This window comes from Treponema sp. OMZ 790, assembly GCF_024181285.1.
Lineage (GTDB): Bacteria > Spirochaetota > Spirochaetia > Treponematales > Treponemataceae > Treponema_B.
In genome coordinates, this window is sequence record NZ_CP051201.1 from 1613431 (window position 1) to 2074803 (window position 461373).

414 protein-coding genes, 9 tRNA genes, 3 rRNA genes, 14 pseudogenes and 1 riboswitch (2 of these 441 cut by a window edge) are annotated in these 461373 nt (G+C 38.6%); of the genes and pseudogenes, 180 read left to right on the forward strand and 260 right to left on the reverse strand.

The genetic code is table 11. From position 1 onward, the window contains the following. The 4 genes in view from murF to mraZ are tightly spaced (at most 5 nt apart) and all read right to left on the reverse strand, a layout consistent with a single transcriptional unit that may run on beyond the window. A protein-coding gene (murF, locus tag E4O01_RS07810; RefSeq protein WP_253691472.1) for a UDP-N-acetylmuramoyl-tripeptide--D-alanyl-D-alanine ligase crosses the window boundary here: on the reverse strand, positions 1–300 show its 5' end (the start). It extends 1131 nt beyond the left edge of the window; 300 of the gene's 1431 nt are visible here — the first part of the coding sequence; its start codon is at positions 298–300; its stop codon lies off the left edge, out of view. Then, a complete protein-coding gene (locus tag E4O01_RS07815) occupies positions 293–577 on the reverse strand; it encodes an FtsB/FtsL family cell division protein (RefSeq protein ID WP_253691474.1) in 285 nt (94 codons plus the stop codon). Before E4O01_RS07815 ends, murF begins: the two co-directional genes overlap by 8 nt. Continuing rightward, positions 574–1527, reverse strand: coding sequence for a 16S rRNA (cytosine(1402)-N(4))-methyltransferase RsmH (gene rsmH / locus E4O01_RS07820; RefSeq protein WP_253691475.1), 954 nt, complete (start codon positions 1525–1527; stop codon positions 574–576). The genes E4O01_RS07815 and rsmH overlap by 4 nt, the downstream gene beginning before the upstream one ends. Before the next feature lie 5 nt (positions 1528–1532). Continuing rightward, positions 1533–1967, reverse strand: coding sequence for a division/cell wall cluster transcriptional repressor MraZ (mraZ, locus tag E4O01_RS07825; protein WP_253695194.1), 435 nt, complete (start codon positions 1965–1967; stop codon positions 1533–1535). Between the two features lie 179 nt (positions 1968–2146). On the opposite strand from mraZ, the gene E4O01_RS07830 reads away from it, so the two are divergent. Further along, positions 2147–4195 (forward strand): prolyl oligopeptidase family serine peptidase, encoded by a 2049-nt coding sequence (locus E4O01_RS07830; protein WP_253691477.1) that lies wholly within the window; start codon positions 2147–2149, stop codon positions 4193–4195. A 44-nt stretch (positions 4196–4239) separates the two neighbouring features. Here E4O01_RS07830 and E4O01_RS07835 read toward each other — a convergent pair whose 3' ends face one another. From E4O01_RS07835 to E4O01_RS07860, 6 genes are all read right to left on the reverse strand, one after another. After that, the gene (locus E4O01_RS07835) at positions 4240–6810 is read right to left on the reverse strand and encodes a DUF2339 domain-containing protein (protein ID WP_253691478.1); all 2571 of its coding nucleotides are present in this window, start codon (positions 6808–6810) and stop codon (positions 4240–4242) included. A gap of 87 nt (positions 6811–6897) precedes the next feature. Then, positions 6898–7009 (reverse strand): 5S ribosomal RNA (gene rrf, locus E4O01_RS07840). A 106-nt stretch (positions 7010–7115) separates the two neighbouring features. Next, positions 7116–10070, reverse strand: a 23S ribosomal RNA gene (locus tag E4O01_RS07845). Positions 10071–10256: 186 nt separating this feature from the next. Next, positions 10257–10330: transfer RNA gene (locus E4O01_RS07850), tRNA-Ala, on the reverse strand. A gap of 138 nt (positions 10331–10468) precedes the next feature. Continuing rightward, positions 10469–12013: ribosomal RNA gene (locus tag E4O01_RS07855) — 16S ribosomal RNA — on the reverse strand. Together the 16S, 23S and 5S rRNA genes with 1 tRNA gene alongside form the textbook arrangement of a ribosomal RNA operon. A gap of 523 nt (positions 12014–12536) precedes the next feature. Next, positions 12537–12950 (reverse strand): hypothetical protein, encoded by a 414-nt coding sequence (locus tag E4O01_RS07860; protein WP_253691479.1) that lies wholly within the window; start codon positions 12948–12950, stop codon positions 12537–12539. Positions 12951–13136: 186 nt separating this feature from the next. Here E4O01_RS07860 and E4O01_RS07865 point away from each other — a divergent pair, with 186 nt between their 5' ends. The 3 genes from E4O01_RS07865 to E4O01_RS07875 are packed head-to-tail and all read left to right on the forward strand — an operon-like array spanning position 13137 to position 16626. Beyond that, entirely contained in the window at positions 13137–14294 is a 1158-nt protein-coding gene (locus E4O01_RS07865) for an NAD(P) transhydrogenase subunit alpha (protein WP_253691480.1), read from the forward strand. Continuing rightward, positions 14291–14593, forward strand: coding sequence for an NAD(P) transhydrogenase subunit alpha part 2 (locus tag E4O01_RS07870; RefSeq protein WP_253691481.1), 303 nt, complete (start codon positions 14291–14293; stop codon positions 14591–14593). Before E4O01_RS07865 ends, E4O01_RS07870 begins: the two co-directional genes overlap by 4 nt. Beyond that, a complete protein-coding gene (locus E4O01_RS07875; protein ID WP_253691482.1) occupies positions 14590–16626 on the forward strand; it encodes an NAD(P)(+) transhydrogenase (Re/Si-specific) subunit beta in 2037 nt (678 codons plus the stop codon). The genes E4O01_RS07870 and E4O01_RS07875 overlap by 4 nt, the downstream gene beginning before the upstream one ends. Positions 16627–16638: 12 nt before the next feature. Here E4O01_RS07875 and E4O01_RS07880 read toward each other — a convergent pair whose 3' ends face one another. After that, positions 16639–17556, reverse strand: a complete 918-nt coding sequence (locus E4O01_RS07880; RefSeq protein WP_253691483.1) for a hypothetical protein — start codon at positions 17554–17556, stop codon at positions 16639–16641. 2 nt (positions 17557–17558) lie between these two features. After that, complete coding sequence (locus E4O01_RS07885; RefSeq protein ID WP_253691484.1) at positions 17559–18011, reverse strand: hypothetical protein; 453 nt, start codon at positions 18009–18011, stop codon at positions 17559–17561. A gap of 150 nt (positions 18012–18161) precedes the next feature. Here E4O01_RS07885 and E4O01_RS07890 point away from each other — a divergent pair, with 150 nt between their 5' ends. Together E4O01_RS07890 and E4O01_RS07895 are read left to right on the forward strand one after the other, a co-directional pair. Beyond that, positions 18162–18671, forward strand: coding sequence for a hypothetical protein (locus E4O01_RS07890; protein WP_253691485.1), 510 nt, complete (start codon positions 18162–18164; stop codon positions 18669–18671). Then, positions 18672–20060, forward strand: a complete 1389-nt coding sequence (locus E4O01_RS07895; RefSeq protein WP_253691487.1) for an SPOR domain-containing protein — start codon at positions 18672–18674, stop codon at positions 20058–20060. A 93-nt stretch (positions 20061–20153) separates the two neighbouring features. Here the strand turns inward: E4O01_RS07895 and E4O01_RS07900 are convergent, their stop codons facing one another. Continuing rightward, a complete protein-coding gene (locus tag E4O01_RS07900) occupies positions 20154–20990 on the reverse strand; it encodes a class I SAM-dependent methyltransferase (protein ID WP_253691489.1) in 837 nt (278 codons plus the stop codon). A 346-nt stretch (positions 20991–21336) separates the two neighbouring features. Here E4O01_RS07900 and E4O01_RS07905 point away from each other — a divergent pair, with 346 nt between their 5' ends. From E4O01_RS07905 to E4O01_RS07925, 5 genes are all read left to right on the forward strand, one after another. After that, positions 21337–22146, forward strand: coding sequence for an ABC transporter substrate-binding protein (locus E4O01_RS07905; protein WP_253691491.1), 810 nt, complete (start codon positions 21337–21339; stop codon positions 22144–22146). Between the two features lie 43 nt (positions 22147–22189). Then, entirely contained in the window at positions 22190–23473 is a 1284-nt protein-coding gene (locus E4O01_RS07910) for a coproporphyrinogen-III oxidase family protein (protein WP_253691493.1), read from the forward strand. Between the two features lie 112 nt (positions 23474–23585). Continuing rightward, positions 23586–25220 carry a chaperonin GroEL gene (gene groL / locus E4O01_RS07915; protein ID WP_253691495.1) on the forward strand — a complete coding sequence of 545 codons (1635 nt, stop codon included), beginning with the start codon at positions 23586–23588 and terminating at the stop codon, positions 25218–25220. A gap of 202 nt (positions 25221–25422) precedes the next feature. Next, entirely contained in the window at positions 25423–26172 is a 750-nt protein-coding gene (locus E4O01_RS07920; protein ID WP_253719222.1) for a hypothetical protein, read from the forward strand. A gap of 67 nt (positions 26173–26239) precedes the next feature. After that, positions 26240–26312: transfer RNA gene (locus tag E4O01_RS07925), tRNA-Met, on the forward strand. Between the two features lie 78 nt (positions 26313–26390). Here the strand turns inward: E4O01_RS07925 and aroC are convergent. The 6 genes from aroC to E4O01_RS07955 all read right to left on the reverse strand — a co-directional run bounded on the left by aroC (position 26391) and on the right by E4O01_RS07955 (position 33135). Beyond that, entirely contained in the window at positions 26391–27500 is a 1110-nt protein-coding gene (gene aroC / locus E4O01_RS07930; protein WP_253691498.1) for a chorismate synthase, read from the reverse strand. Positions 27501–27515: 15 nt separating this feature from the next. Next, positions 27516–28157, reverse strand: coding sequence for a tRNA (guanosine(46)-N7)-methyltransferase TrmB (gene trmB / locus E4O01_RS07935; protein ID WP_253695195.1), 642 nt, complete (start codon positions 28155–28157; stop codon positions 27516–27518). A 96-nt stretch (positions 28158–28253) separates the two neighbouring features. Then, positions 28254–28964 (reverse strand): hypothetical protein, encoded by a 711-nt coding sequence (locus tag E4O01_RS07940; protein ID WP_253691500.1) that lies wholly within the window; start codon positions 28962–28964, stop codon positions 28254–28256. Between the two features lie 33 nt (positions 28965–28997). Beyond that, positions 28998–30167, reverse strand: a complete 1170-nt coding sequence (locus E4O01_RS07945; protein WP_253691502.1) for a DUF8084 family protein — start codon at positions 30165–30167, stop codon at positions 28998–29000. An 87-nt stretch (positions 30168–30254) separates the two neighbouring features. Continuing rightward, positions 30255–32402: a tetratricopeptide repeat protein gene (locus tag E4O01_RS07950; protein WP_253691504.1), complete on the reverse strand. Its 2148-nt coding sequence runs from the start codon at positions 32400–32402 to the stop codon at positions 30255–30257. Beyond that, entirely contained in the window at positions 32395–33135 is a 741-nt protein-coding gene (locus E4O01_RS07955; RefSeq protein WP_253691506.1) for a tetratricopeptide repeat protein, read from the reverse strand. The genes E4O01_RS07950 and E4O01_RS07955 overlap by 8 nt, the downstream gene beginning before the upstream one ends. 37 nt (positions 33136–33172) lie before the next feature. On the opposite strand from E4O01_RS07955, the gene E4O01_RS07960 reads away from it, so the two are divergent. The 5 genes from E4O01_RS07960 to E4O01_RS07980 all read left to right on the forward strand — a co-directional run bounded on the left by E4O01_RS07960 (position 33173) and on the right by E4O01_RS07980 (position 37914). Next, positions 33173–34546 (forward strand): tetratricopeptide repeat protein, encoded by a 1374-nt coding sequence (locus tag E4O01_RS07960; protein ID WP_253691507.1) that lies wholly within the window; start codon positions 33173–33175, stop codon positions 34544–34546. A 9-nt stretch (positions 34547–34555) separates the two neighbouring features. Then, positions 34556–35233 (forward strand): metallophosphoesterase, encoded by a 678-nt coding sequence (locus E4O01_RS07965; RefSeq protein WP_253691509.1) that lies wholly within the window; start codon positions 34556–34558, stop codon positions 35231–35233. Positions 35234–35306: 73 nt separating this feature from the next. After that, positions 35307–36992 carry a GAF domain-containing SpoIIE family protein phosphatase gene (locus E4O01_RS07970; protein WP_253691511.1) on the forward strand — a complete coding sequence of 562 codons (1686 nt, stop codon included), beginning with the start codon at positions 35307–35309 and terminating at the stop codon, positions 36990–36992. Positions 36993–37016: 24 nt separating this feature from the next. Further along, entirely contained in the window at positions 37017–37355 is a 339-nt protein-coding gene (locus tag E4O01_RS07975; protein ID WP_010696721.1) for an anti-sigma factor antagonist, read from the forward strand. A gap of 16 nt (positions 37356–37371) precedes the next feature. Next, the gene (locus E4O01_RS07980) at positions 37372–37914 is read left to right on the forward strand and encodes an ATP-binding protein (RefSeq protein ID WP_253691513.1); all 543 of its coding nucleotides are present in this window, start codon (positions 37372–37374) and stop codon (positions 37912–37914) included. Between the two features lie 12 nt (positions 37915–37926). Here the strand turns inward: E4O01_RS07980 and E4O01_RS07985 are convergent, their stop codons facing one another. Beyond that, positions 37927–38754 (reverse strand): hypothetical protein, encoded by an 828-nt coding sequence (locus tag E4O01_RS07985; RefSeq protein ID WP_253691515.1) that lies wholly within the window; start codon positions 38752–38754, stop codon positions 37927–37929. Further along, complete coding sequence (locus E4O01_RS07990) at positions 38735–39358, reverse strand: hypothetical protein (RefSeq protein WP_253691516.1); 624 nt, start codon at positions 39356–39358, stop codon at positions 38735–38737. Before E4O01_RS07990 ends, E4O01_RS07985 begins: the two co-directional genes overlap by 20 nt. A 119-nt stretch (positions 39359–39477) precedes the next feature. Between E4O01_RS07990 and E4O01_RS07995 the strand changes: the two genes are divergently transcribed. Continuing rightward, positions 39478–40857, forward strand: coding sequence for a tyrosine phenol-lyase (locus tag E4O01_RS07995; protein ID WP_253691518.1), 1380 nt, complete (start codon positions 39478–39480; stop codon positions 40855–40857). A 148-nt stretch (positions 40858–41005) separates the two neighbouring features. On the opposite strand, the gene E4O01_RS08000 is transcribed toward E4O01_RS07995, so the two are convergent. Genes E4O01_RS08000 through E4O01_RS08015 form a run of 4 tightly spaced genes read right to left on the reverse strand, consistent with a single transcriptional unit; the run spans position 41006 to position 45453 of the window. Next, positions 41006–41635 (reverse strand): adenylate kinase, encoded by a 630-nt coding sequence (locus E4O01_RS08000; protein ID WP_253691524.1) that lies wholly within the window; start codon positions 41633–41635, stop codon positions 41006–41008. Between the two features lie 43 nt (positions 41636–41678). After that, positions 41679–42908, reverse strand: a complete 1230-nt coding sequence (locus tag E4O01_RS08005; protein ID WP_253691526.1) for a dicarboxylate/amino acid:cation symporter — start codon at positions 42906–42908, stop codon at positions 41679–41681. Positions 42909–42960: 52 nt separating this feature from the next. Beyond that, positions 42961–44262 carry a leucine-rich repeat domain-containing protein gene (locus E4O01_RS08010; RefSeq protein ID WP_253691528.1) on the reverse strand — a complete coding sequence of 434 codons (1302 nt, stop codon included), beginning with the start codon at positions 44260–44262 and terminating at the stop codon, positions 42961–42963. A gap of 21 nt (positions 44263–44283) precedes the next feature. After that, positions 44284–45453, reverse strand: a complete 1170-nt coding sequence (locus E4O01_RS08015) for a type III PLP-dependent enzyme (RefSeq protein ID WP_253719224.1) — start codon at positions 45451–45453, stop codon at positions 44284–44286. A gap of 265 nt (positions 45454–45718) precedes the next feature. Between E4O01_RS08015 and rimP the strand changes: the two genes are divergently transcribed. The 5 genes from rimP to truB are packed head-to-tail and all read left to right on the forward strand — an operon-like array spanning position 45719 to position 51767. Beyond that, a complete protein-coding gene (rimP, locus tag E4O01_RS08020; RefSeq protein ID WP_253691535.1) occupies positions 45719–46165 on the forward strand; it encodes a ribosome maturation factor RimP in 447 nt (148 codons plus the stop codon). Positions 46166–46202: 37 nt separating this feature from the next. Continuing rightward, a complete protein-coding gene (gene nusA, locus E4O01_RS08025; RefSeq protein WP_253691536.1) occupies positions 46203–47690 on the forward strand; it encodes a transcription termination factor NusA in 1488 nt (495 codons plus the stop codon). A gap of 7 nt (positions 47691–47697) precedes the next feature. Further along, complete coding sequence (gene infB, locus E4O01_RS08030; protein WP_253691538.1) at positions 47698–50358, forward strand: translation initiation factor IF-2; 2661 nt, start codon at positions 47698–47700, stop codon at positions 50356–50358. Continuing rightward, positions 50351–50707 (forward strand): 30S ribosome-binding factor RbfA, encoded by a 357-nt coding sequence (gene rbfA, locus E4O01_RS08035; protein ID WP_253691540.1) that lies wholly within the window; start codon positions 50351–50353, stop codon positions 50705–50707. Before infB ends, rbfA begins: the two co-directional genes overlap by 8 nt. Beyond that, on the forward strand, positions 50688–51767 hold the full coding sequence (gene truB / locus E4O01_RS08040) for a tRNA pseudouridine(55) synthase TruB (protein ID WP_253691542.1): 1080 nt from the start codon (positions 50688–50690) through the stop codon (positions 51765–51767). Before rbfA ends, truB begins: the two co-directional genes overlap by 20 nt. 64 nt (positions 51768–51831) lie before the next feature. Here truB and E4O01_RS08045 read toward each other — a convergent pair whose 3' ends face one another. From E4O01_RS08045 to E4O01_RS08075, 7 genes are all read right to left on the reverse strand, one after another. Further along, a complete protein-coding gene (locus E4O01_RS08045; protein WP_253691543.1) occupies positions 51832–52062 on the reverse strand; it encodes a hypothetical protein in 231 nt (76 codons plus the stop codon). Between the two features lie 182 nt (positions 52063–52244). After that, the gene (locus E4O01_RS08050; RefSeq protein WP_253691545.1) at positions 52245–52892 is read right to left on the reverse strand and encodes an ABC transporter ATP-binding protein; all 648 of its coding nucleotides are present in this window, start codon (positions 52890–52892) and stop codon (positions 52245–52247) included. Next, the gene (locus tag E4O01_RS08055) at positions 52886–53770 is read right to left on the reverse strand and encodes an ATP-binding cassette domain-containing protein (protein ID WP_253691547.1); all 885 of its coding nucleotides are present in this window, start codon (positions 53768–53770) and stop codon (positions 52886–52888) included. Before E4O01_RS08055 ends, E4O01_RS08050 begins: the two co-directional genes overlap by 7 nt. Before the next feature lie 9 nt (positions 53771–53779). Next, positions 53780–54601 carry an ABC transporter permease gene (locus tag E4O01_RS08060; RefSeq protein ID WP_253691549.1) on the reverse strand — a complete coding sequence of 274 codons (822 nt, stop codon included), beginning with the start codon at positions 54599–54601 and terminating at the stop codon, positions 53780–53782. Continuing rightward, positions 54582–55532, reverse strand: a complete 951-nt coding sequence (locus tag E4O01_RS08065) for an ABC transporter permease (RefSeq protein WP_253691550.1) — start codon at positions 55530–55532, stop codon at positions 54582–54584. Before E4O01_RS08065 ends, E4O01_RS08060 begins: the two co-directional genes overlap by 20 nt. A 3-nt stretch (positions 55533–55535) precedes the next feature. Further along, a complete protein-coding gene (locus E4O01_RS08070) occupies positions 55536–57083 on the reverse strand; it encodes an ABC transporter substrate-binding protein (RefSeq protein ID WP_253691552.1) in 1548 nt (515 codons plus the stop codon). A gap of 90 nt (positions 57084–57173) precedes the next feature. Then, the gene (locus E4O01_RS08075; RefSeq protein WP_253691553.1) at positions 57174–58082 is read right to left on the reverse strand and encodes a helix-turn-helix transcriptional regulator; all 909 of its coding nucleotides are present in this window, start codon (positions 58080–58082) and stop codon (positions 57174–57176) included. Positions 58083–58245: 163 nt separating this feature from the next. Here E4O01_RS08075 and E4O01_RS08080 point away from each other — a divergent pair, with 163 nt between their 5' ends. Genes E4O01_RS08080 through E4O01_RS08095 form a run of 4 tightly spaced genes read left to right on the forward strand, consistent with a single transcriptional unit; the run spans position 58246 to position 62662 of the window. Further along, the gene (locus E4O01_RS08080) at positions 58246–59157 is read left to right on the forward strand and encodes a tetratricopeptide repeat protein (protein WP_253691555.1); all 912 of its coding nucleotides are present in this window, start codon (positions 58246–58248) and stop codon (positions 59155–59157) included. A 25-nt stretch (positions 59158–59182) separates the two neighbouring features. After that, on the forward strand, positions 59183–60094 hold the full coding sequence (locus E4O01_RS08085) for a hypothetical protein (RefSeq protein ID WP_253691557.1): 912 nt from the start codon (positions 59183–59185) through the stop codon (positions 60092–60094). A gap of 2 nt (positions 60095–60096) precedes the next feature. Next, positions 60097–60951 carry a GNAT family N-acetyltransferase gene (locus E4O01_RS08090; protein ID WP_253691558.1) on the forward strand — a complete coding sequence of 285 codons (855 nt, stop codon included), beginning with the start codon at positions 60097–60099 and terminating at the stop codon, positions 60949–60951. A gap of 19 nt (positions 60952–60970) precedes the next feature. Beyond that, positions 60971–62662, forward strand: coding sequence for a hypothetical protein (locus E4O01_RS08095; protein ID WP_253691560.1), 1692 nt, complete (start codon positions 60971–60973; stop codon positions 62660–62662). Here E4O01_RS08095 and ispH read toward each other — a convergent pair. From ispH to E4O01_RS08115, 4 genes are all read right to left on the reverse strand, one after another. Further along, positions 62642–63514 (reverse strand): 4-hydroxy-3-methylbut-2-enyl diphosphate reductase, encoded by an 873-nt coding sequence (gene ispH, locus E4O01_RS08100; RefSeq protein ID WP_253691562.1) that lies wholly within the window; start codon positions 63512–63514, stop codon positions 62642–62644. The two genes, E4O01_RS08095 and ispH, sit on opposite strands and share 21 nt — an antisense overlap. A gap of 51 nt (positions 63515–63565) precedes the next feature. Continuing rightward, on the reverse strand, positions 63566–64705 hold the full coding sequence (gene alr / locus E4O01_RS08105) for an alanine racemase (protein ID WP_253691564.1): 1140 nt from the start codon (positions 64703–64705) through the stop codon (positions 63566–63568). 93 nt (positions 64706–64798) lie between these two features. Then, positions 64799–66376, reverse strand: a complete 1578-nt coding sequence (locus E4O01_RS08110; RefSeq protein WP_253691566.1) for a glycoside hydrolase family 57 protein — start codon at positions 66374–66376, stop codon at positions 64799–64801. Between the two features lies 1 nt (position 66377). After that, entirely contained in the window at positions 66378–67067 is a 690-nt protein-coding gene (locus E4O01_RS08115; RefSeq protein ID WP_253691568.1) for a DUF4912 domain-containing protein, read from the reverse strand. Between the two features lie 165 nt (positions 67068–67232). Between E4O01_RS08115 and flcA the strand changes: the two genes are divergently transcribed. Both flcA and E4O01_RS08125 read left to right on the forward strand, forming a co-directional pair. Continuing rightward, positions 67233–70472, forward strand: coding sequence for a periplasmic flagellar collar protein FlcA (gene flcA, locus E4O01_RS08120; RefSeq protein ID WP_253691570.1), 3240 nt, complete (start codon positions 67233–67235; stop codon positions 70470–70472). A gap of 36 nt (positions 70473–70508) precedes the next feature. Next, positions 70509–71249: a hypothetical protein gene (locus E4O01_RS08125; RefSeq protein WP_253691571.1), complete on the forward strand. Its 741-nt coding sequence runs from the start codon at positions 70509–70511 to the stop codon at positions 71247–71249. On the opposite strand, the gene thrS is transcribed toward E4O01_RS08125, so the two are convergent. Further along, positions 71250–73007 (reverse strand): threonine--tRNA ligase, encoded by a 1758-nt coding sequence (gene thrS, locus E4O01_RS08130; RefSeq protein ID WP_253691572.1) that lies wholly within the window; start codon positions 73005–73007, stop codon positions 71250–71252. It lies immediately after the preceding gene. Between the two features lie 210 nt (positions 73008–73217). Here thrS and E4O01_RS08135 point away from each other — a divergent pair, with 210 nt between their 5' ends. Together E4O01_RS08135 and E4O01_RS08140 are read left to right on the forward strand one after the other, a co-directional pair. Further along, positions 73218–74192: a hypothetical protein gene (locus E4O01_RS08135; protein WP_253695196.1), complete on the forward strand. Its 975-nt coding sequence runs from the start codon at positions 73218–73220 to the stop codon at positions 74190–74192. A 12-nt stretch (positions 74193–74204) separates the two neighbouring features. Continuing rightward, a complete protein-coding gene (locus E4O01_RS08140; RefSeq protein ID WP_253691573.1) occupies positions 74205–74882 on the forward strand; it encodes a response regulator in 678 nt (225 codons plus the stop codon). Here the strand turns inward: E4O01_RS08140 and cmk are convergent. The 3 genes from cmk to murC are packed head-to-tail and all read right to left on the reverse strand — an operon-like array spanning position 74874 to position 77775. Further along, complete coding sequence (cmk, locus tag E4O01_RS08145; protein WP_253691574.1) at positions 74874–75437, reverse strand: (d)CMP kinase; 564 nt, start codon at positions 75435–75437, stop codon at positions 74874–74876. The genes E4O01_RS08140 and cmk overlap by 9 nt on opposite strands. Positions 75438–75460: 23 nt before the next feature. Further along, entirely contained in the window at positions 75461–76327 is an 867-nt protein-coding gene (locus E4O01_RS08150) for a YicC/YloC family endoribonuclease (protein WP_253691575.1), read from the reverse strand. Between the two features lie 2 nt (positions 76328–76329). After that, complete coding sequence (gene murC, locus E4O01_RS08155) at positions 76330–77775, reverse strand: UDP-N-acetylmuramate--L-alanine ligase (RefSeq protein ID WP_253691576.1); 1446 nt, start codon at positions 77773–77775, stop codon at positions 76330–76332. Between the two features lie 71 nt (positions 77776–77846). Here murC and E4O01_RS08160 point away from each other — a divergent pair, with 71 nt between their 5' ends. Continuing rightward, on the forward strand, positions 77847–79199 hold the full coding sequence (locus E4O01_RS08160; protein WP_253691577.1) for a bifunctional folylpolyglutamate synthase/dihydrofolate synthase: 1353 nt from the start codon (positions 77847–77849) through the stop codon (positions 79197–79199). Here the strand turns inward: E4O01_RS08160 and E4O01_RS08165 are convergent. The 11 genes from E4O01_RS08165 to E4O01_RS08215 all read right to left on the reverse strand — a co-directional run bounded on the left by E4O01_RS08165 (position 79132) and on the right by E4O01_RS08215 (position 91533). Then, positions 79132–79926, reverse strand: coding sequence for a pseudouridine synthase (locus tag E4O01_RS08165; protein ID WP_253691578.1), 795 nt, complete (start codon positions 79924–79926; stop codon positions 79132–79134). The genes E4O01_RS08160 and E4O01_RS08165 overlap by 68 nt on opposite strands. Further along, entirely contained in the window at positions 79920–80927 is a 1008-nt protein-coding gene (locus E4O01_RS08170) for an RluA family pseudouridine synthase (RefSeq protein ID WP_253691580.1), read from the reverse strand. Before E4O01_RS08170 ends, E4O01_RS08165 begins: the two co-directional genes overlap by 7 nt. Continuing rightward, on the reverse strand, positions 80914–81417 hold the full coding sequence (locus E4O01_RS08175) for a hypothetical protein (RefSeq protein WP_253691582.1): 504 nt from the start codon (positions 81415–81417) through the stop codon (positions 80914–80916). The genes E4O01_RS08170 and E4O01_RS08175 overlap by 14 nt, the downstream gene beginning before the upstream one ends. Then, entirely contained in the window at positions 81414–82304 is an 891-nt protein-coding gene (gene rsmA, locus E4O01_RS08180) for a 16S rRNA (adenine(1518)-N(6)/adenine(1519)-N(6))-dimethyltransferase RsmA (protein WP_253691583.1), read from the reverse strand. Before rsmA ends, E4O01_RS08175 begins: the two co-directional genes overlap by 4 nt. A gap of 12 nt (positions 82305–82316) precedes the next feature. Further along, positions 82317–82964, reverse strand: a complete 648-nt coding sequence (locus E4O01_RS08185) for a PTS sugar transporter subunit IIA (RefSeq protein WP_253691584.1) — start codon at positions 82962–82964, stop codon at positions 82317–82319. Positions 82965–83013: 49 nt separating this feature from the next. Beyond that, the gene (locus E4O01_RS08190; protein WP_253691585.1) at positions 83014–84243 is read right to left on the reverse strand and encodes an FprA family A-type flavoprotein; all 1230 of its coding nucleotides are present in this window, start codon (positions 84241–84243) and stop codon (positions 83014–83016) included. A gap of 114 nt (positions 84244–84357) precedes the next feature. Continuing rightward, positions 84358–85398 (reverse strand): ABC transporter ATP-binding protein, encoded by a 1041-nt coding sequence (locus tag E4O01_RS08195; protein ID WP_253691587.1) that lies wholly within the window; start codon positions 85396–85398, stop codon positions 84358–84360. Further along, on the reverse strand, positions 85395–86372 hold the full coding sequence (locus E4O01_RS08200; RefSeq protein ID WP_253691589.1) for an ABC transporter ATP-binding protein: 978 nt from the start codon (positions 86370–86372) through the stop codon (positions 85395–85397). The genes E4O01_RS08195 and E4O01_RS08200 overlap by 4 nt, the downstream gene beginning before the upstream one ends. Before the next feature lie 11 nt (positions 86373–86383). Beyond that, positions 86384–87778, reverse strand: a complete 1395-nt coding sequence (locus tag E4O01_RS08205; protein WP_371819645.1) for an ABC transporter permease — start codon at positions 87776–87778, stop codon at positions 86384–86386. Next, positions 87778–88818 (reverse strand): ABC transporter permease, encoded by a 1041-nt coding sequence (locus E4O01_RS08210; RefSeq protein ID WP_253691593.1) that lies wholly within the window; start codon positions 88816–88818, stop codon positions 87778–87780. Before E4O01_RS08210 ends, E4O01_RS08205 begins: the two co-directional genes overlap by 1 nt. A gap of 99 nt (positions 88819–88917) precedes the next feature. After that, positions 88918–91533: an ABC transporter substrate-binding protein gene (locus tag E4O01_RS08215; protein WP_253691594.1), complete on the reverse strand. Its 2616-nt coding sequence runs from the start codon at positions 91531–91533 to the stop codon at positions 88918–88920. A 197-nt stretch (positions 91534–91730) separates the two neighbouring features. Between E4O01_RS08215 and E4O01_RS08220 the strand changes: the two genes are divergently transcribed. The 8 genes from E4O01_RS08220 to E4O01_RS08255 all read left to right on the forward strand — a co-directional run bounded on the left by E4O01_RS08220 (position 91731) and on the right by E4O01_RS08255 (position 98601). Continuing rightward, positions 91731–93506: an ABC transporter substrate-binding protein gene (locus E4O01_RS08220; RefSeq protein WP_253691596.1), complete on the forward strand. Its 1776-nt coding sequence runs from the start codon at positions 91731–91733 to the stop codon at positions 93504–93506. Between the two features lie 92 nt (positions 93507–93598). Further along, positions 93599–94624, forward strand: coding sequence for an ABC transporter permease (locus E4O01_RS08225; protein WP_253691598.1), 1026 nt, complete (start codon positions 93599–93601; stop codon positions 94622–94624). Positions 94625–94626: 2 nt separating this feature from the next. Next, positions 94627–95643, forward strand: a complete 1017-nt coding sequence (locus E4O01_RS08230; RefSeq protein WP_253691600.1) for an ABC transporter permease — start codon at positions 94627–94629, stop codon at positions 95641–95643. Continuing rightward, on the forward strand, positions 95640–96632 hold the full coding sequence (locus tag E4O01_RS08235; RefSeq protein ID WP_253691602.1) for an ABC transporter ATP-binding protein: 993 nt from the start codon (positions 95640–95642) through the stop codon (positions 96630–96632). The genes E4O01_RS08230 and E4O01_RS08235 overlap by 4 nt, the downstream gene beginning before the upstream one ends. Next, complete coding sequence (locus E4O01_RS08240) at positions 96625–97782, forward strand: ABC transporter ATP-binding protein (protein ID WP_253691604.1); 1158 nt, start codon at positions 96625–96627, stop codon at positions 97780–97782. The genes E4O01_RS08235 and E4O01_RS08240 overlap by 8 nt, the downstream gene beginning before the upstream one ends. Next, positions 97782–97991, forward strand: coding sequence for a hypothetical protein (locus tag E4O01_RS08245; protein WP_253691606.1), 210 nt, complete (start codon positions 97782–97784; stop codon positions 97989–97991). Before E4O01_RS08240 ends, E4O01_RS08245 begins: the two co-directional genes overlap by 1 nt. A 122-nt stretch (positions 97992–98113) precedes the next feature. Then, positions 98114–98389, forward strand: coding sequence for a type II toxin-antitoxin system RelE family toxin (locus tag E4O01_RS08250; RefSeq protein WP_253691608.1), 276 nt, complete (start codon positions 98114–98116; stop codon positions 98387–98389). After that, the gene (locus E4O01_RS08255; RefSeq protein ID WP_253691610.1) at positions 98380–98601 is read left to right on the forward strand and encodes a DUF6290 family protein; all 222 of its coding nucleotides are present in this window, start codon (positions 98380–98382) and stop codon (positions 98599–98601) included. The genes E4O01_RS08250 and E4O01_RS08255 overlap by 10 nt, the downstream gene beginning before the upstream one ends. Before the next feature lie 101 nt (positions 98602–98702). On the opposite strand, the gene metG is transcribed toward E4O01_RS08255, so the two are convergent. The 4 genes from metG to E4O01_RS08275 form a co-directional block, all read right to left on the reverse strand. Further along, complete coding sequence (gene metG, locus E4O01_RS08260; protein ID WP_253691612.1) at positions 98703–101072, reverse strand: methionine--tRNA ligase; 2370 nt, start codon at positions 101070–101072, stop codon at positions 98703–98705. An 84-nt stretch (positions 101073–101156) separates the two neighbouring features. Further along, positions 101157–101245: transfer RNA gene (locus E4O01_RS08265), tRNA-Sec, on the reverse strand. Between the two features lie 31 nt (positions 101246–101276). Further along, positions 101277–103151, reverse strand: a complete 1875-nt coding sequence (locus tag E4O01_RS08270; RefSeq protein ID WP_253691613.1) for an ABC transporter ATP-binding protein — start codon at positions 103149–103151, stop codon at positions 101277–101279. Continuing rightward, complete coding sequence (locus E4O01_RS08275; RefSeq protein ID WP_253691615.1) at positions 103151–105007, reverse strand: ABC transporter ATP-binding protein; 1857 nt, start codon at positions 105005–105007, stop codon at positions 103151–103153. The genes E4O01_RS08270 and E4O01_RS08275 overlap by 1 nt, the downstream gene beginning before the upstream one ends. A 227-nt stretch (positions 105008–105234) precedes the next feature. On the opposite strand from E4O01_RS08275, the gene E4O01_RS08280 reads away from it, so the two are divergent. Continuing rightward, the gene (locus E4O01_RS08280; RefSeq protein ID WP_253691616.1) at positions 105235–105987 is read left to right on the forward strand and encodes an Rpn family recombination-promoting nuclease/putative transposase; all 753 of its coding nucleotides are present in this window, start codon (positions 105235–105237) and stop codon (positions 105985–105987) included. A 381-nt stretch (positions 105988–106368) separates the two neighbouring features. On the opposite strand, the pseudogene E4O01_RS08285 reads toward E4O01_RS08280, so the two are convergent. After that, a pseudogene (locus tag E4O01_RS08285) lies at positions 106369–107497 on the reverse strand (formylglycine-generating enzyme family protein). A 487-nt stretch (positions 107498–107984) separates the two neighbouring features. Here E4O01_RS08285 and E4O01_RS08290 point away from each other — a divergent pair. Beyond that, entirely contained in the window at positions 107985–109358 is a 1374-nt protein-coding gene (locus tag E4O01_RS08290) for an MATE family efflux transporter (RefSeq protein WP_253691617.1), read from the forward strand. Here the strand turns inward: E4O01_RS08290 and E4O01_RS08295 are convergent. From E4O01_RS08295 to E4O01_RS08320, 6 genes are all read right to left on the reverse strand, one after another. Further along, positions 109348–111429 (reverse strand): methyl-accepting chemotaxis protein, encoded by a 2082-nt coding sequence (locus E4O01_RS08295; protein ID WP_253691618.1) that lies wholly within the window; start codon positions 111427–111429, stop codon positions 109348–109350. The two genes, E4O01_RS08290 and E4O01_RS08295, sit on opposite strands and share 11 nt — an antisense overlap. Before the next feature lie 159 nt (positions 111430–111588). Then, positions 111589–112239, reverse strand: coding sequence for a hypothetical protein (locus E4O01_RS08300; protein ID WP_253691619.1), 651 nt, complete (start codon positions 112237–112239; stop codon positions 111589–111591). Between the two features lie 430 nt (positions 112240–112669). After that, a complete protein-coding gene (locus tag E4O01_RS08305) occupies positions 112670–112927 on the reverse strand; it encodes a hypothetical protein (RefSeq protein WP_253691620.1) in 258 nt (85 codons plus the stop codon). Positions 112928–112997: 70 nt separating this feature from the next. After that, positions 112998–113882 carry an IS3 family transposase gene (locus E4O01_RS08310; protein WP_371819646.1) on the reverse strand — a complete coding sequence of 295 codons (885 nt, stop codon included), beginning with the start codon at positions 113880–113882 and terminating at the stop codon, positions 112998–113000. Next, positions 113846–114154 (reverse strand): transposase, encoded by a 309-nt coding sequence (locus E4O01_RS08315; protein WP_253691621.1) that lies wholly within the window; start codon positions 114152–114154, stop codon positions 113846–113848. Before E4O01_RS08315 ends, E4O01_RS08310 begins: the two co-directional genes overlap by 37 nt. Before the next feature lie 260 nt (positions 114155–114414). Further along, the gene (locus E4O01_RS08320; RefSeq protein ID WP_253691622.1) at positions 114415–114645 is read right to left on the reverse strand and encodes a hypothetical protein; all 231 of its coding nucleotides are present in this window, start codon (positions 114643–114645) and stop codon (positions 114415–114417) included. A gap of 378 nt (positions 114646–115023) precedes the next feature. Between E4O01_RS08320 and E4O01_RS08325 the strand changes: the two genes are divergently transcribed. From E4O01_RS08325 to E4O01_RS08335, 3 genes are all read left to right on the forward strand, one after another. Then, positions 115024–116799, forward strand: a complete 1776-nt coding sequence (locus E4O01_RS08325) for a tetratricopeptide repeat protein (RefSeq protein WP_253691623.1) — start codon at positions 115024–115026, stop codon at positions 116797–116799. 62 nt (positions 116800–116861) lie between these two features. Then, positions 116862–117020, forward strand: coding sequence for a rubredoxin (rd, locus tag E4O01_RS08330; RefSeq protein WP_002670545.1), 159 nt, complete (start codon positions 116862–116864; stop codon positions 117018–117020). 82 nt (positions 117021–117102) lie between these two features. Then, positions 117103–117387, forward strand: a complete 285-nt coding sequence (locus E4O01_RS08335) for a hypothetical protein (protein ID WP_253691625.1) — start codon at positions 117103–117105, stop codon at positions 117385–117387. Between the two features lie 79 nt (positions 117388–117466). Here the strand turns inward: E4O01_RS08335 and E4O01_RS08340 are convergent, their stop codons facing one another. The 4 genes from E4O01_RS08340 to rpsL form a co-directional block, all read right to left on the reverse strand. Then, positions 117467–118150, reverse strand: coding sequence for a hypothetical protein (locus E4O01_RS08340; protein ID WP_253691626.1), 684 nt, complete (start codon positions 118148–118150; stop codon positions 117467–117469). A gap of 12 nt (positions 118151–118162) precedes the next feature. Beyond that, positions 118163–120250 (reverse strand): elongation factor G, encoded by a 2088-nt coding sequence (gene fusA, locus E4O01_RS08345; protein WP_253691628.1) that lies wholly within the window; start codon positions 120248–120250, stop codon positions 118163–118165. Between the two features lie 199 nt (positions 120251–120449). Continuing rightward, entirely contained in the window at positions 120450–120920 is a 471-nt protein-coding gene (rpsG, locus tag E4O01_RS08350; RefSeq protein ID WP_253691630.1) for a 30S ribosomal protein S7, read from the reverse strand. 10 nt (positions 120921–120930) lie between these two features. After that, positions 120931–121305, reverse strand: coding sequence for a 30S ribosomal protein S12 (gene rpsL / locus E4O01_RS08355; RefSeq protein WP_253691631.1), 375 nt, complete (start codon positions 121303–121305; stop codon positions 120931–120933). A gap of 274 nt (positions 121306–121579) precedes the next feature. Between rpsL and E4O01_RS08360 the strand changes: the two genes are divergently transcribed. The 46 genes from E4O01_RS08360 to E4O01_RS08585 all read left to right on the forward strand — a co-directional run bounded on the left by E4O01_RS08360 (position 121580) and on the right by E4O01_RS08585 (position 152314). Further along, complete coding sequence (locus E4O01_RS08360; RefSeq protein WP_253691633.1) at positions 121580–122005, forward strand: hypothetical protein; 426 nt, start codon at positions 121580–121582, stop codon at positions 122003–122005. Continuing rightward, entirely contained in the window at positions 122002–122355 is a 354-nt protein-coding gene (locus E4O01_RS08365; protein ID WP_253691634.1) for a VRR-NUC domain-containing protein, read from the forward strand. The genes E4O01_RS08360 and E4O01_RS08365 overlap by 4 nt, the downstream gene beginning before the upstream one ends. 12 nt (positions 122356–122367) lie before the next feature. Beyond that, positions 122368–122904, forward strand: coding sequence for a hypothetical protein (locus E4O01_RS08370; RefSeq protein WP_253691636.1), 537 nt, complete (start codon positions 122368–122370; stop codon positions 122902–122904). 126 nt (positions 122905–123030) lie between these two features. Beyond that, on the forward strand, positions 123031–123201 hold the full coding sequence (locus tag E4O01_RS08375; RefSeq protein WP_253691638.1) for a hypothetical protein: 171 nt from the start codon (positions 123031–123033) through the stop codon (positions 123199–123201). Next, entirely contained in the window at positions 123185–124048 is an 864-nt protein-coding gene (locus E4O01_RS08380; protein WP_253691640.1) for a PD-(D/E)XK nuclease family protein, read from the forward strand. Before E4O01_RS08375 ends, E4O01_RS08380 begins: the two co-directional genes overlap by 17 nt. Further along, the gene (locus E4O01_RS08385) at positions 124045–124449 is read left to right on the forward strand and encodes a single-stranded DNA-binding protein (RefSeq protein ID WP_253691641.1); all 405 of its coding nucleotides are present in this window, start codon (positions 124045–124047) and stop codon (positions 124447–124449) included. The genes E4O01_RS08380 and E4O01_RS08385 overlap by 4 nt, the downstream gene beginning before the upstream one ends. 12 nt (positions 124450–124461) lie before the next feature. Beyond that, complete coding sequence (locus tag E4O01_RS08390; protein ID WP_253691643.1) at positions 124462–125256, forward strand: hypothetical protein; 795 nt, start codon at positions 124462–124464, stop codon at positions 125254–125256. Positions 125257–125270: 14 nt separating this feature from the next. Further along, complete coding sequence (locus E4O01_RS08395) at positions 125271–125693, forward strand: hypothetical protein (RefSeq protein ID WP_253691644.1); 423 nt, start codon at positions 125271–125273, stop codon at positions 125691–125693. 3 nt (positions 125694–125696) lie between these two features. After that, complete coding sequence (locus E4O01_RS08400; protein WP_253691646.1) at positions 125697–126380, forward strand: DNA methyltransferase; 684 nt, start codon at positions 125697–125699, stop codon at positions 126378–126380. An 82-nt stretch (positions 126381–126462) separates the two neighbouring features. Then, positions 126463–126708, forward strand: coding sequence for a hypothetical protein (locus E4O01_RS08405; RefSeq protein WP_253691648.1), 246 nt, complete (start codon positions 126463–126465; stop codon positions 126706–126708). Between the two features lie 3 nt (positions 126709–126711). Further along, a complete protein-coding gene (locus E4O01_RS08410) occupies positions 126712–127005 on the forward strand; it encodes a DUF4406 domain-containing protein (RefSeq protein ID WP_253691649.1) in 294 nt (97 codons plus the stop codon). A gap of 15 nt (positions 127006–127020) precedes the next feature. Then, a complete protein-coding gene (locus E4O01_RS08415; RefSeq protein ID WP_253691651.1) occupies positions 127021–127308 on the forward strand; it encodes a hypothetical protein in 288 nt (95 codons plus the stop codon). Between the two features lie 66 nt (positions 127309–127374). Further along, entirely contained in the window at positions 127375–127653 is a 279-nt protein-coding gene (locus tag E4O01_RS08420; RefSeq protein ID WP_253691653.1) for a hypothetical protein, read from the forward strand. A 5-nt stretch (positions 127654–127658) separates the two neighbouring features. Further along, the gene (locus E4O01_RS08425; RefSeq protein WP_253719229.1) at positions 127659–127955 is read left to right on the forward strand and encodes a hypothetical protein; all 297 of its coding nucleotides are present in this window, start codon (positions 127659–127661) and stop codon (positions 127953–127955) included. Next, the gene (locus E4O01_RS08430) at positions 127952–128551 is read left to right on the forward strand and encodes a DUF6291 domain-containing protein (protein ID WP_253691655.1); all 600 of its coding nucleotides are present in this window, start codon (positions 127952–127954) and stop codon (positions 128549–128551) included. The genes E4O01_RS08425 and E4O01_RS08430 overlap by 4 nt, the downstream gene beginning before the upstream one ends. 20 nt (positions 128552–128571) lie before the next feature. Beyond that, positions 128572–129240, forward strand: coding sequence for an ATP-binding protein (locus E4O01_RS08435; RefSeq protein ID WP_253691656.1), 669 nt, complete (start codon positions 128572–128574; stop codon positions 129238–129240). A gap of 8 nt (positions 129241–129248) precedes the next feature. Next, positions 129249–129674, forward strand: coding sequence for a hypothetical protein (locus tag E4O01_RS08440; RefSeq protein ID WP_253691658.1), 426 nt, complete (start codon positions 129249–129251; stop codon positions 129672–129674). A 235-nt stretch (positions 129675–129909) separates the two neighbouring features. Further along, positions 129910–130452, forward strand: coding sequence for a phage scaffolding protein (locus E4O01_RS08445; RefSeq protein WP_253691660.1), 543 nt, complete (start codon positions 129910–129912; stop codon positions 130450–130452). A 13-nt stretch (positions 130453–130465) separates the two neighbouring features. Further along, positions 130466–131332 (forward strand): hypothetical protein, encoded by an 867-nt coding sequence (locus E4O01_RS08450; protein WP_253691662.1) that lies wholly within the window; start codon positions 130466–130468, stop codon positions 131330–131332. Positions 131333–131343: 11 nt separating this feature from the next. Continuing rightward, a complete protein-coding gene (locus E4O01_RS08455) occupies positions 131344–131538 on the forward strand; it encodes a hypothetical protein (protein WP_253691664.1) in 195 nt (64 codons plus the stop codon). Beyond that, the gene (locus E4O01_RS08460) at positions 131510–131932 is read left to right on the forward strand and encodes a head-tail connector protein (RefSeq protein WP_253691665.1); all 423 of its coding nucleotides are present in this window, start codon (positions 131510–131512) and stop codon (positions 131930–131932) included. Before E4O01_RS08455 ends, E4O01_RS08460 begins: the two co-directional genes overlap by 29 nt. After that, the gene (locus E4O01_RS08465; protein ID WP_253691667.1) at positions 131932–132291 is read left to right on the forward strand and encodes a putative minor capsid protein; all 360 of its coding nucleotides are present in this window, start codon (positions 131932–131934) and stop codon (positions 132289–132291) included. Before E4O01_RS08460 ends, E4O01_RS08465 begins: the two co-directional genes overlap by 1 nt. Beyond that, positions 132284–132652, forward strand: coding sequence for a minor capsid protein (locus tag E4O01_RS08470; protein ID WP_253691668.1), 369 nt, complete (start codon positions 132284–132286; stop codon positions 132650–132652). Before E4O01_RS08465 ends, E4O01_RS08470 begins: the two co-directional genes overlap by 8 nt. Continuing rightward, positions 132630–133034 carry a minor capsid protein gene (locus E4O01_RS08475; RefSeq protein ID WP_253691670.1) on the forward strand — a complete coding sequence of 135 codons (405 nt, stop codon included), beginning with the start codon at positions 132630–132632 and terminating at the stop codon, positions 133032–133034. Before E4O01_RS08470 ends, E4O01_RS08475 begins: the two co-directional genes overlap by 23 nt. A 13-nt stretch (positions 133035–133047) precedes the next feature. Beyond that, positions 133048–133581, forward strand: coding sequence for a hypothetical protein (locus tag E4O01_RS08480; RefSeq protein ID WP_253691672.1), 534 nt, complete (start codon positions 133048–133050; stop codon positions 133579–133581). After that, positions 133581–134138, forward strand: coding sequence for a Gp15 family bacteriophage protein (locus E4O01_RS08485; RefSeq protein ID WP_253691674.1), 558 nt, complete (start codon positions 133581–133583; stop codon positions 134136–134138). Before E4O01_RS08480 ends, E4O01_RS08485 begins: the two co-directional genes overlap by 1 nt. After that, entirely contained in the window at positions 134135–134773 is a 639-nt protein-coding gene (locus tag E4O01_RS08490; RefSeq protein WP_253691676.1) for a ParB N-terminal domain-containing protein, read from the forward strand. The genes E4O01_RS08485 and E4O01_RS08490 overlap by 4 nt, the downstream gene beginning before the upstream one ends. Beyond that, positions 134752–135522, forward strand: a complete 771-nt coding sequence (locus tag E4O01_RS08495) for a Mom family adenine methylcarbamoylation protein (RefSeq protein ID WP_253691678.1) — start codon at positions 134752–134754, stop codon at positions 135520–135522. Before E4O01_RS08490 ends, E4O01_RS08495 begins: the two co-directional genes overlap by 22 nt. Continuing rightward, positions 135515–135859: a hypothetical protein gene (locus E4O01_RS08500; RefSeq protein ID WP_253691680.1), complete on the forward strand. Its 345-nt coding sequence runs from the start codon at positions 135515–135517 to the stop codon at positions 135857–135859. Before E4O01_RS08495 ends, E4O01_RS08500 begins: the two co-directional genes overlap by 8 nt. Before the next feature lie 127 nt (positions 135860–135986). Further along, the gene (locus E4O01_RS08505) at positions 135987–137120 is read left to right on the forward strand and encodes a PBSX family phage terminase large subunit (RefSeq protein ID WP_253691681.1); all 1134 of its coding nucleotides are present in this window, start codon (positions 135987–135989) and stop codon (positions 137118–137120) included. A 57-nt stretch (positions 137121–137177) separates the two neighbouring features. Continuing rightward, entirely contained in the window at positions 137178–138539 is a 1362-nt protein-coding gene (locus tag E4O01_RS08510) for a phage portal protein (protein ID WP_253691683.1), read from the forward strand. A gap of 1 nt (position 138540) precedes the next feature. After that, positions 138541–138681: a hypothetical protein gene (locus E4O01_RS08515; protein ID WP_253691685.1), complete on the forward strand. Its 141-nt coding sequence runs from the start codon at positions 138541–138543 to the stop codon at positions 138679–138681. A 1-nt stretch (position 138682) separates the two neighbouring features. Continuing rightward, complete coding sequence (locus tag E4O01_RS08520; protein ID WP_253691687.1) at positions 138683–140629, forward strand: phage minor capsid protein; 1947 nt, start codon at positions 138683–138685, stop codon at positions 140627–140629. Then, positions 140629–140808, forward strand: a complete 180-nt coding sequence (locus tag E4O01_RS08525; protein WP_253691689.1) for a hypothetical protein — start codon at positions 140629–140631, stop codon at positions 140806–140808. The genes E4O01_RS08520 and E4O01_RS08525 overlap by 1 nt, the downstream gene beginning before the upstream one ends. A 168-nt stretch (positions 140809–140976) precedes the next feature. Next, on the forward strand, positions 140977–141570 hold the full coding sequence (locus E4O01_RS08530; RefSeq protein WP_253691691.1) for a peptidoglycan recognition protein family protein: 594 nt from the start codon (positions 140977–140979) through the stop codon (positions 141568–141570). Continuing rightward, on the forward strand, positions 141570–142064 hold the full coding sequence (locus tag E4O01_RS08535) for a hypothetical protein (protein WP_253691692.1): 495 nt from the start codon (positions 141570–141572) through the stop codon (positions 142062–142064). Before E4O01_RS08530 ends, E4O01_RS08535 begins: the two co-directional genes overlap by 1 nt. After that, complete coding sequence (locus E4O01_RS08540) at positions 142065–142382, forward strand: hypothetical protein (protein WP_253691693.1); 318 nt, start codon at positions 142065–142067, stop codon at positions 142380–142382. It begins immediately after the preceding gene. 134 nt (positions 142383–142516) lie between these two features. Next, a complete protein-coding gene (locus tag E4O01_RS08545) occupies positions 142517–142690 on the forward strand; it encodes a hypothetical protein (protein WP_253691694.1) in 174 nt (57 codons plus the stop codon). Further along, positions 142687–143040, forward strand: a complete 354-nt coding sequence (locus E4O01_RS08550; RefSeq protein WP_253691695.1) for a hypothetical protein — start codon at positions 142687–142689, stop codon at positions 143038–143040. The genes E4O01_RS08545 and E4O01_RS08550 overlap by 4 nt, the downstream gene beginning before the upstream one ends. A 3-nt stretch (positions 143041–143043) precedes the next feature. Further along, complete coding sequence (locus tag E4O01_RS08555; RefSeq protein ID WP_253691696.1) at positions 143044–144033, forward strand: apolipoprotein A1/A4/E family protein; 990 nt, start codon at positions 143044–143046, stop codon at positions 144031–144033. Positions 144034–144045: 12 nt separating this feature from the next. After that, the gene (locus E4O01_RS08560; RefSeq protein ID WP_253691697.1) at positions 144046–144582 is read left to right on the forward strand and encodes a hypothetical protein; all 537 of its coding nucleotides are present in this window, start codon (positions 144046–144048) and stop codon (positions 144580–144582) included. Positions 144583–144638: 56 nt separating this feature from the next. Continuing rightward, entirely contained in the window at positions 144639–147326 is a 2688-nt protein-coding gene (locus E4O01_RS08565) for a coiled-coil domain-containing protein (RefSeq protein ID WP_253691698.1), read from the forward strand. A 12-nt stretch (positions 147327–147338) separates the two neighbouring features. After that, a complete protein-coding gene (locus E4O01_RS08570; RefSeq protein ID WP_253691699.1) occupies positions 147339–147704 on the forward strand; it encodes a hypothetical protein in 366 nt (121 codons plus the stop codon). A gap of 2 nt (positions 147705–147706) precedes the next feature. After that, positions 147707–148141, forward strand: a complete 435-nt coding sequence (locus tag E4O01_RS08575) for a hypothetical protein (protein WP_253691700.1) — start codon at positions 147707–147709, stop codon at positions 148139–148141. Beyond that, entirely contained in the window at positions 148138–148518 is a 381-nt protein-coding gene (locus tag E4O01_RS08580; protein ID WP_253691702.1) for an NlpC/P60 family protein, read from the forward strand. The genes E4O01_RS08575 and E4O01_RS08580 overlap by 4 nt, the downstream gene beginning before the upstream one ends. Then, positions 148499–152314 (forward strand): phage tail protein, encoded by a 3816-nt coding sequence (locus E4O01_RS08585; RefSeq protein WP_253691704.1) that lies wholly within the window; start codon positions 148499–148501, stop codon positions 152312–152314. Before E4O01_RS08580 ends, E4O01_RS08585 begins: the two co-directional genes overlap by 20 nt. Before the next feature lie 5 nt (positions 152315–152319). Here the strand turns inward: E4O01_RS08585 and E4O01_RS08590 are convergent, their stop codons facing one another. From E4O01_RS08590 to E4O01_RS08600, 3 genes are all read right to left on the reverse strand, one after another. Beyond that, positions 152320–152826 (reverse strand): hypothetical protein, encoded by a 507-nt coding sequence (locus tag E4O01_RS08590; protein ID WP_253691706.1) that lies wholly within the window; start codon positions 152824–152826, stop codon positions 152320–152322. A gap of 75 nt (positions 152827–152901) precedes the next feature. Next, positions 152902–153462 (reverse strand): hypothetical protein, encoded by a 561-nt coding sequence (locus E4O01_RS08595; protein ID WP_253691707.1) that lies wholly within the window; start codon positions 153460–153462, stop codon positions 152902–152904. Positions 153463–153513: 51 nt separating this feature from the next. Next, the gene (locus tag E4O01_RS08600) at positions 153514–154350 is read right to left on the reverse strand and encodes a BRO family protein (protein WP_253691708.1); all 837 of its coding nucleotides are present in this window, start codon (positions 154348–154350) and stop codon (positions 153514–153516) included. Positions 154351–154474: 124 nt separating this feature from the next. On the opposite strand from E4O01_RS08600, the gene E4O01_RS08605 reads away from it, so the two are divergent. Both E4O01_RS08605 and E4O01_RS08610 read left to right on the forward strand, forming a co-directional pair. Next, positions 154475–154846, forward strand: coding sequence for a YjcQ family protein (locus E4O01_RS08605; protein ID WP_253691709.1), 372 nt, complete (start codon positions 154475–154477; stop codon positions 154844–154846). A gap of 59 nt (positions 154847–154905) precedes the next feature. Beyond that, on the forward strand, positions 154906–155277 hold the full coding sequence (locus E4O01_RS08610) for a YjcQ family protein (RefSeq protein WP_253691710.1): 372 nt from the start codon (positions 154906–154908) through the stop codon (positions 155275–155277). 31 nt (positions 155278–155308) lie between these two features. Here E4O01_RS08610 and E4O01_RS08615 read toward each other — a convergent pair whose 3' ends face one another. From E4O01_RS08615 to E4O01_RS08630, 4 genes are all read right to left on the reverse strand, one after another. Continuing rightward, the gene (locus tag E4O01_RS08615) at positions 155309–156553 is read right to left on the reverse strand and encodes an ISNCY family transposase (RefSeq protein ID WP_253691711.1); all 1245 of its coding nucleotides are present in this window, start codon (positions 156551–156553) and stop codon (positions 155309–155311) included. 677 nt (positions 156554–157230) lie between these two features. Further along, positions 157231–157599 (reverse strand): nitrous oxide-stimulated promoter family protein, encoded by a 369-nt coding sequence (locus E4O01_RS08620; RefSeq protein ID WP_253691712.1) that lies wholly within the window; start codon positions 157597–157599, stop codon positions 157231–157233. Further along, on the reverse strand, positions 157574–157993 hold the full coding sequence (locus E4O01_RS08625; protein ID WP_253691714.1) for a YbaN family protein: 420 nt from the start codon (positions 157991–157993) through the stop codon (positions 157574–157576). Before E4O01_RS08625 ends, E4O01_RS08620 begins: the two co-directional genes overlap by 26 nt. Positions 157994–158074: 81 nt before the next feature. Beyond that, positions 158075–158815: a copper homeostasis protein CutC gene (locus E4O01_RS08630; protein ID WP_253691716.1), complete on the reverse strand. Its 741-nt coding sequence runs from the start codon at positions 158813–158815 to the stop codon at positions 158075–158077. Between the two features lie 139 nt (positions 158816–158954). Between E4O01_RS08630 and E4O01_RS08635 the strand changes: the two genes are divergently transcribed. The 4 genes from E4O01_RS08635 to E4O01_RS08650 all read left to right on the forward strand — a co-directional run bounded on the left by E4O01_RS08635 (position 158955) and on the right by E4O01_RS08650 (position 162614). Next, positions 158955–160175, forward strand: coding sequence for a hypothetical protein (locus E4O01_RS08635; protein ID WP_253691717.1), 1221 nt, complete (start codon positions 158955–158957; stop codon positions 160173–160175). After that, the gene (locus E4O01_RS08640; RefSeq protein ID WP_253691718.1) at positions 160175–161992 is read left to right on the forward strand and encodes a DNA topoisomerase IV subunit B; all 1818 of its coding nucleotides are present in this window, start codon (positions 160175–160177) and stop codon (positions 161990–161992) included. Before E4O01_RS08635 ends, E4O01_RS08640 begins: the two co-directional genes overlap by 1 nt. A gap of 62 nt (positions 161993–162054) precedes the next feature. Further along, positions 162055–162297 (forward strand): AbrB/MazE/SpoVT family DNA-binding domain-containing protein, encoded by a 243-nt coding sequence (locus tag E4O01_RS08645; RefSeq protein ID WP_253691719.1) that lies wholly within the window; start codon positions 162055–162057, stop codon positions 162295–162297. Further along, the gene (locus E4O01_RS08650; protein ID WP_253691721.1) at positions 162285–162614 is read left to right on the forward strand and encodes a type II toxin-antitoxin system PemK/MazF family toxin; all 330 of its coding nucleotides are present in this window, start codon (positions 162285–162287) and stop codon (positions 162612–162614) included. Before E4O01_RS08645 ends, E4O01_RS08650 begins: the two co-directional genes overlap by 13 nt. Positions 162615–162656: 42 nt before the next feature. Here E4O01_RS08650 and E4O01_RS08655 read toward each other — a convergent pair whose 3' ends face one another. Together E4O01_RS08655 and E4O01_RS08660 are read right to left on the reverse strand one after the other, a co-directional pair. Further along, positions 162657–163352 (reverse strand): tRNA threonylcarbamoyladenosine dehydratase, encoded by a 696-nt coding sequence (locus E4O01_RS08655; protein WP_253691723.1) that lies wholly within the window; start codon positions 163350–163352, stop codon positions 162657–162659. Between the two features lie 33 nt (positions 163353–163385). Next, on the reverse strand, positions 163386–164444 hold the full coding sequence (locus E4O01_RS08660) for a phospho-N-acetylmuramoyl-pentapeptide-transferase (RefSeq protein ID WP_253691725.1): 1059 nt from the start codon (positions 164442–164444) through the stop codon (positions 163386–163388). A 61-nt stretch (positions 164445–164505) separates the two neighbouring features. Here E4O01_RS08660 and E4O01_RS08665 point away from each other — a divergent pair, with 61 nt between their 5' ends. The 4 genes from E4O01_RS08665 (at position 164506) to E4O01_RS08680 (ending at position 167968) form a co-directional block, all read left to right on the forward strand. Beyond that, the gene (locus E4O01_RS08665) at positions 164506–165267 is read left to right on the forward strand and encodes a DUF368 domain-containing protein (RefSeq protein WP_253691727.1); all 762 of its coding nucleotides are present in this window, start codon (positions 164506–164508) and stop codon (positions 165265–165267) included. Between the two features lie 97 nt (positions 165268–165364). After that, a complete protein-coding gene (gene uraA / locus E4O01_RS08670) occupies positions 165365–166627 on the forward strand; it encodes a uracil permease (RefSeq protein WP_253691729.1) in 1263 nt (420 codons plus the stop codon). Positions 166628–166631: 4 nt separating this feature from the next. Beyond that, on the forward strand, positions 166632–167282 hold the full coding sequence (locus E4O01_RS08675; protein WP_253691731.1) for a C39 family peptidase: 651 nt from the start codon (positions 166632–166634) through the stop codon (positions 167280–167282). A 104-nt stretch (positions 167283–167386) separates the two neighbouring features. Further along, positions 167387–167968 (forward strand): hypothetical protein, encoded by a 582-nt coding sequence (locus tag E4O01_RS08680; protein ID WP_253691733.1) that lies wholly within the window; start codon positions 167387–167389, stop codon positions 167966–167968. Between the two features lie 59 nt (positions 167969–168027). On the opposite strand, the gene E4O01_RS08685 is transcribed toward E4O01_RS08680, so the two are convergent. From E4O01_RS08685 to E4O01_RS08725, 10 genes are all read right to left on the reverse strand, one after another. After that, the gene (locus E4O01_RS08685; RefSeq protein WP_253691735.1) at positions 168028–169224 is read right to left on the reverse strand and encodes a YibE/F family protein; all 1197 of its coding nucleotides are present in this window, start codon (positions 169222–169224) and stop codon (positions 168028–168030) included. A gap of 75 nt (positions 169225–169299) precedes the next feature. Then, positions 169300–170901, reverse strand: coding sequence for a 5'-nucleotidase C-terminal domain-containing protein (locus E4O01_RS08690; protein ID WP_253691737.1), 1602 nt, complete (start codon positions 170899–170901; stop codon positions 169300–169302). 97 nt (positions 170902–170998) lie between these two features. After that, positions 170999–171661, reverse strand: a complete 663-nt coding sequence (locus E4O01_RS08695) for a leucine-rich repeat domain-containing protein (RefSeq protein ID WP_253691739.1) — start codon at positions 171659–171661, stop codon at positions 170999–171001. Positions 171662–171694: 33 nt separating this feature from the next. Then, positions 171695–171829, reverse strand: a complete 135-nt coding sequence (locus E4O01_RS14660; protein WP_256484025.1) for a hypothetical protein — start codon at positions 171827–171829, stop codon at positions 171695–171697. 431 nt (positions 171830–172260) lie between these two features. Next, a complete protein-coding gene (locus E4O01_RS08700) occupies positions 172261–173115 on the reverse strand; it encodes an Rpn family recombination-promoting nuclease/putative transposase (RefSeq protein WP_253691741.1) in 855 nt (284 codons plus the stop codon). A 66-nt stretch (positions 173116–173181) separates the two neighbouring features. Continuing rightward, complete coding sequence (locus E4O01_RS08705) at positions 173182–174444, reverse strand: peptidase U32 family protein (RefSeq protein WP_253691743.1); 1263 nt, start codon at positions 174442–174444, stop codon at positions 173182–173184. Positions 174445–174446: 2 nt separating this feature from the next. Next, on the reverse strand, positions 174447–175355 hold the full coding sequence (locus E4O01_RS08710) for an alpha/beta hydrolase fold domain-containing protein (RefSeq protein WP_253691746.1): 909 nt from the start codon (positions 175353–175355) through the stop codon (positions 174447–174449). Between the two features lie 30 nt (positions 175356–175385). After that, entirely contained in the window at positions 175386–177176 is a 1791-nt protein-coding gene (locus E4O01_RS08715; protein WP_253691748.1) for an ABC transporter ATP-binding protein, read from the reverse strand. 46 nt (positions 177177–177222) lie between these two features. Next, on the reverse strand, positions 177223–177807 hold the full coding sequence (gene rdgB / locus E4O01_RS08720; RefSeq protein ID WP_253691750.1) for an RdgB/HAM1 family non-canonical purine NTP pyrophosphatase: 585 nt from the start codon (positions 177805–177807) through the stop codon (positions 177223–177225). After that, positions 177737–178750, reverse strand: coding sequence for a nucleoside-triphosphatase (locus E4O01_RS08725; protein WP_253691752.1), 1014 nt, complete (start codon positions 178748–178750; stop codon positions 177737–177739). Before E4O01_RS08725 ends, rdgB begins: the two co-directional genes overlap by 71 nt. A 252-nt stretch (positions 178751–179002) precedes the next feature. Between E4O01_RS08725 and E4O01_RS08730 the strand changes: the two genes are divergently transcribed. Together E4O01_RS08730 and truA are read left to right on the forward strand one after the other, a co-directional pair. Then, on the forward strand, positions 179003–179878 hold the full coding sequence (locus tag E4O01_RS08730) for a DUF2225 domain-containing protein (protein WP_253691754.1): 876 nt from the start codon (positions 179003–179005) through the stop codon (positions 179876–179878). Next, complete coding sequence (gene truA, locus E4O01_RS08735; RefSeq protein WP_253691756.1) at positions 179878–180678, forward strand: tRNA pseudouridine(38-40) synthase TruA; 801 nt, start codon at positions 179878–179880, stop codon at positions 180676–180678. The genes E4O01_RS08730 and truA overlap by 1 nt, the downstream gene beginning before the upstream one ends. Positions 180679–180722: 44 nt before the next feature. Here truA and E4O01_RS08740 read toward each other — a convergent pair whose 3' ends face one another. Beyond that, a complete protein-coding gene (locus E4O01_RS08740; RefSeq protein ID WP_253691758.1) occupies positions 180723–181454 on the reverse strand; it encodes a PrsW family glutamic-type intramembrane protease in 732 nt (243 codons plus the stop codon). Positions 181455–181506: 52 nt separating this feature from the next. Between E4O01_RS08740 and E4O01_RS08745 the strand changes: the two genes are divergently transcribed. Together E4O01_RS08745 and E4O01_RS08750 are read left to right on the forward strand one after the other, a co-directional pair. Continuing rightward, complete coding sequence (locus tag E4O01_RS08745; protein ID WP_253691760.1) at positions 181507–182262, forward strand: NAD-dependent protein deacylase; 756 nt, start codon at positions 181507–181509, stop codon at positions 182260–182262. A 302-nt stretch (positions 182263–182564) separates the two neighbouring features. Then, entirely contained in the window at positions 182565–184046 is a 1482-nt protein-coding gene (locus E4O01_RS08750) for an HDOD domain-containing protein (RefSeq protein WP_253691762.1), read from the forward strand. A 13-nt stretch (positions 184047–184059) separates the two neighbouring features. Here E4O01_RS08750 and E4O01_RS08755 read toward each other — a convergent pair whose 3' ends face one another. The 7 genes from E4O01_RS08755 to E4O01_RS08785 all read right to left on the reverse strand — a co-directional run bounded on the left by E4O01_RS08755 (position 184060) and on the right by E4O01_RS08785 (position 192820). Next, positions 184060–186135: a flagellar assembly lytic transglycosylase gene (locus E4O01_RS08755; protein WP_371819561.1), complete on the reverse strand. Its 2076-nt coding sequence runs from the start codon at positions 186133–186135 to the stop codon at positions 184060–184062. 57 nt (positions 186136–186192) lie between these two features. Then, the gene (locus tag E4O01_RS08760; protein ID WP_253691765.1) at positions 186193–187260 is read right to left on the reverse strand and encodes a LysM peptidoglycan-binding domain-containing protein; all 1068 of its coding nucleotides are present in this window, start codon (positions 187258–187260) and stop codon (positions 186193–186195) included. Between the two features lie 135 nt (positions 187261–187395). Beyond that, positions 187396–188433 (reverse strand): EF-P lysine aminoacylase GenX, encoded by a 1038-nt coding sequence (locus E4O01_RS08765; RefSeq protein WP_253691771.1) that lies wholly within the window; start codon positions 188431–188433, stop codon positions 187396–187398. A 32-nt stretch (positions 188434–188465) separates the two neighbouring features. Beyond that, positions 188466–189701, reverse strand: a complete 1236-nt coding sequence (locus tag E4O01_RS08770) for an ABC transporter permease (protein ID WP_253691772.1) — start codon at positions 189699–189701, stop codon at positions 188466–188468. Beyond that, the gene (locus E4O01_RS08775) at positions 189694–190413 is read right to left on the reverse strand and encodes an ABC transporter ATP-binding protein (protein WP_253691774.1); all 720 of its coding nucleotides are present in this window, start codon (positions 190411–190413) and stop codon (positions 189694–189696) included. The genes E4O01_RS08770 and E4O01_RS08775 overlap by 8 nt, the downstream gene beginning before the upstream one ends. A 13-nt stretch (positions 190414–190426) precedes the next feature. After that, positions 190427–191395 (reverse strand): efflux RND transporter periplasmic adaptor subunit, encoded by a 969-nt coding sequence (locus E4O01_RS08780; protein ID WP_253691776.1) that lies wholly within the window; start codon positions 191393–191395, stop codon positions 190427–190429. Next, positions 191396–192820, reverse strand: a complete 1425-nt coding sequence (locus E4O01_RS08785) for a hypothetical protein (protein WP_253691777.1) — start codon at positions 192818–192820, stop codon at positions 191396–191398. A gap of 106 nt (positions 192821–192926) precedes the next feature. On the opposite strand from E4O01_RS08785, the gene mazG reads away from it, so the two are divergent. Continuing rightward, positions 192927–193772, forward strand: a complete 846-nt coding sequence (gene mazG / locus E4O01_RS08790; RefSeq protein ID WP_253695199.1) for a nucleoside triphosphate pyrophosphohydrolase — start codon at positions 192927–192929, stop codon at positions 193770–193772. 85 nt (positions 193773–193857) lie between these two features. On the opposite strand, the gene E4O01_RS08795 is transcribed toward mazG, so the two are convergent. Further along, positions 193858–194622: an FKBP-type peptidyl-prolyl cis-trans isomerase gene (locus tag E4O01_RS08795; protein WP_253691778.1), complete on the reverse strand. Its 765-nt coding sequence runs from the start codon at positions 194620–194622 to the stop codon at positions 193858–193860. Positions 194623–194748: 126 nt separating this feature from the next. On the opposite strand from E4O01_RS08795, the gene E4O01_RS08800 reads away from it, so the two are divergent. Genes E4O01_RS08800 through ispF form a run of 4 tightly spaced genes read left to right on the forward strand, consistent with a single transcriptional unit; the run spans position 194749 to position 198264 of the window. Beyond that, complete coding sequence (locus E4O01_RS08800) at positions 194749–196401, forward strand: nucleoside kinase (protein ID WP_253691779.1); 1653 nt, start codon at positions 194749–194751, stop codon at positions 196399–196401. 51 nt (positions 196402–196452) lie between these two features. Next, a complete protein-coding gene (locus E4O01_RS08805; protein WP_253691780.1) occupies positions 196453–197079 on the forward strand; it encodes a CarD family transcriptional regulator in 627 nt (208 codons plus the stop codon). After that, positions 197066–197797, forward strand: a complete 732-nt coding sequence (locus E4O01_RS08810; protein ID WP_253691783.1) for an IspD/TarI family cytidylyltransferase — start codon at positions 197066–197068, stop codon at positions 197795–197797. Before E4O01_RS08805 ends, E4O01_RS08810 begins: the two co-directional genes overlap by 14 nt. Continuing rightward, positions 197794–198264: a 2-C-methyl-D-erythritol 2,4-cyclodiphosphate synthase gene (ispF, locus tag E4O01_RS08815; RefSeq protein ID WP_253691784.1), complete on the forward strand. Its 471-nt coding sequence runs from the start codon at positions 197794–197796 to the stop codon at positions 198262–198264. Before E4O01_RS08810 ends, ispF begins: the two co-directional genes overlap by 4 nt. Here ispF and E4O01_RS08820 read toward each other — a convergent pair. Both E4O01_RS08820 and E4O01_RS08825 read right to left on the reverse strand, forming a co-directional pair. Then, positions 198251–201496, reverse strand: a complete 3246-nt coding sequence (locus tag E4O01_RS08820) for a SpiroCoCo family coiled-coil protein (RefSeq protein WP_253691785.1) — start codon at positions 201494–201496, stop codon at positions 198251–198253. The two genes, ispF and E4O01_RS08820, sit on opposite strands and share 14 nt — an antisense overlap. A 74-nt stretch (positions 201497–201570) precedes the next feature. Further along, on the reverse strand, positions 201571–202272 hold the full coding sequence (locus E4O01_RS08825) for an HAD family hydrolase (RefSeq protein ID WP_253691790.1): 702 nt from the start codon (positions 202270–202272) through the stop codon (positions 201571–201573). A 73-nt stretch (positions 202273–202345) separates the two neighbouring features. On the opposite strand from E4O01_RS08825, the gene E4O01_RS08830 reads away from it, so the two are divergent. Then, complete coding sequence (locus E4O01_RS08830; RefSeq protein WP_253691792.1) at positions 202346–203179, forward strand: mechanosensitive ion channel family protein; 834 nt, start codon at positions 202346–202348, stop codon at positions 203177–203179. On the opposite strand, the gene E4O01_RS08835 is transcribed toward E4O01_RS08830, so the two are convergent. From E4O01_RS08835 to E4O01_RS08845, 3 genes are all read right to left on the reverse strand, one after another. Next, positions 203158–205212, reverse strand: a complete 2055-nt coding sequence (locus E4O01_RS08835; protein ID WP_253691794.1) for a hypothetical protein — start codon at positions 205210–205212, stop codon at positions 203158–203160. The two genes, E4O01_RS08830 and E4O01_RS08835, sit on opposite strands and share 22 nt — an antisense overlap. A 2-nt stretch (positions 205213–205214) precedes the next feature. Continuing rightward, positions 205215–205895 (reverse strand): tetratricopeptide repeat protein, encoded by a 681-nt coding sequence (locus tag E4O01_RS08840; protein ID WP_253691796.1) that lies wholly within the window; start codon positions 205893–205895, stop codon positions 205215–205217. A 93-nt stretch (positions 205896–205988) separates the two neighbouring features. Continuing rightward, a complete protein-coding gene (locus E4O01_RS08845) occupies positions 205989–207143 on the reverse strand; it encodes a galactokinase (protein ID WP_253691798.1) in 1155 nt (384 codons plus the stop codon). A 62-nt stretch (positions 207144–207205) separates the two neighbouring features. Here E4O01_RS08845 and lnt point away from each other — a divergent pair, with 62 nt between their 5' ends. Next, complete coding sequence (gene lnt, locus E4O01_RS08850) at positions 207206–208771, forward strand: apolipoprotein N-acyltransferase (protein WP_253691799.1); 1566 nt, start codon at positions 207206–207208, stop codon at positions 208769–208771. Between the two features lie 78 nt (positions 208772–208849). Here lnt and E4O01_RS08855 read toward each other — a convergent pair whose 3' ends face one another. Further along, positions 208850–210331 carry a Do family serine endopeptidase gene (locus E4O01_RS08855; RefSeq protein WP_253691801.1) on the reverse strand — a complete coding sequence of 494 codons (1482 nt, stop codon included), beginning with the start codon at positions 210329–210331 and terminating at the stop codon, positions 208850–208852. A 125-nt stretch (positions 210332–210456) separates the two neighbouring features. Here E4O01_RS08855 and E4O01_RS08860 point away from each other — a divergent pair, with 125 nt between their 5' ends. Genes E4O01_RS08860 through E4O01_RS08880 form a run of 5 tightly spaced genes read left to right on the forward strand, consistent with a single transcriptional unit; the run spans position 210457 to position 213050 of the window. Further along, positions 210457–210720: an EscU/YscU/HrcU family type III secretion system export apparatus switch protein gene (locus E4O01_RS08860; protein WP_253691803.1), complete on the forward strand. Its 264-nt coding sequence runs from the start codon at positions 210457–210459 to the stop codon at positions 210718–210720. An 18-nt stretch (positions 210721–210738) separates the two neighbouring features. Beyond that, positions 210739–212001, forward strand: a complete 1263-nt coding sequence (locus E4O01_RS08865; protein WP_253691805.1) for a cyclic di-GMP phosphodiesterase — start codon at positions 210739–210741, stop codon at positions 211999–212001. Beyond that, a complete protein-coding gene (locus E4O01_RS08870) occupies positions 212001–212393 on the forward strand; it encodes a YraN family protein (RefSeq protein WP_253691806.1) in 393 nt (130 codons plus the stop codon). The genes E4O01_RS08865 and E4O01_RS08870 overlap by 1 nt, the downstream gene beginning before the upstream one ends. Continuing rightward, positions 212386–212601 (forward strand): hypothetical protein, encoded by a 216-nt coding sequence (locus E4O01_RS08875; RefSeq protein ID WP_253691808.1) that lies wholly within the window; start codon positions 212386–212388, stop codon positions 212599–212601. The genes E4O01_RS08870 and E4O01_RS08875 overlap by 8 nt, the downstream gene beginning before the upstream one ends. Beyond that, positions 212598–213050 (forward strand): hypothetical protein, encoded by a 453-nt coding sequence (locus E4O01_RS08880; protein ID WP_253691810.1) that lies wholly within the window; start codon positions 212598–212600, stop codon positions 213048–213050. Before E4O01_RS08875 ends, E4O01_RS08880 begins: the two co-directional genes overlap by 4 nt. Positions 213051–213083: 33 nt before the next feature. On the opposite strand, the gene serS is transcribed toward E4O01_RS08880, so the two are convergent. Then, positions 213084–214352 (reverse strand): serine--tRNA ligase, encoded by a 1269-nt coding sequence (gene serS, locus E4O01_RS08885; RefSeq protein ID WP_253691812.1) that lies wholly within the window; start codon positions 214350–214352, stop codon positions 213084–213086. 144 nt (positions 214353–214496) lie between these two features. Here serS and E4O01_RS08890 point away from each other — a divergent pair, with 144 nt between their 5' ends. From E4O01_RS08890 to E4O01_RS08900, 3 genes are all read left to right on the forward strand, one after another. After that, positions 214497–215126 (forward strand): hypothetical protein, encoded by a 630-nt coding sequence (locus E4O01_RS08890; RefSeq protein ID WP_253691814.1) that lies wholly within the window; start codon positions 214497–214499, stop codon positions 215124–215126. Between the two features lie 61 nt (positions 215127–215187). After that, positions 215188–215260 (forward strand) — tRNA-Pro (locus tag E4O01_RS08895). Between the two features lie 14 nt (positions 215261–215274). After that, positions 215275–215348, forward strand: a tRNA-Arg gene (locus E4O01_RS08900). A 54-nt stretch (positions 215349–215402) separates the two neighbouring features. On the opposite strand, the gene E4O01_RS08905 is transcribed toward E4O01_RS08900, so the two are convergent. Continuing rightward, positions 215403–216938 (reverse strand): sigma-54-dependent Fis family transcriptional regulator, encoded by a 1536-nt coding sequence (locus E4O01_RS08905; RefSeq protein WP_253691816.1) that lies wholly within the window; start codon positions 216936–216938, stop codon positions 215403–215405. 112 nt (positions 216939–217050) lie between these two features. Here E4O01_RS08905 and E4O01_RS08910 point away from each other — a divergent pair, with 112 nt between their 5' ends. The 4 genes and pseudogenes from E4O01_RS08910 (at position 217051) to E4O01_RS08925 (ending at position 220419) form a co-directional block, all read left to right on the forward strand. Beyond that, a complete protein-coding gene (locus E4O01_RS08910) occupies positions 217051–217791 on the forward strand; it encodes a YggS family pyridoxal phosphate-dependent enzyme (protein WP_253691818.1) in 741 nt (246 codons plus the stop codon). Continuing rightward, positions 217772–218596: a DUF4097 family beta strand repeat-containing protein gene (locus tag E4O01_RS08915; RefSeq protein ID WP_253691820.1), complete on the forward strand. Its 825-nt coding sequence runs from the start codon at positions 217772–217774 to the stop codon at positions 218594–218596. The genes E4O01_RS08910 and E4O01_RS08915 overlap by 20 nt, the downstream gene beginning before the upstream one ends. Positions 218597–218657: 61 nt before the next feature. Next, positions 218658–218731 (forward strand) — tRNA-Ile (locus E4O01_RS08920). A gap of 78 nt (positions 218732–218809) precedes the next feature. Then, a pseudogene (locus E4O01_RS08925) lies at positions 218810–220419 on the forward strand (AAA family ATPase). 24 nt (positions 220420–220443) lie between these two features. Here the strand turns inward: E4O01_RS08925 and E4O01_RS08930 are convergent. Beyond that, complete coding sequence (locus tag E4O01_RS08930; protein ID WP_253691822.1) at positions 220444–221103, reverse strand: PAQR family membrane homeostasis protein TrhA; 660 nt, start codon at positions 221101–221103, stop codon at positions 220444–220446. A 162-nt stretch (positions 221104–221265) separates the two neighbouring features. Here E4O01_RS08930 and E4O01_RS08935 point away from each other — a divergent pair, with 162 nt between their 5' ends. Further along, complete coding sequence (locus E4O01_RS08935) at positions 221266–222192, forward strand: M23 family metallopeptidase (RefSeq protein WP_253691823.1); 927 nt, start codon at positions 221266–221268, stop codon at positions 222190–222192. Between the two features lie 3 nt (positions 222193–222195). Here the strand turns inward: E4O01_RS08935 and E4O01_RS08940 are convergent, their stop codons facing one another. From E4O01_RS08940 to E4O01_RS08960, 5 genes are read right to left on the reverse strand one after another with little or no spacing between them, the layout of a single operon-like run. After that, positions 222196–222678 (reverse strand): hypothetical protein, encoded by a 483-nt coding sequence (locus E4O01_RS08940; protein WP_253691825.1) that lies wholly within the window; start codon positions 222676–222678, stop codon positions 222196–222198. Beyond that, positions 222668–223309, reverse strand: coding sequence for an RNA polymerase sigma factor (locus E4O01_RS08945; protein ID WP_253691827.1), 642 nt, complete (start codon positions 223307–223309; stop codon positions 222668–222670). Before E4O01_RS08945 ends, E4O01_RS08940 begins: the two co-directional genes overlap by 11 nt. Next, the gene (locus E4O01_RS08950) at positions 223302–223658 is read right to left on the reverse strand and encodes a hypothetical protein (protein WP_253691828.1); all 357 of its coding nucleotides are present in this window, start codon (positions 223656–223658) and stop codon (positions 223302–223304) included. The genes E4O01_RS08945 and E4O01_RS08950 overlap by 8 nt, the downstream gene beginning before the upstream one ends. An 18-nt stretch (positions 223659–223676) precedes the next feature. After that, positions 223677–224147, reverse strand: a complete 471-nt coding sequence (locus E4O01_RS08955; protein ID WP_253691831.1) for a flagellar basal body-associated FliL family protein — start codon at positions 224145–224147, stop codon at positions 223677–223679. A 23-nt stretch (positions 224148–224170) separates the two neighbouring features. Beyond that, a complete protein-coding gene (locus E4O01_RS08960; protein ID WP_253691832.1) occupies positions 224171–225391 on the reverse strand; it encodes a mechanosensitive ion channel family protein in 1221 nt (406 codons plus the stop codon). 113 nt (positions 225392–225504) lie between these two features. Between E4O01_RS08960 and E4O01_RS08965 the strand changes: the two genes are divergently transcribed. The 4 genes from E4O01_RS08965 to E4O01_RS08980 all read left to right on the forward strand — a co-directional run bounded on the left by E4O01_RS08965 (position 225505) and on the right by E4O01_RS08980 (position 230478). Beyond that, positions 225505–226158 carry a response regulator transcription factor gene (locus E4O01_RS08965; protein WP_253691834.1) on the forward strand — a complete coding sequence of 218 codons (654 nt, stop codon included), beginning with the start codon at positions 225505–225507 and terminating at the stop codon, positions 226156–226158. Positions 226159–226290: 132 nt separating this feature from the next. Next, entirely contained in the window at positions 226291–227436 is a 1146-nt protein-coding gene (locus tag E4O01_RS08970; RefSeq protein WP_253691836.1) for a CD0519/CD1768 family membrane protein, read from the forward strand. A 17-nt stretch (positions 227437–227453) separates the two neighbouring features. Then, positions 227454–228305, forward strand: a complete 852-nt coding sequence (locus tag E4O01_RS08975) for a cobyric acid synthase (protein WP_371819562.1) — start codon at positions 227454–227456, stop codon at positions 228303–228305. A gap of 58 nt (positions 228306–228363) precedes the next feature. Further along, positions 228364–230478 carry a methyl-accepting chemotaxis protein gene (locus tag E4O01_RS08980; RefSeq protein ID WP_253691842.1) on the forward strand — a complete coding sequence of 705 codons (2115 nt, stop codon included), beginning with the start codon at positions 228364–228366 and terminating at the stop codon, positions 230476–230478. 164 nt (positions 230479–230642) lie between these two features. On the opposite strand, the gene clpB is transcribed toward E4O01_RS08980, so the two are convergent. Beyond that, on the reverse strand, positions 230643–233222 hold the full coding sequence (clpB, locus tag E4O01_RS08985; protein ID WP_253695201.1) for an ATP-dependent chaperone ClpB: 2580 nt from the start codon (positions 233220–233222) through the stop codon (positions 230643–230645). 164 nt (positions 233223–233386) lie between these two features. Between clpB and E4O01_RS08990 the strand changes: the two genes are divergently transcribed. Continuing rightward, a complete protein-coding gene (locus E4O01_RS08990; protein ID WP_253691843.1) occupies positions 233387–234937 on the forward strand; it encodes an AbgT family transporter in 1551 nt (516 codons plus the stop codon). A 19-nt stretch (positions 234938–234956) separates the two neighbouring features. Here E4O01_RS08990 and E4O01_RS08995 read toward each other — a convergent pair whose 3' ends face one another. The 8 genes from E4O01_RS08995 to E4O01_RS09030 all read right to left on the reverse strand — a co-directional run bounded on the left by E4O01_RS08995 (position 234957) and on the right by E4O01_RS09030 (position 242851). Beyond that, positions 234957–235307, reverse strand: a complete 351-nt coding sequence (locus tag E4O01_RS08995) for a C25 family cysteine peptidase (protein WP_253691845.1) — start codon at positions 235305–235307, stop codon at positions 234957–234959. 149 nt (positions 235308–235456) lie between these two features. Next, positions 235457–236494: a YeiH family protein gene (locus E4O01_RS09000; protein ID WP_253691846.1), complete on the reverse strand. Its 1038-nt coding sequence runs from the start codon at positions 236492–236494 to the stop codon at positions 235457–235459. A gap of 125 nt (positions 236495–236619) precedes the next feature. After that, complete coding sequence (locus E4O01_RS09005; RefSeq protein ID WP_253691847.1) at positions 236620–237144, reverse strand: cyclic nucleotide-binding domain-containing protein; 525 nt, start codon at positions 237142–237144, stop codon at positions 236620–236622. Further along, a complete protein-coding gene (locus E4O01_RS09010) occupies positions 237134–238429 on the reverse strand; it encodes a potassium channel family protein (RefSeq protein WP_253691848.1) in 1296 nt (431 codons plus the stop codon). Before E4O01_RS09010 ends, E4O01_RS09005 begins: the two co-directional genes overlap by 11 nt. Before the next feature lie 9 nt (positions 238430–238438). Then, complete coding sequence (locus E4O01_RS09015) at positions 238439–239530, reverse strand: M42 family metallopeptidase (RefSeq protein WP_253691849.1); 1092 nt, start codon at positions 239528–239530, stop codon at positions 238439–238441. 308 nt (positions 239531–239838) lie between these two features. Beyond that, complete coding sequence (locus E4O01_RS09020; RefSeq protein ID WP_253691850.1) at positions 239839–240360, reverse strand: DUF308 domain-containing protein; 522 nt, start codon at positions 240358–240360, stop codon at positions 239839–239841. A gap of 86 nt (positions 240361–240446) precedes the next feature. Further along, the gene (locus tag E4O01_RS09025) at positions 240447–241655 is read right to left on the reverse strand and encodes a DUF401 family protein (protein WP_253691851.1); all 1209 of its coding nucleotides are present in this window, start codon (positions 241653–241655) and stop codon (positions 240447–240449) included. Positions 241656–241663: 8 nt separating this feature from the next. Next, a complete protein-coding gene (locus E4O01_RS09030) occupies positions 241664–242851 on the reverse strand; it encodes a MalY/PatB family protein (RefSeq protein ID WP_253691852.1) in 1188 nt (395 codons plus the stop codon). Positions 242852–243106: 255 nt separating this feature from the next. Between E4O01_RS09030 and E4O01_RS09035 the strand changes: the two genes are divergently transcribed. From E4O01_RS09035 to E4O01_RS09045, 3 genes are read left to right on the forward strand one after another with little or no spacing between them, the layout of a single operon-like run. Then, complete coding sequence (locus E4O01_RS09035; RefSeq protein ID WP_253691853.1) at positions 243107–243820, forward strand: DUF5058 family protein; 714 nt, start codon at positions 243107–243109, stop codon at positions 243818–243820. A gap of 10 nt (positions 243821–243830) precedes the next feature. Next, positions 243831–244529, forward strand: a complete 699-nt coding sequence (locus E4O01_RS09040) for a hypothetical protein (protein WP_253691855.1) — start codon at positions 243831–243833, stop codon at positions 244527–244529. Then, positions 244530–245507 carry a dipeptidase gene (locus tag E4O01_RS09045; protein ID WP_253691857.1) on the forward strand — a complete coding sequence of 326 codons (978 nt, stop codon included), beginning with the start codon at positions 244530–244532 and terminating at the stop codon, positions 245505–245507. Between the two features lie 84 nt (positions 245508–245591). Here E4O01_RS09045 and E4O01_RS09050 read toward each other — a convergent pair whose 3' ends face one another. From E4O01_RS09050 to E4O01_RS09135, 18 genes are all read right to left on the reverse strand, one after another. Continuing rightward, positions 245592–248039: a glycogen/starch/alpha-glucan phosphorylase gene (locus tag E4O01_RS09050; RefSeq protein ID WP_253691858.1), complete on the reverse strand. Its 2448-nt coding sequence runs from the start codon at positions 248037–248039 to the stop codon at positions 245592–245594. Between the two features lie 14 nt (positions 248040–248053). Next, entirely contained in the window at positions 248054–248719 is a 666-nt protein-coding gene (locus E4O01_RS09055; protein ID WP_253691860.1) for a DUF4272 domain-containing protein, read from the reverse strand. Positions 248720–248789: 70 nt separating this feature from the next. After that, complete coding sequence (locus E4O01_RS09060; RefSeq protein WP_253691862.1) at positions 248790–249257, reverse strand: GNAT family N-acetyltransferase; 468 nt, start codon at positions 249255–249257, stop codon at positions 248790–248792. Continuing rightward, positions 249254–249499, reverse strand: coding sequence for a DUF2281 domain-containing protein (locus E4O01_RS09065; protein WP_253691864.1), 246 nt, complete (start codon positions 249497–249499; stop codon positions 249254–249256). Before E4O01_RS09065 ends, E4O01_RS09060 begins: the two co-directional genes overlap by 4 nt. A gap of 489 nt (positions 249500–249988) precedes the next feature. Next, positions 249989–254263, reverse strand: coding sequence for a DNA-directed RNA polymerase subunit beta' (rpoC, locus tag E4O01_RS09070; protein WP_253691865.1), 4275 nt, complete (start codon positions 254261–254263; stop codon positions 249989–249991). 25 nt (positions 254264–254288) lie between these two features. Further along, positions 254289–257792, reverse strand: a complete 3504-nt coding sequence (rpoB, locus tag E4O01_RS09075) for a DNA-directed RNA polymerase subunit beta (RefSeq protein ID WP_253691866.1) — start codon at positions 257790–257792, stop codon at positions 254289–254291. Positions 257793–257939: 147 nt separating this feature from the next. Next, entirely contained in the window at positions 257940–258329 is a 390-nt protein-coding gene (rplL, locus tag E4O01_RS09080; RefSeq protein ID WP_253691867.1) for a 50S ribosomal protein L7/L12, read from the reverse strand. Between the two features lie 120 nt (positions 258330–258449). Then, the gene (gene rplJ / locus E4O01_RS09085) at positions 258450–259067 is read right to left on the reverse strand and encodes a 50S ribosomal protein L10 (protein WP_253691868.1); all 618 of its coding nucleotides are present in this window, start codon (positions 259065–259067) and stop codon (positions 258450–258452) included. 2 nt (positions 259068–259069) lie between these two features. Further along, positions 259070–259750, reverse strand: a complete 681-nt coding sequence (rplA, locus tag E4O01_RS09090) for a 50S ribosomal protein L1 (protein WP_253691869.1) — start codon at positions 259748–259750, stop codon at positions 259070–259072. A gap of 1 nt (position 259751) precedes the next feature. Continuing rightward, entirely contained in the window at positions 259752–260183 is a 432-nt protein-coding gene (rplK, locus tag E4O01_RS09095) for a 50S ribosomal protein L11 (protein ID WP_002667599.1), read from the reverse strand. A 91-nt stretch (positions 260184–260274) separates the two neighbouring features. Next, on the reverse strand, positions 260275–260832 hold the full coding sequence (gene nusG / locus E4O01_RS09100) for a transcription termination/antitermination protein NusG (RefSeq protein WP_253691870.1): 558 nt from the start codon (positions 260830–260832) through the stop codon (positions 260275–260277). Positions 260833–260835: 3 nt separating this feature from the next. Continuing rightward, a complete protein-coding gene (gene secE / locus E4O01_RS09105; protein WP_253691872.1) occupies positions 260836–261015 on the reverse strand; it encodes a preprotein translocase subunit SecE in 180 nt (59 codons plus the stop codon). Positions 261016–261038: 23 nt separating this feature from the next. Further along, positions 261039–261111 (reverse strand) — tRNA-Trp (locus E4O01_RS09110). A gap of 45 nt (positions 261112–261156) precedes the next feature. Then, positions 261157–261327 carry a 50S ribosomal protein L33 gene (rpmG, locus tag E4O01_RS09115; protein ID WP_044977405.1) on the reverse strand — a complete coding sequence of 57 codons (171 nt, stop codon included), beginning with the start codon at positions 261325–261327 and terminating at the stop codon, positions 261157–261159. A 40-nt stretch (positions 261328–261367) separates the two neighbouring features. Further along, positions 261368–261440: transfer RNA gene (locus tag E4O01_RS09120), tRNA-Thr, on the reverse strand. 156 nt (positions 261441–261596) lie between these two features. Continuing rightward, complete coding sequence (locus tag E4O01_RS09125) at positions 261597–263006, reverse strand: hypothetical protein (protein ID WP_253691874.1); 1410 nt, start codon at positions 263004–263006, stop codon at positions 261597–261599. After that, entirely contained in the window at positions 263003–264142 is a 1140-nt protein-coding gene (locus tag E4O01_RS09130) for an HlyD family secretion protein (RefSeq protein ID WP_253691876.1), read from the reverse strand. The genes E4O01_RS09125 and E4O01_RS09130 overlap by 4 nt, the downstream gene beginning before the upstream one ends. Beyond that, positions 264139–266298, reverse strand: coding sequence for a peptidase domain-containing ABC transporter (locus tag E4O01_RS09135; protein ID WP_253691877.1), 2160 nt, complete (start codon positions 266296–266298; stop codon positions 264139–264141). The genes E4O01_RS09130 and E4O01_RS09135 overlap by 4 nt, the downstream gene beginning before the upstream one ends. A gap of 135 nt (positions 266299–266433) precedes the next feature. Between E4O01_RS09135 and E4O01_RS09140 the strand changes: the two genes are divergently transcribed. Both E4O01_RS09140 and E4O01_RS09145 read left to right on the forward strand, forming a co-directional pair. Further along, positions 266434–267510: a hypothetical protein gene (locus E4O01_RS09140; RefSeq protein WP_253691878.1), complete on the forward strand. Its 1077-nt coding sequence runs from the start codon at positions 266434–266436 to the stop codon at positions 267508–267510. Continuing rightward, positions 267510–268211 carry a LysM peptidoglycan-binding domain-containing protein gene (locus E4O01_RS09145; protein ID WP_253691879.1) on the forward strand — a complete coding sequence of 234 codons (702 nt, stop codon included), beginning with the start codon at positions 267510–267512 and terminating at the stop codon, positions 268209–268211. The genes E4O01_RS09140 and E4O01_RS09145 overlap by 1 nt, the downstream gene beginning before the upstream one ends. A gap of 56 nt (positions 268212–268267) precedes the next feature. Here E4O01_RS09145 and E4O01_RS09150 read toward each other — a convergent pair whose 3' ends face one another. The 8 genes from E4O01_RS09150 to E4O01_RS09185 all read right to left on the reverse strand — a co-directional run bounded on the left by E4O01_RS09150 (position 268268) and on the right by E4O01_RS09185 (position 275216). Then, complete coding sequence (locus tag E4O01_RS09150) at positions 268268–270598, reverse strand: polysaccharide deacetylase family protein (protein ID WP_253691882.1); 2331 nt, start codon at positions 270596–270598, stop codon at positions 268268–268270. An 11-nt stretch (positions 270599–270609) separates the two neighbouring features. Beyond that, positions 270610–270792 (reverse strand): hypothetical protein, encoded by a 183-nt coding sequence (locus E4O01_RS09155; protein ID WP_253691883.1) that lies wholly within the window; start codon positions 270790–270792, stop codon positions 270610–270612. 14 nt (positions 270793–270806) lie between these two features. Continuing rightward, positions 270807–271415 (reverse strand): hypothetical protein, encoded by a 609-nt coding sequence (locus tag E4O01_RS09160; RefSeq protein ID WP_253691885.1) that lies wholly within the window; start codon positions 271413–271415, stop codon positions 270807–270809. Between the two features lie 77 nt (positions 271416–271492). Beyond that, the gene (locus E4O01_RS09165; RefSeq protein ID WP_253691887.1) at positions 271493–273169 is read right to left on the reverse strand and encodes an ATP-binding cassette domain-containing protein; all 1677 of its coding nucleotides are present in this window, start codon (positions 273167–273169) and stop codon (positions 271493–271495) included. A 321-nt stretch (positions 273170–273490) separates the two neighbouring features. After that, complete coding sequence (locus E4O01_RS09170) at positions 273491–273949, reverse strand: leucine-rich repeat domain-containing protein (protein ID WP_371819647.1); 459 nt, start codon at positions 273947–273949, stop codon at positions 273491–273493. Positions 273950–273958: 9 nt separating this feature from the next. After that, positions 273959–274186, reverse strand: a complete 228-nt coding sequence (locus E4O01_RS09175) for a hypothetical protein (RefSeq protein WP_253691889.1) — start codon at positions 274184–274186, stop codon at positions 273959–273961. Positions 274187–274252: 66 nt separating this feature from the next. Continuing rightward, on the reverse strand, positions 274253–274477 hold the full coding sequence (locus E4O01_RS09180; protein WP_253691890.1) for a hypothetical protein: 225 nt from the start codon (positions 274475–274477) through the stop codon (positions 274253–274255). Between the two features lie 265 nt (positions 274478–274742). Further along, the gene (locus E4O01_RS09185; protein ID WP_253691892.1) at positions 274743–275216 is read right to left on the reverse strand and encodes a hypothetical protein; all 474 of its coding nucleotides are present in this window, start codon (positions 275214–275216) and stop codon (positions 274743–274745) included. A 149-nt stretch (positions 275217–275365) separates the two neighbouring features. Here E4O01_RS09185 and E4O01_RS09190 point away from each other — a divergent pair, with 149 nt between their 5' ends. Then, positions 275366–275641, forward strand: coding sequence for a helix-turn-helix domain-containing protein (locus E4O01_RS09190; RefSeq protein ID WP_253691893.1), 276 nt, complete (start codon positions 275366–275368; stop codon positions 275639–275641). Between the two features lie 135 nt (positions 275642–275776). Further along, a complete protein-coding gene (locus tag E4O01_RS09195; RefSeq protein ID WP_253691894.1) occupies positions 275777–276955 on the forward strand; it encodes an ATP-binding protein in 1179 nt (392 codons plus the stop codon). A 134-nt stretch (positions 276956–277089) separates the two neighbouring features. Here the strand turns inward: E4O01_RS09195 and E4O01_RS09200 are convergent, their stop codons facing one another. Genes E4O01_RS09200 through E4O01_RS09210 form a run of 3 tightly spaced genes read right to left on the reverse strand, consistent with a single transcriptional unit; the run spans position 277090 to position 279688 of the window. After that, positions 277090–278586, reverse strand: a complete 1497-nt coding sequence (locus E4O01_RS09200) for an NAD(P)-dependent malic enzyme (RefSeq protein WP_253691895.1) — start codon at positions 278584–278586, stop codon at positions 277090–277092. A 49-nt stretch (positions 278587–278635) separates the two neighbouring features. Further along, positions 278636–279232: a shikimate kinase gene (locus E4O01_RS09205; RefSeq protein WP_253691896.1), complete on the reverse strand. Its 597-nt coding sequence runs from the start codon at positions 279230–279232 to the stop codon at positions 278636–278638. A gap of 33 nt (positions 279233–279265) precedes the next feature. Further along, a complete protein-coding gene (locus tag E4O01_RS09210) occupies positions 279266–279688 on the reverse strand; it encodes a hypothetical protein (protein WP_253719235.1) in 423 nt (140 codons plus the stop codon). Between the two features lie 169 nt (positions 279689–279857). Between E4O01_RS09210 and E4O01_RS09215 the strand changes: the two genes are divergently transcribed. Then, entirely contained in the window at positions 279858–281471 is a 1614-nt protein-coding gene (locus tag E4O01_RS09215) for an ATP-binding protein (RefSeq protein WP_253695204.1), read from the forward strand. Positions 281472–281480: 9 nt separating this feature from the next. On the opposite strand, the gene amrA is transcribed toward E4O01_RS09215, so the two are convergent. Further along, complete coding sequence (gene amrA, locus E4O01_RS09220; protein WP_253691898.1) at positions 281481–282887, reverse strand: AmmeMemoRadiSam system protein A; 1407 nt, start codon at positions 282885–282887, stop codon at positions 281481–281483. 92 nt (positions 282888–282979) lie between these two features. On the opposite strand from amrA, the gene E4O01_RS09225 reads away from it, so the two are divergent. Both E4O01_RS09225 and queA read left to right on the forward strand, forming a co-directional pair. Further along, positions 282980–283882 carry an ankyrin repeat domain-containing protein gene (locus E4O01_RS09225; RefSeq protein WP_253691899.1) on the forward strand — a complete coding sequence of 301 codons (903 nt, stop codon included), beginning with the start codon at positions 282980–282982 and terminating at the stop codon, positions 283880–283882. Positions 283883–283916: 34 nt separating this feature from the next. After that, on the forward strand, positions 283917–284960 hold the full coding sequence (gene queA / locus E4O01_RS09230) for a tRNA preQ1(34) S-adenosylmethionine ribosyltransferase-isomerase QueA (protein WP_253691900.1): 1044 nt from the start codon (positions 283917–283919) through the stop codon (positions 284958–284960). Between the two features lie 11 nt (positions 284961–284971). On the opposite strand, the gene E4O01_RS09235 is transcribed toward queA, so the two are convergent. Further along, positions 284972–285547 (reverse strand): TetR/AcrR family transcriptional regulator, encoded by a 576-nt coding sequence (locus tag E4O01_RS09235; protein ID WP_253691901.1) that lies wholly within the window; start codon positions 285545–285547, stop codon positions 284972–284974. Between the two features lie 234 nt (positions 285548–285781). Here E4O01_RS09235 and E4O01_RS09240 point away from each other — a divergent pair, with 234 nt between their 5' ends. From E4O01_RS09240 to E4O01_RS09260, 5 genes are read left to right on the forward strand one after another with little or no spacing between them, the layout of a single operon-like run. Continuing rightward, on the forward strand, positions 285782–287908 hold the full coding sequence (locus E4O01_RS09240; RefSeq protein ID WP_253691902.1) for an ATP-binding cassette domain-containing protein: 2127 nt from the start codon (positions 285782–285784) through the stop codon (positions 287906–287908). After that, a complete protein-coding gene (locus tag E4O01_RS09245; protein ID WP_253691904.1) occupies positions 287893–288450 on the forward strand; it encodes an MptD family putative ECF transporter S component in 558 nt (185 codons plus the stop codon). The genes E4O01_RS09240 and E4O01_RS09245 overlap by 16 nt, the downstream gene beginning before the upstream one ends. Positions 288451–288469: 19 nt before the next feature. Next, entirely contained in the window at positions 288470–289186 is a 717-nt protein-coding gene (locus E4O01_RS09250; protein WP_253691906.1) for an ABC transporter ATP-binding protein, read from the forward strand. Beyond that, positions 289179–289946 (forward strand): ABC transporter permease, encoded by a 768-nt coding sequence (locus E4O01_RS09255; protein ID WP_253691908.1) that lies wholly within the window; start codon positions 289179–289181, stop codon positions 289944–289946. The genes E4O01_RS09250 and E4O01_RS09255 overlap by 8 nt, the downstream gene beginning before the upstream one ends. Next, on the forward strand, positions 289930–290853 hold the full coding sequence (locus tag E4O01_RS09260) for an ABC transporter permease (RefSeq protein WP_253691910.1): 924 nt from the start codon (positions 289930–289932) through the stop codon (positions 290851–290853). Before E4O01_RS09255 ends, E4O01_RS09260 begins: the two co-directional genes overlap by 17 nt. A gap of 123 nt (positions 290854–290976) precedes the next feature. On the opposite strand, the gene E4O01_RS09265 is transcribed toward E4O01_RS09260, so the two are convergent. The 8 genes from E4O01_RS09265 to E4O01_RS09300 form a co-directional block, all read right to left on the reverse strand. Then, positions 290977–291537 (reverse strand): flavodoxin, encoded by a 561-nt coding sequence (locus E4O01_RS09265; protein ID WP_253691912.1) that lies wholly within the window; start codon positions 291535–291537, stop codon positions 290977–290979. Further along, positions 291527–292048 carry a DUF2185 domain-containing protein gene (locus E4O01_RS09270; RefSeq protein ID WP_253691914.1) on the reverse strand — a complete coding sequence of 174 codons (522 nt, stop codon included), beginning with the start codon at positions 292046–292048 and terminating at the stop codon, positions 291527–291529. The genes E4O01_RS09265 and E4O01_RS09270 overlap by 11 nt, the downstream gene beginning before the upstream one ends. A gap of 290 nt (positions 292049–292338) precedes the next feature. Continuing rightward, positions 292339–293022: a hypothetical protein gene (locus E4O01_RS09275; protein WP_253691916.1), complete on the reverse strand. Its 684-nt coding sequence runs from the start codon at positions 293020–293022 to the stop codon at positions 292339–292341. 160 nt (positions 293023–293182) lie between these two features. Continuing rightward, positions 293183–293506, reverse strand: a complete 324-nt coding sequence (locus E4O01_RS09280; RefSeq protein ID WP_371819648.1) for a DUF1697 domain-containing protein — start codon at positions 293504–293506, stop codon at positions 293183–293185. A gap of 7 nt (positions 293507–293513) precedes the next feature. Then, a complete protein-coding gene (locus tag E4O01_RS09285; protein ID WP_253691918.1) occupies positions 293514–293732 on the reverse strand; it encodes a DUF1697 domain-containing protein in 219 nt (72 codons plus the stop codon). Between the two features lie 51 nt (positions 293733–293783). After that, positions 293784–294386, reverse strand: coding sequence for an alpha/beta hydrolase (locus E4O01_RS09290; protein ID WP_253691926.1), 603 nt, complete (start codon positions 294384–294386; stop codon positions 293784–293786). A 59-nt stretch (positions 294387–294445) separates the two neighbouring features. After that, complete coding sequence (locus E4O01_RS09295; protein ID WP_253691928.1) at positions 294446–294898, reverse strand: GNAT family N-acetyltransferase; 453 nt, start codon at positions 294896–294898, stop codon at positions 294446–294448. A 334-nt stretch (positions 294899–295232) separates the two neighbouring features. Beyond that, a complete protein-coding gene (locus E4O01_RS09300) occupies positions 295233–295913 on the reverse strand; it encodes a C39 family peptidase (protein ID WP_253691929.1) in 681 nt (226 codons plus the stop codon). A gap of 194 nt (positions 295914–296107) precedes the next feature. Between E4O01_RS09300 and E4O01_RS09305 the strand changes: the two genes are divergently transcribed. Next, positions 296108–297274 (forward strand): aminotransferase class V-fold PLP-dependent enzyme, encoded by a 1167-nt coding sequence (locus tag E4O01_RS09305; protein WP_253691930.1) that lies wholly within the window; start codon positions 296108–296110, stop codon positions 297272–297274. On the opposite strand, the gene selD is transcribed toward E4O01_RS09305, so the two are convergent. Beyond that, positions 297271–298335, reverse strand: coding sequence for a selenide, water dikinase SelD (selD, locus tag E4O01_RS09310; protein ID WP_253691931.1), 1065 nt, complete (start codon positions 298333–298335; stop codon positions 297271–297273). The genes E4O01_RS09305 and selD overlap by 4 nt on opposite strands. A gap of 122 nt (positions 298336–298457) precedes the next feature. Between selD and E4O01_RS09315 the strand changes: the two genes are divergently transcribed. Then, positions 298458–299090 carry an FMN-binding protein gene (locus tag E4O01_RS09315; protein ID WP_253691932.1) on the forward strand — a complete coding sequence of 211 codons (633 nt, stop codon included), beginning with the start codon at positions 298458–298460 and terminating at the stop codon, positions 299088–299090. A 95-nt stretch (positions 299091–299185) separates the two neighbouring features. Here the strand turns inward: E4O01_RS09315 and E4O01_RS09320 are convergent, their stop codons facing one another. The 7 genes and pseudogenes from E4O01_RS09320 to E4O01_RS09350 all read right to left on the reverse strand — a co-directional run bounded on the left by E4O01_RS09320 (position 299186) and on the right by E4O01_RS09350 (position 305257). Further along, the gene (locus tag E4O01_RS09320; protein WP_253691933.1) at positions 299186–299446 is read right to left on the reverse strand and encodes a putative Se/S carrier protein; all 261 of its coding nucleotides are present in this window, start codon (positions 299444–299446) and stop codon (positions 299186–299188) included. Next, positions 299446–299655 carry a sulfurtransferase TusA family protein gene (locus E4O01_RS09325; protein ID WP_253691934.1) on the reverse strand — a complete coding sequence of 70 codons (210 nt, stop codon included), beginning with the start codon at positions 299653–299655 and terminating at the stop codon, positions 299446–299448. Before E4O01_RS09325 ends, E4O01_RS09320 begins: the two co-directional genes overlap by 1 nt. A 23-nt stretch (positions 299656–299678) precedes the next feature. Continuing rightward, a complete protein-coding gene (gene yedE, locus E4O01_RS09330) occupies positions 299679–300728 on the reverse strand; it encodes a YedE family putative selenium transporter (RefSeq protein WP_253691935.1) in 1050 nt (349 codons plus the stop codon). A 124-nt stretch (positions 300729–300852) separates the two neighbouring features. Then, positions 300853–302166 carry a hexokinase family protein gene (locus E4O01_RS09335; protein WP_253691936.1) on the reverse strand — a complete coding sequence of 438 codons (1314 nt, stop codon included), beginning with the start codon at positions 302164–302166 and terminating at the stop codon, positions 300853–300855. Next, positions 302163–303332 carry a methionine adenosyltransferase gene (gene metK, locus E4O01_RS09340; RefSeq protein ID WP_253691937.1) on the reverse strand — a complete coding sequence of 390 codons (1170 nt, stop codon included), beginning with the start codon at positions 303330–303332 and terminating at the stop codon, positions 302163–302165. Before metK ends, E4O01_RS09335 begins: the two co-directional genes overlap by 4 nt. Before the next feature lie 88 nt (positions 303333–303420). After that, positions 303421–304472, reverse strand: a pseudogene (locus E4O01_RS09345) (DMT family transporter). Positions 304473–304870: 398 nt separating this feature from the next. Continuing rightward, positions 304871–305257 (reverse strand): VOC family protein, encoded by a 387-nt coding sequence (locus tag E4O01_RS09350; protein ID WP_253691939.1) that lies wholly within the window; start codon positions 305255–305257, stop codon positions 304871–304873. A 243-nt stretch (positions 305258–305500) separates the two neighbouring features. On the opposite strand from E4O01_RS09350, the gene htpG reads away from it, so the two are divergent. Then, positions 305501–307423 (forward strand): molecular chaperone HtpG, encoded by a 1923-nt coding sequence (htpG, locus tag E4O01_RS09355; protein WP_253691940.1) that lies wholly within the window; start codon positions 305501–305503, stop codon positions 307421–307423. A gap of 247 nt (positions 307424–307670) precedes the next feature. After that, positions 307671–308060: an Hpt domain-containing protein gene (locus E4O01_RS09360; protein ID WP_253691941.1), complete on the forward strand. Its 390-nt coding sequence runs from the start codon at positions 307671–307673 to the stop codon at positions 308058–308060. 211 nt (positions 308061–308271) lie between these two features. Here the strand turns inward: E4O01_RS09360 and E4O01_RS09365 are convergent, their stop codons facing one another. From E4O01_RS09365 to E4O01_RS14665, 6 genes and pseudogenes are all read right to left on the reverse strand, one after another. Further along, positions 308272–308553 (reverse strand): DUF6881 domain-containing protein, encoded by a 282-nt coding sequence (locus E4O01_RS09365; protein WP_253691942.1) that lies wholly within the window; start codon positions 308551–308553, stop codon positions 308272–308274. Between the two features lie 18 nt (positions 308554–308571). Continuing rightward, positions 308572–308784, reverse strand: a complete 213-nt coding sequence (locus E4O01_RS14840) for an RHS repeat-associated core domain-containing protein (protein WP_371819650.1) — start codon at positions 308782–308784, stop codon at positions 308572–308574. 15 nt (positions 308785–308799) lie between these two features. Further along, complete coding sequence (locus E4O01_RS09370; protein WP_253691943.1) at positions 308800–309246, reverse strand: Imm26 family immunity protein; 447 nt, start codon at positions 309244–309246, stop codon at positions 308800–308802. Next, positions 309243–309371, reverse strand: a pseudogene (locus tag E4O01_RS14845) (RHS repeat-associated core domain-containing protein); the annotation flags it as partial. The pseudogene E4O01_RS14845 and the gene E4O01_RS09370, both read right to left, overlap by 4 nt. Positions 309372–309558: 187 nt before the next feature. Continuing rightward, positions 309559–310644: a hypothetical protein gene (locus E4O01_RS09375; RefSeq protein ID WP_253691944.1), complete on the reverse strand. Its 1086-nt coding sequence runs from the start codon at positions 310642–310644 to the stop codon at positions 309559–309561. A gap of 355 nt (positions 310645–310999) precedes the next feature. Further along, a complete protein-coding gene (locus E4O01_RS14665; protein ID WP_256484031.1) occupies positions 311000–311122 on the reverse strand; it encodes a hypothetical protein in 123 nt (40 codons plus the stop codon). 230 nt (positions 311123–311352) lie between these two features. Here E4O01_RS14665 and rpsU point away from each other — a divergent pair, with 230 nt between their 5' ends. Then, complete coding sequence (gene rpsU / locus E4O01_RS09380; protein ID WP_002673965.1) at positions 311353–311562, forward strand: 30S ribosomal protein S21; 210 nt, start codon at positions 311353–311355, stop codon at positions 311560–311562. Between the two features lie 58 nt (positions 311563–311620). On the opposite strand, the gene E4O01_RS09385 is transcribed toward rpsU, so the two are convergent. Continuing rightward, on the reverse strand, positions 311621–313009 hold the full coding sequence (locus E4O01_RS09385) for an MATE family efflux transporter (protein WP_253691945.1): 1389 nt from the start codon (positions 313007–313009) through the stop codon (positions 311621–311623). Continuing rightward, entirely contained in the window at positions 313009–313938 is a 930-nt protein-coding gene (arcC, locus tag E4O01_RS09390; protein ID WP_253691946.1) for a carbamate kinase, read from the reverse strand. Before arcC ends, E4O01_RS09385 begins: the two co-directional genes overlap by 1 nt. A gap of 152 nt (positions 313939–314090) precedes the next feature. Between arcC and selA the strand changes: the two genes are divergently transcribed. From selA to uvrC, 3 genes are read left to right on the forward strand one after another with little or no spacing between them, the layout of a single operon-like run. After that, positions 314091–315437 (forward strand): L-seryl-tRNA(Sec) selenium transferase, encoded by a 1347-nt coding sequence (gene selA / locus E4O01_RS09395; RefSeq protein WP_253691947.1) that lies wholly within the window; start codon positions 314091–314093, stop codon positions 315435–315437. Positions 315438–315452: 15 nt separating this feature from the next. Further along, positions 315453–317081, forward strand: a complete 1629-nt coding sequence (locus tag E4O01_RS09400; RefSeq protein ID WP_253691948.1) for an ATP-binding protein — start codon at positions 315453–315455, stop codon at positions 317079–317081. A 2-nt stretch (positions 317082–317083) separates the two neighbouring features. Beyond that, the gene (gene uvrC / locus E4O01_RS09405; protein ID WP_371819563.1) at positions 317084–319027 is read left to right on the forward strand and encodes an excinuclease ABC subunit UvrC; all 1944 of its coding nucleotides are present in this window, start codon (positions 317084–317086) and stop codon (positions 319025–319027) included. 191 nt (positions 319028–319218) lie between these two features. Here uvrC and E4O01_RS09410 read toward each other — a convergent pair whose 3' ends face one another. From E4O01_RS09410 to E4O01_RS09440, 7 genes are all read right to left on the reverse strand, one after another. After that, positions 319219–319698 (reverse strand): hypothetical protein, encoded by a 480-nt coding sequence (locus E4O01_RS09410; RefSeq protein ID WP_253691949.1) that lies wholly within the window; start codon positions 319696–319698, stop codon positions 319219–319221. A gap of 88 nt (positions 319699–319786) precedes the next feature. After that, positions 319787–320788, reverse strand: coding sequence for a hypothetical protein (locus tag E4O01_RS09415; protein WP_253691950.1), 1002 nt, complete (start codon positions 320786–320788; stop codon positions 319787–319789). A 42-nt stretch (positions 320789–320830) separates the two neighbouring features. Then, positions 320831–322867, reverse strand: coding sequence for a TonB-dependent receptor plug domain-containing protein (locus tag E4O01_RS09420; protein WP_253691951.1), 2037 nt, complete (start codon positions 322865–322867; stop codon positions 320831–320833). Positions 322868–323027: 160 nt separating this feature from the next. Beyond that, positions 323028–323678, reverse strand: coding sequence for an energy transducer TonB (locus E4O01_RS09425; RefSeq protein WP_253691952.1), 651 nt, complete (start codon positions 323676–323678; stop codon positions 323028–323030). Beyond that, positions 323662–324066, reverse strand: a complete 405-nt coding sequence (locus E4O01_RS09430) for an ExbD/TolR family protein (RefSeq protein WP_253691953.1) — start codon at positions 324064–324066, stop codon at positions 323662–323664. Before E4O01_RS09430 ends, E4O01_RS09425 begins: the two co-directional genes overlap by 17 nt. Beyond that, entirely contained in the window at positions 324059–324613 is a 555-nt protein-coding gene (locus E4O01_RS09435) for a MotA/TolQ/ExbB proton channel family protein (protein ID WP_253691954.1), read from the reverse strand. Before E4O01_RS09435 ends, E4O01_RS09430 begins: the two co-directional genes overlap by 8 nt. Positions 324614–324677: 64 nt before the next feature. Then, positions 324678–325157 carry a hypothetical protein gene (locus E4O01_RS09440; protein ID WP_253691955.1) on the reverse strand — a complete coding sequence of 160 codons (480 nt, stop codon included), beginning with the start codon at positions 325155–325157 and terminating at the stop codon, positions 324678–324680. Positions 325158–325306: 149 nt separating this feature from the next. Here E4O01_RS09440 and E4O01_RS09445 point away from each other — a divergent pair, with 149 nt between their 5' ends. The 14 genes and pseudogenes from E4O01_RS09445 to E4O01_RS09510 all read left to right on the forward strand — a co-directional run bounded on the left by E4O01_RS09445 (position 325307) and on the right by E4O01_RS09510 (position 332785). After that, entirely contained in the window at positions 325307–325885 is a 579-nt protein-coding gene (locus E4O01_RS09445) for a hypothetical protein (protein ID WP_253691956.1), read from the forward strand. Positions 325886–325981: 96 nt separating this feature from the next. Then, a pseudogene (locus E4O01_RS14850) lies at positions 325982–326197 on the forward strand (RHS repeat-associated core domain-containing protein); the annotation flags it as partial. Continuing rightward, positions 326198–326521, forward strand: a complete 324-nt coding sequence (locus E4O01_RS09455) for a colicin E5-related ribonuclease (RefSeq protein WP_253691957.1) — start codon at positions 326198–326200, stop codon at positions 326519–326521. Between the two features lie 2 nt (positions 326522–326523). Continuing rightward, complete coding sequence (locus E4O01_RS09460) at positions 326524–326862, forward strand: hypothetical protein (protein ID WP_253691958.1); 339 nt, start codon at positions 326524–326526, stop codon at positions 326860–326862. 43 nt (positions 326863–326905) lie between these two features. Continuing rightward, positions 326906–327373: pseudogene (locus E4O01_RS09465) on the forward strand (RHS repeat-associated core domain-containing protein); the annotation flags it as partial. 10 nt (positions 327374–327383) lie between these two features. Beyond that, on the forward strand, positions 327384–327902 hold the full coding sequence (locus E4O01_RS09470) for a hypothetical protein (protein WP_036825747.1): 519 nt from the start codon (positions 327384–327386) through the stop codon (positions 327900–327902). A 348-nt stretch (positions 327903–328250) separates the two neighbouring features. Then, positions 328251–328724 (forward strand): annotated as a pseudogene (locus E4O01_RS09475) (RHS repeat-associated core domain-containing protein); the annotation flags it as partial. A gap of 7 nt (positions 328725–328731) precedes the next feature. Continuing rightward, positions 328732–329478, forward strand: coding sequence for a hypothetical protein (locus tag E4O01_RS09480; RefSeq protein ID WP_253719237.1), 747 nt, complete (start codon positions 328732–328734; stop codon positions 329476–329478). 60 nt (positions 329479–329538) lie between these two features. Further along, positions 329539–329784: a hypothetical protein gene (locus tag E4O01_RS09485; RefSeq protein ID WP_253691962.1), complete on the forward strand. Its 246-nt coding sequence runs from the start codon at positions 329539–329541 to the stop codon at positions 329782–329784. An 84-nt stretch (positions 329785–329868) separates the two neighbouring features. Next, the gene (locus tag E4O01_RS09490) at positions 329869–330099 is read left to right on the forward strand and encodes an RHS repeat domain-containing protein (protein WP_253691963.1); all 231 of its coding nucleotides are present in this window, start codon (positions 329869–329871) and stop codon (positions 330097–330099) included. A 10-nt stretch (positions 330100–330109) separates the two neighbouring features. Continuing rightward, complete coding sequence (locus E4O01_RS09495) at positions 330110–330724, forward strand: hypothetical protein (protein WP_253691964.1); 615 nt, start codon at positions 330110–330112, stop codon at positions 330722–330724. Positions 330725–330893: 169 nt separating this feature from the next. Beyond that, positions 330894–331349, forward strand: coding sequence for a hypothetical protein (locus E4O01_RS09500; RefSeq protein WP_253691965.1), 456 nt, complete (start codon positions 330894–330896; stop codon positions 331347–331349). Positions 331350–331391: 42 nt separating this feature from the next. Next, complete coding sequence (locus E4O01_RS09505) at positions 331392–331997, forward strand: YjaG family protein (protein ID WP_253691966.1); 606 nt, start codon at positions 331392–331394, stop codon at positions 331995–331997. A 104-nt stretch (positions 331998–332101) separates the two neighbouring features. Further along, positions 332102–332785, forward strand: coding sequence for a hypothetical protein (locus E4O01_RS09510; RefSeq protein WP_253691971.1), 684 nt, complete (start codon positions 332102–332104; stop codon positions 332783–332785). Between the two features lie 249 nt (positions 332786–333034). On the opposite strand, the gene E4O01_RS09515 is transcribed toward E4O01_RS09510, so the two are convergent. After that, positions 333035–333505, reverse strand: a complete 471-nt coding sequence (locus tag E4O01_RS09515; RefSeq protein WP_253678311.1) for a hypothetical protein — start codon at positions 333503–333505, stop codon at positions 333035–333037. 9 nt (positions 333506–333514) lie between these two features. Then, positions 333515–333985, reverse strand: coding sequence for a hypothetical protein (locus E4O01_RS09520; protein ID WP_253691972.1), 471 nt, complete (start codon positions 333983–333985; stop codon positions 333515–333517). Positions 333986–334150: 165 nt separating this feature from the next. Between E4O01_RS09520 and E4O01_RS09525 the strand changes: the two genes are divergently transcribed. Beyond that, the gene (locus E4O01_RS09525) at positions 334151–336406 is read left to right on the forward strand and encodes an ATP-dependent helicase (protein ID WP_253691973.1); all 2256 of its coding nucleotides are present in this window, start codon (positions 334151–334153) and stop codon (positions 336404–336406) included. A gap of 3 nt (positions 336407–336409) precedes the next feature. Here the strand turns inward: E4O01_RS09525 and E4O01_RS09530 are convergent, their stop codons facing one another. The 3 genes from E4O01_RS09530 to E4O01_RS09540 all read right to left on the reverse strand — a co-directional run bounded on the left by E4O01_RS09530 (position 336410) and on the right by E4O01_RS09540 (position 341366). Further along, positions 336410–338149 (reverse strand): ABC transporter ATP-binding protein, encoded by a 1740-nt coding sequence (locus tag E4O01_RS09530; RefSeq protein ID WP_253691974.1) that lies wholly within the window; start codon positions 338147–338149, stop codon positions 336410–336412. Beyond that, entirely contained in the window at positions 338139–339941 is a 1803-nt protein-coding gene (locus E4O01_RS09535; protein ID WP_253691975.1) for an ABC transporter ATP-binding protein, read from the reverse strand. The genes E4O01_RS09530 and E4O01_RS09535 overlap by 11 nt, the downstream gene beginning before the upstream one ends. 147 nt (positions 339942–340088) lie before the next feature. Continuing rightward, complete coding sequence (locus E4O01_RS09540) at positions 340089–341366, reverse strand: dicarboxylate/amino acid:cation symporter (RefSeq protein ID WP_253687027.1); 1278 nt, start codon at positions 341364–341366, stop codon at positions 340089–340091. Between the two features lie 183 nt (positions 341367–341549). Between E4O01_RS09540 and E4O01_RS09545 the strand changes: the two genes are divergently transcribed. Next, positions 341550–342779 carry an aminopeptidase gene (locus tag E4O01_RS09545; RefSeq protein WP_253691976.1) on the forward strand — a complete coding sequence of 410 codons (1230 nt, stop codon included), beginning with the start codon at positions 341550–341552 and terminating at the stop codon, positions 342777–342779. A 118-nt stretch (positions 342780–342897) separates the two neighbouring features. Here E4O01_RS09545 and E4O01_RS09550 read toward each other — a convergent pair whose 3' ends face one another. Genes E4O01_RS09550 through flgF form a run of 3 tightly spaced genes read right to left on the reverse strand, consistent with a single transcriptional unit; the run spans position 342898 to position 345156 of the window. After that, positions 342898–343488, reverse strand: a complete 591-nt coding sequence (locus tag E4O01_RS09550) for a rod-binding protein (RefSeq protein WP_253691977.1) — start codon at positions 343486–343488, stop codon at positions 342898–342900. A gap of 46 nt (positions 343489–343534) precedes the next feature. Further along, complete coding sequence (flgG, locus tag E4O01_RS09555; protein ID WP_253691979.1) at positions 343535–344329, reverse strand: flagellar basal-body rod protein FlgG; 795 nt, start codon at positions 344327–344329, stop codon at positions 343535–343537. 14 nt (positions 344330–344343) lie between these two features. After that, positions 344344–345156 carry a flagellar basal-body rod protein FlgF gene (gene flgF / locus E4O01_RS09560; protein ID WP_253691981.1) on the reverse strand — a complete coding sequence of 271 codons (813 nt, stop codon included), beginning with the start codon at positions 345154–345156 and terminating at the stop codon, positions 344344–344346. Between the two features lie 464 nt (positions 345157–345620). On the opposite strand from flgF, the gene E4O01_RS09565 reads away from it, so the two are divergent. Continuing rightward, the gene (locus E4O01_RS09565) at positions 345621–346481 is read left to right on the forward strand and encodes a flagellin N-terminal helical domain-containing protein (RefSeq protein WP_253695208.1); all 861 of its coding nucleotides are present in this window, start codon (positions 345621–345623) and stop codon (positions 346479–346481) included. Between the two features lie 65 nt (positions 346482–346546). Here E4O01_RS09565 and E4O01_RS09570 read toward each other — a convergent pair whose 3' ends face one another. Genes E4O01_RS09570 through E4O01_RS09580 form a run of 3 tightly spaced genes read right to left on the reverse strand, consistent with a single transcriptional unit; the run spans position 346547 to position 349034 of the window. Next, positions 346547–347251, reverse strand: coding sequence for an orotate phosphoribosyltransferase (locus tag E4O01_RS09570; protein WP_253691983.1), 705 nt, complete (start codon positions 347249–347251; stop codon positions 346547–346549). Between the two features lie 11 nt (positions 347252–347262). Further along, entirely contained in the window at positions 347263–348141 is an 879-nt protein-coding gene (locus E4O01_RS09575) for an NAD(P)-dependent oxidoreductase (protein ID WP_253691985.1), read from the reverse strand. Positions 348142–348197: 56 nt separating this feature from the next. Beyond that, positions 348198–349034, reverse strand: coding sequence for a formate/nitrite transporter family protein (locus tag E4O01_RS09580; RefSeq protein WP_253691987.1), 837 nt, complete (start codon positions 349032–349034; stop codon positions 348198–348200). A 108-nt stretch (positions 349035–349142) separates the two neighbouring features. Next, a riboswitch (cobalamin riboswitch) is annotated at positions 349143–349333 on the forward strand. Between the two features lie 408 nt (positions 349334–349741). On the opposite strand from E4O01_RS09580, the gene E4O01_RS09585 reads away from it, so the two are divergent. Then, the gene (locus E4O01_RS09585; protein ID WP_253691989.1) at positions 349742–350983 is read left to right on the forward strand and encodes a Glu/Leu/Phe/Val family dehydrogenase; all 1242 of its coding nucleotides are present in this window, start codon (positions 349742–349744) and stop codon (positions 350981–350983) included. Here the strand turns inward: E4O01_RS09585 and E4O01_RS09590 are convergent. Together E4O01_RS09590 and E4O01_RS09595 are read right to left on the reverse strand one after the other, a co-directional pair. Continuing rightward, on the reverse strand, positions 350980–352413 hold the full coding sequence (locus tag E4O01_RS09590; RefSeq protein WP_253691990.1) for an MGH1-like glycoside hydrolase domain-containing protein: 1434 nt from the start codon (positions 352411–352413) through the stop codon (positions 350980–350982). The genes E4O01_RS09585 and E4O01_RS09590 overlap by 4 nt on opposite strands. A gap of 117 nt (positions 352414–352530) precedes the next feature. Further along, the gene (locus E4O01_RS09595) at positions 352531–354486 is read right to left on the reverse strand and encodes a hypothetical protein (RefSeq protein ID WP_253691992.1); all 1956 of its coding nucleotides are present in this window, start codon (positions 354484–354486) and stop codon (positions 352531–352533) included. Between the two features lie 55 nt (positions 354487–354541). On the opposite strand from E4O01_RS09595, the gene E4O01_RS09600 reads away from it, so the two are divergent. The 4 genes from E4O01_RS09600 to rpmB all read left to right on the forward strand — a co-directional run bounded on the left by E4O01_RS09600 (position 354542) and on the right by rpmB (position 357035). After that, the gene (locus tag E4O01_RS09600; RefSeq protein ID WP_253691994.1) at positions 354542–355975 is read left to right on the forward strand and encodes a tetratricopeptide repeat protein; all 1434 of its coding nucleotides are present in this window, start codon (positions 354542–354544) and stop codon (positions 355973–355975) included. A 10-nt stretch (positions 355976–355985) separates the two neighbouring features. Continuing rightward, positions 355986–356642 carry a 5-formyltetrahydrofolate cyclo-ligase gene (locus tag E4O01_RS09605; RefSeq protein WP_253691996.1) on the forward strand — a complete coding sequence of 219 codons (657 nt, stop codon included), beginning with the start codon at positions 355986–355988 and terminating at the stop codon, positions 356640–356642. Between the two features lie 71 nt (positions 356643–356713). Further along, a tRNA-Asn gene (locus E4O01_RS09610) sits at positions 356714–356786 on the forward strand. Between the two features lie 57 nt (positions 356787–356843). Continuing rightward, the gene (gene rpmB, locus E4O01_RS09615; protein ID WP_002677448.1) at positions 356844–357035 is read left to right on the forward strand and encodes a 50S ribosomal protein L28; all 192 of its coding nucleotides are present in this window, start codon (positions 356844–356846) and stop codon (positions 357033–357035) included. Between the two features lie 75 nt (positions 357036–357110). Here the strand turns inward: rpmB and E4O01_RS09620 are convergent, their stop codons facing one another. From E4O01_RS09620 to E4O01_RS09655, 8 genes are all read right to left on the reverse strand, one after another. Continuing rightward, positions 357111–358982, reverse strand: coding sequence for an ABC transporter substrate-binding protein (locus tag E4O01_RS09620; protein ID WP_253691998.1), 1872 nt, complete (start codon positions 358980–358982; stop codon positions 357111–357113). A gap of 96 nt (positions 358983–359078) precedes the next feature. Next, positions 359079–360038 carry an ABC transporter ATP-binding protein gene (locus E4O01_RS09625; RefSeq protein ID WP_253692000.1) on the reverse strand — a complete coding sequence of 320 codons (960 nt, stop codon included), beginning with the start codon at positions 360036–360038 and terminating at the stop codon, positions 359079–359081. Continuing rightward, on the reverse strand, positions 360038–361027 hold the full coding sequence (locus tag E4O01_RS09630; protein ID WP_253692002.1) for an ABC transporter ATP-binding protein: 990 nt from the start codon (positions 361025–361027) through the stop codon (positions 360038–360040). The genes E4O01_RS09625 and E4O01_RS09630 overlap by 1 nt, the downstream gene beginning before the upstream one ends. A gap of 154 nt (positions 361028–361181) precedes the next feature. Then, on the reverse strand, positions 361182–363137 hold the full coding sequence (locus tag E4O01_RS09635) for an ABC transporter substrate-binding protein (RefSeq protein ID WP_253692004.1): 1956 nt from the start codon (positions 363135–363137) through the stop codon (positions 361182–361184). 59 nt (positions 363138–363196) lie between these two features. Next, complete coding sequence (locus E4O01_RS09640) at positions 363197–364693, reverse strand: ABC transporter permease subunit (RefSeq protein WP_253692005.1); 1497 nt, start codon at positions 364691–364693, stop codon at positions 363197–363199. A gap of 1 nt (position 364694) precedes the next feature. After that, entirely contained in the window at positions 364695–365717 is a 1023-nt protein-coding gene (locus E4O01_RS09645; RefSeq protein ID WP_253719238.1) for an ABC transporter permease subunit, read from the reverse strand. A gap of 182 nt (positions 365718–365899) precedes the next feature. Next, positions 365900–367672: a tRNA-dihydrouridine synthase gene (locus tag E4O01_RS09650; protein ID WP_253692009.1), complete on the reverse strand. Its 1773-nt coding sequence runs from the start codon at positions 367670–367672 to the stop codon at positions 365900–365902. A 20-nt stretch (positions 367673–367692) separates the two neighbouring features. Further along, positions 367693–368649, reverse strand: a complete 957-nt coding sequence (locus tag E4O01_RS09655; RefSeq protein WP_253692010.1) for a hypothetical protein — start codon at positions 368647–368649, stop codon at positions 367693–367695. 119 nt (positions 368650–368768) lie between these two features. Between E4O01_RS09655 and asnS the strand changes: the two genes are divergently transcribed. Genes asnS through radC form a run of 3 tightly spaced genes read left to right on the forward strand, consistent with a single transcriptional unit; the run spans position 368769 to position 372384 of the window. Next, complete coding sequence (gene asnS, locus E4O01_RS09660) at positions 368769–370190, forward strand: asparagine--tRNA ligase (protein WP_253692011.1); 1422 nt, start codon at positions 368769–368771, stop codon at positions 370188–370190. Positions 370191–370225: 35 nt separating this feature from the next. Beyond that, positions 370226–371656 (forward strand): D-alanyl-D-alanine carboxypeptidase family protein, encoded by a 1431-nt coding sequence (locus tag E4O01_RS09665; RefSeq protein WP_253692012.1) that lies wholly within the window; start codon positions 370226–370228, stop codon positions 371654–371656. Positions 371657–371706: 50 nt separating this feature from the next. Next, entirely contained in the window at positions 371707–372384 is a 678-nt protein-coding gene (gene radC / locus E4O01_RS09670) for a RadC family protein (RefSeq protein ID WP_253692013.1), read from the forward strand. A 3-nt stretch (positions 372385–372387) separates the two neighbouring features. Here the strand turns inward: radC and E4O01_RS09675 are convergent, their stop codons facing one another. Both E4O01_RS09675 and argS read right to left on the reverse strand, forming a co-directional pair. Further along, positions 372388–373254, reverse strand: coding sequence for a ComFC family protein (locus tag E4O01_RS09675; RefSeq protein WP_253692014.1), 867 nt, complete (start codon positions 373252–373254; stop codon positions 372388–372390). 231 nt (positions 373255–373485) lie between these two features. After that, positions 373486–375258 (reverse strand): arginine--tRNA ligase, encoded by a 1773-nt coding sequence (gene argS / locus E4O01_RS09680; RefSeq protein WP_253692015.1) that lies wholly within the window; start codon positions 375256–375258, stop codon positions 373486–373488. Positions 375259–375363: 105 nt separating this feature from the next. On the opposite strand from argS, the gene efp reads away from it, so the two are divergent. After that, positions 375364–375927, forward strand: a complete 564-nt coding sequence (gene efp / locus E4O01_RS09685; RefSeq protein ID WP_253692016.1) for an elongation factor P — start codon at positions 375364–375366, stop codon at positions 375925–375927. Between the two features lie 62 nt (positions 375928–375989). Here efp and E4O01_RS09690 read toward each other — a convergent pair whose 3' ends face one another. Continuing rightward, entirely contained in the window at positions 375990–376202 is a 213-nt protein-coding gene (locus E4O01_RS09690; RefSeq protein WP_253692017.1) for a hypothetical protein, read from the reverse strand. Positions 376203–376266: 64 nt separating this feature from the next. Here E4O01_RS09690 and E4O01_RS09695 point away from each other — a divergent pair, with 64 nt between their 5' ends. Beyond that, positions 376267–377106: a TatD family hydrolase gene (locus E4O01_RS09695; protein ID WP_253692018.1), complete on the forward strand. Its 840-nt coding sequence runs from the start codon at positions 376267–376269 to the stop codon at positions 377104–377106. 32 nt (positions 377107–377138) lie between these two features. Next, on the forward strand, positions 377139–377936 hold the full coding sequence (locus E4O01_RS09700; protein WP_253692019.1) for a TIGR00282 family metallophosphoesterase: 798 nt from the start codon (positions 377139–377141) through the stop codon (positions 377934–377936). A 34-nt stretch (positions 377937–377970) separates the two neighbouring features. Here the strand turns inward: E4O01_RS09700 and E4O01_RS09705 are convergent, their stop codons facing one another. The 57 genes and pseudogenes from E4O01_RS09705 to E4O01_RS09985 all read right to left on the reverse strand — a co-directional run. Further along, positions 377971–381396 (reverse strand): hypothetical protein, encoded by a 3426-nt coding sequence (locus tag E4O01_RS09705; RefSeq protein ID WP_253692020.1) that lies wholly within the window; start codon positions 381394–381396, stop codon positions 377971–377973. After that, on the reverse strand, positions 381393–382580 hold the full coding sequence (gene dinB, locus E4O01_RS09710) for a DNA polymerase IV (RefSeq protein ID WP_253692021.1): 1188 nt from the start codon (positions 382578–382580) through the stop codon (positions 381393–381395). Before dinB ends, E4O01_RS09705 begins: the two co-directional genes overlap by 4 nt. Position 382581: 1 nt before the next feature. Beyond that, positions 382582–384531: a hypothetical protein gene (locus tag E4O01_RS09715; protein WP_253692022.1), complete on the reverse strand. Its 1950-nt coding sequence runs from the start codon at positions 384529–384531 to the stop codon at positions 382582–382584. A gap of 11 nt (positions 384532–384542) precedes the next feature. Then, a complete protein-coding gene (locus E4O01_RS09720; protein ID WP_253692023.1) occupies positions 384543–384956 on the reverse strand; it encodes a J domain-containing protein in 414 nt (137 codons plus the stop codon). A 3-nt stretch (positions 384957–384959) separates the two neighbouring features. Further along, positions 384960–386099: an N-acetylneuraminate synthase family protein gene (locus tag E4O01_RS09725; protein ID WP_253692024.1), complete on the reverse strand. Its 1140-nt coding sequence runs from the start codon at positions 386097–386099 to the stop codon at positions 384960–384962. 138 nt (positions 386100–386237) lie between these two features. Beyond that, entirely contained in the window at positions 386238–386588 is a 351-nt protein-coding gene (locus E4O01_RS09730; protein WP_253692025.1) for a NusG domain II-containing protein, read from the reverse strand. After that, positions 386572–387483: a patatin-like phospholipase family protein gene (locus E4O01_RS09735; protein WP_253692026.1), complete on the reverse strand. Its 912-nt coding sequence runs from the start codon at positions 387481–387483 to the stop codon at positions 386572–386574. The genes E4O01_RS09730 and E4O01_RS09735 overlap by 17 nt, the downstream gene beginning before the upstream one ends. Before the next feature lie 36 nt (positions 387484–387519). Next, positions 387520–388269: a glycerophosphodiester phosphodiesterase gene (locus tag E4O01_RS09740; protein ID WP_253692027.1), complete on the reverse strand. Its 750-nt coding sequence runs from the start codon at positions 388267–388269 to the stop codon at positions 387520–387522. A 19-nt stretch (positions 388270–388288) separates the two neighbouring features. After that, positions 388289–388897: a LemA family protein gene (locus tag E4O01_RS09745; protein WP_253692028.1), complete on the reverse strand. Its 609-nt coding sequence runs from the start codon at positions 388895–388897 to the stop codon at positions 388289–388291. 69 nt (positions 388898–388966) lie between these two features. Continuing rightward, a complete protein-coding gene (locus E4O01_RS09750; protein WP_253692029.1) occupies positions 388967–389803 on the reverse strand; it encodes an ABC transporter permease in 837 nt (278 codons plus the stop codon). Then, complete coding sequence (locus E4O01_RS09755; protein ID WP_253692030.1) at positions 389800–390864, reverse strand: ABC transporter permease; 1065 nt, start codon at positions 390862–390864, stop codon at positions 389800–389802. The genes E4O01_RS09750 and E4O01_RS09755 overlap by 4 nt, the downstream gene beginning before the upstream one ends. Beyond that, positions 390861–392399, reverse strand: coding sequence for an ATP-binding cassette domain-containing protein (locus tag E4O01_RS09760; protein ID WP_253692031.1), 1539 nt, complete (start codon positions 392397–392399; stop codon positions 390861–390863). The genes E4O01_RS09755 and E4O01_RS09760 overlap by 4 nt, the downstream gene beginning before the upstream one ends. Before the next feature lie 24 nt (positions 392400–392423). Further along, on the reverse strand, positions 392424–393461 hold the full coding sequence (locus E4O01_RS09765; RefSeq protein WP_253695209.1) for a BMP family ABC transporter substrate-binding protein: 1038 nt from the start codon (positions 393459–393461) through the stop codon (positions 392424–392426). Positions 393462–393584: 123 nt separating this feature from the next. Next, entirely contained in the window at positions 393585–393995 is a 411-nt protein-coding gene (locus tag E4O01_RS09770; RefSeq protein ID WP_253692032.1) for a hypothetical protein, read from the reverse strand. A 130-nt stretch (positions 393996–394125) separates the two neighbouring features. Further along, a complete protein-coding gene (locus E4O01_RS09775; protein ID WP_253692033.1) occupies positions 394126–394434 on the reverse strand; it encodes a hypothetical protein in 309 nt (102 codons plus the stop codon). Between the two features lie 512 nt (positions 394435–394946). After that, entirely contained in the window at positions 394947–395351 is a 405-nt protein-coding gene (locus E4O01_RS09780) for a transposase (RefSeq protein ID WP_371819652.1), read from the reverse strand. Positions 395352–395393: 42 nt separating this feature from the next. Further along, the gene (locus tag E4O01_RS09785; RefSeq protein WP_253692034.1) at positions 395394–395786 is read right to left on the reverse strand and encodes a transposase; all 393 of its coding nucleotides are present in this window, start codon (positions 395784–395786) and stop codon (positions 395394–395396) included. A 1070-nt stretch (positions 395787–396856) separates the two neighbouring features. Continuing rightward, positions 396857–397210 (reverse strand): annotated as a pseudogene (locus tag E4O01_RS14855) (RHS repeat-associated core domain-containing protein); the annotation flags it as partial. A 145-nt stretch (positions 397211–397355) separates the two neighbouring features. Further along, the gene (locus E4O01_RS09795; protein WP_253692036.1) at positions 397356–397544 is read right to left on the reverse strand and encodes a hypothetical protein; all 189 of its coding nucleotides are present in this window, start codon (positions 397542–397544) and stop codon (positions 397356–397358) included. A 28-nt stretch (positions 397545–397572) separates the two neighbouring features. Further along, positions 397573–398130, reverse strand: coding sequence for a hypothetical protein (locus tag E4O01_RS09800; RefSeq protein WP_253685068.1), 558 nt, complete (start codon positions 398128–398130; stop codon positions 397573–397575). Position 398131: 1 nt separating this feature from the next. Continuing rightward, positions 398132–402376, reverse strand: a complete 4245-nt coding sequence (locus E4O01_RS09805; protein WP_253692037.1) for an RHS repeat domain-containing protein — start codon at positions 402374–402376, stop codon at positions 398132–398134. A 10-nt stretch (positions 402377–402386) separates the two neighbouring features. Beyond that, positions 402387–403136, reverse strand: coding sequence for a hypothetical protein (locus tag E4O01_RS09810; RefSeq protein ID WP_253692038.1), 750 nt, complete (start codon positions 403134–403136; stop codon positions 402387–402389). Positions 403137–403713: 577 nt separating this feature from the next. Then, positions 403714–406465: pseudogene (locus E4O01_RS09815) on the reverse strand (RHS repeat domain-containing protein); the annotation flags it as partial. A 58-nt stretch (positions 406466–406523) separates the two neighbouring features. Continuing rightward, a complete protein-coding gene (locus tag E4O01_RS09820) occupies positions 406524–407753 on the reverse strand; it encodes a tetratricopeptide repeat protein (protein WP_253692039.1) in 1230 nt (409 codons plus the stop codon). A 22-nt stretch (positions 407754–407775) separates the two neighbouring features. After that, positions 407776–408909: an RHS repeat domain-containing protein gene (locus tag E4O01_RS09825; protein WP_253692040.1), complete on the reverse strand. Its 1134-nt coding sequence runs from the start codon at positions 408907–408909 to the stop codon at positions 407776–407778. A gap of 69 nt (positions 408910–408978) precedes the next feature. Further along, the gene (locus tag E4O01_RS09830) at positions 408979–409452 is read right to left on the reverse strand and encodes a hypothetical protein (RefSeq protein WP_253692041.1); all 474 of its coding nucleotides are present in this window, start codon (positions 409450–409452) and stop codon (positions 408979–408981) included. A 1-nt stretch (position 409453) separates the two neighbouring features. Then, entirely contained in the window at positions 409454–411202 is a 1749-nt protein-coding gene (locus E4O01_RS09835; RefSeq protein WP_253692042.1) for an RHS repeat domain-containing protein, read from the reverse strand. Between the two features lie 875 nt (positions 411203–412077). Next, positions 412078–412983: pseudogene (locus E4O01_RS14695) on the reverse strand (RHS repeat domain-containing protein); the annotation flags it as partial. 34 nt (positions 412984–413017) lie between these two features. Then, positions 413018–413677 carry a hypothetical protein gene (locus tag E4O01_RS09845; protein ID WP_253730145.1) on the reverse strand — a complete coding sequence of 220 codons (660 nt, stop codon included), beginning with the start codon at positions 413675–413677 and terminating at the stop codon, positions 413018–413020. Between the two features lie 496 nt (positions 413678–414173). Next, a pseudogene (locus tag E4O01_RS14860) lies at positions 414174–415082 on the reverse strand (RHS repeat domain-containing protein); the annotation flags it as partial. Beyond that, a complete protein-coding gene (locus E4O01_RS09855) occupies positions 415079–415726 on the reverse strand; it encodes a hypothetical protein (RefSeq protein ID WP_024468155.1) in 648 nt (215 codons plus the stop codon). The pseudogene E4O01_RS14860 and the gene E4O01_RS09855, both read right to left, overlap by 4 nt. Next, complete coding sequence (locus E4O01_RS14705) at positions 415723–417678, reverse strand: RHS repeat domain-containing protein (RefSeq protein ID WP_305879935.1); 1956 nt, start codon at positions 417676–417678, stop codon at positions 415723–415725. Before E4O01_RS14705 ends, E4O01_RS09855 begins: the two co-directional genes overlap by 4 nt. Positions 417679–417697: 19 nt before the next feature. Then, complete coding sequence (locus E4O01_RS09865) at positions 417698–418330, reverse strand: hypothetical protein (RefSeq protein ID WP_253692044.1); 633 nt, start codon at positions 418328–418330, stop codon at positions 417698–417700. A gap of 65 nt (positions 418331–418395) precedes the next feature. Beyond that, on the reverse strand, positions 418396–419922 hold the full coding sequence (locus E4O01_RS09870; protein WP_253730146.1) for an RHS repeat-associated core domain-containing protein: 1527 nt from the start codon (positions 419920–419922) through the stop codon (positions 418396–418398). A 428-nt stretch (positions 419923–420350) separates the two neighbouring features. Next, a complete protein-coding gene (locus tag E4O01_RS09875; protein ID WP_253692046.1) occupies positions 420351–420677 on the reverse strand; it encodes a hypothetical protein in 327 nt (108 codons plus the stop codon). After that, on the reverse strand, positions 420661–424098 hold the full coding sequence (locus E4O01_RS09880) for an RHS repeat domain-containing protein (protein ID WP_253692047.1): 3438 nt from the start codon (positions 424096–424098) through the stop codon (positions 420661–420663). The genes E4O01_RS09875 and E4O01_RS09880 overlap by 17 nt, the downstream gene beginning before the upstream one ends. Positions 424099–424189: 91 nt before the next feature. After that, positions 424190–424546 (reverse strand): hypothetical protein, encoded by a 357-nt coding sequence (locus tag E4O01_RS09885; RefSeq protein WP_253692048.1) that lies wholly within the window; start codon positions 424544–424546, stop codon positions 424190–424192. A gap of 218 nt (positions 424547–424764) precedes the next feature. Beyond that, the gene (locus tag E4O01_RS09890) at positions 424765–425808 is read right to left on the reverse strand and encodes a hypothetical protein (RefSeq protein ID WP_253692049.1); all 1044 of its coding nucleotides are present in this window, start codon (positions 425806–425808) and stop codon (positions 424765–424767) included. A 606-nt stretch (positions 425809–426414) separates the two neighbouring features. Then, positions 426415–426549: pseudogene (locus E4O01_RS14865) on the reverse strand (RHS repeat-associated core domain-containing protein); the annotation flags it as partial. Between the two features lie 463 nt (positions 426550–427012). Then, a complete protein-coding gene (locus E4O01_RS09900; protein ID WP_253692051.1) occupies positions 427013–427879 on the reverse strand; it encodes an NADase-type glycan-binding domain-containing protein in 867 nt (288 codons plus the stop codon). A 574-nt stretch (positions 427880–428453) separates the two neighbouring features. Next, positions 428454–429014, reverse strand: a pseudogene (locus tag E4O01_RS14870) (RHS repeat domain-containing protein); the annotation flags it as partial. A gap of 142 nt (positions 429015–429156) precedes the next feature. Beyond that, positions 429157–429462, reverse strand: a complete 306-nt coding sequence (locus E4O01_RS09910; RefSeq protein ID WP_253692052.1) for a hypothetical protein — start codon at positions 429460–429462, stop codon at positions 429157–429159. A 10-nt stretch (positions 429463–429472) separates the two neighbouring features. Next, positions 429473–431848: an RHS repeat domain-containing protein gene (locus tag E4O01_RS09915; protein ID WP_253692053.1), complete on the reverse strand. Its 2376-nt coding sequence runs from the start codon at positions 431846–431848 to the stop codon at positions 429473–429475. A gap of 45 nt (positions 431849–431893) precedes the next feature. Further along, positions 431894–432871: an ankyrin repeat domain-containing protein gene (locus E4O01_RS09920; RefSeq protein WP_253692054.1), complete on the reverse strand. Its 978-nt coding sequence runs from the start codon at positions 432869–432871 to the stop codon at positions 431894–431896. A gap of 13 nt (positions 432872–432884) precedes the next feature. Beyond that, entirely contained in the window at positions 432885–434378 is a 1494-nt protein-coding gene (locus E4O01_RS14715) for an RHS repeat domain-containing protein (protein WP_305879937.1), read from the reverse strand. A 212-nt stretch (positions 434379–434590) separates the two neighbouring features. Then, entirely contained in the window at positions 434591–435145 is a 555-nt protein-coding gene (locus E4O01_RS09930) for a hypothetical protein (protein ID WP_253692055.1), read from the reverse strand. A gap of 136 nt (positions 435146–435281) precedes the next feature. Then, positions 435282–435830 (reverse strand): hypothetical protein, encoded by a 549-nt coding sequence (locus E4O01_RS09935; RefSeq protein ID WP_024466007.1) that lies wholly within the window; start codon positions 435828–435830, stop codon positions 435282–435284. Positions 435831–436426: 596 nt separating this feature from the next. Further along, positions 436427–445763 (reverse strand): annotated as a pseudogene (locus tag E4O01_RS09940) (toxin TcdB middle/N-terminal domain-containing protein); the annotation flags it as partial. Positions 445764–445808: 45 nt separating this feature from the next. Beyond that, positions 445809–446513: a hypothetical protein gene (locus E4O01_RS09945; RefSeq protein ID WP_253719244.1), complete on the reverse strand. Its 705-nt coding sequence runs from the start codon at positions 446511–446513 to the stop codon at positions 445809–445811. Positions 446514–446607: 94 nt separating this feature from the next. Then, positions 446608–447099, reverse strand: coding sequence for a hypothetical protein (locus tag E4O01_RS09950; RefSeq protein WP_253719246.1), 492 nt, complete (start codon positions 447097–447099; stop codon positions 446608–446610). A 74-nt stretch (positions 447100–447173) separates the two neighbouring features. Next, entirely contained in the window at positions 447174–447665 is a 492-nt protein-coding gene (locus E4O01_RS09955; RefSeq protein WP_029410921.1) for a hypothetical protein, read from the reverse strand. Beyond that, positions 447631–457254, reverse strand: coding sequence for a toxin TcdB middle/N-terminal domain-containing protein (locus E4O01_RS09960; protein ID WP_253719247.1), 9624 nt, complete (start codon positions 457252–457254; stop codon positions 447631–447633). The genes E4O01_RS09955 and E4O01_RS09960 overlap by 35 nt, the downstream gene beginning before the upstream one ends. A gap of 66 nt (positions 457255–457320) precedes the next feature. Beyond that, the gene (locus E4O01_RS09965) at positions 457321–458022 is read right to left on the reverse strand and encodes a hypothetical protein (RefSeq protein ID WP_253719249.1); all 702 of its coding nucleotides are present in this window, start codon (positions 458020–458022) and stop codon (positions 457321–457323) included. 260 nt (positions 458023–458282) lie between these two features. Continuing rightward, entirely contained in the window at positions 458283–458579 is a 297-nt protein-coding gene (locus E4O01_RS09970) for a hypothetical protein (RefSeq protein ID WP_253719251.1), read from the reverse strand. Positions 458580–458613: 34 nt separating this feature from the next. Beyond that, complete coding sequence (locus E4O01_RS09975; protein WP_253719253.1) at positions 458614–458931, reverse strand: hypothetical protein; 318 nt, start codon at positions 458929–458931, stop codon at positions 458614–458616. Then, positions 458928–459761 carry a hypothetical protein gene (locus E4O01_RS09980; protein WP_253719255.1) on the reverse strand — a complete coding sequence of 278 codons (834 nt, stop codon included), beginning with the start codon at positions 459759–459761 and terminating at the stop codon, positions 458928–458930. Before E4O01_RS09980 ends, E4O01_RS09975 begins: the two co-directional genes overlap by 4 nt. After that, positions 459758–461373, reverse strand: partial view of a toxin TcdB middle/N-terminal domain-containing protein gene (locus E4O01_RS09985; protein ID WP_253719256.1) — the 3' portion only. Its footprint extends 2812 nt past the window's final position; only the last 1616 of its 4428 coding nucleotides appear in the window; its start codon lies off the right edge, out of view — the gene reads right to left on this strand; the stop codon is at positions 459758–459760. The genes E4O01_RS09980 and E4O01_RS09985 overlap by 4 nt, the downstream gene beginning before the upstream one ends.

Consider the following 461373-nt stretch of genomic DNA (forward strand, 5'->3'; position numbering starts at 1 on the left):
ATATTTTTTACAAAGAGAAACAATCTGATTTTCATTTTCTTCAAGATAATCAAAATCAACAACAAAAACTTCTGCACCGTTTTTTAAGGCAGATTCTATATAAATATGACCGTCTTGTTTTTCGCCGCGTAAGGGAATAAAAAGAGAATTATTTTTTGCATTACGGCTGTCTATAACCACAGACGAAAAAGCTTTTGAAGAATCGGCTTTATAAACAAGCCTTGCATTCGAACTGGCTATTAATTCATCAAGAGTCATGAGAGAATAGTCTAAATCTTTGTTTTCCTTTCCGCTAACCATCCTTATTCTCCTTTGAAATAGAAACTCTTAAAATTTCACCCGATAAAGCTTTTCTCATTTTTAATTCTTCGACGGCAATTTTTTCGATTCGTTCAGGTTTTGACAAAATAGAAATACCCGAAATTTTCTTTTTGTTTTCTTCTATAATTTTTGCCTGCTCCTTATTATAGTCGGCCAAATCTCTTTCGACACTCACATATCTTGAAGACTGTAAAACTACCATAAATAAGAAAATAGGTATCAACAAGGTTAAAAGTACAGCAAGCATTTTTTTCATTTTTCATTCTCCCGATAATCAATTTTGCGCACAACCCTAAGACGGGCACTCCTCGACGGAGGATTCAGCCTTATCTCTTCATCAGAAGCCTTAACAGCCTTTTTTGTCAAAACTTCAGCTTTGGGCCTGCCCCCGCACTTACATATCGGCATATTTTCAGGACAGGTACAGTTTTTCCCCAGTTCTTTAAAATACATCTTTACAATTCTATCTTCGAGAGAATGAAAAGTAATAACCCCAAGTTTACCGTTCGGCGCAAGAACGGCAAAAGCCGCATCCAAAAGACGCGGAAGTCTATCAAGCTCGCCGTTAACGGCAATCCTAAGAGCCTGAAAAGTTTTTGTTGCAGGATGAATCTTTCCATGCCTGTAGTTTTGAGGAACAACCTTGTAAATACAATCAGCCAGTTCTTTTGCGTTGGTAAAAGCCGAAACCAACCTTTGCTCCGCTATACGGGAGGCTATTTTTCGAGAATAACGCTCTTCACCATAATTAAAAATCAAGTCAGCCAATTCTTTTTCTTTATAAGAATTTACAATATCGGCAGCACTCAGCTTAAGATCAGGGTTCAGTCTCATATCTAAAGGTTCTGTTAAAGCAAAGGAAAAACCCCTTCCTGATTTTACATAATGAAACATGGATATTCCCAAATCCAAAAGTATCAAGTCAGGAGAATTTAACTCTTTAGGGTAATTTTTAAAAAACGCATCAGACCAGCCCAAGTGAAAGCGCACCCTGCCGCCGAAAGATTTTAATCTTTCTTTTGCAAAGTCTTGAATTGAAGCGTCCGCATCAACACCGACAGCATTTAATTGAGGATATTTTTTTAAAAAAGCTTCAGTATGTCCGCCTTCTCCCAATGTTCCGTCTACAAAAAGATTATGGGAAGCATCAGGTTTTAAGAATTGGAGACACTCTTCAAGCAATACCGATGTATGAACTGGCGGCATAAGACCTAAAAACCTATTTCCCCTAAAGCTTCGGCAGCCTCAGAAAAATCCGGCTCACTCTCCTTTAAATATTTTTCATATTGTTTTAGATCCCATAATTCAAAACATTTACCGAGACCTAAAATAATGCAGTCTTTTTCGAGTCCTGCGCACTCGCGCAAGCTCTGGGGAATAGATATACGGCCGTTTTTATCAATCTCAATTTCTTGCGCCGGAGCAATCAAACGCCTCATTACAAGCAAAGATTGAGCTTTAAACAAAGAAGCCTTCTTCATGATTTCATCCGAAAACTTCTTCCACTTATCCGCAGTAAAAATCCAAAGACAGTCACCTACACCGCGTGTAATAACCAAATTTGAATCGGGTAATTCTGCACGTATCTTGGCCGGAAACATAATCCTTCCTTTTTCGTCAAGAGTATTCTTATATTCTCCGGTCATTGCAAAATTACCCACTTTTTACTACTTTCTCCCACTTATACCCATTGTATCACAAAAATTTAGAATGTCAAGCGGTTTATGTGAAAAAAAAGCAATTTTTTTAGATTTTTTTAAACTACTTGAATAAAAATGCGGTTTCTTCTATTATTCAGTCCTAAAACAACTTTAAGGAGAAGATTATGCAATACAAAAAATCGGATGTTTCCGATAACTACTTTGGAACCGAAGTCGCAGATCCATATAGATGGCTCGAAGACGACAATGCACCGGAAGTTATGGCCTGGGTTAAGGAAGAAAACAAAAAAACCGAAGCCTTTTTATCAAAAATTCCTTTTCGGGCAGAATTAAAAAAACGCCTTGAAGAAATTTGGGACTACGAAAAACGCTCCGGCCTTTTTAAAGCAGGGGATTTTTATTACTTTTTTAGAACGGAAGGTCTGCAAAACCAAAGCATAATGTACCGCCAAAAAGGACAGGAAAAAGCAGAAAGCTCTCCCGAAGTTTTTTTTGATCCGAATACTTTAAGCTCAGACGGAACGGTAGCCTTAAAAAATATAGCATTTTCCAAAGACGGAAAATACATGGCCTACTCCGTATCGGGAAGCGGCTCAGACTGGGAAGAAATCTTTGTTTTCGATGCCGAAAAGAAAATCGGCACGAAAGAACACATACACTGGGTAAAATTTTCAAATATCGCATGGTACAAGGACGGCTTTTTTTACAGTTCATATGATGCTCCTGATAAGGGGAAAGCCTTAACCAAGAAAAACGAATTTCAAAAGTTAAAATACCATAAACTTGGAACAAAAGAAAGCGAAGACATTCTCATATTTGAAGATAATGACCATCCTTTGCGCTCATTTTCTGCAAACACAACTGAGGACGAGAAAACCCTTCTTATTACGGCTTTTGAAGCCGGAAATGAAGGAAATATGCTATTTGTTGCAGATTTAAGCGAAGGGCTACCCAAAAACTTCAAACAATACAATACACATTTTAAAGACAGTGTTTGGCCGCTTGAAACTGAAAACGGCTTTTTATACCTTCTCACAAATTCAAATGCGCCTTTTTACAAAATCGTAAAAACAAGTTTAAAAAATGCAAATGAAACCGATATAATTGAAGTTATTCCTCAAAAAGACTGCCTTTTATCGAGTGCAGCCCTTTGCGGAGGAAAACTTCTTACAGTGTACTTAAAGGATGTTCAAGACGAGGCCTTTATCTGTGACCTTGACGGAAAAAACTGTACAAAAATAGATTTACCGCCAAACGGAAGCATAGGCTTTTCCGGGGCAAGAAAAAATGAAGATTCTTTATTTTTCAGCTTTACCTCGTACACAACCCCAAACAAGATAATAAAGTACGGCATAAAAGCAAATCTTTTGGCCGACTTTTTTGTTCCGGCCATTCCAATCAACACCGAAGATTTTAAATGCGAACAAGTCTTTTTTAAGAGCAAGGACGGAACGAAGATTCCTATGCACATTGTCTCAAAAAAAGACATTAAGCTCGACGGAAACAATCCTACCCTTATGTACGGATACGGGGGCTTCGCTATATCCCTCCCGCCGGCCTTTTCGGCAGCCCGAATGGCCTTTTTGGAAAAAGGAGGCATTTTTGCCTGCGTAAATTTACGGGGAGGTCTTGAATACGGAGAAAAATGGCATTCAGCCGGAAAAAAGATGAAAAAACAAAACGTTTTCGACGATTTTATTTCGGCAGGAGAATACCTGATAGAACACAAATATACCTCAAATAAAAAGCTCGCAATTCAAGGCGGTTCAAACGGAGGCCTTTTAATAGGAGCCGTAACAAACCAGCGCCCGGATCTTTTTGCGGTTGCAATTCCTCAGGTTGGAGTTTTAGACATGCTCCGCTACCAGCATTTTACCATAGGCTGGGCTTGGGTCGATGAATACGGAAGCAGCGAGGACAGTAAGGAGATGTTCGAGTACCTTTATGCCTACTCTCCCCTCCATAACGTAAAAGAAGGAATCGATTACCCTTCAATTATGGTATGTACGGGAGACCACGACGACAGGGTTGTCCCTGCACACTCTTTTAAGTATGCTCAAGCCTTGCACGACACCTATAAGGGAGAAAACCCGATACTAATCCGTATAACCGAAAAAGCAGGTCACGGAGCAGGTAAGCCTACCGCAAAGATAATAGAAGAAACAGCGGATATTTACGCCTTTATATTCAATCAAACCGGGCATAAAATTTAAACCTCGAATGAGAGCCTTAAAGAATTCTTTTTTTTTAAGGCTCTCTAATTTTCTTCGGCTTTTCCAAACTTTTTTAACATGGGCTGAATTGCATAGCTCAATAAAAGAAGGGTTACTCCAAAAACCAAGGAAGTGATAACCTTCGATAGAATGTTTAAGGTGCTTAGGTCCACAACAATCAATTTTGCAGCAACAAAGATTATCAGTCCAAGAGAAATATAAACCATCTTGGCCCTTCCCTTCCGCAAATAATAAATAAAAGAAGCTATCGAATAAAAGGCCCAAAGCAAGGTTAAGACTCCGCCGTTGTTTATGGGAAGGTAAATATCCACAAAACTCAAAAAAACAAAGATAAAACTGATAGCTGCAAAATAAAGGATTTGAGGCAGCTTTAACATCTTAAAGAACGCAATTAAAATAAGTGCATTTAAAATATTTATCACAACCGAAAGAATATCTACATTCCAAATTTTGATGAGGACTGTATCTTGGTGAGGCATACGGCTGTAAACAAATCCGTAATAAAAAAACGCAATGACAATCAAAAATATCCGGCCTATGTTTAAAGTTATCTTATCCTTACTTATTTTATTTTTATAAAATTTATCCAGCGCCAAAATAAAAAGCCCCGAAAGTAAAATTCCGTATCTAAATTCTTCAGCCGTAATCGAAAAATCGGCCAGCAGAATTTTAAGCATAAAAATAAAAAAGCAAAGTCTGTAAAAAAATCGGGCATTTTCGGTTTTTTCTTTTATTAAAGAAAGAGCATAGAGGGCAAAACTCATAGCTGCTTCAATTCCAAAAAAAAGAAATAAATAAGAGCGGTTTAATCCAAAAAAGTAATTTAAAGTGTAAGCAAGGGAAAAAATAAACAAAATAAAAACTTCCGCATCTATTGCCCTCTCATAGTACCATCTTTTTTTAAGCTTATGATGCATAAGGTTATAAACAACTATGAGCATAAGAATAATACTTTGAGCAAGCAATTCCGTATTTTTTATGTCAATTTTATTCAAAACAAAAATTAAAAATATAAATACGTAGCCTTGAAAAACCAAGCTTTGATAAATCCGTTTAAATTTTTCTTTTTGAACAAAGACCGATAGCGCCATCGGAACAAGATAAAAACTTCCTTCAAGTAAAAATCTTAAAGAGCTTAGGCGGCCACCATCTTTTAAAAGAGAGGCTATAGCCATCATATAAGCCGTTCCAAAAAGAATATGCAGCAAGATAAACACCTTATTTTCTTCTCGCTTGCGGAAAAGCCAAAACCCTAAAAAGGCCATGCTTAGTATAAGAACGGGCTGAACATCATAGGTAAACCTGTCTACCACCGTTACATAAAGAGAAATCAAGACTCCTGCAAGGTAGATAAGCCCCAAGTTATCCATTCTCTTTTTTCTGAAGGCAAGATAAGCTAGAACTATATAAAAAAAAGAAAAAATAAGATAAGCACTGCTTTGAGGCGCAAATTTATAAACCGAAAGTTTATAAGTTAAAAATAAAGAAAAGCCCAAATTTAAAACTGCAAGAGCGGGCGACAGAATTTTATCTTTTTTCGTTTCATCATCCTTTAAATAAAAATAAAGATCCGGAATTGTGTGCACGGCCATCAATAAAAGTATAAGGCCGAAAAATAAAACGGCATCCTCTACATTTAAAGGCGTGATAAGTAAAAGCCGGGTTAAAATTCCTAAAAATGAAATTAAAGAGGTGAACTGCAATAGCCTCCAGCGTTTAAAAAAGTAAACGGCCGACGAAAGCGTAGAAACGGCAAGTACATAGAGCCCGAAGCCTGTCAAACCCAAAAAGCCTAAATCTACGGCAAAGGGTATTATTAGAGCACCGAGTAAGCCGATTATGGATATTGATGAAGAAGCCGTCATAATTGAAAGGGTGTAAGAAAGGGCTGTAATCAAGCTTAAAAATATAAAGGCAGAAAAATCTCCCAAAATGCCGTATCTTAAATAAGCGGCATAGTCCGTGATATAAAAAACCGCTATACCGCCCCCGAATAGAACCTGACTTAAAAGAAGGCGGGATTTTGCTGAGCTTCTAAAGCCGAAAAAGCAAAGAGCCGCACCAATCAAACCGCCTATAATCAAGGCAATCTCTTGCGTTATATACCCCTTGTCATAGCTTAACTTAAAGATAAAGCCCACCCCGATCAAAAGAAGAATAATTCCCAGCTTACTGATAATGGATTCTATAGAAAATAACTTTTTGATATATGGAGAAATGGTAGAATGTTTTTCTTTAATTTCTTCTTTTGCCGAACCTGCGCAGGATTCTTTTATAAAAGAATAAGTTACATCTTCTTCCTCTTGTGAGGCCTCAGCGGCCTTAGTCCATGCTTCAGTTTCCGGCGCAGTATTTACAGCCTTAAATTCTTCATTTACAAGATTCGGCACCTCAGTCTCTTCATTTACAAGATTAGCGGCCTCCGCCTCAGGAGAAACATTATCGAAGGAGCGAAATTGAAATTCCAAATCCGAAATCTTACCTTTTAAACGAATAATCTCTTCTTTTTGCTCTCTTATTTGAAAAGCATTTTTGATAGGAAATATAATAATATATAATAAAAGAGCAATCACAATAAGAACAACTAATACCATAACCTAACTCCCATCTTAAAGAGCTAGATACTATCATTTTTTTAAAAATAATGCAAGGATGGATTAAAGAGGGATAGATAAAAAAAAGCCAGGCAGCATCCTACTTTCCCACTTGATCAGCAGTATCATCGGCGTAAGAGAGCTTGACTTCCGTGTTCGGGATGGGAACGGGTATTACCTCTCCACTATGGCCACCTGGCAATAATAAACAAAATAAGGACTTAAAACTTTAATTGTTTTAAGCGTACTAAAGATGAGAACGAAGAAGAAAATCATATCTCATTTGTGAAAAAAGAAACAATAATATGGTCAAGCCTCACGACTTATTAGTATTGGTCGGCTTAACACATTACTGTGCTTAGACCTCCAACCTATCAACCTTGTAGTGTGCAAGGAGTCTTTAGGAGGGTTAAACCCTCAGGGATACGTAGTCTTGAGGCGGGCTTCCCACTTAGATGCCTTCAGCGGTTATCCCTTCCGAACTTAGCTACCCGGCAATTACCCTTGGCAGGATAACCGGTACACCAGAGGTTCGTCCATTTCGGTCCTCTCGTACTAAAAACAGCTCCTCTCACGTATCCAACGCCCATAGCAGATAGGGACCGAACTGTCTCGCGACGTTCTGAACCCAGCTCACGTACCGCTTTAATTGGCGAACAGCCAAACCCTTGGGACCTGCTTCAGCCCCAGGATGCGATGAGCCGACATCGAGGTGCCAAACATTCCCGTCGATGTGAACTCTTGGGGAATATCAGCCTGTTATCCCCGGAGTACCTTTTATCCGTTAAGTGACGGCGCTTCCACTCGCTACCGCCAGATCATTAAGACCTACTTTCGTATCTGCTTGAGCTGTCACTCTCGCAGTTAAGCCTCCTTGTGCCTTTACACTCGCTGCGCCGATTTCCAACCGGCGTGAGGAGACCTTCGCGCACCTCCGTTACTCTTTAGGAGGCGACCGCCCCAGTCAAACCGCCTGCCTATCACTGTCCCCATCCCGGTTTCACGGGACAGGTTAGAAACCTGATTTATCAAGGGTGGTATTTCACATTTCGGCTCCACCCAACCTAACGGTCAAGCTTCACAGCCTCCCACCTATTCTACACATGATAAACCAAGTCCCAATAATAAGTTGCGGTGAAGGTTCACGGGGTCTTTCCGTCTAACTATGGGTAACCGGCTTCTTTACCGGTATATAAATTTCACCGAGTCTCGCGTTGAGACAGTGCCCAGAATCGTTACACCATTCGTGCGGGTCGGAACTTACCCGACAAGGAATTTCGCTACCTTAGGACCGTTATAGTTACGGCCGCCGTTTACCGGGGCTTCAATTCAAAGCTTCACATTGCTGTTAACCTCTCCTCTTAACCTTCCGGCACCGGGCAGGTGTCACCACCTATACGTCCCATTGCTGGTTCGCAGATGGCTGTGTTTTTGATAAACAGTCGCCTGGGCCTGCTTTCTGCCACCTCCACATTTTAAAAAAAGGAGGTCACACTTTTTCCGAAGTTACGTGTGCATTTTGCCGAATTCCTTAACGCGAGTTCTCTCGAGCGCCTTAGATTTCTCATCCCATCTACCTGTGTCGGTTTACGGTACGGTCTTTTATAACCTAGCCTTAGACAGTATTTCCCGGCACCTTGATTACGCCCGCTTCGTTCCACCGTAGTGTCCCTCGCTGTCGCAGCTTACCTTGGACGACGGATTTGCCTATCATCCTTTTTAACGGCTCGCTTACTTTGACCGGCATCCGTTAGCCGGCCGGGTTTCACCTCATGCGTCCTGCCATCGAAATTATAAAAGGTATCGGAATATGAACCGATTTCCCATCGACTACGACCTTCGTCCTCGCCTTAGGGGCCGACTTACCCTGGGCAGATTACCTTTACCCAGGAAACCTTAGATTTTCGGCGGGGAGGGATCTCACCTCCCTTTTCGTTACTTATACCTGCATTCTCTCTTCCATCTCCTCCAGAACCCCTCGCGGGTATTCCTTCTTCAGTTAATGGAATGCTCCCCTACCGCCTTACGCATTAATCGCGTAAGACCCGTAGCTTCGGTATACTGCTTAGCCCCGTTACATTATCTGCGCATGGACACTCGACCAGTGAGCTGTTACGCACTCTTTAAAGGAATTGCTGCTTCTAAGCCAACCTCCTGGCTGTCTTTGTATCCACACTTCATTTCACACTCAAGCAGTATTTGGGGACCTTAGCTGACGGTCTGGGCTGTTTCCCTTTTGACTACGAACCTTAGCGCACGCAGTCTCACTCCCATACGTTGATTATCGGCATTCAGAGTTTAACTGGGTTTGGTAGGCTTTGACGCCCCCTAGTCCAACTAGTGCTTTACCTCCGATAATTTTATATGAGGCTGTCCCTAAAGGCATTTCGGGGAGAACCAGCTATTTCCGGGTTTGATTAGCCTTTCACTCCTAGTCACAAGTCATCCATACCTTTTTTAACAGATTATAGTTCGGTCCTCCACAAGGTTTTACCCTTGCTTCAACCTGCTCATGACTAGATCACTCCGGCTTCGGGTCTACGACATGCAACTATTCGCCCTATTAAGACTCGGTTTCCCTCCGGCTCCAGAACTTCTATTCCTTAACCTCGCTGCATATCGTAACTCGCAGGCTCATTCTACAAAAGGCACGCTACCACCCTTAAAGGGCTGTAACATCTTGTTGGTTTACGGTTTCAGGTTCTATTTCACTCCCCTTACAGGGGTTCTTTTCACCTTTCCCTCACGGTACTTGTTCACTATCGGTAGCTAAGTAGTATTTAGCCTTGGATCGTGGTCGACCCGGCTTCCGACAGGGTTTCTCGTGCCCCGCCGTACTTAAGAAACTGCATCAACAAGTCCGATTTATTTCGCTTACGGGGGTTTCACCCTCTTCGCCAGGCTTTCCCAAAACCTTTCTGCTATAAATCGGATTTCTTACTTGTCGGTCCTACGCCGATGCATTCTTACAACACCCTTAAAGGGTTTAGGCTCCTCCAATTTCGCTCGCCGCTACTTTCGGAATCTCACTTGATTTCTTTTCCTTGAGTTACTTAGATGGTTCAGTTCACTCAGTATCGCTTTACCTCTCTATTTTATTCAAGAGCGTAATGTCAGTATCACTACTGACGGGTTACCCCATTCGGCTATTTCCGTATCACAGGATGTGTGCTCCTACACGGAACTTTTCGCAGCTTACCACGGCCTTCTTCGCCTCTTAGCTCCATAGGCATTCGCCATAAACCTATTTTCGCTTGACCATATTATTGTCCCTTCTTTCTTACTCTTTTCAAAAAGAAGTTTTGTATTTTTTATTTTTCTTTTACGCCTAAAAGTCTTAAAACTTTTAAACGCCTTCGTTCCCTTCCCTAGTTATGTCAAATATCTGTCCGCCTTTTCTTGATGATTGGGCGAATAAAAACCTTGTCGCTAAACAAGGTATTTTATGGAGATAAGGGGATTCGAACCCCTGACCTACGGCTTGCAAAGCCGCCGCTCTAGCCAGCTGAGCTATATCCCCTCAGTTGCTTTATAAAAAAAGAGTTTCAGGAAAGAACGAAAAGGAAGTATCAAATTGTCTTGTGTACTTCAAGACTTGTTATACAAGTATTGTATAAGTAGAAGGTTAAAAACAACCTTCAAATACCCTTTCTCATAGAAAGGAGGTGATCCAGCCGCACCTTCCGGTACGGCTACCTTGTTACGACTTCACCCTCCTTACCAAACGTACCTTCGGCACCGTCCTCCCTTACGGGTTAGACTAGCGACTTCGGGTACCCTCGACTCGGATGGTGTGACGGGCGGTGTGTACAAGGCCCAGGAACGTATTCACCGCACCGTGCTGATGTGCGATTACTAGCGATTCCAACTTCATGAAGTCGAGTTTCAGACTTCAATCCGGACTACGATTGCTTTTTTGCGTTTTGCTTGACCTCGCGGTGTCGCTTCGATTTGTAGCAACCATTGTAGCACGTGTGTAGCCCTGGACGTAAGGGCCATGATGACTTGACGTCATCCCCACCTTCCTCCGATTTGTCATCGGCAGTTCCGCCAGAGTCCTCAGCTTTACCTGTTAGTAACTGGCAGTAGGGGTTGCGCTCGTTGCGGGACTTAACCCAACACCTCACGGCACGAGCTGACGACAGCCATGCAGCACCTGTCAAGAGCCGTATTGCTACGCTGCCATATCTCTATGTCATTGCTCTTGATGTCAAACCCAGGTAAGGTTTCTCGCGTATCATCGAATTAAACCACATGCTCCACCGCTTGTGTGGGCCCCCGTCAATTCCTTTGAGTTTCACCCTTGCGGGCATACTTCCCAGGCGGCACACTTAATGCGTTTGCGTCGGCACCGAAGCTCTTGCCCCGACACCTAGTGTACATCGTTTACTGTGCGGACTACCAGGGTATCTAATCCTGTTTGCTCCCCGCACCTTCGTATATCAGCGTCAATCATCGGCCAGAAACCCGCCTTCGCCACCGGTGTTCTTCCAAATATCTACAGATTCCACCCCTACACTTGGAATTCCGGTTTCCCCTCCGTGATTCAAGTCAAGCAGTACCCAATGCAGTTTACGAGTTGAGCTCGTAGATTTCACACCAGGCTTACCTAACCGCCTACATACCCTTTACGCCCAATAATTCCGAACAACGCTCGCCCCTTACGTGTTACCGCGGCTGCTGGCACGTAATTAGCCGGGGCTTATTCGCATGACTACCGTCATCTCACAGGCATTCCCTCCTGTGTTTATTCTTCATCTGCAAAAGAATTTTACAACCTTTCGGCCTTCTTCATTCACACGGCGTCGCTCCGTCAGACTTTCGTCCATTGCGGAAGATTCTTAGCTGCTGCCTCCCGTAGGAGTTTGGGCCGTATCTCAGTCCCAATGTGTCCGTTCACCCTCTCAGGCCGGATACCCATCGTTGCCTTGGTGGGCCTTTACCTCACCAACCAGCTAATGGAACGCGGGCCCATCCTGAAGCGGAGCCGTAGCTCCTTTCCTCATTTACCTTTATGTAAATGAGCACATTCGGTATTATCTAATATTTCTACTAGCTATCCCCATCTTCAGGGCAGGTCACCCACGCGTTACTCACCAGTCCGCCACTCTAGGGGAGAGCAAGCTCTCCCTTACCGTTCGACTTGCATGCTTAAGACGCGCCGCCAGCGTTCGTTCTGAGCCAGGATCAAACTCTCCATCATTATTATTTCAAGCCACCCTTAAAGAGCGGTTGATTTCTTAACGTAAGTTTGTCCTTAACATGTTAAGGAATTTGGTAAAAGCTAATCAGCCAGCCTTTACCGGTTTTTTTGATACTTTCCTTACCAAAAGCTTTACGCTTTGGCTATTTTTGTTCTTTCCCTTCCCTCTTAGTTTCAAATATCATTCGCTAAACACCTTGCAAAAGGCGTATAGCGAGCAAAAGTGAGTATACATCATTTTCTCATCTTTTGTCAAGAGCTTTTTTCAAAAAAGTTTTAATTTTCTTTGGTCTTTTTTGCAAGTTTTCATCTTGCAAAACTTAAGGAGCTTTCCCTTCATTTAAAAGGTAAAACTTTCAAAACTTTTCTAGCATTTGCTGCCATTTTCAACGCTTCCGTCTCGCCGACGGTGAGAGGGAATATATCCCATTCCGTAACTTTTGTCAAGTACTTTGTGTATCTTTTTTTTAAAAATTTTTAAATATTTTTATAAAACATCACAAAGGCTGCAAATATGTAATTTTTAATACTCTTCCGGTTTAAGAATTACAGTGAACAAGCTCTCCATATTCTTATCTCGATAAACGAAGCTCATGTTAAGCTTATCCTTCCTAAACTGCTCGACATTTGTTTGTGACTTAAATTCGGTACTAAGAGCTTCCTTTGTTGCAGCCTCAATCAAATTCCAAGCTTCAGCAGTATTATCTTCTTTAGCCATCGTAGTAAACGAGTAAACATATTGAAGAGTATGAGTACTTTCAATATATTCTACTGCATCAAGCTGAATATCATCCCCTATCTTTGTAGGGCATTGCTTATTTAAAGCGTCTGCTATAGCTTTGTAGTGTTTGAATTCTCCCTTTGCATTTTCTTTAGCACAGGAGGAAAAAAATACAAAACACATCATCAATACAAAAAAACTTATCTTTTTAATCATTATGGTTTCTCCTTGACATATGAGTCAAGAATGATTATACCAAAATACCCCTAAAAAGATAAGACCTCAAAGATTATTTCTGCCCGCAAATTTTAGTTGACGGCAAAGTTTTACTATGATATAATAAGCGCTATTATGAGTGCAATTAATGGTAATATAAATTTTTGTACTCTCTAGGAGGATTTTATGATTATTGGTATTCCTAAGGAAATCATGCATGGAGAAGACCGTGTTGCCGCAACTCCGGAAACATGCGAGCTTTTAGTCAAAGACGGACACAAGGTTTTAGTGGAAAAAGGAGCAGGTGAAGGTGCTTACTTCCATGACCCGGAATACGAAAAAGCCGGTGCCGAAGTAGTTTCTGATGTAAAAAAACTTTTTGCCGATTCGGAAATCATTTTAAAGGTAAAAGAACCTCTTTATAATGAGGCAATGGGCTGCCACGAAATCGATATGATGCATCAAGGACAGTATCTTATCACCTTTATTCACCCCGCAGCTCCGGTTAACCATGAAATGGTTAAAAACATGGCAAAAAAAGGCGTTATTTCTTTAACCCTAGACGGTGTTCCGCGAATTTCGAGAGCACAAAATATGGATGCTCTTACTTCAATGAGTACATGTGCAGGTTACAAAGGAATTTTAATTGCAGCAAACCTCTTGCCGCGCTTTATCCCTCAAATTTTCTGTGCTGTAGGTATGATTAAGCCTATGAACGTTTTAATCGTAGGGACAGGTGTAGGAGGCCTACAAGCCCTTGCAACAGCCAAAAGGCTCGGAGCCGTAACATATGCAGCCGATATTCGGCCTGCAGCCCGTGAACAGGCTCAGTCTTTGGGAGCTAAGATAATCGATTTAGGCGTTCCCGAAAATGAAGCTATCGGTGAAGGCGGCTACGCCCTTCATCTTAAAAAAGAGACCCTCGAAAACGAAAGAAAGATGCTGGCTCCCCACATTAAGGACATGGACATAATCTTCCTTTCAGCCCTTGTTCCGGGAAAACTCGCTCCGGTTATCATCACCGAAGAAATGGTCAAAACCATGAAACCTGGCTCGGTAATCGTCGATATTTCAATCGACCAAGGAGGAAACTGCGAATTGACACCTCCGGGTGAAGTTCTTAAAAAGCACAATGTACACCTTGTAGGTATTAAAAATATACCGGGTCTTCTTCCTTCGAGTTCTACATGGATGTTTGCCCAAAACATCTGCAACCTAACCCGCTATCTTATCAAGGACGGAAAAATCGAGCTTGACCGAAACGATGACATTGTAAAAGGTATTCTTACCACTATTGACGGTGAAATCGTTCATAAGGGAGCCAGGGAGGCAATGGGTATATGAGTCTGGAATTGATACTGGTTCTTGTCTTTGTTGTAACAACCCTTATAGGCTACAAACTGATCAAGAACGTACCAAGCCTTTTACATACCCCGCTCATGTCGGGTATGAATGCCTTGTCCGGCATTACCATTTTAGCAACTATGACCGCTACGGCATATGCAGTTACAACAGGAAGCAAGGTTTTCGGCTGTGTAGGGATCATTTGCGCTACAATAAACGTAGTTGCAGGCTTCGGTCTTACGGACAGAATGCTTAAAATGTTTAAAACGGGCAATGAATCTAAAGAGGATACAAAATGACGGATACGGTTTATTATATTATTTGCGGAGTACTCAGCATCGGGGTTCTTTTAGGAATTAACATGATGAGTAAGGTAAAATCGGCAGTTAAGGGAAACTGCTTAAGCGCCCTTTGTATGCTGGCAGCCGTATGCGTAACTCTGTATAAATATCAGATCTTTTCTGCAGGAATGATGTGGGCAGGACTCGCAATAGGAGCGGCAATAGGTATTTATCTCACAATAAAAGTAGAAATGATTACCATGCCCCAAACAGTTGCCCTGCTCAACGGCTTGGGAGGAGCAGCTTCGGCTGTTGCAGCCCTCCTCACTCTGGCTGCTGCTAACGGCAAAACCGGCATCTTTGCTATTGTTACAGGCGGAATAGCCTTAGCAGTAGGAGCCCTGACCTTTTCGGGCAGCTTAATTGCAGCAGGAAAGCTTCATAAGCTTCTTCCTCAAAAGCCTACGGTTTTACCGGCACACCAGGCTTTGACCACAATCAGCTTTTTAGGAATGATCGTCTTTATTGTTCTTCTTCCTATTAAGCCGGAACTTATGATGAGTATTTCGATTGCAGGGCTTGTTATAAGTATTCTTTTCGGTATTTTCTTTGCAATACGCGTAGGCGGAGCGGATATGCCGATTACGATTTCTCTTTTGAATTCCACATCGGGTGTTGCCGCCTCAATTGCAGGTATGGCAATAGGAGACATTCTTTTGGTTTCTGTTGGAGGCATAGTCGGAGCTTCAGGCCTCTTGCTTACCCAGATTATGTGCAGGGCAATGAATAGAAGCCTCGCTTCAATTCTTTTCAGCAAAGCAGCTTCCCCCGCCAAATCGGCAAAGCCTGCTCAGCCTTCAGAACTTTCAGCTAAAGAAGCAGCAGAGAAGCAAAATACGCAATCGGCAGAAACAAAACCGGCTCAAAACGAGCTTACGGCAACAGGCCATGCCGATAAGTCTCAGCTTCCCTCATGGTTTAGCGATGCTAAGGAAATAATCTTTATTCCCGGCTACGGTATGGCTCTTTCTCAAGCCCAAGGCTTGGTAAAACAGCTGGCAGATAAGCTCGAATCAATGAGGAAAAACGTGCGGTTCGCCATTCATCCCGTTGCAGGAAGAATGCCCGGTCACATGAACGTACTCCTTTGCGAGGTTGACATCCCCTACGACAAGCTCTACGAAATGGAAACCATAAATCCCGATTTTGACAAGACGGATTTGGCTATCATAATCGGAGCAAGCGACGTAGTAAACCCTGCCGCAAATACGGCGGAAGGAACTCCTATTTACGGAATGCCTGTCTTGGCTGCAGAAAAGGCTAAAAAGCTCATAATCTGCAACTTCGACCTCCAGCCCGGCTATGCGGGAGTTCCCAACCCCTTGTATGAGCCTAATCCAAACACCATGATGCTTTTAGGCGATGCAAAGGAAAGCATAAACACCATGCTCGACTCTCTTAGAACTAAGAGTGCAAGCGGCGGAGCATCAGTCAGTACAGGAGGCGGTAACACGGGTGAGGCTGCAAGCGGTAACCAACCGGCTGAAGCTCAAATCGGCCCTTGGTTCAACGAAGCAAGGGAAATCATAGTTATCCCCGGCTACGGCATGGCTCTTTCACAGGCCCAAGGCTTGGTAAAACAGCTGGCAGATAAGCTCGAATCAATGGGAAAAAATGTGCGCTTTGCCATTCATCCCGTTGCAGGAAGAATGCCCGGCCACATGAACGTGCTCCTTTGCGAAGTAGACATCCCCTACGACAAGCTTTACGAAATGGAAACTATAAATCCCGACTTCGATAAGACGGATTTGGCTATCATAATCGGTGCAAGCGACGTAGTAAACCCTGCTGCAAACACGGCGGAAGGTACTCCTATTTACGGAATGCCTGTCTTGGCTGCAGAAAAGGCTAAAAAGCTTATAATCTGCAACTTCGACCTACAGCCCGGCTATGCGGGAGTTCCCAATCCCTTGTATGAGCCTAATCCCAACACCATGATGCTTTTAGGCGATGCAAAGGATAGTTTAAACAAGATATTGGAAAACCTATAAATTAAAGGGGCTTTAAAAAGCCCCTTTTTTTGTTGCCTGGCGGTTTATCTCCTCCCATAAAGCATTACCTTCATGCGGTACACAATCTTGCACCCAATACCACCAAAAAAAGCCGCCTATAAAATTCTTCGTGTATCCGGGCATACCGTAATAACGGCGTATCATACTAAGTTTTGCTTTTTCATCGGCATTTTTATCGGTACTTCCGCATTCTCCTATGCCCAGTTTTGAGTTGGGGAAAACTTCTTCCAAATCGGCAAAAACTTTTTCCCAGTCAGGCTGAAAGCCTTCATTATCATCCTCGTAATAACTCACCAAAAGATAATCTACATTCTCTTTTATGCGGGAAGGAAGATAGGTTTTAAGCCAATCAAGCATCGAAATTTTTTGCATTCCGGGCGCAAAAGCATAAGCGGTTAACACGGTGATGCCTCCTTTTGATTTGATAAAATCGTAAGCTGCCGTTACCTTATCTGCAATCAATTTAGGATTTTTACCGAGCCAATCTTCTCCGTTAATTTCATTTCCGATCTCCCACATGTGGATGTATTTTCCGAGAGTCTCATAGGCTGTTATAAAACGTTTTTTATAGGAAGATATCGTTTTGTATGATTTCATATCATAAGAATCCACGGGACAAGCCAATATACGGGCAACTTTGCTAATTTCCCTAAAAATAGGAATATATGTTGAAAGAGGCTCGTCCTTAGACATAACAATACGTACTGTAGGTTTTGTCTTCATATCCTTGAGGGCTTTTACCACAGCTTCAAGTTTAACGGTTTCATACCATGAGTCATCTATCGTAAGCCCCAATATAAAGTCTTGGTTCAAAGAAAGTACCTTTGAACCTTGCTCTTGAGCAAACAGCACAGAGGCAAAAACACAACTTAAAAAAAACAGATAAAATCCTTTGTATTTTAACTTCATATTCAGAAAAAAACACGCTTAAAATTTATTTTTTTTGATTGGTAAAATTTTTTATACTTTACATCATCAAAGTCAAAATATCTGTAACCTACCCCTTTTTTAGACACAAGATTTTTCCATAAATTAAAGGCTTCATCCAAATTTCCTATTTCAAATGCATATTTTGCTTTCATATGTTCAATTTCAAAATCAAATAAATGCAATTCATCATTATTTTCTATCATTCTGTTTAACCAAGACTCAGCAATACCCATGTTATTTTTTTGTATAGCGTGAATGAAAAAGCTTTTAGCATAATTATATCCCTGATTCCATCTCGCTCCCGAACCGGGAAAAGCCTTCCATCCTTTCTCGGCGGCAGCAAAGCCTTCTTCTACTTTATTTTCTTGCAGTTTGGTTACGGCATCCTTGCCATAAGAAACAACAACAGCATATCGTTCATCATCCAGCAGCATATAAATTCCTCCATAACACTTAATTTACATTTCATTTAATTTATATTATATCATCTATTCCGAATTATTTCATCTGTGTTAGTTTTCCTATTTTTTAAATTCTCTTAATCTTTTTTTTGGAATACCGATAATCTATCACGAGGGACTATTATGCTAAAAAAATACATAAGCTTTATACTATTTTGCATTTTTTTCACAGCTGCTTTTGCCGACACCTCGGCTTTTGCATGTTTTCAAAATAAGGATGCACATGAAAAATGCAAAAATATTACGGAGCTGTTTGAAGATACTGTTTTTGACAAGTTTTTTGATGAAGGCTTTATTGCTACAAGCATCCCGGTAACCGAAATAAAATCGGAAAATGATATTTCGCTTGCAGAAATAAAATCTTTTTTTGAAGAAAGCCCTAACTACCTTATAATCTTTTATATGAAATACGGCCCCGAACTTCTATTCAATAAAAAAACCGAGAAAAAAGAAGCGGATTGGCGGGAAATCGGCATACGGGCATTCGATTTTAGAACCGGAAAAGAAATATATAAAAAGAACATGGATATGACCAAGTTTAAAGAAAACGGCCCCGAAAAAAAGGCCGAAAAACTGGCCGGCCAAATATCAACAGAAATCTTTGAAGCAATCAGCAGGAATAAGGAGAGATAAATGAACAAAAAAGTTTTATTTTCATTGATATTCATTATATCGTTTTCATGTATATGGGCGGTTTGGGAAGGAAACGGAGGCATAGGCTCCCCTACAGATTTTCCTCCTGAAGGCTTGTTTGTCAGAAGCGATATGTTTCCGAAACACACCCTTTTGGAAATAACCAACCTTGAAAAAAACATTAAGGCTAGAGCCGTAGTTATAGGTCCATCAGGAATTCCGGGTCTTTTGGTCAGTCTCTCTCCCGAATTAGGAGAAAAACTAAATGTTCCTCGCGGAAAGGTTATAAGAATCAGGGTTTTCACGCCGAGTCCTGTAAATGAAGACGGAGATGACGGAAAAGATATTTCTACAACAATCACAGAATCCCAAGACTTGGATTCAAACCCTGCTCTTTTTGTCGCCTCACATTCCGAAGCTGCAACGGTAAATTTAAAACCCGAAAAAGAAAAAACCGAGCCGGTTTCTAAAAACAATGTATCGGATACCATCCTTTACGATGATCTTCCGGCAGCTGAACCTGTTGTCGAAGAAACTCCTTTACATGAAGAAGAAACGGCCCCACTTCCCGCAGAAGAAAAAACGACAGATGTTCCGGCCGTCGAAGTTGTAACTCCTCCGGAAGAAAAGCCAGAACCTGTTCCCGAAGCACCGGTTATAACAAAAACGGAAATTCCTGCAGCTCCAATAGAAGTTCCGGCAATAACCGAAACCTATATGGAGCCGGCAAAAGAAAATCCGCCGATAACCGTAGAGCCGATAAAAGAACCCAAACCGGAAAAAGAGGCTCAGCCCGCTCCCGTAAGCGAGGTATCGACTCCTCAGGCACCCGTAAAACCAGAAGAAAAACAAGCTCCTGTTGAAGTCGTAGACTCCATCGTAGAACCTGTTAAAGAAACTCCGCCTGAAAACAAGAAGGTAGATATCGTTGACGAAATAACTCCAAAAAGCGAACCCGTTAAAGAAGAACCTATTGCAGATAAGAGTGAAGAAGAACCGGTAGAGATTGAAGACATACAGGAAAAACCGGAAGAAACAACTTCTAATGACGATACGGATTCGGAAAACATATATACTGTGGAGAATGAGGAAAAAGAAGAAGAAACACCCGTAATACCCGTAATAACCGAAACGCCGGTTCTTTCGAGTAAACTTGAAAAGGGTAAAAACTATGTTCAAATAATAATTTATAACGACAAAGAAAATTGTGATGAAGTAGTAGAAAAATACGGTAAAAAATACCCCATGGTAGTTGAAGAAGACCTTGTAAAAAACAAAAAAAGGTATACCGTATTTGTAGGCCCCTTAAAAGTTGATGAAATCGGAGCGGCTCTTGAACGATTTAAAAAATTCGGTTTTAAAGATGCCTTTTTAAAGAAGGGTAGATAGAATCGATCAATTGGTAATGAGCAATGTGTAATTGGCAATTATACCAATTACACATTTTTTTTGCACAGGGCCTGCCATATTTTACCGGCCGGGTTATTCCAAAAAATCCATGCGTATAATTCTCATCTTCATAAACCCATCTCCAATTCTTGCAAGAAATCGATGAATTCCGCGGATACCGGGATTTTTCATATCATAATATCCAAGCATATAGCCCTTGTAGGACACCCGTATCTTATCAGACCAGTTTAACTGTTGTGCAGGATTATTTATACTGAAAAATGCACTCACATCGCTGATTCCCATGTTTTTTAAAGTTTGAGAAAGCATCATCTTTAAGCCGAATTTTCCTACAGTGTCAAAAACTAAAACGCCCCTAGGATACCGCTTTGCAAGTTCCAAGATCAAAGTTTTCACATCTTCTCTTTTAAAATAATGAAAAACTCCGGCAGCAAATAGAATAACTCCCTCAGAACCGTCTATTTTATCCATCCATGAATAATTCTTTAAATCGCAGGAAATATTTGTTTCCCTCTCCCTTGCCGGTACAAGCTCAGACCTTATGCTCATTACCTTCGGAAGATCTACGTTGAAAATGCGGCATTTTCCGTTATCGCAAGCCCGTCCCGTTTGATCAAGCCCGCAGCCTAAGTTTACAACCGAGGCTTTAGGATAATTTTTTAAGTAATCTTTAATTTCATACATAAGGTCCAGCTGCCGCATTGCAGCTTCAAGAGCGCCGAATTCATATAAAAGAGAATCTTTTTTTGCTTCTTGTTCAGAAAAATCGTAGTCCAGTTTTTCACAAAGGAGTTTTGCCGATTTATCGGTATATAAATCGGGAAATTTTTCGGCACACATTTTCCTGCCGTAAAGCGGTACTATCAAGGTTTCTTGAACCGAATTTTTTTCGATATGTATTTTCTGCATGTAATCCTCCCATAAAAAGTCAATGAGAAAATATCAATTTTCGATTTGACTTTTTACGCCGTTTCGCAATACTTGAGAGAAACGGAACATAATATCGATAAACAGTGAGGCAGAATTCCTGCCGAACTGTTTATCATGCATCCCATAAAAACTTTTAAATTTGAATAATTTATTATATCACTTGATAATAAATTATTCCATACTGTACAGCTTAAATAAATCATTTTTTCTCGATTCCTATTGACAGAAAAATAAATAATGTTATCTTTAGGATAACTTAGCTATATCTAACATATTACTAACGATAAAGGAAATATGCTAAAAACTTTTGTTTTGGAGTTATTTTATGAAAAACAAAGTGATTATTCTTTTGAGTTTCCTGTACATGGGAAGCATGCTGTATGCAGGAGGAAACAAGGAAGGCAGTAAGAAACAGGAAAGCGGCCGTAAAATGTACGGTTATATGGTTCCTGCATCCGTTCCTCAAAGAACTGCTGTAGGCCAGGTTGTTATATTACAGATGCTTGACATGCTTGATGTCGATATAGTTGCAAGACCTTCGACAAAACGGGAAATAAGTGCAAGGTATAAGGATAAAACGGAAATCGGCATGCCGATGAGGGTTGATCTTGAAAAGCTTAAGGAAGTAAACCCCGACTTCTATTTGGCAACAGGTGACAGAGGAACACCTATTGCAGAACAATTAAAGGCTTTAAATATTCCTGCAGAGTTTTTGCAGACTACAACCTATACAGATATTTTAAATTCAATGAGATATCTGGGTGAAGTGTACAATAAGCGGGAAAAAGCAGCTGCTTATGTAAAACAAGTTGAAGATGTAGTAGCAAAAGTTAAAGCCTCCAATAAAAATAAAAAACCTCTTAAAGTTTTAATTATTGCGGGCTTTCCCAACAGTATGAGTATACATACGGAAGGCTCATTTGTCGGAACCTTAATAAAAGTTTTAGGAGCCGAAAATATCTGGACCGATAATACCGTAAAAAATACTACCGTTCCTATGAATTTGGAACTGGTAAAAGCAACTAATCCCGATGTTATTTTGCTTACCAGCCATGGCGATGCAAAAGATACGGCAAAGATGTATGAAAAAGATTTTGAAAATGCAAAAAAAGTATTTGAAAATTTCGGAAGATAATTAAAACCGGCAGGTTAAAATTAACATAAGGAGTACTCTACAAATGACTGCAGAAGATATTTTAAATTGTTCATTTAAGGATCGCAAAAAATCTCATCACGATACAGGAATGGGTTCCATGAAATATGCAAAGGGCATGAGGTCTTTGGAAAAGGCTCTTTCCGAACCAAATACACAAAACGGAAAAAAATCCGTTTACATTCACGTACCCTATTGCAAAAAAATTTGCAGTTTTTGCAGCATGAGGCGGACAATAAATCCGGTACCGGATGACTACGCCGATCTTGTCATAAGGCAGATTGAAAATTACGGTAAGACGGAATATGTAAAAAGCTCAAACATAAATTCGGTTTACTTCGGAGGCGGAACTCCTACAGCTCTGCCTGCAAAACAGCTTGCCGAAATACTTCAAGCTCTTCAAAAAAATTTTAACATAGCAAAAGATGCCGAGATTTCGATGGAAACTACCGTTTCGGAATTGGATGACGAAAAGCTTAAAATTCTTTTTGAAAACGGTTTAAACAGAATAAGTGCCGGTATTCAAACCTTTAATGATAAAGGGCGAAAAACATTGGGCAGAATCGGAAACGGCGAAAATGCGGAAAATTTTTTGAGACGAGCTTTTAAAACCGGCTTTAAAAATGTCAACATCGACATTATTTATAATTATCCCGATGAAACAAAGGAAATCTTAAAAGAAGACTTACGTAAGGCCTTTGCCTTGGATGTTGCAGGTTTTTCTTTTTACTCTCTCATAGTAATGGATACTTCTAAGATAGGACGCAGTGTAGATAAAAAAGAATATGCCGAAAAAACGCTTCAGCAGGATGCGGAGTTCTTTTTAACCATTTTAGAAGATAGCCGAAAAGCAGGTTACGATTTTTTAGAGATAACAAAACTTGTAAAGCCCGACAGAGACAACTACGAATATATCAGAAGCGGGCACCTAGGCGGCGATATTTTTCCTGTAGGGGCCGGGGCCGGAGGCTTTGTAAATAATACGGCTGTAATGAATCCCCTCGACAAAGAAAAATTTGCGGATCAAATTACCGGCTTTGATAAAACTTCGGGTATGTGGATAAGCGAAGATTACCGAAGAATAAAAAGATTTTCAGGGCAGCTTCAAGAAGGCTTATTGGATTTAAGTTTTTTAACAAAAGAAGAGTCGGATAAAATCTATGATATGCTTACCGGATTGGAAAACGAAACTTTGATCAAAAAAGATAGCGGCTCCAAAAATTACAAATTTACCGACAAAGGCTTTTTTTGGGGCAACAGTCTTGCCGCCGAACTTGGAAAAAGCATTTTTTACTATGTACAAAAATAATCGACAGTTACATCCGGGCAATTACCCCACCCCCTTGCCGTTTTGCCGTTTTTTTTGTATCTTATACTCACGATAATTAATAAATTAACATATATTCTTAAGGAGACCTAAAATGGCTAAACAATTATTGTTTAATGAAGAGGCTAGAAAGAGCCTTCTCGCCGGTGTTGAACAAATTTCAAATGCAGTAAAGGTTACACTCGGCCCCAAGGGACGAAACGTTCTTATCGATAAGAGTTTCGGAGCCCCTACAGTTACAAAGGACGGCGTATCTGTAGCACGAGAAGTAGAACTTGAAAACAAATTTGAAAATATGGGTGCCCAGCTTTTAAAAGAAGTTGCAACAAAGACAAATGATGTTGCAGGTGACGGAACCACAACAGCTACCGTTCTTGCATACTCAATGGTAAAAGAAGGCTTAAAGGCCGTAGCTGCCGGAATGACCCCGCTTGAATTAAAACGAGGTATCGACAAGGCCGTTGCTATCGCCGTTGAAGATATCCAAAAAAATTCAAAAGAAATTAAGGGCTCTGAAGAAGTTGCCCACGTAGCTTCCGTTTCTGCAAATAACGATGCAGAAATAGGTAAGATCATCGCCGATGCTATCGCCAAGGTAGGAAAGGACGGTGTTATCGATGTAGGCGAAGCCCAGACAATGGAAACCGTAACCGACTATGTAGAAGGTATGCAGTTCGACAGAGGTTATATTTCTTCTTACTTTGTAACAGACAGGGACAGAATGGAAACCGTTTTTGAAAATCCCTACATCCTCATCTACGATAAATCAATTTCAACAATGAAAGACCTTCTCCCTCTTTTGGAGCAGGTAGCCCAGTCAGGCCGCCCTCTTTTGATTATTGCAGAAGATGTTGAAGGCGAAGCCCTTGCAACCTTGGTTGTAAACAGCCTCCGAGGTGCATTAAAAACCTGTGCAGTTAAGGCCCCCGGTTTCGGTGACAGAAGAAAGGAAATGCTTGAAGACATTGCCGTTTTAACCGGCGGACAGGTTGTTTCGGAAGAATTAGGCTTTAAGCTTGAAGCAGCTCAAATTTCAATGTTGGGACAGGCCAAGAGCATAAAAATCGATAAAGACAACACTATGATTATCGACGGAGCCGGAAAATCCAAGGACATCAAGGACAGAGTTTCCCAGATTAAGGCCCAGCTTGATGCAACCGATTCCGAATACGACAGCGAAAAGCTAAGAGAAAGATTGGCTAAGCTCTCAGGCGGTGTTGCCGTTATCAAAATAGGGGCTGTAACCGAAGTTGAAATGAAAGAGAAAAAGCACAGAGTTGAAGATGCTCTTTCGGCAACAAGGGCCGCTATTGAAGAAGGTATTGTTGCAGGAGGCGGTCTTGCAATGATTCAGGCTATCTCAGCTTTAGAAAAGGCCGACATGAGCTCTCTTACAGAGGATGAAAAAGTAGGCTTTAAGATTGTAAAGCGAGCCCTCGAAGAGCCTATCCGCCAGATTGCCGAAAATGCAGGCTTGGACGGAGCCGTTATTGCAGAAAAAGCTAAGGAAAAGAAAGGAGTAGGTTTCGATGCTGCCAAAATGGAATGGACAGACATGGTAAAGGCCGGAATCATAGACCCTGCCAAGGTTACCCGCTCTGCCTTACAGAACGCAGCTTCAATAGCAAGTCTTCTTTTGACAACAGAATGTGCAATCACTGATATCCCCGAAAAAGCTGCAGGTCCTGCAATGCCTTCACCCGACATGGGCGGCATGGGAATGTACTAAAATTTAAGCATACTGTATGCGGGAATGTACTAGAATTTTAGCTTACCCTATGCGGGCATGTACTAAAATCTAATAAGATGAGTCCTGTGTTTTATGACGCAGGGCTCATTTTTATTTTCAGCACTTTTAAAAATGGCATTTTAAAATTAAAATCACAATAAATTATATTGCTATTTTTTTAAATATATATTACAATGTAGTTATGAATGATGATATAATGTCTGAACTAGGACTCGCCAAATCGGAAAACGGAACAGTGGAGCTGGATTCGCTTACCTTGGAAGCCCTAAAAAAAGGTCCAATTGATATTTTTGATGATGTATATCTGGGTGAAACAAGACCAAACTCTTTAATTCTTTGTATTGATGTGCGCGGTTTTAGTGATTTTATGTGCAACAATGAAGAAACTGTTGTTTTCGGTTTAATCAAATCATTTACGGCTAACTTTCTTTCATGTCTCAATCAGTTCGGGTATAATTGTTCATATTATAAACTGCTTGGAGACGGAGCATTAGTTATATGGGATAAGCTGGATGGAGTTGCAATCAAAGAAGCAGTCACCGTTTTTACTACATATATAGAATTCGCAAATGAAGAATTGTTTAAACCTTACGGAAATCTGTCCATAGGCGGAGCCTTGGTATTGGATAAGGTATATAAATATGAAATTTCGGCAGAAGCATCCCAGCTAAAATATCGAGACTATGTAGGTTACGGCATAAACCTTGCCTGCCGTCTTCAAAACCTTGCAGCAGGCGGAGAACTCATAGTAAGTAAAAAATTAGTTGATATCGGTGCAATATACGCAACAAAAAATACAAACCCCGAAGTAATGAAAAAACTCAGAGCCCTCAAAGGAGTCAAACCGGAGGACAGAGAAGCGATCTATCTGTATAAGGATATAAATCCGAAAATTATTTCGATATTTAAAGTTTTAAGCTTAGATTTCTAAATTATTAACAATTTATAAATTAGGGCTTGACACAAATGTATATTTTTTATATACTCAAAGCTCTTACGGCGGTATAGCTCAGTTGGCAGAGCAAACGGCTCATATCCGTTAGGTCATAGGTTCAAGCCCTATTGCCGCTAGCTTGTTTTAAAGGCACTCAAATGAGTGCCTTTTTTTATTGTTTACTATTGTGAATTTCTAAAGATTATTTTACACTTCTAAAACCTTTCAACCTTTGATGCCAAAAAAGCATCCGCAAGCACAAGATAGGTCATAGCTTCAACTACAGGAACAATTCGCGGGAAAAGACAGATGTCGTGATTCCCGCCGATAGAAAGCATACATTTCTCTCCTTCTTTATTCAAAGAGGTTTGGCTCATTCTTATTGAGGGAACAGGTTTTACGGCAAGCTTAAAATTTATGCTGCCCGTAAAACATCCGCGTTTTGTGTCCTCACCGGAATAATTTAAAAGGTTTTCCATATTGCAGGAAATGCCGCCCATAATGCCTCCGGAATAGTTTTTGGAAAGCTCATTATTTTCGCTGCCGGGAATAGAAGCCGAATAAAAGCCTCCGCCTATTTCTATGCCTTTTACGGCACCTATCGACATTATAGCTTGAGACAAAACAGCATCAAGTTTACCGAAAACGGGAGAACCAAGACCTTCAGGAACATTTAAAACTGAACAAGACAAAATACAGCCTGCCGAGTTTCCCTCAGAAGCCAAATCGCTTAATTTTTTTAAAACAGCCTCAGGAAGATCATCATCTTCTCTGAGAGGAGTTTCCATTCTAAGACCTGCAATTTCTTCGGCTCTTACCTTTACCTCAATGGGATTTTGACCTTCTTTTACAGCAAAGGCTTCAAGCATTTTTTTTGCAACAGCTCCGCCTATAACGCGTCCTATCGTTTCCCTGCCTGAAGAGCGGCCTCCGCCCCGGTAGTCTCTATGCCCGTATTTTACATCATAAGCATAATCGGCATGCCCCGGACGGAAAACATCTTTTAAGTTGTCATAATCTTTGGATGAGGTTTCTTTATTTCTGACAAGAACGGCAATAGGGCTTCCGAGGGTTTTACTCTCAAAAACACCGGAAAGAATCTCGCAAATATCATCCTCATTTCGGCTGGTAGAAAAAACTTTTTTTAGGTTATCACCATCATCAAAAGAGTTTTTAGGTTTTCTGCGGTTAAGCTCTTTTTGAATATCCTCTACAAAAAGAGGAATCCCGGCAGGACATCCGTCTATTACTGCCCCTACCCCTGCACTTCTGCTTTCTCCAAAACTTGTCAACGTAAAAAAACGCCCAAAAGAATTTGCTCCCATAACTTCCTCTATAAACTATAAAAACTTTTTGCAGTAAAATTTTTCGAATATGAGCTCATTTATCACATGGTCTTTTTTTAAGCCCTTTTTTTCAAACTTTGTTGTAGGACGCCAACTTTGAGCAGGAGCGAATTTTTCGTACTTGGATTTTAGACTTGGAGTTTCGCTCAACTGTTCAAAGGCATCCTCTGCATAATTTTCCCAATCAGTTACCATGTAAATATAGCCGCCGCTCTTTAACTTTTTTGAAAGTAAATCGGTTCGAGGCCGCCTTACAAGCCGCCTTTTGTGATTTCGCTTTTTTTGCCATGGATCAGGAAAAAAAATATGAAAGCCGTCAACACATTCATCATCTATCATATTTTCTAAAACTTCAATTGCATCGTGCTCAATAATCCGTAAATTATTCAATTTTTTTTCTTCTATTTCGCCTAAAAGTTTACCTACTCCGGCCTTAAAAACTTCAATACCAAGATAATTTTTATCGGGATTGTCCTCAGCAATTTGGGAAGTTGCAGTTCCCATTCCGAATCCGATCTCTATGATTACAGGATTATCGTTTTGAAAAAGGTTTTTAAAATCAATTAAACATTCATTGTAAGGAATACACCACTTGCCGTAAAAAGATTCATAGTTTCGTTTTTGCCCTTCGGTCATTCGCCCGGCCCGCAATACAAAGGTTTTTATCGGTCTAAAATGAGGCTTTAACCCGATATTTCGGCTGTTTTCGATATCATTATTCATTCTTTGATACTAGTATAAACTATGGTACTTTGTCAAATAGGCAATATCGGCTCCATCCTTTTGGGCCATACATTGAACATAGCGGGTGTCGGGATATTTTTCAAGCAAAGGTTCAAGGCTGTCGTCGTATTCGGAACGATAGGGCAAAATTTTGGCAAAAAGCGGCTGTTTATCGGCTCCCAATAAAATAAGAGAAAAATTTTTAAACCTTACCCCGGATGAAGCCTCTATCTTCCATCTTTTATTTTGAATTTTAAATGTAAATGGAAGAGAAGAAATAACTTCACTATCCCGGATGGTGATTTTTTTGATTGCTCTATTTCCGGACAGGTCTTCCGCAATAACCGAATACTCGCCCAGCGGAATCCGGCCGAAAGGATCTGCTATTTTGTTGGAACCGGCCCAAAGAATTTTTTCGGCATCTGAAGCTCTAAGCAGTGCCGAAGAAAAAAAAGCGGAATTTTCTCTGTTCAAAACCCATGTAAACCCTGATTCTAAATGCACAACCTGTATCGAAGAATAATCACTGCGGCCGTTTTCATCCTTATACAGTAAAAAAACGGAAAGCCTTTCTTCAATTGAATTTTTATCCGTTTCTATTTTTAAAATTTTAACCGAAAGTTCAGGTATTTCAGGTCCGTTAAAAGAACATGAAGATAAAAAAACGGCAATAAAAAAAATCGGAATCTTCTTTAAATGTTTTTTTACGGCTGCGCTCATTTAATATCCCGTTATTAAAAATAATCCCAAACCCTAGAACATAAAGGACATATTCATTACCGTTAAATCCGTATCTTCAAAGCGGTTTGCACTTGATTCGAAACGGACATTTACTTTTTCGCATGCATCGTTTAGATAAGAAATATAATACATTCCCAAATTCAAGTCTTCTGCTCCTTCAGGAAGGGCACGGTAAAAATCGATCAAAGAATTCTTATCGACATCTGCCATCTTTAAGTCATTTAAGTTTGCTCTTACAGCATCAGACTGTTCATTTTTACTGTAAAGAGTAATTTGAAGTTTTCCCTGCGTTCCTATCGAAGCAATTCCGCCGCTTCCAATCTTCCATGAAACAAAAACAAGTTCTTTTTTCTTCTCAAGCTCTGCAACGAGCCTGCGGCGTATTTCCGGATCAAACAGAGCTTCTTGCGGGTCATCCAGTTCAGGAAACAAGGTCAAGGCTTCTTTACGCAGGTTCATGTTTTCTGCGCTCAAAATAAGTTCCATCAACATCAGGGCGATGTACTCGGCTATCTTCGTTTTATCCATGTACTCGGTCAAAGAGGTTCTTATCGTTTTTAAAATGAGGTCAAAATCCTTGTGCATTCTGAATTTGGTTATAATAAACCAAGTGAAAGGTCTCATTATATTTAAAAACTTTTCAGCCAAAAAAAGCTGTATGTTTTTTTCTTCAGGAGACAAAGCATTATTTTTAGTTATAAAAGAAAAAAGAGGTTTTACGATTTCCTGCTTTGCCTCATAAATCATGTTCTCATTTTGCTGTAATACGTTTGCCAAAAATTTTTCGTTGATGCGTGTTTTTTCGTCTATTATACTTGCAGGATTTTGACGGTTCCATTTTTTTATAACGGGAGAGTTTAAGATTTGTTTAAATATGTAGTCGTCATATTGTTTATACAGTACGGAATATACTATCAGCTTTGAAAGATCCATTACCTCCTGCCGTGAAGAAACGAATTCAGGTTTAGATATTTCTATCTTCGATATGTAATCTACTAAAAGCAAACGTTGAATTGTTTCAGGCATAAATTTTTCAAGGGAAATACCGTATTCTTCAATATTTCCGGCAAGCTTAAATTTAAGAAGTTTTTTATTTCTTTTTATAAAAAATGTAGAACCTTCCTGAGTCAAAATAAGCTTTAATGGAAGCTCCAAAATCCGTTTCTTTTCACTTGTAGCCATGAGAGCTCCTTCCTACTGCAATAAATATGAACAAAAACACTCCTAAGTTTAACATAATTTTATGACAAATACTATAGGCCAAATACATTAAAGCGAAGAAAGCATAGAGCGAATTTCTGCGGCTTTGGAATAATTCGGATTTTTATTTAATACGCTTTCCAAAATAAGTTTTGCGTCAGCCTTTTTATCCAAACTTATGTAAAGCTTACCCAGCTCATAATAAGCATCCCAATTTTTTGTATCAACCTTTATGATTTGTTCATATACGCTTACGGCATTTTCTTTAAGCCCGGCAGAAATATAAGCCGAAGCCAAATTCTGTTTTGCTGTAATGTTAAGAGGCTGAGTCTTTACCGCACCGGAATAATGGTTAACCGATTTATTATACTCGCCTTTTAAGCCGTAAAGCTTGCCTAAATTGGTATTCACCTCAAAATTATTGGGCTCAAGTTTAAAAGCTGCCAAGAGATTTTCTTCAGCTTCACCGAATTTTCCATCATCCAGATACATACGTCCCAAATTTATCTTAGGCTTTGCATAGTTTTTATTTGCAGAAACAGCCTGACCGTAATAATCATAGGCCTCGGCTTTTCTTCCGTTTCTTTCGAGAGTCAAACCGTATGTATATAAAACTCTTGCGTCCGCAGGCTTCAAATTATAAGCCTTTCCGGCATTGGTCAAAGCCTCGCCGTATTTTCCAAGATCGACCTGTACGGTTGCCAAATTATAATAGGTTATGGCATCGTCTTCTCCCAGCGTGATAGCTTCCTTAAAGTGGCGCTCGGCTAAACTATTTTGGCCGAGATCCGCATAAACTTGAGCCATTTCACGAAGAGCCGGAAGATTGGCGGGTTCATGGGAAAGAGCTTTTTTATAATTTTCTACAGCTTGATCAAATTTCCTCTGAGCTTTACGTATACGGGCCATTTCCAAAAAAGCCTTTACATAGTCGGGTTTTATTTTTACTGCCGAAGAAAAAGCCGAAAAAGCTTCATTTTCTGAGCCCAGTTTTCTGCAGGCCATTCCCAAATTGAAAAAAGCACTATCGAATTTCGGATTGGACTTTACACTTCGTTCAAAAGATGTTTTTGCTTTTTGATAATGCCCTCTGGCGTAATATTTTTTTCCCAGCTCGTAATTATATAAATAATTATCGGGATCTAAACTTTGAGCTTTTTCCAGCTCAACAAAGGCGACCTGAGGCTGTTTTTGTGCATCGGCGATCTGCGAATAAACGTAATGAGCCTTTGCATTTTGGCCATCGGCATTGACGGATTTTTTTATGTATGAGTCGGCATCCGAAAGAGCTCTTTCGGCATCTCCCGCACCTTCCCTTTTTGCAGCATAGTCATTTAAGGCCGAAGCCATATCCAAATATTTTTTTGCACTGAATAAAACTTCGGAATCGGGCATTTTAGCCGAGGCTTTCGAAAATGCGCTGAGGGCGGAGTTAAGGTTTCCGTTATTTAAAAAGTTAATACCTTCAGAAACAAGCCGGCCTACTTCTTCCATTTGAGCTCTGGTTTTTGCATCGGCATTTTGCTTTGCGAGTCTTTCGGCTTCTGCAGCTTTTTGGGCATCTAAGGCAGCCTTTTTCTTTCTTTCTTCTTCAAGCCTCTTTTTTTCGGCATCGGCAGCTTTTCTTGCAGATTCATCTTTTGCCTTTTTTTCTGCAGCCAGTCTTGCTTTACGGTCGGCATCCTCTTTAGCCTTGCGTTCCCGCTCGGCCTTTGCTTTGCGCTCTGCTTCGGCTTTTTCGGCAGCAATTCTATTTTTTTCATCTATTTCGGCTTTTTTCTTTGCTTCGGCCTCTTTTAAGGCTTTTTGCTGTCTAATCAGCTCTTCTTGGCGTTTTTTAGCTTCTTCAGCCCGCCTTAAAGCCTCTTCAGCCTTTCTTTTCTTTTCGGCTTCGGCTGCTTCTTTTTCTTTTTTAGAAGAATTGGAATTAACCGAAAGGTCTTTGTTAAGCGCTTCGGCCTGCTTAATATTTTCAGCTTCTAAAAGAGCAAGTTCTTTTTCTCTTTCTTTTTCGGCTTCTTCAATCTCGGCTTCTATCTTAGCTCTTTTTTCTTGAAGACGGGCGAGCTCTTCTTTTTCAGCCTCAATTTTTGCGATTGTTTCCGTATCGGCGGTATCGGTTTTACGGTTAGTGAAAAATAAAATTCCGCCTACAACTAAGACAGCCAACAAGATGCCGGCTAAAGTACCTATTAAAAATTTTTGAAAATCAGTCAAGTTCGTTTTCCTCCGAATAATCTATTGTATCGTCAGCTCCTGCCGATATGGCATCTGCATTATCAACCGATGAAAGATTGGAATTTACATCATCCATGAGCTTTTTATATCTCTCTTCAGCTGCCAAGCGTTCCGCTTCTTCTGCAGCTTTTTTCGCTTCTGCCAAAGCCCTTGCTCTCGCAGCTTCTTCGGCAATATTTTCCAAAAGAGATATCATTTTTTCTATTGAAGATCTTTGAAGCGTTCCGGGGTTTAAGTTTAAATAAATTTTATAATCTTGTAAAGCACCCTCAAGTCTTTCCAGCTTTATACGTGCATTAGCCCTGTTTAAAAAGGCCGGAGCATAAAGACCGTTTGAAGAAATCGCCTCACTGTAAGCCGACTCGGAAGCATCAAACTGATTTTGCAAAAAATACACATTTCCTATATTGTAATGATATAAATGTCCGTTAAGAATATCCTTATCCTTACCTTGAGAAAGATAAGTTAAAGAATCGTTGTATTTTCCTATCCTCAGATAGGCTACTCCGAGATAAAGATAAACCGATTTGGGCGTTCCGGGTTCCTGAATTGCCTTAAACAGAGCTGAAACAGCTTCTTGGGGCTTATCTTCGAACAAAAGTTTCTTGCCTTCTTCAAAATAGTCAACGGCAAAAAGCAGCGAAAAAAAAGATAAAAAAACGGCAAAAAAAATGCTTTTTTTGAATTTTAATCGGCAAAAATGCGTTTTCATATTTGACATTCCCTCCCAAAAACTATACCATATAGGTATGTCTTCATTAATGATTATTTTGATTGCAGCTATAAGTGCCTGCCTTATTTTTCTTATTATTTTTTTACTAAAATCGATTCTTTTTCCCAAAAAAAGATCAAGAATCGAAAAAAATTTAAAAGCAGGAAAATACGGAGCAGCCATAAAAGATGCAAAATCAATTCTTTCAAAAAATCCCAGAGATTCTGAAGCCAGATACCTCTTGGGAAAGGCCTATCTTGCAGACAAAAAGACCGACCTTGCATTTATCGAGTTTAAAACCTTAAACAAGACAGCCGTATTTAACAATCCTGCAACCGAAATCGAGTTCAGAACTATTATAGCAGATTTATATTTAAAATTCCAGCAGCCGGATGAAGCTTTAAAGGAATTTATGCTTTTAAATAAAAGAGATCCTAAAAATCCTAAACATTATTTTCAGGCAGGGCAAATTTACGAAAATAAAAATATGACCGATCAGGCTATAGCTTATTTTCAAAAAACCATCGAAGTCGATTCCCGATTTGCTGAAGCCTATGCATCCTTGGGTCTCTTGCTTTTTAAGGTCAATCAGATTCCTGAAGCCGAAAAAGCCATTGCAACTGCCTTAAAATTGGCTCCGGATAACAGCGAAACTCTCTATTATCATGGAAGAATTTTAAAAAGCAAAAAAAACTATGCTCAAGCCCTTGCAGCCCTCGAAAAAGCGGCAAGAAAACAGGAAATTAGAACAAAATGCTTTTTTGAAAGAGGCTGCTGCTATTTGGAAACAAACAGCCTTGAAAAAGCCGAATTCGAATTCACTCGTGCGATAAAATCTTCAAAACAGCCCTCAGCTCCGGAAGTCCTGTATTCAAGATACCTTTTGGCTGAATGCTGCGAAAAACAAAGAAATATAGATAAGGCAATAGAACAATGGGAAGCCATAAGTGCGGTAAACCCCAAATTTAGAGATACAGCCCAAAAACTTGCCGAATATTCGGATTTACGCACCAATGATCACATGAAAGAGTACTTAACCCTCATCAAAGAAGAATTTTTTAAAATGTGCAGAGATATTACCGAACAATATTTTGACTATCCGGTTCAAGCCTTAAAAGAAACCAAAATAGGCTGCACCATACTGGGAGTCGAAAAGGGCTCTGAACAATGGCTTAATACGAGAACAAAACCTCAGCTTTTGATTTTTTCGAGGGACGGGCACACAATAACCGAGACCTTTTTAAGATCTGTACATGAAGAAATGAAAAAACAAGCCATAGTTACATCTCATATTATTACTTCGGGGAATTTTTCACCTGATGCAATAAAATTTGCAGAGAATAGACCTTTTAACCTTATTGACAGGCAAAAACTTGAAAAGATAGTTGAAAAAGTAAAATTTACATTTTAGGAAAAAATAATGAAAAAAATTCTATGTATTTCGGATCAAATTGACCCCGTTATTTACAGCAAAAACATAAAAGAAAAATATGGAGATGTGGAATTTGTAATATCGGCAGGAGACTTACCTATAGAGTACCTCGACTTTGTACAAAGTTCCTTAGACAAACCCCTGTATTTTGTTTTCGGCAGTCACCATTTAAAAGCCCTAACCCATTATCATCCCGAAATGGCAGAAAAATCTAAAGAAGGAGAAATAAATATATTTCCCAAAGGAAACAACAGAAAAAGCAACAAGGGCACCTATATAGGTTTTAAAAGCTGTAAACATCAAAATATGATAATCGCCGGCATTTCGGGAGCAAAAAAACGCAATGACGGAAAAAATCAATTTACCGAAAAACAAATGAAAAGAAAACTTTCAAAAATGATTCCTAAACTGCTGCTAAACAAAATAAAGTACGGAAGATATTTAGACATTTTGGTTACTCATAGTCCGCCCTTCATCGATGAACAAAAAGAAGAAAATAAGCAGGAATGTTTTGAGTGTTTTACCAAGTTTATACATTTTTTTAAGCCGAAATACCTCATCCACGGTCATGTACACATATACGATCCTCAACAAAGCCGAAGTTCCAAACATGGAGACACCGAAATTATCAATGCTTACAGCAGACATATTTTAGAGGTCCCCTAAAATTTACAAATTGTTACCATTATTTTCAAAATAAATCTTGACGATATTTCCTATAGATGATAGAATTACTACAATGAAAGAAATTGATTCTCTTGATTTTTACGCATTAATTACTCTTTCGGTTTTGACTATTTTATTGTTCCTACTTCTCATAAGGATGACGGCTATAAACAAAAAAAAGGCCGGCAGGATGTCCGGGCCTTTTGTGTTATTGACTTACTCTACCGTTATATCGGCATTTATAATAAGCATAAGTGCCGCAGCTTCAGCGGTGTTTGAAAGTTATCTTGTTTTAAACATAGGCTTGTCTTTGGTTGTTGTTGTTTTTACGGTTTATATGATTTTATCCGAAAGAACTTATTTAAAAGAACAAGTCGATAAGCAAAAAAAAGAAAAAGCAAATGCAGAATATATTCAAGAACTCAAAAACCTGCCTTCGGAAGAGTCTTTAAGGGCACGTAAACTTATAAGCACGGCACGCTTTTTACTTCAAAAAACAAACAGTCTCATAGCCGGGAAAAAAGATATTTCATCCGATATGTTTTCATATATTGCGGAATCTTTTTTGACGGAATTAACGGCAGATGGAGCGGCAGTACTTGCAGTACAAAACTTTGAAGAAGTTTTAGCCGTAAAAGCCCTTACAGGTTCCTTTCCGCCGCCATATAAGCTGCCTGACGACCTTGCACGCAAAGAAGAATATGTTTTTTCCAATTTTAAACACGCCCGCTTTGAAATGGGGGAATCGATATTTACCGAAGTTGCCTCAAGCGGAAAAACTTTGGTTATCGGCAGCGGAAAAGACAGCTCTTTACTTCCCGATAACGGAAACGAAAAATTCTTGCAGCACGGAAGCCTCATATTTTTTCCTTTGATAGTAAATACTGTAGTTGTAGGCCTTGCAGCCGTATCCCGAAGACCGAACAGAACTCCTTTTTCCGAAAACGAAGTAAGAATAGGAGAAGATTTATCGGGTTTTGCTGCAGAAATCATAAACTTAAACCTCAGTATGACCGAAGCCGCGGAACATGCCGAAATCGAAAACATAACCGATACGGTTGCCAAAATACAAAAGATTCTTTTACCGAAAAACCTAAAAAAAATTCCCGGATTGGAAATCGGAGAATATTTTTTGCAGGAGAGGGGAATATGCAGCGACTACTATGACGTAATCGTTCAACAAAAAAGAATATTTATAGTTCTTGCAGACGTTGCAGGAAAAAGCATTCAATCGGCCATTATCATGATTATGATAAGAGCAATACTTTACCTTATAACAAACACCGACCAAAACACCGAATCCATTTTGGACTGGCTCAACAAGGGTATTACAGGAAAAATCGATATAGACCACTTTGCAAGTATTTCTCTTTTATCCTATGAACCCAAAAGCAAAACAATGGAATTTATAGGCGCCGGGAATCAGGCGATGATGGTATGGAAAAAACAACAAAACAAGATAGAATTATTTCAGCAAAAAACGGATCCTATAGGTATAGACGTCCGTTCAATATATAAAAGTATAAAGATTCCTTTGCAGGAAGGAGATGCAGCCGCATTATATACGGATGGAGTTATCGAAAGTCTTAATGCCTCCGGAGAACAATACGGAACGACAAGACTGGCTCAGTTAATAGCCGATAATCATTCAAAACCTTCAAAGGAAATAGTAACTAAGATAAAAAATGATATGATTTCGTTTATAGGAAAAGCCCCGACTCATGATGATCGCACATTGTTGATTATTAAGGCTAGATAAATCGAGGTTGTTAAGGAGATTGTTATGGAACTGAAAATCCGAAAAAACAAAGAAGTTTACATTATTGACGTAAGCGGTGAAATGGACCTATACAATTCATACAGACTAAAAGAGCTTGTTATGAAGATGATTGAACGTCAAATCAAATGTATGATTATAAATCTTGAAGATGTAGATTACATAGATTCTTCAGGCATCGGAGCGTTGATCTATATCTGCTCTACCGTCAAAAAAATGAATTTAAGGCTCTTTATAACCAATATTCACGGCTCCGTGAAAAAGGTTATAGAACTTACCAAATTGATGGGATATTTTCCCATAACGAATAGTTTGGAAGAAGCATTACAAAAAATGGAAAGCTAAAACGGAGGATGAAAATATGACTTCTATAAAAGAACTTAAAGTAGATGAAAAAAACCCCTTATTCGATAAGACAGGAATGTTATATAAAGAATTCCCTTCTGATTTCAGACAGATCAGATATTTTACTCTTTTGATAGTACAATCGGCCCCCTTAGAAATAAAAGGGATAAACTTATTGGAACAGCAAATAAGCGAAATTATTAAAAATGCCGTAAAGCACGGAAACAGATGTAACCCGGCAAAAAAAGTAAAAGTATGGTACGAATTCAGCTCTACTCATGCTCATTTAATAGTCGAAGATGAAGGCGAAGGTTTTAAAGAAATAGACAAATGGAATGAATTTAACAGAAAACGCTTGGAATGTCTCCACAAGCAAGATTTTGCAAATCTCGGCTCGTATGTTTCTTTTAGAACAGCCAGAAGCGATGACTATGACGGAGGAAATGCTCTTTTTGCGGCGTTAGAATATTGGGACGGCGGTTTTATCTTTAACAAGAAAAAAAACGGCGTTGCAATGTTAAAAAAATACCCTCAAAAAAAGTACGGTATTTCGATATAATTAAATTTACCGCTAAAGCTCATTTTTAGGATATCCGTATTTACTTGAATGAGCTTTTTCATGCAAAAAGCGTTTATCTTCTTCCTGGATGTTTTTGATTGAAAGGCAGAGGATGCCGCATCTTTCTCCTGCCTGATTGGAATGCATTACAGGCAAGAAAAAAGAAAATACCGATAAAAAATCGACATTTCTGCAGCTGAAGCCAATCTCGGTTTGAGCCGACACTTGAACCGAAATAGGCTTGCTTTTTTCTTCCGTACAAAAAATAAGGATAAACTCTGCATCAATATATAAAAGGCAGGGCGAAAATTCGGGAGCATTGTTTTTTATGGATATGTCATAAAGACGATAAAAAAAGGCATCAGGTATTTTTTCTGCATCCATCTTCATTAAAGCAGAAACCTTGGAGCGAAGTTCGGCAAATTTTTCACTTTCTTCATCATCAACTATGGGGGGATAAGGAAAACTAAGCGGAAAATCCTTTGAAATATCCGCTTTTAGTTTAAACCCGTTCGAATTCCGCAATAAAATTTTACAGTTTTTAAGTTCATCATCATATTTATAAAATTTATCGGAAAGCTTAAAAACCAAAATATCGTCTTTTTTTTCGACCTTGCTGAAAAAGTAAAGAGGTCTTTTGCGATGATTAAAAAAAACCTTTATATCATCATTGAGCTCCATTCCTTCAGCCTTAAAAAAAATATATTCCCCTATAATTTTATAAAAAAAAGGATCCAACTTTACAAAATTATTTTTGCATAAAAGGTTTAGAGGAGGTTTTTCTCTTATAAGGGTATCCGAAATATATTCATACTCGATCCTATTGAGCGCCTTGTTCATTCTCATCTCCGATAACATCAAAAGAATCTATATACCATTTTTCGTCAATCAAAATAATAGTTACTTCAAAAATAATATAAAATATTTTTTCGCCGCCCCTTATATTACACTTAAATAGAGTCTTTACCTTTTGATCTGCCTTATTTTCGGGGCGTCCGTAAAAAACCGAAACTACCGGTTTAAAAGATTCAAGCCGGTAATTTATAAGATAAGGTAAAAAAGGTTTCTCTTTTGAACAGATATCGAAGGACACCTTATTTTCCTTAAATTGCAAAACCAATTTATCTAAAAAATTCAATACGGATTTTTCGATACCTGTATAATCCAATACCCCAAGCCCCTCCAAAGAAGGGAATAAACTTTCCTGTAAATCGGTGTCACCGTAAGAGCTGAGATTATCTGTTTGTGCCTCTTCCAATATAAAAGGTTCGGGCATGGGAGAAGGCTGAATACTCCCCGGTACCGTCCAATTTATATCCGAAAAGTAGTTTTTTGCTTCCTCCAGTACCGTACTTGAAGAGGTCTCTTCTTCTGCCTCAATTTCATTATAAACGGTAAAAAGGAAAATAAGAATTAAAGCAGCCCGGCAGTTTTTTAACTTCATAAGATATTTATACCACATCTATAATAACTAGACAATACCTTATCTTTATGTTAATATTATGCACGGGAAGATTTTCCCATATATCATTTTCTGTGGAATTTTCACAGTTGGAGGAATTTATGGATATTAAAAACTATCCTGCGGAACCTTTTAGAATTAAGGTTGTAGAAACTGTTAAGATGATTGATAAGGAGCAGAGGGCAAAGGTTGCCAAAGAAGCCGGCTACAACACCTTTCTGATTAACTCGGAAGATGTTTACATTGACCTTCTTACCGACTCGGGAACAAACGCCATGAGCGATAAGCAGTGGGGCGGAATGATGATAGGAGATGAAGCTTACGCCGGAAGCCGCAACTTTCATCACTTGGAAGAAACCGTTCAGGACATTTTCGGTTTTAAGCATCTTGTACCGACCCATCAAGGGCGTGGTGCCGAAAACCTTCTTTCAAGAATAGCAATTAAACCCGGTCAATATGTACCCGGCAACATGTACTTTACCACCACCCGCTACCATCAGGAAGCAAACGGCGGAATCTTCGTAGACATAATCAAAGACGATGCCCATGATGCAGGCAAAAATGTTCCTTTTAAGGGAGACATCGACCTCAATAAACTTGAAAAACTTATAAACGAAAAAGGAGCCGAAAATATAGCCTATGTATGTTTGGCTGTTACCGTAAACCTTGCAGGCGGTCAGCCCGTTTCCATGAAAAACATGAAAGAAGTGCGCGAGCTTACCAAAAAGCACGGTATAAAAGTTTTCTATGACGCAACCCGCTGTGTAGAAAACGCATACTTCATAAAAGAACAGGAAGCAGGCTACGAAAATAAAACCATAAAAGAAATAGTAAAAGAAATGTTCAGCTATGCCGACGGCTGCACCATGAGCGGTAAAAAAGACTGTATCGTAAACATCGGAGGCTTCCTCTGCATGAACGATGAAGAGCTTTTCCAGGCTGCAAAAGAATTCGTTGTAGTATTTGAGGGTATGCCCTCCTACGGCGGAATGGCAGGACGCGATATGGAAGCTATGGCAATCGGTTTAAAAGAAGCCTTGCAGTTCGAATACATCGAACACCGAATTAAGCAGGTACGCTACTTGGGAGAAAAACTTCTTGAAGCGGGAGTACCCATTATCGAGCCCGTAGGCGGACACGCCGTCTTCCTCGACGCAAGACGCTTTTGCCCCCACCTCAAGCAAACCGACTTCCCCGCACAGGCATTGGCGGCAGAACTTTACATCGAATCAGGTGTACGCAGTATGGAGCGCGGAATTGTTTCTGCAGGACGCGACCCCAAAACAAGGGAAAACCACGTACCCAAACTTGAAACCGTCCGCTTGACAATCCCCCGCCGTGTTTACACCTATAAACACATGGACATTGTAGCAGACGCGGTTATCAAACTTTATAATCACAAAGAAGTTATCAAGGGCTTAAAGTTCGTTTACGAACCCAAGCAGCTCCGCTTCTTTACTGCAAGGTTTGAGCACATCTAAACTCTTAAGTGTAAACTAATCATAAGTTTTCCGTTAGGAATGACAAAGTGCGAATGAAGGAAAGTGTGAATGTCGAAGTTCAAAAAACGAAGTTCGACATTCTGCAGCCGCCGTTCGCACTTTGCACTTCGTCACTCGCACTTTGTACTTAATGCGGAAACTTCTCTTCAAAAGATGCCAATACTTTGTCCGTTGCCGGGCGGGCATCTATATCTACTATTAATTTTTTTTTTGCATAATAATCTATAAGCGGGGCTGTTTGGTCTCGGTAAGTTTCAAGCCGCTTTTGGATGGCTTCAACTTTATCATCAGGACGGGTAATCAGATCGCCTGCACATGAGTCACAAACGCCTTCTTTTTTGGGTTTTACGAATTCTATGTGAAAACTTTGACCGCATGAGGAGCAAACGCGCCTTCCTGAAAGCCGTTTGATAACTTCATCATCGCTTATGTCGAAGTTTACAACAGAATCTATCTTTGCAATATGCTCTAAAGCATCTGCTTGAGCTATGGTGCGCGGAAAACCGTCAAGGATGAAACCGTTTTTGGTATCATCTTTTTCTAATCTTTCCTTTACAAGAGCGATTGTAAGATCATCACTTACCAAAGCCCCGGAATCTATTACGGCCTTAACCTTTTTTCCCAAGTCGGTTTGATCCTTTATTGCAGCTCTAAAAAGATCTCCTGTCGAAATATGCGGGATCTTATACGACTTTGAAACCTCAAAAGCTAAGGTTCCCTTTCCTGCGCCCGGAGGGCCCAAAAAAATACAGTTCATTTCTCTCTTCCTTTTAAGCAGTATTAAACTATTTAAAAATTCTTTATATAAAGAATCTTAAGTTTCGTGTATTCGTCATCTTGGACAAATGGCCTATTATATAGGTTCCGACCATGGCGGTTAAGGCATCAATTGCAGCAGCAACAGCGCCTATAAAAAAAGCGGCAGGACGCAAAATTAAAAAGCCCGATTCAAAACCGCGTCCGTATATCGCACAAACGGCAACAAGGGAAACATAGGTTCCCGTTATGGGAAAGCGGCCTAAGAAAAATGAAAAAAGGGTTGAAACACCTACAAGCCAAAATCTATCTTCTAAACTTATACCCAAACTGGAATAGGATTTTAAAATCACAATAAAACTTATTGTAACAACCATTGCACTCCCTGCTCTTCCGAAAACCGAAAAAACAGGCAGCGAAACTGAAGATATTCTCCGCCTTACCCCCAGACTCTCATTAGAGTGGCGCAGCAAAATTGGCAAGGTTAAATTGGTATCTCCGGAAAAAAAGGCTGCACAAACAGGTGCTATCGAAGCATAAAGTATCTTGTAAGGATTTATATCTCTGCATATTATTTTTAAGATAGCCGGATAAATCACAAGAGCAATTATAAAAAAATCCACTAAAAGAAGAACAACAAAACCGGTAAAAAATTTGGTCGAAAGCATATTTTGAAATTTGATAAACCAATTCACAGATACGGCTATAAGCCCTATCGAGAACATATCTACAAAAAAAGCCATAACAGCATAAGAAACTCTCGACAAGGAATCAAAAAGGGTAAGTACAGGTTTTGATATGTTTTTATCCACTGCACAGGCGGCTCCCGCGAAGCCTGCAAAAATACAAAGCGGAAGTATATAAAGTCCATCCATAAAAGCTTCAAATGCGCTTGAAGGGAGAAGCCGTAAAAAAGACTCCATCACACCCAAATTTTCAACAGCGCTTGTTTCTTCCACAAAAATAGGAATCCTAGGCGGTGAACTTATCGAAATGGAAAGCAAACCTAAAAGAGCAGCCAATAAGGACGACAGAACAATAAATGCGGCAATATATATCGAAAGTTTTAATAAGGAGCGGCTTTCGCGTAATTTAGATATACTTACGGTGAACCCAAAAAATAACACGGGATATAAGGAATAGCGGCCGAATTGAACAGCAATATTAGAAGCAAACTCAACAGCCGAATTAAAAAAACCACTATCCGAAGAAGTCAGAACTGCAATTATAATACCTAAAGCAGAACCTATAAGATATTTTATCCAAATTTTCATGTCTTAATTCTACATAAAGAAGATGATTCAGTCAATAGAGTAAAACATTACACTATTTTTTATTTTTCTGAACAAGGGAGTCAATTATACTTCCCGAATCTTCTATTCCGTAAAGAGTAAAATATACGTTCCAAAATTTGGAATAAGAGGCCTCAAGCATTTTTTCGGTGGGGATAAAATTTTTATCAAAGAACTTGTCAGACTTATATATCAAGCCGGGATTTTTTTCTGCATAAACCACAAGAGTTTTAAAATTATAGCCGTCACCTTCTATTAAAGAATCAAAAAGATCTTTCATAGATTTTTCATCGATCATATTTTCAAAGCAAAAGAGAGTTTTTAAATTCTCATTTGAAGTCAAAATAATTTTCTCTATTTTGTTCCGGTAGCAATAAACATCTTCAATTTCTTTTAAAGGAGAAATATCCAATTCTTTTAGAAGATTTGAATCGCAGTGAAGCTTTTGAAGCTTAGTGTTAACGTTTATAAAAAGTTTATCCAGCTCATTTTTACCGCAATCTAAACTTTTAAGTTCTTTATTTTGAAAAAGAATCAAGTCTGTAAGTTTGTTGGCTCTGCAATTAAGATGAGTCAATTTTTTATTTTTCGTCAAATCCAAAGTCTTCAAATCGGAATTTTCGCAATAAAGCTCTTTAAGCTCAACATTCTTTTTAACATCAAAATACTTTAAGCGTGTAGAACTTATATCCAAATATTCAAGATGAGGAAAGGCGGAAAAATCAACTTTGTTGATTTTTGCCGAAGCCAAATTAAGCTTTTTTAGGCCTTTTAAAGACGACAAATCAACATTATCCAGTTCTTTATTGCTCTCAAGGCTCAAATTTTCAAGAGAGGGGCAATTTAAGAACTCTATATTTTTAATACCCGAAAAAGATATATCCAAAAGCTTCAAGTCTGCGGCTTTTACTATTTTAATATTTTTTAAAATCTCTGCGTCATGGATTTTAAGTTCTTTTATCCTGCCTGTGAGAGCCAAAACAGGCTTGGCTACGAAAATTTCTGTAACTGAACCGTCGATAGGAATTTCTGAAGGAACCGCACCTTCAATTTTAATACTTTCATCGGCCCGTAAGCTCAAACCTATCTTTTTGTTTACGGATTCAAATTCAAAAAGAATTGAAGCCTCTTTTAATGCTTTTTGATATAATTCTTCAGCTTTATCTTGAGCATCACTTTCGGCCTTATTTTCAAGGATTTGTCCAGCCTTAGAATCGGTCTTGGTTTTTACTTCTTGAGTTTCGGAATTCTCTTCCTGCCCCTTATTCTCGGGACAAGAAAATACCAAAATACCAAAAACAATCAAAAATGTAAATTTACAAAAGTTCTTCATCATAAGCCGGACCCTTTATTAAGTTTACTTCATTACGTAGGTTTTAATTGGCGGAAAGCCGTTAAACTCTACTGAAGCATAGCTGGATGTATAAGCTCCTGTTGTAAGGAAATATACTCTGTCTCCGGGTTTTAAGTTTATCGGCAGACTGTATTTATAATCTTCATACATAATATCCATACTGTCGCATGTAGGACCGGCCAAAACGACCTCTCCCCATTTTTTCGATGAATCATCCTTATCGGTAACAATCGGGTATTTTAAGGATTCGTTCAACGTTTCGATAAGTCCGTTAAAGAGACCTGTATCAAGATATACCCATCTGAAAAGGGCTGTATTATTCTTGCGCGAAATCATAACGACCTCGGTTACCAAGATACCGCTGTCGCCTACAAGAGAGCGGCCGGGTTCCAAAATAATTCGGGGGCGTTCATCGCCGAAGTCATCATCCAAATACCTATTGATTTCGGAAGCATACTCGCTTAAATCGTTTGCAGGTGTAACATAAGAAGCAGGGAAACCGCCGCCCATATTTACCATTTCAAGCTTGATATCTTCTTCTTCTTCCAAAGAACCCATAAGGTACTTTGTTTTTGCAATGGCATCGTTCCACTGACCGATATCCCTCTGCTGACTTCCTACATGGAAAGAAATACCGTAAGGAATAAGGCCTGAATCTCTGGCTTGAATACAAAGATCGTAGGCCATATCGGGATGGCAGCCGAATTTTCTTGACAGCGGCCAGTCGGCACTGGTGGTGTTTTCAACGAGAATTCTCACATAAACTCTTGAACCGGGAGCAAACTGAGCTATATTTTTAAGATCGTCCTTACTATCGGTGGCAAACATTCTGACACCCTTTTCATAAAAATAAGCAATATCTTTTGCTTTTTTTATTGTGTTTCCATAGCTTATCCTTTCAGGGCTTACGCCTAATTTTAAAACCTTGTCAAGCTCATAACGTGAAGCTATGTCAAAACATGAGCCCATCTCATTCAGCATCGTAATAATCTCTTCATGCGGGTTTGCCTTAATCGCATAAAAAATATCCGCATATGGGAAATTTTCTCTTAACTTTTGATAATTTTTTTTGATTGTTTTTAGGTTGATAACAACACAGGGCGTTTCCAGATTTTCTGAAAAACTCATAAAGTGTTTCCACTCAGAATCGCTAATGTAGTCTTTTCTATCCATTAGGCCGACCTCCCAAAATATAGTAATAATAAATTACCTTATAAAGCTATTTTCCATTACTGTCAATAGTATTAAGGCGTAAAACAAGTATTTTTTTTAATATTTTCAATATAAAAACAAAAAAAACTTAATATTTTTCTATATGTATGTATTGAATATATTTCGATTTTATGGTAGTATCAGCCTTAGAACATATATTATCCTTATGTATTCGGAGTCGTTCAAACGGCTCCTTTTTTGTATGCAGAAGGTAGAGGGGGTTGAAGTGGAATTCATACAAAAAAAAGATATTCCGTACTTTGCCGAATGCGAACCTCTTGTCGAAGGACTGGGCTTTAAACTTGTAGATCTTAATGTCCTTCACAAAAAAGATGTATGGCAGGTAAAGGCGGTTATAAAATCCGAAAATGGTGTAGGTATAAAGGACTGCACCTCGGTACACAGAAGTCTTCAGCCGCGCCTTGAAGCCTTACTGGAATCACAGGATGTTACCATGGAAGTAAGCTCTCCCGGAATAAACCGCCTTATAAAGCGTACGGTTGAGTTTTATGCCTTCGTCGGTGAACAAGCCGAAATTTGGGACAATAGTATTACTGATTGGCGGCACGGAATTATAAAAGAAGTAAATTCTGAAGGTCTTATTTTAAATTCTGATAATCAAGACATCAAAATTCCGTATCAGGATATAAAAAAAGCCAGATGTAATCTTTAAAAGAATAAATATAGCTTTGTTAAGGAGATTTAATGAAATGTCTGAAGGAATAATCGAAGCAATTCGGGAATTTGCACAAGAAAAAGGGATTGATGACGATTTTGTTTTGCACATTGTGGAACAGGCCCTGAAAGCATCCTATAAAAAACAATTCGGAACGGATGCTAATGCCGAGTTCAACGAAGAGACAGGTAAAATATACTCAAAAAAAATAATAACGGAACAAGCAAAAAATCCGGTTTTCGATATTGCTTTGGAAGAAGCAAAAAAACTTGCTCCTGCTTGTGAGATAGGCGATGAACTTTTAGTTGAAGTCGATCCTAAAACTTTAGGTATCAACTCGGTCAGAGTCGGAATGCAAAGAGCCATACAGTGCATAAGAGAAATGCAAAAAGACTCTCTTTATGCCGAATACAGCACAAAGGTAGGCGAAATCATCATCGGTTACTATCACAGAGAGCGTAACGGAAACATCTATGTAGACTTGGGAAAGGTCGAAGGCCTTTTACCTAAAAAATACCAATCGCCGCGCGATCACTTCGGCCGAAATGCTGCAGCAGGAGAAGAATCCCGCATAAAGGCACTCGTCAGAGAGGTAAAAAAACACCGCCAATCCAACGTAGTGCAGCTCATCCTTTCAAGAACCGATACCGAATTTGTAAAACAGATTTTGGAATTGGAAGTTCCCGAAATCGAAAGCGGAATCGTAAAAATTCACAATATTGTACGTGAACCCGGTTACAGAACAAAGATATCGGTTTCAACAGACAGAGATGACATAGATCCCGTAGGAGCATGTGTCGGAGCAAAGGGAGCCAGAATCCAAGCCGTTATTGCAGAACTGGATGATGAAAAGATAGATATTCTACCCTACTCCGAAGATCCTAAAGCCTACATAAAAAGCGCTCTTTCACCGGCCGAAGTCATGGATGTTATGATTTTGGATGCGGAAAAAAGACTTGCCCTTGCCATAGTATCCGATTCGCAATTATCATTGGCAATCGGAAAACAAGGTTTAAATGTCCGTTTGGCAAACCGTCTTGTAGACTGGAACATTGACGTAAAAACCGAAGAGCAGTTTAAACAGATGGATATTTACACGGATGCCAGAAAGGCTGTCGAAAACTTATTTACGGATGAAGCAAATGAAGAAGAGGAAGAATATGAGGAAATTTCAAATGTTTCCGAACTTCCGGGCATTACCGAAGATATTCTGACTGTATTGTACAACAACAAAATAGAAGACATCCAAGACTTAATCAACATGGAAGATGACGAAATAAGAGCCTTGGAAGGTCTGACCCAAGAGATGGCTGATACTCTTCTTGACATTATAGCTAATGCCGTTGAAGTTGTAGAAGACGATGAAGATGAAAACAATGAAGAAAGCGAACCTGTTTCGGATGATGAGGGCGAAGCTGAAGAATTTGAATGCCCCGAATGCGGTCATAAAATCACAATCGACATGACAAAATGCCCTAATTGCGGAGTAGATCTTGCTTTTGAATACGAGGACGAAGAGTAGGAGTAATATGGATATAGAAAACACAAATAAACCTGATGTAATTCTCAACAAAAAAAGCGGCAAACCGGCCGATTCCAAAAAGAAATTTGTTGTAAAGGTTTCAAAAAACTCAACCGGCAAAGCCAAAAAAACGGAATCTCCTTCCGAAGAATCGTCCGGCGCCGGAAAAGTATCCGGAAAGCAGGTTATTTCGGTTAAAAAGGTTTCGCCTCAAAGTATAAAACCTTCAGATTCCCTTCAAAAAGAAAAAAAGACTGATGAAAAAATTGAAGAAACCAAGAAGCCGGTTTACCGTTCGGAAGACAAAAAAGGCATAACGCCTGCGGCTCAGAGCGAAAAACGAATATCCGACTCTGCAAAAAAAGACGAAAAGCAGCCTGAAAGAAAAAAGCCGGCATCATCTTCCATAGAATCGATAGATTTTACAAGTAAGCGGCCCAATGTAAAAGCCGGAAACCTTGCCGATTCGGGACGAAGAAATAACCGAGGTCAGGGAAACCGCCAGCAAAGATCTGGAGGTCAAGGCCAGAGCGGGCAAGGCAGACGCCGTGAAAGCAATTTTTCGGGAGCCCAAGCCCGTGCCTACTCGGACGGAAAAAAGCAGGGCTTTAGAACAGGTCAGGGCGGACAGCAGGGCAGACCGGGTGACAGATCTCAAAACAGGCCCGGCTTCGGCGGCCCAAGACCCGGAGGAGCTCCGGCCCCGATACCTGTCGAAAAAAACAAGGCTCAAACAAATAAAAAAGCCCACAAGGCCAAAAAAGAAATATATAACAAGAAAAACAAGGAAGACGAATTTTTTGAAGAGCGCCTCTTAAATCAAAAGAAAAAGCAAAAAGAAAAAATTCATAATATTCCCAAGCAGATAGAGATAATGGAATCGATTTCCGTTTCCGAATTGGCCAAAAAGATGAACCTAAAGGCTTCCGAGCTTATCGGGAAACTAATGGGCATGGGAATGATGGTTACCATGAATCAGTCCATCGATGCCGATACTGCCACTATTCTTGCATCGGAATATGAATGCGACGTAAAGATTGTAAGCCTTTATGATGAGACGGTTATCGAAAGGAAGGAAGACGATTTATCGGATCTTAACCCGAGGCCGCCCGTTGTAACCATAATGGGACACGTTGACCACGGTAAGACAAAAACCCTTGACGCAATCCGAAGCTCCAATGTTATAGCAGGAGAGTTCGGAGGCATTACCCAACACATAGGTGCTTATACGGTAAACACCCACGGCGGAAAAATTACCTTCCTCGATACTCCCGGCCACGAAGCCTTCACCATGATGCGCGCACGAGGAGCCGAAATTACCGATATAGTTGTTTTGGTTGTCGCTGCCGATGACGGCGTTATGCCCCAAACAATCGAAGCTATCAACCACGCACGCGATGCAAAGGTTCCCATAATAGTTGCAGTAAATAAAGTCGATAAGCCCGAGGCAAATATAGACAAGGTAAAGACCCGACTTTCCGAATTGGGTCTCATGCCCGAAGAATGGGGCGGAGATACCATGTTTGTCGAAATCTCGGCTCTAAAAAAATTGGGATTGGACAACCTTTTGGATGCGATTCTCCTTCAGGCTGAGGTGCTTGAGCTTAAGGCCAACTATACATGCAATGCGGAAGGAAAGGTTATAGAATCCCGCATCGACCACGGAAGAGGCGTTGTCGCGACAATCATCGTTCAGCGCGGAACCTTAAGGACGGGAGACCCTTACGTTGCAGGTATTTATTCGGGCCGTGTAAGAGCCATCTTCAATGACAGGGGAGAAAAAATCGACGAAGCGACCCCCAGTATGCCTGTTGAAATTCTCGGTCTTGAAGGTATGCCCAATGCAGGAGATCCATTCCAAGTTACCGATTCGGAACGCATTGCCCGCCAGATTTCGGATAAGAGACAGGAGCTCAAACGCTTTGAAGATTCAAGAAACGTTAAGAAGGTTACCCTCGATAACCTCTATGAAACCATCCATGACGGTGAAATACTGGAACTCAAGGTCATCATAAAGGGAGATGTTCAAGGTTCCGTAGAAGCCTTAAAGCAATCCTTGGAAAAACTTTCTACACCCGAAATAAGACTCAACGTAATACACGCTTCTGCAGGTGCAATCAACGACTCCGATGTTATGCTTGCCGCCGCAGACTCGAACGCTCTTATCATAGGCTTTAATGTACGTCCCACTCCTCAGGCCAAACTTTTGGCCGATCAGGAAAAGGTTGACATACGAAAATACACGGTTATCTACAAGGCCGTTGAAGAAATTCAGATGGCCATGGAAGGAATGCTTTCACCCGATATTAAGGAACAGGTTATCGGTATGGTTGAAGTTAGAACCACCTTTAAGGTTCCCAAAATCGGAAAGATTGCAGGCTGTTATGTTCTTGAAGGCCTCGTAAAGAGAAACTGTGCAGTCCACGTTATCCGAGACGGCATAGTCGTTCACTCGGGAAAACTTTCTTCATTGAAGAGGTTCAAAGACGATGCAAAAGAAGTTGCAGCAGGCTTTGAATGCGGTATAGGTATCGAAGACTTTAACGATATACAGGTCGATGACCAGTTAGAAATTATCGAGATGATTCAGGTTGCCCGAAAACTGAGCGACAGCGAGCACTACAAGGCTCCCGAAATCAAAGAAGAAGGAACAGAAACGAATGAGTGAGTTTAGGCTTGCAAGATTGGGTGAGCAGATAAGGGAAGAAATCTCAAGCCTTATCTGCTCGGGTAAAATAAAAGACCCGAGAGTTTCTTCTCTTCTTTCGGTAAACCGGGTAATTGTTTCAGGCGATCTTGCCTATGCCAAGGTCTATGTTTCAAGCTTTTTGGATGAACATAAGACAAAGCAGGGGGTAAGAGGCTTGGAAAATGCATCGGGCTTTATAAGAACAAGCCTTGCAAAAAAGCTTCATATAAGGCAGTGCCCGGAACTCAGCTTTATATTCGATAAGAGTATAAAGGAAGGAATCGACATGGTAAACAAGCTTGAAAGCCTTGAGTACTTTACCGAATAAAAACCTAATAGTCCCGTTTGCAAAGCAGGCGGGATTAACCAGTTTTGCCTCAATGTCGGCTGTCAAAAAAGCCCTTTCGACAAAGAAGGTAGGCCACACAGGAACCTTGGATCTTTTTGCCGACGGCCTTTTGGTTCTTCTTACAGGAAAATTAACCCGGCTTGCAGATATAATTTCGGCCGAAAAAAAGGCTTACGAAGCATGGATGGAATTCGGAATAGAAACCGACACCCTCGATCCTGAGGGAGAGACTATTGCCGAAGCTCCCCTTCCCTCTTATAAAAACTTAACGGAAGTAATCCCCTCTTTTTTAGACAAAAGCCTTCAAAGGCCGCCCGAATTTTCTGCAATAAAGATAAACGGAAAGCGGGCTTCCGACAGGATACGCAATGGAGAAAAGATAGAAATTGCAGAGCGGGAAATAGAAATTTATAAACTAAATTTAAAAAAAATAATTACCGAAAGCGGTCTGGAATTTACAGAAAGCGATTTTTTAAACATAAATGCAGATACAAAGATAAAATACGCTCATATAAGCATAGAGTGTTCAAAAGGAACCTATATACGTTCCCTTGTGCGGGATATAGCAAAAAAAGCTCACACCTGTGCTTATGTCTCGGCTTTGCGGAGAACTGCCGTTGGAAGCTTTAAGCTTGAAGATGCCGCAGGTTTTTCTCTATTGGATGATTTTTCTATAAAAATACATGATATCAATGCATCCGAAATAAAGACCTTTAATGCACAAAAAGAAACTAATTACAAACTCAAAGAGATTTTACCTTCCGAAATAATAGAAAAAGCACTTGAATTCACTCCGCAGACAGCCGAAAACTTAAAACTTTCTACAATTTTTTTAGATGAAAAATATTTAAAAGATTTTTACAACGGTAAAAAAATAAAAGAGACTTGGTTTTTTGACGGAGATAAATTCTTAAAAAAATCGCATGAAAATACCTCATACGATACACAAAAAATATGCGTTTTTTGTAATAATCTATGGTCCGGTATTATAAGAATAGATAAAGACTATTTTAAATACGAAACGGTTATACAAAATTAAAGGCTTACCGATTTTTAGTAAGCCTTTAATTTATACGAGCTCTTTAAAAAGCATTGCCTAAGCATTACTGCAATGCATGTCTTCCTGCCGGAGAAGCAGAGCAGCGTATACCGTAACTTGTTACAATCCTATCACCTAATTTTTTTGTTTCCCTACCGCAGTGCACACAATGAACTCCATCTGCAACAATAACATGCTTTTTCGATACACTTGCCGGGCAATTATATCCGTTATCGTCACTTTCTAAATTAGGTCCTACAGGCCTTACATCTTTTCCACAATATTTACACTTCATAAAATAACTCCTAAATTTGTTCTATATCTATAATTATCGGCATTATAAATACTTTATATTAAAGAATTACTTCGATATTTAGTTACAAAATAAGGGTCTCTAAATGGACCTCTTTTACTTAAATTAAAATACAGGTTAGAATTTAACTAATTTTACAGATATAGTCAATAGGGATATCATATTTACAAATAGACAAATTTATCTGCAATTAATGAAAGCATTTCCAAGTCGTGGCTTATAAAAATATAGGCAAGATTATTTTTTTCTTTTATGTCCAATAAAAGACGGATTATTTTTGCCTGAACGCTTGTGTCAAGCATTGAAGTCGATTCGTCAAAAATAATTATTGCAGGCTCCAACAAAAGAGCTCTCAATATTGAAAAACGCTGAAGCTGCCCGCCCGATACTTCTTCAGGATAGCGGTTAAGGAGGGATGAGTCCAACTGAAGATCGTTCATGTTTTCAATAATCTTTTTTTCAAATAATTTTTTTTCAGGTCTTACCGGCATAAAATGCCTTATCTCATTTAAACTATAGGATAAAGTTTTATTCGGGTTAAAAGAATTTTCCGGATTTTGCATTACCAGTTGAATACAGGTGTGAAGCTTTTTTTCGCGCTTTAAAATTTGAACGGGAACGTCCTTAAATAAAACACGTCCCTTTTCGGGTTTTAATAAGCCTAAAATACAATGCACAGCGGTACTTTTCCCGGCACCGCTTCCGCCCGTAATACCTATAATTTCATTTTCGTGTAATTCAAAACTCATATTTTCGATTACAGGTTTTAATTTTTTATTATAACGGTAAGAAATATTTTCAACTTTTAACATTCGCAAACCCTCACAAAATGCTCATCTTTTATTTTTATCATTTTAGATTGAACCGCTTTGCTTTTTTTAATTTCGTTTAAGTTTTGATCCAATAAACAAAAATCGTCAAATGCATTCATGCCGCGGGATGGAAGAGAGGCAAGTAAATTTTTAAAATACGGATGGGTAGGATTTTTAAAAAGCTCTCTTGTTTTTCCCATTTCGTAAATTAAGCCTCCGTGCATTACCATAAGAGAATCGGAAATTTCTTCCGCCATTTCCAAATCGTGGGTTACTAAAACCATTGTAAGTTTTTTTGTTTTATGAATATTTTTTATAAGAGCAATCGTATCCTTGCGTAATGCATTATCAAGCCCCTTGGTAGGTTCATCAAAAAAAATAATTTCAGGCGAGCCTATAATCCCCATAGCAATTAAAAATCTTTGTTTCATTCCGCCCGATAATTGAAAAGGATAAAGTTTGAGAATTTTTTCAGGAGGTTCCAGCCTTACCTCTTTTAAAAGAGAGCATAAGGCTTCATCGGTTACATGTTTTGTTTTCCATGCAAGGCGAAGCTGCCGCTTACAGGTAAGAAGCGGATTAAGGGCAGAAGCGGAATTTTGTAAAACAAAGCCCATTTCATTTTTACGGATAAGTTGTTTTTCCGTTTCTTTAAGGGCATAAAAATTTTTACCTTTCCACATCACCGTACCCGAAACCTGAACGTCAGCCGGTAATAAGCCGCTTATTGTGCGCTCGGTAAGAGATTTTCCCGAACCCGTTTCGCCGGTAATGCAAAATATTTCGCCCTTTTTTATATTAAAATTTAAATCCTTTAATATGGGTTCAGTTTGTCCTTGGAATTTTAAGAAGATATTTTTAACGCTTATATGTTCCATTTTTGCTATTTACAAAACAAGATGTTTTGATCTCCTTTTTTCTCCGGCAGACTTTAGTGCTTCGGACAATTGCGTAAAACAAAGAATTACACTAAATTGCAGCAGTCCCGGACAAAGCACCATCCATGGTGCAATATTTATATAACGTATGGATTCCTGCATTATAAGCCCTATATCCGCATGAGGAGGCTTTACCCCAAAACCTAAAAATGAATAGGCCGATATGGATAAGATGATAGAACCTAAAATCATTCCGGCTTGAGGCAGCATCAGTTTAAAACTTTGAGGTATCAAATGATAAAATATAATACGGCTGTTACTTGCGCCGAGTATTTTTAAATTCAAAATAAACTCGCTATTTTTAAACACAATAATTTCCGCCCTTATTAAACGGGTCAATGAAAAAGAATTTAAAACAATCAATGTTACAACCATTGTTTCGGTTTTTGCTCCGAAGACGGCAGCTAAAATAACAATGGCGATCATAACAGGAAAGCAGAGTAAAAAATTACTGACATGAAAAAATAATTCGTCTGCAATACCTCCGTAATATGCTACAGCTGTACCGGTATATAAACCGATAATAAATGAAAGAATAAAAATAGCTGCAGCCAAAAAGAAAACGGAAATAAAACCTTGCACGCTTCTTAAAAAAACATCCCGTCCGAATTGATCAGTTCCGAAAACATGGCGGAACGAGGGGCTTTGAAATTGCATTTCGGGATTATATGCATTAGGATCAAACCATAATGTAAGAATGCCCATAACAACTAAAATTAAAATGGATATAGACAACCAACACCGCAGTTTTTTATTTTGCATACAGCTCATGAGCTGCCCTCCTGTCCATTTTTAAATAATAAATGTCCGCAAAGAAATTTATCGTAAGCACAATTGTACCGGTAAATAAAATTCCTCCGGAAAGCAAAATGTAATCTTTATTTTCTGAGGCGTTAAACATCAAAAGCCCGAAACCCGGTATCGAAAATATTTTTTCGATTAACACAGAGCCTCCTAAAAGAGCTATAATATTTATTGCCAAAATAGCAACACAAGGAGCTGAAATATTTTTTAACACATGACCGAATAAAATTTTACGGACAGATAAACCTTGAGCCTTTGCCAATTCGATATAAGATTCTTGCAATATCAATGAAGTTTTGCTTTTTATTATCTGCATAAAATATCCTGAACCCATTATACCGAGTAAAAGGCCGGGAATTACTAAGCTTTTTATTCCCTGATACCCTACTACAAAAAGCAGCTTTAATTTTGCAGTACAAATCCACACGACAAGTAAGCCAAGCCAAAAAAAAGGAATGCTCATCGAACATATTCCCCAAATTTCCGTGAGCTTATTTAAAAAAGATTTATTTTTCCACGCAGTATACATAGCAAGCGGAAAGCTGATGCAAATTTCCGTAAACAGTGCTATAATGCTGAGTAAAAGCGTTTTTGAAAAACTTGCTGCAATTTCACTTACGACAGTATCTCCCGTAATCAGACTATTACCTAAGTCGCCTTTGAGAATTCCTTTTAACCAATTAAAATACGCTTCCTTAAAGGGAATATTTAAATTTTGTTCGGCAGCATATTGTTCCGCCTGTGCTTCACTTATAAATGCACCCGAAAGTTTATGCTTTAATATAATCTTAGCCGTACTTTCTCCGGGTGCAAAATACACCACGGAGAAAGAAAGAGCCGTAATTGCCAACAAGTACGGGATAGTAATAAGTAACTTTTTTAATAAAAGCAGCTTCACTGCTTATTTACCCCATTTAACATTTGATAAATCTATTTTATACGTACTTTTTGAAAAGTTAAATCCGCTCAAATCCTTTTTATAAAAAGCTCGACGCGTTTGCGTATAAAGAGGAATAAAGGGATACTCTTCCCATTGAACATCCCAATATTCGGCAACAGCTTTTTTAAATGTTTGTAAGTCCTTTGCTTCCAAAATTTTTTCGGCAGCCTTAACCGTTTCAGAATTAATACCGAAGCCTATACCGAATTCGTTGTAATCTGAATTAAGACCTCCGAATTCCAACGAAGTTGTTAAAGGTTCAAACAAGGAAAGAGAAAAACTCATATCCCATTCTCCCTTTTTAATTTTTTCTATAGCAACGGGCGAATTTACAGCTTCGATATTTACTTCAATGCCTATTTCTTTTAAAGCATTTTGTGCAAAAACGGCAATATCCTTTTGCTGCGGAGTTGTCGTTGAAACATAGGTAAGAGTAATTTTTTTACCGTCCTTCGTTAAAGCACCGTTATTCCAAGTATAGCCTGCTTTTGTTAATATTTCCTTTGCCTTTTTTAGATCATAAACAAAGGGCTTTTTATTTTTAGGCCCGTCATCGAAAGAGGGATTAAACAGATAACCGCAAGCATTAGCTTGTCCAAAAAAAAGCTCCTTCGTAAAGGCTTCCCTGTTTATAACATACTGCAAGGCATGACGCAGTGCCTTATCTTTTAAAGAATCTTTTTTATAATTTAAGCCCATACTGAAAACAATAGTATATGATTTAGGATCCTGCAATAATTTTGTAAATTCTTTTGAGCCGCTAAGTTCATGACTTACAGCTAAAGGAATAGTTCCCGCATAATGTTCAGTAATACCGATAACATCCACCTGTCCTGCTTGAAGAGCCAATTTACGCGCATTGGCATCAGGTATAACAAGCCAAACAAGATTTTCTATTGTGTACGGTTTTTTCTCCCAATAATTGGGATTTTTAACCAGCACAGCCCGCACATTTTTTTCGTAATCCTTTAAGATGTATGGACCTGATCCGATATATTCGGTAATGGTACCGTTCTCCTGTAAAAATTTTGCAGGAATGAGCTGTACCTTTTCAAGTTCATCAAATAGAAAAAGAAAAGGAGTTTTCATTACTACTTTTACGGAAGTTTTATCCATAATATCAATCCGCTTTAACTTAGGACTATAACTTCTAAACTGCGCTTTACCTAAAACCTCAATCGATTTTTTTAAATCTTCGGCAGTTACCGCCGTACCATCCGAATAGGTAAGCCCCTTACGCAAATAAAGCACAAATTCTGTGCTCTCTTTATTTACAGTCCATCTTTCAAGAGCAGCAGGCTGTGCCTTTCTTTCCGAATCTAAGGTTGCAAGAGTGTCAAAAACAAGGGTACCGGCTTCTATGTTTCCTTTAAAATCACGGGCAGCCCCCAAAACAAGAGTCTTTTCCCTTTCACCAAGTAAGTTCAAATCGCCCTCTCCACTTCCCATCGCAAATCCGGAAAATACAAAAAGGCTGAACACAATAAAAAATACAATTAGTTTTTTCATTACATCCTCCAAAATATAAGTTAGATATCGCTAACCTATACCAAAAAAGAATGTAAATGTCTAATCCGAATTTTGCGGAATAATCCGTTTTTATCGATACTTAACAGTAGTTTCCAAGCGTCTAAATTCTCCCGGAGAAAACCCCATAATTTTTTTAAAAGTTGCAGCAAATTTACCGGGATTTTCATAACCTTGTTCAAGGGATATATCCAAGATAGTCTTGTCGGTATTCTTCAAAAGAGAGGCGGCTCTATTCATTTTATATTCTTGTCTGTAAAGATTCGGCGAGGTGCCGTAAACCGATTTAAATATTTTTTGGAAAAGATTATAGCTGATAGCTTCCTGCGAAACGAGGTCGGCTATCGGACACGTAGTATTTACCATCATTGAGCATATTTTCTTTACAATTTTACTATGAGTTTGAGGAGCCGGCATTTTATTCTTTCCGTTTAAAACAGTATCAACGGAAATATGATGCATAAGCTCCATCACTTTTAATTGTATAAGAGGTACCGTGCGTGTATCAAAGAGATCGTATAAATCCAAAAATATTTTCTCCATTCCGCTGTTTGCGGCAATATAATGCCAGCGTTTTGAAAGATTAAATTTCGAAACAAGAGAGGGAAAATCTATACCCCATGTAGAAAATAAGGCGGTCAGCCATGGCGGAAAATGTTTGTATGAAAAAACAACCGAGATTCCCTCATATAGTTCGGCAGGAATCATTGACTCTACTTCTACCAAATTACAAAGAGAAGAAGAAAGAGTCATCTTCCCCATACCGAGGGAATGAAAAGCTCCGTCGGCAAGGAGGGTTTCAAACCGCCCGTACTTACAATGATGAATCAATATATCCTCATCAATTTTATATGCGGAAGGAGAACATCTCCAAATCTTTCCTCCTTCACAAAAATAATGCTGTATTATTATGCCGGGAAAAACTTCTATACTGTACTCCGAGTAATTTCCGTTTTGATGTTTTTTTATTTCAGCTGTCATAGTCAGTTAACATTATACAAAAAGCCGGGATTTTCGGCAAGGGTCAGCTTAACGGCTTAGCTGCCAATATTTACTAAACCGCTTTTTAAATAAATTAGTATTGACTTATAATACAGCCAATGTTAAAATAAAGCTATAGTTTATTACAAAAGGAGAAAATTTTATGAAAAAAACTATCGTATTATTTTTCATTGTGTTGGTATCGTTTCAGCTTTTTGCAGATTATAAAACGGAATATGACAATCTGCTTGCGGCAAGGGATCTGCAGAAGATTGCGGCTCTCCTACCCAAATGGGAAAAGGCAGAGCCTAAAAACCCTGAACTCTACATTGCCTATTTTAACTACTACCTGCTTAAAGGTCAAAGGTCAAAGCATTCATTGGACACCTATAGAAAGGATAATAGTAATTCGTTGGCCTTAGTGGATCAAAAAACAAATAAAATCGCAGGTTATCTAAACAATAACATCTGGTACGAAAAAGAAGATGTCGATAAGGCTCTGTCATATTTGGAGAAGGGTTTAAAATTCGGTAAAAACCGCTTGGACATGTATTTTGGAAGAATCCATATACTAGGAGAAATCGGAGAATACGAAAAGCAGTCGCAAAGGATTATTGAAGTTTTAAAACTTTCCAAAACAATCAAGAATAAGTGGCTTTGGAGCATGAATGAGGCAATTCCATCATCAGAAAGCGAACGCTTTTTCCTAATTTCGGTAACCGAATATTACAAGTCATTGCTTCAAAAAAGCACCCCAGAAACTTTATCTGCCGCAGAAAAAGCATGTGAAGCTCAATTAAAGTTATACCCCAACAATATCGAGGTACATAACTATTTGTCTTTAACCTACATAGGCCAAGGGAAATTCAAAGAAGCTCTGAATGTATTATTGAAAGCCGATAAACTTACAAATGAAGATTATGTAATTATTTTTAATATGGCCAGATGCTATGGAGGGTTAAAGCAATACGGCAAGGCAAAAGAATGTTATCTCCGTATGAAGAAAAATCCGGATAAACGGGTTCAAGATATGGCAGAACAACGGCTTTCGGAACTAAAAAAATTAACCAAATAGTTTTTATAAAGCCGTGTAATCGGTAATGAGTAAAAAAAATCTTACGCCTGATACAATTAAAACCATCCTCAATTCACAGCTTAAACACGGCAAATTTCAAAGCCTTGAATCTGTACAAGTTGCGGGGTATACTTATCAGGACTTATTTAAGGGAACGACCGGCGACAATGATTTTTTTGCGGTAAAAATACGGCAAAAATCGGAGAGCATTAGAAATTCACTTAAATATTTAAATGCTTTAAATGACGGTGAAAACTTTATTTTAAAATATAAAAATACTATTGAAACGGAAAATTACTATATTTTTATAAGCGAATGGCTTAAAGGGCTTCAACCTATCAAAATCGAAAGAAGTCTGATAAAAGAGTTTTTTAAAAAACTTGCATACTTGAATTTAAAAAATAAATCTTCAAGCTCTTTTTCCTCTATGTACTTGGATGGTAAAACTTATCCTTCAATCGAAGACATGATAAATGCTGAAACCCTACCCTATCTCGAAATATACAAGGGTAAACATGATAAAAAAATTATTAAAAAAAACATTGAAAATCTAAATCTAGGTTTAGGCTGCATTATCCTTGAAGACATGAATACCGGAAATATGTTTAAAACCGAAAAAGGCGATTTAAAAATAATAGACACCGAACATATTACTTCCGGTTTAAACTTATACCAGTTTGAGCATATAAATATTTTAGGCTTAAATAAAAAAGAATGGTATAATATTACCGATGAAGCAAAAGAAGTTTTAAACGCATATTTTTCCGAAATAGGCGAAAGTAAAAATAAGGCATTTTTACAAATAAAAGCCTTTGCAATTTTAAGCTTTTTACGGGAGCTTTATTTTCAAATTTGGCAAAAAAAAGAAATAGATTATTCCGAAAAAGATAAAACGCTCGATAGAATATTAAATTGCACAATTGAAGAGGTTCTTTAATAATGAGCATAGATTCAATCATCCTCACCGATATAATTATTTCACAAAAAGAAGTTAAAGACTTTCTTAAAAAAGCAAATCTTAACCTAAAGGGAAAACTAATAGGCTTATTCGATAAAGAAAAAATAATCGGCGCAGGCAGTCTTTATACAAATTATTTCCACCCATACAGGGATTATATAAATGTCTATATCGATGAAGATTACAGGAATATGGGATTAGGAAGAATTCTTTTAAAAACTCTAAAAGAAAAATCCGATAAAAAAAGATTTCAGGTTATGTGTTCTTCCGAAAAAAAAGGGCTTATTCAATTTTTAATTAAAGAAGGCTTTACTTTAATCAGAAGGTCATACAGTTTCGATTTAAGAAAAGAATCTCAAAATATGTTTTTGTCAAAAGAATCTTCCAATGAATTTAAAAATATGCAGATAAAATCTCTTATAAAATTAAATGCAGCCGAAAAAGAAAATTTTAAAAATATTTTTTATTTTAATTATGCCGATACACATAAAAACGTAAATCCCTTAAATGCAGACATAAGCATAAAAGAATTTTCAAAAGAGCTTTTAGCCGATTGTGATAAAGAAAAATCCTCATGTCTTACTTTAAATAATGAAATCTTGGCCTACATGATAGTCTATATGGAAGATTTTCCCGAAATCGGTTACCTTGGAGGGAAAACTATTGAAGACATCTGTATCTATCTAAACTATTTTCAAGTTATAATCAGTAATTTATTAACTTATTATGAACAAATTTGTTTTGAAATAGATGATACCGATTATTATGCTTTTCCTTTAATAAACGCTCTAGAGATTGACTGTAAAGAATCGTATAATACCTATGTACTCGATTAGATAATTTTATGGAGAAAATATGAAAAAAACAAATTTTATTTTTTTAAGTATCATTATACTTATATCGGCATGTGCCTGCCGTCAACAAAACTTGGAAACAAGAGTTTCACATAATGACGCGGAAGAGGGCCCAAGATTAGTATTAGCCGGCGATTTATTTTTTATAGAAGAAGCAGGTGCTTTATATTTAAATCCCGAGGAAGCAATATATGGTTCCTATGTTCTTAAAGGCTCCTACCACGGCACAAAAACATACAATGAAGTCCTATCAACAAATATACCGTTAAAGCCAAATGAAGAATACGAAGTTTCTTTTACCTATAAAATTCTAGAAAAAGCGGATAAGGGATTTGAAGTCACCTTTTATTCGGAAAAAGCAGCAAGCGAAGATAACTGGATAGATAATTTAGAATTCAATGGTGAAAACGGAGAAAAAAAGAAAGTCAGCTTTAAAGGAAAATTAAACAACTATGACGATTATAAGATATCGTGGAATATAATACAGAGTGGTTCTCTTGCTATTGATAATATAAGCATAAAAGAAATCTCAAGCGGAAAAATAATTGCATATCTGAATGTAGACCCCTCAATTTTTAAAATAGACGTTTCCCATAAAAGCATAAAAACAAAGATTGAAAACAAGCCTACGATTCCTGTATTTAACGCGTGGGGAACTAAAGAAACTATTGATGACTGCGATACCGAGCAAAGTCCATACAGTTTAATATGGACAAGCATAGGGATTCCGAAAGAAATTGAATCGATCAAAACGGAGTTATCTTCCAATGAAAGTTACAGAATGCAAAAAGACAAAAACACCATCTACCTTATTTCTCCTCAATGGAATTGCTGGTATCCCGATTACGATGTTCTTCCTAAAACCTCGCCATTTTACCTTAATGAAATTTTTAAACCCCACGAAAATTCCGAATATCCCAAAACCTTTGTTCTCAACTTTGAAAAAGAAGAGTGGCATAACTTATTGGGAAAAAAAGCTTTAAGTTATAAAAATGCAGGTTTTGACGGTCTTATCTTCGACTGGTGGAGCGATGAAGCCGGAAACGGAAGAAACAAAGAACAAGTTCAAAAGGCGCGTTTAAATATATTAAAATCAATCAGGGAAAAGGTTGGGAACGATTTTATTTTAATGGGAAATGTAAATTGGACTATAAACGATCCTACATCAAAATATCTTTCCGGTGCTTTTATGGAACTTTGGAAACCCGAATTAAATAAGGGCTATGCTCTTTACAATAAAGATAATCCCGAAATGTCTATCGAAAAGATGGAAGAAGCCTTGCTATATTGGAATCAGGCCCTGCAATGGCCTAAACTCATAGCCTTTGAAACATGGAAGATTACTGAAGGTAATTATATAGAAGACAGAGTAAGCAAAAAAAACATTAAATACGCAAAACTTTTTGCAGCCATGGCTTGCGTAATTCCCAATAACGGATACTTTTTATATGCGGACAATAATGGAGACACAGCAACAAGCGATCATGAACATGAGTACTATGATTTTTATAAAACCGATTTAGGCAAAGCTGTTTCTGGAATGGTAAAAATAAAAGAAGGAATTGCTTATAAGATTTATCAAAAAGGAATTATAGCTTATAACAGAACCGAAACGGAAGAAAGCTTTAAGCTTGCTGACGGTACAAAAATAAATTTAAAACCTCTTGAAGGCTTATTTTTGAAAATCAAGTAGTTTTTTTTCTACCTCATCGATTATAAAATCGGGGGTAGAAGCTCCGGCAGTTAGACCGACTACGGAATAAGAAAAAATTTCTTTCGGTATTTCTGAAGCATCTTCGATTAACCATGAAGGCTTTTTTGTATTGACAGCAGTTTGATAAAGCCTTTTTGTGTTTGCCGAATTTTTTCCGCCTATAACCAAAACGGCATCAACCTCATGTGCCAATTTTTTTAAGGCAGCCTGTCTGTCGGATGTTGCAGGACAAATTGTGTTAAAGACTTTTAAATTAGGTATCCTCTTTTTTAAAGCCGAAGCTATTGCTTCATATTCGGACTCTTTAATTGTAGTTTGAGCAATTAAAACAGCCCTGCCCTTTTCTTTTAAACAAGAAGGAAATTCTATACTTGCTGCTTCTTCTGCATTTTGAACGATTAAACATTTTCCTTCGGCATAGCCTGCAATACTGATAAGCTCTCCGTGGTTTTTATCTCCGGCTAAAATTATAAAGGCATCTTCTGAATGTTTATGCGCAAGGCTTTGACTCGCCTTTACACGGGAGCAGGTTGCATCAATAATTTGGCCGCAAGTTTTTTCAAGTTCAATTTTTTTTAAAGGAGAAATACCGTGAGCTCTAATTACTATAATCGAATTCCAATAATTTTCCTTACCGGTAAAATTTTCAGAGTCAATTATTTTTACACCTAATTTTTTTAGTTTTTCCATTGTAGGCGGGTTATGTATTAAAGGCCCGTAGGTGTAAAGTTCAAAATTATTTGCATTTTCGTTTGCAGCTTTAAGAACCGTATCAACAGCTCGGCGGACTCCCATACAATAACCCAAAACTTCCGCACGTTTTACGATCATAGACACCTGCCTTGTAAACATTTATTGGAAGCTTCTAAAAATATCGGAAGCTCATTGTATGGTTTCATCAATATAAACACGCGGAACTCTTTTATTTATATCGCATGTCAATTCATACGGTATGGTACCTGCAATTTTTGCAAGGTCTTGAGCCGTGTTGTTTTTTAGATGCTCTTTCAGCGAAGGCCCGAAAATACAAACCTCATCCCATCTCTGAACCCAGGGAGAAGATCCGATATCTATCATGCATTGATCCATGCAAATTCGTCCGATAATCGGAAAAAAGTCCTTACCGATTCTGACACTGAGTCCGGTAAGTGAACGCATGAGACCGTCCGCATAGCCTATGGGAAGGGTCGCAACAAAGGTTTCTTTTTCTGCCTTCCAACATCTGTCATAGGAAACGGTTGTATCCTTTTCAATTTTTTTGATAAGCACAACCTGAGTCACAAGCTCCATAACAGGTTTTAAATTTATCAAAGAACTTAGATCCGGTGACGGCGTATAACCGTACACCAAAATTCCCGGACGCACCATATCGAATTGAGCTTCAGGATATTGAAGCACGGCTCCGGAATTTGAAGCATGAACAAGCCCCGGATTTATTCCTGCTTTTTTAATTTCTTTTATCGAATCTTTAAAAATCGAAATCTGCTTTTTTGTAAATTTTATATCGTCTTCTTCAGTAGAATCTGAAACTGCAAAATGAGTACAAACTCCTTTTAATTCAAGATTTTCGGCCCTTTCAATTTGAACGGCAAGTTTAACTGCCTCCTGAGGCGAACAGCCGATACGCCTCATTCCCGTATCTATCTTGAGGTGAACACCGGCCCTTTTATTTAGTTTTTTTGCAAAACGGTTTAGATCGTTTATAAACTCTTCATCTATAACCAGAGGTTCAATATCATATTTAAGGAGATCGGGTATCTCTTCCAGCACGGGAAGACTTAAAGAAATAATCGGAGCTATAATTCCGGCTTCACGCAATTCGACAGCTTCTTGAATAGAAGCAACCGCCAAATAAGAAACGCCTGCTCTGATTGCAGCAACCGCAACTCTCACAGCTCCGTGTCCGTATGCATCAGCTTTAACGGGAAGGCATATCTTAACATCCTCAGTAAGCCGCTTTTTTATTTCTTTAATATTATATTGTAGATTATCCAAATGGATAATAGCTTTTGTTGCTCTCATAAGAATATTTTATACATTTATATAGTTTTGTTCAAGACCGATGAAAATCGGACATCCGTGTCCGATTTTCATCTTAGAGTTTTGCTGCCGTGTTTATTTTTTTCGGCTGAAAATATGATAGTTAATATCTTTAAAAACCGGATATTTATTTTCTCTTTCCGAAAGCCATTTCGCATCAGGCGAGTCCGCACCAAGAGCTTCATAAGCCGATGTAAAAGAGTTGACATGCTCAACAAAACGCCTTTCGGCAAAATCTTTGAGTTGAGGATCGTTTGCATAAATAGGCCAATACAAAGATTGTAAAAGAAGAATCTCTCTTGCGGCTGCATTTAAAACTCGTTCTTTCAAACTTCCATCCGCGGGAAACATTTCAACAAGTCCTATCATCCTTTCGGTCATCTTGATTATATATCTGTACATCCAGTCGTTTTCTTTTGTTAAGAGTTCGGAAGCATAGCCCGAATGTAAAAAGGAAGAAAAAAACGGTTTAACCGTATAAAGCTGCTTAGACAAATTAGCGGCAGTTGAAGGCAAAATAGCTTTTACATCTTCGCTGTCGTTTATTAACCTAAAAACTTTCTCAAGCCAAATGATTCCCTCGCACCATTTTTTTCCAAAAAAATCTGACGAAATAATCAGAAGAGAAAAAGGCGAATCACAAGTATCGGTTTCTTTAACTACTTTTAAAGCCTCCGTGCGGGAATTAACATAGGATTCGGCATCGGCCCAAATTTGAGCATGAGCCTTTTGTATATCATATAGGGTTTCCTCTTCTTCTTTTGACCAATAGTAAAAACCGATTGCACGCCGTCCCTTTGAAGTATCAAATACGGAAGCCAAATAATCATCGGATAATTTAAAACCGACATCACTATCGACATCAATGTAAACCTTATTTTGAGGAAAAGAATCGGTTTCGTCATAGAGAGAACGGCAGGCGCAAAGATCTGAAGCCAAAAACTTTAATCCGTTTTTTGAAGCAGCAGCCGAAAAAACTCCGGCAGGCGGAACCTTGTCTGAAAGTAAAAAAGATTCCGAGGAAACAATGGTATAGTCATATCCATAGCTTCTGATAATATCATCCAAACCTTCAAAATAAGCCATTGAAGGAATCCAAAAACCGGAAGGGACAGCACTAAAATGTTTTCGGTAATTTATCTGCCCCATTTCTATCTGTGCCGCAATAGCTTCCGGCATATTCGAAAAAAACGGTAAAAAAGAATTTGTTGCAGTTGCGGCCAAAAGTTCTACATAACCTTGTCTTGCAAGATAATCAAATTGTTTTAAAACATCTCCGCCGCAATCTTCAAAAATTCTTTTATTGTCATTAAAGCGCTTTAAATTATATTGAATTAAACGTCTTGTATCTGCACATTCCGAAAAACGGTCAAGTTCCTTTTTTGCAAATTCGATTTTACGCTGAATATTATTTCGATATCTATCCTGTAAAACCTTATCGGCAAGCATATCGCATAAAGCAGGCTCAAAAACCATACCGATTTTAAAAGGAATCTCTTCTTTTATCAAATTAGAACAAATTTTTAAAATCGGCAGATAAAGATAAGACAGGGCATCAAAAAGCCAATCTTCCTCTACCAGCCCTTGTTCAATTTCATTGCGCACATAAGGTAAATGTGCATCCAAAATAAAAAGTAAATTACAATCTTTCAATTTATGCTTCCTCTTTTCCTCTAAATGCTTGACGATAATTTTTAAAGTGATCTTTTTTTAATACGGAAATCCCTGAAAGGCAAACCGGAGAACTTACATCGTTGTCGAGTACACACAAATTATTTGAAATATTTTCCCGTTTAAGACTTATAAGATTAGATCTTGCCAAAATGCCTATATCTCCTTCAAGTTTACGTACGCATAATTCGACCATTGTGGCAGAGTCATCAAAGGAAAGATAAAAGTATCGGCTTCGATCGGATTTTTCAATATCGATATCAAAATAGTCATATGATTCGGATAAATCATTTTCTGAAAACAAAAGCACCCTCAAAAAGAAAGAGTCAAAGTCAAAATCATCTACAACGGTTAAAAATTCGGGTTTATAAAAATCCCAAAAAACAAATGCCCACATGGGATCTCTTAACAATACATGAATTTCGGTATTATTGTAGGAAAGGGGCAGCCCAAGACTATTTTTATCCTCTTGTTCATCCTCCTGAAAAACATCATCATTTTGAGCATTGGAAATTTTTTTGCACAACACATCAGAATCTTCATTTATTTCGAGGAGTTCTTCGATTACCAAATTCCTGCATAAACCTTTGGGCACAAATACGCCGTTGGCATCGGCTATTTGTAAAAGCTCATCCGTAGAAATGGATTGTAAATAACTTTTAGATAAATTCACACATTTCCCCCACTATTAACTTGGTTAGATTATCGGCTTTACAGGCGTATTTCTGAACAAAATCCGGCTAAAAAACTCATTGAAAAAAAACTCCTTTTATGGTATAAAATAATATATCAAGTTGAATAAAAATAAGCCGAAAATAAGGGGGGAGGCCCGCTCAAAATGCCTAGTATAAAAGAGCTTGAAAAATTCAAAAGTCAACTTCTCAAAATAGCAAACGAACCCGAAGTTACGGCCAAATGGGGAGAAAGGCGTGAGGAAATTCCTTTACCCAAAGAAGTACCCGTTCCGGATGTAAACGTGGATGATTTATTAAATTTTAAGACTCAAGACCAAATTTCGCCTGATCAAGAAGCAGATAAAGAGGCGGAATTTGATACGGCAAGCATCATTACATCCGAAATGACCTTACCCTCAGAAGATGAGCCGGGCGAAACCTCCCAAGACTTTGACACAATGCTTTCAGATCTTAATCTGGAAGACACCGATATACCGGAGGCCGTTGACAGCTTAGATGACGACGGCCTTGATGTTCCCGAGGCCCTGTTATCGGGCATAGGGGATATGGTCGAAGAAGCCAGAAACAGCGATGATAAGGCCGACGACATTTTCCCGGACTTTGATTCTAATTTTGCGATGCAGGATCTGCCTCTGGAACCATTGGATGAGGCAGACAAGCCCGATATAGAAAATATAGCCGATTTAGATGCTTTTAACGAGGCCGAAGACACTGGTCTTGAAGAAATTGAAGACGAACCTGCCCCGGCATATAAAGAAATAGACCTTTCAACCGAAGACTTTTCGGACATCGGAGAAATAGAGCCGATCGAAGAAAAAGACGGCTCATCCTTAGAAGCTATTGATCTAAGCATAGATTTCCCCGAAGAGGATTTTTCGGATTCGCATGAAAAAACAAATACAGTACAGGCAGATAAATCCATAGAAAGCATAGACCTTTCGCCGGAAGAAGACGGTTTTGAGGGTATGGACCTTTCCACGGAAAGCGGTACTCCTCAAGATATCGATCTATCGTCCGAACCTGATGATCTGGAAAGCTTTGATCTTTCTTCCGAAGCTGCCGGACTTGAAAACATGGATATATCCCCCTTATCCGACGGCCCCGAAAGTATTGACCTATCTTCCGAAGTTGAAGACAGCTTTGAAACTTCACAAAGCCCCGATTTTTCTCAAGAAGATAATACGGCTCAAGGAGCAGGCTTTGCCGACATAGATATACCCGAAATAGATGAGCATACAGCCTTTGCAATTGACGACAATGTTTTAAATACTGAAATGGGCGGAGGAATGGACGATTTTTCCGTTCCCGAAAGTTTTATTCAATTTTCTCCCGATAAAAATTTCAAATTTTTTGATTCAAAAAAGCCCATAGATGAAGAAGAATATGAAGGCAAAATTCCTCTTTCGATTTCTGAAGAAGATTATGATCATTTAATCGAAAGAATTTCTTCATTCCCGTTAAATTTCAGAATAGAACTTGAAGATTACTTGGTTAATGTAGACGATTCGGAATTGAACAAAATGGAAATCGTTCACTTAATCGTAAATGATGTTTCTTTAAAACGCATAGTTAACAAACTTGAAGGCATCTTGGATAAATCGATTCCGATTCCTAGAGGATTCGATAAAAAATCCTATGAAGAATACGAAAAGGAAAAACGCAGTTTTAAATACCGTTTTGTACATAAAATATTACCGGCTGCAATTTTAACTACCGTCGTTTTGGGCTTTGTTTTTTCGATCTTTGTTTTGGTATGGCAGTTTATATACAAACCCGTTGTTGCTGAAGGCTTCTACAAAGAAGGAATGACCTATATAAACTCAAGCCAATATGAAAGGGCGATAAAAAGCTTTGATGAAGCAGGCAGCTACAAAAAGAAAAGAAAATGGTATTTCAGATTTGCAAATGCCTTCCGTGAAAAAAAGCAGTTTTTATCGGCAGAAGCAATTTATGAAAGACTTTTATTCGATTTTAACCATGACCGTCAGGGCGGCATCGAATACGCCGATATGCTGAGCACGGATTTACGAAATTACGAAAAAGCCGAAAAAGTCCTGCGCAGGGGAGTACTGGACTATCATGTTAACGATCAAAATGCCCTTTTAGCTCTGGGCGATGTATACTTGGATTGGGCCGATGAAGATTCCGAAAAATATGAAGAAGCCCGAAAAACCTATGTAAGCCTAATTAACCTTTACGGCGCCAAGGATGTATTTTCCGGAAGAATGATGCGTTACTTTATAAGGACAGATAATTTGGCAGAAGTTTTGCCCTTAAAAGATCATTTTTTAAACAAAAAACTGCCCAATGAAGACCTAATTGAGCTCAGCGGTTACCTGCTTGAAAAAAGATATGAACCAAAGCCTACAGATTCGGAAAATTTGATAGGAAAAATAGAAGATTTGCGCGAGTTATTGGAAAAATCCATAAAAAACAGCCCCGAAAGTCCTGAAGCAAACTATAATATGGGCCGCTTCTTTTTACATAATCAAAAAAATACGGCAGCCAAGGATTATCTGGTTAATGCAATCAATCTATATGAAGACAGCATAAAAATGACCCCCAAAAGAACTATCAGACAGATAGACTCTATGCGCCTTTATGGGGAACTTATAGCCGAAGAAAAACTTTATAACGAAGCCCAAGAAATCTATGCAAAAGCTTTGGCAAAATATGAAGTCTATACAGCTCAAAAAGGAATATATCCTTCACCGGTAGTCGGAAAACTCTATGCGGATTATGGCGACATTTCCTACTTTATTGCAGGAGATTATGATGAAGCCTTAGATGCTTATGAACATGCCGTAAGGGAATTAAACGACAGCCCCTCAATCCGGTATAGAATGGGTTATATTCACTATCAAAAAGAAAATTATCCTGATGCAATGAAGGCCATGACCCTAGCCTACACCGAAAAACCCGATGACAGAAATCTTTTATACGGATTCGGAAATGTTTTGTTTAAATACACCAATTATTTTGCAGCTCAAGCCTACTACGAAAGACTGATGGAATTATTGGAAGCGGAAAAAATACGCAAGGGAATTATCTTTCCCCAAACCCGTGTTGACCATGCAGAATTTGTAGAAGACTATATGCACACCTCAAACAACCTTGCGGTCGTATTGAACAGAATTGCAGTCCAAAACGGAGACTCCAATAAAAACGGAAGAGCCCTCTCCCTATTCGGGGAATCAACCAGAGCTTGGGATGCTCTCAACAGGAATCCTGAAACCATGATTAGGGCAAAAACAATAAATCTTGCATATGCAAATATTCAAAACATGGTAAAGCCGCGATCGGCATTTACACCCGAAATTTACAGCGATATACCTAAAACTCTTGAAAACGAAAAAATTTTACAGCAGACTGAAGATAGATAGGCAGGGCTGAACCGAAAAAGAAAACGGAGAAAAACTATGACAAAAAAAACAAACTTATTTTTTTTCATGTTATTTGTAATCTTATTCAATATCAATATTCATTCTCAAGAGGCTGAACAAAAAGAAGAAAAAACAAATCAAGATGAAAATTTTTCGAAGGTTCCTTCGGATTTCGGCTTTTATATGGGTACCGAGATTATATTTTCAAGCCTAAAAAAACAGGCAGCACCGCCCATGGGTACAGCCTTAAACTTGGGAGCCGAATATGAGTACAAGGGAATAAATAAGCTGAGCATAGTGCCTTCATTGGATTTTTCTCTTTTTCACTACGCTTTTTACAATAAAAAGGCCTACATTTGCGAGATCGAAAATAGAACAGCCCTTACAATGAGCTTTTTATTTGATGTTCCGTTTTTACTCCGCTTCGACGTAAAATCGTGGACAATCAGCATGGGCGGCGGACTAGCCTTCTTTATGCGCTTCGGATTGCTTGAACCCGGTATAAAACCGGAAGACGTAGGAGACAGCGGTTTAAATGCAAAATCCGAGGTCAAAGCAATAAATAAATACTTTTGGCAAAACGGACGCTTTATTTATCCTTCTTTACGCTTTAAAACCGAGTATACACTTGCATCGGGATGGAAAGCGGGAGTACAGCTAAAAGCCTTTCTACCGCTTTCAAACCTTTGGGATAAACTTACCGACAAGAATTCGGATGGTTTTATGTTACAAGCCGGAATAGTTTTACACCCGGCAGTTAAAAAATATAAAAAATAATTATTCCGCATCTATAGCAAAAGAAGCAACTTTCTCCTGCAAAAATGAAGTAAACTCGTCGAGAGTCATTACTTTTTGACCGCCCTTTCTCATTCTGACAGCAACGGAATTATTATCCATTTCACTTTGACCTACGATGAGCTGATAAATTACCTTTTCTTCTTGGTGCTTTCGGATTTTTGCATTCATCCTGTCTGTTCCGATATCGGCTATAACCCTAAAGCCTTTTTCATCCAAGGCTTTTTGAACCTTTTGGGCATACTCATTAAAGGCAGGAGCTACAGGAACAATTACAGCCTGCACAGGGGCCAGCCAAGGAGGCATAATACCTGCACAGTTTTCTATCAAAATTCCTATAAATCTTTCCAAAGAGCCTAAAACAGCCCTATGAAGCATTACAGGATGATGTTTATTGTTGTCATCCCCTATGTACTCGGCATTTAGTCTTTCTGCTGAAGGCAGCTGATAGTCAACCTGTATGGTACCGCACTGCCATTCACGGCCTAGGGCATCAATCAAAGTAAATTCCAGCTTAGGCCCGTAAAAAGCCCCTTCGCCTTCGGCTATCTCATATTCAAGACCGGCAGCTATACAGGCATCAGCCAAAGCTTTTTCGGCCCGATCCCACGTTGCATCATCACCTACTCTCTGCTCGGGACGAGTAGAAAATTTAACAAGAATTCTATCCTCATCGAAGCCGAAATCCTTATACATGCTTTTTAGCAGGGTACAGAATTTTGAAACCTCGGAAGAAATCTGCTCTTCGGTACAAAAGATATGGGCATCGTCTTGAACAAAGCCCCGGACACGCATAATACCGTGTAAGGAGCCTGAAGGTTCGTTTCGGGTACAAGAACCGAATTCGGCTAAGCGGAGGGGTAAGTCGCGGTAGCTTTTAATTCCCTGTTTAAATATTTCGACATGGCCGGGACAGTTCATGGGTTTTAAGGCAAAAAGCCGTTTTTCGCTTTCGGTTATAAACATATTTTCTTTGTACTTAGCCCAGTGACCTGATCTTTCCCACAAGGAGCGGGGCATAACAAAGGGAGTATGCACTTCAAAATAATCGTCTTCTTTTAGACATTTTCTGACATAATTTTGTATAGTTAAATACAGAGTCCAGCCTTTAGGATGCCAAAATATTTGCCCGGGATTTTCTTCATCAACATGGAATAAATCCATAGCTTTCCCGATTTTTCGGTGATCCCTTTTTTCGGCTTCTTCAAGCATCTGCAAATATTCTTTTAAATCGTTGGGCTTTTCCCAAACTGTACCGTAAATTCGGGTAAGCATCGGACGGGTTTCATCACCGCGCCAATAAGCTCCGGCAGTCTTCATAAGTTTAAAACTTTGAGCATTTATGTCGGCCATGGAGCAGACGTGGGGACCTCGGCAAAGGTCGGTAAATTCTCCCGATTTATAAATGCTTATTTCTTCGCCGTCAGCAAGCCCGTTTATAAGTTCAACTTTAAACGGCTGATCTTTAAACATTTCAAGAGCTCTTTCCCGGCTGATAACTTCTTTTTCAAAATTAGAGCGGGTATTTAAAATTTTCCGCATTTCTTTTTCGATGGCAGGTAAATCGTCTTGATTTATCGGATGGGGAAGTTCAAAATCATAGTAAAATCCGTAATCTATTGCGGGGCCTATGGCAACCTTAGTTCCCGGAAACAGCTTAACTACGGCTTCAGCCATAACATGGGCAGTACTATGCCTGAGAGTGCTTAATTTTTTTGACTTTTCTTGTAAAGTTGACATATTTTCCTCTATTTATGCTTGATATGTATTGTTAATTTTAAAAAAAAATTATATACTATTATAACCTAAAATAAACATTAGCATACTATGGTTAGTATACTCTATTGATTAGTCTTGAGTCAATAGATTATATTGAACAAACTAATGAAAAACAATAAAATTGCCGATAATGTGTTGAGAGTTTCTCAGCCTAAAACGGAGGATGTTGACGTGAAAAAAATTTGTATAGTTACTTTTTGCATTATCCAGTCTTTATTTTTATTTGCCCAAAATATGGTTGACCATAATTTAAAGGCAGATGTTTCAATAAGATTTTACGACAGGAGGGTCTACTATCCCGGTTCGGGAGCCTCCGAACCTATTTTTGTACAAATTTCGATTACAAACAATAATTCCGAAACCCTTAGATTTAAACTTGCAGACGACCGATCTTTTAGTATAGACTTCGGAATCATAAACAGTAAAAACAGGCAATTACGTCATACAACGGAATGGATGAGAAAGCGAAACACAAACCGTCAAATTTACTTCCGTGAAGTTACCTTAGAACCCGGAGAAACTTATTCCTTTATCGAAAACCTAAAAGACTATATTGAATTAAATGAACCGGGAATATTCCTTGTCAACACCCTATTTTTTCCGGAACTTAAAAGATACTCTGACAATTCGGAAACACATGTTGTATCAAATAAGCTGAGCCTTGAAATAAAGCCTGCACCTTCGGCAGCAGCGCTTGGATCTCTTCCCGTGTCGCCGATCTCAGGAGAGATTTTACAGGCAAAGCCCATTCCTCCCGATCAGGTCATAGGGTATCTTTTAACGGCGAGACAAAAATCGCTTTGGGAACAATTTTTCCTCTATATGGATTTGGAAAAAATGATATCCAGAGACCCTTCAAGAAGCCGAAGATTTAAAGCAGAATCTGAAGCGGGCAGAATGGAAATGATTGAAGTTTACAAACACGAATTAAGCCAAGAAAGAGTAGACAAAGACATTGCCGTCATTCCTGTAGAGTTTAAGATAGAGCATACGGGGTACACAGATACAAAGGCAGAGGTCAAAGTAATAGAATGGTTTGAATATTCTAATTTTAGAGAGAAGAAAAGATTCACATATTTTTTAGCTTCAAAAGACGGTATATGGACAGTATACGATTATATAGTCGAGAATTTAGGAACAGAATAAGGATGAGTTTTAATGAAAGCATTATTGATTTCGGATTTACCGCGTTCAACTGATGATTTACGCCCTCTTTTTTCGGAGTATGAATTTGAGCTTATACATTATCGCTCTCCGCTAAAAGCCTTAGACAATGTGGAAGAAATTGGACCGAATGTAGTTATAATAAACGCCAGAGATTTTCCGCGCCATTGGAAACCTATTACACAGCATATTCGCTGGGATACTTCAAAAGAAGAGATATTGGTAGTGCTTTTAACTCCTCCCGATTTTTCTGCCGATGAAGCAGACAAGGCTATGTTTTTGGGAGTGCAGGGTGTTATTACAATAAAAGAAAGCGGGAATTATGAAAAAATCATCGAAGAACTGCGCATGATTTTTGACCGATATAATTATGCCCATGCTAAAAACATTTCAAAAACCGTTCAGTTTTTATTTACAAATCCCGTAAACGAAACCATAATAACGGGAACGGTAAAAAACTTAACCGAAAAAGGTCTCGTATTTTTGCCGGACATGCCTGCAAATACGGGTAATTTAACTGCCGGCACGGTTCTTGATCAATGCTCTTTAAAAATCGAAAACGGTTTTATTGTTCCAAATTGCAGTGTTGCTTCAAACGAGACCGTCTTAAATTTGAATTTTATAGACTTGTCGGATGAGGATAAAAAAACTATTACTGATTTTTTAAACTAAAAGACCGCGGCAAATAAGCTCATCCAATATTTTTTCGGTAATTTTATCGGGATCAAGGTTTTCCGTATCTATAATTAAATCGGCTTTTTCATATTTTGTGTTATCAATACCGTATAATTCTTTATATCGGCGGGTATCTTCCAAATCTCTTAAATTGGTATCAGCCTTTATTTTTTCGATATCACCGCCTTCTCTATTTTGAATTCGTTTTGCACGGACATCTATCGAAGCTTGCAGGTAAACACGCAAATCGGCCGATTTTAAAAGCCAAATTGCCAACCGTGACCCTAAAACACAAGAACTTGCAGAAGCCAGCTCAATTTGTTTTTGATCCACCATTTTATCAAAAGAAAAATCTTTTTGAGCTCTTTTTAAAACTTCATCAAATGGAATTCCCATCTCCCGGGCTATATTCTTAAAAGTATAATTTATACAGGGCAAATTTAAAATCTTTGCTATCAAGTTTGAAACCGTGGTATTTCCGCAGCCGGACGGCCCCGAAATTGCAATCCTCAATTCTCGCCCTTCAGGAATTTTAAAAGTAGTCGTTTTCATATTTTCTCCAATAGATACCCGGTCTACTCCACATTCCGGCTTTGCTCTCTTATGTTTTCAAGAGCATCTTTTACTTCGATTATTGATTGAGACATTTCTATCATTTGATTTTTAGAACCTATTGTATTTATTTCTCTGTTGATTTCTTGGCAAATAAAGTCCAGTTTTTTGCCTATGGGTTCGTTTCTTTTTAGTTCATGCGATAAAGAATTACAATGAGCTTCAAGGCGTACGATTTCTTCATTTATGGTATACTTAACAAGCATTACTGCAACTTCCTGCATAATACGCTGTTCATTTATTTCACAGCCCAAAAGCTCGGTAAATCTTTCCCTGATATTTTGGCAAAAGATTTCTTCCATTTGGGGGGCATATTTTTTTATGGTCTTTAATGCAGCATGAATCCTGTCAAGGTTGCTTAAAATATCTTTTTTTAAAGCAGCTCCCTCATCAAGTCTTGTTTTATCGTATTTTACGAAAGTTTCTTCAAATATAGGCAGCAATGTGTTTTCCCATGCGGGAATGTCGATATTTCTTTCAATTATGATAACCCCTTCTTTTTCTGAAAATCGGTTTATGTCTATCTCGGAGTTTATTCCGGCAGCATCCGCTATCTCCCTCATAGCCTTTGCATAGGCCTTTGCCGCCTTGGTATTTGTAAGAATATCGACGTCTATATCGGCATCCTTTACATGAAGGGAAACTTCAACTTTACCTCTGGCTATTCTTTCGGAAAAATATGCCCTGAAAACGGGCTCCAAGGCTGAAAGCCAAAAGGGGAAATTTAAATTTAAATCCAAGTATCTTGAGTTATAACTTTTAATCTCTAAACTTATAAAGGAATTTGGTTCGTTTTTTTCGGTAAGGGCGTAGCCCGTCATACTTTTCATATTTAAAAATTCGGCTCCTTTAAAATTTCTGTACCCAAAATGTAATTATCTCCGGCACCTATGGTAATAAAAATATCGCCCTGTCTTAGCTTTTCTAATACAAATTTTTTTGCATCCAATACTTCATTAAAGAAAAAGACGTTTTTATGATGTTTTTTTGTGCGGTTAAAAAGGAGTTCGGCATCAACCTGTCCCTTATATTGCTCGCGTGCAGAACTGAAAATTTTATGCAAAATCACCATGTCTGCATCTTCAAAACAAGAAGCAAAATCTTCTAAAAGGGCTTCCGTTCTTGAATAGGTATGAGACATAAAATCTGCAATTATCCGCCTTTTTGGATAAAATTGACGCAAACCTTTCAAGAGAGATTTAATTGCGGTAGGGTGATGTGCATAATCATCATAAACCAAAATATCTTTAGATTCTATCTTACCGATCAGCTCCGTACGTCTTTTGGCTCCGGCGTAGGAAGATATAGCCTTTTTGATAGCAGAAATATTGGCAACAGAGATTTCGCCGTATTCTTCTTTTAAAAGGCTCACAGAAAGAGCTATTGCAGCTGCGGCATTTAAAGCATTGTGTTTTCCCGGAATCTGTAAATAAAATTCTCCCGAAAAGCCTGCAAGAGAAAAGGAGAGTTTTTCATTGCAGACGCCCAAAACGGTAAGTTTATAATCTCCTACGGCTTTCTCTCCATAAGGAATAAAAATAAGGTCCGGCCGGCTCGAAAAACTTAAGCGGGCAGCTTCGCAGGCGCCTTCATCATCTGCACAATAAAAAAGCTCGCTAAACTGCGGAAGTCTGTCAATATACTGCAAAAAAGCCGTTAAAATAGATTCGTAGGTCGGATAATAATCCTGATGATCCGGTTCAATACCGGTTAAAATTATCTTTTTTGGATGAAAGTTTAAAAAATGTCTTTTATATTCGCAAGTTTCGGCAACAAAATATTTTGAACCTGAAAGCATGGTACAAGAATCACCGAAACTTTTAATCACGCTGCCGGCCAAAACCGAAACGGGAAGTTTTAGTTCTTTTAAGATAGAGCCGGTAATACCCGTTGTACTGGTCTTTCCTTGAACACCCGCAATGCCGCACGAATATGAATGCCGGGATATTGCCCCTATTGCCTCAGGGTAGGACATCATGGGAAGATCTTTTTGTTCCGCAGCATACATTTCTTCATTATTCTCGGGCGAGTAAGCTGCCGAATAGATAACAAGACTGACATCTTCAGGGATATTATCAGGAGAAAATGGAGAAAAAATATCTATATTAAGTTTTTTTAAATCATCATCAGTATAAAAACTTTCGGGAACATCGCTTCCCGAAACAGAAGCACCTCTTGAAACCAAAATTTCAGCCAAAGCCGTCATCCCGGTTCCTTTAATACCGATCATATAAACCGTAAAACCTTTTAAATTATCGGGTAGAATAACTTGACACATACGTATATAATATTCTATATTCTGTTTTTTAGCAATAGGGTTTAATTAAACTCAAGAACAAGAGGTGCCCGATGAACACGGATGAATTCGGTAAATGGCTGGAAACTTTTATAAATTACGAAAGAAATGCGCACAAAGATGAAGAAAACCTCAAAAAAATGAACAAATTTGCTCATTTTTTCGGTAATCCTCAAGACGATTTTTTATCGATCCATATTGCAGGTTCAAAGGGAAAGGGCTCGGTTTCTACAATGCTTGCTTCCATTTTAAAAGAAGCCGGCATAAAAACAGGACTTTACACCTCACCCCACGTATCCGATTTTAGGGAAAGGATGACGGAAGCAGGAGTTTTTTTTGATGACAAAGCCTACTCTTCTTGTTATAAAAAAATAGTTGACGGTTTTGCCGCCATACTCAAAAAAGAACCGGAAATAGATCCCGGCTGGTTTGAAATAGTTACGGTGACGGCCTTTTTGCTTTTCAGCATGCAAAAAACCGATTGGGCGGTTATCGAAACGGGAATGGGCGGAAGACTCGATATGACAAATATTTTAAAACCTAAGGCTTGCGTGTTAACACCTATCGAACTTGAGCACACCCAATATCTTGGAGATACAATAGAAAAAATAGCTTTTGAAAAGGCCGGTATAATTAAACAAAATACTCCCGTTTTTTGCTGTAAACAGCCGGATGAAGCATTGAAGGTCTTTAAAAAAAGAGCAAAGGAGATGGATGCCGAGTTTTTTTATATACCCGATATCGTAAAAGAAACTGTACCGTACAGTCTATCAAAAACAGGTTTAAAAATAGATTTGGAATTTCAAGATTCGCATTACATAGGTAAACTCTTTAAAAAACCTATAAAAGCAAATTTAAAACTTCTTGATTGTATTCAGGCCGAAAATGCAGCCCTTGCAGCATGTACAGTAAAATATCTGTTCCCCGAAATTGATGAAGCCGTCATAGAAAGAGGGCTTACAAAAGCATGGCTTCCGGCCAGATTTGAGCTTCTTTCGGATAATCCCGAAATTATCATCGACGGAGCCCATACAAAAAACAGTATAGCCTTATGCATGAGTACCTATTCCGAATTAGTAAAAGAAAAAGGAATTTTAATCTTTGCCTGTGCCGAGGATAAAAATGCAAAAGAAATGGCTCCTTTTTTTAAAAATGATTTTAAAAAAATAATCGTTACAATACCGGGCTCGTCAAAAAAGAGCAATCCCGATTCGGCATACAAGGCTTTTAAAGAGGAGCTAAAAGACTTTTCCTGCATCTTAGAGAAAAATGCCGATTACTCATCCGTAATAAAAAACGCAATACTCGAATGCAGAGAAAAAAATCAGCCTCTTTTAATTACAGGATCATTTTATCTGGCGGCTGAAGCGAAAAGCATACATACTCTTTTGCATCATCAAGTTTAAATTTTTTTTCAGGCTTGGGGAAGGAAAGACCTACGGCATATAATTGCAGCGGATAACTATGATTGTCAACCTGCTCTTTGGGCAGATCCCTGTATTTTCCGTTATACAGGCTGTCATAGCAAATGGGCAAACCTATTGAAGCAAGATGAGCCCTTACCTGATGCCTAAACCCTTGAGTCAAGGTACATGTAACACGTCGTATCGAATTGCCGCTAGACGAAATTTTTTTTACATCGATAATATTTGTAGTATAAATTTTACCGTCAGCACAAAAATCCCTCATACCGTAAAAAACAGGAAGTACCTTTTTACCCTTGGGCCCGTAACTCCTAAACTGACTCGAAATTCTATAAGGAATATTGGACTCCAAAAAATCGGGTTCAAAGTTTTCCTCTTCATTTACATCGGCAAAGGCCGTATAAGTTTTTTTTATCAAATTGTTTGTCTGCATTAAATTTAAGGCATCATAGCATTCTTGAGTTTTTGCAGCCAAGACCAAACCGCTTGTCGCCGTATCAAGTCTATGAATAAGACCGGCCTCAATATCTTTTTTTCCTTTTACCGAAGCCGCTTGAGGACATCGTTTTAAAAACCAAGAAAGCAAGGTTCCTTCTTCATCTTTTCCCAAAGGGGCGGTGGGTATTCCTCCGGGTTTATATAAAACGGCATAAGCATCATTTTCAAAAATAAGTTCAACTTGAGAAGAAAATTTACACTCTTTCAGCATAGAGTCTCCCGCATCAATAGATTTTTAAAATCGCAAGGCAGAGCTGCCTTAAATTCTTTCTTTGAATTAAAAATTTCAGGCATTATCAGTTTATAAGAATGAAGCATCATGGGTATATCATCTTTCTTTTTGCCGTAAACCTTGTCTCCTGCAACAGGGCAGCCCATGAATTTTGCATGTAAGCGTATTTGGTGTGTCCTTCCGGTATAAATCCTAAAAAGCACCAAGGACATTTTTCCGTTCGATTTAAGCACCTTGTAGGCAGAAAGAGCAAACTTCCCCCTTGATAAGTCGGAAGAGGCTCCAAATTTTTTTCTGTCGGAAGAAGATCGAAAAATGGAAGTTTTTATTTTTCCCTTGGTTTTAAGCGGAACACCGTCAAGAACCGCAAGATAGTATTTTTTTACCATCCTCTTTTTAAAAAAAGATTTTAAAAGTTTTTCGGTCTTTAAATTCCGGGCGGTGATAATGAGCCCCGAGGTTTCCTTATCCAAACGGTGAACAATTCCCATGCGGTAAGGATCGGCTTTCAGCCTATCGGTATTTTTTAAAGCATCTTCTTGTGTCAGAAGGTTTTTAAGAATTTCGGCAAATTCATCTTTAATTCCGGAATCATAAAGCCTGTAATAATTTAAGGCATTTACAAGAGTTCCTTCCCAGTTCCCTCCTGCAGGATGAGTTACCCTCCCCCTCTCCTTGTTTATAACCATTATGTTTTCATCTTCATAAACTATATTTAAAGGGATATTTTGCGGATGAGCATACTCAGGCACAGGATTATCCCAGCTAAGCTCGACAAGGTCGCCGTTTTGCACATTGCGGGAAAGCTTGGCTTTCTTTGAATTTACATAAAGAGATTTTAGCCCCATTTTTAATTGCGAGCGGCTTAAATTTTTTAACATCTCGGTGCAATAAACATCAATCCTGCAAGGAGACAAAAGGCCTTCAACTTTAAATTTTTTTGAAATCGAATTAAAAGAAATACTCTTATCGAGCATCATTTGCTTCCTCAGGTTTAGGACCTTCACCTTCTTCATAAGGAATCAGCATAATCGCAGGAGCTTCATCTTGATTATCTTTTTTTAGTTTTTTTTCTTCGTTCGCCCTTTTGATGGAGCGGTAAGTTAAATCTATTATTGCAATCCCAAGCGAAATCCCTATGGCAGTCAAAAAAATATTTCTCTGTTCTTTTTCGGTGAGCTTTACTGCAATTTTTGCATCTTTAATGGGCCATGGGTTATAAGCAGGATCCCCCTTATGAGCTATCGAGCGGCCTATGTCATAAGCCCAAAACGACAAAAGCGAAACAAAGGGAAGAGCGCCTAAGGTAATAATTTCAAAACGGCGCAAATCTTTTTGCCATTGCTTAAATTCTTCCGCTCCATAGGGATCGGGAGTTTTTGAAACACCGGCATCTTCCGCATAAACGGGAAATATAGAAAAAAGAGAAACAAAGAAAATCAAAAAAGCAATTTTTTTTGTATGTTTCATTTATTTTTATCCAAAGAAGATATTATATCAGATAAGAGCAAAAAGTCATATAGGGCAAGAGACTCGGCTCTTAGATTTCCATTTAGTCCCGCCTTTTGTAAAACAAAGCTCGCCTCTTCTCCGTATCCGTTTGCCCTCATCCATGAGCTCAAGTTGTTTTTTATGTTTTTTCTGCGCGAAGAAAAAAGAGCTTTGACTATTTTGATAAAAAGTTTATGATTTTTGTATTCCGCAAAATCTTTTTTAGCCTTAAACAAGACAGTTGCAGATTCGACATTGGGCCGAGGCCAAAAGGCTGAAGCCGGGATTGTCTTTACAATTTTGCACTCATAAAATAAAGAGCAAAGAACCGAAAAAGCAGTGTAGTTTTTTTGATCGGGACTTGCGGTAATTCTTTCGGCCGCTTCTTTTTGTACGGTAAAAAGCATCGAATCGAAAAGAACTCCGGCCTCTACCGTAGAAGCAATCAATTCGGAGGCAATATTATACGGCAAATTGCCGAAAAAGATATCGGGCTTCCCTTGTTCTTTTAAATAAGGAAGCCAGTTTTTTTGAACGTCGCCTTCGATAAGAGTAAAATTTAAATTTTTTCCAAAAAAGAATTTTTTTAAAAGAGAAATAAAGCCCTTGTCTATTTCAAAGGCTGTAAAATTAACACCCTTTTCTAAAAGAAGAGCTGTCATGGAACCTAGCCCCGGGCCTACTTCCCAAACCCTTGTTCCTTCTTCAATATCCAAAAAAGAAACCAAGCTCTCACGGATTTTTCTATCGATTAAAAAATTCTGACCGAATTTTTTTTGCATGGCAAAGCCCAAAGTATCCAAAATGGTTTTAAGCTCTGCCGGAGAATCATAATTTGGAAGACCTAAAAAAGCCCCGGAACTCATCGATACGGCACCCTATTCGCACAAAAGGGCGTAAATCTCCATGGGGTCGGACGAATTTAAGAGGAGGCTTTTAAGTTCCTCATTGCGAAGTTTAGCACTAAAATGAGAAATTGTCTGCAAATAATAATCGTGCTGGTTGTTTGCCGCTGCAATCATAAAAACCAATCGGACGGGATTTCCGTCAACGGCGTCAAAATCTAAAATGTCCCTTTTTGAAACGCCCACAGCCATAACCAAATCGGTAACGGAAGAAAGCCTTACATGAGGAATGGCTATTCCTCGTCCTACGGCCGTTGACATAAGAGCTTCTCTTTTTAAAATGGCGTCCAAAAGCTCTCCGGAGTTTTTTACCTGAGGAGCCTTGGCCAGCACTTCAGACATCATAACCAATACATCATGCTTGGCCGCATAATCCAAAAAAACGACCCTATCGGGCGACAAAAAATTCTCCGTCGAAATCTTATGCTGTTTAGGAGCTGAAGTTTTTGAAGAGGCTAATCTCTCATCAACCCAGCTTTCAATATCATCTTTTTTAAAACGCCAAACCGTTCCGATCTTCCCGGCAGGTATCTCACCTTTTTGAGCCCACTCATAGACGGTTCTTTCGGAAACACGCAAATATCGGGCAACTTCTTCGATAGTTAAAATTTCACTTGCCAACAATTCACCTCACTAAATAAAGGCATTTTGCACTAAATGTAGGAATATGTCAAGATATGTCGCCGTTTTTCACGGCCTTTGCCAATTCGCGGCCTCTTTCTTTTAATATCCGCTTATCCTCATCGCTGAGCTTACCCTGCCATTCATGGGATTCGATATTGGTCCACTTAAATTTTTCGATACGGGTCTCGTATTCTTTTTTGGCGCCCCCTACCCAGCCCCAGCTTCCGATGCGGAAAACTTTTTTATCGACAAAGTGTTTTCTTTCAAACAAATCAAGAATATGAGCCATGGGCGGGAACATTTTATATTCGTATGTCGGCATAGCCAATAAGAGCCCTCCGGAGCGATAAGCCTCGCCCAAGATAAAGGTAGCATCCGTGTCGGGAATTCTGTATATGGAATAAGCTACACCTTCTTCATTTATACCCTCAATAACTGCATCGAGCCCGTCCTTGGTGTAGCCGTACATGGAGCCCCAGATAATACAGATAGTTTTTTCCAATTCTCCGCCCGTATTATAGCCTGCAAATTTTTTGTAAAGCTCTACAATCCGTGAAGGCTTACCCCTCCAAACAAGGCCGTGACTCGGACAGATAAATTTAAGCTCAAGTGAAGAAAGTTTTTCGATTCCCTTGTTTACGAAGGTACTGAAGCTTGCAACAATGTTTGCATAGTACCTAAGGGCTTCGTCTTCAAAAAATTTAAGCTCTTCTTCGGTGTGCTGATCATCAAAGATTTTTTCGCCTATACAGCCGTAAGAACCGAAGGCATCGCATGAAAATAAAATTTTATCGTCAGGGTCATAGGTCATCATGGTCTCAGGCCAGTGGATGTTGGGAGTTTCATAAAAAACTAGCTTTTTTCCTCCGCCTAGATCCAAAACCTCTCCGTCCTTTACGGCCCTTACTCCTTCTTTTATCTTAAAAAAGTTTTCGACAAGGGCAGCACCCTTTGAAGAAGCTAATATCTCGGCCTTAGGATTTTCATCCCTCACAAGATTGATAAGATCAGCATGATCAGGCTCAAGATGGTTTAAAATTACGTAATCAAATGAAGAAAATGAAAGACCTATTGATTCAAGCTGTTTGCGGTAAGAATTTACCGAGCCGTCCCAGTCTTTTACTATATCTATAAGGGCGGTTTTTTCTCCCTTTACAACATAAGAATTTATAGAAACACCGTGAGGCAATAGCCATATACCTTCAAAGCGGGCTGTTCTATCATGTATATCGGCATGAATACAATGAACGGTTTCTGTCAGTTTTTTTGCTTCCATAAAATTGATACCTCCACAAAATAAAAGCAGCGGATTAAAACTAATCCGCTGCTTAAATAATATCACAAGAAATACATTTACTCAATAGAAACGAGCCTGTTTTTACATCTTGTTTTAGCCTTTCTTAATTTCCTCAGCCTTTCGGCAGGCATGGAAGTGTCCATTTCCTATATCCGTCAAAGAAGGTTCTTCCATAGAAGAACAGGATTCGTCTGCATAGGGGCAGCGCGTATGGAAGCGGCAGCCTTGCGGAATGTTCGCAGGAGAAGGTATCTCACCCGAAATGGGGAGTTTTTTAATTACCTCAAGCATTCCCGGTTTAGGTTCGGGAACGGCTTCGATCAAGGCCTGAGTATAAGGATGCATGGGGTTATCTATAACATCATCGGCATCACCCATCTCTACGATACGGCCGAGATACATAACCGCGATTCTGTCGGTAAAATACCTTGCCGTTGAAAGGTCGTGGGTAATATAGAGATAAGTAAGCCCCAGCTTTCTTTGAACATCCCTCATCATATGAAGAATTTCGGCGCGGGTTGAAAGGTCGATCATCGAAACAGGCTCATCGGCAACTATGACTTCGGGGTTTAGGATAAGAGTTCTCGCCGTGGCTATACGCTGTCTTTGACCTCCCGAAAGCATGTGAGGATACCTTGTCATAAATTCCTCAGGCGGATTGAGTTTTACCTCAGAAATGGCTTTTATAATTTTCTCGTCATTTTCGGCACGCGTTCCTTTAATCTTGTGGATGATTAGGGGTTCTTCCATTACATCCCTGATTTTAAAGCGGGGATTCATCGAAGCATAAGGGTCTTGGAAAATCATCTGTACACGGCGGCGGTAAACGGCCGTCTTTTCCTTATCGCTGTTTGTAACATCTTCTCCATTATATAGGATTGTACCTTCGGTAGGAGTGTGAAGCTTCATTGCTATCTTTCCTATCGTAGTTTTACCGGAGCCGGATTCCCCTATAAGCCCGAAGATTTCGCCCCTCCTTAGACGCAGGGTAACATCATCAACAGCTTTTATCTTTTTAGCCTTTCCCTTAGAAAGACTTTGAACAAAACCTTGATGGGGCTCAAAATATTTTTTTATATTAACCAGTTCAAGAACATAGTCATTAGGATCTATCTTTTTTTCGTTATCGCTCATTTTACACACCTCCAGCATGCTACTTGATGTCCCGGTTCAACCTCAATAAGCGGAGGTTCAACTTCAAAGCATTTATCCATTGTACAATGGCACCTCGGATTAAAGCGGCAGCCCTTGGGCGGAGAAATAAGGTCGGGCGGAGTTCCCGGAATATAGGAAAGTTCGCTCACCCTCTTTCTCAAAAGAGGCGTTGCCTGTAAAAGCTTTTGTGTGTAAGGATGCATGGGTTCCTTACCGTATATCTGATCGTTAGTTCCAAGCTCGGCAATTTTTCCTGCGTACATAACACAAATCCTATCCGAAATCTCGGCTTCAAGCGATAAGTCGTGAGTAATAAATATAAACGAAAGCTTAAATTTTTGTTTTAGCTCTTTTAAAAGATTTATGATCTGGGCCTGAACGATAACGTCGAGGGCTGTGGTAGGTTCATCCAAGATAACGAGTTTCGGTTTTAAAAATAAACCGCTTGCTATAACAACCCTCTGCTTCATTCCTCCCGAAAGCTCGTGCGGATAACGGTTTAATACCTCAGGCGGAAGACCGACATATCCCAGATACTCTTCCATAAGATCTTGAGCTTCTTTATCGCTCATTTCCTTGTGTTCCCGCAAGGTTTCAAGCATTTGCTTCCCGATTGTGTAAACCGGAGTTAAGCTGTTCATGGCTCCTTGGAAGACCATCGAAATTTCCTGCCAGCGCACATTCTTTCTTATCTCCGAATCGGAAAGAGGAACAATATCCCTTCCATTGATTATAATTTGAGAATTCTCTTCTACCCTGCCGGGAGGAGAGGGCATTTTAAGCAGAGCCATGCCCGTTGTGGTTTTACCGCAGCCCGACTCGCCTACAAGTCCGAGCGTTTCACCGGCATGAAGCTGAAAACTCACATCATCCAAGGCTTTTACAATACCTGCGGAGGTGTGATAGTACAATCGTAAATTTTTTACGTCAAGAACTACTTCTTTATTTTCCATTTAAAACCTCCTTACCTTGTCCTCAGTTTGGGATGTAAAATCTTATCCATTGCAAAACCTAGGAATGCAAATATCATGCCCAAAAGAGCTATAAAAAGACCGGGAGGAATAATCCACCACCATAGACCGTTTAAGGTTGCGCCCGAAGTCTGGGCATCGTGAAGAATTTGTCCCCATGTTACGATAGAAGGATCTCCCAAACCTAAAAGAGAAAGAGAGGATTCAAAGATGATGGCACCCGGAACCGAACTTGCCATAATTGCAAAGGAGTAAGGTAAAAGAAGAGGAGCAATGTGTTTAAGGATTATCCTCCATTTTCCGGCCCCTAGGGCCTTTGCAGCCTCAATATAGGTTTCTTCCTTTATCTGTAAGGCCATTGAGCGGACTGTCTTTACCGAACCTGTCCAGCCGAAGATAATGAGAGCGAGGATTATCATCCATATACTCGGTTTAAAAACGGCAGCCGATACAATCAATATAGGAATGATCGGAACAGATACTACTATTTCAAAGATGAACATCATAACCGTATCGACCCTTCCGCCGAAGTAGGCACTTATAATGCCGTACATAACACCGACCAAAACCGAAATAATACTTGCAACAAGACCTATTAAAAGAGCCCATTTTAAACCGGCCATAACACCCGAAAAAACATCTCTCTTATTTAAATCGGTACCTAAAAGCCCCGAAACGGAACCGGGAATTACTACTCGCGGATTTTCAATCTTGTTTGCCTGATTATTTGCAACATCTTTCGGAACAACGAATTTAAAAATGTATTCCCCTTTTAAGGGCTTTTTCTCCCTGTACATGGTCTTTGAAGCTTCAGAGAATAAAAGCTGAACAGGGTTTGCATTTCCGGAGGTAGGAGTTGCACCATAAGAAGCCGTAAATTGCTGCATTGTAGATCTTGCATCCGTTAAAACCGTAAAACGGCTGTGATGTTCCTGTAAATTTCCTTTTTGAAAAATCCCGAGTTCGATGCGGTTTCCGTCGGGACGCACAACATCCATACTCATTATAATATCGCCTGTAAGCTCTGCTCTAAAAACAATGTTATTGGGGTTTTTATCGTATTTATAGTTATACTTAAAGCTATAAACTACAGCAGGACCGAAATGCTCAGATGTTTCTTCGCTAATTTCAGGCTCGGTAAGCTGAACCGTCCTTGCCGATTTTTTTGAACTAAAAAGCTCTGACCATATTGGAGGAGCGGAAGCAGGGTTATCTTCCCAATACGAAATATTATGCCAATTATAGTTTGTTCCTTTAAAAGGCAATACAATCGGCTCAAGAATAATCAAAAGCACAAGTATACTTAAAAGAACTATTGCAACTATTCCTATTTTTTCTTTTTTAAAATCGTTCCAAAATTCTTTAAACCTATCAATGAAATTATTCATCATGCCTTGCCTCCAACTTTTATACGCGGATCTAAAAAGCCGTAAATCAAATCGAGAACTATAAGCCCCATCTGATAAAGGCCTGTCGTGATAGCCAAATCTCCCATTAAAACGGGTATATCGTTTTGCTGAACGGCGATCCAATAAAGCTGCCCCAGACCCGGCCAAGAGAAAATACCTTCAAATATGATATTTCCCGCCATTGAAGCCAAAAATGACAACAAAATCATGGTTACCAAAGGAGGAGCACAGGTTCTCAAGGTATGTCCGTGAAGAACTTTTTTTTCGGGGATACCTCTCGCCCTTGCACTCATTATAAAATCTTCCTGTAAGGTACCTAATACAAGGTTTCGGATAACGTAAGCCGTACTCCAAAAACCTAAACAAACCAGTGTAAGAATAGGAAGAGCAAGATGTTTAATTCTGTCAAAAACAAACCAAATTCCTTCGGGAACGGGAACCGAGTTTACTCCTCCTGACGGAAAAAGCGGGGCTGTATAAACAAACAAAAATATTAAAAGCATGGCCAGCCACCAGGTAGGCATACCGTAAATGATAAGAGTTATCAAACTTGTAACCTTATCGGTTCGGCCTCCCGGTTTTTGAGCTTTTTTTAACCCCAATGCCAGACCGATCAGGGTACTAATTACAAAGGCAGTCGTAAAAAGCAAGAGGGTTCTTGGAATTGCTTCTCCGAGTATTTTAATAACTTCTTGAGAGCCGGTTAAGGATTTAATCGTCGTCGATTTACCGAAGTCAAAGGTCAGAATCCTTTTTGCGTTATTTAAAACTCTCTCAACCAAGGGTCTATCCAATTTATATTGTTTAATAAGGGTCAATTCTTGGTCTTTACGCCACATCATTATCTGTTCGGCTGTCATATTTTTTAGACCCTTTGCTTCAGCACGTACCATTTCCAATATCTGGCTACGCTGAACTTTTTCATTTATCTGATTAAACAAAAATGAAAATATAAAAATAAGAATGGAATATATTATTACACCGCGTAAAATACGCTTAAGCGCATACCACTTATACATAAAAGTCTCCTACAAAATTTAGACTTACTCAGGCACAAAGCAGCCTCAAATCCCTTTTACAGGATTCAAGGCTTTTAATTTAAGTCAACACCTTAAATTTTATTTAAGGATTGTCATACTTGCCGAGTTAGCTGAAGGCGGTTCATCTGCAATGGATGTTAATACAACCATTATGTACTCTACACCTTTTTCAAATTTAGCTAAATCTGAAGCGGGCACGGTAATTGTAAACTTACCTCCGCCGGCAGATACGGCAGGATAAACTTTTTCACCGCCTGAAGGAAGCTGAAGTTTACCTTCAACCTTACCCTTATCGAGAGGAACTCTTTCGATTTCGGGATAAGCATATTTAGATACCGTAACTTCAAATACGGCATCCTTGTCGGCTGAAGGAGCTACAGGAGCTTTTATATGCTGAATTTCGGTAAGATCTGTTCTAAACATATTCGGGAAGTAGTCGCTCTTATAGGGATACTTATCGAAGTTTGTCAATACAACGGAGCTTGTTATAGGATCGATTTTTTCGAACATTAAGGGGCCTGTTGTGATATAGGCATTTCCGTATTTTTCGATAAAGGCTATAGAGGCCTTGTATCTTTTAACGGCGTAGTCTTCATCTACAAAACCCTTCAAGGATTCAGGTATGTGTTTTGAAGCAATAAATTCTTCCAACTTGGCCTTGATATCTGCAAGACAATCGGGGTTTTTAACGTTTGCTTCAACACCGCGCTCTCCGCCGTCTTTAGCAAAGTTATAAACGGTTCCGCTCTTTGAGCCGTGTACTACGATTTCGGCCAAGGCTTCATAAATTTCCCAAGGTACGTTTGTTCTTCGTCCTGGGTTAGCAGCCTTTACGCTTAAACCGCCTACATCAATAGCTGTATCTCTCGGGATAGGAGCATGGAAGTAGTTACTGTAAGTAGTAATTGAACCGTCCTTATTAAAGACTATACCCTTTGTGTTTTTAAGACTGGGGAGAGTTACACCGCTTAAAGGTGCATCATAGTAACGGTCGCTCTCTCCGTCTTGGATGGCCCATTCAAGGGCAAAAGCATAGGCATATCGAACATCATTAATATCGACAGGTTCGCCGTGATGCCAATGATAACCGTCTACGAGCTTACCTGTTGCAGAGGTTGCAACAGTCTGTCCCGGTTCAACGGAAACCCATTTTTTTGAAGCTGTGTCGTATGTAACTGCTTCGGCAGGAACGGGAATATCGCCGCCCATTACAAGTTCATCATCACCTTCATCGGTTTTCTTGCCGGTAGGAACAAATTTGGGAGCAAATTTAGCATTTGCAACATCAACCGTTGACATAGCAAATTCCAAGCGTCCTACAGCAGGATTATCAAAGCTTGCACGATCGGTAACGGTATTATAGAAGGGAGAGCTATATGCATCGCTGAAACCTTGACCGCCTACAGGATCCCATTCTGCCATAAATAAAGAACCTTGAGCCGAATACTGCAATACGCGCAATACCCTCTTTCCCTTATATGGTCCGTCGGTATCCGGTTTTACATCGGCACATCTGATTGTCCAGCCGTTAAAACCGTCAGAGGTTCCGTAGAAGAGACGTGAGTTAAATCTTGCCTTGTTAGCAACATAAAGGTCATTTTGTGAAACAACATAGACACGTACAGCCTCACTCATACCAAGAGCACACATTTCATTGGTTTCTTTAAAGAACTCTTCGGCAGTCAGATACTGTCCGTAAGCAGCCTTTTTACCTAAAACATCAAGTTTTTCGTTTGTATAATTCCAGAATTCGGCTTCTCCGCCTCCGGGCATATAGCCATAGAAGGGAGTATACATCTGGCAAAGAGGAGTTTCCCAAGTTACATAGAAACCGCCTGAGCCCCAGCCTTCAAGATACATCGTCCAATCATAGTTAGCAGGATTTCCTCCGTAAACAAGGGCACCGGCTGTTTTTCGATCACGCTCAAATGGTTCAACTGTAAGACCGGCTTTTTCGATTTGAGCATGGATATAGCGGGCTGCAGGAAGACGTCCCGTAGGATCGTCAACACGCATTATGGACTTAATAGAAACAGGTTTACCTTTGTACATCCATTTGCCGTTTTCTTTTACAAGTTTTCCCTTGTTTGCAGGCAAATTTGAAGCTTTTTGCATGGCAGCTTCAATCATGTTTATGGCTTTTTGCTCATCGCCTGTTTCGGTAATACCGAATTTGGAAGCCAAAATATTGTAGCGGTATGCTCCGGGGAGACCTACAGTACAAGGTGTGTACATAGGAGAACCTTCACCCAGAAGAAGCTCATCTACCAATTTTTTTCTGTTGATTAACCAGTTAAAAGCATAGCGGACTTCCTTGATGGCAACAGGGTTAAACATTTCCTCTCCTGATTCGGTCTTCCAAACATATGGGGCCTTGTTAGGAATAGGATTAAATAGAAGAGACCAATAACCTGTCGGAACAGGGTAAATATCTATCTTATCCCTGTCTTCATCGCTTAAACCCGACAAAAGTACGGGCGGAACCGATGTAAACATGAGATCGGCTTTTCCTTCAATAACATCCTTCAACGCAACTGTTTGATCTGTACTTACGGAATAGACAACCTTATCTACATAGGTACCGTTTTTTACCGGGCTTTTACCTCCGGCGGCAGTTCCTGCACCGCCTCCGCATGCAGTAAATACCAAAGCCACTGCAAGCATACACGCCAAAAATTTAACAAAACTTTTCATTAAATTCCTCCTGTTGTTTTTTGTGTTTATTAAACACTACATATTATTAAAGCACAGTTCTCCCGATTTGTCAAATATTTGTTCATATTTTTTTGATTTTATCATTTTTTTTTATCTCAATCTTTACAGATTTATTTTTTTGTGGTAGAATGTTGAACGGTAATTCATATTACCGAAAAAAAATATTGGAGGACACTATGAAAAAATTTATGGTGTTAATTGTAACACTGGTGCTGGCTTTTTCCTTAATCGCATGCGGCGGAAACGGTACAGCAACAACAACGACCAACGAAAGACCTTTCGTTGTAGCTTCAGCCGAGTTTAACGGCGACTTTTACATCGGCTGGACAAATTCGTCTTATGACAACGATATCCGAAAACTTGTTTGGGCATTCGGTCTTATCGAAGACACCCCGGAAGGTCAGACTATTGATTCACCCCTCGTTGCAGAAAAGAAGGTAAGCGATGATCTTAAAACATGGACTTACAAAATTGTAAAGGGAGCAAAATTCCACAACGGCGAAGCTTTAACTGCAAGCGATGTAAAGTTTACTTATGATTTTTACATGGATACTAAAGCCTTAGCCGACACCGGCGGAACCTCAACCATCAATGATCACCTTGAAAGTGTTGAGCTTGATGAAGCTGCAAATACCGTAACCTTCCATCTTAAAAAGGCCAGTTACACAGTAGACCTGGATGTTTTCGCTTTCTATATTTTCCCCGAAGAAACCTTTACAAAAGGAGCAAAGGAAGAAGGACTTACAGTTCAGCAGTATGTTAAAAAGAACATCTCAAAACCCATCGGTTACGGCCCCTACAAGATGGTCGAATATAAAGAAGGTGAATATGTTAAGTTGGAAGCCTATAAAGACTATTTAGGAAAAGCACCCGCTATTAAAGAAGTAATCGTTAAGGTTGTACCCACCGAAACAGAACTTGACCAGCTAATTCAAGGTGAAGTAGATATGTTGACACAGCAGGGTCAGCCGGAAAAAATCGATGCAGTAAAGGACAAGCCCGGCTTTGCATATACAAACTACTACAGGCACGGAGGCGGAACAGTTGTCTTGCATTGTGACTTCGGTCCCACTTCTCTTACAGAAGTTAGACAGGCCTTTGCCTATGTTCTTAACAGACCGAAAATTATCGAACTTTTCTTAGGCCAATACGGTATTTCTTCTAACGGTCCCTATTCCAAAAACGACTGGACCTTGTGGGACGATGATGAAAAAAACCTTATCGGAACAGCTGCCGTAGGTAAATTTGAAAGCACATTAACCAACTATGACATCTTGGATAAAGACGGAAAATTCGATGAAGAAGCAAACATTGCAAAAGCTCATGAGCTCCTTGACAAAGCAGCCAAGAGAACTGACGGAGATTACGCAAAACTTACAGGTAACGCAAAGTCAGGCTACCTTTGGGAAGGTAAACCCCTTGAAATCAAGATCACTTACACACCTTTCTGGTCAGACACATACAACCTCGTATGGAACGATGCCTATGTTTCAAAGCTCGGCTTTAAAGTATCATTAACAGGTCTTGATTGGCCCGTAATGTACAGCCACTGGACAGGAGACACCGAAGAAGAAAGGACCTATCATGCTTTCGTAGGCGGTGTAAGCTATACACTTAAAGCCAATCCAAAGAACGACTATGCGACAAAACTTATTATGCCTTGGGGACAGCCCTCAACCAACAATTATATGTTCTCTGGTGGTTCTTCTTACACTCCTGCAGAATGGGATCAGCTGCTTGACGACATCGAAAATGCTCATCCTGTAACAGGAAGAGAAGAATACAGGAAAAACTGGAGAAAATTTATAGTAGCTGTAAACAGAGAAGTTCCCGTTATCCCTGTTTATTCAAACAATTACTTTGATCTTTTCACCGATAAGCTCGAAAACTTCCACTCCCATGCTTTGTGGAACTGGGCAAGAGCATTACCTAATGCTAACTGGAAAAAATAATCGGTGCAATATTGATTATTTAACTTGATTTTTAAGACCTCTTGTTTATTTTTAACCGGGAGGTCTTAATTTTTTTACCTAAAGGAGATTTTATGGCAAATAATAGTGTCAGCGGCTCAAAGTCGCTGTTTGAAATCCTTTTTCCCTATCTTCGATATATCTTCAAGCGTTTAATATCCATTATCCCCGTATTAATAATTATGTCGATTGCTATTTTTATACTTATCAATTTGATGCCGGGCGATCCGATATTGGCTATGCTTGACCCCGAAAAAACAAAGGCTATGACACCCGAAGAAAAAACTTTATATATTGAAACCATGAGGAAGTTTTTGGGATACGATAAAGGCCCTGTAGAAAGGTATTTTTTATGGATGGGAGATACTTTTAGAGGAGAGTTCGGTTATTCGGTAAAATACAATAAACCGGTAAACGAATTTATCGGAACTTACATAGGAAGATCTTTTAAAATAAATATAAGGGGCTTTCTTTTAGCCTTTTTAATTTCAATTCCTTTGGGAATTACGGCAGCCGTAAAAAAGAATAGTTTTTTTGATAAAACCGTAACGGTATTTACAATAATAGGAATATCTCTGCCTTCGTTTTTTTTGGCATTGCTTTTAATAATGGTATTCGTTATCTTTATGAAGATTTTACCCTTTTCAGGGATGTCGGATCCGCGAGGTATTTTGCCTGACTGGCATTATATAATACTGCCGGTTACGGTAGTTGTACTTACCTCACTTGTCGGCCTTACACGATACATAAGATCCGCTATGATAGACATCTTAAAATCCGATTATATAAGAACGGCAAGGGCAAAAGGTCTTGCAGAAAAGGTCGTTATATACAGACATGCTTTTCAAAATGCCCTAATACCGGTTGTAACCCTCATCGGTTTATACATCCCCGCTCTTTTCGGAGGTTCTATAGTTGTCGAAAAAATATTTGCCTATCCCGGAATGGGCTTATTGATGAATTACGCATACGGCTTTAAGGACAGAGCAGTATTACAGACTGTTCTCTTGTTCTTTGGACTTCTTACATTGTTGGGAAATATTTTTATCGATGTAGGATATATGATTGTAGATCCGAGAATTCGGGAAGGAAAGGTTTAAAAATGGCTAAAGAAGAAGACAAAAATTTCAGCGAAAAAGATGAGGTTATTCTATCCCCGACACAACAAATAAGGATCAAATTCAGCAATAACAGACTGGCTATGATAGGCTTTTATATGTTTATCACAATAGTCCTTTTGGTTATTGTAACCCACTTTTACACCAAATTCACAGGCTATGACTTTGCAAAAACCGATCCTACATTGAGGAATAATCCCCCGTCTTGGGCTCATCCCTTCGGAACAGATAAATACGGACGCGACACATTTATGAGAGTTCTTGAAGGCGGATGGATTTCGTTACAAGTAGGTTTTTTATCCACATTTATGGCAATAACCATTGGTTTGACCATGGGTGCAATTGCAGGTTTTTTCAGCGGACGGGTTGATAATATTATTATGAGGCTTATAGAAATACTTTCCTCTTTCCCCTTTTTGGCGATTGCCTATACAATTTCCGCCATATTCAGAGAAAGACCTCCTGAGTTTAGGCTCTATGTAATAGTTGTAATTCTAGGTTTTTTAAGCTGGACAGGTTTAGCGAGGTTGATACGCGGCCAAATCTTAGCTTTACGGGAACAGGAATTTATTGTAGCTACAAGAGCGTTAGGTATCAAAAGAAGAAACCAAATTTTACGCCATCTTGTTCCTAACGTATTACCTACCGTAGTAGTATCGGCAACCCTTACCTTTGCTTCTTCAATATTGAGTGAAGCTTTCTTGTCGTTTTTGAACTTATCGGTAACCGAGCCTATCCCGACTTGGGGAGCTCTTTTATCGAAGGCGTCCGAAAACAGCACAAGCCTTCGAACCTTTTGGTGGATTTGGGTATTCCCCGGGACAATGCTCTTTTTGTTTATAATGAGTATAAATCTCGTAGGCGAAGGACTTAGAGATTCTATCGACCCGAAAGCCGAATATACCACAAAAAAACAGCGAAAAGAAGCCAGGGCCAGACGCAAAGAAGAAAAGGCTCTTGCAAAACAAGCTAAACAAGCGGTAAAGGAGGCGGCTGTATGAAAAATCCCCTGCTTGAAGTTAAAAATTTGCATACATACTTTTTTACAAACAAGGGTACGGTAAAAGCCGTTCAAGGTGTAGATTTTACTATTGAAGCCGGTAAAACCTTAGGAATAGTAGGAGAATCAGGTTCCGGCAAGTCTATTACTGCATTCAGTATTCTCAATTTATTGGAATATCCCGGACGCATTGTTCAAGGCGAAATAAATTTTGAAGGAAAAAACCTTGTAAATTTCGGCAAAAAAGAAATAAGAAAGATAAGGGGTAACGACATATCCATGATATTTCAAGAACCCATGACCTCTCTTAACCCGGTTCACAGGGTAGGAAGGCAGCTCAGCGAGCCTTTAATCCTTCATCAGCATATGTCAAAAAAAGAAGCATGGAATGCGGCCATAGATCTTTTGCGGGAAGTAAAAATCCCCAATCCTGAAAACGTAGTTTACAACTACCCCTTCCAGCTTTCGGGAGGAATGAGGCAGCGCGTAATGATTGCCATGGCCTTGGCTTGCGAACCCCGCCTTTTGATAGCCGATGAGCCGACAACGGCCCTTGACGTTACGATACAAGCACAAATCTTTAAGTTGATGAACGATTTAAAGAAAAAGCACAACACCGCCATCATGTTTATAACCCATGACTTGGGAGCTATTGCAGAATTAGCCGATGATGTTGCCGTAATGTACACGGGCGAAATCGTTGAAAGAGCTCCCGTAGACGTTATCTTTGACCGAAAAACCCAATTCTCTCATCCCTACAAGGAAGGCTTACTTGAGTCAATCCCCCTCTTGGATGAAGAAGTAGAATATCTCGCTCAAATTCAAGGAAGTGTACCTCATCCTCTTAAACTTCCCAAGGGATGCAGATTTTCGACAAGGTGCGAGTATGCAACCGACAAATGCCGAAACGAAAAACCCGAATTGGTTGAAGTAGAAGAAGGGCACCTAATCAGATGTTTTTATCCGAAATCAGGAGGTAGACATGAGTAAGATATTATTGGAAACTCGAGGCCTTAAACAGTATTTTCCCACAGGCAAAACACGCAACGAGAGGAAGAATCTCAAAAGAATCGCCGATGAAGCTCTTAAGGTGTGTGCCGGCATGTTTAATACTAAGGTTGACATGAATCAGCTGATGGATATGCATAAAAGCGGTAAGGACTTAGGAAAAGAACTGACAGACCTCGTTTTGGACTATGAAACATACTCCGGCTTGCACGGTCAGCACCTATGCGTAATAGCTAATGACGGTATAGACCTCGTTATCCACGAAGGAGAAACCGTAGGCCTTGTAGGAGAATCCGGCTGCGGAAAATCAACCTTAGGCCGCACAATCCTAAAGCTATATAAGCCTACTGCCGGCGAAATCTTTTTTGAAGGTGAAAACATCACAAATTACACTGTGTCTCAGATGATGCCTTTAAGAAAAAAGATGCAGATTATCTTCCAAGACCCCTACTCCTCTCTTAACCCTAAGATGACAGTAGGACAGATCATAGGGGAAGCCCTGCTTGAACATGGAATGTTCAAAAAGAAAGATCCCGAATATGAAAAATATGTAAAGAAGATAATGAATACCTGCGGTTTGGCAGATTATATGATTTACAGATATCCTCACGAATTTTCAGGCGGTCAAAGGCAGCGTATCGGTATAGCCCGGGCCTTGGCCTTAAAACCTAAATTCATAGTATGCGATGAGGCTGTTTCGGCCTTGGACGTATCAATCCAATCCCAGATCATCAACCTTCTCAATGACTTACAAAAAGAATTTGAGCTATCCTATTTGTTTATTTCGCATGACCTTTCGGTTGTAAAGCACATAAGCGATAGGATCGGTGTTATGTATTTGGGACATATGGTCGAATTTACAGATAAGAAAGAAATGTACAACAATCCTCTTCATCCTTATACAAAGGTTCTTCTTTCAGCCATTCCCGAAACTGACTTACAAAAGATGAGGACAAAGAGACGAATTCTATTGGAAGGAGATATTCCGTCCAACATTATTACGCCCACAGGCTGTAAATTCCATACACGATGCCCCATTGCAAAGGATATATGCAAACGTGAGATTCCTCAATTTAAGGAAGAAAAGCCGGGGCATTTTGTAGCCTGTCACTTTAGCGGAGCTGAGCTGTAATGTTGTTTAGAAACGATGAACATAGCTTAAAATCCGGAAAACGGCGAGCTATAGAAGAAATGGAAGAGCTAAATGAGCTTAGAGAAAATCAGCCCCTTGAAAAAGGAGATTTTCTTGCAATAATAATTGCAGCTTTTACTACCTTAGTGCCTATCGCTGTAATCTGCCTTTTAGCCTACTATCTTATATCGATGTTTTTATTCGGTTAAGACTTAAAACAAAAGGGATGCATCCGAAAGGAGCATCCCTTTTTTATTTAATTAAATAACGAGTATCAGAATATCATATATATAGCCTTGAAAAAAAACATAAAAAATATTACAATGTAGACATGGTAAGTTATTCGGATGAAATATTAAAGAGAATAAAAAAAGGTTTAATACCAAAAGAAGTTTTTATTCATTTTAATAATGCTTTTATGTCATTGGATTTAACAAAAGACTTAAATCTATTTGATATAAAACAATTGAAGATATCTGAAGAAAAACAAAGAAGTTACTATAGATTACGTAAAGGAAAATATCGTGCAATTTTTTATTTAGAAGAAAAAAACATTTATGTAATTACATTGGATAAACGAGAGGAGGTATATAAAAAATGGCGGTAATGTCTGTAAGAATGAATCAAAATGAAGAAAAAATTATGAACTATTTATCCGAACATTTTGAAGAAGAAAAATCATCAATAATAAAACGTGCACTAAGTGAAATGTATGAAAATATAATAGATAAAAAAATAATAGACGCATTTGAAAAGGAAGAGCATACATTTATAAGTGCAGAGGATATCTTAAAAGAAATTGCTTCCCCCGTCTCTTAAACCTATATGATTTGAACACTTCATGACAGTCCTTGCCGTTAAGCAACGGCAAGGATTCTAATTTTATGTCAAACCGTAAACCCTATAACCAACCTGTACGCCTATCCTGCTTCTCCGGTTTTTACCTTTTCAAGTTTCATTTCTTTTCCGCAAATCAAGAGTTTTTTGCCCTCAATTTTAGGAATATAATCTTCTATTAATATGGGAGCGGCAAAGAAGGTGTCGGCATCTATTGCGGCAGGCTTTTGTGCATAAAAGGCTTTTACAGCCTCAGGATCGGAAGTGTCGGCATCGCCTTCAAGGATTACGGGAGTGCCGGGAGCCGCCCAAGGAGCTTGGAGAAGTTCGACATGTTCTTTTTCTTCTTCATCATACCAGCTTGCAGCCAAAAGCATACCCTTCGATTCGATGCCGCGCATTTTTCGAGGCTTTAGGTTGTCGGCAATTATGACGGTTTTTCCCAATATTTCGTCTTCTTTTAAAAAGGGAACGAGACCTGAAAGGATTGTTCTTTCTTCTCCTGAGCCGTCATCGAGCTTTTCTATGTAGAGCTTATCTGCATCGGGATGCCTTTCAACAGAAACTACCTTAGCCGTTTTTAAGGCAATCTTCTTTGAAAAAAGCTCCGCAGGGGAGAGTTTTTCTTTTTCTTCGGATGAGTAAACTGCATCAGATTTTGCGGGGCCTGCCTTTTCGGTCTTATTTTCCATTTCTTTTCTATCCTTTTGATTTCCCGAATAACGTTCCCTATAGGCATCTATGACCTTATTTTCAAGGGTCTTAAAAATTATTACGGGGTTTTCTATTGTTTTAAGCCCTTCCCTTTCGCCCAAATTTTTCCATGTAAGGAAGGCTCCGTCAGGCTTATTAAATTGAGGAGCCCTGCCGTCAAATATGTTGCCGGACCAAATCTTTTGACCGAAAAAGCATGCAGCCTGATCGGCGTATTGGGGCATGTAGGGATGAATTAAGATTAAAATATCCTTTATAAGGTAGCATAGTTCAGCCATAAGAACCTCGGCATATTCGGGATCGGTTTCGCGCCTCTTCCAAGGCTCTCCATCCTGAAAGGCTTTGTTTGCAACGGAAGAAAGAGCAAAGACCTCATGGAAGGAGTCCCTAAGCTCCGCCCAGTCGGAAAGGCAGGTTATCTTTTTAAAGCTTGCAGAGGCTGCCTCTCTTAAAGCTTTTACCATGTTTCTTATGTCTTCCCGAGCCGATTTTGCTCCGTCTGCTTGAGGGATTTTACCCTCATAGTAACGGTGAACGAAGGTAGCTGTCCTGTTTACAAGATTGCAGAGGTTTCCGATAAGCTCGCTGTTTACGCTTTCTTGAAAATCCTTCCATGTAAACCGGGTATCGTTCTTTTCGGGACGGTTATAAAAGATGTAGAACCTCCACATATCGGCAGGGATGCCGGATTCTTTGGCATCGTTTCCGAAAACGCCAACGCCCTTCGATTTTGAGAACTTTCCGCTCTCGTAATTGAGGTATTCGGTTCCCGACATGTGAAAGAGTTTTGTCCAGTTTTTACCGGAACCCAGGAGAGAACAGGGGAAGATTACCGTGTGGAAGGGGATATTGTCCTTTCCGATAAACTGAAAAAGTTCAACGTCTTTTTGATCAAGCCACCACGCCTTCCAATCTTTGCCTGCAAGGTCGGCCCAGCACTTTGTAATGGAAATATAGCCTATGGGTGCGTCAAACCATACATAAAAGACCTTGTCTTCAAAGCCTTTTTTGGGTACGGGGATTCCCCATTTAAGATCTCGTGTAATAGCTCTTTCCTGAAGGCCGTCTCTAAGCCAGCTTTTTGACATTTGAAGGGCATTGTTTGACCAGCGGCCTTCCTCTGCCGTTTTAGGCATCCATTTTTCGTATTCGGGCACGATTTTAGGAAGATTTATATAAAGATGGGTTGTAGAGCGCACCTCAGGCGAAGCCCCGCAGGAGGAACAACGCGGTTCTCTTAAATCGGTAGGATCTAAGAGCTTTCCGCAATGCTCGCACTGATCGCCCCTTGCTCCGTCATAGGAACAAGAAGGACAGGTACCCAGAACATAGCGGTCGGCTAAAAAGCGCTTACATGAGGGGCAGTAAAGCTGTTCTATTGTGTGCTCGGTAATATATCCGTTTTTATCTAGGTCATTAAAAATGCCCTGAGTTATTTCCGTCTGTTGAGGAGTTGAAGTTCGTCCAAAGTAGTCGAAAGCAATATTGAACCAATTATAAATATCGGCATGGATAGCGTGATAAAATGCACAGAGTTCTTCGGGAGTCTTATTTTCTTCTGCAGCCTTTGTTTCGGTTGCAGTTCCGTATTCGTCGGTGCCGCAAATATAAAGGGTTTCATATTCTTTTAGGCGGCAAAAGCGTGCAAATACATCAGCGGATAATACTTGAATTAAATTTCCCAGATGGGGAAAATTGTTTACATAAGGCAAAGCCGAGGTTACTAATTTTCGTTTCATATAGAGGATTATGAATTATTATGGAAAAAAAATCAACTACCTTGGGGATAAAGGCTTTTCACTATTTTTAGGAAGGAAGAAATACGGAAGAGGCAGGAATCGAACCTGCCATTGCGAATTATGCAACCTACGGTTTTGAAGACCGCGGGAGCCACCAGACCCCATCTGCTTCCGCAATGAATATACACAAAATCAAAGTCTTTGTCAAGATTTGTCTTGATAATATTGGGCTTGGGCGTTCCACAATTTATTGTAAAGACCTTGTTCGGCTAAAAGCTCTTCGTGGCTGCCTTCTTGGACTATTCGGCCCTCATCAAAGACTGCGATATGGGAGCAAAACTTACACGAGGAAAGGCGGTGCGAAATATAAAGGGAGGTTTTGTTTTTTACAAGGCTGTCGAATTTGGAGTATATTTCGGCTTCGGCAATGGGGTCAAGGGCAGCCGTAGATTCGTCCAAGATTATAAAGGGAGCATCCTTATAAAGGGCGCGGGCTATTGCAATTTTTTGTCCCTCACCGCCCGAAATATTTACGCCCTCATCATCAAAGTTTTTATAAAGATAGGTTTCTTCCGCTTTTTTAAACTTAGAAAGATCAAGGTCGACCTTCTTTAAAACATCTAAAACCTTATTTTTATCGTAAGCTTCTCCGCCCGAAAGATTTTGAGCAAGAGGGAGAGCAAGGAGTTTAAAATCCTGAAAGACGACTGAAAAAAGGTTTAGGTATTCTTTATACTCATATTCTTTTATGTTCTTTCCGTTAAAAAGAATTTCACCTTCCGTAGGATCATAGAGGCGGCATAGAAGTTTTACAAAGGTAGTCTTGCCGCTTCCGTTTTTACCGACTACGGCAAGCCGCTCGCCCTGCTTCAGGCTAAGGTTTAAGTTTTTTAAAACTCTTCTTTCGGAATCGGGATATGAAAAAGAAACGTTTTTAAACTCGATTGTGTTTTCGGCGTTGCCGGAATAATCGAGAGGAGTATTGTTCATGCACATTTCGTTTTTAATATCCAAGAAGTCGAATAAATCCTTTAAAAAAGCCCTATTGTTTTTTGCATCCCCTGCGACCGTGAAGATTTCGGTGAGGGCGGCAGAAAGAGCCGTTATACTTGCAGCATATTGCATGAGGTTACCTGCGGGGAAGGCTCCTCCTAAAGCCTTTAGGCCCACAAAGCCGTAAATAACTATTAAAAGAGAAGTCGAAATAAAAGCCGATAAAAAGGCAAAAAAGCCCATCTCTTTTTTGGCATACCGCGACATCCGCCCTCCTGGCAGAAAAATATTGCTGGAATATCTTATTATGTTACCCTCGCTTTGCTGGCCGTACATACGCACATCCATTGCACGATTTTTTTCGTTAAAGAGTCTAAAGAAAAAACTAAATACCCTGTTACCCTCTGTTGCCTCCTCCGAAACAATTGCCCAGTAGGAGTCTGACATTGTTTGAAGTTTTGCAGGAATAATAATTAAAAGCACAATGCTAAAAAGAATTACAAAGATAAAAAGGGGATTGTTTAAAAAAAGCAATTCCGCAGTCTGAACCTTAAAGCTAAAAAGGCTTATACTCAAGACTGCCGAAGTAATTACGGAAGTAAGATGGGTGGAACACTTTGTATAAATCCAAAGAATTTTGTACAATCCCCAGCCTCCGTAGTTTGCATTTTGCCATATCCTTGTATAAATCTCATTTGTTTTTGCGGATTCCGCATCTTGAAAATCCATACTTAAAAATTTTTGAACATAGATGTCTTCTACCTTGTAGTCTATACTCCGGCCTTCATAGTTTGCCCATCTTTTAAATAAGGAAGATACAAGCATACAAAGAGCCGTTAAAATAAGGGAGAGCAGTACCAAGCTTTTGATTTTCGATAAAGCTCCTTGCCCCGAATAAATTAAAACAAGCTCGTTTACAATCCTTGCCGAAAAGAAAATACCTATAAAGGGCAAGAGGCTCGTAAAAACTTTTTCTCCAAGCACGGAAATAAAAAACAGAGGAGCCTTTTTAAATAGGAGAAAAAAAGCCCGCCGATTCAAGCCCTTGTTATGTCTTTTTTGATTATCTCTTTTTTCGGTTTTCATCAGTTTCCTCCGTCTTCTTTTAAATCATCCTGCAATTCTTTATCTTGTTCTTTATAATACTTGCTTTGTACTTCAAAAAGATGAGCATAGTCCCCGCCCTTTTTTAAAAGAGCATCATGGGTGCCTTCTTCGATTATTGTTCCGTCCTTTATAAAAATAATCCTGTCGCAAAAGCGGGTGGAAGCAAGCCTGTGCGAAATAAAGATAGAGGTTTTATCCTTCGATAAATCGTTGTACTTGGTGTAAAGCTCATGCTCCGCGATAGGATCCAAGGCCGCCGTAGGTTCATCCAAGATTAAAAAGGGGCTGTCCAGATAAAGAGCCCTTGCAAGTAAAAGCTTTTGAGTTTCGCCGCCTGAAAGTTCTACGGCATCAAAGAAGACATCCTTGCAAAGACGGGTTTCTTCTTTTTGCGGAAGACTTTGAACCTTATCGTAAAGCCCCGAAAGTTTTAAGACCTCTTCAATCCTCTCCTTGTTAATGCCTTCTCTGGTTTGAGCAATGTTTACCGCAATACTTGTAGGCAATATCGAAAACTCCTGAAAGACTGCACTAAAACACTTATAGTATTCGTCTCGGTTAAACTCTTTTATGTTTCTTCCGTTAAACAAGACCTCTCCCTCGGTGGGGTCATAAAGGCCGGTAATCAGTTTTACGAGGCTTGTTTTTCCTGCTCCGTTTAAGCCGACAATGGCAAGTTTTTCTTTAGGCTTCAATGTTAAATTAAACTTATCCAAAACGGGAGTTCCGCCTTCCGAGTATAAGAGGCTCACGTTTTTTAGCTCGATGACGTTTTCATTTTTTAGAGGAATTGCTTCGCCCTTTTCAAAGCGATAATCTTCTTTAAATTCAAAAAATTCTCTGAGGCGGGAAATATCAAGACTTTGCTTATGCAGAACCGAAACCTTATTTAAGATACCGCTCACCCATTGGGTAAAGGTTCCGGCTGCGGCAAAATAAAGTATAAATTGGGGAACGCTTATATTTTTTTGCAGGACAAGATTTATCAGCCAAAAATAAATGAGCCCGTTCCTTAAAAAGGTTAAAAGAAGATCTGCAAGGTCGGCAAAAAAATAACGCTTTTCTCCCCCAAGGTGAAAATTGCTGTAAAGCCTTAAATGCTTTTCGTATAATTCTTTAAGCCAAGATTCCATTCCGAAAAGGCGGATATCCTTTGCAAGGTTTTTATTTTTTCCGGTTTGGGATATATAGCGCAAATGATTTACGTGCTTATTTTCCTCATCACGCTTTTTATACATCCAAGAGCTTACACTGTTGGTAATAAAAAAACTCACGCAGGTCGTCAAAAGGGTAATTAAAATTATATTAAGGTTTAAGGAAGCAAGGATGATAAGATAGATGATAAAGCAAAGAAGGTATTGAAGGAGTTCCTGCAAGGTAGTCCAAACCGCTTCGGTTGCTTCCGAATTACCGCCTGTAACATCCATCGCCTTATTTTTCTTTGCTTCAAAATCCTTATTATCAAGATTATTATAGGAGGTGGTCATCGCCTTACTGCCTATCATAAAAACAAGCTCACTTCTCACTCCGATTCGCCCAAAGAGATGGTTTGTCTGCAAATAAGAAAGGAGACCGCGGAGGAGCATCAAAGAAAATGCAAAGCCGAAAATAACCGTTAAAAGATTTTTAATAGGCACATTATTTTGAATGAGGGTTAAAACGGCAGGCGCAAAAAATATCGAAATTAAATTATCGCCCGCATATAAAAGGGCTTCCAGCAAAATCAAAACAGGCACAGACTTATAAGTTCTAAAAGATGTTTTAAGCATAAACAAAACATTGCTTAAAATACCGTATTTTATAGGTTCTTCTTTTTTATTTTCCTCTTTTTCCATAAGGGAAGATGATAACATAAATAAAGGGAAGTGTCAAAGGCGGATAATTTAACAAGTCAGATAATTTAACCGCAGGGGGCGCAAAGCGTTGAGCACACGCTCAACTTCGCTAAGATTTTTTTTAAACTCTATCTATTACAAAAATTTTTTTTAATTTACTATTTTTTTCAAATAATAACTATAAATATAATAGGGAGGGGAAATATAAAAAATCAAGGAGAAGGCAAATGATAAAAAGATTTGAAGATTTAACATTTACAGATGACTTTATGTTTTGTAAGGTCATGCAAAATGAAGGCTTATGCAAAGCACTTATTGAAATGATACTATCCGATACAATAGGTAAAATTACATATATTTCGATACAGCATAATATTAAAAACTATGAACAGGCAAAGTCAGTGAGATTTGATGTTTTAGTACAGACAGAGAACGGTAAATTTTATGATATTGAAATGCAGGTAAGTAATGAGAAGAATACCCCCAAAAGAATGAGGTTTTACCAAGCAGCCATCGATATTTCGTTCTTGGATAAGGGCAATTCCTATAATAATTTAAATGACAGCTTTATAATTTTTATCTGTACTTTTGATGCTATCGGTAAAAACAAACCTGTTTATACTTTTGAAAACATCTGTCTTGAAGATAAAAACATATCTTTACACGATGGAACAAAAAAGGTTATAATAAATGCAGAGGCCTTTAAAAACACTAAAGACAAAGAATTAAAAGAATTTTTAGAATACCTTAAAACAGGTAAGGCGAAGAGCGAATTTACAAGGAGGATAGAAGAAATGATACAAACAGTAAAACAAAATGAACAGGCAAGGCAAGAATATAAATTAATGTCAACTTTTGAGATGGATATTAAGGATAGGGTTAAGCGGGAAACAGCAAAACTTATGAAAAACAGAGGTTATCCCATTTCCGAGATTTTGTTAATGACCGGACTTCCCGAATCAGAGATTGAGGAACTGTAAATTAGGGGAAGTACAGCCGGCGAAGCTTCAAGGCTAAGACACTTTTTCGGAGAAAGGTGTTTCACCTAGAAACTTCGTTGGTTGTTACCCTCCCCTAGAGCCCGTAGCGGCACCTTATAAGGTCCATACCGTTTTTTAGCTAAAAAATTTTCGAGCCGCTAAAGCGGCTGACACAGTGCAGGTCAATCTTATTTTAAAAAATTTACTGCACCCAACAACACATTTTGCCTGTTCGGTTTCACCGCTTTACCGCCATGGACGGCGGTGTTTCCAAACAGCAGTAAGTTTTTCGATAGAAAAACTTACTGTTGAGCAGTGTACACGGACGTACACTGCTCAACAGCCCTGAGCTGCTCAACCTTACCGGCAAAATATGTGAACTCAAGGCCGGCAAGCCAGGCGGAAGCCAACATCTTCGTACCTGTTGTCGGGGCCGTTGCCGAGCCGTATACCGACGACACAGTACTCCGCGCCATAGCGCCAGCCGTCGCCGCGCAAAACACGGTAAGAGCCTGACGCAGCACCTTGAGGATCGGTAACAATACCGCCTTGCTTATAAGCAGCATCGTTTGATGCAGGGTTATTATCATGCCAATCAAAACACCATTCCCAGACATTCCCGCTCATATCGTGTAAACCGAGTGCATTCGCCCGCTTTTTTCCTACAGGATGAGTTTTGCTTTCCGAATTACCAGAATACCACGCAACCACTCCCGTTTCAGCCGTATCCCACTTATTTTTCGCTCCGCTTGCACAGTCCAGTTTGGTAAGCCATACATCGCCGTATTGTTCCGCATTTTCGCTTTTGATTCCCTGCCAGCGGGCCGCGTACTCCCACTCCGCTTCGGTCGGAAGTCTAAAGCCTTTTTTACTCATATCGGCATAGGCTGCATCACAATCAGCTGTTGCCATTGCGTCTTTTAATACGGTAGGGTCGGTTTTGCTTTTGCGGTATACGCATTCTTTCGGAGCCTTTTGTCTTTTCCGTATACGCATTACACCACACTATGCAGTCCCGCCAGCTTACCATTGTTACAGGATGATTTTTGTTTGCTGTAGGAGGCTTGCCTATGTTTGCATAATTGGCATGATAACCTCCGCCGCCTGTGCCGTCCCAACCTTCAAGCCCTTTGTTTGCAAAGGTGTAGCCATTACTTTCTGCCCACTTACGCACTTGATACCATAACTCGTACGTTACCTCTGTTTTGCCCAGCTTATAGGGGCTCAGTTTTACCTTCCGGTCTTTAATAAATACACCTTTCCAACGTTCGCCATTTCCTGGTAAGGTGTAGTCAGGGTCAACGCCTATTATTCCGTTTGCAGGCGGGGTTATTGTTACAAAGCCGTCGCCTGAGTTACCACCTCCGCCGGAACTGCCGGAGTTACCTGAGTTTCCTACTCCGGAGCTCCCGCCTCCTCCGCCGCCCGCGTTGTTGGGGCAGGCGGTCATGCCAAATAGAGCAATAAGCGCTAAACCGGCAAATAAAATTGTTTTTACTTTGTGTTTCATAGAAACCTCCTTAAAATAGTTTGTTTTAAGGGGAAGGTTCCCCTTAGACCCCTCGGTTTTCTTAGGGAGAAAGAGGACACCTCGTTCAGAGCAAGGTTTTCTTCCCTCCCCTAATTTGGATTGAATTGTCCCAATCCGTAAGACATTCCTATTATTTCTTTGCGAAGTTGAGCGAAGCTCAACGCTTTGCGGGCGTTGCGGTTTTATTAAACGGTGTAATGTAAAAAAGCGCACGAAGGACGGGATTCGCTCTTGTGCACGTGGTGTACTGTGAGAATGATTGCAACTCGTATCGGTGTGTTTGTCTATCATTACGGTACAGTGTAACATGTTTCCACACAAATATCAACCTTATCGTAATATCAATTTTATCAAATTTATAATATCCTAAAATTAAAAAAAACGGTGTTCTTTCGTTGACAAGCTCTAATTTTATCTCTATTATATAATCCAAGATTTAGTAGGGAACCTCAAAACGGAAAAATTTATGTACAAAAAGAACTTGGATCTTACCGAAGGCGTAATTTGGAAAACTTTGATAATTTTTACTCTCCCTATTTTGGCAGGGAACTTTTTTCAGCACTTATACACGGCGGCCGATGCCGTTATTGTCGGAAAGTTTACAGGTAAGGAGGGCCTTGCTGCTATCGACTCCGTTTTCAGTTTATTAAAATTACCCATAAACCTTTTCGGAGGACTATCGGCAGGTGCGGCAATTATTATCTCCCAATTATTCGGTGCAAAAAAAACTAATGAACTTTTTGATGCAATTCACACTTCGATAGGCTTAACTCTTATCCTCGGCATAAGTCTTTCAATAATAGGAGTTCTTATTTCGCCCCTGCTTCTTTTTATGATGGGAGTTCCTCAAGATATTTTCGATATGACATTAAGCTATGTCAGAATTTATTTTGCCGGAATGGGAGTTTCTCTTTTTTATAATATCGGTTCGGGAATTTTGCGTGCAATGGGAAATTCCAAAACTCCGTTTTATGCTTTGATAATTTCTTCGGCATTAAACGTAATTTTAGACTTGATTTTTATAGGAATTTTTAATTGGGGAATAGGAGGAGCTGCACTTGCAACTGTAGTTTCGCAGCTTATAAGTGCCGTAATAATTCTTTTTGCTCTCACCAAAAAAAACGGTCACTGTCCTCTAATCCTTAAAAAGATAAAAATTGACAGATTTTCTTCCATCAATATTGCAAGACTGGGACTTCCTATCGGCATACAGTCCGCCTTTTTCCCCATCGCCAATATGATAATTCAGGCTACGGTAAATGGAACGGGAACATCCAATATTGCGGCTTGGGCTCTTTGCGGCAAACTGGATTTTTTAGTTTGGATTTTACTTGAAGCTATGACATCATCGGTTGCAACCTTTGTTGCGCAAAATTACGGTGCAAAAAAATACGAGCGCATCAAAGAAGTTGTGCGGTTAGGCCTTATTATGTCAGGCATCATAATAGGGAGTGTTTGTGCAGTTCTTTATTTTTGGAATGTGCCATTGGGAAAACTCTTTATCAACTCAAAGGACTATGAAGTTCTTATAATAACCGAAAGGCTCATGCACATCCTTGCTCCTTTTTATACGGTCTTTGTATTTGCAGAAATTCTTTCCGTTGCTATTCACGGAACAGGAGAAACGTTTAAGCCCATGCTCATAACCCTTCTGGGTGTTTGTGCTTCCCGTATTGCTTGGATATTTTTATTTGTTCCGATAAACCCCGTAATCGAAATGATTGTACTAGCCTTTCCTATATCGTGGACTTTAACAAGCCTTATATTTATAATTTATTATCTAATGTACAGGAAAAAATTATCTCGCGTACAATCACAGGAATATTTATCTACACCTTAAACTTTGCAATCTCCGAAGCAACCCCTATAGCCGTTTCTTTATTTAGGCTTGCAATATCGGTTACATCTTGAACAGTTTTGTTTACCTGACCTACGCCGGCAGACATTTCCGTCATGTTCTGAGTTATATTTTCAGAAAGAGATGAAAGATTTTTAAGTTCTTGTAGAATTTTTTCTATTTTGACAAGCATTTCATCAGAACCCTTTTTTACGGCTTGGCTTAGTTTTCCCATTCCGTGTATCTCATTTAGAACAGACTGCGCATCTTCAAGCTGTTCATTCATCGTGCGAATCATTCCGTCTTCTTGCCTGTAAATAAAATCCATCATCGAGCTTATTTTTTCAAACTGCTCGGAAACACGAGGCCCCACACCATTCAAATTTTCTATTTTAGTTTTTAATTCTTCCAAAACCTTTGTAATATTTTTTCCTTGTTCACCTGATTCTTCGGCAAGTTTTCTGATTTCATCCGAAACAACGGCAAAGCCCTTTCCGGATTCTCCCGCATGAGCCGCCTCAATCGCTGCATTCATTGCAAGCAGATTTGTCTGACTCGCCGTATTTTGAATAACCGAAATTGCATCCAAAAGACCTTCAGATTGCTCGGTTACAATGCGTGTAATATCTACAACCAGTTTTACGGTTTCTTTTCCTTGATGAGTAGTCTGCTCAAGTTCTTTAATGGCTTTTAAATTATACTGAGCCTTTCCTCGCACACCTTCAATATTTGAAACTATCTCCCCGACAGCCTTTGTAGAAGATGTAAAACTTTCAGCCTGATTATCTATATGAACATCAAGATCGGAAAGACCTTTTGAAATTTCATCTACACTGCCGACGGCTTTTTCTACACTGGAATTTTGTGTAAGAACCTGACCTCTGACACCTTCAATATTTGTTGTAATTTCATTCAAGGCGGCAGCCGATTCAATCATATTTGAAGATAAATTTTCGCATATTCCCTGCATCTTATCCGTATGATTCCCTATGCTTGAAAGAGCTGCACGAATTTTTTCGATTGCATGATTTAAAACTGCAGTTATATTTCCGATTTCATCTTTGGAAGTTTCAGCCCTTATTGTAAAATCCCCCTCGGCTATCTTATTAAATACCGAATTCATTTTAGCAAAGCGGGCAAACAAAAGTTTTAATGAAAATCGGCTCAACAAAATCATAATTACCAAAATACCTGCTGACCATATTATGGGAAGTTTTAAAATCGACAGCATCGGCGGAATAAAATCTTTTACTGGACTTGCAAGAATAATGGAATAAGGGAGATTCTTCAGTTGTTTTTTTGTGACAATTACCTTTCCTAAATTTTTATCCATGTAGGATATAACATTATCTAAACCATCAACAGGCACCCTTGAGCCGGTTGTGTCGCCGAGTTTTTTACCGATAAGATTTGTATTTGAACAAATAAGGAGTTTCTCATCATTACCCATAAAGCCCAGCCACGAATCTTCACTGGGAACCGATTTTTTCATTTCGTCAATTGCAGTATCCAAATTAACTGCAAGACCTGCAAAACCCAAAGACTGGCCCCGGCTTCCGACAATTCGACAATCAAACCAAAAATTCATATTTCCAAGGGTTTTATTATAATCGACATTATAAAACATATCCCCTTTTTCTTTTAAAAGTGAATAAAACCAAGCATCATCCGAGCCCGATTCCGACATTTGATCACGGACTATTTTTTTATCTTTATCAAAAACATAATAAGAACCTGTTAATTTGGAAGCGGCAAAACAGGTAGAAAACTCCTCTTGATTTGCAAGCTGTAAAATCATTTTCTTTACATCATCTCCATCTTTTTCATCTTCTTCATAAGATTCAAACCATCGGATAAGATTGCTTTGATTTGCAAAATTTTTTGACAGCATTAAACCGCTCTCAAGATCCCTTTGTAATTTGGAACATGATGAATCTAAAATGTAATACATATTACGATAAAAAGTCTTTTCGACATAGGATCTTGTATAATGAAGAGTTGAAGTTAAAGCTCCGCATACGGTAATAATCAAAGTAAGAGATAAAAACAAATTAACTGATGTCCTAATTTTCATAAATTCCTCAAACTAAATAGCAATATCTCATTTTACTACATTTTAGCAAAATTATCTAGTGTAAGCAAATCATCCGACAACGATGTTTTAAAATAATTTATGTATAGTTTTTTAAAAGCATCCAACTGCTCTTTCGACATTTTTTTTAATACCCCTGAGTTAATTATTCGAATCATTATTTTTTTTTTGTTCTTCTTCTTCTAAAGGCGAACTTTCAGTAAACGGAATGACCGGTTTATTTCTTTTAAATTTCTTCCAATTTTCTATTATGTGCTCCACATCACTAATATGCATAACCATACTTGACATTTTTAATAATGCAAAATTGTTTTCAAAAAACAATCGTTTTTGTTGTCGACTGACATCCAAAACATCATTATAATAACAGAATCCCACACTAACAAGTTCATCCCAATGCTTTTCAAGACCATTTAATAACCGTATTTGAAATTTATTATGAAAATGTCGATATAAAAGGCTTACAGAACTATCTGCTACCAAGGCTGTAAGCATCAGCCATGAATTTTCCACAGCTTTTTTCATATACCATGACACAACATCAGATGTATAAACTTCATCATATAAAATATAATCACTTAAAACTGACGGAAAAAACGCATTCGGTACTGCACGTGTAGGATATCCATCAACCATTACGATTGGCGTATCTTCCGTAACTTCCATCATTTTATCCGGAGCTTGTATTTTTTTTATAAAATTCTTCATAAAAACTATATTATGATTTTTTAACGGCCTTAATCTTTTTATAACTTCGTTATATGATCCGAATAATATGCTAGGTATTTTCATTTAAATATTCCTATATTTTTTATAATCTAGTGAATTTAATTCCACATACCGGATATAAGAGCTTATCTAAATCAGCATACTTCACATTGGACGAAAAGTAAATATCAGAATCAATCATATAAAAGACTCTTCCTTTCCCAGCCCTTAAGAATCCCGAACCGTTCTTATAACTTTTATTATTGCACAAAACATAAAAGTAAGCAAGAGACTACAGTGTATTTGTTTAGAACTTGTACCTATGTTTCAATCGCTGTCCGAATGAGATAGTTGGGCTGTGAAAAAATGCTAAGCTTTGTTTTCATAATATTTTTCTCTTGTGCTAACCAATTTATCAATTAATATTTTATCTCCACATTTTCTAATTTTTTATTCTTTATGCAAGGCATGATTTTAGTTATTTATACAACTATTTATGACAAGGCCTTAGAACTCACTGCAAAGCACCTCCAATACCAAGAAACAGAAGAAAACCAATACAACATAATATGTAAATCACCAAAATTCTTATATCTTCAGGATACGCTTTCATATACTCCCATTCAATTGACGTCCACCATTTTCCCATTGTTCCATCCTCAATAAGCCTGTCATAAATATAAACTCGAATTACAACAGCTGCTATGAAACATATACCGCATAAGATGAATGAAATAGTTGATAATACTTGACGGATTAATTGTGCATTCATTTTAACCTCTTTAATAATTCTTCATTAGTGATATAATAAATATGAAACTTGTACAGTATAAGTGAACAAGTTAAATTGCTAATTTATAGTAAACATCATTCGGGCATTGATAGCCGATGCTCGAATGAAGCCTTGCACTGTTATAATAAAGCTCAATATATTTGACGATGGTCTGCTTTGCCTCATCAAATCTCATATGCCGTATTGAAAGCATTTCCCGCTTTATCGTCTTCCAAAAGCTCTCTATTGGCTGATTGTCCTGCGGTACCCCGGGTCGTGAAACACTTTTGATAAAGCCTGCTTTTTCAACTAACTCTGTCGTCTCTTTCGAGGTAAACTGTGCCCCTCCATCAGAATGATAATAAGGTTGTTCGGCAAGATGAGGGTTCCTTCCATGCGCCATTTTAAAAGCATCATGGACGATGCTCTCCCTCATGTGTAAAGATATAGCCCACCCTACAATACGCCTTGTTCCTACATCAATTATTGCGCAAACATAAAGCTTTCTGTTTGCTATCCTAAACTCGCTTATATCAGAACTCCACAGTTTATTAGGTATAGTTATGGAAAACTTATCTTTAATCAAATTCTGCCTCATAATTTTTTCTTTCCTCTGCATTTTCTTCTGCTGTACCGCTTTTTTACTCTTCTTTCTGCCTCCTTTGGCTATTAACCCATATTTTTTCAAGATACGGCTGATTTTCCATTCGCTCACCCTTATTCCATTACTGGCGAGCTCTTTTTTTATCCGTATCCTTCCTGAATTGCCGTCATTTCTTTTAAATGTGGAAATGATTGCTTTTTCAAGTGCAATTTCTTCTTCTTTCACCGTTTTTTCTTTACGGTAATAGCTACTGCGCGAAGCTGTGAGTATTCGGCATACTATGCTCACCTTTTCTTTTGGAAAAACTTGTTTGGTTATTTTAACCCGTTCGCTTCTTGTTCCGCATAGTATGCCCGAAGTTTTTTTAGGATTTCATTCTCCAGTTTCAAATACTCGTTTTCTTTTTGTAGTTTCTTCAACTTCGCATCTTCACTACGCAGCTTACCGGAACCGACAAAAGCTTCATCTCCATAGGTTTCATACAGACTTATCCACCGATACAGAAGCTGCAAACCTACATTAAACCTCTCGGCTACCATTTTCACAGGCATCTTTGTTTCAAGCACCATCCGGCACGCTTGCTCTTTCATTTCTTTTGTATAATTTTTGTAAACTCTTCCCATAATATTCCACATTATATTTGTTTACTTTTATTATACAAGTTTCATCCATTATAAGCATATCTCCATTCTTTATTTCCATTTGTTTACAACATAGGGTAACCCGAATTTCTTAACTAAAATTGAATATTTATTTTTAGCAATAAAATCATCAATCATCTACATTCTCAAGAATTTTCATTTCTTTCCAGTCTCCGGGTTTTGGAATATGTTTGCCGCCGATAAAGAAACCTTCCAAATAATAATCACTCAAATACTCTCCTTTAAAGATCATTTTCTTCTTCAATATAGGCATAATCAACATCTCCATAGCTTACATGAAGCACAGCCAAATCTTCGGCTCCCATTGTCTTCACATCTTTGATGCCTACAGCTAAAATCCGTGCTAAAATCTTATGTTTCCCATCATTTCGAGCAATTACAAACTGCAAAAACTCACCATGCGGGTTACTTATAAAATATAACAACTCTGTATCATGTAACGGTAATTCCATATCCACCATCCAAAATAATAATATAAAAACGCCTTTAAAATCTCGTTAGATTTTTAGAAGGCACCTCATCATATATCATTCCATACATTACGCCTGCATCGTCTTTGTATTTTTTACTCCGCACACTTGAAAAGCCGCTTGCAAGTACCAAAATTATAAGTAATAAACAAAATATGAGCCTATCATACCCATATTGGGTTGTCAAGGCTTAAATTCTTAAAAAATCATTTTTTCACCTTTTTGAGATATTAGGTAAATATTATAAACTTAAACACACAGCCGTAGCCGGGCGAATTTTTTCAATTAAGATTGCTAAAAGATATTGGCAACATTGTCAAAATATATTATAATATTTATGTGAGTCTTTGCAGAAAAAAATTGCCGGTAATACGTTTTTTGGTCCTCTTTTTTGTACTTTTGTTTTGTTGTACAGCCTTTTTTTCGTGTGTCAGCACAAAAAAATCGACGGTTGAAGACGCCAAAATAGATGCTATTGAGCAAAACGGATCAACTTTACGCCCCATAGGTGAAGGCACTATTCTTTCTCTCCCCGGAAAGGATGAACTTGCCGAAAAAAGACTTGACTCAAACCTTGCTGCCCTTATCGAAAAAGGATCCCCTGCAAGTCTAAAAGAAGCAGTTCTTTTTATTCAAAATGACAGTAAAGGGCTTACAAGCGAAAATAAACTCTATCTTAAAATAATCGCCGATATAATGTATTTGGCATATCCTCTTGAAACAAACGGTATAAAGCCTCCCATATCCAATGAAGATGAACCATATCTGAGGGCTTTAAGAGAGGTAAAAAGCGGACTCTACCCTGCCTCTACAAAAAAAGACGGATTTTTAAACCTGATAATCCCTGCATTGGTTTTAACTTATGACGATTTTTCTGAAACTCTTCTTACCCCCTATGCCGATGACATTGAGTCGAGGCTTATATCGGCTCAAAAATCCAATCCAAAATCCGTTTTGGTTTATTACCTTTTAGGTCTTTTCAAAGAAAAAACCAATAAACTAACGGAAGCCGTTAAGTTATACCAAAAAGCATGGCAAATCGACTCCTCTTGTTACCCGGCAGGCTTTAAATACGGACACTTTGCGGCAGAAGCCGGAGACGGAAACGAAGCCTTAAAAATAGCGGATACGCTCAATTCCGCATATACCGAAAATACCGAAGTAAAACTCTTATATGCTCAAGCCCATATAGCAAAAAAAGATTTAAACAATGCCTCGGATAACATCGTATCTGTTTTAAAAAAAGAACCCGAAAATATTTCGGCTCTCCTTTTGAGGATAAGAATCTTAATAGAACAAAAGGAATACCTAAAAGCGAACGCACTTTTGGATGCATATTCAACAAAAAATAAAACTGCAAAAAATTATCTTCTATACCGTGCACGTGTTACAAGAGAATGGAATAAGAACCTTATACGGGCATCGGAATTTTTAACGGAAGCATACAAATACTATCCTGAAGATTTTAACGTTCTTCTATCCTGTGCCGAAATTTGTTTTGAAGCTTCGACCAAAATCGATAATAAACCGGCAGATTTTTTTATCCGGAAAGTTTTGGGTGCTTATCCCGACAATGCAGCAGCCCTGGCCCTTTTGGTAAAAAACGATATCAATAACGGAAACTGGAAGCAGGCAGTCGAATCGGCAGAAGATTTAACAGCCAAATACCCAAGCAATGCAAATAAAGAAATCCTATTAACGGCATACCTCGGAGGAGGCCAATCAGCCAAGGCTTTAAATCTTGCAAAGCAGCTTTATTCGAATACAAAAAATCATTCAAACGCCTTTATAAACCTTTATATTGAAACTTTGTATGCTGCAAAAGATTATCAAAGCATAAAACAAATCATAAATCAAAAAATGAAAGGTGCCGATTCAGAACTTAAATCTATTTTGTACTACTATAATGCAAAATTGGAACAGGGGAATCCAAGCGAGTATCTTAATTTCCTGCAATCAAGCCTTTTATCAAATCCGCGAAACAAGAACTCTCTTTTTGCAATGTATGAATGGTATCTAAAAAACAAAGACTATAAAAAGGCAAAATATTATCTTGGGCAAGTATTGGCTTTAGATCCTTCAAACAAGAATGTTATCAATTTATCTGAAAACTTAAACAAATTACTTGCCGATTGATAGAAAAAAGTGTATTATATGAAATATAGAGTGTTTTATCACTCGATTAAGGAGTATAACATATGGATAAATATGTATGTGATTTGTGCGGATATGTATATGACCCGGCCTTAGGTGATCCCGACGGCGGTATCGCACCCGGAACAGCATTTGAAGATATACCTGATGATTGGGTATGTCCCCTTTGCGGAGTAGGAAAAGAAAGCTTTACAAAGGTATAAGGCATAAACCGAGCCGGCTTTAAAACCAAGGCCGGCTTTATTTTATAAAAATAGTTTTATAAAGCCGCTATAGGAGGTTAAAATGGAAATAAGGGATTTTATAAATACAATAGGTTATGACGGTAATTCGGCCATAGTGGATAAGGCAAGACTTTCAAAAAATTCGAATAAAAATATTGACGAGCTTCTCCAAACCGGAGCTTTTAGAGCTGCCGCAGCCTATGCCGTTTATACGGAATCCGAAGATGACCTTCAAAAAGTTGCTGACGAGTATAACAAACTATCCAATTCAAATTATAAAAAAGAACAAATAAAACGCCTTTTCGGCGTATCCAAGGTTGAAGTAAAAAAGAAATTGGCTTGGTAATTTTTTTATTGTTCTAAATAAAAAACCATGCAAGCTTAAAAATAAGCCCTGCATGGTTTTATTTTTTATCCTATTTAAATTATTTTTCGCTTAAAAGCATTGTTTTAGCATCAAAAGAAGAACCTGTATCCGAGGCTCCGTTTCCATGCTCTTTTAAGGTCTTAATCTTTACAAAGTCTCCGTCATTTTCAAGATAGAGGAGTATATCAATGTCATCAACATACTTTTTTAAACTCTTATCGATTTCAAATGAAGAAACATCGGCAGCTGCCGTGTACCACACTGCAATACCCATCTCTTTTGCAAAAGCTCTCATTTCCTGCATTGCTTCAGGCAAGGCTTTTTCAAAGTTAAAATCGTCAATCATAACGACAGACGGTTTAGATCCGCCTTCGGACAAGGCTCTGATTGTTTTTAAAATCTGAGTAGTCCTTACCGTATCTTGATTGAAGTTTAAAACAATCCTTCTTGAAAAAGCTTGAGCCTTTACTTCTTGAGCATTGCCGAGATTCTTTTTCTTTGAAAGTTCATTAAACATATCGTTATACCATGTTATGGCATAATCCACATGCTGACTGAACGATATATGAACAACAGGCTTGTCCTGTAAGAGTTTATCCAAACCAAATTGAACTAAGATAGATGTTTTCCCTACACCTTTTTTTGATGTAACAACTCCTACTTCACCCGCAGCCAAGCCGCCTCCGAGAGTTTTCTCAAGTTTTCTCATGGGGCTTTTTTCAATCAAATCTTCTTTAAGCATTACAGCGCCTCCTTATTTCTTTTCTGCAAGCCTTTTAGCTTCGTATTCTTTTATCAATTCTTCCGAAATACTTGCAGGAGCCTTACCGTACTTGGCAAATTCCATAGAGTATTCGGCCTTTCCTTGTGTGGATGAGCGCAATATTGTAGAAAATCCGAACATTTCACTTAAAGGAACTTCGGCATCTACACGGGTAAAGCTGTCATCTTCCGTTGATGAAACAATAATACCTCGTCTTTGGTTTATAAGACCGAAGATATTGCCTTGGAATTCCTGAGGGCCTTCAATAGAAACCTTCATGATAGGCTCAAGGATGGCAGGTTTTGCAGCCTTGTAGGCCTCTCGGAAGGCGCCGATTGCAGCAGCTTGGAAGGCCATATCCGAAGAGTCTACAGGGTGGGACTGTCCGTCGTTGATTGTAATCTTAGTTCCTACAATCGGGAATCCGATGAGGGTTCCTCTCTTTATAGCTTCTTTAAAGCCCTTATCGCAAGAAGGAATAAATTCCGAAGGAATTGCACCTCCCTTTATCTGATTGTCAAACTCATAATCTTGTTCGGTAATGGGTTCAATAAAGCCTGCAACGCGGCCGAACTGACCTGAACCGCCTGTCTGCTTTTTGTGCGTATAGTTGAAGTCGGCTCTTTGAGTGATAGCTTCGCGGTAAGCAACCTGAGGCATACCTGTTTCAACATCGCACTTATATTCCCTCTTCATTCGTTCAATGTAAACTTCCAAGTGAAGCTCTCCCATACCTTGAATGATGGTCTGGTTTGATTCCTTATCTACATAGCTTCTGAATGTGGGGTCTTCCTTTGTAAAGCGGTTAAGAGCCTTGGACATCTGATCTGCAGCCTGTTTATCTTTCGGTGTAAGCGAAAGAGAGATAACCGGATCCGGAACATACATGGAGCTCATGGCGTAGTTCAAATTGCCTCCGCAGAAGGTATCTCCTGAAGCACAGTCAATACCGAAAAGAGCTACAATGTCGCCGGGGCCGCCTTCGTTGATATCTTCCATAGTTGCGGAGTTCATTCGAACCAAGCGTCCGACCTTAAACTTCTTTCGGGCACGGGTATTAAAGAGTTCTTCACCTTTCTTTAAAGTTCCCTGATAAACACGGACATAGGTAAGCTGTCCGTACTTTCCGTCTTCAAGCTTAAAGCCTAAAGCAACTACGGGAGCGTTTTCATCCGTACCGAGCACGACGGGCTTTTCATCTTCATCGATATTTAAAGCCGTATTTTCAATTTCGGTCGGATCGGGGAGATAATAACCTACAGCATCCAAAAGAGGCTGGATTCCCTTATTTTTATAAGCCGAACCGAGGAAAACGGGAACAAACTGTTCTGCAAGAGTTCCCTTTCTGACGGCGGCTCTGATCATTTCTTCTGTTTCGGCACCTTCCAAAAAGGCTTCCGCCAATTCATCCGAGAACATGGTAGCGGCATCAATCATTTCTTCCCTGTATTTTTGGGCATCTGCCAAAAGATGCTGAGGGATTTCTGCCATACGGATTTGGGTACCGTTTTCGCCTTCAAAATACATGGCCTTCATTGTAACAAGGTCTACAACGCCTTCAAGTTTATCTTCCAAACCGATAGGAATCTGCATCATGTAAGCATTAAGGCCTAGTTTTTCCCTAAGCTGCATTCTGACCTTAAAGGGGTTTGCTCCTGTTCTGTCACACTTATTTACAAATGCAATTCGGGGAACATGGTAACGTTTTAACTGCCTGTCAACAGTGATAGACTGGGACTGAACACCTCCTACAGAGCAAAGAACCAAGATAGCTCCGTCCAAAACGCGCAATGAACGTTCAACTTCAATTGTGAAGTCTACGTGCCCGGGAGTGTCAATTACGTTAACCGTATAATCCTTCCATTTAACCTGAGTTGAAGCCGACTGAATCGTTATACCTCGTTCCTTTTCGAGCTCCATATTATCCATCGTAGCACCCACACCGTCTTTTCCGCGGACTTCATGCAAAGCATGAATTCTATCACAATAAAAAAGAATTCGTTCCGAAAGAGTGGTTTTACCGGAGTCAATGTGTGCACTAATACCGATATTTCTCATCTTAGAAATATCATTACCCATAATCAATACCTCATCTTTATAGATTTTTAGGAGCAAACAGCCGGGTTTCTCCTAAATGTTTTCATAAAAAACGAAAAGCAGTTATACTTTTCAAAATATAAGACGTTACAGTATAATAAAAAATAAAATAATATACAAGAGGGCCTATAAAAATCTGCTTATAAAAAAAGGGAGCTCGCAGTCTGAACTCCCTTTTGTACTACCACCTGAAGTGAGCAAAAGCTTTGTTTGCTTCGGCCATTCTGTGGACTTCTTCTTTCTTTTTGAAGGCGGTGCCCGTATTGTTATAGGCATCGATGAGCTCTGAGGCTAATCTTTCCGACATTTCGTGACCGCTTCTTTTTCTGGCAGCACCGATGATCCAGCGCATAGCCAAGGCTTCCCGTCTTCCTTCCGGAATATCCATAGGAACCTGATAAGTAGCGCCTCCTACTCGGCGGGATTTTACTTCAACAACCGGTTTTACGTTGTCCAAGGCCTTTGAAAAAACAGCCAAGGGTTCTTCACCGGTTTTTTCTTTGATTTTATCGAAAGAATCATACATTATTTTTGTAGTAATACTCTTTTTACCTGAAAGCATCATTCTTCCGATAAAGCGGGTAACTACCACGCTGTTATATTTTGAATCAGGAGCCGCAGGGCGTCTTGTAGCAATTTTTCCTCTACCCATTTTCTACCCCTTAAGCCTTAGGCTTTTTAGCTCCATACTTGGAGCGGCCTCGTTTTCTGTCTTCTACACCGAGAGCATCTTTGGTACCGCGTACAATGTGATAGCGTACACCCGGGAGGTCCTTAACACGTCCGCCTCTTACGAGAACAACAGAGTGTTCCTGCAAATTGTGTCCGATACCCGGAATATAGGCCGTTACTTCAATTCCGTTACTTAAACGGATACGGGCAACCTTTCTTAAGGCCGAGTTCGGTTTTTTAGGCGTAATTGTTTTAACGCTGGTGCAGACACCGCGCTTTTGAGGGCAAGACTGCAAGGCAGGACTCTTTGTCTTAACTGCTGCCGATTTTCGCCCCTTCTTTATCAATTGATTAATTGTAGGCATAAGCCTTATCTCCTTAATTTATCCGCCAGCACTACGGAATATTAGAAATAGTAGTATAGCATAAATTTAAAATAAATGTCAATGCCGTAAAAGAGTGTTATTAACAACAGGCGAAAAAGTAGTCAAACGGGGTAGGAAGGGCGCCTAGTTTTGGCTGCATTAACTAGTCGCCTGTTTCGGTACGAGCGACTAACATGCGGTAACTCGTAAATTAAGCCGGCAAGGATAATGCAGCAATCCGAGCCGGCTTTCTTTTTAGCTAGGGGGCTGCAAAATGACAAATTACCCGCAAGACATCATCACCGCTTATGCCGAGCGAAAAATCGGCAGGTCTCAATTCAAAAACCTCTTTGCCAAGTGGCAAAAAGAGAATGGCAGAGATTACACCTGCAAGGGAACGGCTGACAAATCAGGCATTTACCTGACCTATCGAGGCGTTACCGCAATGATTAAAAACGGCATATTGAACTTCAAAACAAATCAAGATGACACAGCAAACACACCCTTTGAGTTCCGCCGAAAGGTGGATTTTTACCGAGAGGAAAGAGGCAAGGGGATATTAAGGGCTATAGCAACGATGAACCGCTATATCGATATGGCAGGTGAAGCTCTTAGAAACAATGACGAAAACAGCTACCAAATCAACACAGAAAAATCAAAACAATGGGCAGACATAGCCATAGAGAGAGGGCGGATATGAGTCTTAGCAAAGCTTTAGATATGCCCGAAAAGCTCGTAATTCAGCAGGTAAAACAAATAATCGACGCTACGGGCATTAAACTACAACGAATAAACACGGGCTGTTTTAAAATCGGCGAGGGGCGGAGCCGCCGCTATATCAAGACAGCCGAAGCGGGGACTTGCGACTTTGAGGGCTACGACAAACACGGGCGGTTCGTGGCTATCGAGTGCAAGAGACCGAAGGGCGGCAGGTTATCGCCCGCTCAAAAAGAGCGGATAGACGACATCAACAGGAAGGGTGGTATAGCTTTCGTTGCCCGAAGCGGCAATGAGGCTTTAGCCTTGCTACAAGCAAACAATTGCATTTAGGAGGTGCGGAATATGCAAGAAGAATTGAGACAGGTGGAAACACCGGAGATTTTGCTGACACTAATTCAGCAATTAAACTACACAGCGTGGGAGAAAGAAAAGATACTCCAGACCGAGGAGAACGGCAACAAGATAGCGAATTTACAAGGCTTTCTAGCCGGTGTGCGCTCATATAAAAACACAATGCGAAACATCGGTTATATCCTCGATGAAGAATTTGACGGTACGGAAAATCGGATACCGCCGTTCTTTGATAGTGATGGAGATTGTTCAATCAAACTTTCCAGATTGCGGGAAGTTGTATCCACGCTAAACGAAGTAACGGCTAGCGATGATTATGAAAAATTCACGAAGCTGTGGGCTGGCGTAGTGGACAACGAGAAGAACAGCCTTTTCTACTACAAAGAGAAAGGCCGAGATTTACACTTTGCAAAAGGCTGGTATGAAGCAATGGACTGGGTCAACAGAACCATCAAGAAACTAGATATAGAGCTAGCCGTGGCAGAAAAGAAAAAAGCGGAAAGTTTTCCGTTCGATGACGGCGAGTAAATGGGAGCGGGCACACAGGGTGTAAGCGGCTAGACCGCTGGCGGGTTCAACTCCCGCACGCTTCAATAAGCCTTTAGCGGTGCGCAACGTCGGAGGCTTTAAAAAAATATTTAAGAGGTGCGAAAAATGAAAAATGCAATTTACAAAATCTGTGAAAAGTTAAAAGGTTATTCAGCGGAAGATGAATATTTTGAAGTGCTTCAAGTTCAGCAAAACGAAGACAATGAGTATGTCGTAGTCGTTCGAGCAATAGAAGCAGGAACAACAGAGGGGGCGGGCGATGAAAGTAACGAATAAATTACACCTTCCCGAAGCCTTTGTTAAAGCCGTAAGTGTAGAGCGGCACAATAAAGCGGGCTGTTATTCGGCGACCACACTCAACAAGGGCACGAAAGAAATCATCCTACAGGAACGGCACTGGGACGAATTCGAAACCGACGCAGCGGATAACGTCTGGGCGGTCTGGGGTTCGGCAGTGCATGAGCTTTTTGAAAAAATTCAAGACGATAATTTTCACGAAGAAAAATTTGATGTTGCGGTTTCTCAAAGTCATGTAACCGGCATAGTAGACAGCTACGACATGAAGACCGGCACTATAAACGACTGGAAGACGGCTAGCGTTTATAAAATTATGAAATCCGATTTTTCAGACTGGTACAAACAAGGAATGACCTATGCTTGGCTTTTGAAGCGAAGCGGACTAGATGTAAGGCGTTGCCGATTTATAGCCCTATTAAAAGACCACTCAAAGAGCAAGGCCAAAATCGACAAAAGCTATCCGCAATCGCCCGTATTCGTTTACGAGTTTGAAGTAACGCCTGAAGAATTGGAGCAAGCGGGAGAACGGGTCCTTGCAAAGGTTCTCGAAATCGAAGCGGCCGAAAAAATGGCTGATAACGAGATACCCCCTTGCACTGCCGAGGAACGATGGGCGGATAATGACAAATGGGCGGTTATGAAGCAAGGCCGAAAAACGGCGGTACGGGTATTTGACAAAGAAATCGACGCCGAAATATGTGCACAAGAATTAGGCACCAGCCACTACATAGAGCACCGCCCCGCAGTCAGCAGAAAATGCGGCGATTATTGCTTATGCAAAGATTTTTGTAATTTTTATAAAAATCAGCAGGAGGCGGAAAAATGACAGACCTCAATACTTTAACAATTATCGGGCGATTAACCCGTGATGGAGAGCTAGCTTATACAACAGGCGGCACGGCCCGCCTTAATTTAAGTATCGCAGTCAACCGCAGCCAAAAGAGCGGCGGCGAGTGGAGCGATAAGGTTTCATTTTTCGATGTTACCGTCTGGGGTAAGACAGCCGAGAATATCAGCCCTTATTTAGGCAAAGGTAAACAGATAGCGGTACAAGGTTACTTAGAACAGCAACGCTGGGAGAAAGACGGACAGAAGTATAGTAAGGTTTGCATTATCGCAAATCAGGTACAACTGCTCGGCGGTAAGAATGCAGAAACCCCGCAGCAATCTCAAGGCTACACGGACGCAAGAAGTGATGACGACTTCCAAGAAGAAATACCGTTTTAAGGAGGGCTAAAAATGGAAAATGCAATCGACATATACAAATCACTAGCCCGCCCTCCAAAAGACGCACTGCGTGAAATACAAGCGGGAAAGTTAAAAGGCAAGACCGACATTAACCCACAATGGCGGTATAAGGCAATGACAGAAAAATTCGGGCTTGTAGGTATCGGCTGGAGATATGAAGTCCAAAAGCTATGGACGGAGCAAGGCGCAGGCGATGAGGTTTTAGCATTTGCTAAAGTTTCGGTTTTTGTTAAAGACGGCGAAAACTGGAGCGATCCGATAGAGGGTATCGGAGGCAGTAAGCTAGTTGCTATCGAAAAGGGAAACCCCGTGAGCAATGATGAAGGTTATAAAATGGCAGTAACGGACGCATTCAGCACCGCCCTAAAAATGCTAGGCGTTGCAGCTGATATTTACGCAGGGCTCTGGGACGGTTCCAAGTACAGAGAAACACCCACCGAATTACCGCCGAAGGTCCAGACCATAAAAGACACATTCGACGGCGAGGTGGTGGAGCCTAAGCAACCGACAAAACCGCAAGAGGCCGCAAAGCTAGCTTTTGAGCCGAAAGGCGGCGAAACAACCCCCGCCGAGAAAGAAGCGATTGCAAAACTGTTAAGCTCTAAAGATTTAACAGGCAAGCCGCTTTTTTCAAAGGACGAAATGAAAGCCTATAGCGATATGCGGAAGGACAAGACCGCCGCAGAGCTTATAGACATCATCATAGAAGAGCGTCAAAATCGTCTTCGTATTGTTCAGCCGGAAGAAGTCGGCATCCCTCAACAGCAAGGATTAGACATCTTCTAAAGGAGCGAGCGGCTATGGTGCAATATGTATTAAAGCGTTCAACGATTGCGGGGCGGATAGCTTTTGAGCCGCCCACAGACGCAGGGGCAAGCGAGCGTATAAAAAGCGAACTCCGCAAGTGTCGAGATAAACATAATGACTTTGTACTCGTTACACTACAGCCGCCTAAGCGACCGAGAACGACGGGAGATGACTCGCAAAACCACCACTTGAACGGGCATATAATGCAGATATGCAACGAAACAGGCAACGATTACGAAAGTGTAAAATCCGCCGTCAAGATGATAGCCGTCGAGAATATGGGGTTTCCCTACAACACAATCGGCGGACAGATAATCCCTCAAAGGGAACGGGATTGCAGCACCGATGAATGTGCAAAGCTGATAGAAGCGGCGCATTTATTGGCGGCTGACTTAGGTATAATTTTACAGGAATAGAATATGGAACGCATACAATTATTTAATGACCATTTTCAAAATTACAAAGTATACGGAATTCCGAAAGCACAGTTAATCATCGCCGATATTCCGTACAACATCGGGAAGAACGCATACGGCAGTAATCCGAGCTGGTATATCGATGGAGACAATGCAAACGGCGAATCGGAGCTTGCGGGCAAACAGTTTTTTGATACGGACAAAAATTTTAGACCGCCCGAGTTTATGCACTTTTGCAGCAAGATGTTAATTAAAGAGCCGAAAGAAAAAGGCAAAGCACCATGTATGATTGTATTCTGTGCTTTTGAACAGCAATTTGAGCTTATACAGCTTGCAAGAAAATACGGGCTTAATAATTACATCAATCTCGTATTTCGTAAAAACTTTTCTGCTCAAGTCTTAAAAGCAAATATGCGGATTGTCGGGAACTGTGAATATGCGGTTTTATTCTACCGTGAAAAATTACCCAAATTCAATAATGACGGGCGAATGATTTTTAATTGCTTCGATTGGGTTCGTGATAATGAGCTTCCGAAAGTTCACCCGACGCAAAAACCCGTAAAGGTAATTGAAAACTTAATCCGCATTTTCACGGACGAGAACGATGTAGTAATTGACCCCGTCGCAGGAAGCGGCCACAACGCTTTTAGCGGCAAAGAATTTAAACCGCAGAGCTTACGGTTTTGAAATTAAGAAGAATTTTTGTGAAGCGGCTAAAACAAAAATATTAACGGAATGTACGCCGTATTTGATTTAGGGCGAGGGAAAAATGTGTAATTGTATTGAAGATGTTACAAAAAAATTAAAAGAAAACTTAGGAGATGATGAGCTGGAATTACAAGGCGTTGTATGGAGTTTAGAAACAATGGAACAAAAACTTGTAAGCTATTTTAAGTATCGCCAAAAGAATAAGGCGGGCGGATTTTACAAAAATAAAACCGAAAGCTATATAGTCTATAGCTACTGCCCTTTTTGCGGGAAAAAGTACGAAACAGATGATAAAACGGAGGCTTAAAAAATGAAACAGCTTTATTTATGCGGAGCGATAAGCAACAACCCGCATTACAAACAAGACTTTGAAGAAGCAGGAACAAGACTTATCGAAGCGGGTTATAGCGTAGTCTCGCCCGTTATGTTTTGCAATGAAAAATGGAGCTGGAAGAAGTGTATAAGGAAGTGTATTGAAGTTATGGTGCGGAATAAAAATCTGGCAATCGCATTGATTGAAAATGACTACAAATCCGAAGGGAGAACTTTAGAGCTAATAATAGCTAGAATTCTAGACCTTGAAATAAAGACAGTTAGTGAGTAGGTGGAGGTATAAATTATGAAGTTTGACATTAACAAAGTATATACGGCGGTAAATGCCGATGAAGTCAAAATTGGGAGTAAATGCTTTTATGAATGGAGCTTAAAATACTTAAAAGAAGCTGTGAAAAATAACAATGAACAGGACATAGGGATAGTTACAGAAATTTATGATGAAAGCCAAATTTATAGATTTCAAATAGACTACTGTATCGATAGGGAGGAAATAAGCGATGGAGCTTTTGCTCTTATATATCTTATCGAGCCGCCGAAAGAAAAAAATACTAGAGCTTATTGCGGAACTTGAAACTTTCACAAAAGTTGTACAAAAGAAAAACCTGAAAAGATTATTGAAATAGGAGGGAGAAGCAAAATGTTAATTTTTCCAATGAAAAAAGAATGGTACGAAAAAATAAAAAACGGGGAGAAAACAATAGAATATCGTGAAGTAAAACCCTATTGGGAAACTCGTTTTAAAAATGAGTTTATGAATAGAGCAGGAGCCTTGAACTGTCCTTGTATTTTACGGCTGGGGTATACAAAAAAATATATGACCGCTCAAATTGTCGGAATTGAAATCGTAAGCGGCAAAGATACTGATTTAAACATCGACAAACCGGTGTATGCCATTCACTTTAAGCTAGGAGCATAAAGCCAATGTCTACATCAAAAGACCAACGCCGCTATGCACTTGCAACAAGCGGCGGAGTTTGCGAAGTATGCGGGCGGCCTTTGAACGAAGGACAGCCGCAAGGGGCGCACCGAATAGGCAACACTAAAGCGAATCGGGCTAAATATGGCGACTTCGTAATCGACCACCGCCTAAATATGGGGATGACCTGCTCGCTAAAATGCAACGGAGAATTAGACATCAGCAGAAACACGGGCGAAGTTATTAAACTTTGCAAAAGGATATATGAACTAGAACTACAAAAATACGAGGTGCAGAAATGAGAGAATCGTTCGTCTTTCACAGTGAATACATCGCAGACTTACCCGAAAGGTATAAATCGGTGTTTGCGATATACACAATCAATTATGCTTTAAGCGGCGAGACGCCGCCTATCGAGGAAGGGACACTTGAATACTCGCTATGGGTTAAGATAGCCCGACGGGTTGACCAAGAAAGCGAGAAGTACGAAACAATTAAAGAAAAGCGGGCGGCGGCAGGAAAGAAGCACACAGGCAATCAGTATACGAAAGAAACACCCAAAGAGGAAGAATCGCCGAAAGCTAACCCGCAGGAAGAAAAGACGGGAGCGGAGGAAGCGTCGAGCGAAAAACCGAAAAAGAAGAATTTTAAAAAGCCGACAGTTGAAGAAATTAGAGAATACTGCACGGAGAGAAAAAACGGCGTAGACGCTCAAGCGTTCTATGACTTCTACGAAAGTAAGGGCTGGAAAGTTGGAACGGCAGGAATGAAAGACTGGCGGGCAAGCGTCCGCACTTGGGAGGGACGGCGGAAAGCCGAGGGAGCAAGACAGAAACAGACAGGGGCGTTATGGGGGAATGAAAGCGACATCCCCGAAGAAATTATAAATATGATTTAAAAGAAAAGAGGTGTGGGAGAATGAACGAATTAAAAGGCATATCGGCAGTACTAAGCAAGCTATCAAGCATTACGCCGAAAAGCGAGGCGGAAGTTTTAGAGCAAGAGCGAAGATTAAGAGATGAAAGATTATTTATTCATTACAGGCAAGAAGCCCCCGAAAGGTTTGTAAAAGAGTCGCTAGGCACCTACAAGGTAGACGACACGGAAAAACAAAACGCCCTAGCTAACGCTCGATTGTTTGTGCAGGCAGTGAAATGCGGAAAGTTTCAAACGCTCGTTTTTTTAGGCAATGTTGGAACGGGTAAGACACACCTATCTTGCGGAATTATCCGAGAGTGCGGAGGGCTATATAGATTGGCTTCGTCGATAGTCGAGGAACTAAGACGGGCGAAATCTTTTAGCTCCGATAAAACGGAAGCTAAGATTTTAGACGCTTACGGAAAAACAAACCTTTTAATCATTGACGAAATCGGGCGAGGGGCGACGGCAGCAGAGGAGCAATATATGTTATACCAAATAATAAACGAACGCTACAACCGCCGAATGCCTACGGTTTTGGTAAGCAACCAAATAAAAAAAGAATTCTTACAGTATATCGGGATCGCCGCCGCTGACCGCTTATCCGAGAGTGCTCATGTGGTAGAATTAACAGGCAAAAGCTATAGGGCGGCCTTGCGTCAAAGCTAAAGCAATCAATGCCTAAACAATTGGAGTTTGATTTTAGCGAGTTACCGGAAACAAAAACAGACCTGCCACATTACAAGAACCCTAAGTGTGATAATGAACGCTTATTAAACTATCAATGGGATTTTAAGCACGGCGATAAGGCCGCTTTAAACAAAATGTATAAACTAGGGCTTTCTATAGCCCTGCGTTACATATCGACACACGCAAAGAAGAACCCGCATATAGCAAGGCTCGACAAGAGCTATCGGGAAGAAAAGGCACACAATGCCATCACCTACATTATAGCCCGATATTTACAGGTTTCGGATTTTGTTATAAGTAAAAGTTTCACATCATACCTTTATTTAAGAATTCAGCACGAATTATTTTACAGGCGGAAAGTAGACAGCATTATAGACTTCGTGGATTTAGACAGTTTATATCCTCAAAAATAATTAAAAAAAATATAAAAATCTTCGAAAAAGTGAAAATAAAAATGACTATATACATAGACATAAATACCTAATAGTTTCATAGGCGGTTGTGCTTTCGCGCCTGCATAGCCGCCTTCCTTTTGATACGAGCAGTCATTTACAAAAATGACTATATGTATATACGCCAAGAAAAGGGGCGTTATCCTTTTCTATCCAAGCGGCGGGCACGTCGTAATAAATGCGTAAGGAGAAAAAAATGAAACGTGATTTTTTAGAAGGTTTGAATTTGGACGCTGACACAATCGACAAGATTATGGCAGAAAATGGTAAAGATGTTAATCGTGAAAAGGCAAAATACGCCGACTACGACGACATCAAAACACAGCTTGAAGCTGCAAACAAGACCATTGAAAAGTTCAAGGACTACGACGAAACCAAGACCGAAGTTGAAAAATACAAGGCTGAAAATGAAAAATTACAAAAAGAGGGAGCGGCAAAAATAGCCGCTATGGAACGTTCGGCAAAAGTGAAAGATTATCTTTCAAACAAGAAGTTTGTAAACGATATAACCCGTGACGCTATCGCCGCTAAAATGGGCGAGGCTCTGGAAGCAGACGCAAGCAAGGGTAAAAATCTTGATGACATTTTCGCCGAAATCACAAAAGACAAAGCGGACATTTTAAAGGACGAAACACAGCCTACCCCGCCCGTCGTTCCTCCGATGGGTGGTAAAAGCAGCAAGTCCGATGATGACGCACAGGCAAGGGCGGTAATGGGATTACCCCCTAGAAAAGAATAGGAGAAATTAACTTATGGCAAATCAAATCGCAAAGTTCAAAAAGTATGTTGACCTTTTGGACGAAGTATACAAGGCCGAGTCAAAAACGGCCGTTCTTGAAAGCGACGCAACCCTCGCAAGGCAGGGGGCAAACGCAAACGAAATCATCATCCCTAAATTGGAGATGGACGGATTGGGCGACTACGATCGCAACAGCGGATATGTGGGCGGCAGCGTTACAATGACTAACGAGACCGTTACATTCAACTATGACCGAGGCCGCAAGTTCAGCATTGACGCAATGGACAACGAGGAAACCGCAGGGCTCGCATTCGGCAAGCTCGCTTCCGAGTTCATTAGGACTAAAGTCGCCCCCGAACAGGACGCTTTTAGGTTTGCGACATATTCTAACCTTGCGGGTACTAAAATAAGCGGCACGCTTGCAGCAGGTACGGATGTATTAACAGCCCTCCAGACAGCGGTAGGAGCTATGAATGACGCAGAGGTTACAGCCTCAAGTCGTCATTTATTTATTACTTCGCCCCTTTTGATTGCGGCTAAAAACGTAGACACAAACAAGAGCCGTGATATTTTGGGGGCTTTTGCAAGTATTACCGAAGTGCCTAGCTCAAGATTTTACACAGCTATTGATTTTCTTGACGGAAAAACCAGCAGCGAGGAAAAAGGCGGGTTTAAAAAAGCGTCCGCAGGAAAGGATATAAACTTCCTTATCGTTGAAAAGTCGGCAATCTTGCAGTTTACAAAGCACAATGTAAACAAGGCTATTCCGCCCGAAGACAACCCCGACGCTGACGCTTGGATTTTTAACTTCCGAGAGTACGGGCTCGCCGATGTCTACGAAAACAAGACCGCAGGTATCTACCTGCACCACAAAGCATAAGGAGGGAAAGAATGAAAACGGTAGGATATATCCCCGAAGAAAAAGAAGACCAGACTTTAACGGGAAAACCGACTAAACCGACTAAACCGAAGGGAGTGAAGGCTTCAAAGAAAGATACGACAGAGGAAGGCTCAAAAAAAGCGGAGCAAACGCCAACCGACGTAGCAGAGCCTAAAAATGACGGAGAAAACTCCGACGGGCAATAAGGAGAGGGGCGGAATGTTCGAGAATGTAAATTATAACTTTTATAAAAACAACCTAGGGCGTTCCGCCGTTCCTGATGAAGCGGCTTTTAATGAATACGCCGCCGAGAATAAACTGTTTGTGAAACGGCTTATAAACGACGGCGTGATTTTTGAGCTTGAAAAAGACGGGATAGACAGTGCGGTGTGTATGATGATTGAAACGGACTACACCACAGCACAGGAAGCAAACGCAAGCGAGGGCGGAGCGGTAGCGAGCGAAAGCATAAACGGTTATTCCTACTCTTACGACCGCACAGCCGCACAGGAAGAAGCAAAGCTAAACGCCAAAAGCACCGAGGCTAAAAAACTCAAATGGCTAAGGCTTTATTGCGATATTGTGCAGGGGGTAAGGTAATGACAAAACCAATCCCCACACGCCTTTTAGTCCACGATTGCGTTTTAAAAAAACCGAAAGGACTAGACCGCAACAGAAACCCTATCTATGAAAGTACAATCTTAAAACGAGTAAGAATCGGGGCGACCTTTCAATCGGTTCGAGGGGCTTACGGAGAAACTAAAACCGACACCTTAACGCTTTTCATAGACGCTAAAAATACACGCTGTGAAACGATAGACGGAGAAGCAACGGAGAGAAAGCTCCCCGCCGAAAAAGACGCTATCGAATGGCAAGGGCAGACCTTCACGGTTCGGAGTATAACCCCTTGCTACACCCAAGGAAGCAATCCACATCATTGGGAGGTAACACTTGAATAAGTCAGGCGGAATAGAATTCACGGTTAAAGGGAACTTCAGAGAGGCGGAAGCTAAGGCAAGGCTTAACAAGGCGATTAAGCGGGTGCAAATGAAGCTAGACACACAGGTTATAACCGATAGCAATTATTTTGTCCCAAAAAATACAACCACGCTGGAAAAATCCGCAGTTATTAACACGGTAATAGGTAGCGGTATTATTAAGTGGAGAACGCCATACGCCCGTCGTCAATATTATGGTATAGATTTTGACCATTCAAAGCAAAAAAATCCCAACGCCTGTGCAAAATGGTTTGAAGCGGCAAAAGCCAGATGGCTGGAAAAATGGAGAAAACTAGTAAATGACGAAATCCAACATAGCTGAAGTAGTAAGTGAATGGGTGGAGCAAGCCCTAGCCTTACCCTTTACGATTTATTGCGACCTTATACCTACGGCAGACGCTGACGGAGCGTGTGTAAGGCACGACCCAAGCCCTGCCGCCGAGAAAAGATTTTCGGACGGCTCTCGCTATGTTTCTCGTAACCTTACATTTTATGTAAGAATGAAAAACGCAGAACAAGCGAGAGAATTGGCGAAACAAATAACAGACAAACTGGACGGGGCTACAGTAACAAGCCCCGACGGATTGTCGATAGATTGCGAGGCAGTTACACTCCCGCAGTACATCGACACCGACAGTAAGAACTATACAACCTATGCGGCGGCGATTAAGTGTGATTATTACGAACCCGCCGAAATTGATTAAAGGAGAAAAAACTATGGCTGATTTAATTAAAAAAACAAAGATAGTGCCGTTTATAAACACCGGTACGGAGACGCTGCCGAAATGGACGCAGATTAAAAAATCTACGACATTTACGCTTACCATGAATCCGCAGACTAAGACATTCGATTTTATATCGAGCGAAACCCCGCAGAACGAAATCGACAGTTACCAACCGAGCCTATCGCAGAGCCTTACCATGTTTAAGGACGAACCTGACTACAAAGCAATCTTTGATATGCTTTACAATCGATCTACAGGCAAGGACGCACACCGAGACGCTCTAATCGTCTTCTACAAAGAGAAAGGGAACTATACCCCGCCGGGCGAATCCGACAGCGTCCCCTGCTACAAAGCATGGAAGATAGACGCTTTAGTAACCATAAACCAAATGGACACGGTAAACGAGAATATTGACTTTGATCTTGCGTTGAACGAAATCACAAACGGAGCAATAACGGTTAGCAGCGCAGGCGAGCCGACATTTATCAAAGGCACTTTTGAAGGCGAGACCTTTACGGCTGATTAATGATTGATTTAAAAAAAGCATGGCTGCCCGAATCTATAGAGGTGGAAGGCAGCCTTTACCCTATACACACTTCCTTTAAGTACTGGCTAAGGTTTTTAGAATTGCTGGAAGATAAGACCGTGCAGCCGAGCGATTTTGATTTTATGTACAAAAGCCAAAAACCAAGCAACAGAGAGGACGGGGTTATGGCACTGGTGCAATTCTGCAACCCGCCTCAAATCCTACCAAGAGTTCAAAAGGGAGAGGCGGGCGGAAAAGTCCTTGACTACACGATAGACGCTGACTACATCTATGCGGCATTTTGGGAGCAGTACGGCATAGACCTAGTTACAAGTAATCTGCATTGGTACAAGTTTCAAGCCTTGTTCCGGGGCTTACATAATACCAAGCTAAACGAGATTATCGGCTATAGGCTGTATGAGCATACAGGCGGCAAGAAAGACAACCACGACCGACAAATGGAAGACCTCCGCAGGGCGTGGGAATTACCGCTAGAGGCGGACGAGGAAGACGAAGATTTAAAAGATTTTGAAAATAAATTGAGAGGGATTGAATGAGAATAACCTGCGACACGAAAGACACCCTACCCTTATCGGAATTAACCGAATTTCAAGGTGGATTAAAAAAACGGACAGACGACGATCTAGCAAAGATTGAGCGGAGCATTAAGGATTACGGTTTTGCTACGCCTTTTTTTGTTTGGAAACATAACGGCAAAAATAAAGTTTTAGACGGACACGGGAGACTTCAAACACTAAAAGCAATGCAGGCTAAAGGTGAAGTAATAGCCGATCTGCCAGTCGTATATATCGACCTGCCGAATGAAGAAGCGGCTAAGAACCTACTACTGCGAATATGCAGCACATATGGAGAGATGACGGCGGAAAGCGTTTTATCTTTTATTGGAGATTACGAAGTAAAGATAGATGACATTCGGCTTCCTAGCGGGTGCCTAGATTTATCAAATTTAAAAATTAATGTCGAGGATTTTGGCACTGATTTTAGTCTTGCAGACGGCGACATTCCAGAGATGTGCACGATGACGTTTACGCTACATCGCGAACAGAAAGAATTAATTGAGTATTGCATGGAACAGGTGCGTGATAATATTGTAGAAACATTTGGGAACTCAAATAAGAATGGGAATGCTTTATATGAGGTGGTTAGAGAATGGGCAGAGCTAAAGCGATAGAATTAAAAGTTATTCCATCAAACATTGCAAACCCTTTTATTAAGCAACACCATTATTCGGGCAAGGTTGTTAATAATTCCTGTCTTCATTTTGGGGCTTTTTTAGATGGGCATTTGCATGGAGTGTTATCGTTCGGGCCGTCTTTGGATAAGCAAAAAATAATAACACTTGTAAAAGGCACCGGCTGGTATGAATTTTTAGAATTAAACAGAATGGCGTTTGATGACTACCTGCCTAGATTTTCAGAAAGCCGATGTATATCTCAATCTATAAAACTCATTAAAAAAAATGCACCTCAAATAAAATGGATTATCAGTTTTGCCGACGGGTGTTCTTGCGGAGACGGCACAATTTATAGAGCTAGCAATTTTGTTTTAACGGCTATAAAACCGAATGATAGTTTAATCTTACTGCCTAGTGGAGAAAAGATACACGAACTAACACTTAAAAGTATGCCAACAAAGCCCCGTAAGGAATTAGGCGGGTTGTCTTTTTATGAAATAACTGGCGGAAAATACACCATGTCAAAATATATAGAAGCAACAAAAGGTAAAATTTTAAAAGGATTTCAACTACGTTATATTTATTTTATAGACAAAAAATATAAAGACAGATTAACTGTCCCTATTATTCCTTTTTCCAAAATTGACGAAATAGGAGCCGGAATGTATAAAGGCTCTTGTATATCACTAGCGGAAAGGCATAAGGCGGGCGTAGCATGGAAAAAAGAGAAAAACGAGAATGAGTAAAGGTTACACTAAAGAGCAGGTATTAAAAGCTATTCATGAAAGTGGGAGTGTCATTTCAATTATTCGTAAAAATCTAGGCTGTAAATCTTGGGAAACAGCCAGGCGATATATTGATAAATGGCAGGAAACTCGTGACGCTTTTGCAACCGAAGAAAAAGCGGTGAATGATTTAGCTCGCTCGGTAGTGATTAAAGATATAAAGGCGGGGAATGTGCAGACAGCCAAATGGTGGCTGGCAATCAAAGAGCGTCAAGAATTCGGTGAGCAGCAAGAACAGATGATTGATGATACAGAATTAACAATCAACATCATAGACGGGGTGCAGAATGAAGATTGACAGCACCGCCATATTTGCAACGTTCTATAATGACGCTTTCCGTGCAATAATGAAGCACAGCAAAGAACGCTATACATTCACAGGCGGACGGGCAAGTTGCAAGAGTAGTTTTATATCCCTAGTAATTGTGCTTCTTATCGTGATGTTCCCGGACTACAACGCTTTAATACTACGCAAGACAGCTAAAACGCTTAGACGCTCGGTATTTGAGCAGATAGTATGGGCGATTAACAAGCTAGGGCTTACCGCCCGATTTAAAATCCCGAAATCACAGACGGCGGCATTGCCGATAAGCTATATAAGAAAGAACGGGCAAACACAGTATATTATATTTGCCGGAAGTGATAACCCCGAAAAGTTAAAATCAATTAAGGTGTCAAGCGGCTATTTTGCTATTCTTTGGGTGGAAGAAAAAACAGAGTTTGGTCCCGCCGAATTACAGAATATTAAAATCTCCGTATTGCGAGGCGGAAAAGCCTTTTATACTTTTGAAAGCTACAACCCACCGAGTGCAACCCGCCATTGGTGCAACAGAGAGGCCGCAACATACGACCCTAACAGAATGATTATTCACACCACCTATCAGGATATACCCAGTGAATGGCTAGGCGACGCAATACTTCACGACATCGAGCAAACGAAGAGAAGCAACCCTAGAGCGTATGAGAATATTTATCTAGGCATAGCGACAGGCGCGGGGCGGAATGTCTTTGAGAATGTGGAACTCCGAGAAATCACGGACGCAGAAATAGCGGCGTTCGATTATTTTTACAGCGGCATTGACTGGGGTTACTACCCCGACCCTTTTGCATTCAGTACATCAGCGTTTAACGCAAGCAAACAGACGCTTTATATCTTTAATGAATTGTACTTGAATAAACAAGGCAACTATGAAGCATTTCAAACATTGAGCGAGTATATGGAGACTTGCGGCATGAACATTGCAAGAGACCGAATAACCGCAGACAGTGCAGAGCCTAAGAGTATCGCAGACTTTAGGACTTGGGGCGGTAATGTACGGGGAGCGGTTAAAGGAATAGGCAGCAGAGACGCCGGCTTTAAATGGCTTCAAGGCTTAAAGAAAATCGTAATAGACCCCGTAAGGTGTCCGCATATAGCCGACGAGTTCACGCTATACGAATACGAGATTGATAAACGCACGGGCGAGATTATGAGCGGTTATCCTCAAGGACAGCCCGACCACGGCATAGACACGGTGCGATATTCGCTAGAGACTATATGGCGGCACGGCGGCGAATAAATGACTATATAAGGTGAGAGGCTAAATAAAATGTTTGAAAAAATAAGGGGCTTTATTATGAATATCTTACAACTATTCCACAATAACACCATAAAGGATGTTACAGGGATAAACACTAACATAAGCAAGAAGATGTACAACACTATCGAGCTATGGGGGCAGATGATGAGCGGGGCAGCTCCTTGGAATGAGAAAGCACCACCCTGCGGAGTTTTAGAACAGATAAGCGGGCGATTGTCTATGCTCGTATCCCGTGAAATCGGGCTAGAGGTTGAGAATGAAGCAATAGCCGAAGCTATGAATCATATAAACAAGAATGTTGATAAAATTGTAGACTATATAGCACTTCTAGGCGGCTGCCTTATCCGCCCTATTTTCAGCAACGGAAAATTGCAATATGAAACAATCCCGCTAGGTAATTATCTGCCTATATCCTACGATTACGACGGAACACTTACGGGGGCGTTGATTTTAAAAGAAATTATTATCGGTTCCAAAAAATGGCTATTAACGGAAAAACACACCTACGAAAAAAACACCCATTCGGTAGAATGCGGGCTATATAGGAATGAAGGCGGAGCGTTGAGAAAAGCGGACTTGACCGACTGCCCGCAGACGGCAGAGCTAACACCCGAATACGCATGGGCGGGTGTAAGACAGCCGATGATTATCGAGTTCAGAAATCACGCAATAAACAAGATAGACGGCTCAAGCGTTCCCGTGGCAATCATAGCAGGGGCGGAAGAACTTATCAAAAGTGCAGATGAGCAATTCGAGCGTATGAATTGGGAGCAAAAAGGCGGAGAAATGCGGATATGGGCTGACCGTGATATGTTCCAAAAAAGACAGAAAAGAAACGGCGAAGCAGTGGGTGTAAAGATGACACCCGAACTTAACCGCCTTGTCGTTCAGATCGAGGGCGACGGCAGCACGGACGGAAAGCGGATTGTAGAACACGCCCCGAATTTAAGGACGACCCAACAAAACGAAATGCTGCAGCAGATATTTAGGCGTATAGAATTAACCTGTAACATCGGCAAGGGTACAATCTCGGACATGGAAAGCGTCCAGCAAACGGCAACGCAGTATTCGGGCGGACGGCAAGAACTATATGCTATCGTAGACAAGATAGAAGACGAAATCGAAGTAAAGTATCAGCACTGCGCTGATGTCTTCGCACACATGGCAGCCGCTTATAGATTGGGGGCTAACAATTCAAAAATAACGGTAACTTGGAATAATGACCTCACAAGAAAGGACATAACAGCGGCTAAGACTATGGCGATAAACGAAATAAATGCAGGGGTGCGCAGTCCGTGGGAATACCGCCGAGACTTCTTCGGAGAAGACGAAGCGCAGGCAAAGGCTAACACACCGGAACCCGAAGCAGCACCCGACCTTTTCAATTTTGGAGCGTAAAATGGCAAGATTAAACAAGCAAAGAAAAGAAATAACTAGGAACGATAGAGCAGTATTAAACGGACTACGCTATGCAATAAACACCTACCCTTTTAGAAAGCGTATTGTAATAGTATGGCGTATTTTGTGGGCTAAGTTTTAATATGCTATCCCCCCGATACCTTGAAGGATTATCCGACGATATTATCGAAATTTACTCGCAGCTTGAAAGTGAAATCCTACAGGATATGGCTCGGCGTATCGCAAGGCTAGGCAAAATAACCGAAACTACACGCTGGCAAGCTCAAATGCTAGCCGAAGCGGGAGGACTTAAAAAAAACATAGCCCGAATACTGGCAAAGTACGATAAGGCGATAATCAAACAAGTTACCGATACATTCACGGAAGCACTAGAAACGAACGCTCGAAACGATAACCGCATTTTTAAGGCAATGACAGGGCGGACGGTAAGTGCGCCTAACGCTCAAGCTATGCTATCGACAATCCAAAAATGCCATAGCGACCTATCAAGACTAACCTTAACAACAGCGGCAACAACACAACAGCAGTTTGTACGAGAGGCAAACAGGGTGTATATAAACGTTCAAAGCGGAGCCTTTGACTACAACAACGCTATGAAGGACGCAGCGGACGAATTAAGTAAGCGAGGAATTACCACCGTACAATACGATAACGGCAAACCTATCACACGCACAATAGAATCAGCCGTCCGCATGAACATATTAACCAGCATTAACCAAACGGCAGCCAATCAAACATTAAACAACGCCGAGGAGCTTGGAGTAGAAAAGTTTGAAGTTACAGCACACATTGGAGCAAGACCAGACCACGCAGCGTGGCAGGGTAAGATTTACACACGCAAGCAGCTATACAGCATTTGCGAGCTGGGAACGGCAACGGGGTTATGCGGGATTAACTGCCGTCATTCGTTCTATCCTTATTTTGACGGAATGGAAAAGCACTATACCGACAAAGACCTAGACGAATTAGCAAGCGAGAAAGTAAGCTACAACGGCGAGGAATTAACCCGCTACGACGGCGAGCAGAAACTACGGGGGATTGAGCGGAAGATAAGGGCGTATAAACGGCAAGCATTAACGCAAGAAGCAGCAGGGGTAGACAGCACGAAGGCAAGGCGGAAGCTAGGAGAATGGCAGGCGGCAGCTAGAGACTTCACGAAGCAGACAGGCATAGCAAGAGACCGAGCAAGAGAGTATGTCGGAACAGCAACGGGCAAGCAGCCAAGAGGAATAACACCGCAGGTTACACATTCATTCAAACAGTCTACACCAATAAACCCCGTCGTTTCTCAAAAAGTTGCAGATATGAACGACAAGGCCGCTACCTTCTACACGGCAACACATAGCCTTAATGCTTTTGTAACTAAGGCAAAATTCACGCAAACGATGACACCGATACAAACGGCTAAGGTAGTGGAAGGCAGAAACCTAGCAGGGAAACTATACGTAAAGCGAGAATTAAAAGACATCAACACGGTATTAAAGGCACAAGGCTTTGACGGTAAGCCTACAGTATTATCAAAAGCGGACTTTTTAAAAGCGGTAGATGATGACACCTTTATAGGCCAAAGGACATACACGGCTCCCAATAAAGAAAAACTTGATGAATACATCCAAATGTTACGAAACGGCGATTTTTATGTCGATTGCCGAACTGGAGGCCGAGCACACGGTAAAGGAATGTATGCAGCAGCAGATTATACGAAAGGCAAAGACTTACGCCGTGTAATCGATGAAATGGCACACTATCAGAAATTAGGCGGAATATTACGAGGCGAGGAGTATACGATGACGGAAACGCTGACAATATCGCCGACCGCTAGAATTATAGACGAAGGAAACATAGAAGAAGAATTTATTTATAGGTTTACGCAAAATCTAAAACAGCAAGGCTATACAACACGGCAGATAAATGATAAAATATCAGCTGGAAGGTGGAGGCAACGAGATCCGGGCGTACTAGCCGCTTTAATGGGTTATGATGTAATACGATCCGTACCAAGTCCTCGACGAGCTGATTATATGGTAATATTGAATAGAACTAAACTTATCTTACTAGGGGGAGAATAATGGCAATAAGATACGGCAAAGACGGCGATATAGAAATATATGACGAAAAAACAGGGAAGACCACAGGGCACATTTCAACAATGGGAAATATGATTGAAGAAACCGAAGAACTTCTAAAAGCTCGAAAAGAACGCTGGGATAAAGCATTAAAAGCACACGGCGTTGAATATAGAGAATAACCCATATCTAAAACGCCCCGCCAGAGGCACGAGGATTGCCTATAAGAGGCTTTTAGGCAAAAATCGAATAAATAACACGTCCTCCCTAAAAACGTATTAAAAACAAAATAATTTATTTTTTCACCTCTACTAAAAAGAAAAATGACTATATAGGCAGAGGTAGAAAGAATGACAATCAAACAACACTTACTAACACCTAACACATGGAGCCGCTCCCAACATCGCATTAAAGAGGTACTAGGTATCGTAATGCACTGGACGGCTAATCCAAGAGCAAACGCAGAGCAAAATCGGAATTATTTTGAATCGAGAAAAAACGGCAAAGACGGCTACGGCTCGGCACATTACATCATCGGGCAAGACGGCACTATCATACAGTGTATACCGATAGAGGAAGTCGCCTATCATTGCGGAAGCAGGAAGGTAGACCCTGCAAGCGGAAAAATCTATACGGACTACGCAAGGGCAAAGTTTAAGCACTACGCCGAAAACTATAAAACGAACAGCCCGAACTATTGCACTATCGGGATTGAGCTATGTCCTACAGACAACGAGGGGCATTTTACGGACGCAACGATTAACGCCGCTATCGATCTTTGTGCAGATTTATGTAAACGCTTTAATCTTAAAACCGAAGACATCACAACACACCACGCAATCGTCGGATGGAAGGGCTGTCCCCGTTTATGGGTAAGACAGCCCGAATTACTTGAAGCGTTCCGAGCGAGCGTAACGGATTATATGACAAGGAGCAATTCATAATGTGGCAAGCAATCAGTGAAGTATTAACGAGCGGCAACGCTTTACAGGTTTTAATTTTTTTAGCGGTGATTATAGCCCTTTTTATTTTGCTTGTAAAAAGCGGAATAGTTGCAATTAAAACAAAGCATCTGCGAATCGGGCAGGCAGAAAAAGAGCGTGAAATAATAAGACGGCAAGTAGAAGCCGCTCATGATTTCGTTATGAGTATAGAGGGTAAAATAGACGCCGACATGACAAAGTGCAACAGATTCTTTATAAAATATATATTGGAGCGAGTATATGATAAAGTTATTGAATGGGTGATGTTTAATAACATCAGTAATTCGCCTATGTATGTACAAGACAAACAAGAGACTATTTGTAACCTGATATACACATTCCCAATAGAGAAAGCGTTCAAAACACCCGAATTCAAAAAACGTATTCAGAATTGGACGGCGGAACTAATCGCACGGTTGGTACAAACAAGAGAAATCTATAATAAGGAGCGGTAAATGAATGAAAAGATATTTTTTATTTTTGCTTTTCTGTTGCTTTTTACAGGCTGCTGCACAAGAAGCGGAATACACAATCACGGAAACGGAGCTTACGAGGTTAGAGAAAATATCGGAAAGCTGGGAGAAGAACAAACGCAGTCAGCAGTTACAAGTACAGAGCTTAAAGGCGGAATTGAAAAAAGCCTTGAACAAGTCGGAGAGCTTGAGCAAGCAATTACAGACGGAGCGGGAGACCTTGAGGAGTTTAAGGCAATCCTACAACGAATACGAAAAACAGGTAAGCGAAAAGATACAGGAAAGACAAATTCTAATTGACGATTTAAAAAAGCAAGGTTACAGGCTAAAACTAGCCCTTGTAATTTTGTCTTGCGTTTTAGTGCTTTTAATTTTAGGTAGCGTAGGATTTTTGATTTTGAAAATGAAACTAAAATTTTTAGGAGGGTAAAAAAATGGCACGGATTATAACAGACCAAACCTATGCAAGGCTGGTCAAGCACTTATCGAAAGATGAAGCGGTGGCGTTGTTTCAAGAGCTGCTATTAAGTCCGAAAACGCAGGAAGCAGAAACAGCCGCCGAAATTGAAGAAGAAAACAAATCGGAGAAAGCAGGGGGTAACGAATGAATTACGGGAGAGTAACACCTAGAGCAAGAACAGGAACTACAGGGATAAGCACGGAGCAAGACATCAACGCAGGCGAAGGGGTATGGATTAGTCCGCCCGACAGAGTCTCGGCGGTTACGGTTGCCGTCCACATTCCGCCTAGTGAAAGTGCGACTTTCATTATTGAAACATCATGCAACAGAGTAGACACAATCGGAGAGAGCGGTACGGGTGGTTATTGGGATAATCCGTTCGGAGACGGTACGGAGTTGAGCGAAAATACCGTGTTAATGATTGCAAACGCCGTAACAGGCATTCGTGTTAAGTGCCTTACGGCTAGCAAGCCTATCAATGTTTGTTTCGTGGGGTAAGCTATGAAGTACTACGGGTTAATAATGCCGTCCGTCTTTCCGACGGGCGTGTTTATTCAAGACATCAAGCAGACGGCAAGTTCGGACGAAAGCGAAGGGATTAACACTATGACGGTAACCCTTACAAATCAGCAGAAAGCACATTTTAATGTTAAGAACGGAAAGCAGGGGTCAAGTGCAGAGGCGACCGCTCAAATGGAACAGCACGCAAAAGACTACATAGCCGCAGAACTCGCAGACCAAAAAGCAGCACTAGAACAGGCGATAGAGACAGGCAAGACCGACATTAACAACTCGGCAGAACAAGCCAACACCGATTTACAACAAAAGGTTACACAAGCAGAGGCGGAACTTTCGGCCTTAATTCAAAACAAAGAACAAGACTTCCAGGGCAAGGTCGATGAGGGCAAGAATTATATAGACGGGCAATTATCGGCAGCCTCGCAAGGTCTACAAGAGTCAATCAACGCTAAAGTTACTGAAGCTATGGCAACGGCAGAAAGCAAGCTGCTTTCAAAAGTAAATACAAAATTTATAGAACATTACCAAAAGGGCTATCTTCAACTCCCGGGAATGCCAAGCCCGCTTGAAGATGTATCGATGCATTATGAAGGCTATAGTTGGCACGAGGTCAACTATGACGGTAATTTTTTCCGGTCAAAAGGCCGGAATGCTAAGGTGTTTAGTTCTAAAAAATTGACAAAAGAACAAATCAAGAATGGGGATTATATCTTTCAAGAGGATGAGCAGGGCGATGCGATTAGGAATATCACAGGTACATTTGGCACACAAGGAAATGATATATCAAACAACGCTGACGGAGCCTTTTATCCTAAAAGGAGAGGTCATGTGGATAGTGGCTATTCAGAAGCAACCTATTGGTTGAATGAAGTAGGATTAGACTTTTCAAAGATAGAGGGTTTGCCAACAGCCGAAGAAAACCGCTCCCGCAACTTAACTTTCGCTTTTTGGGTTTTAATTAAAAATGAATAGGAGAAATTAAATATGGAATATTTTGAAAGAATTGAAATTGAGAATAACATTATTACAAACCATGTTATTGGCGAAAAGCCTAAACAAGAGAAAGAGGGAGTAGCTTACATATACGCTTCAAACATTAAAGCTAACATCGGCGATGATGTTAGAATGTATGAAGATTTAATTTTAGGCAAAAAGAAAAGGCTTAAAAAACTTGTAGAAGAAAACTTAATCCAAATTCCCGAAGGGAAGAAACTCAATAAAGATGGTACAGATTTTGAAGATATGAGTGAAGCTGAAAAGGTTGAGGCAGGATTAAAAACGCTTAAAGACGATGAAAAAATCGAAGGTGATTATGTCGTTAAAAAAACAAAAAAAGAGCTATACGATGAGGGTAAGCTCTCAAAAAAAGAATACAATCTTTACATCGACGAACTCCGCCAATCTGCTTACGCAAGAGAGGCCGACCCGCTCGGTATGCAAGTGATGAGAGGGGATATTGAAAAAAACATTTGGCTTGAGAAAATAGAAGAAATAAAAACCCGCTATCCAAAGGTTGATTAGTATATAGGGGTTTACGCCCCTATTTTTTTTCATTAAACAAAAATGACTATAATAGTATGGCAAACGATGGCGAAGTCCGAATTAGGACAGAAATAGATAATTCAAAACTCGATAAAGGCCTGCGGGATGTTAAGCATAAAGTAAACAGCGCCGCAAAGGACATGGGCAAGGGCACAAAGGCAACTAATGCCCTTAAAACCGCATTTAATGAAACAGGCGGGGCTGCCAGCAGCTTCACATCCAAAATGGGAAGTTTAGCAAGTTCAGCGGGCCCAGTTGCTGCGGGGCTTACGGTTGCGGTAATGGCAGTCAAGAAATTCATCGAAGGACTAAAGGCCGCAAACGAAGCATTCAAGGTTCAAGAGAAAGCGGAGAAAGCTCTACAAAAGGCCGCCGAGAACAACCCTTATTTACAAAAAGAAAGCGTCCAAAGGTTAAAGGAATTCGCAAGCGGCTTACAAGAAATAAGCAACTATGGCGATGAAGGCACTATAGACATCATGGCACAGCTCGCAAGCACAGGACGCACCGAAGCAGAGATTATGAAAATAATGGGAGCGGCGGCGGACTATGCAGCGGCTAAACACATCGACCTTAAAACGGCGGCAGAAACGCTAAACTCGACCTATAGCGGAATGGCAGGGACGATGGGGCGGCAGATTGCAGAGATTAAAGACCTGACAGATGAGCAATTAAAGAACGGCGAAGCTATAGACCTGCTGGCCTCGAAGTATAAGGGCTTCGCAAAGGAAGCGGCAGATAATAGCACACAGGCTAAGAACGCATTCGGAGACTTCATGGAGTCTGTCGGGAAGATTGCCAATCCAATGTTTGAAGCGTTGGCCGAAAAAGCTAAATCATTTTGGCAAGACATGACCGACTATATGAACAAGTTTGACAAGGTGCTAGAAAGTGCCAGCGAGAATTGGGTTATTGGCGGTATATATCAAGCTAACAAGGAGTATATAGAAGGTTTTAACAAAGAAATAATCAAGGTGGCGGCTAATAAAAAACAGCTATATATGGAGAGCGAAGCGGAAAAGCTAAACGATAAATCGCTAGAGACACTTACAAGGTATCTTGAAAAACAGTGGCGGATAAATGCTAATGAAAAAGAATTTTTACAGATTTTAAAAGAAGAACAACAACATCGAGAAAACAGAGCGAAGGCTGCCGCCGAGTATGCGGAGTATGCAGAGAAATGGAAAGGTTCAAAAAAAGAAGAGTTGCAGGCGTGGCTGGAAAACAAAGAAGCAATAACATATTCACTTCAAGAATTAAAGGCTGTGAATGACGCCTTGCAAGCTATCGAGGAGCAAGAAAAAAAAGCCGCAGAAGAAGCAGCAAAAGCCGCCGATAAGTTCGCCGAAGAAAGTAATAAAAAGTTAAAAGAAGCACTACACGCCCTAGAGGTAGAAGCGAGAGCAAAGGGACAGGCGGTAAGTGCTCAAGACCGCTACAATGTTTATCTTAATTCATACATCGACTTACTAACCAAAACAAACGGACTGATTAAAGAAGGATACCCGATTGAGCAAAAACGGCTGGAGCAATTAAAAGAAGCGGAGAAAGCGGCAAAGGCTGCGGCAGACACGGAAAAGAAACTAGCCGCCGCTATCCAATTAACGCAGGCCGCAACCGAAGCAATTAACAGTATTAAGCGAGAGATGACACCTGCCGAGCACTTACAGAAAGAGCTTAAGGCTCTTGACGAAATGAAGCGTAAAATCAAAGAAGCAACCGACGAAGAAATTAAACAGGCACAGCAGGGTGAGGAGAATATCCTAAGCCGTGAAGAATTATTGAAAGGCCTAGCCGAGGCGGAAAAACATATTATCGACGAAAAAATAAAAGCTGTCGCAGGGGCCGAGCAATCATGGTGGGATAAATACGCAAACAAACAAAAAGCCTTACTCGATATGAAAAAGGCGATTAACGAAAGCGAAGTTTTAAGCGACGAAGAAAAATATAACCGCATGAAACAGCTTGACGAAGAATACCTACAAAGCAAGGCGGCGCAAATAGATGAGCTTATGACATTGATACAAGGTTATGTAGACAAAAGTATCAGCATAATGAACCAAGCGGCGAACCTTGCCCTTGAGACTTCCAAAAACCAAGCGACAGCCGAGCAAGCACAGCTAGAACTAAAATACCGCAAGGGAGAATTAAGCGAAGAAGAATACAATACCAAAATTACCGAGAGCAAGAAGAAAGCCGCTAGAGAACAATATAAAATCCAGATGTGGCAGTGGAGCGCCTCAATCCTGCAAGCGACGGCAAACATCGCACAAGGTGTTACACAAGCAATCGCACAAGGCGGTGTCGCAGGGTTAATTACGGGACTACTCGTAGCAGCGGCGGGCGGCGTTCAAATTGCTTCCGTTGTAGCAAGTAAGCCTATTCCGCCTAACTTTAGCACGGGCGGTATTGTGGGCGGTTCGTCTTACAATGGCGACAACATAGCCGCAAACCTCAACAGCCGTGAAATGGTAATGAATATGAGCCAGCAAAAAGGCTTATGGGATTTTATAAACGGCGGAAGCAACGGACGGGGGGCAGCACCGCAGATAGTAATCAATAACAGTGCTTCAAACATTGCAACGGCACAGCCTAGATTAACCAAAGACAAGATAGAAATAATGATAGACGCAAGAGTAAACGACAGCTTAAAAAGCGGCCGTTATAACAACGCCTTGAACCTTGCACAGCAGGGAATGACGGGCGACTATTACGGAATATAAGGGAGCGAAGGAATGGCAATAAATTGGAGCGAGCACGTAAACACTAACTTCTACGGGGCCGACAGCAGCTATAAAGACAACACCGAAAAGGTTGAGTTTAAAAGCGGGCGGGAGATTGAATATTTAAAAAACAGCCGCCCGAAAAAAAAGCACTCCGTGAACCTATGGCTTAAAGACAAGGGGACAGTGAAGACAGACGGCAAGACGGAGTTTGAACATTTTCTATACTGGTACGAAATGGAAGCAAAAAGTGGAACGGTTCCGTGTAATCTAACGGACATCATCACAGGAACGGGAACGAAGCAATACAGGGTTAAAGTTACAGGCTGGACGGGGCAAAGGCACAAAGAAGTAAGCCTAGAATTAACGGAGGCGTAGCAATGAATGTATACAAGCAACTAGCGGAAGGCGGCGGGTACAACTTGCCGTTTTTAGTCCGATTATCTAACCCCGAAAATACATTTAATATATTCTTGATTAACGACAATCAAGATATGACATACGACGGGCAGGTCTACAGTGCAAGCAGTTTTTCATATCGACCTAACACATCGGGCGATAGCTCGTTTAGCGTTGAACTTGTGGAGCATAACGCAATCATCGATATGCTCGAAGATAATTATTATTTTAAGGTTCAAGTTATCGGCATATTTAACGGTGAAGAAGTAGAGCCGATAGGATTATTCAAACATAAATTCGGAGAAGCGACATGGGACGGTATGAAGCTGGATATGAAGCTAAGCAAGGACGACAGAGGCGGCATGACATTCCCCGCCTTAATTTTTAATTCATATAATAACAGGGGCAACAATTGAAATACGACGATTTATTAAACATTCCTTTTAAGAAATTCGGAAGAGACAAAAAAGGCTTTGACTGCTACGGAGTAGTTATGGAATGCTGCAAGCGGGCAGGTACACCCTTAAAGGATTTATACGGCGGTATTGTAGACCTCCCCGCCGATAGAGTAAACGACTATATAAGCGGAGGCTTGAATGTCAGAGAGATAAGCGGGCCGAAAGTCGGAGCGCTTGTCTATTCGATTTATCACGGAAACACACACGTAGGTTACATAGTCGAGCGAGGCAAAGTCTTACACGCAACAATAGACAAGGGCGTTAAAATCTCCCCCTTAGCAGCTATGCGGCCGATTGCTTATTATGAGGTAGTGAATGAAAGCGACAATTTATAAAGAACTATCGAACAAACAAACTCCTATAGAATTACAGGCAGGGCTAACCGTACAGGAAGCCCTACCCGATTTGGATTTAGAAAACGCAATTATCGTAATTAATGGCAGGATTGAAAATTGTAATTATGTGTTAAAGGCAAAGGATAAGGTTACAATAAGGCTAACGCCTAGCGGAATGACCGCCCTTATTGTTGTTGCAATAGTCGCCGCCGTTGTTGCAGTCGGGGCAGGTGTGGTCGGCGGAATTTATGCGTATAATGCAAGAGAAGCAGCAGAGAAAGCAAAGGCGGAGCTTGAAAAAATGAAAAAGCTATCGAACCGCCCCGAAGTCGACAACCGCCCTTTCTTGCGTGGGGCCAGCAACACAATAGCCACGGGAGCTAATCAGCCTTATATCATCGGATGGCACTTCTTCACGCCCTACTTATTAAGTCAGCCGTTCTATGAGATAACGGGGGCAGACGGAATAGACCAATACATATACACCGTCTTAGAGTGCGGATTTAATAAACAGGTTCTTAAAAAAATCGCTATAGACGATGTAACAATTAAAACATTCACGGACACGGCCCCGCAAGAAGGCGGCTATGATTTAGACACGGGCATTTTTGCCGAGGGCGGAAAAATAGAAATCGCACAAGATGGCGAGCTTTTAACCGACATACCCGCATTGAATTATAAGGTTGACTCAAAAACCTGTAATGACGAGATACCTCGTGATAGTGAAGTTTCGGAAGGCAAGAAAGAATATTTAACCTACACCTTAAACCCCTATGCCATGAGCGTGGATATTGCCATAACCTTTCCTTACGGACTATACGCTTTCGATGACAAGGGAGATAAGATAGAGACGCAGCTCACAATCACACCGCAGTATTCACTAGACGGCGGGGCTTCTTGGCAGAATTTCACTTTTAACAACAACGGAGTACAAACAAATCTTTTTAAAAGGAACATATCCACGCAAGAGCTGCGATATGTTGCGCATAAGGACTTTACCGCCGAACATTATCAAGCATTAAAAGCTAACAATCAAACGGCTATATACATCAGAGTTAGAAGCAACGGAAACAAAGATAGTGCGATTAAAAACGACTGCTATTGTCTTTTTCATCAGTCAAAATGCTTCGACCCCGACAAGAGCACAGATACGGAATTAATACCCTGCAAAATCATAGAGGATAGGGAGCGTGCATTCTGTACGATTTTAGGCTTAAAACTAAAAGCCTCAAAAATCAACGAGGACAAGCTAAAAAAAATAAACGTCATCACGCAAGGCATAGCCCGCACTTGGAACGGCACGAAATGGAGCGAGGGGAAAAGTGAAACCCGAAACCCCGCAGCGTGGGCACTAGAAATCGAAACAAGCGACAGCCACCCCGCAAGTAAGTATAAGGATAGTGAATTAGACCTAGAGAGTTTCGGCGAGTTTTACGAATACTGCGAAGAAAAGGGTTATAAATTCGACTGGGTAATTACGCAGAATGTAAAGAAAGACGATACCCTTAATCACATCATGGAAGCGACGGGGGCGTGTATATACACCGACATCTACGGCCGTCGAGCAATAGCCATCGACAAACCGCAAGAGAACGCCCTAGCAGTTTATAATCCGCAGAATATTATTTCAATTCAAAATAAAAAAACATTCGGAAGACGCACCGACGGCCTTAGAATAAAGTATGTAAACAGCAAGGACGATTTATACCAAGAAGATACCTATCTTCTTATGCGTGAAGTAAACGGTACACCGCTTGAAATTACCCCCGACAGCATTATCAAGGATATAAACATTACGGGGATAACGACTTTTGAACACATCGTAAAACATGCACGCCGCCTTATGGCTATAGAAGCACTACGACCTAAGACTACGATTATAGAAGTCGGAAACGAGGGCGTATTTTATACGCCTTACAGTAAGATTTTAATTCAGGATGACAGCTTAAAAATCGGAATTGGTAAAGGTTACGCAATAACCGGCACTAAATGGAAGAGCGGGCTATTAAAGAAAATCTACACCAACGAACCTTTAACATTCGACCCGTTAAAAACATACGGAATTATCGTAAACTGCTTCACGGAAACGGGGGGACAGCCCGTCGCTTTAAAAGTAGAGGGAGAGGGAACGACCGCCGAGCTTACGGTCTTAACGAAGCTAAGAGCGAGTGCAGACGCTAAGCCCGATACGGGGAATTTATTTTCATTCGGAGAATTGGACACGGACGGCGAATTCAGCAAAATATCAACGCCCTATATTATCAGTCAAATAAAACGAAGCGATAAGGGCTTTAATTTGGAGTTGGTAAACTACAACGAGGCGATTTATGACAGCGGTGTAATCCCCGATTATAAAAGCAATATCACGCTTAAAGCCTCGACGATTGCAAAGCCTATCCCGCCTAACACAATAACAAGTGAAGACCTAGCCGAGGCAATATCTCAAATCGACCCCGCAGGTTCAGACGCAGCACAGGAAGCGGCGAATGTAGTAACTCACGGCGTACACTTCTCGAACATTCACAAAATCCGTGATATGGAAATGAGCCTGGACGAAATAATAGCCCGAATGGACGACGACCAAAACCGCACTAGTGCAAGTATTCAAATCAGCGAAAGCGAAATCTTGCTTAAGGTTGAAGATATGGAGCATGAACTGGTCAGCTTGCTAGACATACAGGCGGGCTCGATACAGGCTATCGTGGAAGGCGGCGGTGCTTCGGGCCGTATGTCTTTATCGCTGGAATTACCCGCTATGATAGACGCTTCCACCCGTGCCAAGTTTGTAAAGGCAAGCAGCGAGGAAGATACGGCCAGAGTATACGCTAAGTTGGACGGCACGGACTACTACGCAATAAGGGGCGATGTAAGCAACGCAGCGGCTAAACTCCTATGGGATAAGGCGGTCAAGGCCAGCCTATTGGCAAGTCAAATCGATTTAAGTGCAACCCAAATAAACATGGCGGCGGAGCATGTCGTTATTACGGGCGAGAAAAACAAGGGGCAGACGATTATAGAGGGCGGATATTTAAAAGCGGAATTAATCGATGTCGATAGACTTATCACTAAGAAGCTGCATATCGATACAGATAAAAGCACCCATCAAGATTTTGAAGCATGGTTTGACGAAGTAAAAGGACTTTTAATTAAAAACAGAAATGAAGAAATATTTAAGGTTGATACAGATGGTAATATTTATGCAAAAAAAGCTTTTTTGCAAGACTGCTCTTTTTCAGGGGATATTTATTCAGGGCCGCTAGAGTTATCTGGTCGAGAACCAGAAACTACAATAGTAGAAATCAGCCCAAATGAAACAATAGCACAATTGTTTACACAATATCAAGCGAAATCTTTCTATTGCTCATCAGAGGGTATCGAAGACATTTTAAAAGTAGAAATAACTCAAACGCCTGATTCCATCCCTAAAGAAGGAAACTATTGGGGAGTAGGATTTATCACCGACCCCGATACGGGCCTTCCTAAATGGGGAGAAGGGATAATTTACGGGGTTGTTGGATATATACTTGTGGCAGAAAGTAAATTGACTTTTTATTTTCAAAATGGGAAGAAAGAGTATAAACATCGAATCGTAACAGGAAAAATTGTTATTCATGACGGAGGAGGTCAATATCCAAAAGTTGGAACCCTTTTGCAGGACGAAAGGATTGAAAGACATACGACTCTTCGAGGCCGTAAAGGGGCAAAAACATTAAAACTTAAAGACTTACCAACATTACCCCCACAAGAAGCGGGGATAATTTGGGTAGACGATAACAAGATATTGCATATATCTTGAATGTTTTAATATTTTATAATTATTTTATTACCTTGTATTTGAGCTTGCAGAACAATCCCGTCAGGCACAGACACCGCTATAGGCTGTGCTTTTTGAGGGTTAAAAATATCTATGCTAACATTTTCCTGATTAGGATTAACCACCGTAGAATCAAACAGATTATTTACATCAGAAAGATTAACCTGTTTAGACGTTGTATTATAAACAATAAAAGGCACAGATGAAGAATTTAAAATTTGATATTGAGAGCTAGAAAGCTTTTTTAAGTGATTCCGGCCTACGCTTTTTAGATCAACGGATATATTATAATATAATAAAGATAAGGATGTTTTTTTTCCTGCAAGAATTTCATAATCTTTATTCCATTCTTCTTTATTTGAATCTGTAAAGGTTTTGACATTTACTATAGCTTTTGCATTAGATTTATTATCGATAGTAATGTTTTTAGGTATAAACTGGTCGCAACTTGTAAATAAAAGCACCACTAACCCAACTAAAACAATCTTTTTCATTTTTATATCTCCTTATAAAAACTATAACCTATTTTTAATCTAAGTTCAAGGGGGCTTTTTTTAATATCAAAATCTTTAAGTATTTATTTTTTTTCGAGCTTCCTCTATACGCTTATCCCAATCGCCGCCCCAACCTTGAGCTTTTGCCTGTTCGCAAATTTCGATGACCCGAGGCCAATTTTTATTTTTTTTCTCGATAATAGCCAGCTGTTCAAAACCTCGATGAGAAGGCATGTAGGGAGACTCTTTTTTAAATTCAATAGCTGCTTGCGGGCCAATTTCAATTTGTCTATTACAAATATCGACACAAAGAGAAAAAGCCCCTTCAAAATCACGATTGCGATACAACGAAGCGATTAAGTGGTTATATATCAAGTGCAAATCAAGAACTTTAAACGATTTTTCTTTATTTATTAAAGCTATCGTATGACTAACGACTTTCATAGAGATTATAACATTTGCTTTTTTATTAAACCACGGCAAAGTATCAGCAAGGAATTGAGCGTCCGATGTATAATTTTTCTCGCTTTCATCTAAGAACAACGGGCAAGACTCAAACAGTGTTTTTCTTTCGTTTTCATCGAAAGTTTCATAAAACCATTTTTCAAGCCCATGCCTTTCTAATCCATTTTTCATTTATTCGCACCTCTACTAACTATACCCTATTTTCGGCCTAAGTGCAAGGGCTTATTTCTTAGGCGGTAATTCTTTAATTTTATCGTTTTTATTAAAAGCCTTATGAGTCTTTTTTAAACCGCTTTTTATTTGTTTTATATCTTCGGATGGCGGCAAATCTTCGGGTAAGGTTGAGCCGTTTTGTATCAAGACATCTCGTACCATTCGCCCGACATTAAAAGCCGCTTTTTCTAGGTTTTTTTGCCCTTTGATTTTTTCCCTTTTGATTTTTGCGTCTGTTTGAGTAACCCTAAAAATATTAGCACCCAATTCCTCCGCTCCCATAAAATCAAAAGGCGTGCGGTTTTCGGGGATACCCTTTATCGCTTTAATTTTTGAAAGCGGCATATTGTATAAGCCTAAGTATCCCTTATTTTGAAAAATAGCGTAATTTGTAACACCTGCTTGTTTTGCCGTAGAGCTTAATATTTTTTCGTTTTCCGATATTTGCCCCCGTAAGTCTATACGCTCTATATCCTGTTGCTCTACAAAATATTGATGAATAGCCGTAGTAAATGCAGCAAAATAGGCTTGTGCTTTTGATACATTCGGCTTTTTTATGTCGGCGTTCATTACAACAAGATAGCAGGCAAAACGAGTTAATTTTATATCTCGAAACTTTTTACCCTCTATTTCATTTTCAAAATGAATAAAATGTTCCATAGGGTCTATCCCTGTGTTAATACACACTTGACAGGCTTTTAATATAGGCTGGATGTTGGGCTTGAATTCAGTGTAACCTAACGCTTTCATAAGCACTGAAGCATACCAATAGAGATTTCCATTTTGATGAGATAAATTTTCAAAATCCGGATTTTCGCCTTCAAAAAGGGATAATTCATTTTGCATATTGCCCTCCAAGTATTACTATAACAGATTATAGCTAAATTTTAAGTATTTTTCAAGAGTTGATAAATTTAAAAATCTTACAACTTATCAAGAGGGCTTAAAACAAAAAAATGACTATAAGGGTATGAACATTGAAACCAACAATCTTTATATGAAAAGCGTATTTAGTATTATGAACCGTATCTTAAAAGTGCTTGAGCACAGTATGGACGATAGCGAGTTTAACCTCGACGATTTTACGGCTAAAAAATTCGGCATAAGCGAAAATAAATTCGCACGGATATTAAAGCTGCTTATTGACGACGGCTATATCGAAGGTGTCAAGGTTATTGACAGGGGCGAGCCGACGGTCTTTGACGGAGCCGATTATGATAGGTTCAAGGTTTCCATCGGGGATATCGGTATCACATTAAAAGGCTTAAAGTATTTAGCCGAAAATACCGTTTTGGCGAGTGTATACCGAACGGTAAAATCAGTAAAAGACATAATGCCTTAGCCGGATAGCATAAAGAATACCAAAGTACTCGACTGACTATATAAGCAGGGAGTACCAATATGAAGAACTTTACAAACAATGAAAATTTATGTCATAATGAGTATATGACAAAGGCATTTAAAACAATTTACACACTTTTGAACCGGCTTGAAAAAGCCTTAGACTATGAGGATAAGGACTTTAACGCCGAGGAGCAAATCGGGCATGAGGTGCTAGGCATTACACAAACACGCTGGAGAAGCTATATAGAAATGCTGGAACAGGCGGGTTATATTTCGGGCGTTAAGGTAAAGAGCTTTACAGACGGAAGCAACTATCTTGATATTTCCTCCGCCCGCATAACCCTGCAAGGCTTACAGTACCTAGCAGAAAATACAATGATGATAAGAGCCTATCACGCCCTAAAAGACATTAAGGGCTTTATCTCATAAACGCCGTATAGACTGAAAAACGGGGGCGGTCTTAGCCTGAAAGCAATATACCCCCGCTGTGCGTGTCGGCTAACAGATAGCGGTATATCAAGTTCTTTTCTACAAGGGGCATAGAGTCCCCTACCACATCACAAAGCGGCTCGCACAATTCTACATCGTAATACTTGCCATTCATATACCCACGCAGCCCGTAGCTTTCGGAAAGACAGAGAGTAAAGCGGACACAGGCGGCGCGGTTTGCAAGCAAGCGGAATTTATATCCGTGATAAATAAAAGAGCCGTCGGCCTTAGTTTTCTTTTCTGCCTTAACCGAAAAGAGAAAATGAAAGTCTAGGCTAGGCTGCGGGGCTTTCCAGTGCAATGCGGGGTCTTGAGCCGGTACGGAAAATCGGGCATTGAAACCGTCAATAAAATCGGCTAGGAATTCATTAGCCGCTTCGATTGTGTTTATTCCTTGAAATCGGAAAATATACGGAAGCCTCCCTTGTAGTGTTTGCCATAGCCGCTCAATTCTGCCCTTAGCCTGTGGGCTATAAGCGGCTATCAATTCTATATTTAATTCCTTACACATCTTTTGCCATTGGGTGCTGGTTTTTTCGGCCCCCGCTAATTGCTCCTCCAGAGTCGCACCCCGTGAAACGAAAAAAATAGCCGCCCTATCGGTGTAGATTGCCCTAGGAAGTCCGCCCTTCCTGGCTAGTATTTGCTTTATAAGTTCATTATAACCTAGAAGACATTCATTTTCACAGAAATATAAAGCGACTATTTCATGCGTTGCGTCGTCAATAGCCCCGTGAAGCGTTACCTTATGACCGTTTAAAAACCAATCATGCCGTGAAGCGTCCACCTGCACTAGATCGCCTTCGTTCGGGCGTTCGGGGCGGGGCAAGTGTTTTTTCTTTTCACGCACAGGAATGCGAGCACGGGGAGAGACTATCCCCGCCGAAGAAAGAACGGTGTAAAAAGTCGTATAGCATGGCAAGATGGTATAATTAAGATAATCGGCGCAGTCATCCCTAAAAGCCATGAACGGCGTACCTTCAAACTTTTTATAATCGGCTGCAATTTTTTCATAATCATATATTTTATTTTTCGGCTTACGCCCCGTATTGCCGTGAATAAATGCAGCGTCGCCGAATGCTAAGTATCGTTTTTTTAGCCGCCAAACCGATACGGGCTGTATCCTGCAGAGCCTTGCACACTCCCGTTCGGTAATTTCACCACGGGCAAACATCGGGATGTAAAGCATTTTCAATTTTTGTAACTCGTAATTCATATTAACCTGTTCGGAACAAACGATATAAACTTTAGCATAATTTTTCAAATTGGAACAAACGGAAAACACAGCGGAACAGTCAAAACAAATTGGAACAAATAAAATTCGATTGGAACAAACGAAATCAAATTGGAACAAAAAAATCATTTGTTCCATTTGTTCCAAAGCGAAAAATAAGTAAAAACGGCATTTTTAGGCTCTTTAAGGGCAAGCGGGGTATTTTTTAAAGTTAAAAATCCCGTCGCCGTAACTCTATATCTGTTATAGACTTTGGAACACTTGTTCCATTTGTTCCAATTTGTCCCAGTGTATATGTATTTGTATATGTATATGTATTTGTATAAATAAAGAGAGGGGCAAAAATGCCCCTTGCTTTTTTTAAGTGTAAGTTTTAGCAACGCTAAGGATTAACCGCAGGGATAGCTAAGCTCGCAAGAGAGCAAAGAGGGCGGAGGCGGCAGTCCGTTTTTAAAATGCAAGAACGCAGTAACGGCAAGGATAAGCGGCGCTCTATCTTTTTTTGGAAAACGGCCTATCGGCAGGCGTGAAAAAAACTTTAATATTTTTTAATTTTTTTTGAAAAAACGCTTGACAAAAAAATTCCGTTGCGGTATAGTGTAAGTATACCCAATGGCTACTTAATCACTCCAATAACAACATGCCGTAAAAGAGTGTTTTTATCTTAAAATACACCTCTTAGGAGATTGAGGAGGATGTTTTTTTGAATAAATTGTCTTAAAAAGGTGTTTTAAACTTAAAAAAGGATGCTTAAATAAGAGCCTTGGACCTGAATACCTCATTACCTTTTTTATCCTTTCACGCATATCCCTTTTATAACAATGCACAGGACAAACATTACAAAAAGGCTTTTTTTCTCCGTTTTTTCGATAAAGACAAGATTCAATCCTTTTAGTCGAATATAAAAGAAGCTCATCGAGCTCATCATCATCCATCTCTCTTTCCTTAAAAGACCGGTACATGGCTATCATAACAGCGATGAGCTTTTTTTCTTGTTCTTGCTTATCCTTTTTCAACACAGCCTGCATCTGCTTTTATTGCCGATCTTTCATCAGCCGGAATAGTTTTAATTTTAAAGATAAAAACATAGTATTTTGCAGCAATTACGCAGGCTATTAAAATGCGGGCATGGAGTTTTGCCGAAAAATAAAAGGCAACGGCAAGCATTATTGAAGCAAATGAGAGAATAATAATCTTATTTTTTAGAGGCATACCTTTTTTTTCGTAAAAGCTTTGAATATATTTTTTATGAAAAGATGTGCCCATAAACCATATTTTCAGCTTTTCAGATCCCTTTGCAAAGCAAAAAACTGTCAACAAAAAGAAGGGAGTCGTAGGTAAAAGAGGCATGATAATCCCCAAAATTCCCAGTCCCAGACAAATAAAGCCTATAGTAATCCAAAAGATATTCATTATCTTCATAATCTTCACCTCTAGTAAGACATACTTTACATTATTTTTTAATTTTTATCAAGTGAGAAGTAAAAAATTGCTCTATACCAATTACAAACTATTTTTTACCCTTATCATCTCGTCGAGGCCGGCAACTTCTATGCTGTCTTCAGGCGGATATAGAGCTCCTCCATAGTAGATTGAAGGGTTTGCTTTTGTTGACGGTTCGGCTCTGCGTGTGAGGGCGGCAAAATGGATCTGATCAACTCCTGTGAGCTTGATAATTTTTGAAGCATTTTTTTCGGTAATACCGCCTCCGGGTAAAATTTCGATTCTGCCTCTGGCTCTTTTTACCATTTTGGCAATTAAGTCCGCTCCCTCATAGGCTGTCGGCGCCTGTCCGCTTGTCAAAACTCTGGTAAAGCCCAAAGAAATAAGCTCATCGAGAGCCTTCAAAGGATCGGGCACAACATCGATAGCTCTATGAAAAACCCTGTCGTTTCCTCCTGCAATTTTTATAAGAGCTTCACACCTCTTTGAATCGATGGTTCCATCCTTTTTTAAAAAACCGAACACAAGGCCGTCCGCTCCGTTATCTATAAAAAGCTTTGCATCTTCGATCATGGTTTTGTATTCATATGAAGAATAAAAGAAGCCGGCAGCTCTCGGTCTTACCATAGTTATAACCTTCAAATTTGTTTCCTTTTTAACCAACTTTAAAGTTCCGAGTGAAGGAGTCAAACCTCCCAAAAAAAGAGAAGAATTAAGTTCAATCCTTGAAGCTCCGGCTTTTTCAGCCAAAACTGCATCTTCAAAAGAACCTGCGCAGATTTCTATCGTAATTTTTTTCATTTAAGTACCTCTATAAAACTGAACTGTTTATCGAAACCCCATATTAACAGCCCTTCCCATTCTAAAAAATGAAGGCAAAAAAGTCAACATCAAAGATCAGCTATTGTAAAGAAATAAATAAAAGGTTAAAATAGGAACTATGGATAAGAGTAATAAAACAATACCTGTTCTTTTAAAAGAATTAAAAGACCTTGAGTTAAAACTGACAGACGTTTACAAACAACTTGGAAACAAACTCCTAAAAGATACGGCCGATCCCGTTTCAACAAATAGCGCCGGTTCCCAGGAGAATTTAATCCAATGGCAAAGACTGCATGATGAAAGAAAATTTTGCACAGAAAGCATATTGGACATAAAAAACAACAATACCCGCCTTTCGGAATTGGACAGTTTTAAAAAGCAAATTAAGGACAGACTTTCAGATACAAAAAAAGAAGCGGAAAAACTAAAAGGAGACTTATTGCTCGGGCTTTATAAAGACTTTCTCCCTTATTGCGGAGCTCTTTTTGACCCTCTATCTGCAGAAATACATACCGAAGAAGCAAAAATACAGGAAACCCAAGAAAAAATAAGTACCCTGAATACAGAAAAACAAGAAGCTAACTTTTTTGTACGGCTGGGCCTTTCAGGTAAAATTTCTTCCTACGAATTAAAAGTAAAAAATTCCGAAAAGAAGATTAAAAATATCTTAATCAAATCTGCCGTCGAGGTTGAAAATTCCCAAGAAGTAAAAAAACTTTATGACGAAGATAAACTTTTACCCGATCTTAAAAAACACTATGAAGAAATTTTAAATTTGAGAAACGACGTAACAGACTCCGAAAGCCGCCTCAAAATGATAGATGAGGAAACGGACTTTGTTACCCAAAAATTAGCCGATGTCGGAGCAGGTAAAAACTCCAAAAAACGTATCGACAGCTTTACAAGCAGAATAAAAGAAATCGATGAAAAGATAGACCGTATTTTAGAATCTACCGGTTTAAAATACACGGAAAATTTCTACTCGGCTGAAGGCGATTCTCTTTTGGGTGAAAATCCTTCTGATGAAAAAATCGGAAAATATGCCGACTATCTGAAAAAAGCCGGAAACTATCGAAAAGAAATAAGCAAAACAAAATATAATATAGAATTCTGCGAGGTTTTACAAAAGATAAGAGCCGAAGAAAATAAAATTCAAAATTTAAACCGTACAATAAAAAATTCCGAAAATGCCATTAAGGAAGCCGAAAAGAAAATATCGGATTCCGAATCTGCAATTAAAACATCTGAAGTCAAAATTGCCGATTTGGAAGAATATGCATCCGCTCTTAAGGTTAAATTCTCCGGCAAAGAGGATAGCACATTTACGGAGGAAGAATAATGGCTGCAAAAAAAGCTGTATACGATGAGTCCAAAATAAAAACCCTGAGTTCTCTTGAACACATCCGTTTGAGAACGGGTATGTACATAGGCCGATTGGGCGACGGTTCCAATCCCGATGACGGTATTTATATTCTCGTAAAAGAAGTTATAGACAACTCGATAGACGAGTTTATAATGGGGAACGGTTCACGCATAGATATTCAACAAGACGGAAACAAGATAATAGTCCGCGACTTCGGACGCGGTATTCCTTTAGGAAAATTGGTAGAATGTGTTTCGGTTATAAACACGGGTGCAAAGTACAACGATGAGGTCTTTCAGTTTTCTGTAGGTCTAAACGGAGTCGGAACAAAGGCCGTAAATGCCCTGTCGGAGCATTTTAGGGTTGTCGCCGTAAGAGACGGTAAATATGCAGAAGCAATTTTTGAACGAGGAAAACTAGTAAGCGAAAAAAAAGGAAACACCAAGCCCGGCATCAAAAACGGAACTCTTGTCGAATTCATTCCCGACACAAAAATTTTCGGCGAGTATAAATTTAACTTGGACTTTATCGAAAAGCGGATTTGGAACTATGCCTATCTAAACTCAGGCCTTACATTGAGTTTTAACGGAAAAATTTTTAAATCCGAAAACGGACTTTTGGACTTACTCGAATCCAATGTCGGTACAAACACCATTTATGAGGTGTGCCGATTTAAAGAAAATCAGCTTGAGTTTGCCTTTTCGCACACAAACAATTACGGCGAAACCTATTACTCATTTGTAAACGGCCAATACACTTCCGACGGAGGAACTCACCTTTCAGCCTTTAAAGAAGGGCTTCTCAAGGGCATCAACGAGTATTTTAGAAAAAGCTATAAAAGCGAGGACGTAAGAGAGGGAACCTGCGCCGCCGTTTCGGTAAAGATTCAAGCTCCGGTATTCGAAAGTCAGACAAAGAACAAACTCGGAAACACTGAGGTGCGCTCTTGGATAGTAAACGATACAAAGTCGGCAGTTGTAGAATGGCTTCAAAAAAATGCGGATTCGGCTGCAAAGCTTGAAAGCAAGATAATCGCAAACGAAAAACTCCGCACCGAGCTCAACACTGTAAAAAAAGAAGCAAAGGCGGCAGCAAAAAAAATTGCCATAAAAATTCCGAAACTGAAGGACTGCAAATTCCATTTGGGAGACGGAAAATTCGGTGAAGATACCATGATCTTTATCACCGAGGGAGATTCTGCAACGGGAGCCATGGTTTCAAGCAGAGATGTTTTAACTCAGGCAATTTTTTCTCTTCGAGGAAAACCCGAAAACATGTACGGCAAAAAGCGAGCACAGATATACAAAAACGCCGAGCTTTACAATATGATGATGGCTCTCGGCATCGAAAACGACATCGAGGGCTTACGCTACTCTAAAATCGTAATCGCAACGGATGCCGACAACGACGGCTTTCACATCCGCAATCTGCTTTTAACCTTCTTTTTAAGCTATTTTGAAGAGTTGGTTACATCGGGCCGCGTACACATTTTGGAGACACCCCTATTCAGAGTGCGCACCAAAAAAGAGACATCTTATTGCTATTCCGAAAAGGAAAGGGACGAGGCTGTAAGCCGCTTAGGTTCATCTTCCGAAATTACCCGCTTTAAGGGTTTGGGAGAAATAAGCCCCAAGGAGTTCGGACAATTTATAGGAGCCGATATAAAACTCCTCCCAGTAACCGTTCAAACCCTAAAAAAAGTTCCTTCAATCTTGGAATTCTACATGGGCAAGAACACCCCGGAGCGCCGCAAATTCATCATGAAAAATCTCTTGGCTGAAATAGATGCTTAAAAAAGCTTGACTCTTTACTGTGATTACAATATAATTACATAAAGGAGGCAAGGAGAACTTTTATGATTGTATCGCTTGTACCTGTAGGAAATTCACGCGGAATAAGATTACCGAAACACGTGCTTGATAAGGTTTCAAGTGCAGATAAGTTTGAAGTAGAGGTTTCGGAAAAAGGAATTTTATTAAAACCTGTAAAAGACGAGCCCCGAAAAGGATGGGAAGAAGCCTTTCGTAAGATGCATCAAGATAATGAAGACTTAATGGAGGAGCTCCCTGAACCGAGGGATTTTCAATGGGAATGGTAATTAAGCAATACGAGGTCTATCTTATAAATTTAGATCCCACAATAGGTCATGAAATACAAAAAACAAGGCCTTGCCTGGTAATCTCTCCCGATGTTATGAACAACAATATTTCAACCGTCATTATCGCCCCTATGACTACAAAGTCTCACGCTTACCCGACAAGGGTCAGTATTAAATTTGAAGGCAAAAAGGGCTGGATAGTATTGGATCAAATCAGAACTGTGGACAGGGCAAGATTGGTAAAGCACCTGGGAAATATAAAACCTACAGAAATCATTGCTGTAAAAAAAATCATCAAAGAAATGCTTGTCGATTAATCTAAGGGCCGAGATTCATAAGGCCGCTTTAAAAGAAACCGCCTAATAAAGGCTTTTAACCACCTCGCCGGCGATAAAAAGACCGGCAATTGAGGGCACCCATGCAGCCGAAGCCGGAGGGGTTTGTTTTATGGTACATTCGGTTTTGGAATAAAGGACCTTCAAGTGCTTAACATTCCTTTTTTTTAGCTCGGTGCGCATTACCTTACAAAGCGGACAAACGCTTGTCTTGTAAATATCTGCAAATTCAAAATCGGCATTTAGGCGGTTGCCGCAGCCCATTGCCGAAATAATAGGCACCTCATGTTTTTCGGCTTCAACGGCAAGAAAAATTTTAAGAGCAACCGTATCGACGGCATCAACTATAAAGTCTAAACCATCAAAAAAATTTTCGCCTAAGACAGTATAAAAAGTATCGGGTAAAATAAACGAATTGATTGCTGTTACCTTACATGAAGGATTTATATCGGCAATGCGTTCTCTTGCAACTTCGGTTTTAGATTTTCCGATGGTAGAATAGAGGGCATAAAGCTGGCGGTTTATATTGCTTTCTTCTATCTTGTCGCCGTCAATTAGGATGAGCTCCCCTGCCCCGTTCCGGGCAACCCCGCTTCGGGCAAGGGCCTCGGCAGTATAGCTTCCGACACCGCCCAAACCTAAAATTGCAATCCGGGCATTTTCAATCTTCTTTAAATTTGCTGAACCGACAAGAGGCTCAAACCTCGATAAAAAACTCATGGCAAAAATTCAATTTCTAAAAATCTTAAAAGCCTATCGAATCTTAAATAGAATTCCTAAAATCACAATCGTAATTAAGATTTGAATAATAACAAAACGGATTAAAACTTGAGTCGGCGACCATTGCAAATTCTTTTTCATGTGATCATGGAGCGGAAATCTGATATTCTTAAATATTTTGATTTTAAAAAAGCGGAGCATAACTACCTTTAAAATGCCTGTCCCGCCGTTGATTAAAATCACACCGCTAGTCATCAAAAGAATAAATGGGTTGCGTGAAATAATTACAAGAACTCCGATAAAAAAGCCGAGAGCGCGCGAACCTGCATCTCCCATGAGAACCTTACTCGGATAAGCATTGTGCCAGAGATAGCCTGTAAGGACTCCGCAGAGGGTAAAAATCATAACCGCCCATTTTGCACCCGTGTTGATATTGGGAATCAAAAGATAGGCAGCAACTTTAACATGACCTAAGACAAAATAAAAAACTACACCAAGGGAAACCAAGGCCAATAAAATGAGAGTTCCGGAAAGGCCGTCAACTCCGTCGGTACAGTTTGTCGTATTAATCGAAATCCATAAAATAATTATGGAAACGGCAAAGAAAATAACGGGGTGCACATCAACAAGGCTGGATGTGAAGGGCAGCCAAAAGGAAACTTTACCTTCAAAATAAATATAAAAAACGACAAGAGCCGTAACTGCAGATAAAATAAAATCCAATCCGCCTTTTAAATATTCTCCCCAAGATTTTTCGGACTTGTCATCTAAAAAACCTGTCATCATTACTGCAAAGGTTACCGCCAAAATAAGGCATTGTGTCAAAGTCGGTGTTATCAATAAAAAAACACAAATTATAAAAATAGAAATAAAAACTACGCCCCCGCCCGTAGGTTTACCTACGGCAGCTTCCGGGTTTACGGTAAATTCTCTTCCTCTGTCCTTGGGTAATTTAGAATAAAATTTAGGCAATAATAAAACGGTAATTAAAAAGCCTAAAAATAAGCCTAAAGAAATTAAAACGGCATAAGATTGTAAAAGTCTCATCGGTCCGAAATACGGGCCAAGTAATTCTGCAATGTGATATAACATTTTTATATTATACCAAATTTTTATGCACTATGTCTATTGTATTGTCTATATTGTAAGATTTATGTATAATACTCAAATGTTAAACTACATAAAAAAAATAATTGCAGGTATCGCTATAGGAATAGCAAATGTTATACCCGGAGTTTCAGGCGGAACGATAGCCGTAGTTTTCGGGGTTTACCCCGATCTTATCGGAGCGGCAAGCCTTGACATCAAAACCATCAAAATAAATTTAAAAAGCTATCTTTGCCTCTTCGGAGGAGTTGCTTTAGGTGTTCTTCTTTTTGCACGTCTTTTCAAACTTGTTTATGAAAGATTTCCCGTACAAACCAATTTCTTTTTTATAGGCCTCATTCTCGGAAGCATTTTTATAATTTTTGAATTTGTCCGCGAAAAAGAACAAAAATCTTCTTTAAAAACAATGGCCAAAATTATTTGGTTTTTTATAGGTTTAGGACTCATGCTTGCCCTTTACTTTTTTAAGGGAGCTGCAGTCTCGTCAAATTCTGCTATAGAAACATTGAACCTTGGAAATTTTTTCCTATTGTTCTTTGCAGGTTTTGCAGGAGCTGCCGCAATGGTGATTCCCGGCGTATCAGGCTCCTTTCTTCTTTTGATAATGGGAGTTTATTATAGCGTAATTAAAGCCATTACCGACTTTAATATTCCCATTTTGATTCCCGTAGGCCTCGGAATCCTTGCCGGTATTTTCTTTTCGGCCCGCTTAATCGGCTTTTTAATGGAAAGGTTCCCTAAGATAACCTATGCTTTTATTTTAGGACTGGTCTTAGGTTCGGTCAGACATATGCTTCCCGACAGCTGACTACAACCTTCAATGAGGCTGGCTGCAGTCCTCTGTATGCTTGCAGGCTACGGTCTGATAACGGTGTTTGAAAAGATGAAAAAGATGGAGATTTAATATGCCGCACAAAAGAATTTATCAGGTTGATGAAAAAGTTCCGGCGGGACTTTTCTTACCTTTAAGTATTCAACATACATTTGCAATGTTCGGTGCCTCGGTTTTAGTTCCGATTATATTCGGAATTGATGCAGGCATAGTTCTATTTATGAACGGAGTCGGAACCCTCTTGTTTATAGCCGTAACAAAGGGAAAGGCACCTGCCTACCTCGGCTCAAGCTTTGCCTTCTTAGGGCCGGCTTCTATCATTATATCTTCGCTGGGTTTTCAATATGCCCAAGGAGCCTTTATAGTAACAGGGCTTTTAGGCTGCTTGATTGCTCTTATAATTTATAAGTTTGGAACTTCATGGATAAATGTTATCCTTCCGCCGGCAGCTATGGGTGCTGTAGTTGCCTTAATCGGTTTTGAGCTTACGGAGCTTACAATAAGAGGCGGAAGTATAGGAGCAAACATCATGACAGGTTCAGTCTCTCATGCAGATGTAATTGTCTTTTTAATTACGATAGGAGCAGCCGTCCTCGGCTCGGTTTTGTTCAAGGGATTTTTTTCTACAATCCCTATTTTAATAGCAAGCATTGCAGGTTACATTGCCGCAGCTTTTTTCGGTATGGTGAACTTTTCGATAATAAAAGAGGCGGGGCTTTTTACGGTTCCTCATTTCCAGCTTCCCAAATTCGATGTAGGAGCAGCCTTTACAATGCTGCCCGTACTCTTGGTCATCACAAGCGAACACATAAGTCATCAGGTTGTAACCTCCAACATCGTCGGACGCAATTTGTTAAAAGACCCGGGGCTTCACAGGAGCATCTTTGCAGATAATTTTTCGACAGCCCTTTCAGGCCTAGTCGGAGGAGTACCCACCACAACCTACGGCGAAAACATAGGCGTTATGGCAGTTACGGGCATTTACAGCGTATACGTAATTGCAGGCGCGGCAATAATTTCTATTTGTATGGCATTTATAAGCCCGCTTGCAGCCCTGATCCGAACCGTGCCCGGGAATGTTATCGGCGGCATAACCTTCTTGCTCTATGGAATGATAGGAGCCTCAGGCATCCGCCTTTTGGTAGATTCAAAAGTAGATTATTCAAAATCGAAAAATCTCATCCTGACCTCGGTTGTCTTTACCACGGGTTTAAGCGGCCTCAGCATAAAATTCGGCGAAATCGAATTTAAGGGAATGGTACTCGCCTCCCTCGTCGCCGTCATTTTAAGCTTTATCTTCTTTGTCTTTGAAAAAATGGGAGTGCTGGAGGAGTAGAAGATTGGCAATAAATCAAAAAAAGCTTTTGTTTTTCCCTTTAAGCCTCATTCCGATTGCTATTATAATATCGAGCTGTAGAGTTTTTCCGTCTATCGGATTAAACACAAAAGAAAATTATGGGAAAAAGAATATCTTAATCATGAGCGATATTTATTACCGTCAGACTTTTAATAACTGCGCACCCTATTCTGCAATGGCGGCGATAAATGTAATAACAAAAAAAGAAATCGATCCGGAGCTTTTAGCACGAGAAACAGGTTGGCGGATAAAAAACAATTTAACCATGCCACAGGGACTTATTCAAGTTTTACACAAGCATGGAATAAAAACAAAAGAAGCTGTTTTATCCGGATACACAGATGCCGAAAAAATTAATTGGATAAAAAATACAATTGATGAAGGTAAACCGATTATTTTTTTAATAAAAGCAAAAAGGGTCTTACATTATGTAACGGTAATAGGCTACGATGAAACAGGTTTTATTATTTATGACTCTCTTCAAGAGAAAACAAAATCAAATCCTCGAAAAACAATAAAAGATAAACCGCAATATGACGGAAACCGTTATTACAAATACGAGGTCTTTCTAAAATTTTGGAATAGAGGCGGTTATAAAATATTCTTTAAAAATTGGGCATTGGTCTGCGGATAAAATTCAGACTGCCCAATTACAAAAAAATAAAAAAACAGTTTGTTTTTTTGGTTAAAAGCTGCTATACTGATATCGTATTTATAATCTTAACTTAGGAGAGAAAAATGAAAAGAAAAATTGTTTTTTCGCTAATGGTGCTCGTACTGGCATTTTCGGTACAAGGCTGCTTTTTGTTGGACTCATCAACCATGGACACACCGAAACCGGCTCCTATGACATTGGAGGTCGGAAGCCGAATAAACGGTAAAACGATTGTATGGGTTAACACAAGGGGTGATTCTTGGCGCTTTTTAGCTATAGGAGCACCCTCGAAACCTATACAATGGGCCAATGATGCAAGCAGATTTTTAAACGATAAAAATATGGCTCCGGAAATGGGAAAAGGAAAAGCTAATACCCTATATCTGACAGGTGAATTTAGTTCTCACGCGCACACAGTATCCAATAATGCGGCTATTTACTGCAGATCGGTAGGCGGCTGGCTCCCATCGCGTGATGAGGCCGAAAAAATTATTCCTTTTGCAAATAAAAACTTTTGGACTTCAACCGCCGAAAAAACATCAAAAGCCTTTTATTATGATGTAACAACAAGAAGCTTTAAAGCAGAATTTAGAAATGAAAGAGACAAGATTGTAACCATCCCTGTTTACTACCTTGATTCAAACGGAAATGAGGTTAATCCTTAAAGATTAGACCGCTTAGAATTTCGATTATAAGGCTGTTCAAAAAATTGAACAGCCTTTTTTTAATTCTTCCTAAAAATATTTACGAGGTTGACGGTTATAGGAATCGTGCAAATTAAACCTATACTCCCCGAAACGGCCCGCAATATCTCGGCAGATAAAAGCTCCAAGTTTATAATTTCCGTAAAGCCGTTGGAAAAAATTATAAAGAGTAAGAGCACGGGGATTGATGTACTCACATAGGCCAAAATAAGAGTGTTTGACATAGAACCTATTATATCCCGGCCTATATTCATTCCGGATTTTACAAGCTGCTTATTCGAAATCTTAGGACTTACAGAAATTATTTCCCACATTGCAGAAGAAACGGACATGGCGACATCCATGACAGCCCCAAGGGAACCTATCATAATACCTGCAAATAAAAGGCCCTGATAATCTATCTTACGGTATTGGGGAACGAAGGCCAGCATTTGGGCATCCTCATTTCCTAAACCCGAGAGGCTTAGAATTTTACCTGCAACAAAGGCAAAAAGGCCTGCAATAATAACCCCGCCTATGGTTCCTAAAATAGCCGTATAGGTCTTTTTGTTCTTCCCCGAAATTATAAAAAGAGTAATTACTGAAGCAGAGCTGCAAATTATAACAGCCCAAAGCATAGGATTATAGCCTCGAATTATAAAAGGAAGGAAGAGGCCGAATATAAGGCCCACGGTAAGCCCAAGAGAGATAAGGGCCTTTACTCCGTTTTTTTTGCCGACAAAGATTAAAACCGAAGCAAAGATCATAATAAGAGCATAGACCTTATAATCCCTTGCTCTTTCATAAATGCGTAAATTGTTTACCTTTCCGGTTTCGTCTTCATCCAGCTGCAAGATGAGTTTTTCGTTTACCTTAAAAATAAGTTTATAAGGAATTGCAAGCTCTATAGTATTCCTGATTGTGTAAACCTCTCCTTTGTGCTTACCCGTTAAAATCTTAACCTTTAAATGCTGGTAGCGGAAGTCCGATTCTATAGGAATATCGGGGCGGCTCTCCTTTGTGTCGTCATAGACGATTTCGATAACCTTGGCCTTAACAGCCTTGCTTTTCGGAGCATTTATATGAGCATCATAGTATTGGCTTAAACCCTTGTATTTATTTTCCATGTCTTTAGACAGGTCGTTAGACCGGTCGTTAGAAGAAGGTTGCCCTGTATCTTCCGCAGATAGATTAAAGCATAGAAGAAGGCTTACAATAAAAGCGAAAATATGTTTCATGTTTGATTCCGGACGATTTGATTTTAAGAAAAAAGCGGTGCAAGAATTTTCTACACCGCTTTAATTAAGTTCCTGTTATTTGCTTATATCTTTAATATAATCTACAGGAATGGGTTTAATTTTTTTAGCCTTTTTGATTGCGTCGATAAGGGCATCCCTTATGGATACGCTTTCGGCAGAGTTTTCAGCCTTAGAAAAATCGTAAGAGTCTCCTCCCGTAAACATAAAGCTGTTTACTACAACCTTATATTTTTTATTCATGTCGAGGGGAGTTCCATCCATAAGAGTAATCTTTGTAATTCTGTTTTCAAAGGGCTTTTTGCCGTCATATTCTACCCTAAGTCCTGCAAATTGACCGTCTGTAACATTAGGATTCATAATACCGTGATCAATAGCTTTTTTAATCTCGGAACCGGGAAGATCGAAAACGACGAGGTAGTTATCAAAGGGCATAATCTCATAGAGGTCTCCTACAGTGATATTGCCTGCTGCAAGGGTTCGGCGTAAGCCTCCTCCGTTTTGAATGGCAATATCGACCTTTCCCAGCTGTCGCTGAACCTCGGCAGCCCATGCACCCAAGGCAGTGTTGCTTCCCTTTTCGCTTCGCTCATGAGCAAACTCGGCCTCGGCAATACCGATAACTTCACCCATAATAGGTTTCAGCTCGGTATCAAATTTTGTATAGAGGGCCTTGCCTTTTGCATCTTCGATAAGAGAATCCTTGTGCTTGTAGATTTCGTCTACCATTGGTTCAATCTTTACAATCTTGTTTTTTTCTCCGAAGGTGATGCTGAGTTTACCTACAGCCCGGCCGTGACAATAAGCTTGAAGTATGGGCATACCGTTTGCTTCTCCTGCAACGGTTTGATGGCTGTGAGCCGAAAGAACTGCATCCATGCCCTTAATTTCGGTAAGCTTAACGGCATTTCCGCTTATCTTTCCGTCTTTTTGGAATGAATCGATGTGGGTTAGGGCAATAATTGCATCAGGCTTACCTTCCTTGGCCTTTCCTGCCAAAAGATAGTCCACCCATTCTTGACCTGTTTTTACGGGGTCGGTAAACTCCAAACCGCTTACATGCTCGGCACTGGTCAAGACAGCCGTATCGGGATGAGCAAGACCGATAAAGGCAATCTTGTAGTTTCCTTTGTTTATAATTGAGTAGGGTTTTGCCCAAGACACAGGCTTTCCGCTCTTTTTTTCGACAATGTTAGCAGCCAAGAAGGTAAAGTTTCCGTCCTTTTGCCACTTTGTCATTCGGTTTGAACCCCAGTCAAATTCATGGTTACCTACGGCACAAACCTTAACATTCATCGCCCTCATCATGGCAGAAACGGGAGCTCCATAGGTTAGATTGGATATGGCAGTTCCCTGATAGTTGTCGCCTCCTGCAACCACAATGGTGTTCGGGTTTTCCATTCCGGCAGTGCGGACATAGCCTATCATCTTGGCCATACCTGCATTTTTTCCCTTTCCGGGACGGGTATCTTCTGCAACATTTCCGTGAAAGTCGTTAAAAAGAAGAATATCGACTTGATTTGCAGGGGCCTTTGCCTCAATACCTGCATCCTGACCGCTTACATCGTGGGATTCGGTTTCACATCCTGTAAAGGCAATACCAAGAATGAGAATCATCATCACACAACAAAAAGCTTTAAAGAATTTACTGTGTTTCATAAGCATACTCCTAATAGTTCATTTATAGTTGAATTATACACCAGTATAGAAAAAATTACAAGTTTTCCTAATTCCTAATTATGAATTACCCATTCAATTAAGGTGCTTCATCTATTCTGCCTGCGGGTACGCCTGAGGCGGTGAGGAGGGCTTTTACGCCTGTACCCGTTTTAACCTTAAAGCGGCCTGTTGTATGGTAAAAGGCGTTGGTGCCGATTGCCGTAAGGGGCGGGTTGTTGCACAACCGAAGGTCAAAGTATTCTACCTTATTGCAGCTCTGAAACGCCCCCTTGCCCAAAGAGGCAAGGCTTGCAGGAAACTGCACCGTTCCCGTCATTTTGCAGCCTTCAAAGGCATAGTTGCCGATTGTAAGCGGCTTTGTACACTTGGAAAAATCGAGGGAGCTTACTTTAAAGCAAAAGCTAAAAGCACTTTCACCGATTTTGGTAAGGTTTTCGGGAAGATGCACCTCCGTTATGCCGGTACATTCATAAAAAGCATAGTCGGCAATTTCGGTAATGTCTTCAGGTACGCGCAATATGCCTGCAGGTTTTGCGCCCGTATAGCCTTTAAGCACGGTGCCTTGAATGTTTAATTGTGAAAGAGGTATGGTGATTTCTCCGCCGGAACTTGTACCCCCACCCATGTTACCTCCTCCTGCCGCATTGGGGCAGGCGGTAACCATGAGGGCGAACAATGATGCGGCAAGCACGATGACTGCCGCCCTAATAAATGCGTTTTGTTTAAAAAATGCTTTCATAGAATCCCTCCATAATTTTTAGGTATGATAAGCTCATAGCCTTTGATACTGATCTTTCGCATAGCCGTAGCTGTGTGCATGAACATCCGCAATACAGTCGCGGTCGTTGTCTTTGGTCAGCGTGTTCGGTCTTAAATACACTTCCCAAACGCTTTTCTTTTTTGCCATTTGTTCCTCCTAATGAGTTTTTTATAATTAACCGCTAAGGGCGCCAAGGACGCCAAGAAATTTGAGGCAGATGTTGTGAGATATTCTTTAATTACCCTTTGCGAAGTTGAGCGAAGCTCAACGCTTTGCGATCTTTGCGGTTTATTTAAAAGAGTGCCGAGTAATTATGGGGGCGGTTTCGGTTTTGTCAAGTACCTTGACGGTTTTTTGAGAATATTTATTTATTATACTGTTTAATAGGTTTGTGTTCCCCTTCATACTTACATTATATAACACTTTTTGTCGAATAACAACTTTTTGGGGAAAGTTTTTTGTAATTTATTTTGATAAAGGACGAATGGCGGAAATGCCGAATGACGAACGGCGAGTGAAGGGAAGTTCGAACTTCTTACTTCGACATTCGAACTTTGTATTTCGTACTTCGCACTTCGTTACAGTTTCTCTACTTCTTCGATGCTTAAACCGGTAGCTTTTGCAATATTTTCGATAGGTAAATTCATTGCAATCAGATTTTTTGCCGTTTCGAGCTTGTTCTGGTACGAGCCTTGCTGTATACCAATCATTAGGCTTTCTTGCCTTTGTACTGCGATATCCGTATCATAGTCGTATTCAGCTATTAACATATTTATTACCTCCCGTGATTTTCTCATTAAGTATTCTTTTAAGATTCCCTTTTCTATACATATCTTTACTGCATTGGTAAAGCCGTTTTCAGGATCGAGTTGTGTTTGAATTCTCACTTCCTCAACAAAGAGACTGTATTCGTCTAAGGTCTTACAGCGGTTTAGCACCTCAGCTCCCTTATTCTTGTTTATGTTAAATACTTTTACTTCAAGTTCCAGCGGTATCCGTTCAGGCTTTGTAATAAAGGCATCCGACAACTTTAGCGTTGTAGTTTCAGGATAATCTTCAACACCATTGTAAAAAACATAAAACTCCGGTGTTGGAATTTTGGATAGTTTTCTTAAATACCTGTCTTCCGGTGCTTGTATTTTTTCGTAGAGCCTTGCTATATATTGTAAGAAGCGCAAAGGCATATTTTCGTTTATGGTAGACTGATGTTCAGCCAACACAATTATTTTACCGTCGACAAGACAAGAAACATCGTTGATAATGTTCATGTACATGACATTATCAAGCCTTATATTTTCTACAGGGCACGACAGTTGCAGATTAGTACCGTGCAAGGCGTTATAAAGAGATAAAAAGTTTTCCTTTGCCTTTTCGTCTTCACTGAAAAGATCAACGAATACCGAATCTTTGTATTTTCTGTTTGAAGTACTCATAACGGCCACCTCTACTCACATTTATTATAGCATAGGTTAGGCATTTTTTCAATTAAGCGAGGCGGGTTAATTTGTAACTAAGTTTTCCCTGCACCTTACCAAAAACTTTTCGGCGATGGGCTTATCGGTTTTGATGATACAGGGGTGGCCGTGGCAGACCCAGTCCATTTTTTCTTTTGTATCGGGTTTAAAAAGGGTATAGCCCGTATCTACAATAGAACAAATATCGGGGCCGACATATTCGAGAGGGATGCCTGAATCTATCTTGTTCATCGAAATAAACTCGTATTCGTTTTCTGACAATTTTTTGCCGATTTTGCCTGCCAGCATGTAGGGGGACTTCGACTCGCCCGCGGTGGTTTTGTTTGCTTCCGCACTCGAAAAATAAAAGCCCGTGGTAAATTCCCTATGGGCAGTATTGTACAATTCTTCAACAAAGGGAGAAGCTTCATCGGCGCTTATCTTTCCGTTTAAAAAATCTATTTTTTTTCGGTAGGCCCTCGTGGTCAAGGCGGTATAGTAAATGCTTTTCATACGGCCTTCTATTTTTAGCGAATCCGCTCCGGCTTCTTTCATCTTGTCGAGGTAGTCTATCATGCAAAGATCCTTTGAAGAAAAAAGAGCCGTATAGTTTTCGCCTTCTTCTACGGGGAAAAGCTCTCCCTTCCGCTCCGACTCTTCAACAAAGAATTCTTCCTTAGGCTTTTCGGAATACATCTTGTAGTTCCAGCGGCAAGAATGGGTGCAGGATCCGGCATTTGCACTTCGGTCGGTAAGGTAGGCACTTATAAGGCAGCGCCCCGAATAAGAAATACACATTGCCCCGTGCACAAAACATTCAAGTTCCATTTCGGGAACCCGCTGCTTTATCTCGCGTACATCCTCAAGGCTTGCTTCCCTTCCCAAAACCACACGGGAAAAGCCCAAGTCCCTGTAAGCCTTCACGGCCTCATAGTTTATGCAGTTTGCCTGAGTGCTTAAATGAAGCGGAATGTCGGGAAAGTTTTCTTTTAAAATTCGGGCGGCTCCCAAGTCTTGGACGATAAAGGCATCGAAGGGATATTGTTTAAAATATTGGACCTCGGACAACAAGTTTTTTAAGTCCTCATTATGAAAGCTTATATTTATTGCGCAATAAAGTTTTTTTGTTAAGCCACGCTTTTTATATTCTTCTTTTAAAAGAGAAATATTTTTATATTCTTCTCCCGAAAAATTATCGGCCTTAGCCCTAAGAGAAAAGTTTTTTAACCCTATATAAGCTGCATCGGCTCCGTACTCCCATGCATAATCCAATTTTTCAAAATTGCCCGCGGGCGCAAGAAGTTCCATTTTTATTCCCCTATATCGAAAAATGCCCCGATCTTTTTTCCTATGGCCTCTACTGCAAGATGAGCATTTGAAAAATAGTCGGGAACGGCTTGAAACAAATGAGGCATACCGTCAATTTTTTCAAATTCAACAAAACTTCCGGCCTTTTCGATTTTTTCGCAAAGACGGATTGAATCATCCAAAAGAATCTCATTACTTCCGCATTGAATAAAAACAGGAGGGAAGTTTTCAAAGCTTCCAAAAATGGGAGAAACAAGTTCATTGGTAAGATTTTTTTCTTCGGTGTATAATTGGGCAGCGCCCGCAAGAATCCCTTGAGAAAAAACAAAGTCTTTCTTTCGGTTGGCATTCAGTCCTTCACTTGAACAGGTTAAATCGGCCCATGGAGAAAATAAGACAATTAATGCAGGAAGAGGAAGATGTTTATTTTTTAAATAATGAATGAGCGAAATAACCAAACCGCCCCCTGCTCCGTCTCCTGCCAAAACAAGATTGCCGGGATCTGCAGTATGAGTTTCTACAAGTTTTGCATAAACCTTGTAAACATCTTCAAGCGCTGCAGGGAATGGGTTTTCGGGAGACAATTTATATTCGGGCAGATATAGAGCCGAAGAAGCTTCATGAGCAAGCCCCGCACAAAAAGAGCGGTAAGCTTTTTTTGTGCCGCTTATAAAAGAACCTCCATGAGCATATAGGATTACCCTGCCTGACACCGCCATCTCAGGCTTTAATACATCGGTATCGACACCGCGCAATTCGATTTCGGATAAGTCTACATTGTTCGGTACATGAGGAGAATAAAGAATATCGTCATAGGCAAGACGCAACTCGTCTATTGTGTGTTTTCGGGAAAGTGTTGCTTTTTTAAATTTCTTTTTTAAATCTCTTAAATCCTTTAATGCATTTTGCACCTGACTGTCTCCATATTAAATTAAGATCGATCAAAACTCATCAAGTTTTCGTAAATTTGCATATATTCCGTTTAAACTTAAAAGCTCCTCGTGAGTGCCTCTTTCCATTATTCCTTCATCGGTAACTACCAAAATCGTATCGGCATTTCTTATTGTAGAAAGACGGTGAGCTATAACTATTGTCGTTCTCTCCTCCGAAAGTTCTTCAATAGCTTTTTGAATTAAAATTTCGTTTTCGGTATCGAGGGCCGAAGTTGCCTCGTCCAATATCAAAATCGGAGGATTTTTTAAAAAGACTCTGGCAATCGAGATTCTCTGTTTTTGCCCGCCTGAAAGTCTTACGCCCCTCTCCCCCACATAGGAATTATAACCGTCCTCCAAACTCATAATAAAATCGTGAATATGGGCATTTTTAGCGGCCTCAATAATTTCTTCATCGGAAGCATCGGGCTTACCGTAAGCTATGTTCTCTTTTATGGTTCCGCCGAAAAGATAAACATCCTGCTGAACAATTCCGATATTTTCACGCAAGGACTTTAGTTTTAAATCTCTGATGTCTTTTCCGTCTATGCTTATCTTTCCGTTTATCACATCATAAAAGCGCGGAAGAAGGGAGCATATCGTCGTCTTTCCTCCGCCCGATGGGCCTACAAGAGCGAGAGTCTTGCCTGCAGGGACATCGATGGAAATATTTTTTAAGATTGTTGTAGTTTCATTGTAGCTGAAATCGACGTTTTCGTATTTTATATTTCCTTTTACATCTTTAAGCTCGACTGCATTTTCTTTTTCGGTAATTTCCGGTGCTGTTTCTACAATCTGCAAAAAGCGCTTAAAACCGGCAGCTCCCTTTTGGAACATTTCGGTAAAATTAATAAGTAAATTTATCGGAGCTATATAGATATTTATGTACAAAACATAGATGGTCAAATCGGGGATTGTAAGCTCATTCCTTGCAACAAAAAAACTTCCGGCCAAAACTGTTACGATAAAAAACAAGCCCTGCAAAAGACCGTTTACGGCAAAAAATTCTCCCATCTGCCTGTAGTTTATATATTTGGAATGAACAAAGGCTTCGTTCGCCGTATCGAATTTTTTGCTCTCCAACTCTTCGTTTGCAAAGGACTGCACTACCCTTATCCCCGAAAGAGTGTCCTGAACCTGAGAATTTATTCCGGCTATTGTTTTGCGGTTGAGCATAAAAATTTTACGCATCTTTTTGTTTTGAAAAAAAGTAAAGATGAACATGAGCGAAGTAACCGAAGCCAAAATCAAGGTCAGCCTTACATTTATAAAACAAAGGAGAGCAAAAGAACCTATTATTTTAAGAAAAGAAATAAAAAGGTTTTCAGGTCCGTGGTGTGCCAGTTCCGAAATATCGAAAAGGTCTGAAACAATCCGCGAAATCATATCTCCCGTTTTGTTTTGGTCGTAATATGAAAAGGAAAGACGCTGCATGTGGTTAAAAAGGTCATTCCGCATATCCCTTTCCATGCGGGCGCCCATTATATGTCCCCATGAAGTTATAAAATATTGGGCAAAATATCTTATTATATAAAGCCCCAAAAGAATGACGGCAATCACCATACCAAGGTAGATGACGGCAGAAGCCCTTACATCAAAATTAAAGATAGTTTTATCCGAAAAAAGCAATACTTCTCCGCTTCTTATTTTTGGAATTATCCTTGTCAGGTATCTTATTACCTGCGGGAATACCAAGTCTACTACCGAGACCAGAAGAGCACAAAATAGATCAAAGAAAAATAAAAATTTATAAGGCTTGTAATAGGCCGCAAATTTTAAAAAGGTGCTTTTTTTCTGCATATTTTTTATCATATACGATAAGAAAAAAAAAGTAAATAGGCGATTTTTAAAGACTGCTTATAAATTTTGAGATTGACGCAAGAGCCCTTCCCCTATGCGAAACGGAGTTCTTTTCTTCCGGCTTAAGTTCTGCAAAGGTTTTTCCAAACTTTTCTACAAAAAATATAGGGTCGTACCCGAAACCTCCGGAACCCGCAGGTTTTTCGGTTATGCAGCCTTCGCAAGTTTCCTGCACCGAGTAAAAGCGGTTTTTATCTAAAAGAAGAATCATACAGCAAACAAACCGGGCGCTGCGTTCTTTTACCCCTTTTAATTCTGCAAGAACCTTGATGATACCGGCCTCAGCCGATACATGTTCCCCGTCAAGAGAACCGTATCTTGCCGAATGTACTCCCGGTGCTCCGTTTAAAAAGTCGATACAAAGCCCCGAATCATCTGCAAGGACAGGGGCTTTTACTATATTGTAAAGGGCCTCAGCCTTTATCATTGAATTTTCAAAAAAAGAACTTCCCGTTTCTTCAGGATCAAATTCTATATTTTCTTCTTTGGGTAAAACAATTTTATGCTCCGGAAGCAGCTCTTGCACTTCCTTTTTTTTGTTTATATTTCCCGATGCCAAGTATATTTTCATGTTTTTGAGTATACCACATTTTTAAACTCTTAGCAATATTTTTATCGATTGTACCCTTGCACACATTTATGCACTTTCCTATGTCGGTGCTGCTTGGACATTTTATCTGCCGCCTATTAAGATCTTGCGCTTTTAACCATAAATACCGATTATATTTTAAAGAAAAACAAAGTTGATCAAATTGACGCTTTGTATTGTAAGTATTAAATAAAAGATATTTAAAAAGCTGAATCTTTATATAATAATTATTTCTATTGCAAATATGATAATTGATTTTTTCCAAACGCTTAAAACAAGAAACCTTTAAATCTTGAAGAATGCAGCACAAAAATTCCGGATCCATTTTAATCTCAGCCGATATTTTTTCTATCAAATCATCATCCAAAAAAAAGCAAGCCTTACAAGCCAATAAAAAAATTCTTCTGTGTTTACACGGCATACTAAAATAAAGAGCTCTCCTGTGTTCCAATTCCATTTTTGAAATTACGCTTCCTTGAAAAGGCCCGTAATCGCCCTCATCTTTACAATAAGAAGGTTCGTGTTCGGCAGCATAAAAGTTGAAATTTTCATTTAAATCATATTCATTCACCAGATACCCCAATCTTGAACCTTCCTGCTTGGCTATAACGGCATTATGTATCTCATTCCGCACATTTTTACATTTAAACGTTAAATAATAAAACCGGATATGACTTGTCATATAGGTATAAAAACTCGATAATTCGGGCTTATAATTTTCCAAAAGTCTTGGAATTCTATAATAGAATTTACATACAAAATCGCTGCGCAAATCTTCATCCCGAAAGTAAACTCCAAAACTTTCCAGATTCACATAAATAATTTCAAATAGTTCCATCAAAAGTTTTTGTTTTATTGAAGGGTTAGTTTTATTATTTTTGTAGGCCTTGACAATTTCTTCTCCTTTTTCTAAACTAAAATTCACTTTTATCTCCTTTTAACTTTAATAATAATGTATTTATACAAGCAAAAAGGATGCAAAGCGTAAGTTCAAAAAAAAGACATTATTGGATATTTTTAGGCGGTTAAAAACAAAAAAAACAAATTTTTCATTTTTTGTATGATGAACACAAAAAAGCATCAATAAAAAAATGAGATCTTAACATAAAAATATTGGAGCTTTTGAGTATTCAAAATACAAAAAAATACCGATAATCAAAAACGGGAGAATAAAATTATGATAAGAAAACATGTAGAAAAGGAATCGCGTACAGGCAGTATAACTTTTTATTCAAAAGAACAAGTACAGTGCCCCATTTGCAGCACAAAATTCAAAAGAGAAGAATTACATTCGGGAGGAGGACGCCTGATAGCCGGCGATCTTACAGACGAATTACGCAGGCTTTATGAACCGTCGGCAAAATACGGCGAAATCTTTCCAACCGTGTACAACTTAACCGTCTGCCACAAATGCCTTTATACTGCATTTCCGCAAGATTTTTCGGTTCCGCCCCGGCCGATTATCGAAAAACTTTTTGAAAATACTGAAGCAAGATATGATGCAATAAAAGGCCTTTTTCACAATATCGACTTTACAAAATCCAGAGGATTAAATGAAGGGGCAGCATCATATTATCTTGCAATTATGTGCTATGAAGTCTTTGAAGAAAAATTCTCACCTACAATAAAACAAGCCATATGCGCAATCAGAGCTGCATGGCTTTTCGATGAACTTGGAAAAAAATACCCTGAAGAAAATTATAAATATGTTTCGGATCTGTTTTACCAAAAAGCAACCTTCCTCTACCGAAGAGCTCTTGAATTGGAATCGACCGGAGAAGAAATAATTGCGGGCTTAAAATCTTTCGGCCCGGATGTGGATAAAAACTACGGCTACGACGGAATAATCTATCTTTCGGCCCTGCTTGAATATAAATACGGACAAAAAATCGACATGGAAATGCGCCTAAAGCGCTTGGATTATCACAAATTTGCCCTTGCAAAGATGTTCGGCCTCGGTAAATCAAGCAAAAATAAGCCCGGCCCGATCTTGGAAGCTGCGAGAAGTCTCTATGACATACTCAAGGTAGAGTTAAAGGATGTGGAAGAGTAATGGAGGCTGCTCAAGACCAAAAAAACATTCTCTTAACAGTGTCCTATGACGGCACAAATTTTTGCGGCTGGCAAAAACAAACCAAGGAAGGAAACGAAACTTTTCGTACCGTTCAAGGAGAATTAGAAAAAGCCTTAGCAAAAATTCATAAACATCCGATCGAAACCAACGGCTCAGGCCGAACCGATTCGGGTGTTCATGCAGCACGTCAGGCTGTAAATTTTTTCAGCGATATAAAAAGCATGAGGGCTGCAAATTTTTTACCTGCCCTTAACTCGATCCTGCCTAAAGACATAAGGATAATGGAAGCGGCCGAGGTATCTTCTCTTTTACATGCCCGGTTTAATGCTCTTTCAAGAACTTACAGATACCGAATCAAATGCGGAAAAACGGTCTTTGCCCATGAGCAGCCCTATGTTTGGCACATAAGACGCTATCCCGATATAGCCATCTTAAATGAAATGGCCTCGTGCCTTTCAGGCGAATTGGATTGCACGGCTTTTTCGGCCGCAGGCGACCAAAGCATAAGTAAATCGCGTTATATCAAAAAAGCGGTCTTCTTTATGGAAAATGACTACCTGATTTTTGAAATATCCGCAAATGCTTTTTTGTGGAAGATGGTGCGATCCATAGTCGGCACTCTTTTACATTTAGAAGAAACAGGAGCCGGAAAAAAAGAATTTAAAGCTGTCTTGGAATCAAAAAAACGAGAAAAGGCAGGCCCGACCGCCCCTCCGCAAGGGCTTTTTCTATGGTCAATAGAATATCCTGCAGATTTGCTCAAAGCCGGCATTGATTAACTCTGTAAAGCCGGCATTGGTTAACTCGGTAAGGCCGGCATGGGTTAATTGCTCTTAAAGCGGTCATATCTGCTTACTGCATTTGAAACGACAAAAAGCACAATAGCCGCCCCAAAAATTATAAAATATGAACCTATCGAAAAAAACATATTATAAAGACCGTGTATACTCCATGTAACCAGAAGAGGTTTTATAAGCTGTTTTTTCTTTTGCACCATACTTATTTCGAGATAATACACTCCCAATCCTGCATGCAAAATATTCGAAGTTATACTTCTAATCCAAATCGATTCGGGATACCTTATCGTATAGGCAATATTTTCAAAAGAAGCAAAAATCAAACCGTAAAAAACCGATAAAAGCATGAGAGTTCTTATATTTGCGCGGTTTTGAGCCGGAGTAACCTCGTCAATATTCATCATCTTATCAGCCCAAAGCAGTTTTACGAAAATAGAAAAAAGCAGAGCTTTAACGGTTTCTTCAGGCAAAGAAGAATGAATAAAGCTGTCAAAAAGAATTCCGCGCGTATATCCTGCCCTTTGCAAAAAATCTTGAGACAAAAAATATATAATGGTTTGCATTAAAATCGAGATAAGAACCGCAAAAAATGAAAACAAAAAAATATATAACAGCGGTTTAACCGATAAATTTTCTTTCCGCCTGACAATAAAAGCACAAATAATTGAAGAAGCAAAAGAAAGAAACACGATTAAGGCAATCTGCATATCATAAGAATACATTGAAAAAGAATTAAATTCAAGGGGTTTACCGTACAAGGTCTTTATTTTGAACAGAAAATAACTTATAATATTAAATGGAGATAAGACTATGGATAAAGAAAAAAATGATTATGACAAACTTTTTTCTGCAATCATCGAAGCAAAACACCTTACAGCCTTTACCGGAGCAGGAATAAGTACTCTGGCCGGCATCAAAGACTTTAGAGGAAAAGACGGCCTTTATAAGCAGCCTGATACCGAAAAAATGTTCGATATAGACGTATTCTACCGCGATCCTTCCGTCTACTATGGTCTGGCAAAAGAATTTATATACGGATTAGACGATAAAAAGCCGGCAATCGTACATACCGTCCTTGCCGAACTCGAAAAAAGAGGTATCCTAAAAGCCGTCATCACCCAAAACATCGATTTACTCCACCAAAAAGCAGGAAGCAAAAATGTAATTGAGGTACACGGTTCCCCATCGGTTCACTACTGCATAAACTGTTCCTACACCCAAACCTTTGAAGAAACTGCAAAAACGGCCAAAACAGGAGCCGTTCCCAAATGCCCTAAATGCGGCGGCACCATAAAACCTGCAATAACATTTTTCGGTGAAGCTTTACCTCAAAAAGCCGTCATGCAGGCAGAAATAGAAGCATCAAAAACGGATTTTATGCTCGTTTTAGGCACGAGCCTTTTAGTCTATCCTGCAGCAGCCCTTCCTGCCTACACACTCAGAAACGGGGGCAAAATAGCCATCGTAAACGACCAGCCGACACAATTTGACTCTTATGCAGAGATTTTATGCGATGATTTGGGAGAAACTTTCGAAAAAATCGATAAAAAGTTAAAAAATTTATAGTTTTTTTTAAAATTCTATTGACAAAAAAGTAAGAATATGGTAACTTAGATTTAGGCACAGATTGCAGGTAGTTATCCAAAATTACCTGCGTAAAGCGTTCATAAAAGTATTTATATGTGAATGGTTTATACTCTATTTTAATCGCCCCGGTCCGCATACTCCCGGGGCGATTTTTTTTATATATACCATGTAAACATTCAAGATTTAGGACTTAAAAGCCGATAAACAAATCGAGATATATTTACCATAAATAATTTAAAAGGGTATTTATTTTTTTTTATTTATGTGTTAGGATGTAATACATGGAAAAAGATAAAAGAATAATTGTTGATTCAGAAAAGATTGAAACGGCCATACGTTTGGGTGTACCTATAGCTATAACTTCTTATACCTTGCCTAAAGAAACCGAAGTTTATATTACGGATGTTATTTCGGAATTTTTAAAGCAGCTTCATTGTACCGATATTACGGACTATATCGTATATTATACAAATGAGCTTACAACAAACGCAAAAAAAGCCAATACAAAGAGAGTTTATTTTAAAGAAAAAGGACTTGATATTTCGGACTCCGAAGATTACGACCGCGGAATGCAGGATTTTAAAGATGATACAATTTCGAACATGGAACACTACCTTGCTCTTCAAAAAAAAGCCGGTCTTTACATTAAAATGTCTCTCCAGTTAAAACAGGAAAATATAGTGCTTGAAGTAAGTAATAATTCGGCACTGACCAGACAAGAATTTAAACGAATTTTCGATAAAATAGTCAGAGCACGGCAATTTTCATCATTGGATGAAGCCTTTACCCAAGTTTTGGACAACACCGAAGGCGCAGGACTCGGTCTTGTTATCATGGTCTTAATGCTTAAAAAAATGGGACTCAACGAAAAGGCCTACCAAATAGATGTTTTAGACGGCGTTACCGTCAACAGAGTTACGATACCTCTTAAACTAGAGCTTAAGAAAGAAGCTGAACCTCTTACAAAGGCCATTGTAGAGTACATTAACGAAATACCCCAGTTTCCTGAAAATATTATGCAGATACAAAGGGCTATTAACGATCCTGATTCAAAAATGCAAAAAATTGCCCAGCTTATAAGCAGCGATATCGGATTGGCTACAGACCTTTTGAAACATGTAAACTCGGTAGCTTTCGGCCTTTCAAAACCCTGTATGAACATAGTAGAAGCCGTTAAGTTTGTCGGATTGAGAGGTATACAAAACCTCCTCTATTCGGTAGGTACGATTAAAATATTGGAAACAACCGAAAACGAACAAAAACAAATATGGGAAAATGCCTACAGACTAGCCTTTTTCTCTTTAAATGTTGCAAAGCTCACAGGAAAACGTACTATAGTTGATGATGCATATATTTGCGGTCTTCTCCATGACCTCGGTAAAATTATCCTCGGATCTATGTATCCCGAATTAGTTGTAAAACTTGCAGAAATTCAGGCAGAAAGGAATATTCCGCCTCAGGTTATGGACATGATTATGAGCGGAATGGCTCAGGCCGAAATAGGAGCAACCCTTGCAGAAAAATGGAATTTCCCCGAGCCTATAGTGGTAACAATAAGATATCAGGATAACTTTGAAGCCGCGCCCGAAGAACACCGGGAATTGGTCGAAAGCGTTTGTTTTGCCGACTTCATGCTTAATTTCTCTCAAGGAAAAATAGAATATTATCAAATTCCTGAAGTATTGCTGAAAAGATTTAAAATAAAATCGGAAGAACAGCTGCACAAACTTTGTGAGCGCTTCGAGTTCGCTTTTACAAAGTAATTTAACAAAAGTTTTATTTTTTTATATCCGGAAAAAGTTCTTTTATAATCTCGCCGTAATTCTTGTTATAGTATAGGTGTCCGTAAATGATGGCTGCTGCAAGAACGTTTCGTCCGTAGCCCCTTGTTTCGGCATATGCAAGGCTTTCCAAAAATAAGTCTACCGGTAAAGAACCGGCTTCCCTCACCCACCGTTTTACGGCATTGGGGCCTGCATTATAAGAAAAAAGAGCGTGCATAATTTTTCCGTTATTGCGGCGGATCATATCGGAAAGATAAAAGGCTCCAAAGCGGATATTTGTATCGGGATCATTTAGGTCATATGTTTTAAGTTTTAAGCGGCGTGCAATATCGGCGGCAGTGGGTTTCATAAGCTGGGCAAGACCGACAGCGCCGGCATGCGAAACCACTTCCGGTTTAAAATAGCTTTCACTTCTCAACAAGGCATACAGAAGATATTCGGGTAAATTATACTCTGCCGAATATCTTTTAACGGATTCCTGCCATGGCCGGGGATACATCAGTTTTAAGTGATCTTCATTAAATTGTGAACCTTCCGAGTTTACGGCAAAAGACATAATCTTCATAGAATCGGCATAATATCCGTTTTGAGCCGCAGCCCTCGAAAATACAGCAGCTTCTTCCGTACTTATCTGAGGATACAAAAGCACTATATTACCGTAAAGATGGGAATAAAGTTTATACTTTACGAGCCCCTCAAGAATTTTGCTTGAATCTTCATCGGAAAATTCGCTGTTCGATTTTCTTTTATAATTTTTTCCGTAAGATGCTGAAGCAAGAGGAGCTTCAAGCTGATAGGCAGCCATAACCCTGTAATAAAAAAAACTATGATCTTTTTCGTAGGCTTCACGATAAAGTTTTTGGGCATCAGCTTGAGGTAAACTTTGCGAACGCGCAAGAATATATGAATGGCGGGCTTGAGCCGAAACCAATTTGGTTTTTTGGACAGCTTTTTGAAGTTTTTGGAGCCCCTTCCAATCCTGTGAAGACACCAGTTTCATGCAGGCATGGGCAGTAAGCTCTTCATATACCGAAGGATTTTTCCACTCAGGGGCAGATGAACAAAGCTCATCAAAAAACACCTTAAATGATCTTTTTCTTTCTATGTCGAGAATATACCAAAGGGCAACATCATAGTCATAGGGAAGAGGCGGATAGGATTTAGCTTTTTTAAAAAGCAAAAGAGCCTTTTCCACATTATCCCGGCCGCCCATTTTTAAACGCATTCGGGCAGCATAAAAAGCATATATGTATTTTTGAACAATGTAATCGGAATTGGTTTTTGAGTTTTTTTCAAAAAAATCCAGCCTATTTTCAAAAAACAAGACATCTGAAGAATAGTCGGCTGAACCTGATAAAGCCGCCTTTCCGGCATCCGATAATACAAGTCTATTTTCAAAATAGGGAGAATCTTCTTTTTCCATTAAACTTTTAAAGATGGGCCATGCATCCTTAAATTGAGATTCAAAGGTTAATTTTCTTGCTCTCAGAATATCAAAAAAATCGTCTCCGTATGATTTTAAGGCAGCCTTATTTTTTTCTACATTTTTTAAAGCTTCGATAATTTCGGCATCGAATTTTTGTGTGTTAAGATAGTCGGGCAAAGGCTTTTCCATTTTTTTAAAATTTCCCGACAGAAAAAGAAGTCTTTGAATTTCGGGTCTTATCTTTTCATCAGTTTTTGCATCTAATTTGAGGGCTTCGGGTAAAGCAAGTTTTTCTTCAAGTTTTTTAAGCTTTTCTTCATTGGAAAGAAGACTGTAAAGCTCATTGCCGGCAAGTTTTTTATAGGGTTCAGGTGAGTTTTTGAGAGCATACTCAAAATAGGTCACGGCCGACTTATCGTAAATTCTTTTATCTGAAGGCCTAACAGCAGCTTTTTTGAGAGCAAGACCTATATAATAAGGAGATGAAGGATCGGTATTATAAAGTTTTTTAAGCTCACGAGCATCCGGTTTTAAAAAACGGTAAAAATTACCTGAGTAGAGGTCGTCAATCAGGCGAGCTTCTTCATTTTTATCGTAGGAGCCCGCGCATGACAAACCGGAAAGACAAAAGCAAAAACACAATAATACCGAAACAAAGCGAATAAAAAACTTGGGTTTTATAAAACTATCCTCGTAAACTTATTTAGGCGGAATATCTATGTAAGTACCGGCTATAATAAGACTGGGATTTTTGATTTTATTGTAATCCGCTATCTTTTTGTAAAGCCAAGGTGTTTTATAAAAAGTTTCCGATAAATCCCAAAGAGTATCGCCCCATTTAATCTTGTACCGCACTACACCTTGTGAATTTACAGTTGTTTTCTTTTGAGATTCAGCCTTTTTCTTTGCCTCAGCTTTTTGTTTGGCTTCTTCATCGGTCTTCTTTTTAGCCTCAGCCTTTTGCCTTGCTTCATCTTCGGCTTTTTTCTTGGCCTCAGCCTTTTGTCTTTCTTCTTCTTCAGCTTTTCGCTTAGCTTCGGCAGCGGCTTTTTCTGCAGCATCTTCTTTTGGAACCGTAGAAGTCGTAGCATTTACATCCTTTTTGGATTCCTGCATTTTTTCAACCTTTTCGGGTGCAGAGGCTATCATATCCTTATCTGCAAAAGGCATTTTTTTTGTCAAAAGAAGGATGGCAAAAACCAAAGCAGTTATACATAAAATTATTATAAGAACGATGAGCCAAAGAGGCATCTTCTTCTTTTTCTCATTTTTTTCTTCATTGTTGCCGTAAAGTTGAGAATCGGCTTGAGATTGAGTTTCAAAAACATCATCAATGGAAGATTCGTCATTATCCTTTGCAAAAAAATCGTCACCTGTGTCCTCATCAAAAGATTCATCAAATGACGCAAAATCGAAATCTATGCCGTCAAGGCTTGCTTCATCAAGATTTTTTAATGAAACTTTTAACGATTGGTGAGAGCCGGAACCTTCATCTAAAGCCTCAGCCGAAAGATTTTTTTCTTCATCAAGCTTTATTTTTAAATTTATGGTAGGATCCCCTGCAGAGCCCGCAGAAACTTCCTCTACAATGAGAGAACCTATATATTCGGGGTCTTCTTCTTCAAATTTTTTAAATAAATTTATCTGAACACTTTCCTGATTATCCCTTACCGTGGTCAATTCCAAAGACTGTTCGGACAGAGCATCTTCATCCAAAATCGGAAAAAATGTCCCATCTGCAAGTTTGATTCCTATTTTTGAAGCCATATTGTCCTCCTGCAAAATTCCAAATTTTATACTTCTTTATAGCATCTATAACTATTCTAAACACAAAATCGGTTCTTGTCAATAAATCTAAAACAAAAACTCCAATAAACTTATCGGCCGCATTCTCCTTTAAATTTAAAAACAATTTCGATGTATTATCGGAAACAAGGTCTTTTTTCCCGCCAAAAGCATTATAAGGCGGTCAAAACCCATTGCAACTCCCGAACACGGCGGCATATTGGAACAAACCGATCCAAAATCCTTTACGGGAGGATGAGGAATAAGAGAATGTTTTTGTTTTAATCCGTTTTCCTTTTCGAAATAAGAATCTATCTTTTTTTTATCCCTTTCTTCGGTGTAGCAGTTTGCAAGTTCGACTCCGTTCAAATAAACTTCCCAGCGCTCGACTGTTTTCCATTCAAGCTCTTCATTTTTTTTGTTTAAAATTTTTTGGGAATTTTCTGCGGCAAGACAAGGAACAAAGGCAGGATAATCCAAAAGAGCTATGAGTTTATTTTTAGGAAGGTTCGGCTCAACCGCATGTACCAAAATAAGCTCGTATAAGTCGTCTTCTTTCCAATCCGAATAGTTTTTAGCTTCGCCGAGACCCAATTTTTCGGCATAGGCGGCAAGTTCCTCCGGTGAATGCTCGGTGCTTAAAGGCAGTCCTGCATATTTTCTAAAAGCCTCATCCATGGTAAGGCACTCAAAACCGTTTGATAAGGTTTTTAAGACTTCCCCATCAACAAGAGGATTTTCTTTTACCCTCTCGGAAACATAGTTTAAAAAAGCCTCCGTTATCTTTATGGAATCCTTATAGTTTGCATCCATAGTGTAATATTCGAGCATGGTAAATTCGGGGCTGTGAATATTGCCTATGGATTCGGCATTTCGGTAGCATTTTGAAATTTGAAAAACCGAACGGGAAGTTTGAGCTATTATCGGTTTAATATAAACTTCAGGAGAAGGCACCAAAAAAAGCGGCTTTTTTTGGTGCAAGCCCTCCGATGCACCGGGGCTGAGGTATTCCGTTTTAAGAACCTCCAAGCAGGTTTCGGGAATCAGCTCTGCCGAAAGAGCAGGCGTATCCAATTCCAGATAATTTTCTTTAATAAAAAATTCCCTTGCAGCCTGAATACTCAAGGCGCGCAATTCCAAGGCTTCAATATCCATAAATTAACCTCAATTATTTTTAAAAAAGGCCCCTACTCCGCAAGGGCTTGCACAGGATCAAGTTTTGCAGCCTTAATTGCAGGATGAAGGCCGAAAAAAATCCCTGTACATACGCTTACCGAAAAGGCTATAAGGGAGCCCGAAAAATTAGGCAAAAATATTATTTCGGGAGGGAAAAAAACGTTTACAATCAGCTTACTGATTACAAGCCCTAAAACAATTCCTATAAGCCCGCCTGTAAGAGTAAGAGATGCTGACTCTATTAAAAACTGCATCCTTATTGCCTTGCCTGTGGCCCCGAGAGCTTTACGTATGCCTATTTCTTTTCGGCGTTCGGTAACCGTAACAAGCATTATGTTCATAATGCCGATGCCGCCGACAAGAAGGGATATGCCTGCAATGGCGGAAAGCACAAGGCTTACCATCCCCGTAATCTTACTCATCTGCTCAAATTGCTGGCGGGCAGAATAAACCCAGATTGCAAAACGGTTGCCTCCCGAAAGCTCTTCTGAAAAATCATGAATCTTTGCCTCAACCTTTGAAGTGTCCTTAGGCTCAAAGATAACAACTTCTGCAGTCCAAACAGCATCAGCTGTTTTTCCCGGCAGCTTACCTAAAGCAAATTTTCTTGGAACAAAGACGGAGTCCGAAGTACGCAGCACCCATGTGTTCTTAGGCTTTACAACACCTATAACTTGAAGGCGCACAATATGGGGAGGAGCATTTTCTCCGCTTGAAGGAATCTGTAAGGTAATAAATTTTCCGACAGCCCGGCCTTCAGGAAAAAGCTGAAAAGCTATCCTGTCGCCGATAATTGCCTTTTCCGCTCCTGTAGAATAATCCGAAGAAGAAAAGAAACTACCGTAATCCATGACCACTCGGTGCGACTCCAGCCTTTCGGCTTCTATACCCTCTATATCGCTCATTTCAATCCGCAAATCGTTTCTTACAACCGAAGCCTGAAAACGGGTAGAATAAAAAATGTTTTTTATCTCCGTTATTCTTTGCTTAAGCTTTTTACGGAAATCCTCATCAAATTTTATGCTTTCACCTTCTCCGAATTCGGGGTTTCCCCTCTGAGTGCCTATGTTGATTATATCCATGCTGAACTCTTCAAACTCTTTTACCATGCTGTTCGAAAGGGAGCTTGCAAGACTCGTAACAATTATAACCGAGGTAACGCCAATAACTATACCCAAAAGAGAAAGAAGAGTGCGCATCTTGTTCGTTTTAAAATTATGAAGGGCGTTTATAAAATCCTCAAACATTTTCTTCCCCTTTTTGTTTAAGACCGGCGGTATTAAGGGAATCGGAAACAACAAGCCCGTCTTTTAGTTGAATTGAGCGGGGCGCAAGGGAAGCGATTTCCTGATCGTGAGTTACCATTATAACGGCTGTCCCCGTTTTGTTTATCGTTAAAAAGAGATCCAAGACAGAATGCCCAGTTTCAGAATCCAAGGCGCCCGTGGGTTCATCGGCCAAAATAATTTTAGGATTTGTAACAAGGGCCCTTGCGATAGCAACCCTCTGCTTTTGCCCTCCTGAAAGCTCTCCCGGCCTGTGCTTCAACCTGTCGGAAAGGCCGACCTTTTCAAGCTCTTCGGCAGCCCGTTTTTTTCTTTTATCTAAGGAAAGCCCCTGATATCTCAAGGGGAGCATTACGTTTTCCAACACATTTAGATTGGGAAGAAGGTAATACTGCTGAAAAACAAAGCCCACGGTTTTATTCCGTAAGGAGGCAAGCTCGTTTTCGGTCATGTCGGCAGTGCTTACCCCGTCCACATAAATTTTGCCGGAGGTAGGGCGGTCTAGGCAGCCTATCATATTCATGCAGGTGGACTTACCCGAGCCCGACGGCCCCATTATCGAAACAAAGGAGGACTCTTCTATTTTAAAGGAAATACCGGCAAGGGCTTTGACGGTTGTTTCGCCCATCTCAAAGGTTTTTACTACATTTTCAAGACGTATAATATCAGCCATAGTCTAACGCCTTCTACCATTTAGGAGGTCTTACCTTCAAAGTGTCGCCTTCTTTTAGACCGGATAAAACTTTTACGGTGCCTTGGGCATAGGATTCTACCTCGACATTTACCCTTTCAACCTTGCCGTTTTCAAGAAGTTTTTCAACATAGGGCTCGCCCTTATCGTATAAAAGAGCCGTTTGATCCAAAAGGAGGACTTCTTCATCTTCGCCTGCAACAATTTTTCCGCTAAAAGAATAGCCGGGCAAAACATTTTCGGGGAGTTTATCGACAACAATTTTTGTTTCTATAACGGTAGCCCCCCTTTGAACACTTGATTTTGCGATTGAAGAATGATAGGTCACCCTGCCCTCCACTTCTTCTTCTCCCAGAGCTTGAAAATTCAGCAATACTTTTTGCCCTATCTTTAACCTTGGAACATCCCTTTCGGAAACATCTACAGTGGATTTAAAAAAGGAGCGGTCTATAATTACCCCGAAATTATCCTTGGGCATAACATAGGAACCTTCGGTCAAGTCAAAGGAAACGACTATACCGTCAAACTTTGCATAAACGCTTCTATCCCTCAAAGCCCGTTTTAAAGATTCAAGTTCAAGCTTCATCAATTCAAGGTTTTTAGAATAGCCGAGCAATTTTTCTTTTTCGATAGCAAATTCCTGTTTTGCTACCTGAAATGCTTGATATGTATTGTCAAGAGCAAATATCAGATCGCCTTTTTTTACGATGTCGCCCTCCTTTACGGCAACCTTTTTTATGAGACCCTCTCCCGGTGATTGAAGATTTTGCTGCTGTGCCGGCTGAATATAACCCGAAATTTGAATTACATCTTTTATTATCTCCTTGGTTACGGTGACTGTTTGAGAAAAATCATCCGTTCCTTTTTTAGGCAAAAAAAGAATCCAAATTACGGACAATGTAATAATGACTGCGGTTATTATTAAAATAATTTTTTTACTCTTTTTTTGTTTTGTATCCTGCATTTATTTTTCCTCTATCTCAAAAGCTTCTTTTATTTCGGCATTAAAAATATTTACAGCAATATGGGAATCAGCCAGTCCCAAAAGAGCCGTAATATACTGCAAACCGGCTTGCCTGTTTTCAAGAGAGTTTATAAGCCCTCGTTGAAACCATTTTGCATGTTCTTCAGCATTTTCTTTATAAATGTCCAACTCTTCGGCATACCGAATTTGCTGCCATTCAAGCCGTTCCCATTTAAGTTTAAAAGTATTAAAGTCTTTGGCAAAGTTGCGCTTTATAGTGCCGAGCTTTATCTTTTCGCCGGATTCCGTTATTGCGGCATTCTTTTTGCTAAGAGAATAATCGTAAATGGCAAGAGGATTTATCGAGAAAGATACTTCCATCAAAGGTATTGACCCCGGAGCCAAGGAGAGGTTCAAGCCCGTATTAATTTTTACTCCCGGAAAATTAAGTGATATGCCCGAACCTATATTATTGGTTTTACTCATATTCGAATCCGTATAAGAATATCCTAAATTGGCAGAAGCGGAAAAAGGGCTTAAATCCATTTTATTTTTTTCGCGCATTTTTTCGTAAGCGTTTTCGGCTTTGATGATGGGTTTATAGTTTTCGGCCCTTAGATTCTCGATAGAAATTAACTTTTGTTCAGGAAGACTTTTTGCAAGTTTTATGAAAAACTCATCTTCATCTTTTTTTTCGATTTTAAGTCCGCAAGATTCAAAAAAAAGGCCTGCCGAAACCTTAAAAGAAAATTCGGTTTCTTTTTCTTCTCTCTCGGCACTGATCAGGGTTAGTTTGGCAGTTCTTAACTTAGAAGATGTTTCGGAGTATCCTTCTGCAAGAATTTGTCGGTAATTGATATCGGCTTGAATTCCGGCAAGCCTTTTTGAAAGAAGTCCCGAATATTCGGTTAATATTTTTTGAATATCTGTTAAAAGCTTGCTTTCGGCAATCTCCTTCCGCATCTTTACCCGCCGTTCAGCCTCTTTAAGAATGTCTAAAGAAGCCGCAATTTCCAGCTTTTTCCTTTTGCGGGTTTGACTATATATATCGCCTGAAAGACCAAGCGAAAAACCTGTTGAACTGCCTTTTCCTCCGCCCGAATAAGAATAAGGAGCGGAAAATTTAAACCCCAGATTATTATAAAGAGGAAATCCTGCCGAAACTGAAGGCTGTACCGAAAATTGAGATTTATCCTTATCGGAGCTAAGGTTAAAGTTTATGGTGGAACCAAAATCAATGGCGAAGACGGAATTAAGCCTTACGGATTTATAATTATTTAAGGCTATCTTTGCTTCATTTTCTATCAAAATAATATCCGTGTCATTTTTATAGCGGTATTCCAAGATATCCTTATAAGGATTTTCTTCCGCAAAAAGAAAAGTAAAAGAAAGAACCAAAAAAAAGATATATTTATTTTTTAACATTTTTCAAACTCATATGCTATTATACCTAACTAGAATACATAAAATCAAAAAAAAGTCAATAGGAAACCTCTTGAATCCGCTTATATCTTTTTGCTATAATTCCGGCATGGAAAATTCACAGCTGATTGAGAGCTTTGAAGCTCTTTTTAATGTAATTAAAAGATTAAGAGGCCCGGGAGGCTGCCCTTGGGATATAGCTCAAAACCCCATGAGTATGCGCCGCCCGCTTTTAGAAGAAGCCTATGAAGCCGCCGATGCAATAGAAGAACACAAGACTTCCGGTAAGGATGCCGAGCATGTAAAAGAAGAACTTGGAGACGTTCTTTTAAACGCACTTATGATCTCATATATGTACGAACAAGAAGGCCTTTTTTCGGCTGCCGATGTTATGAAAAACCTTACAGAAAAACTTATAAGAAGACACCCTCATGTCTTCGGAAAAACGGAAGGCTATGAAGGCCCCGAAAGCGATAAAAAGGCTTCGACCCCGGAATCGGTTTTAAACCAATGGGAAAACATAAAAGAAAAAATAGAAAAGCCTAAGGCTGAATCGATTTTAGATTCCATTCCTAAAAATTTTCCGCCGATGCTTCGGGCCTTAAAAATTTCCAAAAAAGCTGCCAAAGCAGGCTTTGAGTGGAACAAAATCGGAGGCATCATCGAAAAGATGAAAGAAGAAACGGCCGAATTTGCCGAAGCCGTTAAATCGGGGTCACAGGCCGCTATGGAAGACGAGATAGGAGATATCTTTTTTGTTTCGGTAAATGCGGCCCGTTTTTTAAAAATAGATCCCGAAATGGCCCTCATGCATGCAAACAAAAAATTCGAAAGGCGTTTTAGATTTGTCGAATCCGAAATGAAAAAAAACGGCTTTGACCTTTTACCTGAAAATTCTGAAAAAATGGAAGAATTTTGGAATAAAGCTAAGCTTGAAGAAAGAGCTAAAAACTGATGGTTCATAAAAAAAAGAGTTTTGCCGGCAAGTGCAAAACTCTTTTTTTTAATCGGTTAAAAGATTAAAATAATTTTTATATAAATTATTTTTTGGGAGACTCTTTTCTGATTGCGATACTTACAAGCTCAATATCAAAAATCAAAACGGCATTGCCGGGAATTATAACGGAACTGCCTTGAACTACACCCTGCTCTCCATAGGCCAATGCAGGCGGAACATAGAACCTGTACTTTGCACCAGGACTCATCAACTGCAATCCCTCTTTCCAACCGGGAATAACTCGCGATAAATGAATCTTTACGCTTTTGCCGGTTTTATAAGAATCGTCAAAAATATGCCCATCTACAAGTTTTCCGATATAATTTACATTAACCTCATCGTCTTCTTTAGGATGCACATCATTTTTTCCCTTCGACAGAACTTCATATTGTAAACCCGATTCGGTAACTATAATACCTTCTTTAGCCTTATTTTTTTCTAAAAAGGCGTTAGCTTCTTCAAGATTCTTTGCGGCTTTTTCCATTTGGGCTATTTGAAAAGCCTGACTTAAAATCATCTGAGCATCTTGAAGTCCTTTTTCTTCAAAATCCTTAGACATAGCATCTTTAAACCCCTTCACAATATGATCGGGGTTGATCTTTATTCCATCCTGCTTCACACTTTGAGCTATGATAACACCGAAGGCATAACCTACTTCTTCTTCGCTTACGGATTTATTTTCTTCCGAATCGGCTTCAGTGTTTTCCGAAGAAACTTCAGATTCCGTTTTTTTACCGTTACAAGCAGCAAAAGCAAAAAGCAGACAGACGCAGCATAAAATAAAAGTCAAATTTTTAATAAATTTCATAGAATAATCCTTGATAAATAGTATAAGAAGCAAGAATATCAATCTTTTAAAAAACAGTCAATAGCTGGACTTTTATAAAAAATGTGTTATAATGAAGAGCACAACATAATATATTAGGAGTGTCTTATGGCTTCATTTAAAATAACCTTTCCCGACGGAATGCAAAAAGAATTCGTACATCCTGTGTCGGCACGAGAGCTGGTACAATATTTTCCGGCAACCCCTGCCCCGATAGTAGGCATAAAAGTAAACAATTTGGTAGTCCCCTTAAACAAAACCATCGATGTACAATCTACAATCGAACCTGTAACATTAACGGACAGGGAAGGCTCAAACTTTTACCGCAGGACGCTCTGTCTGATTTTAGCCGCCGCAGCTAAAGAGCTATATCCCGATTTAAGACTTTTGATGGGACACAGCTTGGATTACGGTTATTATTACACTCTTGAAGGGAAAAAAGCGGATAAGGCAGACTTAAAAGCCATAAAATCAAAAATGGATGAGATGGTGGCCCAAGATATGCCTATAGACACTCATTGGCTTTCTTATGAAGAAGCGCTGGAAAAATTCGAGCACTCGAACCAGCCCGACACCCACAGACTTTTAAACTACACGAGCAAGCCCCGCATTTTAATAAACCGATTGGGTAACTACGAAGACCTTTATTTTCAGCCTCTGATGGACCGCATAGGCGAAGTTAAAGTCTTCGATGTGATGCCCTATGAAGACGGCTTTTTGCTCCGCTTTCCGCGAACTGCAAGTCCTGAAAAACTTTCGGAATTTAAAGACATCCCCCATCTTTTTGAAATTTACAAAGAATATAAACAGTGGGGAAAATTAGTCGGGGTCTCCTCAGTCGGTCAATTAAACGATTTAATTACATCAAGAAAAATCAAAGATTATGTAGAAATCACTGAGATACTTCAAAATAACAAACTTGCAGAAATAGCAAAAAAAGTAACGGCAAAAAAAACTGCAAGGGTAATCCTCATAGCAGGACCTTCCAGCTCAGGAAAAACTACCTCAGCCAAAAAACTTTCGATGCAGCTTAAAGTATTAGGTTATATTCCTAAAGTTATAAGTCTTGACGATTTTTACCTAGGCATAGCTAAAACACCGAAAAAAGAAGACGGTAGACCTGACTTTGAATGCGTTGAAGCCTTGGACATTGAGCTTTTAAACGACGTACTTTTACGCCTCTTTAAGGGCGAAACGGTTGAAATGCCTTCCTACGATTTCAAAATAAGCGGCCGCCGGCCTGAAGGCAAGATGTTTACTCCCGAAAAAAACACAATCTTCATACTCGAAGGAATACACGCCCTAAACGATAAACTCACTGCAAAAATAGATGAGTCATTAAAATTTAAGGTCTACCTTTCAGCCCTAACCCAGCTTAATTTGGACGACCACAACCGTATTCCGACATCTGATAACAGGCTTATACGGCGCATCGTCCGAGATGCCCAATTTAGAGGAAGCCCTGCAGCAAGAACAATAGGAATGTGGGGCGATGTAAGAAGCGGAGAATCAAAATACATTTTCCCCTTCCAAGGAAATGCCGATGCGGTTTTTAACACTGCCCTTGATTACGAGCTTGCAGTATTAAAGGTTTATGCAGAACCTCTTTTAAAGGCTGTAAAACCGAACCAAAAAGAATACAATGAAGCATCGAGATTATTAACCTTTTTGGGGAATTTTTTACCTCTTCCTGCAAGTTTTGTGCATGGACAATCCATATTGCGTGAATTTATCGGTGACAGCGATTTTTCATACAGCTAAATTTCAGCCTCATAGACTAAAAAACATATTTATGCTATAATACTCGAACATATGAGTAAGAAATTTGTTTTTTCTGCAAAAGAAATTGTCGTTTACCCGGGTCAGGGCGTTGGTACTATCACCGATATCACCAAAAAAGAGATAGCCGGCGAAGTTATAGACTATTATGTTATTTATCTGGCCGATTCCGATATGACGGTTTTAGTTCCCACAACGGGAATCGACAACCTCGGCATTAGGCGCATAGTAACAAAGGCCGAAGCCGAAGCTGCTCTTAAATTCCTATCGGAAGATTTTGAGCCCATCCCAATTGATTGGAAGGCCCGCTACCAAATGAACATGGACTTATTTAAAAGCGGAAAAATTTTGGACACAGCCTCTGTTGTGCGCTCTCTCTATCAGCGCAGCAAAACAAAAGAACTTCCGATTCAGGAAAGAAAACTCTATGATTCGGCTTACAGAATTTTTCAAGACGAAATAGCTGCTTCCATGAAAATGACAAAGACAGAAGCAGAAGCTTCAATCCATCTGCATCTTGAACCGCTCGGCGGGCCTATCGAAAAATTCAAAGATGAATATGATGACGATGACGATTTAATCGTAAATGATGAAGAACTCGATGATAACGATATGGATGAGGATGATATAGAAGACTCGGACATGTATGATGATGAGTAAAAATTCGGGATTTGCTGCGGTCATCACGGCCGCCGGAAAATCCGGAAGAATGAAACTTGGAATTAAAAAAGAATATCTAAGCATACCCGATTACGGAGAAGGCGTAACGGTAATTTCGGAGTGCCTTTTAAAATTTTTACAAACCAAATTATTCGAAGTTTTGGTAATTACCGTACCTGAAAAAGATATCTCGACCGTAAACAATTTAATTTTTACCGACAAAAGAATCGAAAAAGAACTTGCAGGCCGGGAAACAAAAATAATACTTACCCCGGGAGCCGATACAAGACAAACCTCCGTTTTCAATGCGCTTATAAAACTGGAAGAAATCAACGAAAAATATAACGAGGGTTTTAAATATGTTCTGATCCATGACGGGGCCCGTCCGTGGGTCAGCTGCGATCTTATAAAGAATGTCTGCTCTGCACTAAAAAAACACGAAGCCGTAATTCCCGGCTATCCGGCAATCGACACGCAAAAAACAGCCGATGAATCGGGTAAAATAACCCTGCACTTAAAAAGAAGCTCCATATATTCCGTTCAAACTCCTCAAGGCTTTGACTTTGAAAAGATACTGGCCGCCCACAAAAAAGCTGCCGGTAACGGAAAAGAATATACCGACGACAGCGAGATTTATGGAGAGTTCGCCGGAGACGTTTTTATATGCGCCGGAGAAGTCTCCAACAAAAAAATAACATTTAAGGAAGACATAAAATGAGAACAGGGCTGGGTTACGACTTACACCGCCTGATTCGCGGAAAAAAACTTATGATAGGCGGTGTTCACATTCCATTTAAAAAAGGAGAAAAAGCCCATTCGGATGGAGACGTGCTTCTTCACGCCATAACCGATGCCCTCCTCGGAGCCTGCGGAATGGGAGACATAGGAGAATTTTTTCCGCCCGGCGACAAAAAATGGAAAGATGCAAATTCGGCAGAACTTTTATCCGCCGTTTGGGAAAAAATAAGTGCACAAGGCTGGAAAATCCAAAACATTGACTGCGTAATAATCATCGAAGAGCCTAAAATTCTCCCTTTCAGAGACGAAATAAGAACTTCAATCGCAAGTATTCTAAAAATAGAAAAAGAACAGATTTTTATAAAAGCAAAAACCGGAGAAGGAATAGGGATAATAGGAAAAGGCAAGGCCGCTGCCGCCCTTGCCTCATGCCTTATCTTTTGTTAGCATACTCCAGAATGAGATCTACTTCTCCAAGCGATAAATTTAAAGCCTTTGCAATTTCTCCGTTTTTCCAGCCTTGGCGGGAAAGTTTTAATACGTTTTCTTGAACGCTTATCGACGGACTTCCGCTTTCATTTCGCTCAGGTTTTTCACCCTTAAAGAGATCTGCCATAAGTTTTAACTGAGCTTCAGATTCTTCCGAAATTTCTTTAAGTCTGGTTTCGGTAGCGGCAAGCCAGCTCCTGGCCTGTTTCAAGTTATCCATTTTCGAGTTTAACTCTTCCAATACGGTGTCCACATTCTCAATTTTTTCGCAAACGGTCTCGGCTCGGTCTTGATTTGACAAAAGGGTTTCAAGAGTAAGTTTTATCTTTTCCATTTCAGGAGGAATTACACTTACCTCGCCTTTAAATTTTTTGATATCCGACTCAAGTTCTTTTAAATTCTCAAAAGCGGAATCGATGCTTTCAAGGGTCTGATTTAAAACAGCTTCTTTTTTCTCAAGTCTTTCATAACGGGTGTTCACATCGCCTATGCTTTCTTCAATTCTTCTGATCTGAACCTGATATTGCTGCAAATCATCATTTACCGCAGTAAGCTCAATTATTTTCTTATCCATGGAATCCGAAAGAGTACTAAGTTTTATAAACTCTCCCTCAAGAAGTTCAATGTTTTTTCTTTCATTCATAAAGCGGTTAACTTTTTGTTTGGCTTCTTCTTCCAAATGAGTAACTTTTTCATATTGGAGCGAAAGATCTTCCATTGTATTTTTGTAAACTTCAAACTTTGTGACTTCATTTTTAAGAGAGGCAATATCTTTTTCTAAACCTTCTTTTAATTCGTCTGCACGGTCAAAAACCTTGGTCTGAGTAATAAAAGCGGCTTGTTTTTTATCTATCTCTTCTATCAGTGAATTTAAGCGGTCGGCATCTGCCTGTATTTTTTCACGTATTTTTTCTTGAGTTTCGTCAAGACGTGTTCTAACTTCAAGAATCATCTCATTGATGCCCTGTACGGAATGTTCAGCTTCAGATGCAGCCTCGGTAATTTTTTTGTTGATAACTTCATTCAGCTTTTCGGCTTCATCATTAAAGCGGTTTGTTATTTCTGCAGCATGTTCTTCGATAGTTTTATTTGCAGAGGCAACTTTTGTGTCAACAGCATTTAATTTGGCTTGGATTCCGTTGAAGGCTTCGCCGCTCTTTGTCATAAAGTCTTTATATTGAGCATTGTATTTGGTATCAAGATTTTTAATGGCGTTTTCGGTTAAACCTGCAAAGTTTGTAATCTTGTCATCAAAGAAAGAACGGGCATCGGTAAATTGCTGATCCGTACGGGCCTTCCATGCTTCAAAATCTTTCTTTATGGTTTCAAACTGCGATTCGGACTCTTCCCTTATTGCTATAAGCTTTTCCTGTAAGCCTTTTGCAGTATTATCAAGTTCGGCATTTTGACCGTCAACAGCTTCCTGCATTTGTATCTTATATGATGCAAGTTCGCTTTCGAGCTGTTGAGAAGCCTTTGTTTTTATCTGATTTACATCAGCACGGAATGCTTCTATATACTGTTCTACCGTACCGTCAACAGCCGAAACTCTCGAATTTAAGCCGCTTTCAATATCTTTGACCTTCTCATCCAGTTTTGCAAATAAGGCCTTATATTCTTCTGCTGTCTGACCGAGTCTTGTACGGAGTTCAGCCTTATACTTTTCTTCCAAGTCCTTCCTTGCCGATTCATTTTCTGAAGCAAGAAGAGCCATATTGGCGGAAACATCTTCTTTCCACTGATCAAAGCTTAAGTTTATAGCTTCACTTCTTTTTGCAAGGTCTGCAAAAAACTCGTCTTCAAACATTTTAAGTTTTTCAGAAACGTTGGCGTAAGCCTTGGCTTTTAGATCATCAATGCCGGCATCTATTGTCTTCATGCGCTCGCGTATTTTTTCGGAATTATTAGAAAACTCGTTAAAAAAGTTTTGCTGATTTTGTTTTGCGGCATTTACATAGGAAGAGAATTCTGCCATCAGTTCATTTTTAATACAGGCTTGAGATTGTTCGATTTCTTCTTTCAGGCTGTCAACGTTTTCGATAGCTTTTTCGAATTTTGTAAATCTTTCTTCAGTCTGAATCTTAAACTCGTTCAGTTTTTTGTCCGTAAATTTGGAAAGAGAATTTACATTATCTTGGAAATTGGCGGCAAGCGAATTAAACTGAGAACGCATGGTGGATTCGGTTTGGTTTAAATCGGCAGAAAGAGCATCGGATCTAACCGAAACGGCATCTTCAGCTTCTTTTAATCTCTCGGATATGGAATCTATCCGTGAAGAAATATTCTCTTGTGCTTGAGAAAAATCTGACTGCATTTGAGCAAGATAATCTTTTGCCTGAGCATCCCATTCGGCTTTAAATTCGGAGGCAATCTCCCTCGTCTGACTTAAGTTGTCATCCATCTGAGCTTCAATCTCTGCGGCAGTTTCTTCAAATTCTTTTCGGTAACTTTGAACTCTTTCTGCCGTTTCTTCCTTCAATTTGGCAAAAGCGGCTTCCTGCAGGGCACCGGCCTTATCTGCTGCAGAATTATAAGCCTCTTTATAAAGATCCTGCAGCTTAATTGCAGTAACTTCCAAAAGTTCGCCGGTATCTCTTTGAGCAGAAGCAAGGCGGTTTTCAACATCGTTAATTACAAGCCCCATTTCATCCAAAATTTTGCTCTTATATTCGCTTAATTTTGCATCTGCCTCAGCGGCAAAATTTTCTTTTAATTCCGGAATACTTTCGGTAAGATGATGCAGTTCGGCTTTTGCCCCGTTTATGGATTTTGCAAGTGAATCGACAAAGTCGGCCTCCCTCGTAATCTCCATCAAATTTTTCTCGGCCAAGGCTGTCATATCCATAAGTTTTTGGATAGTCTGCTCGGATTCCGAAATGTATCTATCTATTTCGCGAATGGCGGAAGCTCGGGATTCTACGGTTTCAGTTTGTTTTAAAAACATATCACGCAGATCATCAAGCTTTTTTACGGTTGCAATAGCCTTGCTCTGCTGTACGCCGAGCTCAGTGGAAAGATCGCTTAAAGAAGAATTCTTTTCGTTTACAAAGGCTTCAAGATCTTCTTTTATTTTATCGCCGTATCTTTTCGCTTTTTCGATGGATCGGTTATTTTTATCGCTCTGTCTAAAAGCAACAACAATACCGACACAAATTACTAAGGTTATAAGATCGAATAGAATATAATGCATTAAAATTCCCACCCTTTTTCTACACTTAAGGCTTCTCCTTTAAAAAGGAAAAACCTATTATACATAATATCAGATTATATCATAAATTTCAATAATTGACGATAGTTTGAAAAATAAATATCGGGTTTTTCGGCCTCTTTTTGAAAAAAAAGTTTTTTTAATAAAATAAAAAAGCGCCCCTTTATGCAGGCCGTGTACATTCCGGCAGATTTAGCCCCGGCAACATCGTATTTTAAGTTGTTTCCCACATATAGGATTTTGCTGCAAGGCTCTTCCAGAGCTTCCGCCAGTTTTTGAAACGGCAGCGGAGAAGGCTTTAAAGCTCCTATGGATTCCGTTCCAAAACTTGCATCGCAAAGAGGTAAGATACCCCATACATCGTTTTTTTGTTCAGGCAGAAAATCCGAAAGAAGACCAATTTTAAGGCCCTGCCTTTTAAATTCCTCTATGGCTTCTTTTACAAAAAAGTAAGGCTTTATTCGGGCAAAACGCTTTTTCCAACCCGTATAAATTTCGGTTTCCAAAAAATTTTTAACATCTTCCTTGGTTTTTCCGCTGTGCTCCGCCAATATTTCTGCCTGAAAATCAAAAAAATTACTCAAAAGTTTATCAGGATTTTTTTCCTGCCACAGCCGAATATCTTTGCGGGTCTTGTTAAAAGCAGACATGAGGTTAAAATTCTTTAAAAGAAAAGGAATTATCCTTAAATTAAAGCGCCATGAAGGATAGAGCGTACCGTCAATGTCAAAGGCTATAGCAGAAATACCGTACTTCATATTATTTTATACTATAAATTTTCCGATTTGTCTACCTATTGGCTTTTTATAGAAAATTTGCTAAATTCGCAGAATGGGTATAAATTTAGAACAAATACAAAATTTTTTTAGGGAAAACTTGACCATCCCTTTTTTTATGTCGATTTTTTCTTTGATAGGAATAATTTTAATTATATACGTTTTTTTTAAAATTGTAATTAAATCGCTTAAAAAATTTACGGAACACAGGGTAAGTCCCGCAATTCAAAATCTTATAACGAAGATTTTGCAATACACCTGCTTAGCGGTAATCTTGCTCACAATATTTAAAAAAATGGGAATAAACATAAGCGCCTTTGTCGGAGCTGCAGGTATAGCCGGTGTTGCAATAGGTTTTGCCGCTCAAACTTCGGTATCAAACATAATTTCGGGCTTTTTTGTCCTTGCCGAAAAGGCTTTTAAAGTAGGCGACCGTATTCAGCTTGCAGATATAACCGGTAATGTAGAATCAATCGACTTTATGGCTATCAGGGTAAAAACCCTTGACGGAAACATAGTCCGAATTCCGAATGAAGTAGTCATCAAGGGAAATCTTATAAATTATTCCAGTCTCCCCATCAGAAGAGTTGAAACAAAGGTAAGTGTTGCATACGGAACCGATATGGAAAAGGCAGAATCAATATTGATGGACATTCCCAATCGAATTCCTCAAATATTGAAAGATCCGGAACCCTTCATGGTATGGACCGCATATGCAAATTCGGGCATCGAAATAACTTTCTATGCATGGGGATTAAATGAAGATTTTCTTATAATAAAAAACTCGGTTTTTAAGCTCATCGCAGAACTTTTTGAACAAGCCGATATAACAATTCCCTTCCCGCAGATGGATGTTTATATAAATCCTTACTCCAAAGGAGCAAAATAACCTATCTCGTCCCGGCCTGATCTTTTTAAAAGCTGTACTTCTACTTCTACGGGTAAAAAGGCCCTGCCGAAGTCGGTCGGCATTGTGGAAGTATATTTCAGCTGATACATTCCTATGGGTTTATCGATAATATCGTCAATAATGGGCTTTAAACCTTTTTCTGCATAGATATATGAAGTTTTGCCGTCCGTTTTTTTTGCAAGATAACTCATTTCTGAGGCAGGGGCACCTTGTTTTAAGTTGATCGAATAAAAATGTACATTATTGTTCTTCATATATGCAGCAAGATCATTTAAATTATACTGCTTAAAATTGTCGGAATTAGGATCGCTTAAATTCAAAAAAAGAACAGCCCGTTTTTGCTCCGCATTTATCAGCTCTCCCACAGCTAAACGCAATGCAAGATCGAATTTCCAATCAGGCGAAGCATGAGCTTTTATGCGGTTAGGCAGTGTTATCAAATCGGCAGGAGAAAACTTTCCTTCCAAAACAGGAATGGAGGAAGCCGAGATAAGGCCTATTTTTCCCCTTCCCTGCATTGCTTCTGCAATTTCCTTTAAAGCCGTTTCAATCAGAGTCTTTTCTTTTAGAGAATTAGGAGACCTTTCCACTATTACGACTATATCGCAGGTTTCATTCAGATACGAAGAGCCTGTAAGAGAATAATCTGCAACAGGCCGATGCCCTTCGGTAAGAATAAAATTATCCTGAGTCAAACCTACAATAGGTTTACCGTCACGGTTTTGAACGCTTATTTCAACCAAAACTTCGGGAAACTTATCGGAGTAAACCTTTTTTATCAATACAAACAGCCCTCCGGCTAATTCATTGATTCTTGAAGTTATCTCTACCGTTTGATTTTTATGATCTATCAAAAGAAGACTTCCGTTTACATCAGGAACAGCTGCCGTAATCTTTGTAGGCGCATTTCCCAAGCTCATCAACTCGCTCACGGTAGAAAAAGCAATATCGATAAGATAAACCTTATTTCCGGCAGAAGCTACCAAATTTCCGTTCCACTCACGCAGGGACTCTATTTGTTTTAAGGTGCCTTCTGGCAAAAGAGATTGAACAAAGTTACCGGCAGTGTCAAACGTATAAACGGCGCCTTTAACTGCATCGGCAACATAAACAAGCCCGTCAACTATCGCAAGCCCCGAAGGAGCTGTAAAGCCTCCAAAAAGTCCGTTCTTTTTTCCGAAAGTAAAAAGCGGTTCTCCTGCAGAAGAAAAAACCGCGATCCTTGCATTTCCAAAATCGCAAACATAAATATTGCCGTAATCATCTTCAGCCAAAAACTGGGGACCTATGAACTCCCCGTTCCCTAGCCCTCTTTTTCCGAAAGATTTTATAAAAGAACCGTTTTTATCTAAAAGAGAAAGCCTATCGGCAGCAAATTCCGAGACCAAAAGATTCCCGTCCGATAAGGCTATCACATCAAAGGGCCTGTCAAAGCCTTGAATGGGACCTCGCGTTCTGTCCAAGATGATACCGTTTACGTTAAAGTGTAAAAGTTCGTTTGAGCCGTAGGCCGTCATCCAAAAAGAACCGTCGGCAATCGCGGCTATCGAAAGAGGCTGACGGAAAAGCTGTACATTTCCGTTTTTTGAATTAAACGAAGAATTTTCCACATATGTAATATTATCGGAGGAATAAGGTGTAAGACTCCTGCTTTCTTTTAAAACTTCAATCTTATTTTTTAAAAGCATTCCGCCATAGCCTGAAGCTTCAGCAAATTCCCATTGAGTTAAGGCTGCTCCTTCCACTCCTGAGCCGTAATAGGCTTTTCCGAGCCAATCAAGAATCAACGCTTCGCCGGGCAGGTAAGAAAGAGCTTTTTCGAACAGAAGAATAGCTTCATTAAAGGTTCCGCGGTAATAAGCTTGAACTCCTCTTCTAAATTCTTCTGAAGCAACTCTTTTATCTGAAGAAGAAGGCGCATCCGTAAAACTTTTATCTTGCGAAAAAATAGGAAAAGTAAATAAAATCAAGCTTATAAAAGCAGCTGTACGAAATTTTACACCGAATTTCATGTTTAGGCCTCCCGCTTATCAGAAGTTATAAGTTCAAAATGCTTTAGTATAATTTTATTATCGGGCAATTTTTCTTTTGCTCTAGAAATATAGTCTTCGGCTTCTGCCGATAAATCCATTTTATGATAAATTAAAGCCATCGAATCCAAATAGGCGGGATTTTCAGGCTGTTTTTCTACCGCTTTTTTACATAGAAGCAGGGAACGGGTTAAATCCTTGCCGGTTTCAGCAAGAATATAAGCCAATCCGTTTAAAGCTGTACTGTTCTCCGGAGAAGCTTTTAAAGCTTTTTCGTAATAGTCTATTGCTTTCTCCGTCTCTTTATGCTCATAGTAAACATAGGCTAAGGAGGAAAAAACCTGCACCGATTCATAGCCGGCTTCAAGCAATTTTGAAAGCTCAAACTCCGCAAGTCTGGTTCTTCCGGTATTGGCATAGATGAAAGCTAAAATCAATCTGCATTGATAAACCTTTGCAATATCCTTGCTTGAGGTAACTACCTGTTCAAGGTATTCCAGAGCTTGTTCATATTCGGATAAACGGGAATATATCAGCCCGATATAGTAGTTTATTTCGATTTTGATAAGAGAATCTTCCGTACTTACGCTTAAAAAGAAAACTAAGGCTTCCTGATAATCTTTTTTGTTATATAGGTCTATACCATCTTTTAATTCGGAATACATAGAGCCCTCCCCTTTTTCTAAATTATACAGAAAAAAAACTTTTTACACAATAGCAGAAAAAACACTTATAAATTCAAGAATTTAAGGCCATTATCAAAAGATTCTTGCACAGCCGGTAGGTTTTGCCATATATATCAGCGGTTTAAATCCGAAAATTCTTTCATAGTCGCCGACCTTTTCTACATAGGCTTTTGCATCTTGATCTCTAAGAATAGTATAAGTGCATCCTCCAAAACCTTTTCCCGTCATTCGGGCACAAACCAGATTAGCGGCTGAAGGCTCCATAAATTCCAATGAGCGCTTAACAAGCCAATCCAATTCAGGACAAGAAATTTCAAAACGATCCCTAAGTCCGTCATGGGAGCGGTTTAAGATACGGGAAAGAATAATATTGTCTTTGCGCTTTAAGGCATCGACAGCCTCATCAACACTCAAAGACTCACGGATAATGTAGGTTACCCTTCTACGCACCGATTCAGGGATTTCTATTTCTTCAAGCATTTTTTCGGTCAAATGCATCATATTTTTAGGCATATCCGGCTGCTTTTTTACCAGTTCATAGGCTTCAACACATTCATCCAATCTTGCAGTCAATTCTTCACGGGCAATTATGCGTGGTACGCGGGAGTCTGTTAATATAATGGAATGCCCCTCAATCGGAAACGGATAAATATCGGCTGTTTTTTTTCTATGATCGGTACGTACACAGTGGTTGGACTTTGCAAAAAGAGCACACAAAATATCAGCCCTATGCGCATAGGTATTTAAATGCTGAACATTAGCATGTTCCAGAATATCTACCAGATCACTTTTGCTAAGCTTAGGAGCAAATAGTTTGCGCAGTATCAATGCAGTCGCAGTTTTAAGAGCATTCGGAGTTCCCAATCCTGCATCTGCGGGTATTTCGGACAAAATGGTAAAATTTAAACCGGAAATATGGTATCCTAAGTCATTAAAGGCAGAAATAACGGCTTTAACCGAATTAGCCCATCGGTCTTCCCTCTTATACCTGAGACCGGAATAAGAAATCTTCTTCCGTTCGTTAAGCGAAATCGAAAATAACCTAAAATTATTATCGCTGCGTTTAGATGCACAAACATACAAATAGTGATTTATGCTCATGGAAAGAGTATTTCCTTGGGCAAACCACGTATGCTCACCAAGAAGATGAAACCGCCCCGGAGCTGCAGCACATACTTCAGGTTCATCTCCATATTCGTCAATATGAAAAGTAACTATTTTTTGCATAAATACATAATACTCGTTATATTGAAATTTTTCAATAAAAATGATTAAATAGATACATAAATATGCACTTTTTTTTATTTTTTTTGGGTATTTTTATATCCTCAACTCTATTTTCTCTAGGAATCCCGAACGAATTCGTAAATTTCGGCTCTGCGTTCGCAGGTTTTTCGGGATTGACTTTAGTATATTATACGCTTCTTAATTGCGGTTCGTATAAAAAAGCGGCCCTGCTGTATGGAATTTTTGTTTCTTCCGTACATGTAATGTCAAGTTTTTGGCTGGCATTTTTTGAGGACTTTGCAATATTTACGCTTGGGGCAAGCACCCTTGCATATTTTTTTATGGCAATGCCTTTCGGCTTTTTGCTTTATCATGGTCTTAAAAAGAATAAAAATTTAAGACCATTTTATTTTGCCTCGGTTTGGCTCCTATGGGAATTTGCCAAATCCACGGGTTTTTTGGCCTATCCTTGGGGAACAGCTCCCATGATATGCTTTAATCTAAAGCCTTTTATTCAATTTATAGACACGACAGGCGTTTGGGGGCTTTCTTTCGCCGTTCCTTTTATAGCAGCCTGTATAGGCGAAATTTTACAAGCCTTTGCCTTTTCGGCAGACTCAAAAACTTTTTTTAAGAGCATCAAAGAAATAAAAAAACTCATTGTTTTTACCTTTCTTATGACCTTAATCATAAATCTATATGGAATAAAAATTTTAAAGACACAAATAACCCCTAAAACATATTTAAACACCTTGATAGTCCAGCAAAATACCGATCCTTGGGATAATTCGCAGTTTGAAGAAAACATGAAGATCTCCCAATTTTTAACCCGCAAGGCAGCCCTTTCCTCTGATAAAAAACCGGACCTTGTAGTATGGAGCGAATCATCGCTGATATTTCCTTACAATAATAATATGGATTTTTACGATTTTGTTCCGTACGATGCCCCTTTTACAGGCTTTTTAACTGAGACAGGTTCGCCAATTCTCCTCGGTTCTCCTTATGTGAACGGAGATAAGCATTACAATGCAGCCTATCTTTTGTCGCCTAAAGGGGATATCTTAGGAATTTATTCCAAAATACAACTCGTAGCCTTTGCAGAATACATGCCCTTTACCGACAATCCTATCATAGCAAAGTTTTTTGATAAACTTGTAGGTTTTTCTTCGGGCTGGAATCCCGGCACAGAATATACGGTATTCGATATTGAAAATTCCGAAGGCAAAAACATTAAATTTACGGCTCCTATCTGCTTTGAAGATGCATTCCCTGCGATTTGCCGTGATTTACACAATAAAGGAAGCGAAGTTCTGATTAACATAACAAACGACTCGTGGTCTAAAACAAAAAGTGCAGAATATCAGCATTTTGTAGTAGCGCACTTTAGAGCCATAGAGCTTAGAACCGCCTTGGTACGTTCAACCAACTCAGGATACTCTGCAGTTGTAGACCCTAAAGGAAAAATTCTTGCAGACCTTCCATTATTTGAAGAAGCATCTCTTTGCACAGAAGTTCCCATTTATGAACACACAAAAACATTTTATGCCTCTTATAAAGACTGGTTTCCTCTTATGATATTTTTAATATTTATTTTTAACATGATGTCGGAATTTAGGAAAAGATGTTGATAAAAAGGAGGGCTGAAACAGCACTGCAAAAGCCGCTGTCTCAGCCCAAAAAAGGAGGTAAAATTAGTTAAAATTGTTTTATTTTTTAATTCTTGGGGTAACCAGATTATGACCTTCTCTTATAAAGTCAAACCAAACTTCACCGCTCGCCTTTGAAAGCTCATCATAAAAGCTCAAAACGTCTTTTACATCTTTTCCGTTAACCTTTACGATAATATCTCCGGGCTGTAAACTCATAACAGCGGCAGGGCTTTTAGACTGCAAACTTGTTACTGCAACACCGTTTTGGCCTTTTTTAAGCTCCAGCTGTTTTATAATTTCATCCGTCAGAGGTGAAGGAACAAAGCCCGGCCAAAGTTTTGAAGAATCGGCTACAATTTTTTCATCCCGTTCTTCTATTTTTACCGTAAGCAAAAGTTCTTTTCCTCTGCGCAAAATCTTAAATGAAGAAGTCTCGCCCGATTTTAAATCGGCGATAATACGCAAAATGTCGTCAACATCTTTAACCTTTGCCGAATTTACTTCAATAATATAATCACCGGGCTTTATTCCGCCCTTATCTGCAGGAGAACCTAAGAAAACCTGTCCTGCAAAGGCGCCTTCAATATTTTTTAAGTTTAAAGCCTCTCTAAATTTATCTTTTACTTCGACCAGCTGCACACCCAGCCAACCGTATTTGATTTCGCCGGAATTGATAAAATCATCAATAGCTTTTTTTAGATTGTTTATAGGAATAGAAAAGGCAAGACCTTGGGAGCCGCCGCTTGATGAAACAATCCAGTTATTTATGCCTATAACTTCACCGTAAATATTGACCAAGGGACCGCCCGAATTACCTTGATTTATGGCTGCGTCCGTCTGAATAAAATCGTTGATATTATTGCGGTTAGGGCCTCCCGATCGGCCTACAGCACTTACGATACCGCTTGTTACAGTCGATACATAGCCTAAAGGAGCACCGATTGCATATGTAAGGTCTCCGACCTGCACAGTGTTTGAATCTCCCAAAACCGCAACTCTTAAATCCTTATCATAATCAAAAGAAACCAAGGCAACATCTTTTCTTTGATCCGAGCCTACTAACTTTCCTTTAACCTTATCTCCGTTATAAAGTATAACCGAGATTGTTTTTGCATTGCCCGTAACATGTTGATTTGTTAAAGCATAATAAGTTTTACCGCTTTTTCTTACAATAACGCCTGAACCCATGCCTTCGGCTTCATATTCCCTTTCGCCCTGACCTTCTTTTTGTTCCTGAGGGCGGTTAAAGAAAAACCAAGGAAAGCCGTCTATATTGTTCTGAATCTTTCTTGTTTCGATAACATCAAGGGTAACTACAGAGGGTAAAATCATCGAGGTAAGCTCGCGGTTTGCTCTTTGAAGGGATTCAAGAGCCGAAACGGACTCCTTACTTAGTTCGGTTCTTAACCCGGAATCGGCGTATACCGTCGATGCATTTTCGGGATTACTTGAACAACGTGCCGAAAGAAAAAATACCGAGAAAAGTATAATCAATAAAATTCCGGCCGTTGCTGAAAATGGTTTTCGTACTTTATGCATACATCTAGCCTCACTTATATAATTATGATACTAAAACAAGAGGTTTTAAGTCAAGTTACATAAAAAAAAGTGTGAAAATTTGTTTATTACCTTGTTTTTTTTTATATTTGTGATAAAATGGATTTATGATAGAAAATAATAAAAAAAAAGTTGATTGTGCGGTAGCCCTTAGCTATGCTTTACACTCAAAAGCTCCGATAATTACAGCATCAGGGAAAGGGCTGACGGCAAAAAAAATTAAGGAGACGGCAGAACGCAACGGGATTCGAATTGTGGAAGATGAAAACCTGACAAACATTCTTATTCATCAGGAAATAGGTTCGTGCATCCCGGAATACACTTATAAGGCTGTAGCTGCCATCTTCGCATTTTTGCTGAAAAAGGATTAACTTAAAAGGGGATTTTAAATGTTAAAGAAAATTAAAACGGCGGAACTTAAAACCGGAGTTCGTTTTTCGGCTCCCGTCTTTTTTGATGACGGGCACAACATGTTTCTTCTGAGAGGTATGCCGCTGAGCGAAAACGAATTGAACACTTTAAAAAGGTGGAAAATTCAATATCTTGTCACTGCAGGCGATCCGGTTCCTGAAGGAGAAGTTCTGGATGACGATGTAGAAGAACTTACCGAAATAGAAGAGCTTGAAGAATTGGATGAAATACAGGAGGCAGATCCTCAGGAAGAATATCCAATCAACGGAACCAAAATTCGAAGAGCCGAAATTGAAGGAATATCGGCTGACTGTATTTTAAAACTTACAAAAGACCCTCGCTCCATGCAGCTGCATACGGAATATTTGGACATTATAAAAAGCCTTGAAAAACTGTTTGATAACTTTAAAGAAAGAAAACATGTAGACAATATGCCCGTAAACTATCATGCGGTACAGTTGACGGAATTAGTCAGAAAAAATCCTCCGCTTTGTGTAGGTTTTATACTGGGTACGGAATTGGAAGAAGATAATCTTGCACGATCCTCCGTAAACACGGCTATTTTGGCAATAATCTTGAGTGAAGCATTGGAACTCCCCAAAAATAGAATTAACGAAATAACCATTGCTGCCTTATTACATGATGTCGGAATGATGAAAATACCGCAAAAGATATTGAATAAAACTGAAGCATTGACCGACATCGAAAAACAGGCAGTTGCAGCTCATACGGCTTACGGTTATAAAACCGCCATGAGTGAACTCATGTACACAAGGGAAATTGCTTTAAGCATCATGCAGCACCACGAAAGATGGGATGGAAAGGGCCATCCTAACGGCCTTGCAGGAAAAGACATAGATATCGGTGCAAGAATAATAACGGTTGCCGATGCCTTTGTTGCAATGATAACTCCCAAATCCTATCGAGACCTAATGCTGGGTTATCAAGCCATGAAAAACTTACTCGCAGATAATGCCCGAATTTTCGATCCCGAAATAATAAAAGCGATGATTAGAAGCGTAGGTATATACCCCATTGGCTCGATTGTTTTGATGAACGATGCATCCCTTGCACGGGTAGTAAAAAGCTCTCCTGAAGCTCCTATGCGTCCATTTATACGCATACTAATCGATTCGACAGGTGAAGTTTTAAACGAAGATTCCGAACCTGTAGACTTAAAGAAAAATAAAAATCTCTTTATAGTTCGTGCTATAGATCCGAGGGCTTACAGAAACAAATAATGGATTCTCTTGGATCAAAGGGAGAAAACCGAATATCCGAATGGCTTACAGATAAAGGCTACCTCATTTTAGAACAAAACTGGCGTACCCGCACGGGAGAAATAGACATAATTGCATTGGACAAAACCGATCAAAACCGGCCTTGCGGGGTCTTGGTTTTTATAGAAGTAAAAACCCTATTAAAAACGGAATTGAGCGATTTGGATCTTATTATCAACAAAAAAAAACAAGAACGGATTATAAAAACAGCTAAATGTTTTCTTGCAAATCATCGAAAATATAATAAGATGTATATAAGATTTGATGTGGTTGTGCTGCAATCAAACCCTTTTTTGGAACAGCCGCTTAAAGTATTACATTTAGAAGATGCTTTTGGAGATTGCTATGACTAGTATGAATTTATTTCCGCATAAAAAAAATACCTCTGCCCATAATACCGTATTAACGGATGCGGAAATTCATGCAATGGAAGTAAAACTTGAAGACCCCGAATATATGGATGCCGCTATTTACCGATTGGCTTCAATCATAACGGAAAGAATTTTAAATGGGGGACTGGATTACGTAAATATGAATTTTAAACGGAGCAAAAGAGTATGAGCAAAAGACGATTTAAACCCGGCAGAAGCCAACGAACCGAAAAAAGAACAGATGATGCGGCTTCTAAAAGGCCCTTTGACGGACAAGCAAAAAAAACAAGGCCTTTTAACGGTCAAAACAGAGAACCGGCTTTTAAAAAGATAGAATATCCCGAATACACATGTACCAAATGCGGAGAAATTATACAGGATTTGAGCTCTGCCATTGCCGATAAAGAAAGCGGCTTGCCGGTACACTTTGACTGTGTTATAGAATTTTTAAAAAATGCAGAAGAGTTAAAAACCGGAGAAGAAATTATTTACATAGGAAACGGAAATTTTGCGGTTGCATATTTCGAAAATCCGAAGATACGTAAGAATTTTAAAATAATAAAACTAATTGAATGGGAAGATAAAAATAAGCTCTATCAGTGGAAAAAAGATATTTCGGAACTGACATCAAAAACATAAAAAAAAGCCGGACAATGCTCCGGCTTTTTTATTTTAACATATCTTATCAAAACCGCAATAATGAACAAGGGCTTCAGGTATCTTTACGGAGCCGTCAGCTTGCTGATAGTTTTCCAATATAGCTATCATCGCCCTGGACATGGCAATGGCAGTTCCGTTTAAGGTATGAAGAAATTTATTTTTACCGTCATCGTCTTTGTAGCGTATGTTTAACCGCCGTGCCTGATAATCGGTACAGTTAGAAGTCGAAGTAACCTCACCCCACTCTCCTCCGTTTCTTCCGGGCATCCAAGCCTCCAAATCCCATTTTCTGTAAGCGGGAGCACCGAGGTCTCCGGTACAGGTATCTACAACCCTAAAGGGAATTCCTAAACCATTGAATATTTCTTCTTCAATCGCACGGAGTTCTTCATGGAGGGCATCCGATTCTTCCGGAGTACAATAGACAAACATTTCGAGTTTTAAAAATTGATGAACACGGTAAAGGCCCTTGGAAAACTGACCTGCAGCTCCGGCCTCCCGTCTAAAGCAGTGAGAAATACCGCAGTATTTTAAAGGTAAGTTTTCTTTTTTTATTATCTCATCGGCATGATAACCTCCGAGTGTAATCTCGGCCGTTGCCACCAAACAGGAACCTTCCCCTTCAAGAGAGTATACGTTAGATTCTTCGCCGCGGGGGTTAAAACCGATGCCGTATAAAATTTCTTCCTTTGCAACATCAGGCGTAATAAAGGGTTTAAACCCATGTTTTCTCAATATGTTAAGCCCGTACATGATTAGAGCTTGCTCTAAAAATACCGCTTCGTTTTTTAAAAAATAGAATTTAACGCCTGAAACCTTTGTTCCTGCTTCAAAATCGATTATATCCAAATCTTGTCCGATCTGGACGTGATCTTTGGGTTCAAACCCGAATTGCGGAACGGTACCGCAGCGCTTCACTTCCAAATTGTCGGAATCTTCTTTACCGACGGGAGCTTTGGGATGAGCCATATTCGGAATTTTACTTACGGCTTCGTGCAGGTTTTTTTCTGCCTCAGCCAAATCGGATTCAACTTGGGCAATTTTTTCTTTTATAGTCTTCCCTTGATCGACTAACTTTTGCCTTTCTTCAGGACTAAGTTTTTGTTTCATCGAGTGGGAATTATCATTTCTTTCTTTTTGCAAATTCTGCAAGGAAGTTACAAGAGCAGTCCGCTTATCGTACAGATCCACAGCCTTATCGGCATCTGCATTCATATGCCGATTTTTAATATTTTGTTTTACGGCTTCAAGGTTTTCTTTAATAAATTTGTAATCTAACATGGTAAAATTGTACTTCTTATTTTAAATTCTGTCAAGACTTAAGATTTAGCCGTAACAATTTACCGGCCGGCTTGACAATTTTTTAGAATTATCGGATACTTGAGTATACTTAGAAATACATTTTTATTTATTTGGAGGTATTTTATGAATAAGAAAATATTTTTTGTTTGTCTTGCTTTTGCATTAATTTTTACCGGTATGCTGACGGCAAAATCAATCGGCTTAAATTTGGAAGTAGGAGCAGCTTATACCAACCATCAGCTGCATAGAATCGGCAGAAATTATGCTCATGACGGTTTTAGGCATCATGGAATAAGATCAAAAAGCTTAGGAGGCGTCAACATAGGGATTTCCTATCCTCTTCCTAAAAACTGGGAGGTTTTTGCGAACACCACCTTTGCCTTTAATAATACGTTTGTAAATGACACAATGCTGGGAGTAGGCTATGTATTTAAGCCCGGAAAAGGTTTTAACCTTTTGTTGGGAGGAGCCTTCGCCTTCGGCGGTTCCGTTTTTAGCTGGCCGGAAGGAAGCACCACAGTAACAACTAGTTATTTCAATATAGGCGGAGGAATAAATTTTACCGCTTCCTATATGTTCACAAGAAAATTTGGAATGTATGCAGGAGCTTCGGCAATATACTATAAGCCCGTAGCGGGAAATTGGTCAAGAAAAGTAGGTAATTCCACAAATTCAGGAAACATACAATCCAATACACTTCCCGATTTAGCAAAATCGATAAATATAAAACTCGGATTAAAAGTAAGATTATAAAAAACCTTGTCTCCTAGGTATTGACATTGATGCTCTTTTTGCGTATTATGTTCACTCGCATCGGGATGTAGCCTAGGGGCTAAGGCGTCTGGTTTGGGACCAGAAGATCGGGGGTTCAAATCCCTCCATCCCGATCCTTACAAGTCTTGGGATCGTAGCTCATCAGGATAGAGCAACTGCCTTCTAAGCAGTAGGTAGGGGGTTCGAGTCCCTCCGGTCCCGTTCAAGGCCGATTAAGAAGTTTTGTGTAAGAACAAAATTACTTAATCGGCTTTTTTAATACTTTATGCCGAGCTTTTTCATCTTACTTTGGAGGGTTCCGGGTTTTAGATCTAAAAGAGCTGCGGCTCCGTCTTTGCCGTAAATTTTTCCGTTTGAGGCTGAAAGAGCTCTTTCTATAATTTCGATTTGGGCCTCATCAAAGGTCTTTATTTCTTCGGGCAAAACCTTATCTCCAACCTCTTTATTGTCGGCGGCTTTTACGGGCCTTTTTTGCACTTCGCTTAAAACGTAGGTCTCCCTTGTTCCCGGTACCAGGTGCTCGGCAGGAATTTCTCCGCCTTGCGAGAGAATAGCAGCTCTTTCTACAACATTTTTAAGTTCGCGGACATTTCCGTGCCAGGGCATGGCCATAAGCTTTTCGATAGCGGCCATAGAAAGGCTCGTGTTTTCAAAACCTTTCCGCTTGCGTATATCCGAAATAAAGTGTTCGGCCAAGAGGGCCGTGTCGTCGCCTCTCTCTCTTAAAGGCGGAAGCCTCAAGGGGAAAACATCCAGCCTGTAAAGGAGGTCTTCACGGAAGCGGCTCATCGCAACGGCCTCGGCCAAGTCGACATTTGTTGCGGCTATTATGCGTACATCCACAGAAACAGGCTTTTCCCCGCCGACGCGCTCAAATTTTCCATCTTGAAGAACACGCAAAAGCTTGGGCTGAAGGTCGAAGGGCAAGTCCCCTACCTCGTCCAAAAAGAGGGTACCGCCGTCGGCAAGCTCGAACCTTCCTTTCCGCAAGGCCGCCGCCCCCGAAAAAGCCCCCTTCTCATGCCCGAAGATTTCGCTTTCGGCAAGACTTTGCACAAGGGCCGAGCAGTTTACGGGAACAAAGGGTTTTTCTGCCCTGTTGGAAAGCATGTGAATGGTGCGGGCGGCCTGTTCCTTTCCTGTTCCCGTTTCTCCCGAAATTAAAACCGGCACATCCGAGGCCGCAACCAGCTTTATCGAGTCCAAAACCGTAGTCCAAGCCCGGGAAGTTCCAACCATATCCTTAAAAATATCCGAGGATTGGAGCAAAACATTTCTTTCAAGCAAGAGACTTTCGGTCTTTTTAATCAAAGATTGAGAAGCATCCGTTTGCACCAAGGCAACCGAAATAAGCTTTGAAATTGTAGAAACAAAGCGTACAATTTCGGGTGTGAATTTTGAGCACATCCGGTGATCCAAGGTCATCATTCCTATAACCCTGTCTCCCATATAAAGAGGAGCCACCAGACAAGAATGGTTTTCGGGCATTTCGATTATTTCGTCATAGGTATCCACATGCGGAATATTTTCATCAAACAAAAAAGCCTTTCTTTCATCTAAAATTCTGGCTATATCTTTCCGCATATTTAGGTTGATTGTAAAACTGTTCAGTAATTTTGAAGAAAGCGGACCTATAGCCTTTCTTACCTTTAGAACATTTTTATCTTCAAACCCCATCACAACGGCAAGCTCATAATCGACCAGCTCTCTTAGAGCTTCAAGAATAAGCTCCAATACTTGTTCTGCAGAGATGGGATTGGTTTTGTTTAAAACTGATATAGCCTTGTTCATACTCTGCGATTATACCCTCATTATCAATCTTTGTCAAAAGGATTTACCTGCAGGATTGAACAAGAAGTGTAATTCGGATAGAATATTATACAGAAGATTTTATGGGGGAATTATGAAAGACGATATTAAAATAAATTTGGAAGAAGTACATAGACGAATGGAAGCCGCTTGTAAGGCTTGCGGACGGGATCCGAAAGAGGTAAGACTTCTTATGGCCACAAAGACAGTTACGCCTGAGCGCATTTTAAAGGCCTTCGAATACGGCGAACTTTTAATCGGCGAAAACAAGGTTCAGGAATTGTGCGAAAAATACGAGGACCTTTCATCGGTAAAGCATGAAACCCACTTTATAGGCCACCTTCAAACCAATAAGATAAAAGACGTTATAAAATATGCCGACTGCATTGAGTCCGTTGACAGGCTTGACTTGGCCGAAAAACTTAGTAAGAGACTTGAAGCTGAAGGAAAAAGCATAGATATTCTTATACAGGTAAACACCTCCGAAGAAGAAAGCAAATTCGGCTGTAAGCCTGTAGAAGCGCTCGATCTTACCGAAAAAATTGCAAAACTTCCCTGCTTAAACATAAAAGGCCTTATGACAATAGGGCTTTTTTCCGATGATATGGATAAGGTAAGGCTTTGTTTTAAACTCCTTCAAAAAATCCGCAAGGAGATTACCGAAAAGAAGATTCCGAATGTTTCCATGGATGTTGTTTCTATGGGCATGACCGGAGATCTCGAAGTTGCCATCGAAGAAGGCTCGACCCAAATCAGGGTTGGTACGGCAATTTTCGGTAAACGAAACTATCCCGATTCCTATTATTGGAACGAAAATGCAAAGGTTGAAGTGTAAGCTTTTTTTAGGTTTATGTTTTTTTTCTCTTTTTTACGGCTCCGCCCTTTTTTCTCAAAATATTGAAAATTTAACGAGGATGCAAAAGAGGGTTGTAAATATAGAAGCGGCCGTTTCTGAGGTGGATGTTTTTATAAGCAGCTATGACGGCGACACAATAGCCTATCGAACGGAACTCAAGCCGGGCACAAAACTTTCGATAGTTGAGCATAAAAAAAAGTTGAGGTTTACCGAGATAAGGCCTGCAAGCGGAAAGCTCTTTATCTATGTTCCAAAAGATTTTTTACTCGAATCGTGCAGAGTTTTAGCATCTCATTCTTCCATAAAAATTGAAGGCATAAAGGCCGTCCATTTTTCGGTCTCGGGAAATTTTAATTCGGTGAAAGTAATAAATTCTCGGCTGAAGAACAGTCTGATTTCCCTTTCAAACGGAAGCCTCACCTTTAATAACGGCATTGTAACTGCAGCCGATTTTTGTTTAAACACCTCAAAGGCAAAAATTGAGATAGCCGAAGAAAAAGAGCACTGCAACCTCTTTGTAACCCAGCAAAAATGCGAAAAATTCATCTATGCAGGAGCGGCATACACCAATAGGCTCTTAGCTCTCTCGCCTCCAAAACCTAAAAAATTTATCTCGATGAGCGCTTCTTTTTCGGACATAGACTTAGGCTTTTCGGCTCCCTTAAAAGAGCCGAGAGAAAAATTCGATAAATACGGCGTCAGCGAGTTCGGTCCCAAACTTTCTCCCAATTTAGTAGATAACGAGGCAAATTTTTTACCTAAAACAAGCACAAGTTTACCCTGACAAATTTTAATTTACCGATTGACAAGTTTTAAACTTTTTGATATACTCAAAACTCTTTTAAGGGCCCATAGCTCAGTTGGTTAGAGCAGCGGACTCATAATCCGCGGGTCGCCGGTTCAAGTCCAGCTGGGCCCACTTTTTTAATCCTTAAATTTCCATTGTTTTTTCCTCGATTGACAAGCAGTCAAACCTTATGCTAGACTATTATTTATGATGGACTTTACCAGAAAACTGCCGATAGGCGTACAGAGTTTTAAAGACTTGCGTGAAAAAGAATTCCTCTATGTAGATAAGACCGAATATGTTTTCCGTCTTACTAATGCAAGTAAGGTATACTTTTTAAGCCGTCCGCGCAGATTCGGGAAAAGCCTTTTTCTTTCAACATTGGAAGCCTATTTTTTGGGCAAAAAAGAATTGTTCAAGGGCTTGGCAATCGAAAAGTTTGAAGAAGCCGAAAAAGAAAAAAGAGAAATTTGGCAAGAATATCCCGTGTTATATTTGGACTTTAATCTTGCAAAGTATGAAACAAGGGAAGACCTTGAAAGCGTTTTAAATAATCATCTATGCAGGTGGGAAGAACTATACGGCAAGAGCGGTTCCGAAAATACCCATGCCGAACGCTTTTTCGGCCTCATACACCGAGCCTACAAAAAAACCGGAAGGCAGACCGTTATTCTCATCGATGAGTATGATAAACCCCTTCTTCATACTATGTGGAAGGATGCTGCTCTAAATGAAACCTATAAGACAATATTAAAGGGCTTTTTCGGAGTTATAAAAACAGCAGACCAAGCAATACGTTTTGCCTTTTTAACAGGGGTAACAAAATTCAGCAAGGTCAGCATTTTCAGCGACTTAAACAGCCTAAACGACATAAGTATAAATCCTGAATTTTCGTCTATCTGCGGACTGACTCAAAAAGAATTAGAGGAAACTTTTCGACCCGAAATAGAGACCCTAGCCGAACGAAACGAGTTAAGCTATGAGGATTGTCTTCTAGCCTTAAAGAAAAGATATGACGGTTATTGTTTTTCTTACGGAAGTGAAGCAATGTATAATCCATTTAGCCTGCTCAATGTATTTTTTTCAAAACAATTTGCAGATTATTGGTTTGCAACGGGTACTCCCACCTTTTTGGTAAACGAGTTAAAAAGAGCGGACTATAACATTCCCGACTTGGACGGAAATGTGGAGATGAATTCTGCCTTTCTATCCGATTACAGGGCCGGCGTAGATTCGATTATACCGGTCTTGTTTCAGTCCGGCTATTTAACCATAAAAGGCTACGATAAAGAATATAAGATGTACAACCTTGGTTTTCCGAATGAAGAAGTGCGTTACGGATTTTTATATAATCTTTTACCCGAATATTCAAATATAAATTTTATCGATACATCTTTTAATGTGGTTCAGTTTACAAAAGATTTAAGGGCCGGAAGGGTGGACGAATTTATGCAAAGGCTAAAGTCGATAATGGCGAGCCTTCCCTACGATACCGTAAAAAAAGAAAGCGGTGAAAGCATTGCTTTGAAGGAGCATAATTTTCAAGTCTGTGTTTACTTGATCTTTGCTTTGATGGGGCAATTTGTCGAGATAGAAACGCCCTCATCAATGGGTAGAACGGACTGCGTTGTAAAAACCGAAAAGACAATCTATATCTTTGAGTTTAAATTAAGGGAAAGTGCAGAAACCGCCTTAAAACAATCAAAGAAAAAAACTATGCCGAAAGGTACAAGGCCGAAAACAAAATGGTTGTGCTTATCGGCGTCAGCTTTAATCCTGAAGAAGGTACCGTGGGCGAGTGGTTAAGCGAAAAACTATAAAAAATATGTAAATAACTAAAAAATTTATAAACTGTAATAAAGCGAAAAAAAGTGCATTATGCTACCGGCCATAACAAAAAGATGCCAGATGCTGTGAGCCCATTTTACCTTCTTCATTGCATAAAAAATACAGCCGGCAGTGTAAAGAATTCCGCCTATAAGTAAAAACTTAAAGCTTAAAAGGGACAGCTGTTCTTTTAAAGGTTTCGCCGCAAAAATGATGAGCCAGCCCATGGGAATATAGGTAATAACCGATAGAACTCTCACCTTACTTCCGAATATCGAGTATAAGACTATACCTAGGACGGCCATTCCCCAGATAATACCGAAGATAGTCCAGCCGACGGCCCCGTGAAGTGCCGAAAGGCAATAGGCTGTGTATGTTCCGGCTATCAGCACATAGATTGAACAGTGATCAAAGATGCCGAATACTTTTTTTGCCTTTAAGGGAAGAGCATGGTAAAGGGTCGAAAAAAGGTAGAGAATTATCAGGGATGCACCGAAAATTGTAAAGCCCACAATGTAACCGGCTTTCAAATCCTGCGGAGCATAAAGAGCTGCCCTTATAATTAAAAGCACAAGGGCTGCAATCGAAAGACCTGCCCCTATGCCGTGGGTTACTGCATTTGCAATTTCTTCGCCTATAGAATATCTGCGTTTAATTTTTTTATCTTCTTCTTTCATAATTGTTTAGACAGTTTAAAAGGTTTAAGGTTGCAGAACAAATACATCTTAAAATTACCTATCACCTTGCATTTTTTTGTTTTTTTTATTATAATTTAGCGGATATCACTGAATAAATTACGGTTTTTTGCCGATAACTATTAAAACGTTTTGCAGGTTTAAATGAAAAAAACTTACTATTTGTTTGCAGGTATAACGGTTTTTCTCTTGGTTCTCACTACAGCCTATCTTGCTCTAGATATTTTTAGCCCTGTTGGTTCATCTCAGAATTCGTTGGACAACGGAATGGGCGGAGGCGACACAAGGCTTCCCACTTTTCGACCTGACGAGGAAATTTCGGATATAAAACTTCCTCCTTTGGATTACACGGTATATGCAGTAAAAAGAGGAGACATGGTAGGAGAAATTGCTTTCCGCCATGGAGTAAGTCAAGATGCAATTATAAGCCTAAACAAACTCAGAAATACAAGAAGTCTTCAGATAGGACAGCTTTTAAAAATTCCTTCGATGGACGGAATCGTATATACCGCAAAAAGAGGAGATACGCCCGAAAAACTGGCCGATTCATATAAAATCTCGCTCGAAAAACTGGCTCTTGTAAATAATATTTCGGATAACAATATTTTAAAGGCCGGGGCCGTTGTATTTTTACCGGATGCAAAACTTGACTGGGTAACCTTACAAGAAATAAACGGAGATCTTTTTAAATCTCCCATCCGCGGAAGATACAGAGTAACATCCCGTTACGGCTGGAGACGGGATCCGTTTACCGGAAGACGAAGTTTCCATAACGGCATCGATCTTGCGACCTATAAGGGAGCTCCCATTTATGCGACCCTTGCAGGTACGGTTGTTGCAACGGGCTATAGCAATGTATACGGTAATTACGTAATAATAAGACACCATTCCGGATACCAAACCCTTTACGGTCATATGAATTCCATTCTAACATCCAGAGGAAAATACGTTACTGCCCAAAGCAAAATAGGAACAGTAGGAACTACGGGAAGAAGTACGGGACCTCATGTTCATTTTACGGTTTACAAAAACGGAGCTACAATAAATCCGACAGCAGTCTGGCACTACTAAAATTTAAATTTTTTCTTTTAAATCGAATTTCTTTACAAAAAAATCAAGATTACGGTAAACAAAAATTGCAGAGTAAACACTCACAAAAACGGCAAAAACAAGAACAAAAGGAATAACAAAACTAAGTTTAAAGTTTTCTGCGGCCCATTTCCCTATGGCAGTAAAGGGTATGCAGGCAAGCCCTATAATCATCAATATGCCTACAACAGCCCAAGGTAAAATACTTACATTTGTCAATTCATATTTTTCTGTCTGTAAACTCAAAAGATCAGGAGCTGCAGCCTGAATTTTTAACATTGTTTTTTCTGTCAGAGATTCATCTCCCTTGGTCTTAAAGGAAGACGTATATAAATCAGAGGCTTGCGTAAAAGCCCGGATAAGGCTTCGGCATTTTTTACACCGCAAAAGATGAAAAGTGACTGCAAAAGGAACCGCTTCATGCTTATCAAGCATCATATAGCGGTTAATGGCTTCATTACATGTCATAGGCTAAATTCAATTTAAACAAAACAGGATATGAAGGGCTCTCCTCCCGGCCGTGAATTCCTTGATTTTCAAGCTCAGTCTTTAATATTTTTTTTGAGCGGAAAATATGGGACTTGATCGTATTTACAGGGATTCCCGTAACGGACTCTATATCGGCATAGGCCATATCGTAAAAAAAGTACAAGTCTATACATATTCTATATTTTTCGGGCAGATCATTTACTGCACGTCTGATTGCATTTTTTACACAATTTTGAATCTGCCTTTCTTCAGGTGTAAGGTCATTGGTTTTTATCTCAAAATCGTCAAAGGCGGAAACGAATTCTCTCTTGCGTTTAACCGAGTTTATCGCCGAATTATAGGCAATCCTCATAAGCCATGTAGAAAAGGAAGATTCTCCCCGAAATTTAGGCAGAGCCGAAAAAGTTTTAAGCATTATATCTTGTACAAAATCCTCGGAATCATCATGATTTTTAAAAAAACTCAATCCCAAAGAGTAGATACGTTTTTGGTATTTTGAAGCGATTATGCTGAAAGCCTCGGTATTTCCGGCAAGCACAGCCTTACACAAAAGTCGGTCTTGTAAGGCTTCGGGAGATTCTTTTCTGAGGAAACCGGAAAATTTAATCATCTTTTAATTTCCTCTTTTCGGATTTTGACGAAACTGCGTAATATACCAAAAGGCCGGTACCGCAGCTTAAGGGAACAAGCCCTCCCAAAAGTACATAACTCATTCCGTCCATTATCGCAAATAAAGCAGTCAAAACACTGCCTATCATAAATAAAAGAATGCCCGAAATAAGACAAAAACCCGATAAATTGAATTTTATGGGAACATAGGTTTTGGTTTGAATTTGGCAGATTATCTGTTTATTGCGCCAAAATAAATAGAAAAAAATTAAAACGCCGGCCATGACAATGCCGACTATGGGAACGACTGCGATTATAATTTGTGCTGCAGCAACAGGTTGTCCGTTCATTTTAAACCCTCAAAAAATTTATTCCAAAATAACAAATTCTTTAAAATATATGTGCTTTATGCGGGATAAATTCAATAAAGAATTTATATTGCCCAACAGCTCTTTTTTTACCTCAGTTTCGGGCATCGTATAAAGCTCATAGGCGGTTTTTTGTGAAAACCAGTCGATAATGCTTTTTCGGATTTTTTCTTTTTTTTGAACAATTTCTTCTTCAAAAGCCTTATCATCAGAATTATACTCCAAAACAGGAAAAACTACAAGTGTTCCGCCTGATTCGTCGGCTGTAGGAATCCTAAGTTTGCCCAAATCGGAATAAAGAGCTTTTTTTCCGCGAATCTCCGAGGGGCTTTGAGAATTTAAGGGCTCGCCGGAATCTTTTTTCTTAAAAAGAGAAAAAACGGAACCCGCAATTATAATTGCTATTACAACAAAAAGTACATATTTAAGAAATTGATACAGTGTTACGCTCTTTTGTTTATTTTTAGCCATGCAACCCCTCTAATTGAAAACCTCTAATCTTTTGTCAAAAAACCGCCCACAGGATATTGAAAGATTCTGAGGTCAAATTCGTGGACGGCCGCAAAAAGGTGGTCAAAAATATCGGCCTGAATCTTTTCGTATTCGCCCCAGTTGGTAGTTGCGGTAAAAACATATATCTCCAAGGGAATTCCTGTAGCACCCGGCTCAAGCTGGCGTACTAAAAAGGTCAAATCCTTCCTCAAAGAATCAAGGCTTTGAAGATAGCGCGTAACGTACATTCTAAAGGTTCCGATATTGGTAAGCCTTCTATCGTTTAAAGGATGCTCGGTATTGCTGCCGTATTGGGCACTTATGTCGGCGCTTTCAACCTCGGCAAAATAGGACTTTAAAAGCTCAATCTTCCCTACCCTGCGCCTAAGTTCTTCATCCATAAATTTTACGGAAGAAACATCCAAAAAGATTGAACGCTTGATACGCCTTCCGCCCGTTTCCTGCATACCGCGCCAGTTTTTAAAACCGCTTTGCATAAGGTCGCTTGTAGGCAAAACCGAAATTGTCTTATCCCAGTTCTGAATTTTTATCGTATGCAGGGCGACCTCGGTAACATCTCCGTCGGCATCGTACTTGGGAACGGAAATCCAATCTCCTCTTCTTACCAAATCGTAGGAAGAAATTTGCAAGCTCGCCACAAAGGACAAAATCGTTTCGCGGAAGACCAAAAGAAGAACGGCCGTCATGGCTCCTATTCCGCTTAAAAGAGACCATGGAGACTTTCCGCTGATTGTTCCTGCAGCGATTATAAAACCTGCAATATAAACGATCAGGATAAAAACCTGAATATAACTGCGGTAAGGCTTCCCTTCAAATCGAGGTTCATTTTCGGTATAGGCCGTCAACCCGTCAAAAAGACCGTGCAAAAGCCTTACTATTATCCATATGGAAATCAGGCTTGCAAGTTTTTGCATAATCTGTGCGCCGAAACTTAATTTTAACGACAAAAAATTGAAAGCAAAGATATATATAATCAGTGAGATGCGCTCTACATGAATTTTATCGAAAATATAATCGTCAAGTTTGCTCTTTGTTTTGGCTGTAAGGCGGGACAATATTTTTTTTACCGTTCCCGTAGTTATTTTCTTTAATAATTTATGAAGAATAAACGAAATAACCAAAACAGAAACAAGCCAAAAAATATCTTCTCTAACGGGGTATTCCGAAAGCCATCTTTGAGCGTTGTCTATCAAATTTTGCATAACCTGCTCCAAACAATAGTTTTTTTAATTCTAGTTAAAAAAGCGGTTTATGTAAAGAGCTTTCGAAATCAGCCGTCATTGATTTGTCTGCAAAACTGTGCTATATTAACCTTATGAAAATAGCTATTGTAGACGATGAAAAGCTCATATGCGAAGGCTTAAAAATAATCTTTCAGTCCTATCCCGATATTGAAGTTGTTGCAACAGGCAGTAACGGAAATGAAGCTTTAAAAATATGCGAAGAAAAAAAGCCTGAACTTCTCCTCATGGATATAAGAATGCCGGAATGTAACGGCGTGGAAGCCGCAAAAAAAATAAAAAAAGATTTTCCCGATACAAAGATTTTGATTCTTACAACCTTTAACGATACCGAATACATTCAAAAAGCCCTTCAATACGGAGCGTCCGGCTATCTTTTAAAGGACAGCTCTCCCGATGTAATCTATGACGGAATCAAGGCCGCAATTTCGGGGAACATAGTTATAAACCCCGAAGTCGCTAAAACCATGCTTTTTGAAAACCATGAAGAGGCTGAAGGAAGAGTTTTAAAAACCCTGACAGAAATTCAAGATGAGTACGGCTTAAGCCAAAAGGAAGTAGAAATTATAAGGCTCGTCTCAGAAGGGCTTTCAAATAAACAGATTGCCTATAAACAGGGCCTTTCGGAAGGCACAATCAAAAACAATATTTCGGTAATATTCGATAAGACCTTTGTTTCGGATAGAACACAGCTCGCAGCCTTTGCCTTTAAAAACGGAATTGTGTAAATTACTCATCTTCAATTTACAATCGGCAATTTATGGTATATCCCCTGCTTGAAAAAAAGCCTTAGTTGGAATATAATCCGTCAATATGATGTACTTTTATACAATGTACATTTACTTTGGAGTGCTTAAGGTATGGAATCTAAATCCTTTTTGAAAAAAGAAATAGGGCTTGAAAACTTTATCTTTTTAGGATGTTTTTTTGCCTTCTTTTTCGGTGTCGGCTCGGTTATGGGCGGCGTAAATATGATTAAAACGATGATGGAAACAGGTTTTGACCTTCTTATCAATATCTGCTTGTATCTGATGGCGGTGGCCGTATTGGCCGGAGCTGTCTCAGGACTTTTTTCGGAATTCGGAACGGTTGCCCTGATTAACAAAATCTTGTACAAGCTGATGAAGCCCTTGTACGATTTACCCGGAGCATCATCCCTCGGTATCTTAAACTGTTTTTTATCGGACAACCCTGCAATTTTGACCCTTGCCGATGACGATAATTTTAGGCGATATTTTAAGCAATACCAGCTGCCTGCCCTGACAAACCTCGGCACTGCTTTCGGAATGGGCTTGATTACCACAACGGCAATGATGGGCTTAAACGTAAAATCGGCAGTTCCTGCCGCCTTAATAGGAAACGTCGGAGCTGTTGCCGGAAGTATAGTTTCAGTCCGCTTGATGATTCATTTTTCAAAAAAACGCTACGGAACAGAGGCCATGGTTTCTACAAAGAGGATTGACCCAATCCCCGAAAAAATGCGTCCCGTAAGACCGGGCGGAGCCGGAGCAAGGTTTATTCAGGCTATGCTTGACGGCGGAAAATCGGGTGTCAGCATGGGCATGGCAATAATCCCCGGTGTAGTAATTATCTGCACGATAGTTATAATGCTTACAAACGGCCCGAGTGCCGACGGAACCTACACGGGAGCTGCCCGAGAAGGTATTGCCCTCCTTCCCCGGATTGGTCAAAAGTTAAGTTTTATATTGAATCCTATTTACGGCTTCAGCAGTCCTGAGGCTATTTCGGTTCCGATAACGGCCCTCGGTTCTACGGGAGCAGCCCTCGGCATTGTAAAAGAAATGTCTTCAATGGGGAAAATTACAGCCAACGATATAGCAGTCTTTACTGCCATCTGTATGTGCTGGAGCGGTTATATTTCTACCCATATCGCAATGATGGACGCCCTCGACACAAAAGAAATGACGGGCAAGGCTATTTTAAGCCACACAATAGGCGGCCTCTTTGCAGGCTTTGTCGCCCACCTTATAGCCTTAGTGCTTTAAGATTAACTCTTAAGATAATGGCAAGCATAATGATTCAAGGGACAACCTCCTCAGCGGGTAAGTCCCTTTTTTGTACAGGCCTTTGCAGAATCTTTAAAAAGAGGGGCTTAAAAGTTGCCCCCTTTAAATCCCAAAATATGTCCTCAATCTTTTTTACTACAGCAGACGGAAAAAAAATAAGCAGTGCCCAAGCCCTTCAAGCCAAGGCCGCCGGCATTGAACCTCGCCCCGAAATGAACCCCATCCTCCTCATCCCGAAAACGGATGTAGGATCTAAGGTGATAATTTTAGGCGAAGAAAAAGAAGAGATGAAGGCGAGGGAGTATTTTGAATATAAAAAGACCTGCAAACCTATGATCTTGGAAACATTTCAAAAACTTGAAAAAGAAAACGATATTGTGGTTATCGAGGGAGCAGGAAGCCCTGCCGAAATAAACCTAAACCAAAACGATATCGTAAACATGGGCATGGCAGAAATGGCCGATGCTCCCGTCCTTTTGATTGCCGACATAGACAGGGGCGGCGTCTTTGCCCAGCTCTACGGAACCGTAATGCTCCTCCCCGAAAAGGACAGGAAGAGAATTAAGGGCATGATTATAAATAAATTCCGCGGAGACAAGAGCCTTTTAGATCCAGGCATAAAGATGATTGAAGAACTCGTAAAGATTCCCGTAATCGCTACAATCCCCTACATGCACTTGGAGCTTGCCGATGAGGACAGCCTCATCGACGATGATAAAAAATGCAACACCCAAGGTCAAAGCGAGTCCGAGCTCGAAAAAGAACTGGATAAGCTCGCCGGACTCATCGAAGAGAACAGCGATATGGATTTTATTTTTAAGACAGCCTATAATATTTGCTATGTTTAATTACTAATTATTTCAAAATTTTTTGAGTCTTTCGCGATTAAATATAAGGAGTACCAAAATGAAAAAAGAGAAAAAAAGGTTTTCAATTAAAAACAAATTATTAATTGTATTCGGCTTACTTGTTTTTACCATCGGTTTTACACTTGCTTTTTTAAGCGCTCATATAGCGCGCAGAGCCGTAATCGAAAAAATCGAAACCCATCTAAAAGATAAAGCAGCCGATACTGCGGAAATTATTAACGGGCGCATTAATACTCTGTTTCAACTTTTAGAAGGTATTGCACGGATACAAAAATTAATTGATAAAAATATTTCTTATGCAGATAAAATACCTATTTTAGTGAAAGAATCTAAGCAATATGAAAATATTTTAGAATTAAATTTAACGGATGAAAACGGGAACTTTTACTCAAGTGATTATCAAATAATAAAAGTTCAAGATCGCAAATGGTATCAAACTGCCTTGTCAGGACAAAAATATGTATCAGAACCGTATATAGAAAGAGCAAATAATAAACTTGTAATAACCTTCGCAATTCCAATATATGACGGCAATGGTGCAACTATCGGTGTATTGTCTGCAGATATAAAAGGTCTATGGCTTACCGATCAAATAAAAGACATCGTAGTTGGAAAAACAGGTGTTTGTTATATACTTGGAGCAACAGGAACAACTATAGCCGATAGAATAATTGAACTGGTTGAAAATCAAGTAAATATAACTGAAGCTGCAAAACAAGATAATTCGCTTGCTTCTTTGGCTCAGTTTGAAAAAAATATACTATCGTTAAAAAATGAAACCGAATCTAATAATATAGGATTTTATAGTTTTAAAAATATTTATAAAATTGCTTCTTTCAGTAAAATGAAAATGACAAACTGGACAGTAGTAATCAACGCTCCTGTTGAAGAGTTTATGAACACAGTCGACAATTTACGTAAGTCGGTGCTTATAATCGGAACCGTTATTTTATTGATTGCTCTTATCATTATATTTCTTGTCGCTTTACGCATAGTTAAACCGATCAATATCGCTGTAAATGCATTAAAAGACATTGCACTGGGCGAGGGCGATTTAACGGTACGACTCCCTATTGTAGGCAATGATGAGATAACCGACTTATCCGAATACTTCAACAAGACGATTAGCAAAATCGGCTCATCAATCAAAACCGTAGGCACAAACACCTCGGATATGACAAGCATCGGTGCAGAGCTTGCAAGCAATATGACAGAGACTGCAAGTGCCGTCCGGCAAATAAGTGCGAACATTGACGGGGTAAAACAGCAAGCTCTGACGCAAGCCGCCAGCGTAACGGAAACAGCCGCCACCGTCGAAGAAATTATCCGAACGATAAAACAGCTCAACACCAGTATCGAAAATCAGGCAGCGAGCGTTGCAGAATCTTCTTCTGCCGTAGAACAAATGGTGTCAAACATTGCCTCTATCACTCAAACACTCGATAAAACCAACGATGTAATAAAAACCCTCGCAGATGCTACAGCAGACGGCAAAGAAACCGTAACCAGAGCAAACACTGTAACACAGCGTATTGCCGAAGAATCGGGAGGGCTTTTAGAAGCCTCTAATGTTATTCAGCACATTGCAAGCCAAACAAACCTTTTAGCAATGAACGCCGCAATTGAAGCCGCACACGCAGGCGAAGCGGGCAAGGGTTTTGCCGTTGTCGCCGATGAAATCAGGAAACTCGCAGAAGAATCCAGTACTCAAGGCAAAACTATCACCTCAACACTAAAAGTACTGTCGGGTGAGATTGAAACCTTGTCAGCGTCCGCAAAAACGGCAGAAGAAAAGTTCAACGCCATCTTCGCCCTTTCGGAACAAGTAAAAACTATGAGCCAAAACTTGATGAATGCCATGATCGAACAGGAAAACGGCAGCCGTGAAGTTCTGACTGCAATCCGTGATATTAGCAGCATAACCAATCAGGTAAATGATGGTTCTGCCGAAATGCTGAAGGGAGGAGAAAATGTAGCCGAAGAAATGCGAAAACTCGATGAATTAACCCATATCATCGCAGAAAGTATGAATGAAATGGCTTCAGGTGCAATTCAGATAAGCAATGCCGTCCAAGATGTAAACAACATCAGCCAAAAAAACAAACAGAGCATCGAAAACCTTTCTAAAGAGGTGGGGAAGTTTAAGGTGTGATAAAAACGGTACATCCTTGTACCGCACAAAATCGGACATCTGCGTCCGATTTTGTGCTTAAATTTTTAGTCTCCGGGTAAAATTGCTAAAATGGAACCATCGGCATCCGAGGCGGATAGGAACCATTACCAATTACTCTTTAACAACAAGCCTGGGGCATTCTTTTACCCCTTCTCAAAGATAAGGCCTTCTTTTCCCCTGTCAACAAGAATCGTGCTTCCTTCGGGGAATTTACCTTCGAGGACTTCGCGGGCGAGTTTGTTTTCAAGCTCGGCCTGTATGGCTCGCTTTAAGGGGCGGGCGCCGAACATCGGATCATATCCTATATCTGCAAGCAAATCCTTAGCCTTATCCGAAACCTTTAAGCCAAGGCGGCGGGAGGCCAAGCGTTCCGCAACGGACTTAAGCTGAATATCGACAATCTTTCGGATATGCTCCTTTTCGAGCCTGTTAAAGGTTAAAATCTCGTCAATGCGGTTTAAGAATTCGGGCCTGAAGTTATCGCGCAAGATTTGGGTTATCTCTTCCTTTATACTTCCCATATCCTTTGCTGTCAATATGTATTCGGAACCTATATTGCTGGTCATAATTATGATCGTATTCTTAAAATCGACTACCCTGCCCTGTCCGTCGGTAAGGCGGCCGTCATCCAAAATCTGCAAAAAGACGTTAAACACATCTTGGTGGGCTTTTTCGATTTCGTCAAAAAGGATTACGCTGTAGGGCCTCCGTCTTACGGCCTCGGTAAGCTGACCGCCTTCGTCATAGCCTACATAGCCGGGGGGCGCTCCGATGAGGCGGCTTACGGAATGTTTTTCCATGTACTCGCTCATGTCTATGCGGGTGAGGGCCTTTTCGTCATTAAATAAAAAGTCGGCTAAGGTGCGGGCCAATTCCGTCTTGCCGACACCTGTGGGACCGATACATAAAAAGCTTCCCAAGGGGCGGTTCATGTCCGAAAGACCTGCCTTGTTTCTTCTGATTGCATCGGCGACTACCCTTACGGCCTCATCTTGACCGACAACCCTCGTTTGAAGAACCTTTTCAAGCTCCAAGAATTTTTGCATCTCGCTTGCAAGCATTTTGGCGACGGGGATGCCCGTCCACATTGAAACGATTCTGGCTATGTCTTCTTCGCAAACTTCTTCGCGTAAAAGCTGACCCTGCCCTCCTGCCTTTTTTTCAAGTTCGGCCGTAACGGCAGCTATCTTTTTTTCGAGTTCGGGGATCTTTCCGTATTTAAGCTCGGCGGCCTTGTTTAAGTTTCCTTCGCGGCTGTACTTGGTTTCTTCAATGCGGAGCTGTTCAAGCTCTTCCTTGTATTTGCGCGATTCGTTAATGCGCGCCTTTTCGTTTTGCCATTGGGCCTGCATCGCATTCCTCTTGGAAGAAAGCTCTGCCAATTCCTCTTCAAGTTTTAAAAGCCTTTCCTTTGAGGCCGTATCGTTTTCTTTTCCGATAGAAACTTTTTCGATATTGAGCTGCAATATTTTGCGTTCAACCTGATCGAGCTCAACGGGCTGGCTTTCTATTTCCATTTTAAGGCGGCTTGCAGCCTCGTCCACAAGGTCGATTGCCTTGTCGGGCAAAAAGCGGCTTGTGATATAGCGGTTGGAAAGGACGGCCGCTGCAATCAGGGCCTCGTCCCTTATGCGCACCCCGTGGTGAACCTCGTACTTTTCCTGTAAACCTCGCAAGATGGCTATCGTGTCTTCGACCGTGGGCTCGGGGCAGTAGACCTGCTGGAAGCGGCGTTCAAGGGCAGCATCTTTTTCGATGTATTTGCGGTATTCGTTTAGGGTGGTGGCTCCTATAGCCCTGAGTTCTCCCCGGGCAAGGGCCGGCTTTAGGAGGTTTGAGGCATCCATCGAGCCCTCGCTTGCCCCGGCTCCTACAAGGGTGTGAAGCTCATCGATAAAGAGGATTACCCTTCCTTCAGATTTTTGCACTTCGGAAATTACGGCCTTTAACCTTTCTTCAAATTCGCCGCGGAATTTGGCTCCTGCAACAAGGGCGCCTAAGTCGAGGGATAAAAGACGCTTTCCCTTTAAGCTGTCGGGCACATCGCCTGAAACTATACGCCTTGCAAGGCCTTCGACTATGGCGGTTTTTCCGACTCCGGGTTCTCCGATTAAAACGGGATTGTTTTTTGTCCTGCGGGAAAGCACCTGCATTACCCGCCTTATTTCTTCATCCCGGCCGATTACCGGGTCTATCTTTTCGTTTTTAGCCAGCTGAGTCAGGTCGCGGCAGAATTTTTCTAAACTTCTGAATGTAGATTCAGGCGTTTCGCTTGTTACCCTGTTGTTGCCCCGAACCTCTTTTAAGGCTGAAAGGAGATTTTTTAAATTTATTCCCCGCGAGCGCAAGAGTTCTCCCGTTGCGTCCTTAGACTCGCTTAGAGCAAGAAGAAGGTGTTCGGTAGAAACATACTCGTCCTTTAACTTATCTGCATAGCCTTCTGCATGGGCAAAGACCTTTGCAAGCAGGGGAGAAATATAGGTTTGAGCTGACTGCCCTGTAACACGGGGTTTTCTGTCAAGCATTCTGTCGAGTTCATCCAAAAGACCTTCGGGACTGACACCGATTTTTTCAACCAAGGGAGGAGCAATTCCGTCCTCTTGTTCTAAAAGAGCATATAAAAGATGCTCGCTTTCAACCTGACTGTGATCGTCTCTTTGGGCCAGCGATGAAGCCTCTTGAACGGCTTCCGAAGCTTTAACTGTATACTTATCTATATTCATGTATAAAAAATAATAAAAATTCGAAAAAAAATCAATTGCACTCAAAAATAATGCCGAAATATTAACCGAATTTGAGAAGGCTGGCTTGTCATATTTTAAATCATCATATATAATGCCTCGAATGCCTTTTGTACTTGGGCAAATACATTTTCTAGGAGTTCTTCATGGATACAAAAAAGAACAAGGAAGTTTCGGGCTTCCTAAAAGGAGTTGAAAGGATCGGAAACAAATTGCCGCATCCTGCTATTATTTTCTTAATTCTAAGCGTTATAGTAATTATCGTTTCTGCACTTGCAGAAGCATACGGAACACCCGTTACCTACTTTGATGCAAAAAAGGGAAAAGAGGTTACTATCGGAGCCGTATCGCTTTTAAACCTTGATGGGCTTCGCTACATCTTAAACACTGCGACAAAAAACTTTACAGGTTTTGCACCCTTGGGAACTGTTTTGGTTGCAATGCTCGGTGTAGGTGTTGCAGAGTGGACAGGTCTTATCAACACTTCTCTTAAAAAGCTTCTTTCAGGTGTTCATCCGAGGCTTTTAACTGTTGTTGTTGTTTTTGCAGGTATTATGAGCAATGTCGCTTCAGACGCAGGCTACGTTGTAGTTATCCCTCTTGGAGCCATTGTATTTGCCAACGCCGGCCGCCATCCTATGGCAGGTCTTGCAGCCGCATTCGCAGGTGTTTCAGGCGGTTTTTCAGCCAACCTTATGCTCGGTACAATCGACCCGCTTTTGACAGGTATCACTGTTGAAGCCTTGCACAATGCCGGTATGGATATTGCGATTGACCCGACTTGTAACTGGTTCTTTATGATTGTTTCTACCTTCATTCTTACAATCGTTGGAACCTTTGTTACTGAAAGAATCGTCGAAAAGAACTTAGGTACATATAACGGATCATACAAACCCGATAACATGCCTATTTCCGATGCCGAAAACAAGGGATTGAAACTTGCAGGTATTTCTATTTTGGTTATGGCCGTTCTTTTGGCTATCGGTCTATTCGGTCTTCCCAAACTCCCCGGCTTTGCAGTTCTAAGAGAAATCGACCCCAAGACGGGAGAAAGCTCGATTTCAAACTTTATGCACGGAGGTCTTTTACCGGTCATTCTTTTGATCTTCTTGATTCCCGGTCTTATCTATGGTAAAAAGACAGGCAAAATTCATAACTCGCACGACCTCGTAAAAGGTATGTCTCAGGCCATGAGCTCAATGGGCGGTTACCTCGTATTGAGCTTTTTCGCAGCACAGTTCGTAAACTACTTCGGAAAGACAAACCTTGGAACAATCATCTCGGTAAACGGAGCCAACTTCTTAAAGAGCATCGGATTTACAGGTTTGCCGCTTATAATCTCATTCGTTATTATTTCGGCTTTCCTTAACCTTTTCATGGGCTCGGCTTCTGCAAAGTGGGCTATTATGGCTCCTATCTTTGTTCCCATGATGGTAAACTTAGGACTTTCACCTGCCTTAACACAGGTCGCCTACCGAATCGGAGATTCAAGCACAAACCTCATCACACCCTTGATGAGCTACTTTGCAATGATCGTTGTATTTATGAAAAAATACGATGAAGATTCCGGTCTTGGAACATTGATTTCGACCATGCTGCCCTATTCGATCGCATTCCTGCTTTCATGGATAGGACTCATGATTATCTGGTACATCTTCGGTCTCCCCCTAGGCCCCGGAGCATATATCCACATCTAATTCGGTTTTTCGGATTAGATTAAAACAAAACCACCCTGCTATCTTTTGGACGGCAGGGCGGCTTTTTATACACAGTGCTTTCAAATGCCGGCTCATACCCCGCTGAGCCGGAGGTATGGGATGAAACATGGTCGCCTACCAGTAATACAGCCATCGGCTTTCCGTTGAGTGTTTTGTAAAAGTTTTTTAATTCTTGCCGGATTGCTTCTGCACTCTTGCCCTCGGCAGATATAAGAGTTACCTCATGACCTTGCTTTACTTTATGCTCGATGTATGTTTTTAAAGCAGCCGATTCCGTAAAAAGCGGGGCGGATACAATAACAAGGTGCGGAATCCCTTGCGTTACATCATTGGGCTTTATAGGGTTCACCGTATCGGGTGCCGTATCTTCTTTATCCGGCGGCTTAGGTGTTTCCTGTTATAAATTATAGTTCAAGTTTTTGAGAATAACAACTTTTTGGAGAAAATTTTTGTAATTTGTTTTAAGGGAAGTACAAACGGCTATTTTTAACTGTTGTATTACCAAATTCCCAAAAATTGCTGCATAATTAAACTTACTGCCGTAATGACTATCCAGCAGCTTGCTCCTAGAAAAAGCGGTTTTCCTCCGGTTTTAATTAGCTTCACTATATTGCTGTTAAGTCCAACCCCGGCCATTGCTGCAGTAATAAATATCTTACTTAAGGTTTTTACCGGTTTAAAAGCAGATGAAGGGACTCCAAAATTTGATAAAACTGCACTAACAATCGAAAATCCGATAAAATATAGGATGAACATTGGAAAAATATTTTTCAACCGTACTTTTTTTTCAGTGCCGTCATTTCTTTTCAATTCCCGTGCACGCAAAAAAGCGAGGGTAAATGTAATAGGTATAATTGCCAGCGTTCTTGTGAGTTTTACTGTTACCGCTTTATCCAGAGTTTGTGAACCCAAGATCCACATACTATCCCATACGGCTGCTGCTGCAGTTACGGAAGATGTATCGTTTACTGCAGTTCCTGCAAAAATACCGAAAGCTTCCCCCGAATGGGTATCAAAGCCTAAAAATCTTCCAAGTGTAGGAAAGATAAGGGCAGCCAGAACATTAAAAAAGAAAATAACCGAAATTGCCTGTGCGGCCTCTTCCGAATCCGCATCAATAACCGAGGCTGCCGCTGCTACTGCCGAACCTCCGCAAATTGAAGAACCGACTCCGATTAACATCGCCGTATTCTTTTCAATCTGCATAGCCTTATACAGAATAAACGACACTAATAATGAAGCAGCGATTGTCGACATAATAATCGGAAGCGATTGTATGCCGGTTTTTAGAATAATCGTATAATTTAAGCCTGCTCCCAAAAGCACAACAGCCCATTGTAATACCTTTTTGGATACAAAAGTAATTCCTATTCCGAACTGTCCCTTATCTTTCCATAGCAGCGTTATGAGCATTCCTATAATAAGAGCTATTACCGGAGAACCCGCAACAGGCAGCAATTTTCCCAAAACCCATGCCGGAACCGTAATTACCGAACAAACCAGTATTCCCGATATATTTTTCTTTATACCCTGCATTTATTACTCCCTTTAATGTAATTAAGTATATCAGTTTTTATGCTTTTTTGTAAGCTGATATCATAAGTATGAATAAAATAAAGAGTTACAATATTTTTATATCTTGTTTTTTAGTAGTTTTACCCTTACGGCATTCCAACTTCATCGAGCAGGGCTTGATAGAGGGTGAGGGAATCCTTGGTGGCTTCTTGTAGAGCCCTTGCCAATCGGCGGGCAATACGGTAAATAACCTTGGAGCCTTGAGCCGGCATTTCTTCGCAGAGGCTTAAAAAATCTTGAGACCTTAACTCCAAAACAGTGCAATCGCTTAAGGCCTTTACGGAAGAGCCGTGAAAGTCTTCTCCGAGTAAGCCAGCTTTTCCGAAGCAGATATTTTCTTCAGCTTTCAGATTGCTTAAGGCAAAGGGCGAGCCTTCAAGGGTTGTGCGGAGCATTTGCACTTCTCCATTTACCAAAATATAAAGGCTTCTTCCTGCCTCGTTTTTATCGAGTATAATGTCGCCCTCTCGGAAATTTTTTACACTTAAAAAAGAAAAAAGCTTTTCTAAAAATATCTTATTTTTGTCACCTGCAAGATCGGCAAATATTTCCAGCCTCGATATACGGGCTAGAATTTCATCTTTCTTTTCCATGATTTCTTTATCTGTCATCGGCTCCTCCTTCTTCATTTAAGATTTGGGAGTCATCGAGAGCAGTTCCGTCAAGGGTAAAGTCGGTACGCTTTCTTCCTGAAACGAAGATTCCGCGGGAATTGGGTTTTATTATATACTCATCGGGCGGAGTCAAAATAGGCTCATTGCTTTTAAGCCGCTTTATTTTTTTTAGGTTGTTTACTATCTGCCGGATATTTGGATTTTTTTGAGCCTCGTGCAGGGCTTCTTTTCGGCGGCTGTAAAAGTTCCCCGTATTTTCCAAAAGGCCTATCAAAACGCGGCCGCCTGAAAGACTGCGGCGGTATTCGCGGTAGGTCTTGCCTATAAACTCAAAAGGAATATCGTTTATGATAAGCCCCTCCCCCGACTTTTCCGTGATTAGTTCTCTCAACACGTGGCTTAAACCCGTACCGCTTGAAGCCGAAACCAAGATGCTTCTTTCGTAATCCGTGCTTAAAATAATTTCATCGCAGTGAGCAAGGGAAAGGTGCTGACGGAATTTTGAATCGATGAGTTCGGCTGCCGTATAAATACGGGAATTAAGACTTCCTATCGTGAGAACTGCAAGCACCGTGCGCGAATCGATTTCCATGGGGGAAGAATTCTGCGAATAGTCTGAAAGAATAAGGGCGCGCTCTGCATATTTTACATTTGCGCGGAGCAAGGTAGCCTCATCGGTATAATCTCCGAAAAGGTAGATAAGCCCCTTAAAGCGTTTATCGGTTTTGATTATATCCATGTTTTCGGGGTTTGCATTGTTTATAAGCACAATATGGTCTATGGGAATGTCTGGGTTTGCCGAAATAATTCCTAAAAGAATCCTGTCAAAGTTAGGCTTCCAGCCGCAAATTAAAAAATGATTTTTTATCTTTTCCAATCTAATAAGCCCCCTATCCTTTTTTACTTGTCTGTCAAAAAAAACCGATGCAATTTTTCCGCTCACCCCCGCAAAGGCAACAACCCCGAAAAGAAGAAGGATGATACCTGCCAAGCGACCCAAGAGGGTGGACGGCGTAATGTCTCCGTAACCGACAGTTGTGATAGTTACAAGAGAATACCAAAAGGCATCGAAAAAATTGTTAATCCTTGAATTGCTGTTTGCTTCCGAAACAAAGATAATTACAACCAGCACAAGAAATATAAAAGCAAATCCTGCCAGTATTCTAAATATATCGCTTGCAGGAATATGCTTAATCCACAGCATAAACCTGACAAGTAATGGCGTTTTTTTTGGCTGAGAAAATTCTATATCGGCTTTTCCCGATTTTTTCTTTGCCTTCATTTGGATGAGTTACTCAGCAATATAACCTGTCAATAAAAGAAGAGTGTTTTCAAGGCCTTTCTTGTGGATTCTTTCATAGCCGTGAGAGGCTGCAACACCCGTACCGATTAGGGCATGGCGGTAGTCGTAACCGGCTTTTAAAGCAGCGGAAGCGTCCGAGCCGTAAAAAGGGTAAATATCTACGGCAAAGTTAAGTTCCATCTCCTTAGCTATTTTGATAAGCTCGCTTGTAAACTCGTAGTTATAGGGCCCGGAAGAATCCTTTGCACATATTGAAACTGCATATTCATCGGTATCAAGGTCGCTTCCTACAACTCCCATATCTACTGCAAGCATGTCGCTTATGCCTTCGGGGTGTCCTGCAGAGGCCCCGTGTCCTATCTCTTCATAGTTGGTAAACATAATGTAGGTCTTGCGTTTTAGTTTTAATTCTCCCTTTGCAACCTGCTCCGCAAGATAGATAAACATTCCGCAGCTTGCCTTGTCGTCCAAGTGGCGACTTTTTAAAAATCCGTTCCCGGCCTTTCGGGCAAGGGATTCGATGGCTACAACATCGCCGGCCATTATGCCGAGCTTTTCGACATCTTCACGGGATTTTACGATTTCATCGAGGACGAGTTCCATGTTTGCGTCATCTCTTTTTAGTTCATTTATTTCGCGGGAAGCGTGGACAGCGGGCTCGGTAAGGCGCATGGTTCCCTCGTATTTTTTCCCTTCTCTTGTGATAACGGTTACGTTGGACTGTTCCACATAATTGTACGGAAAGCCTCCGTCAAGAGTGGTGCGTAACCGGCCTGAAGATTTAATGTGACGCACAAAAAGCCCAAGAGTATCGATGTGGGCTGAAAGTAAAAGAGCCTTATCTCCTTTTTTGCCCGTATTAGGTTCCGCATTTTTATCCAACTCGCAGACAACAGCACCCTTGTTTGTAAGCCAAGGTTTAAAGCCGAGACCTGAAAGTCTTTTCATAACATAATCGGCGGCTTCGCAGGTATAACCCGTGGGACTGGGTATATTGCAGATAGTAATAATCTCATCCATAACCTTGTCGGCAGCATTTGAAATTGAAGTTTTAAGTTCGTTAATCTTATTTTTTTCCATTGATAAAGCTCCTCTATATTTTGTCTTAAGACTTATAGAATATTATAGATGGGGCGATATGTCAAGAAGAGGAGAAAAAATTTTATTCGTGCGGAGGCTTTAATACCCCGACGCTCTCTGCGTCGTAACAAAGAGTATTAAAGCCGACTGCAACCACCTTATTAGAACAACATACCCCGATGCTTTGCGTCGGGGTTGTTGATTTTTAAGTCAATATCTTATTTAAAAAGCTTTTATTCATCTTTGCTTCTTCATAAGTGCCGGAAAATATTTTGCCGTCGGCTTCAATAGATCGATAATATAAAAACTCAAGCCCTTTTCTTCAAAATCAGGAAAAGCCAAATACTGCTTACTCCGTTTACCAAAAAGCCGAAACCTATCAAACTAGCAAAAAGGCCTGAAATGCTTGCAGGATTAAAAATACCTGAAAGGCCTATTAAGCAAACGATGCCTGCAAAGATCAGCCAAAGCCACCACAGCCTAACACCGGCGCTTTTTAGGTCGAATGATTTTTTAACTTCAACAGCCCCTAAGCAAATCAAAAAGAGGCCGAGGACAAGCCCGATAAGACCGAGAACTGCGCTTGGATTTACCAGACAAAAAAGTCCTAATCCTAAAAGGATAATACCCAAAACCAAAAAGGAATTCATCTTGATCGAAAAAAACTGATAAATTTCGATAAGGCCGTAAACGATTAGTAAAATACCGACAATGGTCACAATAATTCTTGTTATACTGTCGGGGTTAAAAATACATACAATCCCCAAAACCGTAGACATTACGGCAATAGCCAAAAAGATCATAGAATAAGACAATTTTTTTTCAGACATATATACTCCAGATACTTTTAATGATAATATCTTTTTAATTTTTTTTCAAGCGCAATAATACATTAAAATTTCAAACAATGATAATATTAAAATATATATCGAATCAAAATATAACTATAGAGAGAAGCAATAATTATAAAAGAAAGCACGATAGGCAGAGTCTTTACAACCAACGATAAAAATGAAGTTTTATAATGTTCTGTTATGATTGCCAAACATATATGAGTGGGCGATACCTGCATTGCGATATAGCATATACTCATAAACAAAACAAGTTCTCCAAGACCTGCACCGGGTATGGCCGAAAAAGCTAAAGGCAGCATCATGGCTATCATGGCCTGACTGCCTGCAACTATTGTTCCCAGAAAAATTATTATTGAAAACACAGCAGTAATAGGAATAGGGAGAATTCCAAAAACTTCGGGTAAAGTTTCAATAACATGACTATATTCCAATACCGCTTTAAAAATCATAACAACGATTACTGTAAGAAGCATTTTTGCTTCAAAAGCTTTAACTGCAAATTTTTTTAATTGGGACAATGTAAATTTATGAATAAACATCATTAAGAATATTGCAGGCAAAACAGCATAAAAAACTTGAATTTTTAAAACAAGAATTAAGATAGTTGTAAGACCGATAGGCCACAGAGCCTTAAAAAACGAATAGACGGCATCTTTTTTATTTTGTTCGTTCTCTGCGGTCTTATTCTTGGGTATTTTTTTTACATAAAATACAAAGCCTAGTAAAAAAAGCACAAAAACCATCGGCAGCATACTTATAACAAATGCAGTCATATCTACACCTGTAAGCTTTAAGGCTAAAAGTATACTTCCATAAGTAGGCATAAACAGTTCCGATATATGTCTATAATAGCTGGTCACAAAAGTTTTTTCATTAGCATTAAGATTATCATCCGCGGCGGCATCCACTATCGGAGCGGCAATAAGTACCGCTCCGGGAGAGGGCAGCAACCCTACTATAAAGGGAGCAGCCATAGCATTTACACGTTTGGAATGAAACATTTGTTCAAGCGATATTTCAGCAAGCATAAGCATTTCCTTGTCTTCCATCATACGCTGTAAGTATGTAATGATATAAAAAGCAAGCAAAAGATATATTGTTTGAGAATTTAAAGAAGCACTTCTTGCCATTTTTATAAATTCCAAAAAAGGAATTTTATATAAAATCACGGCTAAAATCACAGCAATGAGTATCGCTTGATAAAGAGGACGCTTAAAAGTCAAACCCAATACAATAGCCAAAAATATTACCGCCAAATAAATTAATTCCATACAGTATCCTAGAATCCTTTTTTCTTTAATGCACCACCAAGCATTTCCAAATGCTGTTCTAAAATTTTAGTAGGACAAGCTATATTGATTCTTTCGAAGCCGTCTCCTTCAGAGCCGAAAATATAACCTTCGTCAGTAAAAAATTGCGCTTCATTATGCATAAAATCTTCCAAAGCTTTATTATCCATTCCAAGAGCCCTAAAATCTATCCATTGAAGATAAGTACCTTCAATGTACCTGCTTTTAAGCATTGGAAAGTTGGAATCAAAATAATTTTTAACCAGCTTTTGATTGGTATCAAGAACAAGCAGAAGCTCATCAAGCCATTTATCGCACCGGGTATAAGCTATTTCGCAAGCTTTAAGCCCGAGAGCATTCACACTCGAAGACCGCATCTTTTGAAGGGTTTCATAATACTTGGTTCTAAGATTTTCATTTTCTACAATTATATTTGATGTAGCAAGGCCCGCGACATTAAAGGTCTTTGAAGGAGCCGTTGCCGTAATGGTATTTGCACCTATCTCTTTTGAAATACTTGCCATAAGAGTATGGTTATAGCCGGGCATTATAAGATCATTCCATATCTCATCGGAAAAAACAATTACATTATTCTCCAAGGCTATTTCGGCCAGTCTTTTTAATTCTTCTTTTTTCCATACACGGCCGACAGGATTATGAGGAGAACAAAAAATCAAAAGTTTATTTTTCGGCTGCTTTGCAAGGCTTTCAAATTTATCGTAATCGATTGTGTAATAGTTATCCTTATCACATAAAAGAGGACAATTTACAAGCTCCCGCTCATTCATCTCAATTGCCATGGAAAAAGGATAATACACAGGGCGCATAACGATTACTCCGTCTCCTTTTTCCGTAAAGGTATTTACGGCAGCAAAAAAAGCATTTACAACGCCGGGTGTCTGCATGATCATTTCGGGACTTACACTGTAATCATGTTTTCGTTTAAGCCAATTTATTACGGCATTGTCATAATCTGCATACCGCATAGAATAGCCTAAAATCAGCCTATCCAAATAACTTTTTAAACCTTCAATTATTTCCGGCGGATTTTTAAATTCCATATCCGCAACTGAAAGAGGTATTACTCCTTCAGAAACATTGGGATTCCACTTGTACATAAGCTCCCATTTGGCAGCTCCAATTTTTTTTCGTGATAAAGTATTTACAAAATCATACATAATTCATCTCCTAATAGTTAAGGGTCTAATCAATAGTATACAGTAAATAATTTATTTTTACAAGAATAATTTTAAAAAACTTTACAATTATTTTATTTTTCCTTGACAAATCTTGAAAGCTGATGTTATAATGATGCATATAGTTAACAACCTTAACTATTTATATCTTTATGTGTCGCTGAACTTTATAAAATTCTAATATACCTTTTCGTTTTACTGCCCAAAAATTTTGTAGAGTCAGACTAGGAGGTTTTTATGGATACAATTACGATTGTAAACGGAACTGTGTGGGTTTTTGCTATCATATTGACATCTTTCGTCATAATTCAAGCAGCTATATTTTTAAAAAAAGCATTAAGCTTTAATAAAAAACATCAGCTGCTCACGAATGAAGAGGTAAAGATATCGATAAGAACCGGAATTTTTTCGATTATCGGACCCGGTTTTTCTGTAATGATAGCAACATTGACAATTATGGCCATGCTGGGATCAGGAGCAGCATTTATGCGCATTGGAGTTATCGGCTCTGCAAGTTATGAATTAATGTTAGCCGGAATTGCAGCAGATGTTTTGGGCATTGAACTTACAAGCGCTAATATAACGACCGGTGTTTTCATTTTAGTTCTCTATGCAATGATTCTCGGAAGTGCACCTTATTTTATCAACTGTTTTTTCAGCCTAAAACCAATGGAACGCTCTTTGATAAAAAATAAAAGTATTGAAGGAAGTTTTGCAAAAATAGTCGGTTTTATCGCATCGATAGCGCTTATAGGTTATTTTGCTATCGATAACGCACGCAAAGGAAAAGTTGAGGCCATTGTAATGTTTATAACAGGCGGCGTAACCATCTTGCTTTCAATGTATGCAGAAAAATCAAAGAAAAAATGGATTTATGAATGGATGTTGGCAATTGCTTTAGTTGCAGGACTCGGCAGTTCTATTATTTTAACAGAATTTATTTTTAAATAGGAGAAGCTTTATGGAAAACACTAATGATTTAATGGTTACTGATTACGAAAACAAATTTATCACCGATATTCACAGATGGGGAAGGATTTCAATGCTGATAGCACTTATACTTTCATTTTTGCCCATAGGATATATGTATTTTATAAAAGGCTGGACTGAAAGTGCCTCAGCTTTTGCAAGTGTAACTATTGCCATATCATCATTCGGTATAGGAATGTGGTTGACTGAACCTATGAGTTATTTTCCGGTACTTGGCAGTGCAGGAACTTACATGGGCTACTTTGCAGGAAATGTTTCAAACATGAGGGTACCGGTAGCTCTTTCAATTCAAAATGCACTTAAAACAGATGTAACTGAACCTCGCGGTAATATAGCAACTATCATTGCAGTTGCAGCTTCCGTATTTGTAAATCTGTGTATTTTGCTGATTGTAGTTATTATAGGACAAAATCTTCTCGCTATTTTTCCGCAAGTAGTGCTTAAATCTTTTAAATATGTTTTACCTTCTTTATTTGGGTCGGTAATTGTAATGCGGTTTAGAGGACAACCAAAAAGAGCCGTCAAATATTTTATTCCAACAGTTATTACATACTATCTGGTAAGATTGATACCCGGAATAGGAACTTTTAAATTAGCAATAGTTATCGCCGGAACTATCATATACGGCTACATATTTCACAAAATTGAGAAAAATAAAAAGGCGGAGTAAATGAACTATATCGATCTGCATTGTGACACTCTTATGATGACATGGAAAGAAGAAGAAGGAGAAACAGTTGTTTCCAATAAATCTTTTTCCGTAGATTTTGAAAGGTTAAAAAAATCAGGAGCATTTGCACAGTTTTTTGCTATTTTTATGTTAACCGAATCTATATTTGATTTTTTAAAAAGACCCGTAATTTCAGATGATGAATACATTGAAAGTTTACTGTCTCAGATAAAAAGAGGTATAGAAAAAGTTGATTATGTAAAAATATGTACATCTTATAATGAATTTTTAAAAAATAAAAGTCAAAACATAATATCTGCATTTTTAACCCTTGAAGACGGAAGAGCCGTAAACGGTGATTTAAAACGCCTTGATCATTTCTATGAAAAAGGTATTAGACTAATAACCTTAACATGGAATGACGAGAACTGCATAGGATTTCCCAATTCAAAAGATCCCGAAATCATGAATCGCGGTTTAAAACCCTTTGGAATTGATCTCATAGGGCGTATGAACGAATTGGGAGTCATAATTGATGTAAGTCATCTTTCTGATGGAGGTTTTTATGATGTAGCCAAACACTCAAAAAAACCTTTCACCGCATCCCATTCAAATTCGCGCATGTTAAGCCCCCATACAAGAAACATGACCGACGATATGATAAAGGTGTTGGCGAATAAGGGCGGAATCATGGGTCTCAATTTAGGACCGGAATTTTTAAATGAAGATATAACCTGTAAGGACAGTACAGTAAGCTTAATGGTTAAACATCTAAACCATCAAAAAAATGTAGGCGGAGTAGAAGTTCTCGCACTTGGTTCAGACTTTGACGGAGTTTTCGGCAATCTGGAAATAAACAGTTGCGATAAGTATTATCTTCTTTTTGATGCTCTAAAAAAAGACGGATGGACGGAAGATGAAATCGAAAAAATGGCATATAAAAATGCTGAAAGATTTTTAAAAGATGTTCTTAAATAGAGCTATACATTAAATTCATTTAAAAAAATTAAAAGCGTCCGTTTATTTTAAACGGACGCTTCTTTATTAAAAACATTTTATATTTTAAACATTTACTTTCTCAAGCCTCCAAATTTCATCAACATAGTTTTGAATAGTCCTATCCGAACTGAACTTTCCGGATCTGGCTATGTTCAAGATACATTTTTTTGCCCAAGCATGGCGGTGATAATAATCGCTTATAATCTGTTCGTGGGCTTTTTGATAACTCTTAAAATCGGCAAGAATATAATAGGTATCGGGCCGCTGTCCTTCAACACCGTAAATAAGAGAGTCATAAAGTCCTCTAAAGGTTTGCTCTCCCGGCAAGGTATAGGTTCCGTCAACAAGCTGATTTACAGCCTTTTCAAGCTCGGGATTTGCGGCAAGATATTCCCTCGGATTATAGGTATTTTCCTTATCCATCTTTAAAATCTCTTCAGCTTTAAGTCCGAAGATAAATTCGTTTTCGGCCCCGGCCTCTTCGACAATTTCGATATTTGCCCCGTCAAGGGTACCGATGGTTACTGCCCCGTTAATCATAAACTTCATGTTGCCCGTACCTGAAGCTTCTTTTCCGGCAGTAGAAATTTGCTCCGAAATGTCGGCAGCAGGGAAGATTTTTTCTGCGGCGGAAACACGGTAATTTTCGATAAAGACAACCCTCAATTTACCTGCAACCCGGTGGTCATTGTTTATTCTGTCCGCAACAGTATTGATGAGCTTTATTATCTCCTTTGCACGCCTATAGGCTGCTGCAGCCTTTGCCCCGAAGATAAAGGTTCGGGGGATGGGATCATAAGAAGGGTCATTTATAATTCTGTTATAAAGAGTCATTATATGAAGAATGTTCAATAACTGCCTTTTATATTCGTGGAGGCGTTTAATTTGAACATCGTAAATAGACTCAGGATTTATAAAAATGCCTTGAGTTTTTTCAAGATATTCGGCAAGGCGTATCTTGTTTTTATGCTTTACCTCAATAAAACCTTCCAAAAACTCTTCATCATCTATAAAGGCTTCAAGTTTTTTTAACTCTTCCAGATTAGTTATCCAGCCTGAACCTATGTACTTTGTTATAAATTCGGAAAGCAAGGGGTTGGCGGTCAAAAGCCAGCGCCTCTGAGTTACTCCGTTGGTTTTATTGTTAAACTTGTGAGGATAGAGGTCATAAAAATCGGCAAGCTCTTTGTGCTTTAAAATCTCAGTGTGAAGAGCTGCAACTCCGTTTACCGAAAAGGTTCCTACTATAGCAAGACGGGCCATGTGAATCTTACCGTCGGCCATGATTGCCATACTGTTGTGTTTTTTCCAGTCACCGGGATATTTTTCGTAAAGCTTTGCCAAAAAGCGCCTGTTTATTTCTTCAACGATTTGATAAACCCTCGGCAAGAGTTTTTGAAAAACATCTATGGGCCATTTTTCCAAGGCCTCAGCAAGAATAGTGTGATTAGTGTAAGCAAAAACCCTCTTTGTAATATCCCAGGCGGCATCCCATTCAAGATGATAATCGTCCATCAAAATACGCATGAGCTCAGGGATTCCCACAACAGGATGGGTATCGTTTAGCTGGATTACGACATAGTCGGGAAGCTTGGCAAAATCGGTACCTTCACGGTATATAAAAGAGCGGACAATATCCTGCAAGCTTGCGGAAGTAAAAAAGTATTGCTGCTTTAACCGCAAGTTCATTCCGGGCGGGCCTGAATCATTAGGATACAGAATACAAGAGATGCTTTCTGCATCTATCTGTTTTTGAAAGGCTCGATTATACTCCATGCTGTTAAAAAGAGGAAGGTCAAAGCCGTCATCGGAAGAAGCTTCCCAAAGGCGCAAAGTGTTTACCGTATCAGTACCGTAACCGACAATCGGCATATCGTAGGGGGTTGCAATAATTTCTTCCGCCCCGTTTATATCGTAATAGAGCTTACCGCTTTCGGATGTTCGGGACGAAGGAGTGCCCCCAAAGTAAACCTTGACACTCAAATCGGAGCGGCGGACTTCCCAAGGGTCGCGGGCAAAAAGCCAGCGGTCGGGATACTCAACCTGATAGCCGTTTTCGATTTTTTGTTCGAACATTCCGTACTTATAGCGGATGCCGTATCCGTGTCCGGGATAATCAAGGGTTGCAAGGGAGTCCAAAAAACAGGCAGCAAGTCTTCCCAAGCCTCCGTTTCCCAAACCGGCATCAGGCTCTTCATCTTCGATTATCGAAAGAGGTTCGGAGATTTCTTCGGTTATCTCTTCAATGGTTTTTCGGATACCCATATTGTTTATATTATTGATTAGTGCCCTGCCCATCAAGAACTCGGCTGAAAGATAATACATCCTCCTTACTCCGGTTTTCTCTTGAGCATTCATAGTTTTAATCCAGTTGGATTGAATTAGCTCCATAACCGTGCTGGCTACGGCATCATAAATCTCACGGCGGGTAGCCTTATCAAGGCTTTTACTGAAATTCCTTTTTAAGCGCCTTATTACGGAATCCTTTACTTCTTCTTTTGAAATAACCAAGCTCTTACCTCCTTTTATGTATCCATAGAAATTTCATACCAATCTTCTTCATCAGAAATAAGCCATTCAAGCCCGCGCCTTCTTTCCATTAAAACTTCGGGATTCAAATCTTTTATTTCCGTTTTAGGATTTAATCTTTTTTCTTCCGTTGCCCAGTGGTATCTATAATGAAGATCGAGCATGTCCAATATTTCTTCAATATCGCGCAGCTTACAAAGAGCCTTAAATTCCTTTTTGGTTTCTCTATCGCCCACTGTTGTTATGGCTTTTTGTACATCACAAATATCATTAGGATAGGAAATGTCTTCAACCAGCCCCAAGGCCCATAAAAGCGCCCAGTAAGCTTCATAAGTCCAACCCACATCAACTGCGTCCTGTTCGGTATAAGTACCGTCAAAAAGGCGCTTTTCTTTTTCCAATAAAAGATTTTGAACGCCGTATTTTTCTAAAAGAATAGAAAATAATTCTTTTGACTCTTCATAGTCTTGTTCATTACAAATATCTTCTGCCAGCTGAATAGACAAAAGAGAAGCTATAGCTCTTTCGCATATCTTATCTAAGGATTTTAATTTAACCTCTTTAGATGAGGGCAAGCGAGGCAAGGCTTCAAAACAAGCTATCCCCATACCCTTTATCTTTGCATTAGATTTTTCTCTACGCAGTTCGGGATCAATACACATAAAATAACCTCATTACATTTATTGTATGTCTTTTTTTTAATAAAATCAAGCCTTTTATTAATTGAGTACTTTACAGTTTTTTAACCACAAATCTTAGACAAGTATCAAAACCGATATTTTTATAGAAAAACTTTGCTTCCTCGTTGAGTTCCCAATGAGTCAACTCTATTTGTGAGGCTCCTTCTTGAACGGCAATTTTTTCGATTTCTGCCATAAGAGCCTTGCCGAGGCCTTTTCGTCTGTATTCGGGAGCTATTCCGATTTGCTCGATATGTATTCCCCTATAAGCCTTCCTAACAGGATTTTCCTGATAATCCCGGATATAAAATAAGGCATAACCGGCATCTTTTCCGTCACAAGAAACAATACAGCAAAACCAATTTTCTTCTTGTAATCGGTTTTTTAAAAACTCTACCGTTGAATCATATGAAAAAGGTTTAAAATACTCAGGATACAATCTATAATGAAGTTCATGCACGTCCTTATTCATTAATGCAATCTTCTCAGAATCTTTTGACAGCCTAAAACTTAAATTCATAGTTTCATCCCTAACATATACTCCTCAAAACAGGGAGGAGTATCATCAAAATCCGGAGCCATCCAAATTTTACCTTTCAAAATCCCAAGTCTGCGTTTTGGCTTCTTATCCTTTAAATTATTTTTCTTACTCATTGCCGTATTTTTTAAACTATCTGCGATTATATAAAGAAGCTGAAGTTTCTGTTCATAAGGTATTTCTAAAACCTGTGTTTCTAACTGAGAATACTGTTCATAAGACATAAACATACCTCCACTAAATTATTATAACACAAATATAAATTTTTGTATCTAAATTTAACATATTTTAATAAAATCAAGTCTTTCCGCTTAATCATAATGTCAATGTCTTCCCACGGATATAGGCCCTGGGCAAAACTTTAAGTTCAATACAAACGCAGAGAGTAATTTTAAACGGTTGCGTCATATCAACCTCCATAAAAATTATTTAAAAAGGAGAGAAAAAATTCCTCTTTCATAATTATTATAGAGATTGTTTTTATATAGATAGTAAAATTGTAAAAAAAGTTATATTTTTTTTAAAATAAGTGAATTTTCAAAAGGATGAAGCCAAATCCTTTTGTTTCAATCTCAACTAAAGAGCTATCCAAATTCTATGGTAATTTGCGGGATTCCAAAGGGCAGCGAGCCCTTTGGCAGCGCGAGAAAGAGAGGGGGTTATAGGGGGAGAGAAAACTCTGCTCTGAACGGGGTTGTCTCTCCCCCTAGATTTTAGATATCATCCAAAAAGTTTTCTTCTTCGATAAGTTCTTGTTCTTCGAGAGCTTGAGCAGCTTCGGCTTCAAGTCTTCGGCGTTCGAGGATCTCGTTCATCTGAATATCCAGGTCGCTCTTATTCTTATCGAAAAGCTTAATGTCGCGGTACTGCTTCATACCGGTTCCTGCAGGAATAAGGTGACCGATAATTACGTTTTCCTTTAAGCCGCGAAGCTCATCGGAGGAGCCTGCAATAGCGGCATTTGTAAGAACCTTTGTGGTCTCTTGGAAAGAAGCGGCCGAAATAAAGGAGTCGATATTTAAGGCAGCCTTTGTAATTCCTTGGAACATAGGACGAGCAACAGCAGGCTGACCGCCTTCTTCCTTAACCCTCTTATTTTCTTCATGGAATCGGTACTTATCTATCTGCTGGTCAAAGATAAACTTGGTATCTCCAACCGAAACAATCTTTACCTTTCGGAGCATCTGACGGACGATTATACCCACGTGTTTATCGTTGATGGTAACGCCCTGAGCATCGTAAACTTCCTTGATTTCCTTCATCAAATAGTTTTGAAGGGCATTTTCTCCGAGGATATTTAAAATATCGTGCGGATCAAAACTGCCGTCGCACAAGGGTTCTCCGGCTTTTACCGTATCGCCGTCGCGGACAAGCATCCGTTTTCCTATAGGAACAAGGTGCTTTACATCATGGCCGTATTCGTCGCGGATCATAATAGTTCTCTTGCCCTTGAGTAAGCCCTTTTTGATGGTAACAACACCTGCAATTGCGGCAAGAACGGCAGGAGACTTAGGCCTTCGAGCTTCAAGGAGTTCTGAAACTCGCGGAAGACCTCCGGTAATATCCTTTGTCTTTACCGACTCTTTTGCTATCTTTGCAAGAATTGCACCGGCTTTAATTTCCTGACCTTCTTCAACCAAGAGCTGGGCTCCTCCGGGGAGGAAGTAAGAATCTTCACCGATTGGGTTACCCGATTCGTCCGAAATAAAGATACGAGGCTGCATCTTGTCGAAATGAGCATCGCTTATTCGTTTTTCGACAACGCCTGTTTCTTCGTCGGCTTCTTCTTTTAGGGTTGTACCGGGAAGAATATCTTCAAAACGGACAAAGCCGTCATATTCTGCCAAAATAGGATCGGCAAAGGGGTCAAAAGTACCGACAGTTTCACCGGCCTTGATAACCTCATTTTCTTTTACAACAACCTCTGAACCGTTTCTTATCTCTATTGTCTGCTCTTGACCTGTAAGATAGATGATATTATCTCTTACTTCGGCAATAGCTATATCTTCGGAAAGCACTTCTTTTCCGTTCTTTAAAGTATAAAGAGGATTACCCTTTACAACCCTTGTTCCGGTACTTACGATAGGAGTTTCACCTTTTTTCAAGGCGTATTCATTTAAAACCTTACAGAAAGTAAACTCTCCTTTTCTTGTAAATAGGAAATTACCGTTTTTAAGCGTTACGTAAGAACCCTTTATGCCTCTAACGATGATAGAATAGTCATTAAACACAACCCTGTTCTCTTCAACGTTTTTAGAAGCGGTACCGCCCTCATGGAAGGTACGCATCGTAAGCTGGGTACCGGGCTGACCGATGGACTGGGCTGCGATAATACCTACAGCCTCCCCTATTCGGACAATTCGGTTTCTGGCCAAGTCACGGCCGTAGCACTTAACGCAGACTCCGTGCTTGGATTCGCAAGTTAAAACGGTGCGGAGTTTAACGGTTTCAACACCGGCTTCTTCTATCTTTTTAGCTGTCTCATCGGTGATATACTCGTTTACATCGATAAGAAGCTCTCCCGTAATGGGATGAATAACTCTTTCCAAGGTGTATTTTCCGGCAATGCGCTCGCTCAAAGACTCGCGGATTTCGTCTCCTCGTTTGATTGCGGCATATTCGATTCCGTTGATGGTACCGCAATCTTCTTCATTGACAACTACGTTTTGAGCGATATCTACAAGACGGCGCGTCAAATAACCTGCGTCCGAAGTTTTAAGAGCCGTGTCGGTCAAACCTTTTCGCGCACCGTTGGTCGAAATAAAGAATTCCATAACGTTTAAGCCTTCTTTAAAGTTCGATCTAATCGGAAGCTCGATGATGTCGCCTGTAGGCTTGGACATAAGACCGCGCATACCTGCGAGCTGATTTATCTGATCCTTATTACCTCGGGCACCTGATGTAGACATCATGTGGATGGTGTTAAAGCCGCCCTTATCTTCTTGCAGACGGTTCATAAGAATTTCTTTAAGGTTGGAGTTTGTTTTCTGCCAAACGTCAACTACACGGTTATAGCGCTCTTCTTGAGTAATATGACCGCCCTTGTATTGGTTGTAGATTTCCAAAACTTCCCTGTTGGCCTTTTCAAGCATTCCGGCCTTTTCAGGCGGAATAATCATGTCTTCCATACTCAAAGTTGCACCGAAATATGTAGCATACTTATAACCGACAGCCTTGAGCTTGTCCAAAAGCTGAACAGCCAGCCACGGGCCCTTATCCTTAAATACATCTTCTATAAGTTTTCGTATTTTTTTATCGTTTAAAGCATGATTTGTAAACGGAACACCTTCAGGCATTTCTTCATTAAATAGAATTCTTCCCGGTGTAGTTCTTACTTTTTCAATTTTGCCCGGTTCTGTTTCATAGTCGATTAAAACAGGTTCCTGCCAGCCTACGGCATGACCTTCCGCAGCCATCAAAACTTCTGCAACCGAAGAATATCGGCGTTCCTTCTTACCCTCAGGCAAGGCTCTTTCCTTTGTAAGATAGTAAAGACCTAAAACCATGTCCTGTGTCGGGAAAACGATTGTTTTTCCGTTTGCAGGGTCGAGGAGGTTTCGGGCTGAAAGCATCAAGGTCCAGCACTCCATCTGGGCGGCCTGTGTCAGCGGAACGTGAATAGCCATCTGGTCGCCGTCAAAGTCGGCGTTAAAGGCCTTACATACAAGAGGATGGAGGCGTATAGCCTTTCCTTCTACCAAAACAGGTTCAAAGGCTTGAATACCCAAGCGGTGGAGGGTCGGAGCACGGTTTAAAAGAACGGGGTGCTCGCTTACAACCTCGTCAAGGACTGCAAAAACCTCGGCAGCTTCCTGTTCTACAAGGAGTTTAGCCTTTTTAATATTAGAAACAACTTCTTTTTGAACAAGTTTTTTCATTATAAAGGGCTTAAAAAGTTCCAATGCCATCTTCGTGGGTAGACCGCACTGCCAAAGTTTGAGCTCGGGGCCTACAACAATAACCGATCGGCCTGAGTAGTCAACACGCTTACCTAAGAGGTTTTGGCGGAATCGGCCCTGCTTTCCCTTTAAAAGATCCGAAATGGACTTTAAGGGGCGGTTTGAAGCTCCCTTAATAGCCTTTTTGCGTTTTGAGTTATCGAAGAGAGCATCAACGGCTTCTTGAAGCATCCTTTTTTCGTTTCTGATAATGATATCGGGAGCCTTTAACTCCATGAGCTTACTCAAGCGGCTGTTTCTGTGGATTACCCTTCGATATAAGTCGTTTAAGTCGGATGTTGCAAAGCGGCCTCCGTCAAGCTGAACCATGGGGCGCAAATCGGGAGGAATAACCGGAATAACATCAAGAATCATCCATTCGGGTTTGTTTCCTGAAGATCTGAAATTCTCGACTATTTCGATTCGGCGCAAAAGGCGTTGGTCGCTTTTTGCACCCTTTTCAATCATCTTTGCACGCAGTTGAGCTGCAAGTTCATCCAAATTTATATTTTGAAGAAGGGTCTTAATAGCCCCCGCTCCCATACCTGCCGTAAATGCGGCTCCGTAACGCTCGTGAGCATCCCTGTACTCATCCTCGGTTAAAAGCTGCATGGGTTCCAAGTCGGTATCGTTTGCATCGATAACTATGTATTTTTCGTAGTATAAAACCGACCTTAGGGCTGCAACCTGTAAGTTGAGGAGGAGTCCCATTCGGCTCGGAACGGATCTGTAATACCAAATGTGAGAAACCGGAGCTGCCAGTTCTATGTGGCCCATGCGCTCACGGCGGACTTTAAAGTGAGTAACCTCAACACCGCAGCGGTCGCATATAACGCCCTTGTAACGGATAGATTTAAATTTTCCGCAAAAGCATTCCCATTCTTTTGTGGTTCCGAATATTCTTTCGCAAAACAAACCGTCCCTCTCCGGGCGCAAGGTTCGGTAATTGATTGTTTCAGGCTTTTTTACTTCCCCATAGGACCAAGCCCTTATAGTGTCGGGTGAAGCAAGCCTTATCATCAAGCTGTCAAAATCCTGTATATCTCTCATAATCTTTCCCTCTCCTTAACTTCCATTAAAAGTTAGTACTTGTTTTTTCGCGTTTGATTAGCTCTTCATCCCTTTCTGTTAAAGGAATCTGCTGTCCTTTTGCATCATAAATTGTAAAATCGAGAGCTAAACCTCTTAATTCTTGTACCAATACGTTAAAGGATTCGGGGATTCCTGCAGAGCTTGAAGGCTCTCCCTTAACGATTGATTCGTATATCTTGGAGCGTCCGTGCATATCATCGGACTTGATTGTGATAAGTTCCTGCAAGGTGTTGGCTGCCCCATAAGCTTCAAGAGCCCAAACTTCCATTTCTCCCAAACGCTGACCTCCGAACTGGGCCTTTCCGCCCAAGGGCTGCTGGGTAACTAGAGAATAAGGACCTGTGGAGCGGGCATGCATCTTGTCGTCTACAAGGTGGGCCAGTTTTAAGAAGTAGATAACGCCGACAAAGACCTCGTTTTCAAAGAGGCGGCCCGTTAAACCGTCGCGGAGCTTTACCTTCGAGTTTGTAGGATAGCCAGCTTCTTTAAGTTTTGCTTCAATCTGTTCGGTGCTGGGAGACTCAAAAACCGGCGATTCATACCATTCATTCAACTTTAATCCGGCAAGACCCAATTCCGATTCCAAAATCTGCCCGATGTTCATTCGTGAAGGAACACCCAAGGGGTTTAGACAAATATCGAGAGGCGTTCCGTCTTCGAGGTAGGGCATATCCTCTTCGGGGAGTATTCTTGAAACAAGACCCTTGTTTCCGTGGCGTCCTGCCATCTTGTCTCCCTCGCGGAGTTTTCGTTTTGTTGCGATTAAGACCTTTACAACCTCATCTACACCGGGGCTCAAGTCATCTCCCTGATCCCGCTTTAAGCGCTGAACATCTATAACCGTACCCTCGGTTCCGTGGGGAACACGCAAGGACGTATCCCTAACTTCCTTAGCCTTCTCACCGAAGATTGAGTTAAGAAGCTTAAATTCGGGGGTTGTATCGCTTTCACTCTTAGGAGTAACCTTTCCGACAAGAATGTCACCGGGCTTTACCTTAGAACCTATGCGGATAATACCTTCGCTGTCGAGGTCGTCCAAGCTCTTTTCGGACTTGTTCGGAATATCGCAGGTCATCTTTTCGGCACCCAGCTTTGTTTCGCGGACATCGGTTGAAAGTTCTTTTATATGGATAGAAGTAAACATATCTTCTTTTACGACCCTGCGTGAAATTAAGATAGCGTCTTCATAGTTATAACCGTTCCAAGGTACGAAGCCTACAAGAATGTTTCGGCCTAAAGCCAATTCCCCGTTGTAGGTTGCAGGGCCGTCGGCTATGGGCTGACCTTCTTTAACCGTGTCTCCTACATTGACGATTGGGCGCTGATGGTAGCAGGTTTCCTGGTTTGTTCTTTGATATTTTAATAAGGTGTATTCGTCCTTATCTTCCTTATTTTTTCCCTTTTCAGGGGCTATGATAATCGTATCGGAAGAAACGTACTCAACCTTTCCTGCCCTCTTTGCCTTGATTAAAACACCCGAATCATAGGCACACTTTTTTTCCATACCTGTTCCGACACGCGGAGGCTCAGGGAAAACAAGAGGAACGGCCTGACGCTGCATGTTGGAGCCCATGAGGGCACGGTTAGCATCGTCGTGCTCAAGGAAGGGAATTAAAGAAGCCGAAACTGATATAATCTGTTTGGGCGAAACGTCCATGTACTGAATATCTTTAGGGCTTCTTGAAGTATAGTCGCCAAGCCTTCGGCATGAAACCTGATCAGTATTAATCTTTCCGTCTTTTCCAATGGCGGAAGAAACCTGACCGATAAAGTACTTGTCTTCATCCATCGCGGATAAGTATTCGATTTCGCGTGTGGCAACACCGTTTACAACCTTTACATATGGAGCTTCCAAAAAGCCGTATTCGTTTACGCGGGCATAGTTTGCCATAGAAACGATTAGACCGATGTTCGGACCTTCAGGGGTTTCAATCGGACACATTCTTCCGTAGTGGGTATAGTGAACTTCACGAACTTCAAAGCCTGCCCTGTCGCGTGAAAGACCGCCGGGGCCTAGGGCGTTAAGACGGCGCTTATGAGTAAGCTCGGCCAAGGGGTTTACCTGATCCATAAACTGGGATAACTGGCTTGCACCGAAGAATTCTTTTATGGCTGCAACGATGGGCTTAATCGAAATTAAATCTTGAGGCTTAATGGTATCCATCTCTTTGGAGCTCATCCTGTCGCGTGCAATGCGTTCCATTCTGGAGAAGGCTTTTTTAAGAACGTCGGTCATAATTTCGCCGACCGAGCGGATTCGTCTGTTGCCTAGGTGGTCGATATCGTCGATATTTTCTTCACCGATATAAACCTTGATCAAAAGCTTCATAGTTTTAAATATATCTTCTTCGATTAAGGTTGTACCTTGAACCTCATCCTTATAGTCAAATTTTTTGTTTAACTTATATCTGCCGACCTTACCTATATCGTACCTTCTGGCTGTAAAGAACATATTGTGAAGGTCTTCTTTTGCATTTTCGTAAGTTATAGGATCGCCCGGACGGATAACGCTGTAAACCGCATTTAAAGCATCTTCAACGGTCGGCTCATCATTTACTGCCGGATCCGGAGTATATTTGATTTCTTCCCTTTCAAAACAGTTGATGATAATCTGAGAATCCAAAGAATCTTTTGCCTTGAAGTCGATTATTGTAATCTTTTTAACGTCGTTTTGAATTAAATCGTCTATATTGTGCGGATGAATCTTTTCGCCGGCTTGATGCATTTTGCGCTTTTCGCCGTCTTCACCCTTTACAAAAACATCACGAGCCAGAACCTGACCGATTAACTCTTCATATTCAGCCCTGTCGGCAGATATTTTTGCTGTTTTTGTTTTATAAAAAAGGTCGATAATTTTTTCTCTTGTGTCATATCCTAAAGCACGTAAAAAAATCGTACCCAAAATTCGCTTTTTACTGTCAAGCTTTGCATAAATAAGCTCTTTTTTCTGGTCTATTTCAAATTCCAGCCACGTTCCGCGGTAGGGAATAATTCGGCTTGAATAAACGCCCTTTTCGTGTGAAAAAATAACGCCGGGAGAACGGTGAATCTGAGAAACCACAACCCGTTCCGCTCCGTTTATAATAAAGGTTCCTCTTTCCGTCATCAGAGGAATATCGCCCATGTAGATATTTTTGCGGCGTATTTCTTTGGTTTCTTTGAAGAACAAGTCTATTTCGGCTTTTAAGGGAACAGAATAAGTAAGCCCCTTTTGTTTGCATTCAATTTCTGAAAATTTGATGCTGTCATAGTCGAGAGAATAAGATAGATATTGCAAAGCCATGTCTTCGTTTATACTTTCGATAGGAAAAGTCGTATGGAATACCGATTCTAAGCCCTCAATCTCGGTCTCATCTGTCTTTTTGTCTTTGTTTAAAAATTTATTGTAAGATTGAATCTGAATATCGATGAGGTTTGGAAGCTCCATAAAATTCGGAACATCCTTACCATAATACCTTCGATCTATTTTTTGACCTCTTGCAAACATCCCTTACCCCCAAGTTTATATTTAATCACAAAAAGACTTCCTGAAATTCTATACAGGAAGTCTTAGAGAAAATTCATTGTTTATGCTGCAGTGTTCCTTTTTGGAAAGAACACTGCAAAGCCCGGCGTAAAGCCGGTATTTTGCTTATTAAGCAATTTCAACTTCACCGCCGGCTGCCGTAATAGCTTCCTTAATTTTAGCTGCTTCTTCTTTAGAAACATCTTCTTTAAGGACTTTCGGAGCTCCTTCAACGAGCTCTTTAGCTTCTTTCAAGCCGAGACCGGGAACAACGTTTCGAACTTCCTTGATAACGCCGATCTTTTTACCGGGATCAGTAAGACCTTTAAGAGTAACAGTAAATTCTGTCTTCTCTTCTTCAGCGGCTCCGCCTCCTGCAGCTCCGCCTGCAACTACTGCAACGGGAGCAGCGGCTGTTACACCGAATTTTTCTTCCATAGCTTTGATGAGCTCGGAAAGTTCAAGAATCGTTTTTTCGCCGATTGCTTCAATAATTTGATCATTTGTTAATGCTGCCATATTATCTTCTCCTTAAAAATTATATTTTGTGCTTTTTTAGCACCTTAAGCAGACAGGGGGTCAGCTTCTGAAGCCTGACTGCTTAAAAATTTATTTCGAAAATTTTCCGAAACCTTAGTATTAAGCCTCCGGAGCTGCTTCGGGAGCAGTCTCTGCGGGCTGTTCAGCAGGCTTATCAGCCGCTTTTTCCTCTGAAGCAGATGCTTCAGCTTTTGCCTCTGCAGGAGCAGCGGCTTGGGCTCCGCCCTTATCCACAATCGCCTGTAAGGTGCGTACAAACTTGGAAGTTGTAGCATTGACTGTAGACATAAACATTGCAATAAGATCTTTTTTGCCGGGAAGTTTTGAAAATGCCTCAATTTGTTTGGCATCATAAATCTCACCGTCAACTACCGCACCCTTAATTACAAGAGCCGGAGCATCTTTTGCATATTCAAACAAGGTTTTAGCTGCGAGGTTTGCATCTTCTGCAACCATAGCCAAGGCTGTAGGACCTGTCAACCAGGAATCTACATCCTTAATATCTGCATCTTCAAAAGCAATGCGTGCAAAATTATTGCGTACAACCTTGTATGTACAAGCATTTTCACGGAGCTTTTTGCGAAGCTCTGTAATCTGCTCAACCTTTAAACCTCTGTACTCGGTAAAAATAAAAGAGGAGGAGGCTTTTACATCATTTTTGATGCTTTCAATCGCTTCTGTTTTTTGGCGATTCGGATTTTTTGTTCTTAATGCCATTTTTACTCTCCTACCTTATAATCAACCCAAACACCAGGGCCCATTGTCGAACTAATTGATACGGATCTGATATAGTCACCCTTTGCGTCGGCAGGCTTTTTTCTCATCGTTTCATTGATAAGAGCCTGTACGTTCTCTACAATCTTTGAAGAATCCATAGAAACTTTTCCGACAGGAAGATGCACAACACCGCCCTTATCGGCACGGAATTCTACACGGCCTTTTTTAAGCTCATTGATAGCGCTTGCAATATCCGTGGTAACCGTTCCTGTTTTGGGATTGGGCATCAAACCTCTTCGGCCGAGCACCATACCCAAGCGTCCTACATCCTTCATCATATCGGGGGTAGCAACTGCGATATCGAAATCGAGCCAACCGCCCTTTACCTTTTCAATGTATTCTGCAGAACCTGCATAGGCAGCACCGGCATCAAGAGCTTCTTTTACTCTGTCATCCGTACAAAAAACCAAAACTTTCTTTTCGCCCCTAAACTGATGAGGAAGAACGAGGGTATCCCTGACGCTCTGTCCTTTACCAAGGGTTAAACTTACATGAACTTCAACCGTTTCGTCGAATTTGGCGTATTTAAGCTCTTTGACAATCTCAACAGCCTTGGGAAGCTCATAGGAGGCTGCAGAATCATACTTTGCGATTGCATTTTTGTAATTTTTTCCGTGTCTCATATTAGCGCTCCACCTCTACACCCATACTTCGTGCAGTTCCTGCAATAATTTTCTTTGCAGCTTCAATGTCGTTTGCATTGATATCGGGCATCTTTGTTTTTGCGATTTCTTCCAATGCGGCTTTTGAAAGTTTTCCAACTTTTGCGGTAACCGATGTGGCAGAACCTTTTTCAATTTTACAGGCTTTTTTGATTAAAACCGATGCAGGCGGTGTTTTGAGGATAAAAGTAAAACTTTTATCGGCATATACCGTAATAACAACGGGAATAACCAAACCGGGCTCCATGGATTTTGTACGGTCATTGAATTGCTGTACAAACTGAGGTGCACTTACACCGTGCGGACCCAGAGCCGGGCCTATAGGCGGTGCAGGAGTTGCTTTTCCTGCCGGACACTGAAGTTTAATCTGTGTCACAACCTTTTTCTTTGCCATTTTCTCTCCTTCCGGTACAAACGGAGGTTTTCCCTCCTCCCGTAATATACAATTAAAGTGCAAATGAACATCACCGCACCTTATTTAAAACTTAAATGATTTCGGCCTGAGACATTTCGACTTCAACCGGTGTTGTACGGCCGAAAATCGCAACCATAACTCTTAACTTGTTTTTATCTGCCATAACTTCATCGATAACGCCGGTAAACGAGGCAAAAGCACCTTCGATGATCTTGACATGCTGTCCTTCACTGAAATTTTGAATAACTCTGATGTTTTTATCGCCCTTAATTTCTCCGGTTTTTTGCAAGATTTCCTTTGCTTCTTCGGAAGAAATAGGCTGAGGTTTTTCATTTCCTGCAGTACCCAAGAAACCGGTTACACCTTGAATTTTGCGGATTTCGGAGCAAACGCTTTTCCAGCCGAGATCAGGAAGATTCATTTCTACAAGCATATAACCGGGAAGAAATTTTCGCTTAACATTGCGCTTTTTTCCGCCCTTGTTTTCGATTACAAGTTCTTCAGGTATTTTTATATCTGTAACGAAATCGGCAGAAATAATTCCTTTTTCTATAAGAGTACGTATCGTTCTTTCAATTTTATTCTCATAACCCGAATAGGTATGAAGAATGTACCAAGCCTTAGCCATTATTTAAAAAATCCAACCTACACAAGCTATAAAGAAAGCATCAAGACCGCCGAGAAAAGCAGCTACGATGAGGGTAGAAATCAATACGACCTTTACAGAAGATCCTACTTCAGAAGCTGTAGGCCAGACAACTTTTCTAAGCTCCCCTATACATTCTTTCCAAAAAGTTCCAATTTTAGCCATAAAAACCTCGTTTTTTAAAATTACAGGCCAGGAAGGACTCGAACCCTCAACATTCGGTTTTGGAGACCGACGCTCTACCATTGGAGCTACTGACCTAATTAACTCTAAGTCCGCCGCCTTAGCAGATACGGACTTATTCGACTACTTTATCTTTGTTTCCTTATGCAATGTATGCTTGCGATCAAAAGAACAATACTTCATCAATTCAAGTTTACCCTGAATGTTTTTTCTGTTCTTAGATGTAGTATAATTCTTTCTTTTACATTCGCTGCATTGAAGAGCTATGAGCTCTACAGCCGTTTTCTTAGCCATTACTTTACCCTCCGCAAAATTCTAGGTCTCGTTTCCGAAAAGCTCCCGAGCAGAATTGAACTGCTGACCCCAACCTTACCATGGTTGTGCTCTGCCGACTGAGCTACAGGAGCAAATACCCATAAAACAGGTTCAAGCATTCTATCAAATCAGCTTTTTTTTGTCAATAGCTTGATGCGGAATTTTAGCTAAATTAGACCAAAATCAGACATTCCCCAAAAAGAGAATGTCTGAAATTTTAAAGAGTAAATTTAAAAAATTCTTCGGAACTAAAAGTTATAAACTTGCAATATTTTTAAAATATAGGACAATCTTTCTGCATAATAGTTGATTTTTGTTTCTTCCAAGAGATTTTTTGCGGCAGATAATTCGTGCATACTGGTCCTGCCCTGTTTATGGAATTCTTCGGCAAGAGTGTAATATTGTTTTTGAATTTCGAGGGCAGATTTTGCCATTCCCTTTATAAAACGGGCTTCTTCAATATTTTTTAATCCGGTTCTTTTTCCTTCTTCAATTTTGTTTTTTAAAAAAGATTCATCCAAATCATTGATCTCTTTTAAAATCTTAAAATTTTTGTTCAATTTAAATTCGTCATGAAAAGGAGATAAGTTTATTCTTAAATTCATAGACACCGACCATTTGATTTGCGGATTATCTTTCCAGCAGCCCATAAATGCGGCGGGAAAAGACGGATAATAAGCTTTGGCAGGTTTAAAGTCTACATTACACGAAATAAAAAAATTAGGAATCTTGGATCGAAAATTTTGCACAGATTGAAGCCACGATGTTTGATGCCTTAAAAGACTTGTCTCATCCCCGGCCGAAGCCGTATTTTGCAGATAAAAAACAAAATTTTCAAAAAATTCCAGCCAAGAATCAATATTTTCGTCAAGATCGGTCAATTCCAAGCCCATAGCCGAAATTTCACTTATAAGAGCATCATAACTTTGCTCCGTTTGAAAAAGCAAAATATCGTTTTGCCTCATTTTTTTATCCATTTCGGAGTATTCCAAAACAGAAAGTTTTCCCTGCGAAAACAAAACTTTGTTTTTTTCGTTTTCTTCGATATTCCATTTTTGGATATTTTTTAATAAGGCAATCTTTTTCTTTAAAATTTTTTCGGAACCCACGGCAAAAAGGATTTTAACAATCAAGTCTTTTTTCCCCTTATCCTTTTCGAGACTGTAAAGCCGCTTTTTTTCCCGATAAAGATTAAATTCCTGCTTTATAAAATCGGAAACGGCCGATGGAGCCATAAACCATAAGGGAACGGATAAATTAGCCCCGGAATCGAATTTATATGAATACTCGGCCTGACTATCAAAAAAAATCCCGTAAGATTGCTTTCCGATAATGTTTAATTTTATACCCAAAGGAAGTTTTTGACTAATCCCGAAAGACACATCAGTATCAAAGGATTTATATAGTTTATCGATTTTTACACCTGAAACCGATGTGTTTAAATCCGCATAAGGAGACGGAAACCAATTTGCAAATTCCGAAAAAAGAAGCATCCGATTTAAATTTGAATCCAATTCAATCCTTTTATACTGAGGATTTTTTTCGATTAAAGGATTCACCTTATCAAAAAATGCCGGCATCTCAGAGCCTACTCCATGTTCAGCATAAAGTGAAAGCAAAATAACAACAAAAATCATTTTTAATAGAATTTTTTTCATTTTACCTCCAACCTTTTTAATATAAATGAAAGGATTGAGCCCGTCTGAGTGACTATCGATGCTTCGGTATCCAAGCCGACTTTTAAAAAATGCGCCATGCCTTTTTTGTCTGGCAGAGTATTTCCGTCCAATTTTACAAAAACAAAATACTCGGCATTTTTTGCTCCTGACGATACATCGGGTAGGATTGTTTCAACCAACCCGTCAAGGCTGCCGAATTCGTGGTGGGGAAAGGCAGGAAATTTTAAGCGGACTTTCATATTTTCTTTTATCAAGCCGGCTTTTGATGACGGAAGCCGTAGAACGGCCCTTATATTTTCACTTGTTGAAGGCACAATTTTTAGAATTTCTTGACCGCTAAAAACGTTGTCGCCGCAATTAAGGGAAGAAAGCTCTTGAATCTCGCCGGAAATAGGAGCATGAAGGCTAAAAAGTTTTAAATCTTCCTGCACTCTAAAAAGGGAATTCTTTAAATTCTCGTTTTGAGCCTCCAAGGCTTCTTTTTCTCTAAGAAGAGAATGAAAAAAGGAATTTTTATATTGTTCCAAATCACTTTTGCTCTTTTCAACGTTCAAATTAAGAATTTCAAGCTTTTTACTTGCCAAACTAAAATCGGGAAGGGATTTTTCTTCTTCAAGCAATCCCGTATTTAATTCCAAAGTTTTTTCCAAATTAGTTTTTACCGAAAAATAATTTTCCATATGCTTGTAGGCTATTTCCCGTTCAGGGGGCACAAGCATTACATCTTTTTCTGCACTTTCGATACAAAGGCCGGCATCTTCGATCTTTTTTTCGAGCTTAAATATAAGGTTTTCAATATTTTCTCTTTCTTTTTCAGCAAGACTGTCATCAATACTTAAAAGGAGGTCTCCTTTTTCTACATATTGGCCGGAAGTAAAGTAAATGTTCTTTATTTTTCCTGCCGTAAAGGTTTTAACAAAAGAAATATTATCGATGGGCCGAACCATGCCTGACGCCCTTACAACTTCTTCCTTTTCGCCTAAAACAATCCATCCAATAGAAAAAACTGCAAGGAGACAAATAATAAAAACTACAGAACTGAAAATCCCGGTTTTTTGTTCATGCAGAACCTCTCCTGTATAGGTTAAATCTTCAACGTACAATATCGATTTCATGCTACAACCTCCTCTTCCTTGTTCTGTGTTTCCCATAACCGCGAATAAACTCCGTCTTTTTCGAGTAAATCGGCGTGGGTTCCCGATTCGGCTATTTCACCCTTGTCAAATACAAATATTTTGTCGCAATCTTTAATGGTGCTTAACCGATGGGCTATGATTATAAATGTCCTGCCTGAGGCAATTTCTTTTAGAGTATTGAAAACCTGTTCTTCCAAAATTCCATCGAGGGCAGAAGTAGCCTCATCCAAAATCAGGATAGAAGGATTGTGCAAAAGAATACGGGCAATGGCTATACGCTGTCTTTCTCCTCCCGAAAGGGTTGTGCCGTGCTCGCCCACCATCGTATTGTACCTGTCGGGAAGAGCTTCGATAAACGAAGAAGCACCTGAAACCTCTGCGGCAGAAATCATACGTCTGTAATCCCCGTTTCCCGAACTCCAATTTATATTTTCCGCTATAGTTCCCGAAAATAAAAGAATTTCCTGCGGTACATAGCCTACCTGTTTTCGGTAAGAAGCCGTCTTCAAATCTTTGAGATTGATATTATCTATAAAAATATCGCCTTCTTGCGGAGAATAAAATTTCATCAAAAGCTTTGCAAGAGAAGTTTTTCCCGAACCGGAAGCTCCGACAAAGGCAACCCTCTCCCCTGCATTTATGCTCAAATTTATTTTGTTCAAATTTTTAAAATTCAAATCATAACCAAACGAAAGATTTTTTATGTCGATTTTTCCTGAAAGCCCGTCCGTTTCAATTTTTCCGTTATCCAAATTTTCTTCGGTTTCTTCGTCAAAGATTTCGGCAAGCCTTTCGGCGGCAACATAGGCCTCTTGAAGCTGAGGTTGAAGGGTCAAAAGCCGTGCAAGAGGATCCAAAAAATAACCTGAAAGGATAACAAACGAAATAAGCTGCCCCAATGACATAGAACCGTTTAATATGTTTAAACTTCCAAGCCAATAAATAGCCAATGTTCCGCATCTTCCGATAAAATTTTGAATACTGTTTTGATAGTTTGAAAAAGTTCCGAAATTTATGCCTTTGCGGATAGCATTTACAATCTTAAATTCAGCCCGCTCAAGAGCCTTGGATTCGGCACATAGGGCCTTTATCGTAGAAATTCCGTTAAGACTTTCGACAATACATGAATGTTTTTCGGCTTCGGCTACAGCTCTTTTTCTTATCTTGACTTGATAAGGCTTTGCATAAAACCATACCAGAATTGAACTTATTATGACGGGAACAATAGCCGCAATGAGCAGATTGGAGCCCAACGAAATCAAAAAAACGGAACCGAAGATCAACATCAAAGAATCCAAGACTACGGTTAGGGCTGTAGCTGAAATAACCTGTCTTATTGTACCCGTATCATTCATTCTTGCAATAATTTCACCCGTCTTTTTTTGGGTAAAGAACCTCATGGGCAGGTGTAACACATGTTCAAAATACCGATAAATCAATGCCATATCTATTTTGTAGCTGATATGCATCAATAACTGATTTCTGGCAAGCCCCAAAAGGCTTCTAAATATGATTACACCCAAAAAACCTATCGAAAAACTTGTAAGCGAGTCATTCAAATTGGAACTTAAAACTTCATCGATTAAAAATCGAAAATAAAAAGCACTGATGATGCCTAAAAACGACAAAATAATACTTGCAGCAAGAATTTCGGCGCATATTTTTTTGTGCGATTTTAAAATGGGTAAAAAGCGCATTAAGCCCCTCGATTTCTCATTTTTTGCGGAAAAATCGGGAGCAGGCAAAATAATAAAGAACACACCCGTCCATAACTTTTTAAAAATTTCTATATCGGTTTTTTGATAGCCCATAGCAGGATCCGCCAAATAGACATATTTTTTATCCCATCGGTAAACGACGAGATATAAGTTTTCGTTCCCCCTTGCTATGTGCACAATACAAGGCAGCGGAATATTTTTGGGAAGCTCCTTTGTGTCCGAAACAGCACCTCTGCATGAAAAGCCTAAAGTTTCTGCAGCGTGAATTATTCCTAAACCGGAATTGGCATTTTTATTCAGCGTCAAAATTTCCCTTATCTTATCTATTTCGATAGATTTCCCGTAATGCCTGCATATATTGGCAATACATGCAGCCCCGCAATCAGCTTGATTCGTTTGTAAAATAATATTTTTCATATATACCTCTCTATAATTCTTATATCTTTTTTTTGCAATAAATAGTAAATTTTAAAAAAATAAACAAAAATAACTTAGAGCTTGAAAAAAATAAAAAAAAGGGGTATCATGGTTAATATAAATTGGGAGGTATTAATGAAAAAAAATCACAAACTGATTATTATGCTGTTTATCTTTGTGCCGATTTTGTTTTCGGCATGTACATCGAAACAAAAAGCACAAGATACTCCGCCTAAACCTGCAAAAATTGAAGAGGTAAAGCCCAGTGTTGCTGAAACGGCGGATACTATGACCGAAACCGCTGATCCGGGCATGACTACATCCGACCCTCTTCTTACCGAGCTTAAACTTCTTCAAGGTGAAAACGGAAAAGTAAACAAAGCCAGAAAAAGAGCTATAGAACTTGGTGCCGATAAAGCTCATGAAGAACTTTTTCAAGTTCCGGAAAATATAAAGCAGGAAGCAGACTCTGAAGCACAAGCAGGCAATTATAAGGCCGCAATTGCAAAGTACAACGAAGCAGTCACCAGATATGATACTCTTTCAAATCTAATGAATTCGGCATCTTTACGGGATGAGATAGAAAGCAACAATTTTGCCGGATATTCTCCCACAGACTATGTCGAAGCCGAAAGATTTTCAATCAACACGGTGGATCTTTACCAATTAGACTATAATATGGCAAAAGAATCTTCCGAAGATGCTCTAAAACTTTATAAAAAGGTAGTAAACAAGGGATATTTTGAACTTACCAAAACATCCAGAGACATTGCAAAAGAATATAAAGAAGACTGCGACTCGATTAAAGTTGCAAGAAGCCGAAAGGAAGAATACAACAAGGCTGTTCGAACCTATAATCGGGGAAAATCGGCTGCCGATACGGCAAATTATAAAGAAGCCTATCAATCCTACAATGAAGCGGCAAAAATCTTTGCAAAACTATATGAAGAAGTTTCTTTAAAACGGGCTGAAGCCGAAAAAGCTATGGCTGAAGCAGCAAAAAGACAGCAGGAAAGCTCTGATTTGGCATTGGAAGCCGATCAAGAAGCTCCTTTGACCGAGGCCGGAGAAGGCTTTAACCAAGGAGAGCTTGATTTACAGGATCTTTCTACTCCCGAAACCGGAGCACCCGTTGAAAATATCGATACACAAAATGACGAATCTGAAAGCACGGGAAACAACCAACGAGATAATGCAGAAGGAGGCCAATAATGAAAAAATTCGGAATAATCTTAATATTTTTACTGGTTTTAATACCTCTTTTTGCAGTATCGTATGACGATAACGAATATCAAAGAAAGAGCCGGGCTTATACCGAACTTGCAGCAAAGGCCTATGATGAAGGAGACTATGATGCTGCAATAGAATATTCTAAACTTGCAGAAAGCTATGCACAGCAATCATCGGAGTTTATTCAAAAGATGCTGGCTAAAACCGAAGCCGAACAAGAAATGAACAAGGCGCGTACCAGATTTACTTGGGCCAAGGCAAACGGAGCCGAAGAAAAATATCCCGATGCCTATAAGACGGCAGAAGAAGCCTTAAATGCAGGCGGCATAGCCTTCGATAACGAAAACTATGATGTTGCAGTCGTATGTGCCCAAAGGGTAATAGATGCTCTTTCTGTAGTCAAGGGAAAAGATGACACAGGCCTTGCTGAACTTCCTTCTCAATATAAAATTAGAACATGGAGAGGAGAAAGGGATTGTTTATGGAATATTGCAGCCAAAAAGGAAGTATATGGAAATCCGTTTATGTGGCGAAAACTATATGAAGCCAACAAGGATAAACTTCCTGATGCAACAAATCCCAACTGGGTCGAACCCGGTATAATTTTAACAATACCGTCCGTTAAGGGAGAAAAAAGGTCGGGACTCTACGATCCTTCAAAAACATATAAAAGCTTTAAATAAAAATTAAACTAATATGAAAAAATCCCCAAAATCTTTTAGATATTGGGGATTTTTTATCAAGAACCCATCAAAGTTTTAACATCGGTAATCGAATATCCCATTTCGGTTAAAACATCGATTAAAAGCTGCAAATTATAATAAAGATAATCGCCTCGGTTTGACAGGGTTTTACCTATACGTATCGGTACTATTGAGCCCGGCTGAACAGTCTCTGCTATATCTTCAATTAACTCGGCAGAAGATTTGTAAAGGTAAGGAACAGCCGGCTTTTCATCAGGGCTAATCCAATCGGAAAGACGCACATCAGGTGAAATAAAAATATAACCGGCATTTTTCCCGGCACCTATAATAAGAGAAGAAGCAATGTAATGTGGTGTATGCCAAATAAGCGAAAGCTCGGAACCTGTCAAAGAATAAAAATTATCCTCATTACGGGCAAGCCCCTGTTTTATAAAGCCTTCATCTATCCGATAACCGGTATCGTTTAAATTCCATGTAGTAAAGAAAAGGGAGCCGCATTGATGTCCGCTTTTTACAATCTCTTTAACGGCATTAGGATTTTGCCTCATCGCCTCGCCGTTTATAAAAAAAGTCGCACCTATATTGTTCTTTTTTAAGGTATAGAGAATGTTTGCAATTCCGTCCATATCATCCATAGCATCAAACACTAAGGCAATTCTTTTTTTTCCGCTTCGGCTTCCATGAGAAAAAACGGAAGAAGAATTGGTACTTTCAAGCGACGGCTTTTTTTGAGCCATATCCCGCAAAAAGCCTCCGTCTTCCAAAAGCGGGCGAGTTATAAAATCTTTAAGCCGGCGGATATAGATCATGTTTGCAAAATATCCGGAGCTTGAATCTATATAAATTCTATCCGAAAGATTCGAATTCTTTTTTTGCATAATTTTTTTTGCGGAAAGACTCCATTTTAAATTTGAAGCATATTGTAAGGTTTCAAAACTGCCTGAATCATGACTGCCGATCTTTGAGGTTATCAAAATTTCTTTACCTGAGTCAGACCAACTATAATCCTGCATTGACGAAACTGAAATTTTTTTCTTGCTTGAGCCGGAAGGGTTATCGTTAAGGTTATATTCGTATATATAATTTTCGCCGCCCAAAAAAACGGTAAAATTATTTTTCCAAACGGCTGTGACAATTTTTTCATCGGAAAATACTGTGAGTTTTTTCCATAAATTTTTGCCGTTTTCGCCTGCTTGTGAGGTGGAATAAAAAACTATCCCCTCCTCTTCTTTAAAAGCTGCAACTTCAAAATTAGGAGAAGCGGCAAGAAACGAGCTTTTTTCGATAATGGGAATTTTTTCAAAACTTGAAGAAGACGGAAGAATTTGCCATGCTCTTAAAATTTTTGTTCCATCGGCAAGACCTTCGGCAAACACGATGGGAGTGCGGCCCTTCCAATGCACCGATACTTCAGCCGTATTGCCGGGAAGCAATAAATACGGAATAGAATCTGAAGAGTACACATTTACGTAATCGTCTCCATCCAGTTTAATGTAATAAACATTTCTTTTTCCTTTAACGAAAATTGCAGTCCTGCCGTCGGGAGCTATAAAAATAGAATCAAAGGCAGGAGAAAAATCCGAAGGTATTTTTGCCGCAAGTTTTCCCACCGAAAATAATGGTCCGTAAAAGGCCTTTGTAAAAAGCTCGGTGGAAGAAACCTTATAAAAAGCATTCCCCGACAAAAAAATAAACTCCGAAGAAGAAATCCATCTCAAGTTTTTTATTTTGCCCTTAGAAAGCCTTCTAAAATTCTTATCGGGGAAAGAGGCAGCAGAAAACCACTCAGGTCTGGCAAAGTAAATCATGCCGGCATCTTCATATAAAATAATCTTTGAATCGGGTGACCAAGAGACCGGAAGATCATTTCGGACATTTTTTTCGCTCAATGTATATCTTCGGCCGGTATGGGTATCGGTCAGAACAAGCCGTCCGTGAACAAGGGTAACGGGCTCTACCAGAGTAAGCCATCTTCCGTCGGGACTCGATTTTATATTGTTGAGGGCGCCTATCTTTGAAGAATTGGATGCCGAAAGAGGCTCAAAATCGGAATGAGAATCGAAAACTCCTGAGTTGAGGTCAAGTCTTATAATGCCGAAGCGGTTTGAAACTTGCAAAAATTTATTGTTTCCTAAAAGCTGTAATTTTTCGGGAAAAAAAGTAAGTTGTTCTATCTTGTTGTTTTCATGCGAATATTTAAAAAGGGTTTTATACGAATAGCCCTCATAAGCATCCGCCTTTATATCGAATAAAATATCGCCTTCCGTATTGATATCTGCGGATTCAAAATAAAGCTCGGAATGAAGGTTTAATAAAGCAAAAAAAATAAAGCAAACCGGTAAGGCAAATTTTAAGTTTTTCTTCATAAAAATCTCCATTAATTTTCCGTCAATATATTTGAATGAGTATTGATAATATCGGTTAATTCTTCTTCAAGTTTTTCTAAAGATTCTTCCATTTCGGCTATCTTTTTTATAGCGATTTTTTTTTGCATTTCGCCTATTTTACCGAAAACTTCGTCTATTCCTTCATAGCTTGAACAAGTTTCTGTTTTACTCATTTTAAATACCCCTTTTAAGAAATAAGAGCAGTGATATTCTTCCTGAATTCACCCGATGTGATTTCACCGTTGATAAAGCTTTTTATCTCCTGTTTGACTCTCATCGGAAAACGGCTCCAGTATTTTTCAGTCCAGTTTCCCATCGCCGTTTTTAGCTCATCGTTTTCTTTTGCACTCATTTCGCCTATGCTGTAAGAAACAAATTGCAAAATCATTCCATATAATACATCGGCAGGAATCCCGTCAATCTTTCCGTTTTTTGCAAGAGTTTTTATTGAACCGTCATAGGAGCCTTGTTCGGGAATCCAAGAGTCGATAAGAGCCTTCATCTGACCTTCGGAAAGTTCGGGAGCTTCTTTTAAAAGCATATCGGCAGCAAAATCGCGGAAGGTATGGCGCACACCTTCAAGACTAGTCTGAATTGAGCGGTTTATGGATTCAGACATCTGTTTTGCCATATTTTCGGGATTTATAGCCGACAAGGGATTTGCATGAGACTTTTCTTGTGCCTTTCGCTCCAAGGCAGCCGAAATAACCTCTATTTCCCTCTCCCCGGCCCTGTTTAAAATATAATCTACGACAGCAAAAAGCTCTCGTTCCGTATTTTGCATATCATTAGCCATGTCTTTAATTATACACCTTTTTTAAAGCTTTGAAAAGGGAGGAAATTTGGAGAAGAAGAGGAGAAAAAGTTTTAGTTTTAAGCCAATATCTTATTTAAAAAGCTTTTATTCATCTTTGCTTCTTCATAAGTGCCGGAAAAGATTTTGCCGTCGGTTTCAATAGAAACTACATGATCACAAAAGAATTCTATTTCTTCTATATCGTGTGAAACTATTATGCAAGCTTTGTTTTTGATTAAATTTTTTAAAAGCGGAAATATTCTCCTTTTTGTGAGTACATCTATCGAAGTAAAAATTTCGTCGAAGATTAGGTAATCGTATCTTTCTGCATGGAAAAATATACGGGCAATATTTATCAGCCTCTTTTCTCCGCCTGAAATGTGTTTCCCGTCTATACCTAAATCTCTTCCTTTTAAAGAACCGAGCTGTAAAAGATCAATTATTTTTTCTGCAAGGTCTTTGTTATGGCAGCCCAGCTCGATATTTTGAATTATATCGGCATTTAGAATATAGGAGTCTTGGGAGATATAAAGAATTTTATCGGATAATTTATAATCGTATGGATTTGTATTTTTGTTAAACACAAAAACATTTCCTGTCATCTTGTCCCGTCCCAAAAGAATATTTAAAAGGCTCGACTTACCGGGACCGGAAACACCGAGCAGAGCATATTTTTTGTTCAAGCCGAAATTTAACCGGTCTATAAAAAGGCTCCGTTCCTTATCGATCTCTAAATTTAAACCGGAAATATCAAAGAAAAAATCTTGCGATTTATCTTCTATCATAAGTTTTTCTTTTATGTCCTCTTCTTCCATCAAACTTAAAATTTCATCGGTACTTTCACAGGCTCCAAAGTAGGCTTGACTAACCGAATCAAGATCTCCTAAGACCGAAGTCAGCTGCGAAAAGTATGCGATCACGGTTACCAAAAGGCTTAAAGACAAAGAACCGGCAAAATACATCTTTGCAGAAACTGCCATAAGAGCAACCGACAATAAAGGCAATACATAAACGGGAACAAGGCGGTAAACGGTATCCGAAAATAAATCGGTTTTGCGCACGCTGTCATTTACATGGTTTATTGTGTTTTTTATTCTTTCGTCTTTTTCAATTTTAAATAAGGGAAAGCTCCGAAAAAGAGTTGTCATCGAAAGCGCCTCTATCATTTTTGAATGAAGAGATGCATAAGATTTCATTGTTTTTAAAAACATCGGAGAATAAAATTTTCGGTTAATAAAATAAGCACATGTATAAAGGGCAAGAGCCGCAAGACCTAAAAGGCCGAAGATATAAGAATATGTAAAAAGGATTACAAGAATAAAAATATAGCGCACAACGCCCATCAGCTTATTCATTACGGAAGGCACAAATAGCGAAAGAATTGAGCCGACTGAAGCGTCCATAATATTTTCATAGTAACCTTGCCCGTGAGTTTTAATCGTTTTTTCGGAATGTTTAGAAAGTGAAGAATAAAGACCGTAGCGCAGGGCAGAGTCAAAGCGCATATGCACCTTACCGAATACCCAACCGACAAGGTACTCAAAGATGAGCGAAAAGCAAATTACTCCTATATAAGTAAAAAGCACTTTTGAAGGATTAGTATTATTTTCAAGATTAGAAATAAAGGTGCCGTAAAGTTTAGGGTAAATAAGCGAGATCAACGACACAAGCGAAAAGATAAGCGATATAAAAGCACAAGAATAAATATGTTTTTTTAAATTGTACATCGAAATTATTTTTTTTAAACTTTGCATTTAAATCTCCTTTTGCTGTGATTGAGTATATAGTATACCCCCCCCCCTCAGATTTTTGTCAACACCTAAAAATTTTACTATAAGCCAAGGCTTTAGCTTCGCAAAGATTTTTTTAATTATACAAATTACAAAAGATACCCAATGTATTTTGGTACATTGGGTATCTTTTTATCTCGGAAAAGGAGTTGCTCAATTACAAAATTAATCTATTCATTTTTGGATTCAAAAAAATCATTACCGGCATCACCGCCCTTATTTCCGTTTATTTTTATTCCACCACGTTTAAAATTCTTATTTAAGGTCTGTCTGCCGAAACATATATCAAAAGTTATTGCTATAACCTGCATCAATCAATTTTTTTCTAATTTTAATAGGAAGTTTCCTACACCCTACAAAAGCTGTCGATTGTATTGGACAGAAACCTATATTTTCTATATCCTTTAAATTTATACAATTTTCGCAAAATCTAGATGGAATTTGATCCAAAAATTTAGATAATCTAATATACTCTAATTTTTCACAATTACCAAAAGCCCACCAATCAATTTTTTTTACAGAATCAGGAATAATCAGCCTTGCAATAGCTGTATTATAAAAAGCGTATTCACCGATATATTCTAAACCATCAGGTAAAATAATAGTTTCTAATGGACTATCACAAAAAGCTTTATTACCAATATATTTTAGAGAACTTGATAGTATTATTTTGGTAAGAGACGAATTTCTAAAAGCATCATTATTAATTCTAACAATTGAATTAGGTAATATTATAGATTTTATATAAGAATTTCAAAAAAAACAATATTCTCCGATTTCACCTATTGGATAGTCATCTATTTTTTCAGGAATAATTACTTTCATCTCCTTACCAGTATATCGTGAAATAACAATATAATTTTTTTGAGCATTAAAAATATACTCAAAAGAATCTATCCCAATATCCGTATTATCAGAATATAGTTTCATCACGGATATAAAAATATATAAAAATGTAACCATAAATTTAATTTTGTACATTATATCTCCCTACTACAATTTTCATCGATGGGGGAGATTACTCCCCCTTAATTAAAGGTATTTATTTTAATGTTTCAATTCTGTAGCTTTAGATGAAATAATCTTAAAATACCCTCTAAATTTTGCATTGTATTTACTTTCAGCGATTGCTTCTGCTTCTTTTGCTGAAGATGCATTTACTTTGAAATAATCACTGTGATACTGGTATTGGCCTGAGGGTGTCATTCTCTGACCTTTTACAAGAACACCAAATAATGCAAACATAAAAAGAAAAAATAACATTTTTTTCATTTTCTTATCTCCTATAAAGATATCATCAATTTATAAAAATACAAACCAACAAGTGTTATGATCATAACAAAAATCAAATTAGATATTTGCTATTTCCGACTACATTGCAAATAGTTAAGATGTTAACTTTTTGCCATAAATTAACATGTAATATTAACTCATATACATATCCTCCTTAATGCGGCTATAAATACCAATTTAGTACTAATAAATATTTTTAAAAATATTTATATCCACAATATACTTGCAACTAGATTTTACTATGTCATAGTAAAATCTTAATTAGCCCAAAAAACATATCATCTTCACCATCGCCTATTTTAATATTTTTTATGTATTCGGTAGTAATGTCCTTTTGAGCCGATTGAAAATTGTAGTCATTTAAAATATTTCCATTTATAATCCAATATAAAAATGCAATAAACCGGATCCAAAATAAAGGAATACTATATTGCCGGCCCTCTTTTACAGCATTATTTAAGATTTTTACTACAATGCAATCTTTTTCAGATGAGTAATTAGGATCATCCAAGTGATTTTTTATCCATGTCCGAGGAATTCCTTCATATTCTCCTTCAAAAGACTTCATAATTTCGTTCACAAGTTCCTTTGTTTTTTTCCAAACTTTTTCTGAACCGATTGTCGGATTAACTCCTGAAACTGTACAAACACGTTTGTAGATATCTACAAGCATACTTCCATATGCTTGATCCATAATGTCAGTAATTTTATTACCCATAATGATCCTCCTTGATATAAATAATATCAATTTCTATAAGCTATAAGCTTATAATATCATAATATTTTATAATCTTTAAACTCATTGTAAAATAAAATAATAGCTAATAACATATATTTATGACCTTACAAGAGATTTTTATTAGCAATTTGAGAAGAATTAGAAAAGAAAAGCACATTACTCAGGAAAACCTCGCAGAATTATGTGATACTAATACAGCCTACATCGGACAAATAGAAACTCATAAAAGATTTCCCTCTATAAATTTTATAGAAAAAATAGCTTCTGCCTTGGAAGTAGAAGCTGATGAATTATTTAAGAACCATAAAAAAGATAAATTATCTCCTTCCCTTAAACAAGAATTACATGATGAACTTATAAAAGAATTTGACAAATTTCTTTCCAAAACCTTGGAAATATTTTAATAAGCGTCTCAATTTATATATTGTTATATAAAATAAAAACTCTTGACAAAAAACCATGTAAATCATATAATTAACTATACGATTTACATGGTTTTTACAGAACAAATTGAAAAAAGGTTTTAAAATGGGTATTTTATGAAAAAAAAGCTTGTCAAAAGGCATATTATAAAAAAATTAAAGCAATTAGCAGCCTCTTTTCCGATAGTTGCATTAACAGGCTGCCGGCAATGCGGAAAATCGACCCTTCTAAAATACCTTTTCCCTGATTGGAAGTATATTTCGCTTGAGGATTTGGATATAAGGCAGTTAGCCCAAAAAGACCCGCGGTATTTTTTAAGCCTTTACCCGGAAAAAGCTATTTTTGATGAGGTGCAGCGTGTTCCCGATTTATTTTCGTATATTCAAACTCATACGGACTCACTCGGTAAAACCGGCATTTATATCCTCTCTGGTTCGCAAAATTTTTTACTTATGCACTCGATATCCCAAACTCTGGCAGGAAGATGTGCAGTTTTAAACATAGCAACCTTTTCAATACAAGAATTAAAAGAAGCCGGCCTTTTAATAGAAGATATAGACGAATGTTTATTTACCGGTTTTTACCCTCGTATTTACGACCAAAAACCTCAGCCGCAAGATTTTTACCGTTCTTATATTAAAACCTACATTGAGAGGGATGTAAGAGATTTAAAAAACATAAACGATTTATCTTCTTTTCATAAATTTATCCGCCTTTGTGCAGGAAGAACCGGACAAATATTGAACCTTACAGAGCTTTCAAATGAGGCAGGGATCTCCGTCATAACTGCCCGTTCTTGGCTTTCCGTGTTTGAAACGAGCGGTCTGATTTTTTTCTTAAAGCCATACTCAAAAAATTACGGAAAAAGACTCGTGAAATCTCCCAAGCTTTATTTTTATGATACGGGCTTGGTTTGTTCCCTATTGGGAATAGAAAATGCAGAACAAGTAGGTACGCACTACTTACGGGGAGGAATTTTTGAAAACCTCATTATAAGCACTTATTACAAAAATGAATTTTTTAAAGGAAGAGAAAGCGAAGCTTTTTATTGGCGCAATTCCAACGGTCTTGAGATCGACTTAATATTAGAAACAATCTCAAATGGAAAACCGCTTCTTAAAATATACGAAATAAAATCTTCTGCCACAATGAACGAAAAATTCTTTTCCTCCATAAAGAAATTTTGCTCTATAAGCGGTAGCGAAATAAAAAACTCAAATGTAGTTTACGCAGGAGATATTTCCCTTCCGGCAACTGACGAGCACGGTGCTTATATTTCATGGAAGGATTGGTAGGCCGGGAACTATAATTCTAAAATAGTTTTCAATGCTCAGTTTTCAATAAAAAAACCGTCCGAATCTTTTGAAGTTTCAGACGGTTTTGCACTATAGAATTTTCTAAAGATTTTCAGTTTTTAAAAAAAGCCTGTTTATTTTCTGTTCTTTTTAATCTGCTCAACGGCATATTCTAAGGCTTTTTCGTAGAACTCCTGAGGAGGTTCTTTGATGAAGTTCTTTTCCATCAACATCTTGGTCAAGGAGCGGCTTTCTTCGATATCTTTTTTTGCTCGCTCGTAAGCTTCTTCCCATGTCATGGTTACGCGGGCCAAGCCTTCTTTGATAGCCTGCATTGCAACGTCGGCAGCTTCAACAGCGAAGACATCCTCATCCTGCATTGTAACTACGATATTGTCGGGATTGATTCCCTTCTTTTCAGAGTAGTCTGCGATCGAGTGAGAACAGCGGATTGCCATTCCGTCGGAAATCTTTTTGGCTCTTACCAAAAGAGCTCCCTTTAAGATACCGGGGAAACAAACCGAGTTGTTTATCTGGTTCGGGAAGTCTCCGCGGCCTGTTCCTACGATATAGGCACCTGCGGCCTTGGCTTCATGCGGCCAGATTTCGGGGATGGGGTTTGCACAAGTGAAAACGATGGCCTTTTCGTTCATCGAAGCGACCTGCTCCTTTGTTACAGTGTTGGGACCGGGAGTAGAAAGAGCTATTAAAACGTCAGCACCCTTCATAGCCTCATCAAAGGTTTCTATCTTTTTGGGGTTGGTCTTTAAACAGAGTTCCCACTTTCGGTAGTAGCGTTTATCTTCTTCTATGTCTTTGCGGCCGGAATGTAAACCGCCCCTTGAATCGCAGATTATCATGTTTTCAGGCTTTCCGCCGTCAGCCAAGATAAGACGGGCGATTGTCGTGTTTGATGCCCCTGCTCCCAAAAGAACAATCTTACAGTCTTCCATTTTTTTACCGGCAAGTTTTATGGCGTTCAAAAGACCTGCGAGGGTTATACAGGCGGTTCCCTGAGCATCATCGTGCCAGACGGGGATTTCGCAGACCTCTCTCAAGGTATCTAAAACCTTAAAGCAATCGGGCTGCTGAATATCTTCGAGGTTTACGGCACCTACTGAAGGTTCAAGCATTCTGACAAAATCGATAATCTTGTCGGGATCATGCTTTCCCACCTTTACGCCCCGTTTTTCTTCTTCGTCAACTCTTACAATAGAATCGATACACAGAGGATAAGCGTCAACGCCGCCTAAATATTTCATCAGCATGCACTTGCCTTCCATAACTCCCAAGCCTCCGGGAGGGGTGCAGTCGCCGTCGCCTAAAACTCTTGTAGAGTCGCTTACAACAGCAACCAAGTTACCTTTGTTGGAAAGAGCAAAGGACTTTTCATTGTCATCGCGGATCGAGGTAGAAACAGCAGAAACGCCCGGTGTGTACCAAACATTAAACCAGTTAAACCCGTATAAACCGCATTTGGGGACAGTCTGGAGCTTTCCGCCGTAAAAAGTATGGGTCAAAATTGACAGCTTTTTTAAAAAATGCGTCTTAGCGAGAGCCTTTTCATCATCCGTAAAATCGGACGGGAATAATTCAGTAATGGAGTTCAACTCCTTATTAATGCTTTTCATACTTCCAATGATAACATAAGAAGCGAATTTTATCAAGCCGTAAATTTATTTACAAAAATGAAATTATTGTCTCCGCTGTTTTTTCCGGGGAAAGATTTTTCGGATTTATGGAAAATGAAGCCAGCTCTCGATAAATTTTTATCCGCCTTTCATATACGGCAAAAAAACGGTCTTCCGCATCTTTTTCATCTTTAATATTTTCTCCCAAAAAGGCAGGATAAAAACCTTCTTTGTGTTCAGCCGCTTTTATTCTATAAAAAATTTCGGCAGGCTCGGTGTCGATTAAAATTATTCGGGGAAAATCTTTTAGTTTTTTAATAAGAATTTCGTTTTCGGCATAACCTCCTCCCGTGCTGACAACAGCGTTTTTCTCATCACAGATAACGGCGTTTTCGTTACCAGAGAGAACGGCGTTTTTCTCATTGGAGCAGGACGAAAAGTTTTCGATTATTTTGTTAAAGCATTCCAATTCTTTTACTCGGAATTTTTTTTCTCCATGAGCTTTATAAAGTTCTCTTATAGTTTTATCGTAAAGATCTTCCATAAAAGAATCGGTGTCTATAAAGGAGGCTTTTAATTTTTTTGCTAAAATCTTTCCTGTTTCGGTTTTTCCTGCCCGGCTCATTCCGATTAAAAATATAATCATTAAAATATTTCCTTTGAAATAAATTGGTTTAAGTTAATCCTTTTTAATTTTGCGTAAAATAAGAAGCTCGCCCAATTCGCCGGAATACGGCTTTCTTTGAGCGTTTAAAAATGAAAGAGAGCCGTCCGCATTTTTTATAAAAAATTCGCTCGGGACACTTTGTTCAAAATACAAAATAATAATTCCGTCCTTTGCTATAAGCCACTTGCCATAAGAAATTTCAGGCTCCGTTCTTCCTTCTTTAAAAAGCAAAACCCTTGCAGTTTGATCGGCCTTAAATTCCACAGAATAGCTTGTAATTCCGCTTCGCGATGAAGGCAGGTCCATAATATAAACACCCAAAAATGGGTCTTCCGGCTTCTCTTCGATTAAAACCTCAGGCGTTTCCAAGAGTTCGGCAAGTCTGCGGCTCTTACACGAAAAAACACAGAACAGGGTACAGAAAAAAAATATCAATAATTTAAATTTTCGAGTTTTAATTTTTTGCTCCTCGAGTTTTCTTGTTTAAGTATAACCTATAAGCACATTCGATTCAATAGAAGCGGAACCTTATTTCGACGGCCAAGAATACTAAATTACTAAATAATTGACAAGCTATCCTGCTTATGCTAGACTATTAGTTATGATGGATTTTAGTAGAAAACTGCCTATAGGCGTACAAAGTTTTAAGGTAATACGTAATGATAATTTTCTCTATGCAGATAAAACGGAACTTGTGTATAAGTTAGCTTCATCAGGACGTGTTTATTTTTTAAGCAGACCGCGCCGATTCGGTAAGAGTCTCCTTCTTTCAACACTAGAGGCATACTTTTTAGGGCAAAAAGAATTATTCAAAGGTTTAGCCATCGAGAAATTGGAAGAAGCCGAAAAAGAAAAAAGGGAAATCTGGCAGGAATACCCCGTTTTTCATTTGGATTTTAATGTCGGGAAGTATAGCGGTATTGAAGATCTCAATGAAAGGATTAATTTTTTGCTTAAAAATATAGAAAAGCAATACGGCATAATGCATGAAAACACTGCGGCTTTCGGTCTAAGATTTGAAGCAGCAATAAAAACCGCTTACGAAAAAACCGGCAAACAGGTTGTCGTCTTGGTGGATGAATACGATAAACCCCTCCTCCAAACAATGAGTGTAAATGAAAAATTAAATGAAGAATACAGAGCCGTGTTAAAGGCTTTTTATTCCGTATTAAAGAGTTCCGACCAATATATCCGTTTTGCATTTTTAACCGGAGTTACAAAATTCAGCAAGGTAAGTATTTTCAGCGATTTAAACAATCTCCGTGATATAAGCATGGAAGAAGACTTCGGCTGTATTTGCGGGATTACTCAAGAAGAACTTGAAAAAACCTTTCAACCTGAAATTAAAATTCTACAGGAAAGAGAAGCTTGCAGCTATGAAGATATCTTACTAATGCTAAAGCAAAGATATGACGGCTATCTTTTTAATCAAAACAGTATAAATGTATATAATCCCTTTAGTTTGCTGAATGCCTTTGCAAAAAAAGAACTGGGTAATTACTGGTTTGAAACCGGAACTCCCACCTTCTTGGTAAACTATTTAAAAAACTATTCATACAATATCCCCGACCTTGACGGAAATGTAGAAATGGATGCATCAGGTCTATCCGACTACAGGGCAGAATCAGGCTCGGTAATACCTATCTTGTTTCAAGCAGGATACCTAACGATAAAGAGTTATGATAAATTGGTACGGCTTTATAAATTGGGCTTCCCGAACGATGAGGTACGCTACGGATTTTTATATAATCTTTTCCCAAGTTATTGTAATGTAGTATATGCAGAAGGGCCTTTTTGTATAGCCCAATTTTATAGGGATATTATTGCAGGACGGGTAGAAGATTTTATGCAGAGGTTAAAGTCGATAATGGCAAGTCTTCCATATAGCAATGTAAAAAAAGACAGTAACGAAAACCTTGCTTTAAGGGAGTATAACTATCAGATCTGTATTTATCTTGTCTTTGCCCTGATGGGACAATTTGTCGAGGTGGAAATACCTTCATCAAAGGGGAGAACTGATTGTGTTGTAAAAACCGGCACGGCAATTTATATCTTTGAGTTTAAACTAAAAGAAGATGCAAAAACCGCTTTAAATCAAATAAAAGAGAAAAACTATGCCGAAAGGTTCAAGGCTGATAATAAGCAGATAGTGCTTATAGGTGTCAGTTTTGATCCTGAAGAAAAAACCGTCGGGGAATGGATTAAGGAAGAAATTTAAAACCTCTTCTTACTCATGTCTTATAACTTCAAAGCGGTACATAGTATAAGGTTCTTCGGGACTTATACCGCCCTTTTGAAGAGCAATGGCAAGCTGCATACCCACGGAATCGATGCCTTCAAGGTTTGGTAAAAGAAGCCCGGTGCGGGAACCTGATGAAACTATCACGCCGAAACGCTTTACATCCAAATCCGAAACGGATTTTATTTCTTCCGGTTCTGAAAGAATATCCACAGAGCAGATAATATCGTTCATTTCGGATAAATCGACAGGCGGAAAACGCGGATCATTTAAGGCGGCTGATACGGCATTTTTAATTATCTCTTCCTTTATAGTCCTTTTGGTAGGCATAATTGTTCCTATACATCCGCGAAGCGTTCCTTTTTTTTTCAAACATACAAAAACACCGGCCCTGTCTGCAGGAATACCTCTTATGCTTTTATGTTTTAAAAATTCCTTGTGCTTTAAATAGTAGGTAATACTCTTCCTTGCAAGCTTTATATATGGGTCCTTAGTTTGAGAATCAGGCAAGATAAATTTCTTTTTTCCGTTAAAAACTTCTTCAGATTCTTCATCATCTTCTTCCTGCCTTATAGATTCAACCTTAAACCGGGCTACACCATATCCGACACCGAAGGGCCCCTCATAAGAAAGCAGCTCTTGAGAATATTCATAGCAGGATAAAAGGCCTGACAATATCAAGAAAGAATTTAAGCCGCACTCTCCGGCTCTTTCAGCCAAGACAGGGGACATTTCGGCAAATTCGGAAAGACAGCCCTTTTCTATAATTCTTACAAACTCCTTATCGAATTTAGGTCCTTCAGGAGCAAAACCGTAAGGCCCTGTAGAAAGAAGCCGGTGAGAAAGATCTCCGCTTGCAACAAAAACAGATTTGCATTTTTTTTCCTCTATAATTTCGGAAAGAATTGAACCGAATTCTTCGAGCATTGCACTCAGCATAATTCCGTAATTTATATGAACAAGAGAAAAATTTAAAAATTCTGAAGCTATAAAATATAAAGGAACAAAGGAGCCGTGATCGAGGCTCATATCTACAGCCGCATATGGGAAACCGATTTTTTTACATTTTTTGATTATACCTTTGACTATGTCGGAATTATTATTTGCAGAAAAATGTAAATCCGGACATCCGAATTGAGCCATGCTTCCTTCTATCATAGGAGCCGTATTTATTGTAACAGCGCCTCGGTGCATTTTTGCATGAGGGGTTATTATGATAATTGTTTCAGGCTCTATTTTTTTTACCTCTTCAGCAATCTTCTTTAAAGCCTTGGAGGTGGAAGCTATTTTCTTTTCTTCTCCCCTTCCTATTTCGGGAATTATAATTGGAGGATGAGGGGCAATATATGCAGCCTTTAAATTAGTATCTTTTGAACAAAGTTCTTTTTTACTCATAGAATCATTATAATATAGTTTTTATAATTATATCAATAGATTTGTTCTGATTCTATTTACTTTTTTTGAATAAGAATATATACTTAGCCATTATGAATGTCGCTATTTTCTATGATGAAAAGAAAAAAGACGCAGCGATGGCCATCAAAAATATAATCATATCCCACGAATGCGATGTAACCTTATACAATGAAGATGAGATATGGAAAGATGAAAACTTAAACACGCCGCGCCATATTATGAAAAACATTACGCATGTTCTCTTTATTTACAGTAAAAATCCGGCTGCCTATTTGGGCTTTATGTTTTTTTCGGGCTATGCTACAGGTTTAAACCTTCCGGTTCTTGTACTGGAAGAAAACGAAAAACTTGAACTGCCTAAAAACTTTTTGCGTTCTTTCGTTATGCTGACAATTAAATCATTTGATGCCTATTTTGAGGTAGAAAAAAGGCGCTTTAACGAAAACCTGCTCAAAGAGCAAGCCCGTACAAAATTATTGGAAAGCGGTTACTCCCTATTTATTCCGAATTATGTGCGCGCAGTTAAAAACAACGAGAAAGAAATCGTCGGTCTTTTTATAGATGCAGGTTTTGACCCTTCACAAAAGGATTCCCTCGGAACGCCGGTTCTGTCTCTTGCAGTAAGAAATAAATGTTTAGAAACGCTTGAGCTCCTCCTCGAAAAAGGTGCCGCTATCAACCTTTGTGCGGAAGACAGAAACTACTCGGCCTTGATGGATGCGGCTCAAATCGGATACGGAGAGGCGGTACAAGCCCTTCTCGAAAAAAAAGCCGATACCAACATTCAAAGCAAGGACGGACAAACAGCCCTAATTCTTTCGGTAGGCCGCCGTGAAGCCGATATCGTGGAAATGCTTGTAAAGCACGGAGCCGACTGTAATATAAAAGACGGCCTAGGTATGTCCGCCTTGGGATATGCAAAACTTTTCGGGGATAAGAAAATCTTATCCTTGTTCGGCGAACAAACAAACTAAAAATACTTTAAAAATTTACCTTGTATGGAAGACTATGCTTACAAAAGAATTTAACTTTGACTTACCGGAAGAGCTCATAGCTCAATCGCCTTCAGAAAAAAGAGGCGGAGACAGGCTTTTAATTTTAGACAAACAAAGCGGGAAACTTGAAGACCGCCTTTTTACGGAGCTGCCAGATCTTCTCCCCAAAAATGCCCTGATGATTTTTAATAATTCGAAGGTGCGCCATGCCCGCATTTATGCAAAAAGCAAAACAAATGCAGTGTGCGAATTTTTAATGATTAATCCCATGAAGGGCTCGGACGGTTCTCTTTGGCAGGTAATGGCAAAAAAAGCAAAACGTCAAAAACCCGGAAAAACCTTTTTGTTTGAAGACGGAACTGAAGCCGAAATCATCGAGTCCGAGATATCTCTCGAAAGCGAATTCCGCTGTATGAAATTTAACAGAATCATCGATGACGAGTGGCTCGATAAATACGGCCACATGCCGCTTCCGCCCTACATTCACCGAAAGGACACCGAAGAAGATGCCGACCGCTACCAAACCGTCTATGCCGAAATATACGGCTCGATTGCAGCGCCCACTGCCGGCCTTCACTTTACCCGGGAGGTGCTTTCAAAAATACGAGATAAAGGAATCGAGATTGAATATGTAACCCTCCATGTCGGGCTCGGCACCTTTCTTCCGGTCAGGGCAGAAAGAATAGAAGACCATAAGATGCACACCGAGCATTTTTTTATTTCGGAAGAAACGGCACAAGCTGTTGAAAAAGCAAAAAAGGAAGGAAGGCCCATCATAGCCGTCGGAACGACCAGCGTGCGCACCCTCGAATCCGCATGGGATGAAAAAAGAAACAAACTAAAAAGAGGGCATCAGGCTACCGATATTTTTATTTACCCCTCGTATAAGTTTAAACTGATAGACAAGCTTTTTACGAATTTTCACACCCCCGAATCGAGCCTCGTAATGCTGGTCTCAGCCCTCGCCGGAAAGGAAAATATTTTTAATGCCTACCGCCACGCCGTCGAAGAAAGATATAAATTCTTTTCGTATGGGGATGCGATGCTGATTTTGTAGGGTGTGAGGAACTAATACAACATCTTACATGCGGCGTGTATTAACTTTTTAGTTACCTCATCGGTAACTTTCGGATTTAATTTAGTCAAATCGGAAGTGCCGATAACAATTATTGTAAATGCGTCCGCAAACAAAAGAAAGTCTTCAAGCGTTTTTGAAGTCGCAAGTTTTTCCATCATAAATTTTCCGTTTTCCTTTGTTTGTTCATTCCTATTATCAAGTAAGCCGTATTTTTTTTGCAGCTTATTATACTCGGCTTGTGAAAGTAATCGGTAAAGATTGAAATGCGAAATAGTATCAATCAAATATTGTTCCATAGCTTCAAAGGGTATGCCTTTCGGGAATTTTTCCGCCAGCGATAAAAACAGGTTAAAAGCTTCCTCTTTTCTTTTTTTGATGAGCCAAATGATAAATTCATCCTTACTTTTAAAAAAATTATAAAACGTTCCGGTTCCGATACCGATGGCTGCGGCAATATCGGAAACTTTTAATTTTTTGTATCCATGAGTTTTAAGTAAAACATATCCTTGCTCATAAAATTTCCGTATTAAAATTTCCCGTTCTTCTTTTGTAAAATTAGCCGGCATTTTTCCTCCAGAAAAGTTTTTTACATAACAGCGAGGCAGTATTTCTGATGAGCTGTTTATCACATCCTCCAGAAAAACTTTTTGCAGTATCCATTATAGCAGTTATTTTAAAAAAAATCAATCAATGAATATAAAATTGTAAGAATTCATTGACAAATTATTTAAAATATGATATATTCACTTTCAATGAATTTATTATTAAAAATATTCATTGAATAATAGGATGCAAAAAAAATGATACTGTTTGAGAATTTTTATTTTACCTATGATGGAGAAGAAAAATCATCTTTGACGAATATAAATTTGAAGATAAATGAAGGTGAATGTGTTATTATTACCGGCTTGAGCGGCTGCGGAAAAACAACATTGTTAAGAATAATCAATGGACTTTGTCCAAGCATATTTCAAGGAAGTGCTTTAGGAACTTTTAAAACACGCTTTTATGATTACAACAACAGTTTTGCAGCTTTTAACTCTGCCTATACAGCCAGCATACTGCAAAATCCTAAAAGCAGTTTTTTATTTTCAAATGCGGAGGAAGAATGTACCTATTCCGCAAAATGTATTGGAAAAAGCAAAGAACGAATAGAAGTTAAATTGAAAGAATGCAAAGAAAAATATACCCAATTATTATTGCATAAAAATATTTTGAATATTTCAAGCGGAGAAGCTCAAACGTTAAGTATTTTAAGCAGCTTAATAAAAACACCAAAGATAATTGTTATGGATGAGCCCACGGCGAATTTAGATATAAACGAAATAACTAACTTGAAAAGACATATTAATGAGCTTAAAAAAAATAATGTAACAATAGTTATTGCAGAACATAGGGTTGGGTATCTAAAAGATATCTGCGATGCGGTATATGTAATGCAAGACGGACGGTTAATCGATGATGAAAAATATGAAATAAGAAGTCAAAACATCAATTTTTCAAGACCGGCAAAAGCAAATCCGGACATAAAAAAAGATAACCTGAATATTTCAAACCTGAATTATCGTATTAAAAATAATACAATTTTAAAAAATGTACATGTATCTATCAACTCATCTATGGTAACGGCAATTGTAGGTAAAAACGGCTCCGGTAAAACGACATTGGGTAAATTAATTGCAGGTTTAATACAATCTAAAAAATCCGTTTTTACCTTGAATGATAAGATTCTTTCAACCAAAGACAGAATAAATATGTCTTATTTTTGTATGCAGGAAAGCTATCATCAAATGGTTACCGGATCGGTCAAAGAAGAAATACTGCTTCAAAATAATCAGCTCACGGATTTTGAAATAAAATCGCTTCTTGAATTGGTTGATATGAGTGATTTTGAAAACAAACACCCGTCTAAACTGTCGGGCGGGCAGGTTTTAAGATTAGCGGTTCTTTTAGCATACATCAGCAATAATAAGATTATCGTTTTAGATGAGCCGACAAGCGGTTTGGATTTTAAACGAATGAAACTTATATGCAATTTAATTAAAAAAATGAGAGAAGAAGGAAGATTTATCTTTCTCATTTCTCACGACTTGGAACTATTATCGGAAGTTGCCGATGAGTACATTCTTTTAGAACAAGGAAAAATTATTGAGCATAAAAAACTTGATACTCAAAATGATTTCAAGCAGATGATTTCTCAAATTTTAAATAAAGAAAAGATAGAAGAAAATGTTTTTATTACCAAAGAAAATAATACAGCTTCAAAAATTAATCCTGTTGTTAATCTCATTGTATTTTTTACGATTGCCAATGCGGTATTTTTTTATCCGGTAGAACAAAGTTCCGTTTATTTAATGTTGCTAACGGGAATTATCATTTTTCTTAACAAAAACTATATGCTGTTAGTAAAAATGCTTATGTTTTATTTTCTATTGGCTAAAGCAAAAATGCTTTGCCCATTATATTATCAAATATTTATCGAAATTTTTCTTATGAGAGGAACGATATGCGCGTATGCGCTAAAAAATATAACGGCAAATACAAAACTTATAACTATTATCGAATCTTTAGAAAAAATAAAACTGACTGATTACATATTGATACCGGTTATATCTTTGCTTCGATTATTTCCGATGATGAGATACGACTCATCGATTGCCTATATGAGTTTAAAAACCAGAAAGTTGATTAAAAACAGAAGTCCTGTTGCTGTTTGGAATTTTATTATCGTGCCGATTGTTTTCAGTCTGATAAGAAGTGCTGAAAACTTATCTTGCGGAATTGAAACAAAGGGTATGATTATTAACAAAAAAAGAACAATATTGACACAGGTCAAGTTCAAACTAATGGATTATATATTATTGATTACATATATAGCGATTTACACATTTTTATTTATAGGAGAAATAAAATGGATAACAAATTAACAATTAAAGATTTAGTATTAACAGCGGCTTTTTCGGTATTAGGGATCAGTTTTATGTATTTAATTCCGCTTCCCTTTTTATTTACGCCTTACACAATCTTGATTTCACCGATTGCACAAAGTTTATTTATGGCTTTGCCCTTTATTTTGACCGGTGCTAAAATTCAAAAGAAATGGGCTATATTAATTTACTGTGTAATATGGGGATTAGGCGGAATTATGCCGTATTACATCGCAATGATGACCATTGCCGGATTGATCGGCGAATATATATTGTCTAAGGTTAAGGACAGATTTAAAGGATTAAGCCTTTCTTTTACGGCAGCTATCCTTGCACATTATGTAGGAGGAACAATAATTCCGTACTTCATTACAAGGCAACAACAATTTGAAATGGTAAAACAAATGTATGGTGAAGATTACGCTGTTAAAATGCAAAATTTAAAAACAATACCATTTATGATCGGCATCGCAGCAACTATTATCATTGTTTCTTTTATCGGCAGTAATATTGCAAAACGGTTTTTCAAAAACCATTTTTAAATTTTAAAAGGAGATAGTTATGATTGAATTAAAACAGGTAACAAAGCGGTATAAAAAATTCCTTGCGCTTACGGATTTTTCATATCGGTTTTTAAATGGAAGTGCTTACGGCATATTAGGAGTTAACGGGGCAGGTAAAAGCACCTTGATTAACTGTATTACAAAAAATATTTCATTTCAGGGAGATTTGAAATTTGTAGATTTGAGTATTTGGGATATCGGATATGTTCCGCAGGAACTTGCAATTTATCCCGAGCTTTCCGTGTTGGATAATTTGCTCTTTTTTGCTTCAACTTACAAAATGGATAAAAAATATGCTAAAGAGAGAAGTCTGGAATTAATCGAAAAAGCCGGTTTGAAAGAAAAAATTTCTACCATGGCAAAGGACTTATCCGGAGGTATGAAAAGAAAATTAAATCTGATAACAGCCTTGGTTCACAATCCTAAGCTGCTGATTTGCGATGAGGTTTGTGTCGGAATTGATCCGATTTCAAGAAGTGAAATTTTAGAATATCTTAAAGATTTAAAAAATGAAGGTTTAAATATCATTTATACTTCACATTATTTGGACGAAGTTGAATTTTTATGTAATAAAATAATATTTTTGGATAAAGGAAAATTAATTCTTGAAGGAGATACAAAGGAGCTTATTGATAAAATGTCGGAAGTAAGCCGCGAAAAATCCAATCTTTCCGACTTGTTTATGCAAGTTTTAAGGGGCGGTGAATATGCTTAAAAAAGAGATGAAGGGAATAGTTAAAAATCCCATCTATTACATTGTCATGATACTTCCATTTATCATCACATTTATTATGAGTGAAGGGACGAAAAATTATCTATTGCAACGCCCTGAATTTGCTCATAAGATAAATGCGACGAAAGAAATCGTTCTATACAGTGGACAGATTTTAGATGCAAAAATACAATTTGCGGTGAGTGAACTCAATTTTATGCTTTTGATGGCATCGATTTTGATTGGACTGAGTGTATTTGAGGAAAGAAGACTTCATATTTGGGATAGGATTGTAGATAAGCGAAAATTTGTTTTGGTTAAATTTTTTGCTCACTATATATTTTCAGTAGTGATGATTGTTTTCAATCTAATTTTATTTGCTATAATTTTTGATATGCAAACACCTTTACAGTCAACTTTAATTCTTTTAAGTATGCCGACAGTCAGTATGCTTTTTGGAATTTTGATAGGCTTAATAGTTCAAAATAGGGCAATGCTTTCAAATACGATTTTAATGATAGTTATGTTTATGGGATTTTTCGGAGGAGCTTTAAGTTTAACTTCCGTATTGTCAAATACAAAATTTATGAATGTTTTGATGTATATATCTCCGTTGACATTGGCTAATAAGTTAATTTACAAAAATTTGATCAATGTAAATCCGGGAAGGGAGCTGGTTATTTGGATTGCTTTCATTCTCGGATTTGCAGGATTATGTATTGCTTTTATAGAAAGGAGAATAAAAAATGGTACAGTCATTTAATTTTACTTTCAAAGTTTTACGAAATACAAAAGGCTTCATTGTTTCAATGATCATTATGCCTATATTTATGATATTGCTTGTAAGTATCACTTTGGCATATTCAAATGTCCCGACAGTTGCATATATCGGAGAAAAAGCGCCGAATGTAACAAATATAAAAATGATGAAGATAGACGAAAGAGAAAAAAATTATTTTTTAGGAATATCACAAGGAACTTTGGTTATACGGACAAACAGTAATGGAGAAGTTGAAAAATATTACAGCAGCATAAAAAACAATCCGTTAATACCTTTAATCGAAAATGCGGATAAAAATGCTGAAGTCTTTACGGAAAGACCGAGCATAAACTATTCAATCGGAACGATGCTGTTTAAATTACTGACAGCGGCAGGTTTGTTAGCGACCGTTTTAATCCAAGAAAAAGGAAACGGAATACTATTAAGGGTGAAAAACTCCAAGACAAAATTAAGCACCTATATTTTGGGAAAAAGTGTTGCAATTATGTTTGTATATGAGATTGCAACGATTGCAATTTTGACGTTTTACAAATTTGCAAACTATGATTTCGGAAAATCCAATGTAATTGATTTGGGAATTATATTCACCGTTGCACTTTTTATTTCAACGGGAATATATATTTTTGTTGCAGGATTGATTAAAAATGAAGGACTGATATGGGGAATATCATCAGGAATTATTTTTCCGCTTGGAATTTGTTCAGGTATTTTATTTCCGATTGAATATATGCCGGAGTGGATGAAGAGGATAGCTCATATTTCGCCCTTGTATTATATGCAGCATTCAATAACAAGCGGAAAACTTGAAACAGTACCTATCGTTATTATGCTGTCAATTTCTCTTATACTGGGTTTAATTGGAATAAGGTTGATTGAAAAGGGGAGATGATAGGATTTTTCTATTTTTATCTCTTACGCCTTAATTCGGACATAAAAAAAGGAAGTATCGGCTGTTTGCTTTTACTTCCTTTTAGTGGTTTTATTTATTTGTTTTACTTCGACAAACTGGGATTTATAAATTACTATCTAACCATATTTTTAGTTCATCAAAACTGTAATCTCCTTTTAAGGCTATTCCATCTTTAATAATTGAATTTTTACATTCCTTTTTGTAATCTTCAATCATTCTCCCAAAACCACCTCCGCCATGCGTGCAAAACGGAATGATTGTCTTTCCACTTAAATCAACCGTTCTTAAAAACGATAGCACGGGTGGGGCAAAAGTTTTAAGCCAATTAGGAGAGCCAATAAAAACCACCTCTGCATTTTCAATAGTTTCCGTTCCTTGAACAAGAGGTGGACAGTATCCTTTTTCGATTTCTTCTCTCGCTTCTTTTACAGCTGTATTATATGAGAATGAATAAGGCTTTTGTGGCTTCAGCTCTCTCAAATCTCCATCAGTAATCAACGCAATATCTTCTGCCAATCTTCTTGTTATTCCTGAATATGAATAATATACAACTAAAGGACTCATTATAATTACCTCCTTAACTTCTAATTTGATTATTTCTTTTTCTTCGGTTTTGGCATACTTTTCATCCCCAAAAATTTCTGATTTGATATTATTCTCCAAAAATACTTGCTATAATTTCCTCGACTTCATCCTCAGAAATCTCATATTTCCCACAAATAATTTTGAACTCTTCGTACATCTGTGCAATTTCTTCAGGAGATCTGCTTTTATAGTCTTTTTTGTTCTCAATACTATGTTGATACAAAATTTCATCAATTTCCTGTCTTGCAAGAATATTAAACCGATCTTGTACAAACTTTCCGCTATCATCTCTATAAAATGCTGTTCCAAGTGGAGAATCTAATAATGGAATAATATCTTCGTCATTATTTGCGACTGAATTTAACTCGTATATTCCGGAGTTCTTTGGATTGTTCATATATTCGTCGTCTTCGTCCCCACAAGTAAACCTCCAGCCACTATCACCTTCAAAGTCGGGATATTCTCTGTACATATATCCTACCTTTTCACCCTCTACCATAATTCTATCTGTCGCTAAACAGCCCTCCGGCTCATCCCAGTGAAAAAGTTCTTTCATATCTTCTACTTTTACACTCCATTTTTTATCCATTTGTTCCCCCATACTCCATTATTCATCTTTTCGCATCAAACACTCAGTAGTTTCATCTAATTTAATCTATTTTTTATTATACCGTATTTCCCATATTTTGTCATTTTATCAAGTCGAATATTCATTCCTGTAATCATATTTTTATTTGATCCGCTAAAAAATGGTGGCAAGCGTTTTAAGGCTCTTTTTCTTCTTGGCTTATCTTGTATTTAAATCATATTTAGTAAACAAAATAGAGTGCTTGCACCGTCTTTTAAGCATATCTTAAAGATGATCTCCTATCATATATTTTAAAATTTTAATTCTATGTTATGCTTAATAATAAATTCAGCATAATCTTTTTCACCATTGTTAATCACTTCTTTATTTTCTTTAAGTAGAGCAATCGCTTTTTCCATATTCGGCTTAACAAATGGCAGTTGATGTTTGTCTATATAATTTTGAAATGCCATAGTCAACTGCTCATGAGTTCCATACTTTAACAAAAAATTAGTTGGAACATGAAAACCGGCATCGTACACAGGTTCATCCGCAAAAATACAAAATCCTTTCTCCGCAACTTTTTGTATCATTTCCATTGGCTCATACTCCATTCGCCGTATAAAAGGTAAAAAACGTTCTGATAAGATCTTTTTGATTTCATTCATTGATTGCTCGTATGATTCTATTCCACAAAATTCCCGCCAACGCAGAGAATCTTGTTTTTTGTTGGAAACAGCCAGTCCTTTGCTCCAAAAACATTCTTTTCCGCTCTTATCATTAATGGAACATATCAATAATGCTTCAGCAGATACTCCTCTTTTATTATGACGGTTCATTTGTGCAGAAATGCAAACCATAAAATCAAATACTTTTCGAATTTCCAATTTACTTTTTATAAAGTGAAAACCGTCAGACTTCATAAATTCAGCAATCTCCATCATTGCACAAACAATAATCTCTTTTGGAGGCGCATCATTTTCAAAATTGTACACAGCTCTAAGCTCCTTAAAATTCTAAATCTTGCTAATGTTTGTCTATTTCTCGTCTACCTCATTATATCACTTTTAAGCCATTTTTTCTATTTGCTTGTACTTCCTCTTGGTGATTTTATTTAATTGTTTTACTTCGGCAAACCCGGGGTTTAAAAAGCTATTACATACTAACTATTTTTCTAACCGTATTCGCTGTTCTTATCGTTAGGTTTGAGCTAATATTTGCACTTGCTGTTTTAGACCACCAGTTTGTTTTTTGGTAATTTTTACGGCTGAAAGACCAAAATACCGTTTCTTTGTATTCCTCTATCTTTTCTAATCCCTCTTTAGGCTCCCCGATTTCGTTATATACATCTTTGAATGTAGCGGGCGGTATGATAAAGATTAAATTGTCATAAATCTCCTTACTTTCATCTCCCCACCAGTCGGGTGCATGATATAAAATGTCCTCAAGTTCTTCTTTTGATATGACAAAAACTGAAATATCTAAACTAAACTAAACTAAACTGATTTTTAATCATTTCCTCAATCCGGCTTGTAGTTTTGACTATATCGGCTTCATCACCTGAAAAAATCACATTACCACTGTTCAAATAGGTTTTTACCTCTATATAATTAAGTTTTTCAAAACCTTGCTTTAATTCTGCCATTGGCACTTTGTTTTTTCCGCTTATATTGATACCTCGCAATAAGGCGATATATCTTTTCATATTTTTAACCTCCTCTACAAATTCAAATTTAGCTATACCTACAAACAAGGATTAAATATTCGCTTTGAACCAGTTGTCTAAAAAAGTCATTTGTTCCTCTGTATGAAACCAATGCTCGCCATTCTCCATAACCGTTAAGTCCGCATTTATTTTACCCGCAAAATTTGTCATGGTCTCTACTGATGTCATATTGTCGTTATCCGCAAAAAGAATATTTGTCGGTATATCCCAATGTATCGTATTCTTTCTAACATAGCTCAAGTATTGCCAAGATAAGGATTCGCCAAAAGAAGTTTCAATGTCTTTCTTTAAAATGAGTTCATCTTCCGTTATATTTTCACATTTCATTATATTCAAAATTATTCTTTCCATATCAATAATAGGCGAAATCAACATCGCTTTTTCGATAGGCATATCTGATAAAGATATTAGTGAAAAATATGCTCCTATGCTATTTGCAATTAAATAAATTTTATTATATTTAGAAATGATGGAGTTGAAATAATGTATAAACTCAATTTTAGCATCCCACGGATTTAATGATTTATAATCAAATCCGATTATTTCAAAGCTATCGTCAAAAAATTGTTTATAGTGATTAGCTTCTTCCGCATTACCCCCCTTACCATGAACATATATAACAGCATTTTTCATTCAAATTCCCTCCACAATTCCAATTTACTTGCTCCCATAAACCGGGAGTTATATCTCCGTTATAGCTCCTTTACCATCTGCATTTCTCTAAAATGCTTATCACAAAATGTGTACTCTATTTCTTTGATTTCCCTGAAACCGATGGAGGTATACATTTTATATGCAACAATGTTTTCCAAAGATACGCTTATATACAGTTTATCAGCATTGTGTTTTTTCTTGAAATAATCAAAAAACGCTGCTACAGCCTGTTTGCCGTAACCTTTACCTTGAAATTGCTTCCCTATCATAAAACGGCTCATAGACCATCCGGGAAAAGTTTCATCATAGTCATACAAAATAAAACCCACCATTATATCTTCACGGTAGATTCCTAAAGTGTAAAGCCCATCTTCATAAGCCGCTTCAACTAATGACTGTTTGTTATCCGCAACAAAGCCCTCTTGACTATCATCAATGGTCAATGCCATACAGTCCCAATAGTTTGATTTATCAATTTCTCTAAAAATCATTATTATTTTCTCCAACAACTTTTAATTTATCCAAATTGATATTTTTTCATTATATCACTTTTCCTATATTTGGTCAGTTAGTCAAGCTGTGATACACTGTAGTAAAATCCGGTATATATGACTACAATTTCCGTAAAACCGGTCATAATGATAAAGATATGTTTGAACGAAACAGAAAACCTGTAGCTGCTCATTATCGGCAATAGTCAGGGGTAATTTCTTCCCTCATTTTTTCAACTATTTTTCCCTATCACCTTAAGACTTGCCTATTCTGATTATCTCCACAAATAGAGTCGACACTGTTCCTTATTGTGTTAGTTGGGCAAATCGGGAGTTATTGTATCCTTGTCGGAATAAAAACTGTGTTCTTTTCAAAAATACCAAATGCAAATCCGAAGTTATAAAACAAAGGCATGTTTTCAAATGAATTAAAACTTGTCCTATTTACAAATTCATTTAAGGAAATTGTTTCAATATATCCGTATGGATTTGCAATTATAACGCTGTCATTTCTTATGTCCATTCCAACTACCAGCGAATAATGCAATGTCCATTTGTCGTCATGTTTTGCTGCCCATTCAAATGGGACAGGAACACCATCTGCTAAAGAGTCATATACTTTGTCAATCAACTCGCTATTGGTAAGGTATTTGTACATTGTTGTCTGAAATTCGGGGAACTGATGGTTGAACTCATCACAAAAAGCTTTCCCTGTGGAAGTTACGACTTTTCCATATTTTTTATAAAGATCTTCTTCCGTAACTTTTCCGCCGTTCCATGCAGAAAACATTTCAATTACAGCATATCCGCAAGAAACATCCTGATTTATAACCTCTATACCATCAACAAAAACCGGTGTCCGATACTTTTCATTATTTATAACAACAGAATAGTCATCTTTGATTCTATTTGTTTTTACTGCCAACACTGTAAAAGCGATTCCGACAATAAAAACCGGAATGATAATAAATAACAAGATAGCAATCAACGCTATTTTTCTATTATTTTTCCGCATCCCTTTAGCCTCCGCAAATTCTAATTTGTCAATTTCTCGTCCATCTGATTATATCATTTTTCCTGTATTTTGTCATTCAATGAAAAGGCTGCATAATTAGAGATCATAATCCCCTTTGCAATCTTTGCGTCCCTTGCGGTTTATCTTATTACTTTCGATTGACTTAAAAAACTATTTGAGTTAGAATAAGTCCTATGAAAAAGCGTATCTTTTTGGACAATGCAGCAGGGGCCTTTCCTAAGGCGCCCGGCCTCGATCACGCCCTCGCAAGGGCTGTTAATATGGGAACGGGAAACATTAACCGCAGCACCTACACCGAAACGGAAGAAGCAGGCCTTGCAGTTATCGAAACAAGGGAACTCTTGTGTAAGCTCTTTAACTTTCAGCCGGCTACCCATGTTATTTTTACCTCGGGAGTTACCGCAAGTTTAAACTATATTATTAAGGGTTTTTTAAAAGCCGGAGACAGGGTCTTAACAAGTTCTTTTGAGCATAATGCCGTAATGCGCCCCTTGGTTCAAATGGAAAAATCGGGCGTTAAGATTGACCGTGTTCCTGCGGTTTTAAAAAACGGAGGAGCCTTTGTAGACACATCCCTAATCGAATCCATGATAAGGCCCGACACCCGTCTCGCCGTGTTTTCTCACGCTTCGAATGTAACCGGCTTTATTCAGCCGATAGAAGAAATTGCCTCAATCCTAAAAAAGCACAATATTCCGCTGGTAATAGACGGAGCCCAAAGTGCAGGCCACATCCCCGTTGACCTTGCAAAATTAAAACCTGCGGCCTTTTGCTTTACGGGACATAAGGGCTTACTCGGCCCGCAAGGAACAGGAGGCATCCTCTTCGATAAGGATTTTGCAAAAGAGGTCGAGCCCCTTATCACGGGCGGAACGGGAAGCGCATCCGACTCGGAAGTTACCCCTTCCTTTATGCCCGATAAATTCGAAGCCGGAACTCAAAACATAATCGGAATCGCAGGTCTTTACCACAGCCTGAAATGGCTGGATTCTTTCGGGATTCAAAACATTCACACAAAAGAACAAAAACTGCTTAAACTTTTTTTGGACGGAATAAAGGGTCTCCCGATAAAAATAGCCGGAGGAGATTCTCCTGAAAACAGGGTCGGAATAGTTTCGATAGATTTTTCAGAACTAATGGATAATGCAGAAGCCGGCTCCATTCTCGAAGAAAAATACGGCATCCTTACCCGCTGCGGCCTTCACTGTTCGCCTTCGGCACATAAGTCCATCGGTACCTTTCCGCAAGGCACGGTAAGGTTTTCGACAGGCCCCTTTACCATAGAAGAAGAGATTGAAACGGCAATAAGGGCAGTAAAGGAGCTTTGCTCAAGGACTTAGCTGACCCTAAGAATTTTTTCTTCACGCTTGGTAACAAGACCGATAATCGCAGGCTTTCCGCAAGGCGTGTTTTCCAAGGCTTGAGACAGTTCTTCATAAAGAGCAGCCGCATCTTCCTTGTCTACAGAAATCAATAGCCCGCCCGACGTTTGAGGATCGAACATCAGGTCTTGGTATGCAAGAGGAACATTTTCAAAGGCAACATTTTCTCCGACAAAATCCCTATTGGTATAAACGCCGGCAGGCAAAAATCCCGTTTGAGCGCTTTCAATCACAGAATCATAAATAGGAATGGATTTGTAATCCACCTCAATGCTCATACCGCTCCCCTTCCCCATCTCGTAAAGATGACCGAGAAGGCCGAAGCCTGTAATATCGGTACAGGCGTTTATCCTATATTTTACCATGATATCGCGGGCCTTAGCATTTAAAAAAGCCATAATCTTATAACAGCGGTCAAGCTCTTCAGGCGGCGACATATCGGCCTTTGAAGCCGTAAGCAATACTCCTGTTCCTATGGGCTTGGTTAAAATTAAAACGTCGCCTTCCTTTGCCGTCGAGTTTTCTAAAATTTTTTTAGGATGAACGAAGCCGTTAACGGCCAAACCGTATTTAGGCGAATCGTCATAGATGGTATGCCCGCCGCAGACAATGGCCCCGGCCTCATAAACCTTATTGAAGCCGCCGCGTAAAATTTCTTTTATCATGTCTTCAGGCATATCCTTGGTTATACAAAAAAGATTTAGTGCCAGCTTGGGCTCTCCGCCCATCGCGTAAATATCGCTTAAAGAATTTGCGGCGGCAATTTGTCCGAACATGTAGGGATCACCCGAAACAGGCGGAAAAAAATCTATGGTAGAAATAAGAGCCGTTTCATCGTTTATTTTATAAACTGCGGCATCATCGGAAGTATTAAAGCCTACGAGTAAATTATCGTCATTCCTTACGGAAAAATGTTTTAAAAGTTTATCGAGTGCACCCGCACTCAGCTTTGCACCTCAGCCGGGATTCTTTGCAGATTTTAATAAATCGAAATTTTCATTAATAAGTGAACAGCTCATATCAGCCTCCCTGAAGTAGTATTACATAATTTTAAATTATGGTCAAGATAAAAATGGGGTATTGAACATTTAATTTTATAATTGTATACTACAACCGACAAAATCTCATTCAGGAGGAAGTTATGAAGATGAGTAAAAAGGTAAGAGCTATCGTATTATTTGCAGCAGCTCTTTTGGTATTTGCTTTTGCCTCAGAGCCTAACCCGGTACTTTACGGTACGGCAAAGGTAAAAGGCTCGCCCTCAGCCGGCCCGAATTTCGAATACGGATATTCCGTATGTCTAGACGTAGAAATTGATGCCCAAGGCAAAATCATCAAAGTAAGCGATGATGAAAAAAATACCGATGCATCAATAGAAGCGGATATTAGCGGAAGCGCAGGAACAAACAAAGTCTATTGGAAAAAGTTTTTAGCAGACAAAGGTTTTGATAAATATAAGAACAAAACCTTAAAGGATGTAAAAAAAATAAATGTAGGTATTCCCGGAAAAGCAGGCCCCGATGTTGTCGGCGGAGCCTCAGCTTCTTCTCTGGCTGTAAAAATGGCGGTTCTTCAAGCATTAACGTTGGATGCTTCAATAAAAGAACTTGAAACATATAAAAATCCGGAGAACTACAAAAAGGCCGAACAAAAAAAATTGGAAAAAATAGTTACGGAAGGAAAAACTCTTCTTGAAAGTTTAGAAACTTATGAAGAAATAGAAAAGGCCCTTGAAGAATTAAAACAAAAATTGGATGCATTAAAAACAAAGTAACGCTCAACAAAAAACGGCGGTAGTATCTATCAACACTGCCGCCTTAATCGCACTATCGGAAGCTTCTAAAAACATCAGTTTTTAGAGATGCCCGGTCACACTTCAACGTACTTGCCGTCTTCACCTAAAAAATAAAAAGCGTCGTAATCAAATTGACTAAAATCATCTTTATTGAAGGCTAGACCTTCTTTAAAAATTAATTTTAATGCAGTACCGCAGCTTGAACTTACAGAACGCGGCACCGGAACAAGTTTTGCAGTCAATCCTCCTGTCGCAGCATTATCCGTTTTATTCACGGATCTCATGCAGACAAGAGAATCGTAATGCGTATGAAAAGTAATTAAATACTCTTTCATTATTTTGATACGGCAATTTTCCAGCCGTCATTAGTCGGTTCAATCTTTGTTTGAGCCTTTGAATTATCGCAAAAGCGTTTTATATTTTCTTTTGCAGTTTCGTTATCTACCAACACCACAAAGGCAGAATTTGATCCAAGAGCTTTTTTGGTTAAAACCACAGGTTCGGGGCAGGCAAGCCCTCGAGCATCTACAATAATATCAGACATAATATTTCCTTATAATAAAAACCTTATTTATTTTTCAAAGAATAATAGATACTTACAAAGGCTGTAAGAATCAAGCCTACAACAACAGCTATCATTCCGGCACTTGTTACTCCCTTGGGAGAAGATGCAAGTCCGAAGTTATGAGCAAAGGCAGCACCGGCTATAAGTCCTACAACGGTAACTGCGGAATCGCTGTTTCCTTCACCCGTCAAGATGAGCTGTCTTAAGGGGCAGCCGCCTAAGAGAACGCTTGCCCAGCCGACCAAAATCATTCCGAGGGCATTCCACAAGCCGTCCGTATGAGCTACTGGCTGACCTGCAAATGCAGGATTGAATTTTCCTAAGATAAGCGAGCCGATAAATACCGTAACGAGAACTGCAAGGCTTCCCCACAAAAGATGAAAGTCTTTAAGCATTATTGCATCTCTAATTCCGCCTACCGTACACATTCTGCTTTTTTGAGCAAGACCGCCTACAACAAGGCCTATCGCCAATGCCAAGAAAATCGGAGCTTTCATTGAACCGGGACCCTTTTCACTAAAGACAAGAACTGAAGGGAATGCAACCAAAAGCACAAAGAAGACTATCATAAAGATTATAGGAATTACACCTTCCTGCTTTGACTGATTATAAGCCCTGTTAAGCGAGAAGTTCTTGTTCAAGAAGAAGATGCCGATTAAAATTCCTGCTATAAAGCCGACTAAACCGAAAATCGCATTTAAATCTCCTGCACCCAAACGCAAAAACATTCTCAAAGGGCAACCCAAGAAAACCAAAGCTCCTATCATTACAAAAAATCCGAGTGTAAATCGTGTAAAGGCGGCCGAGCCTCCTCTGGGTTTAAATTCTTTTTTTGCGAAGGCCATAAAAAACGCACCGATTACAAGACCGATCACCTCAGGTCTCATGTACTGAACCACAGCAGCATTATGCAGTTTTAAGGCTCCGGCAATGTCCCGCAAAAAACATGCAATACAAAAACCCATGTTCCCCGGATTTCCAAACCTAACCAATACAAGAGCCGCAATACCGATTACGGCGCCTGTTACAATAACCATGAGATGTTTTTTCATAAACACTCCTTTTAAATTTAATTAAGTTGAAAAATAGAATTTTCAAATAAAAAAACTATCCGGAGACACTTTAGCAAAAAGAAAACAAAATGTCAATATATTAAAAAAAATGAAGATTTATTATTTAATTTAAAAAAGCTGCAAGAGCCGTACCTAAGGTAACAGCCTCATCATTCGTTTTAAGAACAAAGTAGATGCCTTTTTTTTCACTTAAAAAGGTCTTTAAACTCTTAAAAATTCTTTCTTTAATCAAAAATCCTTTTAAAAACATAGAACCGTCGGCACTTATGCAGATAGGTTTATCAGGCGATTTACCTTTGCCTGTTTTTATACAAGCTGCAGCAATCACTGCCGCAGAAAGCCTTCCGGCTCTCTCAAAAAAACTTTTGCATATCGAATAAATTTTTACATAATCTTCCGAAACGGAATGAGCTTCGATTATACCCGAAAAAATATTTTTATCGTGATTTTGTTCTTTTAAAAATAATGAGATTTCTTCACTTGAAAAATTACGCGAATTTAAAAGCATCTTGTTTGCCCGCGGCGAAAAAATTCCCTCGGCGGCTCCAGCCCGCAACGCTATGGAGCAAAGCTCTCCCAGATAGCGCCCCGAACACATTCGTTCCAAAAAATACTCATTCTTTAAATTTGAATTTTCAGATAAAATTTTATCGAACTTGCTTTGCGGAATCTTATTGCTCTTTCCCGATTCGCATACGATTATCTGAGGCTTATCATAGAATTCGGTACTTTTGAGTTTTTCTATTTTTCCGTATTCGATATATGCAGAGTTTAAACCTGTACCTAAAACAAAACCTATGTGGGAATCAAAATTTTGCTCATTGGTTTCAGAGAATATTCCCGATTGAAGAACTGCAGCCGTATCGTTCACCATGATAACTTTTTTTACTCTTTTCCAAGCCTTCCTCGAAAGGGACTGCAAAAGCACTTCGTTTATTTTGCAGTCCCTTATGTGCGGCAGCTTTATCTCTTTTGAAAGCTTAATTGCCTGCCCTCCCCCATCAGGGAAAATTTTTACGGCATAGGAAAAGCAAAAGGAAATTACTTCAGCTTCATCTTTTAAAGGCTCTAAGTATTCTGCAATGCTGTCAAAAAATTCTTCATTGGACATTTCCCTGTCAAGGGCAGGCATAGGATGCTTGAAAAAAGAAAGAATCTCAGGAATTCCTTTCTTATCAAAGTACACAAGACCTGCTCTAAAATTGGTTCCTCCTGCATCGATGATTATCACCTTGCTGTCCTTGGGAATACTGTCGGGAAGATTTTTCCATAAGGGAATCATGTCCATGGAAGAAACGGATTCGGCTTCATTTTCCAATCCTTTTTCCATATCTTCCAAAAGGATTAAAGAAACAGACTCAACATCTATTTTATAATCAAAGCCGTTCCGTTTAAAAAAATCATCTATCTCTTTCATTTAATTGCTTTCTTTAAGGCTTCTGTCTTATCGGTTTTTTCCCATGAAAATTCGGGACGTCCGAAGTGACCGTAAGCAGCCGTTTCTTTATAAATAGGGCGCTTTAAATCCAAGGTTTTGATAATACCTGCAGGAGACATATCAAAAACCTCTTTTATTGCCTTCTCTATTTTTTCTTCAGGAACTTCACCCGTACCGAAGGTATCAACTCTGACGGCAACAGGGAAAGGAACGCCTATTGCATATGCCAACTGAACTTCACAGCGTCGAGCAAGATCGGCGGCTACTACATTTTTTGCAATGTATCGGGCCATGTAGGCAGCAGAGCGGTCAACCTTTGACGGGTCTTTACCCGAAAAAGCGCCTCCGCCGTGTCTTCCCATTCCGCCGTAGGTATCTACAATTATTTTTCTTCCGGTAAGCCCCGTATCTCCGAAAGGACCTCCTATAACAAAGCGGCCTGTAGGATTTATAAAGAACTTGGTATCATCAGCCAAAAGTCCGGTCGGCTCCAAAACAGGTTTAATTACCTGATTGATTAGGCTGTTCTTTAATTCGTCGTATTGAACATCGGGATAGTGCTGATGAGAAAGAACTACCGTATCTATCTTGATAGGCTTAAAGCCTTCATACTTCACGGTAATCTGAGTTTTTGAATCGGGCCTCAGCCAAGGAATAACCTTTTCTTTTCTGAGCTTTGCAGCATATCGCAACACGGAATGAGAAAACATAATGGGAGCCGGCATAAGTTCAGGTGTTTCTTTACATGCAAAACCGAACATCATTCCCTGATCTCCGGCGCCCTGCTGCCCCTTATATTCATCGAGACCCTCACCGTCTACACCTTGAGAAATGTCCGGAGATTGAGCATGAATCATATTCATAACGGCCATGGAATGGCAGTCTAAACCGAAATCGGTATTTGTATAACCTATTTCTTCAGCAATAGTACGCGCAATACTTTGTATATCTACATAGGTATTGGTGGTTATCTCTCCGCCTACGAGCACCAAGGCTGTAGAAGCAAAAGTTTCACAGGCCACATGACTTTCAGGGTCATCTTTTAAGCATGCATCTAAAACGGCATCCGAAATTTGATCACAGAGTTTATCGGGATGCCCTTCACTTACCGACTCTGATGTAAAATAACTTATATCGTTTTTCATATTAACCTCATCATTTAATAATATTTTGAGGTTAACAGTATATCACAAAATTCGGTAAGTTTTCAAGCTATAGGAAAATATCAAAAGTTCATTTTATTCTATTCTTTAAAAATGAAAGCTTTGTTTCCGAAATTATTATCGCTATAAAAATTAAGATAAAACCGAAGACCGAATAGACGTCAAGGCTTTCACCCTTAAATATAACCGAAAAGATAATTCCAAAAATTGATTCAAGACCCAAAATAATGGCAGCACTTGAAGCATCCGTGTGCTTTTGTCCTATATTCTGCAAAAGCAGAGCCAATCCGGTACAAATTGCAGCAAGGTAAAGCACCGAACCGATGGATGAATAAGACCAAACTATTGCACTGTTATCTTCGAAGATAAGAGTTACAAGCCATGAAAGTATTGCAGCAGCTCCGAACTGGATAATTGTCATAAGAATAGGATCCTTTCTCTTGCTTAATCGTGTAATACTTATAATGTGGCTTGCAAAAAGAAGACCGCTTAAAAGAGCATAGAAGTCGCCGAGGGTTATTCCTACTCCTGAGGAAAGAACCAAATCTTTAAATGATACAAAACCTATTCCCAAAATACACAAAACAGCTGCCGAAGCGTTATACCTATCCGGCCGAACCTTATTTACAATCCAGCCTAAAAAGGGCACTATAACACAATAAGAAGCCGATAGAAATGCACTTCGCCCCGGAAGTCCGCCTGCGGTTGTAACACCGAAAGTTTGGCTTGAATAAGCAATAAACAGAAAAAAGCCTACAATTCCGCCGTTTATAAGATAATCTTTGTCTATGAGTTTTAATTTTTTATAAAACACAAGACAGAGTAAAAGACATGCAATGGAAAATCTCAAACCCAATAAAAAATTAGGTTTAAAAAAATCGGTAGTTTCACTTACAACAACAAGAGAGCTGCCCCATACTATTGCAACAATTAAAAGGGCTAAACGCGATAAAACATTAATCTTGGTATTAGTCAAAATAAAATCCTTTGCATCGTCAGTAAAACGGCAAATGCAAATGCCTCAAAAAGTTCCGGAACGAGCTTTCCTTTTTGAAAATATAGATATTCGAGGCCGTCATTATACCTAAAAACAAAAAAAAAGACAAGCCGAAGCTCAATCAATTCCGAATTAAATGTATCATAGTTTTATCATTTAAATTTACTCTTGATATATTTAAACTTAAAATTAAAACGTTTTATCCTATATAAAAATTTTTTAGGATGTTTTTTTAACTCCTTCAGAAATAACTCGGCTCTCTTTTCTATAAAAATCTGCTCGGGACTTTTATTTTCACATAAACTTTCATCACCAATAGTTTTAAATTCCGGCTTAAATTCAAATTTACTATTCATATGTCTCCTACAATTCTTGTATTATGTACACAATAGAAGCTTGAAGATTTTGCATCATTACTTGGCAGGAAGGCTTTGAGGTACAAACTTAAATACACTTAGTTTTAATATTTAAAATTATCGGCATAAAAAAATATTTGTTTAGTTTTTTGCGGAAAAAAAGTATTCTATTCAAAAATAGATCTTAGTTTAGGTGAATCAAATTCTTGAATTTCAAAACGGTAATCTTCCGGCCCCTTAAAGAAAAAAGATGACATTGGAATATCTTTCACTTTAGAAATTGGAGTTAAATCCTTTAAACTCAGTTTTGAAAATTGAGAATGAATTTCTTCAATATTGTCTACCGTAATGCTTATAAGTATGCCGGTATTTTGAACCGCTTTATCTTTTCTTTCTACAACACCGATAAAGGCTTTTCCGCTTATCTTCCAAACAGCAGCCCATCCTTCATCCATTACCTTTGTAAGCCCTAAAACTTCATCAAAAAAGAGTCCTGCTTCATGCATATTTTTTACATCCAAAAAAACTATCTGCGAAAGCGGTTTTAAATTCATAAATTTCCTCCTAAAACTAGGTATACCCCAAAGAATCTAATTCGTCAAGCAATACCCCCTAATCAGGGCAATCGCATCATGAGGGTAAATAAAATAGCAAAAAAATAGGCTGTGAATACTCCTCTTGCCTTTTTACCGATAATTTATTATTCTTGAAGATAAAGATTATATCATATTAATACTAAATTTTTTAATACCCCTTTGCGCTCTTTGCGTGCTCTGCGGTTTATTTTGGAGGTTGTTATGGCACAGTACAAGTTTGAAACTGAAGTGAACCAGCTTTTGTCGCTCATCATTCATTCGCTTTATTCAAACAAGGAAATCTTTTTGAGGGAGCTTGTTTCCAACTCTTCGGATGCATTGGACAAGTTAAAGTATTTAACCCTTTCCGATGAGGCTTATAAGCAGATTAAATTCGATCCCAGAATCGATATCTGTTTTGACGATACGGCTAATACGCTCACCGTGCGGGATACCGGCTTGGGTATGAACGAGGAAGATCTAAAAAATAATTTGGGAACGATAGCAAGATCCGGAACAAAGGCTTTTTTAGATCAGCTTGCCGCAGCCGATAAAAAAGATTCCAACCTTATCGGTCAGTTCGGTGTAGGTTTTTATTCGGCCTTTATGGCTGCCTCTACCATCGACGTTATTTCCAAAAAGGCCGGAGAAAGCGATGTTTGGAAATGGACCTCTGACGGAAAGGGTGCCTACGACTTGGAAAAGGCCGACGATACTGCCTTCCCCATAATAGACGATGTGCCCGAGGGAGCAAACGGAACCTGCGTTATACTTCACCTAAACAATGAGGACTCGGAGTATGCTACCCGCTGGCGTATCGAAGAAATAATTAAAACCTATTCCGATCACATTGCCTTCCCCATCTATCTTCACTTTACGGAAAAACAATATGACGATAAGGGAAAGGTAAAGTCCGAAGCCTTTAAAACGGAGCAGATAAACGATGCAGGCGCCCTTTGGCAAAAGCCTAAGTCGGAATTAAAAGAAGAGGATTATTTTAACTTTTATAAATCCCTTTCGCACGACTCCCAAGAGCCCCTCCTCTATGTTCACACAAAGGCGGAAGGAACTCAAGAATACACAACCCTTTTTTATATTCCGTCAAAGGCTCCATTCGACATGTTCCATGCAGACTATAAGCCGGGAGTTAAGCTCTTTGTAAAGAGAGTCTTTATTACCGATGACGAAAAAGAACTTCTGCCAACATACCTCCGCTTTATACGCGGCGTTATCGACAGCGAGGACTTGCCCTTAAACGTAAGCCGCGAAATTTTACAGCAAAATAGAATTCTTTCAAGCATTAAAAATGCTTCGGTAAAAAAACTTTTAGGAGAGTTTAAAAAGCTCGCCGAAAACGACAAAGAAAAATACAATAAATTCATAGCCGAATTTAACCGTCCTTTGAAGGAAGGCTTGTACGGCGACTATGAGCACAGGGAAGAACTCGCCGATCTCGTACGCTTTAAGACAACCTCGCCTGAAGTAAAAGAAGATGAGTGGACAAGTTTTGCCGATTATGTTTCGAGAATGAAGGCCGATCAAAAGGCTATCTACTATATTACCGGCGAAGACGAAAAGACCTTGCGCCAATCTCCTCATCTTGAAGTTTACAAACAAAAAGGCTTTGAAGTTTTAATCATGCCCGATGAGGTTGACGATATAATTATTCCTTCATTGGGAAAATACAAGGAATGGGAATTAAAGGCTGCAAACAGAGCCGGTTCCGATAAGGAGCTTAATACCGAAGAAGAAACCAAGGAAGCCGAGAAGAAAGAAAAGGACTTTAAGCCCGTTCTCGAAAAGATTCAAGAAGTGCTTGGCGACAAGGTAAAAGAGGTGCGCTTTTCAAAACGCCTTTCCGATTCTCCTTCATGTATAGTTGTGGATGAAAGCGATCCCAGCCTCCAGATGGAAAGAATGATGAGGGCTATGGGACAGTTTAACACAAACGCCGTTAAGCCGATATTGGAAGTAAATGCGGATCATCCTTTGGTTCAAAAATTAAAAGATTCCGAGGACAAAGAATTTGTAGAAGATATGTCCAACCTGCTTTTGGAACAAGCCCTCTTAGTCGAAAGCGGAGAGCTAAAAGCCCCGGTCGACTTTGTAAAGAGGCTTAACAGGCTGATGACAAACTTAAAATAGATTTTGAAATAACTTAAGGCCTCGCAAACCAGGTTTTTGCAAGGCCTTAGCTTTAATTTATAAAAGTTTTTATGGGAGGAACGATAAACATTCCAGCTTGAAATACAAGCTTCCATGTTTATCTTCGAGTTTTGTGCTGTGCACAAAACATCGTTTTATTGTAAGTAGTTTTGTTTTTGCAAAACTACTTGAAAAAACTTTTTTCGCAAATTGATATTTGCTGCAAAAAGTTTTTATAGGGGAAAATATGTATTTAGACAGAGCGGCGGCGATGGAGCTTGTAGACGGAGACATGGAAATATACATGAGCTTACTTGAAACCTTCATCGAAGCCTATGAAAAAGATGCAGCCGAAATAGAGCGTTTAAAACCTCTTTTTGACTCAAATGCTGAGGCCGTTTTAAGCGATGGTGATTTGCGTGAAAATGTACGGAAAACGGCTCACAAGATAAAGGGAGGCTCTTACACAATCGGTGCAAATATCCTAGGAGATTCCGCAAAAAATATAGAAAAATTTTTAGTTGAACCTTCAAACATTAAAACTCCAGCAAATATCGAATTGCTCAACGGCTTTCTTGCAAAGTTTAAAGAAAATTATTTTAATACCTTAAAAGAAATAAAAACGGTTATTGCTTAAAGATTTTAACTTTACTCAAATTATTTTTTAAAATTTTACGATTTATTACAAAAAGCTCTGAATCGTTAAACTTCAGTTTAAAAAAAACGGTCTCTTGCCGTTAATCGATTTGTCATACTATTCTCTCCAACTACAGTTGAAAAGTTTTATAAGATAATGCTTTTTTAAGCGGTTTCTTCTGCTGTTAAACCGGCATATTCCAAGGGACAGTTTATTCTGAATTACATCTCAACCATACATTACAGAACTCACTTTTAGGAATTTCTATTGTTTGCATAACTTCCGTTTCTTCTTCATAATTAAGCTCTTCAAGAGAAGGATATTTCCCCTCAACTAATCTATCTGAATTGATATAATTAGAATATAGGATATGATTACCATTTTTGAAAATCTCGACCTTCCTTACTTCGTATCCTTCTTTATCAATTTCAGAAAAAATATACTCCGGTTCATCTGTAAAACTGTGAAGCCAGTGAATTTTGAAATATTTCATATATCTATCCTCCGCATTTTATTTCACATCGTGAACGTATACATACAAAGTAGGATTGCCACTCGCCTGCCCTATCGGGTCTTGTGATATATAAGCACCTATCTCCTGGCTGTAATAACGCTTATAATTATATACTAATTCAGTCTCGGTATCAAGATATTGACCTTGATATAAAAAAACCGTCGATGTTCCGCCAAAGGTGGAAGAAAGAAAGCAGAAAAATGCTTCAATTGAAGCGTTTTTTAATTATTCAAATACCATTTTTAGAAAATTATTTATAGCTTCATATCCTGCATTTAACATTTTAGGAATTGTTTTTATTTCAGCATTATTTAATGGTCTTACCTCTTCGTCGCCTTTAAATAATTTGCCCCCAATATTGTGATACTGAAAATTATCACTTTCTTCAATTGTCAATTTTTGACTACCAATAATTTCCCATTCGCCTTTTTTTAGCTTTGTAATGTCAGTATAAAATACACTAATTAATCCGGTAAAAATCTGAACGGAAATATTTTGGGCGGTATCTATTATTTCTACAGCTTCTTCTTTTGTATCAACTAGCTTGTCTTTTACAATAAATGAAAAAGCATTCTTTGTCCTTTTTGAAATCCACAATACCTTACAAACAGCATATTTATCTTGATATGGTATAAGAAATACATCGCCAATTTTAACTTTAATATTCTTCATAATTTTATAAATCTAATTTTGAACCCAATCGGGTCTTGGCTTATGTAATTCCCTGTGTTTGGGTTGTAATACCTATATCTATTATTATACGCTAATTCGGTTCTTATATCAAGGTATTGACCTTGATATAAGAACGGACAATCTCACCTCAAAGAGCTCTTTGCAAAATTCCAAATTTTTCTCTAAAAAGTTGTTTTAATTCTAAAAACAGTAAAAGGCTCGGAGAATATCCCCGGCTTTACGCTTTTATTTCAAAATTTACAACCGGTTGTCTGATTGTTACAATCAGGACTTCCAATCCGGAGCATTACCTTAGTTGTAACAATTGTAAATATCATCTACATTGTTAACATCTTCAATTGTCATCCCATTGGGAAGTATTCCTGCATAAAGGAGCGTGTAAGTGTGAGTACGATACTCTTTTGATAACAAATTATAAAAATATAATTGTATTTCGGTTAGATTTTTTTTGTCAATTAATATCTCTTTACCAAGATGTTCTTGAAATAAAACACTACTCAAATCTTCTAACATAAACCTATGGGGTGGAAAATCTATTTCTTCATCAATGTTTAATTTTTTTATTGTATCGTATCCATTCATTATATTATTGACAGTGTTTTTTTGACATCTAAAATCTTTATGTAAAGTATCAATCATCATTGATGATGTTGCCAATACACATTCATAACCATTTCCCCATACAAATGAATGTTGTGTGGGTGTAGAAAGCGAATTAATTGCGAGTCTTTTGTCAAATTCCATTCGATTTATACATAAGCCCAAATTAGTAATACTATCCTGTTGAGTTATGTTTAAATTATGGATATTCAAATTGGGATTTTTGAAACTCATCAATCCACATGCAAAAAGAGACTCTCCTATATTTTGTAAGTTAATGTTATACATCAATGTTTCAAAAGTTTTTTGGCTGTCATCCAATGAGGACTTATAAAAAATAACTTCCGGTATTTGAGCTTCAATATTGTCAGGGAATACTCTTTTTACAAAAGATTGAAATCGTTTATAAAATTTAAACTCGTCAGAATATTGTAATGATAACTTTGGTGCAGTAACCTGATATTCTATAGGAGGCACCAAAATGCAATTTTCGTCTCGAATATACTCTTGAAATATATATCCTAAAAAATTTAAAATCTCAATTTTATATTGAATCTTTCCTTTTTGGAGTATATTGAACTCCATAACTTCAATTACAGGTTCTATTATATTATATATTTTATATTGATGTTTTATATTGGGCGCTAATTTGTTATAAAGGAAATATTCGATATCTTCTGACGAGTCTTCGGTAGAGAATAGATAATGTAATTGATAAGGTATCTCTTTAATTGCATCTTTGTACGGTGCTTGATAATATTGCCAATTAATATTCATTTTAGTTTTATTGTTTTAAGTATTTTTTGTTCTGAATCTCCCATTTTTCCAGGTATTGTTTTTGCTTTAGGACATGTCTTCCTTGTTCTTGAGTCAAGTAAACTTCCACCCGAATTATGAAGCCGCCAAGATGTTTTATTTAAAGCCGATAAATCAATCCAACTGTTCAGGCCGTAACACCTGTACCTATTATACGCTAATTCGGTTTCGGTATCAAGATACTGCAGTTTTACCTAATTCTCTTTCCCGAATAATTCTTTTTTTAAGAAGAGATACCTCTGTGTTTTGTAATTATAGGCAAAGGTTTGTCGTTTTCTATAATTCGGAATTGCCGTGATACTCTTGCCCATGTTTCTTATTGGCTTGAGTATTCATCCAATGAACTGAATTTTGTAATTAATAAGCTGCCGAAGCCTGAATCTGAGGAAGAAAAAGCTTCTTTAAATGCGATTAATTGAAGCATTTTTGAAAAGAACAAAAACTCCAAGCCGGAGGAAGTTTTAAATAAACTTTTGGAAGTTTTTGCAAACTACAAAAAAATTATAAGTCCTTACAATTCGGAAAATAAACTTCTTCGTTTTTTCGAGAATAAAATATTCATATAATTAAAAACTTCTCATGAATGTTAAAAAAAATCCTATTGACATTTTTTTATAATTTCTATATAATCGGCTTTTAATCCTAAAGCCGGAGGGGGTGAAAAGAGAAATGGCATATGTAACAATTGACGATTCAGAGCATCTTGAAAAAGCTCTCAAAAGATTTAAGCGTCAAGTCGAAAAAGAAGGTATTATCCGCGAATGGAAAAAGAAGGAATTCTACGAAAAACCTTCCACCGTTTTAAACAGAAAGAATAAGGCCCTCCGCCGAAAACTTATGAAAAAAACAAGACGCTCACGCGATTCAAAGAGCTATTAATGCAAAAAGAGCTTGCGGTTTTATCTTAAACCCAAGCTCTTTTTTTATGTCAAAGAGGTTATTTTTCAATTCTTGTCAAATTTTTGACCCAGCGTTCTTTTTTTAGCTGGATTTCGGCAAAGACAGCCTTCATTACACTGGTAAGCTTGGCGATTGCATACATCACGGGCGAAGACCAATCCGTAAGATAATACAATAAAAGCATACAGGGCATAAATAAAAATAAATTTACCGTAGTATCGACCCATACTCCCATGACGGCATCGCCTCCGGATCGGGCTATTGCATATTGGGTGTTTTGAAGAGTCCACACGGGCATATAAAGAGCGATAAAGATTATAAGAAGCCTTGTAACCTCATGGGATGCAGGGCTTAAACTTCTAAACACAATCGGAACCAGCATAATCGAAAAAAGCTCCAAAAGGGCAGTTCCCAGCCCGATTGCAAGAGCTCCGCTTTTAATCCAGCGCGCCTGCATTCTTGCTTCTTCCAAATTATTCCGTCCGAGAGTACCGCCTATTATAACGCCCACCGAAGTGCCTATCGCGGGAAAAATCAAAAAGAAGAGGTTGGCGATTGTCCAGCCCGCAGACATACCGGCTACAACCTCAGGGCCTCCTCGGCTGTTATAAACGGCAGTGGCTACTATCTCGCTCATAACCCAAGACATATCGGCAAAAAAGATGAGGGCCGACTTTTTAAAAATCTCATGGAAAAGATGGAGCTTGATTTTAAGCATCTCCTTTATCTTTACATAGAAAAAAGGCTTAATTTTTTTGGCATAAAGCACAAAGATTATAAGCTCGGCCGAGCGGGCAATAACCGTCGCATAGGCAGCTCCTGCAACCTCAAGCCTGGGTGCTCCAAGGTTTCCGTATATGAGCATATAGTTTCCGATAGTGTTTATAAGGGTCGAAACAAGGGATATATACATGGGCACCTTTACATTCCCCGTCTCGCGGAAAGAAGATGCTATTCCTATCGAAAAGGCTGTAGGAATAAAGGATAGGAGGATTACATCGCTGTAAATTACGGCCTGTTCGACTATTTCTTTTTTTGCAGCATTGCCGCTTACCAAAAGACCTAGCACAAGGTCGGGAACTGTAAGACAGACAACAAGAAGGGCAAGGGCGAAGATAAGGCCCGATATCTGCTTAAAGCGGTAGGCTTGCTGCATTCCTTCTTCATCCTTTGTGCCGTTGTACTGCGACATAAACATTCCGCCTGCACTGCAAAGAATATTGAGGCCGGTTATGTATACGAAGATAATTTGATTTGCAACATTTACCCCGCTCATCTTTAGGTCGCCAAGGTCTGCCACCATAAAATTATCTATAAGAGAAACCAGAGATTGAATAAAAAGCTGTACCATTACGGGTACAGCTAATTTTACGGCCGCTTTATAAAAAGAAAAAGGGCCAAAGCTCCGTCTTAAATTTGTAAACACTATTTGATTATCGTTCCGGATTTACCGTCGATTGCATCCTTTGCTTTTTCCAAGAGGGTAATAAGGGCATAGCCTTTTTTGTTCGATTCGGCAAATTGAATGGCGGCCTGAACCTTAGGCAGCATGGAGCCGGGGGCAAAGTGTCCTTCTTCGATGTATTTTTTTGCTTCTTCAACCGAAATTTCTGAAAGCCATTTTTGATCGGGCTTGTTAAAGTTGATTGCAACCTTTTCTACAGCGGTCAAGATGATAAGGCAGTCCGCATTTAAAAGCTGGGCGAGCTTAGCACTTGCAAAGTCCTTGTCGATAACTGCCGGCACACCGCAAAGAGAGTTTCCTTTTTTTACTACGGGAATACCTCCGCCTCCGCAGGTAATAACTATCTGGCCTGCATCGCAAAGAGCCCTGATGCTTTCGATTTCTGCAATATCTACCGGCTTGGGAGAAGCCACAACACGCCTGTAACCTCTGCCTGCATCTTCTACAACATTTTCGCCCTTAGCGATTAAAACATCGGCTTCTTCTTTGGTCATAAAACTGCCTATGGGCTTTGTAGGCTTTGAAAAGGCAGGGTCGGAAGGATCTACAAGAACCTGAGTTATTAGGGTCGCAACGGGTTTATTGACACCGCGGTTCAAAAGCTCTTCCCTTAAAGCGGCTTCCAAATCGTTCCCGATATAGCCTTGACTCATGGCAACGGAAACGGCAAGTTCCGGTTCCGAAGTTTTAGGATCGATTTTGTGGTATTCGGACATAGCCAAATGAATCATTCCGACCTGAGGCCCGTTTCCGTGAGAAACGATGACCTGATGACCTTCTTCGGCCAAGTCGGCAATGGCCTTTGCCGTAATCTTAACGGCCTTTCTTTGTTCTTCCAAATTATTTCCCAACGCATTGCCGCCCAAGGCAATAACAATCTTTTTAGGCATAGAATTCTCTCCTTAAAATAGAATTATTTCATTCAATCCGCCGATTATATAGGATTTTTTTGATTGTTTCAACAGCATGGTGAGAGCTTGTCAATACACCATAGGAATCTCCCTTCCTTGACAAGAGAGGCTTTCTATTCTATACTTCATCCATGGCAAAAGAAAATTCAAATCCGCTTGCAAGGATTCCGCAAGTCGAAAAACTTTTAAATGAAGATATATTAAAAAATACGGCAGCTCTTATCGGAAGGCCCTTTGTCGTAAAAACAGCCTCAGAGTATTTGGAAAACATACGCAAAAAGGCCAGGGCCGGAGGCGAGATACCTTCACTTGAGGCTTGTGCCGAAGAGATAAACAAGCTGTGCAGGCCCATAATCCGCACAAAAATCACACCCGTAATAAATGCAACGGGAATCATCCTGCATACAAACCTAGGCCGCTCTCCCCTCCCTCAAACAGTTTGGGATAGGGCAAAGGAAACCGCCTCAGGCTATTCTTCTATTGAAATGGATTTACGCGACGGCAACCGCGGAAAGAGGTTCGAGTTTTTAAACGACTGCATGAGCCTTTTGACCGGAGCCGAGGATGCCCTCATATTGAACAACAATGCGTCGGCGGTTTTTTTAATGCTGAAGGCCCTCGCAGGCGGAAAGGAAGTTATAGTTTCCCGCGGTCAGCAGGTTCAAATAGGCGGCGGCTTCCGAATCCCTGAAATCTTGGAGATGGCAGGCTGTAAACTCGTCGAGGTCGGCACGACAAATATCACAAGCCTTAAAGACATTCAAAAAGCAATAAACGAAAACACGGCTATGGTGCTCTGGGTTCACACCTCAAACTACAAGATACGCGGCTTTACGGAACAGCCCTCCGTTTCCGAAATCAAAAGCATCCTTCCGCAAAACATAATCCTTGCAGTGGATCAGGGCTCGGGAAACCTGTCCTTAAATGTTCCCGAAGAACCGACAGTTTCTTCTATTATAAAAGAAGGAGCAGACCTTGTTTGCTTTTCGGGAGACAAGATTTTGGGCGGCCCGCAGGCAGGCTGGATTGTCGGCAAAAAAGAGCTCGTTCAAACCGTAGCTAAAAATCAGCTCATGCGTACCTACCGCGTAGGACGGGCTGTCGCAAGCCTCATGCAGGAAAGCCTCATCCTCTATTTAAACGGAGGGGAGTCGGCAGCTCAAAGAGCTCTTTCTTTAGACCAAAAGAAAATAAAGAAGCGTGCCGAAAAAATCATTTCAGGCATAAAAAACGGAGCGGGCGAATTGGTTCAAAAAAACTTTTCTCTCGGAGGAGGCAGCACTCCGGACACGGGATTCAGCTCTTGGGCCGTAAAAGTAAATAGTAAAATGCCTTGCGAAAAACTAAAAAAACTTTTACGCGAAATGCCGATTCCGATAATAGGCTTTATCGAAGATGATTCTTTTTACATTCATCCTGCAAGCATCGAAGAAAAAGACGATGAGTATGTAATCGAATCTTTGAACAAGTGTTTGTAAGTATAGGAGGAGCTTATGCTTGATTTGTCCAGAAAACTTCCCATAGGTGTTCAAAGTTTTGAGGTCATGCGGAACGATAAATTTATCTATGTAGATAAAACCCAATTTATTTTTCGGCTGGTACATTCAAATCGAGTTTACTTTTTAAGCCGTCCCCGCCGTTTTGGAAAAAGTCTTTTTCTTTCTATGCTCAAGGCCTATTTTTTGGGGCAAAAAGAACTTTTTAAAGGATTGTATATCGAAAAAGCGGAAGAAGAAAGGAACCTAAAAACAGGCGAAGCAAGCTGGCAGAAATATCCTGTTCTTTATTTTGATTTTAACACAAAAAATTACGTACGAACCGAGTCGCTTATAAGTATTATAAACTTGCATCTTGATTTGATAGAAGAAACCTATAATCTCAGAAAAACATCAGGAGATGTTGAGCTCAGGTTTATGCAGATAATTTTATCTCTTCACAAGCAGACAGGCAAACAAGTTGTTATCCTTGTCGATGAGTATGACAAACCGCTTTTGCAAACCATGGAAGTAAACGAAAATTTGAATGAAGAATACCGCAACATTCTCAAAGCTTTTTATTCGGCGATAAAGACTTGCGACCAGTATATAAGATTTGCTTTTTTAACAGGAGTTACAAAATTCAGCAAGGTAAGTATTTTCAGCGATTTGAATAATCTAAAAGATATAAGCATGCTGAACGATTATGCAGAAATTTGCGGCATTACACAAAATGAGATGGAAACCGTTTTCAATGTAGAAATTGAAAAGCTTGCAAAAGTCAATAATATGAGCATGACTGAAACACTAAAAGAACTAAAAAACAGCTATGACGGTTATCTCTTTACCGGCGGCGGACAGGCTGTATACAATCCTTTTAGTATTCTAAATACTTTTGACTCTTGTGAGTTTAAAAACTATTGGTTTGCAACAGGTACTCCGACTTTTTTGGTAAACTATCTAAAAAAAACACAATATAATATTCAGGATTTAGACGGAAAGATAGAACTTGATGAAGCCGGTTTAACGGATTATAGAGCTGATTCGGCTTCTCCGATTCCTATTCTTTTTCAGGCAGGATATTTAACGATCAAAAGCTATAATACAAAATACAAACTTTATACATTGGGATTTCCTAATGATGAAGTACGCTATGCTTTTTTAAATAGTCTCCTCCCGGCCTACTCAAGTCTGGATTCAACTACAACAGCCTATTCGATTAAAGAATTTTCAAAAGATATTGAGGAAGGAAATGCCGAATCTTTTATGCAAAGGCTGAAAGCAATAATATCGGGTATCCCGTATGATAATTTGGGTACTAATTTAAACGAAGAAAAAATTAAACTGAGGGAGCAAAACTACCAAACGGCAGTCTATCTTGTATTTAAGTTGATGGGGCAATTTGTCGAAACGGAAGTTCAATGCTCAACAGCCAGGGCTGACTGTGTGGTAACTACAGAAGATAACGTCTATGTATTTGAATTTAAAATTGACGGATCAGGAACTGCCGAAACGGCATTAAATCAAATAAAAGAAAAAGCATATACCGAGCCCTACAATACAGGGAATAAGAAAATCATTGCAATAGGTGTAAGTTTCGATCAAACCTTAAAAACCATCAAAGAGTGGATCATTGAAAAATTATAAATATGGAAGAACCTTTATCTATCGAAAAAACCACCATTCGCGAAAAACTTCATGCGGTTGCTCTCTCGGCTCCGAAAACGAGCGGGGTTTATCTTTGGAAGGATAAGGCCGGGGCAGTCATCTATGTGGGAAAGGCAAAGTCGCTTAAAAACCGCCTGAGTTCTTATTTTACATCGAACAGGGATATTAAAACCCGCATCCTCGTTTCACGTGCCGATTCAATCGAGTACATTCAAACCGATAACGAGTATGAGGCACTCCTCCTGGAAAACACCCTCATCAAAAAACACAAGCCGAGGTACAATATAAATCTTAAAGACGGAAAAACCTATCCCGTCTTAAAATTAACCAATGAAGAATTCCCGAAAGTTTACCGCACGCGGAACATTAAAAATGACGGCTCAAAATATTTCGGGCCATTCCCAAATGTTTCGGCAGTCGATATGTTTTTGACCCTGATAAAACATAATTACACCCTGCGTCAATGTAAGCGGTTAAAAAAGCGGGATACTCCCTGCCTTTATTTTCATATCGGAAGATGTAAGGCTCCATGCTGCGGCAAGATAAGCGCAGAAGAATACGGAAAGGATATAGAAGAAATTACCCTGCTTTTGGAAGGCGAAATAGAGGATGTTTCTAATGCCTTAAAAGAAAGAATGAAAGAGGCCGCAGAAAAACAAGAGTTTGAAAAGGCAGCCCGTCTCCGTGACGGAATACAGGCAGTCTATGCTCTCCGCGGACAAAACATAGTTCAGGACATGGATCCCGAAAGCCGCGACTATATTGCATGGGCCTTTGAAGGAGCCATGATCAGCATAGCTGTTTTAAAGATGAGAAATGGACGCCTCGTCGGGCGGGATCTTTACCGTTCGCACAGCTTAAAAGAAGAAGGCGAAATACTATCCGAGTTTGTATCGGCTTATTATGTTTCGGCAAACGAGGTTCCGCCTAAAATCTTTATTCCTCAAGCCGCCGACGGAAACGCCCTCATCGAAAAATGGCTTAACGAGGAGCTTCACGCAAAGACAAGGATAAGCATTATTCCCTTAGAGGAAATCGAAGAAGCGGCGGACAAGACACCTGAGTACAAGTCCAACGAGGAAGCCCGGCGGGCTGCTATGCATGCGGCTCAAGGAGAGCCTCTCGATCTTTCTCCGGCTGAAATTAAACACCACAAGGCCGCACTGAAAATGGCCCGCTTTAATGCAAAAGAAGATGCCCTGCGCCGTCTAAGGGAGCAGGGAGATTTTGCTGCAGTTGAGGACTTACAAAAAAGACTCAACCTGCCCTGCCTTCCGCAGCGTATCGAGGGCTTCGACATTGCTCACCTCGGCGGAACCTTTACTGTGGCGGCTCTTATTTCTTTTAAAGAAGGAAATCCCGATAAAAAGAATTACAGGATATTCAGGCTGAAAAACACAGACGGCATAATCGATGATTATGCTTCGATGAGGGAGGTAATAGCCCGCCGATACACCCGCCTTGTAAACGAAGGAGCAGATCTTCCCGACCTAATCCTGATAGACGGAGGCTTGGGACAGGTAAATGCTGCAAGCAAAATCATAGGAGCCCTGGACCTTAACATTCCTGTTATCGGCCTCGCCGAAAAAAACGAAGAAGTTTATTTTCCGCATAATTCAGAGCCCATCATACTGCCGAGAAGAAGCGATGCCCTCCGCCTCCTTCAAAGAATCCGGGATGAGGCCCACCGCTTTTCGAACACGAGAAACAATAAGCTCAGGCGGGCAAACAAACTTAAAACCGAATTTGAAAACCTCCCCCACATCGGCAAAAAAAGAGCCAATGCTTTGCTAAAGGCTTTCGGCAATATGGAAACCTTAAAGACGGCTACAGCCCAAGCTCTTTCGGAAGCCGTAAAGATTTCTTTAAAACAGGCAGAAGAAGTGTTGGCGGCGATTAAAAATGTACCTCCTGTACATTTTTAATCTTAGAGTTTTGCTTTCAGCAAAACTCTCCAAGGTTGGAACCACCGACATCCGTGCCGGTTATAAAAGAAACTTTTCGTGATAAATCAACTTTTTATCATATTTAAAAAGGCTGTCCAAAAGTTTTGGACAGCCTTGTGTTCCGCCTTGAGCGGACTGTAAAACCGTTTCAGAATAATTAGCTGATTATGCTAGTATCCATAGTCATTGTTATAGTTTTTTCCCTTTACACAGTTTCCTTCGGTACCCATCTTTTCAATCCAAGCCTTACAACTGAACGGTTTTTTTGTAGTGTCGATTGTAAGTCTAACATTGGGCTTATTGTCTTTATTTTTTTGGTCATCGTAACAGTTGACAGTCCATATTCCGTTTCCTTCATCTTTAAATATAAGAAACGGAAAGTCCTTTCCCATAATATTGCTGTGCAATTCGATTTTGTCAGCCTTTAAGACGATACACATTTCAGGTTTTAGGGGGCCGACCTGCATATCTCCCCAATACGAGCCGTAAAGTTCTTTCTGTTCTATAACTTTCGGAACAGCCGGAGGAGGTGTGGATTTATCACTTTCCCCATTGACTGCAGGGGGTGCAGACTGTATCGGCTGGGAACAACTTGTAAAGCCGATGAAGATGACAGCTAATACTGTCATAACAAAAAATACCTTTCTCATAAAAATCTCCTATAAATATTGATTAATTTTAAATATCTATTTATAAAAACTTCTTCATAAAACCTCTTTATGAATTTGATGCCCTGTGTTACTTGCTTCTAAAAACTTCGGCAACAGGAAAGGGCATTTTACCCGGATGGAACGATATACGCAGTGTTAATTTTCCGTTTTCAAGTTTACCGAGAAGCTCAAGATGGTTTAATGTTACAGTTGAACCGTCAAGCTTTTTTGCCTGAGCAGTGCCTCCTGTAAGTTTAAGATAAGCAATATTTCCGTCTTTAAAAACCTGAACATCGGGAATATCAAAGGCATCAATAGACATTTCCGGTGTAGGAGCGGCTGTACGGTGTACTTTTACCGTTACCGTATGCGAATCCGGCATTCCTTTGGTAATACCCATTACCGGTGTAATTTCTTTACCGTCGGAATCTTTTCCGCACGAGCCGTGCTCCCGCAATAACCTTCCCCCCTGTCCTACAAAGGTGTCAAAACTTCCTTCATACGAAGCTGCACCCTCCCAATCGGCTGCAAGTGCAGTGCCCGGAACTAGAATCAGTACATCCTGAATACTTGGATCAAACTTCATTTCTGGTGCGTCGGTGTTTTTCGGAATTGATACCTGTTTTTTCAAGGGCACGCGTGTGTTTTTCATCGCTTCAATATCGGTAAGACCGTCGTCTGTAAGCAAGATAACAATTTCATCCAGTGAGTTTATACCGACTTGCACGGCCATCCCCGCCTTTGATTTGTCTTTCCGTATCCATGCATCACGCTCTCCGGCAGAAAACCAATAGAGTGTGTAATTGGCTTTCGAATTTTTAACGGCATAATAATAGAACTGATTATCACTCATACCATTTACGTTCATATTCCAATCTGCCCGATTTTCATCATAAATGATAAAAGACGGTATTAGTGTAGTGCCGCTTGAGGCAGTAATATTTCCGTAAAATGTATACCCATAAATCTCGGAAAGATCGTAATCTTTTAAGTCCTGCACGCCTTGTGCACAGGATACAAGCGAAATGATCAGCAATACAATTAAGATCAAACCAACTGTCCCATTAATAGAACGCTGTATGTTTTTCATAAAAAACCTCCTTAGAAAACTTTTATAAAAATTTTCTATAACTTAATTTTTAAACGTATATTTTCCGCCGATGCGCAAAACAATACCGTCATTCAGACCGTAATATTGTTTTTGCGTTTCGTTGTTTGTTCCTTTTTTAAAGTGGATATTATTGAGCATATTATCCAAAGCAAAGTATACTTCAAACGTATCGTCAAAAAATTTCTTCGAAATATCCAAGCCCGCCATAAGATAGTCGGGCGTATAGTAGTTTGTTTTTGCACTTAAAAGTTGCGGCGAATTCCATTGCATATTAAGGGCGATTTCCGTTTCGATAACGGGAATAAGATATGCTGCATGAACCGTTACCCGATGCGTAACCCGTAAAGCAAGGTTTTCCCAACGGGAAGCCGGGGTATCAAAAAATTTTGCACCCGTATAGGCATATCCTATCTTTGTTTTAAATCTGTCAAGTTCAGTTCTTATTAAAATGTCGCCGCCGTATGTTATTGCTTTATCTACATTTCGATATTCGCGTATTTGCGGTGACGATAAACTATCGGTAACGACGCTGTCAATTAAGTCACGAATGTAATTAAAATATCCGCCGGCAGAAACGGTAAAAAGATTTTTTACATTCTGCTCAACTCCGATATTAAAGCTGTGAGATTTTTCGGGAATAAGTTTAGGATTACCGTAAAGAATAAAGTTGCCTAAACCGGGGGCATAGTTATGTCTGAAAATCCAATATTTTTCTTTTAAAGAAGGAATCTTATAACCCATTCCATAACTGAACCTAAAAGCAGTAGTTTCAGTCGGGTTGTATTTTATGCTGAACTTGGGCGTTCCCATGTAGATAGCTCCGCTCCCCTGAATACTCGGTGCAAGGGTAAAGCGTCCGCCCGGAACGAGTATCAGTTTTCCGTCAAAAAGAGAAATTACATCCTGTATAAACAAGGCCGTTTCCAAAGCATACTTTCTTTTTTGAAATGCCGTACCGTTCATTGATGTAAGCATTACATTTACACCGAATGTCAAATCATTGACGGTATTCGGTATCCAGTGAGCACGCATATCAAACTCGGCATCAAAGGCATTGTAACGTGTTTCTCTTGAAGATGAGTAGATACCGGCCTTTACATTGTATGCGGTATTCAAGAAGTATAATTTTCCTACAATAAAGCTGTCAAGATAAAATTTTTCTCCTTGAATGTATTTTCCGGTAAACCCAACTTCTCCTCGCTGCGATATATATGTCATATCGGATCCCTTGTCAAAGCCGGTTTTTGTGTAGTTGCTTACTTGTTTTGAACCTGTATACAAACCGTATAAACCGGCTGATCCCCACGAATCATTCCAAGTAAGCGTGTCACGGACAAATCCTTGCAGTTTTTTTGCATTTTCGTAATAGTCGATTTTTCCTGCCAGGGCATCGTGTATACTCTGTTTTTTGCCGGGATTATAATCAAAGCTGCCGGCCAATGAATTTGACAGATGCGTACCTGCAATGTAAAGGTTCCCAGCAGTATAATTTTTCCAGCCTAATATCAACGGCATAAAACCGATTTCTTCGGTAATGCCTCCTGTTATTTTAATCTTAGACTTTTCGTTGTTTTCGATATTTTTCTGTTCTAAATCCGGCTTTTCCCGTTTTGTTATAATATTGATAACGCCGCCCATAGCCCCGCTTCCATATAAAACAGAATCAGCACCTTTGATAACTTCAATGCGTTCTATGTTTTCGACGGAAATCTGAAAAATAGGCGTTGCTCCGGATATATCGGTTGAAACACTTACCCCATCTATCATGATTTTTACATATCCGTTACCAAGCCCCTGCATAGTTACGGATTCATTGGCATTTCCTGCTGTAGCAGTATTTACATTAACATCAGGCAATGCTTTTAAGGCATCACCTACCGTTTTGGCGCCCGACTTCCGTATATCTTCATCTGTAATTGTTCTTTTTTGCTCAATCGAATCATCGATCTCTTGCTCAATCTTATCCGCATTAACAGTAATAACATCATCTTCCGTTTCTTGCGAAAACAAAAACGGCATGCATAAACATACAATGCAAAAAATAATAAATCGTTTCAAATAATCATCCTTTTAGTTAGTCTTAGCTAACACGCAGTCTAACAGATTTTTTTATTTTATGCAATAGGATTTAAAAAAAAATATAAAAATATAGATTGTAAGAGATATAATTAAAAAAATACTGTAATGTGAAAAAATTTCTTTTTAACATAAACTTTAACTATTTTAAAGAAAAATCCATAATAAAGGTAAGAGTCATAGCGCTCATACCGTCGGTCATTTTTTTAAAAGGTGAAGCTTTTTTAATTGAGGTAAGACATGCATTGTTTAGGATTTCGTATTTAGACGGCTCAAGAATATCTGCTTGAGCAAGCTTACCATCAGGATTGATGACAATACGTACACGTACTTTTCCTTCAAAACCGTTTGAGCGTGCTCTATACGGATATGTCTTTTTTGAAGCAATACGGCCGAGCGCATAGGATTTATAGGTTGCAACAGCTTTCGGGTCTTGAGCACGGGAAAATGAATCTTCATCACCGGGCACGGATGAGGCGTCACTTGCATTGCTCTCGTTTGCTTCCGAAGCATCATCAGGTGTTTCTTCCGGCTCCTCCGGCGTTTCGGGAACAGGTTCGGTAGGCGGTGCCGGAATTATGGGAGCGGTTTTCGGCTGTATGTTTTGTTTTTGCACAGCAGGAGACACTTTTTTCGGAATACGTCTTACTATATGTACTTCCGACATTGTCTGGATCGCACTGTCGGAAATGCTTGATATTGCCGCACTACTTCTTATGTTCCATACAGGTAAGCAAAACAATACGGCAACAAGAATTATCGTGCAAACTGCAGAGCTAATCCAGCGGGTCATGCACAATTCCGATGCGGCTTATTCCTACCGCCTGTATTTTTGTTAATATTTGCACAATCCGCTCAAAATCAACCGTCCGTTCGCATTCAAGAGACAGAGCAAGTTCACTGTTCTCTTGATACAGGACGGTAAGTTCGGCTTGCAGTGCTTCAAGTGTAATGGCATTACCGTCCAATTCTATTGCGTCCGCAGTAACAGCAAGAACCTTTGTTGTGTTTTGTTCCTGTGTCGTGTCTTCGCTTTGCGGCAAATCAAGCGGTAAAGAGCTTCTTTTAAATTGAGTAGATACCATAAAAAAGATGAGCAGAATAAAAATAACGTCGATAAGCGATGTAATGTTTACAACAAGTTCCTCGTCATGGCGGGATAAAGAATCGACTTTAAACATCGCTTACCTCCATGTTTTCCCGCACTGTTTTTTCGTATTCTTCACCATACAGCTCAATAAACATCATGCGTTTTTCAATAATGCGCTTAAACATGCGATAACACAGCAAGGCGGGAATCGAAATGATCATGCCGAATGCTGTAGTAAGCATCGCTTCCCAGATGCCGCCGGATAAGTCTTGAATATTTACTGCAGCACCTACCTCCGCCATTTTCGCAAATGAACCTATAAGTCCTGTAACCGTACCCAATAAGCCTATTGACGGTGAAACTGCACTTATAAAATTGAGCAGCCACAATCCACGGTTCATTTCATAATACAAAATCGTACTTTCTTTTATAAACTCTTTTTGTTGCTGAAACTCCGGCAAATCTGAAAACGCAGCAGCCTTCGATTGCAGCCGTTGGAGTACATCATTTTTTGAACCTTTCCGCGTTTGAAAAAAATATATGCTGCGCTCAAGGCACTGGCAAAAACAAAAACATAAGATAGCGGAAAGCACCCAGTTGAGAGGTCCGCCTAAATTAATAAATTCAATCAATTTCATAATTATCAAGAGAACATAATATCACATTTTAAAAAAACAATCTACAGGAATTTGTAAGAAATTTCTAACAAACCGTATAAAGAATTTCAGCCATAGGATCCGATCCATAAAGCTTTTTAATTTCTTCTAAAGTTTTGTGAAATTCATCCGTATTTTCTACAAACTTTTTTAAAGAAAAAACGGTATTTCCTCCATTGGAATAAAGCAATAAAATTTCTTTTTTTTTGTAGTTTGCAAAAACTTCTAAAAGTTTATTTAAAGCTTTCTCCGGCTTAAGGTTTTTGTTCTTTTCAAAAATGCTCCGATTAATCGCATCTAACGAAGCGTTTTCTTCCTCAGATTCAGGCTGCGGCACCTTATTAATTGCAAAATTCAATTCATTGTATGCGTACTCAAGCCAATAAAAAACATGGGCAAGAGTATCGCGGCAATTCCAATTATCATAAACCGACTGAACCAGTTCCTCTTTGTATTTTTCAAAAAATGCGTTTATACAGTCTATTGAAAGGTCCAATTCTTTTTCTAATCTTTTTTGTGTAATCATATTCACTTCTTAATTATAGAAAACGGCAAACCTTTGCCTATAGTTACAAAATACAGAAGCATCTCTTTTAAAAAATTATTCGGGAAAGAAAATTAGGTAAAACCGTACTATCTTGATATAAAACCGGCTCGGTGTATAATGTATATGCAATGAATTACTTTATAATGAATTTTACCGGAGAAAGCAAGGTTTGGAAGGGATATTTTCCGTTTGCTTACGGATTTGTTTATCAAGAAAACAGAAATGTAGATTTTTGTAAAATCTATCGTAATAAAAATTTACAAAATTTAAAAATTCAAGCCTTACATCAAGGAGGAGAGGTAGTTAGGGACATTGCCTTGATAAAAGGAAAAATGCCTTTATTTTGTAAAATAAGCGATGTATTTTTAATCCGCGAAGATATTTTTAAGAAAGAGCTATTTCAGAATTTATACGGAATAGAATTTTTTGATGTAGAAGCGGAAGGTATTTTTCCTTTTAAATATAAAATGTTATCATTTAAAAGCGTATTAAATTGCATTGACTTTGAACAATCGGTAAGAAAGCAATTTGATTTTCTCAGTAAAATAGTCTTGGATAAATCCAAAATTCCGGAAAACATTAACGGTTTTTTCTTGTCTGATTGGGATATTTACGGAGGCTTTCGTTGCATTGTAGATGATAAGTTAAAGAGTGCCTTATTACAATTACATAAAGCCTCTGATTTTATTAAATTTAAAATGGTGTAGAGGTGCTGACAAATATGTGTCATCAGCGACCACTTAGGCACACCGATTTTAGCTGCCGACGAACAAGGCAATAAAGTATGGGAACGAGAGCTTGACATTTACAGCAGAGTACGTAAAGAAAAAGGCGAAAAGGGTTTTTGTTGTTTTTTATATCAAGGTCAATATCTTGATAACGAGACTAAATTAGCGTATAATAGGTACAGATACTACGCCCCAAGTACAGGCTCATACATAAGTCAAGACCCGATAGGGTTAGTTGGTGGAAATCCTACATTGTATGCTTTCGTAAAAAATGTAAATACGGAAGTGGATGTGTTTGGATTAAATTGTGAAAATAAAAAAGAAAGAGAAATTATTATAGATGATAAGATTAGACGTCAAATGGATGAGAGAGGCTGGAGTGAAGAGGAAATACGATTGTTAGCCAGCTCAGATGCCACAGGGGCTTCTATAGATAGACGTAGCCCTAATAAAACTTCTGATGGATTAGGAAGAAACGATACTGCTTCAGTTTTTGGAAATGATACAGCTTATATTGTAGTAAATGACAGAACAAATGAAGTTGTACAAATTAGTGATAAAAATGATACAAATTGGATTGCAGACAGCAGAATAAATTGGTTTGATAAATCTTAGATATGAATACAAAAGTTGATAGAAATAAGCGATATGAAAATTTTATACTGTTTTTTGAGTTAGATGGTAATAGTATTATGAAACTATCATCTTTAGCTGCTATTGATGTTTGTAAAGAATGTTTTCGTAGAGAAATGTATGTTTGGAGAATAGAAGGAGGCGTTTGGCATAATCCTGGTTTTGAAGCCCGAATTGATTGTATTTGGGACAGCTATTTTGACCCTAAAAGTAATTCCAACCCTTCCATAGAAGATAATAATAGATTAGCAGAAGAGTTTGTAAAAGAGGAAATGGTAAATCATGATGTTTTTATTGTAACGATTTATGAAGAAAATAAATAACCATTTAGGTATTTGAGGACTTTTTCACCTATTCCGTTATCAAGGTCAATACCTTGATACAGAAACTGAATTAGCGTATAATAGGTACAGATATTACGACCCAAGTACAGGCATATACATAAGCCAAGACCCGATAGGGTTAGCGGGCGGTAATCCTACACTATATGGGTATGTGAAAGACCCGAATACTTGGGTTGATGTGTTTGGGTTGGATTGTAGTAATAATAAACGTTATACAGAAGACCAGCAGGCATTAGTTGATTTAGTTAATGAGCAATTGTCTATAAATCAAGCTATAACTGGCAGAAGAACTTTAACTAATGAACAAGCTAATATAGTATTAGAATTAGGAAGGGAGGTAAATTCAACCGCTTCTAATCCTTATAAAGTATTAGACCATAGATTTGATAGTGGAAATAATCCACTGCCAGGTCACTATAGGAATGAAGGACAAACGGGTCATATTCATATAGCTAATGCAGGAAAAGGTCATGTAGGCGTAGATAATTAGATAAACAAATATGAAATGGTTTACAATAACTAATAATCCACACAATAATTATTGTGGCTTTGACCGAAGTTATTCTGCGTGGAAAGATGAAAAATATTATAAGTTTAATATTATTCAAGATTACTTAGTTGAGGATAATAATAGTAAAGAACTTATTAATTACTATCATTCCAACAAACTCAATTTAAAGAAAAATAAATTAATTTGTATAAGTAATGAAGAATTTGAAAATGATAATTTTAACTTTATAGGTTTTGACTGTGGCTATTTTCAGGATGTGCAAGATGGCTTTTATATAGGTTTTTCCTCAATAGCGAATGAAGTTGTCAGAATGAATAATGAATTCTGTCACAGATACAGCAAATATTTAAATAGATATCTTTTATTTCAAAATATTGAAGATGCTGTACTGTATAGAAACGAAAGGGATAATATCTTATTAGAAAATAAATACCATCTTGAAGATGCTTTTGAAGATTTTACAATTATGTATATTTACTTGTATAATAGCGAATTTGATATATTATAAATTAATGCTTTAAAGCCCCTTGAAATCTTAGTTTTACTTCTTTAGGATTTTATAATAACCAATCTACAGATCCCAGCTTATTTTTAGAACCTTACTTTGGATTATTTCCTTGGGACGGATATTATAAAGATGATTATGTTGAGAGCGAATTATTGCCTAATACGAAAATTAGAGATGATATTAAATTTTTAAAAGATTTTTCTACGGAAGAACTTAAAAAAATGCTCCCAGCTAATAGCCCAAAACTTATGCAAAGATTAAAAGAAGAAATGATATAATGCCAGAGGCTTAAAGAAAAGAAACCAAAGAAAACTCTAACTTTGTACCGCTGAATTAGAGGGACTTTACTATAACCGGTACAGGTGGTATAATTCGAACACAGGCACATACATAAGTCAAGACCCGATAGGGCTGGCGGGGAATAACCCAACATTGTATGGGTATGTCCACGACCCGAATAGTTGGGGTGATGTGTTTGGGTTGGATTTGCATCATTTAATACCTAATGCAATAGCCAAAAAATATAACTTGAATAACAGAACAATTCCTGGATATGTTCAAAATAGAAATAAAAAAGGAATAGATAAATCCAATTTGATAAAACTAGATAAACCTTTTCACGGAAATCACCCTGCGTATAATCAGTATGTAGATTCTCAGATTATGGCAATGGGTGATAATATTACAGCAGATTCTCTTCATGCTCTACAAGATAGATTAAGAAAAGAGATAAAAGACTACGAGGATAAATACAATAAAGAAAAAGACGATAGTAAAAAAGAAAACCTAAACAATGTTTATAAGAAAAAGTGTCCAAAATAGGTAAAATATGAAATATTATAGAGTAACAAGAACGTATGACCCTTTTATTATTGGAGTAAATGATGCTTCTGCACAGGTAGAAATAAGTAAAAAAAAAGACAAGTATTCATTTGAAAATAAAGAATCTGAGACTTATTTTTACAATTACGTAGATAAATTTGCTTTTGGGAAACAAGATTATTCACAACTGCTCACACTAAATAATTATCAAGTAATTGAGAACAAAAACATAAAAAACGTAACTCTTTTTAAAACCAAAAAACGGGTTAAAAACGTTGATGTAATGAGCTATCAAATTCATTATAATTGCTTTGATTTTGTATTTTCTCAAAAGTTAATCAATATCATAGACAAATATAAACTACCTATTCATAATAGAATACCTGTAACAATTGATGAGTTTGACGGAACATTCTTTTTAGTCGGTTTTCCAAAAGTTTCTGAAAAAGATTACGATTTTGAAAAAACAACATTTTATGACGATTATCTTAATCAAGAATATAGATTTAATGATATAAATGAATATAAGAATCACCCTCAATATTTTTTGCTACAACATAGACACATTGTGTTAAAATCAAATTACGAATATGATATTTTGGCAAAGTCGTATTTGTATTTCTCTGAAAGGTTAATTAACGAGATAGAACAAAATAATATTTCAGCATTGATTGTTGATAAACGATTTTCACTTGAAACACCGCGCCATATATGTACAACGATTTATTGGAATGAAATCAGAAGTAGGTATTAACCCGACAACAGGTAAAATTATATCTGTTAATCCGACTTCAACTAAAAAGGCAAGAAGATTATGCAAAGAGTAAAATTAACAACAAAGCAATATTGTTTTTTGCAAGATTTGACAAAACAATCTATAATTACAAACGTTTTCTATAAGGACAATCGTGCAGTCATTATTGAGTTATCTGAACACGATATGGATAAAATAAGAGATTTAGCATTAGATTATCTTGATATATATGGTTTTAATAAAGATTATGAACTTACAGAAACAGGAAAATTGGCGGAGGAACTGGTCGACAAATTGTATATTTAGTACCTTACGACGTGGGTGTTCGAAGGCTTTACCCCGACGGCAAAGCTTGTAAACGGTAAATCGTACAGTATTATAAGTGATTACTTGGGAACGCCTTTACAGGCAATAGACAGCGAAGGAAAACTAATTTGGGAACGAGAGCTTGATATTTACGGTAGAGTACGTAAAGAAAAAGGCGAAAAAGGGTTCTGTAATTTCCTGTATCAAGGTCAATACCTTGATATTGAGACTGAATTAGCATATAATAGATACAGGTATTACGACCCAAGTACAGGCACATACATAAGCCCAGCACCGATATGTCCTGCAATATAAATTTGATATTATGGTTAAAAAATTTCGTTATTTTTCTTTTAGTTATATTTATTTGTCTATAAATGAAATAGAGAGTATTTTAGCGTCTCTTTATAGAGAAAAAATATCGGCACATAAATACCTTATGTATAAAAATAAATTCAATACCGATTTGTTTTACATAGAAACTCCGTTAAAAGGAGGAAGGCATCTTTGGAAAGCTGCTTTTTATACTCCTAAAATTATTAATAAACCGGATAATGTAGTTATGTTTACCAATCTGGAAGATGGAGGGATTACATTGGCTAATCGGATAGCCATAGAAGGTAAATCGTCTCATATTACTTTTTCCGTATCGAATATTGATGAAGGAAAGAATTCATTTACTTATAGAGATTATCAAAGACAAGAACGTGTAGTAATGACTTTAAAAGATAATGGGAAATGGATATTTTTTGAAAGGGGGAGTAAGTTATGGTTTGAAAATGAATTATTTTACAAAAAAAGGAAAATTACCGAAAGATTTAATTCAAAAATATTATTAGAATATTGTAATACTATCGGATTGGATATTATTAACATTGATTTTTGGGAATCAAACAACGACGCATTGTTTTTAGAAGAATTAGATAAAAATCGGGATTGATTTAAGAGCTTAAAAACGTTGAAAGGCGGCACTATGGATACAAGGTTTAATAAAAATAGAAAAGAAACAGATGTAGTAAAAGAAGCTGAAAAAAGAGAGGCAGCGGAAGTTTGCGAATGCTGTAAAATGGTATTAGAATAATTAAGTATAACGGATAAAAATAAGAGTTATGGAAACAAATAAATTGAACGATTTGATAGAAAAAATAGATAAATATTGGAGAGAATATATAGGGTGTGATATTTCTTTTATGAAGAAAGAAATATCATTTATATCGGAATTTTTTCCTTTAATCGATTTAGATATTTTACCTATTTCCCAAGATGATATTGACGCTCAATTGAAAAACATAAAAGGAGACAATAATACATTCTTTAAAATATCTGAAAAATTAAATAACGAAGTATTTAGCTCCATAAGAGAGTACAAAAAGTTAACAGAGATGAGTACTCGTGAGGCAAGTTTTAGAAATTTATTATCTTGTTTCTTTATAACCGATTTTGAACCTGGCGATTTGATAATAGAATATGCTTCTTATGATTTACTTAAATTAGGTATTTCAGAAGAATTTATAATAGAAAAATTATATAAATATTTTGGCAATATAATAAATTTTAATACATAAGCTAAGACCCGATAGGGCTGGCGGGAAATAATGCTACACTGTATGCAACAACAGTCAAAAAAAGTAAAAAGAGGAAAACAGGTTGTAAATATGGATAATGCAATAATACATCAAAGAATAGAATCTTTAAATGACAGAGAAAGAGTACTTTTTGCTTTCTCAATGGCTGAACGAATGATGCCTTTATATTATGACTTGTGCAATAATCATACAGAAGTATATAATTTCAGCCATTATAAAGAATTGGAAAATCTTTTGTCCAAAGGATTCCATTATGTTAGTAGTGAAGAAAAAATAGATCCTTTAATTATTCAAAAAATAATAGATAATTGTGTTTTCATACTAACTCCTGATATGGAAGAAATAGCTACTATTATATCTGATTTGTCTCAAAAACCTCCTTTGTGTGTTGCCTATGGTTTTGATTATATGATAAATAAAGACATTGATAGTATCAATTATTGTAGCGATATGCCTTTTCAATGTTTTTATATTTGCTATGAATTGGAAGAAAATTACAATTCAATTATTGCCGGAGAAATTGAAATGCAAAAAATATTATTAGAAAAAATATTTTCAAGTGAAAGGTTGGAAAGTATAAGAGATTTCAATAAAAATAATCGGATAATTAATTTAAAAAGCTCATAACATTTCAGATATGTTATTACAATTCGGGGACGGGCGTTAACCATTTGCGGCAAAGTCCGTAAGCCTTGGAGGCGAAAGAACAAATTGCATAATAGGAGATTTAAATGAACAAAAATATTGACATTAAAACATTTCGCAAGTTGTTTGCAGAGAAAGTGTTGGAACAAATAGGCAATGAAGGCTTTGTGTATAAATCAAGCCGAGAACTGTTTATAAAAACCGAAGGGAAACATCAATTTTTTATCTTTGTATATATGTACAAACGAAGTACTTTCATAGAGATACAAACACAAATATATTACGGGGATAAATCAATGAATAAGGAATTAAAAAAACTTGGAATAAAGCCTGATAACGAAGAATTGTGCGGAGGAAATATCGATTATATTTCGGAAAGCTATTTTAACAAAAAATTTACTGAAAAATATAATAATTTAATATTTATGCTTAATGAAGCCCCTAATTGCGTTATAAAAACTTGGCTTGAATATTATGAAAGCATTATGAAGCCGTTTTTTGAGGATTGTTTAGACCCCCAAAAGCTACATAACATAATAAACAGGAAAATTGAATCCGCAGGATTTGCGGTTACCTACGCTACTCGTATAGAGAAATTCTATTTTGTTGCTAAAAATGCGGGGTTACAAGGAGATGAATTGCAAGAATTAATAGATCGATATGAGGATATAGTAATTGAAAGAAAATCGGAAACTGATTACACCCTTGAATATCATAATACCTTTTATGTATTAAAAGAAAAATTATTTGATAAAAAAATTGAAAAATAACGTCATTAACAATGGTTATCCCGGACATTATGGATGGGAATTTTTAGGTTATAAGCCGATAAGTAATTTATAAAAGAACGTTTGCAAGAAGAAAATATCAATCAGAATTAAAACCCGCCTCAATCGAAGCGGATTTTTTTGCTTTAAGGGGCAATCTTACTTGTGTTGCTCCTTTTTATTCAGAGTGCCGCTTTTCAGAATGTTCCGTATAAGGACGGGCTAATCGGTTTTGACTTTACGTCCGCTAACTTAGGTCAAATCTTCAAACTTATAGGTTTCTTCAGCTGTGCTAAAATAATAATTATAGGTTTTAAAATTTTCAACACTTATTTCCTGCTTGGACGGACCGTAAGTAGTGGTAACGCGCCTATACAATATACCGGGGCGTGTTTTTGAAAAACTCGACTCTACAATATGAGTGCCGGGTGTAACATAAAAGCCTCTATTTAGTTTTTCCGTAAAGAACAAGGGATAATCCCCATCGACGGAAATGATTGTAAGAGAATGAAAAGCTGCAGCAGCCATTTTAACTGTCGAGTTTGTTTTATTTATATAAACTTTTACCGCATTGGGGTTTTCTTTTAACCATGTGCTTACGCGGTTTTTTTGCCCTTTCATTTTTAACAGTATAAAAACCATGTACACAATAAATAATATCGGTATGACAAAAAAATACCACGCTGTACCCGCCGAGCCGAGAGTTTTTATAGTTTCTTCCATTTTTTTCTCCTAGTTTGATTTATCCTGTTCTTTTTCTATTTTGGTAACCGAATCGCCAATATTTAAATCTTCAAGCATTTTTTCAAATTGGTAGCGGCCTAAAAGTTCACAGTCCACCTTTTTTTCCTGCCCGCCGTTTTGCGTGATGTACAAAAAACAGGATGTGCTTATCGCCATGCCCCCGCTTCGGGGAACTTGTGTTATAATTTCGGCTCTAAGAGAAATTTCATCGCGGTTAAACGTAGTACTTGTTTTGCCCTGCTTTACAGTCAGTGTACTGTCGCTTACTTCGATAGAAATAATATTTCCTATAATTACAAGCCATGCATAGGCTGCAAGCACAGCAAGGAAAACAACGGCAGCAAGCAGAGTATTTTTTAATACAAACTCCGTTATCAGCGCAATAAAAAATGCAGCCGCCAAACCATAAAGACAATTTAATAAAATCCGATGTACTTTTGTTTTATATATCCTTTTCATAAAAATAGTATAGCATGTTTTATTTACGGTGTCAAGATATTTTTTAAAATTATAAAAAAGCCTCCAAATCTTTCCCTTGTACAATCCATAAAAACGTGCTACAATGCAAAGCCTTAAATAACCTTCGCTTAGCTGAAAGGTTTTTGATTTTTTTGGAGGATTGTTTTGGCTCAACCGGATTATTTAAACATTCTAAATGAAGAACAGCTCGAGGCTGTCAAGCATCAGGGTTCTCCCCTTTTGATTCTTGCGGGGGCCGGTTCAGGAAAAACACGGGTTATTACCACCAAGATTGCCTACCTCATTGCCGAGCACAACATCGAGCCTGAACGCATCCTCGCCGTAACCTTTACAAACAAGACAGCAAAAGAAATGTCCGAAAGGGCTTCTCATCTTGATAAGAGGGCGGAAAGAGCAATGCTCCGCACCTTTCACTCCTTCGGAGCGTGGATCTTGCGCATGTATGCGGAATGGGCAGGGCTTTCACATAATTTTACAATCTATGATGACGATGATGCCCTTTCTCTTTTGGTACAGGCCTCCCCTGCTCTTACAAAAAATGCTGCCCGCGGCATCATCAAAAAAATTTCGCGGGCAAAGGATTATTGCCTTCTCCCCGATGACCCTCTCTTGCAGGAAATAGATCCTAACCCTGAGTTTGCAAAAATCTACGGCGAATATCAAAAGAGATTAAAAGAAACAGGAAACGTAGACTTCGGGGACCTTATCATGATTCCCGTTATGCTCTTAAAAGAAAACCCGCAAATCAGAGCCTCTCTTCAAAACCGTTTTTCTGTAATCATGGTCGACGAATATCAGGACTCGAACATAGCCCAATTCGAATTCTTAAAAGTTCTCACGGGAGAAAACACCTACATCTGCGTAGTGGGAGATGACGACCAATCGATCTACCGTTTCCGCGGAGCCGAGGTTCAAAACATATTAACATTTGCCGATACCTTCAAAAACACGAAGATAATAAGGCTCGAAAAAAACTACCGCTCATACTCGGAAATTCTAGCGGTCGCAGATTCCGTCGTAAAAAAGAATACGGGCCGGCTCGGTAAAACCCTCGTCGCCGAAAGAGGAAAAGGGCAAAAGCCTCACATTTATTTTTTACCCAATCAGGAAACCGAAGCGGAACTTTGTGCCCGTCTCATATCGAAGGATGTTGAAAACGGAGGGGCCTATTCCGACTGGGCTGTCTTGTACAGAACTAACGCCCAATCCTTAAATTTTGAAACGGATTTTTTACACAAAAAAATTCCATATCAGGTTATAGGAACCTTAAAATTTTATGAGCGTGAAGAAATAAAGGATGCCCTCGCTGTCCTTGCCCTTATCTCTAACGGAAGGGATGAGGTAGCCCTGAGGCGCATAATAAATAAGCCCGCCCGCGGCGTGGGAGAAATTACACAAAAAAAACTCATCGATCTTTCAAGAGAACTTATGTTTTCTAAAAAAAGCGATGAACTCGGACTTGAATCCAAGGACGATTATATATCGGCCATGTCAGCCCTTTTGGATTCGGCCTCCCTCACAAAAAAAGCCAAGGAGGGCCTAAAAAATTTTTTAAACACCATAAAGGAATTACGCAGCATAATAGAAGCGGGCGACATCTTTTTTAAAAAAGAAGAACCTAAGGGTGAAGGCTTGGCACCTTTTATATATGAGATTTTAAAACAATCGGGCTTTGCCGAATACTATGAATCGGTTGACTCGGCTTCCGGAACTCAAAAAACTGCAAACTTAAACGAGCTTGCAAACACGGCCTCTCTTTACGATTTTTCGGTAAAGGGCTTAAACGAATTTTTAGAGCACATCGAACTGGATAGAAGCCTTGCCGACAGCGGCGAGCAAAAAGATTCCGTAAACCTCATCACCATTCATAACACAAAGGGTTTGGAATTTAAAAACGTAATTATCACGGGGCTTGAAACGGGAGTCTTCCCTCGCGATAACGGAAACTTTGATGAGCTTGAAGAAGAACGAAGACTAATGTATGTAGCCTGCACCCGTGCAAAGGACGCCCTCTACATGACAAGCTGCGCCTCGCGCCGCCTTTACGGAAGCCTGACATTTACCCAACCCAGCCGCTTTATCTTCGAAATAGACCAAAGCCTTGTAAATATCTCTGAATCCTCGTCCTCTTATCCAAGTTTTTCAGGTTCATCTTTTTCAGGCGGCTTCGGAAAACAAATCAAGCCTGAAGATTTCGGAACAAAAAAAGAAGAACACCCCCTCCTTTCCGTATGGAAGAAGGGAGAAAAAATATACCATGACGATTACGGCTACGGGGTAATAGTAAAGGCCGATGCTTCAAGCGGAGAACTCGTAGTAAACATCCAATTTGAAACCGGCCTTATAAAACGCTTTATGCCCGAATATCAGGCAAACGATATGACAATAATAAAAGAGTAAGTTCTATTTTTGCAGTCTGTACCATTCGGCGTATTTGGAATTTAGGGCAATCAGTTCTTCATGAGTCCCCGACTCCAATAATTTGCCGTCATCAATTACGTTTATTATGTCGGCATTTTTTACGGTAGAAAGCCTGTGTGCAATTATCAGTGTGGTGCGTCCTTTCTTTAAAACTTCGATTCCTGCATTTATAAGTTTTTCGGTTTCGGTGTCGATGTTTGCAGTAGCCTCATCTAAAATTAAAATTTTAGGATCGCGCACCATGGCTCGGGCAAAGCAGATAATTTGTCTTTCACCTTCCGAAAAGTTTTTTCCGTTTTCGTTTACTTCCGTATCCAAACCCTTTTCTGAGCGTCTTATAAGATTTATACCGCCCACAGCTTTTAAGGCTTTTTCGCAAGCATCTCTAGTTATAAAAGGATCATTTAAACTTATATTGTCAAAAAGGGTTCCGGTAAAAAGATAGGGCTCCTGCAAGACCACTGCAATTTTTGAGCGCAGAGTTTTTAATTCGAGAGAGCGTATATCCTCCCCGTCAATTAAAACTTGCCCGCCGGAGTTTTCATAAAAACCTAAAATCAAATTCATAATTGTAGATTTTCCGCAGCCGGTTTTTCCGACAAATGCCATTGTCTTTCCGTCTTCCGAAGTAAAATCAAGCCCTTTTAAAATGGGAGTATCTTCCCTGTATCCGAACTGGGTGTTTGAAAATTTTATATTCCCCAAGGGAGAGTGAGGAGCGCCGTTTGTTCTTTCATGTTCATAATTGATTATCTCGGAAACTCTTCCTGCCGCAACAAAGGCATTTTTGTAAATGTTCATCTGCATAAACAATTTTAAAAAGACATCGGTTATTTCTTTGTTATAGCTTATAACGATTACAAGAGTACCCACAAGAAAATGAGCTCCCTGAAAATGCAGATAACCGAACACGCCTAAAAGCGCTGCATAAACTAAAGTTCTGATTCTTGCAATAATGTTCCACGAAAAAAGAGCTGAAAGTAAAAGCATTTTACGCTTTGCTTTATATGCCGGAAGATTAAATGTATCGAATTCTTTTTCTATTTTTTCTTCGGCACAAAAGGCCTGCACAGTTTCAATAGAGTTAATGCTTTCGTTAAAAAAACCGCTTAACTCTCCGATTGAGCTCCTGTGATCCCGTGTCGGCTTATCGCTCTTTTTTAAATAGTACCGTGCAAGAAAATAAACAACCGGCAGATACGCAAAGCTCGCTCCGAAAAGATAAGGACTCATAAAAGCCAAGCGGATATATAAAACGATACTCAATAAAACTACACTGAAAACTTCGCCCAAAACCAAAAAGTATAAATCGCCTACTGCATTTACATCGGACGAAAACCGGCTCATTATATTTCCCGAAGTCATTTCATCAAAATGCTTCATCTTTAAATTTAAAAGATGACCGGCCATGTCCATTTGAATATGCTCACAGGCGGTGTTGGCAATTTTTCTGAAAAGCAGGTTTTTTATGTACATCGACAAAAAGAATAAAACGGCTGTTCCCAAAAACAAAAGAGCGTGCCTAAATAAAAAAGCTTTTAAATCGATCATATTTGCAAGGTCGGCATTTATAACGTTTGCCGAAATTACGGGAAGGTATGCAGAGGATGCAATAAAAATGCCTACGGCAATAAAAGCCGCCAAAACATAAGCCTTGCAGTATTTTAAATACGAAAGAAAAAATCTGTAATTTACTTTAAGTTTTTTTGTCTTATCTTCCATCGTTTTTTCCTCCGTCAATTTTGTCAATTTGTAAATAGGAATCTTCTTTTTGTATGAGCTCCGCAGAATGGCTGTGTTGGTACTCAAATTGCTCTGCATACCAGCCGCCGGCTTTTATAAGTTCTTCATGGGTTCCTTGCTGAATAATTTTGCCTTCATCAAGTACAATTATTTTGTCTGCATGTTGAACAGCCGAAAGGCGGTGTGCCGATATAATGCAAATATTAAATGAAGAAGATTTTTTCAAGTTTTCGATAATCTTAACTTCGGTGTCCGCATCAACTGCGGAAATTGCATCATCTAAAATTAAAACTTGCGGTTCTTTAAGAAGGGCGCGGGCAAGAGCTATTCTTTGCCTCTGTCCTCCTGAAAGCATAACGCCCTTTTCTCCTATTTTTGAATCGATTCCGTTTGCAAGTTTTTCGATGTCGCTTTTTACGTCAGCCGTTTCCAAAACTTTTAGTATTTTTTCTTTTTCGATATTCTGTGTATAAAAACAAAGGTTTTCGCAGACGGTTCCCGATAAAAGTTCAGGACGCTGACTTACATAAACTGTTTTGTTTCTAAAAGAAAAAACATCGCAATCTTTTAAAGGAAGATTGTTTATAAAGATGTTTTCATTTTGAGGATACAGGCTGAAAAACTGTTTTATCAAACTTGTTTTACCGGAACCCGTTTTACCGGTAATTCCTAAAATTTGTCCTTGCGAAACTTCAAGTGAAACATCCTGCAAAACTTTTTTTTCTGAATCGGAATATGCGAAGCTGAAATTTTTAAAAGAGATTTTTTCTACCTTTTCAATTTGAGTTTTTCCGTCCATCGGAGGGAATTCGTTATTATCTTTTATAAGAGCATTTATTCTGTCGATAGCAGCTTCTCCCGATTTTTGCAGCTGCAAATAAAAACCGCTTGCGATTCCGCTCCATGCAATCATTCCGACAAAAACAAAAAATGAAACAAGATTGCCTGAAGTAATTTCGCCTGCATGAACAAGATAACCGCCGTAGCAAAACGCAATTATGATACATAGGTTTGTAATAAAAACCGTACAGGGCTGCAAAAGAGATGTAAGTTTAACTTGAGCATACAAAACCGAAAAATAATTTTTGACAATCGAAGAAAGTTTTTTTAACCTGACTTGTTCGTTCACATAACAGCGTATAAGTTTTATTCCCTCAGCAAGTTCCAAAATACCCTGATTGACCTTGGAAAATTCCGCATAGGATTTACTCGTTCTATCCTTTATTGTTTTACCCAAAGAAAAATAAATAAGAGTTATAAGCGGAATCGGAAGGACGACTGCAACGGTCAGCTTCCACGAAATTAAAACCGACATCATAAAAATTGCAACTCCGGGATAAGCAAAAGAATCCATCATCATTATAAAGCCCAAGGAAAAATAATTTTCCAGCGCAATAACATCGTTTGAAGTCCTTGCCAAAATATCTCCTGAGGTATATTTTTTAAAAAACGGCGGAGTCTTTTTTAAAACCGAAGAAAGTATTTTTTTTCTAAAAAGATAAGAAGCCTTGTTCCCCGAATTATGAATAAAAAACATGAACATGGCAGAAAAGAAATATCCAAGACAAGTGAAAAAAATTATTTTTAGCACGTATGCAATAAGAGAGCTTTGGGTCATCGTAGAATTTTTTAGCTCGTCTACTGCAAGGCCTATGTAGTATCCCGGTACAACAGTCAAAAATTCATCCGAAAGTAAAAACAAACCTCCAAACATTCTTTTAAATCTGATAGATTTAAAAATATCACCTGCTTCTTTTTGTATCTTAAACATAACTTCTCCAACTATTGTAAACTTAACTTTACAAAATAGTATAATACAGCAAGGCTGATATTGTCAATACTTTAGACATTAAAAAAAAGTAATTTAATGGGTAAGTGTCTTAGACATTACCCATTAAATTCTAATTATAAAACATAATTATTTTTTTTCTTCATTTTCAATCATTCCCGACATATCGGCAACACAGTAGGTACATACCAAGTCTCCGGCGACATTGTTCATCGTTTCAAACATATCGAGGATAGGATTGATACCGAGGGCAAGACCTACGATGACAGCTATCTGTGCCGGATCTAAATTCATATTTTGCAAAATAATGAATAAAAGCATCAAGCTTCCGCCCGGAACACCGCCCGCTCCGACTGAGGCAAGAACCGTTGTAATGACCAAAACCAAGAGGGCTGTAAACCCGATATCCGCTCCGAACATATTTGCAGCCAAAACTGCAAACATAGGCAGGTGAACGCATACACCGTCCATGTTTACGGTTGAACCGAGGGGAAGCGAAAACGATGAAAGATTATCGCTTATGTGTAAGGTTTCTTTTGCCGTTCTCAAAGATACGGGAAGAGAGGCTGCAGAGCTTCGGGTAACAAAGGCTGTCAGCATGGGCTCTCGTATCTGCATCATAATCTTAATCGGATTTTTGCGCGTCGAAATTGCAATCATTACAGGGTAAACAACAAACACCATTGCAAGAATACCTATAACAACACCGAGGGTCAGCATTACATAGGGACCGAAAAGTTTTGAACCGTATTGTGCAAAGTTTACGGAAGTCAAACAAAATACACCTATGGGAGAATAAGCCAATATCCAGTCAACCATCTTAAATACGGTTTCTTTACAAGTTTCAACAATATTTAAAAACAGTTTTGCACCTTCCTGCAATTTTACATCATTCTTTTCGGAAATTATTTTTAACGCGATTCCGAAAGCAATGGCAAAAACGATAATAGCTAAGAAGTTACCTTGAGCAAGAGCCTTAAATGGGTTTTGAAACATACCCAAAAATACATCGGCAAGAGAACCTGCGGAAGCCGGAGTAACCTCGGCCGATCCCATACTCATTAAACTTGCCCATTCGGCATGAGAAGTTCCCGATCCCGGATTAAAGGCGAGAGCAAGGAAGGATCCTACAATCGCTGCAAACAGAGAAGTAACAAAATACCAAATTATAACCTTAACGCCTATCTTACCGAATTCCTTTGTCGGTAAAGAAGCCGCACCGGAAATAAGAGACAAAAAGATAACCGGAATAACGATCATCTTTAACATAGATACAAGGATATTTCCAAAAGGCGATACCCAAGTTACATAACCGCCAACATCGACACCTGTTTGCCAAAGGACGATACCGACAACCAAACCAAGGATGAATGCTATAAAAATCATCCATACGAGCTTTTTATTCATTAGCTCCCTCCTAATAAAATTGCGAATTATTTTTATATAATTCAACAAAACTAATAATCATTCTACCATTGAACCCGTCAAACCGCAAGTCTTTTTTTTAAAATTTAATAAAGCATAAATCATTTACTTTTTATCTTTTTTATGTTAGAGTATCAAAGCTATAAATCATTTTGGAGGTCTTTAATGGATTTTAAACGCAATATAGAAAAATATGTTGAGCTTATTTTAAAAGTCGGCCTTAATATACAAAAGGGCGACGGAATTTTTGTGCTTGTAAACGAACACTCAATCGGCATGGTTCGGGAAGTTACAAAGCAGGCTTATAAGATGGGAGCCAAGGATGTTATCTATGATTTTTCGGATGATGAGATGACTCTTGCCCGCTACGCCTACGGCGATGAAAGTATTTTTAAGGAAATGCCCAAATTTAAAATCGACTACATGGAGGCAGCCTATAAAAATAACTATCACCGTCTTGCCATAGTCGCTGACAATCCCGAGCTCTTAAAAAATGCCGATGCAAAAAAAGTCTCGGAATGGAATAAAACAAGGGCCATAGCATCAAAGCCCATAATGAAATATACAATGGAAAACCATGTAAAGTGGTGCGTCGCAGCCCACCCCACTCCGGCTTGGGCAAAATCGGTCTTCCCCGAATTACCCGAAGACCAAGCCCTTGCCAAACTTTGGAAAAAGGTTTTCGATGCAACAAGGGTCAGCATGGACGATCCTGTCGCCGCATGGAAAGAACACGATGCAGCCCTAAAAAAGCATCAAAACTTTTTAAACGAAATGGCCTTTGAAAAACTTTTATACAAGGGCCCGGGAACCGACTTGGAAGTATACCTTACCGAAGGTCACCTCTGGGTAGGCGGATCAGGCAAGAGCACCCGAGGCGATGTATTTATGGCCAATATTCCGACCGAAGAAGTTTTCTCGATGCCCCATGCCTTTAAGGTAAACGGAAAACTAAAAGCCACCAAACCCTTGGCAGCCAGAGGAAGAATCATCAACGATTTCCACTTTACATTTAAAGACGGAAAGGTTGTAGACTTCGATGCCAAGGAAGGAAAGGACGTGCTTCAATCTCTATTAGATTCCGATGAGGGCGCAAGCCGTCTTGGAGAAGTCGCTCTGGTTGCAGACAATTCCCCCATCAGCAACACAGGTATCCTTTTTAAAAACACCCTCTTTGACGAAAACGCTTCCTGCCACTTTGCCATAGGAAATGCCTACAGCGAAAATATAAAAGGAGGAGCGGACTTTTCAGACGAAGACAAGAAAAAAATAGGAATGAACAATTCTATTATACACGTAGACTTCATGGTCGGAGGCCCCGAACTTTCTGTTATAGGCGTTAAAAAAGACGGAACCCAAGTCGAAATCCTAAAAAACGGAAACTGGGCAATATAATTGAAAAGTGCGAACGCCGGAAATTACGAATGTTGAACTTCGAACTTTAGCATTCGTACCTCGCACTTCGTCATTCGCACTTTGTCCTTCTCACTTCGCACTTCCCACCTCGTCATTTCTACTTTTTTCCTGAAAGCTCAAGATAGATTTGATCGGCTAGGCCGAAGCCGGCGTTTTTAGTCATGCTGCGGCCGAGCTCATCATACATCATGTCTTGGTACATCTTTCCGGCAAAGGATTCATCCCCTGCAAGGGTTTTACCTGACAAGGTGCTCCGCATCGAGTCGAGCATTATTTTTACAAAGTAGGATTCAAACTCAAGGGCCTGCTCGTAAAGCTTACTCGTTCTGTCAATCGAGTATTTTGAGTGAACCGTTTCGCCCGACTTTCCGAAGGAGGAGGCCATACCTTGAATCTCCCTGTGCGTATCGGCCGGAACGGGATTTTCTATCTTCATGGATTTTAAAATATCACCGGGAAGGCGGGTATCAAAGAGCTGTCCCGTTTTTAGGCCTGAGACGGAAGCAGAACTTTCTCCCTGAATATTTGAAATAACGGAAGAAGCTCTTTCGGAACCTCTCAAAGTTTCAAGCATTTGACCAAAATTTTGTTGAGATTTTACGGAAGACGGAATTTCTTTTTTATTTATCAAAGAATTTTTTACGTCTTCCCTTCCCGTTTGATTTATTTGTATTTTGTTTACTTCCATCTTCTGCCCTCCCAAGCCTTAACTAAAAATTATTTTTAAGTCAAACTTATCGTTTTAAACTTACTGCAGTGCCGAGCATATTGTCGCTTGTCTGGATAGCCTTTGAATTGAACTCATAAGCTCTTTGGGCAACAATCATGTTTACCATCTCGCTTACGGTTGAAACGTTTGACATTTCCAAAAACTTGTGCTCGGTTTTTCCGAAGCCGTTAAAACCTGGCCGGCCAGGAATGGCCGCACCTGAGGCAGGGGTCTGCCTAAAAAGGTTTGTACCCTCGGCTGAAAGACCTGCATTATTTTGAAAGCGGTAAAGCTCTATCTGACCTACTTCAATCGGTTCGTCTATGTCGCCGACCTTAACGGTAACACGGCCGTCTCTGCTGACAGTAATCGTATTCTCTCTATACCCTTCTGGGAAGATGATTTCGGGCAAAACGCGCAAACCGTTTGAAGTAACAAGCTGGCGGTCAGCATCTACTTTAAAAGAGCCGTCCCTTGTGTAAGCATAGGTTCCGTCATATTGAAGAACTCTAAAAAAGCCTTCACCCTGAATTGCAATATCGCTTGTTACTCCCGTATTTTGTAAGGAGCCTTGTTCAAATATTCTTTGAGTGGCGGCAAGCCTTGCACCGTGCCCCATCTGAACTCCTACCGGGGTAATTGTATCTTCGGTAGCAGGGGTTCCTGCAGTCTTTACCGTCTGATAGATGAGGTCTTCAAATTCAGCCCTCTGCTTTTTAAAGCCGCTTGTGTTTACGTTTGCCAAGTTGTTTGCAACCGTGTCGATATTTGCCTGCTGAGTGTTCATGCCTGTTGCGGCTGTCCATAAACTTCTAACCATAATTTATCTCCTATCTATCTTTTAACTGCTTCGTTCCACAACTTGGCCATCATCGTATCTTCGGCCTGAATGGATTTTTGATTGGCCTCGTAGGCCCTGTTCACTTCTATCATCCTAACCATTTCGTTTACTACATTTACATTGGAAGCCTCGATAAAGCCCTGAACCACAACGGGACGGGCCGGTCCTTCGGCGGCAATAGCCTTACCGGAAAGAGGCGTGTCCAAATAAAAGCTTGATCCGTTTTTGCTCAAATATCTGTCATTTTCAAATTCAACTATTTTTAAGCGGTCCAAATAAACTGAATCGCTTTCGGGTTCGGTAATGGGGCGTACATGGATTTGTCCGTCTTGGTTAATCTTATATTCCATGTCCTGTAAAAAGATGCGTCCGTTTTCTCCAATAACCGGATAGCCTTCCTTGGTCATAAGATAGCCTTCAACACCGACCATGAAGTTTCCGTTGCGGGTATACTTTTCGCCGTAAGGTGTTTCAACGGCAAAAAAGCCCTGCCCTTCCAAGGCCAAATCAGCCGGAGAACTTGTCTGTTTTAAAGAACCTTGTTCAAACTCGGTAAAAATCTCGTTGGTTTCAACACCGAGCCCAAGTTTTCCTATAATAGGAGCTATGTCGGTCGAACCGAAAGGATTCTTTATAACTCCGTCATCGTTCAGCCTTCTTAAAAGCAATTCGGGAAAAGACTTTTGAACTGAAACATCTCTTTTAAAACTGGTTGTATCCAAATTAGCCAAATTATTTGAAATAACATCCAACTGACGCTGCTGTGCAAGCATTCCGCTCGCCGCAGTATACCAACCTCTTACCATATAACCACCTCTATAAAAACTTTTTGCAAGGATTATCATAGCCTTACGGCTATGTTCTGTAAGGAACTTTTTTATCGTATCCGCTAAAGCGGATAGCGAATAAAATCCTGAAAAAAGTTTTTTCAAGTAGTTTTGCTATGCAAAACTACATACAATATCACGATGTTTTGTGCAAAGCACAAAACTCGTAGATGAACAGTGAGGCCGAATTTCTGCCGAACTGTTCATCATACCTCTTGTATGATTTTCGGCATATTGAAATTTTCTTTTAGAAAATATTTATTTAAAAAAATCACAACTTTTTTCTTAAGTCTTTTTTTAGTTCTCCGATAAATGAACTAAGCACAGCTTAAATTTTAATGTGCTTCCGTCTTCTGCGGAATGACAGAGGATCCGGAAATGACATATCGGCAGGGATGCCGCGGGAATTAATAATTGCCGAAAATCACCAAAGGAGTAGGAATATGATCATTAATCACAACATGAGCGCTATGTTTTCACAGAGGACATTGGGTCACACCAATTTAATGAACCAAAAAAACATAGAAAAACTTTCTTCAGGTTTACGTATTAACCGAGCGGGCGATGATGCATCCGGTTTGGCAGTATCCGAAAAAATGAGAAGCCAGATTCGCGGTTTGAACCAAGCAAGTGCCAACGCACAAAACGGCATTTCGTTTATTCAAGTTGCAGAAGCTTTCCTTCAGGAAACCACAGATGTTATTCAGAGAATCCGCGAACTCAGCGTTCAGTCTTCCAACGGTATTTACTCGGCAGAAGACCGCTTGTACATTCAGGTTGAAGTATCTCAGCTCATCGCTGAAGTAGACCGAATTGCAAGCCATGCACAGTTCAACGGTATGAATATGCTTACCGGAAGATTTGCTCGAGAAACCGGAGAAAACACCGTTACTGCTTCTATGTGGTTCCACATCGGTGCCAACATGGATCAGAGAACAAGGGCTTACATTGGAACAATGACAGCTAAGGCTCTCGGCGTTCGCAATATCGGAGATGAAACGATTATGACTATCGAGACACCCGAAAAAGCCAACCGCGCTATCGGTACCCTTGATGAAGCCATCAAGAAAATCAACAAACAAAGAGCTGACCTTGGTGCATACCAGAACAGACTTGAGCTCACTGTTGTAGGTATCAATATCGCAGCAGAAAACCTCCAAGCCTCCGAATCACGAATCCGTGACGTAGACATGGCTAAGGAGATGGTAGATTATACCAAAAACCAGATTCTCACACAGTCCGGTACAGCAATGCTTGCACAGGCAAATCAGGCAACTCAAAGTGTCATGACCTTGTTAAGGTAAGCTGTAAACAGTTTGACGGAAAAGCGGTTCTGAAAAAGAACCGCTTTTTTATTTGTCTGTCATTTTTAGGCCTTTGGGAAGCCGTGCTTTTCGCCCCAACCGAAGGGATCAAGCCTCCACTCGGCCAAGCTCTTTTTATTCTCTTCGCTTATATAGTTTTGCTTTACGGCCTCATCCAGCATAATATCGTAGTTTAAAATAGTAACCGGAATACAAGGAGGATTCAGCCCGGCAAAGGCTTTTTCGGCTTCTGCAAATCCGTAAGAAAAGATGGCAAAACAAAAGGGAACCTTTCCGTTTGCATTGCGCACAGCCTCAACGGCCTTTATGGAGCTTCCCCCTGTCGAAATTAAATCTTCGACCACAAGGACTCCGGCACCCTTATAATCGGGATCGGCACCCAAGCCCTCGATTTGATTTTTTAAACCGTGATCTTTTCCGCCTGAGCGCACATAGGAAACGCTTTTTTGTAAGATGTCGCCTAAGCTTACGGAATGAGGGATGCCGGCAGTAGCAGTTCCTGCAAGCCATTCGGGATCAAAGTCAACAGCTTTTAAGAGTTCTGCAAAGGCTTCGGCTATAGCGCGGCGCATTTCAGGCTTGGCCAAAAAGCGGCGGTTGTCGTTATAAATGGGCATCCTGTATCCTGAAGCCCAAGTAAAAGGGTCATTAGGCGAAAGTTTTAGGGCTCCTAACTCAAATGCCGTTTTAGCAAGAAGGGACCCGTATTTTGTTTGAACCTCTTTAATTTTTTGTTCATCTTTGTGCATAAAATTTTCCTTTAAATGGTCTTATAGTATTCGTAAATTGCCTGCGTTCCTTTTTCGGCATAGCCTTCTTCATTCATCTTGTTAAAGAAATTTTGTGCAAGTTCCAAAACGGGAATGTGAAGTTTGAGTTCTTTTGCAACATTTAAGGTTATGTTTAAATCCTTTAAAAAGTGTTTAATGTAAAAGCCGGGAGCAAAGTCCTTTTGAAGCATCTTAGGCCCGTTGTTTAAAATCTGCCAGCTTCCGGCAGCTCCGCCTCCGATAGCCGAAAGCATTTTTTGAGGATCAAGGCCTGCGGCTTCTGCATAGCAGACGGCTTCGACCGCACCGAAAAGGTTTGCGGCTACGGCTATTTGGTTTGCCATCTTGGTGTGCTGCCCTGCCCCGGCACTGCCCTGCAATGCCCAAGTTTTTCCCATACAGGCAAAGAAAGGATCCAGCTCTTTAAAGGCAGATTCATCCCCTCCGGCCATAATCGAAAGGGTTCCGTTTTTAGCCCCTATGTCTCCGCCCGAAACGGGAGCATCAACGGAAAAACATTCTTTTTTCTTTGCCTCATCGTAAATCTTTTTTGCCAAGATCGGACTTGAAGTTGTCATATCTACAAAGATTGTTCCGGGCTTTGCAGTGTTTAATAAACCCTTTTCTCCGAAATATGTTTGTTCAACATCTTGCGGATAGCCGACAATGGTAAAGATAATTTTACAATTCGGCGCAAGACTTGCCGGGTCATCATACCAAAGTGCACCCTTTGAAAGAATCTCTTCGGCAGATTTTTTTGTGCGCGTAAAAACGTGCATCTTAGCTCCGGCCGATCTTAATCGTTCGGCCATGCTTTTTCCCATAACACCGAGGCCTATAAAGCCTACATCACAATTTTCTACTTTCATAATTCTCCTTATATAAAAAATTTTTGCAGGAAGCTGCAACTTCCGATTTATCAAATCTATTTTTTCTTATAGCAAATCCAATAAAAAGTTCCGACAAAAAAGGCTCCGCCTATTATGTTTCCTAGAGTAACGGGTATTAAATTCTTTACAAAAAAATTAAGCCAATTTAAACTCGCAATAGCCTCAGCTGAAAGTCCTGATGCAGAAACATAGGCCGGCACGTTTTTCGATAAAATCCCGGCGGGAATATAGTACATGTTTGCAACACTGTGCTCAAAACCCGAAGTTATAAAAAGCCAAATCGGAAAAAAAGAGGCAAGCAGTTTTCCTGTCATATCCTTAGCCCCATAACAAAGCCAGACGGCAAGACAAACCAGCCAGTTACACATAATGCCTAAAAAAACAGCCTGAGCAAACGAAAGAGAAACCTTCCCGTAAGCGATTTTTATTGTAATCCCTCCCAAAAGGCTTCCGCCGCTTGAAAGCTGTCCGCTCTTTACGATTAAAAAGGCAAGAAAAACAGAGCCGATAAAATTCCCGATATAAACTGCAAGCCAGTTTTTCAGCATCGCAGAAAGTTTTACCCTTTTTTCTAAAACGCCGGCAATTATCAAGTTATTCCCTGTAAAAAGTTCAGCCCCTGCAAGGAGGACAAGCATAAGCCCCACAGGAAAGATAAGGCCTGCAACAAATTTACCAAGGCCGTAAGTTTCAGGCTTGGCAAAGAGTCCGAAGGCTGCCATATTAGAGCCTTCCGAAGCAAAGGCAATAAAAACACCTGCCAAAAAACCTAAGCAAAGCAGCTTCCACACAGGGGTTGAAGCCTTTGCAATACCCTTTTGCACAGTAACTTCCAAGATCTCAGCCGGATCACAATACATTTTTTCAGACATACACTCCCCTCCATAAGCCGATTATATCATAGAACAGCTTATTTTTCAATTATCAATACCAATTTTAGTGTCTTGACATCTTTTTTGTAAAAGTATAGACTTACTCTAAATTACGATTTCGGTCTTGGTGCCTTTTTTTAATAAAGTGGTGAAAAGGGAATCAGGTGTGAATCCTGAGCAGTCCGGCTGACGTAAGTGAGAGAGTTGTTTTTCAAGCATGCCACTGGTATTATTCCGGGAAGGCGAAAATCAATGATGACCTCCGAGCCGTAAGACCTGCCAATGACTATGAGGGTAAGATGTAAGTTTTACCCGTGCAGCACTCTGCTTGGACTCAAGAGTTGCAGCAAAATTTATCGTGTTAATCATATTTGTTTCCTCTATTGCTCCTTAGGCTCTTAGTGAAGATTTTGTCAAGTTTTTCTTCGTTTTAGCCTTGAGTACATCCGATTGATACCCTTGGGTGTACATTTTGAGGAAATCGGAACCCTTTGCGGACCGAAATCGTTTTCTTTTTTTAGCTGAAATTCAAACTTTTCCACCTAAATAACTTTCACAAACAAGGCTTTTAATGTATAATTCCTAATAAACTTTTTTCGCAAATTGATTCGCTATCCGCTTTAGCGGATACGATGAAAAATTTCCTTGCAGAACAGAGCCGTAAGGCTCTGATATTTACTGCAAAAAGTTTTTATGGGAGAATATTTATGGCGGGCACATACCAAAAACTTTTGAACACAATAAAGGAAGCCGCAAAAACAGCCGGTCTTACCGAGAACGATTATATATCTCTTTTAAACCCCGAAAGAGAAATACATGTTTCGATTCCGGTAAAAATGGATAACGGGAGTATAAAAGTATTCAACGGCTACAGGGTTCAACATTCTACACTACGCGGCCCTGCAAAGGGAGGAATAAGATTTCATCAAGATGTAAATATTGATGAAGTGCGCTCTCTTGCCGCATGGATGACCTTTAAATGTGCCGTCGCCGACATTCCCTACGGAGGCGGTAAGGGAGGCATCTGCGTAAACCCTTCAAATCTTTCCGAACCGGAACTTGAAAAACTGACAAGGGGCTACACAAATCGCATTGCGGCTTTTATAGGCCCCAAAAAAGATATACCGGCCCCGGATGTGGGAACAAATGCAAAAATTATGTCTTGGATAGTCGATACCTACAGCAGCTATGCAGGGGAGTTCACCCCCGCAGTCGTTACAGGAAAACCTCTTCCTCTCGGCGGCTCGAAAGGAAGAGTAGAAGCCACAGGCCGAGGAGTTCTTTTTGCAGCAAGGGAAATTTTAAAAAAACTTAATAAAAACTTAAAAGACCAAAGTGTAGTCATTCAAGGTCTTGGAAATGTCGGCGGAGTTACAGCAGATCTTTTTTATAAAGACGGAGCCAAGGTAATCGCAGTAAGCGATGTAAGCGGAGCTGTCTCCAGCGAAAAAGGCTTAGACATTCCTAAACTTTTAAAACACAAAAAGGAAGGAAAAAGGCTTGATTCTTTTGAAGGCGATTTTAAAAGAATAACCAATGAAGAACTTTTAGAACTTAAAGCCGATATTTTGGTTCCGGCAGCCCTCGAAAATCAGATAAGCGAAAAAAATGCTCGCAATATTAAGGCCTATATAATAATTGAAGCCGCAAACGGCCCTGTAACTCCGGAAGCCGATGAAATTCTCGAAAAAAAGAATATTATCTGCGTCCCCGATGTTCTTGCCAACGCGGGAGGGGTAATTGTATCATACTTTGAATGGGTGCAAAACCTGCAAGGGCTTTACTGGACCGAAGAAGAAGTGAACAACCGGCTGGAAAACAAAATGATTGAAGCTTTTAGACTGGTATGGGATGTAAAAGAAACTTATAAAGTAAGCTTAAGAAAGGCAGCCTATATTAAGGCCTTAAAGGAACTTGTAGAAACCCAAAAGGCCTTAAATATAATTTAAAGCTTATCTATCAGCATTGAACACTTACCCGACGGAATAGGCAGGGTCTTTTTCTTTTCGTTTAGGATATTTATGGTAAAATAATAAAGCTTTTCGCTTTCCATGTGTATTTCCCAGCCTCTTTGGCTCTTAGAAGAAAGAATGGTAATCAAGTTCCGCTTAAGGCTTAAGTTTTCTATACCCATTACTTCAAGATTAGGAACAGTCCAGTTTACAGTCTTACGCGGAAGACTTATCGAAAGCCCGATAACGTTTTCGATCATCAAGCTGATTGTAGAAAGCCCTACCCCCAACAGATATTGTTTACGCGGAAAGGCCGGTTTTCCCTTCCATTGAGCAGGACCCTCTTTTACGGGAGAATAGGCCTCCCACAAAAAACCCTGTTTTTTGGAATTTCCTGCAGGCGAAAGGGTTTCAAGCACATAGTAAAGGTGTCTTATAACACATTCCCGCGCTATCTCCCAGCGGTTGTATTTTTCAAGGCCCTTTACGACCACAAAATTCAAAATAGGAAATACACTGCCGCATGCGCCGTTACCCGTCTCATCATATTCAGGCTCATCGGCAGCAAGGCTTGGAAAAGGATGATCCACACCGAAGGTTTTCGGATTAGATAGATGATCCACCAAAAGAGCCGCCTTATCCTCATTGGGAATTTCTGCAAGCATTGGCCAAAAGCCGGCAATGGTCTTTTTCTTTATTTGATTGCCTTCAGAATCAAGGTCATAATAAAAACCGTCTTCTTCATTCCACATCATGGAGTTGATTCTGGTTTTTATCGTAAAATACATCCTCTTATACTGAAAGTCTATTTCTTTATCGTTTAGTATATCCCCCAAAGCTGACATATAAAGAGCATTGACTGCAAGAGCCGAATTAAAATCCGTCAAAAAAAACGATTCTTTTCGGGGCGCATTGGGCATGTTAACCGTTTCGAGAGGACTTTTGTACAAGCCGTTATCGGCCTTAAACATCTTCTCAATCCAGTCCATATACTTAATCAAAACAGGCATAATATCTTTTACCCGCTTTTTGTTTCCTGTTTTATGATAAATATTGTATTCGGCCCAGGCAAATAAGGGCATTCCCAATCCTTCAGGATTGTCTCTTTTTAAAACAGGTTCCTTGGTATCGAAATTATATCTATTACGTATAGCTCCGTTTTCTTCCTGCCGCTCATAAAAAAAGTCAAGGGCAGAATTCGGCGTATAATTCTTATTGGAATAAACAAAAAAGAAAGAGGAAAATATTGTTTCATATTGGTTCAAAAAATTACCGTCCGGCTCGGGATAAATAAAAAAACCATCGGTAGCCTGTTTACCATCTCCTATTGAATGCCAAAAATCATGCACCAAAGTCCATGTTCTATCATAAATATCCACGAAATCTTGATCGTAAAAATGAACACGCGGAAAATCTCTTTTATTCACCTTAACTCCTTATTTTTTTTGCAAGACAATATATAGTATACCATATTTTTGCAAAAAAGGGTAGTTTTTTAACAATATTTATAAAAAAACTTTTAAAGTGGAGATAGTCTATCAGTCTTATTCGTTACCTGATCCGGACAAACCCTCATCACCCGTATCGGAAGAAGCATTTTCCGCATTAACTGAACCTTCGCCGCTTTCGGCAGCTGCGGCCTCCCCTTGAACGGAAGGTGTAACGGGCACCGGAGCCGGCTGAGGCGGACGTCCTAAAAAGAGAATAACATCTTCATCGTCCTTTTTATGCTTTAGTTTTAATAAAAGGGTTCTAGTTCTTTCATCATAAACATAGCCGGACGAATTATAAATCTCAAATCTGGGATCCGATCTAAAATCGATTCCGTGAATCTGAATCCTGTAAAAAGGTCTTACACCTCTTATAATAAGGTGGTGGCTGTCGCCGGTTTTAGCGGAAATTCTAAAACTGAATATTTTTGAATCATTTTTTAAAACATTTACAGCCCTTGCGGATGTCCAAGCCCAAATGCCGGGCTCTGCTTTTAAAGCCAATGACTCTGCATGAGGATAGTTCGGGTTATCCCGAACGGCGGCCGGATAAAGTTTTTCTGCATGTAGGATTAGGGTATCGTTTGCCATAAGCCCCAATTTTTTTGCCTTATCTCCCTGAATATCAAAGACGGCCGGTAAACTGGGTGAGCCTCCTCCAAGTAAAAAGATAGAGGAATAAAGAGCTCGGCCTACAGCCTTCCACGATGATTTTTCGGGATATGAACTTCCGTAACGCATTAAAATTGCGGCTGTCTGCAATGTTTTTTCGGTATCGATAGTCTTTGAATCCGAAGAAATATATAAACCGTCATCAATCGAAAACAAAGACGATTTTAATACGGCTTCATATTTTTCGGAATTTTCCATGAAGAGATTTTGTTTATTCGGAAAATAAACGGCATAATCCATTGCAGCTTCCAACAAACCTGCAGCAAAAAAGGAGTTTAAGGCATCCTGATTTGTATTGGCAGCTATTTTCTCCAATGCAGGAATCAAATTTGCTCTTGAATTATTTATTAAAAAAGGAATAAGGCCTTCGTTTGAAAAAACGGAAATATCGGATTTTGCTGCGGCAGAGCCGATATCCGATAACATTCTTCTTTGGTATGCAGCGAGGCTCTTTTCGTTTTGAGCAAGATTATCATAAAAGGGACTTGATATATAAGTTCTTTTTTCTTTAGGCAAAAGAGAAGCCGGAGCATAAGCAAGGGCTTTTGAATATTCGCCTTTAAAAGCCCGTTCGGCTATATATGCGGTCAAAAGCTCTTCATTATAATTCCTTGCAGAAATTACATTCGAAAAATAATCCAAGGCTTTCTCTCTAAATAATTTTTTGGTTTTATCGTACTCTTCTTCACTTGCAATGTGAATACGCGGGATAGAATCAAAATCCAAACTTTGGGATTGAATATAGGTTTCATAAAAGGCCGTTTTCTTTGCACCGGAAAGCACAAGATGAGGCTGTTCCGAAGTGTCGTCGGAATTTCCAAACCCATAACCTCCTCTAAAAACAAAACGGTTCTTTCCGTACCTTAAAAATATCTGATCATCCTGCCTTTCAAGACGAGCCGATTGAGTGAGTTTCCACGGAAAATACACTGTCTCGATATCGGAAGGCATCGAAACCGAAATTTTTACGGTGTCGGCGGTTTCTGAAGTATACGAGGTAAAATCTATTGAAACACTGTTAGAACAAACAACACCGAAAGAATCTTCCGTTTTTTTATATTCCAAAACCTTTAAAGCAATATCTTCATTATTGGCTGTTTTTGCAATAACGGGAGTTTGATCGGTAATATAAAAATCCAAACCGTTTGAAACAATATGAAGGGGCAAAAGCGGCGTTCTGTTTCCGCCCTCGTCAAGCTCGTCCCTTCCCGAAACGCTCATGGCTCCTATTGTATAATAAAAAGTCTTTCCAATAGTAAACTGAATTACAAAAATGCCGAAAATAATTAGTATATACAATATAGTTAATGCAATTATCCTACTTGATTTGTGCTTCATAATGTTATAGTTTATATAAAGTAAAGAATAATTGCAATACTTATAAGGAGTTATTATGAAAATAACCAGGCAAATTTTTATCTGTTTTAGCTTTTTAATTGTTTTTCCGCTGTTTTTTTCGTGTACAACATCCAAAAAAACGGCTGAAGAACCCGTAATCGAAAAACCTAAAAAAACCGTAAAAAAAGCAAAAAAAACGCCGCGGGAAGAATTTAAGGATAAGCTTACAAAACTTTTAAACAAACAGGATTTTGAAGGTATTTTAAAACTGATAGATGAATCCGATCCGGAACTAACCAAGGATTTTAAAATACAGCATATAAAACTTTCCATACTCATTTCGATGAGAAAAACAAAGGAAGCGGAAAGTTTTGCCGAAGAGCTTGCGAAGACTCATCCCAATAATACCGACATCCTTTATGCTCAAGCCATGTTGGCTCAATCAAGAAATGACTTCAAAAAGAAAGAGCAATATTTGAAAAAAATATTGGCAATAAACCCGAAAAATGCGCAAGCCCTGACAGAACAAGGCTTGGATTTTTATTCCGCTAAAAGATATAATGATGCAAGAAGAAAATTCATAGATGCCTATAAGGCAGATCCTAAATGTACGGATGCCCTAATAGGCTTGGGCAGAATAAACTATCTTGAAAATAAACTTGAACAAGCCGAAAAAAATTTGACGGCAGTTCTTGAACAAGATCCCAATAACACAACAGCCCTTGCGGAACTTGCCCGTATAAAATCGGAAACAAACAGAATGTATCAAGCCCTAAAGGACATAAACAAGGCCGCAGAACTTGAACCGAACAATCCCAGCCATTGGAACGACCTAGGCTCCTACAATCTTACAATAGGCCGAAAAGAAGAAGCAAAAAAAGCTTACAGCAAGGTCATAGAACTAACCCCGGATTCCTACATAGCCTACATCTACAGAGCCGGAATAAACGATGAGCTGGGATATAAGGAAGAAGCCCTTAATGACTACATAAAGGTGTGCAACCTTTATCCGCCATATTATTTTGCATTGGAAGGAGCAGGCATCTTATTTTGGGAAAAGGAAGATTGGGAAAATGCAGGCACGGCCTTTTTAAAGGCTTTAAATAAGGCTCCTGCTTCTTATCAATATGCTCTTTTATATGCAACGGCTTTATATAAACAAAACAAAAAACCGGATGCAAAAAAATTCATGCAAAACTATATAAAAACAATCAACCGTACTGAAAAAGAAAACGAATACTTTTTGTGTCGGCTGTTTATAGATTTAACCGGAGATAGCGAGCTTATAAATAGAGCCTCCATCGAAACCGATCTTGTAAAAAAAGGAAGAATGTTTTTTTATCTTGGAGAATTCTATACTTTAAACAAAAAAGATGCGCTTGCAGAAAAATGCTATGTTCAAGTACTTTCGATAGAAAATCCTGCATTTTTTGAATACCGCTTTGCAAAAAAAGCCATGGATCAATTTAACTCGAAATCGGGAAAATAGATTCAAAAAGATGTTAAAAGAAGAAAAAGCTGAGGTACGAAAACAAATAAAAGATTATTTTAAAAGTACCTCAGGCAAAAATATAATACAAATAACCGAAGATCTCCAAAATTCCGAAGATTACTGCAAGAGTTTTTTGAACAAGATACCAAAATACGGCAAAGCTAAAACAATCTTCGCTTATCACCCAATAAGCGAGGAATTTCCTACACTCGGACTTTTAAGGCAGGCTGCAAAGGATAAAAAAACTATAGGCCTCCCCCTCGTTTCGGGAAAGGACTTGATCTTTAAAAAAATGATATTCAGAAACGGAAAAATCGAACCTGTCGAAACGGGGGCATTCGGTATTATGGAGCCGTCCAAAGAAGCCTTAAACCTCTTTCCTCAAACGGAAAAAGAAAAAGCCGAATCTCCTTTGGAGCTTCCCCTTTTAATTTTGGTACCCGGAAGGGCTTTTTCAAAAAACGGAGAGAGGATGGGCCGAGGGGGCGGATTTTATGACAGATTCTTTGAAAAACTTTTCAAAAACATTAAAAAAGAAGACGTAAGCCTTGCAGGACTTTGTTTTTCGGGACAAATCTTGGATAAAATCCCCATGGGAGAATTCGACTATTCTGTAGATGCGGTAATAACCGAATCGGATATCTTTATAAAAGAAAAAACCTAAAAAAATTCCTATTTTCTATTGACATTTTATAAGAAATAGTGTAATATCCTAAAACTTCCTATTGGAAGCATTCCCCTGTAGCTCAGTAGGCAGAGCAAGTGGCTGTTAACCACTGGGTCCGTGGTTCGAACCCGCGCGGGGGAGCTATTTGAATGACGGCTGACCTTTTAGGTCAGCTGATTTTTTAAAGGTAGGTACGATATGTCAAGAGTATGTGAAATTTGCGGAAAAGGCTCAATGTCAGGTAACTCGGTAAGTAAGTCAAAAATTCACACAAAAAGAGTTTGGAAGCCCAATCTTGTAAATGTAAAAACAGAAATCGGCGGTAGAACTCTAACCATTAAAATGTGTTCTAGATGCTTAAAAAGCGATTACGTTACAAAAAAAGTTTAGTTTTTTCTTAATTTACTCCTTTTTATTTACATTTCGAGTTCGCTGAAAGGTGAGCTCGATTTTTTTTAATCCTATCTAATATCTTTCACTTAAAGAATATACCCTCATTTGAAGGATTTTGCCTTCATTTTTTGCACGAATACATTCGTTTTCAATTTCTGCATCGAACCACATATAACCGAACATAGGATCATCAAGGTATTTTTGATGCTTCATATTTAGCCAAGCCGGAAAACAAATCCATTTCCATGCCATAACATCGATTGTATTTTTATAGAATGAAGGAATCATTAAGGCAGCTTCATGCGCTATTTTTTCAATCTCACGGTTTACTGCGGCTTTTTCGGCATAGGTTAAAGAATTTTTTTCATACTTTTCTAAAAGAGCATCCATTTCAGGATTTGAATAACCGAAAAAATTATTAAAAATTTTTGATTCGGCAAATGAAGAATGAAAAAGACTGTAATTATCGGGTATGCGGTAAGAATTAAGAGTGCCCCACCAAGCCTGATAGTCCCTGTTTGAAACATTATCCAATAGTTTTCCGCCCATCAATCTAAACTCAAGCCTTACACCCGCAGTCAAAGCCTTGGCATACAAAAAACCGAAAGCTTCATACAACAAAGGATCATCATATAAGATAACAAAGCTCAATTCATTTCCTGCAGAATTTACCAAAATCCCCGAAGGATTTATCTTATCATAGCCGGCTTTTGCAAATAAAGCCCTTGCTTTAATAGGATCAAAAGGAGGCTTTTTTATGTCAAAATTATTAAATTCCGCATTTCCCCATGCCTGTCCTGTTCCGATTGTGTGAAGCCTTACTTGTTTATCTGCATAGACGCCGTCAATCATTCCTTCAATATCGATAGCGTAGTAAAGTCCCTTTCGTACAAATTCACTGTCGAGAGGAGGAGCCTGAGTATTAAAAAACAAGCCCGTCGGCCCTTGAACAGGAACATGACAGCCTCGCCACAGATTTATAAAACCGTTTTGTACATCTGCAGAAGCCTCAGCTTTAGCCCATTCTCCCTGATCATCTATATGAATTATATCGAATAAACCTCTGGCAAATTTTGTAAAAGCAGGCCGTTTATCTCCGGTAATTATTCTGTAAAAAATCTCATCAAAATTAGCAACAGCCTTAAAATGAGGATAAGAAGAAGCCCACCAATTTTCTATTTTTGTAAAATGAAGACCATTATTATAATCAAAATCCGACAAAATATAGGGCCCGGTTGTCGGCTCGGCAATGCGGTTATATTTTGCTATCCAATCATCGGGAACGGTTCCGTTATAAAAATGTGAGGCTATGGGCTTAAAATTAGTTATATCCAAAAGTTCTTCTTCGGTGTAAACCTGATTATCAAGAGACTTAACGGATAAACAAAAATCGTTTATTTTTTTTACTTCAAGATTATTATGTTTTCTGTTTTTTACGGGGTCGACTATTTTTTTTGATTTACAGAATTCGTTTGCAAAAAGCCAATCATCAGCCGTACAAGGAACTCCGTCAGACCATAGCATGGTTTCATTCAGCTTATAGTAAACGGTTTTAGAAGGCAGATCTACTGACCAGCAAACTGCCGAACACGGCATAAATTCAAAGGTTTCAAATGAAGTCCACAAAAAAGGCATCTGAGTGTTAAAAAGTTTTACGCAAAGCTCATCGGCTCCCGGCCCCATGTAGCGGAAGGTGTTCGGTATGTCTCCCAAAAATCCGTAATAAATTCCGCCTTTTTTTAAGGCTTTAGAAGAAAGATCTTTTGGATAGGATGTATACCATTTTAAATGAGAAGGAGTACCTTCCGCTTTAAAATTTTCAACCTGAACAGGAGGAGCAGAAAAATCCGGAATGTTTTGCATTTCTTCTTTCAATAGCGCATCATACGCATCGGAAGCAGGCTGATCAAGATAAGAAATTTCCTGCGGACGGCATGAAATCAAAACAAAGACGCATAGTATACAAAATAAAAAACGGTTGATTTTCAAATTTTACTACCTAAGATTAAAGGTGCCGTAGAAGGCACCTTTATAAAAGACTTAAACTAAGTGACAGGCACACATGTGTCCATCTGCAACTTCTCTTAAAACAGGTTTTTCGACCGAACACTTATCGATCTTTTTAGAGCAGTTTAAATGGAACGGACAGCCGGTAGGAAGATTAATCGGTGAAGGTATTTCACCCGTAAAAGGAATTCTTCTGCGGCGGTTATCAGGGTCTGTATCGGGGATAGCAGCTATCAAGGCCTGAGTATAAGGATGCAAAGGCTCTTTATATATATCTACAGAGGGAGCCATCTCCATGATAGACCCCAGATACATAACTGCAACCCTGTCGGACATGTGCTTAACAACGTTCAAACCATGAGAGATGAACAAAAGGGTTAAATTTCTTTCTTTTTGCATGTCCAATAAAAGGTTTAATACCTGTGACTGAACCGAAACGTCAAGAGCACTTACAGGCTCATCACATACTACTACCTCAGGATCCAAAACGAGAGCTCGGGCAATAGCAATACGCTGACGCTGTCCGCCTGAAAATTCGTGAGGATATCGGTAATAGGCATCTTCGGGAAGACCTACATATTTTAAAAGTCCCATTACTTTATCTTTTCTTTCGTTCGGAGACATTTTAGTTTGAATGAGAAGGGGTTCTTCGATAATATATCCTACGTTCATTCGGGAGTTCATGGAATCGGCAGGGTCTTGGAAGATCATTTGAACGTTTCGTCTAACATCCCGCAATTTTCTTTCAGGCAAACTTTCGATACTGCGGCCCTTATAAAGAACTTTCCCGGACGTAGGTTTGTAAAGGCGCATCATGGCACGGCAAAGGGTACTCTTGCCGCAGCCGGTCTCGCCTACAAGACCGAGCGTTTCACCTTGATATACTTTAATATTTACGCCGTTTAGAGCATGAACAACATTTTTAGTATATTTTCCTTGAGAAAATTCTTGAACTAAATCAACTGCTTCAAAAATAGGTTGTCTTTCAGCCATTAGTCTAACTCCTTTGCCCTAAAGCATCTGATAAAGTGTCCGGGCTCAAATTCCTCAAGCTGAGGAGTATTTGATCGGCAGTAATCGGTTGCATAAGAGCATCGTTCTGCAAAACGGCAGGTGGCAGGATAGGCCCTCGGAGAAGGTACTGCACCCCTGATATATGGTAAATGCGTCTTAGGCTCGGAGTCCATCTTGGGCATAGACGCTATTAATCCTCTTGTGTAAGGATGACGCGGGTTTTTAAAAATAGTATTGACATCGGCGGTTTCAACAATTTGTCCCGCATACATAACCGCAACAGTATCACTAACTTCTGCAACAACACCCATATCATGCGTGATGTACAGAACGCTCATATTATTTTTTTCTTGTAAAGCTTTTATCAAAGCCAAAATCTGAGCTTGAACGGTAACGTCCAAAGCTGTGGTAGGTTCATCTGCAATAAGCAGTTTAGGATGCCCGGCAAGAGCCATGGCTATCATAACACGCTGTCTCATTCCTCCTGAAAGTTGGAACGGATAGTTTTTTAAACGCTGTTCAGCTGACGGCATTTCTACATCTTTTAAAACTTCTAATGCGTATTTTTTTCTTTCGTCCTTTTGAATATCAGAACGATGAAGTTCAAAAACTTCTCCAATTTGCTTTTCAACAACGTGCACAGGGTTTAAAGCCGTCATGGGTTCTTGAAAGATCATTGCAATTTCTGCACCGCGTTTTTTGTACATTTCATCAATAGGCAGATCTAAGATATTTTGTCCTTCAAAAAGTATTTTTCCATTAGTAACAATCCCGTACGGCTGAGGCAAAATGCGCATAACCGAAGAAGCGGTTACACTTTTTCCGCAACCTGATTCCCCAACAAGAGAAAGCGTTTTTCCGCGTTCAAGTTTAAGCGAAACTTTGTCTATTACCTCCATAGGCTCACCTTGCCCGCTTTTAAACGCTACGGAAAGGTTTTCAATGACAAGAAGGTCTTCTCCACTCATATATTACAACTCCAAAACAGACAAGGCCGTAAAGCCGTCGCCTTAAAATTTCTTAAAAAGTAAACTGCAGCACTTCAAGCGGTTTTACCGTCTGAAGTGCTGCTTTTTTTAACCGTATAAAAACAAAGTTTTTACTTAACGGTTAGGCTTTATTTTATTCTCCGACATAACGGGTAGAAGGAGTCCAAACTCTGGGTTCAAAGGTTTTTCCTTCGGCCTTTGCTTTCATAACTTCTTCTTTTATGTCTTCGTCAATCCACATATAACCGGTGTATTTAAAATAATCATCGGTTATATTGAATTTTCTGTTACCCCACCAAGGAAGTTTTACCCACTTCCATGTAGCACATCGATAGAAGTCGATGTAGGTACCGGGAACAATTAAGGCTTCATCATGAACGATTTGTTCAATCTTTCTGTTATTTTCTGCCTTTTCTGCAAGAGTAGGTCCGCTGCGGTCAACATCCAAAAGTTTTTCCATCTCAGGGCTCCACCAGCCGAATGTATTATTTGTACTTACTTTATCGGCATTGGCTTTACCAAAGAACTGCCAGGGTGAAGGCCATGTTCTGGGAGCATAACCGCCCCAATAAGCTTGATGTTTTTTATTTATAAATGCGTTAAAAGCACCGCTTTCCATAAGCTTAAGTTCAATTTCAACTCCGGCTTTTTTAGCCTGTTCCTTAAGAACAGACAAGCGTTCTGTATGGCCTGCAAAACCGTAAAGGAGCTCAAATGAGAGTCTTTCACCCTTTGCATTTTTTAAGATACCATCGCTTCCAACTTGAGAATAACCGGCTTCTGCCAACATTTTGCGTGCAGTTTCAGGATTAAAATCAGGCTTTCGGATTGTGTGATCATTAAAATCGGTTCCGTAAGCTACCTGACCGTTACACATATTATGCATTCTCTTATAGTCGCCGTACAGGGCCTGGTCGATCATTCCCTGAATATCGATAGCATAGTACATAGCTTGTCGAACTTTTTTATTGCTGAACAACGGATATTTTGTGTTAAAGAACATCCCGGACATACTTGAAGTAGGCAAATAATTACATACCCAGCGGTCTACATAACCTTTGGTAACATTATCATTTGTAGCACCTCTTCTCCAAACATGAGGGAAATTCATATTTAACATATCGATTTCGCCGTTCCAGAAATAGTTTTCAATAATGTCCAATCCGCCTGTAATAACCTTGTATTCAATTTTTTGAATATTAGCTTGGTTTTTTAAATGAGGATAAGAATGTCCCCACCAGTCGGCAACCTTTTCAACAACAATCATTTCGCCTTGAATACATTCGGATTCTTTTACGATGTAAGATCCGTTTGTAGGTTCAATCTTCCAGTTATATTCAATGTACCAATCTTTTTTTAATTCGCCATTGAAGAAATGTTTGGGCCGGGGTTTAAAATCGGTTTGACCGATAAGAATGATTTTTTCCAATTTGTCCGATTCCAAATATTTAACCGAAACACAATAGTCGTTAATCTTTTTAACTTCGAGTTTGCTGTAGTAGTCGTTATACCAAGGGTCATTTAAGTTGGGTGAACACATTACTTCCCAAGCAAAAACCCAGTCATCTGCCGTACAAGGAACGCCATCCGACCACTTCATGTTTTCATTGAGCTTGTAATAAACTGTTTGATTGTCTGCACCGAAAGCCCAGTGTGTAGCAGCAAGGGGTGTAATCTCTTGGGTTTCATTATTTTCTCCAACGAAACCGACATGGGGCCACATAAGATCTCTTGTAGCTAAATTTGATTCGGGACCTGTGTACCTGAAAGTTGTGGGGTACTCATCAGTGTATGTATGAAATGTACCTCCCTTCTTTGTGTTTTTTGACGATAAGTCTTTCGGATAACTTGTTATCCAAACTACTTCCTCGGGCATTCCCTCCACTTTGAGATTCTTGTCCTCAACGGGCGGTGAATTAAAATCGGGTAAACCGGCGGCCGTTTCTTCAGCCATGCTTGCTTCAGCCATGGCGACGGCTCCGCTGCCCTTCATACCGGCACTCTGATTTGCTCCATTGCAAGAAAGAATAAGCATCAAAGCTGCCGACGACAAAAGAAGTAACATAGTTAATTTCTTCAATAATGTCATAAAATTCCCTCCTAATAAAGAATTTATTCTTAGTTTTTTTATATAATTAACCTAAAAGGCTACTTATATACCGTAAATCTGCGCGGGTCAAAAGCATCCCGCAAACCTTCACCTATGAAGGTAATCATTACTAAAACCAACACAAAGCATGTAACTACCGACGATAAAATCCACGGAGCTTCAGCATAGGTTGATGTACCGATGCTCAAAAGTTCACCCCAGCTCGGTGTAGGCGGCTGTAACCCATATCCCAGATAATCAAGAGCCGTCAGCGAGCTTATACCGCCCGAAATAACAAAGGGTAAAGAAGTTACTATCAAAACGATTACGTTGGGCAATATGTGTACAGTAATTATTCTCCAAGTGCTGGCTCCCATAGATCGGGCTGCTAAAATATAATCGCGTTCACGCTCCCGATATGACATAGCCCTCATACTCCATGTTTTACCCGTCCAGTTAAAAGCAATGTTGATTAGAACGAACATGGTAAAAGTAGGCTTAAATATTGATGCCAAAATCATAATCATATACAGATACGGAACACGTTCCCATATTTCGATAACTCTTTGGAAAATGATATCAAAGGTTCCGCCGAAGTATCCCATCGCTATACCGATAATTGTACCGATAAAATAAGTTACTGCAGCAACAAGAAGAGCATAGGACATTGCAATTCTAAATCCGTAGACAAGACGGGCAAAAATATCACGCCCGATTCTGTCGGTTCCCAAAATATGGCCTGTCTTAAATGACGGCGGGAGGGGATGGAACATTTGCCCCTTATCGCCCTTTGCAAATCTTACCGTAAGAATTTGATCTCCGCCGATATCTATTCTGTTATCGTTTGAGCCTATCTTGTGCCATACATAATCGGCAGGATTCACAGATTCGAAAGCCGTAGATTTATTTGCAGCTACGCCTATCCAGTTTTTGGAATTTGAGAAAAAGTCCGACATCGGCTGTTTTGAATCTGCAGAATCTGCAAATTTTATCCAAACATATTGTTTGTCGCCGGTCTTAATGCCGTTTATATCGCTTAAAGGAATCCAAATATAGTCTGTGGGATTATCCATGGGAAGAGCGTCTTTCGGCGATACTGAAATTCCCATAATAGGAGCACCGCGAAAGGTTAAAGCTAAAGGAACCGAAGCAGAATCGGTTTCAAAAGGATTATACGGAACAAAAGGCATTAATACCCAGCCGCGTTTTTGTTCTTTAATGTGTTTTTTAAATTCGCGGTAATTAACTTCAAGCTCATCACCGACTCTAAAGTTAAAATCGTCAGCCAAAAGCACTTTACCGTAAGTGGGGAAATACAATTTTCCGTCAACGTACATAGCCAAAGGCCTGTTTGAAACAAACAATTCTGCAATAAGAGATAAAAGAAAAAGAACTCCGATAAGAACAAAGGAGAATTTTGCTTTTTTTATCTCTGCAAAACGGTCAAGACGTTTTTTCATCAAGGGGTCAATTCTGAATTTATTTCTAAAAGAACCCCAATATTCTTTGACTTTACTTAAAAAAAGATTTTCATTTGTAGTATTTTGCTCTGCCATACTATTCTCCTAACCTTATTCGAGGATCAATCAGTGAAAGTATAAGATCGCTAAGAATATTTCCAAGCAAACTTAATAAAGCAGTCATTACAAGAGAACCCAAAACAATGGGGTAATCTCTGTCAACAATTGCCCTAAAACCTAAAAGACCTATACCGTTTATATTGAATATTTTTTCGATAAGAAATGAACCTGAAAAGAATACCGTAATTAAGCCGCCCAAACCTGCAGCGATAGGGATGATACTGTTTCTAAATGCATGTTTCCACATGGCATCTTTAAAAGTTCTTCCTTTTGCAACAGCCGTCTTTATATAATCCGCAGCCATGTTTTCCATAAGGTTATTTTTCATGTACATGGTTGTAACTGCGAAAGACCCTATTGTATAGGCTATCATGGGCAAGAACATATGCCATACATTATCTGCAATTTTTTGGAAAAAGTTCATATCCATGTAATTTCGCGAAAAGGCTCCGCCTGAAGGGAACCATGGTAACGTAAATGCAAATATCTGTAATAAGATTATAGCAACGATATAACTTGGAAGAGCAAAACCGACAAATATAATAATTGACGTTACGTTATCAAATGCACCTCTGTGTTTTAAAGCTTTTTTTATTCCCAAAGGAATACATATCGCATAAATCAAGACAACGGAAGTTATTCCGAAGCGCAAGGATATGGGAAATCGGCTCACTATCATCTCAAAGACAGGATCATTATATTTAGTGGAACGGCCTAAATCTCCCCGAAGCAAATTTCCGGCCCATTCAACATAAGCTATAGGCCAGGGCTTATCAAAGCCGTAAAAAGCTGCCAGTGCAGCCATGGCTTCTTCATTTAAAGGTTGAGAATCCTGCTTGCTGGCAGCAGTATCTTTATTCTCATTTGCCATCATCCTCTGCATAATTGCCCTTTCAACGGGGCCGCCGGGAACAAATCTGGTTACTGCAAAGACTACCAAAGTTATACCCACAAATGTCGGGATAATCAACAGCAATCTTCGTACGAAATAGTTATTCATTTATAAGCTCCAAAAAAAACCAAAATGCTATAATGTATATATGCTATTACCCAACGTTAAATCACGGAAACTGACAGATGGAAAAGAAGCACATATAAATCATACTCTGCCGCAAAATACCATAAGAAAACGTTTATAGAGTTTAAACCCTTCCTATGAAGCGACTGTGCATTGTACACATTTTAGTTAAAACTGTCAACTTGGTCTAGGGTAAGAAATGTACCTTTTTTGCAAGTTAATATGTTTCCGCAAGAACATTCTCCGCAAATTCCCACTCCGCACATGGTATTCATCTCTAAGGACATAAAAATTTGAGATTTACGCACTCCCAATTTTAAAAGAATTTCTGAAGCGCGCCTCATAAAGATCATGGGCCCTACCAAATAAGCCGCAAAGAATTCCGGGTTTGAGATATTTTCCGTTTTAGAGCGGAGGGGAAGACCGGTATTTTCTTCGATAAGGTCTTTTTGAAACCCGTTTAAAACTCTGCCGGCTACCCCCTTATCGGCTATCTTTTTATATGAACCGCACTCGATAAGAATCTTTTCGATTCCGTTGGGCGTTTTCTTTTGACTTTCTGCAGAGGTTCCTACATAGGTAGAAACTCTTGCTCCCTGCTTTTTTAAGCGTTTTGCAAGAGCCGGAAGGACTGCAATCCCCGTTCCTCCCGCAATTAAAAGGGCATTTTCGGTTTTGGGAGGTTTTATTCCCTTGCCGTAAAGGCCCCGCATATAGATTGTATCTCCCTCTTTCAGCTCAAAAAGAGCCTCGGTAAAGGGGCCGCGTTTTTTTATGATAAGGCTTATAGGATCGGCTTCCGCAAGGGAAAAGGGTTTTTCTCCGGCTCCGGGAATCCATAAAAAGACAAACTGGCCTGCTTCGAATTTACATTTTCCGTTTAGGGTAATGATGTTGATATCTTCACTTTCTTTTTCGATTTTTACGATGGTTTTAGCTTCGTATTCTAAGGCCTTGTTTTTGCGCAAAAGTGCGGAAGTTTTATCGGTTTCTTTACCACGTATGCAGTTTAGAGCATCCGAGGCAAGGTTTTTAAAAAAAGGTTTTAAATCGTCCTGTTCAAGCATACCGCAGGCAGAGCCTACGCCTATTATGTCGGCCCCGGCCTTGACAAGCTCGGCAGCCTGAGCTCCCGTCATAACACCGCCCATTCCGATTATGGGAATTTCTTCTCCGACGGCCTTCCGAATTTGCCCGATACACTCGAGTGCCCTCGGAAATACCCATGAGCCGCTCATTCCGCCCTTTCCTCCCAGTTTATTTTGCAGGATAGGCTTTCCCGAATGGGGCTCAATGTAAACTTTGGGGCCTAGGGTGTTGATTGCGGTTATGCCGTCTGCACCTGCTTCGATTACGGCGGAAGCTATAGCTCCTATATCGTCGACATTGGGGGTTAATTTTACAAAGATAGGAACAGTACAATCCGGCAGAGCCTTTTTTATTGCCCTTACGTATTCGCAAGCAATCTCAGGGTCGCAGCCTATAGAGGCGCCGAAGCCTTTTGCAGCATGGGGACAAGAAAAATTAAGCTCAAAGGTGTCGGCTAATTCTTCAAAACCCTTTACAAGCTTGATAAAATCGTCAGGATTTGAGGCCGAAAGAGAAACATTTAAAATTGCGTTAGTATTCCACGAGGAGCGGAGTTCTTTAAGCTCTTTTACGGCTTGTTCCATTCCGCAATTGCGTAAACCTACGGAATTGCCGAAGCATCCCAATTCGGGCTCACAAAGGATTGGCTCCCTGTTTCCCGGATTGGGCAGCACTTGAAAGCTCTTTGTGGTAACAAGAGCGAAGCCTAATTCGTCTGCACAATATTTTATTAAATTAGGCTTCGTAGAAAGAACTCCCGAAACGGTCGCAAGCAGAGGCTCAGATCTTCCTTCTCTTGCCGCTGCACCGGCATTTTTAATTTTTTGTATTATTTCCGCTTTTTTCATGGCCCCTCCCTCTTAATTTTCTATCGATGGATATTCATATAAAAAACAATACCGACCTGATAAAACTTGACTTGAGTTTTTTTATCGGTATCGAGAACCTTCATTTGATAGAAATCATCCTTGGCTTCATTTTTATATACAGGATAAGTATACCATTGAGCTAAAAGCATTATATTATAGTCTTTTTTAATGTTAAAATTAATAATCGGGCCGAAAGTAGTTAAAAACAGGTCTTCACCCCATTTTTTATTATTGAACCCTTTGGGAGAATTAAAAAGTTTTTTTTCTACATCAATTTTCATTGCAATCAAGTCCAAAAATATGGGCATTTTGTATCCTGCTATGTAGGAACTCATATATTTCCAGCCGTTACGATTTGTCCCGGAATCGGCTTGAAATACCCATGAAGTATCGGACTTCACTCCGCTCATAGCCCTGTAAAGCGCATATTGGTCCGTGCGGAAGATTACATGCGTCCAGTCATTCGGAATGACAGCTCCAATATCGAACTGAAAAGCACCGCCGAAAGAAAAAGAATATATGGCCTTAGCAAAATTAAGCGGAATATATTTTGATTTACCGGCATTATGTTCGTTTAAGGCAATTCCATGCAGATTTTTAATACTCCACCCCGACCCAATACGGGACTCAGTATAGAGCTCTAAAAAGGCAATCGGAGTCCACACAATGCCGAATTTCCCCTCAAAACTTATCGGGCTCAATTCCGCTCCGACTTTAAAATTAATATTGTTATCCTTGGTCAAAGGATTATCAAACTGCATGAGAGGAACTTTAAAACTTTGTGTTACACCTGCCAAAGCCTGAGGCGGCCATGTAACAACAGTATTTATGGTTGTAGTATAGGCAATTTTCTTTTTACTTTGTTCTGAAGATCCGGGTTTATGGTCCTCTTCATGGGCTGTCAAAGGCAAAAAGAAAAACGAGAACAAAGCGATACCGATAAAAAGTTTTTTCATAAAGGCAACTCCTATTTTATTTGATTAATTTTATCATATAGCAAGTATCGGGTCAAGATATTTTATAAACTCTTTTATTGCTTGACAGAATCGTAATTTACCATATAATATACTCTATTATGATACATTTAATTAAAGATATTTTAACCTCAGAACCAAAAGGCCAAGCAATTGATGTTTACGGCTGGGTTCGCACAAAGCGGGAAACCAAGAATTTGACTTTTATCGAGATCAATGACGGCTCTTGTTTTGCCTCCATTCAGGCAACATTTGACAGGGATACCGGACTCGATAATAATACCCAAGCTCTCTTAAAGAAAGCCGGTACCGGAGTTTCGGTGAAGGTTTCAGGTAATCTTGTGCCTTCCCCGGCTGAGGGACAGAGTGTTGAGCTTCAGGCTAATAATATCCATATCTTCGGTGATGCCGATCAGGAAAAATATCCTTTACAAAAAAAGCGTCATACCATGGAATTTTTGCGGGACATAGCTCATCTAAGGGCACGCACAAATACCTTCGGGGCAGTCGCCCGAATGAGGAGCCAAATGGCCTATGCAATTCACACCTTTTTTCAGGAAAGAGGTTTTCAATATGTGCATACGCCTATTATTACGGGTTCGGATTGCGAGGGTGCGGGCGAGATGTTTCATGTTACCACCTTCGATATAGAAGAAACGGTAAAAAAAGCTCTAAAAGAGAAAAAGGATCCCGATTCCTTTAAAATAGATTATTCTCAAGACTTTTTCGGCAAGCAGACCAACCTGACCGTTTCGGGACAGTTGGAGGGGGAAACCTATGCGACGGCCCTTTCGCGCATTTACACATTCGGCCCGACCTTTAGGGCAGAAAACTCGAACACGAGCCGCCACCTTGCAGAGTTCTGGATGGTAGAGCCCGAAATGTCCTTCTTTACAATAAAAGAGAACATGGAGTTGGCGGAAGACTTCATCGTCTACCTTTTAAAATGGGCCTTGGAAAAGTGCAGGGAAGATTTGGAATTTTTTGATTCGAGAATTAAAAAGGGACTTATCGAAATGCTTAAAAATGTCGTAAACACGCCTTTCACCCGTCTTACCTATACCGAAGCTATAGCCGAACTTGAAAAGCATGCTGACCGCTTTGAGTTTAAGCCCTACTGGGGCTGCGATTTACAGAGCGAACACGAGAGGTTTTTGACAGAGGAAGTTTATAAGGGCCCCGTAATAGTTACTAACTATCCCAAGGAGATTAAGTCCTTTTATATGAAGTTAAACGAAGACGGTAAAACGGTGCGGGCGATGGATGTCCTTGTTCCGGGCTTGGGCGAAATCATAGGAGGCTCCGAAAGGGAAGAAAACCTCGATATTTTGCAAGGCAGAATTAGAGAATTAGGATTAAGGGAAGAAGACTATTGGTGGTACCTTGATCTCCGACGATACGGAACCGTTCCCCATTCGGGGTTCGGCCTCGGCTTTGAAAGGCTTCTCCTCTATGTTACGGGTATGGGAAACATAAGGGACGTTATCCCCTTCCCCAGAGCGCCGAAATTGGCAGAGTTTTAAGCCCTTATCTTAAATTAAGAGAGAAGATTTGAGCTATGAAGCGCAGCGCAATAATTATAAAGTTTATTTTTATCCTCTTTGCGGCTGCGCTTTTTTGTGCCCTTGGATTTGCAGGCTTTATTTTTTTTTATGTCTCGGAATTAAAAAAGGCCGAGCCTCTTCAAGTTTCTTCTGAACAGGCTGAAAGAGCTCTTGATATTTTTTACAAAGAGCATAAATTCAATGCCGAGTTTCCGCCCCTTAATTCCATCGAAAATTTCTTACCGGTTCAAGACCTGCCTTCTGCAGATGCGGTAAAACCGGCCGATATCGAATTACCTCAAATCGATGCCGAATCCTACATTCTCATTCATGCAAAAACAGGAACAATTTTAGCGGAACACAATGCAGATAAACAAATTCCTCCTGCCTCCCTTACAAAGCTGGTAACGATTTATACCATGCTCCAAAATCCCGAATTTAAAAGGATGGAAAAGAGGGTCAGTCCTCCCAAGGAAGCTTGGGCCGTTTTTTTACCGCGAGGGGCTGCTTGGATGGGCTTGGGAGAAAATCAAAATTTAAGCGTCGAAGAACTTATAAGGGGAATGGCAGTTTGTTCCGGGAATGATGCAGCCCTTGCCGCAGCCATCCTTACGGAAGGAAGCCTTAAAAAGTTTACGCTTAAAATGAACGAAGCCGTCAAAAAGATGGGTTTAAAATCCACCTGCTTTGAGGACTCTTCGGGCTTAAGCGAAAAGAATCAAACCTCTGCCAAGGACTTTGCCCTATTTTCCCTCCATTATTTAAAACGCTATCCCGAAAACTTAAAAAAGTTTCATTCGCTAAATGAGATAAGCTATCCTCAAGAACACAACATCTTTATCAAAAAAAATTCCTCAGGCTTAAAGCAGTTTCAAATTACAAAACCTGCTACCAATACTCTTTTAAAAAAACTGGAAGGCTGTGACGGCTTAAAAACGGGCTTTATTTACGAGTCGGGTTTTAATATTTCGCTTACGGCTCAAAAAAACGGAGAACGTTTTATTGCGGTTATCTTGGGCGGTCATTGGAAAAACTTAAAAGACGGTGTCTCCACAAGAGAGCAAAATTCGATTAAGCTTATGAACTTTGCATTCGATAATTTTACAAGCCTTGATATAAGGGAGCACAACAAAATCGAAAAAGCCGTAAAGGTACTGGGCTCAAACCTAAACGTAAAAAATTCCGCAATTATTCCCGTCCTTGCAAATTTGGATTTTTCACAAGACTATATCACCGTGTTAAAAAACGATGAAGGGCATATAGAAAGGGTAATCAATTTACCTGCAACAATAAAGGCTCCTATTTCTGCCGGCCGGCAAATCGGTTCTATAGAATACAGGATTAAAGATTCAGGGCTTGTCCTAAAAACCATTCCCCTCCTTTGCCCGATCGATATAAAAGAAGGCTCATCTTTTAGAAAATTTATCGACGGGTTTTTTAGATAATTTTTATAAAAGTATAGTAAATATTTAAAATAATACATACAATATAATTGATGATAGGCTATAAAAATTTATCCTGTACGGACAAACCCGATATGCGGGAAAGGCTTTTAGAGTACGGGCCTCAAAATTTAAGCGACTCCGATTTGGTGGCCATTCTTTTACGCACAGGCATTAAGGATAAACCCGTAAAAGAATTGGCCGAGGACATTATTCTCCACATCGACAGGGCAAGGCCCGAAAAAATTGAGGGCTATCTGCGCTCTATCCGCGGGATGGGAGATTCAAAGATTTCAACGGTTCTTGCTGCCATGGAATTGGGAAGGAGGTATTACGACAATAAGAACCGAACGATTTCGCACCCGACCGATGTTGTTCCGCTCTTGCAGCACTATGCAGGGAGGGACAGGGAGCATTTTATCTGCGTTTCCTTAAATGGAGCAAACGAAATTATTGCAACCCGTGTTGTAAGTGTCGGTACAATCAACAGAACGATTGTGCATCCGCGTGAGGTTTATTCCGATCCGCTAAAGGACAGGGCGGCTGCAATAATTGCAGCCCATAATCATCCTTCGGGAAATTTGGAGCCCTCAAGTGAAGATGTGGAGCTGACTCGCCGCATATACGAGGCAGGGCAAATTTTAGGCATCAAGCTTTTGGATCACATAATCTTGGTGCCTAACGGAAATTTTTTCAGCTTTGTGCAAAGCGGCATGAGATTGGATATGTAAGCTCTAATCGAAAAAGAGGCAGAGCCCGATTACTTCTTTGCAGCCTCCTTCTTTTAAGGCTGCAGCACAAAAGTTAAGGGTTGCTCCTGTGGTCATAACATCGTCCAAGATGATAAGCTTTTCGGGCAAGGCGGTTTTTAAATCCTTGGATTGTAAAAGCCGCTTTTTTTGTTTTAAAAAAATCTTTCCCTTTAGGTTGCTTGCCCGTTTTTCGCGGGAAAGGCTTTTTTGGGAAGCCCCGTCCTTCCGTTTTAAGCAGCGGAGAACAGGAAGCTTATACAAATGTTCCAAATAGACGGAGAGGTCTTCTATTTGATCCCAGCCTTTGTTTTTAATCTTTTTAGGACGGGGCGGTACCGGCACCATAGGAATGTTTTGAAGCTCAAGACTCCCTTCGATAAAGGCAGCAAGGGCAGAAGCATAAATTTCTGCAAAACCTCTCATGTTTTGATTTTTCCACAAGCGTAAAAGCTCTCCTCCCCTGCCCTTGTAAGGATAGAGCGTGTAGACCCTTTTTACGAAATCGGATTGAAGTGAAAGCGGTTTTGCACTACCCTCTTTTTTTTCAGATTTCTGCTCATTCGTTTTTTCTCCTGCCCCTTCTTCATTTTTTTCCCGTAATTTAGCCCTGCAATTTGTGCAAAGTTCTTTTTCGGAAATTAAAATTTTTCCGCAAGACGAACAAAACTTTTCCGGGTGTTTAAGACGGAACAAAACAGGCTCGGTCATTTCTTTTTGTAAACACTTACCACAAAGCGGAATCCCTGTTCCCGTTTCTGCCCCGCAAAAGGAACAAACCTGAGGACAAATTATCCGGGCATAAATATTCCGGAAACAGGTCAATGCCCTTAATTTAAATCTTTTTATCATGATAATACCTCTTTTATAAAAACTTTTTGCAGGGATTATCAAATCCCGAAAAAAGTTTTTTCAAAGCGGTTTATTTATAAACCGCATACAATCAGCTAAACATTGAGGCAGAATTTCTGCCGAAATGTTTAGCCTGCCTCTCTATAAGTATTATCTTAATTTTATGAGTCTTTTAGTATTTTTTAAAATTTTTTAAAAAAATTAAACGGAATATTTACTTTTTACGGAATTCTACATTACTTCCATAAAGGGAATTAGCACGAGGTTCATTGCGTTTTGAAGCACTATCTTGGTTGCCCTTGCCAATTCCATTCTTGTATAAGAAAGGTCTGCGTTCTCTCCCGAAAGAATCGGGCAATCACGATAGAAGCGGCTGAAGGCTTTTGAAAGTTCGTAAAGATAGGAAGTAAGAGCCGTCGGATCCTTTTTTAAGGCAGAGCGTTCAACCTGTTCGGGAAAATCCTCCAATGTTTTTAAAAGAGCCCATTCGGATTCGTGAGTTAAAAGGGAAGCATCTAGTTTTCCGTTCTTTAGTTTTTCTTTGCCCTCTTCAGTTTCTGCCTTTCTTAAAATGGAAGAAATTCGGGCTCCCATGTATTGAAGATAGGGGCCTGTGTTTCCGGTAAAAGAAAGAGATTCCTTAGGATTAAAGAGCATGTCTTTTTTGGGACTTACCTGTAAAAGAAAATAATGCAGAGCGCCTACTGCAATTTTTTCGGCAGCAGAGGCGGGGTTCCCCACTTCCTTTTCTCTTCCGTTTTCTTCGATTTTTTTTAGAGCCTCATCTTGAAGAGAATTGATAAGGTCATCGGCATCCACTACCGTGCCCTCGCGGCTTTTCATCTTTCCCTCAGGTAAGTTTACCATTCCGTAAGAAAGATGGTATAGGTCGCGAGCCCATTCAAAACCGAGTTGTTTTAAAACATAGAAAAGAACTTGAAAATGATACTCCTGCTCGTTTCCTACAACATAGATCATTTGGTTAAAGGGCCAATCCTTGTGGCGGGAAATTGCAGTTCCTATATCCTGTGTCATGTAAAGAGAAGTGCCGTCGCTCCTCAGCAATACTTTTTTGTCGAGCTTGATGGGAGCAAGGTCAACCCAAACGGAGCCGTCTTCTTCCTTATAAAAAACACCCTGCTCCAAACCTTTTAAAATCTGATCCTTTCCTTTTAAATAAGTTTCGCTTTCATAATAAAGTTTATCGAAGGAGATGCCGGTTCTTTTATAGGTTTCTTGAATGCCGCCTATAGCCCAGCCGTTCATCATTTTCCAAAGCTCGATGAGCTCCTTATTCTTTCCGGCCTCCCAATCCAAAAGCATCTGCTTTGCCTCGGCCTCGGCCTTTTCGGGATTTTGTTCACTGTATTTATGGAAGGCAACATACATATCGCCGACAAAGCGGTCTGATTTTATATTTTCGCTTTCGGGAGTTTTTCCTTCGCCGAACTTTTGATAGGCTATCATGGACTTACAGATATGAACACCCCGATCGTTTATAATGTTTACCTTAAAAACATCTGCCCCGCAAAATTTTAAAATACGCGAAATACTTTCACCCAGAGCATCGTTACGGAGGTGCCCTAAGTGGAGAGGCTTATTTGTGTTCGGACTTGAAAACTCAATCATAATTCTCTTGCCTGAAAGAGAAGAAGTTTTCCCGTAGTTTTCTTTTTGACTTAGCACCTTGTCCAAAACATTCGAGGCCACGTCTCCCTTGGCAAGAAAGACGTTTAAATATGGGCCGAGAGCCTTAGGTGTTCCGTATTTTTTTATTGTCTCATTTTCCAAAAGACTGGCACAGACATCTGAAGCAATCTTAGCCGGAGCAGTTTTAAAGCTCTTTGCAAAGGCAAAAAGAGGAAAGGCCACATCCCCCATCTCAGGGTTGGGAGGAGTTTCTATATTTATATTTTCGGGTAAAATCTTATCGCAATTTTCGGGAGCAATCCCGTTTAAGGCATCGGCAATGATTTTTTGCCATGTAGTTTTAATGTCTTCCATAAGAAGTTGATTATACCGTATTTTTTGAAAGTTTTCAATCGGGTTCTGCTTGCATAAAAATGCAAAAAATGCTAGAATAACACACAATTTTTAATGAGGTGAAAAATGATTAGAGGCGGAGATATAGCTAAGGGCACGGTTTTGCTCAATAAGGGTACTCCCTATTTGGTTGTTGAACGGGAATTTGTAAACCCCGGAAAGGGAGCGGCCTTTGCCCGTGTTAAAATGAAGAATTTAAGAGACGGCTCTGTTTTAATGCAGACTATCAAAACAGCAGATACCGTTGAAGATGCCGTGGTCGATACACATAAGTGTCAGTATCAGTACAAGGACGGCGACTTATTTATGTTTATGGACACCGAAAGTTTTGAATCAATTTCGGTTCCTGCCGATACAATAGGCGATAAGGAGCACTATCTGAGAGAAGGAGACGAATACGATATTCTTATCTGGGAGAATGAGCCTATCGACGTAAGAATTCCTACAAAGATGATTTTTATTGTAGAACAAAGCGAAAATTACATAAAAGGCGATACCGTTTCGGGAGCAACAAAGCCCATAGTTACCGAAACAGGGCTTGTAGTACGCGTTCCCTTGTTTATTAAACAAGGAGAAAAAATATTGGTAAATACTGAAACAAACGAATATCAGGAAAGAGTCAATAACTAAAAATTGATAAAAAAAACAGTAATTAAGGAGAACAGCCCCCTTAATTACTGTTTCTAACAGCTTTAGGCAACTACGGAAGACGATTCCGCAAGCTCATGAATATAACCGGTGCGGACGCACATATCAAAAAGATCTTTTTCTATAAAATCTTCACTTATTTTTTGATAACCTTCTTTATCCATACAAATACGCAGGATGTATCCGGCATCAGTTTCTTGTAAAATAGAACAATATGAAGCGTCGCCTTGTGTAGTTTTTATCGAATATAATTTCATAGTTTCCCTCCGTATAGTATTATTTTCGGTATACAAAAAAAGACCTTTAGGATATAATGGTTTCATGTATACTGATGCCCATGTTCATATCTTAGACACAATAGAAGAATCGGCTTCTCAAAATATCGAAAATTCAATTTCAAAGACATTTGATGAAGAAATCTTTTTTTGTGCATCGGCAAATGAAGCAGCTCGTTTTGAGGTTCAAAAAAAATTATGCAGGGAGAATTCCGAGCATTTTATCCTTTCGTTCGGCATACATCCTCAATGCCCGATAGAAAATGAAATTCCCTATTTAGAAAAACTTATAAACTCAAAAAAAATAGCGGCTATCGGCGAATGCGGGTTTGATCTTTTTGACGAGCACTACCGAAGCATATTGGATGAGCAAAAAAAAGTATGGAAGATACAGCTAGATTTTGCTTTAAAATCGGGACTTCCCATAATAGTTCATTGCAGAAAAGGGATGCATCTCATCTTCGATGATGTAAAGACTCTAAAAAAAATAAATGCGGTTATCTTTCACGGATGGGCAGGCTCTGCAAACGAAGCAAGGTCGCTTTTAAAAAAAGGCGTAAATGCATATTTTTGTATCGGCAAGGGCCTGCTCCGCGGACAAAAAGCTCAAATTGAAACGGCCGCAAATTTAGAAAAGAAAAGAATTTTAACGGAAACGGATGCCCCATATATGAGTTTAAAAGAAGAAAAATTTTCACTCCCTGCAGATATAAAAAGAGTGTTTTCTATGCTTGCAGAAATACGGGCTGAATCGGCCGGGTTTTTAAACTATGATGAGCAAAATCACAAAAATTATACGGAAGAATTAAAGGATTCCATCTTTGAAAATTTTAAAAAAGCATACAGTATCGATTTTAAAAGTAATGTCAACGTTAAAGGTAATTGATTTTTTTTTAATCTTATTTTAAAATAAGCCATATGAAACAATTTATAAGAATTTTTATGGGCGGAGATGTTTGCGGAAACTTAGGCCTTGAAACCCTGCAAAAACATTTGCCCTTTATAATAGAAAAAGAAAAAATAGATTTTTGCGTGGTAAACGGAGAAAACACGGCCCACGGTGTAGGAATAAAAGACGATCAGACTGAAGCTTTTTTTAATGCAGGCGTCGATGTTATAACCGGAGGAAATCATACTTTGGAAAGATTCGAAATCCGTATGAACTTCGGTAAGGATAAAAGAGTTTTACGGCCGCATAATTTTCCTCTCGCACAAGGTTCGGGACTCGTCATTGTCGAAAAAAACGGAATAAGGTACAGCGTAATAAATCTTCAAGGGAGAGAAAACATGAGACCTATTGACTGTCCTTTCCAATCCGTTGATTCTCTTTTTTGTTCTCAAAGTGAAAATAACTTATCCGAAACAATTAACATCATAGATTTCCATGCAGAATCTACAATGGAAAAAGAAGCTCTCGCTTTTTATGTTGACGGACGAGTCTCGGTATTTGCAGGAACCCATACACATACCCAAACGGCAGATGAAAGGATTTTGCCGAACGGTACGGCTTATATTACCGACCTCGGAATGATAGGAGCAAAAGAATCCGTAATCGGAGGCAGCCCTTTTACCGCTATTACAAGAACAAAGAGTCAGGTTCCGCAGCGGGTCGAAGTCCTTGAAGACGGGGTTGCAATATTTTGCGGTTTAATTGCAGAAATAGATACCGAAACAAAAAAGGCCGTTTCAGTAAAAAGAATTCAGATCAGTTCCTAAAGCATAATAGATGCACTAAACAAATTCCTAACTCTTAAAAATCGACCTTTCCTGAAATTCCGGCATTTACATTAAGTAAAAAAGAATTTGACTTTGTAGAGGAGCCTTCTAATTCTGCAAATATTTTTACCTCTCCGTGTGCACCTATTTTTGTAGATTGCGAATGCCTAAAAGAAAATTTATAATTAAGTTTCGGTAAAGTTTTATTTTGCGAAAATTCCACAGAAAGTCTTTCTTCCCGGCTGTCCGATAAAGGTATTTTTGAAAAAGTTTCTATTAGCAGACGAGGAAGTGATGAGCCGCCTTTATAAGAAAACATTATACTTAATTTTTCTTTCCACTCATCGGTCATAAGTTTTGTATTTTCTATTTTTGAAGCCTTATATAAAAATTCATTTTCAAACCCGAGCTTATTATTCGAACCAAAGAAAAAATAAAGACTATGAACAGAGTTAAGATTAAATTTAAAAAAATTTTTTCCGAATGAAAAACCGAATTTATAAAGCCTGTTTAATTCGTCTTGATCATAAAACTTAAACCAATCAAAATACCCATATTTACCTGATATATTTAAAGCCGTATATTTAAACGAGAAATCTATACCGTATATACTTATAGGCCCTGCATTCGATTGAGCCGACTGAACCAATCGGGATACAGACGTACCAAAGTCAATAGGAGTGTACAAATCTTTTATAGAACCGCTTATCAATCTTGAAAGGCTAAATCCGTAAGAATTGAAAAAACCGAAAAATAAATCTTTATTCTCACTTTGAATTTGAGTATTTATTTTTTGATCGAACATATCGTAAAAGAAAGGTTTTGAAAATAGCCAATACTGTCCGCCTAAACCGGTAAATAAGGAACGTAAATCGGAAGCATACGATTCAAGCTTTTCTGCCTCTGTACCGTTTTTTTCTTTTGTGATCTTTCTTTTGATAATCGGGAAAAAAAATATTTTTCCCGTATTAAACGGAATGGAAATTTCAAATCCGGTTTCATCGATTGATTTCTTTTTTGTCTTACCTTGAAAAACGGTTTTCGAAAAAGCATCAAAATTAAAACCTGATAATTGAATACCTTCTTTATTCTCGTCTTTTGGAAAATAATTAAATAAAAAAGTTATCCCCCCGCTCCTGTCTTCGGCATTTTTTTCGCCTTTTGAATACATATCAACTAAACTCTTTGACCATGCATGATCATAAGAATATGATGAAGGATTAAAAATATTTTTATATTTTTGGTTTATAGAAAAATCAGTCTGTGTATATATGACTCCGAAATTCGCTTCAGGAATAATAGGAGAAATTGAAGCATACATTCTTTGGGAGGTATAGTCTTTATTATAATCGATGGCCGTCATATAATTTATATTTACATATTTTTCAAAGTTAATTTTTCCTTCTCTTCTTAATATGCTGTCATGTATATTCACAAAAAAATCTTCAGAAGCAGAAAAATAATAAATAGGTATCGTTACCGAGTGTCCGTAACTTTCAATAATTTTAAAATTTGAATTACCTGATAAAAAATCATTTTTTAACGATAATAAACCTGCCAATTTTATTTTCCAAATATCTAAAGAAGCATTGGTTTTTGTATGAAGGTTTAACGATTTTTTATTGCCGATAAAATTTTCTTCAAAATAAAAAATAGGATTTGAAAATATGGGCACTTCATTTTTTGAATAAAAGGAACCTTCAAAACTATAACTAAAATAAGATTTATTTTTAAACGAATAAAACTGTGCTTTTGCTTTTTTCTTGCGGTCTGCATCGGCTTGAAAACCAAAAACGGAACCCGTATTTATATTTTTGGTTTTATAATCTATTCCGGCTGAAAGTTTATATGTGTCTATCGGATTATATTTTTGCTTTGTAATTTCCCAATCGCCGGAACCGGCAAAAAACATATCCAAACCGGCAAGCAGTTTCCAGTGAGCTCCTCCGGCAAAACGCACTGTTCCCGAATCCGAATATGTAAGACCCTCCTTCCATTGAATTTCCACAATATCGTTTGAAAGAATGGGTTCATTTATTGTTACCGTGTATGTAGATTCATTGTAAGTAAAATTGGATATGCTTATTCTATTTTTAAAGACACGAATACTTCCGGGAATAGCAGTATCGGGTAAAACAAACCCCGGAGAAGGGAGATAATTTTTACATAGTATTTGAAAATTTAAATTAGATTCATCCGAATTATCCGGAAGATATATTTTAGAATCCGTTTTACGGAAAGGAAACATTTGCTCAACTCTGCTAAAATCATAACCATTAAGTGAATCCAGCACTTGAATAAATTTTAATTTTTGAAAATCGCTCAAAAAATTATTTGTCGTTTCTATACTTGCCGTAAAAGCCGAAGTTTCATTTTGATGATTTATATCAAAAATTACCACAGAAGGATCGGTTTCATTTTGAGGTACGCTATATCTCGAAGCGATCTCAAAGGGTGAAAACATTTTCTCTTTTAAAACCAAATAGTCTTTTCCATAAATTCTTTTTTTATAAGAATCCATTGCCGAGTGAGCTGTCATAAAATTAACTATTTCGTTAACAGCCGGAATTGACGCTGATGCAGAAAAATAAGCTTTAACATTTTGTAAATGGGAATCACCTATCCCTGAAGGATTAGACTCCAAATCAAAATAATTTACGGCGACTCCTTCAGGATAAGATTTTTTTAACGATAAAACTTTTAAATGCGGATCGACCGAAAATTCATCAGGGCTTAAAGGCCTCCATTGACCTCCGGCAAAATCTTTAACAAAAACCGAGACGGGTTTACCGTATAGATTATCCGCAGGAATATAAAAATGCATTGCTCTTTGCCAAGCATTAATCGAAATCTTATTTTCTACAATTTCCGTACTGCCGTAATATATTTTTGAATTATATTCGGAACTTTCATACCTGAGCACCGCATCGGCATTCCAAGTTTCTCCTGCAAATGCCCCCATAATGCCGGGACTTATAAATTTACCGCCTCCGGTATCGACATATCCGTAATTAAGCGGAAATTTTATATTACTGTTACCGGCTCTTATATGTTTAATAGGAGATCCTTCTTTTCCAAAATACCCTAAGGCCAAAAAACTTTTTTTATAATCATCTTTATACAATGTTTCAAAATAAAAACTTTTATTGAGCAAAAACAATAAAGACAAATTTGCTTTTTGTTTAAACACTCCCTGAAAAGAGTTTACCTTTGCATAACCTTGAACAAATTCAAAAGATGAAAGGCCTAAAAATTCAAGATCCCAAAATCCGTCCAAAAAAAGCGTTATATTTTCTTTATCAAAATTTTTATAATATTGCCCGGCCTTATTTTCTCCGGTTCTGTTTTTAATCAGATCAATACCAAAATCAATATCGGAAGTTTCATCAGTTTCAGAAGCTTGTACAGATGTTAATAAAAAAATAAGAAGCAGAAACAATATTAAAAACTTTTTTTTCATTCAAGGCCTTCCTTATTTTTTTGTAAAAGGCGCGCAGGTTTTAAAATATTTTTACCCTCTTTTTTGGTCAGAGCGTACATAGTTTCTTCTACTTTTCTTTTTTTTATATTTTTTTCACTGTAAAATAATTCGCTTTGAGCTTCCGGAATATCGGATTCAACATTCATAATACAAAGCCCCAGCAGTCTTATCGGAGTTTTATTATCGAATTTTTTATAAAAAAGCTCTTTTGCTCTTTCAAATAAATCCTGTGTATCATTTACAACGGAGCCGGTGCTCTGAACGGAAACTGTTTTAAAATCATTATATCGTATTTTGACCGAAACGGTTTTCCCCTTTATTTTTTCGTCGAATATCCTGTACATAAGCTCGGATGCAAGATAAAAAAGAACATCATTTATCTCTATATGAGAAAATAAGTCATGCTCAAATGTTCTTTCAGTACTTATGGAATGCGACTTTACATCATCAGTAAAAACATCGTAAAGCTCTCCCCTTACAGCTTGATATAAAAAACTACCGCCGGCATTTCCCAAAATAGTTTGTAAAAGATGTTCGCTTGAGTTAAAGATTTGCGGAACAGTACTTAATCCGGCAGCAACAAGTCTTTCCCGCGTTTTTCCGCCAATTCCCCAAATATCTTCTAAAGGGAGACTTTTCATAAAATCGATCTCTTGCCCTAAAGGAACAATAAAAAGACCGTCCGGTTTTGAGCGGCCCGAAGCAATCTTTGCAATATATTTAGTGCGGGCACAGCCGACCGAAACGGTTAAACCGGTTTTTTCTTTTATAGTTTTTTTTAATAAGAGAGCCGAGTCTCTTGGTTCACCGAATATTTTTTCCATTCCCGTCATATTCAAAAAAGCTTCGTCAACTGAAATTTGTTTTATTTCGGGGGTAAAATCTTTAAAGATAGACATAACCTCTTTCGATTTTTCATGGTAGCGGCCCATTCTGCCTCTTAAAAATATACCGTTCGGACAAAGTTTTTTAGCCTGCAAAATCGGCATCGCAGAATGTACGCCAAATTTTCTGGCTTCATAAGAACAGGTTGATACAACTCCGCGCTCGGATTGACCGCCGACAATTACGGGTTTACCTCGATATTCAGGATTATCCAATTGTTCAACAGAAGCAAAAAAAGCATCTATATCGACATGAAAAAAAGTTTTACCCTTGGACATGTCAACTCCCATTTTCAGGCGATAAATCGAATTCTTTTATCACATGGAAAATCATTTTATCGTTTTTTATTTTTTCGTTAAAAGATTTCGTATCCGAGTTAAGAGAATTATCATAAAACCATGCGAGTATTTTTACATGTAAAAGAGCATTTTTTTCGCTAGAAAATTTTATTGAAAAAGGTTCAGTTAAATTGATAGGTGAAACAAACTCTGCATTTTTTCCTTCAGCCGATTTTTTAAAATCCATATTCGCTTCATAAATAGGAAAGCCGTCGGCTCGGTTTATAATAACCCTCATGGCAGCAATTTTATTCACAGGAATTATATTTACTTCACCTATAACTCTTTCAAGATAATTTTCGGTTCGAGCCTGCACCTTAATAAAATCATCATCTTTAATTCCGGATAGTTCGGGAAATTCTTTATCGGCTTCCATTATTTCATGCGTATTTTTTATATTCGAAATGACGGATATATATTTATTCCCGTTTTCAATATTATATAAAATAAATTCTTTATTATTTTTAGGATGTAAAAACGGCGGATAAATCAAAACAACTACAACACAAAGTACCGTAACAAATATAATTGTTCCGCTCATAATAAATGACATAGATTTTATTCCGGGAAATTCCATTTTTAAACGCACAAAAAACCTTATAAACATTAAACTATACGGAAGAATAAACATTGCCGCCAAAGTATTATCTGCATAAAACAAGATATCAATAAGATTATCTTTAATAAATAATACATCTAAAAAGTAGCACATAAACAATATAATATTTAAAATAAAAAATATTATTTGTGAGTACAATTTTTGAAAATGATAAGAAAAAAAGGATAAAATATAAATTTCCAAAACAATAATTGCCAACGATAAATTCACTCTCGAAAAAATAAATATATTAAAGAAACAAACAATACTGGCCAAATATCCGTAGATAAAAATATTATTAGGCAATTTTAAATATCTATTTATATACACAAATGAAGAGCTTATTAATGCAGCAAACAATAATTTTAATAATATAGCCGTCAAGGGCAAAAAATTAATTGAATTTTCAAAACCGAATTTGGCAGAAAATAAAAGAAGGGTTAGATATTCACCCATATATAGGGCAAATAAATTAATTATAAAAAAGAAAATAGGAACCCGCCAAAGAAGCACAAGGTCTCGAATATTTTTCTCTCTTTTTTTTCCGAATAGAAAGCTGAATACAAATATATAAAAAAGAGCGGCTAAGGTAACACCGATTATTAAAATCACCAGTGTTGTTTCGCTTATAATCCTACTACCGAATAAATGTTTTACATTGTAGTGCCTATCCCATTCCGATGAAATACCTTGAGAATACTTACGGACTAAAGAAAGCAATGCGGTCTGCATATCAGCACCGTAAGAGATTTTTATTGCAGGAATATCTTCCTTTAAATATTCTGCCAATATATCGTCACTGATTATCCCAAGACGGTATAGAATAATATTATTATACTTAAAATCAAAAGGTATATTTTCTTCAAACAAAATTTCCTGCAAATCTTTTAACATCCAAGGAGGACAAGTTTTTTTTTCGCCTCCGGGAATCAACAAGGCTTTATCAGAAGCTCCATCCGATAATATAAAGACAAGACCGGATTTAGTTTCATTTATCTTTGAAATAATCTTTTTTGTATTTTGATATTCGGTTATCCCAATTGTTTCAGGAAGATCCGGCACATCATTATCTGTAATGGCAATTATAACCCGTACCAAAAGATTTTCTTTTTTTAGAGTTTCTGCAAAATTTTCTAAAAATTGAGTCGAAAAAGTAGATTCATTATTCTGATTTCTTGAAGCTGTAAAAACAAGAATATTTTCACTTTTAGGCCCTATTTCATAAATGGTGTTTTCGGAATAAGAGTTGAATACGAGAAAAAAAAATAAAATTAAAAAAAACTTACTCTTCAATTTATTACCTCTTATGAGTTTAAATCTTTTTCCGATAGGATTTTTCCCGTCTTAAACCAAGTCTCTATTTTACGATAAGAATTATTTATACGCCTTATTATCACATTAGCTTCAACTTGTTTTGCAGACGAAGACTGAAAATCGGGATGATATTTTTTTATCAAGCGCTTCCATGATTTTTTACATTCATCGACAGGAACTCCCGGCAAAACATTCAATACGGCAAAATCTTCAACAAGCTCGGGCGGAACGGCAACTCTTACAGTCTCTTTATTTATTTTAGGAGGTGGACGCCGTTCCATTCGTCCTCCTATTGTGCGGTAACGGCCGCTCGATTTTTCAGAAGCTGCAGCAAAAGGGTCTTCATCAGAAGTGAGAGCATCTCGCAAAATATTTCCCATATCGTTATAATAATTCTTACTCATATTTTATTTCCTTATAAGAAAATCTTGCATCAATAAACCTTCACCGGCTGTAACAGGTCTTTGTAAAACAACTCCGATAAAACTATCAAACATTTCAGGCTCTACTCCCGGCGATAAAACTTTTTCGGTTCGCAAAACGGCAATATCTTTATCCGTGATTACATCTCCCTTTTTTAAATCATGCAGATAATGAATGGACCTGTTTGTGCGTCCGTAGTTTCTGCTTTCAGCCGGGCTTAATTTTTTTTCGCCGGAACCCAGCACTTCATTTATAAGTTCAGCGGAATAGTTCAATTTTATTAAACCCTCGATAATTTCATCATAAGTTTTTCCGGAAAAAGAATTTAAAAAAGAACACATTTTTTTAAACATTTCGGGTTCTAAAGCAACAGGATCATCCAAGCCTTTTTCATTACGGGAAAGGCAGATATGTTTTTCTATTATAAAACCGCCTGATGCAAGGGTTAAAGCAGGAACCAGTATCGGATCCAAAGAATGGTCGCTTACACCGCAGGCAATACCGAAAATGCGGCTCAAATTTTTAATTACCGAAACATTATATTCTTTTTCGGGAGCAGGATAAGATGTGATACAGTGAAGAAGAGCTGTCTGCAATTCTTTATTTTCAGAGTGTAAAAAATTTAAAGCTTTTTCAATATCCTTTAAAAGAGAAACCCCGCTTGATAAAATCATAGAGAAGTTAAACTTAGCACAGTGTTTTAAAAGCTGTACATAATTAAGCTCGGGTGATGCAATCTTTATAAAATCGGGTTTTAACGCAGCAAGCTCTGCAGCAGATCTAAATCCGAAAGGACTGGCCGAAAACAAAAGTTTTTTTGACCGGCTGTATTCGGCAAGCTCTTTGTAAAATTCTATGGAAACTTCCAAACTTTTAAAACGCTCATACAGAGGAATCTTTCCTGTAGGCAAATCTACATATCCGGTATTCGGATGAAGAATTTCATCGGCATAAACAATCTGAAATTTTACAGCCCTTGCTCCGGCTTCAGCCGCGGCATCTATCAGCGCTTCAGCAGCCTTAATAGAACCGTTATGGCTTGTTCCTATTTCTGCAATCGTAAGAGGATTTTTTACTGAAAAAATTTCCGAACCGAGCTTGAACTCTTCACATTTATTATACATAACAATAAAAAAATCTTACATCAAATCTTAAAAAAAAACAAGAGAGCCGGCTTTTGTAAATTATAGAGCCGGCTTTTGTAAATTATAGAGCCGGCTTTTTCAAATTAGAGAAGCAGCTTTTGCAAAAACATATAAGTTTTATTTTTTTTCGACAGTCAAAAATACCTTATTCGGAAGACAGGCATTCCAGTCGCCGTGATTTTTTAATTTTGGAGCTGCTATACAGGTTTTATTTGAACAAGTTGAACTAACCACGAAGGCTTCGTTTTTTTCTATTCTGATACTTACAGGCCCGGTTTCTCCTTCAACAGTAAAAGAAACATCCGCATCCATGGGATATATCCAATCTCCTTTCGGCGTCCTTACCGATAAATAAAGAGCGGAATTATCTGCAGAATATATAAAAAGAGCTACCGAAATTATAAATGCAGCAATTACGGTAAGGATTGCAACATCCAAGACTCTAATCTTATTAAAAAACTTTTTCACTTTTTAACCTTTTGGAAGTCATTTTTGCCATGCGTCTGCGGTTTAAAAAACCAAAAAAACCTTTTTGAAAAAATTCAAGAAGTTCTTTTCGATGATTCATGGTTACGGAATATCCCATTTGAATTTGATACAGAGGATCGGAAAAATCGTAAGATCCCGTATCTGTATCTATATTAAGAATATGGGTCGGAGTATTGCAGGTTCTATAATCAGGTTTTATTGAAGCGACTTCCATACATCTTGTTAAAACGGATATAGAAGAATCTATATCACTACTGTTTATAGTTTTAAAAGCTCCAAGAGTAACAGCCAAAATATTTTTAAAACCTTTTTCTTTTGCAATCCAGACAGGCGTATTATTTTTTACACAGCCGTCCACAAAAAGTTTCCCGTCATGATTAAACGGAGCAAAAAATCCGGGATACGAGTATGAAGCCCGCATCGCATCAGCTAAAAACCCCTTATCAAAAACAACCTCATCCCCTTCACACAAATCCGTTGCATTACAATAGAAAGGAATCCTAAGCTGATCAAAGGTTTGATAACAGGAAAGTTTTTTAAAAAGCGTCAGGCTTTTTTCTCCTGAATCAGCTCCCTGATGGGAAATTAAATTATTTAAACCCGCCCCGATTTGCAGGATTTTTGTAAGTTTAGTCAAGCCGAATCCCAGATGTGAAACATCCAGATAATCGGTTAATTCAAAATCGTTGGAAAAGAAAGAAATCATTTCATCGACGGTCATACCTGAAGCATAGAGTCCGCCGATAATGGCTCCCATCGAACAGCCGACAATACAATCAGGCAGAGGATATTTCAATTCCTCAAGAGCTTTAAACATTCCTATGTAGGCAAGGCCTTTTGCGCCTCCGCCGGATAAAACCAATGCCCATTTCATACTATAATTATATATCTATTTTTAAATTTATTCCAGCTATTTTTTAAGTAAATCTGCAATCTTGTCAGGATAATCCGTTATAATTGCATCCAAACCTGTGCTTAAAACTTGGGCATAGTCCGTTTGGATTGAACCGAACCATGCATTTACCTTAAAACCTTCATTATGAAGTTCCTCTACAAACTCTTTTGTGAGCCTATATGCAGGCGGATGATAGCATTCTATTCCGTATTTTTTTAAATAATCGGCAGGATGCAGATCCCAAGAATCAACCAAAAAACCGCACACAAGTGAAGGAGCTATCTTTTTCATTCTCAAAACACTTTCATGATTAAAAGAAGAAATTATACATTTTTCTTGAAGATCATACTGCTTTAAAAGAGCATATACTTTTTCCTCTATCCCGGAATATTCAAAGACACCTGTTTTTAATTCGATGTTGGAAATAATATTTTTATTTTTTATAAAATCGAAATATTCTTCAAGGGAAGGGATTCTTTCATCCAAAGGCATCGTTCCGCTAAAAGACTCTGCACTTTTAAAATTTGCTGCGGCATTGATTTTCTTTAACTCGGCAAAAGAAAAATCTTTTACAAGGCCTGAAGCATTACATGTTCTATCCAATGCTTCATCATGAATTATAATGGGCACGCCGTCAGAAGAAAGATGAACATCGAACTCTATGCCGTCAACACCTAAGTTCGCCGCTTTAGAAAAAGCAAGCATCGTGTTTTCCGGATATTTACTTCGAAACCCTCTGTGGGCAAAATTAAGAGTTTTAAACATATTACAGGCCTAATAAAATTTATAAATCAACTTTAGGAGCGGTCGAGGCTTGATCATCAGCCTTAAAATAAGCCTTTTCTCTAAAGCCGTTCATATTTGCGATAATCGAACGCGGAAATTGTCTTATATAAACATTGTATGATTGGACGGCTTCGTTATATCTTTTGCGTTCAACTGCAATACGGTTTTCTGTTCCTTCAAGCTGAGTCTGCAAATCCATAAAATTTTGATTTGCTTTTAACTCAGGATAGTTTTCGGTAATAACCAATAAACGCTGTAAGGCAGCTCCAAGTTCACTTTGAGCTTGCTGAAATTTTGCAAAGGATTCGGGATTATTTAAAACCTCGTCAGAAACCTTCATAACACCGCCGGCCTTTGATCTTGCTTCTGCAATCTCGGTAAAAACCTTAGACTCATGTGCAGCATAACCTTTTACAGTATTCACCAAGTTGGGAATTAAATCAAAACGTCTTTGATAAACATTTTCTACCTGGCTCCATGAAGACTTTACATTCTCCTCTGCAAGGATAATGGAATTATATGTTCCTACAAAAAATCTATATAAGCCGAAACCTAAAACAAAAACAACAGCCAAAATAATCAATCCGGTTTTTAAACCCTTACTCATAATGCCTCCATAAAGTATTAAAATTAAGATGTATTTAATCTAACAAATTATAAATAAAAAAACAAGAGCTTATTTTTTTCTAACGGAAGGTGCTGCAATAAAAAAGATAAGAGTTACAAGATAAGGAAAGGATAATAAAATACCGGACGGAATTTTTACGGCACCCTGCATTATGTTCACGGCATATTCAGCCGCAGAAAAAAGTAAGACGGCGAGAGTGCATAAAAGAGGATTTTTATTTCCCAAAAAGATTGCAGCCAAGGCTGTCCAGCCTCTTCCCGCACTTATATTGGGCGTGTAGGCGGCAAGACGGAACACAAGGGTTGATCCGGCGCAAGCTGCAAAAAAACCGGCAAGAGTCCATGAAAATATTTTATACTTATCGGGATTTATTCCGCGGGCAATTAAAACGTCGGAGGCCTCTCCTGAATATTTTAAGCCGATTCCCTTGGAACTGTATTTTAAAAATAAAAAAATTACAACAGCTAAAATTAAACCCGTAAAAAACGGATTAAGATTATTTACGGGACTAAGATGGGAGGACATTTCAAAATCTTCAAAGGAAAGAACTCCGCCTTTTTTTAAAAAAAGTTCGGAAGCCCAAGGAACAAAGCCTGCGGCAAAGAGGTTTAAAGAAAGCCCTGTCAAAAAAGAATTTGCCCTTGTTTTAACGGTAAACAAGGCAAGTAAATACAGAATAAGAGAAGTTAAAATAATAGAAGCTATAAAACCTAAAAAGGGATTACCGCTTATTATGGTTATAAGAGCGCAAAAAAAAGCCGAGAGAATAACGGCTCCTTCCATAAAAACTGCAAGAGAGCCTGCATATTCTGTAAGGAGAGCTCCTAAACTTAAAAACAAAAGAGGTGCCGAGATTTTTAAGATAACCAAGACGGCTTCAATCATATTCCCTTCCTTTTTAAAAGAAGCATCTTAATGCGTGAAATATTTTTACTCAATCTTGAAGTCAAGCGCAGGCTTAACAAGTTTGCAGAAATAAAAAGAAAAACTACAGCCTGTAAAAATACGGCCGTATCAAAAAACAAGGAACCTGACATTACGGCAGCATCGGAAGCGCTTTGTATCCAAGAGTATAAAAAGGCTGCCGGGATAAGGGCAAAGAAACTATTCTTTGCTATGAGGGCAACGGCAAGGGCCGACCATCCCATTCCGGAAGAAAAAGATAAGTGACAGATGTACCAAGTTCCCGTAATTGCAAAAAAACCGGTTAAGCCGTGAAGACCGGCAGAAATTCCCATTCCTGCAAGAGGCGGAGCATAAACGGAAAAACCTGCAAACTTGGAAAACTCAGGCGCCGTTCCTGAAAGCCGCAAACGGTAGCCCCACTTTGTTTTAGCAAAAAAAATAATAAAAAACAAAACCAAAATAATAGAAAACACAAAAGAAATATTCAATGAAGACGGCGGCAAAAAAGTTTTAAGCTGAAAGGCTTCTTTTATTGGAGGCAGGGCCAGCAAATTACCCGATGTATCCCGCAAAGGATTGCCTATAAGATAATTTACAACAGGCAGAATAGCCGCAGAAATTAAAAAAGAAGTTAAAAGTTCATCCGCATTAAATTTAATTTTTAAAAATCCCGAAAGAAGACCGATTAAACTTGAAGCAATAAAAACGATAAAGCCTGTAAGAACAAGCTGCACGATCGGTTCTGCCCAAGTATGCTGCAAAAGGATTCCTGTCAAAAGACCTGCAAAATATATTTGCCCCTCGCCGCCTAAATTAAAACAACCGCACTTAAAAGCAAATAAAGAACCGGATGCCGCAAACAGCAAAAGAGAAGTTTTGTTCAGCATGTTTCCAAAATACCAAACGGAAGAAAAGGGTTTTAAAAAAAATTCCGACAATGCTTCTTTAGGATTTTGCGAGCCCAGATAAATAAAGATAATTATTACCAAGGTACCGAAAAAAAATGCAGCTCCCGAACTTAAAAATTTATACCTTCTCAATTTTCTTTTCCTAAAAAATAAACGGCATCAAAAGCATTTTTATAAGAAGCCGTATCGAATTCTTTTGTCAATATTACAATGGTTCGGCCTTGCTCTGCAAGAGCCCTAAACTTATTCATAAGAAGCTCCGTGCTCAAAAGATCCAAGCCCCATGCAGGTTCTGCAGCTATTATAATTTCAGGATTTTCTGAAAGACAGCGAGCCAATATCAAACGCTGGAGCTGTCCTCCCGACAGGGAACCGGCCAAACGGTTTTTATCGGCACTTATATTTTCAGCTTTCAATAAGGATAAAATAAATTCATCGGAATTCTTTTTATCAAAAAAATTATTTTTAAACCGGTAACAATTTAAAACTTCTTCAACTGTAAGATTTGCATCAGCGCCGCGTAAATTTCTATCAGATGGAATAAAACCTATTTTATTTTTTAGAAGAAGGGAGGGAGTAATTTTTTCGCAGTTAAAAACTTTTTTTTCATTTCCCGGATTTTCAATTACAATGCTGCCTGCGTGACACCTTTTATCTATATCAACATTCTTAGCTTTAGACATTCCCGAAAGGATATCCTCCAAATATTCGATACCGCTGTTAGGGAAGCCTACAATCCCCGTAATACTTCCGCGTTCGGCCTTAACTTGAAAATTTTTTATTTCGGAACCGAAGCCTGAATTAAAAGAAATACAAAAACCGAAACCGTACTTTTTTTCTTCAATATTTTTATCGTGATGTTTTTGTATTTCTTCTTCAGATTTTAAAAATTTATCGCCTGAAAATATTTGCTTTTTTATAAAAAGCTCGGCTTCATCATTATTCCCCAAATCTTCCGTTAAAAAGGAGCCTTGCATTTTTCCGTTTTTTAAAACCGAAATCCTATCGGCAAAATTTAAAGCTTCTTCAACCTTATGAGTAATCAGCACAGTACCTATTTTTTCTTCGATACACGTTTTTTTTAATACCGAAAAAAAATCATACCGCTCCTTATCCGTAAAAACGGAAGCCGGTTCATCTAAAATTAAAAACTGAGGATTTGTATAAAGAGCCGAAAACATTACAGTGTAAAATCTTTTATCTGCAGAAAGATTTTTTATCTTGGCATTTAAGTCCAAGTCAACATTCCATTTTGACTTTAAACTTTCTATTTTTTGTTTTTCGGCACGAAGGTTTATGAGGGATAAAAGGTTCCTCTGTTTTGTGCCTATCATTATGTTTTCAAAAACACTTGCATTTGCGGCAAGGCGAGGACGCTGATGAACAATTGCAACCCCTGCATTTAAAGCATCGTTAGGGGAGTTAAAATTAAAAATCTTATTCGCTATTTTGATAGAGCCGCTCGTCGGAGACAGAAGGCCCGAAAAAATATTTACTAATGTAGATTTTCCGGCTCCGTTTTCTCCGAGGAGGGCGTGAATTTCGGAAGTGTAAAATTCTATATTCACATTACTTAAAGCGGCATTTTTATAGACCTCGCCGGTTTGTTTGTTTTCCGTTTCGTAGATCTTATAAATACCGCTTAACTCGGCCGTCGTCTTTTTCACTTCACAAAACTCGATTTTAAAAATTTATTTTACCGACAAATCCAAAGAACCATCTGATATTTTATTCAGCATTTCATCTTGTTTTTTTCTGATTTCTTCGGGAACTGTTTGCATATAAATTTCATCATCGGAAATAAAATTTACATAACCTTCTTTGATACCCAAGGTGGAAGGACTTCCTTCTTTTAGTTTTCCGTCAATGAAGTTTAAAATCTGCTCATAGGCAAGTTTTTGCTGCTTCATTTCGGAACTTGAAATTACATAGCCCTTTGCTTTTGAATAGCCGTTATTATCGAACCAAGAAACATAGAAACCCAATTCTTTTGCTGCGGCAAGAACTCCTTGATTTGCACCGCCCGAAATAGGCATTATTACATCGGCTCCGTTTTTATACATTGCACGGGCAAGCTCGGCCCCCTTCGCCGCATCATACCAGTTTCCTACGATTTTAAAATCAACGGTAAATTCGGGATCGGCAGCCCTAGCCCCTTCAAGGAAGGCAGGCAAAATTATATTCATCATTGCAGGATATTCTTGTCCCGCTATGAGCCCTATTTTCTTTTCGGGATTTGCAAATTCCATCTTGCTTAAACTTACCAGGGCAGAAATATAGCCTGCTATATAGGCCTGTTCTCTTTGATTGTATCTAAAGGTAGTAATCATGGGGTTCCCTTCGGCATAGGCATCCAAAAGCAAAAACTTTTGATTGGGGAATTGCTTTGAAATGGGAGCGATGATACCGGGCATGGCAGGATTGGAAGAAACAATCAAATCATATTTTCCATCCACGGCTAGGGAAGTAAGCTTCGTACCCCATTCCGCCTGATTGGTTCCTGCTTCCAAAATCTTCAAGCTTACCTTTTTTCCCTTTCCGATTGCAGAAGCAACAGCCTCTTCCGCTCCGGAAGACAACATATCGTAAACCGGACTTTCAGCCCTGACACCAGGAACAAAAACCGCAATACCGATTTCTTTTTCTTTTTGCACATTTTCAGTTTTTGCACATGAAAAAACTATTAAAAGAAAAGAAACAAATAAAATAAAATTAAAAATCTTTCTCATGGTTGACAATATAACAAAAAAGAGAAGATAGTGCAAGAGCTGCTTTAATAAATAATTTTTCTTCACTTTTTCTTATTTTTTTAATTTAGTTTATATGGCCGCACTATGTATATTTTCATGTCACTAATTACCTTTATTTTCTATGACTAGTTCCTCATCTACACTCATTTCTTTTATTAGCCGTAGTAAAATATTACAATCATTATAAGACAATTCTTCAAAGTTAAATTCATTTAAACGAATAAATAAACAGTAATCGCTTCCATCTTCCAACACTTTTATTAAAAATCTTGGTAAACAATAACAGATAAATTCATCTGATAAAACAGGACAATCCCAATACATGCATGCTAACATATCATCATCAACTGTATTTATATCAATTTTTGAATAGTCATATATTAATTCATGATACCCTTCAGGTAAAGATAAACCTTGTTCTATATAATAAGAAGTAACGGTATCTTTTAAAATTTTATTAGGCCGTTGCCTATTATGAAAATGTTTAATACAATCTATATAAATGCGTTTCATTAATTTATTAGTTCTCCTATTTTATTAATTATGGGGATAGCTTCATTTTCTGTCATTTATGGAACAGTTAGACTGTGGATAAATGTAAAATTTTGTTTTCATAAATTAATATTATCAATTGATCAAAAATTTATTCTCCATATTGTTCAAAAATTATATCAAAATTATTATCATACATAATTTTAGCATCACCACCCAATATTATATCCTTTGGCGATATATATACATATATATTTTTGTTATCAAGCATGTTAATATCAAAACAATATTTATCAATATCATCTAATTTTACATCACTGTTCATTTCAGCGAATCTTTTAAACGATAATACCATTATTTTATGTTCTTTTTCCGTCGATAAATTCAATTTAATCTTATTATTTGTAGAACAAGAAAAAAGCAATAACAAAATACAAATAAGATAAAAAAGTTTTTTCATACCCTTTCTCCATTATTAAAATTGATTAATCAAAATACTCATAATATTTTGCTCCTCGCAGTTTATAAAATATTCCTATCGTCAAAACGACTGCTTAAGGGCCGGTCAATCGCTGTCCGAATGAGATAGCTAGTTCGTAAATAAACGCAACGAGATGTCTTCATATCTTAGTTATTTCTATTTAAAAACTCCTTTAAAGCTCGTATTGCATAGACAAAATTCATAATACTGAAAATTAAACAAATAGCTATCTTGAATATGTTTATCCAGCTAAAAAGATTTGGGAAATTATTATATATAGTAAAATATAAACCTATCATTGACATTGTCGAAATAAAGAAAAATATAATTAAAAATAATAAATCATACATACGGGCACCTCTCAAAACCTATTTTTTAGTGTACCTATTTATTATTTTAGTAGCTTTTTTATAAATTGTCTAGTGTAAAACTTGGATTCTTTATCTTAAGTTCCCTTACTTTTCATTTTATTACCTATATGCTCCCTCATTTTATTTCTTTAGATAGCAATATCGGCATAAGTTGTATGTTAAGTTCATCATTATTATCGAAAATGTTGCACGAGCTAATCCTATCGTTCTTACATAGATACCTTTCATTGAGTTTGTCATAAAGCCAAATACATGTTCGACTCTCGCCCGTATTTTTGATTTTTTTCTGTTACTGATTTTTTGTTTTTTAGTAAGAGGTTTTCCTCTTGCTCCTCTTTCACAAATTTGCCCTTCTATTCCTTTCGCTTTTAAAACCCTCTCTATTTCTTCTCCTATATAGGCACTATCTGCGTATAATCTTTCATCTTCCCTTTCAACCAAATTTTTTAACTCTCTACTATCATGAACATTGGCTGCTGTTACCGTCGCTTTCAATATAAGCTTACTTTTTTTATCTATTTTTATATGATCTTTATAACCGTAATAATTACGTTTATGCTTCTTTGTTCACCTCGCATCACAGTCTTTTTGCGATAATTTTGCCTTATTTTGTTTTTCTTGCCATTGTTCAGGGACTTTTCCGTTTTTAATTTGTTCATTTTCATCTTTGCTGTTATGCTGTATCGGAGCTTCTACTATTGTCGCATCTATTATCGTTCCCTCTTTTCCTATTAAGTTATTCCTAGCTAATTCTTTTCCAAACTTTTCAAATAACTTTTTTGATACTCTCGCTTCAATGAGTTTTTCTTTAAAAAGCCATATTGTTTTCGCATCGGGTACTTTATCTTTTAATTCCAATCCTAAAAATCTCATAAAGGATAGCCGATCGTTTATTTGATATTCCGTTTGATCATCACTTATGTTGTATAATTTTTGTAAGATTATTATTTTAAACATCATTACATAATCGTATGCAGGTCTTCCGCCTAAACCTTTTGGCTCTTTGGTTAATGCTTTTTTTAATAGCGGTCTGAATATTTCCCAATTTATTTTTTTGTTTAATTTTTCAAGACTATTCTACCAACTTGCTTAATACTCTTAAACGATCTTCTTCATCAAATAATCCTTTTTGTTTCATACTTTATTTTATCATTTTTTTAATCTTTTTTAAAGGGGGTTTTTAGAGGTGCCCTATAAAATATGATAGAAATTTATAAAATTTATGAACCCAATATAAATTACCTTTATTTTTATCCAATTTTAATTTATAGAATTCTTTCCATACTTTATCTTCAAATTTACTATCTTCACATGATAAAAATGGTTTAGAGTAATTCTTTCTTTTTTCAATTATGTATGATATATTATGGGCCAAATCATTATATCCATACTTAGCAAGAAGAGTTGACACTCTATATCGATACCTAATATTAAAAACAGCAAGCAAAACAATGCAAATAAAATGCGATATCATGAATATCGTAAAAAAAATATCAAATAACAACATCATAGACCATTCTACTATGGTAATCCAAATTAAAATCATCTTTGAAGTGCTCCATATATGCCCGTTTAAAATGTTTAATCGCATCACTAGGCAAATTTTTCAATAATCCGTTTTTCACAGCTTTATTCCATGCTTCCGAACGAGATTTTCCTTCACCGTATAATTGGGTTGTTGTAGTTGTTGTTAGTGCATGCACTTCAATGGGAAGCGATGTTTTAACCGTAACATCTATATTAAATGAAATATAAGAATTCCATATAGATCCCCCTAAAGGAATATTTACATCAGCACCTGCTGTAAAAAAGGCTTTACTATAAGATCCTCCCAGGGTTTCTGTTGTTCCATTCATATCAGCTATTTTCTGAGCATATGGAGCCAAAGAAATAGAAGCAACTGCACCGGCACCAAGACCAGCAAAAAATCCTCCTCCTGATATTTGATACGATCCAATTTGATAATTACCTTGTTTATCTACACTTAATATTATTCCAACTTCATATGAAAGAGCAGTACCTGCACCAGCTGTAACAGTTACACCGGCCATAAAAACACGCTCTCCATCCGGATCAATATACTTCACCGGATTATATAGCTCGAAGCTTCGCTGCGAATAACCTGCATAGTGATACACATGCAAGTTTACAGTGTTGTATATACCACCCATTCCCGGCAAATTCTCATTATGCTTTTTAGCCTCATCGTCAATGGGTGCTTTAGGTATATAATCATTTAGTGCCGGGTCTCATGACAACCACCTACTATATTTCGGATCCAAATACCTCGCTCCATAATAATAAAGTCCCGTCTCCTCTTTTGAAAATATACGGGCATCTCCTGCGTCGCACGGCAAAAAAGTGTCCTCGACATATACCTTTCCCCGCCACAGATGGCGGTGGTTTTAGCTTTGAGAGTTTTGCGTATGCAAAACTCTGAGATGAAAAAGATACAAGGATGTACCTTTTTCATCGGCCTATTTCCAAAAGTCCTGTCAGTGGGAATTTTAGATAGCGATAGTTTTTTATTTAAGCACCTTTGAGCACCACGCTTTTCGCTCCAATCTTTTTGCTGCACTTGTCTTCACAGGCAAGGCTCTTCCCTCCGGTCAGAGCTTGCTTTTTGATTACACAAACCGCAAAAAGGATTTTCGCTTCAATCGCTGTCCGGAGGAGAAAGAGATAATACATTTTTTTTGATACATAGTTCTTTTTCATATTTTTTCTGTTATATATTTAATAATCGTTATATTATTAGTGAAATTATAAAAAAAGGAGTAGCTATTATGTATTTCATAAAAACAATAAGTAAAACAAAGAAAAATAAATAAGTTAGTATAAGAAATCTCATTATTACATCTTTTTCTTCATTAATATTTTCATAAAAATAAAATTTCATAAAAACAAACCAGTATATTGAATATGGAATATTTATCAGAGAAGACCCCGACACTTCTAATAAAATTGATACGACAGGATTCAGAAACCATATAGCTAAACAGGCTTTTATAATTGTTATAGAAGCCAAATTATTTATCTTAAATAATTTTTTATTCAATAGTAATAATACAAGCAATAATATAGTAATCATAACTTTACGTAAAAAAATACTAAGAAAAATAAAAGTTAATTTATACCAATCTCCCTGTACAAAATGTAATAACTTTAATACAGCAGTTAAACAAGCGGGAAAAATAAAACTAGCCATAATAAATATTATAACAAACCAATACACCGCATATGTATTCATTTTTTTAATAGATAATTTATCAAGAACACATCCTTTTATAAAATTTTTTAACATACTAATAGTCTCCTAGCTTCAATTCATTTATCTTCTTTTTTATATCTGCAATTTCTATTTCTATATTATCTAACTCGGCTTTATTTGATGCATTTATAGCTTTCATCTCTCGTATTTCCATTAACTTAGTAAAAATAGAAGTATTTACTTCATTTCCAGTGGTTTGCATATTTTCAGCATAATAAGCATCTACAAGATATCCACTTAGTGCATCAACATCAATATTAATTAAAAAAGCAATTAGCATCATATTAAACGATCCACTATTACTCATAGCCGCATTGATACTATTATCAAAGATATCATAAAAATTAACGAAATCATTTATTTCTTTATAAACTGAATTAAATGCGATATCATATATTTCTCCTTTTTTTCTATTAATCTCATGATTAATTTTAATAATTTTATCTTGGACTTGATGTTTCATTTCAATATATTGATTTAAATTTTGCACTAAACATTTCCATTTTGCATTAAGTATTGCAGTCGCTGTCTGCTTCCCATCCGGATCAGTATACTTCACCGGATTATTCTCTGCATAATGATACACATGAAGATTGACGGTATTAAACACCCCTCCCATTCCAGGCAGGTTATCGTTATGCTTCTTAGCTTCATCATTTATCGGTGCCTTGGGTATATAATCATTCAACGCCGGATCACCGCTTAACCACCTACTATACTTCGGGTCAAGATACCTTGCTCCATAGTAATACAGTCCGGTTTCCTCGTCAAGTTCCTTACCCGTAAACCTAAACGGCAGTTTATCTAATCCCACAGCTACTTCCTCTATCCACAGCTCTCCGTAAGGCGTGTATTCTATATGCTCGTATTGCTTACCACGCCAATCTGTTACAAATTGCGCACTTCCCAAATGGTCACTGTGGTAATAATATCTTTTAACTTTTTGCTCTTCGTTGTCGCCTTGGTTATCGGTGTGCGTCATTGCCGTTACAAGGCGGCTGTTACCAACAAAGATATGCTTATGCACTCTTAAGCCTTGCGGGTTATTTTGGTCTTGTGTCGGGATATGTATCGTAAAAAAGTTATTAAAATAAAGCGTTTCACTTCTTCCCTCGTCTGTGTATTTAAGAGCTCTCTGTCCGTCTTCGCCGTAGCGGTAGTGGACTGTGTAGTTTCTGTCGCTTGATTTGGTTAAGAGGTTTCGCTCGTTCCAAGTGTAGTTACGCCTGTAGGCAAATAGGTCTTGCGGGTTTGACTGTTCCGTTTCTTTAGGAGCGTCAAGCCCGAAGCCATAATCTGCACCATAAACGTCTTGTTCTTCAAAATAGGAGTATGTAAATACAAACTCTTCTTCATCTGTGAAAGGTCCGTCTTTTTCGGCTGTGATATTGCCGTTTGCGTCATAACGGTAATAACGGTTGCCTGCTTTTATTAAACGGTGTGCATAGGCAGGGTCATACTCGTATTGAAGCGAGTAGTCAAGTTCAGCTTTGGGATAGGAGTTCCCTTGTGCACCGGGTATGTTTGTGGTGCTTATCTTTTCTTTCATGTTTCCTATGCCATCAAAGGCAAAGGTTTGTCTGTATTTTGCAATGCTTACAGGTGTTGTTCCAGAGCTTTTTTTAGCCTTGTATTGGTTACTTGTACCCTCTACGCTTATAAGCTGGTAAAGATTATCGTAAGAGTATGTTTGTTTTGTTTCATAAGTACTTGCGTCATTATTATAGCCTAGGACGTTTCCTACAGGGTCGAATGAGTACTTTATTTTTTGAAAGATGTCTTGAGTTTGATTGTTCTTTGTTTCTATTGTATCTAACCAACGGCGTTTTTCATCGTACTTATATCTCGTTTCTACTCCGTTGCCGTATTTTATATACACTCTTTGTGAATGCTCATCATATAGGATTTTGTCTACATAAGAATATTTTATGCTACCCTTGTTTGTAGTTTTTGCTCCGCTCACTCCCTTTAATTGTCCGCCTGCGTCGTAGGTGTAGGTTATGACCTCTCCGTCGGGGTATTTCATGCTTTGCATTCTTCCAAGGTAGTCCGAGCGGTATTCAAAGCTTGCAGTTTCGGGGCTGCTTCCTGCTCCGTAGCGGTTTATGGTTCTTGTTTCGCTTGTTACCTCATTGAGATAGCCGTATTTGTATTTTGTTTCTCCCGTTTCGTCTTTTTTATAAATTACCCGGCCTGCACCTTTTTGTTCCGGCTCTCCGTATTTGTATTCTATGTCTTGGCTAAAAGGATAGTCTGTTTTTAGTATGCGGTCAAAGCCGTCGTATTCATATCGTATTTCGGCTGCCTTGTTTTTTAATACCGAATCCGTTTCTGCTTGCAGCCTTCCTTTATCGTCGTATATCCATTCTTTTTTGCCTGTATCCTTGCTTTCTAATGCGGTTCTTCTTCCAAGCAAGTCATAGCTTACCGATAAAAGGTTTTCGTTTGCGTCGTATGCTCGCAGCATTTCTCCTAACACCGAATATTCATATCGGGCTTTGGTTAATATAGTATTGTTTTTATCTAAGCGTTCTACTTCCCGTATGTTTCCCCGTGCATCTTTTTTGCTTATGCTTATGTTTTCTTTTGGGTCGGTTGTTTTTGTTATTTGTAAAGAAGAATCTATAGAGTATTCCGTTTTTTGTTTGTGTCCGTCAGGAAGTGTAGTTAAGATGTTCCTGTCTATATCGTCATACTCGTATTTTGTGCCGTTTCTTATCTTTGTAAAATCGTTTAGTTCATAAAACTGTTCTATTGCTTGATATGATGAGATGGTTTTTAAATTGTTTTCTAAATCCCCTCCGTAAAAGAAGGGCATTCCTTCTTCACTCTTGCGTCCTGCCTTGTCGTAGTGTATTGTACTTGAGATGTTCCAGCCCGTTTGGGTTTGGTCATTCGTTCCGTCAATGTACACTTCCCCTTCTTTGGCTGTGTAGCTTATGCGTCCCAGACCGTCGTGAATTACAATTGTTTTCATTACACCGCTGTCTTTTGCTTCGGTGCTTATTTTGTTTTCGGTTACGGTGTACCAAAAGGAAGATGATGGAGTAATGTATGTATATTTTGCGTAAGGAGTTTCACTTGTGTCATAGGGGCTTCTCACCTCTGTTACCCGTCCAAAGTTGTCGTACTTATAGCTCATTGTATTGTTTGCAGCATCCGTTTCTTTTAGTTTTACTCCTAAAATACGATCCCATTCTATTTTACTTGTGTAAGATTTATCTCCTTTAGAACTTATCTCTTTTATTTCGATAGGATATATGCCGTCAAGGTATTTGTATTCGGCTCTTTTACCTGTCGGGCTTGTTACTGCTTTTATGTTCCCTTCATCAGTCCATTCTATGCGGTTTACAAGATATGCTCCATGCGACGTGTATTGTTTTAATTCCGTTAAGGCTCCTGTTCTGCTGTCGTATGCACCCTCCCTTTTACGCAAAAGAGTTCCCGTCTTTCCGTGCAGGACATGTATTTTTTCGGGGTGGGCTTTAAAGTACGCTTCTTCTCTTCCCCCTTTCCAGTATGTTATTTCCGCTATGAGGTCATCATTTGTGTTTGTTACGTCTCCCTTGTCATAGAGTTTTGTTACGTTCCCGTATTTATCGTAGTCGTATTCGCTTTCTGTTTTTATTTCGTTGTAGTTTTCTCGTATAGTAGTAGTTTCTTTTTTTATTCTTGCATGGGGTGCTGCATCGGTTTCGTATTCTTTTATTGAGTAGATGGTGCTTCCGTTTTGTACTATCTCGCGTTTTACCATGCCTTTTCGGTAGTAGGAGTCTATGTAGTATTCCGTTTCAGTTACAGTGCCTATTGCGTTTTTACTTCTTACCGTTTTAAAGCCGTAGAATTCTTTTTCGGCTCTGTTATAATAGCCGTCTTCGTAGGTGTAATAGGTTGTATACTCTTGTTCTTTTGAAAATATGCGGGCATCTCCTGCGTCGCTACGCAAAATGAGCTCGACGTATACCCGATACGCCTCCGCTTTATTTTTACTAGGCTCTTTGTATCTGCTCCGCCTATTTTCAAAAGTCCTGTCAGTGGGGCTGTCTAGTAATGAGTTTGTTTTGGCGGACTGCTCAATTTTGTTTTTTAGCATTATGAAGAAAACAAAATTGAACACCGCGCTTTTTAGGGCTACGCTGTCGCTTCGGTATCTTTCCGCAGAAATTACTGCGGAAAGATGTACAGCAAAAGCAATTTTTATAAATTGCTTTTGCTCCCTTGCAATCGCTGTCCGAATGAGATAGTTGGGTTGTGAATAAATGAAAAGTTTTGGTTTCATAATATTTTTCTCATGTAAGCAAATCATCCGGCAACGATGTTTTAAAATAATCCATGTATAGTTTTTTAAAAGCATCTAACTGCTCTTTCGACATTTTTTTTAATAGCCCTGAGTTAATTATTCGAATCATTATTTTTTTTTGTTCTTCTTCTAAAGGCGAACTTTCAGTAAACGGAATGACTGGTTTATTTCTTTTAAATTTCTTCCAATTTTCTATTATGTGCTCCACATCACGAACATGCATAACCATACTTGATATTTGTAACAATGGATAACTTTTTTCAAAAAATAACCGTTTTTTATTATTGCAAAAACCCAATGTATCATTATAATAGCAATATCCTACACTTACAAGTTCATCCCAATGTTTTTCAAGACCATTTAATAACCGTATTTGAAATTTATTATGAAAATGTCGATATAAAAGGCTTACAGAACTATCTGCTACCAAGGCTGTAAGCATCAGCCATGAATTTTCCACAGCTTTCTTCATATACCATGACACAACATCAGATGTATAAACTTCATCATATAAAATATAATCACTTAAAACTGACGGAAAAAACGCATTCGGTACTGCACGTGTAGGATATCCATCAACCATTACGATTGGCGTATCTTCCGTAACTTCCATCATTTTATCCGGAGCTTGTATTTTTTTTATAAAATTCTTCATAAAAACTATATTATGATTTTTTAACGGCCTTAATCTTTTTATAACTTCGTTATATGATCCGAATAATATGCTAGGTATTTTCATTTCAATATTCCTCCATAAATTATGGTGCAACAGCAGACACCACTGCTAAAGGAGGACACACTGCTGCTGTGGCAGCTGTCCTTAGAATTTTATATATGCCATATAGAGCCAGTCCTGTAACAGCTAAGGCTCTAACATTTGATGGCTTTGAATCAGGTACAGGAATCTTAGAATATAGAATAACACCTTGTTCAGGACTATGAAAAAAAACATCAGTTTTATCATTTAAATTAAAAAAGCCACTAGTACCTTTTGCATTGCTATCACCTAAATGCACGTTGCCTTCACCATATTTTTTTAATATGGATATGTACAACAAAGCTTGATTTTTTGCAAGTTTTGCACCTGCTGCATCAGGTTTTATTTCATATATTTCATTTGTTGTCATATTCCATATATCAGGTTTTAAGCCTAAATCGGTACGACCAAGTCCTTTATCTACTTTACCCACATCAGATAATGCTTTGGACATAGAAATAGTGTTTCCAGTAACAGTGTCTGGAGCATTGGCAGCTTTATAAATTTCAAAAATCAGTTTATGTATTTGCCGTCCTTCATCTGTATATATAGTCTCGCTTCTCCCATCCGGATCAGTATACTTCACCGGATTATTTCCCGCATAATGATACACATGAAGATTGACGGTATTAAACACCCCTCCCATTCCCGGCAAGTTTTCATTATGCTTTTTAGCCTCGTCATCAATGGGAGCCTTTGGTATGTAATCGTTTAATGCAGGATCTCCTGACAACCATCTACTATACTTCGGGTCAAGATACCTCGCTCCATAGTAGTATAAACCTGTCTCCTCGTCAAGCTCCTTACCCGTGAAGCGGAAAGGTAACTTATCTAACCCCGCAGCAACTTCTTCAACCCAGAGTTCGCCATACGGCGTGTATTCTATATGCTCGTATTGTTTACCTCGCCAATCTGTTACGAATTGTGCGCTTCCAAGGTGGTCTGAATGGTAATAATACCGTTTAGCTTTTTGCTCGTCATTGTCGCCTTGATTATCTGTGTGGGTCATCGCGGTTACAAGACGGCTGTTACCAACAAAGATATGCTTGTGTACCCGTAAACCTTGCGGGTTATTCTGGTCTTGTGTCGGTATGTGTATCGTAAAGAAGTTATTAAAGTATAAGGTTTCACTTCTACCCTCGTCTGTGTATTTAAGTGCCCGCTGTCCGTCTTCGCCGTAGCGGTAGTGGACTGTGTAGTTTTTGTCGCTTGATTTAGTTAAGAGGTTACGCTCGTTCCAAGTGTAGTTACGCCTGTAGGCAAATAGGTCTTGCGGGTTTGACTGTTCCGTTTCTTTAGGAGCGTCAAGCCCGAAGCCGTAGTCTGCGCCATAAACGTCTTGTTCTTCAAAGTATGAGTATGTAAATACAAACTCTTCTTCGTCGGTAAAGGGTCCGTCTTTTTCTGCTGTTATGTTGCCGTTTGCGTCATAGCGGTAGTATCGGTTGCCGGCTCTTATTAGGCGGTGTGCGTAGGCAGGGTCGTACTCGTAATCTAAGCTATAATCAAGCTCAGCTTTGGGATAGGAGTTGCCTTGGGCACCGGGTATGTTTGTGGTGCTTAATTTGTTGGTCATGTTTCCTATGCCATCAAAGCTGAATGTTTGTCTGTACTTTGCAATGCTTACAGGTGTTGTTCCAGAGCTTTTTTTAGCCTTGTATTGATTACTTGTTCCTTACTACGCTTATAAGTTGATAAAGATTGTCGTATTTATATTCCTGTTTTGTTTCATAAGTACTTGCATCATTATTATATCCTAGAACGTTTCCTACAGGGTCGAATGAGTACTTTATTTTTTGAAAGACGTCTTGAGTTTGGTTATTCTTTGTTTCTATTGTATCTAACCAACGCCGCTTCTCATCGTATTTGTATCTTGTTTCTACTCCGTTTCCGTAGCGTATGTAAACTCTTTGTGCGTGTTCGTCATAAATGATTTTATCTACGTAAGAGTATTCAGCCGTTCCCTTTGACGAGGTTTTTACGCCGCTCACTCCCTTTAACTGTCCGCCTTTATCATAGGTGTAGGTTATGGTTTCTACGTCAGGGTATTTCATACTCTGCATTCTGCCGAGGTAGTCCGAGCGGTATTCAAAGCTTGCAGTTTCAGGATTAGTTCCCGCTCCGTAGCGGTTTATGGTTCTTGTTTCGCTTACTACCTCGTTTAAGTTTCCGTAAGTATAGTGCGTTTCTCCCGTTTCATCTTTTTTGTAGACTATTTGCCCCGCTCCATTTTGTCCCGGCGCTCCGTATTTATATTCTATGTCATGGCTAAAAGGATAGTCGGTATTTACTATGCGGTCAAAGCCGTCATACTCGTATCTTATTTCGGCAGCCTTGTTTTTTAATACCGAATCGGTTTCTGCTTGAAGCCTTCCTTTATCGTCGTATATCCATTCTTTTTTGCCTGTGTCCTTGCTTTCTAATGCGGTTCTTCTTCCAAGCAAGTCATAACTTACCGATAAAAGGTTTTCGTTTGCGTCGTATGCTCGCAGCATTTCTCCTAATACGGAGTATTCGTATCGTGCTTTGGTAAGAAGAGTGTTGTTTTTATCTAAGCGTTCTACTTCCCGTATGTTTCCCCGTGCATCTTTTTTGCTTATGCTTATGTTTTCTTTCGGGTCTGTTGCCCTTGTTATTTGAAGCGAAGCGTCTATCGAATACTCGTTTTTTTGTTTGTGTCCGTCAGGAAGCGTGGTTAGGATGTTCCTATCTATATCGTCATATTCGTATTTTGTGCCGTTTCTTATCTTTGTAAAATCGTTAAGCTCATAAAACGCTTCAAGGGCTTCATAAGAGTTTTTATTTACCAGTTCTTGTTCTAAGTTTCCTCCGTAAAAGAAGGGCATTCCTTCTTCTATCTTTCGTCCTACATTATCATAGTTTATTACACTTGAGATGTTCCAGCCCGTTTGGGTTGTGTTCTCTGTTCCGTCTACGTACACTTCTCCTTCTTTTGCTGTATAGCTTATTCTTCCTAAGCCGTCATGGAGTACTATTGTTTTCATAACCTCTTTTGAAAATATGCGGGCATCTACTGCGTCGCACGGCAAAAAAGTGTCCTCGACGTATACCCGATACGCCTGCGGTACTTTTTTGCCTAACTCCTTGTATCTGCTCCGCCTATTTTCAAAAGTCCTGTCAGTGGGGAGGTTTAGTAAATTTAAAAGTTTAAACCCCGATGTTTTGCCGAATGGCAAAACTCGAAGCTCAAAGGTGCATAAGCAAGTTTGAGCGGCGGACTGCTGACACTTGTGTATTATCATAATTATGTAAAAGTACACAAGTGTCAGCACCGCGCTTTCTGCTTCAATCGCTGTCCGAATGAGATAATTAGACTTTTTTAATAAACACCTAGTTTTCATTTTTTTTCTATTTCTTTGCATCCTTGATGTTTTGCTGAGCCGGACTCTCATGCAATTTTGGCGGAGGCATAATAAATTTATGTTTTTTCATATTTGAATGTAACGCCATATATGCTTCTTCTTTGCCTTGACGTGTTTCTAAATCATTAGGATCTAATTTTAGGCTTTCATCAAAATCATTTATTGCTTCTTGATATTTTCCCCAATTTAAATACGCAATTCCGCGCATTTTATGGATCTTCTCATCCATCGGTTTTAACTTTAATGCCTGATTAAAATCCTGTACTGCCGCTTCACATTTTGCTAAGTGAGTTAATGCCATACCACGTCCCACATAGATATGAATAGACGGATATATTTTTTCGGCTTTTGTAAACGAAACAACCGATTCTTCATATTTTCCTATATTGTAATACACCACTCCACAACCAATATATGCAGCAGTAAGACGACTTTCCAATATCAATGCCTGATTAAAATCATTGAGCGCTTTATCATATTTTTCTAAAAGATTATAGGCATTACCGCGTTCAGCATAAACTTCGGCAACATCAGCTTTAAGTTCTATAGATTTTGTAAAATCGTCTATTGCTTTTTCATAATCTCCCAGAACACCATATATACGTCCTCTGTTAAGATAATATTCATCTTGTGCCCCCTCCACAATCTTACCAAAATGTATTGCTGATGTATATTCTTTCAAAGCTTGCTCGTATTGTTTCAGATTGAAATATGCAAGCCCTAAAAAATTATAAGCATCTGCATAATATGGATTTATTACTATCGCTTGTGAAAGAACCGATATTGCCTGTTCATAGTTTCCAAGTGCATAATGGCAAAAACCATACAGAAAATACGCTATCATATCCTCAGTATTTCTGGGATTAGGATTGGGAATTAATTTTACAGCTTCTTTCAAATCATCTACTGCTTTTGTGTATGCCTTTATTCTTGTATAGAACATTCCTCTATGTGTATAGGCACGCGCATAAGATGGGTTTATTTTTATAGCAGTATTAAAACAATCCAAAGCTTTTAAATTATCTCCTGTTTTAAGGTATTTTTCACCTAGTTCAATCAATTGTCCCGGAGTGAGTGACTCAAGTTGTGTAGAAAGTTGTTCCGCCTTAATTTCATTTTGCGCATGGCTTCCCGTTGTTTTACAACTTATCAAGCACAATACAGCCGTAAAAATTAAAAATAAAAATTGTTTTTTTAAATCTGTAGAACCAATCATGTTTATCTTTTCCTCCTGATGTTCATAATTGTACTTTATATGAAAAATAGAGTTGCATATTTGGTATCGGCTTAGACGGAATTGTAAAATTGGCTGAGGTTCCAAATGAAAGAGAATGTTTATCACCAATCGCCTTATTTAAATTTCCAGTGAGATTTATACCTAGGTCAAAGCTGTCACCAAAGTTTGGTTGAAATTGTGCAGCATACTTAAGGTCTGCACCCGAAGACAAGTTAATAGAACCTGAAAAGTTCATCCCTATGATATCAATACCTTTTTCTTTTAACTCTTTATTTAAATCGACTAGTCCTGAATCTAAAGCAATACCGACACAAAAACCTTCCAGCGCAAGAGTTGCAACAAAAGTCACAGGGTCGTTTTTTGCAAGATCTACCATATTAGTAAGTAATACTTTTATATCGTTTACCTTTTTAATCGCATCTGTTTCAGACATCAGATTATTTGGATTAGACTTTTTAAATAAAGGATCCAACTGTTTACTCAAATCTATAGATATTTTTATAGTTTCTTTAATAGTTTCTATATCCCGTCCATCTGGATCCATATACTTCACCGGATTATTCCCCGCATAATGATACACGTGCAAATTGACAGTATTAAACACACCACCCATACCCGGCAAGTTCTCGTTATGCTTTTTAGCCTCATCGTCAATGGGAGCTTTGGGTATATAATCATTTAACGCCGGATCGCCTGACAGCCACCTACTATACTTCGGATCAAGATACCTCGCTCCATAATAGTACAGTCCCGTCTCCTCTTTTGAAAATATGCGGACATCTCCTGCGTCGCTACGCAAAAATAAATGCTCGACGTATACCCGATACGCCTCCGCTTTATTTTTACTAGGCTCCTTGTATCTGCTCCGCCTATTTTCAAAAGTTCTGTCAGTGGGGCTGTCTAGTAATAACTTTCTTTTGGCGGACTGCTCAATTTTGTTTTTTAGCATTACGAAGAAAACAAAATTGAACACCGCGCTTTTCAGGGCTCCGCTATCGCTTCGGTATCTTTCCGCAGAAATTACTGCGGAAAGATGTACAGCAAAAGCAATTTTTATAAATTGCTTTTGCTCCCTTTCAATCGCTGTCCGAAAGAGATAGGTAGGCTGTGAATAAATGCTAAGTTTTGTTTTCATTGTTTTTAGTTTCTCAAAAATAGCCAATTCTTCAGTTGCAACAAAATGATTCTCTTTGTTTAAGTATCATTACTGTTTTATCGTATCAGGAAATCCAATTTTCTTACAAAGCAATATTAAATCTTTTTTGCGATAATAGAACATACTTATATTCATAAAACTCTTTTTAGTTTCCAATCTCAACGCAAGATATCCACATCGATCTATTCCTTTCTCTGTTAGATATAAACCTGAACGGATATAACACTTTTTTATATCACATATATTAAGTTCTTTTCTTTGAATATATGCTTTCCTTTGTATTATTTTGTCATTTGAAATAAGCACATATCTGCCGCATACTTCAGGTATTAGCATAACCGCAAATCCGCCCCAAAGAAAAGCTATTTCATACCATCTTGCATTAGAAAAAAGCAAAAGAATCAACATAATATAAACAGGAGAAAATAGAATTTTATCTCCTATTCCCTTATTTATCTTAAAAAAATTCTCATTCTTTTTTTCAAAAAAATACGATTTAAATAAACCAAAAAATTTTTTCATTCTATTCACCATTTGTTATATATAAAATACTTGATTGATTTTGCTGTTTATCGACAATTTGCAAATAGTTTTCCATTTTTTCCACTCCTTTTGATAAAAGTAATGCAAAAGCGTTGCCTTCGACTAATGCACAATTAGTACATCTTGCAAGAGCAATTTTTGCAGCTGTTTTTGTACTGATATTTTTTATTGTACCATTTGCTAATTTAGTAGAAATTTGCTTTGAAACCGCCAGCATTGAACCTTTTCCTGATGTTATTCCTGGCACTGAATTATTACTTAATGCACCTGTTGCAGTTCCAATTGCTGTAACTGTAATTAATTCTTTAACATCTATTTTTGTAATATCACCTTTATTATCTATCATTTGTTTAGTCAAATCTCCAATACTACTACCTACCGCACCTGCTATATACCCATTACCTGTGCCAGCAATAATAGCACCTGAAGCTGCTCCTCCTACAGCTGCCCCTATATATGTGCTTGCACTACTTATATTACCTGTTAACCAATCATTAACTGCAACTGACGCAACACTTACTGCTGCTCCTAATAAAGCACCTATTGCAACATGTAAAACTTTCCCATCCGGATCAGTATACTTAACAGGATTATTTCCTGCATAATGATACACATGAAGGTTTACCGTGTTGTATACACCACCCATGCCAGGCAGGTTTTCATTGTGTTTCTTTGCTTCGTCATTTACAGGAGCTTGCGGTATATACTCCCCTAATGCAGGATCACCACTCAGCCATCTACTATACTTCGGGTCAAGGTACCTCGCTCCATAATAGTAAAGCCCCGTCTCTTCGTCAAGCTCTTTCCCCGTAAACCTAAACGGTAACTTATCCAAGCCTGCAGCTACTTCCTCAACCCAGAGTTCTCCGTAAGGCGTGTACTCTATGTGTTCATATTGTTTACCTCGCCAATCTGTTACGAATTGTGCGCTTCCTAAATGATCGCTGTGGTAGTAGTAACGCTTTGCTTTTTGTTCATCGTTGTCTCCACTATTATCTGTGTGGGTCATAGCGGTTACAAGCCGTGAGTTACCTACAAATATGTGTTTGTGTACTCTTAAGCCTTGAGGGTTGTTTTGGTCTTGCGTCGGTATGTGTATCGTAAAGAAGTTATTAAAGTATAAGGTTTCGCTTCGCCCCTCGTCTGTGTATTTAAGTGCTCTCTGTCCGTCTTCGCCGTAGCGGTAGTGTACTGTGTAGTTTCTGTCGCTTGATTTGGTTAAGAGGTTTCGCTCGTTCCATGTGTAGTTTCTTCGATAAGCAAATAGGTCTTGAGGGTTTGTTTGCTCGGTTTCTTTAGGTGCGTCAAGGCCGAAGCCGTAATCTATTCCGTATACATCTTCTTCTTTTGAAAATATGCGGGCATCTCCTGCGTCACTACGTAAAAATAAATGCTCGACGTATACCAGATACGCCTCCGCTTTATTTTTACTAGGCTCCTTGTATCTGCTCCACCTATTTTCAAAAGTCCTGTCAGTGGGACTGTTTAATAATAATTTTCTTTTGGCGGACTGCCGGTATTTGTGTACCATCAATACAATATAAAAGTACACAAATACCGACACCGCGTTTTTCAGGGCTCCGCTTTCGCTTCGGTATCTTTCCGCAGAAATTACTGCGGAAAGATGTACAGCAAAAGCAATTTGTATAAATTGCTTTTGCTCCCTTGCAATCGCTGTCCGAAAAAGATAGTTGGGTTCTTTCAATAAACATCTAACTACTACTTTCATAAATTAAATCTAAATTACCCATCGTATTATCTTATAAATAAATACAGTAACAGCATATGATATTATAAATATAATTATACCATTGAATAGAAAAATAGAATAAAAAATAACACTTAACATTTCAACAATAAAAAAATATCCTATCTCAATAAAAAAACCAATTAAACAGCCTAAAAAATGCGATATAAAAAATACTATTAATAAAGTTAAAAAAAAGTACAATCCAATTTTTTGTATATTTAAAAATATAAATAAAACAACTATTATTGGAACAAATACAACTTGCAAAAAATATTTATTATCCTTAACCGAGGTGATAATATAAAAAATCATTAGAATAAGCATAAAAGCTATTTTACTGTATATAAAATTCGTTATTGAAATTTTTATCATTTTATTTGAATTTCCTCTCCTTTATTATTTTTTTTAAAATCTTCATATTGGAAATTAGGTTTTGTAAAAGTCCCAACAGGGAAACGAGAATGTTTAGGTTTTGATATATTAACACCTCCTTTCTTACCAATGTCTGCACATAAATCTGCACAGTTTTGAGATATTACTTCTAAGGTTATTTCATTTCTTTTTTCATCAAGTGAGTATTTTTTATCGTAAATGTCAAGACCTTCTGCTATCATTCTTGAGTCATTCATTGCATTTGTTTTTACTTGATAAGCCCTATCATATTGTTCATCTGTATCTAATTTTTTATTATGCTCAATAAAACTTTCAAGTGTAGGAAAATATTCTGCCTTGTTAATTGATCCAGTTAAATTTTTACCATCTTTAGAAAAATACAACCATCCGCCAGTTTTATCATTTCCAATTAACACAGCATTATGACCTTCTTTATAAGCACCATATGACATATTCAATAAAATTATATCCCTTCCATCCGGATCAATATATTTCACCGGATTATTTCCCGCATAGTGATACACATGAAGGTTTACAACATTAAACACACCGCCCATTCCCGGCAGATTCTCGTTGTGTTTCTGTGCCTCGTCATCAATCGGTGCTTTGGGTATATACTCATTAAGTGCAGGATCCCCGCTTAACCACCTACTATACTTCGGGTCAAGGTATCTAGCTCCATAGTAATACAGTCCCGTTTCCTCGTCAAGCTCCTTACCCGTAAACCTAAACGGTAACTTATCCAATCCAGCAGCAACTTCCTCTATCCAAAGTTCGCCATACGGTGTGTACTCTATATGCTCATATTGTCTGCCTTTCCAGTCGGTTACGAACTGTGCACTTCCCAAATGGTCTGAATGGTAATAGTAACGCTTTGCTTTTTGTTCATCGTTGTCGCCTTGGTTATCCGTGTGCGTCATTTCTTTTGAAAATATACGGGCATCTCCTGCGTCGCTACGCAAAAATAAATGCTCGACGTATACCCGATACGCCTCCGCTTTATTTTTACTAGGCTCCTTGTATCTGCTCCGCCTATTTTCAAAAGTCCTGTCAGTGGGAATTTTAGATAGCGATAGTTTTTTATTTAAGCAACTTTGAGCGGCGGACTGCTGACACTTGTGTATTATCATAATTATGTAAAAGTACACAAGTGTCAGCACCGCGCTTGCTTCGAAGCTGCGCCTATCGGCTTGCTGCACCAATGCCGCTCCAATCTTTTTGCTGCACTTGTCTTCACAGGCAAGGCTCTTCCCTCCGGTCAGAGCTTGCTTTTTGATTACACAAACCGCAAAAAGGATTTCCGCTTCAATCGCTGTCCGAAAAGTAAAACTATGCTTATCTATAAAAATACATATGTTAAATTTCATTTTAATCCTAACAATTTCCTTCTATGTAATGTTATTAAAATTGGTCAGTCCATAGCCAAATATATTTGTTGTCAATTTTACTTTGTACAATATACCCATTATGCTTATTCTTACTTCCATAATTTACTACAGAGACTGTACAATCCAAATAATCTTTATTCTCAATCTTATCTAATATCTCATAAAGAGTTTCATTGTTGCCGCACAGAGTGTCTTGTTTATATAAGATATTATCTTTTGAAAAAATAGTACAGTCTTTCTTTAATTCCGGATTAAAATATGTCATCAAATAGGCTACAATATCATCTTTTGTATCAACAATAAATTTATCATCATACTCAGTAAAGTTCCTTACATCAAAAATAAACACTTCTATTTTATCTCTTCGTCCGCCAGTGACAGGCTCATAAATATATAAACACAAAGGCATTTCACATTCATAACCTACATAACTATAATTATGAGGGATAAAAATATGATTATTCTTTTGAGGCATTAGATTGAATTCTTTTATATCGGAATGATTATTATTCACAAACAGCAATTTTATTTCATCAAAACTCTGTGAGGAACTGTAATTACTCCATATAATTTCTCTTTTAGTACAAGCCGAAAAAAAGAGAACTACACTAATCAAGCATGTCAGAAATCCAATGATATTCTTTCTTATTTGATAATAAATCTTTGTTTTCATTTAAATATTTAATAGCCTCCTCACGAGATAAAATTTTATTTTCAACTTTATTTTTTTTTACATTCATAATTGTAACAGTTATATTCCAACTAGTTATACTACCACCTGATTCTGTATATTTAAATTTTATATCTCCCACATGGCCTTCAGATAAATTCGATAACACCCTCAATAATAATCCAGCTCCATCAAGCACTGTTGCTGTATTAGTTATAGCAGGCGGTTTCCTCTGATTTTCATTATTATAATCATTTTCACTATACATACCTCTTGGCAATGCAGAACCCAAAGCAATAATAGGATTGCTATCCAGAAGTATTTCCTTTGGGATATTTTGTTTGTAAGGATCTATTATAAAATTTTGTACAGATTTACCATCGTCATAGAATTTATTTAACAATGCATTATTTACTTTTACAGGATCGACAGGTGGTAATGGAGGCGTTGAACTTGATTTTAGCATCAAACATACAGCAGCAATTAGGATAAAACCTCCAATGATACTTTCCCCATCCGGATCAGTATACTTCACCGGATTATTCCCAGCATAATGATAAACATGCAAGTTTACCATGTTATATACACCGCCAAGTCCCGGTAAGTTTTCATTGTGTTTCTTTGCCTCATCATTTATCGGAGCTTTGGGTATATAATCATTCAGTGCAGGATCACCACTCAGCCATCTACTATACTTAGGATCAAGATATCTAGCACCATAGTAATACAACCCCGTCTCTTCATCCATCTCTTTTCCCGTAAACCTAAAGGGCAGTTTATCCAATCCAGCTGCAACTTCCTCTATCCATAACTCTCCGTAGGGCGTATACTCTATATGTTCATATTGCCTGCCCCTCCAGTCGGTTACAAATTGTGCACTTCCTAAGTGGTCGCTGTGGTAGTAGTAACGCTTTGCCTTTTGTTCATCGTTGTCGCCTTGGTTATCTGTGTGGGTCATCTCTTTTGAAAATATACACGCCGTCTGCGGCGTCGCTTCAAAAAAATTAATCCTCAACGTACATATAGTACGCCTGCGGTTAATTTTTTCTCGCTCCTTGCATCCATCATGTCTATTTTCAAAAGGCCTGTCAGTGGAGGTGTTTAGTAAATTTAAAAGTTTAATCCCCGATGTTTTGCCGAATGGCAAAACTCGAAGCTCAAAGGGGCGTAAGCACCTTTGAGCAGCGGACTGCTCAATTTTGTTTTTTAGCATTATGAAGAAAACAAAATTGAACATCGCGCTTTCCGCTCCAATCTTTTTGCTGCATGGGCTTTTTTCAGGCGGTGTTTTTACGCTGCCGCTCCAAAAACCGCATTTGCTTAAATACACCGCAAAAAGGATTTCTGCTTCAATCGCTGTCCGAAAGAGATAGTTAGGTTGTGAATAAATGCAAGGTTTTGGTTTCATTGTTTATTACTTTTCTTTTGCTTCATTTTTTTGCGGGCATATTCTTTTTCCCCTTTATTTAAAGCTTCAAATGAATCATACACTCTCCCATCTTTCGCGTATGGAGTTACAGCAACTACATAATTACCGGCAAGAGGTTTGTGTTTTATAAGAGGACCTGAAAGTTTCACCATGTGTAAAGGAAGAACTCTATTTCTATACTCAACTAAAGGTGTAACATAACTCATTTCCACCGTTTCAATATCTGCAAAATCAAGGTCAAAACATACATCAACCGTTTCATTATTAGCAAGTTCGCCTATATACCTTGTATTCAACTTATAGTTATTATCTGATACTTTTATAATTTCCAGTACTTTATATTTTTGAATCATATCCACTACATATAAATATTCGTCATCACAAATATCAATCTGGATGGGAGTTCTAAATGTATTCGTAACACCGAGCCCCCAAGAAAATTTAGTTTCAACCCAAAATGAAAGCCCTTTTCTGTCTTCCTCCATATAGATTCCCAAAATATTTTTAATATCGTACTCAGAAACATTATAATCATTTGCATATTTTATGTATGAGGAATTTTCACAATATAAAGTAAAAGCTGCAAGACATATAAGTAAAATAATTATAAGTACTTTTTTCATTCTTTTATCTCCTTTGTTTGAAATTTGAAATAATCAATTCTATCAATATTTATAATGGTAATTTCACCTAAAGGATCCCACACTAATTTCCCTTCCGAATCACCTTCTCCAAAATGTCCATAGCCATAAGTATTTTTTTCTGTTTTTACCGTTGAAGCTTGAGCTTCATTAGCATTTTTTGCCTTTAAGGCTTGTTCATCGCTTCCTAAAATATTCAAGGCATAATTTATTATAGCTATAGCATTCTTTACTAAATATTCCTTATTTTTTTCCATACCAACAATATCATTTTCAATAAGATAGCCAATTCCCGTAGTTACTTGTTCAGCCGTCATATTTTTCCCCGTTCGAGTTTGCGCTATTCCAAATAAACTCATAATAAAACATGGTCCGTAGTCAGGGATATTATTTGTTCCCATAATAACTCGATTTTCAAGTAAATTTTGATCGGCAGAATGTTTATTATTAGATTGGTTCAAATTCTGCATTTTGAAGTACCAATCTAATGTTCCGCCGGTATATTGATTACCGGCAATATGATCATTTCCCGTAGGATCTACATATTTAATTGGGTTATTGCCACCGTAATGGTATACGTTAAAGTTTACCGTATTATATATACCGCCCTCTCCTACAGAAGAACCAGCCATGTAATCATTCAGTGCAGGATCACCACTCAGCCACCTACTATACTTCGGATCAAGATACCTCGCCCCATAGTAGTACAGTCCCGTCTCCTCGTCAAGTTCTTTCCCCGTAAACCTAAACGGCAGTTTATCCAACCCTGCAGCAACTTCTTCTATCCAAAGTTCTCCGTAGGGTGTATACTCTATGTGTTCGTACTGTCTGCCTCGCCAATCTGTTACAAATTGAGCGCTTCCTAAATGGTCTGAATGGTAATAGTAACGCTTTGCCTTTTGTTCGTCGTTGTCTCCACTATTATCTGTGTGGGTCATGGCGGTTACAAGACGTGAGTTTCCTACGAAGATGTGTTTGTGTACACGTAGTCCTTGAGGGTTGTTCTGGTCTTGTGTTGGTATGTGTATTGTGAAAAAATTGTTAAAGTATAAGGTTTCACTTCGCCCCTCGTCTGTGTATTTAAGTGCCCTCTGTCCGTCTTCGCCGTAGCGGTAGTGTACTGTGTAGTTTCTGTCGCTCGATTTGGTTAAGAGGTTGCGCTCGTTCCAAGTGTAGTTACGCCTGTAGGCAAATAGGTCTTGCGGGTTTGACTGTTCCGTTTCTTTAGGAGCGTCAAGCCCAAATCCGTAGTCTGCACCGTATACGTCTTGTTCTTCAAAATATGAGTATGTAAATACAAACTCTTCTTCATCGGTAAAGGGCCCGTCTTTTTCTGCCGTTATATTGCCGTTCGCATCATATCGATAGTATCTAGTTCCGGCTCTTATTAATCTGTGTGCATAAGCCGGGTCATACTCGTAATTCAAGTTATAGTCAAGTTCAGCTTTTGGATACGAGTTCCCTTGAGAGCCGGGTATGTTTGTGGTGCTTAGCTTATTGGTCATGTTGCCTTCTTTTGAAAATATGCGGGCATCTCCTGCGTCGCACGGCAAAAAAGTGTCCTCGACGTATACCCGATACGCCTGCGGTACTTTTTTGCCTAACTCCTTGTATCTGCTCCACCTATTTCCAAAAGGCATCGTTTTTCCGCTTCCTACCGTAAGCGGAAAAACCTCCGATAAGTTGTTTTTATTTAATAATAACTTTCTTTTGGCGGACTGCTGACACTTGTGCACTATCATAATTATGTAAAAGTACACAAGTGTCAGCACCGCGCTTTTCAGGGCTACGCTATCGCTTCGGTACCTTTCCGCAGAAATTACTGCGGAAAGATGTACAGCAAAAGCAATTTTGATAAATTGCTTTTGCTCCCTTGCAATCGCTGTCCGAATGAGATAGTTAGGCTGTGGGTAAAAATAAAGTTCTGTTTTCATAGTTTTTTTACTAAGATCTTTAAAAAGTACATTTTACTATTTTAAATTCAAAATACGGTTTTGTAATATATGAGAAATATACGCGAAATTCTGTTCCATCACTATCAATAAATTCTCTCAATTTACCATCTTTAATAATATAAGGGCACAGGAAATAATCTCCATTCCATTGGTAAACACGTTGTGCTACAAAAAAACATAATTGGTCTCTAAATATGCCGAATATTCTGGGATCGATGTCTTTATTATAAAAAGCGTTATCCAACTCATAAAACCGGATTTTCTTTAAATCCGTTATGTCAAAAATAAAATATTTATACAAGTAATAAGCACTCAGATTGCCGATAAGTACCAAATAGCGATTTTCATTATATTGTATCAAGTAAAAAATTTGTTTATGCAAGAAAATATCATCACCGATAAAATCAAATTCTTGATTGCACAGCTCAATTTTTCCGTGTTTTTTTTCTTTAGCTCCACTAAAATTCTGACAAGGATAATATCTTATACTTTCTATACCAGCTAAATCTTCAAAGGTTGAAATATAACATTCAGTAAAGTCTTCCCTTTCCAAGTATCTATGTTCAAGCCATCCGGTAGTTTTAATTTTTACAGGTGTATAAGTACATTCCTTTATATCATAAAAATCCATATAATTCTGAGAATATAAGAAAAATGGATAAAATAATATAAAAGCGAGCGCAGAGGTAGAGCGTATCACTGATATGATCTTGAACCTGTTACATTTTGATAATGCGGACTTAGTTTCCAAAAAATTGTTCCTCCATATGCAGCTGTTGAATCTAGTTTATGATTCCAAGGTGTTCCTCGATTTGCTCCAGATGGATACCAATGTTCTTGAAAAGGTCCTACCGTAGAATCGCCTGTTCCATAAATATCATGATTTTGATTTGTATAATGAATTCCCCATTCTGTTTTATGTTCATTCGTTTGTATATCTGCACCATCCCAATAATAAGCTCCATTTGATTTTCCTCTAGTGGTTCCCAGTATTGTACTCATTGCTGCATTGCGGGCATTATTTAGTTTTGAGTCACTATTCAATAGACGGTTGTCAGTTACAGTTTTTCGAGATGATGCATTATAACCGTTGACTTGTCCATTTTTTTCAATTTCTGTATTTGCAGATGTATTTGCATATTCAGCTCGATTCATTATAACATCCCCAATAGCTTGCATTTCATCCAAATCATTTGTTGCTTCTCCATAAAGTGCAGCTGTCATTTTTTCAAAATCCGATTGTGTACCAACTAAAGTATTAACTTGATCTCTCGTCATATAAATATTTGATGTTTCACTATTTGCAGTAGTTAAATAGTTTCCATTTTCATCATAATAAAGATCATCACATCCCGTAGGATCGACATATTTAATCGGATTATTTCCGCCATAATGGTATACATTAAAGTTTACCGTATTATATATACCGCCCTCACCAACAGATGAGCCAGCCATATAATCACCCAACGCAGGATCACCTGACAACCACCTCGAATACTTCGGATCTAAATAACGTGCACCGTAGTAGTACAGTCCCGTCTCCTCATCCAGCTCTTTTCCCGTAAACCTAAACGGCAGTTTATCAATTCCAGGTGCGGTCTCCTCAATCCAAAGTTCGCCATACGGTGTGTATTCTATATGCTCGTATTGTCTGCCGTTCCAGTCGGTTACAAACTGCGCACTTCCAAGGTGGTCTGAATGATAGTAATACCGTTTCGCCTTTTGTTCTTCGTTATCGCCGTGGTTATCCGTGTGTGTCATTGCTGTTACTAATCTTGAATTTCCTACAAATATGTGTTTATGTACTCTTAAGCCTTGCGGGTTGTTCTGGTCTTGGGTGGGAATATGTATTGTAAAGAAATTATTAAAATATAAGGTTTCACTTCTTCCCTCATCGGTATATTTGAGAGCTCGCTGTCCGTCTTCACCATAGCGGTAGTGTACTGTGTAGTTTCTGTCGCTTGATTTGGTTAAGAGGTTGCGCTCGTTCCAGGTGTAGTTGCGCCTGTAGGCAAATAGGTCTTGCGGGTTTGACTGCTCCGTTTCTTTAGGTGCGTCAAGACCGAAGCCGTAGTCTATTCCGTATACATCTTCATCTTTTGAAAATATGCGGGCATCTCCTGCGTCGCTACGCAAAAATAAATGCTCGACGTATACCCGATACGCCTCCGCTTTATTTTTACTAGGCTCCTTGTATCTGCTCCACCTATTTCCAAAAGGCATCGTTTTTCCGCTTCCTACCGTAAGCGGAAAAACCTCCGATAAGTTGTTTTTATTTAATAATAACTTTCTTTTGGCGGACTGCTGACACTTGTGCACTATCATAATTATGTAAAGTACACAAGTGTCAGCTCGCTTTCAGGCTCCGCTATCGCTTCGGTATCTTTCCGCAGAAATTACTGCGGAAAGATGTACAGCAAAAGCAATTTTTATAAATTGCTTTTGCTCCCTTTCAATCGCTGTCCGAAAAATGAGATAGTTGGGTTGTGAATACAAATAAAGTTTTGGCTTCATAGCTTTTTATATTTACCTTAATTGTTTTATCAAATAATTTTTAACTCTGTCCCATAAATTTTCTGTCTCTTGGCTGTCATACATTTTTACATCTTTGTATTCTTTCATTTTTCATATCCTAGATTACATAAGTATTTCTATGGTTTAAACCTGTCTACCCAAGAAGAGTCTTCTGCTTTATTGCATAGATTCCATAAATACTGAATATCTGAATCTAATTGAATTGTTATATATAGATTTCCGTTTTTCTCTAAATATTCATACCCGAAATATTCAAGAATCTTTATCATATTTTTTTTATATTCATCTGAATAATCAACTTCTCTAATAAATGCATGTTCTTTTTCGCTATAGACAATTTTTGTAAAACGAATATATAAGTGCGGTTCATTCGCAAAAGATTTAAATATAGCAAATACTAAAAATTGAGTTATTATAATAATAATTTTAAAATTCTTTTTCATAGTTTGTACTCCAGTTTGAACGCATCATAAAAGATGCTGCCATACCATTTTCTACCAATTTATTGGCTTCAGAATCCCAATAAATTCCTTTATTAGGAATATAAACAGCACCAAGATCATTATGCCAATCATATGGATCCCAAAAAACAAATGAAATGCTGCCTTTTATCATAGTTTTTCCATTATTTTTACTGATATTTACATTACAAAAGGCAGTAATCGTAAATGTTCCAGAAGCGTAAAATAATTCAGTTTTAGAAGATGCTGTTTGTTGGTTAGCATATCCTTGGGTTTTCCCAAAAGGTCCATAAGTCGTGTCAATATTAGATGGAACTTCGTTCAGAAGTCTTGTTTCTCCATTTTTCATACTATTCGCTATAGTTTTAAATTCTGCTTCGTAATATGAAATACAAATATTTTGAGCTTTATTTACTTCATCAAATGAACGCAGCCAATTAGAATCCAAATTAACAGTAGTTCCTTTTGCACTTAAAAAATGTAGTAAATTAGATGCAGCTACAGTTGAACCTGCTTCTTGACTGGATAAAGCCAAATCCTTGTACTTTGCATAGATAGTTTCAAGATCATCTTCTCTTCCATCCGGATCGGTATACTTAATCGGATTATTTCCCGCATAATGATAAACATGCAGATTGACAACATTAAACACACCGCCCATACCGGGTAAGTTCTCATTATGCTTCTTCGCCTCATCGTCAATAGGAGCTTTGGGTATGTAATCACCCAATGCCGGATCGCCTGACAGCCACCTACTGTATTTAGGGTCTAAGTACCTCGCCCCGTAATAATACAGCCCGGTCTCTTCGTCAAGCTCCTTACCCGTAAAGCGGAAAGGTAACTTGTCCAACCCCGCAGCGACTTCTTCAATCCAGAGTTCGCCATACGGCGTGTACTCTATGTGTTCATATTGTTTACCTCGCCAGTCGGTTACGAATTGCGCGCTTCCCAAATGGTCACTGTGGTAGTAATACCGCTTTGCTTTTTGCTCTTCGTTGTCACCACTGTTATCTGTATGTGTCATCGCGGTTACTAATCTTGAATTTCCCACAAAGATGTGTTTGTGTACACGTAAGCCTTGCGGGTTATTCTGGTCTTGTGTGGGAATATGTATCGTGAAAAAGTTATTAAAGTAAAGCGTTTCGCTTCTTCCTTCGTCTGTGTATTTAAGTGCCCGCTGTCCGTCTTCTCCGTAGCGGTAGTGGACTGTGTAGTTTCTGTCGCTTGATTTGGTTAAGAGGTTTCGCTCGTTCCAAGTGTAGTTACGCCTGTAAGCAAAGAGGTCTTGCGGATTTGCCTGCTCGGTTTCTTTAGGTGCGTCAAGGCCGAAGCCGTAATCTGCACCATAAACATCTTCTTCTTCAAAGTATGAGTATGTAAATACAAACTCTTCTTCGTCTGTGAATGGACCGTCTTTTTCGGCTGTGATGTTGCCGTTTGCGTCATAGCGGTAATAACGGTTACCTGCTCTTATTAGGCGGTGTGCATAGGCAGGGTCATACTCGTAAGCTAGGCTATAGTCAAGTTCAGCTTTGGGGTAAGAGTTTCCTTGTGCACCGGGTATGTTTGTGGTGCTTAATTTTTCTTTCATGTTTCCTATGCCATCAAAGGCAAAGGTTTGTCTGTATTTTGCAATGCTTACAGGTGTTGTTCCAGAGCTTTTTTTAGCCTTGTATTGGTTACTTGTTCCTTCTACGCTTATAAGTTGATAAAGATTATCGTAAGAGTATGTTTGTTTTGTCTCGTAAGTACTTGCATCATTATTATAGCCTAGGACGTTTCCTACAGGGTCGAATGAGTACTTTATTTTTTGAAAGACGTCTTGAGTTTGGTTATTCTTTGTTTCTATTGTATCTAACCAACGCCGCTTCTCATCGTATTTGTATCTTGTTTCTACGCCGTTTCCATATTTGATGTAGACGCGCTGTGCGTGTTCATCATAAAGTATTTTATCGACGTAGGAGTATTCTGCCGTACCTTTTGATGAGGTCTTTACTCCGCTAACGCCCCTCAGCTGTCCGCCTTTGTCGTAAGAGTAAGTTATTGTTTCTCCGTCGGGGTACTTCATGCTCTGCATTCGCCCAAGATAGTCCGAGCGGTATTCAAAGCTTACAGTTTCAGGACTGCTTCCTGCTCCGTAGCGGTTTATGGTTCTTGTTTCGCTTGTTACCTCATTGAGATAGCCGTACCTGTATCTTGTTTCTCCTGTTTCGTCTTTTTTATAAATTACCTGACCTGCACCTTTTTGTTCCGGCTCTCCGTATTCGTATTCGATATCAATGCTAAAAGGATAGTCTGTCTTTACTATGCGGTCAAAGCCGTCGTATTCGTACCGTATTTCGGCAGCTTTGTTTTTTAATACCGAATCCGTTTCTGCGTAAAGCCGTCCTTTATCGTCGTATATCCATTCTTTTTTGCCTGTGTCCTTGCTTTCAAGCGCCGTTCTTCTTCCCAATAGGTCATACGTTACCGATAAAAGGTTTTCGTTTGCGTCGTATGCTCGCAGCATTTCTCCTAATACGGAGTATTCGTATCGTGCTTTGGTAAGTAAGGTATTGTTTTTGTCCAGCCTCTCTACTTCCCTAATGTTTCCTCTTGCATCTTTTTTGCTTATGCTTATGTTTTCTTTCGGGTCGGTTGCCCTTGTTATTTGAAGCGAAGCGTCTATCGAGTATTCGGTTTTTTGTGTGTTCCCGTCTGGCAAAACCGTTAATATGTTTCGGTCAATATCGTCATACTCGTATTTTGTGCCGTTTCTTATCTTTGTAAAATCGTTTAGTTCATAAAACTGTTCTATTGCTTGATAAGAGTTTTTACTTGATAGTTCTTGCTCTAAATCTCCTCCGTAAAAGAATGGCATTCCTTCTTCTATCTTTCGTCCTACATTATCATAGTTTATTGCACTTGAGATATTCCAGCCTGTTTGGGTTTGCTCATCGGTTCCGTCTACATATACTTCCCCCTCTTTTGCCGTGTAAGTTATGCGTCCTAGTCCGTCGTGGAGTACCTCTTTTGAAAATATGCGGGCATCTCCTGCGTCGCTACGCAAAAATAAATGCTCGACGTATACCCGATACGCCTCCGCTTTATTTTTACTAGGCTCCTTGTATCTGCTCCACCTATTTTCAAAAGTCCTGTCAGTAGGGTTGTTTAATAATAGTTTTGTTTTGGCGGACTGCTGACACTTGTGCACTATCACAATTATGTAAAAGTACACAAGTGTCAGCACCGCGCTTTCCGCTCCAATCTTTTTGCTGCATGGGCTTTTTTTAGGCGGTGTTTTTACGCTTACGCTCCAAAAACCGCATTTGCTTAAACACACCGCAAAAAGGATTTCCGCTTCAATCGCTGTCCGAGAAGTGAGATAGTTAGGTTGTGAATAAATGCAAAGTTTTGTTTTCATAGTTTTTTTCTAATATCTTATATAACTTATTTTTATTAAAGATATTTATAATTCTATATCTCTAATATCATAATAAAACATCTAAACTTATTTATAATTTTATAAAAATAGATTTTAAAAGTAATTTTAAAAAAAACACGATTACATAATATGAAATTATATTTGTTATTAATAAAAAAACAAGAGTTATATGTAATATTTTTTTATCAGCACCAACAAATTTAACGGATAAAAATATTAACATTAATAATAAAGTATGGTAACCGTGTATAAGCCAACATAGTTTATCACCTAAAAATAACTGAAAAGCAACATATCCTCCTAAAAAATCAAAAAAAATATTATTTGTATTCATTGAACCAGTGACAGCATAATCGATACCCAATAATATAAAATATACAAACCATCCTAAAATGATTAATTCAGTAATAAAAAATATTTTTTTCATTCTATCTCCATTTTTACAAAAAATCTAACAAAAAACAATTTTTCCTTTTCTTTAGATATTGAAAATGTTTTTCCAGCATCGAAAGGTGCTTTTATTTTATCAACAGCAGTAAATACTAATGTATCCTTTTTAGAAAAATCAATTGAATATTTTACTACTTCTTGTTTTATTATAAAGGCCTATTCTAGTATTATTCTCGGTATTTGCAAATCATAATACTAACCATCTTCGTTATATTTTCTTACAATAAATTGTTTATCAGAAAAAAAAGGAAATTCAAATAAATAATTTTTATAATATATATCAAAATATAAAATTAATAATGATTTAATAAATTCACCATCCTTAAAGTATACCTTCTCATCGTTAGAAATCAAAACAGAATCATATGTAGAAACCTGATCTTTAGGCTTTAGTAACATCAGTTCTTTTTCAAGAATAATTTTTGAATTTTCTTCAACAAATCCGGATTGATAAAAATCCTGAGTAATTAAAATTTCATGATCTTTAAATTTTTTAAATAGATATGACTCATACCATTCGCCTTGTAAGTTATATATATTAACATTTATATAAGTATTTTCATTTTCTTGCGTCTCTGTTTTTATAAAAATAGGATGTCTTATTTTATTCATATACAAATAGTAAGTATATCCATTATTTCTATATTTAAATTTTTCAATAATTTTTTTCACATCTATTTTAGAATCAGTTTTTTCAATATTATTAGATGTTATATTAAGAGGTCTAAAATTTTTATCAAACAACCCCTCTGAATATGAGTACAGACCTACGCCATTTTGCCAATTACCATATCTATAAGCATAATAATTAAAAAAACCATCTTCTCTTTGTATAAACACAAAACGTATAACACGGTTGTTCTCTAATGATTCATCATAAATTGACTTCACCTCCATGCTTCTAAGAATACCTGATTTAGTATAGTCATAAGTTTTCTGATAGATAGGTTTTTCTGTATCATAATCATAATAGATTGTCTTACTTATTTTGTTATTTAATAATATATCAATAAATTTTACCCTCTCACTTTTATAATAGAAACCTTTAACCCAAGAGTTCTTCTTATATTCATAAGAAAACAAATCAAATTTAATATCATCAGTATATCCAATATTTTTTAATTCATAAGTTCCATCAAAATATCGTTGATAGTAATTGAATTTCTCATTATCATCTTCACAATTAATAATTTGTAATATACATACAAAAAAAATAATCAAATTATATTTTTTTTTCATATTTACCATCCTTTAATAATTTATTTTAATATCATTATATATTGCTCGTGAGTTTTTTAATTCATTTGTAATAAATAATATAGCATCCTTACTAGGTTTTATACCATCTTTAGTTTGTATATAATTATCACTAATAACTGTAATATTTTTAATAAAATCAGAATTTCCATCTTTATTTATTTTAACTATACAACCATATTCTTGAAGATTATCAGCTAATTCTGAAATAAAGTGTTGCTCAACACCAACCATGACTAAAAATTCTTTCTCATTCTTAGTATAAACCGAAGACTCTCCTCTAGGAGTAGAAAATAAAGCAACAGCCAAATCAGTTATAGAATTAGCATAAGATACTTTCTTTGAGATAGCACCTGCTACACCTCTAACAGTTTCTAACACAATACTACTCAGATCTCCATAAGGGATGGTTACTATAGTCTGATAATCACCCAATCCCGTAGTACCGATCAAAGCCTGTATCATATCTGTAATTTTGTATAGATCAGATTGAGTTTCAGTATAACCACCGCCCAAAGGAATTATTTCCATACGAGTATTTATTGGATATAAAGATATATCTTTTATATGATATGGATTTATATTTATTCTCCCATCCGGATCCACATACTTAATCGGATTATTGCCCGCATAATGGTACACATGCAAATTAACGGTATTAAACACCCCTCCCATTCCCGGTAAATTTTCATTGTGCTTTTTAGCTTCGTCATTTATCGGTGCTGTCTTTAGGGGCGGGAAGACACTTTTGTCAGATAAAAGTTTCTTCCCTCCCCTATAACCCCTCCTATCTTTAAAATTGCTGCTTAAGGGCTCTGCCCTTAAGAATCCCGAACCTTTCTTAATATTGCACAAAATATAAAAATAAACGACTATCAACTCCGCCATGGATGGCGGTGGTTCAAGCTTGCAAGTTTTGCTTATGCAAAACTTGCTATCAACATCCGTACAAGGAAGTACGGATGTTGATGACACCGCGCTTTTCAGGGCTCCGCTATCGCTTCGGTATCTTTCCGCAGAAATTGCTGCGGAAAGATGTACAGCAAAAGCACTTTTGATAAATTGCTTTTGCTCCCTTACAATCGCTGTCCGAGAAGATGTGAGGTAGTTTAATTGTTTCAATACACAGTTATTTTTCATATTATTCTAACTCTTTTCCTACAACTATTATCGGTTCATCATACTATTACAATTTACGTCCTACATAACTCCATATTTTACTTATACATAAGTCTGAATATCTTTCTCCTTTGTACACATCAAGAATAGTAATTGTAATTATTTTATCACTTATAAATTCTTTGAAACGTAATACTTGGGGGTTAGGAGTATCTTTTAAATCAAAGAAATACTCCTTTAAAATATTCTTTTGAGTATTACTTAATGTTACCTTTATCTTTTTAGGTCTTGCATTATCCTTATATAAATGAGGCTTATTATAAGAAATAAATCCTGAACAAAGCATTAGAATAACATCATGCTTAGAATCTTCGTATTCAACTCTTTCATCTCTATCATTATAGCCTTTATATAATCTATCAATTATAATGGATTCGTTTATACCATTATTAGGAGCCGCCCAAAGTTCATCTATTTTCTTTGATACAATATTTTTTGCAGAATATTTAATATCACCTTCCATTACCTCCTTTGTTGCATATATTGATTCATCTTTATTTATCCAATCATGCGTATAAAATCCTTCCATATTGTTAAGCATACTAATACCTGATTGATAAACATATCCGTCTTTCTCATAAAAAGCACAAAAATTCTTATTATATAAAAATAAATATGTTTTAGGCTTTTTACTATTAAATATTGTTATAAAAGGAACTCCGCTTTTATATTCCAGCTTATAATCATAAATAGTTTTCTGGTTTGCTTCGTCTTTATCCAAATCATAAAAAAGTACCTTATTATTTTTTAAGAAAGTCATCGATAATGGCGGTGAAATAGCATATGTATAGCCTGCAGGAACTTCTGCTCCATATACCAAGCTACCTAATACAATAAAACATAATGTAATAAAAGACACAATCTTTTTTTTCATTCATTTTCTCTTTAATTTATATTTCATCACGCATAGGAAAAATATTAGGATCCAAAATAGGCAATGAATCCTTTATTATCATTTTAATTTTTGAGCCATATTTATCAAAGTCTCTATCATTAAGTGTTCCTTTATATTCAAAGCCCAATTTTTTGAAAAAGGAATTTATTTTATTAAAATCTTTCATTTTTAGAATTTGACAGCCTAAACCATAGGGCTGTAGCCAAGGCCCTCCTGTTTTTTCTGTAAACTGATCAGGATGTACTAAAAAGTTATCATCTAAACTAGCACCCAGTGCTTCATTTATAATATGCATCGGATTAGTATATGAATTAGACTTTTCAAGTAAATAAATGTTATACTCTCCTTCAGGTAAAGTCATTCCATTATATTGGGGATTTCCATTATTCAAATTAGGATGATCTGCAGTAGATTGAACAGACACAGTAATAATTGCAATATTATATACCCGTACTTCAAATGTTGATTTAAAATATTTATCAACACCCCTCCCCAAGTTACCATTATCTAAATAGCTTCTCTCAATATGTATAACCGTATTTTCTCTAATATTTTCAAAAAAAATTTTTACACTATCCCATAAAGCTTTCCCATCCGGATCTACATATTTGACCGGATTATTCCCGGCATAGTGATACACATGCAGATTAACGGTATTAAACACCCCTCCCATTCCCGGTAAATTCTCGTTGTGTTTCTTTGCCTCATCATTTATCGGAGCTTTTGGTATATAATCATTTAGTGCCGGATCGCCTGACAACCACCTACTGTATTTCGGATCCAAGTACCTCGCTCCATAATAGTACAGTCCCGTCTCTTCATCCAGTTCCTTGCCGGTAAACCTAAACGGTAACTTATCTATCCCCGCAGCGACTTCTTCAATCCAGAGTTCGCCATACGGTGTGTATTCTATATGCTCGTATTGTCTTCCTTTCCAGTCGGTTACGAATTGTGCGCTTCCTAAGTGATCGCTGTGGTAGTAGTAACGTTTAGCCTTTTGTTCTTCGTTGTCGCCTTGGTTTTCCGTATGCGTCATCTCTTTTGAAAATATGCGGGCATCTCCTGCGTCGCACGGCAAAAAAGTGTCCTCGACGTATACCCGATACGCCTGCGGTACTTTTTTGCCTAACTCCTTGTATCTGCTCCGCCTATTTTCAAAAGTCCTGTCAGTGGGGTTGTTTAGTAATAACTTTCTTTTGGCGGACTGAGAAATGAAGTTGATGGGTAATTTCCAATTGCAATTGAATTTCATAATTCTAAAACCAACCTTTTTTCTTTTTTCCTCTATCTTCTTCAATCAAAAGCCCAGAAATAAATCCTAAAATTATCATACAAACATATGTTATTAATTTGGTTCCTAAAGAAACAATTAAATAACATGCTATGAATCTCAAAATAAATTCAGAAATTTCTTTAATTTTATATATTCGCTCTCTGAAATCTGTATCAGGATCATATATATACAAGTATTTTTTATTAAACGGACGTATTAACCATCTACCTAAGAAAAAAAAAGTAAAAATCAATAAACTACAATTTATTAGAACTAACAATATTTCCATAAATACCTCATCAATAATTTAAATTTTCCGTACATGTAATAATTGGCTTACCATCACTATCTTCTCTTTCACGTTTATATACATTGGTAGTTCGATTCCCAGAATTTATCACACCAGAACTATCACTTACAACTTCTAACTCTGTATTTGTTTCTATTTTCATTCCTGATTCATATTTAAACACATATTTAGAACCTGTATATGAACTAATTCCTGCCAAAATACCATTTATAATTTTCGCTATATTATTGCCATCAATTTGTTTCATTGTAAAAGCAATTAATATGGATGAAATTAAAGTATAACCCATATCTATTCCTACATTCATGTCATTAGCCAATTTTGTACCGGCTTCAGTATCCTTAATCAAAAAAGAAGAATTGATGGAATACTGTTCAAAAATCTTTCCATTATCCATATAACTTGTATAATTTATAGTAGTAGTATACTTATATGCATCAGTTTCTGCATTAGTTACAGTTATTTGAATAAAGGGTTCATCAATAGTGCCTTTACCAGACTGCTTAGTTTCTCTACCATCCGGATCAGTATACTTAACAGGATTATTCCCGGCATAATGATACACATGCAAGTTTACAACATTAAACACGCCTCCCATGCCCGGCAGGTTTTCATTGTGCTTCTTCGCTTCATCATCTATCGGAGCCTTTGGTATATAATCATTTAACGCCGGGTCTCCTGACAACCACCTACTATACTTCGGATCTAAGTACCTTGCTCCATAATAATACAGTCCGGTTTCCTCGTCAAGTTCCTTACCCGTAAACCTAAACGGCAGTTTATCTAATCCTGCAGCAACTTCCTCGACCCATAGTTCGCCGTATGGTGTATATTCTATGTGCTCATATTGTTTACCACGCCAATCTGTTACAAATTGCGCACTTCCAAGGTGGTCTGAATGGTAGTAGTAACGCTTTGTCTTTTGTTCATCGTTATCTCCACTATTATCCGTATGTGTCATTGCGGTTACAAGCCGTGAGTTTCCTACGAATATGTGTTTGTGTACTCTTAAGCCTTGAGGGTTGTTTTGGTCTTGTATCGGTATGTGTATTGTAAAGAAGTTATTGAAGTATAAGGTTTCGCTTCGCCCCTCGTCTGTGTATTTAAGTGCCCGCTGTCCGTCTTCACCGTAGCGGTAGTGGACTGTGTAGTTTTTGTCGCTCGATTTTGTTAAGAGGTTTCGCTCGTTCCAAGTGTAGTTACGCCTGTAAGCAAAGAGGTCTTGCGGATTTGCCTGCTCGGTTTCTTTAGGTGCGTCAAGGCCGAAGCCGTAATCTGCACCATAAACATCTTCTTCTTCAAAGTATGAGTATGTAAATACAAACTCTTCTTCGTCTGTGAATGGACCGTCTTTTTCGGCTGTGATGTTGCCGTTTGCGTCATAGCGGTAATAACGGTTACCTGCTCTTATTAGGCGGTGTGCATAGGCAGGGTCATACTCGTAAGCTAGGCTATAGTCAAGTTCAGCTTTGGGGTAAGAGTTTCCTTGTGCACCGGGTATGTTTGTGGTGCTTAATTTTTCTTTCATGTTTCCTATGCCATCAAAGGCAAAGGTTTGTCTGTATTTTGCAATGCTTACAGGTGTTGTTCCAGAGCTTTTTTTAGCCTTGTATTGGTTACTTGTTCCTTCTACGCTTATAAGCTGGTACAGGTTGTCGTAAGAGTATGTTTGTTTTGTTTCATACGTACTTGCATCATTATTATAGCCTAGGACGTTTCCTACAGGGTCGAATGAGTACTTTATTTTTTGAAAGACGTCTTGAGTTTGGTTATTCTTTGTTTCTATTGTATCTAACCAACGCCGCTTCTCATCGTATTTGTATCTTGTTTCTACTCCGTTTCCGTAGCGTATGTAAACTCGCTGTGTGTGTTCGTCATCTTTTGAAAATATACGGGCATCTACTGCGTCGCACGGCAAAAAAGTGTCCTCGACGTATACCCGATACGCCTGCGGTACTTTTTTGCCTAACTCCTTGTATCTGCTCCGCCTATTTTCAAAAGTCCTGTCAGTGGGAATTTTAGATAGCGATAGTTTTTTATTTAAGCACCTTTGAGCGGCGGACTGTTCAATTTTGTTTGTCATTATAATATAAAAGAAAACAACTATCAACTCCGCCAAGGACGGCGGTGGTTCAAGCTTGCAAGTTTTGCGTATGCAAAACTTGCTATCAACATCCGTACAAGGAAGTACGGATGTTGATGATACAGCTCTTTTCAGGGCTCCGCTGTCGCTTCGGTATCTTTCCGCAGAAATTACTGCGGAAAGATGTACAGCAAAAGCAATTTTTATAAATTGCTTTTGCTCCCTTCCAATCGCTGTCCGAGGGAGATAGTTGGGCTGCCTATGATTATAATTATTCTTCATCAAATATCCTCGGTGTACACATTTTCTTAATAAGTATGTTTATATTTAAAATTTTTCAAGCATTTCCTCATAATTATCAGGATAGGTATATTTTATATGATACTTCGTTCTATCAGAAATAGGCGTTGCATAATAATCGACACCCTGTCTTTTAAATTCGGCGATTATATCCTGCTTTAATTTATATTCTTTACTATCTAACGGAAACACCCAAGAATAATCACGTAAGATATTTACAGGATATATTTTTTCTTTTCGTGATATATACAAATTCTTATCTATCATAGGGTCATAACATGCTTCAGTTATATCAGCATGGCATTCTACTATAAGATAATGAGCAATGGTATATCTCTTCAAACGTAAAGCGAGGCTTGCAGCAGTAGTACCTGCATTTCGCCGTGCATCGATATCGGCGCCGTTATTAATCAGAAGCTCTACCAATAACTTACTATCTCCTGTAAATATTGCATTCATCAATACGGTTCTGTCATCATAAGATTCTTCAAAATATGGAATATTCGGATCTGCACCATATTTTAATAATAGTTTCGTATATTTAATATTTTCATTCATATCAATACTTTTGCCTTTCCACCGCTTGCCAACAGCTAAATACAGAGGCGTGTTATTTGATGCACGTTGCATAAGATCAGGATCAGCTCCGTTTTTAAGTAATATTTCTGCTGAATTATACTTACTGTTTACAATTGCCCAATACAACAGAGGTGTACCATAAAGAGGCTCACGGTAATTTATTAATTCTTTGTCCTCAGAACAAATTTGATTTATTTTTTTTATATTTTGCGAATTAACTGCTTTTGCCAAATCCCATGCAGGAGTATTCTTAAAAATATTAATTGATATGGACGGATCAGCAGAATTAAATAAATTTCCCATAGAACCCATTATTTTTACACTTAGCCAGCCTACCGTATATAGCGTTACAGGGTTAAAAATAATAATGAGACATATAAATGAACATAATAAAATAAAAATAATTTTTGAAGTATTAGATTTCATAAAAGGAGCCTCTTTATTCTTTCAATGCTTGAATTACAGCTTCCATCGAATGTGGAAAAATTTCATGTCTTACATCATAGCCATGAGAGTGTGAATATCTTTCTTTTCCCTTATGTTGTCTTGGAAGATATGTTGTATCAATTATATCAGGAAGACTACCTTGCATTCCATGTAAAATATCTCCTGTAACAACAAATGCTTGTAAAGAATTTCCACTTTTAGATAATCCATTCAATGTAGGTTTTGCAGGATTAAATACTATTGCATTTTTCCCGGTTTTTAATGCATTCAATATTGCTTCAGCACCACCTTTCGAATGTCCTACCATTGTAACTTCTGAATATATATGGTCTTGAACAAAGTCAATTGCTATGCTTATTGACATAGCGACATCAGAAGAATCTCCAAAAAACTGATCAATGTTTTGACTCCAATCTTCAAGGTTTGTTGGTGAAGTTCCTCGATTAACTAAAGCATATTCAACATCTACAGGATAACCTTTTTCATCAATAACAAGACGCGAGTATCCCCCTATCGCACCACTACCACCATCTTGATTTAATTGATATATATTATTTAGTGTCCACCCTCCCTCTACAATATCCCCAATCTTACCATTATAAATATGTTCAGCCATTATAGCAGCTTCATATGGAGTAGGAATTTCTCCGGTGGGGTCATTATATTTTATAGGATTATTATTACCATAATTAAATACATGCAAGTTAATTGCATTATAAACTCCACCATTTGGCAGGTTCTCGTTGTGTTTCTTCGCTTCGTCATTTACAGGAGCTTGCGGTATGTAATCATTTAACGCAGGGTCTCCTGACAACCATCTCGAATATTTCGGATCAAGGTATCTGGCCCCATAGTAGTACAGTCCAGTCTCTTCATCTAGTTCTTTCCCCGTAAACCTGAACGGCAGTTTGTCTATTCCCGGTGCAGTTTCTTCTATCCAGAGCTCGCCGTATGGTGTGTACTCTATATGTTCGTACTGTCTGCCTTTCCAGTCGGTTACGAATTGTGCACTGCCGAGGTGATCTGAGTGATAGTAGTAACGCTTTGCCTTTTGCTCGTCGTTATCGCCTTGGTTTTCCGTATACGTCATCTCTTTTGAAAATATGCGGGCATCTCCTGCGTCGCACGGCAAAAAAGTGTCCTCGACGTATACCCGATACGCCTGCGGTACTTTTTTGCCTAACTCCTTGTATCTGCTCCGCCTATTTCCAAAAGTCCTGTCAGTGAGGATTTCAGATAGTGATAGCTTTTTGCTTAAGTAGCTTTGAGCTGCGGACTGCTCAATTTTGTTTTTCAATATTATGAAGAAAACAAAATTGAGCACCGCGCTTTTCAGGGCTTCGCTGTCGCTTCGGTATCTTTCCGCAGAAATTACTGCGGAAAGATGTATAGCAAAAGCACTTTTGATAAATTGCTTTTGCTCCCTTTCAATCGCTGCCCGAAATAAGAGATAGTTAGGCTGTGAATAAAAATAACTACTCTTCATTTTCTCCTAATTCTTTTACTAATTGCTTTGCTACTTCATTTCCATTACGTGCTGCTTTCTTTATCCAAAGGCGGCATCTTATTTTGCTATATTCACCATCTTTGGCAAGTAGATATTTACCATATTCATATTAACATTCTGTGCTATCTATCATTGCCAATCAATGCCAAATACTTTCACTATTCTTATAAATAAAAAGAAATAAATTCTTTTTATTTCTTTTTATTTTTAGAACGTTCACTAAGTATTGTTTTCAATGTTCTTTTTATAATATTATCAAATTTCTTTCTCGACATTATAATACTATTCACATTTATTATCTCACGTGTTTCAATTGTCATCTGAAAACCAATCAGCTTTACAAAAGCTTCATTACGAAACAATAACATAAAACTTCCATCATCAAATGCCGACTCAGAATAATCTCTCAAATCAAAAAAACTATTAATAAAGATTTTTCTATCAATTCCTAAATACGTTTTTCCTATTGCATCATTATCACTATCTTCATAAGTAGCCTTTTGATAATTTACAGCAATTTCATAATCAGAATATTTAAGAAAAAAATTTTTTCTCATTATATTTTCTGTTAAGAGATGCTCAAGCCCCAATACTATACCTCCATATAAAGTAGAATATGAATCTTCACAACCATAAGGAAAGCTATTTACAAAAATACGATATGATCCAGATGCAACAAAACTATTATCGTAAAATTCATCAAATAATAATTCAACAGCAAATTTTGATTTATTTCCAATTATCATATATCTCCTTTAGGCATAGATCTGATTGTTTTATGTATATACCCTGGCATTTGCTCAGGCTTTCCTTTAAAACTTCCATTACTTACACAATTTATTTTACAAAACCGCTATATTATCTCTAGTATTCATACCACATTCAATCTTCAAATAAAGTATTAATTAATACTTTATAACTATAAACCTTTGTATAATTACCATTTTCTGGTAATGATATCTTTAAATTTTCATTATTCTTTTCTACATCAGGAAGAAGCACACGATATCTAATTTCTAATAACTTTGTAGTAGCAGGTATTCTAAAAGAATTTGTATATGGTTGATAAAAACCATTTTTATTCTCTATAAATAAAATACCTCTTCCATCATTATATATATAATAATCTCCTATCAAATACCAATACATTTTTATTTTTGCTTTTGCTTCGAAAGATTTTTGATAGCTAACATCTATAAATGTTATATCTCTTACATCTTCAAAACTATCAATAGAGATATCATCAGCTTTAATTTCCACGATGTCTAATGCCAGAGAGCAAGTCTCTCCAAACAAAATATTTTGTTCGTTCGGTACATCATATTCCAAATTTACCGAAAACATAGTTAAATCTTCAGCAATAATTATTTTTGCAAAAGCAAAAATTAACAATAAAAAATAATTTTTTTTTGACATATTCGTTATTTCCATCTCTCAGCAGCTCCACCTGGTATAGACCTATACCCACCAAAGGCATCAAATTCTCCAGGTTTAACAAACCATGAGTTTGTTTCTTTATTATACAAGGGCATATCCCATAGATTTTGATATTTTGCTCTTTGAGGTAAACCAATAAAATTACGATACTCATTTTCCATTGCTACAGCTTTTTGTTCTTCGTAGAATAATCCCATCCATTGTTCTCGCGATGTTTTTTTGCTTTTTCCACTTCCGTCATAAGTACTGGTACCTTGCGCATTTGAATACGCATGTCCTGATATCTCATGAACCAAAGATGCCCTTAAGTCTTTTTGTATACCATCTTTATACTTTCCTATATCATTTATATTGATATTAACAATGGTATCACTACCTTTACCATTCTGAGCATTATCCCAATTTGTAGCAGCAGCATTTGTGTCTCCAGAAGTTTTTACATTTATAATAACTAAACTATCTTTTGAGTTTATTAAATAAGCAAATCTTTTTCCAGCTTCTGTATTTGATGCAACAATTTCTTTTGCATAATTTTGTATCTTTTTAAAATCTTGATCACTTACACCATCACCCTGCACCCAAAAAATTTCCCGCCCATCCGGATCCACATACTTCACCGGATTATTTCCCGCATAATGATACACATGAAGGTTTACAACATTAAACACCCCGCCCATTCCGGGTAGGTTTTCATTATGCTTTTTAGCCTCATCATCAATGGGTGCCTTGGGTATATAATCATTCAACGCCGGATCACCGCTTAACCACCTCGAATACTTCGGGTCAAGGTATCTAGCACCATAGTAATACAGCCCCGTCTCTTCATCCAGCTCTTTACCAGTAAACCTAAACGGTAATTTATCCAACCCTGCTGCTACTTCCTCTATCCAAAGTTCGCCATACGGCGTGTACTCTATGTGTTCATATTGTTTACCGCGCCAGTCTGTTACAAATTGTGCACTTCCTAAGTGGTCGCTGTGGTAATAATACCTCTTTGCCTTTTGTTCGTCGTTGTCGCCTTGGTTATCCGTGTGCGTCATGGCGGTTACAAGCCGTGAGTTTCCTACAAATATGTGTTTGTGCACTCGTAGTCCTTGCGGGTTGTTTTGGTCTTGTGTCGGGATATGTATCGTAAAGAAATTATTAAAGTAAAGCGTTTCGCTTCGGCCCTCGTCTGTGTATTTAAGCGCTCTTTGTCCGTCGTCTCCATAGCGGTAGTGGACTGTGTAGTTTTTGTCGCTTGATTTGGTTAAGAGGTTTCGCTCGTTCCAAGTATAATTTCTTCTGTAGGCAAATAGGTCTTGAGGGTTTGATTGTTCCGTTTCTTTTGGAGCGTCAAGCCCGAAGCCGTAGTCTGTGCCGTATACGTCTTGTTCTTCAAAATAAGAGTATGTAAATACAAACTCTTCTTCATCTGTGAAAGGTCCGTCTTTTTCGGCTGTGATATTGCCGTTTGCGTCATAGCGGTAGTAGCGGTTGCCTGCCCTTATTAACCTGTGTGCATAAGCCGGGTCGTATTCGTAGTCGAGGTTGTAATCAAGTTCAGCTTTGGGGTATGAGTTCCCTTGAGAGCCGGGTATGTTTGTGGTGCTTAATTTTTCTTTCATGTTTCCTATGCCATCAAAGCTGAAATCTTGTTTATATTTTGCAATGCTTACAGGTGTTGTTCCAGAGCTTTTTTTAGCCTTGTATTGGTTACTTGTACCCTCTACGCTTATAAGCTGGTAAAGATTATCGTAAGAGTATGTTTGTTTTGTTTCATAAGTACTTGCATCATTATTATAGCCTAGGACGTTTCCTACAGGGTCGAATGAGTATTTTATTTTTTGGAAGACGTCTTGGGTTTGTACGTTTTTGGTTTCTATTGTATCGAGCCAGCGCCGCTTCTCATCGTATTTGTATCTTGTTTCTACTCCGTTTCCGTATTTAATGTAGACTCGTTGTGCGTGCTCGTCATATAGGATTTTATCGACATAAGAGTATTCTGCCTTTCCCTTGTTTGTAGTTTTTACTCCGCTTACTCCCCTTAGCTGTCCGCCTTTGTCATAGGTGTAGGTTATTGTTTCTCCGTCGGGGTATTTCATGCTTTGCATTCTTCCAAGGTAATCGGAGCGGTATTCAAAACTCGCCGTTTCAGGACTGCTTCCTGCTCCGTAGCGGTTTATGGTTCTTGTTTCGCTTGTTACTTCATTGAGATAGCCGTACTTGTATCTTGTTTCTCCCGTTTCATCTTTTTTGTAAGTTACTTGACCTGCACCATTTTGTCCGGGCTCTCCGTATTCGTATTCTATGTCCGGGCTAAAAGGATAGTCGATCTTTATTATGCGGTCAAAGCCGTCATACTCGTATCTTATTTCGGCAGCTTTGTTTTTTAATACCGAATCCGTTTCTGCTTGCAGCCTTCCTTTCTCATCGTATATCCATTCTTTTTTGCCTGTATCCTTGCTTTCTAATGCGGTTCTTCTTCCAAGCAAGTCATAGCTTACCGATAAAAGGTTTTCCTTTGCGTCGTATGCTCGCAGCATTTCTCCGAGGACAGAGTATTCGTATCGGGCTTTGGTAAGAAGAGTGTTGTTTTATCTTGCCCTCTACTCCCTTATGTTTCCTCTTGCGTCTTTTTTGCTTATGCTTATGTTTTCTTTCGGGTCTGTTGCCCTTGTTATTTGAAGCGAAGAATCTATCGAGTATTCGGTTTTTTGTGTGTTCCCGTCAGGTAAAACCGTTAATATGTTTCGGTCTATGTCGTCATATTCGTATTTTGTTCCGTTTCTTATCGTTGTGAAATTATTTAATTCATAAAACTGTTCTATTGCCTGATACGATAAGGCGTTTTTTAAATCGCTTTCTAAGTTTCCTCCGTAAAAGAATGGCATTCCTTCTTCCGTCTTTCGTCCTGCCTTGTCGTAGTTGATTACACTTGAGATGTTCCAGCCCGTTTGGGTTTGATCATTCGTTCCGTCAATGTACACTTCTCCTTCTTTGGCTGTGTAGCTTATGCGTCCCAGACCGTCGTGAATTACAATCGTCTTCATTACACCGCTGTCTTCGGCTTCGGTGCTTATTTTGTTTTCGGTTACGGTGTACCAAAAGGAATCTTTTGGAGTAATGTATGTGTATTTTGCATAAGGAGTTTTTCCTGGTCCGATGATTTTTTCGGTGTCTTTGTCTCTTTCAAAGTCGTAGGGGCTTCTCACCTCGGTTACTCGCCCAAAGTTGTCGTACTTATAGCTCATTGTATTGTTTGCCGCATCCGTTTCTTTTAGTTTTACTCCTAAAATACGATCCCATTCTATTTTACTTGTGTAAGATTTATCTCCTTTAGAGCTTATCTCTTTTATTTCGATAGGATATATGCAGTCAAGGTATTTGTATTCGGCTCTTTTACCTGTCGGGCTTGTTACTGTTTTTACGTTTCCGTCCTCTGTCCATTCTATGCGGTTTACAAGATATGCTCCATGCGACGTGTATTGTTTTAATTCCGTTAAGGCGCCTGTTCTGCTGTCGTATGCACCCTCCCGTTTACGTAAAAGAGTTCCCGTCTTTCCGTGTAAGACTTGTATTTTCTCAGGGTGTGCTTTAAAGTATTTCTCTTCACTCGCCCCTCCAATATGTTATTTCCGCTATGATATCATCATTTGTGTTTGTTACCTCTCCCTTATCGTAAAGTTTTGTTACGTTTCCGTATTTGTCGTACTCGTATTCGCTTTCGGTTTTTATTTCGTTGTAGTTTTCTCGTATTGTGTTAGTTTCTTTTTTTATTCTTGCATGGGGTGCTGTGTCTATCTCGTATTCTTTTATTGAGTATACTCTGTTTCCGTTTTTTATTATTTCGCGTTTTACCATGCCTTTACGGTAGTAAAAGTCTATATAATACTCTGTTTCAGTTACTGTCCCTATTGCGTTTTTACTTTTTACCGTTTTAAAACCGTAGAATTCTTTTTCTATTCTGTTATAATAGCCGTCTTCGTAGGTGTAGTAGGTTGTATACTCTTGGCTGTTACCCGTTTTACTTTTTAATCCCGATTTTGCAGTTACTTCACTTAATACGTATTTACTTTGGGGCAGCTCTACCGTGTTTCCTACCCTCTCATATTTTAATTCGTAGCTTCCGCCTTGGGGTAACTTTATCTTTTTTAGTAAGCCTACCTTGCCTAAAAGGTTGCGCTGGACGTATACGGCTCCGTTACTTCCGGGTATTCTCAATACTCGGTCAGCTAAACCGTCACCGTCTATGTCAAGCATTGAAACGTTTACACCGGAAACTCTTCCCGATGCATTAACACCTGCTCCTGCCGAAAATGAGAGGTTTAGACTATAACCTGTAAGAGGTATCAATACATTGCCTGAAACTCCTCCGTTTGTTGCAGCTGCAAAATTTACGGTTGAAGACATGTTTAAACAATTAATTTTTTTTATAAGAAATGCAGACAATGGGTTTATAGCCAATCCGTCACTTAAAACAGCCGAATCAAAACCGCTGTTTAGATATTTTCCCAATCCCGGGATATTTCTTAAAAACGCAACACCCAAATTAGCGTCAGTTACAAAAAACAATTTCGCCTTATCTCCGGATGATAAATTCCATTCAGGAAGTTTCACTTCCATCTCTTTTTCTATTTTTCCGCCGGTATTTACAGTAATTACAGCCGTATTTTTTTTATTACCCAACCTAATCATATAGGGTAAATAACCGCATAAATTTACAAACTGTCTTTTTGTATTAGTAAAACTTCCCGAATATGAAAGTGAGCCCGATAAATTACCCGATACCGTATCGGTTTTTACTCCTTCATTGGCATAAGTATTGCTCAATGATGTTGAAAGATTTAAAGTTCCTGATACGGTATGTGTTTCAGTCTCGCCAAGGTTTATTTTTAAAATATTATTCCCTGCAAAACATACCTTATTCCCGCAGTTTAAATAAGAACCTTTTTTTGTCACGCTATCAGGTAAACCGTCTCCATTTATATCCATAAAGGAAATTTCATCTACTCCGGACCCTTTAGATTTACTTAAATTGGCCCCTGTACTTATAGGATTTATGGTCGTAGAATAAAGCAGTTTTCCTTTGGAGTTGTATGCTTTTTTATTTACTCCTCCTCCGCTTACTCCTCCTCCGGTTGATGTTATAGTATCGGAGTTTTCTATAATTTCATTCAAACCTTGAATATAATATTCTTTTTCAAAACCTTTTCCGCTTCCCAAAGAAACTTTTATACTTTCCCCTTCTTTTTGTATTACATCCGCTTTTCCGTCTCCGTTTACATCACTCAATAAAATATCGACATAGGACCATCCTCGACTTTCACTACGGCTGATATCGGCATTGATAGACAGCCCATCCAGTTTCTCCATTTCATCGGCAATTCCATTCATTAATTTTTCTATATCTTGAACCTTAATTGAATCAAAAAACTTGGTATAATTAAGAGAAGGAGAAAAAGAGTTTTCTTTGCTTTTATTTATTGAACGTCTAATTGATATACCCGACAAATTAGAAGGTTTTATGCCGGGAATAGTATAATATATAGCGCCCCCGCTTCTATTTATAAATATAAGATCCTCTTTAATATACGGACAATATCTTTGTAAACTATCTCCGTTTTCAGATAAAGATTCCGAAATATTTCCTATATAGGATTTTTCATCTATATCCGTTTTAGACTCTGCTTCCTTTTTTATAGGTGTTATTTTTTGCCCGTCTGAAAGTATAATCTCCTCATTCTTTCTGATAGGATAGTACAAAGGAATTTCTTTTCCTTTTAGATTTTTTGAAGCATCGCCTTTGTTGGATTTCATATCATTGATATCTTTATCTATCGTATCAGAAGTTTCATATGCTATTTTTTTTAATTTTTTCTCACTAAATGTATTTTCTTCATAGTTTTGATCTTTTATCCATACACCGTAATACCATTGTTTATTTCCCCCTGATAAAAATTCTTTTACTCCGCATTTATTATCAATGGTTATTACTTTTTTTACTTCTACTTCCTTTGTAATGCTTTTTCCGTCCTCTTCTACTTCTTTTAACTCTTTATATGTATATTCTTTTTCTTCACTGTATTTTATAACTTCTTGCGACAATTGGTTGTTTGAAAAATCTTTTGCACTATCCCAAGTTTCTATAAATATATTTTTTAATTTCAAAATTCCATTTTCAAACAAAGGAAGTTTTATATACGGATTTTCTCCTTTGTAATCCATAACAGGGTACTTATTATTCTTATCATATTCAAGATAAGTCTTTATTACATCATATCGGCCTAACCCTATATTTTTTTCATCCGTTTTAAGCTTATTGTACTTTAATAAAGCTTCTGTGTAATCACTGCCGCTTAAAGCATCTAACTGTTCTTTTGTTAAAAGTTTTAAAGCTTCTTCATCTTTTAAATTATATCTTTCTCTTTTATCATCATATTCATACTTATGTTTCTTAATAAATACCGATAATCCATATTCAAGAAGTATTTTATTTACTTTTTCTTTTTCTTCTTCACTTATATCCTTTTTTATCCTATAATAAACATCTCCTTCGGCAATTTTATAAACACTACCTATAAATAATTTTCCTTCTTCTCCATACATCTTTTCTGCTATTTTTTCTATTTTCAAATAAAGTTCTTTATCTATCGCTTTCCATTTTTCATTATCCAATAAATATGAATTATATTCTTTATGCTCTTTCCACAGTTTTACAAATTCTTTATACGAAAGATTAAATGCTTTAGGCTGATAATTATCTAATTCATAGGTTAAAATCACTTTATTGCTATTTATTTTTGTTCTTATTTTTTTATTTCTATAATTTTCTTCCGTTTCTATTACTTCGCCAAATTCTTGTTCATCAAGAAAAATTTTTTTATCTTTTAATATTAAATATTTATCATCCAATTTATCTAAATAAATATCTCCATTGGTATCTATATAGCCAATTCCTTTAAATTTTACTTCTCTTTTTTTCTCTTTTCCTTTAATTTGCCATTTGTCTCCGGTAAAAAAACCTTTATTAGGATATATATTCTCTTCTATTTCTCTTATATATTTATTTTTATATCTTAATATCTTTTCCAATGTATTTATATCTATATTCTTAAATACTTTTCTAAGTTCTGCTTCTTTCCCGATAGGTTTTCTTCCCTGCCAACTTTCAACATTATATGACAACACATCCTTATCATGTAAAACATATTTTTCACTTGTAATTTCATATGTATACATGCTCATAAGCAATTTCTTTAGTTCTTTTTGGTTGTTTTCGCTTTCATACCCCTTAGCCTGTAAAATTAACTCTATATCTTCTTTATATATATTTTTTGGTACAAAATAACCGTTCCTTATTAAGTAATATGCCGCTTTTGATTTTTCTGCATCATATTTGTTTATCCCTTCATTTAATATTCTCTGCCAATCATCTTTGACTACATAAGACCAGCCTCCATGAAGATGATATTCTTTTCTTTTCAGTATTTCTAATTCAGGTTCCTTTAAAATACTTTCTTTATCTACTCTCCATAATACCACATTCTCCTTATCGGCAAACGGTTCTATGCTCTTATACCTTACCTTTATATTCCATCTTATTCTCTGACCGCTTCTTTTACATTCTCCATATGGTACAAAATATAAACTCTCATTATTTTTTATAACCTCTTCATTGACACTATTAATATGTCTATTCACTTCATTAATTGTCTTATTTGATATTTTTTCATTTCCTTTATATATTCGGAACCTTATCTCGTCGTAATTATTTTCATCATCATCAAATCTTCCTTCACTTTCTATTTCTATATTTCCATTGTAGCGTCCTACCCAACTTCGAAACGGATTTTGTTGATAAAACCTATCATTGTATTCTTTAACTTCTGATTTATCGAGTTTCAGTTCGACTATCTTTAATCTATCCATATTTTCGAATTCACTGCGAATAAAGTTTTTGCCGGTATTCTGTAAATAATATCCGGCTCCTTCTATTACTATGTCTATAAAACCGTCTCCGTTTATATCGCTAAATGAAGTTTTTAAGTTTGTTATCGTATCTTGTTTCGCATGTGAATATGTTAATCCAACTGACGGTATCCCCTCAGGAAGACCTAAACCGCCATATACATTTAGACTTGTTCCTGTAGTATCACTGACTTCTTTTTCTATTCCTTCAATATCCGCATCCCATTTTTCGGCAGGGCCGAATCCTCCCCCCGTATTAAGACTTACTAAAAACCCGCCCTTACATTGTGAAACAGCATCCGCTAGGCCGTCTCCATTTATATCTAAATACAGCTGCTCACTTACACTGCTTCCGCGGCTTTTACTTCCGCCCCCTCCTATCGTAATTCTTCCGTCAGTCCTTCCTGTCTGATCACCAACTCCTATGCCTCCTGATCCCGAAATATTGGCACCTTTCGAATTACCGCTTGTTACACGTATACCGCCTATATTTTTATCAAGAGTTCCGCCGCCCTTATACCATCTTTCACTTTCTCCAAACGCCTTTATGCTTCCATCTCTTTCTTTTTCCGCTTGTTCATATTCAAAATTATATGCGTACCGCCCTTCTTCTTTGCCTTGACCCTTTACCTCTATGCTCTCTAATAAGCTTTCTAAAAAGGTATTCGCTTTATATTTAAACTCATATCTTTTTACTTCCTTCCCTCTAACTTCACTTTTTATTTCTCTTATTCTTTTACTTTCTTTCTTTAAATATCTTCCCCTTCCCTCTACTCTTACATCCTCTCTTCCCTCATACTCTATCTTTATTCGCCTCTCTCTTTCTTTCCCATACACTATTTCCTTTAATACTACCTCTTCCCCTTCTACGCTTTTTCCATTTTCATATTTATATTCTATTACGTTTCCAAAACTATCCCTTATCTCATCCAAGTAATATATATATTTTTTACCTTCACTTATTCCGCTCCAATTCCTTAACCCATATATTTTAACACTTCCGTCTTTTTCTCTTATCTCAAAATAGTTTTCGCTTCCTCTTCCTTCTGCCCACTCATTTTTTATTGCTGCATACCTTTGTTTTCTCTCTTCCTTCCATCCTCCTCCCTCATATCTTACTCTTATCCCGTTTATTATATACGTGTCTTTGCCGTCATATTCAGGTAAGCCCAATCTTGTATCTATACTTATGCTTTCTATTCCGCTTAAACTAAAGCCTTTGCCCAATACTCCATACCCGCTTCCGCTTGAATAGCTTACCGCCAACTCAGGGCTTAAACCCCGAACTCCTGAAGGCACCTGCAGTTTCATGTTAAACGAGGCACTTCCTTCACTTGCCCCCTTTAATCCTTCTATGCTTTCTATCCCTCCTACCGCATCGGCAGCTTTCAGTTCTTTTATGCTGTTTAAGTTTATGTTTACAGGACCGGGCGATTCAGGTAAGCTTAACGTCCCATTTATCATATCCGTAAAATGATTTGTGTAAGACTCTATTACCTTTTTTTCTACATCTACGCCCTTCCTTTTTAACGCTTCCCATGCTTTCTTTCTTTTATTATAATAATACGTATATATCTCTTGCGCATATTCTTCTTCTATACGCTCATCATATGCCATTTTTATCAAGCATTCTTTTTTAAATTTTATACCTGCAGGTTCAAACCTGTACCCGCCCAGTCCTGCCGTTACGTTTTTTACTTCCCCTTCTTCTACTCTTATTAACCTGCTTATCTTTATTTCAACTTCCTTTTCCAAGGCTCCTATTGGCACTTCAAACCTTACTCCTTCCCCTTCAATTACTCCCCCTTCTTTGCCTATTACCTTGCTTGCCAATAAAATACTGTTCTTTATTTTTATCTGTCCTTCTCCTGCTCCTGCCGCATACAGGTTTACAGGCAATACTCCTACACTCATGTATACTATAAATAATACTATCGAAATGCCTTTTTCTTTTATTGCTTTTATTATCTTTTTCATTTACTTTTATCTCCACTCTTTTTATAAGACTTTATTTAAAATCCTTTACTTTACCTTGTATTCTATCCAAACAAAATCATCAGGAAACTTATCCTTTGCCGAAACTACTCCTATTAACCCGGCTTCCCCTTCTCCAAGTAAATATTCACTTGAATCGTTTATCGTATATGACGGATTTCCTGAATACTTTTCATCGTTAAAATATATTTCTATTTTTTTTCCTTCTTTCTTTACGCTTATTATGTTTTCTACTCCATAGCCTTTATTTAACTTTTCACTTTGTTTTTTCCACTCTATGTGTTTGTATAAGCCGTTTACTACGTATCCTATAGAATACTTCCCGTCTACATGTATTAAAATCACGAGCATTCTATATTTTTTCTGCCCTGCCTCCGTCTTTGTGCTGTAGCATACTAATCCGTATCCTGCTTCGCTTGCTCCTTCTTTTTTTACTACTTTTATACTCGGCTCTTTTTTATTTATTTCTTTTCCTAAAAATTTCCATAACGTATAGCCCCTAACTCCCCAATATTTTGCATTGTTTGTTTTTAATATTATTTTTTCTCCTTCTTTTATAAACAGTTTATCTTCAAATGGATTTGTTCCTCCCTCTTCATCTTCATTTCCTTCAAGATCATTACCTTCTTCAAAAATCCCGCTTTCTCCATCCCTTATCCGGTTATAAGGATTAACGCAGCCTGTTATCACAAATATTATAATTAAGATTATCACCTTCTTTATTTTTTTCATTCTTTATCTTCTCCTTCTATGTATTTTTTATATAACCTTAATAGCCTCTCTTTCTTACCCATCTTTTTCTCTCTTTCTCGATGTAAATACGGCACTATGTAGACTCTTTTGAAAATATGCGGGCAATTACTGCGTCGCACGGCAAAAAAGTGTCCTCGACGTATACCCGATACGCCTGCGGTACTTTTTTGCCTATCTCCTGGTCCTTACCTCGCCTATTTTCAAAAGCCATTGTTTTTCCGCTTCCTACCGTAAGCGGAAAAACCTCCGATAAGTGGCAGCTTATAAAATTTAAAAGTTTAGCCCCCGATGTTTTGCCGAATGGCAAAACTCGAAGCTCAAAGGTGCGTGAGCAGCTTTGAGCGGCGGACTGCTGACACTTGTGCACTATCATAATTATGTAAAAGTACACAAGTGTCAGCACCGCGCTTTTCAGGGCTACGCTATCGCTTCGGTATCTTTCCGCAGAAATTACTGCGGAAAGATGTACAGCAAAAGCAATTTTGATAAATTGCTTTTGCTCCCTTTCAATCGCTGTCCGGGGGAGATAGTTGGGTTGTGAATAAATGCAAACCTCTACTTTCATTTCATCATTTATCTCAATTCAATAAATTTTTGTAAAAATATTATCAAATTGCATATTCTATTTTATACAACAATTTAATAAAATATTTTACGTGTCTCTTCCCTTATAAAATTACCATTGATATCATATAAGTCAGAAGTATATGTATCAACAAATTCTAACATATAATTTATTTTCATAAAATAATGTCTTTTACCTTCATACATTATATAAAACCATAACATAAAGTTTGGATCATCAGGTTTGCTTTTATCACTTATAAGACGTAAAGTAACATTATCAACTTCATAGTAATGACAGGATATTACTCCACGTTTTAAAGGCTCTTGATATACAAGATAATATACAGTTTCAATAATATCAGAAAAGTCAGGATTATAATTAACTTCTGACCATCCGTACGACTTCATGTATTTCTTTAAACTTTCATATTTTTTTCTTTGGGGAAATGTAGAACATGAAACCATCATAAATCCTAACACAACAATTAATAGCAAACTAAATTTCTTTCTCACTTTTTTATCTCCCATATTATTTATATCTGTAACCATCAATATTACCATCATTATCGATATCAATATATTCCTTATATTTTCCTACGATTTCTTTTTTTTCAAAATCATATGGGTTAACTTTAAATATTATCATTGTTAAAGTAATATCCTTCGGTTTAACATCTCTTTTAAATTTATCTGCAGATCTCTTATATTTACTATTATTAGGTATTGCATCAATTTTTTTATTTAATTCTATTTGATCCTTTTCCTCCTCAGTAAAATCTTTTTTAATCGTTATTGACTTACTATCAATCGATACCATCATATCTTTATTGTCATTGCTGGCAGAACCTTTAAGATCATCATGCACTTCTTTTTTTTCTTCATTGGTTACAATTGTCCATCCATCTTCTTTTAATTTTAAAAGAATTTCGTCAATTAATTTACCTGGTGCATTTTTTCCTAAGTTTTCGATTTTTTTTGCTGTTTCCTCGTCAGCTGTTAATCTCCCATCCGGGTCAATATACTTCACCGGGTTATTTCCGGCATAATGATACACATGTAAGTTTACCGTGTTGTATATACCTCCCATGCCCGGCAGGTTTTCATTATGTTTCTTAGCATCATCATTTACCGGGGCTTGCGGAATGTAATCATTTAATGCCGGATCCCCGCTTAACCACCGTGAATACTTCGGGTCTAAATAACGTGCTCCATAGTAGTACAACCCAGTCTCTTCGTCAAGCTCTTTACCCGTAAATCTAAACGGTAATTTATCTAATCCTGCAGCTACCTCTTCTATCCAAAGCTCTCCGTAGGGCGTATACTCGATATGTTCGTATTGTCTGCCGTTCCAGTCTGTTACAAATTGGGCGCTTCCTAAGTGGTCACTGTGGTAGTAGTAGCGTTTTGCTTTCTGCTCTTCATTGTCGCCGTGGTTGTCGGTATGCGTCATCGCAGTTACTAATCTTGAGTTTCCCACAAAGATGTGTTTATGCACCCGTAAACCTTGCGGGTTATTCTGGTCTTGCGTTGGGATATGTATCGTAAAGAAGTTATTAAAGTACAGCGTTTCACTTCTTCCCTCGTCAGTGTATTTAAGCGCTCTTTGTCCGTCGTCTCCGTAGCGATAGTGCACGGTAAAGTTGCGGTCGCTTGATTTTATTAAGAGGTTCCGCTCGTTCCAGGTGTAGTTACGTCTATATGCAAAGAGGTCTTGCGGGTTTGTTTGTTCCGTTTCTTTAGGAGCGTCAAGCCCGAAGCCGTAGTCTGCGCCATAAACGTCTTCATTTTCAAAATAGGAGTATGTAAAGGTAAATTCTTCTTCATCCGTAAAGGGTCCGTCTTTTTCGGCAGTGATGTTGCCGTTGGCGTCATAGCGGTAGTATCGGGTACCTGCATGGATTAGCCGATGAGCATAAGCCGGGTCATACTCATAGTCAAGGCTGTAATCAAGCTCAGCCTTGGGGTAGGAGTTGCCTTGAGAGCCGTGTATGTTTGTGGTGCTTATTTTATTGGTCATGTTGCCTATAGCGTCAAAGCTGAATGTTTGTTTATATTTTGCAACACTTACCGGTGTCATACCGAAGCTCTTTTTACCCTTGTATTGGTTACTTGTTCCTTCTACGCTTATAAGCTGGTACAGGTTGTCGTATTTATATTCCTGTTTTGTTTCATAAGTACTTGCATCATTATTATAGCCTAGGACGTTTCCGACAGGGTCGAATGAGTACTTTATTTTTTGAAAGACGTCTTGAGTTTGGTTATTCTTTGTTTCTATTGTATCTAACCAACGCCGCTTCTCATCGTATTTGTATCTTGTTTCTACTCCGTTTCCGTAGCGTATGTAAACTCTTTGTGCGTGTTCGTCATAAATGATTTTATCTACGTAAGAGTATTCAGCCGTTCCCTTTGACGAGGTTTTTACGCCGCTCACTCCCTTTAACTGTCCGCCTTTATCATAGGTGTAGGTTATGGTTTCTCCGTCAGGGTATTTCATACTCTGCATTCGCCCAAGATAGTCCGAGCGGTATTCAAAAGAGGCTGTTTCAGGATTAGTTCCCGCTCCATAGCGGTTTATCGTTCTTGTTTCTTTTATTACCTCGTTTAAGTTTCCGTAACTATAATGCGTTTCTCCCGTCTCATCTTTTTTGTAGACTATTTGTCCCGCTCCATTTTGTCCCGGCGCTCCGTATTTATATTCTATGTCCCGGCTAAAAGGATAGTCTGTCTTTATTATGCGGTCAAAGCCGTCATACTCGTATCTTATTTCGGCTGCCTTGTTTTTTAATACCGAATCGGTTTCCGCTTGAAGTCTTCCTTTATCGTTGTACATCCATTCTTTTTTGCCCGTGTCCTTGCTTTCTAAACTTATCCGCCGTCCGAGCATATCGTAGTTTACTGCCAATAGGTTGTCTTTAGCATCGTAGGCTTTTAGCATTTCTCCTAGTACAGAGTATTCGTATCGGGCTTTGGTAAGAAGAGTGTTGTTTTTATCCTGCCTCTCTACTTCCCTAATGTTTCCTCTTGCATCTTTTTTGCTTATGCTTATGTTTTCTTTCGGGTCGGTTGCCCTTGTTATTTGAAGCGAAGCGTCTATCGAGTATTCGGTTTTTTGTGTGTTCCCGTCTGGCAAAACCGTTAATATGTTTCGGTCAATATCGTCATACTCGTATTTTGTTCCGTTTCTTATCTTTGTAAAATCGTTTAGTTCATAAAACGCTTCAAGGGCTTGATAAGAGTTTTTATTTACCAGTTCTTGTTCTAAGTTGCCTCCGTAAAAGAAGGGCATTCCTTCTTCTATCTTTCGTCCTGCTTCATCATAGTTTATTGCACTTGAAATATTCCAGCCTGTTTGTGTTTGCTCATCGGTTCCGTCTACGTACACTTCCCCCTCTTTTGCCGTGTAGCTTATTCTTCCTAAACCGTCGTGAAGGACTATTGTTTTCATGACATTGCTATCTTCGGCTTCGGTGCTTATTTTGTTTTCGGTTACGGTGTACCAAAAGGAATCGGCCGGTGTGTGATATTCATATTTTGCGTAAGGGGTTTCTCCGGCTTTGATTATTTTTCCGTTGTTTTTATCTCTTTCATAATCGTAGGGACTTCTCACCTCGGTTACTCGCCCAAAGTTGTCATATTTATAACTCATGGTGTTGTTTGCACCATCGGTTTCTTTTAGTTTTACTCCTAAAATACGATCCCATTCTATTTCGCTTGTGTAAGGCGCTTCCCCTTTAGAGCTTATTTCTTTTATTTCGATAGGATATATGCCGTCAAGGTATTTGTATTCCGCTCTTTTACCTGTCGGGCTTGTTACTGCTTTTATGTTCCCTTCAGCCGTCCATTCTATGCGGTTTACAAGATATGCTCCATGAGATGTGTATTGTTTTAATTCCGTTAAGGCGCCTGTTTTACTGTCGTATGCACCCTCCCTTTTACGCAAAAGAGTTCCGGTCTTTCCGTGTAAGACCTGTATTTTTTCGGGGTATGCTTTAAAGTATGTTTCTTGGTTTCCGCCTTTCCAGTACGTTATCTCGGCTATTATGTCGTCGTTTGTATTTGTGACGTCTCCCTTGTCGTAGAGTTTTGTTACGTTGCCGTATTTGTCGTACTCGTATTCGCTTTCTGTTTTTATTTCGTTGTAGTTTTCTCGTATTGTGTTTACTTCTTTTTTTATTCTCGCATGGGGTGCTGTGTCTATCTCGTATTCTTTTATTGAGTATACTATGTTTCCATTTTTTACCATCTCGCGTTTTACCATGCCTTTGCGGTAGTAAGAGTCGATATAATATTCCGTTTCGGTTACCGTGCCTACGGCGTTTTTACTTCTTACCGTTTTAAAGCCGTAGAATTCTTTTTCTATTCTGTTATAATAACCGTCATCGTAAGTGTAATGGGTTGTATACTCTTGTTCATTGCCTGTTTTACTTTTTAATCCCGATTTTGCAGTTACTTCAGTTAATACGTATTTACTTTGGGGAAGCTCTACCGTGTTTCCTACCCTCTCATATTTTAATTCGTAGCTTCCGCCTTGGGGTAACTTTATTTTTTTAAGTAAGCCTACCTTGCCTAAAAGGTTACGCTGGACGTAAAGTTTATTATCTCCTCCTATGTTAAACACTCTGTCTATTAATCCATCTCCGTCTATGTCGAATAATCTTAAGCTTACCTCAGACTCGCTGTAGTTTCCGTTACCTCCGCCTGAAAAGTTAAATATTAATGAGACTGTAGGAGGGCTCCATATCGGAAATCCTATCTGTCCTGAAAGACTTCCCGATACACCTATACTTCGGCTTGTGTTAAATTCAAGAGAAGAAGGCATTTGTAAAATTTCATCTATCTTACCGGTTATAAAATCTCCGGCTATCTTTTCAGGTTTATAAGGAATTTGTATTTTATCTGTTTGTCCCACAATCTTATTTATGCTGTCTTTAAAAAAGGCTGCATATTCAGGTATTTGCGGTTTTTTAACATAAATACTTGCTTCTTTCCCCGAAAAACCTTTTCCGGTATTTATCCTTACTTTATAACTGCCGTTTTCTCCGGTACTTAATTTATCCGGTAATCCGTCTCCGTTTATATCCGTTAATACTTCTTCCGTTGTACTCCGGCTTATGTTTGCACTTACTCCGAAGCTGCCTCCGCCATAAACAATTCCAAAAGGAGCATTAAAACCGCCTCCTATATTTCCGCCTCCTCCTTCTACATTTCCGAAAGATATACACAAATTATTCCATGCTCCGGCTTTTTTAAATTCCTCTCCTATGTTTAATTTTGTCTCTCCTTCACTTTTATAATCGGGAAGCCCGTCTCCGTTTACATCTATTAAACCTCCAAGCTGACTTTGATTACCATTCGAATAATTAACTCCGATGTTAGCGGAAATACCGTAGGGCGTATCCCCTGAAGGGGATACCGTTATGTTTTTTATCTTCCCCTTACTGTCTCTTACAGCTTTTAAAGAACCTGAAAGACCTACTCCTGAACCTATAACTTTTGACGAATTAGTATTTGAGCTTAAACCAACTCCGGTCAAAATACTTTCTTTTTCGAACTTTAGGTTATCCTGCCCATACTGAACCGAAAGATATCCGTTTTCCGTTTTTAATATGTCAGGATACCCGTCTCCGTTTATATCCTGATACCCTTGTGTTTGTTCACTTGTACCTGAGTTAAATCCTATACTGCCGCTTAAAGAACCTCCTGATACTCCTATATTTTTGTCAAAACTTTCGCTTTCCGTTTTACTTAATGCAAATGAGAGTTCTCCTCCTTGTTCTTTTACCCAAGGAAGATCTTTATAAGAAGAACCGGTTATCCTGCTTGTGTAAATTAGATTATCATCAATATAGGCAGCATAATGTTTTACTTCACTTTTTATTTCCCCTTCTCTATCAAATCCGTTTTTTACATGTGTCGAAACAGATCCTATTAAGCTATTATCTTTAAATTCAAAATCCGTATTGCTCTCTCTTTCGGGAGCTTTTTCGTTTTTTGCTGTCAATGCTTTATATGTTTGTACGGAAATATATCCGCCTAGTTTTTCTCCATCTATTTTTTTATTAACTTCATCTTTTATATCTTTTCCCTCTCCCGAGTTCTCCTTCTCTTTTTTTACTTCCTTTTCTACTCCTTCTTTTTCTTTTTTTATATCCTCTTTACTTTTACCTTCATGAGTATTCTGTTTAACAAGTTCGTTTTCACTAAAGCTTTGTGCTCCATACCTTGAATATAATCCGTAGTACCACAGATTTGCTCCTCCATAAAGCCTTTCATACAGGCTTATATTATCCTCCCCTTTTTCACCCTCATATATTCCGCTTTTGTAGTTTTCATTCCCTTCATATTTTTTTATTTCTTCATATTCTATAACAAGGTCTCCGCCTTTTATCTTGGCAACTTCTATCTCTCCGTTTTTTACAGGATATAAACTGCTTGAAGGATACTCTACTATAAGTTCTACTTTTTCATAATAATAACTTTCCAAATATTCTAAAAAGTTTTTTACTTCCTCTTTTACAAGGTTTTCTCTTTTTGTTTTATACTCTTTTTTTTCTTTGTTATACTCAAAATATGCAAAATCATATTTAAACCCTTCATATATTTTTAAACTTTTTTTTAACTTCTCTTTCTCTTCTGGTGAAATGTCTTTTTTTATTTGATATCTTTGCTCATCACCGGCTTCAATTCTTTCAAAATATTCTTTCCCTATTCTTTCTGCTTCCTCTTCCGTTATAATGCTTATTTCTCTTATTCTTTTTCCTTCCCCTTTTTTCCTTTCACTTACATATAGCTTATCTTTTTTTCTTGCATCAATAAGAGCTTCAATTATTACCTTTTTACTTTCTTTTCCTGCATCAGATCTTATCTTATATCCGTCCCCATCTTTTTCATATAATTCTTTTACTCTTACATATTTTCCCTGTCTATAAACAACTGTTCCTTTTATTATTTCATAAACTTCACTATTTAATCTTTCTATACGGTTTATTCCATAATCCAAATCTTTTTGTATTACTTCAACTATTCCTCTCTCATACTCTTTTTCGCTTATTACACATCCTATATTTTTATTAATTAACCTTATATACGATTCATATCCCGCTTCTTCTTTCCTCTTCAATAATACTTTTATGTCTTTAGTTTTCTTATCTAAAATTACTTCAGCTTCCTCATTTTTTATTCCCTGTTCATATAATTTATATTCCCCTTCTTTTTTTATCTTGTATTCTTTCCCTCTAAGCCTTCCTATCAATATGTTTTCTTCCGATTCATATCCGCCATTTCCTTCTTTCCGCTCCTTATTCTCCGCTACCTTTAATATATCCCGATAATATTTATCTCCATTACCATAAAATAAAGGATACCTTAATTTTTCGCTTTTTTCATACCCTGTTAGTTTTTTTAAAGTTTGATTATCTGCCTGTGATATAAATCGATTCATTACATGTTGATTTAAATGTCCGGTCCTGTCTCCTGTGTGTATATACTCTTTAAATCCTCCGTCATATTTTATTATATTTTCAATATCGCTTTTATCCCCGTATTTTTCATACAACTTTTCAAACTCTTCTTTTTTTATTTCACGGCCTATATATCCGTAATATCTTAAAGCAAGTGCTTTTTCGATTGCATTCTCATCTATCAATGAAAGATAATTACTCTTTAAACTCCAAAAAGTTCTTTCTCCTTTATGTGTATTCCCTTCTTCATCTTCATATTGTATAGATTCTTCATTTTTATCATATAAATTTATGATTTCTTTTTCAGGTGTGCTATACGTTTTATTTGGAAAAAGGTACTGTATATTTCTTCCAAGTAATTCATCTCTCATGTATTTTTTATATTCAACTCTTATTTCTGCTTCTATTCCCGCCCCTATTTCAACCTTATTTTCTGTTTCACTTACAAAATATATGTACTCACCTCTTTTTACATCCGTTTCAATCTCATAGGTTTTATTCTCCAGACATTCACAAAGCTTTTCACTGTCATCTCCTCTTTTACTTCTATACACACATAATTTTGTCTTATCTTTTCTTTTTACATCTATATTTATAAGAACTATTCCGCTTACAGGACTTCTCCATGCCTTTATCCCTTCCTGAAAATAATGAGCCTTTTCCATTTCTTTTTTTTCAGCTTCACTCATTTTTATCTTTGCATTCTTTGCTCCCTTAAAGCCTATTCCCGCTTTAAAGCCTTTCCCTTCATTATTTTCATAATATTTCCCGTTCGATACAAAGTCTATAAAGCCGTCCCTATTTACATCCGTAAACTCTGCCTTATTTTCGCCTAAACTTCCTTGTTTTGTTACTCCGACATTAGCTCCTACCCCGGCAACAGTTATATCGACTCTGCCTCCTATACTCCAACTGTTATCCTCATTTTCACTTAAAAAAGTTCCTTGTAAGGCTCTAAAATCAAAGCCTTTTCTTTCTGCATATGTTAGTTTACCGTTTTCTTCTCTTCTAGCTTCATATAATTTTAATTTTCCTTTTTCCCATTCTACTATATCCGCTACTCCGTCTCCCGTCAAATCTACAAAATTCTTTTTACTATAACCACGACCTACACCCCCTGAACCGGTCATTCCTCCACTTATCGATACCGAATTTTCTATATTTACTCCAACTCCAATACTACCTGAACCGCCGCCTGATATATGTACACTCTCCGATATGCTTCCGCTTTTCTCCCATTCTTCCGTATCGCCAAATACTTTTATTCCACCATCCCCTTCGCTCTGTGCATCCTCGTATTCAAACCTATATGCGTATACTCCTTCTTCCTTTCCGCTTCCTCTTACTTCTATGCTCTCTAATAAACTTTCTAAAAATGTGTTTTCTTTATAATTAAATTTATATGTCTTTACTTCCTCTCCTTTAACTTCACTTCTTATCTCTCTTATTCTTTTACTTTCTTTCTTTAAATATCTTCCCCTTCCCTCTACTCTTACATCCTCTCTTCCCTCATACTCTATCTTTATTCGCCTCTCTCTTTCTTTCCCATACACTATTTCCTTTAATACTACCTCTTCCCCTTCTACGCTTTTTCCATTTTCATAGTTATATTCTATTATGTTCCCAAAGCTGTCCCTTATCTCATCCAAGTAATATATATATTTTTTACCTTCACTTATTCCGCTCCAATTCCTTAGCCCATATATTTTAACACTTCCGTCTTTTTCTCTTATCTCAAAATAGTTTTCGCTTCCCTTCCTTTCTGCCCATTCGTTTTTTATTGCTGCATACCTTTGTTTTCTCTCTTCTTTCCACTTCCCTCCCTCATATTTTACTTTTGTTCCGTTTATTATATACGTGTCTTTGCCGTTATATTCAGGTAAGCCTAATCTTGTATCTATACTTATGCTTTCTATTCCGCTTAAACTAAAGCCTTTGCCCAATAACCCATACCCGCTTCCGCTTGAATAGCTTACCGCCAACTCAGGTGTAAACCCTCTTACTCCGCCGGGTAATTGCAGTTTCATGTTAAATGAGGCACTTCCTTCACTTACCCCCTTTAATCCTTCTATTCTTTCTATCCCCCCTGCTGCATCCGCGGCTTTTAGTTCTTTTATGCTGTTTAAGTTTATGTTTACAGGGCTAGGTGATTCAGGTAAGCTTAATGTCCCGTTTATCATGTCCGTAAAATGATTTGTGTAAGACTCTATTACCTTTTTTTCTACATCTACGCCCTTCCTTTTTAACGCTTCCCATGCTTTCTTTCTTTTATTATAATAATACGTATATATCTCTTGTGCATATTCTTCTTCGATACGCTCATCATATGCTATCTTTACAAGGCACTCTTTTTTAAATCTTATCCCGCTAGGCTCAAATCTGTATCCGCCCAGTCCTGCCGTTACGTTTTTTACTTCCCCTTCTTCTACTCTTATTAACCTGCTTATCTTTATTTCAACTTCCTTTTCCAAGGCTCCTATTGGTACTTCAAACCTTACTCCTTCCCCTTCAATTATGCCCCCTTCTTTTCCTATTACCTTGCTTGCCAATAAGATAGAGTTATTTATTTTTATCCGCTCTCCGCTTGCTCCTTCGGCATATAGGTTTAAAGGAAGTACTCCTACCGTCATATATACTATAAACAATATTATCGAAACACCTTTTTCTTTTATTCCTTCCATTATCTTTTTCATTTACTTTTATCTCCTCTTCTTTTATAAGGTTTTATTTAAAATCTTTTTTTTACCTATTTTAAATATTTACTTCACTTTGTATTCTATCCAAACAAAATCATCAGGAAACTTATCCTTTGCCGAAACTACTCCTATTAACCCGGCTTCCCCTTCCCCCAGTAAATATTCGCTTGAATCGTTTATCGTATATGACGGATTTCCTGAATACTTTTCATCGTTAAAATATATTTCTATTTTTTTTCCTTCTTTCTTTACGCTTATTATGTTTTCTACTCCATACCCTTTATTTAATTTTTCACTTTGTTTTTTCCACTCTATGTGTTTGTATAACCCGTCTACTACATATCCTACAGAATATTTTCCGTCAGTATGTATCAATATTACAAGCATACTATACTTTTTCTGTCCCGCTTCAGTTTTTGTACTATAACACACTAATCCGTATCCGGCTTCACTTGCCCCTTCTTGTTTTATAACCTTTATGCTCGGCTCTTTTTTATCTATTTCCTCTCCCAAAAATTTCCATAGCGTATAACCGCGTACTCCCCAGTATTTTAAGTTGTTTGTTTTTAATATGATCTTTTCCCCTTCCTTTTTAAAGAGCTTATCTTCAAATGGATTTGTTCCTCCTCCTTCTTCATTTTCTTCAATCTCATTTCCTGCTTCAAAAATCCCGCTTTCTCCTTCATACATGGGATTATGCGGATTAACACAGCCTGTCAATATAAACACTAAAATTATCATAAATATTTTTCTTAGTTTCTTCATTCTTTATCTCCTTCTATGTATTTTTTATATAGCCTTAATAGTCTTTCTCTTCTACTCAGCTTTTTTTCTTTTTCTCGGTGTAGGTATGGTACTATGTAGATGACCAACCTCTTTTGAAAATATACACGCCGTCTGCGGCGTCGCTTCAAAAAAATTAATCCTCAACGTACATATAGTACGTCTGCGGTTAATTTTTTCTCTCTCCTTGCATCCAACATGTCTATTTTCAAAAGTCCTGTCAGTAGGGCGGTTTAGTAAATTTAAAAGTTTAATCCCCGATGTTTTGCCGAATGGCAAAAAACTCGAAGCTCAAAGGGGCGTAAGCTCCTTTGAGCGGCGGACTGCTGACACTTGTGTACTATCATAATTATGTAAAAGTACACAAGTGTCAGCACCGCGCTTTTCAGGGCTCCGCTTTCGCTTCGGTATCTTTCCGCAGAAATTACTGCGGAAAGATGTACAGCAAAAGCAATTTTTATAAATTGCTTTTGCTCCCTTGCAATCGCTGTCCGAGAGAGATAGTTGGTTTGTGAATAAATGCAAAATTTTGTTTTCATAGCAAAAACTATTTATTTTAACAACGAACAAAAATCAGCTTTCATCAAATATGTGATCATATTTTTTATACCAGAAATAAGGCAATACATGGTGCGCCATCACATACAAATACAATAAGCCCGTTAAAATCCATAATACTAATAAAATACTAACCACAATGTTAGTATAATACCACTGTAAAGCTGATACCTGAATATTTTTCATATCTTCTTTATTAGTTAAATAATAATAGCCATTTATAATATCTGTTGTATCAAAAATTAATTTCTCACTAGCATAATACTTATCTGTTCTAGCAAGAATTACAAATATTATAGTCAATATTATAATGCATATTCCAAATTTTTTCATATTTCATTTCCCAAATTAAAAAAATCAAAATTATACCAATCAATATCAACCCATCTTTTTTTATCTCCGTTAAGATAAGTACCTTCAAAAATTTTCATACTACCAAATCTAATTTCCAAATACAGTCCTAAAGCATCCATATTTATACCATATAAATCTTTTGATACCCTTTCAAATTCAGAAGCTATTTTACTTTCCGCATATTTACAAATTTCGGCTTCTTTAATTTTATCAATTTTAGATTTTGTATCTATCACAATACAAACAACAGACCCTTTCAAAGCTTTAAATATTTTTACATTTTCAATATTCTTGTTTAGAGATTTTAAATCTTTTACAAAATTTTCTACATCAACATTTCCTATAGCTCTATCTATATCAATATCAATATTTTCATAATAGTCGAATTCGTTTATTTTAAAATCAAAAGAAGTATATAATAAGAGCCTGTTATTTACAAAAATACGCAGTTTAACAATAGTATCGTTTTTAATAAACTTATCAATATCTTCATAAGCGGAAGGATATTTCTTTGATGTTTTAGTTATAACATGAGAAAAATATGTTTGTGTATTTTTAATACTAGCCACACTTACATCTTTCGAAAAATAAAAATTAAAGTTAACTATATTTTCATATACATAAACGGAACATTTTTTTAACTTTTCTATTTTGTATAATTCCCAAAAACTACCTTTATCCTCAATGTATGTTCTATCTTTTTCATTTGAAAGATCAAAACATTTTTCGGGAACACCATTGTTATGATTTTCAACAGAACAAGAAAAAATTAAAAAAAAGGTTAAAAAGAATATTAAATTTAATCTCATTTTGAACTTGCTCCTCCTGGCAATGAAAATATTTCCTCATAATTAATTTCTGAACTTATGTATCTACCTTTCCTATCATAAAAATTATGAATATTTTTAATTTTGATACCAATAATTGCAACAATTGTATTGAGGCTTACTCCATTACGGTGTTTATAAAATATATCAGCTTCAGCTAGGTTGATTTTTCCATGAGGTTTTATTACCCAATTAAATTTAGGAGTAACAATTTCAGTATATCCATTAGGATCTATACCACCATAATTATAAGTAATAGTAATCTTTTTTAAGTCATTAGCATTAAGATTTGAAAATATACTATCTGAGAATATCTCAGGTTTTTTATTTTCAGGTATAATTTTCTTTCCAACGATTTCACCGACTTGTAAAGTTCGTGGATCTCTTGTAAAACCGGATTTCTCTTTCCAATCATCTCCATATAAACCATATAATGTATCCCCTTTTTCTGCAGCGTAGGTTCCATCTCCATTATTAATCCACATTCCCGTAGGATCCACATACTTCACCGGATTATTCCCTGCATAATGATACACATGTAAGTTTACAACATTAAACACCCCTCCCATTCCCGGCAAGTTTTCATTATGCTTTTTAGCCTCGTCATCAATGGGAGCCTTTGGTATGTAATCGTTTAATGCAGGATCTCCTGACAACCATCTACTATATTTCGGATCAAGATACCGTGCACCATAGTAGTATAAACCTGTCTCTTCATCCAGTTCTTTCCCCGTAAACCTGAACGGCAGTTTATCCAGCCCTGCAGCAACTTCTTCTATCCACAATTCCCCATACGGTGTGTATTCTATGTGTTCATATTGTTTACCACGCCAGTCTGTTACAAATTGCGCACTGCCAAGGTGGTCTGAATGGTAGTAATACCGTTTAGCCTTTTGCTCGTCATTGTCGCCTTGGTTATCCGTATGTGTCATGGCGGTTACTAATCTTGAGTTTCCTACGAATATGTGTTTGTGTACTCTTAAGCCTTGCGGGTTGTTTTGGTCTTGTGTCGGGATATGTATCGTAAAGAAATTATTAAAGTAAAGCGTTTCACTTCGTCCCTCATCTGTGTATTTTAAGGCTCTCTGTCCGTCTTCGCCATAGCGGTAGTGTACTGTGTAGTTTCTGTCGCTTGATTTGGTTAAGAGGTTTCGCTCGTTCCAAGTGTAGTTACGCCTGTAGGCAAATAGGTCTTGCGGGTTTGACTGTTCCGTTTCTTTAGGAGCGTCAAGCCCGAAGCCGTAGTCTGTGCCGTATACGTCTTCATTTTCAAAATAGGAGTATGTAAATACAAACTCTTCTTCGTCTGTGAATGGACCGTCTTTTTCGGCTGTTATGTTGCCGTTTGCGTCATAGCGATAGTATCGGGTGCCTGCATGGATTAGCCGATGAGCATAAGCCGGGTCGTATTCGTAATTCAAGTTATAGTCAAGTTCAGCTTTTGGATACGAGTTCCCTTGTGCACCGGGTATGTTTGTGGTGCTTATCTTTTCTTTCATGTTTCCTATGCCATCAAAGGCAAAGGTTTGTTTATATTTTGCAATGCTTACAGGTGTTGTTCCAGAGCTTTTTTTAGCCTTGTATTGGTTACTTG

Excerpts from the sequence above, each read along its gene's own strand:
- E4O01_RS09745 (WP_253692028.1), bottom strand. The coding sequence starts at position 388,897 with ATGAGTAAGGGTTTAAAAACCGGATTGATTATTTTGGCTGTTGTTTTT.
- E4O01_RS09865 (WP_253692044.1), bottom strand. The coding sequence starts at position 418,330 with ATGGATTTTTATGATATAAAGGAATGTACTTATACACCTGTAAAAATT.
- E4O01_RS08560 (WP_253691697.1), top strand. The coding sequence starts at position 144,046 with ATGGAATATTTTGAAAGAATTGAAATTGAGAATAACATTATTACAAAC.
- selA (WP_253691947.1), top strand. The coding sequence starts at position 314,091 with ATGGCAAAAGAAAATTCAAATCCGCTTGCAAGGATTCCGCAAGTCGAA.
- aroC (WP_253691498.1), bottom strand. The coding sequence starts at position 27,500 with ATGGGAGCAAATTCTTTTGGGCGTTTTTTTACGTTGACAAGTTTTGGA.
- E4O01_RS08680 (WP_253691733.1), top strand. The coding sequence starts at position 167,387 with ATGAAAAGAAAAATTGTTTTTTCGCTAATGGTGCTCGTACTGGCATTT.
- E4O01_RS08270 (WP_253691613.1), bottom strand. The coding sequence starts at position 103,151 with ATGAAAACCGAAAAAAGAGATAATCAAAAAAGACATAACAAGGGCTTG.
- E4O01_RS08660 (WP_253691725.1), bottom strand. The coding sequence starts at position 164,444 with ATGTTATATCACATTGCAGAATTACTTGGCCCGTATTTCGGACCGATG.
- E4O01_RS07895 (WP_253691487.1), top strand. The coding sequence starts at position 18,672 with ATGAACAAAAAAGTTTTATTTTCATTGATATTCATTATATCGTTTTCA.
- E4O01_RS07815 (WP_253691474.1), bottom strand. The coding sequence starts at position 577 with ATGAAAAAAATGCTTGCTGTACTTTTAACCTTGTTGATACCTATTTTC.
- E4O01_RS08870 (WP_253691806.1), top strand. The coding sequence starts at position 212,001 with ATGGATTCTCTTGGATCAAAGGGAGAAAACCGAATATCCGAATGGCTT.
- E4O01_RS09375 (WP_253691944.1), bottom strand. The coding sequence starts at position 310,644 with ATGAATATTAATTGGCAATATTATCAAGCACCGTACAAAGATGCAATT.
- E4O01_RS09810 (WP_253692038.1), bottom strand. The coding sequence starts at position 403,136 with ATGAAAATACCTAGCATATTATTCGGATCATATAACGAAGTTATAAAA.
- E4O01_RS09635 (WP_253692004.1), bottom strand. The coding sequence starts at position 363,137 with ATGACATTATTGAAGAAATTAACTATGTTACTTCTTTTGTCGTCGGCA.
- E4O01_RS09890 (WP_253692049.1), bottom strand. The coding sequence starts at position 425,808 with ATGAAAAAAAAATATAATTTGATTATTTTTTTTGTATGTATATTACAA.
- E4O01_RS09485 (WP_253691962.1), top strand. The coding sequence starts at position 329,539 with ATGCAAAGAGTAAAATTAACAACAAAGCAATATTGTTTTTTGCAAGAT.
- E4O01_RS09960 (WP_253719247.1), bottom strand. The coding sequence starts at position 457,254 with ATGAAAAAGATAATGGAAGGAATAAAAGAAAAAGGTGTTTCGATAATA.
- E4O01_RS09910 (WP_253692052.1), bottom strand. The coding sequence starts at position 429,462 with ATGGAAATATTGTTAGTTCTAATAAATTGTAGTTTATTGATTTTTACT.
- E4O01_RS14715 (WP_305879937.1), bottom strand. The coding sequence starts at position 434,378 with ATGAAGAGTAGTTATTTTTATTCACAGCCTAACTATCTCTTATTTCGG.
- radC (WP_253692013.1), top strand. The coding sequence starts at position 371,707 with ATGATAGGCTATAAAAATTTATCCTGTACGGACAAACCCGATATGCGG.
- E4O01_RS09900 (WP_253692051.1), bottom strand. The coding sequence starts at position 427,879 with ATGAAAAAAAAGATTGTGTCTTTTATTACATTATGTTTTATTGTATTA.
- E4O01_RS08290 (WP_253691617.1), top strand. The coding sequence starts at position 107,985 with ATGTACAAAAAGAACTTGGATCTTACCGAAGGCGTAATTTGGAAAACT.
- E4O01_RS08320 (WP_253691622.1), bottom strand. The coding sequence starts at position 114,645 with ATGGAATTACCGTTACATGATACAGAGTTGTTATATTTTATAAGTAAC.
- E4O01_RS09565 (WP_253695208.1), top strand. The coding sequence starts at position 345,621 with ATGATCATTAATCACAACATGAGCGCTATGTTTTCACAGAGGACATTG.
- E4O01_RS09655 (WP_253692010.1), bottom strand. The coding sequence starts at position 368,649 with ATGAAAAAACTTTTTATCGGTATCGCTTTGTTCTCGTTTTTCTTTTTG.
- E4O01_RS08150 (WP_253691575.1), bottom strand. The coding sequence starts at position 76,327 with ATGAAAAGTATGACGGGCTACGCCCTTACCGAAAAAAACGAACCAAAT.
- E4O01_RS07975 (WP_010696721.1), top strand. The coding sequence starts at position 37,017 with ATGGAACTGAAAATCCGAAAAAACAAAGAAGTTTACATTATTGACGTA.
- lnt (WP_253691799.1), top strand. The coding sequence starts at position 207,206 with ATGCACTTTTTTTTATTTTTTTTGGGTATTTTTATATCCTCAACTCTA.
- E4O01_RS08655 (WP_253691723.1), bottom strand. The coding sequence starts at position 163,352 with ATGAGTTTTTTATCGAGGTTTGAGCCTCTTGTCGGTTCAGCAAATTTA.
- E4O01_RS09435 (WP_253691954.1), bottom strand. The coding sequence starts at position 324,613 with ATGAAATTGATTGAATTTATTAATTTAGGCGGACCTCTCAACTGGGTG.
- E4O01_RS08015 (WP_253719224.1), bottom strand. The coding sequence starts at position 45,453 with ATGGATAGAAAAGACTACATTAGCGATTCTGAGTGGAAACACTTTATG.
- E4O01_RS09410 (WP_253691949.1), bottom strand. The coding sequence starts at position 319,698 with ATGAGAAAGGTATTTTTTGTTATGACAGTATTAGCTGTCATCTTCATC.
- E4O01_RS09290 (WP_253691926.1), bottom strand. The coding sequence starts at position 294,386 with ATGAAAAATGCTGTTATATATGTTCATGGTAAGGGGGGTAATGCGGAA.
- E4O01_RS09545 (WP_253691976.1), top strand. The coding sequence starts at position 341,550 with ATGGATTTTAAACGCAATATAGAAAAATATGTTGAGCTTATTTTAAAA.
- E4O01_RS08535 (WP_253691692.1), top strand. The coding sequence starts at position 141,570 with ATGTGGCAAGCAATCAGTGAAGTATTAACGAGCGGCAACGCTTTACAG.
- E4O01_RS09245 (WP_253691904.1), top strand. The coding sequence starts at position 287,893 with ATGGATAACAAATTAACAATTAAAGATTTAGTATTAACAGCGGCTTTT.
- E4O01_RS09505 (WP_253691966.1), top strand. The coding sequence starts at position 331,392 with ATGCAACAACAGTCAAAAAAAGTAAAAAGAGGAAAACAGGTTGTAAAT.
- E4O01_RS08390 (WP_253691643.1), top strand. The coding sequence starts at position 124,462 with ATGGAAAATGCAATCGACATATACAAATCACTAGCCCGCCCTCCAAAA.
- E4O01_RS09650 (WP_253692009.1), bottom strand. The coding sequence starts at position 367,672 with ATGAAAAAAGCGGAAATAATACAAAAAATTAAAAATGCCGGTGCAGCG.
- E4O01_RS09600 (WP_253691994.1), top strand. The coding sequence starts at position 354,542 with ATGAAAATAACCAGGCAAATTTTTATCTGTTTTAGCTTTTTAATTGTT.
- E4O01_RS07870 (WP_253691481.1), top strand. The coding sequence starts at position 14,291 with ATGAGTCTGGAATTGATACTGGTTCTTGTCTTTGTTGTAACAACCCTT.
- secE (WP_253691872.1), bottom strand. The coding sequence starts at position 261,015 with ATGGCTAAAATTGGAACTTTTTGGAAAGAATGTATAGGGGAGCTTAGA.
- E4O01_RS08200 (WP_253691589.1), bottom strand. The coding sequence starts at position 86,372 with ATGGAAAATAAAGAAGTAGTTCTTGACGTAAAAAATTTACGATTGTAC.
- E4O01_RS09695 (WP_253692018.1), top strand. The coding sequence starts at position 376,267 with ATGTATACTGATGCCCATGTTCATATCTTAGACACAATAGAAGAATCG.
- E4O01_RS09425 (WP_253691952.1), bottom strand. The coding sequence starts at position 323,678 with ATGACCCGCTGGATTAGCTCTGCAGTTTGCACGATAATTCTTGTTGCC.
- E4O01_RS08510 (WP_253691683.1), top strand. The coding sequence starts at position 137,178 with ATGAATATCTTACAACTATTCCACAATAACACCATAAAGGATGTTACA.
- E4O01_RS09515 (WP_253678311.1), bottom strand. The coding sequence starts at position 333,505 with ATGGAAGAAACTATAAAAACTCTCGGCTCGGCGGGTACAGCGTGGTAT.
- E4O01_RS08195 (WP_253691587.1), bottom strand. The coding sequence starts at position 85,398 with ATGAGCGATAACGAAAAAAAGATAGATCCTAATGACTATGTTCTTGAA.
- E4O01_RS08610 (WP_253691710.1), top strand. The coding sequence starts at position 154,906 with ATGAAGAACTTTACAAACAATGAAAATTTATGTCATAATGAGTATATG.
- E4O01_RS09125 (WP_253691874.1), bottom strand. The coding sequence starts at position 263,006 with ATGAAAAAAATTCTATTAAAAATGATTTTTGTTGTTATTTTGCTTTCA.
- rpmG (WP_044977405.1), bottom strand. The coding sequence starts at position 261,327 with ATGGCTAAGAAAACGGCTGTAGAGCTCATAGCTCTTCAATGCAGCGAA.
- E4O01_RS09640 (WP_253692005.1), bottom strand. The coding sequence starts at position 364,693 with ATGGCAGAGCAAAATACTACAAATGAAAATCTTTTTTTAAGTAAAGTC.
- E4O01_RS09300 (WP_253691929.1), bottom strand. The coding sequence starts at position 295,913 with ATGCGGAAAAATAATAGAAAAATAGCGTTGATTGCTATCTTGTTATTT.
- E4O01_RS08590 (WP_253691706.1), bottom strand. The coding sequence starts at position 152,826 with ATGAAAAAGATTGTTTTAGTTGGGTTAGTGGTGCTTTTATTTACAAGT.
- E4O01_RS09720 (WP_253692023.1), bottom strand. The coding sequence starts at position 384,956 with ATGAGTAAGAATTATTATAACGATATGGGAAATATTTTGCGAGATGCT.
- E4O01_RS08480 (WP_253691672.1), top strand. The coding sequence starts at position 133,048 with ATGGCTGATTTAATTAAAAAAACAAAGATAGTGCCGTTTATAAACACC.
- rd (WP_002670545.1), top strand. The coding sequence starts at position 116,862 with ATGGATAAATATGTATGTGATTTGTGCGGATATGTATATGACCCGGCC.
- E4O01_RS09530 (WP_253691974.1), bottom strand. The coding sequence starts at position 338,149 with ATGGAAGATAAGACAAAAAAACTTAAAGTAAATTACAGATTTTTTCTT.
- infB (WP_253691538.1), top strand. The coding sequence starts at position 47,698 with ATGGATATAGAAAACACAAATAAACCTGATGTAATTCTCAACAAAAAA.
- E4O01_RS08555 (WP_253691696.1), top strand. The coding sequence starts at position 143,044 with ATGAAGTACTACGGGTTAATAATGCCGTCCGTCTTTCCGACGGGCGTG.
- E4O01_RS08340 (WP_253691626.1), bottom strand. The coding sequence starts at position 118,150 with ATGCTTAAAGAAGATTTGATTGAAAAAAGCCCCATGAGAAAACTTGAG.
- E4O01_RS09015 (WP_253691849.1), bottom strand. The coding sequence starts at position 239,530 with ATGGAAAAAAATAAGATTAACGAACTTAAAACTTCAATTTCAAATGCT.
- E4O01_RS08695 (WP_253691739.1), bottom strand. The coding sequence starts at position 171,661 with ATGAAAGCATTTTTTAAACAAAACGCATTTATTAGGGCGGCAGTCATC.
- rplJ (WP_253691868.1), bottom strand. The coding sequence starts at position 259,067 with ATGGCATTAAGAACAAAAAATCCGAATCGCCAAAAAACAGAAGCGATT.
- metK (WP_253691937.1), bottom strand. The coding sequence starts at position 303,332 with ATGAAAAACGATATAAGTTATTTTACATCAGAGTCGGTAAGTGAAGGG.
- ispF (WP_253691784.1), top strand. The coding sequence starts at position 197,794 with ATGAGAACAGGGCTGGGTTACGACTTACACCGCCTGATTCGCGGAAAA.
- E4O01_RS09240 (WP_253691902.1), top strand. The coding sequence starts at position 285,782 with ATGATACTGTTTGAGAATTTTTATTTTACCTATGATGGAGAAGAAAAA.
- E4O01_RS07885 (WP_253691484.1), bottom strand. The coding sequence starts at position 18,011 with ATGCTGCTGGATGATGAACGATATGCTGTTGTTGTTTCTTATGGCAAG.
- E4O01_RS07875 (WP_253691482.1), top strand. The coding sequence starts at position 14,590 with ATGACGGATACGGTTTATTATATTATTTGCGGAGTACTCAGCATCGGG.
- E4O01_RS08380 (WP_253691640.1), top strand. The coding sequence starts at position 123,185 with ATGAAAGTAACGAATAAATTACACCTTCCCGAAGCCTTTGTTAAAGCC.
- E4O01_RS09025 (WP_253691851.1), bottom strand. The coding sequence starts at position 241,655 with ATGGAATTAATTTATTTGGCGGTAATATTTTTGGCTATTGTATTGGGT.
- E4O01_RS09520 (WP_253691972.1), bottom strand. The coding sequence starts at position 333,985 with ATGAAAAGGATATATAAAACAAAAGTACATCGGATTTTATTAAATTGT.
- fusA (WP_253691628.1), bottom strand. The coding sequence starts at position 120,250 with ATGGGTAATGATATTTCTAAGATGAGAAATATCGGTATTAGTGCACAC.
- E4O01_RS14705 (WP_305879935.1), bottom strand. The coding sequence starts at position 417,678 with ATGAAAACAGAACTTTATTTTTACCCACAGCCTAACTATCTCATTCGG.
- E4O01_RS08435 (WP_253691656.1), top strand. The coding sequence starts at position 128,572 with ATGAACGAATTAAAAGGCATATCGGCAGTACTAAGCAAGCTATCAAGC.
- E4O01_RS07860 (WP_253691479.1), bottom strand. The coding sequence starts at position 12,950 with ATGATTAAAAAGATAAGTTTTTTTGTATTGATGATGTGTTTTGTATTT.
- serS (WP_253691812.1), bottom strand. The coding sequence starts at position 214,352 with ATGTTAGATTACAAATTTATTAAAGAAAACCTTGAAGCCGTAAAACAA.
- rpoB (WP_253691866.1), bottom strand. The coding sequence starts at position 257,792 with ATGTTTGCAAGAGGTCAAAAAATAGATCGAAGGTATTATGGTAAGGAT.
- E4O01_RS08640 (WP_253691718.1), top strand. The coding sequence starts at position 160,175 with ATGGCTGCAAAAAAAGCTGTATACGATGAGTCCAAAATAAAAACCCTG.
- E4O01_RS09975 (WP_253719253.1), bottom strand. The coding sequence starts at position 458,931 with ATGAAAAAATTTGGAATATGCATTATAATATTGACTATAATATTTGTA.
- queA (WP_253691900.1), top strand. The coding sequence starts at position 283,917 with ATGCTTACAAAAGAATTTAACTTTGACTTACCGGAAGAGCTCATAGCT.
- E4O01_RS09875 (WP_253692046.1), bottom strand. The coding sequence starts at position 420,677 with ATGAAAAAGAATTTTAAAATTATTATTATAATAACTCAATTTTTAGTA.
- E4O01_RS09350 (WP_253691939.1), bottom strand. The coding sequence starts at position 305,257 with ATGAATTTAAAACCGCTTTCGCAGATAGTTTTTTTGGATGTAAAAAAT.
- E4O01_RS09835 (WP_253692042.1), bottom strand. The coding sequence starts at position 411,202 with ATGAAAGTAGTAGTTAGATGTTTATTGAAAGAACCCAACTATCTTTTT.
- E4O01_RS08075 (WP_253691553.1), bottom strand. The coding sequence starts at position 58,082 with ATGACAGCTGAAATAAAAAAACATCAAAACGGAAATTACTCGGAGTAC.
- E4O01_RS07980 (WP_253691513.1), top strand. The coding sequence starts at position 37,372 with ATGACTTCTATAAAAGAACTTAAAGTAGATGAAAAAAACCCCTTATTC.
- E4O01_RS09430 (WP_253691953.1), bottom strand. The coding sequence starts at position 324,066 with ATGTTTAAAGTCGATTCTTTATCCCGCCATGACGAGGAACTTGTTGTA.
- E4O01_RS08500 (WP_253691680.1), top strand. The coding sequence starts at position 135,515 with ATGAGTAAAGGTTACACTAAAGAGCAGGTATTAAAAGCTATTCATGAA.
- E4O01_RS08960 (WP_253691832.1), bottom strand. The coding sequence starts at position 225,391 with ATGCAAAATTTGATAGACAACGCTCAAAGATGGCTTTCGGAATACCCC.
- E4O01_RS08750 (WP_253691762.1), top strand. The coding sequence starts at position 182,565 with ATGGAAAAAGATAAAAGAATAATTGTTGATTCAGAAAAGATTGAAACG.
- E4O01_RS09935 (WP_024466007.1), bottom strand. The coding sequence starts at position 435,830 with ATGGAAATAACGAATATGTCAAAAAAAAATTATTTTTTATTGTTAATT.
- nusG (WP_253691870.1), bottom strand. The coding sequence starts at position 260,832 with ATGGCTAAGGCTTGGTACATTCTTCATACCTATTCGGGTTATGAGAAT.
- E4O01_RS09195 (WP_253691894.1), top strand. The coding sequence starts at position 275,777 with ATGAAAAAAAAGCTTGTCAAAAGGCATATTATAAAAAAATTAAAGCAA.
- E4O01_RS08005 (WP_253691526.1), bottom strand. The coding sequence starts at position 42,908 with ATGAAAATTTGGATAAAATATCTTATAGGTTCTGCTTTAGGTATTATA.
- E4O01_RS08300 (WP_253691619.1), bottom strand. The coding sequence starts at position 112,239 with ATGAAAATACCTAGCATATTATTCGGATCATATAACGAAGTTATAAAA.
- thrS (WP_253691572.1), bottom strand. The coding sequence starts at position 73,007 with ATGTCAACTTTACAAGAAAAGTCAAAAAAATTAAGCACTCTCAGGCAT.
- E4O01_RS09770 (WP_253692032.1), bottom strand. The coding sequence starts at position 393,995 with ATGAAACGCATTTATATAGATTGTATTAAACATTTTCATAATAGGCAA.
- E4O01_RS07985 (WP_253691515.1), bottom strand. The coding sequence starts at position 38,754 with ATGAACAAGGCGCTCAATAGGATCGAGTATGAATATATTTCGGATACC.
- ispH (WP_253691562.1), bottom strand. The coding sequence starts at position 63,514 with ATGATCGTAAAACGTGCGGAAGTTTTGGGTTATTGTATGGGAGTCCGC.
- E4O01_RS08230 (WP_253691600.1), top strand. The coding sequence starts at position 94,627 with ATGGCTAAAGAAGAAGACAAAAATTTCAGCGAAAAAGATGAGGTTATT.
- E4O01_RS08835 (WP_253691794.1), bottom strand. The coding sequence starts at position 205,212 with ATGAAATTCGGTGTAAAATTTCGTACAGCTGCTTTTATAAGCTTGATT.
- E4O01_RS08525 (WP_253691689.1), top strand. The coding sequence starts at position 140,629 with ATGGCAATAAGATACGGCAAAGACGGCGATATAGAAATATATGACGAA.
- E4O01_RS08865 (WP_253691805.1), top strand. The coding sequence starts at position 210,739 with ATGTTAAAGAAAATTAAAACGGCGGAACTTAAAACCGGAGTTCGTTTT.
- E4O01_RS09535 (WP_253691975.1), bottom strand. The coding sequence starts at position 339,941 with ATGTTTAAGATACAAAAAGAAGCAGGTGATATTTTTAAATCTATCAGA.
- E4O01_RS08370 (WP_253691636.1), top strand. The coding sequence starts at position 122,368 with ATGCAAGAAGAATTGAGACAGGTGGAAACACCGGAGATTTTGCTGACA.
- E4O01_RS08540 (WP_253691693.1), top strand. The coding sequence starts at position 142,065 with ATGAATGAAAAGATATTTTTTATTTTTGCTTTTCTGTTGCTTTTTACA.
- E4O01_RS08090 (WP_253691558.1), top strand. The coding sequence starts at position 60,097 with ATGAGCATAGATTCAATCATCCTCACCGATATAATTATTTCACAAAAA.
- E4O01_RS09055 (WP_253691860.1), bottom strand. The coding sequence starts at position 248,719 with ATGTGTATTGATCCCGAACTGCGTAGAGAAAAATCTAATGCAAAGATA.
- E4O01_RS08245 (WP_253691606.1), top strand. The coding sequence starts at position 97,782 with ATGTTGTTTAGAAACGATGAACATAGCTTAAAATCCGGAAAACGGCGA.
- E4O01_RS08415 (WP_253691651.1), top strand. The coding sequence starts at position 127,021 with ATGAAGTTTGACATTAACAAAGTATATACGGCGGTAAATGCCGATGAA.
- E4O01_RS08625 (WP_253691714.1), bottom strand. The coding sequence starts at position 157,993 with ATGAAGATAATGAATATCTTTTGGATTACTATAGGCTTTATTTGTCTG.
- E4O01_RS08165 (WP_253691578.1), bottom strand. The coding sequence starts at position 79,926 with ATGCTGAAAGAGTGTAAATTTTCTTCTCAAGTTGAACTTATTTTTGAA.
- E4O01_RS08205 (WP_371819645.1), bottom strand. The coding sequence starts at position 87,778 with ATGAATAATTTCATTGATAGGTTTAAAGAATTTTGGAACGATTTTAAA.
- E4O01_RS09160 (WP_253691885.1), bottom strand. The coding sequence starts at position 271,415 with ATGGCTAATGATATGCAAAATACGGAACGAGAGCTTTTTGCTGTCGTA.
- E4O01_RS08980 (WP_253691842.1), top strand. The coding sequence starts at position 228,364 with ATGAAAAAAGAGAAAAAAAGGTTTTCAATTAAAAACAAATTATTAATT.
- murC (WP_253691576.1), bottom strand. The coding sequence starts at position 77,775 with ATGTGTCAAGTTATTCTACCCGATAATTTAAAAGGTTTTACGGTTTAT.
- E4O01_RS07940 (WP_253691500.1), bottom strand. The coding sequence starts at position 28,964 with ATGAGCGCAGCCGTAAAAAAACATTTAAAGAAGATTCCGATTTTTTTT.
- E4O01_RS08430 (WP_253691655.1), top strand. The coding sequence starts at position 127,952 with ATGAGAGAATCGTTCGTCTTTCACAGTGAATACATCGCAGACTTACCC.
- E4O01_RS08945 (WP_253691827.1), bottom strand. The coding sequence starts at position 223,309 with ATGATTAAATTTTCCGGTTTCCTCAGAAAAGAATCTCCCGAAGCCTTA.
- E4O01_RS08820 (WP_253691785.1), bottom strand. The coding sequence starts at position 201,496 with ATGCATTATATTCTATTCGATCTTATAACCTTAGTAATTTGTGTCGGT.
- E4O01_RS09915 (WP_253692053.1), bottom strand. The coding sequence starts at position 431,848 with ATGAAGAATAATTATAATCATAGGCAGCCCAACTATCTCCCTCGGACA.
- E4O01_RS08515 (WP_253691685.1), top strand. The coding sequence starts at position 138,541 with ATGGCAAGATTAAACAAGCAAAGAAAAGAAATAACTAGGAACGATAGA.
- E4O01_RS08930 (WP_253691822.1), bottom strand. The coding sequence starts at position 221,103 with ATGAAAGAAGAAGATAAAAAAATTAAACGCAGATATTCTATAGGCGAA.
- E4O01_RS08055 (WP_253691547.1), bottom strand. The coding sequence starts at position 53,770 with ATGGAACATATAAGCGTTAAAAATATCTTCTTAAAATTCCAAGGACAA.
- E4O01_RS08570 (WP_253691699.1), top strand. The coding sequence starts at position 147,339 with ATGGCAATAAATTGGAGCGAGCACGTAAACACTAACTTCTACGGGGCC.
- E4O01_RS09155 (WP_253691883.1), bottom strand. The coding sequence starts at position 270,792 with ATGAGTAAAACAGAAACTTGTTCAAGCTATGAAGGAATAGACGAAGTT.
- E4O01_RS09325 (WP_253691934.1), bottom strand. The coding sequence starts at position 299,655 with ATGTCTGATATTATTGTAGATGCTCGAGGGCTTGCCTGCCCCGAACCT.
- E4O01_RS08855 (WP_253691801.1), bottom strand. The coding sequence starts at position 210,331 with ATGCATAAAGTACGAAAACCATTTTCAGCAACGGCCGGAATTTTATTG.
- E4O01_RS09205 (WP_253691896.1), bottom strand. The coding sequence starts at position 279,232 with ATGATTATATTTTTAATCGGAATGAGCCGGGCAGGAAAAACCGAAACA.
- E4O01_RS09705 (WP_253692020.1), bottom strand. The coding sequence starts at position 381,396 with ATGAAAAAAAAGTTTTTAATATTGTTTCTGCTTCTTATTTTTTTATTA.
- E4O01_RS09260 (WP_253691910.1), top strand. The coding sequence starts at position 289,930 with ATGGTACAGTCATTTAATTTTACTTTCAAAGTTTTACGAAATACAAAA.
- E4O01_RS07965 (WP_253691509.1), top strand. The coding sequence starts at position 34,556 with ATGAAAAAAATTCTATGTATTTCGGATCAAATTGACCCCGTTATTTAC.
- E4O01_RS08910 (WP_253691818.1), top strand. The coding sequence starts at position 217,051 with ATGAAAGACGATATTAAAATAAATTTGGAAGAAGTACATAGACGAATG.
- E4O01_RS08785 (WP_253691777.1), bottom strand. The coding sequence starts at position 192,820 with ATGTTAAAAAATAAATATATCTTTTTTTTGGTTCTTTCTTTTACTTTT.
- rpmB (WP_002677448.1), top strand. The coding sequence starts at position 356,844 with ATGTCAAGAGTATGTGAAATTTGCGGAAAAGGCTCAATGTCAGGTAAC.
- E4O01_RS09795 (WP_253692036.1), bottom strand. The coding sequence starts at position 397,544 with ATGAAAAAGAACTATGTATCAAAAAAAATGTATTATCTCTTTCTCCTC.
- E4O01_RS08780 (WP_253691776.1), bottom strand. The coding sequence starts at position 191,395 with ATGCAGGATACAAAACAAAAAAAGAGTAAAAAAATTATTTTAATAATA.
- E4O01_RS14660 (WP_256484025.1), bottom strand. The coding sequence starts at position 171,829 with ATGGCAAAAAAGAAAAGCGTTTGGGAAGTGTATTTAAGACCGAACACG.
- E4O01_RS08545 (WP_253691694.1), top strand. The coding sequence starts at position 142,517 with ATGGCACGGATTATAACAGACCAAACCTATGCAAGGCTGGTCAAGCAC.
- E4O01_RS09495 (WP_253691964.1), top strand. The coding sequence starts at position 330,110 with ATGGTTAAAAAATTTCGTTATTTTTCTTTTAGTTATATTTATTTGTCT.
- E4O01_RS09930 (WP_253692055.1), bottom strand. The coding sequence starts at position 435,145 with ATGATAATTGGAAATAAATCAAAATTTGCTGTTGAATTATTATTTGAT.
- E4O01_RS08450 (WP_253691662.1), top strand. The coding sequence starts at position 130,466 with ATGGCAAATCAAATCGCAAAGTTCAAAAAGTATGTTGACCTTTTGGAC.
- E4O01_RS09480 (WP_253719237.1), top strand. The coding sequence starts at position 328,732 with ATGAAATATTATAGAGTAACAAGAACGTATGACCCTTTTATTATTGGA.
- E4O01_RS08295 (WP_253691618.1), bottom strand. The coding sequence starts at position 111,429 with ATGAAAATTAGGACATCAGTTAATTTGTTTTTATCTCTTACTTTGATT.
- E4O01_RS09645 (WP_253719238.1), bottom strand. The coding sequence starts at position 365,717 with ATGAATAACTATTTCGTACGAAGATTGCTGTTGATTATCCCGACATTT.
- E4O01_RS07830 (WP_253691477.1), top strand. The coding sequence starts at position 2,147 with ATGCAATACAAAAAATCGGATGTTTCCGATAACTACTTTGGAACCGAA.
- E4O01_RS07905 (WP_253691491.1), top strand. The coding sequence starts at position 21,337 with ATGAAAAACAAAGTGATTATTCTTTTGAGTTTCCTGTACATGGGAAGC.
- E4O01_RS09955 (WP_029410921.1), bottom strand. The coding sequence starts at position 447,665 with ATGATGGTAATATTGATGGTTACAGATATAAATAATATGGGAGATAAA.
- E4O01_RS09460 (WP_253691958.1), top strand. The coding sequence starts at position 326,524 with ATGAATACAAAAGTTGATAGAAATAAGCGATATGAAAATTTTATACTG.
- E4O01_RS08240 (WP_253691604.1), top strand. The coding sequence starts at position 96,625 with ATGAGTAAGATATTATTGGAAACTCGAGGCCTTAAACAGTATTTTCCC.
- rsmH (WP_253691475.1), bottom strand. The coding sequence starts at position 1,527 with ATGCCGCCAGTTCATACATCGGTATTGCTTGAAGAGTGTCTCCAATTC.
- E4O01_RS08315 (WP_253691621.1), bottom strand. The coding sequence starts at position 114,154 with ATGGGAAGAGTTTACAAAAATTATACAAAAGAAATGAAAGAGCAAGCG.
- E4O01_RS09625 (WP_253692000.1), bottom strand. The coding sequence starts at position 360,038 with ATGGCTGAAAGACAACCTATTTTTGAAGCAGTTGATTTAGTTCAAGAA.
- E4O01_RS08700 (WP_253691741.1), bottom strand. The coding sequence starts at position 173,115 with ATGAGTACTTCAAACAGAAAATACAAAGATTCGGTATTCGTTGATCTT.
- E4O01_RS09035 (WP_253691853.1), top strand. The coding sequence starts at position 243,107 with ATGGATACAATTACGATTGTAAACGGAACTGTGTGGGTTTTTGCTATC.
- E4O01_RS09165 (WP_253691887.1), bottom strand. The coding sequence starts at position 273,169 with ATGCAAAGTTTAAAAAAAATAATTTCGATGTACAATTTAAAAAAACAT.
- E4O01_RS09235 (WP_253691901.1), bottom strand. The coding sequence starts at position 285,547 with ATGCCGGCTAATTTTACAAAAGAAGAACGGGAAATTTTAATACGGAAA.
- E4O01_RS08250 (WP_253691608.1), top strand. The coding sequence starts at position 98,114 with ATGGTAAGTTATTCGGATGAAATATTAAAGAGAATAAAAAAAGGTTTA.
- E4O01_RS08880 (WP_253691810.1), top strand. The coding sequence starts at position 212,598 with ATGAGCAAAAGACGATTTAAACCCGGCAGAAGCCAACGAACCGAAAAA.
- E4O01_RS08375 (WP_253691638.1), top strand. The coding sequence starts at position 123,031 with ATGAAAAATGCAATTTACAAAATCTGTGAAAAGTTAAAAGGTTATTCA.
- E4O01_RS09470 (WP_036825747.1), top strand. The coding sequence starts at position 327,384 with ATGAAATGGTTTACAATAACTAATAATCCACACAATAATTATTGTGGC.
- E4O01_RS08530 (WP_253691691.1), top strand. The coding sequence starts at position 140,977 with ATGACAATCAAACAACACTTACTAACACCTAACACATGGAGCCGCTCC.
- E4O01_RS08705 (WP_253691743.1), bottom strand. The coding sequence starts at position 174,444 with ATGGAACTTCTTGCGCCCGCGGGCAATTTTGAAAAATTGGATTATGCA.
- E4O01_RS07945 (WP_253691502.1), bottom strand. The coding sequence starts at position 30,167 with ATGGCTACAAGTGAAAAGAAACGGATTTTGGAGCTTCCATTAAAGCTT.
- E4O01_RS09060 (WP_253691862.1), bottom strand. The coding sequence starts at position 249,257 with ATGAATTTAAGTTTTAGGCTGTCAAAAGATTCTGAGAAGATTGCATTA.
- uvrC (WP_371819563.1), top strand. The coding sequence starts at position 317,084 with ATGGAAGAACCTTTATCTATCGAAAAAACCACCATTCGCGAAAAACTT.
- E4O01_RS08160 (WP_253691577.1), top strand. The coding sequence starts at position 77,847 with ATGAACACGGATGAATTCGGTAAATGGCTGGAAACTTTTATAAATTAC.
- E4O01_RS08630 (WP_253691716.1), bottom strand. The coding sequence starts at position 158,815 with ATGAAAAAAATTACGATAGAAATCTGCGCAGGTTCTTTTGAAGATGCA.
- E4O01_RS09585 (WP_253691989.1), top strand. The coding sequence starts at position 349,742 with ATGGCGGGCACATACCAAAAACTTTTGAACACAATAAAGGAAGCCGCA.
- E4O01_RS09980 (WP_253719255.1), bottom strand. The coding sequence starts at position 459,761 with ATGAGATTAAATTTAATATTCTTTTTAACCTTTTTTTTAATTTTTTCT.
- E4O01_RS08405 (WP_253691648.1), top strand. The coding sequence starts at position 126,463 with ATGTGTAATTGTATTGAAGATGTTACAAAAAAATTAAAAGAAAACTTA.
- E4O01_RS09270 (WP_253691914.1), bottom strand. The coding sequence starts at position 292,048 with ATGGATAAAAAATGGAGTGTAAAAGTAGAAGATATGAAAGAACTTTTT.
- E4O01_RS08665 (WP_253691727.1), top strand. The coding sequence starts at position 164,506 with ATGTATAATACTCAAATGTTAAACTACATAAAAAAAATAATTGCAGGT.
- E4O01_RS09215 (WP_253695204.1), top strand. The coding sequence starts at position 279,858 with ATGGATTTTAGTAGAAAACTGCCTATAGGCGTACAAAGTTTTAAGGTA.
- E4O01_RS08770 (WP_253691772.1), bottom strand. The coding sequence starts at position 189,701 with ATGTTTGAGGATTTTATAAACGCCCTTCATAATTTTAAAACGAACAAG.
- E4O01_RS07865 (WP_253691480.1), top strand. The coding sequence starts at position 13,137 with ATGATTATTGGTATTCCTAAGGAAATCATGCATGGAGAAGACCGTGTT.
- E4O01_RS07995 (WP_253691518.1), top strand. The coding sequence starts at position 39,478 with ATGGATATTAAAAACTATCCTGCGGAACCTTTTAGAATTAAGGTTGTA.
- E4O01_RS08060 (WP_253691549.1), bottom strand. The coding sequence starts at position 54,601 with ATGAGCTGTATGCAAAATAAAAAACTGCGGTGTTGGTTGTCTATATCC.
- E4O01_RS08070 (WP_253691552.1), bottom strand. The coding sequence starts at position 57,083 with ATGAAAAAACTAATTGTATTTTTTATTGTGTTCAGCCTTTTTGTATTT.
- mazG (WP_253695199.1), top strand. The coding sequence starts at position 192,927 with ATGGAAAATTCACAGCTGATTGAGAGCTTTGAAGCTCTTTTTAATGTA.
- E4O01_RS08125 (WP_253691571.1), top strand. The coding sequence starts at position 70,509 with ATGACAAAAAAAACAAACTTATTTTTTTTCATGTTATTTGTAATCTTA.
- clpB (WP_253695201.1), bottom strand. The coding sequence starts at position 233,222 with ATGAATATAGATAAGTATACAGTTAAAGCTTCGGAAGCCGTTCAAGAG.
- E4O01_RS09130 (WP_253691876.1), bottom strand. The coding sequence starts at position 264,142 with ATGAAATCGATATTGTACGTTGAAGATTTAACCTATACAGGAGAGGTT.
- uraA (WP_253691729.1), top strand. The coding sequence starts at position 165,365 with ATGCCGCACAAAAGAATTTATCAGGTTGATGAAAAAGTTCCGGCGGGA.
- E4O01_RS07960 (WP_253691507.1), top strand. The coding sequence starts at position 33,173 with ATGTCTTCATTAATGATTATTTTGATTGCAGCTATAAGTGCCTGCCTT.
- E4O01_RS08775 (WP_253691774.1), bottom strand. The coding sequence starts at position 190,413 with ATGGCTGATATTATACGTCTTGAAAATGTAGTAAAAACCTTTGAGATG.
- E4O01_RS09500 (WP_253691965.1), top strand. The coding sequence starts at position 330,894 with ATGGAAACAAATAAATTGAACGATTTGATAGAAAAAATAGATAAATAT.
- E4O01_RS08970 (WP_253691836.1), top strand. The coding sequence starts at position 226,291 with ATGGAATCTAAATCCTTTTTGAAAAAAGAAATAGGGCTTGAAAACTTT.
- E4O01_RS09740 (WP_253692027.1), bottom strand. The coding sequence starts at position 388,269 with ATGTTTAAAACTCTTAATTTTGCCCACAGAGGGTTTCGAAGTAAATAT.
- dinB (WP_253692021.1), bottom strand. The coding sequence starts at position 382,580 with ATGTCCAAGGGTAAAACTTTTTTTCATGTCGATATAGATGCTTTTTTT.
- rplL (WP_253691867.1), bottom strand. The coding sequence starts at position 258,329 with ATGGCAGCATTAACAAATGATCAAATTATTGAAGCAATCGGCGAAAAA.
- truA (WP_253691756.1), top strand. The coding sequence starts at position 179,878 with ATGGAGGCTGCTCAAGACCAAAAAAACATTCTCTTAACAGTGTCCTAT.
- E4O01_RS09440 (WP_253691955.1), bottom strand. The coding sequence starts at position 325,157 with ATGATTACACAAAAAAGATTAGAAAAAGAATTGGACCTTTCAATAGAC.
- E4O01_RS09305 (WP_253691930.1), top strand. The coding sequence starts at position 296,108 with ATGAAAAAGCGTATCTTTTTGGACAATGCAGCAGGGGCCTTTCCTAAG.
- E4O01_RS09315 (WP_253691932.1), top strand. The coding sequence starts at position 298,458 with ATGAAGATGAGTAAAAAGGTAAGAGCTATCGTATTATTTGCAGCAGCT.
- E4O01_RS08905 (WP_253691816.1), bottom strand. The coding sequence starts at position 216,938 with ATGAACAAGGCTATATCAGTTTTAAACAAAACCAATCCCATCTCTGCA.
- E4O01_RS09675 (WP_253692014.1), bottom strand. The coding sequence starts at position 373,254 with ATGATAAAAAGATTTAAATTAAGGGCATTGACCTGTTTCCGGAATATT.
- E4O01_RS08095 (WP_253691560.1), top strand. The coding sequence starts at position 60,971 with ATGAAAAAAACAAATTTTATTTTTTTAAGTATCATTATACTTATATCG.
- asnS (WP_253692011.1), top strand. The coding sequence starts at position 368,769 with ATGATACATTTAATTAAAGATATTTTAACCTCAGAACCAAAAGGCCAA.
- E4O01_RS09415 (WP_253691950.1), bottom strand. The coding sequence starts at position 320,788 with ATGAAAAACATACAGCGTTCTATTAATGGGACAGTTGGTTTGATCTTA.
- E4O01_RS08080 (WP_253691555.1), top strand. The coding sequence starts at position 58,246 with ATGAAAAAAACTATCGTATTATTTTTCATTGTGTTGGTATCGTTTCAG.
- alr (WP_253691564.1), bottom strand. The coding sequence starts at position 64,705 with ATGAGAGCAACAAAAGCTATTATCCATTTGGATAATCTACAATATAAT.
- E4O01_RS08465 (WP_253691667.1), top strand. The coding sequence starts at position 131,932 with ATGACAAAACCAATCCCCACACGCCTTTTAGTCCACGATTGCGTTTTA.
- E4O01_RS08605 (WP_253691709.1), top strand. The coding sequence starts at position 154,475 with ATGAACATTGAAACCAACAATCTTTATATGAAAAGCGTATTTAGTATT.
- E4O01_RS09550 (WP_253691977.1), bottom strand. The coding sequence starts at position 343,488 with ATGGAAGTAAACAAAATACAAATAAATCAAACGGGAAGGGAAGACGTA.
- E4O01_RS09445 (WP_253691956.1), top strand. The coding sequence starts at position 325,307 with ATGAATTACTTTATAATGAATTTTACCGGAGAAAGCAAGGTTTGGAAG.
- E4O01_RS07920 (WP_253719222.1), top strand. The coding sequence starts at position 25,423 with ATGAATGATGATATAATGTCTGAACTAGGACTCGCCAAATCGGAAAAC.
- E4O01_RS08000 (WP_253691524.1), bottom strand. The coding sequence starts at position 41,635 with ATGAACTGTATTTTTTTGGGCCCTCCGGGCGCAGGAAAGGGAACCTTA.
- E4O01_RS07970 (WP_253691511.1), top strand. The coding sequence starts at position 35,307 with ATGAAAGAAATTGATTCTCTTGATTTTTACGCATTAATTACTCTTTCG.
- E4O01_RS08050 (WP_253691545.1), bottom strand. The coding sequence starts at position 52,892 with ATGTTAAAAGTTGAAAATATTTCTTACCGTTATAATAAAAAATTAAAA.
- E4O01_RS09370 (WP_253691943.1), bottom strand. The coding sequence starts at position 309,246 with ATGAAGAATATTAAAGTTAAAATTGGCGATGTATTTCTTATACCATAT.
- E4O01_RS09785 (WP_253692034.1), bottom strand. The coding sequence starts at position 395,786 with ATGATGTTTAAAATAATAATCTTACAAAAATTATACAACATAAGTGAT.
- E4O01_RS08305 (WP_253691620.1), bottom strand. The coding sequence starts at position 112,927 with ATGAATGCACAATTAATCCGTCAAGTATTATCAACTATTTCATTCATC.
- E4O01_RS09575 (WP_253691985.1), bottom strand. The coding sequence starts at position 348,141 with ATGAAAGTAGAAAATTGTGATGTAGGCTTTATAGGCCTCGGTGTTATG.
- E4O01_RS08845 (WP_253691798.1), bottom strand. The coding sequence starts at position 207,143 with ATGCAAAAAATAGTTACTTTTCATATTGACGAATATGGAGATGAACCT.
- E4O01_RS08965 (WP_253691834.1), top strand. The coding sequence starts at position 225,505 with ATGAAAATAGCTATTGTAGACGATGAAAAGCTCATATGCGAAGGCTTA.
- E4O01_RS08690 (WP_253691737.1), bottom strand. The coding sequence starts at position 170,901 with ATGAAACACAGTAAATTCTTTAAAGCTTTTTGTTGTGTGATGATGATT.
- E4O01_RS08420 (WP_253691653.1), top strand. The coding sequence starts at position 127,375 with ATGTTAATTTTTCCAATGAAAAAAGAATGGTACGAAAAAATAAAAAAC.
- rpsG (WP_253691630.1), bottom strand. The coding sequence starts at position 120,920 with ATGGGTAGAGGAAAAATTGCTACAAGACGCCCTGCGGCTCCTGATTCA.
- E4O01_RS09135 (WP_253691877.1), bottom strand. The coding sequence starts at position 266,298 with ATGAAAAATATTATTTTACAAACGAATCAAGCTGATTGCGGGGCTGCA.
- groL (WP_253691495.1), top strand. The coding sequence starts at position 23,586 with ATGGCTAAACAATTATTGTTTAATGAAGAGGCTAGAAAGAGCCTTCTC.
- E4O01_RS09320 (WP_253691933.1), bottom strand. The coding sequence starts at position 299,446 with ATGAAAGAGTATTTAATTACTTTTCATACGCATTACGATTCTCTTGTC.
- rsmA (WP_253691583.1), bottom strand. The coding sequence starts at position 82,304 with ATGAGTTCCGGGGCTTTTTTAGGTCTTCCAAATTATGATTCTCCGGCA.
- E4O01_RS08840 (WP_253691796.1), bottom strand. The coding sequence starts at position 205,895 with ATGTATTCCGAATTAAAAGATGGTATAGACCTATATAACAAAAAAGAT.
- E4O01_RS09765 (WP_253695209.1), bottom strand. The coding sequence starts at position 393,461 with ATGAGAAAGATTTTTAATTTTATTTTATTTGTTTCTTTTCTTTTAATA.
- E4O01_RS09725 (WP_253692024.1), bottom strand. The coding sequence starts at position 386,099 with ATGTATAATAAATGTGAAGAGTTCAAGCTCGGTTCGGAAATTTTTTCA.
- E4O01_RS09150 (WP_253691882.1), bottom strand. The coding sequence starts at position 270,598 with ATGAAGAAAAACTTAAAATTTGCCTTACCGGTTTGCTTTATTTTTTTT.
- htpG (WP_253691940.1), top strand. The coding sequence starts at position 305,501 with ATGGCACAGTACAAGTTTGAAACTGAAGTGAACCAGCTTTTGTCGCTC.
- E4O01_RS09735 (WP_253692026.1), bottom strand. The coding sequence starts at position 387,483 with ATGAAATGGGCATTGGTTTTATCCGGCGGAGGCGCAAAAGGCCTTGCC.
- E4O01_RS09965 (WP_253719249.1), bottom strand. The coding sequence starts at position 458,022 with ATGAAGAAACTAAGAAAAATATTTATGATAATTTTAGTGTTTATATTG.
- E4O01_RS08975 (WP_371819562.1), top strand. The coding sequence starts at position 227,454 with ATGGCAAGCATAATGATTCAAGGGACAACCTCCTCAGCGGGTAAGTCC.
- E4O01_RS08745 (WP_253691760.1), top strand. The coding sequence starts at position 181,507 with ATGGATAAAGAAAAAAATGATTATGACAAACTTTTTTCTGCAATCATC.
- rbfA (WP_253691540.1), top strand. The coding sequence starts at position 50,351 with ATGAGTGAGTTTAGGCTTGCAAGATTGGGTGAGCAGATAAGGGAAGAA.
- rplK (WP_002667599.1), bottom strand. The coding sequence starts at position 260,183 with ATGGCAAAGAAAAAGGTTGTGACACAGATTAAACTTCAGTGTCCGGCA.
- E4O01_RS09400 (WP_253691948.1), top strand. The coding sequence starts at position 315,453 with ATGCTTGATTTGTCCAGAAAACTTCCCATAGGTGTTCAAAGTTTTGAG.
- E4O01_RS08190 (WP_253691585.1), bottom strand. The coding sequence starts at position 84,243 with ATGGAAGCAAAAAAACTGACAGAAACCGTTCATTGTATTCATGCCGAT.
- E4O01_RS09630 (WP_253692002.1), bottom strand. The coding sequence starts at position 361,027 with ATGAGTGGAGAAGACCTTCTTGTCATTGAAAACCTTTCCGTAGCGTTT.
- E4O01_RS08550 (WP_253691695.1), top strand. The coding sequence starts at position 142,687 with ATGAATTACGGGAGAGTAACACCTAGAGCAAGAACAGGAACTACAGGG.
- E4O01_RS09800 (WP_253685068.1), bottom strand. The coding sequence starts at position 398,130 with ATGTTAAAAAATTTTATAAAAGGATGTGTTCTTGATAAATTATCTATT.
- E4O01_RS09820 (WP_253692039.1), bottom strand. The coding sequence starts at position 407,753 with ATGATTGGTTCTACAGATTTAAAAAAACAATTTTTATTTTTAATTTTT.
- E4O01_RS09665 (WP_253692012.1), top strand. The coding sequence starts at position 370,226 with ATGAAGCGCAGCGCAATAATTATAAAGTTTATTTTTATCCTCTTTGCG.
- trmB (WP_253695195.1), bottom strand. The coding sequence starts at position 28,157 with ATGACCGAAGGGCAAAAACGAAACTATGAATCTTTTTACGGCAAGTGG.
- E4O01_RS08400 (WP_253691646.1), top strand. The coding sequence starts at position 125,697 with ATGGAACGCATACAATTATTTAATGACCATTTTCAAAATTACAAAGTA.
- E4O01_RS08410 (WP_253691649.1), top strand. The coding sequence starts at position 126,712 with ATGAAACAGCTTTATTTATGCGGAGCGATAAGCAACAACCCGCATTAC.
- rdgB (WP_253691750.1), bottom strand. The coding sequence starts at position 177,807 with ATGAAAATATACTTGGCATCGGGAAATATAAACAAAAAAAAGGAAGTG.
- E4O01_RS07910 (WP_253691493.1), top strand. The coding sequence starts at position 22,190 with ATGACTGCAGAAGATATTTTAAATTGTTCATTTAAGGATCGCAAAAAA.
- E4O01_RS09700 (WP_253692019.1), top strand. The coding sequence starts at position 377,139 with ATGAAACAATTTATAAGAATTTTTATGGGCGGAGATGTTTGCGGAAAC.
- E4O01_RS08575 (WP_253691700.1), top strand. The coding sequence starts at position 147,707 with ATGAATGTATACAAGCAACTAGCGGAAGGCGGCGGGTACAACTTGCCG.
- E4O01_RS09805 (WP_253692037.1), bottom strand. The coding sequence starts at position 402,376 with ATGAAACCAAAACTTTTCATTTATTCACAACCCAACTATCTCATTCGG.
- E4O01_RS09175 (WP_253691889.1), bottom strand. The coding sequence starts at position 274,186 with ATGTACAAAATTAAATTTATGGTTACATTTTTATATATTTTTATATCC.
- E4O01_RS09775 (WP_253692033.1), bottom strand. The coding sequence starts at position 394,434 with ATGAAAAAACTTTTTTATCTTATTTGTATTTTGTTATTGCTTTTTTCT.
- E4O01_RS08225 (WP_253691598.1), top strand. The coding sequence starts at position 93,599 with ATGGCAAATAATAGTGTCAGCGGCTCAAAGTCGCTGTTTGAAATCCTT.
- E4O01_RS07880 (WP_253691483.1), bottom strand. The coding sequence starts at position 17,556 with ATGAAGTTAAAATACAAAGGATTTTATCTGTTTTTTTTAAGTTGTGTT.
- E4O01_RS08255 (WP_253691610.1), top strand. The coding sequence starts at position 98,380 with ATGGCGGTAATGTCTGTAAGAATGAATCAAAATGAAGAAAAAATTATG.
- E4O01_RS08730 (WP_253691754.1), top strand. The coding sequence starts at position 179,003 with ATGATAAGAAAACATGTAGAAAAGGAATCGCGTACAGGCAGTATAACT.
- E4O01_RS08955 (WP_253691831.1), bottom strand. The coding sequence starts at position 224,147 with ATGGCTAAAAATAAACAAAAGAGCGTAACACTGTATCAATTTCTTAAA.
- E4O01_RS08595 (WP_253691707.1), bottom strand. The coding sequence starts at position 153,462 with ATGAAAAATGGATTAGAAAGGCATGGGCTTGAAAAATGGTTTTATGAA.
- E4O01_RS08950 (WP_253691828.1), bottom strand. The coding sequence starts at position 223,658 with ATGAACGGACAACCTGTTGCTGCAGCACAAATTATAATCGCAGTCGTT.
- E4O01_RS09005 (WP_253691847.1), bottom strand. The coding sequence starts at position 237,144 with ATGACAGATAAAGAAATCATGGAAAAGAAAGATGAAATTCTAGCCCGT.
- E4O01_RS09570 (WP_253691983.1), bottom strand. The coding sequence starts at position 347,251 with ATGCACAAAGATGAACAAAAAATTAAAGAGGTTCAAACAAAATACGGG.
- E4O01_RS08685 (WP_253691735.1), bottom strand. The coding sequence starts at position 169,224 with ATGAAACATATTTTCGCTTTTATTGTAAGCCTTCTTCTATGCTTTAAT.
- E4O01_RS07835 (WP_253691478.1), bottom strand. The coding sequence starts at position 6,810 with ATGGTATTAGTTGTTCTTATTGTGATTGCTCTTTTATTATATATTATT.
- E4O01_RS08010 (WP_253691528.1), bottom strand. The coding sequence starts at position 44,262 with ATGATGAAGAACTTTTGTAAATTTACATTTTTGATTGTTTTTGGTATT.
- E4O01_RS09845 (WP_253730145.1), bottom strand. The coding sequence starts at position 413,677 with ATGAAAACAAAGATTTATTATCAAATAAGAAAGAATATCATTGGATTT.
- E4O01_RS08455 (WP_253691664.1), top strand. The coding sequence starts at position 131,344 with ATGAAAACGGTAGGATATATCCCCGAAGAAAAAGAAGACCAGACTTTA.
- nusA (WP_253691536.1), top strand. The coding sequence starts at position 46,203 with ATGTCTGAAGGAATAATCGAAGCAATTCGGGAATTTGCACAAGAAAAA.
- E4O01_RS09040 (WP_253691855.1), top strand. The coding sequence starts at position 243,831 with ATGGAAAACACTAATGATTTAATGGTTACTGATTACGAAAACAAATTT.
- E4O01_RS09020 (WP_253691850.1), bottom strand. The coding sequence starts at position 240,360 with ATGTCTGAAAAAAAATTGTCTTATTCTATGATCTTTTTGGCTATTGCC.
- E4O01_RS08280 (WP_253691616.1), top strand. The coding sequence starts at position 105,235 with ATGATAAAAAGATTTGAAGATTTAACATTTACAGATGACTTTATGTTT.
- E4O01_RS08440 (WP_253691658.1), top strand. The coding sequence starts at position 129,249 with ATGCCTAAACAATTGGAGTTTGATTTTAGCGAGTTACCGGAAACAAAA.
- E4O01_RS08990 (WP_253691843.1), top strand. The coding sequence starts at position 233,387 with ATGGATACAAAAAAGAACAAGGAAGTTTCGGGCTTCCTAAAAGGAGTT.
- cmk (WP_253691574.1), bottom strand. The coding sequence starts at position 75,437 with ATGAAAACGACTACTTTTAAAATTCCTGAAGGGCGAGAATTGAGGATT.
- E4O01_RS08645 (WP_253691719.1), top strand. The coding sequence starts at position 162,055 with ATGATTGTATCGCTTGTACCTGTAGGAAATTCACGCGGAATAAGATTA.
- rpoC (WP_253691865.1), bottom strand. The coding sequence starts at position 254,263 with ATGAGAGATATACAGGATTTTGACAGCTTGATGATAAGGCTTGCTTCA.
- arcC (WP_253691946.1), bottom strand. The coding sequence starts at position 313,938 with ATGCCTAAAAAGATTGTTATTGCCTTGGGCGGCAATGCGTTGGGAAAT.
- E4O01_RS08795 (WP_253691778.1), bottom strand. The coding sequence starts at position 194,622 with ATGAAATTTATTAAAAATTTGACTTTTATTTTATGCTGCGTCTGTCTG.
- E4O01_RS08425 (WP_253719229.1), top strand. The coding sequence starts at position 127,659 with ATGTCTACATCAAAAGACCAACGCCGCTATGCACTTGCAACAAGCGGC.
- E4O01_RS08490 (WP_253691676.1), top strand. The coding sequence starts at position 134,135 with ATGAGAATAACCTGCGACACGAAAGACACCCTACCCTTATCGGAATTA.
- rplA (WP_253691869.1), bottom strand. The coding sequence starts at position 259,750 with ATGAGACACGGAAAAAATTACAAAAATGCAATCGCAAAGTATGATTCT.
- E4O01_RS09180 (WP_253691890.1), bottom strand. The coding sequence starts at position 274,477 with ATGAAAAAAATGTTATTTTTTCTTTTTATGTTTGCATTATTTGGTGTT.
- E4O01_RS08810 (WP_253691783.1), top strand. The coding sequence starts at position 197,066 with ATGATGATGAGTAAAAATTCGGGATTTGCTGCGGTCATCACGGCCGCC.
- E4O01_RS08860 (WP_253691803.1), top strand. The coding sequence starts at position 210,457 with ATGATAGAAAATAATAAAAAAAAAGTTGATTGTGCGGTAGCCCTTAGC.
- E4O01_RS09335 (WP_253691936.1), bottom strand. The coding sequence starts at position 302,166 with ATGAAAGAGATAGATGATTTTTTTAAACGGAACGGCTTTGATTATAAA.
- E4O01_RS09540 (WP_253687027.1), bottom strand. The coding sequence starts at position 341,366 with ATGAATAAAAAGCTCGTATGGATGATTTTTATAGCATTCATCCTTGGT.
- E4O01_RS08275 (WP_253691615.1), bottom strand. The coding sequence starts at position 105,007 with ATGGAAAAAGAGGAAAATAAAAAAGAAGAACCTATAAAATACGGTATT.
- E4O01_RS08460 (WP_253691665.1), top strand. The coding sequence starts at position 131,510 with ATGACGGAGAAAACTCCGACGGGCAATAAGGAGAGGGGCGGAATGTTC.
- E4O01_RS09830 (WP_253692041.1), bottom strand. The coding sequence starts at position 409,452 with ATGAAAAAATTTTTTGGTTTATTTAAATCGTATTTTTTTGAAAAAAAG.
- rpsL (WP_253691631.1), bottom strand. The coding sequence starts at position 121,305 with ATGCCTACAATTAATCAATTGATAAAGAAGGGGCGAAAATCGGCAGCA.
- efp (WP_253692016.1), top strand. The coding sequence starts at position 375,364 with ATGATTAGAGGCGGAGATATAGCTAAGGGCACGGTTTTGCTCAATAAG.
- flcA (WP_253691570.1), top strand. The coding sequence starts at position 67,233 with ATGCCTAGTATAAAAGAGCTTGAAAAATTCAAAAGTCAACTTCTCAAA.
- rpsU (WP_002673965.1), top strand. The coding sequence starts at position 311,353 with ATGGCATATGTAACAATTGACGATTCAGAGCATCTTGAAAAAGCTCTC.
- E4O01_RS08495 (WP_253691678.1), top strand. The coding sequence starts at position 134,752 with ATGGGCAGAGCTAAAGCGATAGAATTAAAAGTTATTCCATCAAACATT.
- E4O01_RS08585 (WP_253691704.1), top strand. The coding sequence starts at position 148,499 with ATGAAAGCGACAATTTATAAAGAACTATCGAACAAACAAACTCCTATA.
- E4O01_RS08175 (WP_253691582.1), bottom strand. The coding sequence starts at position 81,417 with ATGAAACATACAAAAAAAATTGCTTTTTTGATTTTCTTTGTTTCTCTT.
- E4O01_RS08210 (WP_253691593.1), bottom strand. The coding sequence starts at position 88,818 with ATGTATAAGTGGTATGCGCTTAAGCGTATTTTACGCGGTGTAATAATA.
- E4O01_RS09880 (WP_253692047.1), bottom strand. The coding sequence starts at position 424,098 with ATGAAAACAAAACTTTGCATTTATTCACAACCTAACTATCTCACTTCT.
- E4O01_RS08170 (WP_253691580.1), bottom strand. The coding sequence starts at position 80,927 with ATGATGCTCGATAAGAGTATTTCTTTTAATTCGATTTCAAAAAAATTT.
- E4O01_RS08935 (WP_253691823.1), top strand. The coding sequence starts at position 221,266 with ATGAAAAAAACTTACTATTTGTTTGCAGGTATAACGGTTTTTCTCTTG.
- E4O01_RS09690 (WP_253692017.1), bottom strand. The coding sequence starts at position 376,202 with ATGAAATTATATTCGATAAAAACTACACAAGGCGACGCTTCATATTGT.
- mraZ (WP_253695194.1), bottom strand. The coding sequence starts at position 1,967 with ATGACCGGAGAATATAAGAATACTCTTGACGAAAAAGGAAGGATTATG.
- E4O01_RS09030 (WP_253691852.1), bottom strand. The coding sequence starts at position 242,851 with ATGTATGATTTTGTAAATACTTTATCACGAAAAAAAATTGGAGCTGCC.
- E4O01_RS07890 (WP_253691485.1), top strand. The coding sequence starts at position 18,162 with ATGCTAAAAAAATACATAAGCTTTATACTATTTTGCATTTTTTTCACA.
- E4O01_RS08600 (WP_253691708.1), bottom strand. The coding sequence starts at position 154,350 with ATGCAAAATGAATTATCCCTTTTTGAAGGCGAAAATCCGGATTTTGAA.
- E4O01_RS08385 (WP_253691641.1), top strand. The coding sequence starts at position 124,045 with ATGACAGACCTCAATACTTTAACAATTATCGGGCGATTAACCCGTGAT.
- E4O01_RS08235 (WP_253691602.1), top strand. The coding sequence starts at position 95,640 with ATGAAAAATCCCCTGCTTGAAGTTAAAAATTTGCATACATACTTTTTT.
- E4O01_RS09950 (WP_253719246.1), bottom strand. The coding sequence starts at position 447,099 with ATGAAAGTAGAGGTTTGCATTTATTCACAACCCAACTATCTCCCCCGG.
- E4O01_RS09365 (WP_253691942.1), bottom strand. The coding sequence starts at position 308,553 with ATGAAATATTTCAAAATTCACTGGCTTCACAGTTTTACAGATGAACCG.
- E4O01_RS09285 (WP_253691918.1), bottom strand. The coding sequence starts at position 293,732 with ATGAAAAGATATATCGCCTTATTGCGAGGTATCAATATAAGCGGAAAA.
- E4O01_RS09945 (WP_253719244.1), bottom strand. The coding sequence starts at position 446,513 with ATGAAAAAAATAAAGAAGGTGATAATCTTAATTATAATATTTGTGATA.
- E4O01_RS09250 (WP_253691906.1), top strand. The coding sequence starts at position 288,470 with ATGATTGAATTAAAACAGGTAACAAAGCGGTATAAAAAATTCCTTGCG.
- E4O01_RS08715 (WP_253691748.1), bottom strand. The coding sequence starts at position 177,176 with ATGCAGAAAAAAAGCACCTTTTTAAAATTTGCGGCCTATTACAAGCCT.
- E4O01_RS09605 (WP_253691996.1), top strand. The coding sequence starts at position 355,986 with ATGTTAAAAGAAGAAAAAGCTGAGGTACGAAAACAAATAAAAGATTAT.
- E4O01_RS09855 (WP_024468155.1), bottom strand. The coding sequence starts at position 415,726 with ATGAAAAAAGTACTTATAATTATTTTACTTATATGTCTTGCAGCTTTT.
- E4O01_RS08140 (WP_253691573.1), top strand. The coding sequence starts at position 74,205 with ATGAAAGCATTATTGATTTCGGATTTACCGCGTTCAACTGATGATTTA.
- E4O01_RS08940 (WP_253691825.1), bottom strand. The coding sequence starts at position 222,678 with ATGACATGTAATGAAGCCATTAACCGCTATATGATGCTTGATAAGCAT.
- E4O01_RS09225 (WP_253691899.1), top strand. The coding sequence starts at position 282,980 with ATGAATGTCGCTATTTTCTATGATGAAAAGAAAAAAGACGCAGCGATG.
- E4O01_RS08805 (WP_253691780.1), top strand. The coding sequence starts at position 196,453 with ATGAGTAAGAAATTTGTTTTTTCTGCAAAAGAAATTGTCGTTTACCCG.
- E4O01_RS09045 (WP_253691857.1), top strand. The coding sequence starts at position 244,530 with ATGAACTATATCGATCTGCATTGTGACACTCTTATGATGACATGGAAA.
- E4O01_RS09920 (WP_253692054.1), bottom strand. The coding sequence starts at position 432,871 with ATGAAATCTAATACTTCAAAAATTATTTTTATTTTATTATGTTCATTT.
- E4O01_RS08335 (WP_253691625.1), top strand. The coding sequence starts at position 117,103 with ATGGAAATAAGGGATTTTATAAATACAATAGGTTATGACGGTAATTCG.
- E4O01_RS09200 (WP_253691895.1), bottom strand. The coding sequence starts at position 278,586 with ATGAAAAGCATTAATAAGGAGTTGAACTCCATTACTGAATTATTCCCG.
- E4O01_RS08875 (WP_253691808.1), top strand. The coding sequence starts at position 212,386 with ATGACTAGTATGAATTTATTTCCGCATAAAAAAAATACCTCTGCCCAT.
- E4O01_RS07900 (WP_253691489.1), bottom strand. The coding sequence starts at position 20,990 with ATGCAGAAAATACATATCGAAAAAAATTCGGTTCAAGAAACCTTGATA.
- E4O01_RS09580 (WP_253691987.1), bottom strand. The coding sequence starts at position 349,034 with ATGTCTGAAAAAATGTATTGTGATCCGGCTGAGATCTTGGAAGTTACT.
- E4O01_RS09970 (WP_253719251.1), bottom strand. The coding sequence starts at position 458,579 with ATGAAAACAAAATTTTGCATTTATTCACAAACCAACTATCTCTCTCGG.
- E4O01_RS08565 (WP_253691698.1), top strand. The coding sequence starts at position 144,639 with ATGGCAAACGATGGCGAAGTCCGAATTAGGACAGAAATAGATAATTCA.
- E4O01_RS09750 (WP_253692029.1), bottom strand. The coding sequence starts at position 389,803 with ATGATTGAAGCCGTCTTGGTTATCTTAAAAATCTCGGCACCTCTTTTG.
- E4O01_RS09140 (WP_253691878.1), top strand. The coding sequence starts at position 266,434 with ATGAAAAAAAATCACAAACTGATTATTATGCTGTTTATCTTTGTGCCG.
- E4O01_RS08475 (WP_253691670.1), top strand. The coding sequence starts at position 132,630 with ATGACGAAATCCAACATAGCTGAAGTAGTAAGTGAATGGGTGGAGCAA.
- E4O01_RS08360 (WP_253691633.1), top strand. The coding sequence starts at position 121,580 with ATGACAAATTACCCGCAAGACATCATCACCGCTTATGCCGAGCGAAAA.
- E4O01_RS08800 (WP_253691779.1), top strand. The coding sequence starts at position 194,749 with ATGGCTTCATTTAAAATAACCTTTCCCGACGGAATGCAAAAAGAATTC.
- E4O01_RS08825 (WP_253691790.1), bottom strand. The coding sequence starts at position 202,272 with ATGAAGTACGGTATTTCTGCTATAGCCTTTGACATTGACGGTACGCTC.
- E4O01_RS08635 (WP_253691717.1), top strand. The coding sequence starts at position 158,955 with ATGGATAAGAGTAATAAAACAATACCTGTTCTTTTAAAAGAATTAAAA.
- E4O01_RS09825 (WP_253692040.1), bottom strand. The coding sequence starts at position 408,909 with ATGAAAACAAAACTTAGCATTTATTCACAGCCTACCTATCTCTTTCGG.
- E4O01_RS08445 (WP_253691660.1), top strand. The coding sequence starts at position 129,910 with ATGAAACGTGATTTTTTAGAAGGTTTGAATTTGGACGCTGACACAATC.
- E4O01_RS09065 (WP_253691864.1), bottom strand. The coding sequence starts at position 249,499 with ATGTCTTATGAACAGTATTCTCAGTTAGAAACACAGGTTTTAGAAATA.
- E4O01_RS08890 (WP_253691814.1), top strand. The coding sequence starts at position 214,497 with ATGAATAAGAAAATATTTTTTGTTTGTCTTGCTTTTGCATTAATTTTT.
- E4O01_RS09145 (WP_253691879.1), top strand. The coding sequence starts at position 267,510 with ATGAAAAAATTCGGAATAATCTTAATATTTTTACTGGTTTTAATACCT.
- E4O01_RS07990 (WP_253691516.1), bottom strand. The coding sequence starts at position 39,358 with ATGAAGTTAAAAAACTGCCGGGCTGCTTTAATTCTTATTTTCCTTTTT.
- E4O01_RS08215 (WP_253691594.1), bottom strand. The coding sequence starts at position 91,533 with ATGAAAAGTTTTGTTAAATTTTTGGCGTGTATGCTTGCAGTGGCTTTG.
- yedE (WP_253691935.1), bottom strand. The coding sequence starts at position 300,728 with ATGAAAAAACATCTCATGGTTATTGTAACAGGCGCCGTAATCGGTATT.
- E4O01_RS09595 (WP_253691992.1), bottom strand. The coding sequence starts at position 354,486 with ATGAAGCACAAATCAAGTAGGATAATTGCATTAACTATATTGTATATA.
- E4O01_RS09870 (WP_253730146.1), bottom strand. The coding sequence starts at position 419,922 with ATGCCTTTTGGAAATAGGTGGAGCAGATACAAGGAGCCTAGTAAAAAT.
- E4O01_RS09360 (WP_253691941.1), top strand. The coding sequence starts at position 307,671 with ATGTATTTAGACAGAGCGGCGGCGATGGAGCTTGTAGACGGAGACATG.
- E4O01_RS08760 (WP_253691765.1), bottom strand. The coding sequence starts at position 187,260 with ATGGCTTCAAAAATAGGAATCAAACTTGCAGATGGGACATTTTTTCCG.
- E4O01_RS08650 (WP_253691721.1), top strand. The coding sequence starts at position 162,285 with ATGGGAATGGTAATTAAGCAATACGAGGTCTATCTTATAAATTTAGAT.
- E4O01_RS08485 (WP_253691674.1), top strand. The coding sequence starts at position 133,581 with ATGATTGATTTAAAAAAAGCATGGCTGCCCGAATCTATAGAGGTGGAA.
- E4O01_RS08765 (WP_253691771.1), bottom strand. The coding sequence starts at position 188,433 with ATGGATATTGAAGCCTTGGAATTGCGCGCCTTGAGTATTCAGGCTGCA.
- E4O01_RS08045 (WP_253691543.1), bottom strand. The coding sequence starts at position 52,062 with ATGAAGTGTAAATATTGTGGAAAAGATGTAAGGCCTGTAGGACCTAAT.
- E4O01_RS09185 (WP_253691892.1), bottom strand. The coding sequence starts at position 275,216 with ATGGGTAATAAAATTACTGACATTATGGATCAAGCATATGGAAGTATG.
- E4O01_RS09295 (WP_253691928.1), bottom strand. The coding sequence starts at position 294,898 with ATGATTTTTAGAGAAATTGATAAATCAAACTATTGGGACTGTATGGCA.
- E4O01_RS08915 (WP_253691820.1), top strand. The coding sequence starts at position 217,772 with ATGCAAAGGTTGAAGTGTAAGCTTTTTTTAGGTTTATGTTTTTTTTCT.
- argS (WP_253692015.1), bottom strand. The coding sequence starts at position 375,258 with ATGGAAGACATTAAAACTACATGGCAAAAAATCATTGCCGATGCCTTA.
- E4O01_RS08365 (WP_253691634.1), top strand. The coding sequence starts at position 122,002 with ATGAGTCTTAGCAAAGCTTTAGATATGCCCGAAAAGCTCGTAATTCAG.
- flgF (WP_253691981.1), bottom strand. The coding sequence starts at position 345,156 with ATGGTAAGAGGTTGGTATACTGCGGCGAGCGGAATGCTTGCACAGCAG.
- flgG (WP_253691979.1), bottom strand. The coding sequence starts at position 344,329 with ATGGTTAGAAGTTTATGGACAGCCGCAACAGGCATGAACACTCAGCAG.
- E4O01_RS07955 (WP_253691506.1), bottom strand. The coding sequence starts at position 33,135 with ATGAAAACGCATTTTTGCCGATTAAAATTCAAAAAAAGCATTTTTTTT.
- E4O01_RS08620 (WP_253691712.1), bottom strand. The coding sequence starts at position 157,599 with ATGCAGGCTGTGTTGAAAAAGGATAAGCAAGAACAAGAAAAAAAGCTC.
- E4O01_RS08830 (WP_253691792.1), top strand. The coding sequence starts at position 202,346 with ATGGGTATAAATTTAGAACAAATACAAAATTTTTTTAGGGAAAACTTG.
- E4O01_RS09255 (WP_253691908.1), top strand. The coding sequence starts at position 289,179 with ATGCTTAAAAAAGAGATGAAGGGAATAGTTAAAAATCCCATCTATTAC.
- amrA (WP_253691898.1), bottom strand. The coding sequence starts at position 282,887 with ATGAGTAAAAAAGAACTTTGTTCAAAAGATACTAATTTAAAGGCTGCA.
- E4O01_RS08085 (WP_253691557.1), top strand. The coding sequence starts at position 59,183 with ATGAGTAAAAAAAATCTTACGCCTGATACAATTAAAACCATCCTCAAT.
- E4O01_RS08520 (WP_253691687.1), top strand. The coding sequence starts at position 138,683 with ATGCTATCCCCCCGATACCTTGAAGGATTATCCGACGATATTATCGAA.
- E4O01_RS09885 (WP_253692048.1), bottom strand. The coding sequence starts at position 424,546 with ATGAAAAAAATATTTTTTATTACTGAATTAATCATTTTAGGATGGTTT.
- metG (WP_253691612.1), bottom strand. The coding sequence starts at position 101,072 with ATGAAACGAAAATTAGTAACCTCGGCTTTGCCTTATGTAAACAATTTT.
- E4O01_RS09000 (WP_253691846.1), bottom strand. The coding sequence starts at position 236,494 with ATGCAGGGTATAAAGAAAAATATATCGGGAATACTGGTTTGTTCGGTA.
- E4O01_RS09010 (WP_253691848.1), bottom strand. The coding sequence starts at position 238,429 with ATGAAGGCAAAGAAAAAATCGGGAAAAGCCGATATAGAATTTTCTCAG.
- E4O01_RS08615 (WP_253691711.1), bottom strand. The coding sequence starts at position 156,553 with ATGAATTACGAGTTACAAAAATTGAAAATGCTTTACATCCCGATGTTT.
- E4O01_RS08220 (WP_253691596.1), top strand. The coding sequence starts at position 91,731 with ATGAAAAAATTTATGGTGTTAATTGTAACACTGGTGCTGGCTTTTTCC.
- E4O01_RS08395 (WP_253691644.1), top strand. The coding sequence starts at position 125,271 with ATGGTGCAATATGTATTAAAGCGTTCAACGATTGCGGGGCGGATAGCT.
- E4O01_RS09510 (WP_253691971.1), top strand. The coding sequence starts at position 332,102 with ATGAACAAAAATATTGACATTAAAACATTTCGCAAGTTGTTTGCAGAG.